General features: G+C 32.6%; 417 protein-coding genes, 10 tRNA genes, 1 other RNA gene and 13 pseudogenes (1 of these 441 only partly in view). 252 read left to right on the top strand and 189 right to left on the bottom strand.

The genetic code is table 11. The features are described 5' to 3' along the window. The 3 genes from AAGD26_RS04640 to AAGD26_RS04630 form a co-directional block, all read left to right on the top strand. Positions 1-296 carry the 3' portion of an ankyrin repeat domain-containing protein gene (locus AAGD26_RS04640; RefSeq protein WP_341751297.1) on the top strand. Its footprint begins 13 nt before the window's first position, so 296 of the gene's 309 nt are visible here — the last part of the coding sequence; its start codon lies off the left edge, out of view; the stop codon is at positions 294-296. Between the two features lie 261 nt (positions 297-557). Next, a complete protein-coding gene (locus AAGD26_RS04635) occupies positions 558-2,771 on the top strand; it encodes a hypothetical protein (protein ID WP_341751296.1) in 2,214 nt (737 codons plus the stop codon). A gap of 508 nt (positions 2,772-3,279) precedes the next feature. After that, the gene (locus AAGD26_RS04630) at positions 3,280-3,486 is read left to right on the top strand and encodes a type II toxin-antitoxin system RelE/ParE family toxin (RefSeq protein WP_341751295.1); all 207 of its coding nucleotides are present in this window, start codon (positions 3,280-3,282) and stop codon (positions 3,484-3,486) included. A 27-nt stretch (positions 3,487-3,513) separates the two neighbouring features. On the opposite strand, the pseudogene AAGD26_RS04625 reads toward AAGD26_RS04630, so the two are convergent. The 4 genes and pseudogenes from AAGD26_RS04625 to AAGD26_RS04610 all read right to left on the bottom strand — a co-directional run. Then, a pseudogene (locus tag AAGD26_RS04625) lies at positions 3,514-3,981 on the bottom strand (IS3 family transposase); the annotation flags it as partial. A 64-nt stretch (positions 3,982-4,045) separates the two neighbouring features. Next, positions 4,046-5,308, bottom strand: a complete 1,263-nt coding sequence (gene ltrA / locus AAGD26_RS04620) for a group II intron reverse transcriptase/maturase (RefSeq protein WP_341751141.1) — start codon at positions 5,306-5,308, stop codon at positions 4,046-4,048. Between the two features lie 498 nt (positions 5,309-5,806). Next, positions 5,807-6,556: an IS3 family transposase gene (locus AAGD26_RS04615; protein ID WP_341751142.1), complete on the bottom strand. Its 750-nt coding sequence runs from the start codon at positions 6,554-6,556 to the stop codon at positions 5,807-5,809. A gap of 74 nt (positions 6,557-6,630) precedes the next feature. After that, complete coding sequence (locus AAGD26_RS04610; protein ID WP_341751294.1) at positions 6,631-7,407, bottom strand: transposase; 777 nt, start codon at positions 7,405-7,407, stop codon at positions 6,631-6,633. 428 nt (positions 7,408-7,835) lie between these two features. On the opposite strand from AAGD26_RS04610, the gene AAGD26_RS04605 reads away from it, so the two are divergent. Together AAGD26_RS04605 and AAGD26_RS04600 are read left to right on the top strand one after the other, a co-directional pair. Beyond that, positions 7,836-8,873 carry an IS110 family transposase gene (locus AAGD26_RS04605; protein WP_341751256.1) on the top strand — a complete coding sequence of 346 codons (1,038 nt, stop codon included), beginning with the start codon at positions 7,836-7,838 and terminating at the stop codon, positions 8,871-8,873. Positions 8,874-9,403: 530 nt separating this feature from the next. Beyond that, positions 9,404-9,817 (top strand): helix-turn-helix domain-containing protein, encoded by a 414-nt coding sequence (locus AAGD26_RS04600; RefSeq protein ID WP_341751293.1) that lies wholly within the window; start codon positions 9,404-9,406, stop codon positions 9,815-9,817. Between the two features lie 344 nt (positions 9,818-10,161). Here AAGD26_RS04600 and AAGD26_RS04595 read toward each other — a convergent pair whose 3' ends face one another. Further along, positions 10,162-10,683 carry a helix-turn-helix domain-containing protein gene (locus tag AAGD26_RS04595; RefSeq protein ID WP_341751292.1) on the bottom strand — a complete coding sequence of 174 codons (522 nt, stop codon included), beginning with the start codon at positions 10,681-10,683 and terminating at the stop codon, positions 10,162-10,164. A 487-nt stretch (positions 10,684-11,170) separates the two neighbouring features. On the opposite strand from AAGD26_RS04595, the gene AAGD26_RS04590 reads away from it, so the two are divergent. Then, a complete protein-coding gene (locus AAGD26_RS04590) occupies positions 11,171-11,518 on the top strand; it encodes a hypothetical protein (protein ID WP_341751291.1) in 348 nt (115 codons plus the stop codon). 253 nt (positions 11,519-11,771) lie between these two features. Next, on the top strand, positions 11,772-12,173 hold the full coding sequence (locus AAGD26_RS04585; RefSeq protein ID WP_341752316.1) for an AAA family ATPase: 402 nt from the start codon (positions 11,772-11,774) through the stop codon (positions 12,171-12,173). Here the strand turns inward: AAGD26_RS04585 and AAGD26_RS04580 are convergent. Together AAGD26_RS04580 and AAGD26_RS04575 are read right to left on the bottom strand one after the other, a co-directional pair. Beyond that, positions 12,124-12,548, bottom strand: a pseudogene (locus tag AAGD26_RS04580) (IS110 family transposase); the annotation flags it as partial. The gene AAGD26_RS04585 and the pseudogene AAGD26_RS04580 sit on opposite strands and share 50 nt — an antisense overlap. A gap of 67 nt (positions 12,549-12,615) precedes the next feature. Continuing rightward, positions 12,616-13,179, bottom strand: coding sequence for a hypothetical protein (locus AAGD26_RS04575; RefSeq protein ID WP_341751290.1), 564 nt, complete (start codon positions 13,177-13,179; stop codon positions 12,616-12,618). Between the two features lie 244 nt (positions 13,180-13,423). On the opposite strand from AAGD26_RS04575, the gene AAGD26_RS04570 reads away from it, so the two are divergent. Together AAGD26_RS04570 and AAGD26_RS04565 are read left to right on the top strand one after the other, a co-directional pair. Continuing rightward, the gene (locus tag AAGD26_RS04570) at positions 13,424-13,948 is read left to right on the top strand and encodes an IS110 family transposase (RefSeq protein WP_341751289.1); all 525 of its coding nucleotides are present in this window, start codon (positions 13,424-13,426) and stop codon (positions 13,946-13,948) included. A 261-nt stretch (positions 13,949-14,209) separates the two neighbouring features. Then, a tRNA-Asp gene (locus AAGD26_RS04565) sits at positions 14,210-14,286 on the top strand. Here AAGD26_RS04565 and AAGD26_RS04560 read toward each other — a convergent pair. Together AAGD26_RS04560 and AAGD26_RS04555 are read right to left on the bottom strand one after the other, a co-directional pair. Next, positions 14,275-15,783, bottom strand: coding sequence for a recombinase family protein (locus AAGD26_RS04560; RefSeq protein WP_341751288.1), 1,509 nt, complete (start codon positions 15,781-15,783; stop codon positions 14,275-14,277). The genes AAGD26_RS04565 and AAGD26_RS04560 overlap by 12 nt on opposite strands. A 293-nt stretch (positions 15,784-16,076) precedes the next feature. Next, positions 16,077-16,325, bottom strand: coding sequence for a hypothetical protein (locus AAGD26_RS04555; protein ID WP_341751287.1), 249 nt, complete (start codon positions 16,323-16,325; stop codon positions 16,077-16,079). 237 nt (positions 16,326-16,562) lie between these two features. Here AAGD26_RS04555 and AAGD26_RS04550 point away from each other — a divergent pair, with 237 nt between their 5' ends. From AAGD26_RS04550 to AAGD26_RS07300, 7 genes are all read left to right on the top strand, one after another. Further along, entirely contained in the window at positions 16,563-16,823 is a 261-nt protein-coding gene (locus AAGD26_RS04550) for a hypothetical protein (protein WP_341751286.1), read from the top strand. 491 nt (positions 16,824-17,314) lie between these two features. Continuing rightward, positions 17,315-18,064 (top strand): DUF1376 domain-containing protein, encoded by a 750-nt coding sequence (locus AAGD26_RS04545; RefSeq protein ID WP_341751285.1) that lies wholly within the window; start codon positions 17,315-17,317, stop codon positions 18,062-18,064. Between the two features lie 193 nt (positions 18,065-18,257). Further along, the gene (locus AAGD26_RS04540) at positions 18,258-19,073 is read left to right on the top strand and encodes a hypothetical protein (protein ID WP_341751284.1); all 816 of its coding nucleotides are present in this window, start codon (positions 18,258-18,260) and stop codon (positions 19,071-19,073) included. A 16-nt stretch (positions 19,074-19,089) separates the two neighbouring features. Continuing rightward, positions 19,090-19,323, top strand: a complete 234-nt coding sequence (locus tag AAGD26_RS04535) for a helix-turn-helix transcriptional regulator (RefSeq protein ID WP_341751283.1) — start codon at positions 19,090-19,092, stop codon at positions 19,321-19,323. Between the two features lie 497 nt (positions 19,324-19,820). Then, entirely contained in the window at positions 19,821-20,129 is a 309-nt protein-coding gene (locus tag AAGD26_RS04525; protein WP_341751282.1) for an HU family DNA-binding protein, read from the top strand. Positions 20,130-20,670: 541 nt separating this feature from the next. Next, positions 20,671-20,826: a hypothetical protein gene (locus tag AAGD26_RS04520; RefSeq protein WP_341751281.1), complete on the top strand. Its 156-nt coding sequence runs from the start codon at positions 20,671-20,673 to the stop codon at positions 20,824-20,826. Then, positions 20,826-20,918: a Mu transposase C-terminal domain-containing protein gene (locus tag AAGD26_RS07300; RefSeq protein WP_375331615.1), complete on the top strand. Its 93-nt coding sequence runs from the start codon at positions 20,826-20,828 to the stop codon at positions 20,916-20,918. The genes AAGD26_RS04520 and AAGD26_RS07300 overlap by 1 nt, the downstream gene beginning before the upstream one ends. Before the next feature lie 15 nt (positions 20,919-20,933). On the opposite strand, the gene AAGD26_RS04515 is transcribed toward AAGD26_RS07300, so the two are convergent. The 4 genes from AAGD26_RS04515 to AAGD26_RS04500 form a co-directional block, all read right to left on the bottom strand. Beyond that, positions 20,934-21,620 (bottom strand): hypothetical protein, encoded by a 687-nt coding sequence (locus AAGD26_RS04515; RefSeq protein ID WP_341751280.1) that lies wholly within the window; start codon positions 21,618-21,620, stop codon positions 20,934-20,936. A 290-nt stretch (positions 21,621-21,910) separates the two neighbouring features. Next, complete coding sequence (locus AAGD26_RS04510; protein WP_341751279.1) at positions 21,911-22,477, bottom strand: SCO4402 family protein; 567 nt, start codon at positions 22,475-22,477, stop codon at positions 21,911-21,913. A gap of 168 nt (positions 22,478-22,645) precedes the next feature. After that, positions 22,646-23,128 (bottom strand): recombinase family protein, encoded by a 483-nt coding sequence (locus tag AAGD26_RS04505; protein ID WP_341751278.1) that lies wholly within the window; start codon positions 23,126-23,128, stop codon positions 22,646-22,648. Between the two features lie 198 nt (positions 23,129-23,326). Then, a complete protein-coding gene (locus tag AAGD26_RS04500) occupies positions 23,327-24,424 on the bottom strand; it encodes a transposase (protein WP_341751277.1) in 1,098 nt (365 codons plus the stop codon). A 257-nt stretch (positions 24,425-24,681) separates the two neighbouring features. Here AAGD26_RS04500 and AAGD26_RS04495 point away from each other — a divergent pair, with 257 nt between their 5' ends. Continuing rightward, positions 24,682-25,548 (top strand): Dam family site-specific DNA-(adenine-N6)-methyltransferase, encoded by an 867-nt coding sequence (locus tag AAGD26_RS04495; RefSeq protein WP_341751276.1) that lies wholly within the window; start codon positions 24,682-24,684, stop codon positions 25,546-25,548. Positions 25,549-25,689: 141 nt separating this feature from the next. Here AAGD26_RS04495 and AAGD26_RS04490 read toward each other — a convergent pair whose 3' ends face one another. The 4 genes from AAGD26_RS04490 to AAGD26_RS04475 all read right to left on the bottom strand — a co-directional run bounded on the left by AAGD26_RS04490 (position 25,690) and on the right by AAGD26_RS04475 (position 30,746). Further along, on the bottom strand, positions 25,690-25,956 hold the full coding sequence (locus tag AAGD26_RS04490) for a hypothetical protein (protein WP_341751275.1): 267 nt from the start codon (positions 25,954-25,956) through the stop codon (positions 25,690-25,692). Positions 25,957-26,445: 489 nt separating this feature from the next. Further along, positions 26,446-27,099 (bottom strand): hypothetical protein, encoded by a 654-nt coding sequence (locus tag AAGD26_RS04485; protein ID WP_341751274.1) that lies wholly within the window; start codon positions 27,097-27,099, stop codon positions 26,446-26,448. A gap of 460 nt (positions 27,100-27,559) precedes the next feature. Further along, positions 27,560-27,772: a hypothetical protein gene (locus AAGD26_RS04480; RefSeq protein ID WP_341751273.1), complete on the bottom strand. Its 213-nt coding sequence runs from the start codon at positions 27,770-27,772 to the stop codon at positions 27,560-27,562. Continuing rightward, complete coding sequence (locus AAGD26_RS04475) at positions 27,726-30,746, bottom strand: sodium:solute symporter family transporter (protein WP_341751272.1); 3,021 nt, start codon at positions 30,744-30,746, stop codon at positions 27,726-27,728. The genes AAGD26_RS04480 and AAGD26_RS04475 overlap by 47 nt, the downstream gene beginning before the upstream one ends. 398 nt (positions 30,747-31,144) lie before the next feature. On the opposite strand from AAGD26_RS04475, the gene AAGD26_RS04470 reads away from it, so the two are divergent. From AAGD26_RS04470 to AAGD26_RS04460, 3 genes are all read left to right on the top strand, one after another. Continuing rightward, positions 31,145-31,384, top strand: coding sequence for a type II toxin-antitoxin system prevent-host-death family antitoxin (locus AAGD26_RS04470; RefSeq protein ID WP_341751271.1), 240 nt, complete (start codon positions 31,145-31,147; stop codon positions 31,382-31,384). A gap of 191 nt (positions 31,385-31,575) precedes the next feature. Continuing rightward, a complete protein-coding gene (locus AAGD26_RS04465; protein ID WP_341751270.1) occupies positions 31,576-31,824 on the top strand; it encodes a type II toxin-antitoxin system Phd/YefM family antitoxin in 249 nt (82 codons plus the stop codon). A 5-nt stretch (positions 31,825-31,829) separates the two neighbouring features. Further along, the gene (locus tag AAGD26_RS04460) at positions 31,830-32,237 is read left to right on the top strand and encodes a type II toxin-antitoxin system VapC family toxin (protein ID WP_341751269.1); all 408 of its coding nucleotides are present in this window, start codon (positions 31,830-31,832) and stop codon (positions 32,235-32,237) included. 48 nt (positions 32,238-32,285) lie between these two features. On the opposite strand, the gene AAGD26_RS04455 is transcribed toward AAGD26_RS04460, so the two are convergent. Next, positions 32,286-32,801, bottom strand: a complete 516-nt coding sequence (locus AAGD26_RS04455) for a helix-turn-helix domain-containing protein (protein ID WP_341751268.1) — start codon at positions 32,799-32,801, stop codon at positions 32,286-32,288. A gap of 665 nt (positions 32,802-33,466) precedes the next feature. Between AAGD26_RS04455 and AAGD26_RS04450 the strand changes: the two genes are divergently transcribed. From AAGD26_RS04450 to AAGD26_RS04435, 4 genes are all read left to right on the top strand, one after another. Then, positions 33,467-35,248, top strand: a complete 1,782-nt coding sequence (locus AAGD26_RS04450) for a Sca4 family protein (protein WP_341751267.1) — start codon at positions 33,467-33,469, stop codon at positions 35,246-35,248. 2 nt (positions 35,249-35,250) lie between these two features. Further along, complete coding sequence (locus tag AAGD26_RS04445) at positions 35,251-35,931, top strand: hypothetical protein (protein WP_341751266.1); 681 nt, start codon at positions 35,251-35,253, stop codon at positions 35,929-35,931. Positions 35,932-36,236: 305 nt separating this feature from the next. Then, the gene (locus AAGD26_RS04440; protein WP_341751265.1) at positions 36,237-37,193 is read left to right on the top strand and encodes an IS110 family transposase; all 957 of its coding nucleotides are present in this window, start codon (positions 36,237-36,239) and stop codon (positions 37,191-37,193) included. Between the two features lie 142 nt (positions 37,194-37,335). Then, entirely contained in the window at positions 37,336-37,992 is a 657-nt protein-coding gene (locus tag AAGD26_RS04435; protein ID WP_341751264.1) for an HD domain-containing protein, read from the top strand. Positions 37,993-38,017: 25 nt separating this feature from the next. Here AAGD26_RS04435 and AAGD26_RS04430 read toward each other — a convergent pair. Further along, a pseudogene (locus AAGD26_RS04430) lies at positions 38,018-38,137 on the bottom strand (IS5/IS1182 family transposase); the annotation flags it as partial. Between the two features lie 274 nt (positions 38,138-38,411). On the opposite strand from AAGD26_RS04430, the gene AAGD26_RS04425 reads away from it, so the two are divergent. The 4 genes and pseudogenes from AAGD26_RS04425 (at position 38,412) to AAGD26_RS04410 (ending at position 40,947) form a co-directional block, all read left to right on the top strand. Continuing rightward, positions 38,412-38,765, top strand: coding sequence for a hypothetical protein (locus AAGD26_RS04425; RefSeq protein WP_341751263.1), 354 nt, complete (start codon positions 38,412-38,414; stop codon positions 38,763-38,765). 50 nt (positions 38,766-38,815) lie between these two features. Then, positions 38,816-39,019 (top strand): hypothetical protein, encoded by a 204-nt coding sequence (locus AAGD26_RS04420; protein WP_341751262.1) that lies wholly within the window; start codon positions 38,816-38,818, stop codon positions 39,017-39,019. Beyond that, positions 38,994-39,286, top strand: a pseudogene (locus AAGD26_RS07295) (tetratricopeptide repeat protein); the annotation flags it as partial. The gene AAGD26_RS04420 and the pseudogene AAGD26_RS07295, both read left to right, overlap by 26 nt. An 881-nt stretch (positions 39,287-40,167) precedes the next feature. Beyond that, positions 40,168-40,947, top strand: coding sequence for a hypothetical protein (locus AAGD26_RS04410; RefSeq protein ID WP_341751260.1), 780 nt, complete (start codon positions 40,168-40,170; stop codon positions 40,945-40,947). A 66-nt stretch (positions 40,948-41,013) separates the two neighbouring features. On the opposite strand, the gene AAGD26_RS04405 is transcribed toward AAGD26_RS04410, so the two are convergent. Further along, positions 41,014-41,328 carry a helix-turn-helix domain-containing protein gene (locus AAGD26_RS04405; RefSeq protein ID WP_341751259.1) on the bottom strand — a complete coding sequence of 105 codons (315 nt, stop codon included), beginning with the start codon at positions 41,326-41,328 and terminating at the stop codon, positions 41,014-41,016. A gap of 210 nt (positions 41,329-41,538) precedes the next feature. Then, positions 41,539-42,048: a type II toxin-antitoxin system death-on-curing family toxin gene (locus AAGD26_RS04400; protein WP_341751258.1), complete on the bottom strand. Its 510-nt coding sequence runs from the start codon at positions 42,046-42,048 to the stop codon at positions 41,539-41,541. A 383-nt stretch (positions 42,049-42,431) separates the two neighbouring features. On the opposite strand from AAGD26_RS04400, the gene AAGD26_RS04395 reads away from it, so the two are divergent. Then, positions 42,432-44,546, top strand: a complete 2,115-nt coding sequence (locus tag AAGD26_RS04395; RefSeq protein WP_341751257.1) for a hypothetical protein — start codon at positions 42,432-42,434, stop codon at positions 44,544-44,546. Positions 44,547-44,937: 391 nt separating this feature from the next. Here the strand turns inward: AAGD26_RS04395 and AAGD26_RS04390 are convergent, their stop codons facing one another. Both AAGD26_RS04390 and AAGD26_RS04385 read right to left on the bottom strand, forming a co-directional pair. Then, on the bottom strand, positions 44,938-45,975 hold the full coding sequence (locus tag AAGD26_RS04390; RefSeq protein ID WP_341751256.1) for an IS110 family transposase: 1,038 nt from the start codon (positions 45,973-45,975) through the stop codon (positions 44,938-44,940). Positions 45,976-46,046: 71 nt separating this feature from the next. Further along, positions 46,047-46,226, bottom strand: a complete 180-nt coding sequence (locus AAGD26_RS04385; protein ID WP_341751255.1) for a hypothetical protein — start codon at positions 46,224-46,226, stop codon at positions 46,047-46,049. Between the two features lie 121 nt (positions 46,227-46,347). On the opposite strand from AAGD26_RS04385, the gene AAGD26_RS04380 reads away from it, so the two are divergent. Further along, positions 46,348-49,719 (top strand): hypothetical protein, encoded by a 3,372-nt coding sequence (locus tag AAGD26_RS04380; RefSeq protein WP_341751254.1) that lies wholly within the window; start codon positions 46,348-46,350, stop codon positions 49,717-49,719. Between the two features lie 158 nt (positions 49,720-49,877). Here the strand turns inward: AAGD26_RS04380 and AAGD26_RS04375 are convergent, their stop codons facing one another. Then, positions 49,878-50,006 carry a hypothetical protein gene (locus AAGD26_RS04375; protein WP_341751253.1) on the bottom strand — a complete coding sequence of 43 codons (129 nt, stop codon included), beginning with the start codon at positions 50,004-50,006 and terminating at the stop codon, positions 49,878-49,880. 646 nt (positions 50,007-50,652) lie between these two features. Between AAGD26_RS04375 and AAGD26_RS04370 the strand changes: the two genes are divergently transcribed. Continuing rightward, on the top strand, positions 50,653-51,021 hold the full coding sequence (locus AAGD26_RS04370; RefSeq protein WP_341751252.1) for an HD domain-containing protein: 369 nt from the start codon (positions 50,653-50,655) through the stop codon (positions 51,019-51,021). Positions 51,022-51,429: 408 nt separating this feature from the next. Here the strand turns inward: AAGD26_RS04370 and AAGD26_RS04360 are convergent, their stop codons facing one another. Then, positions 51,430-51,948 (bottom strand): IS630 family transposase, encoded by a 519-nt coding sequence (locus AAGD26_RS04360; protein WP_341751251.1) that lies wholly within the window; start codon positions 51,946-51,948, stop codon positions 51,430-51,432. Beyond that, on the bottom strand, positions 51,912-52,283 hold the full coding sequence (locus AAGD26_RS04355) for an IS630 transposase-related protein (RefSeq protein WP_341751250.1): 372 nt from the start codon (positions 52,281-52,283) through the stop codon (positions 51,912-51,914). Before AAGD26_RS04355 ends, AAGD26_RS04360 begins: the two co-directional genes overlap by 37 nt. A 41-nt stretch (positions 52,284-52,324) precedes the next feature. Between AAGD26_RS04355 and AAGD26_RS04350 the strand changes: the two genes are divergently transcribed. From AAGD26_RS04350 to AAGD26_RS04330, 6 genes are all read left to right on the top strand, one after another. Then, positions 52,325-52,558, top strand: coding sequence for a MobA/MobL family protein (locus AAGD26_RS04350; protein WP_341751249.1), 234 nt, complete (start codon positions 52,325-52,327; stop codon positions 52,556-52,558). Positions 52,559-52,969: 411 nt separating this feature from the next. Beyond that, positions 52,970-53,185 (top strand): hypothetical protein, encoded by a 216-nt coding sequence (locus AAGD26_RS07290; protein ID WP_410520638.1) that lies wholly within the window; start codon positions 52,970-52,972, stop codon positions 53,183-53,185. 69 nt (positions 53,186-53,254) lie between these two features. Then, positions 53,255-53,413, top strand: a complete 159-nt coding sequence (locus AAGD26_RS04345; protein WP_341751248.1) for a hypothetical protein — start codon at positions 53,255-53,257, stop codon at positions 53,411-53,413. Positions 53,414-53,509: 96 nt separating this feature from the next. After that, on the top strand, positions 53,510-53,788 hold the full coding sequence (locus AAGD26_RS04340) for a type II toxin-antitoxin system RelE/ParE family toxin (protein WP_341751247.1): 279 nt from the start codon (positions 53,510-53,512) through the stop codon (positions 53,786-53,788). 20 nt (positions 53,789-53,808) lie between these two features. Continuing rightward, a complete protein-coding gene (locus AAGD26_RS04335) occupies positions 53,809-54,111 on the top strand; it encodes a HigA family addiction module antitoxin (protein ID WP_341751246.1) in 303 nt (100 codons plus the stop codon). 327 nt (positions 54,112-54,438) lie between these two features. Then, complete coding sequence (locus AAGD26_RS04330) at positions 54,439-55,155, top strand: 2-phosphosulfolactate phosphatase (protein ID WP_341751245.1); 717 nt, start codon at positions 54,439-54,441, stop codon at positions 55,153-55,155. Here the strand turns inward: AAGD26_RS04330 and AAGD26_RS04325 are convergent. From AAGD26_RS04325 to AAGD26_RS04300, 6 genes are all read right to left on the bottom strand, one after another. Further along, entirely contained in the window at positions 55,121-55,846 is a 726-nt protein-coding gene (locus AAGD26_RS04325) for a hypothetical protein (protein WP_341751244.1), read from the bottom strand. The genes AAGD26_RS04330 and AAGD26_RS04325 overlap by 35 nt on opposite strands. Continuing rightward, positions 55,843-56,766, bottom strand: a complete 924-nt coding sequence (locus tag AAGD26_RS04320; protein WP_341751243.1) for a radical SAM protein — start codon at positions 56,764-56,766, stop codon at positions 55,843-55,845. Before AAGD26_RS04320 ends, AAGD26_RS04325 begins: the two co-directional genes overlap by 4 nt. An 80-nt stretch (positions 56,767-56,846) precedes the next feature. After that, positions 56,847-58,490 (bottom strand): glycosyltransferase, encoded by a 1,644-nt coding sequence (locus AAGD26_RS04315; protein WP_341751242.1) that lies wholly within the window; start codon positions 58,488-58,490, stop codon positions 56,847-56,849. Between the two features lie 118 nt (positions 58,491-58,608). Continuing rightward, complete coding sequence (locus AAGD26_RS04310) at positions 58,609-59,715, bottom strand: glycosyltransferase family 4 protein (protein ID WP_341751241.1); 1,107 nt, start codon at positions 59,713-59,715, stop codon at positions 58,609-58,611. Next, positions 59,703-60,815, bottom strand: coding sequence for a non-hydrolyzing UDP-N-acetylglucosamine 2-epimerase (wecB, locus tag AAGD26_RS04305; protein ID WP_341751240.1), 1,113 nt, complete (start codon positions 60,813-60,815; stop codon positions 59,703-59,705). The genes AAGD26_RS04310 and wecB overlap by 13 nt, the downstream gene beginning before the upstream one ends. Beyond that, positions 60,812-61,978 (bottom strand): nucleotide sugar dehydrogenase, encoded by a 1,167-nt coding sequence (locus AAGD26_RS04300; RefSeq protein ID WP_341751239.1) that lies wholly within the window; start codon positions 61,976-61,978, stop codon positions 60,812-60,814. The genes wecB and AAGD26_RS04300 overlap by 4 nt, the downstream gene beginning before the upstream one ends. Positions 61,979-62,345: 367 nt before the next feature. Here AAGD26_RS04300 and AAGD26_RS04295 point away from each other — a divergent pair, with 367 nt between their 5' ends. Both AAGD26_RS04295 and AAGD26_RS04290 read left to right on the top strand, forming a co-directional pair. Further along, positions 62,346-62,729 (top strand): transposase, encoded by a 384-nt coding sequence (locus tag AAGD26_RS04295; RefSeq protein WP_341751238.1) that lies wholly within the window; start codon positions 62,346-62,348, stop codon positions 62,727-62,729. Positions 62,730-62,812: 83 nt separating this feature from the next. Further along, positions 62,813-63,808, top strand: coding sequence for an IS481 family transposase (locus AAGD26_RS04290; protein ID WP_341751237.1), 996 nt, complete (start codon positions 62,813-62,815; stop codon positions 63,806-63,808). A 145-nt stretch (positions 63,809-63,953) separates the two neighbouring features. Here AAGD26_RS04290 and AAGD26_RS04285 read toward each other — a convergent pair whose 3' ends face one another. The 4 genes and pseudogenes from AAGD26_RS04285 to AAGD26_RS04270 form a co-directional block, all read right to left on the bottom strand. Beyond that, positions 63,954-64,307 carry a HEPN domain-containing protein gene (locus AAGD26_RS04285; RefSeq protein ID WP_341751236.1) on the bottom strand — a complete coding sequence of 118 codons (354 nt, stop codon included), beginning with the start codon at positions 64,305-64,307 and terminating at the stop codon, positions 63,954-63,956. Positions 64,308-64,391: 84 nt separating this feature from the next. Continuing rightward, positions 64,392-64,637, bottom strand: coding sequence for a hypothetical protein (locus tag AAGD26_RS04280; RefSeq protein WP_341751235.1), 246 nt, complete (start codon positions 64,635-64,637; stop codon positions 64,392-64,394). 69 nt (positions 64,638-64,706) lie between these two features. Beyond that, the gene (locus tag AAGD26_RS04275; protein ID WP_341751234.1) at positions 64,707-64,841 is read right to left on the bottom strand and encodes a hypothetical protein; all 135 of its coding nucleotides are present in this window, start codon (positions 64,839-64,841) and stop codon (positions 64,707-64,709) included. Positions 64,842-65,089: 248 nt separating this feature from the next. After that, positions 65,090-65,420: pseudogene (locus tag AAGD26_RS04270) on the bottom strand (transposase family protein); the annotation flags it as partial. A 120-nt stretch (positions 65,421-65,540) separates the two neighbouring features. Between AAGD26_RS04270 and AAGD26_RS04265 the strand changes: the two are divergent. Further along, entirely contained in the window at positions 65,541-66,365 is an 825-nt protein-coding gene (locus AAGD26_RS04265; RefSeq protein WP_341751233.1) for a transposase, read from the top strand. 1 nt (position 66,366) lies between these two features. Here AAGD26_RS04265 and AAGD26_RS04260 read toward each other — a convergent pair whose 3' ends face one another. Continuing rightward, positions 66,367-66,963, bottom strand: coding sequence for a helix-turn-helix transcriptional regulator (locus tag AAGD26_RS04260; protein WP_341751232.1), 597 nt, complete (start codon positions 66,961-66,963; stop codon positions 66,367-66,369). Positions 66,964-68,412: 1,449 nt separating this feature from the next. On the opposite strand from AAGD26_RS04260, the gene AAGD26_RS04255 reads away from it, so the two are divergent. Next, positions 68,413-68,964: a hypothetical protein gene (locus AAGD26_RS04255; RefSeq protein ID WP_341751231.1), complete on the top strand. Its 552-nt coding sequence runs from the start codon at positions 68,413-68,415 to the stop codon at positions 68,962-68,964. A gap of 307 nt (positions 68,965-69,271) precedes the next feature. Here AAGD26_RS04255 and AAGD26_RS04250 read toward each other — a convergent pair whose 3' ends face one another. Together AAGD26_RS04250 and AAGD26_RS04245 are read right to left on the bottom strand one after the other, a co-directional pair. Next, positions 69,272-69,397: a hypothetical protein gene (locus AAGD26_RS04250; protein ID WP_341751230.1), complete on the bottom strand. Its 126-nt coding sequence runs from the start codon at positions 69,395-69,397 to the stop codon at positions 69,272-69,274. Further along, positions 69,394-70,260 (bottom strand): Rpn family recombination-promoting nuclease/putative transposase, encoded by an 867-nt coding sequence (locus AAGD26_RS04245; protein ID WP_341751229.1) that lies wholly within the window; start codon positions 70,258-70,260, stop codon positions 69,394-69,396. The genes AAGD26_RS04250 and AAGD26_RS04245 overlap by 4 nt, the downstream gene beginning before the upstream one ends. Positions 70,261-70,480: 220 nt before the next feature. Here AAGD26_RS04245 and AAGD26_RS04240 point away from each other — a divergent pair, with 220 nt between their 5' ends. Together AAGD26_RS04240 and AAGD26_RS04235 are read left to right on the top strand one after the other, a co-directional pair. After that, positions 70,481-71,170, top strand: a complete 690-nt coding sequence (locus tag AAGD26_RS04240) for an IS256 family transposase (protein ID WP_341751228.1) — start codon at positions 70,481-70,483, stop codon at positions 71,168-71,170. Then, positions 71,100-71,516, top strand: coding sequence for an IS110 family transposase (locus AAGD26_RS04235; RefSeq protein ID WP_341751227.1), 417 nt, complete (start codon positions 71,100-71,102; stop codon positions 71,514-71,516). Before AAGD26_RS04240 ends, AAGD26_RS04235 begins: the two co-directional genes overlap by 71 nt. Before the next feature lie 6 nt (positions 71,517-71,522). Here the strand turns inward: AAGD26_RS04235 and AAGD26_RS04230 are convergent, their stop codons facing one another. Genes AAGD26_RS04230 through AAGD26_RS04220 form a run of 3 tightly spaced genes read right to left on the bottom strand, consistent with a single transcriptional unit; the run spans position 71,523 to position 73,527 of the window. Beyond that, positions 71,523-71,900 (bottom strand): restriction endonuclease subunit S, encoded by a 378-nt coding sequence (locus AAGD26_RS04230; protein ID WP_341751226.1) that lies wholly within the window; start codon positions 71,898-71,900, stop codon positions 71,523-71,525. Between the two features lie 58 nt (positions 71,901-71,958). Beyond that, entirely contained in the window at positions 71,959-72,951 is a 993-nt protein-coding gene (locus tag AAGD26_RS04225; RefSeq protein WP_341751225.1) for a class I SAM-dependent DNA methyltransferase, read from the bottom strand. A gap of 45 nt (positions 72,952-72,996) precedes the next feature. Continuing rightward, the gene (locus tag AAGD26_RS04220) at positions 72,997-73,527 is read right to left on the bottom strand and encodes a hypothetical protein (protein WP_341751224.1); all 531 of its coding nucleotides are present in this window, start codon (positions 73,525-73,527) and stop codon (positions 72,997-72,999) included. A gap of 421 nt (positions 73,528-73,948) precedes the next feature. Here AAGD26_RS04220 and AAGD26_RS04215 point away from each other — a divergent pair, with 421 nt between their 5' ends. From AAGD26_RS04215 to AAGD26_RS04115, 21 genes are all read left to right on the top strand, one after another. Further along, positions 73,949-74,302: a hypothetical protein gene (locus AAGD26_RS04215; protein WP_341751223.1), complete on the top strand. Its 354-nt coding sequence runs from the start codon at positions 73,949-73,951 to the stop codon at positions 74,300-74,302. 50 nt (positions 74,303-74,352) lie between these two features. Continuing rightward, a complete protein-coding gene (locus AAGD26_RS04210) occupies positions 74,353-74,637 on the top strand; it encodes a hypothetical protein (RefSeq protein WP_341751222.1) in 285 nt (94 codons plus the stop codon). A 46-nt stretch (positions 74,638-74,683) separates the two neighbouring features. Beyond that, positions 74,684-75,289 (top strand): TraE/TraK family type IV conjugative transfer system protein, encoded by a 606-nt coding sequence (locus AAGD26_RS04205; RefSeq protein ID WP_341751221.1) that lies wholly within the window; start codon positions 74,684-74,686, stop codon positions 75,287-75,289. Between the two features lie 27 nt (positions 75,290-75,316). Then, positions 75,317-76,057 carry a type-F conjugative transfer system secretin TraK gene (locus AAGD26_RS04200; RefSeq protein WP_341751220.1) on the top strand — a complete coding sequence of 247 codons (741 nt, stop codon included), beginning with the start codon at positions 75,317-75,319 and terminating at the stop codon, positions 76,055-76,057. A 1-nt stretch (position 76,058) separates the two neighbouring features. Continuing rightward, positions 76,059-77,387: a TraB/VirB10 family protein gene (locus AAGD26_RS04195; RefSeq protein ID WP_341751219.1), complete on the top strand. Its 1,329-nt coding sequence runs from the start codon at positions 76,059-76,061 to the stop codon at positions 77,385-77,387. Continuing rightward, positions 77,387-77,704 carry a hypothetical protein gene (locus AAGD26_RS04190; RefSeq protein ID WP_341751218.1) on the top strand — a complete coding sequence of 106 codons (318 nt, stop codon included), beginning with the start codon at positions 77,387-77,389 and terminating at the stop codon, positions 77,702-77,704. The genes AAGD26_RS04195 and AAGD26_RS04190 overlap by 1 nt, the downstream gene beginning before the upstream one ends. A gap of 17 nt (positions 77,705-77,721) precedes the next feature. Then, positions 77,722-80,475 carry a TraC family protein gene (locus AAGD26_RS04185; RefSeq protein WP_341751217.1) on the top strand — a complete coding sequence of 918 codons (2,754 nt, stop codon included), beginning with the start codon at positions 77,722-77,724 and terminating at the stop codon, positions 80,473-80,475. A gap of 43 nt (positions 80,476-80,518) precedes the next feature. After that, positions 80,519-81,040 (top strand): hypothetical protein, encoded by a 522-nt coding sequence (locus AAGD26_RS04180; protein WP_341751216.1) that lies wholly within the window; start codon positions 80,519-80,521, stop codon positions 81,038-81,040. A 95-nt stretch (positions 81,041-81,135) separates the two neighbouring features. Then, on the top strand, positions 81,136-81,354 hold the full coding sequence (locus AAGD26_RS04175; RefSeq protein WP_341751215.1) for a conjugal transfer protein TraD: 219 nt from the start codon (positions 81,136-81,138) through the stop codon (positions 81,352-81,354). After that, positions 81,355-81,969 carry a type-F conjugative transfer system protein TraW gene (gene traW, locus AAGD26_RS04170; RefSeq protein WP_341751214.1) on the top strand — a complete coding sequence of 205 codons (615 nt, stop codon included), beginning with the start codon at positions 81,355-81,357 and terminating at the stop codon, positions 81,967-81,969. It abuts the gene before it with no gap. 53 nt (positions 81,970-82,022) lie between these two features. Further along, the gene (locus tag AAGD26_RS04165; RefSeq protein WP_341751213.1) at positions 82,023-82,289 is read left to right on the top strand and encodes a type II toxin-antitoxin system prevent-host-death family antitoxin; all 267 of its coding nucleotides are present in this window, start codon (positions 82,023-82,025) and stop codon (positions 82,287-82,289) included. Then, positions 82,286-82,702, top strand: a complete 417-nt coding sequence (locus AAGD26_RS04160; RefSeq protein WP_341751212.1) for a type II toxin-antitoxin system VapC family toxin — start codon at positions 82,286-82,288, stop codon at positions 82,700-82,702. Before AAGD26_RS04165 ends, AAGD26_RS04160 begins: the two co-directional genes overlap by 4 nt. Positions 82,703-82,818: 116 nt before the next feature. After that, the gene (traU, locus tag AAGD26_RS04155; RefSeq protein WP_341751211.1) at positions 82,819-83,805 is read left to right on the top strand and encodes a conjugal transfer pilus assembly protein TraU; all 987 of its coding nucleotides are present in this window, start codon (positions 82,819-82,821) and stop codon (positions 83,803-83,805) included. Then, positions 83,775-84,458, top strand: coding sequence for a type-F conjugative transfer system pilin assembly protein TrbC (trbC, locus tag AAGD26_RS04150; protein WP_341751210.1), 684 nt, complete (start codon positions 83,775-83,777; stop codon positions 84,456-84,458). Before traU ends, trbC begins: the two co-directional genes overlap by 31 nt. A gap of 23 nt (positions 84,459-84,481) precedes the next feature. After that, positions 84,482-85,795 (top strand): hypothetical protein, encoded by a 1,314-nt coding sequence (locus AAGD26_RS04145; protein ID WP_341751209.1) that lies wholly within the window; start codon positions 84,482-84,484, stop codon positions 85,793-85,795. Positions 85,796-85,851: 56 nt separating this feature from the next. Next, positions 85,852-86,925 (top strand): conjugal transfer protein TraN, encoded by a 1,074-nt coding sequence (gene traN, locus AAGD26_RS04140; protein ID WP_341751208.1) that lies wholly within the window; start codon positions 85,852-85,854, stop codon positions 86,923-86,925. A gap of 36 nt (positions 86,926-86,961) precedes the next feature. Beyond that, positions 86,962-87,135, top strand: coding sequence for a hypothetical protein (locus tag AAGD26_RS04135; RefSeq protein WP_341751207.1), 174 nt, complete (start codon positions 86,962-86,964; stop codon positions 87,133-87,135). Between the two features lie 30 nt (positions 87,136-87,165). Continuing rightward, positions 87,166-88,176, top strand: coding sequence for a virulence protein RhuM/Fic/DOC family protein (locus AAGD26_RS04130; RefSeq protein ID WP_341751206.1), 1,011 nt, complete (start codon positions 87,166-87,168; stop codon positions 88,174-88,176). A 16-nt stretch (positions 88,177-88,192) separates the two neighbouring features. Further along, positions 88,193-88,981 (top strand): conjugal transfer protein TraF, encoded by a 789-nt coding sequence (traF, locus tag AAGD26_RS04125; RefSeq protein WP_341751205.1) that lies wholly within the window; start codon positions 88,193-88,195, stop codon positions 88,979-88,981. A 146-nt stretch (positions 88,982-89,127) separates the two neighbouring features. Further along, positions 89,128-90,555, top strand: coding sequence for a conjugal transfer protein TraH (locus AAGD26_RS04120; protein WP_341751204.1), 1,428 nt, complete (start codon positions 89,128-89,130; stop codon positions 90,553-90,555). 44 nt (positions 90,556-90,599) lie between these two features. After that, positions 90,600-93,437 (top strand): conjugal transfer protein TraG N-terminal domain-containing protein, encoded by a 2,838-nt coding sequence (locus AAGD26_RS04115; RefSeq protein ID WP_341751203.1) that lies wholly within the window; start codon positions 90,600-90,602, stop codon positions 93,435-93,437. A gap of 4 nt (positions 93,438-93,441) precedes the next feature. On the opposite strand, the gene AAGD26_RS04110 is transcribed toward AAGD26_RS04115, so the two are convergent. Further along, on the bottom strand, positions 93,442-94,005 hold the full coding sequence (locus AAGD26_RS04110) for a hypothetical protein (protein ID WP_341751202.1): 564 nt from the start codon (positions 94,003-94,005) through the stop codon (positions 93,442-93,444). Positions 94,006-94,033: 28 nt separating this feature from the next. On the opposite strand from AAGD26_RS04110, the gene AAGD26_RS04105 reads away from it, so the two are divergent. The 5 genes from AAGD26_RS04105 (at position 94,034) to AAGD26_RS04085 (ending at position 98,549) form a co-directional block, all read left to right on the top strand. Beyond that, a complete protein-coding gene (locus AAGD26_RS04105; protein ID WP_341751201.1) occupies positions 94,034-94,552 on the top strand; it encodes a lytic transglycosylase domain-containing protein in 519 nt (172 codons plus the stop codon). Between the two features lie 177 nt (positions 94,553-94,729). Further along, positions 94,730-95,182 carry a mobile mystery protein A gene (locus tag AAGD26_RS04100; RefSeq protein ID WP_341751200.1) on the top strand — a complete coding sequence of 151 codons (453 nt, stop codon included), beginning with the start codon at positions 94,730-94,732 and terminating at the stop codon, positions 95,180-95,182. Then, complete coding sequence (locus AAGD26_RS04095; RefSeq protein ID WP_341751199.1) at positions 95,179-95,760, top strand: mobile mystery protein B; 582 nt, start codon at positions 95,179-95,181, stop codon at positions 95,758-95,760. Before AAGD26_RS04100 ends, AAGD26_RS04095 begins: the two co-directional genes overlap by 4 nt. A 151-nt stretch (positions 95,761-95,911) precedes the next feature. After that, complete coding sequence (locus AAGD26_RS04090) at positions 95,912-97,891, top strand: type IV secretion system DNA-binding domain-containing protein (RefSeq protein WP_341751198.1); 1,980 nt, start codon at positions 95,912-95,914, stop codon at positions 97,889-97,891. A gap of 49 nt (positions 97,892-97,940) precedes the next feature. Beyond that, positions 97,941-98,549: a hypothetical protein gene (locus tag AAGD26_RS04085; RefSeq protein WP_341751197.1), complete on the top strand. Its 609-nt coding sequence runs from the start codon at positions 97,941-97,943 to the stop codon at positions 98,547-98,549. A gap of 52 nt (positions 98,550-98,601) precedes the next feature. Here the strand turns inward: AAGD26_RS04085 and AAGD26_RS04080 are convergent, their stop codons facing one another. Next, the gene (locus tag AAGD26_RS04080) at positions 98,602-98,952 is read right to left on the bottom strand and encodes a hypothetical protein (RefSeq protein WP_341751196.1); all 351 of its coding nucleotides are present in this window, start codon (positions 98,950-98,952) and stop codon (positions 98,602-98,604) included. A 223-nt stretch (positions 98,953-99,175) separates the two neighbouring features. Here AAGD26_RS04080 and AAGD26_RS04075 point away from each other — a divergent pair, with 223 nt between their 5' ends. Together AAGD26_RS04075 and AAGD26_RS04070 are read left to right on the top strand one after the other, a co-directional pair. Next, positions 99,176-99,604, top strand: coding sequence for a helix-turn-helix domain-containing protein (locus AAGD26_RS04075; protein WP_341751195.1), 429 nt, complete (start codon positions 99,176-99,178; stop codon positions 99,602-99,604). Between the two features lie 94 nt (positions 99,605-99,698). Then, a complete protein-coding gene (locus AAGD26_RS04070; RefSeq protein ID WP_341751194.1) occupies positions 99,699-100,991 on the top strand; it encodes an IS256 family transposase in 1,293 nt (430 codons plus the stop codon). 34 nt (positions 100,992-101,025) lie between these two features. On the opposite strand, the gene AAGD26_RS04065 is transcribed toward AAGD26_RS04070, so the two are convergent. The 7 genes from AAGD26_RS04065 to AAGD26_RS04035 all read right to left on the bottom strand — a co-directional run bounded on the left by AAGD26_RS04065 (position 101,026) and on the right by AAGD26_RS04035 (position 117,607). Beyond that, positions 101,026-103,263: a tetratricopeptide repeat protein gene (locus tag AAGD26_RS04065; protein WP_341751193.1), complete on the bottom strand. Its 2,238-nt coding sequence runs from the start codon at positions 103,261-103,263 to the stop codon at positions 101,026-101,028. 221 nt (positions 103,264-103,484) lie between these two features. Next, positions 103,485-105,608: a tetratricopeptide repeat protein gene (locus tag AAGD26_RS04060; RefSeq protein ID WP_341751192.1), complete on the bottom strand. Its 2,124-nt coding sequence runs from the start codon at positions 105,606-105,608 to the stop codon at positions 103,485-103,487. Then, positions 105,605-106,945 carry a hypothetical protein gene (locus tag AAGD26_RS04055; RefSeq protein ID WP_341751191.1) on the bottom strand — a complete coding sequence of 447 codons (1,341 nt, stop codon included), beginning with the start codon at positions 106,943-106,945 and terminating at the stop codon, positions 105,605-105,607. The genes AAGD26_RS04060 and AAGD26_RS04055 overlap by 4 nt, the downstream gene beginning before the upstream one ends. Before the next feature lie 236 nt (positions 106,946-107,181). Then, entirely contained in the window at positions 107,182-107,568 is a 387-nt protein-coding gene (locus tag AAGD26_RS04050) for a helix-turn-helix domain-containing protein (protein WP_341752314.1), read from the bottom strand. A 181-nt stretch (positions 107,569-107,749) separates the two neighbouring features. Then, positions 107,750-108,448: a hypothetical protein gene (locus AAGD26_RS04045; RefSeq protein ID WP_341751190.1), complete on the bottom strand. Its 699-nt coding sequence runs from the start codon at positions 108,446-108,448 to the stop codon at positions 107,750-107,752. Between the two features lie 250 nt (positions 108,449-108,698). Beyond that, positions 108,699-116,282: a MobA/MobL family protein gene (locus tag AAGD26_RS04040; protein ID WP_341751189.1), complete on the bottom strand. Its 7,584-nt coding sequence runs from the start codon at positions 116,280-116,282 to the stop codon at positions 108,699-108,701. 608 nt (positions 116,283-116,890) lie between these two features. Beyond that, a complete protein-coding gene (locus AAGD26_RS04035) occupies positions 116,891-117,607 on the bottom strand; it encodes a hypothetical protein (RefSeq protein ID WP_341751188.1) in 717 nt (238 codons plus the stop codon). Between the two features lie 1,010 nt (positions 117,608-118,617). On the opposite strand from AAGD26_RS04035, the gene AAGD26_RS04030 reads away from it, so the two are divergent. From AAGD26_RS04030 to AAGD26_RS04020, 3 genes are all read left to right on the top strand, one after another. Further along, positions 118,618-118,743, top strand: coding sequence for a hypothetical protein (locus AAGD26_RS04030; protein WP_341751187.1), 126 nt, complete (start codon positions 118,618-118,620; stop codon positions 118,741-118,743). A 151-nt stretch (positions 118,744-118,894) separates the two neighbouring features. Continuing rightward, positions 118,895-123,124: a tetratricopeptide repeat protein gene (locus AAGD26_RS04025; RefSeq protein ID WP_341751186.1), complete on the top strand. Its 4,230-nt coding sequence runs from the start codon at positions 118,895-118,897 to the stop codon at positions 123,122-123,124. A gap of 293 nt (positions 123,125-123,417) precedes the next feature. Then, complete coding sequence (locus tag AAGD26_RS04020; protein WP_341751185.1) at positions 123,418-125,244, top strand: AAA family ATPase; 1,827 nt, start codon at positions 123,418-123,420, stop codon at positions 125,242-125,244. Here the strand turns inward: AAGD26_RS04020 and AAGD26_RS04015 are convergent. Together AAGD26_RS04015 and AAGD26_RS04010 are read right to left on the bottom strand one after the other, a co-directional pair. Beyond that, complete coding sequence (locus AAGD26_RS04015; RefSeq protein WP_341751184.1) at positions 125,241-126,032, bottom strand: hypothetical protein; 792 nt, start codon at positions 126,030-126,032, stop codon at positions 125,241-125,243. The two genes, AAGD26_RS04020 and AAGD26_RS04015, sit on opposite strands and share 4 nt — an antisense overlap. Further along, a complete protein-coding gene (locus AAGD26_RS04010) occupies positions 125,992-126,543 on the bottom strand; it encodes a recombinase family protein (RefSeq protein ID WP_341751183.1) in 552 nt (183 codons plus the stop codon). Before AAGD26_RS04010 ends, AAGD26_RS04015 begins: the two co-directional genes overlap by 41 nt. A 446-nt stretch (positions 126,544-126,989) precedes the next feature. On the opposite strand from AAGD26_RS04010, the gene AAGD26_RS04005 reads away from it, so the two are divergent. Together AAGD26_RS04005 and AAGD26_RS04000 are read left to right on the top strand one after the other, a co-directional pair. Continuing rightward, positions 126,990-127,205, top strand: a complete 216-nt coding sequence (locus AAGD26_RS04005; protein ID WP_341751182.1) for a hypothetical protein — start codon at positions 126,990-126,992, stop codon at positions 127,203-127,205. Further along, positions 127,206-127,466, top strand: coding sequence for a type II toxin-antitoxin system RelE/ParE family toxin (locus AAGD26_RS04000; protein WP_341751181.1), 261 nt, complete (start codon positions 127,206-127,208; stop codon positions 127,464-127,466). Positions 127,467-127,546: 80 nt separating this feature from the next. Here the strand turns inward: AAGD26_RS04000 and AAGD26_RS03995 are convergent, their stop codons facing one another. The 3 genes from AAGD26_RS03995 to AAGD26_RS03985 form a co-directional block, all read right to left on the bottom strand. Beyond that, the gene (locus AAGD26_RS03995; RefSeq protein WP_341751180.1) at positions 127,547-128,122 is read right to left on the bottom strand and encodes a HEPN domain-containing protein; all 576 of its coding nucleotides are present in this window, start codon (positions 128,120-128,122) and stop codon (positions 127,547-127,549) included. A gap of 109 nt (positions 128,123-128,231) precedes the next feature. Further along, positions 128,232-128,432 (bottom strand): hypothetical protein, encoded by a 201-nt coding sequence (locus AAGD26_RS03990; protein WP_341751179.1) that lies wholly within the window; start codon positions 128,430-128,432, stop codon positions 128,232-128,234. A gap of 229 nt (positions 128,433-128,661) precedes the next feature. After that, positions 128,662-129,588 carry a hypothetical protein gene (locus tag AAGD26_RS03985; RefSeq protein ID WP_341751178.1) on the bottom strand — a complete coding sequence of 309 codons (927 nt, stop codon included), beginning with the start codon at positions 129,586-129,588 and terminating at the stop codon, positions 128,662-128,664. A gap of 321 nt (positions 129,589-129,909) precedes the next feature. Between AAGD26_RS03985 and AAGD26_RS03980 the strand changes: the two genes are divergently transcribed. Further along, the gene (locus AAGD26_RS03980; RefSeq protein WP_341751177.1) at positions 129,910-130,245 is read left to right on the top strand and encodes a transposase; all 336 of its coding nucleotides are present in this window, start codon (positions 129,910-129,912) and stop codon (positions 130,243-130,245) included. A 180-nt stretch (positions 130,246-130,425) separates the two neighbouring features. Here the strand turns inward: AAGD26_RS03980 and AAGD26_RS03975 are convergent, their stop codons facing one another. The 4 genes and pseudogenes from AAGD26_RS03975 to AAGD26_RS03960 all read right to left on the bottom strand — a co-directional run. Beyond that, positions 130,426-132,786 carry a hypothetical protein gene (locus AAGD26_RS03975; protein ID WP_341751176.1) on the bottom strand — a complete coding sequence of 787 codons (2,361 nt, stop codon included), beginning with the start codon at positions 132,784-132,786 and terminating at the stop codon, positions 130,426-130,428. Positions 132,787-133,189: 403 nt separating this feature from the next. Continuing rightward, on the bottom strand, positions 133,190-134,362 hold the full coding sequence (locus AAGD26_RS03970; protein WP_341751175.1) for a MobA/MobL family protein: 1,173 nt from the start codon (positions 134,360-134,362) through the stop codon (positions 133,190-133,192). A 751-nt stretch (positions 134,363-135,113) separates the two neighbouring features. After that, entirely contained in the window at positions 135,114-136,196 is a 1,083-nt protein-coding gene (locus AAGD26_RS03965; protein WP_341752313.1) for a hypothetical protein, read from the bottom strand. 342 nt (positions 136,197-136,538) lie between these two features. Continuing rightward, positions 136,539-136,691: pseudogene (locus AAGD26_RS03960) on the bottom strand (IS110 family transposase); the annotation flags it as partial. Positions 136,692-137,235: 544 nt separating this feature from the next. On the opposite strand from AAGD26_RS03960, the gene AAGD26_RS03955 reads away from it, so the two are divergent. From AAGD26_RS03955 to AAGD26_RS03910, 10 genes are all read left to right on the top strand, one after another. Further along, positions 137,236-137,775, top strand: coding sequence for a hypothetical protein (locus tag AAGD26_RS03955; RefSeq protein ID WP_341751174.1), 540 nt, complete (start codon positions 137,236-137,238; stop codon positions 137,773-137,775). 333 nt (positions 137,776-138,108) lie between these two features. After that, positions 138,109-144,525, top strand: a complete 6,417-nt coding sequence (locus tag AAGD26_RS03950; protein WP_341751173.1) for a helicase-related protein — start codon at positions 138,109-138,111, stop codon at positions 144,523-144,525. A 60-nt stretch (positions 144,526-144,585) separates the two neighbouring features. Further along, positions 144,586-147,213, top strand: coding sequence for a colicin E3/pyocin S6 family cytotoxin (locus AAGD26_RS03945; protein WP_341751172.1), 2,628 nt, complete (start codon positions 144,586-144,588; stop codon positions 147,211-147,213). Continuing rightward, positions 147,203-147,514 (top strand): DUF6980 family protein, encoded by a 312-nt coding sequence (locus AAGD26_RS03940; protein WP_341751171.1) that lies wholly within the window; start codon positions 147,203-147,205, stop codon positions 147,512-147,514. Before AAGD26_RS03945 ends, AAGD26_RS03940 begins: the two co-directional genes overlap by 11 nt. Positions 147,515-147,613: 99 nt before the next feature. Continuing rightward, a complete protein-coding gene (locus AAGD26_RS03935; protein WP_341751170.1) occupies positions 147,614-148,018 on the top strand; it encodes a polymorphic toxin type 24 domain-containing protein in 405 nt (134 codons plus the stop codon). Then, on the top strand, positions 148,018-148,800 hold the full coding sequence (locus AAGD26_RS03930) for an Imm53 family immunity protein (protein ID WP_341751169.1): 783 nt from the start codon (positions 148,018-148,020) through the stop codon (positions 148,798-148,800). Before AAGD26_RS03935 ends, AAGD26_RS03930 begins: the two co-directional genes overlap by 1 nt. Before the next feature lie 99 nt (positions 148,801-148,899). Then, a complete protein-coding gene (locus tag AAGD26_RS03925; RefSeq protein ID WP_341751168.1) occupies positions 148,900-149,601 on the top strand; it encodes a hypothetical protein in 702 nt (233 codons plus the stop codon). Between the two features lie 66 nt (positions 149,602-149,667). After that, the gene (locus tag AAGD26_RS03920; RefSeq protein ID WP_341751167.1) at positions 149,668-150,249 is read left to right on the top strand and encodes an HNH endonuclease; all 582 of its coding nucleotides are present in this window, start codon (positions 149,668-149,670) and stop codon (positions 150,247-150,249) included. After that, a complete protein-coding gene (locus tag AAGD26_RS03915; protein ID WP_341751166.1) occupies positions 150,246-150,470 on the top strand; it encodes an HNH endonuclease in 225 nt (74 codons plus the stop codon). The genes AAGD26_RS03920 and AAGD26_RS03915 overlap by 4 nt, the downstream gene beginning before the upstream one ends. Then, positions 150,454-151,002 (top strand): SMI1/KNR4 family protein, encoded by a 549-nt coding sequence (locus AAGD26_RS03910; RefSeq protein ID WP_341751165.1) that lies wholly within the window; start codon positions 150,454-150,456, stop codon positions 151,000-151,002. The genes AAGD26_RS03915 and AAGD26_RS03910 overlap by 17 nt, the downstream gene beginning before the upstream one ends. A 336-nt stretch (positions 151,003-151,338) precedes the next feature. Here AAGD26_RS03910 and AAGD26_RS03905 read toward each other — a convergent pair whose 3' ends face one another. Continuing rightward, a complete protein-coding gene (locus AAGD26_RS03905) occupies positions 151,339-152,295 on the bottom strand; it encodes an IS110 family transposase (protein WP_341751164.1) in 957 nt (318 codons plus the stop codon). A 266-nt stretch (positions 152,296-152,561) separates the two neighbouring features. Here AAGD26_RS03905 and AAGD26_RS03900 point away from each other — a divergent pair, with 266 nt between their 5' ends. The 24 genes and pseudogenes from AAGD26_RS03900 to AAGD26_RS03780 all read left to right on the top strand — a co-directional run. After that, positions 152,562-154,154, top strand: coding sequence for a hypothetical protein (locus tag AAGD26_RS03900; protein ID WP_341751163.1), 1,593 nt, complete (start codon positions 152,562-152,564; stop codon positions 154,152-154,154). An 8-nt stretch (positions 154,155-154,162) separates the two neighbouring features. Continuing rightward, positions 154,163-154,675: an SMI1/KNR4 family protein gene (locus AAGD26_RS03895; protein WP_341751162.1), complete on the top strand. Its 513-nt coding sequence runs from the start codon at positions 154,163-154,165 to the stop codon at positions 154,673-154,675. Positions 154,676-154,759: 84 nt separating this feature from the next. Next, complete coding sequence (locus AAGD26_RS03890) at positions 154,760-156,478, top strand: HNH endonuclease (RefSeq protein ID WP_341751161.1); 1,719 nt, start codon at positions 154,760-154,762, stop codon at positions 156,476-156,478. Positions 156,479-156,489: 11 nt separating this feature from the next. Beyond that, positions 156,490-157,059 (top strand): SMI1/KNR4 family protein, encoded by a 570-nt coding sequence (locus tag AAGD26_RS03885; RefSeq protein WP_341751160.1) that lies wholly within the window; start codon positions 156,490-156,492, stop codon positions 157,057-157,059. A 232-nt stretch (positions 157,060-157,291) separates the two neighbouring features. Next, on the top strand, positions 157,292-157,990 hold the full coding sequence (locus AAGD26_RS03880) for a hypothetical protein (RefSeq protein ID WP_341751159.1): 699 nt from the start codon (positions 157,292-157,294) through the stop codon (positions 157,988-157,990). Positions 157,991-158,199: 209 nt separating this feature from the next. Continuing rightward, positions 158,200-160,392, top strand: a complete 2,193-nt coding sequence (locus tag AAGD26_RS03875) for a TOMM precursor leader peptide-binding protein (protein ID WP_341751158.1) — start codon at positions 158,200-158,202, stop codon at positions 160,390-160,392. Between the two features lie 207 nt (positions 160,393-160,599). Beyond that, positions 160,600-162,450 (top strand): AAA family ATPase, encoded by a 1,851-nt coding sequence (locus AAGD26_RS03870; RefSeq protein ID WP_341751157.1) that lies wholly within the window; start codon positions 160,600-160,602, stop codon positions 162,448-162,450. Positions 162,451-162,662: 212 nt separating this feature from the next. Further along, on the top strand, positions 162,663-163,871 hold the full coding sequence (locus AAGD26_RS03865) for a palindromic element RPE1 domain-containing protein (protein WP_341751156.1): 1,209 nt from the start codon (positions 162,663-162,665) through the stop codon (positions 163,869-163,871). Positions 163,872-163,976: 105 nt separating this feature from the next. Then, positions 163,977-164,621 carry a DnaA N-terminal domain-containing protein gene (locus tag AAGD26_RS03860; RefSeq protein WP_341751155.1) on the top strand — a complete coding sequence of 215 codons (645 nt, stop codon included), beginning with the start codon at positions 163,977-163,979 and terminating at the stop codon, positions 164,619-164,621. 517 nt (positions 164,622-165,138) lie between these two features. Then, entirely contained in the window at positions 165,139-165,510 is a 372-nt protein-coding gene (locus AAGD26_RS03855) for a hypothetical protein (RefSeq protein ID WP_341751154.1), read from the top strand. Positions 165,511-165,586: 76 nt separating this feature from the next. Next, positions 165,587-165,709, top strand: a pseudogene (locus AAGD26_RS03850) (palindromic element RPE1 domain-containing protein); the annotation flags it as partial. A 1,426-nt stretch (positions 165,710-167,135) separates the two neighbouring features. After that, positions 167,136-168,662, top strand: a complete 1,527-nt coding sequence (locus AAGD26_RS03845; RefSeq protein ID WP_341751153.1) for a hypothetical protein — start codon at positions 167,136-167,138, stop codon at positions 168,660-168,662. Continuing rightward, positions 168,655-168,864 carry a portal protein gene (locus AAGD26_RS03840; protein WP_341751152.1) on the top strand — a complete coding sequence of 70 codons (210 nt, stop codon included), beginning with the start codon at positions 168,655-168,657 and terminating at the stop codon, positions 168,862-168,864. Before AAGD26_RS03845 ends, AAGD26_RS03840 begins: the two co-directional genes overlap by 8 nt. Next, positions 168,861-170,237, top strand: coding sequence for a portal protein (locus tag AAGD26_RS03835; protein ID WP_341751151.1), 1,377 nt, complete (start codon positions 168,861-168,863; stop codon positions 170,235-170,237). The genes AAGD26_RS03840 and AAGD26_RS03835 overlap by 4 nt, the downstream gene beginning before the upstream one ends. Before the next feature lie 7 nt (positions 170,238-170,244). Then, complete coding sequence (locus tag AAGD26_RS03830; protein WP_341751150.1) at positions 170,245-170,517, top strand: hypothetical protein; 273 nt, start codon at positions 170,245-170,247, stop codon at positions 170,515-170,517. A 1-nt stretch (position 170,518) separates the two neighbouring features. Further along, entirely contained in the window at positions 170,519-171,385 is an 867-nt protein-coding gene (locus AAGD26_RS03825) for an Rpn family recombination-promoting nuclease/putative transposase (RefSeq protein ID WP_341751149.1), read from the top strand. A gap of 4 nt (positions 171,386-171,389) precedes the next feature. Continuing rightward, positions 171,390-172,181, top strand: coding sequence for a hypothetical protein (locus AAGD26_RS03820; protein ID WP_341751148.1), 792 nt, complete (start codon positions 171,390-171,392; stop codon positions 172,179-172,181). Positions 172,182-172,524: 343 nt separating this feature from the next. Continuing rightward, positions 172,525-173,931 (top strand): phage capsid protein, encoded by a 1,407-nt coding sequence (locus AAGD26_RS03810; protein ID WP_341751146.1) that lies wholly within the window; start codon positions 172,525-172,527, stop codon positions 173,929-173,931. Positions 173,932-173,961: 30 nt separating this feature from the next. Next, on the top strand, positions 173,962-174,522 hold the full coding sequence (locus AAGD26_RS03805; protein ID WP_341751145.1) for a hypothetical protein: 561 nt from the start codon (positions 173,962-173,964) through the stop codon (positions 174,520-174,522). 59 nt (positions 174,523-174,581) lie between these two features. Continuing rightward, positions 174,582-178,187 (top strand): hypothetical protein, encoded by a 3,606-nt coding sequence (locus AAGD26_RS03800; RefSeq protein ID WP_341751144.1) that lies wholly within the window; start codon positions 174,582-174,584, stop codon positions 178,185-178,187. Between the two features lie 133 nt (positions 178,188-178,320). Then, positions 178,321-179,193 (top strand): hypothetical protein, encoded by an 873-nt coding sequence (locus AAGD26_RS03795; protein ID WP_341751143.1) that lies wholly within the window; start codon positions 178,321-178,323, stop codon positions 179,191-179,193. A 98-nt stretch (positions 179,194-179,291) separates the two neighbouring features. Then, positions 179,292-180,041 (top strand): IS3 family transposase, encoded by a 750-nt coding sequence (locus tag AAGD26_RS03790; protein ID WP_341751142.1) that lies wholly within the window; start codon positions 179,292-179,294, stop codon positions 180,039-180,041. 498 nt (positions 180,042-180,539) lie between these two features. Continuing rightward, positions 180,540-181,802, top strand: a complete 1,263-nt coding sequence (gene ltrA / locus AAGD26_RS03785; RefSeq protein WP_341751141.1) for a group II intron reverse transcriptase/maturase — start codon at positions 180,540-180,542, stop codon at positions 181,800-181,802. A gap of 64 nt (positions 181,803-181,866) precedes the next feature. Then, positions 181,867-182,334, top strand: a pseudogene (locus tag AAGD26_RS03780) (IS3 family transposase); the annotation flags it as partial. Positions 182,335-182,917: 583 nt separating this feature from the next. Here the strand turns inward: AAGD26_RS03780 and AAGD26_RS03775 are convergent. Both AAGD26_RS03775 and AAGD26_RS03770 read right to left on the bottom strand, forming a co-directional pair. Beyond that, entirely contained in the window at positions 182,918-183,772 is an 855-nt protein-coding gene (locus tag AAGD26_RS03775) for an Rpn family recombination-promoting nuclease/putative transposase (protein ID WP_341751140.1), read from the bottom strand. Positions 183,773-183,937: 165 nt separating this feature from the next. After that, on the bottom strand, positions 183,938-184,474 hold the full coding sequence (locus tag AAGD26_RS03770; protein WP_341751139.1) for an IS630 family transposase: 537 nt from the start codon (positions 184,472-184,474) through the stop codon (positions 183,938-183,940). Positions 184,475-184,703: 229 nt separating this feature from the next. Here AAGD26_RS03770 and AAGD26_RS03765 point away from each other — a divergent pair, with 229 nt between their 5' ends. Next, positions 184,704-185,237, top strand: a complete 534-nt coding sequence (locus AAGD26_RS03765) for a recombinase RecB (protein ID WP_341751138.1) — start codon at positions 184,704-184,706, stop codon at positions 185,235-185,237. Here the strand turns inward: AAGD26_RS03765 and AAGD26_RS03760 are convergent. The 3 genes from AAGD26_RS03760 to AAGD26_RS03750 all read right to left on the bottom strand — a co-directional run bounded on the left by AAGD26_RS03760 (position 185,208) and on the right by AAGD26_RS03750 (position 188,547). Beyond that, positions 185,208-185,284: transfer RNA gene (locus tag AAGD26_RS03760), tRNA-Arg, on the bottom strand. The genes AAGD26_RS03765 and AAGD26_RS03760 overlap by 30 nt on opposite strands. Before the next feature lie 293 nt (positions 185,285-185,577). Then, entirely contained in the window at positions 185,578-186,741 is a 1,164-nt protein-coding gene (lpxB, locus tag AAGD26_RS03755) for a lipid-A-disaccharide synthase (RefSeq protein WP_341751137.1), read from the bottom strand. Between the two features lie 231 nt (positions 186,742-186,972). Further along, a complete protein-coding gene (locus AAGD26_RS03750; protein WP_341751136.1) occupies positions 186,973-188,547 on the bottom strand; it encodes a phosphoethanolamine transferase in 1,575 nt (524 codons plus the stop codon). A gap of 39 nt (positions 188,548-188,586) precedes the next feature. On the opposite strand from AAGD26_RS03750, the gene ruvX reads away from it, so the two are divergent. Beyond that, positions 188,587-189,060: a Holliday junction resolvase RuvX gene (gene ruvX / locus AAGD26_RS03745; RefSeq protein ID WP_341751135.1), complete on the top strand. Its 474-nt coding sequence runs from the start codon at positions 188,587-188,589 to the stop codon at positions 189,058-189,060. Positions 189,061-189,302: 242 nt separating this feature from the next. Here ruvX and AAGD26_RS03740 read toward each other — a convergent pair. From AAGD26_RS03740 to AAGD26_RS03715, 6 genes are all read right to left on the bottom strand, one after another. After that, positions 189,303-189,379: transfer RNA gene (locus AAGD26_RS03740), tRNA-Met, on the bottom strand. Positions 189,380-189,641: 262 nt separating this feature from the next. Further along, the gene (gene rpmE, locus AAGD26_RS03735; protein ID WP_341748295.1) at positions 189,642-189,869 is read right to left on the bottom strand and encodes a 50S ribosomal protein L31; all 228 of its coding nucleotides are present in this window, start codon (positions 189,867-189,869) and stop codon (positions 189,642-189,644) included. Beyond that, positions 189,866-190,159, bottom strand: coding sequence for a 50S ribosomal protein L28 (gene rpmB / locus AAGD26_RS03730; protein WP_341751134.1), 294 nt, complete (start codon positions 190,157-190,159; stop codon positions 189,866-189,868). Before rpmB ends, rpmE begins: the two co-directional genes overlap by 4 nt. A 103-nt stretch (positions 190,160-190,262) precedes the next feature. Then, positions 190,263-191,015, bottom strand: a complete 753-nt coding sequence (gene dapB, locus AAGD26_RS03725; protein WP_341751133.1) for a 4-hydroxy-tetrahydrodipicolinate reductase — start codon at positions 191,013-191,015, stop codon at positions 190,263-190,265. Continuing rightward, positions 191,012-191,494, bottom strand: a complete 483-nt coding sequence (locus AAGD26_RS03720) for a flavin reductase family protein (protein ID WP_341751132.1) — start codon at positions 191,492-191,494, stop codon at positions 191,012-191,014. Before AAGD26_RS03720 ends, dapB begins: the two co-directional genes overlap by 4 nt. After that, positions 191,479-192,216 (bottom strand): ABC transporter substrate-binding protein, encoded by a 738-nt coding sequence (locus tag AAGD26_RS03715; protein ID WP_341751131.1) that lies wholly within the window; start codon positions 192,214-192,216, stop codon positions 191,479-191,481. Before AAGD26_RS03715 ends, AAGD26_RS03720 begins: the two co-directional genes overlap by 16 nt. Positions 192,217-192,422: 206 nt before the next feature. Between AAGD26_RS03715 and ssrA the strand changes: the two genes are divergently transcribed. Both ssrA and AAGD26_RS03705 read left to right on the top strand, forming a co-directional pair. Next, positions 192,423-192,780, top strand: a transfer-messenger RNA (tmRNA) gene (gene ssrA, locus AAGD26_RS03710). Between the two features lie 245 nt (positions 192,781-193,025). After that, positions 193,026-193,508, top strand: coding sequence for a ClpXP protease specificity-enhancing factor SspB (locus AAGD26_RS03705; RefSeq protein ID WP_341751130.1), 483 nt, complete (start codon positions 193,026-193,028; stop codon positions 193,506-193,508). Positions 193,509-193,605: 97 nt separating this feature from the next. On the opposite strand, the gene htpG is transcribed toward AAGD26_RS03705, so the two are convergent. The 3 genes from htpG to metK are packed head-to-tail and all read right to left on the bottom strand — an operon-like array spanning position 193,606 to position 196,976. Next, a complete protein-coding gene (gene htpG, locus AAGD26_RS03700) occupies positions 193,606-195,465 on the bottom strand; it encodes a molecular chaperone HtpG (protein WP_341751129.1) in 1,860 nt (619 codons plus the stop codon). A 17-nt stretch (positions 195,466-195,482) separates the two neighbouring features. Further along, a complete protein-coding gene (locus AAGD26_RS03695; protein ID WP_341751128.1) occupies positions 195,483-195,809 on the bottom strand; it encodes a DUF167 family protein in 327 nt (108 codons plus the stop codon). 21 nt (positions 195,810-195,830) lie between these two features. Beyond that, on the bottom strand, positions 195,831-196,976 hold the full coding sequence (metK, locus tag AAGD26_RS03690) for a methionine adenosyltransferase (RefSeq protein ID WP_341751127.1): 1,146 nt from the start codon (positions 196,974-196,976) through the stop codon (positions 195,831-195,833). A 229-nt stretch (positions 196,977-197,205) separates the two neighbouring features. Here metK and AAGD26_RS03685 point away from each other — a divergent pair, with 229 nt between their 5' ends. The 5 genes from AAGD26_RS03685 to AAGD26_RS03665 all read left to right on the top strand — a co-directional run bounded on the left by AAGD26_RS03685 (position 197,206) and on the right by AAGD26_RS03665 (position 202,338). Beyond that, positions 197,206-198,375, top strand: coding sequence for an MFS transporter (locus AAGD26_RS03685; protein ID WP_341751126.1), 1,170 nt, complete (start codon positions 197,206-197,208; stop codon positions 198,373-198,375). Beyond that, positions 198,376-199,623, top strand: coding sequence for a lipoprotein-releasing ABC transporter permease subunit (locus AAGD26_RS03680; RefSeq protein ID WP_341748302.1), 1,248 nt, complete (start codon positions 198,376-198,378; stop codon positions 199,621-199,623). It abuts the gene before it with no gap. Further along, positions 199,616-200,281 (top strand): ABC transporter ATP-binding protein, encoded by a 666-nt coding sequence (locus tag AAGD26_RS03675; RefSeq protein ID WP_341751125.1) that lies wholly within the window; start codon positions 199,616-199,618, stop codon positions 200,279-200,281. The genes AAGD26_RS03680 and AAGD26_RS03675 overlap by 8 nt, the downstream gene beginning before the upstream one ends. A gap of 15 nt (positions 200,282-200,296) precedes the next feature. After that, the gene (truA, locus tag AAGD26_RS03670; protein ID WP_341751124.1) at positions 200,297-201,052 is read left to right on the top strand and encodes a tRNA pseudouridine(38-40) synthase TruA; all 756 of its coding nucleotides are present in this window, start codon (positions 200,297-200,299) and stop codon (positions 201,050-201,052) included. 245 nt (positions 201,053-201,297) lie between these two features. Continuing rightward, on the top strand, positions 201,298-202,338 hold the full coding sequence (locus AAGD26_RS03665; RefSeq protein ID WP_341751123.1) for an HlyD family secretion protein: 1,041 nt from the start codon (positions 201,298-201,300) through the stop codon (positions 202,336-202,338). A 34-nt stretch (positions 202,339-202,372) separates the two neighbouring features. Here AAGD26_RS03665 and AAGD26_RS03660 read toward each other — a convergent pair whose 3' ends face one another. The 6 genes from AAGD26_RS03660 to AAGD26_RS03635 all read right to left on the bottom strand — a co-directional run bounded on the left by AAGD26_RS03660 (position 202,373) and on the right by AAGD26_RS03635 (position 207,197). Next, positions 202,373-202,930, bottom strand: a complete 558-nt coding sequence (locus AAGD26_RS03660; protein WP_341751122.1) for a phospholipase D family protein — start codon at positions 202,928-202,930, stop codon at positions 202,373-202,375. Positions 202,931-202,939: 9 nt separating this feature from the next. Beyond that, positions 202,940-203,851 carry a lipoyl synthase gene (gene lipA / locus AAGD26_RS03655; RefSeq protein WP_341751121.1) on the bottom strand — a complete coding sequence of 304 codons (912 nt, stop codon included), beginning with the start codon at positions 203,849-203,851 and terminating at the stop codon, positions 202,940-202,942. Positions 203,852-203,917: 66 nt separating this feature from the next. Then, positions 203,918-204,913, bottom strand: coding sequence for an Mrp/NBP35 family ATP-binding protein (locus AAGD26_RS03650; RefSeq protein WP_341751120.1), 996 nt, complete (start codon positions 204,911-204,913; stop codon positions 203,918-203,920). An 89-nt stretch (positions 204,914-205,002) separates the two neighbouring features. Next, positions 205,003-205,734, bottom strand: coding sequence for a coenzyme F420-0:L-glutamate ligase (locus AAGD26_RS03645; protein WP_341751119.1), 732 nt, complete (start codon positions 205,732-205,734; stop codon positions 205,003-205,005). Beyond that, entirely contained in the window at positions 205,671-206,693 is a 1,023-nt protein-coding gene (gene folK, locus AAGD26_RS03640) for a 2-amino-4-hydroxy-6-hydroxymethyldihydropteridine diphosphokinase (protein WP_341751118.1), read from the bottom strand. Before folK ends, AAGD26_RS03645 begins: the two co-directional genes overlap by 64 nt. Positions 206,694-206,702: 9 nt before the next feature. After that, a complete protein-coding gene (locus AAGD26_RS03635; protein ID WP_341752312.1) occupies positions 206,703-207,197 on the bottom strand; it encodes a dihydroneopterin aldolase in 495 nt (164 codons plus the stop codon). Between the two features lie 697 nt (positions 207,198-207,894). Between AAGD26_RS03635 and AAGD26_RS03630 the strand changes: the two genes are divergently transcribed. From AAGD26_RS03630 to AAGD26_RS03595, 8 genes are all read left to right on the top strand, one after another. Next, a complete protein-coding gene (locus AAGD26_RS03630; protein ID WP_341751117.1) occupies positions 207,895-209,400 on the top strand; it encodes an Npt1/Npt2 family nucleotide transporter in 1,506 nt (501 codons plus the stop codon). A 97-nt stretch (positions 209,401-209,497) separates the two neighbouring features. Further along, positions 209,498-209,573 (top strand) — tRNA-Phe (locus tag AAGD26_RS03625). Between the two features lie 156 nt (positions 209,574-209,729). Beyond that, a complete protein-coding gene (lpxD, locus tag AAGD26_RS03620; protein ID WP_341751116.1) occupies positions 209,730-210,758 on the top strand; it encodes a UDP-3-O-(3-hydroxymyristoyl)glucosamine N-acyltransferase in 1,029 nt (342 codons plus the stop codon). After that, positions 210,748-211,182: a 3-hydroxyacyl-ACP dehydratase FabZ gene (fabZ, locus tag AAGD26_RS03615; RefSeq protein WP_341751115.1), complete on the top strand. Its 435-nt coding sequence runs from the start codon at positions 210,748-210,750 to the stop codon at positions 211,180-211,182. The genes lpxD and fabZ overlap by 11 nt, the downstream gene beginning before the upstream one ends. A gap of 2 nt (positions 211,183-211,184) precedes the next feature. Then, on the top strand, positions 211,185-212,003 hold the full coding sequence (lpxA, locus tag AAGD26_RS03610; protein ID WP_341751114.1) for an acyl-ACP--UDP-N-acetylglucosamine O-acyltransferase: 819 nt from the start codon (positions 211,185-211,187) through the stop codon (positions 212,001-212,003). Position 212,004: 1 nt separating this feature from the next. Further along, positions 212,005-212,832: an LpxI family protein gene (locus AAGD26_RS03605; RefSeq protein WP_341751113.1), complete on the top strand. Its 828-nt coding sequence runs from the start codon at positions 212,005-212,007 to the stop codon at positions 212,830-212,832. Between the two features lie 317 nt (positions 212,833-213,149). Then, positions 213,150-214,508, top strand: coding sequence for a PleD family two-component system response regulator (locus AAGD26_RS03600; RefSeq protein ID WP_341751112.1), 1,359 nt, complete (start codon positions 213,150-213,152; stop codon positions 214,506-214,508). A 251-nt stretch (positions 214,509-214,759) separates the two neighbouring features. Further along, a complete protein-coding gene (locus AAGD26_RS03595) occupies positions 214,760-215,263 on the top strand; it encodes an RNA pyrophosphohydrolase (RefSeq protein WP_341751111.1) in 504 nt (167 codons plus the stop codon). 231 nt (positions 215,264-215,494) lie between these two features. Here the strand turns inward: AAGD26_RS03595 and AAGD26_RS03590 are convergent, their stop codons facing one another. Continuing rightward, a complete protein-coding gene (locus AAGD26_RS03590) occupies positions 215,495-215,971 on the bottom strand; it encodes a Na+/H+ antiporter subunit E (protein ID WP_341752311.1) in 477 nt (158 codons plus the stop codon). After that, the gene (locus AAGD26_RS03585; protein WP_341752274.1) at positions 215,961-217,514 is read right to left on the bottom strand and encodes a DHA2 family efflux MFS transporter permease subunit; all 1,554 of its coding nucleotides are present in this window, start codon (positions 217,512-217,514) and stop codon (positions 215,961-215,963) included. The genes AAGD26_RS03590 and AAGD26_RS03585 overlap by 11 nt, the downstream gene beginning before the upstream one ends. A 157-nt stretch (positions 217,515-217,671) precedes the next feature. Between AAGD26_RS03585 and AAGD26_RS03580 the strand changes: the two genes are divergently transcribed. Beyond that, complete coding sequence (locus AAGD26_RS03580; protein WP_341752273.1) at positions 217,672-218,592, top strand: hypothetical protein; 921 nt, start codon at positions 217,672-217,674, stop codon at positions 218,590-218,592. On the opposite strand, the gene AAGD26_RS03575 is transcribed toward AAGD26_RS03580, so the two are convergent. The 3 genes from AAGD26_RS03575 to AAGD26_RS03565 all read right to left on the bottom strand — a co-directional run bounded on the left by AAGD26_RS03575 (position 218,585) and on the right by AAGD26_RS03565 (position 222,054). After that, complete coding sequence (locus AAGD26_RS03575; RefSeq protein ID WP_341752272.1) at positions 218,585-220,210, bottom strand: hypothetical protein; 1,626 nt, start codon at positions 220,208-220,210, stop codon at positions 218,585-218,587. The two genes, AAGD26_RS03580 and AAGD26_RS03575, sit on opposite strands and share 8 nt — an antisense overlap. A gap of 140 nt (positions 220,211-220,350) precedes the next feature. Next, on the bottom strand, positions 220,351-221,730 hold the full coding sequence (locus tag AAGD26_RS03570) for a DASS family sodium-coupled anion symporter (protein ID WP_341752271.1): 1,380 nt from the start codon (positions 221,728-221,730) through the stop codon (positions 220,351-220,353). Between the two features lie 54 nt (positions 221,731-221,784). Further along, complete coding sequence (locus tag AAGD26_RS03565) at positions 221,785-222,054, bottom strand: BolA family protein (RefSeq protein ID WP_341752270.1); 270 nt, start codon at positions 222,052-222,054, stop codon at positions 221,785-221,787. An 81-nt stretch (positions 222,055-222,135) separates the two neighbouring features. On the opposite strand from AAGD26_RS03565, the gene AAGD26_RS03560 reads away from it, so the two are divergent. The 3 genes from AAGD26_RS03560 to AAGD26_RS03550 all read left to right on the top strand — a co-directional run bounded on the left by AAGD26_RS03560 (position 222,136) and on the right by AAGD26_RS03550 (position 225,998). Then, positions 222,136-223,347: an EAL domain-containing protein gene (locus tag AAGD26_RS03560; protein WP_341752269.1), complete on the top strand. Its 1,212-nt coding sequence runs from the start codon at positions 222,136-222,138 to the stop codon at positions 223,345-223,347. Positions 223,348-223,874: 527 nt separating this feature from the next. Beyond that, a complete protein-coding gene (lipB, locus tag AAGD26_RS03555) occupies positions 223,875-224,498 on the top strand; it encodes a lipoyl(octanoyl) transferase LipB (RefSeq protein WP_341752268.1) in 624 nt (207 codons plus the stop codon). Positions 224,499-224,669: 171 nt separating this feature from the next. Further along, on the top strand, positions 224,670-225,998 hold the full coding sequence (locus tag AAGD26_RS03550) for a DUF2748 family protein (protein ID WP_341752267.1): 1,329 nt from the start codon (positions 224,670-224,672) through the stop codon (positions 225,996-225,998). 136 nt (positions 225,999-226,134) lie between these two features. Here the strand turns inward: AAGD26_RS03550 and AAGD26_RS03545 are convergent, their stop codons facing one another. The 6 genes from AAGD26_RS03545 to AAGD26_RS03520 all read right to left on the bottom strand — a co-directional run bounded on the left by AAGD26_RS03545 (position 226,135) and on the right by AAGD26_RS03520 (position 233,768). Next, positions 226,135-226,713 carry a ribonuclease HII gene (locus AAGD26_RS03545; RefSeq protein WP_341752266.1) on the bottom strand — a complete coding sequence of 193 codons (579 nt, stop codon included), beginning with the start codon at positions 226,711-226,713 and terminating at the stop codon, positions 226,135-226,137. Between the two features lie 104 nt (positions 226,714-226,817). After that, positions 226,818-227,660, bottom strand: coding sequence for a hypothetical protein (locus tag AAGD26_RS03540; RefSeq protein ID WP_341752265.1), 843 nt, complete (start codon positions 227,658-227,660; stop codon positions 226,818-226,820). 30 nt (positions 227,661-227,690) lie between these two features. Then, the gene (locus AAGD26_RS03535) at positions 227,691-229,715 is read right to left on the bottom strand and encodes a ComEC/Rec2 family competence protein (RefSeq protein WP_341752264.1); all 2,025 of its coding nucleotides are present in this window, start codon (positions 229,713-229,715) and stop codon (positions 227,691-227,693) included. Positions 229,716-229,774: 59 nt separating this feature from the next. Continuing rightward, the gene (locus AAGD26_RS03530; protein ID WP_341752263.1) at positions 229,775-231,655 is read right to left on the bottom strand and encodes an LTA synthase family protein; all 1,881 of its coding nucleotides are present in this window, start codon (positions 231,653-231,655) and stop codon (positions 229,775-229,777) included. Positions 231,656-231,799: 144 nt separating this feature from the next. After that, complete coding sequence (locus AAGD26_RS03525) at positions 231,800-233,104, bottom strand: HAMP domain-containing sensor histidine kinase (protein WP_341752262.1); 1,305 nt, start codon at positions 233,102-233,104, stop codon at positions 231,800-231,802. Next, on the bottom strand, positions 233,088-233,768 hold the full coding sequence (locus tag AAGD26_RS03520) for a response regulator transcription factor (RefSeq protein WP_341752261.1): 681 nt from the start codon (positions 233,766-233,768) through the stop codon (positions 233,088-233,090). The genes AAGD26_RS03525 and AAGD26_RS03520 overlap by 17 nt, the downstream gene beginning before the upstream one ends. Before the next feature lie 53 nt (positions 233,769-233,821). On the opposite strand from AAGD26_RS03520, the gene AAGD26_RS03515 reads away from it, so the two are divergent. The 5 genes from AAGD26_RS03515 to AAGD26_RS03495 all read left to right on the top strand — a co-directional run bounded on the left by AAGD26_RS03515 (position 233,822) and on the right by AAGD26_RS03495 (position 237,522). Then, entirely contained in the window at positions 233,822-234,724 is a 903-nt protein-coding gene (locus AAGD26_RS03515; RefSeq protein WP_341752260.1) for a branched-chain amino acid transaminase, read from the top strand. Between the two features lie 25 nt (positions 234,725-234,749). Further along, positions 234,750-235,646: a 4-hydroxy-tetrahydrodipicolinate synthase gene (dapA, locus tag AAGD26_RS03510; RefSeq protein ID WP_341752259.1), complete on the top strand. Its 897-nt coding sequence runs from the start codon at positions 234,750-234,752 to the stop codon at positions 235,644-235,646. Continuing rightward, positions 235,633-236,091 carry an SsrA-binding protein SmpB gene (gene smpB, locus AAGD26_RS03505; protein WP_341752258.1) on the top strand — a complete coding sequence of 153 codons (459 nt, stop codon included), beginning with the start codon at positions 235,633-235,635 and terminating at the stop codon, positions 236,089-236,091. Before dapA ends, smpB begins: the two co-directional genes overlap by 14 nt. 246 nt (positions 236,092-236,337) lie before the next feature. After that, a complete protein-coding gene (gene sppA / locus AAGD26_RS03500; protein WP_341752257.1) occupies positions 236,338-237,252 on the top strand; it encodes a signal peptide peptidase SppA in 915 nt (304 codons plus the stop codon). Between the two features lie 3 nt (positions 237,253-237,255). Beyond that, entirely contained in the window at positions 237,256-237,522 is a 267-nt protein-coding gene (locus AAGD26_RS03495) for an HU family DNA-binding protein (RefSeq protein ID WP_341752256.1), read from the top strand. Here AAGD26_RS03495 and AAGD26_RS03490 read toward each other — a convergent pair. After that, the gene (locus AAGD26_RS03490) at positions 237,514-237,837 is read right to left on the bottom strand and encodes a hypothetical protein (RefSeq protein WP_341752255.1); all 324 of its coding nucleotides are present in this window, start codon (positions 237,835-237,837) and stop codon (positions 237,514-237,516) included. The two genes, AAGD26_RS03495 and AAGD26_RS03490, sit on opposite strands and share 9 nt — an antisense overlap. 792 nt (positions 237,838-238,629) lie before the next feature. Between AAGD26_RS03490 and AAGD26_RS03485 the strand changes: the two genes are divergently transcribed. The 3 genes from AAGD26_RS03485 (at position 238,630) to AAGD26_RS03475 (ending at position 240,956) form a co-directional block, all read left to right on the top strand. Further along, complete coding sequence (locus AAGD26_RS03485) at positions 238,630-239,886, top strand: hypothetical protein (RefSeq protein WP_341752254.1); 1,257 nt, start codon at positions 238,630-238,632, stop codon at positions 239,884-239,886. Positions 239,887-240,142: 256 nt separating this feature from the next. Then, positions 240,143-240,769 (top strand): superoxide dismutase, encoded by a 627-nt coding sequence (locus tag AAGD26_RS03480; protein ID WP_341752253.1) that lies wholly within the window; start codon positions 240,143-240,145, stop codon positions 240,767-240,769. A 46-nt stretch (positions 240,770-240,815) separates the two neighbouring features. Then, positions 240,816-240,956 carry a hypothetical protein gene (locus AAGD26_RS03475; RefSeq protein WP_341752252.1) on the top strand — a complete coding sequence of 47 codons (141 nt, stop codon included), beginning with the start codon at positions 240,816-240,818 and terminating at the stop codon, positions 240,954-240,956. 136 nt (positions 240,957-241,092) lie between these two features. On the opposite strand, the gene AAGD26_RS03470 is transcribed toward AAGD26_RS03475, so the two are convergent. From AAGD26_RS03470 to AAGD26_RS03460, 3 genes are read right to left on the bottom strand one after another with little or no spacing between them, the layout of a single operon-like run. Next, positions 241,093-241,629, bottom strand: a complete 537-nt coding sequence (locus AAGD26_RS03470; protein ID WP_341752251.1) for an NUDIX hydrolase — start codon at positions 241,627-241,629, stop codon at positions 241,093-241,095. Beyond that, complete coding sequence (locus AAGD26_RS03465) at positions 241,626-242,441, bottom strand: mannose-1-phosphate guanylyltransferase (RefSeq protein ID WP_341752250.1); 816 nt, start codon at positions 242,439-242,441, stop codon at positions 241,626-241,628. The genes AAGD26_RS03470 and AAGD26_RS03465 overlap by 4 nt, the downstream gene beginning before the upstream one ends. Further along, complete coding sequence (locus AAGD26_RS03460) at positions 242,434-242,682, bottom strand: sugar phosphate nucleotidyltransferase (protein WP_341752249.1); 249 nt, start codon at positions 242,680-242,682, stop codon at positions 242,434-242,436. Before AAGD26_RS03460 ends, AAGD26_RS03465 begins: the two co-directional genes overlap by 8 nt. Before the next feature lie 88 nt (positions 242,683-242,770). Between AAGD26_RS03460 and AAGD26_RS03455 the strand changes: the two genes are divergently transcribed. The 3 genes from AAGD26_RS03455 (at position 242,771) to rpsD (ending at position 245,710) form a co-directional block, all read left to right on the top strand. Next, the gene (locus tag AAGD26_RS03455) at positions 242,771-243,544 is read left to right on the top strand and encodes a LicD family protein (protein WP_341752248.1); all 774 of its coding nucleotides are present in this window, start codon (positions 242,771-242,773) and stop codon (positions 243,542-243,544) included. An 8-nt stretch (positions 243,545-243,552) separates the two neighbouring features. Next, positions 243,553-244,842: a DNA recombination protein RmuC gene (locus AAGD26_RS03450; RefSeq protein ID WP_341752247.1), complete on the top strand. Its 1,290-nt coding sequence runs from the start codon at positions 243,553-243,555 to the stop codon at positions 244,840-244,842. A 250-nt stretch (positions 244,843-245,092) separates the two neighbouring features. Continuing rightward, entirely contained in the window at positions 245,093-245,710 is a 618-nt protein-coding gene (gene rpsD, locus AAGD26_RS03445) for a 30S ribosomal protein S4 (RefSeq protein WP_341752246.1), read from the top strand. Positions 245,711-246,032: 322 nt separating this feature from the next. Here the strand turns inward: rpsD and AAGD26_RS03435 are convergent, their stop codons facing one another. The 5 genes from AAGD26_RS03435 to AAGD26_RS03410 form a co-directional block, all read right to left on the bottom strand. Continuing rightward, positions 246,033-246,788: a rhodanese-like domain-containing protein gene (locus tag AAGD26_RS03435; RefSeq protein WP_341752245.1), complete on the bottom strand. Its 756-nt coding sequence runs from the start codon at positions 246,786-246,788 to the stop codon at positions 246,033-246,035. Between the two features lie 16 nt (positions 246,789-246,804). Beyond that, positions 246,805-248,361 carry a Do family serine endopeptidase gene (locus AAGD26_RS03430; RefSeq protein ID WP_410520637.1) on the bottom strand — a complete coding sequence of 519 codons (1,557 nt, stop codon included), beginning with the start codon at positions 248,359-248,361 and terminating at the stop codon, positions 246,805-246,807. 45 nt (positions 248,362-248,406) lie between these two features. Next, complete coding sequence (hflC, locus tag AAGD26_RS03425) at positions 248,407-249,264, bottom strand: protease modulator HflC (protein WP_341752243.1); 858 nt, start codon at positions 249,262-249,264, stop codon at positions 248,407-248,409. A gap of 6 nt (positions 249,265-249,270) precedes the next feature. Next, entirely contained in the window at positions 249,271-250,338 is a 1,068-nt protein-coding gene (gene hflK, locus AAGD26_RS03420) for an FtsH protease activity modulator HflK (protein ID WP_341752242.1), read from the bottom strand. A gap of 654 nt (positions 250,339-250,992) precedes the next feature. After that, complete coding sequence (locus tag AAGD26_RS03410; RefSeq protein WP_341752241.1) at positions 250,993-251,640, bottom strand: HD domain-containing protein; 648 nt, start codon at positions 251,638-251,640, stop codon at positions 250,993-250,995. A 181-nt stretch (positions 251,641-251,821) separates the two neighbouring features. On the opposite strand from AAGD26_RS03410, the gene AAGD26_RS03405 reads away from it, so the two are divergent. The 3 genes from AAGD26_RS03405 to AAGD26_RS03395 are packed head-to-tail and all read left to right on the top strand — an operon-like array spanning position 251,822 to position 255,259. Next, complete coding sequence (locus AAGD26_RS03405; protein ID WP_341752240.1) at positions 251,822-252,565, top strand: class I SAM-dependent methyltransferase; 744 nt, start codon at positions 251,822-251,824, stop codon at positions 252,563-252,565. A 60-nt stretch (positions 252,566-252,625) separates the two neighbouring features. Next, positions 252,626-253,942, top strand: a complete 1,317-nt coding sequence (locus AAGD26_RS03400) for a hypothetical protein (RefSeq protein ID WP_341752239.1) — start codon at positions 252,626-252,628, stop codon at positions 253,940-253,942. A 15-nt stretch (positions 253,943-253,957) separates the two neighbouring features. Beyond that, positions 253,958-255,259 carry an NAD(P)-dependent oxidoreductase gene (locus AAGD26_RS03395; RefSeq protein ID WP_341752238.1) on the top strand — a complete coding sequence of 434 codons (1,302 nt, stop codon included), beginning with the start codon at positions 253,958-253,960 and terminating at the stop codon, positions 255,257-255,259. Positions 255,260-255,877: 618 nt separating this feature from the next. Here the strand turns inward: AAGD26_RS03395 and AAGD26_RS03390 are convergent. From AAGD26_RS03390 to AAGD26_RS03365, 6 genes and pseudogenes are all read right to left on the bottom strand, one after another. Next, entirely contained in the window at positions 255,878-256,033 is a 156-nt protein-coding gene (locus AAGD26_RS03390; protein ID WP_341752237.1) for a hypothetical protein, read from the bottom strand. A 265-nt stretch (positions 256,034-256,298) separates the two neighbouring features. After that, on the bottom strand, positions 256,299-257,243 hold the full coding sequence (locus AAGD26_RS03385) for a hypothetical protein (RefSeq protein WP_341752236.1): 945 nt from the start codon (positions 257,241-257,243) through the stop codon (positions 256,299-256,301). A gap of 122 nt (positions 257,244-257,365) precedes the next feature. Beyond that, a pseudogene (locus AAGD26_RS03380) lies at positions 257,366-258,111 on the bottom strand (YaaA family protein). A gap of 22 nt (positions 258,112-258,133) precedes the next feature. Next, positions 258,134-259,081: a malate dehydrogenase gene (gene mdh / locus AAGD26_RS03375; RefSeq protein WP_341752235.1), complete on the bottom strand. Its 948-nt coding sequence runs from the start codon at positions 259,079-259,081 to the stop codon at positions 258,134-258,136. A gap of 20 nt (positions 259,082-259,101) precedes the next feature. Then, the gene (rho, locus tag AAGD26_RS03370; protein ID WP_341752234.1) at positions 259,102-260,454 is read right to left on the bottom strand and encodes a transcription termination factor Rho; all 1,353 of its coding nucleotides are present in this window, start codon (positions 260,452-260,454) and stop codon (positions 259,102-259,104) included. A gap of 888 nt (positions 260,455-261,342) precedes the next feature. Beyond that, complete coding sequence (locus AAGD26_RS03365) at positions 261,343-263,403, bottom strand: hypothetical protein (RefSeq protein ID WP_341752233.1); 2,061 nt, start codon at positions 263,401-263,403, stop codon at positions 261,343-261,345. Between the two features lie 496 nt (positions 263,404-263,899). Here AAGD26_RS03365 and nuoF point away from each other — a divergent pair, with 496 nt between their 5' ends. From nuoF to AAGD26_RS03335, 6 genes are all read left to right on the top strand, one after another. After that, positions 263,900-265,165 carry an NADH-quinone oxidoreductase subunit NuoF gene (gene nuoF / locus AAGD26_RS03360; protein WP_341752232.1) on the top strand — a complete coding sequence of 422 codons (1,266 nt, stop codon included), beginning with the start codon at positions 263,900-263,902 and terminating at the stop codon, positions 265,163-265,165. 43 nt (positions 265,166-265,208) lie between these two features. Beyond that, positions 265,209-266,195 carry a hypothetical protein gene (locus AAGD26_RS03355; RefSeq protein WP_341752231.1) on the top strand — a complete coding sequence of 329 codons (987 nt, stop codon included), beginning with the start codon at positions 265,209-265,211 and terminating at the stop codon, positions 266,193-266,195. Between the two features lie 63 nt (positions 266,196-266,258). After that, positions 266,259-266,525 (top strand): type II toxin-antitoxin system Phd/YefM family antitoxin, encoded by a 267-nt coding sequence (locus AAGD26_RS03350; RefSeq protein WP_341748005.1) that lies wholly within the window; start codon positions 266,259-266,261, stop codon positions 266,523-266,525. Then, positions 266,512-266,799, top strand: a complete 288-nt coding sequence (locus AAGD26_RS03345; protein ID WP_341752230.1) for a type II toxin-antitoxin system RelE/ParE family toxin — start codon at positions 266,512-266,514, stop codon at positions 266,797-266,799. Before AAGD26_RS03350 ends, AAGD26_RS03345 begins: the two co-directional genes overlap by 14 nt. A gap of 257 nt (positions 266,800-267,056) precedes the next feature. Then, the gene (gene miaB, locus AAGD26_RS03340; RefSeq protein WP_341752229.1) at positions 267,057-268,394 is read left to right on the top strand and encodes a tRNA (N6-isopentenyl adenosine(37)-C2)-methylthiotransferase MiaB; all 1,338 of its coding nucleotides are present in this window, start codon (positions 267,057-267,059) and stop codon (positions 268,392-268,394) included. A 160-nt stretch (positions 268,395-268,554) separates the two neighbouring features. After that, the gene (locus AAGD26_RS03335; RefSeq protein ID WP_341752228.1) at positions 268,555-270,930 is read left to right on the top strand and encodes a penicillin-binding protein 1A; all 2,376 of its coding nucleotides are present in this window, start codon (positions 268,555-268,557) and stop codon (positions 270,928-270,930) included. A gap of 149 nt (positions 270,931-271,079) precedes the next feature. Here AAGD26_RS03335 and AAGD26_RS03330 read toward each other — a convergent pair whose 3' ends face one another. From AAGD26_RS03330 to AAGD26_RS03310, 5 genes are all read right to left on the bottom strand, one after another. Further along, positions 271,080-272,147 carry a tetratricopeptide repeat protein gene (locus tag AAGD26_RS03330; protein WP_341752227.1) on the bottom strand — a complete coding sequence of 356 codons (1,068 nt, stop codon included), beginning with the start codon at positions 272,145-272,147 and terminating at the stop codon, positions 271,080-271,082. 4 nt (positions 272,148-272,151) lie between these two features. Next, positions 272,152-272,766 carry a hypothetical protein gene (locus AAGD26_RS03325; protein WP_341752226.1) on the bottom strand — a complete coding sequence of 205 codons (615 nt, stop codon included), beginning with the start codon at positions 272,764-272,766 and terminating at the stop codon, positions 272,152-272,154. Continuing rightward, positions 272,747-273,430, bottom strand: coding sequence for a uroporphyrinogen-III synthase (locus AAGD26_RS03320; protein ID WP_341752225.1), 684 nt, complete (start codon positions 273,428-273,430; stop codon positions 272,747-272,749). The genes AAGD26_RS03325 and AAGD26_RS03320 overlap by 20 nt, the downstream gene beginning before the upstream one ends. Beyond that, the gene (locus tag AAGD26_RS03315) at positions 273,427-274,689 is read right to left on the bottom strand and encodes a pitrilysin family protein (protein ID WP_341752224.1); all 1,263 of its coding nucleotides are present in this window, start codon (positions 274,687-274,689) and stop codon (positions 273,427-273,429) included. Before AAGD26_RS03315 ends, AAGD26_RS03320 begins: the two co-directional genes overlap by 4 nt. A gap of 104 nt (positions 274,690-274,793) precedes the next feature. Further along, on the bottom strand, positions 274,794-275,327 hold the full coding sequence (locus tag AAGD26_RS03310; protein WP_341752223.1) for a DUF1543 domain-containing protein: 534 nt from the start codon (positions 275,325-275,327) through the stop codon (positions 274,794-274,796). 186 nt (positions 275,328-275,513) lie between these two features. Between AAGD26_RS03310 and dapF the strand changes: the two genes are divergently transcribed. The 7 genes from dapF to AAGD26_RS03275 all read left to right on the top strand — a co-directional run bounded on the left by dapF (position 275,514) and on the right by AAGD26_RS03275 (position 283,111). Beyond that, positions 275,514-276,323, top strand: coding sequence for a diaminopimelate epimerase (gene dapF / locus AAGD26_RS03305; RefSeq protein ID WP_341752222.1), 810 nt, complete (start codon positions 275,514-275,516; stop codon positions 276,321-276,323). Continuing rightward, complete coding sequence (mtaB, locus tag AAGD26_RS03300) at positions 276,316-277,575, top strand: tRNA (N(6)-L-threonylcarbamoyladenosine(37)-C(2))-methylthiotransferase MtaB (protein WP_341752221.1); 1,260 nt, start codon at positions 276,316-276,318, stop codon at positions 277,573-277,575. Before dapF ends, mtaB begins: the two co-directional genes overlap by 8 nt. Next, complete coding sequence (locus AAGD26_RS03295) at positions 277,572-278,528, top strand: NAD(P)H-dependent glycerol-3-phosphate dehydrogenase (protein ID WP_341752220.1); 957 nt, start codon at positions 277,572-277,574, stop codon at positions 278,526-278,528. The genes mtaB and AAGD26_RS03295 overlap by 4 nt, the downstream gene beginning before the upstream one ends. Then, positions 278,525-279,043 carry a hypothetical protein gene (locus tag AAGD26_RS03290; RefSeq protein WP_341752219.1) on the top strand — a complete coding sequence of 173 codons (519 nt, stop codon included), beginning with the start codon at positions 278,525-278,527 and terminating at the stop codon, positions 279,041-279,043. Before AAGD26_RS03295 ends, AAGD26_RS03290 begins: the two co-directional genes overlap by 4 nt. After that, a complete protein-coding gene (gene mrdA / locus AAGD26_RS03285) occupies positions 279,033-280,829 on the top strand; it encodes a penicillin-binding protein 2 (RefSeq protein WP_341752218.1) in 1,797 nt (598 codons plus the stop codon). Before AAGD26_RS03290 ends, mrdA begins: the two co-directional genes overlap by 11 nt. Positions 280,830-280,910: 81 nt before the next feature. After that, positions 280,911-282,374 carry an NADH-quinone oxidoreductase subunit NuoN gene (nuoN, locus tag AAGD26_RS03280; RefSeq protein WP_410520627.1) on the top strand — a complete coding sequence of 488 codons (1,464 nt, stop codon included), beginning with the start codon at positions 280,911-280,913 and terminating at the stop codon, positions 282,372-282,374. Positions 282,375-282,376: 2 nt separating this feature from the next. Continuing rightward, positions 282,377-283,111 carry a biotin--[acetyl-CoA-carboxylase] ligase gene (locus tag AAGD26_RS03275; protein WP_341752217.1) on the top strand — a complete coding sequence of 245 codons (735 nt, stop codon included), beginning with the start codon at positions 282,377-282,379 and terminating at the stop codon, positions 283,109-283,111. A gap of 8 nt (positions 283,112-283,119) precedes the next feature. Here AAGD26_RS03275 and AAGD26_RS03270 read toward each other — a convergent pair whose 3' ends face one another. Beyond that, a complete protein-coding gene (locus AAGD26_RS03270; protein ID WP_341752216.1) occupies positions 283,120-283,854 on the bottom strand; it encodes a 3-deoxy-manno-octulosonate cytidylyltransferase in 735 nt (244 codons plus the stop codon). Between the two features lie 122 nt (positions 283,855-283,976). Here AAGD26_RS03270 and AAGD26_RS03265 point away from each other — a divergent pair. From AAGD26_RS03265 to AAGD26_RS03235, 7 genes are all read left to right on the top strand, one after another. Then, positions 283,977-284,052: transfer RNA gene (locus tag AAGD26_RS03265), tRNA-Lys, on the top strand. A 123-nt stretch (positions 284,053-284,175) separates the two neighbouring features. After that, positions 284,176-284,252: transfer RNA gene (locus AAGD26_RS03260), tRNA-Ile, on the top strand. Positions 284,253-284,268: 16 nt separating this feature from the next. Continuing rightward, on the top strand, positions 284,269-285,633 hold the full coding sequence (locus tag AAGD26_RS03255) for a hypothetical protein (RefSeq protein WP_341752215.1): 1,365 nt from the start codon (positions 284,269-284,271) through the stop codon (positions 285,631-285,633). A 20-nt stretch (positions 285,634-285,653) separates the two neighbouring features. Beyond that, positions 285,654-286,226 (top strand): GTP cyclohydrolase I FolE, encoded by a 573-nt coding sequence (folE, locus tag AAGD26_RS03250; protein ID WP_341752307.1) that lies wholly within the window; start codon positions 285,654-285,656, stop codon positions 286,224-286,226. Positions 286,227-286,240: 14 nt separating this feature from the next. Continuing rightward, entirely contained in the window at positions 286,241-287,527 is a 1,287-nt protein-coding gene (gene proS / locus AAGD26_RS03245; RefSeq protein WP_341752214.1) for a proline--tRNA ligase, read from the top strand. A gap of 249 nt (positions 287,528-287,776) precedes the next feature. Further along, positions 287,777-288,790: a COX15/CtaA family protein gene (locus AAGD26_RS03240; RefSeq protein WP_341752213.1), complete on the top strand. Its 1,014-nt coding sequence runs from the start codon at positions 287,777-287,779 to the stop codon at positions 288,788-288,790. A 5-nt stretch (positions 288,791-288,795) separates the two neighbouring features. Continuing rightward, positions 288,796-289,713, top strand: coding sequence for an RluA family pseudouridine synthase (locus AAGD26_RS03235; RefSeq protein ID WP_410520636.1), 918 nt, complete (start codon positions 288,796-288,798; stop codon positions 289,711-289,713). Here AAGD26_RS03235 and ppdK read toward each other — a convergent pair. The 5 genes from ppdK to AAGD26_RS03210 form a co-directional block, all read right to left on the bottom strand. Beyond that, positions 289,686-292,331, bottom strand: coding sequence for a pyruvate, phosphate dikinase (gene ppdK, locus AAGD26_RS03230; RefSeq protein ID WP_341752211.1), 2,646 nt, complete (start codon positions 292,329-292,331; stop codon positions 289,686-289,688). The genes AAGD26_RS03235 and ppdK overlap by 28 nt on opposite strands. A 210-nt stretch (positions 292,332-292,541) precedes the next feature. Beyond that, entirely contained in the window at positions 292,542-293,972 is a 1,431-nt protein-coding gene (locus AAGD26_RS03225) for a hypothetical protein (RefSeq protein ID WP_341752210.1), read from the bottom strand. A 185-nt stretch (positions 293,973-294,157) separates the two neighbouring features. Then, complete coding sequence (locus tag AAGD26_RS03220) at positions 294,158-294,685, bottom strand: hypothetical protein (protein ID WP_341752209.1); 528 nt, start codon at positions 294,683-294,685, stop codon at positions 294,158-294,160. 62 nt (positions 294,686-294,747) lie between these two features. Beyond that, complete coding sequence (locus tag AAGD26_RS03215; RefSeq protein ID WP_341752208.1) at positions 294,748-295,305, bottom strand: radical SAM protein; 558 nt, start codon at positions 295,303-295,305, stop codon at positions 294,748-294,750. A gap of 20 nt (positions 295,306-295,325) precedes the next feature. Further along, on the bottom strand, positions 295,326-295,505 hold the full coding sequence (locus AAGD26_RS03210; protein WP_341752207.1) for a hypothetical protein: 180 nt from the start codon (positions 295,503-295,505) through the stop codon (positions 295,326-295,328). 246 nt (positions 295,506-295,751) lie between these two features. Between AAGD26_RS03210 and truB the strand changes: the two genes are divergently transcribed. The 5 genes from truB (at position 295,752) to AAGD26_RS03185 (ending at position 300,211) form a co-directional block, all read left to right on the top strand. Continuing rightward, complete coding sequence (truB, locus tag AAGD26_RS03205) at positions 295,752-296,648, top strand: tRNA pseudouridine(55) synthase TruB (protein ID WP_341752206.1); 897 nt, start codon at positions 295,752-295,754, stop codon at positions 296,646-296,648. 20 nt (positions 296,649-296,668) lie between these two features. Next, positions 296,669-296,938: a 30S ribosomal protein S15 gene (gene rpsO / locus AAGD26_RS03200; protein ID WP_341752205.1), complete on the top strand. Its 270-nt coding sequence runs from the start codon at positions 296,669-296,671 to the stop codon at positions 296,936-296,938. A gap of 66 nt (positions 296,939-297,004) precedes the next feature. Continuing rightward, on the top strand, positions 297,005-299,254 hold the full coding sequence (gene pnp, locus AAGD26_RS03195) for a polyribonucleotide nucleotidyltransferase (protein WP_341752204.1): 2,250 nt from the start codon (positions 297,005-297,007) through the stop codon (positions 299,252-299,254). A gap of 160 nt (positions 299,255-299,414) precedes the next feature. Then, on the top strand, positions 299,415-299,636 hold the full coding sequence (locus AAGD26_RS03190; protein ID WP_341752203.1) for a hypothetical protein: 222 nt from the start codon (positions 299,415-299,417) through the stop codon (positions 299,634-299,636). A 74-nt stretch (positions 299,637-299,710) separates the two neighbouring features. Then, positions 299,711-300,211 (top strand): hypothetical protein, encoded by a 501-nt coding sequence (locus tag AAGD26_RS03185; RefSeq protein ID WP_341752202.1) that lies wholly within the window; start codon positions 299,711-299,713, stop codon positions 300,209-300,211. A 315-nt stretch (positions 300,212-300,526) separates the two neighbouring features. Here AAGD26_RS03185 and AAGD26_RS03180 read toward each other — a convergent pair whose 3' ends face one another. Then, the gene (locus AAGD26_RS03180; RefSeq protein ID WP_341752201.1) at positions 300,527-301,270 is read right to left on the bottom strand and encodes a lysophospholipid acyltransferase family protein; all 744 of its coding nucleotides are present in this window, start codon (positions 301,268-301,270) and stop codon (positions 300,527-300,529) included. A 118-nt stretch (positions 301,271-301,388) separates the two neighbouring features. On the opposite strand from AAGD26_RS03180, the gene trpS reads away from it, so the two are divergent. After that, positions 301,389-302,378, top strand: coding sequence for a tryptophan--tRNA ligase (gene trpS / locus AAGD26_RS03175; protein ID WP_341752200.1), 990 nt, complete (start codon positions 301,389-301,391; stop codon positions 302,376-302,378). 26 nt (positions 302,379-302,404) lie between these two features. Here trpS and lpdA read toward each other — a convergent pair whose 3' ends face one another. The 5 genes from lpdA to AAGD26_RS03150 form a co-directional block, all read right to left on the bottom strand. Beyond that, on the bottom strand, positions 302,405-303,802 hold the full coding sequence (gene lpdA / locus AAGD26_RS03170) for a dihydrolipoyl dehydrogenase (RefSeq protein WP_341752306.1): 1,398 nt from the start codon (positions 303,800-303,802) through the stop codon (positions 302,405-302,407). A 94-nt stretch (positions 303,803-303,896) separates the two neighbouring features. Beyond that, a complete protein-coding gene (locus AAGD26_RS03165; protein WP_341752199.1) occupies positions 303,897-304,295 on the bottom strand; it encodes a type II toxin-antitoxin system VapC family toxin in 399 nt (132 codons plus the stop codon). Then, entirely contained in the window at positions 304,282-304,524 is a 243-nt protein-coding gene (locus AAGD26_RS03160) for an AbrB/MazE/SpoVT family DNA-binding domain-containing protein (protein WP_341752198.1), read from the bottom strand. Before AAGD26_RS03160 ends, AAGD26_RS03165 begins: the two co-directional genes overlap by 14 nt. Positions 304,525-304,761: 237 nt before the next feature. Continuing rightward, positions 304,762-305,448 carry a methyltransferase domain-containing protein gene (locus AAGD26_RS03155; protein ID WP_341752305.1) on the bottom strand — a complete coding sequence of 229 codons (687 nt, stop codon included), beginning with the start codon at positions 305,446-305,448 and terminating at the stop codon, positions 304,762-304,764. Between the two features lie 119 nt (positions 305,449-305,567). After that, entirely contained in the window at positions 305,568-306,305 is a 738-nt protein-coding gene (locus AAGD26_RS03150) for a lytic transglycosylase domain-containing protein (RefSeq protein ID WP_341752197.1), read from the bottom strand. 215 nt (positions 306,306-306,520) lie between these two features. Between AAGD26_RS03150 and AAGD26_RS03145 the strand changes: the two genes are divergently transcribed. The 4 genes from AAGD26_RS03145 to ligA all read left to right on the top strand — a co-directional run bounded on the left by AAGD26_RS03145 (position 306,521) and on the right by ligA (position 313,156). Then, the gene (locus AAGD26_RS03145; RefSeq protein ID WP_341752196.1) at positions 306,521-308,023 is read left to right on the top strand and encodes an Npt1/Npt2 family nucleotide transporter; all 1,503 of its coding nucleotides are present in this window, start codon (positions 306,521-306,523) and stop codon (positions 308,021-308,023) included. 1 nt (position 308,024) lies between these two features. After that, positions 308,025-309,692, top strand: a complete 1,668-nt coding sequence (locus AAGD26_RS03140) for a hypothetical protein (RefSeq protein WP_341752195.1) — start codon at positions 308,025-308,027, stop codon at positions 309,690-309,692. Between the two features lie 267 nt (positions 309,693-309,959). Next, positions 309,960-310,943: a polyprenyl synthetase family protein gene (locus tag AAGD26_RS03135; protein WP_341747973.1), complete on the top strand. Its 984-nt coding sequence runs from the start codon at positions 309,960-309,962 to the stop codon at positions 310,941-310,943. A gap of 113 nt (positions 310,944-311,056) precedes the next feature. Then, positions 311,057-313,156 carry an NAD-dependent DNA ligase LigA gene (ligA, locus tag AAGD26_RS03130; RefSeq protein WP_341752194.1) on the top strand — a complete coding sequence of 700 codons (2,100 nt, stop codon included), beginning with the start codon at positions 311,057-311,059 and terminating at the stop codon, positions 313,154-313,156. Here ligA and fmt read toward each other — a convergent pair. Both fmt and def read right to left on the bottom strand, forming a co-directional pair. Continuing rightward, positions 313,145-314,065 (bottom strand): methionyl-tRNA formyltransferase, encoded by a 921-nt coding sequence (gene fmt / locus AAGD26_RS03125; protein ID WP_341752193.1) that lies wholly within the window; start codon positions 314,063-314,065, stop codon positions 313,145-313,147. The genes ligA and fmt overlap by 12 nt on opposite strands. Beyond that, a complete protein-coding gene (def, locus tag AAGD26_RS03120; RefSeq protein WP_341752192.1) occupies positions 314,056-314,589 on the bottom strand; it encodes a peptide deformylase in 534 nt (177 codons plus the stop codon). The genes fmt and def overlap by 10 nt, the downstream gene beginning before the upstream one ends. A 664-nt stretch (positions 314,590-315,253) precedes the next feature. Between def and AAGD26_RS03115 the strand changes: the two genes are divergently transcribed. Together AAGD26_RS03115 and hpf are read left to right on the top strand one after the other, a co-directional pair. After that, positions 315,254-315,625 (top strand): hypothetical protein, encoded by a 372-nt coding sequence (locus AAGD26_RS03115; protein WP_341752191.1) that lies wholly within the window; start codon positions 315,254-315,256, stop codon positions 315,623-315,625. A 290-nt stretch (positions 315,626-315,915) separates the two neighbouring features. After that, positions 315,916-316,503, top strand: coding sequence for a ribosome hibernation-promoting factor, HPF/YfiA family (gene hpf / locus AAGD26_RS03110; RefSeq protein ID WP_341752190.1), 588 nt, complete (start codon positions 315,916-315,918; stop codon positions 316,501-316,503). A gap of 178 nt (positions 316,504-316,681) precedes the next feature. Here the strand turns inward: hpf and AAGD26_RS03105 are convergent, their stop codons facing one another. The 3 genes and pseudogenes from AAGD26_RS03105 to AAGD26_RS03095 form a co-directional block, all read right to left on the bottom strand. Next, a complete protein-coding gene (locus tag AAGD26_RS03105; RefSeq protein ID WP_341752304.1) occupies positions 316,682-317,455 on the bottom strand; it encodes a phage tail protein in 774 nt (257 codons plus the stop codon). A 15-nt stretch (positions 317,456-317,470) separates the two neighbouring features. Further along, a pseudogene (locus AAGD26_RS03100) lies at positions 317,471-318,518 on the bottom strand (glycoside hydrolase TIM-barrel-like domain-containing protein); the annotation flags it as partial. Positions 318,519-319,477: 959 nt separating this feature from the next. Beyond that, entirely contained in the window at positions 319,478-319,699 is a 222-nt protein-coding gene (locus tag AAGD26_RS03095; RefSeq protein ID WP_341752189.1) for a hypothetical protein, read from the bottom strand. A 547-nt stretch (positions 319,700-320,246) separates the two neighbouring features. Between AAGD26_RS03095 and murC the strand changes: the two genes are divergently transcribed. The 12 genes from murC (at position 320,247) to AAGD26_RS03035 (ending at position 330,413) form a co-directional block, all read left to right on the top strand. Next, positions 320,247-321,698, top strand: coding sequence for a UDP-N-acetylmuramate--L-alanine ligase (gene murC, locus AAGD26_RS03090; RefSeq protein WP_341752188.1), 1,452 nt, complete (start codon positions 320,247-320,249; stop codon positions 321,696-321,698). Between the two features lie 279 nt (positions 321,699-321,977). After that, positions 321,978-322,616 carry an IS110 family transposase gene (locus AAGD26_RS03085; protein WP_341752187.1) on the top strand — a complete coding sequence of 213 codons (639 nt, stop codon included), beginning with the start codon at positions 321,978-321,980 and terminating at the stop codon, positions 322,614-322,616. 49 nt (positions 322,617-322,665) lie between these two features. Next, positions 322,666-323,037: an IS630 transposase-related protein gene (locus tag AAGD26_RS03080; RefSeq protein WP_341751250.1), complete on the top strand. Its 372-nt coding sequence runs from the start codon at positions 322,666-322,668 to the stop codon at positions 323,035-323,037. Continuing rightward, positions 323,001-323,519, top strand: a complete 519-nt coding sequence (locus tag AAGD26_RS03075; protein WP_341751251.1) for an IS630 family transposase — start codon at positions 323,001-323,003, stop codon at positions 323,517-323,519. The genes AAGD26_RS03080 and AAGD26_RS03075 overlap by 37 nt, the downstream gene beginning before the upstream one ends. Positions 323,520-323,541: 22 nt before the next feature. Then, positions 323,542-323,859 carry a transposase gene (locus AAGD26_RS03070; RefSeq protein WP_341752186.1) on the top strand — a complete coding sequence of 106 codons (318 nt, stop codon included), beginning with the start codon at positions 323,542-323,544 and terminating at the stop codon, positions 323,857-323,859. Between the two features lie 157 nt (positions 323,860-324,016). Continuing rightward, on the top strand, positions 324,017-324,895 hold the full coding sequence (murB, locus tag AAGD26_RS03065; RefSeq protein ID WP_341752185.1) for a UDP-N-acetylmuramate dehydrogenase: 879 nt from the start codon (positions 324,017-324,019) through the stop codon (positions 324,893-324,895). Beyond that, entirely contained in the window at positions 324,888-325,853 is a 966-nt protein-coding gene (locus AAGD26_RS03060; protein ID WP_341752184.1) for a D-alanine--D-alanine ligase, read from the top strand. Before murB ends, AAGD26_RS03060 begins: the two co-directional genes overlap by 8 nt. Continuing rightward, positions 325,850-326,644 carry a cell division protein FtsQ/DivIB gene (locus tag AAGD26_RS03055; RefSeq protein WP_341752183.1) on the top strand — a complete coding sequence of 265 codons (795 nt, stop codon included), beginning with the start codon at positions 325,850-325,852 and terminating at the stop codon, positions 326,642-326,644. Before AAGD26_RS03060 ends, AAGD26_RS03055 begins: the two co-directional genes overlap by 4 nt. A gap of 5 nt (positions 326,645-326,649) precedes the next feature. Then, entirely contained in the window at positions 326,650-327,888 is a 1,239-nt protein-coding gene (gene ftsA / locus AAGD26_RS03050) for a cell division protein FtsA (protein ID WP_341752182.1), read from the top strand. Between the two features lie 231 nt (positions 327,889-328,119). Further along, entirely contained in the window at positions 328,120-329,382 is a 1,263-nt protein-coding gene (gene clpX, locus AAGD26_RS03045) for an ATP-dependent Clp protease ATP-binding subunit ClpX (protein ID WP_341752181.1), read from the top strand. A gap of 55 nt (positions 329,383-329,437) precedes the next feature. Continuing rightward, positions 329,438-329,581, top strand: a complete 144-nt coding sequence (locus AAGD26_RS03040) for a hypothetical protein (protein WP_341752180.1) — start codon at positions 329,438-329,440, stop codon at positions 329,579-329,581. A gap of 1 nt (position 329,582) precedes the next feature. Continuing rightward, positions 329,583-330,413, top strand: a complete 831-nt coding sequence (locus AAGD26_RS03035; RefSeq protein WP_341752179.1) for an SDR family oxidoreductase — start codon at positions 329,583-329,585, stop codon at positions 330,411-330,413. Between the two features lie 221 nt (positions 330,414-330,634). On the opposite strand, the gene AAGD26_RS03030 is transcribed toward AAGD26_RS03035, so the two are convergent. Together AAGD26_RS03030 and lepA are read right to left on the bottom strand one after the other, a co-directional pair. Beyond that, positions 330,635-330,802 carry a hypothetical protein gene (locus AAGD26_RS03030; protein ID WP_341752178.1) on the bottom strand — a complete coding sequence of 56 codons (168 nt, stop codon included), beginning with the start codon at positions 330,800-330,802 and terminating at the stop codon, positions 330,635-330,637. A 439-nt stretch (positions 330,803-331,241) separates the two neighbouring features. Continuing rightward, positions 331,242-333,044, bottom strand: coding sequence for a translation elongation factor 4 (lepA, locus tag AAGD26_RS03025; RefSeq protein WP_341752177.1), 1,803 nt, complete (start codon positions 333,042-333,044; stop codon positions 331,242-331,244). An 83-nt stretch (positions 333,045-333,127) separates the two neighbouring features. Between lepA and prfB the strand changes: the two genes are divergently transcribed. Both prfB and AAGD26_RS03015 read left to right on the top strand, forming a co-directional pair. Continuing rightward, positions 333,128-334,241 (top strand): peptide chain release factor 2 gene (prfB, locus tag AAGD26_RS03020; protein WP_341752176.1). Its coding sequence is split into 2 segments (ribosomal slippage): positions 333,128-333,196 and positions 333,198-334,241, totalling 1,113 coding nucleotides; the frame shifts between segments, so codons are not numbered across the junction. Positions 334,242-334,434: 193 nt separating this feature from the next. After that, positions 334,435-334,827: a nucleoside triphosphate pyrophosphohydrolase gene (locus AAGD26_RS03015; RefSeq protein WP_341752175.1), complete on the top strand. Its 393-nt coding sequence runs from the start codon at positions 334,435-334,437 to the stop codon at positions 334,825-334,827. A gap of 90 nt (positions 334,828-334,917) precedes the next feature. Here the strand turns inward: AAGD26_RS03015 and AAGD26_RS03010 are convergent, their stop codons facing one another. Continuing rightward, positions 334,918-336,756, bottom strand: a complete 1,839-nt coding sequence (locus AAGD26_RS03010; RefSeq protein ID WP_410520635.1) for a heme lyase CcmF/NrfE family subunit — start codon at positions 336,754-336,756, stop codon at positions 334,918-334,920. Further along, entirely contained in the window at positions 336,749-338,020 is a 1,272-nt protein-coding gene (locus tag AAGD26_RS03005) for an HlyC/CorC family transporter (RefSeq protein ID WP_341752173.1), read from the bottom strand. Before AAGD26_RS03005 ends, AAGD26_RS03010 begins: the two co-directional genes overlap by 8 nt. An 871-nt stretch (positions 338,021-338,891) precedes the next feature. Here AAGD26_RS03005 and lepB point away from each other — a divergent pair. Genes lepB through recO form a run of 4 tightly spaced genes read left to right on the top strand, consistent with a single transcriptional unit; the run spans position 338,892 to position 342,029 of the window. Beyond that, positions 338,892-339,695: a signal peptidase I gene (gene lepB / locus AAGD26_RS02995; protein WP_341752172.1), complete on the top strand. Its 804-nt coding sequence runs from the start codon at positions 338,892-338,894 to the stop codon at positions 339,693-339,695. Then, complete coding sequence (gene rnc / locus AAGD26_RS02990) at positions 339,682-340,392, top strand: ribonuclease III (protein ID WP_341752171.1); 711 nt, start codon at positions 339,682-339,684, stop codon at positions 340,390-340,392. The genes lepB and rnc overlap by 14 nt, the downstream gene beginning before the upstream one ends. Before the next feature lie 18 nt (positions 340,393-340,410). Then, positions 340,411-341,304, top strand: a complete 894-nt coding sequence (era, locus tag AAGD26_RS02985) for a GTPase Era (RefSeq protein WP_341752170.1) — start codon at positions 340,411-340,413, stop codon at positions 341,302-341,304. A gap of 2 nt (positions 341,305-341,306) precedes the next feature. Next, the gene (gene recO / locus AAGD26_RS02980; RefSeq protein WP_341747350.1) at positions 341,307-342,029 is read left to right on the top strand and encodes a DNA repair protein RecO; all 723 of its coding nucleotides are present in this window, start codon (positions 341,307-341,309) and stop codon (positions 342,027-342,029) included. Between the two features lie 18 nt (positions 342,030-342,047). Here the strand turns inward: recO and rpoD are convergent, their stop codons facing one another. Genes rpoD through AAGD26_RS02965 form a run of 3 tightly spaced genes read right to left on the bottom strand, consistent with a single transcriptional unit; the run spans position 342,048 to position 346,371 of the window. Next, positions 342,048-343,964, bottom strand: a complete 1,917-nt coding sequence (rpoD, locus tag AAGD26_RS02975; protein ID WP_341752169.1) for an RNA polymerase sigma factor RpoD — start codon at positions 343,962-343,964, stop codon at positions 342,048-342,050. A 17-nt stretch (positions 343,965-343,981) separates the two neighbouring features. Next, the gene (dnaG, locus tag AAGD26_RS02970; RefSeq protein ID WP_341752168.1) at positions 343,982-345,754 is read right to left on the bottom strand and encodes a DNA primase; all 1,773 of its coding nucleotides are present in this window, start codon (positions 345,752-345,754) and stop codon (positions 343,982-343,984) included. Then, on the bottom strand, positions 345,751-346,371 hold the full coding sequence (locus AAGD26_RS02965; protein WP_341752167.1) for a diacylglycerol/polyprenol kinase family protein: 621 nt from the start codon (positions 346,369-346,371) through the stop codon (positions 345,751-345,753). Before AAGD26_RS02965 ends, dnaG begins: the two co-directional genes overlap by 4 nt. 76 nt (positions 346,372-346,447) lie before the next feature. On the opposite strand from AAGD26_RS02965, the gene greA reads away from it, so the two are divergent. The 8 genes from greA to AAGD26_RS02925 all read left to right on the top strand — a co-directional run bounded on the left by greA (position 346,448) and on the right by AAGD26_RS02925 (position 353,543). After that, on the top strand, positions 346,448-346,939 hold the full coding sequence (gene greA, locus AAGD26_RS02960; protein WP_341752303.1) for a transcription elongation factor GreA: 492 nt from the start codon (positions 346,448-346,450) through the stop codon (positions 346,937-346,939). Positions 346,940-347,391: 452 nt separating this feature from the next. Beyond that, the gene (locus AAGD26_RS02955; protein WP_341751380.1) at positions 347,392-348,348 is read left to right on the top strand and encodes an IS110 family transposase; all 957 of its coding nucleotides are present in this window, start codon (positions 347,392-347,394) and stop codon (positions 348,346-348,348) included. Between the two features lie 200 nt (positions 348,349-348,548). Further along, the gene (locus AAGD26_RS02950) at positions 348,549-349,196 is read left to right on the top strand and encodes a dienelactone hydrolase family protein (protein ID WP_341752166.1); all 648 of its coding nucleotides are present in this window, start codon (positions 348,549-348,551) and stop codon (positions 349,194-349,196) included. Between the two features lie 101 nt (positions 349,197-349,297). Next, complete coding sequence (gene ubiB, locus AAGD26_RS02945) at positions 349,298-350,686, top strand: 2-polyprenylphenol 6-hydroxylase (RefSeq protein ID WP_341752165.1); 1,389 nt, start codon at positions 349,298-349,300, stop codon at positions 350,684-350,686. Then, entirely contained in the window at positions 350,683-351,498 is an 816-nt protein-coding gene (gene xth, locus AAGD26_RS02940) for an exodeoxyribonuclease III (protein ID WP_341752164.1), read from the top strand. The genes ubiB and xth overlap by 4 nt, the downstream gene beginning before the upstream one ends. A gap of 47 nt (positions 351,499-351,545) precedes the next feature. Continuing rightward, the gene (locus tag AAGD26_RS02935) at positions 351,546-351,839 is read left to right on the top strand and encodes a nucleotidyltransferase domain-containing protein (RefSeq protein ID WP_341747307.1); all 294 of its coding nucleotides are present in this window, start codon (positions 351,546-351,548) and stop codon (positions 351,837-351,839) included. Further along, positions 351,826-352,245: an HI0074 family nucleotidyltransferase substrate-binding subunit gene (locus tag AAGD26_RS02930; RefSeq protein WP_341747306.1), complete on the top strand. Its 420-nt coding sequence runs from the start codon at positions 351,826-351,828 to the stop codon at positions 352,243-352,245. Before AAGD26_RS02935 ends, AAGD26_RS02930 begins: the two co-directional genes overlap by 14 nt. Before the next feature lie 341 nt (positions 352,246-352,586). Then, positions 352,587-353,543 (top strand): IS110 family transposase, encoded by a 957-nt coding sequence (locus AAGD26_RS02925; protein WP_341751265.1) that lies wholly within the window; start codon positions 352,587-352,589, stop codon positions 353,541-353,543. Positions 353,544-353,836: 293 nt separating this feature from the next. On the opposite strand, the gene AAGD26_RS02920 is transcribed toward AAGD26_RS02925, so the two are convergent. After that, on the bottom strand, positions 353,837-354,073 hold the full coding sequence (locus AAGD26_RS02920) for a DNA adenine methylase (protein WP_341752163.1): 237 nt from the start codon (positions 354,071-354,073) through the stop codon (positions 353,837-353,839). 66 nt (positions 354,074-354,139) lie between these two features. Between AAGD26_RS02920 and AAGD26_RS02915 the strand changes: the two genes are divergently transcribed. Both AAGD26_RS02915 and AAGD26_RS02910 read left to right on the top strand, forming a co-directional pair. Further along, positions 354,140-354,403, top strand: a complete 264-nt coding sequence (locus tag AAGD26_RS02915) for a type II toxin-antitoxin system RelB/DinJ family antitoxin (protein WP_341752162.1) — start codon at positions 354,140-354,142, stop codon at positions 354,401-354,403. Next, positions 354,390-354,671: a type II toxin-antitoxin system YafQ family toxin gene (locus tag AAGD26_RS02910; RefSeq protein ID WP_341752161.1), complete on the top strand. Its 282-nt coding sequence runs from the start codon at positions 354,390-354,392 to the stop codon at positions 354,669-354,671. Before AAGD26_RS02915 ends, AAGD26_RS02910 begins: the two co-directional genes overlap by 14 nt. Positions 354,672-354,678: 7 nt before the next feature. Here the strand turns inward: AAGD26_RS02910 and AAGD26_RS02905 are convergent, their stop codons facing one another. Continuing rightward, the gene (locus AAGD26_RS02905) at positions 354,679-355,566 is read right to left on the bottom strand and encodes a hypothetical protein (protein WP_341752160.1); all 888 of its coding nucleotides are present in this window, start codon (positions 355,564-355,566) and stop codon (positions 354,679-354,681) included. Further along, entirely contained in the window at positions 355,512-355,883 is a 372-nt protein-coding gene (locus AAGD26_RS02900; RefSeq protein ID WP_341752159.1) for a hypothetical protein, read from the bottom strand. The genes AAGD26_RS02905 and AAGD26_RS02900 overlap by 55 nt, the downstream gene beginning before the upstream one ends. Positions 355,884-356,009: 126 nt before the next feature. On the opposite strand from AAGD26_RS02900, the gene AAGD26_RS02895 reads away from it, so the two are divergent. Continuing rightward, a complete protein-coding gene (locus AAGD26_RS02895) occupies positions 356,010-356,300 on the top strand; it encodes a hypothetical protein (protein WP_341752158.1) in 291 nt (96 codons plus the stop codon). Then, positions 356,300-356,590 carry a type II toxin-antitoxin system PemK/MazF family toxin gene (locus AAGD26_RS02890; protein WP_341752157.1) on the top strand — a complete coding sequence of 97 codons (291 nt, stop codon included), beginning with the start codon at positions 356,300-356,302 and terminating at the stop codon, positions 356,588-356,590. Before AAGD26_RS02895 ends, AAGD26_RS02890 begins: the two co-directional genes overlap by 1 nt. 84 nt (positions 356,591-356,674) lie before the next feature. Here AAGD26_RS02890 and AAGD26_RS02885 read toward each other — a convergent pair whose 3' ends face one another. The 7 genes and pseudogenes from AAGD26_RS02885 to AAGD26_RS02855 all read right to left on the bottom strand — a co-directional run bounded on the left by AAGD26_RS02885 (position 356,675) and on the right by AAGD26_RS02855 (position 362,447). After that, positions 356,675-356,797, bottom strand: a complete 123-nt coding sequence (locus AAGD26_RS02885) for a hypothetical protein (RefSeq protein WP_341752156.1) — start codon at positions 356,795-356,797, stop codon at positions 356,675-356,677. Between the two features lie 427 nt (positions 356,798-357,224). After that, positions 357,225-358,094 (bottom strand): TIGR01459 family HAD-type hydrolase, encoded by an 870-nt coding sequence (locus AAGD26_RS02880; RefSeq protein WP_341752155.1) that lies wholly within the window; start codon positions 358,092-358,094, stop codon positions 357,225-357,227. A gap of 537 nt (positions 358,095-358,631) precedes the next feature. Further along, positions 358,632-359,604, bottom strand: a pseudogene (gene ftsZ, locus AAGD26_RS02875) (cell division protein FtsZ); the annotation flags it as partial. A gap of 102 nt (positions 359,605-359,706) precedes the next feature. Next, on the bottom strand, positions 359,707-359,889 hold the full coding sequence (locus AAGD26_RS02870; RefSeq protein ID WP_341752153.1) for a type II toxin-antitoxin system YafQ family toxin: 183 nt from the start codon (positions 359,887-359,889) through the stop codon (positions 359,707-359,709). A gap of 90 nt (positions 359,890-359,979) precedes the next feature. Beyond that, positions 359,980-360,240 carry a type II toxin-antitoxin system RelB/DinJ family antitoxin gene (locus tag AAGD26_RS02865; protein ID WP_341752152.1) on the bottom strand — a complete coding sequence of 87 codons (261 nt, stop codon included), beginning with the start codon at positions 360,238-360,240 and terminating at the stop codon, positions 359,980-359,982. 95 nt (positions 360,241-360,335) lie between these two features. Next, complete coding sequence (gene fumC, locus AAGD26_RS02860; RefSeq protein WP_341752151.1) at positions 360,336-361,718, bottom strand: class II fumarate hydratase; 1,383 nt, start codon at positions 361,716-361,718, stop codon at positions 360,336-360,338. A 39-nt stretch (positions 361,719-361,757) separates the two neighbouring features. Further along, complete coding sequence (locus tag AAGD26_RS02855) at positions 361,758-362,447, bottom strand: DUF2278 family protein (protein ID WP_341752150.1); 690 nt, start codon at positions 362,445-362,447, stop codon at positions 361,758-361,760. Between the two features lie 547 nt (positions 362,448-362,994). On the opposite strand from AAGD26_RS02855, the gene AAGD26_RS02850 reads away from it, so the two are divergent. Next, positions 362,995-364,497, top strand: a complete 1,503-nt coding sequence (locus AAGD26_RS02850; RefSeq protein WP_341752149.1) for an oligopeptide:H+ symporter — start codon at positions 362,995-362,997, stop codon at positions 364,495-364,497. Positions 364,498-364,771: 274 nt separating this feature from the next. Here AAGD26_RS02850 and AAGD26_RS02845 read toward each other — a convergent pair. Then, positions 364,772-364,847, bottom strand: a tRNA-Ala gene (locus AAGD26_RS02845). Between the two features lie 298 nt (positions 364,848-365,145). Between AAGD26_RS02845 and AAGD26_RS02840 the strand changes: the two genes are divergently transcribed. Further along, positions 365,146-366,183 (top strand): IS110 family transposase, encoded by a 1,038-nt coding sequence (locus tag AAGD26_RS02840; protein WP_341751256.1) that lies wholly within the window; start codon positions 365,146-365,148, stop codon positions 366,181-366,183. Between the two features lie 372 nt (positions 366,184-366,555). Here AAGD26_RS02840 and idi read toward each other — a convergent pair whose 3' ends face one another. From idi to AAGD26_RS02820, 4 genes are read right to left on the bottom strand one after another with little or no spacing between them, the layout of a single operon-like run. After that, a complete protein-coding gene (gene idi, locus AAGD26_RS02835; RefSeq protein WP_341752148.1) occupies positions 366,556-367,107 on the bottom strand; it encodes an isopentenyl-diphosphate Delta-isomerase in 552 nt (183 codons plus the stop codon). Positions 367,108-367,111: 4 nt separating this feature from the next. Next, on the bottom strand, positions 367,112-368,398 hold the full coding sequence (gene waaA / locus AAGD26_RS02830) for a lipid IV(A) 3-deoxy-D-manno-octulosonic acid transferase (protein WP_341752147.1): 1,287 nt from the start codon (positions 368,396-368,398) through the stop codon (positions 367,112-367,114). 8 nt (positions 368,399-368,406) lie between these two features. Beyond that, positions 368,407-369,039: a lysophospholipid acyltransferase family protein gene (locus tag AAGD26_RS02825; protein ID WP_341752146.1), complete on the bottom strand. Its 633-nt coding sequence runs from the start codon at positions 369,037-369,039 to the stop codon at positions 368,407-368,409. Then, a complete protein-coding gene (locus tag AAGD26_RS02820) occupies positions 369,036-370,238 on the bottom strand; it encodes a pyridoxal phosphate-dependent aminotransferase (RefSeq protein ID WP_341752145.1) in 1,203 nt (400 codons plus the stop codon). The genes AAGD26_RS02825 and AAGD26_RS02820 overlap by 4 nt, the downstream gene beginning before the upstream one ends. A gap of 242 nt (positions 370,239-370,480) precedes the next feature. Here AAGD26_RS02820 and AAGD26_RS02815 point away from each other — a divergent pair, with 242 nt between their 5' ends. From AAGD26_RS02815 to AAGD26_RS02765, 10 genes are all read left to right on the top strand, one after another. After that, on the top strand, positions 370,481-371,503 hold the full coding sequence (locus AAGD26_RS02815; RefSeq protein WP_341752144.1) for an SAM-dependent methyltransferase: 1,023 nt from the start codon (positions 370,481-370,483) through the stop codon (positions 371,501-371,503). Between the two features lie 7 nt (positions 371,504-371,510). Continuing rightward, positions 371,511-372,266, top strand: a complete 756-nt coding sequence (locus tag AAGD26_RS02810) for a VacJ family lipoprotein (RefSeq protein ID WP_341752143.1) — start codon at positions 371,511-371,513, stop codon at positions 372,264-372,266. A 12-nt stretch (positions 372,267-372,278) separates the two neighbouring features. Beyond that, the gene (locus tag AAGD26_RS02805) at positions 372,279-372,860 is read left to right on the top strand and encodes a phospholipid-binding protein MlaC (protein ID WP_341752142.1); all 582 of its coding nucleotides are present in this window, start codon (positions 372,279-372,281) and stop codon (positions 372,858-372,860) included. 57 nt (positions 372,861-372,917) lie between these two features. Further along, complete coding sequence (locus AAGD26_RS02800) at positions 372,918-373,904, top strand: ribose-phosphate diphosphokinase (RefSeq protein WP_341752141.1); 987 nt, start codon at positions 372,918-372,920, stop codon at positions 373,902-373,904. 14 nt (positions 373,905-373,918) lie between these two features. Continuing rightward, complete coding sequence (locus AAGD26_RS02795; RefSeq protein WP_341752140.1) at positions 373,919-375,019, top strand: alanine racemase; 1,101 nt, start codon at positions 373,919-373,921, stop codon at positions 375,017-375,019. After that, positions 375,009-375,788: an ABC transporter permease gene (locus AAGD26_RS02790; protein WP_341752139.1), complete on the top strand. Its 780-nt coding sequence runs from the start codon at positions 375,009-375,011 to the stop codon at positions 375,786-375,788. Before AAGD26_RS02795 ends, AAGD26_RS02790 begins: the two co-directional genes overlap by 11 nt. Positions 375,789-375,804: 16 nt before the next feature. Then, positions 375,805-376,563, top strand: coding sequence for an ABC transporter ATP-binding protein (locus AAGD26_RS02785; protein WP_341752138.1), 759 nt, complete (start codon positions 375,805-375,807; stop codon positions 376,561-376,563). A 388-nt stretch (positions 376,564-376,951) separates the two neighbouring features. Continuing rightward, the gene (locus AAGD26_RS02780) at positions 376,952-377,893 is read left to right on the top strand and encodes a transposase (protein WP_341752137.1); all 942 of its coding nucleotides are present in this window, start codon (positions 376,952-376,954) and stop codon (positions 377,891-377,893) included. Between the two features lie 374 nt (positions 377,894-378,267). After that, complete coding sequence (locus tag AAGD26_RS02770) at positions 378,268-379,305, top strand: IS630 family transposase (RefSeq protein WP_341751946.1); 1,038 nt, start codon at positions 378,268-378,270, stop codon at positions 379,303-379,305. A 119-nt stretch (positions 379,306-379,424) separates the two neighbouring features. Further along, positions 379,425-380,402, top strand: coding sequence for an Rpn family recombination-promoting nuclease/putative transposase (locus tag AAGD26_RS02765; protein ID WP_341752136.1), 978 nt, complete (start codon positions 379,425-379,427; stop codon positions 380,400-380,402). On the opposite strand, the gene AAGD26_RS02760 is transcribed toward AAGD26_RS02765, so the two are convergent. Together AAGD26_RS02760 and AAGD26_RS02755 are read right to left on the bottom strand one after the other, a co-directional pair. Then, positions 380,391-382,118 carry an aminopeptidase P family protein gene (locus tag AAGD26_RS02760; RefSeq protein WP_341752135.1) on the bottom strand — a complete coding sequence of 576 codons (1,728 nt, stop codon included), beginning with the start codon at positions 382,116-382,118 and terminating at the stop codon, positions 380,391-380,393. The genes AAGD26_RS02765 and AAGD26_RS02760 overlap by 12 nt on opposite strands. A gap of 24 nt (positions 382,119-382,142) precedes the next feature. Beyond that, the gene (locus AAGD26_RS02755; RefSeq protein WP_341752134.1) at positions 382,143-382,811 is read right to left on the bottom strand and encodes a helix-turn-helix transcriptional regulator; all 669 of its coding nucleotides are present in this window, start codon (positions 382,809-382,811) and stop codon (positions 382,143-382,145) included. A gap of 385 nt (positions 382,812-383,196) precedes the next feature. Here AAGD26_RS02755 and AAGD26_RS02750 point away from each other — a divergent pair, with 385 nt between their 5' ends. Next, positions 383,197-383,424: a hypothetical protein gene (locus AAGD26_RS02750; protein WP_341747284.1), complete on the top strand. Its 228-nt coding sequence runs from the start codon at positions 383,197-383,199 to the stop codon at positions 383,422-383,424. Between the two features lie 38 nt (positions 383,425-383,462). Here AAGD26_RS02750 and AAGD26_RS02745 read toward each other — a convergent pair whose 3' ends face one another. From AAGD26_RS02745 to AAGD26_RS02715, 7 genes are all read right to left on the bottom strand, one after another. Continuing rightward, the gene (locus AAGD26_RS02745) at positions 383,463-384,398 is read right to left on the bottom strand and encodes a lipid A biosynthesis lauroyl acyltransferase (RefSeq protein ID WP_341752133.1); all 936 of its coding nucleotides are present in this window, start codon (positions 384,396-384,398) and stop codon (positions 383,463-383,465) included. Then, entirely contained in the window at positions 384,382-385,344 is a 963-nt protein-coding gene (gene lpxK / locus AAGD26_RS02740; protein WP_341752132.1) for a tetraacyldisaccharide 4'-kinase, read from the bottom strand. Before lpxK ends, AAGD26_RS02745 begins: the two co-directional genes overlap by 17 nt. 4 nt (positions 385,345-385,348) lie before the next feature. Continuing rightward, on the bottom strand, positions 385,349-385,666 hold the full coding sequence (locus AAGD26_RS02735) for a DMT family transporter (protein ID WP_341752131.1): 318 nt from the start codon (positions 385,664-385,666) through the stop codon (positions 385,349-385,351). A gap of 4 nt (positions 385,667-385,670) precedes the next feature. After that, the gene (locus AAGD26_RS02730; RefSeq protein WP_341752130.1) at positions 385,671-386,690 is read right to left on the bottom strand and encodes an RP853 family protein; all 1,020 of its coding nucleotides are present in this window, start codon (positions 386,688-386,690) and stop codon (positions 385,671-385,673) included. Positions 386,691-386,704: 14 nt separating this feature from the next. Continuing rightward, complete coding sequence (locus tag AAGD26_RS02725; protein ID WP_341752129.1) at positions 386,705-388,195, bottom strand: hypothetical protein; 1,491 nt, start codon at positions 388,193-388,195, stop codon at positions 386,705-386,707. 66 nt (positions 388,196-388,261) lie between these two features. Beyond that, entirely contained in the window at positions 388,262-388,903 is a 642-nt protein-coding gene (locus AAGD26_RS02720; protein WP_341752128.1) for a hypothetical protein, read from the bottom strand. A 3-nt stretch (positions 388,904-388,906) separates the two neighbouring features. Next, a complete protein-coding gene (locus AAGD26_RS02715) occupies positions 388,907-390,478 on the bottom strand; it encodes a hypothetical protein (protein WP_341752127.1) in 1,572 nt (523 codons plus the stop codon). Between the two features lie 415 nt (positions 390,479-390,893). On the opposite strand from AAGD26_RS02715, the gene AAGD26_RS02710 reads away from it, so the two are divergent. The 6 genes and pseudogenes from AAGD26_RS02710 (at position 390,894) to AAGD26_RS02690 (ending at position 396,878) form a co-directional block, all read left to right on the top strand. After that, a complete protein-coding gene (locus AAGD26_RS02710) occupies positions 390,894-391,586 on the top strand; it encodes a hypothetical protein (RefSeq protein WP_341752126.1) in 693 nt (230 codons plus the stop codon). A 316-nt stretch (positions 391,587-391,902) separates the two neighbouring features. Further along, positions 391,903-393,102, top strand: coding sequence for a pyridoxal phosphate-dependent aminotransferase (locus AAGD26_RS02705; protein WP_341752125.1), 1,200 nt, complete (start codon positions 391,903-391,905; stop codon positions 393,100-393,102). A 19-nt stretch (positions 393,103-393,121) separates the two neighbouring features. Next, positions 393,122-395,434 (top strand): annotated as a pseudogene (alaS, locus tag AAGD26_RS02700) (alanine--tRNA ligase); the annotation flags it as partial. A 45-nt stretch (positions 395,435-395,479) separates the two neighbouring features. Continuing rightward, positions 395,480-395,887 carry a DHHA1 domain-containing protein gene (locus AAGD26_RS07285; protein ID WP_410520634.1) on the top strand — a complete coding sequence of 136 codons (408 nt, stop codon included), beginning with the start codon at positions 395,480-395,482 and terminating at the stop codon, positions 395,885-395,887. Positions 395,888-396,067: 180 nt separating this feature from the next. Then, positions 396,068-396,532 (top strand): peptidoglycan-associated lipoprotein Pal, encoded by a 465-nt coding sequence (gene pal, locus AAGD26_RS02695; RefSeq protein WP_341752123.1) that lies wholly within the window; start codon positions 396,068-396,070, stop codon positions 396,530-396,532. Between the two features lie 193 nt (positions 396,533-396,725). Beyond that, positions 396,726-396,878 (top strand): palindromic element RPE1 domain-containing protein, encoded by a 153-nt coding sequence (locus tag AAGD26_RS02690; RefSeq protein ID WP_341752122.1) that lies wholly within the window; start codon positions 396,726-396,728, stop codon positions 396,876-396,878. Positions 396,879-396,887: 9 nt separating this feature from the next. Here the strand turns inward: AAGD26_RS02690 and AAGD26_RS02685 are convergent, their stop codons facing one another. The 9 genes from AAGD26_RS02685 to AAGD26_RS02645 all read right to left on the bottom strand — a co-directional run bounded on the left by AAGD26_RS02685 (position 396,888) and on the right by AAGD26_RS02645 (position 409,419). Next, positions 396,888-397,985: a glycoside hydrolase family 3 N-terminal domain-containing protein gene (locus AAGD26_RS02685; RefSeq protein ID WP_341752121.1), complete on the bottom strand. Its 1,098-nt coding sequence runs from the start codon at positions 397,983-397,985 to the stop codon at positions 396,888-396,890. Between the two features lie 63 nt (positions 397,986-398,048). After that, positions 398,049-399,539, bottom strand: a complete 1,491-nt coding sequence (locus AAGD26_RS02680) for a replicative DNA helicase (protein WP_341752120.1) — start codon at positions 399,537-399,539, stop codon at positions 398,049-398,051. Between the two features lie 9 nt (positions 399,540-399,548). Next, positions 399,549-400,478, bottom strand: a complete 930-nt coding sequence (gene trxB, locus AAGD26_RS02675) for a thioredoxin-disulfide reductase (RefSeq protein WP_341752119.1) — start codon at positions 400,476-400,478, stop codon at positions 399,549-399,551. Between the two features lie 14 nt (positions 400,479-400,492). Continuing rightward, positions 400,493-401,371 (bottom strand): alpha/beta hydrolase, encoded by an 879-nt coding sequence (locus AAGD26_RS02670; protein WP_341752118.1) that lies wholly within the window; start codon positions 401,369-401,371, stop codon positions 400,493-400,495. A 113-nt stretch (positions 401,372-401,484) separates the two neighbouring features. Then, positions 401,485-402,414 (bottom strand): AEC family transporter, encoded by a 930-nt coding sequence (locus tag AAGD26_RS02665; RefSeq protein ID WP_341747269.1) that lies wholly within the window; start codon positions 402,412-402,414, stop codon positions 401,485-401,487. Positions 402,415-402,505: 91 nt separating this feature from the next. After that, the gene (locus AAGD26_RS02660; protein WP_341752301.1) at positions 402,506-403,366 is read right to left on the bottom strand and encodes a ribonuclease D; all 861 of its coding nucleotides are present in this window, start codon (positions 403,364-403,366) and stop codon (positions 402,506-402,508) included. 989 nt (positions 403,367-404,355) lie between these two features. Beyond that, complete coding sequence (gene radA / locus AAGD26_RS02655) at positions 404,356-405,693, bottom strand: DNA repair protein RadA (protein WP_341752117.1); 1,338 nt, start codon at positions 405,691-405,693, stop codon at positions 404,356-404,358. Between the two features lie 36 nt (positions 405,694-405,729). Continuing rightward, positions 405,730-409,110: a transcription-repair coupling factor gene (mfd, locus tag AAGD26_RS02650; protein ID WP_341752116.1), complete on the bottom strand. Its 3,381-nt coding sequence runs from the start codon at positions 409,108-409,110 to the stop codon at positions 405,730-405,732. Positions 409,111-409,122: 12 nt separating this feature from the next. Further along, positions 409,123-409,419 carry a succinate dehydrogenase assembly factor 2 gene (locus tag AAGD26_RS02645; RefSeq protein WP_341752115.1) on the bottom strand — a complete coding sequence of 99 codons (297 nt, stop codon included), beginning with the start codon at positions 409,417-409,419 and terminating at the stop codon, positions 409,123-409,125. A 127-nt stretch (positions 409,420-409,546) separates the two neighbouring features. Here AAGD26_RS02645 and AAGD26_RS02640 point away from each other — a divergent pair, with 127 nt between their 5' ends. Further along, positions 409,547-409,942, top strand: a complete 396-nt coding sequence (locus tag AAGD26_RS02640) for a rhodanese-like domain-containing protein (protein WP_342271453.1) — start codon at positions 409,547-409,549, stop codon at positions 409,940-409,942. Further along, positions 409,927-411,336 (top strand): chromosomal replication initiator protein DnaA, encoded by a 1,410-nt coding sequence (gene dnaA / locus AAGD26_RS02635; RefSeq protein ID WP_375332270.1) that lies wholly within the window; start codon positions 409,927-409,929, stop codon positions 411,334-411,336. The genes AAGD26_RS02640 and dnaA overlap by 16 nt, the downstream gene beginning before the upstream one ends. Positions 411,337-411,467: 131 nt before the next feature. Here dnaA and AAGD26_RS02630 read toward each other — a convergent pair whose 3' ends face one another. Both AAGD26_RS02630 and AAGD26_RS07280 read right to left on the bottom strand, forming a co-directional pair. Continuing rightward, complete coding sequence (locus tag AAGD26_RS02630; protein ID WP_341752114.1) at positions 411,468-411,641, bottom strand: hypothetical protein; 174 nt, start codon at positions 411,639-411,641, stop codon at positions 411,468-411,470. Between the two features lie 9 nt (positions 411,642-411,650). After that, positions 411,651-411,761: pseudogene (locus AAGD26_RS07280) on the bottom strand (IS110 family transposase); the annotation flags it as partial. A gap of 577 nt (positions 411,762-412,338) precedes the next feature. Between AAGD26_RS07280 and miaA the strand changes: the two are divergent. The 5 genes from miaA (at position 412,339) to tnpB (ending at position 416,411) form a co-directional block, all read left to right on the top strand. Then, entirely contained in the window at positions 412,339-413,253 is a 915-nt protein-coding gene (gene miaA / locus AAGD26_RS02625; RefSeq protein ID WP_341752113.1) for a tRNA (adenosine(37)-N6)-dimethylallyltransferase MiaA, read from the top strand. Between the two features lie 319 nt (positions 413,254-413,572). Further along, positions 413,573-413,965 carry a hypothetical protein gene (locus AAGD26_RS02620; protein WP_341752112.1) on the top strand — a complete coding sequence of 131 codons (393 nt, stop codon included), beginning with the start codon at positions 413,573-413,575 and terminating at the stop codon, positions 413,963-413,965. A gap of 23 nt (positions 413,966-413,988) precedes the next feature. Further along, positions 413,989-414,171 (top strand): hypothetical protein, encoded by a 183-nt coding sequence (locus AAGD26_RS02615; RefSeq protein ID WP_341752111.1) that lies wholly within the window; start codon positions 413,989-413,991, stop codon positions 414,169-414,171. A 12-nt stretch (positions 414,172-414,183) separates the two neighbouring features. After that, positions 414,184-415,938 carry an N-6 DNA methylase gene (locus AAGD26_RS02610; protein WP_341752110.1) on the top strand — a complete coding sequence of 585 codons (1,755 nt, stop codon included), beginning with the start codon at positions 414,184-414,186 and terminating at the stop codon, positions 415,936-415,938. A gap of 119 nt (positions 415,939-416,057) precedes the next feature. Then, entirely contained in the window at positions 416,058-416,411 is a 354-nt protein-coding gene (gene tnpB, locus AAGD26_RS02605; protein WP_341752109.1) for an IS66 family insertion sequence element accessory protein TnpB, read from the top strand. Here tnpB and AAGD26_RS02600 read toward each other — a convergent pair. The 6 genes from AAGD26_RS02600 to AAGD26_RS02575 all read right to left on the bottom strand — a co-directional run bounded on the left by AAGD26_RS02600 (position 416,408) and on the right by AAGD26_RS02575 (position 422,456). Further along, entirely contained in the window at positions 416,408-417,517 is a 1,110-nt protein-coding gene (locus AAGD26_RS02600; protein ID WP_341752108.1) for an IS66 family transposase, read from the bottom strand. The genes tnpB and AAGD26_RS02600 overlap by 4 nt on opposite strands. Before the next feature lie 302 nt (positions 417,518-417,819). Then, complete coding sequence (locus AAGD26_RS02595; RefSeq protein WP_341752107.1) at positions 417,820-418,053, bottom strand: hypothetical protein; 234 nt, start codon at positions 418,051-418,053, stop codon at positions 417,820-417,822. A gap of 595 nt (positions 418,054-418,648) precedes the next feature. After that, positions 418,649-419,647, bottom strand: a complete 999-nt coding sequence (locus tag AAGD26_RS02590; RefSeq protein ID WP_341752106.1) for a DUF5710 domain-containing protein — start codon at positions 419,645-419,647, stop codon at positions 418,649-418,651. Positions 419,648-419,891: 244 nt separating this feature from the next. Continuing rightward, a complete protein-coding gene (locus AAGD26_RS02585) occupies positions 419,892-420,566 on the bottom strand; it encodes a DUF2608 domain-containing protein (protein WP_341752105.1) in 675 nt (224 codons plus the stop codon). After that, a complete protein-coding gene (locus AAGD26_RS02580) occupies positions 420,563-421,273 on the bottom strand; it encodes a class II aldolase/adducin family protein (RefSeq protein ID WP_341752104.1) in 711 nt (236 codons plus the stop codon). The genes AAGD26_RS02585 and AAGD26_RS02580 overlap by 4 nt, the downstream gene beginning before the upstream one ends. A 16-nt stretch (positions 421,274-421,289) precedes the next feature. Beyond that, positions 421,290-422,456, bottom strand: a complete 1,167-nt coding sequence (locus tag AAGD26_RS02575; protein ID WP_341752103.1) for a mechanosensitive ion channel family protein — start codon at positions 422,454-422,456, stop codon at positions 421,290-421,292. Between the two features lie 228 nt (positions 422,457-422,684). Here AAGD26_RS02575 and lgt point away from each other — a divergent pair, with 228 nt between their 5' ends. The 4 genes from lgt (at position 422,685) to cyoE (ending at position 427,825) form a co-directional block, all read left to right on the top strand. Next, the gene (gene lgt / locus AAGD26_RS02570; protein ID WP_341752102.1) at positions 422,685-423,479 is read left to right on the top strand and encodes a prolipoprotein diacylglyceryl transferase; all 795 of its coding nucleotides are present in this window, start codon (positions 422,685-422,687) and stop codon (positions 423,477-423,479) included. Next, entirely contained in the window at positions 423,458-424,537 is a 1,080-nt protein-coding gene (locus AAGD26_RS02565; RefSeq protein WP_341752101.1) for a class I SAM-dependent methyltransferase, read from the top strand. The genes lgt and AAGD26_RS02565 overlap by 22 nt, the downstream gene beginning before the upstream one ends. 139 nt (positions 424,538-424,676) lie before the next feature. Continuing rightward, positions 424,677-426,887 (top strand): DNA topoisomerase IV subunit A, encoded by a 2,211-nt coding sequence (parC, locus tag AAGD26_RS02560; protein ID WP_341752298.1) that lies wholly within the window; start codon positions 424,677-424,679, stop codon positions 426,885-426,887. 59 nt (positions 426,888-426,946) lie between these two features. After that, the gene (gene cyoE / locus AAGD26_RS02555; protein ID WP_341752297.1) at positions 426,947-427,825 is read left to right on the top strand and encodes a heme o synthase; all 879 of its coding nucleotides are present in this window, start codon (positions 426,947-426,949) and stop codon (positions 427,823-427,825) included. Positions 427,826-428,136: 311 nt separating this feature from the next. Here the strand turns inward: cyoE and AAGD26_RS02545 are convergent, their stop codons facing one another. The 3 genes from AAGD26_RS02545 to mutS all read right to left on the bottom strand — a co-directional run bounded on the left by AAGD26_RS02545 (position 428,137) and on the right by mutS (position 435,553). Then, complete coding sequence (locus AAGD26_RS02545) at positions 428,137-430,149, bottom strand: hypothetical protein (RefSeq protein WP_341752100.1); 2,013 nt, start codon at positions 430,147-430,149, stop codon at positions 428,137-428,139. A gap of 915 nt (positions 430,150-431,064) precedes the next feature. Continuing rightward, on the bottom strand, positions 431,065-432,873 hold the full coding sequence (gene recJ, locus AAGD26_RS02540) for a single-stranded-DNA-specific exonuclease RecJ (protein WP_341752099.1): 1,809 nt from the start codon (positions 432,871-432,873) through the stop codon (positions 431,065-431,067). Positions 432,874-432,889: 16 nt separating this feature from the next. After that, positions 432,890-435,553 (bottom strand): DNA mismatch repair protein MutS, encoded by a 2,664-nt coding sequence (mutS, locus tag AAGD26_RS02535; RefSeq protein ID WP_341752098.1) that lies wholly within the window; start codon positions 435,551-435,553, stop codon positions 432,890-432,892. 446 nt (positions 435,554-435,999) lie between these two features. On the opposite strand from mutS, the gene recF reads away from it, so the two are divergent. Continuing rightward, positions 436,000-437,082, top strand: a complete 1,083-nt coding sequence (recF, locus tag AAGD26_RS02530; protein WP_341752097.1) for a DNA replication/repair protein RecF — start codon at positions 436,000-436,002, stop codon at positions 437,080-437,082. 13 nt (positions 437,083-437,095) lie between these two features. Here recF and AAGD26_RS02525 read toward each other — a convergent pair whose 3' ends face one another. After that, on the bottom strand, positions 437,096-438,136 hold the full coding sequence (locus AAGD26_RS02525) for a hypothetical protein (RefSeq protein ID WP_341752096.1): 1,041 nt from the start codon (positions 438,134-438,136) through the stop codon (positions 437,096-437,098). A gap of 26 nt (positions 438,137-438,162) precedes the next feature. Then, complete coding sequence (locus tag AAGD26_RS02520; RefSeq protein ID WP_341752296.1) at positions 438,163-439,602, bottom strand: UDP-N-acetylmuramoyl-L-alanyl-D-glutamate--2,6-diaminopimelate ligase; 1,440 nt, start codon at positions 439,600-439,602, stop codon at positions 438,163-438,165. A gap of 179 nt (positions 439,603-439,781) precedes the next feature. On the opposite strand from AAGD26_RS02520, the gene AAGD26_RS02515 reads away from it, so the two are divergent. From AAGD26_RS02515 to AAGD26_RS02480, 8 genes are all read left to right on the top strand, one after another. Further along, entirely contained in the window at positions 439,782-441,116 is a 1,335-nt protein-coding gene (locus AAGD26_RS02515; protein ID WP_341752095.1) for an MFS transporter, read from the top strand. A gap of 22 nt (positions 441,117-441,138) precedes the next feature. After that, positions 441,139-442,389: an MFS transporter gene (locus AAGD26_RS02510; RefSeq protein WP_341752094.1), complete on the top strand. Its 1,251-nt coding sequence runs from the start codon at positions 441,139-441,141 to the stop codon at positions 442,387-442,389. A 16-nt stretch (positions 442,390-442,405) separates the two neighbouring features. Then, on the top strand, positions 442,406-444,178 hold the full coding sequence (locus AAGD26_RS02505; RefSeq protein WP_341752093.1) for an ABC transporter ATP-binding protein: 1,773 nt from the start codon (positions 442,406-442,408) through the stop codon (positions 444,176-444,178). Between the two features lie 83 nt (positions 444,179-444,261). Further along, on the top strand, positions 444,262-445,281 hold the full coding sequence (locus AAGD26_RS02500) for a DNA cytosine methyltransferase (RefSeq protein ID WP_341752092.1): 1,020 nt from the start codon (positions 444,262-444,264) through the stop codon (positions 445,279-445,281). Positions 445,282-445,296: 15 nt separating this feature from the next. Then, positions 445,297-446,412 carry a hypothetical protein gene (locus tag AAGD26_RS02495; RefSeq protein ID WP_341752091.1) on the top strand — a complete coding sequence of 372 codons (1,116 nt, stop codon included), beginning with the start codon at positions 445,297-445,299 and terminating at the stop codon, positions 446,410-446,412. Positions 446,413-446,493: 81 nt separating this feature from the next. Beyond that, complete coding sequence (locus AAGD26_RS02490) at positions 446,494-446,631, top strand: hypothetical protein (RefSeq protein WP_341752090.1); 138 nt, start codon at positions 446,494-446,496, stop codon at positions 446,629-446,631. A gap of 143 nt (positions 446,632-446,774) precedes the next feature. Further along, on the top strand, positions 446,775-447,500 hold the full coding sequence (locus AAGD26_RS02485; RefSeq protein ID WP_410520626.1) for an HD domain-containing protein: 726 nt from the start codon (positions 446,775-446,777) through the stop codon (positions 447,498-447,500). A gap of 799 nt (positions 447,501-448,299) precedes the next feature. After that, positions 448,300-449,613, top strand: a complete 1,314-nt coding sequence (locus AAGD26_RS02480; RefSeq protein ID WP_341752088.1) for an MFS transporter — start codon at positions 448,300-448,302, stop codon at positions 449,611-449,613. On the opposite strand, the gene AAGD26_RS02475 is transcribed toward AAGD26_RS02480, so the two are convergent. Then, positions 449,528-450,277, bottom strand: coding sequence for an HD domain-containing protein (locus AAGD26_RS02475; protein ID WP_341752087.1), 750 nt, complete (start codon positions 450,275-450,277; stop codon positions 449,528-449,530). The genes AAGD26_RS02480 and AAGD26_RS02475 overlap by 86 nt on opposite strands. Positions 450,278-450,443: 166 nt before the next feature. Here AAGD26_RS02475 and AAGD26_RS02470 point away from each other — a divergent pair, with 166 nt between their 5' ends. Continuing rightward, positions 450,444-450,911, top strand: coding sequence for an ankyrin repeat domain-containing protein (locus AAGD26_RS02470; protein ID WP_341752086.1), 468 nt, complete (start codon positions 450,444-450,446; stop codon positions 450,909-450,911). 63 nt (positions 450,912-450,974) lie between these two features. Here the strand turns inward: AAGD26_RS02470 and AAGD26_RS02465 are convergent, their stop codons facing one another. Beyond that, positions 450,975-451,904 carry a site-specific tyrosine recombinase XerD gene (locus AAGD26_RS02465; protein ID WP_341752085.1) on the bottom strand — a complete coding sequence of 310 codons (930 nt, stop codon included), beginning with the start codon at positions 451,902-451,904 and terminating at the stop codon, positions 450,975-450,977. Between the two features lie 21 nt (positions 451,905-451,925). Beyond that, positions 451,926-452,000: transfer RNA gene (locus AAGD26_RS02460), tRNA-Cys, on the bottom strand. 399 nt (positions 452,001-452,399) lie between these two features. On the opposite strand from AAGD26_RS02460, the gene AAGD26_RS02455 reads away from it, so the two are divergent. After that, positions 452,400-452,903, top strand: coding sequence for a CarD family transcriptional regulator (locus AAGD26_RS02455; protein ID WP_341747377.1), 504 nt, complete (start codon positions 452,400-452,402; stop codon positions 452,901-452,903). A gap of 310 nt (positions 452,904-453,213) precedes the next feature. Here the strand turns inward: AAGD26_RS02455 and murA are convergent, their stop codons facing one another. The 3 genes from murA to cmk all read right to left on the bottom strand — a co-directional run bounded on the left by murA (position 453,214) and on the right by cmk (position 457,337). After that, positions 453,214-454,488, bottom strand: coding sequence for a UDP-N-acetylglucosamine 1-carboxyvinyltransferase (murA, locus tag AAGD26_RS02450; RefSeq protein ID WP_341752084.1), 1,275 nt, complete (start codon positions 454,486-454,488; stop codon positions 453,214-453,216). 281 nt (positions 454,489-454,769) lie between these two features. Further along, positions 454,770-456,515 carry a 30S ribosomal protein S1 gene (locus AAGD26_RS02445; RefSeq protein ID WP_341752083.1) on the bottom strand — a complete coding sequence of 582 codons (1,746 nt, stop codon included), beginning with the start codon at positions 456,513-456,515 and terminating at the stop codon, positions 454,770-454,772. A 171-nt stretch (positions 456,516-456,686) separates the two neighbouring features. Continuing rightward, positions 456,687-457,337, bottom strand: a complete 651-nt coding sequence (gene cmk / locus AAGD26_RS02440) for a (d)CMP kinase (RefSeq protein ID WP_341752082.1) — start codon at positions 457,335-457,337, stop codon at positions 456,687-456,689. A gap of 279 nt (positions 457,338-457,616) precedes the next feature. On the opposite strand from cmk, the gene AAGD26_RS02435 reads away from it, so the two are divergent. The 3 genes from AAGD26_RS02435 (at position 457,617) to AAGD26_RS02425 (ending at position 459,568) form a co-directional block, all read left to right on the top strand. Next, positions 457,617-457,693, top strand: a tRNA-Val gene (locus AAGD26_RS02435). 108 nt (positions 457,694-457,801) lie between these two features. Continuing rightward, on the top strand, positions 457,802-459,127 hold the full coding sequence (gene tolB, locus AAGD26_RS02430; RefSeq protein ID WP_375332290.1) for a Tol-Pal system beta propeller repeat protein TolB: 1,326 nt from the start codon (positions 457,802-457,804) through the stop codon (positions 459,125-459,127). Between the two features lie 365 nt (positions 459,128-459,492). After that, a tRNA-Thr gene (locus AAGD26_RS02425) sits at positions 459,493-459,568 on the top strand. 412 nt (positions 459,569-459,980) lie between these two features. Here the strand turns inward: AAGD26_RS02425 and AAGD26_RS02420 are convergent. Continuing rightward, entirely contained in the window at positions 459,981-461,288 is a 1,308-nt protein-coding gene (locus AAGD26_RS02420; protein ID WP_341752081.1) for a nitrate/sulfonate/bicarbonate ABC transporter ATP-binding protein, read from the bottom strand. Positions 461,289-461,373 lie beyond the last annotated feature (85 nt).

Genomic DNA, 461,373 nt, shown 5'->3' with positions numbered 1-461,373 from the left:
CAGTGTGTAAGCAAGTTGTTGCTCAAGTACGCTATGGTAGTTTAACTACTTTACTCGATAAAAATCCTTTATTTACAGCTGTAAAAACAGGTAACGTGGAGTTAGTAAATCATTTAGTTACAAAAGGTAATGTAAATAAGCAAGATAAATACGGTAATACTGTACTACATTATGCAGCAGAAAAGAACAATCCTAATAGTACTAAGATCATTGAAATGTTATTAGGCATGAATGCAGATCCAAATATAGCTAATAAGGATACTAATACAGCATTAGACACTGCTTCTATATTGTAGGGGAGTTATTATATCATAAAAAATCACAATTTGCATCAAGTTTCGTGATATTTTTACATCATGTTTTCACTAAATATAATAGTATATTTTAAGGTTATAAGTTCAAGATTATAAAATAATTTTTGTTAAAAATAATAGTTGCAATATTAATTTTATCTGATAGTATCCACGCCATAAAATATAAATCCGTTTAATACGGCAGGAAATTATGGGTTGGGTAGCCCATTCATTAAAATTATTAATCTTAATTAGGTAACAACAATGACAACAGAGGCAACAACACCGACAACAGATTTTAGTATATTTGCAGACGGTGTTTACCTAAATTTTGATAACAATGCAGAGATATTGTCTAATATATTAAGTAATCAGAAGAGCTTAGAGGCATTTAGTTCATTTATACAAAGTAATAATAAACAGGTCTTAGGACTTAAGCTAGGAAAATGTGAGATTAATAGCGATAAAATTAAATTATTAATAGAGCCGATCAAGAATAGTAATATTACTATCCTTGATGTAAGCTATAATGCTCTAGGTGATAAAGGTGCAGCTGAAATAGCCAAACTCTCTAACCTTACTAATCTAAACATAGCTGATAATAATATAGGTGATAAAGGTGCAGCTGAAATAGCCAAACTCTCTAACCTTACTATTCTAAACATAGAGTATAATAAAATATATAATACAGGTGCAGATGAAATAGCTAAACTCACTAATCTTACTGAACTAAACATAAGCAATAATTTCTTAAACTATCAATGGGAAGGTAAAATAGCTGAGCTTCTTAATCTTAGTAAACTTGAGATTAAAAATAGCGGCTTCAATTTTACAGTGATAGAGAAACTCTCTAATTTGATTAATTGTGAAATCTTATATCATGAAGGAGAGACAGAGATAATTAAGTTTATGCAAAATGCAAACAACCCAAAAGTTAATCTTACGCATGAAGAAGTTAAAAATATGATGTTTACACTGCATAATTATTACGCCGGATATGAAGAAGATTTGATAAAATATATAATAAACCATCTAGAAAAATACCCATTTGCTATAAACTCACGAGACGCAGCAGGACACTCATTATTACATTTTTATAATGACAAACCTGAGATACAAAAGTTTCTTTTTGAGAATGGTATTATACCAGAGCAAAAACAACAAGACGGAATTATGCTACGCTTAGTGCAGGACAATCAGTCCGTTCATACAAAAGAAGCAGTAGATTTAACGAATTTTACTACAGGTAAGTTAGTTGAAGACTATAAAGGTACAAAAGAATCGTTACAAGAGATAGCAACGGCATATAATAATAAATTAAAAGACTCTACTAATTTCTTTAATACTCCAGTTAAATTAGCATTACTTAGCTTGACTGATGCATCTAAGCGGGACACAATGGGAAATGCATTAAAGAGTGACCAAGCTGTACCAGATGATCAGAAATTTGTTAATACTATAACAAATATAGCTAGTAAAGCACTAACAGAAAAATATTTAGTAGGGGGCTATTCTACAAATGAACTACGATATGATGATAATACAGATCATATCATTACTATTCCTGAATCTTTGGGACTTGTTAAATCATTAATAGATACTATGGAAATTCCGGTTGCTGATAAACGGGAATTGCTGGTAACGTTAATGGTAAAATTCCCGGAATTAGTAAAAGATAAACTAAAAATAATACAAGAAAAGTTGGGAATAGATGTTCCGTTAAAAGTATTAGTAAATTCTAGCAATTGTCATAAATTCTTAGAAAGCAATCCTATTATACAAAAGACTCCTCAGATAATATCAGAGCTATTTAAAGATATTAGTAATTTAGATATAGAAGAAACATTGAGAGAGCAGAAAGAATTTGCTTTAGCAGTAGGAGTATACATGGCTGCTACAACTTATGGCGACATGACTGCTTGCATTCTAGGAACATGGAGCCAAATTATTAATAGTGCAACTGAAATAAACCCAGAATTTCTTAATAAGTTCAATAAGTTGAAAGAAGAAGAGGCTAAAAAAGAAAAAGAAAGGACGTCTATTACAGAAAGCAATATTCAAGACTTTAATAATGAATTAGCTAAGAAGTTAATAGAGTTTGTTAAAGAGAAACCAGAATTGCAAGAAAGCCTTGCAGAACTGGGAGCAGCTATGATAGATGTTAGAAAACCACAGGATATTACCACAGAACAGCAAAAGATTTTAGCACAAGTCAACACACAATTCATGAAAATGATCAAAGATTACTTACCTAATTGTAATAGTATAATACCAAAATTTGAGGAATACAAGACTATAATCGATGGATTAGCAGAAAATAAAGCTCTGCAACAGTTTGTGACACACTACTATGAATTGCAACGGCAAGTAGAATATGATACATCTGCTTGTCAATTAGATATTGAATCATCCGAACCTCAACCAAGCGAGCAAGATGTTAACATAACCGGGGACAATCAATCTTCATTTGAACTTTGAAGACCATCTTTAGTTTGCAGCAAATTAGTTCTCTGGATTTTAATGAGTTATCAGCTTCAATTTCTGCAGATTTTCTTTTACGCTGTAAGTCATAGAGAATATGGCTTACAGCAGGGATATTAGAGCTTCCTACTGTAAGCTCAGGGCAATTTAAAAGTCACAATTAATAGTTGTTATAAATGTAAACTCAACACCATCGATGTCATTCCCGCGTAGGCGGGAATCCATAATACTTAATAGTTTTGCAGGTTTATTTTTTTAGATTCCCGCCTACGCGGGAATGACATCGAACGCATATTAAGCACTTCTTCCTTTATCTATTAGGCTTGCAGCCCGACTTTTAAATTACCCTACTGTAAGCTATCAATAATAAATCTTGTTTTTTTTAATTAATATTTGTTAAATTGAAACTATAAAGTTCATTAGTAAATTTAGTTTTATTAGATAATTATCTTGATAACTGTAACGTTATATGTTATAGTTATCATAAGGCAATATTGTTTAGGATATGATCAAAACTTTTAGCCATAAAGGTCTAAACAATTTCTTTAATAATGGCGATACTACAAAAATACAGAGCGATCATATAAAAAAACTCAGGCTGTTACTGGCTAACTTAAATGCTGCAACTAAGGTAGAAAACATGAATTTACCAGGGCTTGGACTGCACAAGCTGCAAGGATACTGGACTGAAAAATCAAGACAAAAAAAATAATAATTTTGTTTCCCATTTTTGCATTTTTCAAGCTGCAATTTGTTCATAATTTTGCATAGAATTTAGATAGACATTCATGGGCTTTTTGTAACCAATACTTGAATGAAATCTTCTATAATTATAGTGATTGATGTAATCATCAATACCACGCTCTAGCTCTTTAACATCTTTAAAATCATTAATAAATATACAATTATATTTTAAAGTTCGGAAAAACCTCTCCATAATTATATTATCAATACTTCTTCCTTTACCATTCATCGAAACTTTAATGTTATGCTCTTGTAAAATTTCAATGTGTTCATGACTAGTATATTGACTGCCCTGATCACTATTAAATATCTGCGGTGCAGGATATTTGTTAAGTGCATCCCGCAATACTTCAGTTACCAAACTTACATCCATACTATTTGACAATTTATAACTCAACACAGCTCTACTATGCCAATCTATAATTGCCGCCATGTACATAAATCCCGAATTAGTTCGAACATAAGGGTGAGTAGACTGAAGCATTGCAGCTTCAGCCCCTCTCAGAACGGTGCGTGAACCTCTCAGCTCACACCGCTCCCACCATTTTAGCCTTTGGATATATTCCTAATTTCCAATGTATAAAAGCTTCAGGATTAAGATTTGCTAATCTATTTAGATATTCTCTTGCACGTCTTTTATGCCATGCAAGTTTCTTATATTTTCTTCTAACCCACCGCTCCAAATACCAATTCAGGTGCTTCCATATGTTGTGCATTGCCGATGGATAAAACTGCCCATAATAGTTATACCAACCTCTTAACTCAGCTTTAAACATTTCCGAAAGTTCAGATAAGGACTTGTCATTCTTAAGCTGAATGTGCCAACTCCTTATGGTTTGTATGATTGCTTTCTTAGAGTTATTACTTATCGCAGGTAAGAAATTTGGATGAACCATGCCTTGTTTGTTTACACATCTTCTTGGTCTAAAACTATATCCGAGAAAGTCAAAGCTGATTCGTTCATATTCATCACGACGATTATTGTCCTTACAATATATAATACCCGACTTATCAGGATGTATCGTAAGGCCACATTCCTGGAATCGTTGTCTAATAACTTGTAACACATATTCTGCCTGTTCTTGACTCTGACAATGGAGTAAACCATCATCAGCATAACGACAAAATGCTACACTTGGCATTTCTCTTCTTACCCATGCATCAAATACATAATGTAAAAATAAATTTGCTAATATTGGACTTATCACTCCTCCTTGAGGTGTTCCCTTATCGCGCATAATAATATTTCCATCTTTATCTTGCAATGGTGCTTTAAGCCACCTTTGTACGTAAAGTAGTACCCATTTGCACTTACAATGTTTCTCCAATGCTTTCATTAATAGTTTGTGATCGATATTATCAAACAAACCTTTGATATCAAATTCAACAACAAAGTCATATTTCCAGCATCTTGCTCTTGTAACTGCTATGGCATCATGTGCAGATTTCTTTGGGCGATAACCATATGAATCTTCGTCAAATATGGACTCAACTAATGGCTCAAGTACCATCTTCACTACAGTTTGTGCTATTCTATCCGAAATAGTTGGAATCCCAAGGATTCGTTCTCCACCTGATTTCTTTGGAATAGGCACAGCTTTTACTGCAGGAGGAAAATAGCTGCCTGAGGACATACGATTCCATATCTTATACAAATTATCTTTTAGGTTTCGCTCAAATTCTTCCATAGTTTGTTGTTCAACTCCTGCTGCACCTTTATTATTCTTAACACATTGGTATGCTTGCCATACATATTGCTTAGAAATTTCAAAAGGCTTTACTGTCTTCATAAGCTCCTCCTAAATAAATTTAGTTGACACTGTGATGAACAGCTAAAATGGTCAGACACCTTCACTCCATTGCCATTACAGCAACTTCATCATTACTACATGTCTGTCCGCCCCTGTGTATACGCATCAGTACTATCAGCCTCACGGTTTTATTTCCGCTTGTACCTTTCCTTTAACATCGTTGCACAGGTTCCCGTGTTCAGCTTGAAAGCCTTGACTTAAGCTCACGCCACCTCTATGCCGGATGCCACCTAGCCAGTAAACAGGTTCCCGCTAAATTTATCCCAAAGCAACATCACCTCCTTGGTTTTGACATCATCTGAAGCACTTTCGACACTTGAACGGTGGTTCACTGTTGTTCGTCTTCTTAAGTCTATACCTGACACCTCAAGGATGCCTTTTCTGCATCGCTCACGACAATGCCCTTAAACAATTGCCGCATGCAGTGGTTTGCAGCCTATTCCTGTAAATCGACTGCGAAGGACCTACCTTCATCTCTCAAGCCTCTTGGCACGGCACACTGATATCTCCGCTCCAAACCTCGTTAGCGTTAGGTACGTGTACAGTCCTAGTTGTACCTAGATTAGTCCAATATTTATCAAGCAAATAACTATAAATTTTATGCTGTTTATCTTTTCCAAATGTTAACTTTTTCCTCTTTGGATAAATAGCCTCTATGCCAATCATATTCATATATTTTAGAACCCGATCCTTACCAATAAACAAGCCATCTTCTAATAATTGTCTATGGATATAACGATAACCAAATTCAGGATTATCAGTATATATTTCATCTATTTTATTTAAAATATTTAAGTTATACCCACTAAATGGTTTTGCTTTATAGTACATTGAAGAACGATTAATCTTTAATAATTCATATTGCCTTGTCTTTGGTAACATTGCTAGCTTGAAATCGACAAGTTCTTTTCTATTTGATAAGTCCAAGCTTTGTAGCTTTCCCACAGCCCAATCTCTCTCTACTATTGTTTTTCCAAGCGTTTTCGCTAATTCATCATTTTGTTCTTTCAGCATATTAATTTGTTCCTGATATTTACTTACCAGTTTTGCTGGTTCAAAAGCCAATGCTGCATTTGATATAAATTGTTTCTTCCAATTACTAATTGTCTTGGAGTTTATCTCATATTTTGATGCTATCACTGATAATGGACTCTCTTCTTTCAGCACTTCTAATACTATCCTAGTTTTTTCTTCAGCACTAAAAACTCTTGCTTTTTCTTTTGTCATTTTTCCTCCTAATTTTTTCTTATTATTTTATCTTAATTAGGAAACTTTTTACTCTATTTTCTTGTCCATTTTCTTCAGTCCATTATACTAGAACTTCTACCATGACCTGTATGTCTATATCCGCTATATCTACCGCTATCATTAGATATTGGTGCAACACCTACTAATGATGCTATTTGTTTGCGGTTCAATGTACCAAGTTCAGGTAACAAAGCTATAAGCTCATTAGATACTACTGTGCCTATACCACTAATAGTTTGCAGTGTCTCTTTCTTAGCCTGCAAGAGTTTATCTTTTGCTATTAAGTCATCTATTTTTTTAGTAATAGATGCAATTTGTTCTTCTAGTACTTCGATTATTTTAACACAACTAGACTTGATTAAATCAGCTCTCGGGGACTGAAACCTATTTTTTTCTGCAATCAACATTTGTTTGAGGTCGTTCCTACGTCCGACTAATTCATACAAGTTTAAAGCTTGCTTAGATTGTACTTTAAATAGTTCTAATCTTTCTGACCGTTCAAAACCATAAAGTGCTAGAGCTTTAGCATCAAGACTATCAGTTTTAGCTGCATTCCCAAAAGACCTAATAAAGTTTTTAACTTTGCGAGTATTGGCTCTATGTACAGCAAAACCCTGATTGCAAAGCGTTAGTAATAGTTCCATTTCATATCCACCTGTGGTTTCTAAAACACACAATGCAGAACTAATCTCTTTTTTGTAATCCTTGATAAAATCAGCTATTCCATTAGAGTTGTTATTATATTCTTTAGTTTCTTTTTTTCCATGAATAGCAACAACAAAATTGAATTTTCCTATATCAAGACCAATAAAATTATTATATAATGGCATAATACCTCGAAGACTTTTAATGTTTACGATTGTAAGCGGGAGTGCAAAGGCATCCCAATCAACTATTCAAACGTCTCGGGGATTTGGGCTAGAGTACCAAGATCCATACGATCTTAAGACCAATTGCTTCACGGTCGCTCACGCCTGCACAGCGATAGTCATTTAGTATTATTAATGACTATCGCTGTAATACCCCCTTATAAGTCAGTATAAATCATTATTTATATTGACTTCAACATCTATTATATCATACTTTTAACTTACAATTGCTTCGTCGCTACTAAGGTAGCTCTTCGCAATGATGGTATGGACGCCAATGATAAGAAAGAAAAAAAACTTATCAACGGTTTCAAATGATATTAAAATATCAAAGAACCAAAACCTAAAATAGGTTTGTATTTTTTTAATAATTTTATGAGGTCCATACCATGAATGATTATAAGGTAATAGGAATTGATTTGGCAAAAAGAAAATTACATTTTGCTGCAATAAATTTAGAAAATAAAGTTGTATTAAAAAAAGCAATGGATAGAAAAAGCTTTTTTGAAAATTTATCAATAATGTTTCCAAAGTCAGAAACTTTTGTATTTGAAGCTTGTGGTGGAGCTCATTATATGGCTCAGAGGCTTGAATCAATGGGGCATAAAGCAATATTACTTAAACCTAAAGATGTAAAGGCATATGCAAAAATTCGTCAAAAGAATGATATTAATGATTCAATTGCAATTTGCAAAGCATCCTGTGATCCGGATTTAATGCATGTCAAAGCTAAAACAGTGGTAGAGCAAGAAATATCTTACCTGCATAAAGCAAGGCAGAATATAATACAACAAAGGATTCAGCGCAGTAATGCTCTGATTACCTCATTATTTGAGCTTGGCTATTTGGTAACATGTGGAAAATCTACATTTGCCAAAACTTGTCAAAATTTTGTAAATCTTGCACTAGAAGAGGGATTTATTAACAAAACTATTGCTGTTCAAATGTTGCTTGATTGTAAGGAGATTAGCCAATTGATAGTACGGGAACAAATGTTAGATAAAGAAATAGCAGAAAGAAATAGGTGTTCTGAGAAAGCAAAAATTTTAGAAACTATTCCAGGAATTGGCACAATTAATGCAAGTATTTTAAGCATTAAACCGGTTGAAGCATATGATTCTGCTAAGGATTTTGCCGCATCTTTGGGGCTTGTACCGAAACAAAATACCACTGGTGGTAAGATTATTTTAGGTAGAATAACCAAACAAGGTGATAGATATGCAAGAACAATGCTAATACAAGGAGCAAGGTCTTTATTAATGAGAAGTTATAAAAAGAATCCGCCTCAAGGGAAGTTATCAGAATTTATCGAAAGGTTAAAAGAAAAAGGGAAATCGTTTAATGTAATGGCAGTAGCCATAGCAAATAAATTAGCTAGAATAACTTATGGTTGTTTGATAAGTAATAGCAACTATCAGGTACTATAATAGTTATTTGGTGCAAATTTACGTTATAAAGTTGCTAGGTGGTTAGTGGCGTGCTATAAAAATTGATAAGTAATATGAATAAAACAAAGTAAAAAATAAAAACGATAAGTTGAGGAGATAATAAATAAGCATTTTGGATAAAATCCGTTGTAACGTCATGGTACTTTGATACCGCCGCGATGAGTGTATCTCTCCAGGATCTTAGCAGAATGCAGAAACCATTATGGCACTTTGATGCCGAATATATGACTGCTTCATTTTTTCTACTATTTTTTGTTTTTTTACTTGTGTTTTTATTGGCGTCCATATATGACGTTGTGGTATAGGTATTTGTAAACTTCCAACAATTATGGATGTCACCTCTAATGGCATACTGAGCCTACTATTAATTTATATATAGACAAAAACAACAGCTAGAGCAGCAGGAACAATTAGAATTAACACGGAAAAAATAATGTAATTGGTATTTACTTTTTGATTATTATACCTTATATTTTAAAAATATTAATTTTATATACAAAGTATTACTTATGGCAAATTTACAGGCTAGACTTAATTCGTTAATGGCTCAAAAAAACATAAATGCTATAGATATAGAGAGGAAAACTGGACTAAGTAGAAATACTGTCTATAGCATTTTGTATGGTAGTTCAAAAAATCCTAGTGCTAATAATTTACAATTAATTGCAAAAGCCTTAGACATTAACTTGGAAGCTCTTGTTATTGATAATGAAATAAACCTCGAGATACTAACTATTGATCAGATAAAAATTTTTAGCAAAGCTACTAGTGCAACAATTAATATATTAATTGAAAGAAACTTAAGTTTCTCATTGAGAAACCTTACAACTCTAATAAAAGAAGTATATGAGTATGCTTTGAAGAAGCAGTCTGTTGATAATACATTTATAGATTGGATAATTGATAAATATCATAAACCTTAATTGTGTGATTATAAACACGGTTACAAGATAATTGTCAGATGAATAAATTTATAGTGTACTCTTCTGATCCTACGAATTGTTTTTTGAGAATATCATTGATTCGCATGCGTAACTATACTATATATACGCTATGCCTTCTTACCATTCATTTTCAAATCATTTGAGTATACTCAGGTAGAACTTCAAGAATTGGCGTTGTCGTGTCTAAAGATCGAAGCTGCTCACGTACTAATGTACGCTACGCTGCTCGACTTTGCTACTGCCTAGCTCTTCTTGAAGTTATACTATCGTCTACCAACTCTTCATTTACGAGCAGTATATGCCTGTCAGTAGCCACTAAAAATTCAATTAGAAGATTTACTATTGTCAGTATCTTTAGTAGGGGCAATTCTGCCAATCATTTCATCTAGTGATATTTCAAAATAATCTGCTAGGGCTACTACAATTTGACTATTTAAAGTTTTTTGTTCCCTATTACTATTAACAAAACTATGTAAAGAGTTATTACTAAAACCTATAGTCATGCCTAATTTATATAAGTTTAAATTTTGTTTCTTTACCTTATCAATCAAAAACTTCTTTATATTAGAAGTGATGTCACTTGATGTAATTTTATAAAATTCTAGACTTTCTATATTAGGTAAAGAAATATATTCATTTCTTCCTACAACTTCATCCATAGAACACTTAAAGTAGTCAGCAATTTTTAATATATTACTAATAGTTGGGTTGGCTTTCAGACCTTGCATAATATTAGTTACAGTAGAATAAGGAATGCCACTTTGTTCAGCAAAATCTTTTCTTGTTAATTTTAATTCATCAAACTTTTTTTTGAGGAATTCTTGTATTTGGTGAACAAGGGCCATATACTCAGAACAATTAAAATTTGAATACTCCCACCATAGAAATATTTTTTCTTGACACCTCAAAATAACTACAATAAACTAGCAAAATAGAATGAGATTATTAAAAAAGAGATCAGTGATTATTGATTAATTTTTTAAAGCAAAGAATATACTTTGCTAAATCTCAAACTAAAAAACCAATATAATACTTAAGCTCTACTCTTAAATAAAGCTCAAGTATTATATTGAATATTATAGTTAACTGGTAAGTACTTTCAAGTTCGCAAAATTTCTAAGTACTTACTAGTAGCATTAATCAAATATCATCAACTGCTATTTAAATAATAACCTTTTTATTGAGGTATTACTGTGATCATATACAAATTTCTTAGCCAAATCAACCCCAAATCAACTTATTTCAACCTCATTTATTTTCACAATCCTGGTAATACCATAATTCTATAATGTAAATGGTATCAATCTTAGAACAATACAATGGAAGTAGAATATGTATTACCCACTATTAGTCATTCTAGCATTTAGCATAATTATTGGGCAGATGTTGTTAATTCGGTTATTTGTCAAGTGGTTTAGTAATATCCAGCTAAGCTATAACAATATTATTAGCATCAGTAAAGACTTCCCCAATACCTACATTAAGGCAAAAGATGAAATAACACTATTGCATAAAGAAATAATAGAGTTAATTACTCTAACTACTAAGAAAGAGCAAGGTATATTACATATGACGTTTCGTTTAGAAGAGATGCATATATGCATAGAAATGCTACTTAATGAATTTAGAGAGCTTACTAGATCTAGCAATACTACGTCACAGATCAAGGAGGAAAAATAATTCTTATAATAATCCTTGTATGTTCAAGATTCATTCAAGTATATACCCTAACTCAATATATATAAAAATAAGAGACAAAGAGATATATTAGGAATATAATCTTCTAAATATCAGATTTATTAGGAATATATTCATGATTATCAAGAGACTTTTAAATTTAAAATTACCTGAGAAGCAATCTTATTTTTTATGGGGGATCGTAAAACTGGTAAATCAACATATTTAAAAAAAATGTTTTCCAAACGCTCTTTATATAGACTTACTGCAAGCAGATATATATCAAATTTATTTCCAACATCCGGAACGTTTAAGAGAAGAAATAAACGTACAAAATAAAGTATCTACTATCATTATCGATGAAGTACAAAAAGTACCTTTGCTTCTTGATGAAGTGCATCATTTAATAGAATCAAATAAGTTTTTGGCAAATAATTCTCTACAATTTATTCTTTGTGGATCAAGTGCAAGGCGATTAAAATCAACTGGAGCTAATTTACTTGGAGGTAGAGCTTGGAGATATATGTTTTTACCACTATGTTATCCTGAACTGAAAGAACTGAATTGGTATAAAATATGTAATCATGGGCTTATTCCAAACCATTATATAGCTTCGCAGAATATTCATAAATATCTAATTCTTGCTTTAATACTATAAGATGCTCTTTGCGGTAATCTCCTTCTAGTGCTTTAACGATAGTCTCTAAATGCAGCTAATTTATTTGCATCTCTTTTGCCCTCTATAATTGCTTTTATTATGTTCATGCCTGTTACGCCTGTTATATTGCTAATCACATGATGTAATTGGATGTTCATCTCATTAAGTGCTTTTTTTATACGTTTCACATGGGTTGCGGCATTCTTTGTTAATCTGTCTCTTTGTCTAGTAAGAGTTCATAATTCACATATCTGCTCTTCTGGACGAAATGAACCACTTAATAATCCATAGCTATGAAGTTGTTGTAACCACTGGCAATCCTGAACATCTGTTTTACGCCCAAGGTACGTTCTTTACATGCCTAGCATTTACTAAGTGATAATATTGAGGATTTTTGCTTTAAGTCTGGAAATAATATAAGTAATAGGGCTTTGAGCAAACGTTATATACTTCTTTTTTTCTCATGTGATTGAGAAGGTGTGATTGGGATTACTCTATAACCACAACAATTCATTTTTAGCATAAAATATAGCCATGTTGTTTGTACTAAATATGCTGATATGAAACGATATAGCCAATCACTAACTATAAAATGCTGTATAATTGTATTAAACGCACCCCAACCGAGAGTAAGAATAGTAATAAACCGGATATCGTCAGTAATTCTACCACTTCTAGAAATTTTAAAACTCTTAGGAGAATAATGTTTTAAAAGGTTAATATGACTATAGCTAAAACAACTAATGACTAATGTTATAACAAAAGATACACCTATAAAAAAATTGAAATTAAAGAGTTGTTGTAAATCTCCGGTCTTGATATAATTAGATATTGCTTTTTCCATCCAGCTGCTATCGGTTAATCTTTGGTTTATATATTCAAAAAATTTAAATCCTGATATGACTGGTATTATACTGCAAGATATTAACGTATAGTCATATCTCATAACAAATATCCATAGTGATATTTGCTTTTTAATCATGTTAATAAATGCTAATCTATTCATAAATTACCTTTTTATTATTTAATTTATATCAATAGTTAACTCGTTTTTAGGTAACTATTTCGTCATTGCGACTTATCTTCCAGACAAAAATGACCTGAAATTATGCGGCTTTGCTTTTTTTCTGTCAAGTATTATTTTTTTCTTGCATTTTTGGGTAGTTCCATACATGACACCAGTTTGACATAGGCAAATGCTAATCGGGTATTACTTCAAAGCCACTAGTCTCTAAACTTTAAGTATCTATATGCCAGCTACCAACAAGGCTTTTGAAGTTACCAATGATCAACATGGCTTTACTACTATGCTTAGCACTATTAATAAATACTATCCTGCCTTATCTGAGTTAATTGTTGTCTTTGAACCTACTGGTGGATATGAACATAATTTAAGAGAATTTTTAAAAATAAATAAATTGCCTTTTGCTACAGTACACCCTAATAAAGTGCGTAGTTATGCTAAAGCTAGAGGATGGCTTGCTAAAACTGATAATATCGATAGTAAATTGTTGCATGATTATGCAACGTGCTTTGCTTTACCAGTGAAGGTTACTTATGATAGTAATAGCCAACAACAGTTACATGCTTTATTAAAAAGAAGAGAACAATTATTACTATTTAAGAATCAAGAAATTGCTAGGCAGGATACTGAGTTTAATGCGGTCGTCATTTTATCCTTGAACCAGCATATTGCTAGTTTAACAGAACAATTACAAGAGATTGAGTATAGTATTAAAGCTTGGCACACCGAAGATAGGTCACGAGTTTGCTAAAGATATCTAATATAAGCAATCAAGTTAAATTAGTTACTGATGAGTTCTTGACAGGGGAGTTGACTTTATATATATTACGGCTTACCTATATATACTCGATGAAAATCAAGAATTGCGTTGTCGTCTTCAGGGATCGTAGGTAGCCACGTACTAAATGTACTCTCCGCTCCTTGACCCTTCGATTCCTGCTACTATCATAATTTTGATCTTCGTCTATCAACTCTTCATTTACGAGTAGTATATCATAGTAAGCCTGATAAAGGGGGTGTAGCTCAGTTGGTTAGAGCGTCTGCCTGTCACGCAGAAGGTCGCGGGTTCGAGTCCCGTCACTCCCGCCATTCGGTACAAGTTGTCGTTTTTTCAAAAATATCGAACGGGAAACGTAGAGAGGTCTCAAGTTTTTTGCCCCTCAGTTTGAGGTTCTGAAATACGAAATTTATCATTTTGCGTTTTTGGGGCATTTCAGAACCTTTAAAAGTTTCATAGGCTTCAGATGCTAGAGTTATTAGCGTTGTAGCGGTATCAGTAAATTTATCGTCTGCTTCCTCATAAACTTTAATTAAACGAGCAATTTCATATTGGCGATCTTTTAATTGTTGTTTTTTTCTTTGAAATTCTTCTGTGCTAAGTTCTCCATTGAGTCGCAAATCTATTAATGAATTTAATCTATTCTCATTTTCGGTGTGTTCTTTCTTTAAAGCAGCTGTTGCTTGCCCATGCTCATCTTTCTTTAGCTCATTTGTGTTTTTTAAATAGGCTAGAGTCTCTTTTAGCATTTCTGGGTCTCTTATACCTATTCTTTTAAAAACCTCTTCTACCTGCTTTAAAACCTCATCTTCTCTTACATAAATCTTTTTGTTTGGATTCTTTGGATCCCATGTACCTAAATAAGTCCATTCGTCCACTTTGCCATCTGAATATGTTTTGCTGTGAGTTTCAGCTGTTACAACTTTACCAGTTACTGCACAGGTGATTAATCCTCTAAAAAGAAAATCCTTACCACCATATTTAAAAGGCTTCTTCTTCCACCCTAAACGTACATCTTTACATGCCATAAAAGTCTTTTTTGTTATAATTGCTTGGTAACCATGTGACCACATCTCTCCTTTTACTCTCATTTCACCATAATAGAAAGGTTGTTGGATCATTCGATGCACTACTGTTTTATTGACGTAGCAATTGTTTTTGCTTCTAAGACCAAGCTCCTTAGCTTTTTCAGTCAAATAATTAAGAGTATACATTCCTGTTGCATATTCTTCAAAGAGTTTTTTTATGATAGAACCTCTTACAGGATCGAGAATTACTATACTGTTTCCTCTTTCATCTCGACTATTTAGGTAACCAAGAGGGGCTGGTCCTATCCACTCTCCTTTACGCAATTTATGATCTAGGCTTCTTTTAACGTTATCACTTAAACTATCAACGTAAGATTGTGCCATCAATACGTTCATCCCCCACATTAGCTTTGCATGAGACTGAGAATCTTTATCTATTATGTAACCTTCTGTTCTAAAATGTAATTCTATCTTACCAGCTTTTATTGGTTCTTCTAGTAATGAAATTTCTGAGATTCTTCTTTGTACTCGATCTACTTTATCAGCAACTATAGCAATTGTTTCTCTATGGCTTTTAGCAAATTTGATCATCTCTTTAAATTGTTTGCGATCACCTCTGCTGGAAGATTCGATAATTTCAAAAGTTTCGATAACTTCAAGATTTTTACGTTGGCAATATTCTACTAATCTATATTTTTGAGCTTCAATTGAATACCCTTCTTCTTGCTCCCTTGTTGAAACACGAACTAAAATTATTGATTTTGTTGCTTTGTCTGGCATATTTTTTCCTTAGATAAAAGTATTATGCATTCAGAGATAGATTAAATACTGGACGAGTCAAGTTGAGTTTGCATTAAATTATCCAAGTAACCTAAGTATTAGAGCCAAGTGTAACATTTTTTTAGTATTAATAATTTTTGGTTATTGTAAATAAATTGTTCTGACACTTAGTAGTGTGCTACATCAGTTGGTTTGTTATTAAACTATTATTTTAGCTCTTTTAAGGCTATTACACGGCTTTTTAGTGTTCTTATGGTAGGAAAATCAGTTTTTTAAATTATTACGCTCTAAGTCTAAATAGGGGCTTTTTTTAAATCATATTTCATCTTACTTTGCTCATCCCTTTGCTTTTTTATCTTATAATCGGTAATCTCCTGACAAAAACCTATTAGGTTTCTAGCTGCTGTGTGAAGTTCTTGGTCTGTAAGTTTACCTTTAGACATAATTGTTAGTTTGCTAACAATTGCTGTGTAAATTTCTTCAGACGAACGTTTATCTCTGTCTATTTCTTTTATCATCTGCTGTATATAAGCATTTTGCATAATATTCCCCTGTTGTTAAGCTTTTAGTCCTACTGTTTTTATATTACTGTTAACTATTTTTTTTTGATTTACAATAGCCATTTCATAACGTGAAATGATCTATAACTGATAAATTCCTGTCTTATTTGGTTTTATATATAAAAAAATTTCATGATTTGAAAAATTTTCTTAAATTCTTTGTATTTAGACAACTAATAGTGTTTTGTTAGTAAGGATTAAATATTAATGCTAATCGTTATGAAATTACTCACATGGTTAGAACTGTCTAAAGTGTCCGTACGAGAATTTGCTAAAATGATAGGTAAGAATCAAAGTTTAGTACATAAATATGTCTACGAAGAAACAATACCTGGACCTAAAGCTATGATCAAAATTTACACGGTTACTAAGGGAGCAGTTGATGCCAACATTTTTTTTAAGCTTTCTGACCAAATATTTGAAGAAGAATTAAAAAATAAAAAGAACCCTCCCAAACCTGAAATAGATTTTAGCTATTAATACTATCAGTTCGTTATAAATCTCTATTTTTATCGACCAATTACTTAAGCTAGTTAAGTGGTAGAGAATAATCTTATATTTACTAGCTTATCTATAACATTGTACTTCTAGGTTGTTATTTTTATTACATATAATCATTTAAGTTGATTATATGTTTTATAGCTAAGCGAAATAGCAAGGTTATTATTAGTTGTAAATATCAATAAAATCTTCTTAATTATAGGTATTAAGTGATAAAAGTTATCCACAAAATCCGTGCATTAATTTGTGGATGAATATGTGTATAATATGTGGATATCACGTGGATAAGTTTTTTTACCCTGTGGATAAGAGGTGAAATTTGGATTTTTTTATAACTTTTTTGGGATTTTTTTTGCATTTTTTTAGGTTTTTTTTTGATCTATACGCTCGTATAGTTTTTTTTTGCCATTTTTTGAGAGTTTCTTTATGAGTTTTTACAGCTAAATTATCTAAAATTATAGGAGATTATTATGTTAAAATCTAAGAGCAAACCCTTTTCTCTATCATCTTTTCTTCATGGCACTAATTTACTTAGACATGATGAATTAGGAATTTACATTAGACTACTTGAACATATGTGGATAAGTGGTGGAAAATTGCCAAATAATGACCAAAAATTAGCACATTTTCTAAATATTTCGCTAAAAAAATGGCAAAATTATAAAAAAATTTTGCAAAAATTTTTCATTTTTTCTGATAAAACCTTTACACATTTGGGGTTGAAAAACGAATGCCAAAAACTTATAAAAGTATCACAACAAAATTCCTTGAATATAGCAAAGAGATGGGAGAAATATCGTAGTCAACTGATCGAATCTGCAGGGGAAAAAGATACCCCCTCTAATGATACGACCGTATATACGAACGTATATACGACCGTAATACGATCGTATTACCTACGCGCACGCGCGTCTAAAGATAATTATATTGATATAAGATTAGAGGATGATGATAGGCTTGTGGATAAGTCACCAGTGATTGCCAAATTAGCAAAAACCGAAATAGCAGAACTAACTCAAAAGCTACAAGGGTTGTTCAATAAGCACGATATGGTTTTACCAGTAGATGCGTCGTTGCTTATAGAATGGCTAGAAAGTGGTATTAGCAAAGATTTTATCTACCAAAAAATCGAGCAAGTAGTAGCTCGCATTTGCCTGCATCAACTTCAACACCCAAGATCATTTGCTTATTTCACCCCAGAGATAAAACGTTACTGTTAGGCAGGGTAGTAGTAAGTGGAAGTTAAAGGTGCATTTGATAAAATAAATTTCACAATATGAAATAATTTAAATTATTTTTTTGTTTTAGTCTTTCTTTTTTATACAAAAGACCATTTCATGCAATGAAAAGCCTATTGTTTTATAAAAAAACCTTGTCATACTGTGATTAATAAAGGCAATTATAGTAAAAATTATGAACAAAACTACCTTAGAAAAATCTCAACCTCAGCTTGCTTCAATGAAGCCAGTTAATGGACTTCTTGCAGAATTTGCTTCTGTGCAAGGATTTGACGGAGACTCAGAACCTCAATCCGCAGCGTACTCAAATTCTGTTACGGATTTGAGTCTAGACTCATTGTCTAAATCACCAGCAGAAGTAGTATTATGCGAGAAGTCTAATGAAATTTACAAAAATAGTGAGAGTAAGCATGAACAAAATGGTAAAAAAATGATTAAATATCCAATGAGTGAGCGGCTAATGAACCAGTGTTTAATCAATGAAGTTGTGTTTACTGGTTTAGTAAAAAATGTACTACAAGCAAAACTGATTGACCAATTAACTGGTACGTTTAACTTACAGATTCAAGAATTTGGCTATCGTCAATTTTTAAGCAATGGCACAACTATGGGCTTCTGTACCCGGAATTTTTGCACCAAAAATATTGACAATAGCCAAAACAAAAATCTTAGCTACCAATCTCTAATACAATTCTACAGTCAGCAAGCATGTAACAGTTTTGTCATTTACCAAAGAACCAAAGATAAAATTGAAGGGTTTTATTTTTTGCCATCAACTAATAGTCCGGAAATTATTAGCTATTACCTTAGGCACTTTGAATCTTTTGAACAGTTTATTAGTCTTGTAAGTCTTTATGTTAGCCTAGTTCTAGGTAGTATAAGATGCAGTAATTCATACTGCCAAAACTTACACAACAATAACTTATACGTAAAAATTTTTAGCCCCAATAGCTTGGCAGAATTATTTCCTGAAAGGGTTTTAAGCAACTAACTAAAATAACCATATTATGCAAACAACTAAAATTAACGTAAAATATTTAGGCAAGTCTTTCATTCTTACTCAAAGAGCTATGGAATGTCTTACACTTGCAGCTCTTGGCTTTCCTAAAAAGCACATAGCAGCTAGACTAGGCATATCGTACAGAACTGCAGAAAAACATATAACAAATGCTAAAAATAAAATTGGCATCTATCACCACCGACAATTATTAGATTTTTTATTTTCTTACCAACTGTTATAAGTAGCCTACTACCTATTACTGATAATACAAATCAATAGACTTCTTTCGAAACTCTACTTCTACTGGTGATTTGTACGTCGATGCGGTACTCGAATCCTCACGTACATTTAAGTACGCTGCGGTTCTGCGTTCCGCGTCTCCTTCAAATCCCTCAGCACAAGCGAGTTTCGAAAGAGCAATTATCTTTTATCTAAATTTCATAAAGTATTCTGTAGTCACCGTATCTATATCGATAAAGACCTTTGTATTTACCAATTAACGGCTTTCCTAATTTTTGTGGCATCGATATTAAATAGTTTTCCACTTTATTATATATTTTTAACTTGTTTTAGTCATTATTCTATCATTAATGACTAAAATTACGCCATTCAATTAGGTAACTTACAGTCAAATAACAAAAATTTATTGATTTAAGGTATTAAAAATTCTAGATTTCGACTATTATTAAGTTTTTAGTGAGAGTAATCACACTAGATTATAATCTCAAGGAGGTTTCCATGCACAAAATAGAACTAATTGAGTATATAGCAAATAGAGAAGGTTGTACTAAAAGTGAAGCTGAAAAGGTTATTAATATCTTTACTAAATCAGTGACTTCTATACTTGCCGAAGGTAAAGAAATAATGCTAGTAGGTTTTGGTAAGTTTTACTCTAGTAAAGTTGCAGCTAGAGCTGGAAAAAACCCAAGAACTGGTGAAACAATTAATATTGCAGCTTATGTGCAACCTAAATTCTCTGCTGGAGAAAAACTAAAATCTGCTTGTAATAGCCATAAAATCTCAAAACCAACAAGCATAAAGAAATAATGAATAATGAAATTGTTTGATTTGCATTATATTGGGATTTAAGATATCATCATTAAGATGCCGATACCAAAAGAAGTAAATTATAATAAAATATACTTCTAATCAATAGATTTGCTTTTTAGAGAATTGCCTGCAAAAGCTAAGTGTATCGGCTTGCAATAATAAACACGAATTCCAGCAATCAAGGACAATTTGTGACTAAGATTAAATGATTATATAAATCAGCTTGGCTAACTTTATTTGCAACTATTAAAGTTGTTATGTAAATTTATTTCTATTGCCTAAATTGAGCCAAATTATTTTGTCTTATTCTAAGTCCTGTTAATCACTCATCTTCAAATTGTTCTATTTGAAATTTAAAATTTTGGTAGAAATGAATTGCGTTAAATGTAATGTGCTACTTACTTCTATCAATTATTAAATTGTCTGCAATACTTTCAAACGAGAGATTCATGCTATCAAGTTGATGAAAAAATGTAATCATTTCTTTTAGTGATTTATCTAAACATAAAAGTTTGCAAACTATTATAGTATCTTCTCTTTGCCTAATAAAATGGTTGATGGTTTGCATAATATCAGCTTTCCAAGTACACATCTTGATACAAAAATCTTTTTACAAGCTACATTATCTAGTAAGAAAACACTTACCTTAAAACAACTAAATGAAATTAGTAAGGATTACGTTACATTAATATAATGCTTGCAGAATATGTTGGTGAATTAGTGGTTATACGTTATCTCCCCTCTGATATTACTTCAATACGTATTTACTATAAAGGTAAATTCTGATAAATAGCATAAAAATCATTTACAAAAATGTTGCTCAATAACCAGCGGTATTTCTGTATTAATCCTATTTTGTAAGTCAGTAAAATATTCTAATTTAGAAACATTATCTTTATAAAATATACAGCTATCACTATTTCTATCTTTACAACGCTCACTCTCAGTTCCAATCCAGTTTTTATGAAACTCTGAAGTTTTATGTAATATATAATCATAATGATTTAGTAGTGTATTTATCCTATTATACTCTTTCTCATCAGCAGTTTGTTTTAATCCAACCCATTTATAATTTAAAGAATTAGATTCAAATATATGGATACTACTGATATTTCTAAAAACGATATATATCAAGGTTTCTTCATTTGGAACAAGAGTATTTTTTGTAATTTCTATTTTATCATATTTCCCAAATAACTTCTCAAAGAAAGAAGGAGTAAGGTTACATGTTTTATCTGTTAAGTTTTTTATTTTTAAAGTCGCACCAACATAACGTCCTAGGTTATAAGGGGTATCTTTATTCTCTGTACTGATCAATTTATTTACTTGATCTATTTGTAAGATTTTTGTAATGGTGGAAAAAAGTATAGAATAGCTCTTAGTTTCATTATTAGATTTTTCTAATTCTTTAATAAGTTGATTGGTAATTGACCTATCTTCAAAAAATACATAAATAGGGGATATTGTGAATATTAAACAAAAGCTCATAGCTATTGAAGCAAGGAATTGCTCTAGAATAAACTTCAATTTCAACCATTCAAATGTAAATCTTATTATTAGGAAATATATAAATCCTATTGCTAGGAAAGCAATAAAATAAACAATCGTTATAATATTATACTTTTTTTTAATTAATTACATTACGCGAAAATGGAGTATGCCCATCCAAAACTGGGGCGAAGCCATGACCCATTTTCTGATAAAATTTGAGGAGCGAATTTAGTGCCTATTTTTAAATTTACACAGTTAAAAATCTAGAGCCTTTTATAATAAAAAATCTATGCGAATACATCTGTAATTAAATTATTTAAGTTTTTGTCTAATTCAGATCGTTTATAAATTATTGGCTTCTCGTATGGTATCATTTCATTTCCTGCTTCTGCATTTTTACGTTCTACATACGTTCCATACTCATGAAAGTCCATGTTATTAAACTTTTCATAACACTCTTCGTAAAAATTATACTTTTTATTATTCTTACCCATCATATCATATATATTTTTAGACCATCTCCATACTTTTGACCATTGAGGATGGTTAATATAAGCATAATCTGGTTGCAAATCTCCTATTTCCTCAGTTAAATTATCAAGAAAACAAGCAAAATTATAAACCTCATTTACTTCTTCTCGAGTGTATAATATACGAATTAAGCTCTGCCTTGCTCCCATAGGGATTTCCAACCCCTCATCATATAAATCGTTAAATATATAATAGCATAAATTATCCCAATATCCATGTACTGCTCCTCCTATCCACTCTTTCAATTGCCTCTCCTTATTAGATAATTCTTCAAAGGTACTAAATATATTATGTCTTAAATATGGCGAAGTGATCCAAATCATTTTTTCCCTAACATAATGTTCTTGTACTGTGTTGATAGTATATACCAAATATAAGAATTAAAGTGTACAAAACTTACGCTATGTGAGGTTCTAAATAGCGTAAGTTTTGATACTTTTTACCATTGTAAACTACTAATTTTAGCATAGTCTAGTATAGAAACACTTTAATTATGCTAACTCTGCTTGCCAGTTATAAAGGGTTTGTCTAGAAATTTTTGCCATTTTTGCTATATATGATACTGGATAATTGCCAGTTTTCATCATTTTTACATATTCCTTTCTTACGGATTTATCTGATGAATGAACTCGACCTTTATACTTTCCTAGTTCTTTTGCTCTTTTCACCCCTTCATAAATTCTTCTATTTATTAAGCTTCTTTCAAAATCAGCTATAGAACCCATCATATTGAACATCAACATTCCTGCGTCTGTTCCAGTATCCATTTGTTCCTTTAGACTCTGAAAATTTATAGAATGACTTTTTAAGTGGCTAATTATATCTATCAAATCTTTTAAACTTCTACCTAACCTATCAATGGAAGCAATAACTAAAGTATTACCAACTTGAATGCTATCTAATAGTTTTGTTAGCTCAGGTCTTTTAGAATTCGTACCGCTAATAATTTCAAAATAGACTTCTTTACATCCCATATTTTTTAATAACTCATGTATGGAACTACCCAAAAATGCAAGAAAAAAATAATACTTGACAGAAAAAAAGCAAATGCAGTCATGTATTCGACTTAAGGCTCAATAAAGTGCCATAGCCCTGATGGAATTCGCTAACTTATGAACTTTAACATTATCACCTTAACGACTTCATTTGAGCCTGTAAGTTAAACAGTTTTTTCATAAGCTAAGGTTTGTCTTATTCATCATCAATATTATCATCTCTCGCATATTCCTTGGTTGTAGTTCCAACATGGCAGCCTGATTTGCTCGTAAAATTAATTTATACTTAAGTGCAAAATGATTCATACAAGTTTTTAATTGGAGTATCTCAAGTTTACAAAAAGCTATAATTGAAGCAAAAATATGATTCGATTGTGATATAACCTTTTTTGTTGGTGATTTCGCTAAACTAGCATTTTGCTTTATTGATTTATGATAAACCTCTATTTGCCACCGTTTTTGGTAGATTTCGTATAGATGATCAGCATCATGGTTAAGATCATTTGAAACTAAATAGAGAATACCAGTTGAGTTATCTTCGTTTATGAAGACTTTTTTAATGAGCATTACGGGAAATTCTAGCCCCTTAAGCCACACCTTAATCGACTGACCATCTTTCAGATTTAATGATGTCACTTGTTGAAATTGACCTTTTATTTTATCTTCTAGCGACAAAGCAAGAGTACGATTTGACTTTATACCGATTATAAAATACTTATTCAAATTATGTATATATTCCAAATTATCTTTTGCTCCAAACCAGTTATCGGCTAGCACATATTCAAACAACACTTTGTTTGCCATACTTTGTTTTATCAAATTACGAAAATGTTCGTTTTTAGTTAGGCTAGCTTTCTTCTTGATTTTTTTACTGGCTATATCAGAAAAAACTACATCCTTATGGACAATCTCATATCCTACTGCTAAAGTAACGTTTCCATAACGAACAAGGCATGATAGTATATTTACACCTTTAACATGCCTAGATTTAGCATGCGAATAATGCCAACACATAATCTCGTTCTCATCAGTATATGGCTTCTCTTCAATTGAATCATCTAATATTAAAACACCGCCTGCTTTCTTCTCATTTCTCCTGACTTCGGCTTTGATGTAAGTCCAAAGTTCTACTGATCCTAAAGCCTTACCATTTAAAAATCTAGTAAACTTATCATAACTTATCTCGCCGCATAATAAATCAGCTAATCCAGTAGCTGTTGCTTTGTTATTTTGGCAAATTAAATAATCACTATAGATATCTAAGGTTTCATACATTTTTATTAATCTTTATTTGATACAACTAACTATATTTTAACCATTATTTTTATCCAGCTTTTCTTTACTCTGCGTAAGATGAGATATTAAGTGTTTTAATGTTACAAATTAACCTCAAACGTTAAAATCTAGCTCTGCTCTTATAAATTAATTGGCAACTCGGGTTAAACAACAAAATAAATGGGTAAAAATGTCAACTATTCGTTTTTAGTTAATCTCTTATGCTTTTCTAGAGAATAATTGAAGGATAAATTTAAATGACCCAGCAGCAAATTACTAGAAATGAAAGCATCAACACGGCTACTAAAATAACTGCTATTCGTACTACAGTTAATCCCATTATTAGTCCATTTTTTCAATGGGTAGGAGGGAAAAGAAAATTTATTGATAAATTGCTTGAACGCATTCCATTAGATTTAAATGATTATTATGAACCTTTTCTTGGTGGTGGAGCACTGTTTTTCCAAGTAAAAGATAAATTCAACAAGTGTTTTTTATCTGATATTAATCTTGAACTTACAACAAGCTACAATGCTGTCAAAAAGAATCCAACAAAAATTATTGCATTATGTGAATTATATAAGCTAAAACATAGTAAAGAGTATTATTATCAAGTCAGAGATAATAATATTAATAGTAATGATCCTCTAGAGATTACTGCAAGATTTTTATATTTAAATCGATATTCTTTTAGAGGGGTATATCGAGTAAATAAATATAACCAAGTACAAATGTCTTATTCTACAAGGAAATATTGTCAATCTAATAATTTTGCTACCATACTTAACCAATGCAGCAATCTTTTACAAAATACTCTAATTTACACAAGTGATTTCTCTTTTATTGAACCTAAGACCAATGATTTTGTTTATTTTGATCCACCTTATCATAAATCAGGTGAAACTTTTTATACTAGGTTACCATTTGGTGAAAATGACCAAGTAAGACTTAGTAATTTTGCCAAAGAATTAAGTAATAAAGGTGTAAAACTTATGCTCTCTAACAGTGATACAAGCTTTATTAGAGATTTATATAAAGGTTTTAATATTAGCACTATTACCGTTAAATATTCTATGTCAAATTATAGAAAAATATCTAATGAATTATTAATAACAAATTATTGAACCAAAAATCATTATATAAATATTTCTAAATAATAATTTTAGTTAGAGTAGACGTAAAGGATACCTTTTCCGTCTACTCTACTAAACCCTACTTTGTTATCTTGATATCACAGATTAAAAAAATAAAGATAAGTAATTTTACTAAAATTTACCAGCTAAAGCATCGATAATCACTTTATTATTAATAATTATGGCATCTAAATATTTTATGACTTGCTGTAAATACCATATAATGGTTGTAGAGCTATCACCGGAGTATTCGTATATTTTTTTCATTAACTTATCATTAGAACAAGCTGTTTTTAAAAACCTTTCTAAGAGTAGTCGTGCTTCCACTAATTGTGGTTGAAGTTCGTACAAATTAGTAATTTCTTTAACTTCTTGTTGATTTTCATCATTATTGGACATATGATTTTCCTACTGTTTTTTGAGGTTATGAAAAACGGTGTATCACAAGGTTAGATGAGTAAAATTGGTGTTTTAATTCTAACCTTGTGGTACTTACTTTGATGTTACTTGCAACTACAACGCAACAACAGATACACATTTATCTGATATAATCCTAAGAGTACAGTGAGATCGTGGAATAAATATGATTATTTCTTGAAAATATGAAGAACAGCTGCAAAGATGAGACATCAGTAAATAATCGCTATAATTAAATCAAATTTCACTTATTACAGTTATTATTATAGTTATGGTTAAATAGCTAGATAAGTAATTAGCCATTGTGGCTAATTGCAACATTATTGACATTTTTTGGAGTATTTATTATTGATGTAACTGTTTAAAATTTAAAAATTTTAAACAGTTGTTAAATGTTATTCAGTTAGTCCTTATAAAAGTAAAAATATAAGATTAACTAAAAAGGAGGAGGAGTGGTGGAAACCCTATATCTCAGTTATAGTTATCCACCAGTTTTTTATTATTTTCCTCTAGCACTTTAATTAATAGCTCTAACACTTCATAACTAATATCATTGTTTTCAAGATCTATATAATCCATTATTATTTCGCTACTAATTTTATTAGTATTTAAACTTTTTACCAATTCCATTACCCCCTTATCACTAATATTATTATAACTAAGCTTTACTTGCCTTATAGTCCTATTAATTTCTAAGACCTTGAAAAGTTGTACAAACCCCTCATCATTAATATTATTGACATTGAGATTTATTCGCTTGATGGTTTTATTATTTGTTAGGAATTGTGCCAGTATGATTGCTCCTTGATCTCCAATATTGTTGTATTCAAGGTCTATATCAGTTAAAGTAATATTATTCTCTAATGCTTTAACAAGATGCTTTATCCCCTGATAACCTATATTAGTTTCGGTAAGATTTATATAGGTGGTAATTTTATTATTTTCAAGAAACTTGGCAACTAACTTAGCTCCTTCTGCTCCAAGTCTAATCTGTTCAAGATTTAGCTCCGTTCTATTGTTGCTTTGGAAGACCTTGCAAAACAGTCGTATAGAGACTTCACTGAGATTATTTATTTCTTCATTTGTTAAGTAGTTTTGTTGTTGATCTTTAATATCGCTCACCATATAATTAACCTCTATTTTTGTCTATAAAAATGGACACTGAGGTTAGATTTAAAAATCATCCTATTCTTGTCTAACCTCGGTATTTGACACCACCCTGCATAGTATCCACACCACATTTAATCCCACTAATTGACAGAGTCTAGAGAAAGTTTTTGCCTAGGGTATTTTTTTGCGAAATTTAATAGATCAGCGGTAGAATAGAGACACTAGGAAAATATTATCTTAAAAAATACGACAATATCAAACACCAATGCTTGGTAGTTGAAGAGTATTGTTTTCTAACTGACGAGTGACGACGTCACCAAATTCTCATCAATTGACTATAACAGATCAAATAATAGAATTATTTGAAATAATCTATTATTTGGAATAATATCTTCAAGAAAATAATAAATTTCTTAGTATCCCACAAAAAGTAAAGTTAAGAAATTATCTAAATGGTAATATTAATCTAAGCTATTTAAAAATCACAAATCAAATATATCTTCTCTTTATTAGGATTTTCTGCTTCTAATTTTTGTAGAAAATTGATTACATAATCCCCGTTTATTTTAGGATTATCTGTGCTAACTAATTGCAAATCAGATAAATTAATTGCTCCTATTAAATGCTTCCTTTTCCAGCCACTAAATATTGGTAATTTCTTCCTTTTTAAGTAAGGTAGCTTGCTCAATAATATCAAAGTCAACCCCTGCTTGCAGTAATTTTTGTGCTATATTTAATCTATCGTCCTTTTGTTCCTGTAAAAATATCTCTGTAATCTTTTCAAAGTTCTCAATCCTTATATCAGGCAAATCCATTACTTTAGGTCGAATCTCCTTAATATTAGCAGGAATAGTGATATTATAATTTATACCTTTATCTTGGTTATTATCGACCTTAAAATTCCCATAGTGAGCATCTATAATATTAGAACACTCAAAAAAAGTTAGTTCATTAGTTTCCCTAAAAGTTGGAGTGAAAATTAATTTAAGTTGTTGTTCAGTAAGGTGATCTCCTTGATTTTTTATTGTTAGTCTTACTGCTTCAATTGATTTTTTACTTTTAGTAGTTTCCGAGATATTTACCTTAAAATCTAGAACTTCATCCTCTAGAAAAATACTCACTAGATTACTATCAACATTATTGTTGATAGCATGAATCAACAGGCTTTTTATTACTGCCTTCAGTTTTTTTGGATCGCATGTTATATTATGATATTTTATTGCATATTGGTTAACAAACCGTAATGGTTGATCAGATAATTTTTCACATTCTACTACTACTTCATTTACTAAATCCATAATGTTAATTTTAGTAGGCTTAATATGCACTTGACGTCTTACTCTGTGAGTAATAGTCGAAAGATATAAAGCCCAAGCCTCTATTCGTTTTGCTACTTCATATAATTCTTCAGTAATCCGAGAAATTTGGTCTTTATTATCTGTTTTTTGTAGTTTTGTACATAATGCTTTAAATTGGAGTTGCAAGCTATGAAGTTGCTGTTGTTCTTGAGCTTCTATTCTATTAAAAAACTCTTCTTCATGTTGTGCTATTTTTATCAAATCATGTGTTAGTTTTCTTGATTTTGTTTCCCATACACTCTTCATGGTCTCAGACAATTCTTCATATTTTTGTTTTGGTTTCAGAAATGCTATTAGTACACTACTAAATAGTAATAAAAGGTAAATTATTTGGAATTGTATATTACCAAAATTACTAGTTAAATAATATTTACCCATACAACATTTAAAAAATTGTAATGATGTGAATGTGCCAAAAATTGTGATAAATAAAGCTATCTGCCACCTAAGCAATATTCCCGTAACTAACAAGTTAATAATAAATATCATTAATTGTAGTTGATGAAATTCGCTAATCATAACCAACATACTTCCAACACAAATCAACAGATATAAAATACCTAAATTCCAAGCTAATGCGATAAATATCTCGTTTTTAAATCTAGGAGGCCATATCGAATAAGTTACAAATCCGGTAGCTATTATTAATACTGAATGGTGAATGAAGTGATAAATATTAGCATATTTTGTGCTATAATATTTTGGGATAGTAAATAATGATGAATAAGTGGAAACTATTACAAAGAAGCCAAATAGAAAATAAGTAATTTCATTTTTTGGTAGATTACCTTTACAAAAATTTATCAGATTAAATTGTTTGATTGCACTAATAATTTTCCTAAATTTTCTTTTACGTTCAAGTCTAAGAGCGATGATGGGGCTTGGGTCTTTCACACCAATCCAACCACCAGCTTGTTTAAAAAAGTAATGGTTAAACATCAAAGTTAACAAATTAGCTACCATAGCTGGTACTATAGGTTCCATTTTTACATTTAGGACTTTAAAACTAACTGCTGTAATAAATCCGGCAAACATTCCCATTAATACTGCTTTATTACTACTACGAAAACCTAGAATTGCTAAGAGGAAAGGTACTGAAACTACAGGCATATAGAAATCTAATGCTATTAACAGTAAAGCAAGTATACTCTTTGCTTTAAAAGCTAGGAAAATAGCAGAAATACCAACAAAGACAGCAAGAATACGTAATATAATGAGATCACTAAGATTATTACGTATCTTTCTTATAACCTTAGAATCTAATAATTTAAAAATATCATTAGTGAATAATATAGCTGCAGAATTAATGTATGAGTCTGCCGTAGACATGATTATCGCTATAATACCTATAGCAGTAAGTCCTCTTAATCCTGAATAGCTGTAATTCTCTATAATATGGGCTAACAAGTTATTAGGGTTAAGATTAGGATTGTCTGCCAGTAATAATATTCCAACCCACATTATTATTACTAATATTACAAGACATATTAAACCTGCTGTTATAAAAGACTCTCTAACTTGTGTGATATTCTTAGCCATCGCCAATCTTTGAAAAAAAACCGGTTGAAAACCTGGGATTAGAAAAAATAATAACAGCAAAAAGGAGCTTATAGACTTAGAGTTAAAATTAAATAGCTGCCTATAATCAAATAAAGGATTCTCATTAATTGTTACAAAAACTTTATGAGGATCATGGAGAGTTCCCCAAATCATTAAAGTAATTACAGGAATGATAGTGCCAAAAGTAAAGAATTGTATTATATCTGTAAAAGTAACAGCTTTTATACCACCAAAAGCCGAATATAATATTACTATAACAGCACTTGCCAAAACAGCATAAAAACTAGAAAGATTAAAGAAAAGTTGCAGCATGGTAGCTGAAACCTTAAATTGCAAGGCAACTATTCCGGTGCAAAGGAAAATACCTACTATAGCTGTAATCAATTGAACTTTTTTACCATATAGAGTACCCATAGCTTCAGCTATGGAAAGATTACCTAAAAACTCTGCCATACGTGGAGCTAATAAGTAACCAACAATTATGAGAGCCAAAGGTTCACCAATTGCTGGAATGATAAAATATAAACCTTGTTTATACGATTCACTAACTGCCTCAGAAAAGAAACCGCCCCCTATACAAGTGGCAATAATTGTAGCAGTTATAGTACTGGTGGAGAAATTGCGGTTTCCTATAGCATATTCGTTAATATTTTTTATACCACGACTATAAAATAGACCTACTGCTAAGTTAAAAATTAGAAAAATAGAAAAAATGATTGTATCCCAATCCCAACTTAAATGCATATAATCTTCCCCTGAATGTCAATAAACTGTAAGTTTTTGACCACCAAAGACAAGATTTTTAGAGAAAGTGAATCTAGATTGGTGATCGGGGAGTTCAAAACACTGTAAGCAGACAGCTATGGTAACCGTCGGGCTTAAATGTAAACACTTAAGCCGAACATACGATTACCATCCCCCCGACCATAAAAACCGAGAAGCACCATTTTACGGTAAATGCACACCGCTGCTTAAAGGAGGTTTTGAAACTCCAGAATTACTTTGCAGTAATTCCGCCTTAAATTTTAAATATATACTTGTATAAAGTCAATATAATGTTATTGATATTTTTACTTAATTATGGTTGATAAACATATTTAATTGAACTAATATTAAGCTTAGTAAAAAGTAAATTAAACTTTATGTATCTAGTAAACATTACTTCTGCCAAATCTCACTTATCATCTCTACTAAAAGAAGTAGAAGACAAAAATGAAGAAGTGATTATTGAAAAAGTGGGGAAACCAATTGCTAAAATCGTTAAATACAATCCTGTGAAATCTATTAATAGGCTTGGGATATTTAAAGATAAAATTAAAGTAACTAAAGATTTTGACAAATGGTCTGAAGAAATGGCAACAAGGTTAGGGATAAAGGATTAGTTGTGAGATTATTACTTGACACTCATACTTTAATATGGGCATTGTCTGAACCAAAAAAATTACCCATTGTTACAATGTATACCTAATTACTTCACATCGATTATGCATAGAAATAACTTATTTTTAAATAAAATATTATTTGCTAAAATAGACTAGTTTTAAATTATCAAGTTCATTTGGAAAATGATTATATGAAAAAATGGCAAATTCAAGAAGTGAAAACAAAGCTAAGTGAGATAATACAAAAAGCAGTTAATGATGGTCCTCAAGAAATTAGTGTTAAAGGTAAAACTATGGCTGTTATAATATCAATCAACCAATATGTTGACTTAATCTCTCCAAAATCCTCTTTTGTTCAATTTCTACAAAATTCTCCGCTAAGAGGGTTGAAAATTGATCTTGAAAGGGACAAAAGTTCTTGTCGAGAAATTGAGTTGTAATTTAAATGAGTTACTTAATTGATACAAATGTAATTTCTGAACTTATCAAAGTAAAACAAAATACACGGGTAGTAGAGTGGTTTAATGCTGTACAAAATCGAGACTTATATTTAAGTGTTTTAACCATAGGAGAAATACGCAAGGGTATTGGTAAGATTACAGATATAAAAAGAAGAGAAAAGGTCTGTATATGGTTGGATCAAGATTTAACATCGTGGTTTGCCGGTCGTATTTTACCTATTGATCAGCAAGTAGCTAATAAATGGGGAGTAATACAAGCTCAGTTAGGTAGAACGTTACCAGCTGTTGATAGTTTAATTGCTGCTACAGCTTTACATTTTGATCTTATTTTAGTAACACGGAATGTTAAAGACTTCAGTTATTTAGGTCTTGAAATAATTAACCCATTTTAACCTTGATAATTCATATAATATATTTATAACACTCTAACTGTTGGAGTTTTATTGAGAAGGTTCATTATTATCAGAGGTAGTAGGCTTAATTCTGCCAACCATTTCATCTAGTGATACTTGAAAATAATCCGCTAATGCTACTGCAACTGTACTAGTAAGTGTCTTCTTAGGATTATTTTCTTTTAAAAATTTGGGAATAACATTTTGACTAAAACCAATAATTATACCTAATTGATATGGATTAATATTTTTCTCTTTAAGTTTTTTATTAAGAAAATGTCTTAAATTAATACTTATATCTTCTGAATTAATTATTTGAAAGTTATAATCTTTTTGATTTATAGAAACATATTCATTTCTACCAATTACTTCGTTCATAGAACATCTAAAATAATTAGCAATTTTCAATATAGTTTCCAATTCCGGATTAGCTCCTATAGAATTGATGATATTACATACGGTTCTATATAAAATATTACTCTCTTGTGCAAAAGCTTTACGTTTTAAATTATTATCTTTTAATTTATGTGTTAAAAATATTTGTATTTGATGAACAAGAGCCATACTTTAAATAATTTAATATCTCTAATAAAATGAATTACGGTAATTCATTTTTTCTTGACACCTCAAAATAATTATACTAGACTCCCAAAAATAGAATGAGAGTATAAAAAAAAGACCAATGATTATTGATTAATTTTTTAAAGCAAAGAATATACTTTGCTATATCTCAAACTAAAAAAGCCCAGTGTAACATTCAAGCGTTTAACTTATTAATAAAGTTAAAACTTGAATGTTACATTTAGGTTATAAACTAGTAAGTACTCTAAAGTTTACAAGGCTACAAGTACTTACTAGTGAAATTAATCCAATAGCTATTGCTATTAAATTACAACCATTATTGAGGTGTAACTATGATCATACACAAATCTCTCCCTCTAGTCAAATTCTATTATTTTTGCAGTTCTATAACATAAGTATCAGCAATACCATAGTATAGCTAGCCCAATACTAACGTCATTGTAAGAAGGAGTAAGGCGACGAAGCAATTGTTTTATGTCATACCTGCGAAAGCAGGTATCTTAAAAAATAGTCAAGAACACTATTTAGACTTTTCTAGACCCCTGTTTTCGCAGGGGTGACATCAAACTTGTTTCATCAAACTCAGCTTAAAGTAGCTCCTCGCAATGACAAGTTATAAACACATACGTCATTAATAAAGTAGTATTATGAAAGATAACCCACAACTCAGTAATATTCTTGAAGAGAATATTACTGAAGTTATAGAACCAACAGAAGAAGCACAAGACTTAGTTACTTTAACTAATTCAGTCAGTAGTAGCAGATTCTTTGGTATAGAAGAAGAATTAGACCCTATTACTCAAGCCATTAGACAAGAAATCCTGCAAAAACAGCGGAATATCTTAAAAGATTATATCGCTGCGAATCTTGATGTAACAGTAAATTACCATGACGATCAGGAATTTGCTGAATATCTTAAAAATGTCAATAACAGGGCAATAATTAACCAAGCATTTCTAGATAGCAAAGTTAAAGCTGAATTAGAAAGAACAGAGATAGCAGGCTATAAGAAAATTCACCATAATTTTGCTGATCGATTTCATACAATAAGTTGGCAAGATGATGATAGGCAAGACAATATCAGAAGCCAAATAGTAAGAAATGATTCAGGTGATGAGTTAGCTACTATCAAGGAAACAACTCATAAAATTAATACTCTAGTCTCTTTGTCAGATGGCACTTTTAAACAAATCAATAACTATCGAACCATAGATTTACCAACAGAATTGGTAAATAAAAGCGGTCCTATGCATTTGTCATTAGCTGTAAAAGATGAAAATGGTCGAAATATTTCCTTAGACCGAGCAGTATATTTTACTGCTCATTATAATAGTCAAGGTAAATTGTCAGAGATCAGTAGTCCAAAGCCAGTAAGGTTTAATGGTGAAGGAGATGAGGCAATAGGCTATATAGAACATCTAGGACATGTCTATAGTTTGCCAGTGACCCAAGGTAAATATCGAGAAATGATGTTAGCTTTGGAGAAGAATAAAGGTCAAGAAATCGACCTATCTCAACAAAATATTACTACTGCTCAGGATATGATAGTTACTGTTAATACAGTCAATAGTGATTTGTTAGTGCAAGAAGAAAAAAAGCAATATCATCATGATAAACAAAAATTAACCGAAGAAACATTACAGAAAACAGCTGAGCATCATGAGTTAGCAAAACGACAAGCAGAATCAATATCACAGGGAATGCAGTTAACAGAAAAGAGTGATAATGTTGCTAATCGACAATTATTTGAAAAAATGTCAAAAGATTCTCAGTATATCCATGACATGTCTCCTGAACAGGCAATCTTAAATGAATTACAACCATTAACTAGCTCACGAGAAAAAGAAAGAAAAGCATTATATGAGTTTGCTGAATTATATCCTGATCTAACAGGTAAGTTAGTAGCAAGACATTATGATACTCATGCAGTGGTATATCACAAAGAAAAAACAGCAGATGCAAGTAGTACGGCATTAGAAGAGTTAGAGAACCTTGTAAAAATATGTGGTGGTCATAAGAAATTAGGCTTAACTTCGGTAGAGAAACAATTACCTGAACTTGATAAAATACGACGACAAGGAGAGAAAGATGTAGACAAAGTAATGACCAAGATAGAAGAAGCTGATAAATCTTTTTATGAAAAACTGAAGAAAATACAACTATCGGCTGATAAATTACCAGAATCTAATCCTGATAAAGAAAAATTGAATATTTTTGTAAAACTAAAGCTGGAAGCACAAGAGTCAATTAATACCAGTAAACCGCCACTAGAAAGCAAAAAAATAGATGAGTCTTTAAAAATGGAAACTGAGACAACTAAAAAAGTAGATCGTATGATAGGAAGATTTATGAGTAAATATTCTCCATCTAATACACCACCACCATTAAATAGATCAAAACTACAATTAAATAACACTAAAGGGAGGTAACTATGCCAGGCAAGCAATTTTTATATAGTAGAGTACGGATGTCTAATACATCAAGGCAGGAGCAAGGGAAAATAGACACTTATTTAGATAATCAGTATCAAATTGATTTGACCAAAGTTTTAAAAAATTATGACTCAGACATGTCTATGTTGGAGACAGTTAAAAATATTGAACTTTCAGAATGCCAAGAAATATTTAATAATAGCCAAAAAAATACCGCTTGGGATTTATATTTACATTTAGTGGCAGGGAAACAAGAGGTTGCTTCATATTTGTCAGAATATTTAAGAAAAGGTTATGGTACTGTTAAAGATGAGTTCCTTGCTGATTTAACTCTGAGCATAGGAGTCGAGTTGGGAGATCAGGACTCAATTAAACTAATGGAAAAAATATCAATATCATCTCAAATACGAAATGTAGCCAAAGAATGTTTACTAGAAATCATCCAACATAAATTAGGGGTAGAAGGTAGAGAAATATTATGTGATGAGATGATGTCTAGAGGTAAAGCATTTGCTTATTTTGTTGAGGAATTATCAGGTCATTCCTATTATCAAACTATCCAAGACTCTGGAACAGCCGGAATAAAATACTGGAGTAATTTTGTTAAGCCAGCCTATTATTGTTTATCTGAAATTACAGATGAAGTGCCAATAGCAGGGGCATTACATGATCAAGAATGATATCGTCATTGCGAGAAGTACGTAAGCACTACGAAGCAATTGTAAGTTAAAAGTATGATATAATAGATGTTGAAGTCAATATAAATAATGATTTATACTGACTTATAAGGGGGTATTACAGCGATAGTCATTAATAATACTAAATGACTATCGCTGTGCAGGCGTGAGCGACCGTGAAGCAATTGGTCTTAAGATCGTATGGATCTTGGTACTCTAGCCCAAATCCCCGAGACGTTTGAATAGTTGATTGGGATGCCTTTGCACTCCCGCTTACAATCGTAAACATTAAAAGTCTTCGAGGTATTATGCCATTATATAATAATTTTATTGGTCTTGATATAGGAAAATTCAATTTTGTTGTTGCTATTCATGGAAAAAAAGAAACTAAAGAATATAATAACAACTCTAATGGAATAGCTGATTTTATCAAGGATTACAAAAAAGAGATTAGTTCTGCATTGTGTGTTTTAGAAACCACAGGTGGATATGAAATGGAACTATTACTAACGCTTTGCAATCAGGGTTTTGCTGTACATAGAGCCAATACTCGCAAAGTTAAAAACTTTATTAGGTCTTTTGGGAATGCAGCTAAAACTGATAGTCTTGATGCTAAAGCTCTAGCACTTTATGGTTTTGAACGGTCAGAAAGATTAGAACTATTTAAAGTACAATCTAAGCAAGCTTTAAACTTGTATGAATTAGTCGGACGTAGGAACGACCTCAAACAAATGTTGATTGCAGAAAAAAATAGGTTTCAGTCCCCGAGAGCTGATTTAATCAAGTCTAGTTGTGTTAAAATAATCGAAGTACTAGAAGAACAAATTGCATCTATTACTAAAAAAATAGATGACTTAATAGCAAAAGATAAACTCTTGCAGGCTAAGAAAGAGACACTGCAAACTATTAGTGGTATAGGCACAGTAGTATCTAATGAGCTTATAGCTTTGTTACCTGAACTTGGTACATTGAACCGCAAACAAATAGCATCATTAGTAGGTGTTGCACCAATATCTAATGATAGCGGTAGATATAGCGGATATAGACATACAGGTCATGGTAGAAGTTTTGTTAGACCTATGTTGTTTGTAGCTGCTATGGCTGCTAGAAATTCTAACTCTGAACTGAAGGTATTTTATGAAAAATTGATCAATAGAGGAAAAAAGAAAATGGTGGCGATGGTAGCATTAATGCGGAAAATCATTGTGATTGCAAACGCTAAGTTACGTGATTTAACTAGCTCTGCAGAAGCAATAAAAATTTAAACCAAATTTATTTAAATTTTTATTGCGAACATAGTTGATCCAAATCTAATAATTTTTCTAGATTGCTTCGTTGCTACTAAAAGTAGCTCCTCGCTAATAGACTAAGCAAGTTTTAAAGTAAACATTCAATAGGGAGTCGTTTATGACCGGTAAAAAAGTCATTATCCTGCTACATTCGTTACATGAGTCTCATAGTCAGCAACTACAAGAATTTTTGAGAAAGGAGTTCTTAGATAAAATTAAAGCATGTAGTAAAAGGCACAGTACCATAATAGATGTTCCTGTTGTAAAACTGGCATTAAAATACGTTATCAAACACCAAGCAGATCAGAAACGACACTCTGGTGAGCCATTTTACCATCATCCAATACAGGTTGCATTAATAGCAGCTGGGATTTCCTGTAAAACTGAAATAATAGCAGCATCCTTATTGCATGATATTGTAGAGGATACAGCACTTACTATTAGTCAGATATGGTTTTCATTTGGCACAAAAATAGCAGAATTAGTTAACAAACTGACGAAGCTTGATGATATTACAATAAAAAAAATAAAAATTGAAGGAGAACATGCCTTGCAGAAATTACGTGAGTCAGAAGATATAGATGCATGGTATATCAAGCTTGCTGATAGGCTACATAATATGCAAACTCTTCATTACATTAAGTCAAAAGAAAAACAGAAAAGAATCGCTTTGGATACTTTAAAGAACTTTATCCCGTTGGCAAAACTAGCTCGAGTAGAATGGATAGAACAAGAATTATACACATTAGCTATCAAAACATTAGAGGAGAATTAATACATTTTTTATTTTTTATTAATAGTTTAGTCAAATTGTCTCTTTGCCTCAAAATATCCACCATCCTTGAGAATGTCACCTTCTTTACTCCTGTTAATCGACGAAACTGTTCATCCTCCAACTCTTTAACCTGATCGAATTTCATTATTACTCCAAATCAGATACTTATAACACCTCTCTTCCTTAAAGTCTAGTTTTGAAAGAGGTCTATTATCTCAGAGCAGTTTAAAAATACGACAACATCAAACACCAATACTTGGCAATTGAAGGGTATTGTTTTCTAAGTATGTAGTCTTCAAAAATAATGGGGAAAAATGCCCCCTATTTATTTTTAAAAGGATCACATAATTTATTACTTAATGTTTAGTTACACCGTTTACTACAGAGAAAGTAACAAAAAATAACAAAAGAGGAGAATTATGGTCGATTCAAAGAAAATACTAGGCACAAGTCAGAAAATAACTAGCAAACAAAATTGTCTAGATGACAACTGGAATAAGAGTTTCTTATATCTTAGTTATGGAATAATTGGCATTTTACTTACCCTTATTACATCAGAAAGTTTAGCAGTAGATTTAGGTAAATTTGGTAAAGGTGTAACTGAACCACTGGTAAAATTTGCCGCGGATTACTGGGTTTATGGTGCTGGTATTGGTGGTATTACCACAGCCATTATGTCTGAAGGTGATGGTCGCGTTCGGGTATTTCGTGGCGGTACAGTTTTTATAGGTAGCAGTGCTGTTTGTATGGGCATACTTGCTGCTATGGCTTAAATCAAGTGTAAATTGTAACAATATTGGTTTTTTACTTGTGAGATTCAATTATGGAAAGAGTACGATTTAATAATTGCTTAAACAAACACGTTAGATTTTGGAACATATCTATTGGTTCAATAGTAGGGGGCATTAGCTTTGGGTTAATCATTTTATGTTTTAAGGGCGTGCTATGGTCTTTTGCTGGTGGTGCTATTGGTTTTGCTATAGGTGGTTGGTTTATGCATCTATCAAGAATCTATAGTGTCATATGATATGGCTATTAAATATAAACCAAATTTTGAGCAGTATATAATAATAAAGGAGGCTCTTTAAACATATTAGGAAAATATCGAGAAGCGATAGAAAATTTTGATATTGCTCTTAAATACAACTATAAATACCTAGAAGCCTATTATAACAAAGGTATATCTTTAATGTATTTATGGCAACACCAAGAAGCAATAAAAAACTATGATCTTGCCATTAAATACAAACCTAATTATGCTGAGAGCTACAACAATAAAGGGATATCCTTATTACGTCGATTCGGGATAAGGGATAAGAAAGAATAGTGTAATTATCGTTATCGGAAGCCCAAAAAATATATGAAGAAAATATAAAAAATTTCCCTGTTTAAACTCCTTAACTTTGCCGTTCCTTGCATGATCTTTAGTATTGGGTCATATATGGTAAAACACATAGAAATAGTTTCAAAGAGTCAATAATTGTATAAGCTCTTTAACCATTAACTCGGCTAACTGCAACTTTAATACAATATAGCCGTAAATACTATACAATGAGGTTGATAGATCACCAACAACAGTTTTTTTATGTTATTACATAATGCACTGCATTTTGTTTGGTGCTTTTAATGAAGTGGTTAATTTTAAAACGGCATAATGCTTATTATACGATTAGATATACCAAAATATAAATGCGTAAAACATGATCATCCTGCAGGGATAAGGCATTTGAGTAAGATAAATTATTGCAGGATATTTTTCTATAACAGAGAAGAAATTAACAGCAATTCCGACTCCTAGTTCGCTTTTGCCCCGTTTCTGTAATTTAACCCATAATTATAATTTATCTCTTGAAATTATCGCAGATTTTATGTAATATTCTTTATGTTTCAAGCAATTAAGTATACCACAAATTATAGAAGCTGTTGGAAACAATCTTAGAATACTAACCTTTGGGGTTTGTCGTACCTACTTGAAATGGGTATTTTAAACAACTAGTAATATACTATATATTCATGGTGACACATAATATGGATATCAAGATTTAGTGAATTCTTAGGAAAATTATGCTCATCGAGCTGTCAAAATCTGTAACCTTCCTAGCATTTAAAGCTAGGTCCAACAATCTCACAGTTTTTTGAATTGTGAAATTAATTAAGATTATTAATGTAGGATTTATGATAAGAATTATTAATATAGAATTAATATTATCTATAATAAAGATGGCAATCGCAATATTATTGTGTTTAATCTTTATTTTTAGTGTGTGCTTTTTGGCGTCTATACCAAAAGGAGAAGTAGGGGAGGTTTTAAGATACAAAATAAATGATATACTCTCAACAAGAGCGGAAAAAGCTGAACAAAAGACCAAACAAATCAAGCAAATTATTACTACTTTAGAAAATACAAATAGCTTAATTCCTGCGTCAGGTTTATTTTCCGCTACAACAAAAACTTTTCAACTTACCCAATTAAATAAAATTTCTATATTTTCTCAGGATTACATGGGGGCTACTCTAAAAGTAAAAAACTTAACAAACAAAAAATGCAACTTAACTACTTCTATGTTTGAGAAGATATTTAAAAAATATGATTTAATTAAATTTACAGAAACTATTCTTGACCCATCAGAAGAGGCTTTAGTATATCTTGTTTTTAAAAAGGTGAGTTTTAGTTTCGATGCAGACGAAAATGTTGAGTATGTTAAGATTAATTTCTTACTAAGAGAAGATTTCAACTACATAACAAGAAAAACTGACCTGAAATATAGGGAATTTGCTGACCAGCTATTTCAGGAAAATAAGTGTTCTGAAACATATTCATCAACTGCTTTTTTCTCACCAAACATTTGTGATACACTTTATACAGAGTTACGAGAATATCGCTGTTTTAAGAAACTGTTAGTTGGCTTTGAGACTGATCTGCTTCAAGCTAATAACACTTTTTGCCAAGAATAATAGGGCGTGTCCATAATTACCAACATACTTTTGTTTAAAAAAGATGTTGGTAATAGTAACCATTTTTCAACTAACCTTAATATTGGTAATTTCCTCCTTTTTAATTAAGGTAGCTTGCTCAATAATATCAAAGTCGACTCCTGCTTGCAGTAATTTTTGTGCTATGTTTAATCTGTCATCCTTTTGTTCCTGTAAAAATATTTCTGTAATCTTTTCAAAGTTCTCAATCCTTATAGGACCAGTTTGTTTCTTTAATCTAATCCATACATAGAGCATTGACCGACTAATTTTAAAGGTCTCGCATGTAAATGCTATTTTTTTATGTTTTTCATAATGTTCTATAACTCTAGAACGTAAATCATAACTGTATGGTGACGGCATATTTCTATTATATAATTTTTTTATTATCTATTATTATAACTAATATCTAACTATATGTTAACTGCTATAACGCTAGGTTTGACTTGAGTTATATTTGTCTTTAATCTTAATATTGGTCTATTATACATAATATATCTTATCATTGGTAAGCGATATAGATTGAATTATCTAGAAGATTTTAGTTTTTGGATTTCCTCAATAGTTCAACATCTAGTTGCTTATTAGATTTATAATTAAACTAATCATTAATTCTTTTTGCATTGGATCACTTTCTGCAATAAGCAAGGCAAGCGATGTCATGCTATTTGTTCCCATAGTGTTAAGCCCAATTTTTGCTTTACTCAAATAAAGCAAAAATAATAAACTACCTATTCTCTTATTACCGTCACTAAATGGATGATCCTTGATAATGAAATATAATAGATGTGCTGCCTTGGCTTGCGATGATTGATATAATTGCTCTCCGCCAAATGTTTGATCTATATTACCTAAAATAGCACTCACGGCATCATCCCTTTCAACTCCAAATAAATTGCCGGCTTCTGCTCCTTGTTGTTGTAATTCTTGTCTTAATACTAGTATTGCCTGTATTGATTCTTGGTAATTTAGTAAACCACTACTTGCCTCCTGCAAGTTCGTTGGCATATTTAAATTATCTTCGTCATACTTAATCAGCATATCCCATGTTTTACTATAGGCTTTAATTAGACTAACTAGCAAAACTTACGCTATGTTATGTCTTAGAAATGATTAGAACCCTGATTTTAAGCCGTTGAATCCTAGTAGAAGATTTTAAGAATATGCTACCACTAAGGCATTGGTTCTAAACATAGCGTAAGTTTTGTTAAATTATCTTACGCATAATTGCCACTAAACCTAATAATCTTTACTAATTTTTTATAAAAATACTTTACATATTAAAATACACTTTATACTATACAAAGTATATGGTTTTGGAAATAAAGAAGCTTTCGAGCAAGTTAATAAAATCTCATTAAGCTATCAACCTTAGGATAGTGGTTAAAATAGAACATTCATTAGAACTGGGTTACATAATGTACCCAGTATTAATTTAACTAATAAATTATATGGAGTAATTATTTATGAAGAAAAAAGCAACCATTTTAGATGATAAAAAACAAGAAGAAGGTCAACAACTAAGTGTAGCATTGGATGTATTTGAGGAAGCTAGGAGTTTTATAACAACAGGTATTACAGATGTAGACAAAACAATTGAAGGGGAGAACACACTAGTTATCGGAAATACTAGGGGAGGGAAAAGTACGATAATTAATTATCTTTTATCTAATCCTTTGAAAGTTGCAAAACTTGACCCAAATGCTAAAGGCAAGGATGGTAAGGTATTAAAGATATTTGCTGTAGATCCAACAGCAGGACCTGAGATAGGAGCTACTGGTGGATCTATGACCACCGTTCCTAAAAAATGGTATAATTCGGATGGAGCATATAAAAAAACTATATGGGATTGTCCAGGGTTTGGCGATAATAGAGGACCTGCGGTAGATATATCTAACGCATACCTTTTGTCTAAGTTACTTAGTAATGCTAAAAATATAAAGATAGTTTTGGTGTCTGATATTAAAGATATTACCAACGATAATCCTGCAGGTTTTGTGGGACTAATAAAACAAGTAAATTATCTCTTCGGTGACTTAGATAAAATTAAGGATTGTAGCATATTGCTTGTCACTAAAGTAAAGAATTACGATGTTCATGACATAACTGTTGATATCAAAAAAATTGCTAAGAATGTACAAGACCCAGAACTAGATAAGGCATTTATTCAACATCTAGCCAATAATGAAAAAATAACTATTTTTACAAAAGCCAAGAAGGAAGGTCTGCTTGATAGCAAAGATGCTGAGATGATAGCAAAAGATATTAACCAAATTAACAGCGAACAACAATTAGCTGTGAAGGTAGGGATTTCTCCAGACACCAAGGTCTTTATCTATAAAAATAGCTCTTTATTTTCAAATTTTATTAAGGAGGATTTAGATATAATTTTAGCAAGAGTTAAAGCATTAGTAGATGTAGACAAAATAGAAAAATCGGAAGATGCACATAAAGCAATTGAACATTTAAAAGAAATATCCGCTGAATTTAATACAAATGATCATAATGAAAGTATGAAAGAATTTCTTGAAAGAATACATAATATACTAATCAGAGAGGGACAGACTGCTTTAGAGAATTCCGGATTAAATAGTAAATTAGATCTTCTTGCCTTTATAAAAAGTATTATCGATATAAGAACATTAGATATTGAGTGTTTTAAAAATGATTTAAAAAATACAGGCTGTGAATTAATTGAAAAAATTACAATGCGTAAGCTAATGTTAGAAAATCAGGAAAATAAAATAACTAAAGAACAGATGGAAAAACAAATAGCAGAAACGCAAACTATAGTAAAGATGACACAAGACAATTTACAAAAACAGAACGAGGAAATGCGGAAATTACAAGATAAGCATAATGAGGACATGGCAAAACTTGCTAAAGATAATGCAGCTTTGCTTAAGGCACAAAACGATGCCTTTCAAAATCAATTATATAAAGTTGTACAAGAACAAAACGAGCAGATGCGGAAAATACAAAACGAGTATAATGCACAAAGGGCTAAAGAAAGAGCTGAGGAAAAAGCGGAAATGGCTAGGAAAGAAGCTGAATATAGAGAGGAGGTGGCTAAACGAGAAGCTGATAATGCAGCCTATAAAAAGGAAATGGCTAGGAAAGAAGCTGAACATAAAGCGGAAGTGGCTAAACGAGAAGCTGATGCAGCTCGGCTTAAGACACAGAAAGATGCTGAATATAAAGCGGAAGTGGCTAAACGAGAAGCTGATATTGTAGCCTTTAAAAATGAAATGGCTAGAAAAGATGCCGAACATAAAGCGGAAATGGCTAGAAAAGATGCTTTGAAAAATCAAACAAAGGTTATTCATCACTATCATGATAGTGATGATGACAGTTTCTGTAATATTATGTATGCGACTAAGGAAGAATATGACAATCCGTTGCTTAACAAGCCTAGAGTTATTGAAGAATATATAAGTAAGTTTGGTAAGAAGTCTTTTGATGATTTACTAACTCTCACCTCTCAATTAGAGAAAACTGAGGTTAAAGAAGTACTGGAACAACAAAACCCTGTAGATTCCTTGGCTATGTTAATGGGGTTAGATAGCGAAGTCTATAATTAAGAGACTTCCCTTTAACCAGGGTGATTTAAAAGTCGCAACTAATGATAGAAAGCACTAAATTGCAGAAACGAATGATTGTCATATATGGACGCCAATAAAAACACAAGTAAAAAAACAAAAAATAGTAGAAAAAATGAAGCAGTCATATATTCGGCATCAAAGTGCCATAATGGTTTCTGCATTCTGCTAAGATCCTGGAGAGATACACTCATCGCGGCGGTATCAAAGTACCATGACGTTACAACGGATTTTATCCAAAATGCTTATTTATTATCTCCTCAACTTATCGTTTTTATTTTTTACTTTGTTTTATTCATATTACTTATCAATTTTTATAGCACGCCACTAACCACCTAGCAACTTTATAACGTAAATTTGCACCAAATAACTATTATAGTACCTGATAGTTGCTATTACTTATCAAACAACCATAAGTTATTCTAGCTAATTTATTTGCTATGGCTACTGCCATTACATTAAACGATTTCCCTTTTTCTTTTAACCTTTCGATAAATTCTGATAACTTCCCTTGAGGCGGATTCTTTTTATAACTTCTCATTAATAAAGACCTTGCTCCTTGTATTAGCATTGTTCTTGCATATCTATCACCTTGTTTGGTTATTCTACCTAAAATAATCTTACCACCAGTGGTATTTTGTTTCGGTACAAGCCCCAAAGATGCGGCAAAATCCTTAGCAGAATCATATGCTTCAACCGGTTTAATGCTTAAAATACTTGCATTAATTGTGCCAATTCCTGGAATAGTTTCTAAAATTTTTGCTTTCTCAGAACACCTATTTCTTTCTGCTATTTCTTTATCTAACATTTGTTCCCGTACTATCAATTGGCTAATCTCCTTACAATCAAGCAACATTTGAACAGCAATAGTTTTGTTAATAAATCCCTCTTCTAGTGCAAGATTTACAAAATTTTGACAAGTTTTGGCAAATGTAGATTTTCCACATGTTACCAAATAGCCAAGCTCAAATAATGAGGTAATCAGAGCATTACTGCGCTGAATCCTTTGTTGTATTATATTCTGCCTTGCTTTATGCAGGTAAGATATTTCTTGCTCTACCACTGTTTTAGCTTTGACATGCATTAAATCCGGATCACAGGATGCTTTGCAAATTGCAATTGAATCATTAATATCATTCTTTTGACGAATTTTTGCATATGCCTTTACATCTTTAGGTTTAAGTAATATTGCTTTATGCCCCATTGATTCAAGCCTCTGAGCCATATAATGAGCTCCACCACAAGCTTCAAATACAAAAGTTTCTGACTTTGGAAACATTATTGATAAATTTTCAAAAAAGCTTTTTCTATCCATTGCTTTTTTTAATACAACTTTATTTTCTAAATTTATTGCAGCAAAATGTAATTTTCTTTTTGCCAAATCAATTCCTATTACCTTATAATCATTCATGGTATGGACCTCATAAAATTATTAAAAAAATACAAACCTATTTTAGGTTTTGGTTCTTTGATATTTTAATATCATTTGAAACCGTTGATAAGTTTTTTTTCTTTCTTATCATTGGCGTCCATACCATCATCGCGAGCCACGAAGTGGCGTGGCGATCCAAATAAACAGCTGGCTAGTTTTATTTTTTGCCGCTGCAACTTTTGGATTGCCACGTCACAGCTTTGCTGCTCCTCGCAATGACGTTTATGCATTTTCTAAAATAAATTTCTCTATCATTAGTTGTGACTTTTAAACTGCCCTGCCCTTTAACTGCTTTGCTCAGATTTGAGTTAAGTAAAGAAAATAAATATAATAGAAACTGGAGAACTAACAATGTATAAAAACAACCAAGCCCATGCATTAAATGCTCAGGGGATAGCATTAGAGACTGAAGGATATAATGCTACTGACCCAACAACAAAAATAGCAAAATATGAGCTTGCAAGACTGCGATATAAGGAGGCTGAAGAGCTAACAACAAATGCTAGCAACAAGACCATATATAAAAAAAACCAAGCCCTAATGTTAAATAAACAAGGGATAGCATTAGAGACTGAAGGAGATAATGCTACTAATACAATAACAAAAATAGCAAAATATGAGCTTGCAAGACTGCGATATAAGGAGGCTGAAGAGCTAACAACAGATGCTAGCCATAAGACCATGTATAAAAACAACCAAGCCCATGCATTAAATGCTCAGGGGATAGCATTAGAGACTGAAGGATATAATGCTACTGACCCAACAACAAAAATAGCAAAATATGAGCTTGCAAGACTGCGATATAAGGAGGCTGAAGAGCTAACAACAGATGCTAGCCATAAGACCATGTATAAAAACAACCAAGCCCATGCATTAGATGCTCAGGGGATAGCATTAGATACTGAAGGTAATAATTCTACTAATACAATAACAAAAGTAGCAAAATATGAGGCTGCAAGATTGCGATTTAAAGAGGCTGAAGAGCTAACAACAAATGCTAGCAATAAGACCATATATAAAAACAACCAAGCTTTACTATTAGATAGACAAGGGCAGCTATTAGTGGCAACTGATCCTTCAGGAGCTATAGCTAAATATAACGAGGCTTTATGTAAAGCTAATGACTGGTATACTATTGCTTCAATTAAAAACAACCAAGCTGCTGCATTAAATGATCAGGGAAGGGCATTAGAGACTGAAGGAGATAATGCTACTAATACAATAACAAAAATAGCAAAATATGAGGCTGCAAGATTGCGATTTAAAGAGGCTGAAGAGCTAACATTAGATGCTAGCAATAAGAGCCTATATAAAGACAACCAAGCTCTAATGTTAAATAAACAAGGGCATCTATTAGTTGCGACTGATCCTGCTGGAGCTATAGCTAAATATAATGAGGCTCTGTGCAAAGCTAATAGGCAGGATACTATTGATTCAATTAAAAACAACCAAGCTGCTGCATTAAATGCTCAGGGAAGGGCATTAGATACTGAAGGTAATAATTCTACTAATACAATAACAAAAATAGCAAAATATGAGGCTGCAAGACTGCGATTTAAAGAGGCTGAAGAGCTAACAACAAAGACCATATATGAAAACAACCAAGCCCTAATGTTAAATAAACAAGGGCAGCTATTAGTTGCGACTGATCCTGCTGGAGCTATAGCTAAATATAACGAAGCTTTGTGCAAAGCTAATAGGCAGAATACTATTGATTCAATTAAAAACAACCAAGCTGCTGCATTAAATGCTCAAGGGCAAGCATTAGAGACTGAAGGAAATAATGCTACTGACCCAACAACAAGAATGGAAAAATACGAAGCAGCATACAATAAATATCAAGAAGCTTGGGATCAATGCTCTACTAATAGAGCTATAGATTTAGATGTTTATAACAACAACAAAGCTAACATATTGCACAGCATAGGATTAGAGTTTTATAATAAAGGTGATTATTTAAAGGCTGAAAACTATTTTAATCAAGCCTATTATGGGTGTACAGGCGGATTTAAGCACGAGCAAGTTTTCAAAGATATGAGTGATAAAGCGAAGGCTAACTACACTGCAGAACAACAACATAACGATATGCCTAGGGATAGTTTTATACAAGCCCAAGATTTAATAACAAAGGGAATGTCAAACGTAGAAAGTCTAGAGGAAAAGGAGAACACCATAATTATTGGGAATACTAGGGGAGGGAAAAGTACGGTAATTAATTATCTTCTATCTAATCCTTTAAAAGTTACAAAACTTGACCCGAATGCTAAAGGCAAGGATGGTAAGGTATTAAAGATATTTGCTGTAGACCCAACAGCAGGACCTGAGATAGGAGCTACTGGTGGATCTATGACCACAGTTCCTAAAAAATGGTATAATCCGGATGGAGCATATAAAAAAGCTATATGGGATTGTCCAGGGTTTGGTGATAATAGAGGACCTGCCGTAGAGATATCTAACGCATATCTTTTATCTAAGTTACTTAGCAATGCTAGAAATATAAAGATAGTTTTGGTTTCTGATATTGACGATATTACCAGCGATAATCCTGCAGGTTTTGTGAGACTAATAAAACAAGTAAATTATCTCTTTGGTGACTTAGATAAAATTAAGAATTGTAGTGTATTGCTTGTTACTAAAGTAAAGAATTACGATGTTAATGACATAGTGGCTGACATCACAAAAATTGCTAAAGATGTACAAGATCCAGAGCTAGATAAGGCATTTGTTCAACATCTAGCCGATAATAAACAAATAACTATTTTTGCAAAAGCTCGGGAGGAAGGTCTGCTTGATAGCAAAGATGCTGAGATGATAGCGAAAGATATTAACCAAATTGATAGCGAACGGCAATTGCCTGTAAAGGTAGGGATTTCTCCAGACACCAAGGTCTTTATCTATAAAAATAGCTCTGTACTTTTAGATGATATTATGGAATGCTTCAAAATATTGTCACTTAAACTCAGCTCATCAATTGATGTTACGCGAATAAAAACAACAGGTGAAGCGGAAACAGCTCGTATTCAATTAATAGAAATGGTAAAGAAACTTAATTTTAATGATTATGAAGTAAATATAAAGGATTTGATTAAAAGAATACCTAGTATATTTGAAGAACAAAAGCAATGGACCAATTATAAGAATCGTGTAACGGACAAGGAAATTGCAGTGTTGAGTGCTAAATTAGATCTAGTGTTTTTTATAAAAAGCATTAATAGTGGTTTAGAAACGTTGGAGATTGATGACTTTAGAACTGATTTAATAAGTGCAGGTCATAAGTTAAGTGAAGCAATTACGACGCATCTTCTAATATTGCAACAGCAGGAAAATAAAATAACTCAGGAACAGATGCAAGAACAAATAGCAAAAGTGCAAAAGCAAGCAGAAGAGACTCGAAAAAAGTTACAAGAAGAAAGCGAGCAAATGAGGAAATTACAAAATGACTATAACGCAGAAACGGCAAAACAAAAAGCTAGTAATGCAGAGTTGCTTAAGAAGCAAGTTATGTATGTGACTAGGGAAGAATATGACAATCCGTTGCTTAACAAGCCTAGAGTTATTGAAGAATATATAAGTAAGTTTGGCAAGAAGTCTTTTGATGATTTACTAACTTTAACCTCTAAATTAGAGAAAATTGAGGTTAAAGAAGTACTGGAACAACAAAACCCCATAGATTCCTTGGCTATGTTAATGGGATTAGATAGCGAAGTTTATAATGTAAATTAATGAGCAACATTATCATGCCAAGCTTATCTAGAGAAAGGTCATAGCGAACAAGCACAACACTAGACAACAAAGGAAGTAACATATGAATTACCAAATATTAGTTTGGGTCATTGGAGCATTTAGCCTAATTAACCCCAGTTGCCAATTAATTGGGTCTATCAGAAAGATTGTATAAGTATGATGTCAGAGTTAGTCCATCTTTGATCGACATTTGTCCATTTTTGGTCATCAGTACCACAAAGTATGGCAAATTGATTCAAGGCAACTGACCAATCTTTAATTGGCATTGTCCACTTCTTTTGAGCGTTTGTCAATGCCAAAAATAGTATACTTGCAGTAAAACTGCAAAACTCTATTAAATTTTAGATAAAGTTATGCAGTTTTGCTGCAAGTATACTATAATCCTAAGAGTACAGCGAGATCGTAGAATAAATATGATTATTTCTTGAAAATATGAAGAACAGCTGCAAAGATGAGACATCAGTAAATAATTGCTATAATTAAATCAAATTTCACTTATTACTAATTATTATAGTTAGGATTAAATTTCTTAAGCCTGATTATATATATTTTCTGCTGATTTTGTTTTTTTAGTGCTATGACTGGGATTGCAGTAAACGAGTGGTTAGAGGTCACCCACAAAAGTTTAACGTTTAAATCAAAAGTACTTATTATGCTAGTAGGTGCTATTTTATGTATGTCATCAATATATTTTTTTCTTGTTCTAGTAGTTTTAATGAAGTCAGAAACTATTTTGAAATATATTAAGACATTCGAACTCTAATAAGATAGCAGATAAAAGTTGGGTAAATTATTTTATGAAAAAAGGGGTTGGAGTTACACCATAACTTTTCTCGATTAAAAATATTTAATCTTTAATTCTTAAAAGCAGCTGGGATTTCCTGTAAAACTGAAATAATAGCAGCATCCTTATTGCATGATATTGTAGAGGATACAGCACTTACTATTAGTCAGATATGGTTTTCATTTGGCACAAAAATAGCAGAATTAGTTAACAAACTAACGAAGCTTGATGATATTACAATAAAAAAAATAAAAATTGAAGGAGAACATGCCTTGCAGAAATTACGTGAGTCAGAAGATATAGATGCATGGTATATCAAGCTTGCTGATAGGCTACATAATATGCAAACTCTTCATTACATTAAGTCAAAAGAAAAACAGAAAAGAATCGCTTTGGATACTTTAAAGAACTTTATCCCGTTGGCAAAACTAGCTCGAGTAGAATGGATAGAACAAGAATTATACACATTAGCTATCAAAACATTAGAGGAGAATTAATACATTTTTTTATTTTTTATTAATAGTTTAGTCAAATTGTCTCTTTGCCTCAAAATATCCACCATCCTTGAGAATGTCACCTTCTTTACTCCTGTTAATCGACGAAACTGTGCCGAGTAGAAATCATAGCTCTTACACTCCTTTAATTAACAAAATTTCATTGCTATGATAGCCCTCACACAACCGTGTGTACGGTTCTTAGGGGACAGAGGAAATGGCAACATTTTCTCTATTACCCGACGATGAGGGAGATGAGCAAAATAAAGATACAACACCGTGAACCAGCATAATCAAAATAATTTTACTCGAGGCTCACAAATCTTTGCTCATCAATTGAGAATGTTTGGACAAGGAAGTATAAATGCTGTTATGATCGGGTTAGCACTAACTATAGTAAATCAAATTGAATTAGGTGACAAAGAAGAAAGAAATTGCCTCAGATAATGTACCAGTTTCAGCTATTTTGCTTCGAATCCATCTCTTCATATTAGCCCAAAATTTCTCTATTGGATTTAAGTTTGGCGAATACGGTGGCAAAAAAATAACTTCACAACCAACTGATTCTATTAGCTCCTTTGTCTTTTGAGATTTATGAAAACTAACGTTATCCATCACTACAACCTGTCCTGATGTTAACTCTTTAATCAAGAATTTTTCAACCCAATTATTAAATAGTTCTGTATTACAAGTTTTATTAAAAACAAAAGGGGCTATTGACTTGTTATTTACTAAACCAGCTATTATATTGGTCCTTTGGTAATGTTTCCCACTCTTCTTGCCAATCAATAATTCTCCTATCTTACCCCAACCTCTATCTTGGCAAATTGTCATATCTATCCCACTTTCATCAAGATATACTATTTTATCTTTATCATATTTACTGATCTTTTCTAAATAATCAGATCGTTTTTCTGCACTTGCTTCCAAGTAGCTAAAGGTTTTTTTTTATAACTAAATCCTAACTTTTTTAATATATTAGCCGCTTGTGAACCTGTAATTCCAAAATTCTTACCAATGTCTTGCAACTTACTATTAGGGTTATTTGTTACGAAATGTTCTAATGCTTTTTTATCAACTTTACTTTTAATCCCTAGTCTCGCCTTTGCTAATACTGTTCCTTCTTTTTTTTTCCTTACGTTCCAACGGCTAATTGTATTCTTATGTATATCAAATATCTTAGCAGCAGATTTCTGACTATTACCTTTTTCTATATAATTTATTACTTTTTCTCTTAAATCTTGACTATATGGACTTGTTGACATTTTTTCCTTTATTTATACCACATCTTATCATCTAATTCAATTTGATTTACTATAGCAAGAAGAAAGGAGTAGTATTTAGCAAAATATATGCCCCGGAAAATGCTCCAAATTGGGTGTATGATCGAGAAGAGTTGTGGAATAGAGTGACTAGCAGAGAACAAAAAAAAGATGGACAGTTAGCTGAAATAATTAACAAGTATTTAGAATTCTATGGGCATTTAGGAAATGTATCACATTTGTCACAAACTAAGGGCGTAAAATTTGGAGCTAAATGAAGGATTGATAGAAAGCAATTATTGCAATATCATGATCAAGATATTATAGGAGCGGCTTTAGCTGTGTGATTGTATCTTAAGATAAGTCTTTAAAGATCTAGAATAAAAGCAAGGAGTGATACCGATCGTGTGATAGGTTAAAAGAAACCTAGTGAATCTGAGGTATCTCCTTGCAGGCGAACTTAAGTAAAATACGAACGGTAGCGTGATCGGAAAAGATCAAATTTACAATCAAGTAAAAAATACTTAAGTTTATTATTTGTTTAAATGCCATGTTAAAAAATAATAAAGAATTTACTCTTGACTTTTAAGACGGTAGATTTATAGACTGTAATGGATGCTAAGATTAAGTTGCGTTTGAGTTGGATTAAGTAGTTAGAGCATGCAGGAAAGGTATGCGAACATTATGGTATTTCACGCTTTACATTACGCAAGTGGTACAAACGCTATGAAGTATTAGGTAAAAATGGTTTGTGTGATATTAGTAGTAAGCCCAAAAACTTTCCTTTTCAAAAAAGAAGTGAAGTTGATGAAAATCTTATACTTAAGTTAAGGAAAGAAAGGAATCTAGGATCACGACGCATTCATAGTGAATTAAAGCGTTTATATGGTATCTCATTCCGTTGAATTTAAAACGTCATTAATCGGCGTACTGCTACAAATACTGTAACTTTTTTGGAACAGGTTATAGAACGTATGCCTTTTCCTATACAACGTTTGCAAACTGATATAGGTATGGAAGAAATCCAAGAAGCTTTAAGAATTGGCAAAACCAAAGCTTCTATCTGTAGAAACTTTGGCATTAAACGTTCTACTTTGTATGATACTTTAAATCGCCTAACCACAAATAATTAAGATACGAATGCTAACGTGTACCGGCATGAAAATTAATGTAAATGTTACTGATAGTAAATATTATAATGCTTGAAGTTAAACTGATAATGTTATAAAATGATTGTAAGTTTTAAATGTAAACATACTGAGAAATTACATAATAGAGAACTAGTTAAACGTTTTGAGGCTTTTGGCGAGCAGGCACGCAAAAAATTATATATGTTGCATACAACCGTTAATTTAGAAGATTTACGTGTTCCGCCTTCAAATCGTCTAGAAGCTCTTAAAGGTGTACGTAAAACCCAATATAGTATTCGTATCAATAAGCAATGGCGTGTGTGTTTTGTTTGGTATGACGGGAATGCTTACGATGTAGAAATTGTTGATTATCACTAATTTATTAAGAGGTATTAGCTATGACAAAGAAATTATCCCTTATTTCACCTGGTCAAATTCTTCTTGAAGAATTTATAGAGCCTATGGGAATAAGTCAAAGCCAACTAGCTCGTGATATTGGTGTACCTGTTACCCGTATACATAATATAATTAAACACCATCGTTCTATCACAGCTGATACTGCTCTAAGGCTTGGGAAATACTTTAATGTGAATCCTCGCTGGTGGATGAACATGCAGAATCAATACGATTTGGAATTTGCCGAAGATAACGGTTGGAAGACCACAGAACAAAAAATACGTACTTTATCTGTAGCAAGTTAAACATTCATTCTAAAAATCTAATCATAGAGCAAGTTGTGATTAGGTCAATTTGCTTTTATATGTCTGACAATACTAAGATTTACCAATTTAAAGTATATCTTAAAGATATAAGTCCAATGATTTGATGTAGATTTCTAATTCAAATTTAGCTTTGCCTCTGCTTTTGAATGGTCTTGAATAGACTTATTGGTGTTAAGATACATGCAAGTACAACATATGTAATTAGGATTTAAAAACTAAATAAAATTAAATTTTTCTTATGAAACAATATCATTACTTAGTGATTATTATATTATTTATATTTAGTGGTTGTACACAAAAAAAAAGATGACCTCACTATGTGACTCAGGTTGCCAAAAAATATATATAATATCACCAACACAATTAAGGTTTAATAAAAAGCACCAAATTCAGGTGGTAGTAATTATTGATGTATTTCGTGCTTTTACTACAGCGGCTTATGTCCTAGACCGTAATCCAACAATATATATGCTGGCAAAAGAAAGTACTATCATTTCTCGTTTGGCAACAAATTTTAATAACCCTTTATTAATTGGGAAATCAGAAAAAGGAGTAGATCTCATTTATGATATTCCAAATTCTCCAACAAGAGTTAGAGCTGTTACTATAGCTGGTAGAAGTGTATTACATAGGACAGAAGCAGGGGCTTGGGGAGTTCTTCTTGCTAAGGAAGCAGATATAATACTTGCCGCAGGTTTTGTTAATGCAGGTGCAACTGCCGAATATATTAAAACACTATCAAATGCAAAAGTTATAATAATTCCTATGGGACATGAGGGTACAACTCCTTCCCTAGAAGATAATGTTTGTGCTGAATATATTAAAGATCTCATTAATGGAAAAAAGACAAATTTGACTAAATTTTTGTCTATACTTCGAGAAAGTTCAGGCAAATACTTTTTTTCTCAAGACCAGTGGCAATATCCTAAAGAAGATTTTTTTCGGTGTCTTAAAATAGACCACTTCAATTTTATAATCAAGGCAACTATTATGGATAATTATGCAGTCCTAACTCGTGGTTAATTAACGTTCTTAAAGGTGAGGTTTCCGGTACTATTCCTAATAGTTCAATAATTAGATTTCTAATCCCATAACCTTGCCACTTAAGCTTATTAAGGGTAGATTTAGTCATATTTTTCCATTCTTCCCGACTTACTGATTGTTTAATATCATACATGTAAGCAAAATAGGGAGTATTTATAGCAAAATGCATAGGGTGAATAGTAATAACTTTTGTTGCTTGATTCAAAACAATATTCCGCAACCTTTCATCCAGTTGCATTGGGTGATTACGCCACAAATATCCACCATCTTCCAAAGAAATAGGGACTTCAAGAAAACCAAACCGATCTTTAAAAGGAGTAATTATTTCTAGATCCGTACATACATTTGATGATATTAACATACCTGCCTCAAACATAGCTTGCTTAGATAAATTACATGTGGCAAACCGATGACAACGGAAAGCTGCCAAATTATGAGGCAAATCCATAACGTGCTTTACTACCTCTGAAATTGTAGTACCATGTGATGAATTTGTACCAAAATACGGATGGAGTCCTATTTCAATTTTATTTATAGCGGCTTCTACTATAGATGAATTATGGGTACTAAAAATAGTAGGAGTAATCTTTTTATCTTCTAAAAAAGCTAAGATTCCTTCTATAGCAGGTTCACATGCCCAATCAAGGTCAACAGTTACTATAACACTCATAAGCACATCTCATGAAATTTACGAAAACGTTCTTCGTTAATATCATGCTTTGCAAATAATTCTGACATTGAACCATAAGAACGCAAGTCTTCGGTACGTTTACTAGTTGACCATGTATCATCATCTCTCATATATTGTGCATTACCATAAGACAAGATATTAAATAATGAAGCATCCATTTCTTTATTATCCTTAAAATGCAAACTTATTCTTCTTCCTGATAAGGCTTCCATACTACTATCCTTAAACTGTTCATACATTTTAGTTGAGATTGCATGGGCATTATCTTTTTCAGGGTTGTCGTATGACATATATTGATAAAATTTCCAGCATGATAAGTTACCACCTACACTTTTTAGAGAATTAAGAATATCTTTAACTTGACTCGGTAATGTTAAATAATTTTTAGTACTAATAACACTGTGAAACTTTAATTCAATACCAGCCTTTGAAATTAAGCTACATTTATTCATAATATTTTTATAATACTCCTTATATCCACCAAAATTTCTACCAATTTCTGTCAAAAAACTATCTTCAGTACTATCAATCGTAACAGCAACAATATCGACTACTCCCTGCATTTCATTAACAACATTTTCATCTAAGTAAGTACCATTGGTATAAAGCTCTATAGTTAAGTTTTTAGCTGGATCTTCTGAGCGAAATTTTCGAATATGACGAAGTAACTCAATGAACTCTTTTGGTGGATGTTTACCAAAAATAATTACTTCTCCACCTGATAATGTAAGACGGCGAAAGTTAAGTTTGTGATACAAATGGCTCACTAATTCTTTCTTGGCTTCTAGATTAAGTTCTGCCTTGAGCTGATGCGGTGCATCTTCAAGTACACAATAACTGCATCTTAAATTACAACGATTTGTTATCATCCAATAGCCTTTGTAATATGAATCACTCATACATTCCTCCGTTTTTATTAAGTTACTAATTTTTTTGATACCTTATAATAGAGTTCTTGTGTAATTAAACGATCGTTTAATTACACAAGAACTCTATTAATAGTTTTAACAAACTTTCCACCAAAGTAAGTTAAAAATTCTTTATCGTATTCACTATCTCCAAATGCTTCAACTGTTCCAGACCAACTAATATGATTTAAAAGTCTATGAATTGCACGTAATTTTGAGGACTGCCAATTAGCTACAAAAGCTATTTCTTGATAAATTTCAACATGCAAATCAAAAATATCTAGTAATAAACTTATTGGCATAGACATTTGCACAACTTGTTTTGACACAGTTATCTTCCTTGCTTCTGGAACTAAGGATTGTAACTTTTTAATATCTTTCAAATCAATTGGGGTAATAAATAGTATATTACCTTCACCGTCAGCAATTACAGCACCGCTATAGGCTATAATCCAATCTACTTTTAGATTGTTCTGTCTAATCTCTTTAAGCAAATCATTAAGTGAACGTGCACTACATATAATTTTTGTTGAAAATTGCTGGAATTTTGACATGCATTTTTTTGTTCTTTCATAATCATTTTTATGAAAAAGTGTACCGTCAAAATCACTTATAGCTACAGCTTTTTTATTATGAATTTTTGCTACAAGTAACCTCTCAAGTATTTTTTCACTATAAAGTTTACCAATTTCAAGCGACATTTCTGATAGTTTAGGTAGATTATTAAGCACTTCTTCAATAGCATCTAGTGCTTCATTATTATTACTTACGAACTTAGCATAAGGTAAATCTGATAAGAATTCAGCGGCAGCATTATTTTGTATTCTTGCTATATTCGGTATACCAGAAGCAAGAGTTTCAAAGATTGAGCGACCAAAGGTTTCACAAGTTGAGGTAGAGATATGAATGTGTGAATCTTCAATAGCCGATGCAAGTTTAGCTGGAGGTATATAGCCGGTTAATTCTATAATGTTATCAAGTCCCAATTTTTTAATTTTATTCTTAACCGCATTATAATATTCCTGATTTTGAACTGGTCCAATGATACGGAGTGTTGCCTCAGAGAATCTGTTTTTCACTTTAGCAAATAAATCTATTAATCCAAGAGTATTTTTTTGAGGCTTGATGCTACCTAAACTACAAAATACCGGTAGTTTATTAAAAAAACGAATTTTAGGTATAAGTAAACTTGTATCTACACCTCTTGGAACTACTTGAATCTTTCGTTTCGAAACTGCATAAAATTCTATTAATTGCTTTTTTTCCAAGTAACTTGGTGTTAAGACATTTTGAGTATTAGCTAGAGTCAAAAACTCCATTTCTGTATATTTGGATGGCACGTTTTCGCTAGATGCTTGGTAAGAAGGCGTCAAAAACATAGGGAAAGTCCATGTTTTTATCTCTTCCCGTAATTTAATATCAATAAACCCAAATTGCATTGATATATGGATAAAAATTATATGAGTAAATTGCTGTTCAACAGATTTTACTTTTTTTGCAATAAACTCAGCATTAGCAAGCCTTTTTTCAAACCGATTATCCAAATTCACAGGATAATCAAAACTCCAAGTTGCTGACGAATTGGTTTGTCCACCAAATTGCATTATGCTTAAGCAGTTTTTAAAACCTCTTTTTAGGGTATCTACCAACCTAGCTCCACCATCACGTTGAGTTTTATCAGGACTAAATTTTTCTGTAACTAATAATATTTTCATGTTTAGATACACCTTTACTTTTAGGATTTGGTAACAAAAGATTTACTTTATTCTGTATGTAAATACTTACAAAAATCATTGATTAAACAAAATATGTTGGTAAAAGAAATTTTTATATCTAAACCCTTATCGGGTTAGATATATCCTTAAATAATTCTTCATAACCTTTAAAAATTTTTAACCAACAAAATTTATCGTCCAAAGGCTTTCTAACTTGAGGATATTTTAAAATCTGTTCAACCTGATTAACTATTTGTTGAAAATCATTGAAGTTAACCAGTAATCCACGATCGGCTGTAATAACCTCTGGCAAAGCACCACTGTTACCAGCTATTATAAAAGTTCCTGCTGTTAAAGCCTCTAAAATAGAACGTCCCATTCCTTCTGAATGAATATATGAACCACCGGGAACTTCTGTTACTTTATCACAACTTAATTGCATGTAAATATCTGCATTGATAATCTCTTCACATATTTTTTCATTTTCGAGTACTCCAAGAAATTCTACAACTGAACTCAGATCATTCTTATCTACTAGTCCTTTTATTTGTTCAAGTAAAGGACCTTCCCCGGCTAACCTCAACTTAAAGCTATAGCCTCTTAACACTAACTCATGAACCAAAGATATCATTAAAGAATGATTTTTATATGGAACAAAACGAGCGGCACAGAAGATAGTAAAAGGTTTATTATCTAAAATCCTAGCTGCCTTTAATGCAGATATATTTACTCCACCTACAAAACGTTTAAAAGGACATTTTATACCAATTTTACTTAAACGATTTTCCGTGTAAGTAGAATTGGTTATTAATAAATCTACAGTATCATTTAAAATATCAACCCAATATGATCGCCGCATAATATATTCTGACATTTTTCCACTAATCAAAGAAGCTTTCAAAATTTCATTACCACCTGTACGGTATATAAATTTAGTTTTTGGGAATATATTACGAAGTTGTTTAAGATCTTCTATCCATCGCCCACTATTAAAAAATATAATAACTGGATTAAATACATTATCTAATTTATTTAAATTTATTGGTTTAGTTTCTTTGTTTAATATAATACAATCTTGCCCTTCAGCATTTTTTGTAATTATACTCAAAATAGGAAACCTAGAATGAGTAGTGAAATATTCTGTAAAATATTTGGCATGCATTTCCATGCCACCGATTAATGGAGGAAGACGATCAGCAAAAAATAGAATACCTAACTTTTGCATATAGTTTCTTTTTTAAATTCTTGTTCCAAGATATTAACTATCTTCTCTGCTGCGTAACCATCCCCATAAGGAAAATGCACTCTTGACATTGCAGCCAGCAAATTTGGATTTTTTAATAAATTATTGCAATTCTTTATAATATTAACTGATTTTGTTCCTACTAATATACCTGTATTAGCTTCAATTACTTCTAATCTTTCAGTTGTATCTCTAATAATGAGTACAGGCTTTCCAATAAATGTTACTTCTTCTTGTATCCCTCCAGAATCAGTTATTACAAAAAGACATTCTTTTAGCAATTTAATAAATAGAATATGATCTATTGGTGAAACTAAATCAATATTATCTATATCTGATAATAACTTCTTCACAGCCTTACTTATAGAAGGATTAGGATGTAAACAAAATATTATTTTTATATCTAAAAACCGTTTAGAAATATTATGTAAAGCTTTACAAACTTCCTTTAGCACTTCACCATGATTTTCTCTTCTATGAATTGTGACTAAGATAAATTTTGATTTATAATCTGTTTCCAATCTATATAATTTGTTATTAACAAGTCTTACTGCATCTATGGATGTATTACCTACTACCCAAATTTTATCAACTTGTACCCCTTCTTTGATAAGATTGATTTTTGCTTGATTGGTTGGCGTAAAAAAATAAGTACTAAGTTTATCTATAAAACATCTATGTACTTCCTCAGGCCATGGTGAATATATATTACCTGTCCTCAAACCTGCTTCAATATGTGCTAATGGTATACGCAAATAGAAACTAGCAAGGGCTGCTACAAAAGCTGTTGTAGTATCTCCTTGAACAATAATTAAATTTGGTCTTGATTTTTCTAATATATTACTAAATTGTGATAACATATGCACTGCACTTTGGCAAAGAGAACCATTACTTTCTATAGGTTCAAATTGATAACTGACTTTAATGTTCATATCTAAAAGCAAAGAATCAAGTAAAGATGTATGTTGTCCGGTTATACATATCTCATTCTTAAAATACTTATTATCCTTAAAAGCTGTAATAACAGGGGCAAGTTTTATCGCCTCAGGTCGTGTCCCTATTACTGTCATTACTGTTTTCATTTTATAAATACTCCGGTAAAATCAAGAAAAATTTTTTCATGAAACAAATGGTTAGATATATCCAAAAATTCATTGTGAGCAACTAACACAACCACCATATCTGCTTTTATTAGTAAATAATTTATTGATTTTATATTTTTAACATATGGATCAAAATCAATAACATCAAATTCTTGTTTAAGAGTCTCAGTTATTATGATAGCCGGTGATTGTCTAGTGTCAGGTACATTAGGTTTATAAGTTAGACCTAAACAAGCTATGGTTCTAACATTATTTTCTTTTGCTACTTTATTTATTTTCTGAATTACCCAATTAGTTTTATTGATATTAACTTCCCTTGCTTTTAGTGTTAACTGGGCAAATCTAGGTGCTGCATTTGCTAAAAAGTACGGGTCTATAGCTATACAATGACCACCCACACCTGGACTTGGTTGTAAAATATTTACACGAGGATGCTTGTTCGCTAACCAAATCAATTCATTTATGTTTATATTAATATGATCAGCAATCATAGATAACTCATTAGCATAAGCAATGTTAATATCACGATAGGTATTTTCTGCAAGCTTAACTGCTTCTGCTGTTTTTGAATCAGTAACTTCTATCCCACCATGAATAAATGATCTATAAAAATCAGATGCTCGTATCCCAGATTGTCTGTCTATTCCCCCTATAACCCTATCATTATGTATTAATTCATTAAGAATATTACTAGGTAATATTCTTTCTGGACAATAAGCTACACATATATTAGCACAAACAGCTCGAAGTTGTTTAGCCATTATCTCGGTTGTTCCTATCGGGCATGTTGATTCAATAAGAACCAAATTATCAGTTCTAAGATAAGGTGTAATAGATTCAATTGCTGCATTTACATAAGAGATATCTGGTTTGTTTTCTAAATTTAAAGGAGTTTGTACAGTAATTATATAAATATCGGAATGTTCAATCTTTGTAGATATTTTGATATTCCCATCATGCATTCCTTTTATAAATAAATCTTTTACTTCTGCTTCAAAAGTAATATGATTAGTTGTATTTATTCTCAATATTACCTTTTCATCAATATCTACCCCGAGAACTGAATAGCCTGAATTTGCTAAAACACAAGCAATAGGAAAACCTATATATCCTAACCCTATAATACAAACTTTTTTATCCATTTTACTCATAATTTTGGCTTAAACTGTCATTTGCAAAATTATTTTACACTATTTATGCAACATTAAATTGCACTTATTAAACTCTCTAGGTTCTATGAACAAAATGTGTGATAGTATTCGTTTTCCAAAGACATAAGGACTACCAAGAATGAGTACTGGTATAAGATACTTTTCTTTTTGAAAACTTTATATTACACCGTCAAGTTAAATGATAAGTAATTTATATTAAGACTAATTAATAATTTTACTAGTGATAATAAGAAAAATAATATAGAAAATTGTAAGAATAAGTTTTTAGTTGTAACAATATCACGCTACAAGTATAAATAATCTGATAGAAAGGAGAGAAATTAAAAAGAAATCAGAATTGACAAGAGAGAAGAAAAAAGAACCATTCAGTCAATCCCGGAAACATTCCAAATATAAAATTATCAACTGGTCAGAATATAATTACTTTTTACGCAATAGAGGTCGTATAGATTTTATGATGGCCAGCAATTTAGCTGAAGGTTGGTATGATGATCAGGACAAGAAGAGAAAGCGTGGAAGACCTAGACGTTATAGTGATACAGCGATATTGAGATGTTTAGAAATTAGATGTTTATTTGGGCTTAAGTTACGGCAAACTCAGGGTCTATCAGAAAGATTGTGTAAGTATGATGTCAGAGTTAGTCCATCTTTGATCGACATTTGCCCATTTTTGGTCAGTTGTGTGATTTATAGACCTTGTTACAACAGAAATGTAAGATAAAATAGTATCTAATTATTAAAAAACTTGATTACTACAACTTGTTATAATAGGAATTAAGTTAGGGACTTACAAGGTCATTTGTAATGGATGCTAAGATTAAGTTGCGTTTGAGTTGGATTAAGTTATATAAACAGTTAGAGCATGCAGGAAAGGTATGCGAACATTATGGTATTTCACGCTTTACATTACGCAAGTGGTATAAACGCTATGAAGTATTAGGTAAAAATGGTTTGTGTGATATTAGTAGTAAGCCCAAAAATTTTCCTTTTCAAAAAAGAAGTGAAGTTGATGAAAATCTTATACTTAAGTTAAGGAAAGAAAGGAATCTAGGATCACGACGCATTCATAGTGAATTAAAGCGTTTATATGGTATCTCATTTTCTACAGCTACTATACATAAAGTGCTTAAAAAACATAATATAGCTCCGTTGAATTTAAAACGTCATTATCGTAAACAGATTAAACGTTATAGTTCTAAGATTCTAGGAGAAAGGGTGCAAATGGACGTTTGTAAAATCGCTAATAATTTATACCAATATACTGCCATAGACGATTGCACTAGGTATAAGGTATTGGCTTTATATAATCGGCGTACTGCTACAAATACTGTAACTTTTTTGGAGCAGGTTATAGAACGTATGCCTTTTCCTATACAACGTCTACAAACTGATAGAGGTCAGGAATTTTTTGCTTATGTGGTACAAGAATATTTGCAGAAGAAGAAGGTCAGGTTTCGCCCTATCAAACCATTATCTCCTCACTTGAATGGTAAGGTAGAAAGATCACAAAGAACAGATTTAGACGAATTTTATAGTAGCACTGATCCTAAGGAACAAGAGCTTCAGAGTAAGCTTATGATTTGGGAAGAGTATTATAATAAGCATCGATCGCATAGTTCTCTGCATGGTAGAACTCCATGGGAGAAATATAAAGAACTCGGACATACTATTCCTTCTATAGAAGAAGTACATAAAAGTTATGATTCTTCAAAAGAAACTTTTGCTATACAGAATTACAAGTATGACCAAAAATTTAAATCTGCTATTAAACAAAAAAATATATTACGTACTAAAAGATAAGTCGTAATTTTATCTTACATTTCTGTTGTAACAAGGTCTATAAATCACACATATAATAATTCATAACAACAAAACTACTATATCCCAATACCCTCAAACTTATAGGTCATCGCGTTTATAGACTTACTTTGTCTATTTAAGGGGCTTAAATTATCTCTTTATTAATCCTTTCCAAGCAAATTTTTTCCGTCACTGTTTTTAATTTTTTAACTCTATCAATAAGGTAAAGTAGCTGTTCTTTAGTTATCTTATAATCTTTGTTATAGCGAGCTTCAATATAAGCCTGTTCAAGTAATCTAAAACATTGCCTTTGTTCAATGCTGGAATGAGGAAATATTTGCCATAATTCTTCGTTGTAATTTCCGGCTATACTACCTAATTTTCTGATGTCGTGTAACTTTGGCTTATAGTCAGAAAAAACTAACAGGATAGCATTATAAAAACTTTCGGTAGCTTGGTGAAGGTAAAAAGTAGATAAAGCATAATTTCCCCTTCTCAATGGATAGTTACAATCTATAAAAAATTCTTTCCCACTTGTAAACCAATACTCATAATCTTTTTTAGCTATTTGTCTTCTTTCTTGCTATGGTAAGTTTTTAGCTTCCGCCAGCTGAAACTCACCGCTATCATATAAAAGAATTCCTTCTTTTTTTATATCAGAAAAGAAATAATGTCCCTTCTCTAACTGACTATTTACCGTCTTGATTGATTCTAGCACTAAAGTTACCCATAACTCAAAAGGACTTCTTAATGATTTTTTTTCTAACCTTTTCTCTATTTTATCTTCTATTGCTAACCCAGCAAGACCGGCATGTTCGCCTTTCTTCATGATTAACATAATATCGAGATCACTTTGATAGCTATAGGTAATGTGACCTTTTTTATACTCATCTTGTACTCAATCTCCTCTAGCGTAAGAGCCAAATAAAATAATCATCGCAATCTTGTGCTTTGATACAGCGAGAATTTCTTTGACGATATTATCAAGTCTTTCTTGAATTATCAGGGAGCGTTCAGGTAAAACAGTTTTCATATATTTGTAATGTAGCTATCTATAATGTAGATTACTACAATCGGCATAGATATTGCAAAAAGAATTTTGCAAATTCACCTATTATACAAGAAATCTTTTCTATAATATTTAAGATTTCATTTAAGTACCGTGATATTGTTGCAAGCAAAACATGATATTTCTTGGTGCAATAGATACCTTTTTAATTGCATCAATATTAGACCTCTTTTGAAACTGGTTAACGTAGTTCAAAATATATAAATACTAGAGATCATGAACCGTTTTATCATACCAATAACGTTTTCATTCACAACTCTTCTTCCTGCTAACCTACGATTATTCTTTTTATCATTTGTAGTTAAAGGATTTTTCTTGCTTTTTTTCTTTGGTAATTCAGAATTATTGTGAATTTTTTGTATACCTTGATATCCTGTATCAGTAATCGCTTTAACCTTAGGATGGATAAGAATTTTGGATTCCTTAAATAATCTAAAGTTATGTTTCTTACCGTTAGAAAAATTTGTACATATTACTTGTAGGACTCTCAGTAGCATCAATCAAGACTACTTCATAATTCATATCACTCTTCATTAGACTTCTTTCGAAACTCTACTTCTGCTGGTGATTTGGACAATGATGCGGTACTCGAATCCGTAACGGGACTGTTGCGAGAAAAGGATAAGAGAGGTATAATAAACAAAAAACAAAGTAGGTTTAGTAATGTCATTAAGTCAAGTAACGCTGGTGAGTTTAGAAGAATTAGTAAGTGAGGAACATCAATATAGGAAATTCAAAGAGTTATTTAATTTTAATAAAATTCAAGCTGAATTAACATCTGTCGAAGCAGCAAGCAATTATAAAGGTTATGGGGTTGAAAGATTATTTAAGTGTTTACTACTGCAGTTTATGGAAGACTTAAGTGACCGGGAGCTTGAGAGATATTTAAGTGATAGTAATGCAGCTAAGTGGTTTTGCGAATTTGATCTTAGAGAAGCTACCCCTGATCACAGTGTTTTTAGTAAGCTAAGGAAGAAGATAGGTACAAGTAAGCTCTCCGAGATATTTAGTATTTTCAGAGAACAGCTAAGATCAAAAGGCTATATGAGTGAAGTTTTTACTTTTGTGGATGCATCGCACTTAATCTCCAAAGCTAATCTTTGGGAAGAGAGAGATAAAGCTAGAAGAAAGAGATACGAGAAACTTAATAACGAAGTTTTACCTAAGATTGCTCATGATAAGCAAGCAAGACTTGGCTGTAAAGGTGGTAATAAGTTTTGGTATGGCTATAAAAAGCATGTTAGCGTTGATATGCAATCTAGCTTAATAAATAAGGTTGCTATCAGCCAAGCTAAGAAGAAGAATAACATGAAGGATAAGAACTTTGATTTAGACAAATACTATACTAGGTTGAGAGTACCTTATGAAAGAGTTTTCTCGCAGGATAATAAACGTGTACGCTATCTTGGCATAGCCAAGAATCAATTTGCAGCTTTTATGAATGCAATTTGCTTCAATTTAAAAAGATTGTGTATATTAACCAACTGAACTAAGGGAGTATTTTACCTTTCTCCTCAAAAAAATAGAAATCATATGTTTTGATGAAAAAGATAGCGGCAGACCTATAAGCGTGGGTGCTGCTAAAACCTATAAGACAAACTTTATGACAGACTCTATTATCTTGCGATAATATCCTTAAGATACACTCGTTACCTAAGTTAGTAAGTTCATTATCTGTCTTTAACACCACCTCTACACTAGATAATTTTAGGTATTTTATTATATACTCTAATATTTCATTCTCTTCATAATCAATTACACATGATTTCTTTACTCGACTGAATAAGTGTGATAATTTTTTTATTTGTTCTTCGAAAGCACTAGTAATAATTAAGTCAAGATAACGTTGTTTAATTAATAGTAATTCATTTGAATTTTCTATAAAATCTTTAATCCTCTCTTGAGAATTTAATGATGTCTTTAATAGAATGTTTTGTATATGTCCTTCAACTGTTCTTGGGGAAATATCTAATATAACAGCAATTTTTTTTGTGCCTCTAATATTGATAATACATGATATTACATCTATCTCTCTCGAAGTAAATGGAATATCATTTATTGATTTTATATTTTGGAAATATATCATAGGTTTTTCTCCTCTATACTACCCCCGTTTTGTATGTGTTTTAGTAGGTTACCTCTAATTGATTCTTATATTTTCTTGTATAGCAATTATCTTTTAACTGTTGTCGTTGTTGTAGGGGATTCGGGATAGTCCAAATCTCCCTACTCTCTTGATCCAAAACTTGAATTATAGGAACTCGCTAATTGACCTGCTCTTGAGATCACATTAAATGGTAATAGTGAGGTGTGATTATCGCTCACAATCTTCTAAGAGAAGTAATAATAAAAAAAGTCTTCTTTATATGTCTTAGAAACATACACTATAAAGAGATCACCACTAGTGACTATTCTTTGGCATTTTATCTTTGTTCCATATTCTCTATCACTTGCGACATAAATTGGATGAAACAAGGTTAAAGTATTATTACTAACATCTTTCTCTGACTTTATCCTAGACAACCAAGTTCTATCAATAAATTAAGTTTTTAGCTCTATCCTCACTTTGTACTCCAATAAATTTTTATCTAAATCTTGAGTATTTATTATTGTTTTCTAATTTTTATTTTCTATCTTGAGTTTAGTGCATAAAAGAGTTAAAAGGGAAATTATATTTTCCTTTAGTAAGAATATATTATAAACAAAATGTTTAATTATTTGTTTAAATGCTATTAACGCGAATTGCCAATTAATTATACTGGCAAAAGTTATATTTAAAGTTGATCCATGTAAGGTTCGATACTGAAACATTTTTAATACAAACATATTTCTAAAAAATATAGTTTTTATTGAGTGTTTTATATGTTACAAATTAACCTCAAACGTTCATAAAACCTAGCTCCGCTCTTATAAATTAATTGGCAACTCGCATTATTAGATAAGGGAAAAAGTAATAAAAGATTCTTTTGTGGAGTTTCCCCTTACCTAGGGGATTATAGCCAAACATTGTCCTGTTTATTTTTTACTATATTGTAAACTAACAATTAATTATGAAATTTATGATGTCTCAACTTCTTTAGTAAGCAAATATCTTATCAATGCATTAACCACGTATTGCTGCTCTGAGCTACAAATTCTTAACATTTTGTTTGGTATTTCCAAGAAACAGCTAGCTAACATATTGATTTCCAAGCATTTTTTACTTTTTTTCTTCCATTATGAACTTGATAGCACTACATCAAGTGTTAGCTCTAAAATAAATTAGTTAATGCCTTATACTACTATAAATTAAGCCACTCATTAGTATTATATTATTTAATTCATAGTTTAAGTAATGACAACGCAATAAATTTTTTAATTGCGACACTATTGTGAAGTTATACTATCGTCTACCAACTCTTGAAATCATAGTAGTATACGCCTATGTTGTGTATCCATTTTTCATATTTATAAAAAAATTATCAATGTAGCAATTGATAAAAATAACAATATAACTATATGTATAGGATCATTACAATTAGTAATAGAATTATATATGATTCATGGATTACAGATAACATACCCTCTGTTAATTACTATAATAATAGCTCTTGTAGCAAAATTATTAACGTACAAAAAAGATTTGCGTGAGGAGAAAGAGAGGTTTTGGCAATTTTTCCTTCATATCAAAAGCCTTAATTCATTAATTGTTAGTAATTTACAAGCCCATCATTTCAATCCACCACTGACGTTAATCGAGGAAGTTATAGATTATTTCAAATTAGAAGATATTCTACTTGTAAGACATAGTGATTTGCAACAAAATTGCATAACCACTGTAGGCAGGGGGTTACCATTAGAGAAGTTACAAGAAATTATGTCAGCTTATTATGAGAAGCAAGGTACTATGAAATTAGAGCATGTCCCTGTCATTTTAGACTTTTTTCATCAAAATTATGGAGAGTGCCTGTTATATATATTCCCTCCACAAGAAATTGAACAAGAAAGTATTATATGTATTCAGCGACGAGCTAACTTCATTACAAATAATACAGCTCTTGAGCTAGGTACTATCCTTAATTACTTGAAACTTTTCTTAAGAAATTAGAATACCTATAACTCAGCTTATCTTTCAGCCAATATAGGGTGTTGGTAAACAAGTTTAAGATATTAGTATATTCATCCTTGCTTAGTAATATTTTCGGTCGGGCTTTTAATTGAATTTGAGTATTTTGCTCTTTGGAAGTGATGTCGGTATGGTTGTTTGTCTGTATAATTACAGGCTGAGCTGTATTATTGCTTGCTAGCTCAGCATTATTGTTAACGCTAGGTGTTTGGCTCGAGTTATATTTGTCTTTAATCTTAATATTGGTCTATTATACATAATATATCATTGGTAAGCGATATAGATGGAATTATCTAGAAGATTTTAGTTTTTGGATTTCTTCAATACTTAAACCAGTAACTTTGGCAATATATTCACACGTGGCATTTTCTGCCAATAATTTTATAGCAGTAACAGTTTGAGGATCGTAAGTCATGATTTTAGATTTCCTATTTGAGATTTACTTAACTTAGTGTATTTAATAATTTTTTCCATCGGCTCATTGTTTAATAGCATTTCTTTTGCTATAGCTATTATACCTTCCTCTCTACCTTCCTCTCTACCTTTTTCCAGTTGTTTTTTCAGAGTATTAGCTTCGATACGCAGCCATTTAAGATGGTCTTCATAGGCCTCTCTTTCTTCGTCAGTAAAGTTCATAACATCTAACACTGTTAGAGCTTTTTTTAAGGCAACATTGTCTAATTCTTTAGGTAAATTATCTTTGTTAAGTAGGTCATGTCTTGTTAGAAAAGCTGTCCACATGTCTAGAGAGTTTTTTACTTTTTTCAGTATATCAGGTAATTCCTCATAAGAATTATCAGTAAACTTATTAAGCTCAATAGTATGTAATTCGAGGTCCTTGAAATATAACAAGCCACTATCTTTTTCGACTATATGGAAAACATTGTGATATTTAGTTACATTCGGAATAGAAGTAAAGTTTAGAATATGAATACCAATGGCTTTGCTTAGGGTAGAATAGTCCTGAGCTACCTTTAATTGCTCGGTATATAATTTAGCCCAATAATATAAAGCTCGCTTATCATAATCAGCTTCATCGCTAATTTGAATTTCAATATTGAACCTTTTGCCATCAACGGATTTGGCTTTAACATCTAATATTGAGAGTTTATCACTCTTAAAGCTTTTTGGATTATATGGATTAAGCAGCGTTAGTTCTGCCACTTGATCTTCCTTAGATACAATTGAATTAATCAAGGATATCAGCAAGTCCTTATTCTCTTCAACACCAAAGATTTTCTTAAATGCCAAATCAACTCGAGGAGTTATTTTATCCATATATGCTATTAGTAGTTATCAATTCTAAAGCTAGTATAGCACAGAAATTATAAAGCACTAAGTAATATAATGTGAAAAAAATCGTAAAATGTGAACTAGAAAGTGTTTTTTTAGCCGTTTGGTAGTTCACTATAGGAAAGTAATTGCTATAAATTATTTAGATCAGAATCACTATTGGAGTTTTGCTTAGAAGATTTGTCAATATCCTATAGGTGTTAATATGGAAGGTAAGAAAGAGCTACTTGGTATTTGGGTTGGCAAGAATGAAGGTTCTAAATTTTGGATGCAAGTGGTAACTGAGCTAAAGAATAGGGGAATTGAAAAGATATATGTTGCTTGTGTAGATGGTCTAAAAGGCTTTCCTGAAGCTATAAATAGTGTTTTTCCTAAAACTATTGTACAATTATGTATCGTGCATATGGTTAGGAATTCTACCAAGTACGTGTCATATAAAGATTTAAAATCGGTAACAGCTGATTTAAAGAAAATTTATACAGCAATAAACGAGGCGGAAGGGATTAGAGAGCTACAAAACTTTAGTAAAAAATGGGACGAAAAATATCCAGTAATTTCTGACATGTGGCAACGTCTTTGGTCAGGTATAGCCCCGCTTTTTAGCTTCCCTGAAGGGATTAGAAAGGCAATATATACTACTAATACTATTGAATCAGCCAATCGGCAAATCAGGAAAATTATAAAAAATAAAGGGGTATTTCCAGATGATAAATCAATTCAGAAAATAATATTTTTGGCATTGACAAACGCTCAAAAGAAGTGGACAATGCCAATTAAAGATTGGTCAGTTGCCTTGAATCAATTTGCCATACTTTGTGGTACTGATGACCAAAAATGGGCAAATGTCGATCAAAGATGGACTAACTCTGACATCATACTTACACAATCTTTCTGATAGACCCCAAGCTCAAGAAATCAAAGATAAAATTGATCGGCTTACTTCTATTCCAGCAGTTGGCATTACTCTTGCTAGCACTGTAATATGTGAAGCACCAGAACTTGGTAATATTACTTTTAGAAACTTAACTGCTTTAGTAGGTCTTGCTCCTTTTGCTAGAGAAAGCGGTAGTTATAAAGGTAGAAGAAGTATCTTTGCCGGTAGAGGTAATCTTCGAAGAGTTCTTTATATGGCTGCAGTAGCTGCCTTACGATGTAATAAGCGTTTACGTAATTTTTATGACAGACTCAAAATAATTCTTCTTGCAATGAAAATTTATGTTAAGTTATTATTTTCTTATTGACTTCCATTACGGATGCTGAGGTAGGATACCAAATCCAGCAGAGTCTTTTTTTTTGTTTAAAAATTTATTTTCTAATAAAATCATAACATATTCTAGATTTATGATGTTTATAAAATCTTTTTTAAGTCTTAAACCACAACAATTTCTACCTATATTATATTTTCCATCTCTCAAAAATAATCTGCCAGCACTTCCATAAGTTGTCCAAGTTATCATTTTTTCATAGTACTTATATGAATCAATATATCCAAAAATTCCATCATCTTTAGTTTGTCCAGAATAAACTGGATATTCCCCTTTGTGTTTATTAATATATTCATTTGTAATATTAGTTTCGCCAATTATATCAAAAATATCGGATATTTTATAAGTTGTATAAATCATATATCAGCCAAATTTTTGATTATGTTTGAATATTCATCCATAATATTTGATATTTCTTTCAATAAATCAGAAAATTCTTGGAATGTAATCGTATTTTTTTTTCTATAATACCTAACTCAATTTTTTCCTCTTCTGAAAAAAATCTTTCAATACACCAGTTTATATCAGTCTTAAACTTTTCAATCTCTTGTACCTTACATCTTTTATCAAGATTAAGATTTGCAAAATACTTCTTATTACCCTTAAAAGCATTATATAAATTAGCAGTTTCTTTTAAGTCATCTTGCTCAATATCAAATCTATTTACATCTCTGCTTTCACCAATTTCACTAACTAAATAAGTAAACACAGGATTAATCTGAATATCAGAAATATTGAATTTTTTTGTAATTGCTAAAATATAGGTCTTTTTTTGTGTTGTAAAAAATGTCTTTAATGGCAAAGAAATAATTGCATCAATATAGCAACTATCCAAAATATATTGCCTTAGTTTTTTATCATTCTGTCTATTAAAAATGCCGTCAGGAATGACTATAAAAGCCTTGCCACCTTTTTTTAAAGCTTTTATAATCCATTCCATGAAAAGTCCCTCAATACCCATGGCATTTATCTTGTAATAATTCTTTAACGTAATATTTTTAGCTATCTCTTCTTTTATGTTACTACTTCCACTAGTAACATAAGGAGGGTTTGTTAAAATTAAGTCATATTTCTCTTCTGCAACATCGGAAAGAGTACCGAGTATTGAGTTTGTTTTTAAAAGAAAACTCTCATTAAATATTTTGGCAAATTCTCTAGTTAGTCCAATATTATCTTTTATCAGTTCACAAAAATAAATAAGCATATTGGCTTTTGCTAAAATGATGGTTTTTTGTTCATCTTTATCAAAACCTTTATCAAAGCCAACTATTTTAACTTTTTGTACTATTCTATTGTTTTCAACTTTAAAAAGCGTATCAAGATTGTCTTTTATAAATTCTAATGGAAATTTACCTACTCCGCATGCTGGATCATAAATAGTCAACCCATCTTTTAGTTCACCTTTTGCCATTTCGTTAATAGCACGAACAACTTTAATTGGAGTAAAAAACTGCCCTCAATTCTTCTTACTGATACTTTCTTTCAAAAAACTTTCAAAAAGCTTACTTTTAAAATCATGGTCAACATGCTCAAGTTTTCCATAATCTCTAAATTTTTGTAAAACTTTTTTAAAGACTGTTCCGTAACCATCTACAGCTTTTTGTTCTTTACTGATAAATATGCTACCATTTATTAGGGTGGTCTTGTCTAGGGCATTTTCAGGAAACAGCTCTTTTATTTGTGGTCTGATAATATTTGCGTAATGTTGTAAAACTCTGTTAGGTTCATTGCCTTCTTCATACATCCGCAGTAAAGTATAAAAATTATAAGTACCTTGCAATATTTTTAAATCACTTAGATATTTGAATATAAATAATTCAACAAATGTGTATAAGCAATTCTCAGGGGTTGCACCACTAACACTCCAAACATCTTGCCATATTTGTTTTGCTAAGTCGGTTGGATTAATTAGTTTTTTTGGTAAGATTCTATCATTTTCTTCATTTGTTGAGCAGTTTTGTTGTTGATCTTTAATATCGGTCTCCATTGTAATTACCCCCTATTTTTTATCTATAAAAATGGACACTGAGGTTAGTTTTAGAAAGTAGCAGACTGTTTGACACCACCCTGCATAGTATCCACACCACATTTAATCCCACTAATTGACAGAGTCTAGAGAAAGTTCTTGCCTAGGGTATTTTTTTGCGAAATTTAATAGATCAGCGGTAGAATAGAGACACTAGGAAAAATATTATCTTAAAAAATACGACAACATCAAACACCAATGCTTGGCAGTTGAAGAGTATTGTTTTCTAACTGTGTAGTCTTCAAAAATATGGGTGATAATGACACCTATTTATTTTAAAGAGAATCACGTAATTTATCCTCTTAAGTTTAGTTATGCCTCTACAACGGGGAAAGTACCAAGAAAAAAAACACTAGTAGATAGTTAACAAAAGAGGAAGATTATGGTGGATTCAAAGAAAATACCAGCCACAAGTAAGGAAATAACTAGCAAACAGAATTGTCTAGATGATAACTGGAGTAAGAGTTTCTTATATCTTAGTTATGGAATAATTGGCATTTTACTTACCCTTATTACATCAGAAAGTTTAGCAGTAGATTTAGGTAAATTTGGTAAAGGTGTAACTGAACCACTGGTAAAATTTGCCGCGGATTACTGGGTTTATGGTGCTGGTATTGGTGGTATTACCACAGCCATTATGTCTGAAGGTGATGGTCGCGTTCGGGTATTTCGTGGCGGTACAGTTTTTATAGGTAGCAGTGCCGTTTGTATGGGCATACTTGCTGCTATGACTTAAATCAAGTGTAAATTGTAACAATATTGGTTTTTTACTTGTGAGATTCAATTATGGAAAGAGTACGATTTAATAATTGTTTAAACAAACACGTTAGATTTTGGAACATATCTATTGGTTCAATAGTAGGGGGCATTAGCTTTGGGTTAATCATTTTATGTTTTAAAGGCGTGCTATGGTCTTTTGCTGGTGGTGCTATTGGTTTTGCTATAGGTGGTTGGTTTATGCATCAATGGTGGCTTGGAATAATCCAGCGTTGGTTCTATTGGCATCTACCACTAACTAGGCTGATTATATCAGCTAATTTACCAAAGTCTCATGTAAGGCTGCTTATGTAGTAATACTAACTTAAATGTAAATAGATATGAATGAGCAGAGATAAAAATGGAGAAGATAATAGCAATAGGTAACATCGAACAAGTAGCAAGACAGCGAAACTTGTTTTTAATACTGACGTTGCTGCTTTGCCTGACTGTTTTAGGACTATCAGTTAAATTATTGACAAACAATGAGAAAGTAATATTGATGCCAAGTCTTAGCCAAGAAGTATGGATTAGTAATAATGGAGTCTCCAAAGGATATTTGGAAGAAACAAGTTTAATGTACCTACCATTGTTACTAGATTTAAATTCAGAAATAATAGACTACAAAGCAGGTATCATATTTAAATATATTTCGCAAAGTGATGCTACCTATATGAAAAATATTCAAAATTATTTTGCAGATAGCAAAGAGAAGTACAAAAAATTTGCTTTATCAACCTATTTTTCTATCAAAAGCTTGGAAGTTGATAGTAAGAATTTGCAGGTAATAGCTGCTGGCATGCTAACCTCAAGGTTTGGCGATAAGGGCTTTGAGGTTAGTCCTGCTTCTTATCAATTATCTTATGAATGGGCAGGTAGACAGCTAAGACTTAAAGAATTTGTAAGAATCAAAGAAGGTCAAGAAACGGCACAATATAACAAAGAAAATGATAAAGATAAAAAATAAAGGATAAGAAAAATAAGAGAATAAATAATGATCAAAATAATACTAATAATTGCCATGATACTAATGAGTAATGCAGCACTTGCAGCACAAGAATTTGAATATATAGCTGGCAATAAAATCAAGGCTAAAATAAGTGCAAGTAACGTTAATAGAATAGCATTTGGCAAAATAGGCATAGCACAAATTATTGGTGATGAAAGCAAGTATAAAATAATAGCGGATAGCAAGGCACAAAACATATTTTTACTACCAAAAGTTCCAGCTGCTCAGACTTTGGAGCTAGCCTTAGTCAACTTTTCGGGGAATGTTGCTGATTTAATACTTGAAGTGGAAGATATGGAAGGGCAAATTATTAAAATTTCCATGGATAATTTTTATAATAAGTCATCCAATGGTTTCCTAAATAATTCAGCTGTTAACAATAAATGGTCAGTAACCATCCAAGAGCAAGAAATTGCTGGAATGATAAGGAACATGATTGCTGACAAGGAAGGTAAATATTACGTTACTCATGTAAAAAGAAAAATTGACCGCTTACGTAATATAGGACTTTCCATAGAGCAAGATAGGATTTACCGTTTTGGTAAGCTTATTGGAGCAAGACTAGTAGTAATCAACAGGAAAGCTCAAGGCTTAGTTCATCTTAAAGAAGTAGATTTTAGTAATCTATTTGATTTTTGTTTAGCTACCACTATCGACAAAACCATACTTCTTCCTAAAGATAAAGGATTTGTTTGGATAGTAGCAAAGGAGCAAGATAGGGACTGACATGACAATATTTGCAAAGCTTAAAGAAAGACTCTTTTTTTTATTAGGAAAGAGTATACAGCTTAAAGTTTCAAATGAAGCTCCAGTGGATAGTTCATTTATAGCTGACAGTCAAAAACAGTCGTTAGATGCAACTAATAATAAGGAGATTAGACGTAAACAGTATAATTTCTTGTTACTGCTTTTGGGTGGTAGCATCATTACAGTACTTGTTCTAATCAACATAATGCAAGGAAAAATTAAGCACAAAGCAGTTATTAATGATAATACTAAGCCTAAATTAGAAGTAGCAAGTGAAGCGTTAGACCCGGAGAAAATGTGGCACAACCACTTTGAAGATTTATTAAACGACAATAGGCGTAAATTTGATGAACGCTTACAGTTAGCAGAAACAAACTTTAGAGAAAAAGAACAAAAGCTACAAGAAGAGATAAAATTAGAATTAACTAAAATGCAGATTCAACTAAATTTTGCTAAAAATGAGCTGATCAGTAGCACAGAAGAATTAAAAAGAATGCGTCAAATTCACCAAGAAGCAGAGCAAAATACAAAAGGTAAGGATTTTGGCAGTGATGTAAATATTGGTGTTATAGACTTAAATGGTGAAATAGAATTTGATAAACCAAAAGATACTAAGATTTATATCCCTGAAACTTCTTATGTTAGTGGCTATTTACTTGGTGGTCTTGCAGTATCTACTGCATTAAATAGCCCAGATGAACATGCTGCTCCAATAGTAATTAGACTAACAGAAAGAGGCAACTTACCCAAGAACTTTAATCTTGATATTACTACCTGCCGTATTTTAGGTAGTAGTTATGGTGACTTATCCAGCGAAAGAGTAATTATCCGCTTGGAGAAAATGGTTTGTATTGATCCAATCACAGAGTTAGTAACTACCAGTAACATAGCTGGAATAGTGCATGGCCCAGATGGTATGAATGGCATTAAGGGGAAAGTAGTAGCTACGAGCAGTAAGCATATAAAAAATGCCTTAATAGGTGGAGTTATTAGCGGGCTTAGCCAAAGTAGTAAAGGTCTAGATAGTATGACTATCACTAGCCTTGGAACAATTGCTAGCCAAAAGAAAGGTTTTAAGGATATGGTAACAGATGGTATTTTATCAGGAACATCGAATGCTGCTGAGAAAATAGCTGACTATTACTTAAGAATGGCAGAGAACATGTCGCCTGTTCTTACTATACCTAGTGGAGTAAAGGTAGATGTTGTCTTCATGAAAGGCTTTTTTGTCGGAGAATTAACCACCCATAAAAAGATAGCCAAGGAAAGAACCAAAAAACCAACAAATAAACAATACGGAGAACAGTAATGCAAGGAATATCAAAGATTTTACTGATTATTACATTATTTAGTTTATCTGCCTGTGGTGGATATGGTTCATCGTTTAGTTGTAAAGACGCAAGTGGTTTTAATTGTGTGCCTTTGAGCATAGTTGATCAAAAAATTAATAGCGGAGAAATTGTCGAAGTAGAACTAAAGGAAAGGGCAAAGTGTCAAGGAAGAAATTGCTATGCTAGACACTTGGACAAACCTGACATTAAAGCTAATAAGGTTCATAAAATAAAGTTGCAACAAGAAACTAATCAGAAAGTACTTAAAGATGGCAGCTTGTTATATATCAAATAAGACAATGAGATGATCATATGAACATAGCTAATTTCTTACAAAATATAGGTAATATTTGTGGTTTGGCTAGTACTGCCGAAGTAAATTACGGCAGTACACAATTGTTGCAAGAACATATCGAACAAAATACTAAAGGAGCAAAATCTTTAGCAGGATATCTAAGTTATCGATATTTTGATCCTAAATGTAATATCTTCTTTAATGAAAATAATGTAATAGGCTTCATGCTAGAAATAGCTCCGATAGTTGGAACAGATGTTAATTTGGAAAAAAACTTAAGCTTATTTTTTAATAATGAATTACCAGTAAATTGCTATTTACAATTTTTACTGATTGCCAGTCATAATATAGAGCAAAAACTAAAATTATGGAGTAATGCTAGAAGTAATCCTAATCAGATGTTACAGCAATTAACAGAATTCCGTAGAGAATTTATTAGTAAATGTGCTAAAGATTTTACAAGTTCAGATGGAAGGATGGCTAAAGATTTTCGGATATATGTTTCTTTTAGCAAAAAAAGTGAAGGTAATAATAGTATAAAATCTATTGAAGAAGTAGTAGCATTCCAAAGCAAATTAGTAAAAAAGCTGCAAGCAATAAAATTATCTCCCCGTATATGTGATGCACAAAATTTAATGTTTGTAGCAGGCGATATGGCACAAATGCAAATGCAAGAAAGATCAAGTCGTAAATATGATCCAATAAATCCTTTAGCTAATCAAATCTTGACGCCACTTTCAAGAACCATTGTTAAAGAAGACTGCCTAATTCATCTAGATAGTATTTATAACGATAATGGATTAAAACCAAACAAATTAACATCTAATAAACTAGCCTCTAACCTAGATTCTAACAAGTTGGTCTCTAAATGTTTTTACCCAAGTATGCTACCAGAGCAATGGTCATTACTGGAGATGATTAATTTACTTGGTTCAGCCAGTGATCATAGTTTACCAGCAAGGCTAATAATTAGTTACACAGTGGCAAATAATATAAGTAAAACACAAAGCTCAAAAATTCTAGCAAGAGGACATAGAAGCATACATGCTGCTGAACAATGGTATGCAAGGCATGATACTAACTTGAAGAAAGAAGCTTTAGAGTGGCGGGAGATAATTGCTAAAGCTAAAAATGGTGAGCAGTTTTTGACAGAATCACTGCAAATAATGATTACTGCACCTCAGTCAGAAATAGAAATAGCGGAGGAATTTTTAATTAGCCTATATAATGCACACGACTTCCAATTACAAGTTAACAAGCATCTCCAATTACCAGCAATGTTATCTCAGTTACCAATGCATCAGGCACTTAGCTGGAAGTTGTTACAGCATTTCCAGCTAGTTAAAATTGCTCAGGCTAAAGAAGTGATAGCCAAGTTGCCGATCCATGGTGAGTGGAAAGGAGTAAATCAAAGTGGAGTTCTATTAACAGGACGCAGAGGTGAGTTATTTAATTGGAATCCATTTGTAAGAATCAATAGCGGTAATTACAATGTAGCTGTTATGGCCCCATCTGGTTCAGGTAAGTCAGTATTTTTGCAAGAACTAGCTACTTCAATGCTAGCACAAAACGCTTCAGTATTTATCTTAGATATAGGTGGTAGTTATCAAAATATCTGTGAGTTAATCGGTGGGGAAACAATTAGATTTAATCAGCATAGTAATATTTCTTTAAATCCTTTTGCTCAAATAGCAGGTAGTGGAACAAAGCACGCTAAGGCTCTTTCTATGCTTGCTAGAAATTGTAATTTAGTGGAAATAGGATCAGTTACTGGTTTGTCCTTAGAACAAATTGAGATGCTTACTGCTAAGGATCAAGACCAAAACCTAGATCTAGATCAAAGAATAGAGATATTACAGATAGGCAATCATTTTGTTACTAAAGATAGTATCATATACGCCAAAAGCATTATTGGTGCTATGTGTGGTATTAGCAAGGATGCTCATAAGGAAGCTATCATTGAACGAGCAATAAATGAGGGTATAGAAAAACATGGTACTACGCTAGATATTACCAAACTTACTAAAGTATTAGAAGAATTAGAGGGAGCAACTACAGCAAAAGCTCTTGCTGAAACTTTATACCCTTATAGTGAAAAAGGAGTACATGGTAAATTTTTTGAGCAAGGTAAAGCTGCATCATTTAAAGAAATACTAACCATTTTTGAGTTTGAGGAGGTCAAGAATGATCCAATATTACTGGCGGTAATATTACAGGTAGTATTGATGCAAGTAACTATGCAGTTCTTATGTGGTGATAGGTCGAAGCAATTTTTACTTATTGTTGATGAAGCTTGGATGATTTTAGATTATTCAGCCAAGTTCTTAGAAAGCTTTGGTAGAACTGTTAGAAAATATGGGGGTTCATTAGTGATTTGTGTACAAAATTTTACTGATTTTCAAAAAAGTGATGAGCGTAGGAGCATTTTAGAAAATAGTGCTTGGACGGTAATATTAAAGCAAGATGAGAAAGGACTAAACTCATTTAGTACTTCAGAAGCCTTTAAAGATATTGTACCGTTGATTGAGTCTATTAGTTTGATACCAAGTAAATATGCTGAGATGCTGCTGATATCTACTGGCTTAAAAGTTGTTGGACGTCTTAGTCTAGATCCATACTCGCAAGTATTATACTCAACAGAAGCAGCTGATTTTCAATATTTACTAGAAGCAAGACGCAGTGGTCTTAGTAAAGATGAAGCAGTAAAAGCCTTGGCAAAAAAATATGGTGAGCTAGCTACTCTGCCAACTATAGAAAAAATGGATAAGTAATAATACGAAAAAGAAAATAAAAAATATAAGTAAGTGTATGGAGATGAATAGGAACATAAATATAAGTAGTGATAACGAATTTAGCGAGAAACAAATTGTTGTTTTACTTGTGTCTATCCTACTTGGAGTTGGAATTGGTTGGCTTGGGTTTTTGTTACTTGGTGATATTGGTAGTCAATGCAAGATTATGTATGTATCACAAAAAGAAATATTAAAGTTAGAAAAAGAAAGGGTAAGTAAAGAATTAGAAGAAGCAAAAATAAACCAACAACCAAAAGAAAACGATTTATTTTTTGGTCACATTAATCAGGCAATAGAACTAATAAACGAGGAAGCTCAAAAATATAAAGATAAAAGAACTAAAGTAATATTTGCAACTGATGAATTTATTACAGGAGAAGGAGTGATATCAATAAGCAGGCAAGTACATCAGAATGTAATAGAGAATTTAGCAAAACTAATCAGTAACCTAAAGTGGGATGATTTAGGGGATGATTCAAAAGGAACAAATATTAAGAAACAGCAAAAACTATCAAATAACAACCAATTAAACAATAACCAATAAATTAGAGAGATTAAATGTACGAAAAAATTCAGTATCCATTTTATAACAAAGCAAACAGAGACAATATGAATACATATAATAATTACAGGTATAGTATGAATAATCAAAGTACTAATTATTTAGAACGCAAACAAGATGCTAGAAAAAAGATTATGCTGGGTGGACTGATAATAAAAGCAGGATTAGATTACTTGCATCCACAAGATGACCAAGCTCTGTATGGTATGTTGCTAGTCAGTAAAATGCTACTCGTTAGCAAACCAGAGATGCTTGAGCAATGGAGAGAAATAGGGAAAGATTTAAAGAAAATATAAATGAAACTAATACTAACAATGATTTTAGTAATTCTACTACCACAAATAACTATTGCTAAGGATTTTGGCATATATGGAACAATTTTTGAGGTTAAAGAAGAAGGATTTTTAGCAATGATCGAAAGAAAACTAAAATTAGTTGATATAGAACAGGAGAAAAGCAAGATGTTAGAAATCGCTAAAACTCGAATAGAGCAACCGGTAGCAGTTAGCAATATCAAACGTACTCAAAAAGCACAAGATTTTACTTATGATCCAAGCTACATAATAAAAGAGGATATTATTTTGCCAGATGGCAAGCTACTTCACAAGATAGGTACAAAAGTTAATCCACTAGATTATATAAACTTGGACAAGAAGTTGATATTTATTGATAGCAGAGATAAAGAGCAGGTTGAGTGGTTTAAGCAGCAAAAAAGCAGCTCCGTAATAAAGGCAGAAGACAAGTTGATATTAGTAGCTGGTAGACCACTTGATTTACAGAAAGAACTTGATAGAGAAGTATATTTTGATCAAGCAGGAGTTTTAACAACAAAATTTAAAATTAAGCAAGTACCAGCAATAATTCAGCAGGAAGGAAAAGTTTTAAGAATAAAAGAAGTAGAAATTGATTAGTGGTCGTAAAAAAACAGTTATAATATATAAATAAACAAAATTAGAGGTATTTTATGCAAAAATGGCAATTACAAGAGGCAAAGGAGCATTTTGAAGAAATTATTGAACTCGCTGAAAACGGGCAACCTCAATTAATAAATGATAAGAAGAGACATAAAGCAGTCTATATTATCTCAGTGGAAGATTATATGGGTGATAAAATAAAACCCCCTATGTCATTTAAAGAATTTTTATTATCTATACCAAAAGTTGATAATGATGATGAAGAGGATTTATTTGAAAGAAAACCAAGTAAAGCTAGGGAAGATATTGATATATGAGATATTTACTTGATACTAATATATTGTCAGAGTTTCGTAAGAAAAGTCCAAATAGCCAAGTAATATCTTGGTTATATCAAATACCTATAGAATCATTATATATAAGTTACTTAACAATTGGTGAAATTCAAAAAGGGATTGCTAAAAAGAGACAAACAGATTTAATAGCCTCATTAAGTTTAGAAAGGTGGCAAGATATTTTAATTAAAAAATATACCGCTAGAACCATTGGTATAGATAATAATGTATGTAAATGTTGGGGAGAATTACTTGCTATTGATGCTACAAATCAGGTAGATAGCCTAATTGCTGCCCAAGCAATAGTTTATGATATGGTTTTAGTTACTCGTAATACCAAACATTTTACTAAATTTGCAGTAAAATTACTAAATCTTTTTGAGGAATGTGAATAATGTAAGAGGTAAAAACGTTGACAAATATCAATAATACGGCCTTGAGCAAAAAGTTTGGCGACCCAGCTCAAGGCACAAAGACACGGTTAAGTATCCTACTGTTAGTGGCTATTTTTATGCCATTTTCAGTATCTGCAAGTATTACATGTCAGGGGCATTTTGTCAATCCAATTACTGATATTTGTTGGAGTTGCATATTGCCAATAAGCATAGGCAACTTAATTAATATTGGTAGTGGTGTAACGCCTAAAAAAAGAGATACCAAAAATCCCTCATCACCAGTTTGTCTATGTATTAAAGCAAACATTCCTGTACCAGGGATAGCAATAGGATTTTGGGAACCAGTAAGACTTATTGATGTTACAAGAACCCCTTATTGTATGACTAACCTTGGTGGTATCTCTCTTGGTTCTGATAGCAAAAGGACTAGTAGTTTTAATAGAAGCTATGATGGCAGGCATGTTCACGATAGTTTCTATCACGTTCATTATTATATTTATCCACTAATTTATTGGCTTGAACTTATTACTGATTTTATTTGTTTAGAGCAGAGTAGCTTTGACGTGGCTTATATGAGTGAGTTTGACGTTACTTGGAATGATGAAAAATTGCAGAACCTGTTAAATCCTGAAGCTTTTTTATTTGCCAACCCTGTAGCTCAAGCAGCTTGTGGTTTGGATTGTGCAAGTAGCACAGCTAGGATGCCACTAGATAGTATGTTTTGGTGTGCTGGTTGCTTAGGTAATATGTACCCATTTAGTGGAGCAAATGCTGATCATGTTGGTGGAGTGCAATCAAGTAGTTTATTAGCTATTCGAATAATTGCCAAGATGCACCGAATAGGGCTTGCGGAGGAGACCTCAACTGATGAAAACACTCGGTTGGCAGGTGGAGGTAAATTGTGCCGTAAGTCTAAGGCATTAAAGATTAAGAAGAGCCAGTATAAACTACAAATGGTAAATCCAAAGTCAACATCAGATAGCATTGGTTGTTGGCCATTAGGTTTAAGTGACATGATGTATTCAACATTTAAAGAATATCCGTATGACGGACAAGATTGGGGGTATTTAGTATGGCGAAAGGCGAATTGCTGTGCTTTTTAGTTACATTACTATTTAACAGTAGTCACTTAACTATAGCACAAAACATCAGCAACACTAATAGTGAATTGTTAAATAACATAAAAAATATTGAGGCAACTGATCAGCAGCAAGATTGGGCTAAAAAATTGGGACATGTAGGACAAATACTAACAAGAGAAGCTATTTTACAAAAGCTGTGTGAGTTAGATAAGCAGCATTGTTTAAAGCAAGGACAAAATTGCAGTGATAAAGAATTAATAGACAAAGAACTTATTAATCCAGCAGTGCTTAAGATATTTGTAAGTAGTGGGATGCCAAGTAATTTACTGAAGACCTATCATCAGCAAGCAGTAAAATATGGTGGAACATTGGTATTTAAGGGATTACCTAATAGTAGTTTTAAAGAACTTAGCAAACTAGTTATGTCAATATCAGAAAATGGTGAAGTAGGCAGTATGCAAATAGATGACGAAGCTTTTGATCAGTTTGGTATTAATGTTGTGCCAGCTATTTTGTTGGTTAAACAAGAAGGTTACTTAGATGGGTGTTTTGGTAAATCTTGCAAAGTTACTTACGATAAGATTACTGGCAGTATAGGTATAAAAGCAGCTTTGGAGAAATTTGCGATTAATGGTGATTTATCACAAGAAGCACAAGAGTTGTTACAAAGATAAGAAGCAGGCGTAAGGATATAAAGATGAGAAGGATGAGGCAGATAGTTCTAATAGTTTTAGTGGTAACTATTACTTGTGCAGAAGCCCAATATTTAGACCCAATCAATAAGACCAATATTAATGAGGTAGATCCATTGTTTGAAAAGAATATAGACAATTATCAAAGTTGGAGTAGACAAATAGAAGATAGTAAAGCAGGTTTTGCTAGAGGAGTAGAGAATAGTCAAGGGTTAGGTGATTTAGTAGGTCATGATAAGCTACAATCGGAAGCAGATCGGTTAAGTAGTATAGAAGCAGAAGATTTAAGTAACAAAGGATGGGAGGAGTCAGCTAAAGACCCGTTCTATAACGAGATGTTTGTTGATTATAGCAGACCTGGCATGATGGCTCATAAACAAGATGCAGAAATGATAGCAAATGCATCTGGCAAGATGATGGATAATTTACTAGGACAACTGAGAGATATAGGAGTGGATTGTAAGACGGTTAAAGGCAATAAGGAAATAGAGCCGCAATATTTCATGGAGCTAAGTCGCAGAGATGAAAGAGCCAAGGGAGATACCATATATGACCAGTATTTCTGTGAACGCTTACGTAATAGATACGCTTGTGTTGATGGACTTACACTACAATGTTTGCAATTTTCTGAAAAGCCAGCTGAATTAACAATTAGTCAATCGAGTATGAAATACACCCCAAATATAGCAGGTTTAGTTAAACGTATTAGTTTTGTAGAACAATATGGCCCGAAACCCTGCAGTCTTTTTATGAGGCTTTTTGGTGGTGGTGGTGAGTCAAGTAGTTATGGAGGCGGTACAGTACACGGTTTTATTAATAAAGCGAGTGGGACAACTTACCATGCTCAGGAAGCAACTTGGCAGATAAGTTTTAATATATCTGCTAAAGTGGCAATGCTTACTAAAGTACAGTTAACTGCTGCTAGTTATGGTACGTTTATTATGTTTAAGCTAAATGGTCAGGTGATATTTGTTGGTCCTGTTAATGGCAACAATTTGTTTCTTAATGGTTATAGGTCAGTTGAAACTAAAGGTGAGAGGAAATATGGTGGTTTGGTTGGTAAGAGAATGACAGTTACCACTAATTATCCAATAGTTAGTACTGGTTTTGGTGAATATGCTCTAGGTTTAGATTCTATAGCTGATAGGTCTAGAGCTGAAGTAATCAACTTGTTGCCTCATATCAGGCAAGGAGACAATATACTGGAGATCAAGGCAATTGGTCGTGGAAATAACGAGGTAAGTTTTAATTTAGATGTAAGTGAGCGTATTTGTACATATTGGCAAGAGTATTGGCGTGAGCAATGTAGGTTAGAGTGATCAGAGTCATGAAGTTAATAAAAATAATAAGAATTTTATTATTGAGGGTAATTGTAATGTTCAGCATAGCAACTGAAACAACAGCATTGGCTGCTGGTAGATCAAACTTTGTTTCCAATTATCCTTGCCAAGAAGGACAAAAGAAGTGTTTAGCTAGTGGCGTAAGGGTAATAGATGGTTTTCAGGTACATAGAGACTGCTGGGAATGGGGGTATAGTAAAATTTGTAATTATCCGAGTAAAAATAACTGTGATCAATATGCACATTGCTATTTTGTTGCACTTTTAGAGTGTTTGCTTACCGATAGCTTAGGTAATTGTGTTAACAGGAAAGAGGAATATTCCTGTAAAAGATGGATACCATCCCCCATAGAGAGTCAGAAAGTACGGGTAGGATTTAAGGAAAAAGAAGGACCGGAAGGTCTTGTATGTAAAGGTATACCTTGTATTGATGGTAACTGCGTTGATAAAAGCTATATGACCAATGGTGAAATGATGGATTCAATTTCCAAGCTTTATGCGATAAGTCAGATCAAGGCAGGTGATGGATTCAATATTAAGTTGTTTGAAGGGCTTAGCATGCATTGTAGTAAGAAGGCAATCGGTTACAGTAATTGCTGCTCAGTGGATCAGAAAGGTTGGGGTAAGAATTTTGGAGCGGGCTGCAGTAAGGATGAGCAGTTGCTGATCGATAAGCGTAAAAAGAATCTATGTGTTTATGTTGGCAAAGAGGGAAAGCAGAATCTAGGAGTAACGAAGATAGTCAAGCATTATTATTGTTGTTTTGGTCAGATGCTAGACAAGGTCATACAGGTTGAAGGTCGGAAGCAGCTTGGTATGAGTTTTGGCAGTGGTGGCAATCCTAATTGTCGTGGTTTGACATTAGACGAAATATTAAGAATAGATTTCAATCGCGTCGATTTCACTGAGTTTATCGAGGAGTTTAAGGTAAAGTTTTTTGGCAAATATAAAGTACCAAATAACGGAGATATGAGCATGAGGGTTAAGGGTAGTCTGCAAAATATCAGGCAATATGATGACAACCCGAATAATCAGGCAAATAATCAAGCTGGTTGGAATATAGGAACAGAAGAAGAACGTAAAGCAGAGGCTATAAGGCAAGCAGAATAGAAGAAACAAGATGAAGCAAAAACTTCACAAAGGAAAGTGAAAGAACAAGAATTAGCTGAGCTGAAGAGACAGTTAAATACTGGACATAGTTTTTGTCAGAATTGTCCTAGTAAAGATCAGTTATTACAAAGGATAAAAATTCTAGAACAAGATTTAATTAATGGGAACTACTTAGTGGTGATTAAAAAGTTTAGTAGAATAATAATTTAGCAAAGAGTTAACAGTAAATCAGGAAAAAATATGACTAATATAGGACAAGAAAGCCAAATTAAGACGAAGCAAGAGAATAAAATAGCTATTTATCAAAGCAAAGATGGAAAAGTGACCGTAAATGTTCAGATATACGATGAAACTGTTTGGTTATCTTTAAATCAAATAGCTGAGGTTTTCCAGCGAGATAAATCAGTAATCTCAAGACATCTTAAAAACATATTTAAAGAAGGTGAATTAGAAGAATTAGCAGTTGTTGCAAAAAATGCAACAACTGCTGCTGATGGTAAGATATATCAAGTTGAATATTATAATTTAGATGCAATCTTATCAGTAGGTTACCGAGTTAATTCCAAATTTGGGGGGCAGTTTAGAAAATGGGCATCTAGTGTGTTAAAGGAGTACCTAATTAATGGCTATAGTATCAATCAACAACAAATTATTGGTGAAAAACTGGAACAGTTAAAACAAACAATAGAATTATTATCAACTACTTTAGTAAACCAAAATCTTGTGACTGATGAAGGACGAGAATTATTAAACCTAATTACTACATACTCTAAGACTTGGGATATTCTTATTAAGTATGATGAAGAAAATTTAGGTGTTCCTAAAAATCTACATAATTCAGACACGGTAATAATTTCATACCAAGAAGCACTAGTGGCTGTAGAGTCTTTAAGACAAGAATTAATAAAGCAAGGTTTAACAAGTCAGTTATTTGGTTTTGAGAAAGAGAATGGACTTCAAAGTATTTTAGCTAATTTAGAACAAAGCTTTGATGGAGCTAGTTTATATGGTTCTTTAGAAGAGAAAGCAGCTCATTTGATTTATTTTATTATTAAGGATCATCCATTTAGTGACGGTAATAAGAGGATTGGTAGTTTGTTATTTCTATTATATTTAAAAAAATCTAACTGTGATCTAAGAAAGATTAACCCAAGTAGTTTAACTGCTTTAGCACTACTTGTTGCTGAAAGTGATCCTAAACAAAAAGAGTTAATGATTAAGTTAGTAATTAACTTAATTAGCAATGATTAAATGGGTCTAGCAAGTTATGAGATTAATATTGTTTCTATCATTAATAGCTTATTTCTCTACTAGCTATGCCAAAGATTTCTTTGAACAGAGATATCGTGGTTGGTTATGGTTTGAGGAGAAGGAGTTGACAAAAGAATTAGAGAAGCAACAAGAGATATTAGTCATAGAGCAACAAAGAGAGCAAGAATACGCCAAAGCAAGGCAGGAAGTGGAACAATTTAGCAAAGAGCTAGAGGAGCTAAAGTTTATGATGATTAGATACCCAGAAAATATCGAACATGTAAGAAGATATAAAGAAAAGGAAACCTTGATGTTAGATAATAGTTTAAAACTTGCTCATAGCTTTAGGATGGTAAATTTCCTGTACCCTGAGACTATCAATTTAATTGAGAATCCAATTAATCTGTATGGCAGAAGAATAAAAGAAGAGACGGATCAACAAAAGCTAGCTGGCAAACTTAAGATACTTGCTACTCAGATAGAACTCTTTGTATTTTTTTCGTCAAATTGTCCTTATTGCATAGCTCTAGAGCCAGTACTAAATGACTTTGCTAAGAAATATGGATTTAAAGTAGAAGCAGTCAGTCTAGATGGTAGCAAAAGCAAATTTTTTAAGACTTACCAAAATCAGGAAATTGCTGAAAAGCTAAATTTGCAAAAAGCTCCAACAATTGTAGCTGTTACAAATGATAGTAAGATTCATTTCGAACTTATCAGAGGTACAGCATCGATGTCAGAGCTTGAGGAAGCTGGGTTATTGGCAAGTGAGTATTTAAATAAGATGGAAGGAACGGAGGGAATATAGCTAACCCGAATAGGTTATTGATATTATTATAAGTTCCTAAACGTCATTGCGAGGAGCTACTAAAGTAGCTCCTCGCAATGACAGAAAAACTATCTAGAACATTAACAGGTTAACTATAACTGAAGAAAAAACTAAGGTAGCAGAAAATGATGATTAGAAAGTTAATACGGAGATTATCTATTCATTGCTTATTAGCAATATGCTTACTAGTGAGCAACAATAGTTATGCAGGCATAGAGAAGTTAATTAAAAGCGTTATGCCAAGTGGTACTATGAGTAATGTAACTAGATCAGCGATCGTACAAGATCAATTAGCAGGTCATATAATTGGCGGATCAGTGCTAATTAAGTCGCCACCTATAGAAGATTTACAGCTTTTTAATTTTCAATCTCCTAGTTGTAAGCTTGGAGGATTGCCTTGTGGAGCACAGTTAGATCTTAGAGGTGGAGCATTATCATTTTTGAAAAGTGCTGCTATGGAACGATTTCTTAAAGAAATGGTACAAAATGTTGGCGGCTATGCAGCAATTATGGCAATTAAAACCATCTGTCCGCAATGTGAGAATATTATGACTTACTTAGAGCAAATGCAAAGAAATATCAACCAATTCAATATTAATTCTTGTGACATGGCTACTCAGATCAGTAATGGTCTAGCAAGTAAAATGGATAAAGGAGCAGAACTTACCCGCCAAAGTGACTTGGTAATGACAGGCAGAGGAAGTGATATGGCAGATATTAGAGACAAGGCAAAACATGATACTGGTGATCCAACCAAAAGCAATAAAGAACTTGAGAGTTTACTTGGTGATAATTTTAATTTGGTATGGAAGGCTCTTGATAAGAAAATAAGTAGCTCAGGAGATGCTACTACTTTTAAAGAATTACTCATGAGCATATCAGGAACTATTATTGGCAAAAAAGATGCTGAAGGACGTCGTTCAATAACTCATAAAAAATCATTGGTTAATAAGGAATTAATAGGGGAGTTTATTGGAGTTCGTAGTGGTAATGTAGATGTAGAGCTGTATAAGTGTGGTGAAACAAACTTATGCTTACTCCCCCAAAAAGCCAAAACTAAGTTATCAGATAAAGATACACTATATGGTAGCATTGATCAAATGCTATTTTCTATGGTTAAGAAAATAAAGAATAATAACGGTAATTTTACTGAGGATGAAGAAAATCTAATTGCTTTATCATCCATTCCACTAACTAACAAGATTCAGAGAGAACTTGCTACTAATACTGATAATGCTTACTTAACAGTACGGATAGCTGAATTTGTTGAAAGCTTATGCTATGACGTAGTAACTAACTACCTTACTAAATTATTACAACAAACTTCTGAAGCAGTATCAGAGCTTTCTTACTTACAGCTTGCAGATATAGGGGTATTTACCAGCTTTGAGCAGGAAGTCAATAACACTATTAGCTTTTTGATAAGCAACAGAGAAAATGCCTTTAGGCGTTATAATATTATTGAGCAAACCAAGATGAGAATGTTGCAAGAAGAAAAATACTTTGAGATGAAGTTTCAGGAGTTTATGTCCACTAATCAAATGGATGGATAAAAGCTGGGTAGGAAAAGGATAGTAAGGTAAATAGGTAAAGAAATATGGAACTAAATTTAACAATCCATACTTACGGTTATTACGATGCTTTGTACTATGTATTAAATGGTTTAGCAATGTTACGTAATAGTGAATTTTATACAGATTTAGTAAATAGTCTATGCATAATTACTGGATGTTATTATGCAGTAAAAATGTCGTATAGTAATAATTCTATGGTGTGGCGGGCATATGTGCTTAAAGTACTTGGTATGATTGTATTAATCAATGCATTATTACTGCCTAAAACAGAAATGATTATTAAAGATCATGTAAGTAAAATAATAGGTAAGGTTGATAATATTCCTATAGCTTTTGCCCTGCCAGTTGGCATATTAGAAGAATTTGGTCATTTGGTCACTATTGGTTTTGAACAAGTATATGCACCGATAGAAGCTCTTGTTAGTACGTCACCTATATTTTCTTATTATAATTATGGTATGTTATTTGGTGCAAGACTAAAAAAGGAATTACGTCAGGTTCGTATTAAAGACCCAGAGTTTGTAGAAAATATGCGTTCTTTTATCAAGCAATGTGTTGTACTACCAGCAATGATAGGCTATCAGTTTACTCCTAAACAATTAATAGATACTCCTGATATTTGGAAATTAGTGAGTAGCAAGGCTGGCACATTGACCCGTCTTTACATTAGAGACGGTAAGAATCTGCGTAATGTTACTTGCCAAGATGCAGCAAATCTCTTTGAGAATTATTTTGATGGAGAGATCAAAAGGGTAGTATCAAAAAATGCCAATACAGAATTTGCTAAAGCAAGAGGTGGATCAGATTATGTCCCTTCAGCTAGGTCATCAAGCAGTTCATCAAGTATCCTATCAAATATTCTCGAGAAAAATATTAGTAGTCTTTATGGAGGTGGTCAAAAAGCAGGTGACATACTAAGGCAGCAAATGATGATTAACAGTATATCTGATTATACCGCAAGTAACTATGCAGTAGCTCGTTCTCGAACCAGCCAAGAAAGTGGTTGGTTATTATCAAGTGATATGGCTAGCTTGTATTTACCAATGTTACTAGTCGTAATAAAATGCATAGTCTATGCCTCGTTTATGTTTTTAGTGCCAATGTTAATCTTTAGTGGTGGCATAGCAAAATATACTTCTTATCTGACTTTAGTTGCCTCACTACAATTATGGCCGTCATTAAATGCTATTATTAATATGATCATGGGTACTTATAGTAATTTAAAAACTGGCTCAAATTTAATGTTAAGTTTCAGTAGTAGCAGCACAATCACCAATCACGTTGATACAATAGTAACAGTAGCAGCAGGTTTGCAAATGGTAATACCATTTTTGGCATTTGCTATTATGCAATCGGGTGTTAACAGTCTTGGTCATTTAGCTGGCTCAATTATTGGTGGACTGCAAGCAACATCGGGCAGTATAGGAGCAGAGGTAGCAAGTGGCAATAGAAGCATTGATAATGTTTCAGAAGGAAATAATCAGCGATATATGAAGTCAGGATATAAGCTTGATTATAATATGCAATATGTTGAAGGTGGCAATAGCTGGCAACAAGCTGATGGTAGTATATCTCGCAATAATCCTGATGGTAGCGTAATTTACAGTGGCGGTCAAGGTATTAACACTTCTGTTGGTATTACCAAATTTAATTTGGAACAAACAGCCCAGAATCATGTGACTCAAGGCATACACACGTCTGAAAGTTTATTGAAGTCAGATCAAAGGGCATTATCAGATGCAAAGAGTAACACCTTGAGCAAAACAGCTGATTTTGTTTCCAACTTAGCACAGCGTGAACATAGTGGGGAAAGCTTTAATTATGATACAATGGGAGAGCAAGGCAAGTCACTTCAGCGGGCAGTAAACAACGTCAGAACTCTTAAAGAACAATATGGATATAGTTGGCAACAAGCAACAGATGCAGCGTTAAAAGCATCTATGACTGCGGCTACTCCACTAAAAGGACTTACTGGTATTGGTATCTCTGGTAGTGTAGAAGGTTCACTCACTGCTAGAAATGTAAGTGATCAGTCTTTTATGGAGGATAGTGATACATCAACACAAAATAATACTCATGAAGATTACAACAATATAGTCAAAGCAGCATCAAGTGAAGTATGGGGAAAAGATAATAGTGCTGAGAAACATTATAGTGATGCAGTAAGGAACAGTTATGAAAAGCAACAAAGATTAGAAGAACAAGTATCAATGCGTCAAGAAACAGTAGATAATTGGTACAAAACAAAAAGCAGACTTGAATCAGAATCAGCAACAGTTAACAAGGATATGTATCAAGAAGTGTTAGACCGCTGCGTAATAGAGTTTGGTATGGATGCAAACTCTGTGAGGAAGCTAGTAGACAAGCAGCATCCTGACGTGATGAAAGTATGGAATAAAATAGCCTCTGAAGAATTACAAAATTTAATACCTGAAATAAATAGTGGTAAGCACCAAGTATCGGGTCAGCATGCAGAAAAAGCATTAAATGATTTTAGCAATGAACATGATAAGCGAATTAATAGAAATCCTGAATCACAAGTTAAAGAAATAGCAACAAAAAGCGGTATTAATAATGAAGAATTTATAGCAAATATTAAAGGCAAAGAGGGAAAACTTAAAAATAAGTTTGAAGAAGTAACAGGTAAAAATACTGAACAATATAATAATATCCGACAAGTTAATGAACTTGAGCGAAAAGATTTACAAGCAGAAGTTGATAAGTATGAAGAGAATAGAAAATATTTACGTTCTGGTAAAACACTTGGTATAGGTGGAACAACTAAAGGTTCTCCAAAAGGCTGGCTTAACAAAGGAGCTTATCAAAGTGTAAGACAGAGTAAACCAAAATATTCTAAGTAAAAGATTACTTTCTATGATAATACATATTACTAGGTAAATTACGATGTTCAATGCCTGTATAATATATGTTATTAGAACTAAAGGTAGAAGAAGAATGGACATTGACATTATATCTCCCTGCTTTCATACCAATCACTTCTTCTTGCCAAGCATTTTTGTTAAATAAAATAGAAATAGGACAATTTTTGTATATGAAGTATAAAGTAGGTATTGCAAGCAAAAAACCAAGAAATGTGGTAGCTGTCAAATCAAACAAAATAACTCCATTGAGCATAAAGAACGGTATAAATACAAAAGCTGTTAATACTATTGTAAGTGCCAGCACTGTCCCAAAATTTTTTGGCAGTCTATCCGTTAGAGACTGGTCTTGTTTATTAAAAAATGTTTTATCTTCAGTGTACGTTACTTTATTAAACATAACTAGAAATTTAGGTACTACAAATAGTGTAATTAATGTTAAAAAAATACTGTCAAATATTTCGCTCATTGCCATATTAAAGCATATCCCCAGCCAAAACATTAAATTCCAAAAATTATCTTTATTTAGCCGTGACTTGATCCAGTTCATAAGATACCTTAGATTTAAGCTATATAAAATGATAATATCATGGTTTGATATTTTAAGTAAAGAAATAATCAAGATTTTGGTTATTACAATAGTTGCTTTTTCACAAAATATGGTGTTTGCACAAGATTTAGCGGGATTAATTAGCACAGTTGAAAAAGAACATAATATTCCAAGTGGTTTATTGAAAGCTATTGCTGAAGTAGAGTCTGAAATGAAAGTTTATGCAGTAAATTTAGGTGGTAAAGCGTTCATTGCCAAGTCTAAGGCGGAAGCATCTAAAAATATACTTTCTTATCTGAGAAAAGGACATACAAATATTGATATTGGCGTAATGCAAATCAATTGGTACTGGCATAAAAGACATTTTTCTAGTCTTGATGAAATGCTTACTCCTAAAACTAACGTTGAATATGCAGCCAAACTACTAACTGATTTATATCTGCAACATGGTGATTGGCAAAAGGCCGTAAGACTTTATCATTCTGCCAAGCCATATTATCATAAGCAATATTCAAGAAAGGTACTATTGTCTTGGCTTGGGAGCTAAAACGGTACTACAAATTTACATTAGTTTATTTGTTAGTAGTATTTTTTGAATTATTATTACTACTAATAATTTGCATTTGTAGATTATTAGTAGTACTGAATCCATATAAAAACAATATGTATATTGTTTTTATATGATGTTATAGTAATATATAAGTTTACTTATGAGTTTATAATTATGAATTGGTCTTTAAGAAAATTAACCTGCAAACAGCTAATGAATCAATTAAGCCCATTAGAAAATATGATAATACCAAGTAACGGATGGTTAAAAACCATAAGAACTGCAATCGGTATGACAAGTCAGCAGCTAGCTCGTCGGTGTGGGGTTAGCAAACAAAGAATCTTACGTATAGAAAATGATGAGGTATTGATGAAGACAACCCTTGCAACTTTAGAAAAAGTCGCAAGTCAACTAGGTTGCAAGTTAGTTTATGCTATAGTTCCAGAAAAAAACTTACTAAATATTATAGAAGAGCAAGCAGAAAGAACGGCTATAGATAGGCTAAAGGAAATATCACATTCGATGATATTGGAAGATCAAAAAGTAATTGATAAAAAACAGCAAGAGCAAATTGAAATTCTAAAAGAAGAATTAATGAAAAATAATATAAAAACTATTTGGCAATGAGATTTATTTACGCTGAAGGTGCTACTCCTTTAAATCAAGATGAAATCAATAATTTATTACCAAAACATTTAACCACTCAAAGTGAGCTAAATGAATGGGAACAATATAATATTCTAAAAGCAGAGGAATGGGTGTTACAGAGAAAAAGGCGAGATATTTTATCAATAAGTTTTGCACAAAAATTACATAATAAAATGTTTGATAATACTTGGAGTTGGGCAGGTAAGTTTAGAAAAACTCAAACCAATATAGGAGTAAATAGTATTTATATAGGGCAGGAACTCAAATTATTATTTGATGATACTATTTACCAGTTAACACATAAAATTTACCCTTTACGAGAAACTGCAATAAGATTTCACCATAGGCTGGTATTTATCCACCCATTCCCAAACGGTAATGGAAGGTTTTCTAGGCTCTTCGCTGACTTTATATTAGTAAGTCATAATGAGCGTAGATTTAGTTGGGGTAGAAGCAATTTAATTTGTGATAATGCTACTAGAAAACAATATTTAGAAGCTCTAAGAGCTGCTGATAATAATGATTATAGTAAATTAATAATATTTGCTGATAGTTAAAAATATTCAAGAAAAGTAGCATCATGGACTTAGTGGTTAATCGAAAATGTATTATAATAGATAATAAATTAAGAGAATATACATACCAATGGTTGGTCTTTAAAATAAGATATATTTTATAAACTTATTACTTTAAATTTAGTCAAATTGTATGCTAAATAATTTTATAGGTGGTGGTCAGATATTCTTGCATAAGATCAGGATGTTTTTGCAGGTATTTAATCGCTCTATTGTTATTTCGTGCATTGTAAGTGTGATAATTACCATAGTTCTAGCTTACCCCAAGCTAGAACTATATGATTTATCTGCTGCTGTAACTTATCAAAAAGCCTTACTAGCCAGTAACTTTGATAATAGCGTGCGTCCTATTAAGGTAATGATCAATCCTAAAGGCAAAAAATATGTTACCCTAATTAATGCCTATAATCATGCTGGTTTATATAGGAGTAATATTGATCCACAACTGATCTTGACTTCCTCTAAATTCAGTAAGAATTATTATCAGCTAGTTAGTTTTATCAAAGCTAAATTATTACTCTGCCTTGGTTTGATGTTTGGTATTTTTGTTAGCATCTTTCTGCTGTGGACAAAATTTGGTAAGTCGGTATCACTAGAAAAACAAATTAGCGGTAGTACTATTAAGTCAGCAAAAGAAATAACTAACTATTTAAATAAAGCTAATAAAGCAAGTAAATTCATTGTAGGTAGCATGCGACTTGTTAAAGATAGCGAAACTAGGCATATTATAGCTATTGGCACTACCGGTTCTGGTAAGACTAATTTGTTTAATAATTTAATTCCGCAAATCAGGAACTTTCAACAACCAGCATTGGTCGTTGATCAAACAGGGGAAATGATAGAAAGATATTATAACCCGGATAGAGGAGATATTATCTTTAATCCATTAGATGCTAGATCTCATAGTTGGGATTTTTGGACTGATACTAGTTCTAATAATAGTAATGATCATGAACAAGCAGAATATATTGATCCAAAGTTAGATAAATTTGCTAAAGTACTGTTTAAGTTTAACAAGAAGACTAGTAGCGGCTTTGATCCATTTTGGAATAATAGTAGTGCAACTATTTTTTGTGCTTGTGTTCAATCCTTAATAAAAGAAGGCAATAAATCAATTACTGAACTGCAGAAAATGTTACAGCTATCTTCTAGGCAATCACTTGAGAAAAAGTTAGCTAATACAGTAGCCGCTAGATATTTAACAGCCAGTAATAAGACTACTGCTAGTTCTATTTTATCAGTGCTGGCGACTAGTACTGCTCCTCTAAATCTCTTATTTGACTCTGAAAGAAAATTTTCCCTGACCAAATATTTTACTGAAGTAGCCCAAGGCAGTCCCGCTTGGTTATTCTTGAGTAACAGACCAGATATGCGAAACGTTACAATGCCGCTAACTAGCTGTTTATTTGAACTAGCAATTTCATGTCTAATTGGCATAGGGATCAATGAAAAAAGGCGTATGTGGTTTATCATCGATGAACTAGCTTCTTTAGGTAATTTGCCTAGCTTTCCTACTTTAATATCAGAATCACGAAAATATGGAGGGTGCGTTCTTTGTGCTACTCAATCAATTAATCAAATATTCGATAATTTTGGTATGTTGCAAGGTAGCAGTATCTTTGGTCAATTTGCTACTAAGTTTCTCTTTAGAAGTGATGAGCCAGCTACAGCTAAAATTATTACTGAGATATTTGGACAACTGGAATATGCTACTAGCCAAAAAAATACTTCTTATGGAGCTCATGAGTTTCGAGATGGTATTAGCTATAGTGAAAATACTAAACATAAAGCTTTAATCACTACCGATGATCTTGCTACTTTAGCAGATTTAGAGTGTTTTGTTGGACTACCTGAGCCAAAAGCTAGAATAGCTAGAATTAAAGTGCCTTTAGCGGCGGATGTTCCTAAAAAACACCCATATTTTGTTGCTGCAAGTAAGCTTCCTGAACATTATAATAATTCCATTAATAATCATAATGTTCAGGAAGCTAGTGTTTCTGATATTTCAAATGACCAAGCAAGTATAACAGATGTTGAGCAAGTAGTATCACAAGAACCACGTAAGGATCAACCTTGGTGGCAAGAAGCTAGGCAAGAATATGGTAAAAAATGATTGCTATAACTAACGAGTATAATACATTAACGAATATTCATGGTAAAAAATGAGTAAAAAAATAACGACTGACTTTACTACAGTTTATGACAAAGTAGACAAGCACTTTACTACATGTATAGAACTTATTAAAGAACTACCATATATTAAACGGGAGGTTCAAGATATTTTAGCATCTTTTAGTGATTCCACTAAGCAATATAGTAATAATATTAATATTCAGTTGGAAGATTTTAAAAAAAATCTTTCTAAGCTTAGTGAGGAGTGCTATATCTTAAGCAAAATACCGGAAAAGTTAGATAAAAGCATAATAACTATAGCCCCTGAAGTTGCTGAGGAAATTCAAAGTCACAACCAACTTAAAATAGATGAAATGACTATAGCAATTAATAGCTGTAGTCAAAATCTCAACAAAATTAAAGATGATATTGAGTCTCTTAGGATTAATCGTAGCAAAAATTTCTTTCCTGTAGTAGCGATTAGTCTTAGCTTATCAACTATTACTACAACCACTGTCCTTTATTTTGTGTTACAATGGTTTCCACCACAGCAAAAATATTTAGTTGATAAAGCTCACGATATTCATACAGAAGGAGTAGTACAAATATTTGATATGCAAGGTAAATTCTGTAATAAAGCAAAAGTAATCAAGGATTGAAGAACCTTTTAATATACCAAATTAATTGGCAACTGGGGTTAGTTAATGTTAATTATTTTTGTTTCTTGGTCTGTAGCGTAGTATTAGACCTAGCAAATATTTTAAACTCATCAAGTAGTATTTTAAGATGCAGATTTGTATCTTCTAACTGAAAGGTAGCATGTAATAGGTGATGTTCTTTCTTAACTGTACTATTAGCTAGCTCTGTTGTTTTTTTATACAAACCTGTTATTTCATCTTGTGCTTTAATGTATATGCTAGAGAAGTTCTCGCAAATAACCTTAATGTTGCTACAGGTTGATCTGATTTGATTAAGCCATTTGACCGAGAGTAGTATTAATAATATTTGTCCGATGATTAGGCTAAATACTCCAATGGTCAAGGCTAATATTTGGTAATTCATGTTCTACTTTATTATGATTAGCTTTTAATAAAAAACATCCCTTTTGATGTTGTTCAATTATGTCCTGCCTTTAAATTCTATATATAGAATTATATGTATAATACTTTTATTGCTAATGTCAATAATTATGCATATAAAATTTGACAAAAAAACATTTATGTGAGAATTAATACATAGTGGAACATAAATGTAACTAAAAAATAATTGAATTACTTAAAACATAATGTCATATACAACATTACAAAAAAATTTAGATAAAATTATTAAAGACCGTAATTACCAAGTTACTGAACTTGAAAGAAAAGCTGGTTTAAAGAAAAATAATATATACAATATTCTAAAGGGAATATCTAAAAAACCTTCAGCAGAGTTGTTACAAACAGTGGCCGATGTACTAGGTGTAACTGTTAAAGATTTATATAATCCCTTTATTGAAACAAAAAATTATTTAAATAATGATGATTTTGAATTGATGGAAAAAGTACTTAAGACTGTAATAGAAGAGGTAAAAAATCTTAAGCTAGAAGTTACTGAAGTGGATATAGTCAATATTATGTTAGAAGTGTTTAATTACTCGAAACCCGAACCCAAAAAAGAATTAGAGAAAAGATTTATTAATTGGATATTACAACAACGCATACAAAAAAAGTAAATTTGGGGCAAAAATGGAGTCTGTCATAAAGATTGTGTAAGTTGAAAAAAGTAGTAAAAATAAGATTACGAAAAAACACTTACATGAGGTTAATATGAAGAAGAAAACAAAAACAATAAATCAATCTGTAGAAAAAGTAGTATCAGAACTTTTGTCACAAAGTAATCCATCAGAAATTTTTGGCAAAGATGGGATATTGCAAGAGTTAAAAAAACAACTAGTTAATAAGATTCTAGAAAAAGAGATGGAATCTTATATTGGATATGAGAAACATTCCAAGGATGAGAAAGAATCTGAAAACAGACGCAATGGTAGTTATGAAAAGACTATAATAGATGAAGATGGTAGGAATATAACAGTAGATGTTCCAAGAGATAGAGAAGGAGAATTTGAACCCCTATTAATTCCTAAGGGAGTTCGACAATTTAAAGGGTTTGATGAGAAGGTAATATCTCTGTATGCAAGAGGTATGACTACAAGGGAGATACAAGGACATTTAGAGGAAATCTATTCTACCAAAGTATCTGCAGAATTAATATCTAAAGTAACTGACGGAGTTTTGGAGGATATTATAAATTGGCAGAATCGTCCCCTTGATAGTATATATCCGATAATATATCTTGACTGCATATATGTCAAAGGAAGAGACAATCACACTATAATAAATAAAGCAGTTTATATAGCTATAGGTGTTAATATGGAAGGTAAGAAAGAGCTATTTGGTATTTGGGTTGGCAAGAATGAAGGTTCTAAATTTTGGATGCAAGTGGTAACTGAGCTAAAGAATAGGGGAATTGAAAAGATATATGTTGCTTGTGTAGATGGTCTAAAAGGCTTTCCTGAAGCTATAAATAGTGTTTTTCCTAAAACTATTGTACAATTATGTATCGTGCATATGGTTAGGAATTCTACCAAGTACGTGTCATATAAAGATTTAAAATCGGTAACAGCTGATTTAAAGAAAATTTATACAGCAATAAACGAGGCGGAAGGGATTAGAGAGCTACAAAACTTTAGTAAAAAATGGGACGAAAAATATCCAGTAATTTCTGACATGTGGCAACGTCTTTGGTCAGGTATAGCCCCGCTTTTTAGTTTTCCTGAAGGGATTAGAAAGGCAATATATACTACTAATACTATTGAATCAGCCAATCGGCAAATCAGGAAAATTATAAAAAATAAAGGGGTATTTCCAGATGATAAATCAATTCAGAAAATAATATTTTTGGCATTGACAAACGCTCAAAAGAAGTGGACAATGCCAATTAAAGATTGGTCAGTTGCCTTGAATCAATTTGCCATACTTTGTGGTACTGATGACCAAAAATGGGCAAATGTCGATCAAAGATGGACTAACTCTGACATCATACTTACACAATCTTTCTGATAGACCCCAAAAATGAATATTTTATCAAATTTTATTAGTTTTTACACTTACTCAAAAGTTCTATACTTCTAAAGTGGTTTTCACCAAATTTTTCTATGAGTTGGGTGCTAAATTTTATATACCAAAATTTATTTGGTAAATTGCAAGTTGCTTTTGCTGCAGCCCAATACAGGTAGCTTACTTCATCGATATTTTTCATATTATCCCGATAATTGTTATAATATAATACTTCTGCTGAAGCATAGGACTCAGCTGCCTTTTCATTCTGACCAAGAGCCGCTAACGCATCTCCTTCAACAACAAAAGCTTTCGCCAAACGTAGGTCTTGTAATTCCGTAAGATTAACATTTTTTTTAGTTGGATCATTAATGAATATATTTTTAGCTTTTTGAGCATATTCTAAAGCTTTCCTAATATTTCCTAATCCCAATTCTGCTCTTGACATCTCAGTAAAGATTTGACCAAATACTTCATGATCCTTTTTCTTTACTAGCTTGTGCATATCATATAATTGTTCTGCTTGAACGTATGCTTCTTTATACTTGCCTAGGATGCTTAATACTTCTGATTTAATTAAATAAGCATGTGTTAGCAATAAATCATTACTATCCATTCCATTTTGGATACAGGTGACTAAAAGTTTACCAATTTGTTCCAACGTTTCAGTATATTTTCCTTGAATAAACAATAATTTTGATTTTAAAAAATAAATTATAAATATATTGACTTCTTGAACCTCTTGTGTAAATGATTCCTCTATTTTTTCTATGATTTCTTCAGCAATTTTTGTATTGACCAAAGATGCTTGAGATCCAGCTATATGTGCGTTGAGATTTAATCTTTGTGCGTCAAGATTAAATTTAATAGGCGAGTCTATTTTAAGATTATCTAGAATTTCTAATGCTCTAGTAGCATAAGAAATAGTTACTTCAAAATTTCCTAATGATATTCTATTATAAATTCCTATTAACCCTAAATATCGACCATAACAATATTTTTGGTATGCGGACATTAGCCAAAACTTAAATTCACCTCTCTTATCTTTTTGTTCAAACCAATCCATCATTTGTTGAGCCTTATAGCCGTTTTGAGTATTAACATATATAGTGAACAATTCGGCTCTTAAATCAAGTATCGAATATACGTTAATATTATATTTTTCAGAATTTTTCAAAAGAACTTCTAGATTTTCGGGTATCGTTTTCGAAATCCTCCATAAATGTCCGGTCTTTAAATCTTTATATTTAGGTATTTTTTGAATTATATCTTCTAAAAAATCTCTATTATTCTTATTGCCATTTATCTCCATTATCTTATTAGCAATAACATCATGCATTTCAAAAACAGGATTGGTTTCATTTGGATCGGTATTAGAAATTAAAGCAAATTTAGACAGTTGATAAATATCATCATCAATAGTATTCTTGTCATCAGTAATAATTTTTAGAAGTTCTTTCGAAAAACCTTGGGTGTTAATTAAGGCTATCTTATTCAGTAATCTTTTAGCATTTGGCTTTAATTCCTTAATTGCTAAATTAATGTTTAATTTAATTTTATCAGTAGAATCTCGTATCCTCTTTTTATATTCTTCTTGATTTAAACCCGGTACTTGGTTCAATAACTGTGTGCCTTGTACTATCAATATAGGATAACCACTAAATTCTTGAACTAAAAACTCTGCTAGTTTAGGATCATCTTTTTCTAAAATATTATTAGCAAGAGTAGTAGCATCATTTTTTTCAAATGCCGTCATTTTGACTGTATTAGGTAATAGTTCACTATCTTGGGAAGCAAAAATAACATGACCATTATGTTCCCAATTAACAAATTCTTGCACCTTATGATTTTCTTTGATCTTTAAATTATCAAATACTAACAACCATTTATTCTTACTAGATAAGTAAGATAACACTTCTTTTTTTGCTGTTCTTACATCTTCTGATATTAAATTAGTCTTAGCTTTTTCATTAATTGATTTTGCTAGTTTTAGAAACCCTTCATTAATATCTAAACTGCAATCAATGAACCAAATAAGCTCATAATTATTTTTATTCTCATAGGCGTACATTCTCGCAAGCTGAGTCTTGCCCATACCACTAATGCCAACGAGACTTGTTTGTCTATATTTGATCGAATTATTCTTAACTAAAGTTAATTGTTTAACATGATCTACAAAATAGCTTACTGGTATAACAAGATTGGATATTTCCACTTGAGCAACTGATGTATAAGGCATTATTAATACCATTATTATTAATATATATTTCTTCATTTTTTCTTTCTAATAATATTATTCATATATTTAGCAAAATATAATATTTATCCTTGTGTTTACTTCGAATTATTTATTATTGTAGTACAAATAACTTCTACATCAAATTGTTATTAGTTTTTACACTTACTCAAAATATCTATACTTCTAAAGTGGTTTTCACCAAATTTTTCTATGAGTTGGGTGCTAAATTTTATATACCAAAATTTATTTGGTAAATTTCAAGTTGCTTTTGCTGCAGCCCAATACAGGTAGCTTACTTCATCGACATTTTTCATATTGTCCCGATAATTATTATAATATAATACTTCTGCTGAAGCATAGGATTCAGCTGCTTTCTCATTTTGACCAAGAGCCGCTAACGCATCTCCTTCAACAACAAAAGCTTTCGCCAAACGTAGGTCTTGTAATTCCGTAAGATTAGCATTTTTTTTAGTTGGATCATTAATGAATATATTTTTAGCTTTTTGAGCATATTCTAAAGCTTTCCTAATATTTCCTAATCCCAGTTCTGCTCTTGACATCTCAGTAAAGATTCGACCAAATACTTCATGGTCTTCCTTTTTAGATGGCTTATGCATATCATATAACTTGTCAACTTGAGCATAGGCCTCTTTATATTGTCCAAGGATGTTTAACACCTCAGCTTTAAATAAATAAAGATGTGTAAGCAATAGATCATCTTGGTTTAATCCATTTTTTATACATGCCTCCATAGTTTTATTAGCTTGTTCTAATGACTCAAGATATTTTCCCTGTATAAAAAATAATCTAGCTTTAACAAAATACAGCATTGGTATATCTATTTTGTCAACAGAACCTTCATTAAACATCCGATCGATAATTTGAGTATTTTTCTCTACCTCTTGAATATCCCCTAATACAATATTAGACATTGCTAAATTGAAAAATACATTAAATTTTAAAGTGTCATATCCTTGTACGTTATCTAATACTTTTTTTGCTCTTACTAAATATTCAATCGCTGTCTTATTATCGGAACTTCTATAATATCCATATTGTCCATACTGTCCTATTATATGTAAATACGCTGCGTATACCCGCTTTTCATTATTGTTCATTAACCATAACTTGAATTTTCCATCCTGATCATTTTTATTAAACCAATTAATTAGTTCTGTTGCCTTATAGAAATCAAAAGAATTAATATATTTTATTATTAATTGTAAATTTAACTCCATAAGTTTATAAACATAAATATTGTATTTTTGTTCATTTTTTTTGATTATTTCAAGATTTTCAGACACTGTTTTTGCATTCCTAAAAATATGGGCTTTTACCACGCTACTTGGTATAGAGTTCATTAATTTAGTAACAATGTCTTCTAAAAAAGCTTTATTATTCTTATTTCCATTTATCTCCATTATCTTATTAGCAATAACATCATGCATTTCAAAAACAGGATTGGTTTCATTTGGATCGGTATTAGAAATTAAAGCAAATTTAGACAGTTGATAAATATCATCATCAATAGTATTCTTGTCATCAGTAATAATTCTTAGTAGATCCTTAGAAAAACCTTGGTTATTGATTAGTGCTATTTTATTTAGTAATTTTTTAGCATTTGGCTTTAATTCCTTAATTGCTAGAGTAATGTTTAATTTAATTTTATCAGCAGAATCTCGTATCCTCTTTTTATATTCTTCTTGGTTTAAACCCGGTACTTGGTTCAATAATTGTACCCCTTGTACTATAAGGATAGGGTAACCAACAAATTCTTGTGCTAGAAATTCTGCTGATTTTGGATTATTATTTTCTAAAATATTATTGGCAAGAGTAATAGCATCTTGCTTATCAAATGCTGTCATCTTAATTATACTGTGTAATCCCTCGCTATCTTGGGAAGCAAAAATAACATGACCATTATGTTCCCAATTAACAAATTCTTGTACCTTATGATTTTCTTTTATCTTTAAATTATCAAATATTAACAACCATTTATCCTTACTGGATAAATAAGCCATTAGTTCTTTTTTTACTAAGGTTATATCTTCTGATATTAGATTAGATTTAAAAGTGCTATTAATAGTTTTTGCTAGCTTCAACAATTCTTCATTAATATCTAAGTTACAGTCAATAAACCAAATAATATCATAATTCTGTTTGTTCTCATAAGAATACATTCTCGCAAGCTGAGTCTTCCCCATTCCACTAACACCTACTACACTGGCTTGTTCATATTTAGTTAAATTATTCTTGAGTAGAGTTAGTTGTTTGATGTGATTAATAAAATAAGTGACCGGTACAACAGAATTGGATACTTGGTCTTGAGCAAGTGAAATACTGGACATAACTAATATTATTATTAATATATATTTCTTCATTTTTTCTTTCTGATACTATTCGCATATTTAGTAAAATCTAACACTTGTTTTTGTACTGATTCATCTATTATTATAGGATAAGTAATTTCAACTATATTAGATTCGTCATCAGAAGATATACTGTACTTAAACTTATGCTCCTTTAGAGATTTGAATATTTTACGACAACTAAGTAGAAATACATCCATATATTCTAACACTATAGTTTCAGACAAATCCACCATTCTTTTTTCGTTTAAAGGAAAACTGTCATATTTAATAATAACTTTTTTGTTAGTAAAACTTATTTCCATTATTTTAGGAATTTCACTCTGCCTATCCATAAATTCCATTAAATTAAAAATAAGGCTAAAAATTAACTGATAAAAAACTTCGGTCGTACAATTAATATTAATTGTGTCTATATTAGTTTGTACCTTTAAGGCTATTGTAATGAAATAAGGAGAAAAATATTCTTCTAAATACTTAGTTAAATTTACTATATCTATTTTTTCAGGAGATGTATCGTATAAGCACATTGGAAATAAATAGTTACTTGGGGATATATTCTGAATTATTTTCTTATCACTTATACCCATTTCTTGCTTGATATACATCTCGGTTGCTTTTTTTATAAAGAGCTTCTTTAGTTTTTGATTAATTTTTTTGTTGCTCAACAATGTACTATTAATCTTTTTTTCTTCGTATAAATCATGCTCTAATATATAAAGTCTCTCTACCCTTCTTTTTTTTATTCTGAGGTAAACATACAAAAATAATGAGCAAATTAAAAAAGTCAAAACTACAGTTATAAAAGTATATTGGTACACTTTATTGTTGTTTAAAAGATAAAATTTAGAATTTTTGTTAATTCCTACTTTTATGGTCAAAACTGTGTTTAAATCAATTTGATAATCTTTTTTTACATTTAAATTTTTTTTATAGTCTAGACCAAATGCAACACTATAATCATTGATTATGATTGCATAACCTATGTAATGGGGAAATATTTTATTTAAATTATCCCTTAGTTCTTGTAAATCAAATATAAACTGCTCTGCTGAATTTTTAATAGAAATTGTATATGGTGTGGTTTTTATTGTATTTTCGCTTATAACATTATTTGTTCTTGAAAAATTTTTAAATAAAAAAAAGGTTTTATTATAGCTAGATTTGTTGAAGACTGTTGTCAAATCATGAGATAATAAACTACCAACACTATCTAAATAACCAGCAAGCATTAATTTTTCCTTTTCTTTTTGTAGATGTAAAAGGTAAATATAAAAACCAATATTAAAAAATAAAAAAACAATAATAGCAATAATGAACGATTTGAATTGCTGTATTAATTGTTGCATGATATTAGTTTGAACCAAACTTGTACTCAATATATCTATTGCTCTTCAAACTCAAACCTCATATAGATGGCAATAACATGTATTCATAATCTAGGCATATTTCCGTCTATATGCATTTAAAAATCATATCCGACTTAATTTTAACAAGATATACTAGTTGTTGTAAATCTTGTGTCTATTTATCGCTTTCTCTTATTCCATATCTTGTTTTTCAAGCACTATTATTAATTATAAGTTTATGATGTCTCAACTTCTTTAGTAATCAAAGATCGTATCAATGCATTAACAGCTTGCTGCTGCTCTGAACTACGAATTTTCATAAAATTCTTTGAAACCTCTATGTGCATATGCTGATTTTCAACAAATACTGGCTGTACAGTATCAGCATCTTCTAAGTCTTTATAAAAATACTCTATATTTTTATCTAGTGCTTTAGCAATAAGAACTAATCTACCTATTGATATTCTATTAATGCCTCTTTCGTATTTTTGTAACTGCTGTCCTGTTACTTCTAGTATATACGCCAGTTGTTGTCGTGACATCCCTTTAGCAAGTCTTAGAGAATAAATATTTTCTCCAATAAGTTGATCGATCTTACGTAAATAGTCATTTCTTCTTGCTATCATTTTTTTTACATTGATTATATCATATCTTAAAAGCCTTCATTATACTCTTCAAGTTTTCTAGATTATGCTACGATAAGTTACTTAACGTGTCAATAATTTAATTTATTATTATAAAAAGTAACCTTATTTTTTTCTTTGATATATAACTAATTTGTGGTTTGTCACAATTCTTCCAAATTTACAATCGTAATTGTGGTAAGGCTAAAAATAGCAACCCATCTTTAGTAAGTTGTTTAAAACCAAGTTTTCTATAATACTTATTTAGTGTTTCTCTTGCTTTTTTTTTATCTTGTTCAAGATCACCAAGTCTCATTTCTTCTTCCCATTTATTTTGGAGTGACTTATGCCAAAACTGTAATGGCATAGCATCTACTATTACTAAATCATTTCTTCTACTTATCGTATACAGACTGTTAGATATCAATGACTCACCGAATCTTCTACCTCTATATTCTGCTAATACTTCAACACGGTTAATTAAAATAATATTAGGCGTAATTTCTGGTAAATCTAGATCAAGTATGTTCTGCCATTTTTTAAAATATTTAGGCTTTATGTAAGAGGCATCTTCAAATAAACACATTAACCTTGCTACATTATCATCTATCATGTCAAGTATGTCTAAAGGTAATAGAGCATCTACCTTGTCTTCGTCATAATCCCGGTAACAATCGTAAAGAGAAAAACGGTAACCATGTAATTTACCAATTACTTTTTCCTCGCCCTCACTATCCTCATCCTCATATATTAAGTATAATAATTTACATTCAAATTCTTCAACATATTCTTTAAACTCACTAAAGCCTATGGGTGGAAAGCGGATAGTACATTCAAAGCTAGCATCTTCATCACAAATATTAATTCGTTGTGTATCCATAGTTTTCTACCTTCATACATTATTAATTTCTTAAGTCTTCCTATGTAACAATTGTGAAATTATTTAATCAATTTATTACTAAATATTCAAGAATAAAATGTAGTGCCGGATTTGATATCCACCAAAAGTTATATAGTGGTAACAATACTTGAAGAATTAGAAAGTGGAGAGAGCGGTAATGGCGTAAGGAATTCCTACTTATCCTGACGACTTAAAACAGCTTGCCAATACCATACCATTTACATCTTCATTAGATTATTTTTTCCCGTGTTAGCTCTGATTGTTTTTGCTGATCTAAGTGTTGTTTTTGTCTATATATCTCTGTTAGTATTTTTGCTATTTCTGTATTCTTCAAATACGGAGCAATTAGCTTATCATTCATCCTATATTCTAAATAAGATTTTGCATCATAAGTATTATTGTTAATTTTTATCATCCCATGTTCTTTAAGCTCTTGTATTTCAGTACTCAATTCTTTTAGTACATGTGCTTGACGTTCTTTATATAATTGCTTTGTTAGCACAGCTACTTGCTTTGTATCTTTTATTCCTTCCACTAGCATTATTTCAAAATCAGCCCCTCTTATATAAGACCTTATTTCCTGATTATTCATTAAGTTATTTAAATAACTTTGCACGGTTTTAAATTGTTGTTTATTTTCTTTAATTAATATCCCTTGTTCTTTTATTATTTTTATATCTTGTTCAATTTGCTTCTTACAATGTTGTTGACTAAATTTAAACATTAATGGTGCTACTCTATCTTTTAGTTCTGAAATATCTCGCTTTAATTCCTTAATTAATAATTCTTCTTCCCATATATTATGCTTTGCTATATATAAACTATCCCTTTTAATATTCTCTAATAGATCAGGCTGGCAGTCATACACTCTCCTTTTATCATTGATGTTCTCTTCTTCCATTTCTTCTGATATACGATAAGTTAAACTTTGATAATCCTTACCCATCTTTAAACTTAAGTCCCTCTCTTGCTCGAGGCTATTCAGTAATCCATTAACTTGTTGTGATTCTTGTCGCTCCTGCTCTATTCTATTAAATTGTGGAATTATCCAATCTCTAAAACTATCGACCCGTATTTTATCTACCGCCTTTACCATATCGTTATATTTTAATGGCTTTATTTGATGCTTTATATCCTCTACATTGAACTTATCATTAAATTTTTGTATTTCATCTATCCTATCCTTATATACTTCAAGTACTATTTTTAACTCTCTATTTTTATTATCATTAATGCTAACAGTTTCTTTAAATGCTTGTTCTAAGCCTTTTTCCTCCCCTATCTTAATAATGTCACTTAAACTATCTGCACTATATGTTTTTAGTTCTTCTAACTCTGAAGTCCATTTATTTACTAATTCATTATTTATCAATCTAGGGTTTTGTCCTTTATATTTCTCTACTATCTCTTCTATTCTTCTCTCATAACTATTATTCTTAGCCAGTTTTGTTTGAACTTTTTGCTGTAGTTTCTGTATGTAAGTTAGATCTTTTACTACTAAACTTTGCCACCATTTACTACTACAAAGACCATCATATATTTTACTAGATATTCTTACTTTATCATCATAGTCTAGTTTATTACTTGTTTGATTTCTCGCTTGTCTTATTTGATAAGTTTTAATTTGCTGATATACTGTCTGCTCTATGGCTCTTTGGTGAGCTTTAATTATTTTACCCTTTATCCCACTTAATTGTTCTTGATGTAGCAAGCTTACATCCCTGAGCATAATATGATATAGTTCTACCCTATCAGTACCATAAGATTCTAAACTTGTAATGTAAGATTGATAATGATCATCATCACCAAAACTACGACCACTACTGTCATAACTTAAAGCTCTTTGTTTTTGCTCGTACTCATGTTGCAGTTCTGCTATTAATTTTGGTAATTCTAGACACTCTTTATCTTTGATGTTGCTATTCGTGGCTATAGCAACTAGTGTATCTCGGTATAGGCTATCTTGTACTCCTAAAAATTCATGTTTACTCCCATCTTTTTTGGTAGTTTCAGCATATTTCATGTAATAGTTAGCTTCTGATGAGGTAAGCTTCTCTTGCCAGCTGACTTCTTTTGCAGCTTCTTGTCTTATGTATTCTATGGCAAGGATAATACCGCTACTTCTAGCTTGCCACAATATTCTTTCTCCTATCGCTAGTTCTTTCTGTGGTAGTAATTGTTGTAGTCTTGCAGTCATAGACTGACTATAAGATAAGGAACTATTTTGCTGCTGACAATTTATGATAGCTTCCCTGATATTATCTATATTGCAACCTACTGGTAATTGGTCAGCCAAGTCCCATTTCTCTAGTAAGATGTCGGTATGGATAGTACCATTAAACTCTAGTTGACTTGGGTCAATGATAGTTACATTGCCAATATGACCATTAGCCTTATTAATCATGTGGCATATTGTTCTAGCCGCTTTGATGCCGGCTTGATCATGATCAGGCCAAATAACTACTCTTCTACCTCGCAATTGCTGCCAATTTGCTTTATCTGCCGAATTACTACCACCCAACCAAGATACTACAATATATTCGGGCAGTAATTCTTGGGCTTTATCACAGGTCTTCTCACCTTCCACTATTAATATAGTAGTATTTAATTTACTCTTTTGCTCATCTGTTATTTTCTCTATATGATAGATCGGTTTATAACCATTATCACTAAAACCCTTTAACCGCCAAGCTTCTTTATTTAATGATTCATTTTGGCAATAGCTCACTGGTAGTACTTGCTTCGTTCCATCTTGGTTACTTATCAGTCTAACCGTTAAACCTATTAGCTGGCTCTTATCATTTCTGTAATAATAGATGCCTGCAATAGTATTACTTTTCAGCATACCAGCCAAGTGAATATTAGGATCGAATTTAGGTGCAGATTCAGAGACGTAAGGCTGTGCATACCATTCATTGATTAAGTGTGTCACTATCTTTTCATGTCCATCACTTTCTTGTAGTTGCTTATTGCTGCTGTAGTTATCATTATGATAATTATTTGCTCTAGCCCTAATACCAGATATCAAGGCTACTTGCTCTAATGCTTCTAATTTGCTGCAGTTAAGAGCCTTCTGAACAAAAGAAAATATATTGCCTCCCTCTCCAGTACTATGACGAATCCATAATCCTTTCCTTAAATTCATACTCAAACTGCCAAGGCTAATCTCAGCACCACTCCTTTTAAAATTTTTGCCATCACTATTAATCCTTCTAGCATAGCTTTCAAAAATATTACGATAATTATATTCACTCAAACTTTGGATAACTTCATTAAAGTCTAATCTCTCATTCCTAGCTGCATTAATGCTATCATATTTGTTAGTTTCTAGTCTAACTTTACCTTCTCTTGCTTCCTCTATTTTGTTGCTAGTTATTTCTTTCTGATCTTCACCTTGAATATCAGCTGAGATGGATATGGCTAATTTAGCTAGTTCTGCATCATTAATATAGTTATAATATTCATAAATAAGCCCTTGTAGATCATCTTCTTTTGCTAGTGCCGCCAAATTTTCTATAGTTAGTTTTCCCTCTTTTTGTAAAAGGTAAAGCTGATCCAAAAAGCTCTGTTCATATTTATTAGGCAAACTATCAGTTAACGACATTATTTCTGCTGATAAGCTCTCAAGTAACTTCGGATAGTTTCCTGCTGTTAGTTTATTTTGTAGTTCTTGTACTTTAATTGCACCTTGCTCATAATTTCTGAACCTTTTAGCTATGACCTCAAAATTGTTAATAGCATCTTTCCGACGCTGGCTAATACCCAAAATGTTACCAAAGCCAATACCTCTAAAATTACCCAGTAATTTAGGATTTTTCTTTACTTTAGAAATGGTATCTGCTAATTGCTCATACCGGCATTCTACTAACAAATCTTGCCATTTCTGCAGTATTTTTGATACAGGAGTTTTATATATACGACTTAAGAATTCAGGGAATAATTTTTCCCGATAAGTAATTATTTCTGCTAGTTCTTTTTTTATCTCTTGATGCTCTATACTAGTCTTTTCTAATAGTTCAGTTCTCTCTTTTAGTAACAGCTTGGTTTCAGTAATAAATTCATTGAGATTAGCCAAATTAGTGGTAAAGATATTTATCAAGTTTGTATTATTTAAGGAGTCGGTACTATCATTTTGGGTGGAATGCAAACCATGATAAATCTCCATCATTTGTCCCCAATGATTATTTGTAATTAATGTTGCTCCTTGATTGATGTTGTTCAAGAAGTATTTATAAGTTGAATAGCCGGCATGTTTTTGGATTGTCTGATAATTTAAATTAAGCTGGATAAGTCTATCACCCATCCTTACTTGATCCTTAACATCGCTACCTCCTGCGTCTTTAATACTGACACTACCATGATAATTATCACAAATAATTTTAGCATGTTTTTGCAACTTCGCCTTTGCTTCTTGTAGTTCCTTATAGATAGTTTCTAGTTCCTCCCTATCATACTCTGACAGATATTGCCAAATAAGCTGATTACGCTTCTCTTTTGATAATGTTGCCCATAATATTTTTTTACTATTGGTGTCTTTACTATCAATCTTTTCATCAACCTCTCTATTAAATATTAAATCATACGGGTCTATAATAATTTCTCTAACATTCTGTATCTCGACATTAGCACTTTGCTTAAATAGCATACATAGTCCAACTAGTTTAATAGGCATTTCTCGACGCTCTCGCCATTCTTGCATCTTACCACGTAAATCAAATACTTCTCGTCTAGAGTCTAAATAATTCTTAATTACTTGTTGATTAGGGGTTAAATTATCAAGCTTACGGTAATCAATTGCTAAATTATTATCTACTCTTCTACTGATCCCTAACATTAAACCAATATACCAAGTAGGTATTTCTTCCCTAACTAACTTTGAATCTTTTCCACCTGATACCTTATAGGTATATGATTCTATACTAAACCGTTCCCGTCCTTTTGCCGCATCTTCTTCCACTCTTCTATAAACTATATCTTCTAATACATCTCTAGCTCCATACAGTTTTACCTCATATCTAAACCTACTCATCAACACGTTAAATGCTTCATAACCCATAATAGCTTCATGGTATATTTTCATATAGTCCACTGTCTCACCTTCTAGCTTATATCCAGTAACTGCATAACCATATTGAAATTGAACAGGATATAGTGGGTCAGATGTATCAATCTTGACTATCTTCTTACTGCCATCTGCTTTATGTACTAGCAATTGCACGCAGCCATGACCAAAATTATCAGGCCTATTAAAATCTATAACTGTTGCTACCTCGCCATTTAGTACTCCATTAAACCCCTTATATTCTGCCTTGTTACTGGTAAAAACTATTTGCTCACCTCGCAGCAATTCTATCATCTCATGACCAGATTTAAAATTACCACTCAGTCCCTTTAAAATACCAGCATGTTTTAACTTCTCTCTAACTTGTATGTTAAAATAATTCACAGCCACATTAGTATAAGCACCTATTACTATCGACCTAATCGACACTAAATCATCTCTAGCTAAATTCTTGGCTTGCTCTAAATACTCATTAATATAATCTGTTACTAACGCTTCTTTAGTTACTTGTACATTGTCATAAATATTCAATACTCCAAGCCCTTGATAAATCTCTAATGCTTTTTCTATCTTATAAAGACCCATTAGCTTGGTAGCTTCCCTTTGTAGTCTCATAGTCCAGTCGTCTTGGTGTTTATGACGCATCACTTCAGTTAATGTACTTACCTTTGCAACAGTACAAATCTTCTTAAAAGCCCCAGCCATACCAACTGCAGCAAACTGATTATTATCACCCACTATTATCGCTTTTGACCCTGACTTTAATACTGTACTTAGTAAATAGTCCATATTTGCCAACTCGACCATATTAGCTTCATCTATGATTAATATGGTCTTATCATCTAACTCTCCACTAATATTTTTATACAAACTCAAACTAGTCTCTATTCTGCCTTGATGTTGATATTCTATTTCCTTATAATAATCAGAACGCAGCATTAACTCAAACGTTTGTTCCTTAGCTTCTTGCCATTCTTTACGCAGTAGTGCTGTATTCTTTGATTCAATACCCGTACTACTTGCTAGAACTTGTGCAGCGGTACTACTTGGGGCTGTTCCTATTACCCTGTAACCCGCCTTGTTATATTGACATACTATCTCCCGCATGACAAAAGTCTTACCAGTTCCAGGATATCCTTCTAATACGCTGATATCTTTACCATTGACAATTTCTCTTACTGCCTTACGTTGCTCATTTGTTAAAGGCTTGCATTGTTTATCAATTAACTCTATCTTTAGCCCTGTTTTGTTGTTTACTATTTCCTGCACAGCAATACCAACTTGTCGAATAGTGGCAATTAATTTCTTCCCTATAGAAATCTTATCTATTGCTCTATCATCAATAGACAGATTATGTTTCTCACTATGCTGTAACTCCTCTACTATCCCAATAAATCTTTGCTCTAACTCTACCCTTTTGGTTAATGCGTATAAGGTACGACCTTTTAAATCACTAGGATTTATTAAACTAATCTTATCAGACGCCAGCAATTTACTATAGAGCAACATAAATTCAGTAGAATATTCTTGATTCAATAGTTCTATATCTGATAATACTGGACTATTATTATCAGTAACACTATTATCACTGCTATTGTCAACGCTACTAATAGTAGCAATATTAATAGTATCTTCCGTACTAGGTACGCCGCTATCTTGCTTACTACTAGGCTCTGTTACAATAGTTGTATCTATAGCAATATCTTCCTGAATATTCTCTTGTACTAATTGCTTGCTTAGCTCTCTTAAATTTTGTTGAAATTTTTGCTTATCAATACTACCATTTGCACTATTTCCCATTTGTTTTTCTGCTTGACCTAGCTCCAAATCTATAGCTAACGTATCGGCTAATGCTATAGCAATTTCTTCCTTAGTAAAAACTGGCTTGTTAATTGATAATTTCTGAAAAACTAATTCTATATCTTCTCTAATCTTGGTAGCATTTTCTTTTAGTATTTGTTCATTTATTAACCTTAATTTTGAGTCTTGTATATAATGTGCTGTTCCTTCATGGATAGTCGGTATTAAATCAATTCCTCTTGCTTTATGCGATAAATGTGATACCTTAGCTAAATGACCATATTTTTCTAAATATTGGTTGATGAAATAGGCTACATTTTCTCGATAATAATATAAAAAATTTCTTCTTCCCCAATCACGTCCTTTTTCACCAAAAATTACTTCACCATTTTCTAAACGTAGTAGTTTTCTAGTAGTCATCTGAATGTGGACATGAGGATTATTTGGATTGTCATAATGAATGTTTATATCTGCTATCATGCCATGGCTAACTAGGCACTCAGAAGCAAAGTGTTCGGTCAGTTCAGTATTCTGTTGTTGAGTTAATTCTTTTGGTAAGGCTATGGTTAGCTTTCTAGCGGTTTCAGCATTTTTTCTTGTTTCGCTACTTTCTGCTCTATTCCATAATTCTTGTCTATCATACACCCAACTAGGAGAACCCTCTGGGGCTAGAATTACGCTATGAACAAGTCCTTTCTTGCTGCTAAAATTATAGGTAACAGTACGTTTTTCTCCTGTTTTACGGTCAGTTGTAAAAAACTGCAATTTACTTCTTGAAATATAGCTACTTGCTGCAACTGCATTTTGTCCTTTGCTTCTTCGTACTTCTGATTTATTACAGTGACATATTGCCATTGCTATTACCGCTATAAGCTGTAAGTTTTGGGTAATAGCAATGACAAGAACCGAATCTTTGAGCGCAGGCAAACTAGGTTTACCTAGTTTGCCCAAGTGCGGGTAGAGGGATTTCAAAAGCAAATGCTAAAACCTAACTTGTAACTACATAGTTTATTTTATTGGCAAGCTTTATATAGGCAGCAGAATGCTCCTTAAGTGGGTTATTTAGGTAAGGTAGGTGGGTGAAGAAAAGAGAGGTAAAAAAAGAAAATGGTTTATCTAAAAAATAGCTATAGGTGGAAAATATTAATTGATTGTAAAATAAACGAACTATATAAATTTAAGGAAAAGTAGCTATAATTTTATTGAACTGGTAGTAAGTTAAAAATATTACAAATTACTTTATTAAAAGTAATTTGTAATAATAACTGCAAGCGTGAAAATGGGTTAGGAAATTTAATAAAAATACTTCTTTATTTAAAAAGGCAAAAATTACAGATATATTGGAAATATTTAATGTTTTTGTAATAATATAAACTGCTTGACAAGTTAGATTGAACTTGTACAAGACTCCTTTTGAGTTGGTTATTTTAGATTTTTTATCTGAAATTTGCTAAGGTAAGTAAGATCGGTAATAAAACCAATAAATTTAGATTTCAGTTAGTCTTCAGGAAAATAACAATACAAGACTAACTGAAAAAGTAGTGGAATCTATATCTAGTTTATATTTGTTCTATGTAGTTATTATAAGTCTCAGTTAATAACTCTAATAGTTTATGATAATTAGAATTCATATCATATTTTTCGTGGTCATAAAAACTTAACATTATTTTGCTGACAATCTTTTTATTCTTTAAACTTTTTACAAGCTCCTCTGCCTCATTATGATACAACAAAGTGCCATTAAGCGTTATTTCGGTTAGAGTACTATTAAGTTCTAAAGCTTTACAAAGTTTAAAACTCCCACTAGGACCAATATGATTATTATCGAGATGTATTCGCTTGAGAGTCCTATTATTTGCTAAAAATTTGGCTAGTATGTCTGCTCCTAGATCGTTAATATAATTATCTGCAAGGTTCATTTCGTCCAAAGTATTATTACTCTTTAACACTGGGACAAGGTGACTTACTCCTTCACAGCTAATATTGTTGTTGCTTAAATCTATTGTGGTTACTATATTGTTGTTTTGCAAAAACTTCGCAACTATCTTTGCTCCTTCATCGTCAATGTTACTATTACGAAGATTTATGTGAGTTAGCGTTTTATTATTTTCTAAAGCATTTTCCAAAGCTATGTTAAGTAGATTGATATGTGCAAGGTTTATTTTGTCTAAATTATTAATCAGTTTTAACACAGCTTGTTCTAGTTCAAAAGAAATATCACTTGTTAATTTATCTTGTTTATTATTTTGTTGTTGATTTTCAATATCACTCGACATAGAATTAACTCCTGTTTTTTGACTATAAACAATAGACACTGAGGTTAGATTTAAAAATTTTGCGATTCTTTGCTTCTAACCTCGGTGCTTGAACACCACACCACGTGGGTCACTACTAATATACTACCCTAATCACTAGTAGAGTCCAGAGAAGTTTTAGCACCTAGAGTATTTTTTTTGAAATTCGATAGAACAGCGGTAAAACGGAGACAGTGGGTAAATTTATTGTTATAGTTAGGGGCTAATTATTTTAGATTTTTTATCTGAACTTTGTTAAGTAAGTAGAATTGGCAATGACGTTAATAATACCAAGAAATCAAATTTTCAGTTAGTCTTTAAGAAAATAACAATATCAAGACTAACTGAAAAAGTAGAGAAATCTATATCTAGTTTATATTTATTCTATGTAGTTATCTCTTAAAGCCTCGATTAATAACTCTGATAGTTTAGGATAATTAGAATTAATATCATATTTTTCGTGGTCATAAAAACTTAACATTATTTTGCTGACAATCTTTTTATTCTTTAAACTTTTTACAAGCTCCTCTGCCTAATTATGATACAAAAAAGTGTAACCAAGCGTTATTTCGGTTAGAGCCCTAATTAAATTCTAAAGCCTTGCAAAGTTGAAAAGCCCTATTAGGACCAATATAATTATTATTGAATGCCAATTAAGAGCTCAATCTGAGTTTTAACAAAAAGAAAGCAACCGATAATTTCCCAAATACATGAATCATCAAACCATTTTTTACTTACATCTAGACCTATTATTTTACTCATGATATAATCTATTTCGTATTATTGTGCAAGGCTGCTGCTTCCAGCACCTTCTGCAATTTGTTCAAAGCAAACTTAACGATAAGAGGGTACTTATTCTATGCTCGATTCTCTCAATCTAGATCTAAAGATATAAGTTATTAAGCTCTATATTAGCACATAAAATAGCTAGGGATGAAATAAATAAGATACTAGGTAGAAACATCAAATATGAAAGTGACGTTGAATTTAATATGAGTGCAAATGCTGTCACAGTACCAATAAGCTCAACAAGTTTATTGGTTAATTTAGCAGAGAATACAGAAGATATAGAAGTACTACCGAAATTAATGGGAGCAGCTCATTCTAATATTGAGTGATAAATATAGAGATAAAGAAGCTATGGGCATTTGAGCTTATTTTACTAAAGTTCTAGAGAATTATTTGCATACAGGTTAAATATGGACTCTCAAAGTTCAAATGCCCCTATTGATGAGCCTATTATATTTTTAACTAAATAGCAGGTGTAAAATGTCAAAAAATTCTAGAATAAACTCTGAATATCTTTACAGTGAAGGAGATATTGATAGCTACGTTAATAATGTCATCAGATACGGTCTTGGGGGATTCAAAAATGAGCATAAATTTCTTCTTAACAACAAATTCGGGACAGAAAACAATCCTTGTTACGTTCTATATTCGGGAGCTGTAGATAGTGCTGGCAAGCTTCCATTAGATTTTTTCTTTGATAAATCAAAACAACCTGCTCCTGATCCTAAGAAGAGAGATGATCGGAAGGATGTCTTTGATGAATTAATGCCAGTAATGTTATCAGAAGAAAATTGTAAAGCCAAAATATTATTTCCTTATAACATAACTAACATTCACTGGCTTACTGGAGAGATCGTTATCGATAAGAAAGGCGATAATGTCTCAGTAGTAATATACACCCACGACCCTTACGGTGGGGGACAGTTATTAGAGAATAATTTTAGCATACTCAATGCCGCTTTACACAAAATCATAGGAGAAAGTGGTTTGCAGGTAACATCAGTAACCAGCCTGTTAAGTCCTTTCACCAATGCAAGACAATCCTATGGTGATAGTACATCTTGCGGCGTGATTGTTGCTGATGAGCTAGTGAGAAGGATAACCGATAGCAACCTTAACATATCATCACCTTATCCACTAGGTGCAGAGCAGTTACGTTTGTCACAGCTTACTTTTCTACAAGAAAAATTGGGAGAAGAAAATCTAGATTATCAGCTCTTTAAACAGCAAGTTACACTTGGGGGAGCTCATTTAGAGGAGTATTTATCTATAGAGTCTGTAGAATATGTTTCAGCACTAACAATAGAAGAAATAAGAGAAAAAGTAGAACAAGTAGTTAGTTCAGAAGAAAGCAACACTATCAAAATTGTTAAACTAAAGCAAGTAGAGAAAGAACAATATAAGTCTTTGATCCAGCAATTAGCTTATAAAAAGAGTCAAGAAGAACTAAAAGATTTAGTAATAGTCCTGAAAGATTTAGGCTATTTAACCACCAAACTAGGAGAGTTAAGTGGTGAGCTGAAATATTACACTGAGGCGGCAGTATTCTACCAATATGTTATTACTATACTAGATGAAAAGCTAAGTGCTGAGAGTAAAAATGAATTTACCAAACAAGAGCTGGTAGACCCATATCAACAATTAAGTCACCTACAGCAGGCGATATTCTCAGCAATTGGCGGAAACCAAGAGAAAATGCCGATAGTGCAGGAGGAAGCGAAAACTAATAAAGATATGTTATTAATATTGCGAAATAGAGCTGATTTCTATATGGCGTTAAAAGAAAATTATCGCAAACAGGCAAAGACTGATAATCAACAAGAAAAACAAAAATATCAGGAGTTATATGTAAATGCCGCAAGAAAATGCTTTGAATACACAGCTGATGGAATGAAAAAATTTTTGGCTAAGTTATATAGTGATAGTGAACAAGAAATGGCTATAGCACCACCTTGTAAATATGCAGTCATAGGACTTGGTTCGATGGCATTGCAGCAAATGACGCCATATTCAGATTTAGAATTTGCTATTCTTACCGATAATGAGGATTACCAACAAAGTGATGATCCTAAGGTTAGGGAGTATTTCAAAAACCTAAGCCACTTGGTAAATTTTAAGGTAATCAATTTAGGAGAAAGCATAATTCCCATCAGTAAATATGGTTTGGATATGAGCCACTTAGTACATAAGGCAGTAAACTTGGATTTAGGAGGGAAAACCCCACTTGGCAGAATAGATCAGGATAAAAAATATGATTTAGTACAAACAGTAGATGGGATGATGGGTTATGTGCGTAATGAGCAACATTGGGCAAGCCATATAGATAAAAACCTGCCGCATATATTAGAAAAAGTTTGCTATGTGTATGGTGATGAACAAATAGTACAAAATTATCAAAATAACATAATGGAGTTTTTAAACAAAAATGTAGATGACTCAGAAGATAAATTAAATTGTCAGATAAGAGCCTTGGAGTTACTAGAGGAAGGTACGGTAGAAATTGACTATCTTTCACAAACATCTAGTTTCAAATCTAAAGAAAGTGTGTTTAAAGGTGATTTAGATAAATTCCGACCTAACTTAGATGATGCAGAAGGCAGATTGTTTGACGTTAAACAGGAAATCTATAGATTGCCTGATCGGATGGTGTACAATCTTGGTTTATATTATGGTATAGTAGGGGACAGTAGCTGGGATACGGTAGATAAATTAGCAAGTAAAGGAGTGATCGGTGTAGAAGCAGCAAGCAATCTAAAGAACGCGATAACTTTTGCTAGTACTTTAAGACTAAAGACCTATCTGCACCATCAAGCTCAAATAGAAGATATGTCAATATTTGCTAAACCTGCTGAAAATGAATCGGCAATTAAAGAGCAAGCAAAACAAATATTCCATTTACCTGAAGCAGATTTAGAAGAACAAGGCGGGTTGTTTCAATATTTTTATACTGCTCTGCCATTGCATAGAAGGTTAGAAAAATTTTGTGATCAATATGAAGAATTAGATGAAACAAGCAAGCAACAATTCTTTCAGCAAAATAATTTTTATGAAAATAATTTAGGCAATCAAGGGCTTATTCATTACAGATTACTGCAATATAAAGAAGCTCAAAGCAATTTAGAAGAGGCATTAAAGACAGCGTTTAATCAAAATAATTTACAAAAGCATTTACGTTTAATGCATATGTTAGGAAATGCTTATTATGTTATGGGGCAATATGATCAGGCGATTGAGAAGTATCAGGAAAGTCTAGAAATGAGGAAACTCATCTATAAAGATGAACCCCACCCAGCTATTGCGGATTCTTTAAATAATTTAGGAGAAGCTTATAGAAATAAAGGGCAATATGATCAGGCGATTGAGAAGTCTCAGGAAAGTCTAGAAATGATGAAACTCATCTATAAAGATGAACCCCACCCAGCTATTGCGGGTTCTTTAAATAACCTGGGAAGTGCTTATCAAGCTAAGGGGCAATATGATCAGGCGATTGAGAAGTATCAGGAAAGCCTAAAGATAAAGAAACTCATCTATAAAGATGAACCCCACCCAGATATTGCGGCTTCTTTAAATAACCTAGGAGTTGCTTATAAAGCTAAGGGGCAATATGATCAGGCGATTGAGAAGTATCAGGAAAGCCTAAAGATAAATAAACTCCTCTATAAAGATGAACCCCACCCAGCTATTGCGGGTTCTTTACATAACCTAGGAATTGCTTATGCGGATAAGGGGCAATATGATCAGGCGATTGAGAAGTATCAGGAAAGCCTAAAGATAAATAAACTCATCTATAAAGATGAACCCCACCCAGATATTGCGGCTTCTTTACATAACCTAGGAAGTGCTTATGACTCTAAGGGGCAATATGATCAGGCGATTGAGAAGTATCAGGAAAGCCTAAAGATAAATAAACTCATCTATAAAGATGAACCCCACCCAGATATTGCGGCTTCTTTAAATAATTTAGGAGAAGCTTATAGAAATAAAGGGCAATATGATCAGGCGATTGAGAAGTTTCAGGAAAGCCTAAAGATAAAGAAACTCATCTATAAAGATGAACCCCACCCAGATATTGCGGCTTCTTTAAATAATTTAGGAAATGCTTATCAAGCTAAGGGGCAATATGATCAGGCGATTGAGAAGTATCAGGAAAGCCTAAAGATAAAGAAACTCATCTATAAAGATGAACCCCACCCAGATATTGCGGCTTCTTTAAATAATTTAGGAGAAGCTTATAGAAATAAAGGGCAATATGATCAGGCGATTGAGAAGTTTCAGGAAAGCCTAAAAGATGAACCCCACCCTGGGAATACTTCGATGCATATGGCACATTACACAGGTAACAAAGAAGATATTAAGTTATTATTGCAGTATGGAGCTGAGATTAATGCCAAAAATGATGAAGGCAAGACACCTGTACACTGTTTATTAGATAGAAAAAATATTACCTCAGAAACTAAGCTGGAAATAATAAAAGAATTTCGTCAACTATATGATATGACAATTAAGGATAAAGCTAACAAAACAGTGATAGATTATGCTACAGAACATTGTCCTGAACTATTGTCATTACTTTCTAATAGTGTTGAGGTAACTGTTGATTCATCCGCAACTAACCCCAGTACTAGCACTAATGATAATATTGACATAGATGTGAACTTGCTTGCTGATATTGATTTATCTAAAACAAATCAGGATTTACCTAGTCCTTGAATAATTATTGAAAATCCTAAATTTTATAGAATGAAAATGTTTGGAATAATATAATTAATAAAGAAAACGAATTAATATCTAAAAATATAATAATACCTAAAATGAGAGTCCACCTCTATTAGGTGCAGAAGGACATACAAATTAATTAATTTTGACTAGAGTGCAAAAGTTAAGGCTTGATTTTCAATATTGAGAAAAAATAGTATGATTAGCAAAAATTTTGCTAATTGCTATTAGTGTACAATAAAAAAGGTGTATAATGGTATTATAGTTAGTAGAGAACAGTAAAAACAATGACAGAAAAAAAGAATAAAAATAATATTAATTATCAACCAAAGATGTTTGTTGGCACTGATGACTTTAAAACGTTATTATTAAACAGCGATGTATTTGTTGACAAAAGCCTAATGATCAAAGAATTGCTAGAGGATAATGGAGCGGTGACTCTAATTACTCGACCAAGACGTTGGGGAAAGAGCTTGAACATGGATATGATTAGGAGATTCTTTGAAATAGAAATAGATGAGCATGGCAATCCCTTATCATTAGAGCATCAGAACAATATCAAATTATTTACAGGTGGAGAAATAGATTTAGGACTTGCAACTGGTAGAAAAAAATTACTTCAAAAGCTCAAAATAGCTGAGTATCCATATATTATTTTGGAATATCAAGGTCAATTCCCCGTAATATTCATCACCTTTAAAAGCGTGGAAGGTTCAAGCTATCACGATATTGAACAAGGTGTAAAAAGCCAGTTACGGAAATTATTTCAGTCACATAGATATTTAGCTAATAGTGATAAGCTTGCAGCAGATGAACGTGCAGATTTCAATCGCTATTTATTTGAGGAAGTAACTCTAGACAATATCAAAAATAGTTTGGCTATTTTAAGCCACTTGCTATACAAACATTACAATAAAAAGCCTTGGGTATTGATTGATGAATATGATACGCCCATTAATAGTGCTTACCGGTGGTTTGGTACTAATGAGGCAGAATTTCAGAAAGTGTTAGAAATTTTTCGTGGCATCATGAAATCTACCTTTAAAAAGGAAACTGGCGATCAAGAATTACCAATTGAACGGGGAGTTATTACAGGAATTTTACGGATTGCTAAAGCTGAGTTGTTTTCCGGGCTAAATAATGTTAGTGAATATAGTTTATTAGATAAGAAATTTGCGATGAGTTATGGATTTACCCAGACAGAAATGGATGAGTTGTTAACTAAAGTGCCACTTACTACTAGTCCAGAAAAAATTAAGAGTTGGTATAATGGTTATAAATTTGGTGGTGAGATTATCTATAATCCTTGGTCAATCATGCGGTGTTTAGCGAGTGAAGGTGAGCTTGATTATTATTGGATTGACAGTGGAGGAACTGGCTGGATTGATAATGTCTTGTTGTCGGATGAGATGCAACAGGATATTCAGCTATTAGCTGCTGGCAGGGCTATTATTGCTCCTATTATGAAACAGATAAGTTTTGCTGATATTAGTTCGCGTTCAGGTTTGTTTAGCTTATTATTATTTAGTGGTTATTTGAATCCTACTGCTGTTGAACCGACAAGAAATATTTTTGAATTAGCGGCTCCAAATGAAGAAGTAAAATTTATTTATGAAACTCGATTACTACAATGGCTTGGCAAACAATTACAAATGGATAGCTCATTATATTATCCGCTAATGAGCTTACTGCCAGCTGGTAAAATAGAGGAGTTTAAACAAAGAATGCAGGAGTTGCTGCACAGTAGCACTAGTTTTCATCAGGTAGGGGAGAAAAAGGCAGAGTTATTTTATAGTGGCTTTATGCTAGGGATTGTTAATATGCTAGCACCGAGCTATATAATATCAAGTGAGCAAGAATCAGGTGATGGACGCCCTGATGTAATCATGATCCCCAAGGTTGGTAAAGGGGATAAGGCAATTATTATTGAGTATAAAATAGCTAAAAATGCAGAAGATTTAGCCTCAGTAGCTAAAATGGGCTTAAAGCAGATTATAGATAAACAATATGATATAAAAATAAGACAGTATCAATATGTTAAGCAAATACTCAAAATCTCTATGGCTTTCTGCGGTAAGAATATGGAACTACAATACCAAGTTAATGAACCCTAATAATAGAGTGTAATGGCTTGAATAACCAGTAATTTTATGTCTGTTGTGGTTCTGAAATTGTCCACTACGCCCCGCCATTCGGTACAAGTTGTCGTTTTTTCAAAAATATCGAACGGGAAACGTAGAGAGGTCTCAAGTTTTTTGCCCCTCAGCTTGAGGTTCTGAAATACGAAATTTATCATTTTGCGTTTTTGGGGCATTTCAGAACCTTTGAAGGTTTCATAGGCTTCAGATGCTAGAGTTATTAGCGTTGTAGCGGTATCAGTAAATTTATCGTCTGCTTCCTCATAAACTTTAATTAAACGAGCAATTTCATATTGGCGATCTTTTAATTGTTGTTTTTTTCTTTGAAATTCTTCTGTGCTAAGTTCTCCATTGAGTCGCAAATCTATTAATGAATTTAATCTATTCTCATTTTCGGTATGTTCTTTCTTTAAAGCAGCTGTTGCTTGCCCATGCTCATCTTTCTTTAGTTCATTTGTGTTTTTTAAATAGGCTAGAGTCTCTTTTAGCATTTCTGGGTCTCTTATACCTATTCTTTTAAAAACCTCTTCTACCTGCTTTAAAACCTCATCTTCTCTTACATAAATCTTTTTGTTTGGATTCTTTGGATCCCATGTACCTAAATAAGTCCATTCGTCCACTTTGCCATCTGAATATGTTTTGCTGTGAGTTTCAGCTGTTACAACTTTACCAGTTACTGCACAGGTGATTAATCCTCTAAAAAGAAAATCCTTACCACCATATTTAAAAGGCTTCTTCTTCCACCCTAAACTTTCCTTTTTCATCTCGGCTATTTAGGTAACCAAGATGGGCTGGTCCTATCCACTCTCCTTTACGCAATTTATGATCTAGGCTTCTTTTAACGTTATCACTTAAACTATCAACGTAAGATTGTGCCATCAATACGTTCATCCCCCACATTAGCTTTGCATGAGACTGAGAATCTTTATCTATTATGTAACCTTCTGTTCTAAAATGTAATTCTATCTTACCAGCTTTTATTGGTTCTTCTAGTAATGAAATTTCTGAGATTCTTCTTTGTACTCGATCTACTTTATCAGCAACTATAGCAATTGTTTCTCTATGGCTTTTAGCAAATTTGATCATCTCTTTAAATTGTTTGCGATCACCTCTGCTGGAAGATTCGATAATTTCAAAAGTTTCGATAACTTCAAGATTTTTACGTTGGCAATATTCTACTAATCTATATTTTTGAGCTTCAATTGAATACCCTTCTTCTTGCTCCCTTGTTGAAACACGAACTAAAATTATTGATTTTGTTGCTTTGTCTGGCATATTTTTTCCTTAGATAAAAGTATTATGCATTCAGAGATAGATTAAATACTGGACGAGTCAAGTTGAGTTTGCATTAAATTATCCAAGTAACCTAAGTATTAGAGCCAAGTGTAACATTTTTTTAGTATTAATAATTTTTGGTTATTGTAAATAAATTGTTCTGACACTTAGTAGTGTGCTACATCAGTTGGTTTGTTATTAAACTATTATTTTAGCTCTTTTAAGGCTATTACACGGCTTTTTAGTGTTCTTATGGTAGGAAAATCAGTTTTTTAAATTATTACGCTCTAAGTCTAAATAGGGGCTTTTTTATTTATATGGGTTTGCTTTAAAATAGATAAGTTAAAAACTTAACTGAATGCCACTATTTACATCGATCCCTTTTATTGATATTCTGTATCAGATATGATACAATTGAGTCATAACAAATAAATTGTAGTGATCTTATGGCAGCTAAACGATTATTAGTGTCTTTAGACGAGAAAATATTTGATGAAATTGCAGGTCTTGCTAAAATCAACAATGAATCCCTATCTAAAGTAGCAAAAGACCTTATTATAACTAGTCTAGAACTTCAAGAGGACAAAATATTAGCTAAATTAGCAGATGAAAGGATAGGTAATACTAAGGAATGGATTCGTCATACGGATGTTTGGAAATAAATGTATAATCTTCTCTATTCAGATCAAGTTATACATAAAGATGTCCCTAAGCTTTCTACACCAGTTAAATATTTAATAAAGATAACCATTGAAAAAAAGCTATTATCTGATCCAATAAAATTTGGTAAACCTTTAAAACATAGCTTCAAAGGTTGCCGCTCCCTCAGAATTGGTGATTATAGAGTGATTTATCAAATAGTAGATACAACAATTAATATACTAGTAATTCAACACCGCAAAGATTGTTATAATAATTCATAACAACAAAACTACTATACCCTAATACCCTCAAACTTATAGGTCATTGCGTTTATAGACTTACTTTGTCTATATTAAGGAGCTTAAATTACCTCTTTATTAATCCTTTCCAAGCAAATTTTTTCTGTCACTGTTTTTAATTTTTTAACTCTATCAATAAGGTAAAGTAGCTGTTCTTTAGTTATTTTATAATCTTTGTTATAGCGAGCTTCAATATAAGCCTGTTCAAGTAATCTAAAACATTGCCTTTGCTCAATACTAGAATGAGGAAATATTTGCCATAGTTCTTCATTGTAATTTCCAGCTATACTACCTAGTTTTCGTATATCGTGCAGTTTCGGTTTATAACCGGAAAAAACTAACAGGATAGCATTATAAAAACTTTCGGTAGCTTGATGAAGTAAAAAGGCTGAAAATGGATAATTACCTCTTTCTAAAGGATATCCACATTCTAAAAAAAACTCTGCTCCTTTTGTAAACCAGTACTCATAATCTTTTTCAGCTATTTGTCTTCTTTCTGTCCAAGGTAAATTTTTAGCTTCTGCCAGCTGAAACTCGCCACTATCATATAAGAGTATTCCTTCTTTCTTAATATCAGAAAAGAAATAATGCCCCTTCTCTAACTGGCTATTTACCGTCTTGATTGATTCTAGTACCAAAGTTACCCATAACTCAAAAGGATTTCTTAATGATTTTTTTCCAACCTTTTTTCTATTTTATCTTCTATTGCTAACCCTGCAAGACCGGCATGTTTGCATTTCTTCATGACTAACATAATATCGAGATCACTTTGATAGCTATAGGTATGTGACCTTTTTTATACTCATCTTGTACCCAATCTCCTCTAGCGTAAGAGCCAAATAAAATAATCATCGCAATCTTGTGCTTTGATACAGCGAGAATTTCTTTGACGATATTATCAAGTCTTTCTTGAATTATCACGGAGCGTTCGGGTAAAACAGTTTTCATATATTTGTAATGCAGCTATCTATAATACAGATTACTACAATTGGCATAGATATTGCAAAAAGAATTTTGCAAATTCACCTATGTACAAAAATCTCCCCTATAACATTTAGGCTTTTATTTGAGTACCGTGATATTGTTGCAAGCAAAACATGATCTTTTTTGGTGTAATAGATACCTTTTTAACCACATCAATATATTCACTATTAAAAAAAGATAAATATTTTTAAAATTATACCTCCAGTTTTTTGTTGTGACTTTCTAGAGTCTCAATTAACAGCTCTTGTACTTGATAACTAATATTTGCATTTTCAAAATCTGTGAAATCTATTATTATTTTGCTTGTAATTTTATTATTAGACTCTAGAAGTCCCACCAGTGTTATTGCTCCATTGTCAGTAATATTATTATAGCTAAGGTTTATTTGGCTGATGGTTCTATTAGTTTCCAAAGCTTTAACAAGCTGGACAATCCCAACATCACCAATATCATTATTATTAAGAGATATTTTCTTTATAGTGTTATTATTTTTTAGAAGTCTTGCTAATATGATTGCTCCTTTATCAGTAATATTATTGCTACCAATATCCACTTGCTTTATAATTTCATTATTTGTTAGAACTCCTGCCAGTATATCCGCTCCCTCATCACCAATATCATTGCCTCTAAGACTTATTTGCTTTATGGTTTTATCATTTTCTAGAAATTCATCTAGTATGATTAGCCCTTGAACCCCAATGTTGTTATATTCAATATCTATATTAATCAAACTATGATTATTCTCTAACAGTTTGATAAGCAAACTTAGTCCCTCAAGGTCAATATCGTTGTCGCAAAGACGTATTGCGGTTATAAGCTTATTATGTTCTAAAATTTTGCCAAGTATTTCAATTCCTTCTAAACCTATACGAACATCGATAAGTTCTATATAAGTTATATTATTGCTCTGCAAAACTTCTCTAAGTATTTGTGCAGCAATGTTAGTGATATTATTTATTTTTTCATTTGTTGAATCATTTTGTTGTTGATTTTTGACATTGCTCGTCATACAATTAATCCCTGTTTTTTGTGTTTGGAAAATAGACACTGAGGTTAGATTTAAAATTTTTCCTATCTTTGTTCTAACCTCGGTGCTTAACACCACACCACGTAGTATCATCTTCACAGATATCCTCATTAATCCGAGAAGTACAGCGGTTTTTTCCACTATTAGTGATTTTTTTGTAAAATTTATTATAGCAGTGTTGAACTGGAGACAGTGGCTAAAATTATTAAATAAGCACATAATTTAGCTAATTAAGATTTAATGTGTGGCGACATTAATCAGAAATATCAAGTCGCTACACATTAAAATTTTTTATTTCATTACCTCAAATAGCTACAATCTTAAAAAAGCAAGGGTAAATAATTTTATTAAAATTTACCACTTAAAGCATCAAGTATCACTTTATTATTGGCAACAATGGCATCTAGGTATTTTATGACTTGTTGTAAATATAAAGAGAAGATATATTTGATTTGTGATAATGCTAGGTATCATAAGTCAAAGAAAGTAAAGGAGTATCTAGTAAATAGCAAAATAGAATTAGTATTTTTACCACCCTATAGCCCTAATCTTAATCCGATTGAACGATTATGGAAATTTATGCATAGAATTGTAACAAATAATAAATTTTACCATAATTTTGCTCAATTCTCAGAAGCTATAGATAGATTTTTTGCTAATATTGATAAATACAAAGGTAATTTGCTTACTCTTATAACTGACCAATTTCAGACTATAACTTTTAATCATTTTGCCAACTCTTCAGGTTAATTGAGTATACTTACAGCAAACTGTTTCGCAATCTCTTAGCAGTACAAATCACATTTTAAAACTATATCGCCAAGTAAATTGTTGGTAAATTCTTCATTTACCAGCTCATAGTTGTACAAATTATGTTCCTTTGCTCTGGTGATAAAATTCTGACCTTGGGTAGCAGTATTAACCATAATATTACCAATTTTCTCTAAAAGCTGCAACCTTAAAATTTTCATCATGACTGAGGCTGAATGCGTCGTGATAATATGTTTTAGCTTTCTCAAATAAACCTATAGACTCAAAATACTCAGCCCGCTTTAGCATTATATCTGGATTTCTTTTATCTTGTCCTAACCATGCCTTAAAACATGCCTTTATCTCAAATTCATCATTAACTACTTTATAACAATCAATCGCCTTAGCATATTCACCCTTGTTAAAAAAGAGCTGCCCCAGTTTTTCATAGATCTCTGGTAAATGGCTATTGGCTTCGATAGCTTTTGCATAGTAAACAGATGCCGCTTCATTGCCACCATCCTTCTCTGCGATACTAGCTAAGCAACTATAGGCTATAGCCTTAAGATTCTTGCAGGCAGGAGAATCTTGATAATTTTTCAGGTATTTTAGAGCTTCATGATAATAAGCTGAGTCAGATTGGTTGTTATCAATAGGCAAATTATTAACTTGATACTCAAGATTTTCTGTCACTTTAGTATGGCAAGCCGTTATTAACTCTGCAATCTTTGCATGATCAGGCAATTCAGCTTTACATACATCAGAAAAGAATTGCACATAGTCATATTGCTGCTGTAAACAATAACCATACTCTTGTATCTGATGCTTAAGCTGAGAATTATCAGATTCAGCATATTCAGCAAAAATCTCCACTGCTATCTGCAAGTTGATTAGGGCAGTTGATATGCTATCTATTGGCTTATTAAATACTTTTTGCAATCTTGATAATAATTCCAGCTCTAGAAAATATTCACCTTCACTATGTTGTTTTAGTTCATGGTAATTAATTGATGAGGGTATCCAATCTTTGACAAGATGATAATTCTCGGAAAATGCATTGAGTGGATTGACATTCAAGCACTTAGTTGCATTACCAATAGCTTTAACTATCACTTCTAATAGTTGATTAAAATTGTTACTGGCAGTATTTAACAAATGAGATGAACACTCCTTAGCTTCCTTTGAAATAGTTACGTTGACCATCTCACCGTTAACGTCAGAATATTTGGATGATGTGTCTATTGCTGCCAGTAAATCGGGTGCAACTAACTCACCTTCTTCATTTGGTCTATGGAATAGATGTATTGAACAATCTTTGAGCTTATTAACTAGTTCCTTGTGTTCATCCTTTGCCCTTTGATTATCTGTTAATATTCTCTCTATAGATTTTCTGATATGCTGAGTATCCTTGTCTTTTGATACCTGGGTAATTACTAAAGATATGCTACCCCCTATAGAACCAACATCCTTAAAACTTTTCATAAAGTTAGATAGCGTTTCAAGGAAATCATTGCCTCTTTTACTCCTTAAATCTGATTCAGCTATTATCAACACAAATTTCAACTGATCTGTAGTCTCAAAGAGTCTTTTAATATAGAAGCTGTTAGCAATTTCCTGAACAGGCTCAGTATCGTTAAAGCCAGGGCAGTCCCAAATGATTATATCTTTAGCAAAACATTTATTAGGGATTTTAGTCTCGGAAGCCAGTTTATGACCAATGACAATATTGGCAAGTGGCTGCATCGCATCAATAACCAGTTCATCAGTTTCATTATCAAAAATCGCCTGTAGTTCTCTGCCACTAAACAAATGAGCGAGTGTACTCTTGCCAGCCCCGGTATTACCAAGTAGCAATATTCCCTTTTTGCCATGTTCCTGCAGACGGTCGTTACCATCTCGGATTAAATCCGATACTTGCTTGATAGTAGCCTGATTATCCTTGTCAAACTGATTATCCCCATCTGCTACCTCAAATAATTTTACAACCGGTATTTCTGGTATATATTCTTTCATTTTCGCTTCCTCTATGGCTTTTAATTTAGCTTCCTCTTGCTCTCTAAGCTTTGTCTCTTGCTCAAGTTTCTCAGCTTCTTGTCTGGTTTTTTCATCTGCTTCTGCTTGTTGTTGCTGTTTTAGTATCTTAGCAGCTTTTTTAATAGGGTCTTTATTAATCTGTAATTCTGTTGCTATCTCTTTTGCTATAACATCTCCTATCTGGTTAGAAAAAAGGTTAAGATTAGTAATAGATTTATTATCCTTTAAGCATTCTGCTAGCGATTTCGCTCCTGCATCTCCTATCTGGTTATTATCAAGCCGAAGAGTAGTAATAGATTTATTATCCTTTAAGCATTCTGCTAGCGATTTCGCTCCTGCATCTCCTATCTGGTTACTTTGAAGGTTAAGAGTAGTAATAGATTTATTATCCTTTAAGCATTCTGCTAGCGATTTCGCTCCTGCATCTCCTATCTGGTCAGAAGAAAGGTTAAGATTAGTAATAGAGTTATTTATTATTTGTTGTATAATTGTTTCGGTTAATGGCATTTTTCCCTCTCTTTTATTTTGGTTAAAAGTGAATAGTACTTGTAATTATCAATAAAGTACTGTTAATTATTTTTAATAATAGCCATATCAATTCATCTAAGATTAAATAATAATAATTTGTCAAACAACTAAATAACTACTTGTTGCTATTTTCTAGTAATTAGTTGTGATTTTTTTAGCATCATTATTGCCAAACAACTTAAATTATATTAGTGAAAATATGAGGTAAAAATAGCACAAAATATGATGCAAATTGTGATTTTTTATGATATAATAACTCCCCTACGATACAGATACTATAGGGGATTACATGAGAAAAATTGCAGTCAGATTTAACAAGCCACAAGATATCAAAAATCTTAGAAAAATCATGAAAAATGTTTACACAAGTAATAGTGATCATTTACCGGATGTCGCTAAATTTCATTTGGGCGATAAGGTCTTTATACCGAGTCAGGTAGATAGAGCAGAGTTGCACATAATAACTGCGAGCGACACTGAAATTATAACATTTTCTAACTGCTAAAATAGTTAAATTTTGGACAGGACTTTCCTTAATATTTTCTGTTGCTAAATCTTCTGCTACTAATTGTTTACTTATCTCTCTTAAACGTTGCTGAAATCCTTGTTTATCCGCTTGCCATGACTCAATATCTACAGCTAACGTATCGGCTAATGCTATAGCAATTTCTTCCTTAGTAAAAACTGGCTTGTTAATTGATAATTTCTGAAAAACTAATTCTATATCTTCTCTAATCTTGGTAGCATTTTCTTTTAGTATTTGTTCATTTATTAACCTTAATTTTGAGTCTTGTATATAATGTGCTGTTCCTTCATGGATAGTCGGTATTAAATCAATTCCTCTTGCTTTATGCGATAAATGTGATACCTTAGCTAAATGACCATATTTTTCTAAATATTGGTTGATGAAATAGGCTACATTTTCTCGATAATAATATAAAAAATTTCTTCTTCCCCAATCACGTCCTTTTTCACCAAAAATTACTTCACCATTTTCTAAACGTAGTAGTTTTCTAGTAGTCATCTGAATGTGGGCATGAGGATTATTTGGATTGTCATAATGAATGTTTATATCTGCTATCATACCATGGCTAACTAGGCACTCAGAAGCAAAGTGTTCGGTAAGTTCAGTATTCTGTTGTTGAGTTAATTCCTTTGGTAAGGCTATGGTCAGCTTTCTAGCGGTTTCAGCATTTTTTCTTGTTTCGCTACTTTCTGCTCTATTCCATAATTCTTGTCTATCATACACCCAACTAGGAGAACCCTCTAGAGCTAGAATTACGCTATGAATAAGTCCTTTCTTGCTGTTAAAATTATAGGTAATAGTGCGTTTTTCTCCTGTTTTACGGTCAGTTGTAAAAAACTGCAATTTACTTCTTGAAATATAGCTACTTGCTGCAACTGCATTTTGTCCTTTGCTTCTTCGTACTTCTGATTTATTACAGTGATATATTGACATTGCTATTACCGCTATAAGCTGTAAGTTTTGGGTAATAGCAATGACAAAAACTGAATCTTTGAGCGCAGGCAAACTAGGTTTACCTAGTTTGCCCAAGTGCGGGTAGAGGGATTTCAAAAGCAAATGCTAAAACCTAACTTGTAACTACATAGTTTATTTTATTGGCAAGCTTTATATAGGCAGCAGAATGCTCCTTAAGTGGGTTATTTAGGTAAGGTAGGTGGGTGAAGAAAAGAGAGGTAAAAAAAGAAAATGGTTTATCTAAAAAATAGCTATAGGTGGAAAATATTAATTGATTGTAAAATAAACGAACTATATAAATTTAAGGAAAAGTAGCTATAATTTTATTGAACTGGTAGTAAGTTAAAAATATTACAAATTACTTTATTAAAAGTAATTTGTAATAATAACTGCAAGCGTGAAAATGGGTTAGGAAATTTAATAAAAATACTTCTTTATTTAAAAAGGCAAAAATTACAGATATATTGGAAATATTTAATGTTTTTGTAATAATATAAACTGCTTGACAAGTTAGATTGAACTTGTACAAGACTCCTTTTGAGTTGGTTATTTTAGATTTTTTATCTGAAATTTGCTAAGGTAAGTAGAATTGGCAATGACGTCAATAAACTTCCTGCATAAGTCAAAGATAGTTGGTGATTTTGTCGTCGAAACTCGCCTCCGTTCTTCACGTACGTCTATGTACGCTGCGGTACTCGGCTTCGTTTCTTCTAAAAATTCCTCAACTATCTTTGACTTATGCAGGAAGTCTAATAAATAAAATTTTCAGTTAGTCTTCAAAAAATAACGATATCAAGACTAACTGAATAAGTGGTGGAATCTACATTTAATTTATATTTATACCATCAGTTTCTGTGTAGTTATTCTCTAGAGCCTCAATTAATAACTCTGATCGTTCAGAATTAATATCATAATTTTCAGTGCCACAAAAACTTATCATTATTTTGCTGACAATCCTTTTATTCTCTAGACTTCTTACAACCTCCTCTGCCACATTATGACTAAAAACACTGTAACCAAGCGTTATTTCGGTTAGTGTCCTATTAATTTCTAAAGCCTTGAAAAGTTGTAAAGCTCCTTCATCACCAATATTATTACCATTTAGGTGTAGTCTCTTGATGGTTCTATTATTTGCTAAAAATTCAGCCAGTATGATTGCTCCTTGATCACCAATATCATTATGTTCAAGGTCTATTTCGTCCAAAGTATTATTAATCTTTAACGCTTTAACAAGGTGCTTTACTCCTTTATAGCCAATATTGCTTTCCCCAAGATTAATGTTGGTTACAGTCTCATTATACTCCAAATCTTTACTAAGTATTTCAGCTCCTTCTGGCCAAATATAGTTTCCAGCAAGATTGATATGGGTTATAGCGTCGTTATACCGTAGCATGCTACTTAACGACTCTATTCCACAGTCCTCAATATTACTATCTCTAAGGTCTAGGTACTTTACGGACTTATTATGCATTAGAACCCTAGCAAATTCCTCAGCTCCCCAATTTCCAATATTATTTTCACTAAGGTTTATAGCTGTTATATTATTATTACCTTCCAAGCCTTCCGCAAGCATAATTGCTGCACTTTTGATAATATTATTTGCTGCCAACTGTATATGGTATAGTTTTTTATTTATTTTTAGAACTTCGGCAAATCGAATAGCCCCCATATTAGCAATCTTGTTGTGGCAAAGATCTAAATGAGTTACAGTATTGTTGGTTTCTAGGGCTTCTGCAAGGCTATGCATACCTATATAACCAATATTATTATTGCTTAAATCTATTCGGGTTACTGTGTTGTTGTTTTGCAAAAACTTCGCAACTATCTTTGCTCCCTCATCGTCAATATTACTATTGTGAAGATTTATGTGCGTTACCGTTTTATTTTTTTCTAAAGCTTTGCTAAGCATATTGATACCACTACTACCAATATTATAGTTACTAAGGTTTAGGTAGGTCAATTTTTCATCCGCTTGTAGTTTTTTCTTAGCTTGTTCTAGTGCTAATGGTAAATATCCTAAAATTTCTACTAATTTTTTTATAGCACTTTGTTCTTTCGTTATATCTCGTTGTATCAAAGTCTTTAGCGTTGTTATAGATTCTTCTTCTGTCATAACATCAATGGGCAATATTGAAAAATTTGTTGGCCAATTACGTTGACGAGTCGTTAAAATAACATATCCTCCAGATTTTGGTAAAAATGGGGCAATTTCATGGTAGTTGTTTACACTGTCATAAACTAACAGCCATCGCATTGCTACCAAACATTTTGGTAAATTAGCCATAAATGTTAAAACCTGATCTCTCATCAATTTTTTCTTTAATACCGTCTTACCATTTTTATCTACACCATGAATTTGCAAAATTCTTTTTGCAATATCTATACCAATTGTGCTAACTTCTATCTTAGCCTCCTGATTGTTGTTTTAATATATTTAATATTAACTCTAGAAGATTAGCAACTGCTTTTCATTCTCTATATCAGGAAGTCCATACCATTATTTTACAGATAGTAAATGGAATCTACATTTTATACTACCTCTGACCTCCTATAACTAAGCCATATCCCATATTTTTGACTGAACTTCCTTATATTTAAGTAGTTAGATTTTTGATGAAGTAATGCGATTATTGCATAATTACCACTAAATTTAATACCCTAGCTATTTTTTATAAAAACACTTTACGCATCAAAACACATAGTATACTTTATTATGAAGTATATTCACTTTAATAATAAAGTATATGCTGGAACAAATTAAGGTTCATCAAGAAATCGCAGAGTATGAACAAGCAAAAAGCTAGAATTGAGCAAACTTTTACTACTGAAATACGGCTAATGAGAATTTAGCATTATAGGTTTAATTGATGATTTTGTAAATTAGGACTTCAAATGTTTGTAGTTTGAAATGCACTGGAGTATTTAACACTTTTAAAAAGGAGGTTATTTTGGCAAAACAACATATACAAGAACTTCTCAGGCAACAGGAGGAGGCTAGGCACAGTATCAATAAGGAATCGTATTATTATAATGAAACAATATCAACAAAACATAGAACCCATATTTTGTGTGTAAATGCAGAGCCTTATTATACGTACCACACAGAGAGACGATTTAACCAAGATCTATATAATCAGCATACAGCAGCGTCAGATGCTAAAATTATCAACTTAGAAGCACAAATTAATGCCTTGAGACAACAAGAAGCAGCTGAACAGGCGAGACAGCAAGCAGCGGAAAAAGCAAGGCAAGAGGCAGCTGCAGAGCAGGCAAGACAACAAGCAGAAAAAGCAAGATTAGAGGCTCTTGAGCAAGCAAAGCAAGCAGCTGAAAAAGCAAGGCTTGCAGCTATTGAAAAGGCACAGCAAGAAGAGGCAAGTAAGGCAATTTCTGTAGAGAGTACTGCCTTGCAAGAAGAAGCCTCTTTAAATATTGTATCTTTAGAGTCTCAACTTCTTGAAACTTCTTTAATTGGTCATAATGAATGATGTATATACTTAAATGATTTGAAGAATTGGCACAACAAACAAGGGATGAGTGTACGAATTGTATATTTAGTATATGAGTACACAAATCCCCCAAAGTTTTGCGAAGCCAATTCTTCAAAGCAGAAGAGTATTGACTTATTGCATAAATTCATTATTCCGAGGTTATACTATTGTTAAAATTAAGTTTAAAATCGTATATGAACATTTGTGTACTGCTTTACGACTCTTTACTTAATTTTTGCTCAAAAACTTCTCTTTCATATCTAGTTATACAATAAATCTATTGATGCCTTAGTATATAAAATTTTTAACAGCCTCTGTTGATTAAATATTATGCCGAATTCTTATTTTAGCACTGATCAAGCGGTGGGGCTATTAGCCTTGGATATTTCGGAAACATCTAACGATTTAACTGAAGTAAGTAGAGAAAACGGTAGCTATTCAGAGTTAACTCTAGAAGAGAAAGAGTTATTTGATCCAAGTAAAAGAACACTAGCAAGTGCAAATATACTAAAGTCCATTGAAAGTGGTATTACTACATTATCCTTACCAGTCATTAATATTCTTAGTCAGATCTTAGAAGATAAAAGCATTGAAATATCAACCCGTTTTAATGCAGTTCAAATCTTATCTATTGCTAGTGAAAATCATCCACTAATAATGATAACATTAGATAAGAATCTAGATGATTTAGATAAGAATCTAGATAATAAAAGTTTAGATCTTTATAAGATAATAATGAATAGGTTCATAAAGTCGGGGTATCATTTTCATAACATTCATGCCATAGAAAAAGCGTTATTTATACCAGAATTAAAACAATTTGCCTTATATGTAATAAACAGTGCTGCTCTTCATAAAAATCCCATAAAGTTACAAGAGGCAACAATTGAGCATCTAAATAAATTATTAGAAGCTATTGATGGGAGTAGAGATGTAACTCTAAGTATTTTTGCTAAAAGATCCGAGGATTTAGTTACTAATTTAGATGCAATACACAAGATACTATTGAGTGCTACAAATAATAACACTAAAGTTTGGGTTTATCAAATCTTAAAAAATATTGCTAATGCAAAGCAAGCAATACCTAACTTAATATTGGATGAATTAAGTAGAGTAAGTAGTAATACAAATGATATGTTGCAAACCCGTGAGTATTTGCTGGATATCTTAGAGCGTCAAATAACAGATAATAGCGATATAACAGGATTTGGTGGATTTGATTCTTTGAGCGGTAATCTTCAGGATGAGTATCAAATTATAGTAGGAAAAAGCTTAAAGATTTTAAGAATTAGTTTGGAAAGGAGAGCAAAATTATCAAGTAATGTAATAGAGAATTTGGTAGAGTCATCGACAACATTATTACAAGATAAAAAAACTAGATTAGATATTGCTTATTGTTTAGGGTTTATTGCCCAATTAGAACAAGACTTTAATACAAAATCAAAATATGGTTTCAAGGAAGAAATTAGCAGTATCCTTGAATTATATATAAAGGACCAAATATCCGGTGATAATTCTGTAGTTTTTGCTTTAAGGCATATTCTAGAAAATAACAATACCATTATTATTTCAGAGAGTGGCATTAAGGATCTAATCGATATATTAAATAACCCTTTAGTTTCAGTATTAATTAAAAGAAATAGCCTTTGGACTATAGTACACCATATTCATAATGGTAAGGTAGGATTGTTGGAAGATTCTGTCTTGGAAGTTTTGAGTTTAAGTTTAGGTAACCAAGATAAAGAAATAAACAAAGCTAGTATTTTTGCTTTAAAATATTATTTTCAATATTCGTGCCAAGTACCAAAACCTAATCTTTTGGATAGTTTAGTAAATATCTCAGAGGAAATGGCTGATTTAACTATAGAAGCCTTATATAAAATTACGGTACTCTTATATCAAGAGTCTGCTGGTAATAAGCTTCCTAGTAAGATGTTAGATTTGTTAGGATGGTTATTAATTGAACATCCAAATCCTGAAATCAGAAAATTCTCATTTGATATTGTGAAACTAGCAAGTGAAAACGAAATATTACCTCAAGATTTATTAAATATAATTGAAATTGAAAAGCAAAGTAGCAAGATTTGCTCTAAAGAGTCAACTATTCAAGCTTTATCAGAGATTTTAAGACTAGTCCAAAGTGGCAGCAAGATTACTAGGAACTGTTTTACCTGTCTAGAAGATCTAATAAAGTCAGTGAAAAATATAACGCTCAAGGGAGATGAAGAACAGAAACTGGCTTTGATTATTATAGAGAGTGCCTTGCGAAATGATCAGGACTTACCAACTAGTTTAATTGATACTATTTGTTATAGCTTGTTGAATAATAAAGGTAATGTCGAGTTAATTAGTGTCTTAAAAACTGTAGTACAAAAAACTAGCTGCAGTAACCATAAAATGGTAGATGCATTTGAAGCGGTATTAACTAGTTTACAAGAACCTTCTGATGCCAAATCTATTGAATATGCCACTTATAGTCTAAAATTACTCTCGCAAAGGGGTAATATATTATCAAAAAACGGGGTTGAATGGTTAATCAAGCTAATTAGTAACCTTGTAGAAGATGGTGATAGTGAAGTTAGTCTGCAAATTACTATTAATTCTCTAGAATGTATAAATAATTCATTGGAGAATCATCAATATCAATCATTGCCAGCTACAAGCATTAAAGTCGTTCTAAAACTATTAAGCCATAGCAATTCATTGATAAAGATTCTAGCTAGTCGCATTGGTTTGACCTTATGCAAGCAAGGAATAAGGTTGGATGTAAGTGATCAAGAATTATTGGTAAAAATTCTAACTATGGAGTTAAAGGGTGAGTTAGAGGCTAATATCTTAGCCATGATCTCTTGCGTTGCAAAATGTGAAACAACCAACGAGACAACTAGGGTTTTGGATAGTACAGTCGGAAAAATGGCTAACCTGATTAGCTATACAATAAAATTAAGTGATAATAATCTTGGTATTGAAGAGAAGATTACAGCTGCACAAAAGATTTATGAATTAGTTCAAACTCAGAGTTTTAATTCTTTACCACAGAATGTAGTTAATTCATTAAAGCAGGCACTACATTATAAGGATTTACGTAATATCGTTCTTGCGACAATTGGTATAATAGTTAAAGAGGGTAATAGTAATGCGGAGTTTTTAAGCCTTAGTGACATTGAGTTAATCTCTGATAGTTTATTAGATCTAGCAATTGCCGAGATAGCACTCTCTATCCTCGAAAAACTAGTGTTAGCTAAAACAGACTTACCAATAGCTACGCTAACTGATTTAACAGATTTTCTTGAAAATAGTCTCGATCATGCTCTCAAATATAGAGCGACTAAAATCTTGGAGATTAATTCAAGCAATCAAAAAAAAGAGTTAACAAGTTATACAAATGGACAAATTGGTGTAGCTGTCAATGAGCAAAATATTAATAGTGATAGAGAAAGGAATAAAGATAGAACAATTTGGACAAAGGCTGAGTTAGAACAATATTTTCCATCTATTATTGTACCTTCTAGTTTAATTAGTGAAATAGTAAGTAAGACAGCAGCGAGTAATTTAGATATTGAACTACAAGATAAATTATTTAGTAAATCTAGTTCTATAGCTAATATAGAGCAAATTAGGTTAATCATAGATATTTTAGACTTTATCGTAAAATATGCTATTCCAGCAGAATTAGTCAGCAAGCAGTTAAACCAAGTAGATAACTTAATAGATTTAAGATCGGCTCTCTCTAAGGAAGTACTAAATAATCTTGTCAGTAGTAAATTTTGGCATAGTGGAGCAAAATTTGTACAAGAGATCAGCAAGGAATTAGGTAAGTTGCTTGATCTTGGTTGGCAACTTGATAGTTTAAGTCAATTATTAGAAACCGATAAAGTTGAAGAGAAGCTATTATTAGATGCTATTAGAATCATCAATAGCTATAAGCTTACAGAAGATGCTGTAGATACTAACGGCAAAAGTGCATGGAGTATTTTAACTCTGCAAGAGGCAATAAACTGGAATACAGACTTATCTAAGCTAGCAATTGCAATTAATCTTAAGGAGGAAGGTAAAGAGAAAGACCTGAGTAGCTTTTTAAGTGATTTAACAAGCCTTAATCAACATAATCAGCAACTATTAGACTCACTAATAGGCAATGAATTACTAAAGACTAAGTTTACTGAGACTATAACCACTTATAATAGCGATTCTAGTTTGACTCCTTTAGGTAAGAATATTAGTGAATGGGAACAAGAGAATATTCAGTATTGGTCTAATGAATTGCTGACTAAATACCCTAGCAAGGCGTTAGACGACAATTTTTTGCCTGAGATGATAGCCATTGTTAAAAGAGCAACTATTATCGATACCAATAATGATCCAAGGCTTGCACAAATTCTATCCATTTTAATGTTACTGTTACACCAGGGAGATAAGGGGCGGTTAATTCAAGTATCTACTGGTGAGGGTAAATCAACAACTAGTGCTATGCTAGCTGTAATCTTAGCTTTAAGGGGAGAAAAAGTTGATATTATAACCAGTTCGCCGATACTAGCAAAAAGAGATGCAGTAGAGTGGCAAGAATTTTTTGCCATGTTTAATTTAGTAGCAGACCATAATATTGGTGATGAAAAGATAAGAGGTTATAAGAAATGTTATGCAGCTAATATAGTCTACGGAGATGTTGGTAGTTTCCAATATGACTTACTCAAAGATGAATACAAGGGATATGGTACTAGAGGAGATAGACCTTTTAATAGTGTTATCATCGATGAAGTAGACTCTATGTTGATTGACGAGAGTGGCAAGCTAGCAAGGCTTGCTAGTCATATTGCTGGTACGGAATATTTGGAAGCACTGCTTGCAGCCGGCTGGTATGAACTAGAAAGACTAGATAGACATTTAGTATATTTAGAAGAAGGATGCGTTTTTTTGATAAGAGGAGATTTTAGCTATGAAAATGGCAAGCTAATATTATTCAAGGATAGTGATGGAAAAGAGCCTGAGGTTGATCAAATTGAAAATGCTAGGTTATTTCGTCAAGAACATATTGAAAATTATCTTAAGCAAGTTATAGAGAAAAAGTTAGTTTGTATCCCGGAACATCTTAAAGAATTTGCTGTAAGTCAAATAGAAAACTGGGCTGAGTCTGCTATTAAGGCAAAGAATATGGCAGAGAATAAGAATTATATCATTATCAAAGACCAATCAGGTCATGATGTTATAGCACCGGTAGATTATCATAATACAGGTATTGTTCAAGAGAGAACAAGTTGGCAGCATGGTTTGCACCAATTCTTACAATTAAAACATGGCTTAAAACTTACTGCTGAAAATTTTACAACTAGTTTTATCTCGAATATGGGATTTTTTCTGCGTTATGGTAGTAAGGTTTATGGTATGACAGGCACTCTAGGATCGAATGATTCACAAGATTTGCTGACGTCTATTTATCCTATTGATTTGGCTTTTGTCCCAACATATAAACAAAAACAATTTATTGAGTTACTAGGAATATTATCAGAGGGAGAAGAACAATGGTTAGAAAATATTACGCATAATATTAAAGAAGAGGCTGGTAAGAAAAGAGCAGTACTGGTTATTTGTGAAACAATTAGTGCAGTTCAAAAAGTCAAAGAAGCCTTAGTTAGAAGTGGTTATCCACCTAATAAAATCAAGCTGTACTCAAGAAGTGACAATGATGAACATCTAGCAATAGGTAATAGCATAGATAGTGGAGAAGTCATTATTGCTACTAATTTAGCAGGCAGAGGTACTGATCTTAAAACTACCAAAAATGTCGAAGATAATGGTGGTTTGCATGTTTGCGTTACTTTCTTACCAGATAATTTAAGAATTGAGGAGCAAGCTTTTGGTAGAACAGCAAGGCAAGGTAAGAAAGGTACAGCTCAGTTAATAACTGATCACTCAGAAATTGTCTTAAAACTTGGGGAAGATAGTTATTATGTAGATAATATTTCAGACTTAAAAGAATTACGCAACCTTGCTGAACACCAAAGAATGCAGCAAGTTAAAAATCATGAAGTCAGTAATATCCACAGAGATGATTTATTATTTAGTGAATTTTGTAAATTCACCAATGAACTGCGAAGCAAGGAAAATCACCTAGATAAATTATCACAATTGGAAGAGCTTTGGGGAATTAAGCTAAAACAAATTCAGGAAGAATCAGCGAGGCGGCAAAGAACTTCATCGGTAACGCAAGCTGAGCTTCAAGAATATGCCTTGAAGGAGCTTAGGAATTTTAAAGAGTTGATGGTAAAGCAATATTTTGATGGTTATACCATTATGAGAAATCCAGCCTATTTAATTAGGGAAGGATTTAATAAGATGGGTGTTGGTAATCGTTACGCTGAATCGATTGATTTATTTACCAAAGCTATTAATCTTGACGATGTATATAGTTTTGCTGCCTATTACAATAGAGCTTACGCTAAGATCAGTCAAGGTTACGCATTATCCATGCAAAAAGGCAAACATGATGCTAGCTGGCAGGAAAGTGCATATAGCGACTTAATGATGGCTAAAAGTCAAATTGAAACATTTATTATCCCCGAACTAGAGACGATGCAAATACTATCAAGCCATAGACCGGATAGTGCATTTACTAAGCAAATAATTACCAAAATAAATCTATTAAAACTGCAACTAGATTATATTGACTCGGCAATAAATACTATAAAAAATTGTGCAAAGGGTGATATCACCAAGATCCTAAACCATTCCTTACTTTCGGAACTATAAAGCTCTAGTGAGTCGCCCGATGATGAAGTTTTAGAGTTAAGTATCTTTGGCATTCATCAATTGTTTTCACTAGACATAGTTGAGCCGGAAATACAATGGGGAGCGGGTATTTTTATTGCAGCTTTAGGATTTGCTCAAGTTCTTGCTGGAGCAATGTGCATAGTAGCTGGTGCTGCTAATTTAGGTGTTCCTATGATGATGAGAGGAGTGCAAGATCTTTATCAAGCAATGAATATTATGTCTGGCGGCCCATTCAGCTGGAAGCAATTTTTTATAGATAAAGCAATTAATCGTGCTGTAGACACAATAGTTATTGGTATTGAAGGTATGTTAGCACCTGCAGCAGGAACAGCAGCTGCAGATGTAGGTGCAGATAGTGCAAAGGCAGCACTAAAAGAAGCTTTAATACAAGTTGCTGTTAATACAGGCATGGATTGTGCAGCAACTAAAATATCAAAAGAAGTTTTAAAGGGCTTTAAAGATGATATACATGATACTGTAAGTAATAAAGTCACCGAATGCTTGCATCAGTCAACTGTACAGAATAGCCTAAATCATATAGTAGCTATTGATGATTTTAATAAGAATTTTAGGGGGCAAACTGCCATTAATACCGCTGTAAATGACATATTAACTAATAAACGTAACGTCATAGTCGATATTGCAACTCAGGGTATGGATGCACTGAGTTATAGTGCTAATTCAACTGTCAAAGCTATAGGCATCATAGCTAGGGTAGGCAAAGCGGGTCATGATATATCTAAGCTACAAGCTTTTACCGATGCATTTTGTCATAGTTTGGCTAGCAGAATAACCCGCACTGAGCAAGAGTTACCAACTATCAGCGACCTGTTATATAGTAGCATGAATCCGATAGTAAATATGTCAGATGCCCAAGCTATTGTGCAGATATTAGAGCAAGCGGGGATGGTAAAGCATAATCGGTTAGGCAGTAGTACGATAGAAGGTATTGAGCAAGTAAAGTTTGGTAAATATGAGCTGCATAGGGTAAGGATAATTGAATTTGTTCGGAAGCTGGCTCATAGTTTGTCTAAGGATTATAGTGGTTCTATAGATCAACTCTCAAGAGATATTGTGACTATAGTAAGCAATCAATTGATGGGTAAGTTGCACAATCAGTTAGTTTGCCCAATGGTCAAAGAAGGGGTAAGACCTGTCAGTCAACTTATTAGTGATAAATTGATTGAAGGTTCAAATCATCTAGAAAAAATTCTGAAAGAACACCGAACTTCTAATGGTTCTAGAACTTTTGTCTCCGAACCAAAGGTGCAAAACTTTGCGGCAATAGCAGCAGGTGATGAAATGGAGATTGGTGATTATCAATATAGCCGAGGTCATTCTGAACCCCATGGTGGGCATAAGCATGAACGAAGTGAAGGATCTAGTAAAGAGGTCACAAAGGTAAAGCCAAAATTACCACTAAACCCACCACCACCAAGGCAAGAACCGAAGCCCTTAAGCCAGTCGGAGTTATCAGCTGCACAGTTTTTGGTTGATACTTTAACGGCGGACAAGCGACAGCTACAAGCGAAGGAAAACGAATATCACAGAAATATCCTGCAAATCGCTAAACACAATATGCATGATTCTGCAGCTAAGAAGTTTGCACAAGATGAAGCTTTGATGCAGCAAGCTTATGCCATTGGCGGAGAGATAGGGCTTGATTATGATCCAAGAGCCAAAAAATTCATTGAAGAAAATCCAAGGACAGCCTTAGCATTGGCAGCCGCACCATATGTAGGAATGGGGGTAGGACTATTGGGTGAAATTGGCTTTGGTGCTGCTGTCCGTCTACTTCCTACTATCGCAGCTGAAGGTGGCGGTGGATCATCGATCTTTAGTGGATCACGCTTTGCTAATGCATTTTTTATGAATGAATCAGCTGGGGCTGCGGCAGCAACTGTTACAAGATTCTCTGCATCAACAACTGCCGTACTACCAAACCCAAATTTTGTAATTGGAGCTAGTGCTATACCTCTAGCGGCAGCAGTTGCTCTTAAAGCTACAAATGATGACAATATAAAGGAGTTATGGAATCAATTTGCTAACCCAACGACTCTAACACCTACACAACCAGTAAAAATTTGGGATGTCAACAAACCATTACCTACTAATATTAACCCTTGTGCTATTATAGATTTGGATGCCAACAAACCAATAATACTAACTACTCCTATACCAAGTGAAAAACCTATAACTGTAATATCTACTCTATATAGCTTTAATGCAACTGATAGTGGCGAGATAGTACTACCACCGGAATTACTAGGAAAAGCCATTTCGCCAATAAACGCGTTTAATATATCAAATGACTTTGAAAAAAGAAAACATGATGATATTAGTAATAAACCATCTACAAGCAAACAACAGCAGAAGGTGTCTGCTTCATTCATGCCTGACCCGGGTGACCTCGAGCCGGATGATGAGCAGCACAGAAAATACAATTGTGAAAAATCTGAAAGCCCAATATGGAAGGAGTTAAAACCTTACAAAGGAAAAACTAAAACTAACGGACTGAGTGGAAATAAGCAGAGATTTTACCAATGGGATCATACTCATAATGATATAGAAGTATATGATAGTAATGGTTGTCATCAAGGCTCAATAAATCCAAAAACCGGAGAATTATATAAAGAACCAGTTAAAGGGAGGCAGCTTGGAATATAGTAAAATAAAAGCACAATATTATTGTTGTGATCAATTCAAGTTTCATATGAAGGAAAAAGAGAGGATTATTATTTATGACCCAATGAACCGTTCATATCTAATAAAGGTTAATAAGCATATTGGACAAGAAATAGATTTTTGTCCTTGGTGTGGCATTAAATTACCTGAGAAAGTATCGCATGATGAATGGTGGAATATTTTAGAAAAAGAATATAATATTACAGACCCTAGAAATTCAGAGAAAGAAATAGTACCAGCCGAATTTTGGACCGACGAATGGTGGAAGAAGCGAGGATTGTAATATAAGGTTCATTTATATGCCAACAAACCAATAATACTAACTACTCCTATACCAAGTGAAAAACCTGTAACTGTAATATCTACACCTGATCAAGGTGAATTGCTACGAAAACTCGGGACATTGCCGGGCTTTGACTCCGCACCAAGTGAATCAATTGATACTAATACTGAGTCCTTGCCAATCCATGAGCAGAATTGGCAGGATTTGATATTAGAAAGCAGAATGAGTGATAAGGTAAATAAACCATATCCAGCAGCAGAAGGGATGCCTCATACAGTAATCAAAGTAGGGTCAGATGGAAAAATAACAAATTATGGAACTTATGAGGTGAATCCTAAAAATCCAACTGGACTAGATTTAGTAAAAAGGGTAGATTTAACAGGTGAGAGTCATTTTAATAAAATAACTCGTCAGGAAGTACCAACACCTCACGTTGTTGGAAGAGGTATACTAGGGGGTGTAAGACCAGCTACATCTGATGAAATTCCAAGAGAGAAAAAATAGTGACAGAGGTTAATATAGACGAAAATTTAATTTGGCTACAGGAACTTTATGCAGCCAATATTTGTAATCTAAGGCCAGTGCTTCCAAATATATCTGATGATCAGTTAAAAGATTACTCACCATTAGAAAAGATACCATCTTCCCTAGGACTATTTAAAATTCACACACTAAGTAACCCCGGTTGGTCATTAAGTTTTTTTTATAAAAATATGCTTGCTAGAGAAAATAACTGGACTGATATTCAGATTAATTGCGGAATCAATTTAATTGACCAAGATAGTAATGATTGGCTATTTGCAAATAAAGAAAATGATGTTTTTAAAGAATCGTGTGGGCCTCTCTATTTAGCCACTATTTTAGAAGCATTTCGTTGTTGGATTGAAGATATACCTTTTATAATAGAGGATTTGCCAATGTTTAGGGAAAAATTAAAACAAAAAAATCCGTTGCTTAGCTGGCTTGAAGAATTCTATTATAATTGTTGTGATGAAGACTGGGAACATAGTTATGGCTGTAGCATTATTAGTGTTGCATCTGGATGGGTTATGGCTTTCTCTTTAGATTACTTAGACTTAGAAGATTCATCTTTTGATAGAATAGTTATAGAAGAAGATGAAGGGACAATTGAATGTTATAAAGAAGAATATAAATTTATTATTAGGACTCATGTTAAGGGATTGATAAAAGGTATAGCTATTTTTAAAGAGTGGGTCGAAATTGAAATGGATAAATATCGTAAAGCAAAAAGTTTAATTAATGATCATGACCCAGCATATAGGTAGGCATAGTGAGGTTGTTACAAGAGATATAATAGAAGAAGTTGATATTAAATAGCGGAACGAAATCTTTAAACTCCGTTGGTAGAAAATAAAAGGTTGATTATGAGAATAACTAAAGAACAGAAGCAGGAATATTTACAAAGGTTTGTAGGTGCAGTACCTTTGGTGATATATCCACATGATCCTTATCTTCACAAATGTAAACCAACATTTGTTGAATCTGAAATAGACCTAGAATATGGACTTAACCAAATACAAAATATTCAGCTAAACAAACAATATAAAATTATAGCAGGCTTTAAAAAAGCTAAATTAGAGGATTTTATCCATTTTGATTGGTTGATGGGTGGAGGTGGTATACCAGACTTATTTAACAAGTGTTTAGTAAAAAAAATGCAAAATATTTGTCCCAATGATTTTATCGCTTTACCGGTAATACTCATTAATTTATCTGATAAAATAGCATCTTATGAAAATAAAGATTTTTATGTAGTTAATGCTTTAAATACAATTGATGCTATAGACAGGGAGAAGTCAGTTATCCGTTACTCTTTTGAAGGAGATAAAGGGCGTGTTATAAAAAGAATCTACAAGGAATATCCTTGGCAGGGACATTTAATAGCTTTTGATACTAGCATTTATAATAGCATGATCTATCACCCAAAACTGGCAAAAGAACTATATCCAAGCAAACAGTTCCAATTTTTAACCCCCGAAGAAGATAGTTACTTACATAACTGGCGAGAACCTGACCATGAGCAGAACCCTAAGTGGAAAGACAGAAAATGGTGGAAATTTAAATGATGGGGAATGTGTATTACAGTAATCAAATGTTGTTTATGACTGAGATGGCAGTAGAAGTTGACTCAAATGTTGGACGTCAGAAGTAAAAAGCCTGTAACTATACTATCTACGCCGGATCAAGGTGAATTGCTACGAAAACTCGGGACATTGCCGGGTTTTGACTCCGCACCTTCCGAACTTACCGGGGGTTTAACTGAATCTTTCCCCGATCATAGTGATATAGCAGATTCAATGAATATATTGTATAAAAAACAATATCCTGATACAGTTGAAAAGATTAATGAGCGTTACCCGATAAATGCCGATTTAGCTGGACAGAAATATCCATTACATAAACTACCGGAACATATTCAACTAAAATATCCTGATAGTGTTATGGTTGATGAAAAGGGATTTATGAGGTTTGAACCCTATGCCCATATTGATGAATTAGGAAGAATTTACAGAGTAGAACTTGGTAGTATCAATGGAAACAAACAAGATTCTAGGAATGCAAATAAAGCAATGGGAAGAGATAAAACTCCTGAGGGACATACTTGGCATCATGTTGAGGATACTAAAACATTAATTGCAATACCAAGTGACTTACACGATGCTATCAAGCACACTGGGGGAAGAGCTGTGGAAAAAGCAAAAGGTAAAAAATGATCAGTAATGTTGAATTAAAAAAAACTACAAGGTTAAAAGAAATAGAAAAAAAAGCAAATAAAGTAATGGGGAGAGATAGAACTCCTGAGGGACATCTCTGGCATTGCGTTGAGGACGGTAATACATTAATTGCCATACCAACTGATCTACACAAGGCTGTAAAACATACTGGGATGATATCTTTACAAAAAGAAAAGGTAAACAATGATGAACAATATTGAAGTAGAAGAATCAAAAAGACCTACAAATTTAGAAGAAATAGAAAAATTTGAAAAATTAATACAAGCTAAACTTCCTAAGGATTATAAGAAATTTTTGCTTAAGCATAATGGTGGACACCCAATTACTGAAACCTTTAAATTAATTGAACCAGTTAATGCAAAAAATACAGAAATTGGAGTTGAATGGTTTTTTGCCTTATATGATGGTGAGTATTCCAATCTTACTCTTGAATTTCAACGAACACGTGATGAACTAATAGATAAATTGGTAGTATTTTTACCAATTGCTTATGATAGTGGTGGAAAAATTTGCCTTAGTATTAGAGGTGATGATTACGGAAAATTATATTATTGGACTACTAATTGGAGTTTTTGGGATAAGGATGACTTGGATTATCTTTATTTAATCTCTAATAACTTTACTGACTTTATTAATGGATTATATAGGTACGAACTTGATGATAATGACAATATCATCAGACGTTACCAAGATGGTACTGTGACAATAGAACCATTACGAAAGCATGAGTAGCAGTGGATAGTTTTACTGAATTTTTAGAAGGTTTATATGATTATCATATAGATGAGCAAGCTAACAAGATAAGGTGTTACCATGAAGAACAGCTTTTCGATGATTAAAAATAATTTCCTAAAATTATTATATTTTTTTCATTCTGAATACTTAGTGCTAGTGATTTTATGATGTATATTATAGCAAGTTCAGAAAATTAGTTGCTATGTTAAATCTTACTCATACAAATTCACAAACGTCATTGCGAGGAGCTACTTTAGTAGCGACGAAGCAATCTAGAAAAATTATTAGATTTGGATCAACTATGTTCGCAATAAAAATTTAAATAAATTTGGTTTAAATTTTTATTGCTTCTGCAGAGCTAGTTAAATCACGTAACTTAGCGTTTGCAATCACAATGATTTTCCGCATTAATGCTACCATCGCCACCATTTTCTTTTTTCCTCTATTGATCAATTTTTCATAAAATACCTTCAGTTCAGAGTTAGAATTTCTAGCAGCCATAGCAGCTACAAACAACATAGGTCTAACAAAACTTCTACCATGACCTGTATGTCTATATCCGCTATATCTACCGCTATCATTAGATATTGGTGCAACACCTACTAATGATGCTATTTGTTTGCGGTTCAATGTACCAAGTTCAGGTAACAAAGCTATAAGCTCATTAGATACTACTGTGCCTATACCACTAATAGTTTGCAGTGTCTCTTTCTTAGCCTGCAAGAGTTTATCTTTTGCTATTAAGTCATCTATTTTTTTAGTAATAGATGCAATTTGTTCTTCTAGTACTTCGATTATTTTAACACAACTAGACTTGATTAAATCAGCTCTCGGGGACTGAAACCTATTTTTTTCTGCAATCAACATTTGTTTGAGGTCGTTCCTACGTCCGACTAATTCATACAAGTTTAAAGCTTGCTTAGATTGTACTTTAAATAGTTCTAATCTTTCTGACCGTTCAAAACCATAAAGTGCTAGAGCTTTAGCATCAAGACTATCAGTTTTAGCTGCATTCCCAAAAGACCTAATAAAGTTTTTAACTTTGCGAGTATTGGCTCTATATACAGCAAAACCCTGATTGCAAAGCGTTAGTAATAGTTCCATTTCATATCCACCTGTGGTTTCTAAAACACACAATGCAGAACTAATCTCTTTTTTGTAATCCTTGATAAAATCAGCTATTCCATTAGAGTTGTTATTATATTCTTTAGTTTCTTTTTTTCCATGAATAGCAACAACAAAATTGAATTTTCCTATATCAAGACCAATAAAATTATTATATAATGGCATAATACCTCGAAGACTTTTAATGTTTACGATTGTAAGCGGGAGTGCAAAGGCATCCCAACCAACTATTCAAACGTCTCGGGGATTTGGGCTAGAGTACCAAGATCCATACGATCTTAAGACCAATTGCTTCACGGTCGCTCACGCCTGCACAGCGATAGTCATTTAGTATTATTAATGACTATCGCTGTAATACCCCCTTATAAGTCAGTATAAATCATTATTTATATTGACTTCAACATCTATTATATCATACTTTTAACTTACAATTGCTTCGTTGGCTTACGCCTCCTCGCAATGACGCAAGATTGGTGTTTGAAAATGGTAAGTTCCTACAATCATACGGCAAAGATCAGGGCGGTAAGCCAATTACTATAGGATATGACAGTAAAAACCAGCAATATTTTGGCTTTACCAATAAAGGCTCGAGTAACAGTGGTAGTATATTTGAGGCAATATCCGCTAGTAGTAATGGTAAATACTCAGCCGATATATTACGAGGCCTAGCTCAGCCGATTCCAGTTGCCGATACCACTCCGCCAAAGCCGCCATCCCAGCCAACTCCACAACCAAAGCCCTTAAGCCAGTCGGAGTTATCAGCTGCACAATTTTTGGTTGACACTTTAACGGCGGACAAGCGACAACTACAAGCGAAGGAAAACGAATATCACAGAAATATCCTGCAAATCGCTAAACAAAATATGCATGATTCTGCAGTTAAGAAATTTGCACGAGATGCAGCTTTGATGCAGCAAGCTTATGCAATTGGCGGGGAATCATATCTACCACTTAAAAGGGTAGAACTTGGATGGCAAGCAAAAAACCTCAAAGAGGTTTTGGATAATTCTTTAAGCTCGCTTATAGACCCTAAATATGGTGGTAATTTGCCGCTTGCGGTATTTTCAACAAGCGGAGATCTGATAGATTGTGGTATGCAACAAATTGTTCATGTTATAAGTGGTGTCGAAGGTGGAGCAGATACTTTAAAAGTTCTTGGCTATCTTCCTAATAAATTAATTGGTACAGTAAAAGATTTTAGCAAGGATATAGCTAAAGAGCATTTGCCTGAGAAGTGGTATAAGGGATTATCAGACTGGTATAAGGGCTTACCGGAAAATACTAAAGTAACAGCAACTCTAGCTGCGGACAGTATGGTTTTATGGGGAGCTGGTCGGGTTTTACAGATAGCAAGTGGACCAGCTACCAGTAAATTATATTCTGCCCTTGAGAAAGGTGTGGCTGCTGAGGCTTCAGCATTTACAACAGTTGGGAAAGCCTCAGAAATTGGATTAGTTGGGGAAAACACCCTTACTAAACCATTATCAATGCTTACTAAGGTTGAGCAAAAATTACCTATCGAAGCATTAGAAGTTGAAAGAGTTGCAGAAGAAATATCATTAGGCTCAGCAACACCTTTAACAGCTACAGAAAAAATTGTTGAGAACCCTTATTTGGCTAGAAGTTATGTTAAAGAAATTGAAGAAATCACTAAATTACAACTACCTGACCAACAGCTAACTTTACTTAAAGAAGCTCTGCAAACTCAGGAGTTTAGGAAGTTGAGTGTAGTGGAAAAGGAGACACATAGAGGTAAGTTTAATAGTATGAGACCTACTATAAGAGCAGAATGGGAACAAAATACTGGGCAGAAATGGCCGGTGTATGAGGTGGATGTTTATGATAAAAGTGGAACAAAAATTTTAAAAGAAAAAGGACAGCCATATGATGCTCATCATATAATCCAAAGTAACTATGGTGGTCCAAATACATGGTGGAATATTCATCCTACTGATAATATAATTGAGCATAAACTGATCCATGGTACAGGTTCTAAGGCAAATGAAATTTTTAAACCAAAATAAATAGAATTATGGATAAATATAATTACTTAAGGAAATTTATTAATAGCAAACCAAGTGAACCTCATCGTAACTTTTTTGGTTCAATAAGCACTAAAGAAATTAAAGAAGCAGAAGAAAGATTAGGTTTCACATTTCCAAGATCATTAAAAGAATTTTGGTTAGAGATAGGATATGGTTTTTTAACCACTTCAATTGATAAAGTAAAAAAAGATTTTAGCAATAGAATACTATATCCACAACAAATAGCCGATATTATGTTACTTAAAGAAGAAAGTGATTATATCTTACTAGAAGCTGTTGAATATATTGAAGAAGGTTATATAAAAGATGATGATATTATTTTCTTTGAAGTGGCAGACATGTCAAGCTTTTTAGTAATGAAACCTAGCTCTGATAAACCTGATGCTATATATGATATGCTTGGCAGGGTGCTAGAAGAACATTTTGAGAGATTCATTTGGCGATTATATCATGAATCACCGGATTATTATCTACACGTCCATCCAGATTATTTTAAATAAACACTTAGTGCGAGTAATAAATATGTTATGATAATCCAATAAATATTAAAGAAGAGGTTATTATGCAAGCAACTAAGAGTTAACATGTTGGGATCTAACCTTGCTCCTCAACCGGAGAGTACAGGACTTGCTGGCTTAACCAGTAGCGATCTAGCATTAGCTTCACTATTACCAAAACCAGGTAGCGGTGCTGGGGGTAGCAATTCGATATTACTACTGTCATCTGCCATGCAACAGCCAATCTATGTGTTTGAAAATGGTAAGTTCCTACAATCATACGGCAAAGGTTTAGGAGGCACGCCAATTACTATAGGATATGACAGTAAAAACCAGCAATATTTTGGCTTTACCAATAAAGGCTCGAGTAACAGTGGCAGTATATTTGAAGCAATATCTGCTAGTAGTAATGGTAAATACTCAGCCGATATATTACGAGGCGTAGTTCAGCCGATTCCAGTTGCCGATACCACTCCACCAAAGCCGCCATCCCAGCCGACTCCACAACCAAAGCCCTTAAGCCAGTCGGAGTTATCAGCTGCACAATTTTTGGTTGATACATTAACGGCGAATAAGCAGGAACTACAAGCGAAACAAAACGAATATCATAGAACTATCCTGCAAATCGCCAACCAAAATATGCGTGATGCTGAAGTTAAGAAGCTTGCACGGGATGAAACATTGATGCAGCAAGCTTCTGCAGTTGGTGGAGATATGGGGCTTGATTATGATCCAAGAGCCAAGAAATTCATTGAAGAACATCCAAAGACTGCACTAGCATTGGGACTATTACCATACGCAGGAATAGGTGTAGGACTACTAGGAGAAACTGCGATTGCTGCTACCCGTCTACTTCCTACTATTGCGGCTGAAGGTGGTGGGGGATCATCTATCTTTGGCGGCTCTCAATTAGCCAATGCTGGTTCGAGATTGTTTATGACCGAGGCAGCAGGAGTGGGCTCAAATGTTGGAGCTAGGATTGGAAGTACTGCCGCTACTGCAACCCCTATAAACCCATTATATACGACATTGGATGCGGTCACAGCTGCTGCAATAGTTAATTATGGTTCTAAGGCTATTGAAGATACCTATAATTTACTTGGCGGAAATAGCTCTACTGATATAGTATCGAATCAATCGCAGCCAGTCGCTGAGCAACCAGTGAAAATTGGGGATGTTACCAAACCATTACCTGCTAATATTAACCCTTGTGCTGTTATAGATCAAGCTGTCAACAAGCCAACAATACTCACTACCCCTATACCAAGTGAAAAGCCTGTAACTACGTTATCTACGCCGGATCAGAGGGATATTTTGCAAAAACTCGGTACTCTACCGGGCTTTTCTCCCGCCCCTTCCGAACTTACTAGAGGTTTAGTTGAATCCTTCCCTGATCATAGTGATCTAGCAAATTCAATGAATATATTGTATAAAAAACAATATCCCGATACTGTTGAAAAAATCAATGAACGCTTTCCGATCAATGCCGACTTAGCTGGGCAAAAATATCCATTATCACCTGAATTAGAAATTTTGTTTCCAGAAGGTGTGTGGTTTAAAGAAAATGGTCATCCGGACTTTAGTCCTTATGCAGATATAACACTTGAAATAGAAGGATTGACAGGTGTTCATGGAAAAGATGAAAAAATGGCAAATAAAAAAGCAGGTTTACTAGAAACCCCTGATGATAAAACATGGCATCACGTAGAGGATGGGAAGACATTACAATTAATTCCGTGGAAATTGCATAACGCAGTTAATCATACTGGTGGAAGTGCATTACAAAGAAGTAAAAATAAGAAATAAATAGACAAATTATGACTAATTTCCATATAAAAAAAGAAATAAGTGAATATAGAATAACCAATCAAGATTTAAAAAACGTTGAAAAAATTAGAAATTGCAAACTACCAAATAATTATAGTGCTTTCTTACTAAAAGATAATGGTGGGAAACCTAATTGGAATAGTTTTGAAATAAAAAATTATTTTCTAGATGGTAAATCAAATTTTGATACTGTTCGTTGCTTTTATGGAATTTGTCCAGATAAAGATTCAATAATGTATGCTTATGATATTTTTGGTTCACTTGAAATACGAGGTAATCGTATTCCATCAGAATTATTACCAATTGCTACTGATTCGTTTGGTAATGAAATCTGTCTTTGTATTCATGGAGAGAAATTTGGAAATGTATTTTTTTGGGATCATGAGAATGAAGCACCGGATGGTCAAGAACCTTGGTGGGATAATGTTTATCTAGTAGCCAATAATTTTACTGAATTTCTAAATAATTTATATGAGTATGATATAGACGAAAAAGGTAACGAGATAAGACGCTACCAAGATGGCACTGTAACCATAGAACCATTGCAAAAACCTAAGTGAAATAAATTTAATTATTTTTTATCAAAACACTTAGTGCGAGTTATGATTATGTTATGATGCCCTGTAAGTAATAAAAAGAGGTAATAATGATATCAATAAAACAACGCATAAGTCAGGAAACATAATGGACATAGGGCTTGCTGGCTTAACTGGTTCATCGAAAAAGAAAAACAATCATTAATTAGCGGAGAAAAATCTTTAAACTCAATTGGTAGAAAATAAAAGGTTGACTATGAGAAGAACTAAAACAGAAATGCAGGAATATTTACAAAGATTTGCAGGTACTATGCCTTTGGTAATAGCTCCTCGTAATCCTTACCCCCATAAATGTATACCAGATTTAGTAGAATCTGAGATAGATTTAAGAAGTGGACTGTATCCAATACAAAATATTCAGCCAAATAAACAATGTAAAGTTATAGCAGGTTTTAAAAAGGCTAAATTAGAGGATTTTATCAATTTTGATTGGTTATGGGATGGATATGAATTACCTAAATTATTTAACAAACGTTTGGTGGAGAAAATGCAAAATATTTGTCCTAATGATTTTATTGCTTTGCCAGTAATACTAATTAATTTATCTGATAAAGTAGCACCTTATGAGAATAAAGATTTTTACGTAGTGAATGCTTTGAATACAATTGATGCTATAGATAGAGAAAAATCTGTAATTGATTATGCTTATGAAGGCGATAAAGGGCGTGTTATAAAAAGAGTCTACAAGGAAGATCCTTGGCAGGGACATCTAATAGCCTTTGATGATAGTATTTATAGGATGATCTATCACCCAAAACTAGCAAAAGAACTATATCCAAGCAAACAATTCCAATTTTTAACCCCGGAAGAAGATAGTTACTGGCATAACTGGCGAGAACCTGACCATGAGCAGAACCCTAAATGGCAAGAAAGAAGATGGCGTAAATTTAAATGATGGGAAATGTGTATTACAGTGATCAGATGTTGTATGACTGAGACGGCAGCAGTTGGATCAAATGTCGGGCGTCAGAAATAAAAAGCCTGTAACCATAGAACCATTGCAAAAACCGGTGAAATAAATTTATTTATTTTATCAAAACACTTAGTGCAAGTTATAATTATGTTATGATAATCTTGTTTTTTATAATTTAATAAAAAAATATAATGATTTCCACTCCAATATTTAAAAGTTATCTAGAGTGTATCCGCATTCCAAATATTGGAGTAGTGTTTTTATCGGAACGCTCTACTGATGTTTTGCCTGATAAATTATATTTAGAGATTTGCGACATGATTAACGGGGCAAATTCTTCAGACTATATTATTAACCAACTCAGTCAGAAGCATAAAATTGGAGAAATTTATTTTATATTAAGTGAATTAGAACGCAAAGGTTATATTCAAGAAAACACTGAGACTGCTCTTTCAACTTCCTGCTTTGACCAACAAATAAATGATTTCTTCAATTGCGATGTTTCTTTGTTAGAAGAGGTCAACATCGTAAACTTTACTGAAGTCGATGACAAAATATATCACAATTTGTTAAGTACATATAACATTAAAATAAATAGCCAAGCTAATTACACTTTAGTAATGACCGATAATTACCTTGATAAAAGGTTAGCTATGGTAAATAAACAAATGCTTGCTGACAAGAAAAAATGGTTTGTATGTAAACCAACGGGGAGTATTATTTTAATAGGCCCATTATTTCAGCCTCACACCGCTTGTTGGGGGTGTTTAAAAGAAAGGTTATCGAATCATGATAAAGCTTTATCATTTTTAAATGACCATGGTTATACTAATAAAATAAAATCACCTGTATGTTTTAATAACCTTTCTTTAAACATCGCCTTCTCTCTTTCATTATTTAACCTTGCTACCAAAGCAGCAATATCTGAAACTGCCACCCTAGATATCAATTTACTTTCATATGACTTACTTGCTAATAACCTAACAACTCATATATTACCTAAAATCGAAAGCTGTGAAGTTTGCTATAATGATGGTAATCAAGCAATTCATTACCAAAACATAGAGGAAACAAACACTTATACGCCTGCAAAATTTCTATCACGAATTGAGAGCCTTGTTAGCCCGATTACTGGGGTTGCAAGTGAATTACAAAACAAAGAAATATGCCAAGAAGGTTTGTTTTATTTAGTATATTCGTATCATCCTCTAATCAAAAGGTTTGAAGATATAGAATCATTTTTAAGAAATTTTCATCCTATAATAAGTTGTGGAAAAGGCAAATCTGAAAGTGAGGCGAAAATAGGAGCGATATGCGAAGCAGTAGAACGTTATAGCGGAGTTTTTCAAGGTAATGAAAAAGTTATTAATGCTTCCTTAGCTGAACTAGGTGAGCAAGCAATTTATCCTAATGACGTATTATTAATTAGTAATGAGCAATATCTAACTAATAAGCAAACAAAACAACCATTTGCTCCTTATCACCGGATTCCTTTAATCTTTCCGCGTGATAAAAAATTTAATTGGTCACCTGTTATTTCCCTTACCAATCAAGAGATTAGGTATTTACCCACGGCATTTTGCTATTATTCCAGTAACAAAGAGGAAAAGCAGTATATTATTGGTGATTCTAATGGATCAGCTGCGAGAGACACTAAAGAAAACGCTTTAATATATGGATTTCTAGAGTTATTTGAACGAGATGCAGTAGCAATATGGTGGTATAATCGCCTTAGTATGCCAGCTATTGACTTAAATGGGCTGGATAGCGATTTTATAAAGAGAGTTATCAACTACCTTTCTTCTTTAAAACGTAATATTTGGGTACTAAATATTACTAATGATTTAAATGTACCGGTCTTTGTTGCACTTTCTCAATGCCGAAATTTGGAACAAGAGGATATTATTTACGGTTTTGGTTGCCATTTTGACCCGATAGTGGCTATAGAAAAAGCTATTTTAGAATTATTACAGGTTCTAGATAGTGTTTTTTATAAAGATGAGGGTGGAGCTATTAAGTATGTATATATTAATGTAGATGTTAAAAAATGGTGGGAAGAAGCACACACTAGCAATCAACCATATTTATTACCTAAGGATAACATTAATTATGATTTATCGAATTATAATTTCAGTACAGTAAAGGACAGCAATACTTTAGAAAATTGCATAAATATTGTGAAAAAAGTAGGGTTAGAAGCTTATTATATTGACCAAACTAGAAAGGATACAGGGATAGCTGTAGTAAAAGTTATAGTACCGGGCTTGCGGCATTTTGGCAGAAGTTTTGCACCGGGTCGTTTATTTGACGTACCTGTAAAAATGGGATGGATCAAGCAGCCTACTTTAGAAAAAGATCTTAATCCTTACTCAATATTTTTTTAAAATGAGTACAATATGACGTTTATTACGAATAAATTAGGCGATGTTGTTACGAGATGTAGTTCTGTATTGAATCAAACTTATCTATACTATATCATATTTTTATCGAAACAGCATACTAACACATTTTATCAAAACTTAATCGGTAAAATAATTTATTAAAATTTAACTAAAAATTTTGCTACCAAAACATAAATATAATTGAATAATATGATAGTTGAACTTTCAGACACTAATACACATCTCAAGGGAACTGACACTGTTATGGAGAGTAATAAACCGCCTAGACTGAGGGTAGGTACTGATGATTTTAAAACATTATTGTTAAATAGTGATATATTTGTTGATAAAAGCTTGATGATTAAAGAATTACTCGAAGATAGTGGTGATGTTATATTAATCACTAGACCAAGACGTTGGGGTAAAACCCTAAATATGGATATGATTAGGAGATTCTTAGAAATCGAGCTGGATGATAATGGTAAACCTTTAGCTGCAGAAGATAGAGTTAATTACAAGTTATTTGTCGGCGGGACAATAGATTTAGGTATTAAAGGTAAAAGAACTCTAGAGCCTTTAAAGATTAATAATAATGAGTATGCCATGGTTCAACAAGGTCAATATCCAGTAATATTCATAACCTTTAAGAGTGTAGAAGGGGCGGAATACCAAAATATTGAACGAGGAGTAAAAATACAGTTACGTAAGTTATTTCAAGCACATAGCTATTTAACTGACAGTGATAAGCTAAAGCTAAATGAAAAAGATGATTTTGCTATATATTTGTCTCAAGAAATAACTATAGAAAATATCAAGAATAGTTTAAGTATATTAAGCAAGTTACTTTACAAACATTATAATAGAAAAGTGTGGGTATTGATCGATGAATATGATACACCGATTAATAGTGCCTATAGGTATTTTGGCAAAAATGAGACAGAATTTCAAAAAGTACTAGAGCTTTTTAGAGGTATAATGAAATCAACCTTTAAAAAGGAAACAGGGGAATCAGAATTACCAGTAGAGCGTGGAGTGATTACTGGAATTTTGCGTATAACTAAAGCTGAGTTATTTTCCGGTTTAAATAATGTACGAGAATATACTTTACTAGATAAGAAATTTGCTAAGTTTTATGGGTTTACCCAGGCAGAAGTTGATGAGTTATTAACCGTCGTCCCGACCAAGACTAATCCTGAAGAAATTAAAAACTGGTATAATGGCTATAGGTTTGGTGGAGAGGTTATATATAATCCATGGTCAATAATGCAATGTTTAGCCAGCGAAGGGGAACTTGATCATTACTGGCTAGATAGTGGGGGGACAGCTTTAATAGATAAAATATTACTATCCGATGAAATGCAGGAAGATTTACAAAACTTAGCTGCTGGGAAAAGTATTATCTCACCTATTACCAAACAAATAAGTTTTGCTGACATCAACAAACCAGTAGGATTATTTAGTTTGTTATTATTTAGCGGTTACTTGAATCCTACAGCTCAAAAACTAGAAGAAAATATCTATGAGTTATCAGTACCTAACAAAGAAGTACGGTATATATATAATGCTAGAATGCTGCAATGGGTTACAGACCAGCTAAAAATCGATAGTTCTAGATATTATACTTTTATCAGTTTATTGCCAGTAGGTAAAGTAGAGGAATTTAAAGAGCGTTTACAAGAATTGTTACAAAATTCTACCAGTTTTCATCAGACAGGGGAGAAAAAGGCAGAATTATTTTATAGTGGTTTTATGCTAGGACTGGTTAACATGTTATCCTCTAGCTATATCATAACCAGTGAACAGGAGTCAGGCAGTGGTAGAGCTGACATTATCATGATCCCCAAAGCTGGTAGAGAAGATAAGGCAATTATTATTGAGTATAAAATAGCTAAAAATAAAAAAGATTTAGTTTCAGTAGCTAAAATAGGATTGAACCAAATTATAGATAAACAATATGATGTAAAAGTTAAAGAGCATTCTCATGTTAAAAAAATCATCAAACTTTCCATGGCTTTTTGTGGTAAAAATATGGAGTTACAATACCAAGTTGATGAACTCTAATAATAGACTGTAAGCGTTTGAATAACTAATAATTTTATGTCTATCGTGGTTCTGAAACTGTCCACTACGCCCCGCCAGTCCTTATCAGCCTTTCAGAGTTTTCTTATTTTACTAAAATTCATATGTAATTCATATGTAACTTCTCAGACAAATTTCCTGAAATTTGACCTACAAAATCGTCTATTTTTAACCCTGTTACAAGGGGGGAAAATATGACGGAATCATTAACTTTTTCCAACCCTGTAGTTGAAAATCAGGATATTATCTTTTATAATTTTGTTGGTAATTTCATCCCGCCTGAGTGGCGAAATCTTACCAATAATTGTGGCAAACAATTAAGTAAGACTTCTCGTCAACTTCTATCTTTGATAGTTTCTTGCATAAAAACTAATCGTTATGACAATACACAAGACTCTCAAGAGTTACAAGAAGGCTATCATTTTTTCCAACAAGAGCTAGGAGTTAGTCAAAGTAGGGTAAAACAATGTCTAACAGAATTACAAAAAAGTGGGTTCATTTATCATACTTTAATTACTACGGTCAAATATAATATAAAATGCCGTAATATTTTATGTATCAAACTTCTTAAGAAATTTACAAATTTTCGTAAAGCTAATAATAATTCTTATCACTTTAATCACACAAATATCCAGTCTAGCTATCAAAAAATTTTAACCCAACCTAGAGAAAATTCTAACTCAACTCAGAAAAAATTAAAAAAAATGCATCTATATATATCTATATTATCTAGATACGAAAAAAATAAAGAAAATTGTGGACAAGTCTGTGGACAACCCGTGTCAGAGCCTGAATCAACTGAGGAGCAAAACGTTAATTTACCGCTTGAAGTAACAGAAAAAAGAGGTGAAAAAAGTTTGTCAGAACCTGCGTTAACTACGGAGCAAAGCTTTAACCTATCGTCGGAGGTAATGGTAAGTTCAGATGAACAAAGTTTACTAGAGATTGGGTCAGTTGAAGAGAAAAGCTTTAATTTACCTACAGAGATAACGGCAAGCTCAGTAAATGAAGCGTTACCATACAATTCCACAGACGGTAATAGACCTCTTCAGAAACTCGCTTATGCTGAGGAATTTGAAGGAGACACGGAACGCAGAACCGCAGCGTACTCAGATGTACGTGAGGATTCGAGTACCGGATCGACGCACAAATTACCAGCAGAAGTAGAGTTTTCGGAGAGGTCTAATTTCTCTGAGGTAACTCCAACTGATGACAAGTCAGACTCCGATTCAGATTCAACAGGTGGATATTCAGGAGGTAGTGAGTCTGAGCAAGAAGCTAGCGGGAAATTGTCTGGGTGGCTCACTGATATTGCCAAAAAGGCTAAAGGTTGGTATTCACCTAGGGAGCTAGAGACGTTTTACCCATTGAGCGAAGAAGATGCTATTTGGCTAAGAAAGTAAACAGGTCGTAACTACGAATTGAGTTATATCAACAAGCTGTTGATTAAACATAGCGTGGATTCTCCTAACAATCGCTTTCCCTGCAAGCAAGCAGTACTGAATTACATGAAGAAAACTTTGCGTCATGAAATGCGTCCACCATCTGTGGCAAATAACCCAAGCTTTAACTTCGATCTGAACAATGCTACTAGTACAAGAAAGGCTTATTTGCAAAAGATAAGAGATAGTAAGGGCGTTAAACCGCTGAATCAGTTGCAACGCAAGATTGTTGAAGCTTTTGAGAGTAAGCCTAGTACTGCTTATCAATTGCTGAAGAGGTGCAGTTTTTTTGGAGTATGTGACGATGAATACAAGATTGATCTAGCAGATATCTCTTTGTCAGAAACTGATAAATGCACATTGCTCCAAACAGTGCAAGAGGTATATGGCAAAGAGATTCAGCAATTGCGTATTACTAACAAAAGAGAAATATCGGATTATCATTTAGAGCTAAGTGGACTAAATCCAGAATCAGCGTGGTATAAAATAAGGAAATATCTGTTAAAGTTATACGGTGAAACCATTGATAAAGTATGGTTTAGCAAGTTAGAAGCAATTGAAGAAGATTGTAATAAGCTTATTCTCAAACCAGCTACTGCCTTCATTGGGTATTGGATTAAGAATAAGTACAGCAGAGATTTGGAATATGCTTGTAGTAAACTGAATTATACTTTTGAGTTTATGAAAGTCGATAGCATGGCTGGGCTGTAAGCTATGGCAAATAGAACAAAAAACTAATTGTATTAAGTGAGAAAAAGAATGATTACAAAGAAGTTAATAATAATCAACCAATTACTGAAGGTTGAAAAGCACATACAAATCACATATGAAATTGTAAGGGTTTAGAAAGTATGAGAGTAATGAGGCTTGTAAAGGTCAATCCTCCGCTGCAGAAATGGAAGTTTGCCTCTAGATTTACTGTTTGCAACTTCAGCATCCGTAATGGAAGTCAATAAAAAAATAGGTAATACTGCAAAAATAATGAAAGCGGCTATTAGTGGAGCGTAAAAATATGTTATATTTATAAACATAAGAGCATAATTTGGAATAACTAAATATAAAAATTTAATTATAATATGAAAAATAGAAAATAAGTTGTTGACAGCAACCTTTAGTTGTAGTACACTGCGAAATATAGGGAGGTATTTTCAATTGATTAATTGGTAAAAAAACCTGGGAATCAGCTATAATAAAGGGAATTACAAAAAATTTTTATAGAAATATTTATATGATTAAAAATTATGGTTTGTTTGGAAAATATTTAGCCAAATGTGTCAATTTAGCTTTAGCCATTGCGGTAGATAGAGCAGAAGGAGTGTTATATGATAGGGCAATTAACGGCTATGAGGAAGTGACCTATAACAAGGATAATCAGGCAATTGCTACTAAGAAAAAATATTGTTCTAAGTCATTGTTGGAATATCTTAAGGCTAATTCGCAGAAATATCAAATGAGGAAAAATGATGCTGGTTACCATAGGAAAAATAGTAATGAAGCTGAACAATCGGCAAAAGCTCAGGAAATGGCAAAGACGATAGATGTAACTAATTTTGAAATAGAATCGTATGAAACAGAATATGCAATTGCCAAAGGGCAGTAAGAACAAGGGGATGAAGACTGTTAATAAAGCTAAAGCCAGCAAAGAGGTTTCTAGCTCTACGAGCATTAGGCTTCCTGCAAAAATCGCTTATGCTGAGAAATTTGAAGGAAACGCGGAACGTAGAACCGCAACGTACTCCGGTGTACGTGAGGATTCGAGTACCGCATTGACGTACAAATTACCAGCAGAAGTAGAGTTTTGCAGAAAGCCTAATAAATTTCCGGTGGGCTGGTCACCCTACCCGTTCCAGCTACCTTTGTGGAGATATTTATACTCAGGTGGTAAGAAAGCTATAGCCATTTGGCATAGAAGAGCTGGCAAGGATATTATGGGTATTAACTGGATCACTGCTAGTGCCATTCGAGAAGTGGGCATTTATTGGTATGTCTATCCTACCTATAATCAAGCTAAAATGAGTATATGGGATGGTATGACATTATCGGGACGTCCTTATATGTCATTTATTCCTAAAGGGATTATTGCTCGTAGTCAGCAATATAAGCAACGGATATTATTTAAAAATGGCTCAGTGATTCAGTTTGTTGGTAGTGACCGTTATGCTACTATCAGGGGTAGCGGTATTAAGGGAGCAGTTATCTCAGAGTATTCTTACCATGATCCACGAGCTATGAGTTGCGTTATAGAGCCGATGGTAATTCGTAATAATTGCTGGCTGCTTTATTTATATACTCCTTCCGATAATCCAAAATTGACACATGGTGAAGAATTATACCGGAAACACCAAGATAATCCGGAAGTATTTTGCCAAATAAAAACTATTGAAGATACAACAGATAATGAGGGACAACCACTAGTCGATAAAAACAAGTTAGCTTCGGTCGATATGAGTAACGAAGAGATTCAAAGAGAGTTTTATTGTGACTTTGCTGCCTATCGTTACAAGAGAGCTGATCAAGGTGGTACTTTTGTTGAACAGTTACGACTAGCTGAAAGTCAGGGGCGTATTGGCTATGTGCCATTTGATGCAAGCTATCAGGTTAATACTTATTGGGATATAGGTATTGTTGATTATACGGTGATTTGGTTTGTTCAAGAGAAACAAGACTATATTGATATAATAGATTTTTATATGAATAGGGGCAAAGATTTAGAGTTTTATCTTAATCATTTAAGAACTAGACCGTATCAATATGGACGTAACGTATTGCCTCATGATATGAGCCGAAGACAAATGCCGACTTTGGATACTCGCTTACAACAAGCTAATGAAATAGCAGAAAAGGTAGGCTTCTCACCCTTTGCGATTGGCAGGAAATATTTACGGGAAGAGATGATAACTAAAGCAAGAAATTTGTTAGGTGCGTGCCGAATAGATGCCGAGAAATGTCAGCGTGGCATTAACGGACTTTACGAGTTTGATGCTACAAAAAGAGGAGTACATTCTAGTTCATCTAGAGCAACTGATATCACCGAAAGCTTTTGTTATATGGCGATGGATGTAAAAACTGGTAATGAGCAACAACAATCGCAATATAATATATTACAATATCGTAAAGTAATGAATGATTACAATGCGTTGGAAAGATGATGGAGCAGAAGAAGCAAGAATTGATGATGCAATAATAGATAATGGTAATTAATAAATAATTAAGGCAAAGTAATATATGTGGCCAATATTAGGTTTACTAGGACTTAGTGCTTTAGCAGTTGGTGCATCTAGGAACAGGTACATTACTGGAGCTGATACATCAAGACAGAAGCACCTCTATAATGAGTCACGAGATCGTTATAGTAGTTATGCGAGTGAAGCACAAAATACTATCAATAATTTGTCGCAGCAATTGCAACAAGCTCAGCAGGACTTACACTCTCTAGAGGAGCAACAGTATCAAGCTAGCATGAGAAGCTATGATATGCAACACCAACTAGATTATCATACTCGACAATATGAGAGTGGCTTAAGAAATATAGAATCACAAAGAGCTAGTTTGGTCACATCAGCTGATCAGCTAAAACAAGCTTTTGCAGCATTTACACAAAAAGCTCCTGCTCTTGATGCAAAGATAAGCGAGGTAGAGCAATTACCGGGTCAGTTCCAAAACCTGTATGATCAAGTAGCCCAGCGAAGAGAAAGCTTGAAAGGTTTAACTGAAGAGGAAGCCGGTAGCCATATTACTCAATATCAGCAAGACGTTGAAGTGTTAAAAAAGCAACGTAGCGAAACAGAAAACAAAATACGCCATTCGATGGATAGTATCACCAAAGAGCATCAACAGCTAACAAGGGAGAAAGCTAATCTTGAACATCAGCTTACTAACTATCAATCACAGCAAAATCGATTGTCGCAGGATACTAGTAACTTTGATAATGCTAGACAACAATTGCTCAGCATGATTGAACAATGCAAACAAGAACAGAATAGACAAGAGCAAATCACTGCTAACTATACAAGGCAGCGGTCGCATGCTGAAGGGTTGCAAAACCAGTTAAGAAGTTATGGGGAAGCTGCTCAAAGCCAGTTGGATAGCTATAGCAGGGATTTAGACTGGCGAGCTGGTAAGTATCAAAAATCTGCAAGAGATACTGGGCTAGCACAAGGATTGGGGCTAACAGCTTTAACTTTTGGACTTGGGGCAGGCTTAGGAGCGATTGGTGTTAAGGGTTCAATACTTGCTGGGATAGGTTCGGGAATCAAAATGTTATCACCGCTTGTTGGTATTGGTCATTATATGAACAAATCCGATATTAGTCGTAAACTTGCTGGTTTTGACAGAATTAATCTTAACAACAATGATCCGAGTATAGGTGCTGATTTGTCGCGAATAGCAAGATACGGTCCATCAGGATTAGAAAAAAGAGCCATACCTGAGCTTGGTGGTCTAAAACAAGCTTTGGAACATTTTGGCATGAGGTCAGTGCCACGATTAAAAGATTTGCCGCCATTACACGAATCTCTTGGCAAGATCGTGTCGCTTAAGGATATTGAGGGGTTAACCCTTGGTTTGCCTAGTATGACGGCAGCTAGCGGTAAAAAGTATAACTATGAGGTGTTATATGATAACGAGTTTATTAAGAAACTCAAGAAAGTGTCAAAGAAGTTGGGTGAACCTTATTTAAACACAAACTCAACCATAAATCCAAACGCAACACGTAGCAATTACAACACAAATATGGTGACATCTTATGGCTGATAATGATTTAAACAAAAAAATTGAATATTTTGATAATCTCAAGAGCAAGCGGGAGAAATGGCATCATATATGGGATGAGTTGAAGAAATATGTTTGTCCGCAAACTGAAAGCAATAAGGTAATATTTGATTCAACTTCTATTTGGTCAAGGGAGCAATTAGCATCAGGTTTACAAAGCTTGCTGGTAAACCCCCAGCAATGAACTGGTTTAACCTTACTATAGTCGCTGAAAATCATGAGCAACAGCAATATTTAACCACCGCTGAACGCAACATGTTAGCCCAAATGCTAGAAAGAAGCCTAATGGATATATTTAATAATCCGGCTTCTAATTTTTATAGTCAGATTCATCAATTTTTCTTGAATTTATCAGCTTTTGGTACTGCGATATTCTATGTTGAAGAAGATTTAGAATTAGCACAAACTCTGTTCTTTCGTAATATTAATTTACAGGAATGTTATTTTGAAGAGAATAAGTTTGGTTTTGTTAATACAATGTACCGACTATTTAGCATGCCAATTAAAACCGCGTCAGCTAAATGGTCAGATTTTGCCCCTTTCAAGGAGAGGTTAGCCCGGAATCCTGATGAAATAGTAGAAATATTGCACATAGTTAGCCCGCAAGCTCAAAATCAGAAAAGTAGAGGCAGAAAATCAACGGCAGCCAGTCCTTCAACATCTAGCTCATCAACATTAGATTATAGCTCAGAATATATCTACCTAGCTGAGCAAAAAATTATTAGTCAGTCAGGTTATTCTTATTTCCCATTTTTTGTCACGCGATGGGTAAAAGAAGAAGGTGAAGTATATGGCTACGCTCCTGCTCATCATGTGCTACCTGATATTAAACTACTCAATAGTTTAAGACAAATTACCCTAAAAGTAGCACAGAAACAGCTAGACCCACCATTATTAGTGCCAAAAGATGGATATTACTTACCGCTATATACTACGCCGGGCAGTGTTAATTTTTACCGTAATGGTATGGCAGATAAAATAATACCCCTAACTGGTATGGAGAATATCCTACCGACTGAAATCGAGCAGAATCAATGCCGCGATGCTATATTTAAGGCATTCTATGTTGATATTTTTAGAATGCAGAAAGAAAACAAAGAAATGACTGCCACTGAGGTACAAATTAGAACAGAAGAACAATACCGTTTAATGTCCCCGATGGTTGGAAGAATTGAGAGTGAGTTGTTAAATCCGTTAATCATGGCAATATATCAAACATTGATTAAATATAACAGAGTACCAATCTTAGAGGGAGCAAATAGCCCGCCTGAGATAAAGCTTGAATATGTGTCACCATTATCAAGGGTACAGAAAACATCAGCAATATCCAGCGTTGAACAGGTATTAGGTTTTTTCCAAAGAAGTGGTATAAGTAACTTTTTTCCTGAGATTTATGATAATATTAACTGGGATGAGTGTTTTAAACTATTTTTTGAACTACGAGAAGCCCCAAACTCAATCCTCAAGAGTGAACAAGAAGTACTACAGCTTAGACAACAACGTAAGATGATGCAAATGCAACAATTACAACAGCAACAACAACAGATACAAGGGTAAGGAGTACATGAAACTATCAATTAACTCCTCACCCCCATCAAATTTACTAACAAAAGAGCAATTAAAATCAATTTATTGCAAGCTTTTTAGTGGAGAAGATGGTAAAATAATATTAGAGGATTTAGCTCAAATGAGTGGCATATATCGCAGCAATTTTGTTCGGCAAGAAAGTGAGTACACTGCCTTTCTAGAAGGACATCGGGCGTTGTTCCTATATATATGCTCGCAGGCTTCAGAAGATGATGGAGTTGATAATATTGAAGGAAAAGGGAGTAATTGATATGGAAAAATATTTAGATCCAACAAATGATAGTTTGTTTAAGAAAATCTTCCGTAATAAGGAGAATTTAAAAGAATTTCTTAATAGTGTTCTTGATTTATCTGAAATGTACAGAATTAAGGAAATTGAATTTATTCCAGTAGAAGAATTAGCAGGGATTCATAAGGGTAGGAGAAGTGTATTTGATTTAAAAGTTAAGGATGAATCAGGAAACTGGTACATTATCGAAATGCAGAAAAAAAATGAAACCGATTATCTAAAAAGAGTACAATATTATTCTGCCCATTCATATGTTGGGCAACTTACAGAAGGTTTAACTCACTTGGATTTATTGCCAGTAATAGTTATTTCATTGATAAAAAATAGAATATTTGACAAAAAAGTGCCTTATATAAGTATTCATAAAAATATTGAGACTACTACTAATAAACAATATTTATTTGACCTCTCTTATGTATTCATAGAGCTTGGAAAATTTAAAAAAACACAATTAGCGAGTGTTGCTGATGAGTGGTTACATCTATTCAAATGTGCAACACAAGAGACAGAACCACCTAAAGATATTAAGAGCAGTAAGGTATTAGATGCTTACCATATGATTGAACGGTATAAGCTTACCCCAGCAGAATATGACTTATATATTAGAACCAAATTGCAGGAAGATGCAGAAGAACTTGCTCTAGCAGAAAATTTTAATCAAGGCAAAGCTGAAGGCAAAGCTGAAGGTATTGAAGAAAAAGCTATAGTTGTGGCAAAAGAAATGTTAATTGATAATGAGCCAATAGAAAAAATAGCTAAATATACAAAACTAACTATTGAAAAAATAGAACAGTTAAAAAAAGAAATAGAAGAGTTAAAAGAAGAGTAAGCCGATGAGCAAAGAAGGAACTGCTAATAACTATGAAATTAACCCTACTTCCTCTGCTAGCGATTGGCTAGCTAACATGCCTGAGGACATCCGCAAAGCTGAGTCATTGAGTAAATTTAAAGATGTCTCATCTTTGGCACAGAGCTATTTGGAAGCAGAGAAGAGCTTGAATCAACGAGTTGCTGTGCCAAAGGATGACAGCTCTGATGAAGAGTGGCATAAATTTTATTCTAGGATGGGGATGCCTGAGGATAAGAAATATACTGATAAACGAAGTAAAGAAGATGAAGAATATCTAGCTCGCTATGAAGACATGTTTTACCAAAGCGGATTATCTAAAAGGCAAGGTGAGAAGCTGCTTAATTCTCTGTATGGTTTTTCGCAGGATTTACAAAAACAGCAAAAAAATGCTATCGAGCAAACACGTCACTCTCACATTGGTTGGTTGAAAAACACTTATGGTGAAGGTTTTGACAGTAAGATGACAGTGATGCAGGCAGCTTTATCTAAGTTTGGTACTAAAGAACTGGCTGAATTAATTGAAGATTCCAATTACTCGCCAGCCTTAGTAGATTTGTTAGTTAGGGTTGGTGAAACTTTAAAATCCGACTCGTTAGTAACTGGTAAAGAGCTACCTGCAATTAATAGCCGGGAAGCTGCATTGTCAGAGATAGAAAAACTTGATTCTGACCCTGAGTTTATGGTAAAATTAAGAACTAAAGACCATACGGGACATGATCAAGCTGTTAAACGTATGCAACAACTATATAAAATTGCTTATGATAAAGAACAATAGACTTCTTACAAAACTCTACTTCTGCTGGTAATTTGTACGTCGATGCGGTACTCGAATCCTCACGTACTTTAGTACGCTGCGGTTCTGCGTTCCGCGTCTTCTTCAAATTCCTCAGCATAAGCGACTTTTGCAAGAAGTCTAAAAAAATAACGTAACCAACCAATCATTAAAGTCATGATGTGACAACTCATTTTAAGGCTGCGACTTCGCAATAACCTATCATAAAAGAGCCACTAATGTCATAGATACCTGAAAGGTCGTTAGCTGCGTAGCGGACAACGACCATATTTTAGTATAAATGATATCGCACTTTAAATATTGATAGATTATTTGAGGAGGAAAAATGGAACAAATAACAGATGGTCTTAAAGAACAATTTGCTAAAAATATCAGCCTAGTTATTCAACAAGAAGGTTCTAAACTACGAAAATGCGTTACTAATGGTACGCAAGACACTGAGGTAATTAGTTTTGAGTCAATGACTACCCATGAGGTAGAGAGTAGAACTAGACACCTAATTGACCCTGATAATCATTTGCATGGGCATTATGCTGATGATGGAGACCGTGACAGGTTAGAACAAATAGAATTTAAAATACCAACTATTTCAAGACGCTTTTTGACTGCTTCCGCTTACCATTGGAACGCTACCATGGATAGGAACGATAAGCTAAACCTATTAACCGACCCCACCTCACATTTTCCTAAAATGGCAGGCTGGGCAATGGGTAGACAACAAGATCGGGTAATTATTAGTGCTTTTGCCAGTCCAGTCAGAGCAGGACGGACAGGTAATAATGTTATTAACTTTGACGTCGCTAATAATGTTGTACCAGTAGGGCTAAAGGTTACTGATGTTAATTTAGGCTTAAATGCTCAAGCTGCAATTGCTGCCAACAGAGGCATCATTAATTCGAAAAGAGCCGGGTTAACTGTCGACAAACTAATAAAAGCTCATCATATTTTAAAAAAACGTTCTTTTGGTATGTATGATAAATTATATTTACTATGTTCAAGCAATCAAATCTCAGACTTATTACGCGATCCACAAATTACCAATTATGACTATAATAACGTTAGAGCTTTAGTAAGTGGTGAAGTTAATAGCTTCTTAGGCTTTACTTTTATTACTAGTGAGATGTTGGGTGGTATATTTGATAATACTGGGGATGCGGGTCAATCTAGATATGCTGTGAAGGATTGCTATGCCTTTAATGAAGGAGCTATAAGATTTAATACAGTCAGTGGTTCTAACAAGAAGGGCATTGAAGAGTTGGTACAATACCACTATGCCAAAGTATTATATTACAGTGAAGCTTTTGGGGCGAGCCGTGATAATGAACAAGCAGTAGTAGTGATTAAATGTTTAGAGAATTATGATCGTAGCAGCCATCAAGGTACATTGTGGAAAGAAGCAGCGAATGAGAATCACCGAAGAGGTGTGCATAGCATAACAATGCCATGGCAGATGTTTGGCAATCAATATCGTAACATTGATAATACAGAGGATATTGACGCAAATAATTTAGCAGTAATTGCCAACGACAATTTAGCTACTAGAGTACGAGGGATGGTCATGAGGAGAGCAGCGACCGGTGCTATTGGTGGTGGGGCTGCTGCTGTTTCTAGTGTTGATATTGGTATTGGTGGTGTTGGCATTGCTGGCGTTGATGTTGGTATTGGTGATGATATTGTTGAGGATGATAACTTTAGTGGTGGTATTGTTGAGAGTGAGCATGATGATGAGTAACTTAAAAATTTATTCATTAGTGTAACTACCGTGAAATATGAGATTATCAAGAAGGCAGTAGTACTACTTGGGTCAAATGTTGGTATTAGTAGCATTGGTGGTGGTAGAGTATCAAAAACTGAGGAATTGTGTGAGGAGTTTGTTAATCCTGCCATTGAAGATACTGTGCTAATGGTTAAATGGTCATTTGCCTTACGGAGAGTCGATAATATCGAAGGTAATAGACAAAACTTTACCGAAGTACCGGACATTAATGATTGTATTAAATGTGCGGTAATAGTACCATCTAATCTACAATTTTATACGGAAGCAGGTAAGATTTACTTCAAAGGTGGTAAACTTACCTCGCTTTTTTACTACAGCAGAAAGATTGTTGATAATTTACTAAATAACGATACGGCTATTTGGCAACAAGTGCCAAGCAGCTTTAAGTTATTAGCGGCTTTATCGTTAGCCTCACAAGTATCATTTGCTATGTATTCCGATAGTGTGTTTACTGATGGACTAAAGAAACAATATTTGATCAAATTAGAAGAAACAAGAAGGATTTACGCGGTTGATTATAATCTGATTAATTCCGGCGAATGTTGACATTTAACCTTAGGTAGAATACTTTTTATTAAAGTAACTACTAATAATTAAAAAATATTATGCAACAAGAGCAGTTTGTATATTCGCAAAAAAATAACTTCTCAGGTGGTGAGCTAACCCCAACTATTGAGGGAAGAACAGAGCTGGCTTTGTATCAGAACGGCGTTAAGAAGCTGATCAACTTCATGTTGTTACCCTCAGGGGGCATTATGCGAAGACATGGTACGCAGTTTGTTCATTTGTTCAGTGACAATGTACCAAGGAAAATGGCAGCTGTGATGTTCTCAAGGAAATTATCCTACTTGCTGGTTTTTGAATCGCATCAGCTAGAAACTCGTTGCTTATTCTTTGTTGGTGGTGAATTGTTGTTAACTAGTAAAGTTATACAGGATGAAGGGCAAAATTTTCATTTTCGTCCTAAGGATTTTTCTTATGTAGTGTTTCAAGGAATTGCTTATATTTCATTTGGTGATAAGAGACCAATTTTTAAATTCTCCATTGATCCGCAAATTGTCGAGCAATTTTACCAACATATTGAAACGGAGGCAAGAAAGAGACAGGTAGAATATGGTGAAAGAGCTGAGATAGCGTCCAGTAGCAGCTATGAGCTAGCCAGCAATTTCCCTAACAAAGATAAGATGTTTATCATTGAACCACTAAAATGCCAAGTTAACTATTTTTCGACAGGACGAAGTGACCAAAGAGAACGCTTAATACAAAAACCTTTTAATGAAGTAATCTACGGAGCAGAGGTAGACAAAATTAATGATGAGCTAAAAGCTATTCACCAACGAGCAGCTAACCTATCAACTGGGCAAAGCAATATCTACCAAGCCACGTCGGAGAAATTATATTGTACTTCAGTGGTTACTTTTGAAAACCGATTATGGTGCTTTGGGGTTAATAAAAATATTCATTCAATTTGGGCAAGCTATAAAGGAGATTTTAGTGATTTTAGGATGGCATATAGAACTTTACTAGAGGCTCGTAATCCTTTAACTGCTTTTTCAGCTACTTTCTCTTCCGCGACTTTTGATAATGTCCTATGGTCAGTGCCTTTTGCCGATGAATTATTATTAGGTACTAGTGATGGCATTTATTTAGTCAAAGAAGGAGATCGAGCTAAGGGAGAGTTTGTTAAAATCCATAAAGAGATTGAGTTACCGATATCACCACTGAAACCAGTAGTAATCGGTAAGACTATCTTTTTTGTTGAAGGTAATGGTTGTAAAATCAATAGTTTGTATTATTCACAAGAAAAAGGCGGTTTTCAGATATCAGACATCACTGCCTATGCTGAGCATATATTTGCTGGTGGTATTAGGCAAATTGTCGGCTGTAATAGTCCATTTTCAATGATAGTAGCAGTGCTAAAAAATGGCTCTTTTGCTAGTTTTATCTATTCGCATGATTTAAAAATTATGGGCTGGTCACAACATTGGCTAGGTGGCAACGGTCAAGTATTAGGCGTCACACCAATCTATGCGGAAAGTGCCGACATGTTATATTTGCATGTTCGGAGAAGTGATGATACTGGGACAAGCAGCAAGGAATATCTAGAAGTGCTGCAAACTCGTTATTTTTCTGCTAAGCATTTTGTTACCGATAAAGCAGTTTATGCTGATTGTCATGTGAATATTCAACAGCCCGGAGAGAATGCCGCCTACCGAACAATCATACAGGCATTAAAAGACGATAGTGCTTATGAGTTTAGAGGCGATATAACCAAGCTAGAGCATATTGTACAAGCTCAAGCAGAAACTATTTTGAGACTTAAGCTCGATAATGTTGGTGATTGTTTTAAATACAAAAATAGGCTAGTTGCTAATTATGATGAACATAGAGCTGAGATAGAGAATTTTTTACAAAAATATTATCAAAATTATTTGCCTAAGATTATGAATATTTTGGCGGTATCTTTTGCCTATCATCGAATATTCTCGTGTATTTATGCAGAGTTAGACAATCTGTTTTTAAATAATCCTGAAAGCTTTGTGACAATCGAGCAATTATTATATGATGGGGAGCGACTTGGTGGTGATATTATTGAAGCCGTGGAGCTACTAAATGAAATAGATGCACCAGCTATTTTAAGAGATGGTGGTTTGATGGAATATTTACCTAATAGTGCTTTTTCTTTTCGTCCAACTATTTGTGTACAAATAAAAAAGCTAAATACCGAACTAATTAGGTTCATTGCTGGTACGGTGCAAGATATTATGGCAACTGCCAAACAGAATATTGAACTGCAATTTGAAATAAGTAGAGAGATACAAGAAATGCGACTAGCGGTTAGTCACCTCAATAAGAAAATATTGCTATATTATGCCGAGCAGGATAGTGATAAAAAATCCGGACTGCTAGTTAATTTACAAAAGTTTTTTGCCAAAACTGGAGTGGATTTTTACTCGGAATTGCTAAATATCGCTCATCCGGAACTGACTAAATATATATTTGGTGAGCAAACCAAACAATTAATTGACCAGCAAATTATTGGATTTAATCAACATACTAGTAAGCAACAAATAAATGATAAATTATCAACTATTACTAATCAATTAATCGATAAATTACAACAAATAGATAATGACAACAAGATTTATGAGCTGACCAATTCAAAAAGACGAGAAGAAATAGTTGATCGCTTAAGGAGTATCATACTTGATGAACCACTTAGCCAAGATATTAAAGAATATATTTTGTCTAATGATTTCAGTCAAACTATCGATGAAATTGTAGATGAAGTAACAAACAGAATTGCCCCGATAATGGAAAGAGATCGTAAGTCCTCATTATCGTCTTCTAGGGCATCGATATATAGCGAAGAAGGTTATACTGAGACATTAGCGGATAGAATATTTGAGCAAATGCAAGAACTCAAAGAAGGGCTAGCTTATTTGCAGCGTAACATTATTGAGTATTGTCAGTTAATTATGCCGAGCTTTCATCCGGTTTTACTGAAAGATATCCTTGAAGATGAGAAGAGCATAAAATTAGAGAAATATTTACTATTATCAAAAAGATATTTTCCAGTTTTTAAAAAACTATTTCCTGATATTGGTGGTTATGAATTAAGTAGTATAGCCCGTAACTGCTTGCCATCATTTCAGCAAATAAATATTGCAACTATATTGCCAATTTTTCAGAAAATTGTCGTATCTATTATTGGTGACGAAGAATTACATGATTTACGAATTATCGATAATGAACTGATTAAGCTAAAACAGCCAGTAAGACATTTGTCGGTAGGTTTTCCTTATTCTTCGATATTACAAACTTTTCCTCTGATATTCCCGGATGAAGTAGAACACGCTCCGAAAAAAGATGCGGAACTTGGATTAAAACTCTTTAATAGTAAAGGTGGTTATATTGAAGAAAGGCTTGATAATGGGCAAATAGACAGGCAACATATCAATAGTAGATATGTAGATAGTGATGCGTTGATTAGATTGGTTAATGATAAAAAATATTTAACATCAACAGCCACTAAAGAAGTATGTGATTTATTTGCCACTCCTTACCAATCAGGCTGGGTGAATTTTATTATGCACGGAGAAATTAAAACTGATATTGATGTGACTTTTAAGGTCGATAAGCCTTATCCAGTTAGTATATTAAAAATCTATGCTAAGGCAAAGATTTTACCAAATTACAAGGGTAATTGATGAAATGTAACCTTGATAGGTAACCATTAAATTACCTGATAAAAGAATTTTGTAAATCTATTGAATATAGTAAGAAAATGTAATATCTTCCCTTTAAGAATACTTTTTTAACAAAGAAATATAGAGGGTATATATGAAGTCAAGAACAAGTTCTGAGCCACTATCAAGCATAACTTCTGTAAAAAACGCAATAAAACCTGAGCTAACAAGTTTATTTAGTAGATATAACGAAGCGTTAACAAAGCTTGATAGTATCATAAATACGAGTAGTGGATCGGGATCGCATTTACTACGATCTGATGCAGAGTATGTAGGAGCAACAAAAAGAGTATTTGAAGCTATAAAAAAAGGAACAGAATGTGAACATGTGGAAATGAAAGGACACGGGACTCACTTAAATCAGCAGTCTGATCCTTATGAAATGCTGCATGTCACATTTTGTGGTAAACAAGGTAAGCATTTTATGGAAATGTTGGATCATTACTGTGCTAGTAACGTAGAATTAAAATACACATTAACTACTTTTGTACGTGAATTAAATACAACATTAAAGCCTTTTGTGTCAGAATTACATAAATGCAAAGTTTCTCATACAGTAAATGGCTTAGATATAGAGTTTGCTTCTTATTCGGTGGCACATAATATGAAGAAGTACTATGCAATAAAGGCTGGGGGAAAGGATCAATTAAAGGTTATATTTGATAATAAAATGGACCCACTAGAATTACAAGGAGATCATATTATAGTACGTCATAGTCAAAAAATTGGTGATGTTGGTGTTTTTAAAGGTGGGGATGGAGAGGTAGCTGTTTCTTTGCATAATACAAAAGAAAGAGATGCTTTGAAGCATTTATTTGATGGTAGTAACCTAGTACGTACATATAGTAATCCAAAAGCATTGTATTTTAGCACCAAAAATTTTAACCCTAGTTTGTGTTATGATGAGTATGATAAGAGCGTTGAGTTTATCGGTCATACAGAAGTATGTGGTGGTTTAGAATTATGAATTCAGTGAAGTATAATGGACTGAAGAAAATGGACAAGAAAATAGAGTAAAAAGTTTCCTAATTAAGATAAAATAATAAGAAAAAATTAGGAGGAAAAATGACAAAAGAAAAAGCAAGAGTTTTTAGTGCTGAAGAAAAAACTAGGATAGTATTAGAAGTGCTGAAAGAAGAGAGTCCATTATCAGTGATAGCATCAAAATATGAGATAAACTCCAAGACAATTAGTAATTGGAAGAAACAATTTATATCAAATGCAGCATTGGCTTTTGAACCAGCAAAACTGGTAAGTAAATATCAGGAACAAATTAATATGCTGAAAGAACAAAATGATGAATTAGCGAAAACGCTTGGAAAAACAATAGTAGAGAGAGATTGGGCTGTGGGAAAGCTACAAAGCTTGGACTTATCAAATAGAAAAGAACTTGTCGATTTCAAGCTAGCAATGTTACCAAAGACAAGGCAATATGAATTATTAAAGATTAATCGTTCTTCAATGTACTATAAAGCAAAACCATTTAGTGGGTATAACTTAAATATTTTAAATAAAATAGATGAAATATATACTGATAATCCTGAATTTGGTTATCGTTATATCCATAGACAATTATTAGAAGATGGCTTGTTTATTGGTAAGGATCGGGTTCTAAAATATATGAATATGATTGGCATAGAGGCTATTTATCCAAAGAGGAAAAAGTTAACATTTGGAAAAGATAAACAGCATAAAATTTATAGTTATTTGCTTGATAAATATTGGACTAATCTAGGTACAACTAGGACTGTACACGTACCTAACGCTAACGAGGTTTGGAGCGGAGATATCAGTGTGCCGTGCCAAGAGGCTTGAGAGATGAAGGTAGGTCCTTCGCAGTCGATTTACAGGAATAGGCTGCAAACCACTGCATGCGGCAATTGTTTAAGGGCATTGTCGTGAGCGATGCAGAAAAGGCATCCTTGAGGTGTCAGGTATAGACTTAAGAAGACGAACAACAGTGAACCACCGTTCAAGTGTCGAAAGTGCTTCAGATGATGTCAAAACCAAGGAGGTGATGTTGCTTTGGGATAAATTTAGCGGGAACCTGTTTACTGGCTAGGTGGCATCCGGCATAGAGGTGGCGTGAGCTTAAGTCAAGGCTTTCAAGCTGAACACGGGAACCTGTGCAACGATGTTAAAGGAAAGGTACAAGCGGAAATAAAACCGTGAGGCTGATAGTACTGATGCGTATACACAGGGGCGGACAGACATGTAGTAATGATGAAGTTGCTGTAATGGCAATGGAGTGAAGGTGTCTGACCATTTTAGCTGTTCATCACAGTGTCAACTAAATTTATTTAGGAGGAGCTTATGAAGACAGTAAAGCCTTTTGAAATTTCTAAGCAATATGTATGGCAAGCATACCAATGTGTTAAGAATAATAAAGGTGCAGCAGGAGTTGAACAACAAACTATGGAAGAATTTGAGCGAAACCTAAAAGATAATTTGTATAAGATATGGAATCGTATGTCCTCAGGCAGCTATTTTCCTCCTGCAGTAAAAGCTGTGCCTATTCCAAAGAAATCAGGTGGAGAACGAATCCTTGGGATTCCAACTATTTCGGATAGAATAGCACAAACTGTAGTGAAGATGGTACTTGAGCCATTAGTTGAGTCCATATTTGACGAAGATTCATATGGTTATCGCCCAAAGAAATCTGCACATGATGCCATAGCAGTTACAAGAGCAAGATGCTGGAAATATGACTTTGTTGTTGAATTTGATATCAAAGGTTTGTTTGATAATATCGATCACAAACTATTAATGAAAGCATTGGAGAAACATTGTAAGTGCAAATGGGTACTACTTTACGTACAAAGGTGGCTTAAAGCACCATTGCAAGATAAAGATGGAAATATTATTATGCGCGATAAGGGAACACCTCAAGGAGGAGTGATAAGTCCAATATTAGCAAATTTATTTTTACATTATGTATTTGATGCATGGGTAAGAAGAGAAATGCCAAGTGTAGCATTTTGTCGTTATGCTGATGATGGTTTACTCCATTGTCAGAGTCAAGAACAGGCAGAATATGTGTTACAAGTTATTAGACAACGATTCCAGGAATGTGGCCTTACGATACATCCTGATAAGTCGGGTATTATATATTGTAAGGACAATAATCGTCGTGATGAATATGAACGAATCAGCTTTGACTTTCTCGGATATAGTTTTAGACCAAGAAGATGTGTAAACAAACAAGGCATGGTTCATCCAAATTTCTTACCTGCGATAAGTAATAACTCTAAGAAAGCAATCATACAAACCATAAGGAGTTGGCACATTCAGCTTAAGAATGACAAGTCCTTATCTGAACTTTCGGAAATGTTTAAAGCTGAGTTAAGAGGTTGGTATAACTATTATGGGCAGTTTTATCCATCGGCAATGCACAACATATGGAAGCACCTGAATTGGTATTTGGAGCGGTGGGTTAGAAGAAAATATAAGAAACTTGCATGGCATAAAAGACGTGCAAGAGAATATCTAAATAGATTAGCAAATCTTAATCCTGAAGCTTTTATACATTGGAAATTAGGAATATATCCAAAGGCTAAAATGGTGGGAGCGGTGTGAGCTGAGAGGTTCACGCACCGTTCTGAGAGGGGCTGAAGCTGCAATGCTTCAGTCTACTCACCCTTATGTTCGAACTAATTCGGGATTTATGTACATGGCGGCAATTATAGATTGGCATAGTAGAGCTGTGTTGAGTTATAAATTGTCAAATAGTATGGATGTAAGTTTGGTAACTGAAGTATTGCGGGATGCACTTAACAAATATCCTGCACCGCAGATATTTAATAGTGATCAGGGCAGTCAATATACTAGTCATGAACACATTGAAATTTTACAAGAGCATAACATTAAAGTTTCGATGAATGGTAAAGGAAGAAGTATTGATAATATAATTATGGAGAGGTTTTTCCGAACTTTAAAATATAATTGTATATTTATTAATGATTTTAAAGATGTTAAAGAGCTAGAGCGTGGTATTGATGATTACATCAATCACTATAATTATAGAAGATTTCATTCAAGTATTGGTTACAAAAAGCCCATGAATGTCTATCTAAATTCTATGCAAAATTATGAACAAATTGCAGCTTGAAAAATGCAAAAATGGGAAACAAAATTATTATTTTTTTTGTCTTGATTTTTCAGTCCAGTATCTGATAAATACAAAGGTAATTTGCTTACTCTTATAACTGACCAATTTCAGACTATAACTTTTAATCATTTTGCCAACTCTTCAGGTTAATTGAGTATACTCAGGTAGAACTTCAAGAATTGGCGTTCCCGCGACCAAAGATCGAAGCTGCCTAGTTACTCATGTACGCTACGCTGCCCGACTTTGCTACTGCCTAGCTCTTCTTGAAGTTATACTATCGCCTACCAACTCTTCATTTACGAGCAGTATATAGTTATTATCAACTCTTCTGCCAAAAAAACCTACAAATTAATTGTAAATTGACAAGTAATAAAATTTTCTATACTATTAAATATTTAGTCTAATTAACCGGAGGAAATACCATGAGTATCATGCTTCTAACCGAAATGTTGCTAAAAGTATTGGTGGACTCTAGTGGATGATTTACGAACCCAAATCGATGTAAGAATTGCTATAAATCAGCATCTATATTATAATACCAGTACACAACCCTAAAACTTCCAATAACCATATGGCTAATATACTATTTTAGTAGTTTGTTGATTTCTTCAATACTTAAACTAGTAATATTAGCTATATGCTCAGATGTCATATTTTCTTTAAGTAATTTTCTAGCTATAGCTATTCTTTCTTCCACTCTACCTTTTTCTAGTTGTTTTTTCAGAGTATTAGCTTCGATACGCAGCCATTTAAGATGATCTTCATAAGCCTCCCTTTCTTCGTCAGTAAAGTTCATAACACCTAGCACTGTTAGAGCTTTTTTTAAGCTGGCATTGTCTAATTCTTTAGGCAAATTATCTTTGTTCAGTAGATCGTGTCTTGTTAGAAAAGCTGTCCACATATCTAAAGAGTTTTTTACTTTAGCTACGATGTCAGGTAATTCTTCTTGAGAATTCTTAGTAAACTTATTGAGTTCGATAGTGTGTAATTCGAGATCCTTGAAATACACCAATCCACTATCTTTTTCAACTATATGAAAAACATTATGATATTTATCAACACTTGGAATAGAAGTGAAGTTTAGAATATGAATACCAATAGCTTTAGATAAAAGAGAGTAGTCCTCAGCGATTTTTAATTGCTCAGTATACAATTTAGCCCAATAATATAAAGCTCGCTTATCATAATCAGCTTCGTCGCTAATTTGAATTTCAATATTAAACCTTTTGCCATCAACAGATTTGGCTTTAATGTCTAATATTGAGAGTTTATCCTTCTTAAAGTTTTTAGGATTATATGGATTAAGCAGCGTTATCTCTGCCACTTGATCCACTTGTCCAACGATAGAATTAATCAAGGATATCAGCAAGTCCTTATTCTCTTCTACACCAAAGATTTTCTTAAATGCCAAATCGACTCGAGGAGTTATTTTATCCATATATGCTATTAGGTAGTTATCAATTATAAAGCTAGTATAGCACAGAAATTATAAAGCACTAAGTAATATAATGTGAAAAATATAATGCAGAAACTAATAGCATATCCATGAAAACTCAATGCACGCTACGCTATAAATGCATTGAGTTTCCATGGATATACTCAATTAACCTGAAGAGTTGGCAAAATGATTAAAAGTTATAGTCTGAAATTGGTCAGTTATAAGAGTAATCAAATTACCTTTGTATTTATCAATATTAGCAAAAAATCTATCTATAGCTTCTGAGAATTGAGCAAAATTATGGTAAAATTTATTATTTGTTACAATTCTATGCATAAATTTCCATAATCGTTCAATCGGATTAAGATTAGGGCTATAGGAAGGTAAAAATACTAATTCTATTTTGCTATTTACTAGATACTCCTTTACTTTCTTTGACTTATGATACCCAGCATTATAACAAATCAAATATATCTTCTCTTTATTAGGATTTTCTGCTTCTAATTTTTGTAGAAAATTGATTATATAATCACCGTTTACTTTAGGATTATCTGTGCTAACTAATTGCAAATCAGATAAATTAATTGCTCCTATTAAATGCTTCCTTTTCCAGCCACTAAATGTTGGTAAAGTTTTATTTTGATTCTTTCTGATCCAACCATAACGGGCTTTTGTTTGATACTGAGGATGAACGCTATCCATAAAATATATAGCTTCTTCACTTAACAGCAATGCTTCTGCTATTTCTTCATAGCTCTAAACTTTATCATACAGCAAAACTGCCTTAATTCGGTCACATACTCTCCTATCTCGTTCATTACCATGACGTGACTTCAGTGCCGTTCTTTGTTCAGATGTTAAAATATTTCCCATTATCATATTCTAGCTTCTTTCTTCTCTTCCTTCAACTCTTCATTTACGAGCAGTATACGTGAAAGAAGAAATAATACTACAAGAAGTAGAAAAAGTATTAGCAACACTCCATTTAGAGCCTGAATTGCATTCTGAAGTAATTAGTTATATTAAAGCTTCAGCAAAAATAGAGCAAGGTTTTTATAAAATGCGTATAGGAGAGCTACATACTGAGCATACTAAGATCAAAACTCGTATGGATAGGTTAACTGATTTATTTTTAGATGGTGATATTAGCAAGGAAGATCATGAAGGAAAACGTCAGCAATTAATACAAAAACGTGAAGATATCGTGAGAGAAATAGAAAGCCATAATAATGCTGATGATAAATTTTCAGAATGCTTGGTTAACCTAGTAGAACTGGCTTCCGGAGCGTTAGAAACCTTTAAAGGTTCGACTACGGAAGGAAAACGTAAATTGATGAATTTAGTATTTTCGAACCTAAAATTACAAGACGGAAAGCTAGACTTTATGCTACGTCCACCGTTTGATGCATTCGTAAAATGCACTAAAATCGAAGAATGGCACACCCTAGAGGATTCGAACCTCTGACCTACGGATTAGAAATCCGTTGCTCTATCCAGCTGAGCTAAGGGTGCGTATACTCAAATGATTTGGAGAATTACGACAATAAATAAACAAGGGATGAGCGAACGCAAGCAGTACATAAAGTACGTGAGTACGCGAAATTCCTGCAAGTATTCACAAAAGCCAATTCTTCAAAGCAGAAGAGTATATATACAAAGATGTTTGTTTTATATCAGCTAAGATGATCTTTTTCAAGTGCAAAAAATAATAACTTTTCTTCTAATATAACTGGTTCTTGTATCTAATAGTCAATTTCATCGTTATTTTTGTTCTCGAGTTCTTACAAGAGGGGTACTATGATATATCAGTTTAAACACTCTGACTTTATAATATGTGCTGCTACGTTTGAAGGAGAGCTAGGACTTTTAAAACCTAATTCTATTAAAATCTTCCTGCTTTCTTTCACTTGCTGTGCTGCTTTTTTCCTGTCAACTAATAGTGATGTAAGCTTATCTGCTATATTTGATTTAGTACAGTTAAATTGGATCAATTCTGGTAATATCTCTTTATTAGCAATAATATTAATCAAAGAAATATAAGGTATTTTTATTAGTAACTTTATTAATAAAAAGCTTAAGATATTTAATTTATAAGCAACAATCATTGGAGTATTACAAGCGGCAATTTCTAAGGTATTAGTGCCAGATTTTGCTAGAGCAAGGGTAGCTACAGCAAAAATCTTAAGTCTATCACTTGAGAAATGGTAGTTAAATGCTGCATCTGATAAAAATGGTTCAATTAAAGATTTATGACTAGACTCAGCCGTGACAAATATCACTTCAAGATTAGGGAATTTTTTTGCTAGTAGATTGATCGCCGCCGTGAATACCGGGGCATGTCTTGTTATTTCACCTTTGCGGCTACCACAAGTGACACATAACACTTCTGAATGAACAGGTATTTGTAATTCTTGCTTTAATAGCTCTTTATCTTTATCATCATAAAAATACTGCTCCAATATTGGATGACCAATATACCGACAATCTAGACCTACCTTCTGAAAGTACGGTGGCTCGAATGGCAGTAAAGCCAACAAATGATCATAAATTTTAGCATATTTCATAGCCCGAGAAGGTTTGTATGCCCAAACAGAGGGCACAACAATGTGAATAATCTTTAAATTGGGTCTAGCTGCTCGAATCTTCTTTGCTACTCTATAAGTAAAGCCTGGCGAGTCTATGGTAATTAACAAATTTGGGGCATGCTGAATTATATCAGCAATAGTACGCTTGATTAGCTTAGTGATCTTAAAAATATGTGGTATAATTTCGACGAAACCCATAAGATTTATTTGACTAATCGGGAAAAGGCTATGCTCTAACCCCGCTTCTTCCATCTTGCTTCCCCCTACACCAACGAACTCTAATTGTATCTCCTCCAACTTATAGAGATCTTTTAGGCTTTGTATCAAATGACTCCCTATAAAATCTCCCGAGATTTCACCAGCAATTAGATAAATTTTAGCCATTTAACCTCTGCTTACTACATAACGCGAATTCGGGATAAGAATTTGTCAATTCTTATCCCAAATTCGGTGAAATTATCGAAACAATCAGATTTGAGACGGCTCTGCATCTGATTGTTAAATTAATCTTTTAAAATCATGTTTTTAGCTTTAGAAAGGTTTAAAATGCATTTGCAAAACCGCTTTAAGAATGCATTTTTCCTTATATTAAAGCCAATTCGGGATAAGAATTAGTTAATTCTTATCCCGAATGGGGGTACATAGGCTTAAATTTTTGTCAATCACAGCAGAATGAATGCCACCACAATCAAGGATCGAATGAAATACATAGTCATGACTAATTTCAGAGCCTAAATGATTGGCTATAGAACTTACCAAATCAGGATGTCTTTTTTTAAATTCATCCGATATCCAAACTAGAAAAGGCACTGTGGTTTGTTCTGGGATCATAGGTCCACCGTGACCGTAATAACCATGTTCTCCCAAAGATTCTGCATGATCAGAAACATATATTAGGATAGCGTTACTATTTTTTAATAGATCTATTACATTATACAAAAAAAAATCTGTATATAAAATGGTGTTATCGTAATCATTAATCAACTCTTCAATATCACAACTGCTCTGATCTACCTTAGTAATGGAATTACACTTAGGAGTAAATTTTTGAAATTCTTTAGGATATCTAGCAGAATATTTCCAATGACTACCAGCTGTGTGGATAACTAAAACATTTTTAGTAGTAGAATTTACAATATTATTTTCAATATGAGGTAACATTTTTCCATCGTGATCAAGCCTCCTTAATAAAATAGAACCACCAGGTATCATAGTAAACCTAACTTCATCATAAATTGTAATTGGGTTTTTACTTCTTAAGTATCCTACTATATTCTGAGTGCCAATCCAATTAGTGTTAAAACCAAGCATGGTAAAAATTGACAAAAAACTCGTTTCTTTTGTACTTTTGTCTAAGCTACTCGCAGGATGGCGAGATAGAAGAGATGGAACAGAAAGATGTGTGTGATTGGAAGCAGACTGTGCTTTAAATGAAAAAAGATTTTCAACAGAACTTAAATATGGCGTAGTGTCCCTGTGATAACCATTAATACCAAAATGATCAAATCGTGCTGATTCTCCTATTACAAGTACCACTGTAATATTTTGATCCGATTGATCAATGAAAGAAAACTTCTTACTTATATCATCACGCATTGCACTTCTTTTGCTATTTAAAGATAAATATGTGTTATGTAAATATTGGATAGGAAAATAACCCCTTAGCAAATTAAACTGCGGCATAATAATATTATTAATGGTAATTAAAAGACAAATTGCCGCTAGTAATTTTGTAACAAATAGTTTACTATCTAAAATAGAGAAATGCTTCATCGTATAAATACAAGTAGCTATGCTAAAAATTAGCCAAACAATTAGCCTAATACTAACTATCTCATATACTTCATTGAAGTCAGTAGAGAAAAAGCTACCCATCATCTCTTTTGTAGGAGAAATTTTGAAAAGATATAGATAATAGCTGGCAATTGCTCCCGTTATAAATAAAAATATTGCTCCTATTATAAAAACAAGTCGATGGATAGTTAAACCAAAAAAAATGATAAAGCAAGTAAAGCAAATATAAATAGAGTCCTTACTTAACTCCAATATTGCTTTTAAAAAAGTGAATTTGTAGTAGCTGAACTTATAAACAATAACTGCTGAATTAAAAAGTAGACAATAAATAAAAGAGAACACCAAAGATAGTTTGATTAGTTTACTATCTAAATGTTTTTGGATTAGTTTTAACATATAAATAACGTGCTTTTGTATGATTGTAACTTAGGTATCATGATAACATCAACACTGCAAGAGTTTTTTCAACTTTTACAAGTTAATAGACCAATTATATCTGTTGATTATGGGACACGAAAAACAGGCATCGCTGTCTCAAATCAAGAACATACCATCGCTATGCCTATAAAAACTATATATGAGATAACAGAAGAAAATAAGATCAAATCAATATTAGACTTGATCACAACCTATTCTAGCTGTGGTGTTGTCGTAGGGCTACCGATTAGTATGAATGGTCAGGCTAGTGATCAAACTGCGATTGTATTAAAATTTAGCAAAAAGCTTAGCTTAGCCATAAATCTTCCTATATATCTACAAGATGAAAGACTTACTTCTCTTGCTGCCAATAGTTTATTAAAATCGCTAGGAATCAAAAGACGAGAACGTAACCAAAAAGATGATTCAATCGCAGCAAGTATGATTTTAGAAACTACTTTAGATTCTATTAAGAAACTCCACAGAACCTAAGTGTATCCTAGTGTAATAAAAATACATAGACGTCATATACTGTTCGTAAATGAAGAGTTGATAGACGATAGAATCAAAATCATGATAGTAGCAGGAATTACCAAATCGAGGTGCTAGGCATACATATTAGTACGTGAGTATCGCTAGAATCTTGGATAATGACAACGCAATTCTTGATTTTCATCAGTATATATGGGACACTGCAAGAACAAACTCAGATAGACTAAAACTCGTACCATAATTGGTTGCGGGGGTTGGATTTGAACCAACGACCTTCAGGTTATGAGCCTGACGAGCTACCAAACTGCTCCACCCCACGATAATGGAAGTACCTGTGAATTGATTCTTCTTGGTAATTTTATTGTCAAAACTTGCTTCCGTTCCTTACGTATATTTGCGTACTGCTTGCGGTATACTCTTCTACATTTTTCCTAAAAATTATTCAATTCGTAGACACTCCTATAATACACGCACACACTTACCATGACGTCACCCTAAATTTATTTCAGAACCTAAACTACTTAGTTTTAACAAATCCTCCACCCCGCTTAGGATGACATCCACCTTGAGTAAAAGCCTAGCTATACTTTTTTACCAAAACTAAGCCCAGCAAACTTCTTATTAAAGTCACTGATATTTTTATTAGATTGGTTAACAACATTTCCAGATTCTTTAGTCCATGCTGGATGTTTCCTATAATCAACATCCATCAAAATCTCTTCTGCATGACCACCGGAGTTTGTTTCAAAAACATCCTTACTAATAATAATTTTGAATTTTTTATATTTTGGGTGTATTCCAGTTTTCATAATGAAGCACCAACTTTTTTCTCAGCTATCTTTCTTTTAATTACCTTTGCTTTATCTGAGAGTACATCACATGATATTTTAAGCATATATGTATCAAAACCACCTGCTTTCTCAACAGAACGCATACATTTGGCATTTACCGAAAGCTTATATTCTTGCTTCGTCAGATCACTTGCAAACCTCACCACCCTTAGGTTAGGTTCAAATCGTCTTCTAGTTTTTCTTTGTGAGTGCGATACTTTATTACCATATAAAACACCTACTCCACTAAGCTCACATCTACGAGACATCGTGATCTCCCTTCCCATAATTTATAACACAGGATTATACTATATAATAAGGTCTTATGTCAATATGTATATTAATATTATGTAAACTTTAATGTAAAAATCGTCAACACCTTTGAAGTAGCGAGAACATATCACGCATTGAATAAAGACCGGCTGGTTTATCAAATAACCAAATGGCAGCCTGAATTGCCCCATCAGCAAAGGATTCTTTACTTAATGCTTGATGTTTTATACTAAGAACTTGGTTATTACCTAAAAATAACACTTCATGTTCCCCATGTACCTGCCCTCCCCTAATAGAACTAATACCAATTTCATCAGGCTGTCTTTGACCTTTCTGACTACGATCAAATACTGCATATTCATCAAAATCTAAATTTCTAGCCTTAGCTACAGCCTTACCCAACATTATAGCTGTACCAGAAGGTGCGTCTTTCTTCATACGATGGTGACAATCTAGAATCTCTATGTCGTAAGTATTATCTAGAATTTTTGCTGCCTTTTCTGCCAGTACTGTAAGTAAGTTCGCACCTAAACTCATATTAGCTGAATATAATATAGCCAAGCTTTTGGAAGCTGAGTTTAAGTGATCAAGCTGATATTGAGTTAGACCAGTAGTGCCAATCACTAATTTATTGTTGTAGCTAATAGCATAATCAAGTAATTTTTCTAATATTTCACTGCTAGAAAAGTCGATAATTACATCAGAATTCTGACAAAACTCAGCAAGATCATCTATGCTATTTTTTCTAGTAAATGTTGTAGAAAGTGTACAAGCATTAAATCCATTCATTCTTTGAATTATCATCTGCCCCATTTTACCAGTTGCACCACAAACACCTATACAAACAGTCATTTTAATCCTCTATATTGTCTTAAACAATGTACTAGTGGGTTTAAGTTACTGTTCACTATAGTATTTATCACCTCACCAACCAATATAACATGATCTCCTACTTCATATTGACTAAATTTGTTGCATTCAATATGGCAAACTGCCCCCTCAATCAAAGGGCAATTAGTAGTACACCCTAAATTATACGAAATACCCGCAAATTTATCAGTGTTAAACTTAGAAAAATGCCTAGAAATATCTTCTTGATCCTCAGCTAGAATACTAACAGCAAAATATTTACTACTAGTAAAAGCACTCATACTAAAAGCCTGTTTACCAAGACAAAACGATACCAAAGGTGGTAACAAGGAAACTGAGGTAAAGGAATCTGCAGTAAAACCAAATAGCTTATTATTGTATAAAGTAGTGATAATAGTAACACCTGTAGGCAAAGTGCTAAGAGCTTGTTTAAATCGTTCGGAATTCACTGTTGAAGCCATTTTTTAGTAATACGGCTAATTGTTCCATCTTCTGTCAATTCAGCAATAGCTTTATTAACACTATCAATAAGTTTAGAATTTTCTGGCATAGCAATAGCTAGTTCAGATGAAAACTCTGTTAAACCGAAGCTAGCAAGATCAGGATTATTCTCAATAAATTTCTTAGATTGGGATGCTTCTAGTACCACCGCATCTATAACTTTTGACTTTAACTCTTCGACTAGCATTAAATTATTTGATAAATAATTTATTCTAATATTAAACTGCTTAGCTAAATCCTGAACTATTACCGCCCATGTTGTACCAAGTTGTACACCCACAGCTTTATTATCCAAATCTCCAGTATTCTTTAAATTATCTGCTGATCTATACAATATTGACACATTTGTTGATATATAAGGAACTGAAAAGCTAATATGTTTTTTACGCTCTTCGGTTACCGATAACCCAGCTATCACTATATCAACATTTTCAGTAGTCAAAGATGCAAGTAGACCATTAAAATCAAAATTCTTAATTATAACTTTTTTCCCTATTTGTTCTCCTATAGCATTAATAATGTCAATATCAAATCCTACTATTTGACCATTTTGGATAAATTCATAAGGGGGGTTATCTGCAGAAGTTGCAACTATTAAATTTTGTTCTTTAGATTGATTGTTACAACCAATCATTAAAAAGGAACAACATATAACAAGGAAGAATAGCTTTATTAGTTTCATAAAAATCAAATAACTGTTTTAATTAATCTGAGTTATCCGAATTTGGGATAAGAATTAGTCAATTCTTATCCCAAATTCGCGTGAGTTCGATGTAATAATTATCCTTCTATACTGGGTATAATGCCTACGCGGGAATTAGAATCGAACTCAAGTTAATTGATTATCGCACTTCTTATAAGTATATACAATAGACTTTTTTAAAATTTGTCCTTTACATCCTATTATAATTGTTGTAGTATAAGATTGCTGCTTTTGTAGCTATAGTAATAAACGTGATTTAGAATAGAGGTTGCGGACTCGGGGGCGGTACCCGACGCTTCCACCAAATTAAGTTGTGATAGAAGGATAGTACAGGTTTTATCCATAAGCTTTCATGGGGGCGAAATAGGATCGACGTGCTTAATAAAAAAATTATCTTTACTCGGTATAATTCCGCCGGACCTTGTGTCGTTGGGTTAAAAAAAAGAAACGCAAATGATAATGAACGTTTCGTAGGAACTGCAGCACTAGCTGCCTAGTCCTACGCGGTTGGGGGCTTAACCGGGCAACAGAAAAAGCCCCGCTAGAATTTTACCTTGCATAACTAGAGATATACAAAACCTCATATGAATAAGGTTTGAATAAGACTATTTAAATTTTGTTCAACCTATAGCTAACCTGAAAAGGTTTTAGTTATAATGTGACCTAGCTATAAGCTATGTCATTCCCGTTTTTAGCTAGGAATGACATCAAGGTTGTTACTATGGATCAAACATTTTCGGATTAGCTATATCTAGTTTTGTGTTATTTTCTTTGTTTAGTTTATAACTATGAAGACCCCATATCAACAATTTCTTAACGAATGTATGTTGGAATTTGTAAAAAAGATTCTTTCAAAAATTCGTACCGATAAGTTGCAGCTGAATCAACTCTTGTATATTTCTTACAAAACTGATAATCCTGCCGTAGTTTTATCTTCTAGGATAAAAGAACGTTATCCCAAAGAAATAACTATAGTAATACAATATCAATTTGAAGATTTAACTGTAGGACTCAATGGCTTTTCTGTAACAATTAGTTTTGATGGTATCAAAGAAACTATCTATGTACCATTTGATTCGCTTATCAGCTTTGTTGATCCTAATAATGGTTACAGCCTAAAGTTTAAGCTAGAAACAATCAAATCTAATGAATTGCCTAACGAGAAGAAAAGAGAAACAATTAAGATGTCTAGCGATTCTAAAAGTAAATCTAATTCAGCAGATAATATAATAGTTTTGGACAAATTTCGGAAACCCAGTAAACCCGTATAATGCGAATTTGAGATAAGAATTTGTCAATTCTTATCCCAAATCGGTGAAATTATAGAAACAATCAGATTTAAGACGGCTCTGCATCTGATTGTTAAGTTTATAAGATAGCTTTTTGCACCATATCGTTAAGTCTTTTTGCAAATCCACCTGTATCATTGACTGGCTCACCTTCTAGAATACATGCTTGATCATACATTAATTTTACCAATTCTTCATTAGCAGAATCTTTATTATTTGAGATTATATCAGCATTAATTTTCTCAATAATTTTATGCTTAGGATTTAGTTCAAGTATTTTAGCAGATGCTGCCATTAATTGTTTTTGCTCAATTAAGAATCTTTCCATACGAATATCCATAGCTCCATCACCAACGACAAGGCAAGCTGGGCTAGAAGTGAGTTTTTTAGAAATCCTTACATCTTTTACTAAATTACCTAATATCTCTTTAAAATACTCTGTTAATTTGGCATATTCATCATTGTTTTCTTTGATATCCTCAGTTTTTTGCTCAGATTTCTCTAAATCAATATCACTTCTAGTAACTGATTTGATGGCGTAACCTTTATAGCTACTATTAACATTAACCCAAAAATCATCAACTGTATCAGTAAATAGCAGTACATCGATATTTTTGCTCAAAAATCCTTCTATTTGAGGGCTAGAGAGTAATTTTGCTGGATCATCACCGCTAAGATAATATATGGTATCCTGTCCTTCTTTAAAGTTACTAATATAGTCATCAAGGCTAATCATTTTACTTAAAAGGCTACTTTTAAATATACATGTTTCAAGTAATTTATCATGATCACTAGTTGCCTCACATAATCCTTCTTTTAAAGCAGCCCCAAAATTGGACCAGAAATTGCTATATTCCTCTATAGACTCGTCTTTTTTCTTTTTGAGTTCCCCCAATACTTTTTTGGTTATTGCAGCTTTAATCTTCTCTAAAGTACTATTATGCTGCAAAGATTCGCGGCTAATATTAAGAGGTAAATCCTCTGAGTCTACTACCCCTCTTAGGAATCTTAGGTAAGAAGGTATTAAGTCTACATTCTCATCAGAAATGAAAACTCTCTTGATGTATAATTTTACTCTTCTCTTACGATCGGGGTGGAATAAATCAAAAGTCTTAGTTGACGGAATAAATAACAAATTAGTAAATTCAACAGTACCTTCATTTTTATTATGAATAGTTAACCAAGGATCGTCCATCGAATAAGATAAAGCTTTATAAAATTCTTTATATTGTTCAAAAGTCAAATCAGATTTCGGTCTTGTCCACAACGCAGAAGCTGAATTGAGCTGTATTTCATTATTAGTTGATTCATCAAAAAAGTATATAGGTATGGCAATATGATCAGAATAACTTTTAACTATATGCTTCAATCTAAAATGATCAATATAACTATCTTCTTCTAGCTTAACGTGAATAACTACCTCAGTTCCCCTGGTAAAATCATGAGCAAAATCATCAACAATATATTCCCCAAGACCATCTGACTGCCAAACATAAGCTTTCTCTTCTCCTGCTTTTCGTGAGGTAACAGTAATGCTATCAGCAACCATAAAAGCTGAATAAAATCCAACGCCAAACTGTCCTATTAACATACTATCTTTTTTAGCATCTCCAGACAGGTTGTTTAAGAAATTCCCTGTACCAGACTTTGCAATAGTTCCTAGATTATCGATCAAATCTTCTCGGTTCATACCAATACCATTATCTCTAATAATAATCTGCCTTTTATCTTTATCAATTTTTACAGTAATTTTAAAGATAGGATCATCTGCAATAAGTTTTGCATCACTTTGGGCTAAATATCTTAATTTATCACAAGCATCCGAAGCGTTAGATATTAACTCACGCATAAAAATCTCTTTATTAGTATAAAGAGAATGGATCATTAAGTTTAAAATCTTACCAACTTCAGCGTCAAATTTCTTTTTTTCTTGGGTCATAGTTAAGTCCTATAATACTATTTAATGTTATGTATATAGTGTTTTAAATGTAAATTTAAATAGTCTAATTCAATATTTTTTATTGCTAAGAGTTTTAAAATATTAGTGTGACCTAATATTATCTCAAAATTATTTTTACAAATTTTCCATTCTTTGGATAGAAAATTGACAATAGCATCGTTAGCCTTACCATCCTTTGGAACTGCTTTTATAGATAATTTTAGATGATATTGATTATTAATTATGACAAACTCGCCTATCTTATTTGTCTTTGCGTTAGCTTTAACCTTAAGAGCAATAATGGCTAATTTTTTATTGGGGTTATAGTTAAAAATCTTACTCATATATTGCATTATCAACTTATTTTATAGTCCCATTATATTATCTATTCTTTCCCAAGGAAAATCTTGATCTTCCCGTCCAAAATGCCCATATGATGCTGTTTTAAGATAAATTGGATTATATAAAGATAGTTTTTTTATAATACCGCCTGGGCTCAAATCAAAATTATTCTTTATTAATTCAATTATTGCTGATTCACTCATTTTGCTAGTCCCAAACGTTTCAATACTTATAGAAACTGGCTGGGCAACTCCAATAGCATAAGAAATTTGAATCTCACAACGCTGTGCAACACCTGCTGCTACAATATTTTCTGCTAGATATCTTGCTGCATAAGATGCAGATCTATCGATTTTTGTTGGATCCTTACCAGAAAAACATCCGCCACCGTGGCGTGCTATTCCACTGTAAGTGTCAACTATTATTTTTCTTCCTGTAAGTCCACAGTCTCCCAAAGGCCCTCCAATTACGAACCTTCCTGTTGGGTTCACAAGATATTTAGTATTTTTATCAATCCATTCATCTGGTAACACAGGCTTAATGATTTCTTCAATTACTGCTTCTACTAAATCAGCATGAGAGATATTAGGGTGATGCTGCGTAGAAAGTACAACGGTGTCTATACCAACTGGTTTATTCTCAACATATTTAAAAGTGACTTGGCTTTTAGCATCTGGTCTTAACCAAGGCAAAATGCCCTTTTTTCTGAGTTCAGCTTGTCTCATAACTAATTTATGAGCATAGATAATTGGTGCAGGCATAAATGTAGGAGTCTCATTCGTTGCGTACCCAAACACCAAACCTTGATCACCAGCACCTATTTCATGATCTTCACGATTATCTACACCTAATGCAATATCCGGAGATTGATTACTTATTGAAGTAATCACACTACAAGAGTCTGCGTCAAAACCTATATCAGAGCTAGTATAGCCTATCTCTCTTATAATATTGCGTACTATTTGATCAATGTTAACCCAAGCATCTGTTGTGATTTCTCCAGCTATAAATACTAGTCCAGTCTTTATAAGTGTTTCGCATGCTACCCGACTCTTTTTTGGATACTCCTTAAGAATTGCATCCAGTATAGCATCTGAAATTTGGTCAGCCATTTTATCTGGATGTCCCTCAGAGACAGACTCAGAAGTAAATAAATGATAATTTGTCATAATATTATTTCCTAAAGTTAGTATTGAACATTAAGATTGAATATTAAGGAGTTATAGAGTAAGTATTACAAATTGTGAAGTTTAAGTATATAATGAACTGGAAAATTTAGACAAAAAAGCAGGTGGTTAGCAGGTAGCTTTGCTTATGTTTATATTAACTGTTGATTATGAAGTTTAAATTGCCTTGTTGTTTATCAACTCTTCATTTGTAAGGAGTATATATTTTTTTATGAATTTGTTTATTACTATTTTAATTATGGAAGTTTTATCTGGGGCTGAAGTGGATTTATTTGTTCCTAGTTTTCCAGATTTACAAGATACTTTTAATCTTTCTACTTTTAAGGTGGAATTTTTATTAGGAATAAATCTCATAGCCCACTGTGTTACTTCCTTGATAGTAGGAAATTTAGGAGATAGGTTTGGCAGAAGAGTAATTATTATTATAGGTCTTATAATATTTATTGTTGGTAGTATCTTTTGTGTGTTTGGTCTTAATTATTACATGTTACTACTTGGTAGATTTCTGCAAGGAATTGGTATATCTGGGGTAGCTGTGTTAGGCTATGTAGTACTTGCTGATTTATATTCGGTTAAGCAACAACAAAAAATGATGGGGACTTTAAATGGTGCAGTTAGTTTAGCCATGGCTTTTGCACCGGTAATAGGAAGTTATGTAAATTTTTTGCTTAGTTGGCGAGGTAATTTTGCTATACTGTTAATATTTGGGATATTTTGTTTGATAATTGGTCTATTATTTATTCCCAAAGGGCAGGTAAATTATAATGTTGAAATATCTCTAAAAGAGTATGGCTTGGTCTTTAAATCGAGAGAAGCTATTTATTATATAATAACCTTATTAATGCTTTTTCAAGGTTATTGGATTTTTATTGGTATCTCTCCTATCTTGTATATGCGAGATATAGGAGTGTCTATTCAAGAATTTGGTTTTTATCAGGGAGCAATGGCTGCAGTATTTTCGGCTGTAAGCTTTAGCAGTGGTTATTTATTAAAGAATTTTGGACAAAAAAAATGTTTTTTCTTTAGTATTTTAGCACTTGTAGCTTTTATAATTGCCGCTATAGTTTTGGTGATATGCAAGACTAATGACCCATTAACCATAACAATAGTAACACAACTAGTGGCTATTGGTATGATATTCCCTTGTAATATTTTATGGCCTTTGGCGATAGAGATTATACCAAATGCTAAAGGCAGAATTACTGCTATATTGGTATCAGGAAGATTGATTGTTACCGCATTATGTTTGCAGTTGGTTAGTTATTTTTATCAGGGTACTTTTAAGCCATTAGCAATTGTTATGTGCATCACTATAGTTATAGCATTGATTGGTTGTTATAAATTATTGCAAGTAGATAGAATATTTGATGAACCTAAATAAATGATAAAAGATAATTTTATTCTAAAAGTAGCAGTTCGATATTTTAGAGCTAAGAAGAATGAGCGATTTGTTTCTATTATTGCTGGTGTTTCTTTGATGGGTGTAACTATCGGTGTTGCTGCATTGATAGTGGTTATGTCCGTTATGAACGGTTTTCATTATGAACTGACTAAAAACATTATTGGTCTTAATGGTGACATTAGCATAACACCAGTATCACGTTCTATCGCAAATTATGATGAAATTAACAAAAAATTAATTAGTCAGAATTATATAAAACATATTTCTCCAAGCATTGTCGGTCAAGCTCTTGCACTAGGTAAAAGAATGAATAGTGGTGCTATAATTAAAGGTATAGATTTAACTGAACTCAAATATAAAAATCAAATTTTACAGAATGTTAATACTGGAGATTTTACCGATTTTTTTGGTACAGATGTGGTAGCAGTTGGTAATGAACTTGCTAGTAACCTAGGAGTTCAAGCGGGTACAAAAATAAAATTAATTTCTCCCAATTCAATTTCTACTGCTTTTGGTAGTATGCCTAGATCTAAAGAATTCAGGGTTGTGGCTACTTTCACTAGTGGTATGTATGATTATGATTCAGCAACTATTTTAATGCCACTTATTGCTGCCCAAAATTTTCTGTCTTTCAAGGAAGTTATTAATCTAATCGAAGTAATAACGATAGAGCCGAGTAACGCGGGAATTTATGCTTGGGAGATACAAAATCTTTTAGGATCAAAATTACGAGTGACAAGTTGGCAGAAATCACATTTACAGTTTCTAAATGCTTTAGCTGTTGAAAGGATAGCAATGTTTACTATTCTCTCTTTGATTATTATGGTAGCAGCCTTTAACATCGTGTCTAGCTTGTTTATGTTAGTTAAAGATAAGACTTCAGATATTGCAGTGCTTCGTACTATTGGTGCAAGTACTAGGCAGATTATGCTTATTTTTATTTGTAATGGTATGTTTATAGGTTTGCTCGGTACGATTTTAGGTATCATATTGGGTACAAGCTTTGCTTATAATATCCAGTCTATTAGAAATATCTTGGAGAAAGTAACCGGTACTAAAATTTTTGAAGCAGCGATTTATTTTTTATACACTCTACCGTCAGAGGTAAGATTAGAAGATGTTATATTAGTATCAACTATCTCTATAGTTTTATGTTTTTGTGCAACAATTTATCCTTCATATAAAGCTGCTAAGTTAAATCCTGTGGATGCCTTGCGTTATGAATAAAGCTGTATTAATGTTAAAAAATATTTCTAAAAAATATAAGCAGGGAAAATCTATTATTGAAGTATTAAGTAATGTTAACTTAACTGTAATGCAAGGGGAACTAGTTGCCATAATAGGCTCTTCTGGTAGCGGTAAATCAACTTTACTGCATATAGCTGGTCTACTTGATACCCCAAATAATGGAGAGGTGCAGATAGAGTCAACAAACTATTGCCAAAATCATGCTCATATAATAAGACTGCGTAATATAGGTTTTGTCTATCAACAACATCATTTACTCAAAGATTTTACTGCCTTAGAGAATGTAGCAATGCCAAAATTAATTGCTGGCGATAGTTATAAATTAACTCTTAAGAAGGCAGAAGAGCTATTATCAGAGTTAGGACTAGCCAATAAAATACATAATATGCCGGGTGAGCTATCTGGTGGAGAGCAACAAAGAGTAGCTATCGCTCGTAGCTTAATTAATAATCCTAAAATTATTTTAGCTGATGAACCTACTGGTAATCTAGATCCTAATACTGCTAATGAGGTTTTTAACTTATTACTTAAAACCGCCAAACAACAACATACCTCTATTATTGTGGTAACTCATAATCATGAAATGGCACATAAGATGCATAGAGTGTATGAATTGCAGTATGGAGAGCTGAAATAGGCGGTAAATAAATTCATGAATCAACTAGTAGATTTTTATAGGTATAAAATTACCATTGAATATTTAGGAACTGCTTTTGTTGGTTGGCAAAGGCAGTGTAATGCTATATCTATTCAACAAATACTGGAAGATGGTATATACAAATTTACTGGTGAAAAAGTAGTGGTTCATGGAGCTGGCAGGACTGATGCAGGGGTTCATGCTTTAGGGCAAGTAGCACATTTCGATTTAGTGAAATATATGCAGCCCTATAAAGTTATACAGGCTATTAACTATTTTGTAAGATCTTATCATATAGGGGTAGTTGATTGTATTCTAGTCGACGGAGATTTTCATGCAAGATTTTCTGCTGTAGAACGTCATTATGTATATAGAATTATTAATAGACCTAGTCAAGTGATAATAGATTTAAATCGTGCTTGGTGGATAAAACAACCTCTTGATGTTGAAGCAATGAAATATGGAGCTTTCTATCTCATAGGAAATCATGATTTTAGCTCATTTAGAGGTAAATATTGCCAAGCAAAGTCACCTATAAAAACCTTATCTAAGTTAGTTATTACACAAGAAAACAACGATATAAAAATATATGTTTCTGCTCGATCTTTTTTACATCATATGGTTCGAAATATTGTTGGTAGTTTAGTATTAGTTGGACGCAATATATGGCAGGAAGGTGATATACAAAAAGCTTTGGATGCTAAAAAAAGAGAGGCAGCAGGTATAAAAGCTCCAGCATGTGGGTTGTATTTTCTTAGAGTTGACTATTAACTCATGTATGGAGCTTCTGCGTACTAAACTCGCAATCAGGCTCTTTCGGCACTATTGCCTCGACGGTCTCTAGGTTGCTAACACTTTTTATACCATTTGTCATTTTTTTTGTACCTAAAAATTTATTTTTGGTGGGTAACTTGTAATGACGGTTTTTTAACTTTCAACAGTTGTGGACATCACCCCTAATGGCGATGATTACTTGAGGTTACTATTAATTTATTATATCAAACTGAGGTTAATTTATGTTAAAAATCTTTGAACAATATAAGTCTCATCCATTTGCTAAATATTTTCTGATTTTGTTTGGCGTAATAGTCGTCTACCTAGCTTATCATATTTATATTTGGAGTCATACAGAATCGACTGATAATGCGTATATTGAGGCTGACATATCCAACGTTAGCTCTGAGATTAATGGAGTGATTAAGAATGTATTTATTTCAGATAATATGAGGGTAAAAAAAGGTGATCTTATTGCTGAGATCGATGATCAGGATTATAAGTCGCGTCTTGCTTCACTGGAAGCTTCTATTAAGGCATCTATTAAAAATATAGAAATCATAGAACAAAAGACTTTAATAGCTCAAATTAGTTTAGAGCTTTGTCAAGAGGTTGTTGATTCTGCTAGTACTAATTTGGAGATTAACTCAGTTGATTATATAAGAACTCAAGAACTTAACAAAGAAAAATTTGCTAGTAAAAAGACATTAGATGAATCTAAAATGTCTTTTACTAAAGCAAAGACTGATTATAATCAGGCAAAGTTAAACTTGCAAATTGCACAGCAGAACTTACTACTTTTAGCTTTACAGAAAACTGCTGAGGAAGAAAAAATGAAAGGGTTACTGGAAGATAAAAATATAGTAGCTAGAAGTTTAGTAAATACCCAAATTATAGCCCCAGTTAACGGAATAATAGCAAATAGTAGCTTGCAGGTAGGTAATTTTATTAATCCAGGGAGAGTATTATTTTTTGTTGTGCAGGATGAACAAATGTATGTAAAAGCTAATTTTAAAGAGACGCAAATTGCAAAATTGCAACCAAAGCAAAAAGTTAAATTACAGTTTGATTCTTTACCAAAAAAGATCATATACGGCAGAATACGTAATATATCACCAGCTACCGGCTCAAAATTTAGTCTAATTCCGACTGATAATGCAACTGGTAATTTTACTAAGATTGTTCAACGGATTCCTGTGCTAATAGATTTTGAGACTCCTAAAGATATTACTAGTAATTTGATACCAGGAATGTCTGCTATAGTTTCGGTCAGAACTAATTAACCCAAATTCGCAGAATTATTCGAGTATACCTCAATTAATTTTTTGCTTGACGATTAAACCAGCTTTGCAAATAAGTTGCTGCAATATTTCTATTCTCTATTAATAAGACGTTTTCAGCATTTCTATTATCAGCTGCATTGGTAAAATTAAAGCTACCAGTAATCACCTTACTTTTATCAATGATCATAACTTTGTTATGAGCAATACCTGGTACTTTATCTATTGAGACATCAATACCAGCCCGTTTTAATTCATGCATTTTAGAATATCTATCGTGTAAATTACTACGATCCAATAATACCCTTATTTGAACACCGTTTTGCTTAGCTTTAATTAGTTGATCCACTATATTTTGCGAAGTTAAACCAAATGCTTGAACATAAATACTATCCTTAGCCTTGGATATTTCTTTTGCTATTAATGATCCGCAGCCGGATGGCGGGGTAAAACAAACATTTAAATTATCAGTTTCGGTATGAAAACTGTGCCAAGAAGCTGTTTCTCGTACCTCATTATATCCTATCCCGATAGTAATGCCGAGTAAGAACGATATTATTACGGGTAGATTAAGCTTTTTAGGTAGTTTTTTCATTTTCTTATACTATGCCGAAGCTAAGGCCTTAGCCCCCTTTAATTTTTGGAAATCATCACCAGCATGATAAGAAGAACGGGTTAATGGACTGGCGGAAACCATCAAAAACCCTTTAACTCTTGCTACTCTTTCAAAATATTTAAATTCTTCTAGAGAAACATATCTAGCAACTGATGCATGGTTTTTGGTTGGCTGTAAATATTGTCCTATAGTTAGAAAATCAACTTTAGCTTCCCTTAAATCGTCCATTACTTGTATAATTTCATCGTTTGTTTCTCCAAGACCAACCATCATACCTGATTTAGTAAAAATCTCAGAGTCTAATTTTTTCACATTATGCAAAAGACTTAATGAATTATAGTATCTCGCTCCTGGTCTGATAGTTTTGTATAGAGAAGGCACTGTCTCTACATTATGATTATAAACGTCAGGTTTTGCTAATACTACTATTTCAGCTGCCCCATCTTTCTTAAGAAAATCTGGGGTTAGAACTTCAATTGTGGTATTAGGAGCAACTAGTCTTATTTCCTTTATACAATTGGCAAAATGCTCAGCCCCACCATCATCTAAGTCATCTCGATCAACTGAAGTAATTACCACATGTTCAAGCCCTAATTTCATTACGGCTTGTGCTAGTCTCTGTGGCTCATGAGGATCGAGTAAATCGGGACGACCAGTTTTAACATTACAAAATCTACAAGCACGAGTACAGACAGATCCCAAAATCATAACTGTAGCATGTTTTTTTGCCCAACATTCCCCTATATTAGGGCAAGCAGCTTCTTGACAAACTGTATTTAATTTTAAACTCTCAATTAGTTTTCTTGTATCATGATATTGATATGAATTTGGTGCTTTAACCTTTATCCAATCAGGTCTTTTAAGGGGTTGAGCTTCTTCTATCTTGATTATGTTTGACATATAATCCTGCTTTATTTATGGCCTGCTTTTTTATGAATTTTATATTCAAATCATTTTAGTATATCATTAAACAAATTGTTTTATTGGTAGTTTAACTATATCTGTAAGGCTAGTGCTGTTATCACAGTTGTAAGATAATTTGGGTTCAATAGGAATCTTACAGATTAAAGGTATATTATATTCTTTGGCAAAATTTTCTCCACTATTACCGTTAAATATCTGAATTTTTTTTCCCGAACTTGGTTCAACTAGATAGCTCATATTTTCTATAATACCTAAAATTGGTAGGTTAAATTTTCTGTATAAATCAATCGATCTAACGACATCTATTGCAGCCATTTTTTGTGGAGTAGTTACTATTATTACTCCATCTAGTTGGTAATTTTCTAAAATACTTAAGTGAATATCACCAGTACCAGGAGGCATGTCAATAATTAAATAATCTAACTCCTGCCAATTAGTGAGAGATAATAGCTGGTAAATTGTCTTGCTGGCCATCGGGCCACGCCAAACAATAGCAGAATTATTCTGAATAAGAAATCCAATAGAAATAATTTCAATGCCCCGCGATTTTAAAGGGGTCATTTTATTATACACTATTTCAGGTACACCACTAATACCAAATATTTGCGGAATTGACGGACCATAAATATCAGCATCCACTATTCCTACCTTGTATCCTTCAAGATTTAATTGCTCCGCTATCAATGCTGTTATAGTAGATTTACCAACTCCCCCTTTACCGGATGCCACCAATATTATCTTCTTTACTCCGTCAATGAAATGCTTAACTTTTGGATTAGTTGATTTTTTAGCTACACCTTTGCTACTAGTTAAAACTATAGTTATTTTCCCAATATTAGGTATTTCATTTAATTTATTAATAGCTTTAATTTTTATTTCATCGATTTCCTTGGAATCTTTACCAAGAATATCAATGGCAAACCCAATATTTTTATCCTTAATTATAATATTAGATATAATACTGACTAATTTTGTATTGTCACTAAAAGTGATATCTGAAATTTTATTTAGTATTTGTTGTTGGTTTATATCAATCATCGTTTTTAAGTAAAATGAAGCTCTTACCGTTAATAATCTTATTTTTCAACGCACATTAATCCATTTACCGGATCATTATTGCACGCTTTTTAACCCACCCATTTCGCCGATTTTAATAATGGACCATATAAATCTTCTTCCATACTAATGACAATGCTAAGTTTTTCTTCTTCCGATGGAGGTCTGTCAAGAAAGGTCAAACGGGGAGCATGCTTAATAATAGTGATAGGGGTTTGCTCATTGCCTTCTCCCATAACAAAAACAGCTGCTCCTGCTAATGAATCTAATATATTAATTTGTGTAACATTTAAAGATTGATTATAAATATCATGCTTACCAATATAGGAATATACGGGGCTAAAACCACACCAACCAAGAGCAATTCCAGTTACACCTCGTCTCATAATAGTTGTATGACTATCGGTTATAACAATTCCTAGATCGCGAATATTATGTTTATTGCGTAAATATTGCCAAATCCAATAGGCTGTTTTCTGAACAGCTTGAGGATATAATACATAAACACCATCGACATTAGATTCATCAATACCAGCAGAGGGAATTAGTAAGCCATTTTTTATAGTTAAGTAAATATTATACCTATTTTCTTCTGTCTCTAATATTTGATCTGCCTCTTGTAGAATTAATGTATATTTATCAATATCACCTTTTTTAACAAACCTTCCCTCTAATACACTAATTACTTTTGAAGTTATAGCTACAACATCACCTTCTTTTAAATCTGCAATATACTGAGTCAATATAGTTTGTAATGACTCACCATATTGGATTTTATGAGTCTTAATGGCATGAATTTGCATATAACCCTTCCATCCCCATCAAGAAATTGCCAGAGTAATTTAGCCCCCTTCACAGCTCCATAATGTACTTGTTTTTGTTCTATGCTATTAAGTTTGTTAATCAGCTTAATAAGTTCATTGGTATGCCATATATCAGTTTTTGCATGGACAACGAAAAATTCTAAGGTTCTTTGATTGTGAATATTATAATGTTTTTTCAGACCATCAATCTTGACTTTTGATACTGTTGGAGTTTGTCTTTCATAAGCATATAAGGCTCCAAGTCCAGTAGGATAATCTGTTTGAGTTAACTCAAAAAAACCATTAACCAATCTTTTTGTTGACTCAAATTTTGGATTCTTATCATCATCTCGAGAGCCCCCTAATCCTTCAATAAAACGTAACCATAGCTCCGGATGATTATTGTCCCCTTGTTCTTCATCAACCAAATTCTCTAATAAGACTTGTCTTGCCTGGATATCAACGCATAAAGCGTGAATCTGACTGATATATCTAGGAAAAGCAGCAACATGATGATAATATTCTTGAGCATAAACGTTCAGTGTATTCTTATTCAAAATACCATTATTCCAAGCTTGATAAAATGGATGTTTAAGTAAAGACCATTTTTCCAATACATCATCTAAATTATTTATAATTAGATCGTTATAAAACAAAATATCTAAATCAATAATACGTGGAGCCCATAGTTCATACTTTCTAGGACGTCCTATAGTTACTTCTATATTTTGCAATGATTGCAATAATTCTGTTGGTGATAAGTTTGTTTCTCCAGCAACTATCATATTTAAAAATGGCTTATCCCAATCAGCAGAAGCACTGCATGGTAAAATTGCCTTAGTTTCAAGAATAATAGAACATCTAATATTTGATAAACAATATTTCCTAATTAAGTTAACAGATTCCCATAAATTATCAAGGCGATTACCTAAATTTGATCCCAAGCTTATATAAATCATCACGCATCCTCAAGACCTCTTGCGTAATTCTACTTCTGCTGGTAATTTGTGCGTGATACCGGTACTCTGCTCCTCACGTACATTTGAGTACGCTGCGGGTCGAGATTCTGTGTCTCCTACAAATTCCCTAGCAGAAGCGAATTCCGCAAGAGGTCTATTAATAAAATTAATGTAATGCGTCCAACTAATACCCCCATGAATGTTGGGTACAGGAGGAGAAACTTTACGAGTCTCAATTTTAATTGATTGGATTAGATGTTGGAATGAATTTAAGTAATCAAAAATTGCCTTATAAATAGATTCTGTCAAATGCTCAACAACATTAAAGCACTTTCCTTGACAAAAAACGGTAATTAACTCAACTATCTTAAGATAACAAACAACATCCTTTAGATTATCTGTATAAGCACCTTGAGGACACACCTTAAAACACAAGTCAATATTGAAACTAACCATTTGGGGATGAGCCTTCTCTTCCTCAGTACATCCAAGATGAACCCAAATACGAAAATCTATAATAGAAAGCTTAAAAATATTTTTATTGAATATAACCTCATTTTACTGATTAAATGTATTATGAAAAAATTGTTCTGTCAACAGTTTTCCGGACAGTTAATACGAGACAATATTAACAGAAAGATTAACAGAAAGGAAGTACAAAAATGACTAATAGCAAACCAAAGGTTTATTCGACCGAATTTAAAGAATCAGCAGTCAAATTGGCAATTGGAGACTATTCAAAAGCATGGACAAAGCTAAATTTGAATTAGAAATCTACGCCAAATCATTGGACTTATATCTTTAAAATGTACTTTAAATTGGTAAATCTTAGTATTATCAGACATATAAAAGCAATTTATCAGTTACTATAAAAAGCTAGGCATATTTTTTAGCAAAATTTAGCTTTGCCCATGCTTTTGAATGCTCTCTACTCCGTATCAACTACAGGTAACTGGAGTGGATTACTCGACTTTATTTTGGTTGTACATAATAATGATAAGGAGTTAATAGAGTATATTTTGTATGCTGCGGTTGTGTGCTCCGTGTCTCCTTCAAATTCCTCAGAATAAATTAATTTTGGGAATTGGTATTACATCTAGACCTATAATTATATCTATCTAGCAAAAAATAATCATTTCGTTTGACTTTTCTTGTATATATCTGTATAAGTCCACTGACTTATAATGAATAATAAAACAGTATGGATAAGGTGAAAGATAATAGTTATTTCTCAGGAATAAGAAGAGTGGTTTGGCCAATTGAAGGGCATGAAAATAAGAAATTTTTGCCGATGGCGGCTATGATGTTTTGTATTTTGCTCAACTATTCCACTCTTAGATCGATAAAAGATGGATTTGTGGTAACAGTTATTGGTCCTGAATCGATAAGTTTTGTAAAAACTTATGTAGTTTTACCAATAGCAATACTGCTTATGGTTGCTTATGTAAAGCTTTGTGATCTTTTAAAAGCAGAAAATGTTTTTTACACTGTGACCAGTTTTTTTCTAGCATATTTTGTGCTGTTTACTTTTGTATTATATCCATATCCAGAGTTGGTACATCCTAATCCTGAGACAATTGATGCATTAAGTATTGCATATCCAAATTTTAAGTGGTTTATTAGGGTAGTTGGTAAGTGGAGTTTTGCCATATTTTATGCTATATCCGAACTTTGGGGAAGTATGATGCTTAGCTTATTATTTTGGCAATTTGCTAACCAAATTACTAAAACTGAAGAGGCGAAACGCTTTTATTCTATGTTTGGTATGTTAGCAAATTTATCTTTACCAGTTACTGCATTAATACTTGGTTATTTTTTAAGCAAAGAAACTCAAATAGTTTCAGAACATTTAAAATTTACCCCACTGCTTCTTATTATGATGGGTAGTGCTGTAGTTGTCATGTTATTGTATAGATGGATGAATAAGCATGTTTTAACCGATCCTACTTTATATGATCCAACAAGTAAAGCTAGCAATAAGAAAAGCAAGGTTAAGCTATCTCTTATGGAAAGCTTTAAAATGATTTTTAGCTCAAAATATTTAGGGCTTATTGCCTTACTAATTATATGTTATGGGGTGTCAGTAAATCTTGTAGAAGGTGTATGGAAGTCAAAAATTCAGCAACTATATCCAACTAAAGAAGAATATACTATGTATATGGGTCAGTTCCAGGCTTGGCAAGGTGTGGCAGCTATATTGTTTATGATTGTTGGTTCTAACATTTTAAGAAGGGTTTCTTGGTTTACCGCCGCTATGATTACTCCTTTGATGATGTTAATTACTGGGGTTGCTTTTTTTGCTTTTATTTTCTTTGATAGCACTATTGCGATGTATGTTACTGGTCTATTCTCTTCTGGACCTTTGGCAGTAGCAGTGATGATTGGGATGATTCAAAATATTTTAAGTAAGGCAACAAAATACTCACTATTTGATGCTACCAAGAATATGGCATATATCCCTCTTGATAAGGATCTTAGAACAAAAGGTCAAGCGGCAGTAGAAGTTATAGGTGGTAGATTCGGTAAATCTGGAGGAGGTATCATCCAGTCAACATTCTTTATTTTGCTTCCTACTTTTACCTTTGTTGAGGCCACCCCTTATTTTGCTAGTATATTTTTTGTTATCGTAATATTGTGGCTATATGCAATTAAAGGACTTAATAAGGAATATCAAGTTCAGATATCTGATATCAAATCCGAAAGTTAGTTGTAACGAAATTAGATTTATGGGACTACAACGCAAATTTGGGATAAGAATTTGTCAATTCTTATCCCAAATTGGGGTACAATAGGTCTGTTCATGCGGCTAGATAGCTCAGTTGGTAGAGCAAAGGACTGAAAATCCTTGTGTCGCCGGTTCGATCCCGGCTCTAGCCACCATCTCTATGATAAATCTCTTATACTATACTTCTAGATTGTAGAATAACTATTATACAATAATGAACAATATCCTGAAATACAAATTATTGTAAGAAAACTTGAGTATTTTCTAACTAGCGTTTATACTACTCCCATATTTTATGGGAATAAATAATCATGATAAACTCACGTTTTTATAAGAAATCTGCTCCTTATAAATTATCAGAAATTGTGAAATTAATAGATGCTGAGATAGCATACTCAAATGATTTGTTAATTCATAATGTTAAGTCATTAGAAGAGGCTGATGTTGGTGATATAAGCTTTTTAAGTAATATCAAATATATTACTCAATTCCAAAACACTAAAGCTTCATGCTGCATAGTTCCAGAGAATTTTTTACAAGAATCTAATAATGGAACAATATTATTAAGAGTAAAGAATCCATATTTCTTTTATGCAAAATTAGTGGATCTATTTTATAGTAAAGCAAAAACTTATCCTAACAAAATTATGCCATCTGCCTATATTTCAGATTCTGCCACTATAGGAAGTAATTGTTATATAGGACATAATGTTGTTATTGAAGCTCATGCTGTAATAGGTGATAATTGTGTTATAGAATCTGGAACTTTTATAGACTATGGAGTAGTAATAGGTAATAGAGCGTTAATATACTCAAATGTTTCAATAAGTTACAGTATAATAGGTGATGATGTGGTAATATTACCGGGAGCAAGGATTGGACAAGATGGCTTTGGTTTTGCAACAGATAAAGGAATTCATAAAAAGATTTTCCACACTGGTATGGTAAAAATAGGTAATAATGTTGAAATAGGTAGTAATACTACTATTGATAGAGGATCAATGAATGATACGGTGATAGGAGATTTATGTAGAATAGATAACTTAGTGCAGATAGGACATAATGCTATAATAGGAAGGGGGGCGATTATTGTCGCCCAAGTCGGTATATCAGGTAGCACTACAATAGGAGCATATTGTGCTTTAGGGGGGCAGTCAGGCATATCCGGACATATAGTATTAGGCGATAAAGTGCAAGTAGCAGCAAAAGCCGGTGTTATAAAAGATGTTGAATCAGGAATAACAGTTGGTGGATTCCCTGCCGTACCTATTAGAGATTGGCATAAACAATCAGTAATTATGAAACAGCTCACAAAAAAACGGGATATAGATGAAAATTAATATTATAGAAATAATGGAAATGCTACCTCATCGTTATCCATTTTTATTAATAGATAAGGTACTAGAATTTAAGCTTCATGAGTCTATTGTTGGTATCAAGAATGTCACTTTTAACGAGCCGCAATTTACTGGTCATTTTCCCACAAAACCAGTAATGCCTGGTGTGCTAATTATTGAGGCTATGGCTCAATTATCTGCTATTTTAGTAGCCAAATCAATGGATTTCAAAGATAAAGATGTTTTCTTTATGACTATTGAAGAGGCAAAATTTCGTAAAGTTGTTGAGCCAGGTGATACATTACATATTTATGCTAAAATAGAACAAAATAGAGGCTCTGTTTGGAAATTTTCAAGTAACAGCAAAGTTAATGATCAGATAGTTGCAGAGAGCAAATTTACTGCAATGGTTAAAAATAGGAATTAACAATGACCTTATCAGCTATACACGTAACTGCCATAGTAGATCCAAAGGCTTCGATTGGTGCAAATGTCAGAATCGGTCCTTTTTGTACTGTTGGGTCGGATGTGGTTTTGGCAGATAATATTGAGTTAAAATCACACGTAGTTATAGAGGGAAAAACAAAAATTGGTGCTAATACAGTTATATATCCATTTGCTTCTATTGGTCAGCCCCCTCAAATACTTAAGTATGAGGGAGAAGAGTCAGAGGTTATCATAGGTAATAATAATACTATTAGAGAATATGTCACTATTCAAGCCGGTAGTAAAGGTGGTGGTATGGTTACCTCTGTAGGTAATAATTGTTTATTGATGGTTGGAGTGCATATAGCACATGATTGTATTGTGGGTAATAATGTAATTCTTGCTAACTATGTTAGCCTAGCTGGTCACGTTAAAGTTGATGATTATGCCATTATAGGAGGACTTTCTGCTGTTCTGCAATTCGTACGTATAGGACAACATTCGATGGTGGGTGGTATGTCTGCAGTGAGCAAAGATGTGATTCCATTTGGGCTAGCTACAAATGAAAGGGCATTTCTTGAAGGAATAAACTTAGTTGGGATGAAAAGACGTGGCTTTGATAATCAGGAAACGCTTGATACTATAAAAGCCGTAGATGAGATTTTTATTGGCGAAGGTATTTTTACTGATAGAATTGAGATAGTTTTAAAGCAATATAAAGGTAATCCTATTGTAGAACAAATTATCACTTTTATAAAACAGGATATTAGTAGAGCATTTTGCCAGCCAAGACAAGTTGAACATGATAAGGTAAGTAAGTAAAATGTTGCAAATATACCCTTTAAAGCAAAAGAGTATAGTTGGAATTATAGCAGGAAATGGCTTATTGCCAATTTCACTCGCCAATAGTTTCATTAAGCAAGGCGGGCAATGTTATATCGCAGCTTTGGAGGGAGAAGCAAATCCGGTATTGTATCAGGATTTTACCCACCAATTTTTTAAAATCGGTATGGTTAAGCCAATAATTGAATATTTTCGTAAGTATGATGTAAAAAATATAATTCTTGCTGGTAGTGTAAATCGTCCTAATTTGCGATCAATTAAAGTAGATTTAATGGGATCAAGGTTACTTGCACGCATATTGAAACAAAAATTTTTAGGAGATGATAAACTTCTTAGTATAGTAACAGATTTCCTAGAAGAAAAAGGGTTTAAAGTAGTTTCTAGTTATGAAATATTAAGAACAAATAATGATGTTATGACCATAGCTGTTCCATCTAGAATAGATAATACAGATATCGAACTGGGGATAAAGCTATTAGATAGTATCGGATATCTTGATGTAGGACAGTCAGTAATTGTTGATAATGGGTATATTATAGGTATTGAAGCGGCTGAGGGTACAGATAATTTAATAGAAAGATGTTCATATTTACGTAAAAATTCTACAGGTGGTGTACTTATTAAAATGATGAAGAAAGGTCAAGATACTAGAATTGATATACCTACAATAGGAGCAAAGACAATAAGTAACTTAGCTAATTATGGTTATAAAGGGTTAGTCATACAAAAAGATAAAGTGATTATTCTAGAGATAGAAAGAACTATTGAACTCGCTAATGAATGCGGACTTTTTATTAAACTTATTTAGTGTACCTAAAGAATTAGGGTAATAAATTTTATCTTACAACCCCTACTATAAAATTGTAGTAACTGATTTTCTTGACAAAACAGTACAAAAAATTCAGAATAAAATTCTTTCGCGTATAAATGATAATTTCTAGGCTATTATACCAAATTTTATTGATCTTTGAAACATCTTCTTCAAATTATTTGAGTAATATTACTTAGTGCTATGAGAAATTCATGCTAAAATAAAAAAAAATTTCTTCCAAGAAACATGAGACCTATTACAAAATTCACTTATGTGTAAGGATTTGAAGAGTCTGTAGAAAAATATATTACTTTATGACAGCCAATGTACTAGTAGTTGATGATATAGAATCAAATGTTAAATTACTGGAAGCTAAACTTTTAGGAGAATATTACACAGTATTTACTGCCAATAACGGCAAAGATGCATTGGATGTTCTTGCCCTTAATAGAATTGATATTGTATTACTTGACGCCATGATGCCTAATATAGATGGATTTGAAATCTGTAAACGAATTAAGTCTAATCCTCACACTATTCATATACCAGTGATTATGGTTACGGCTCTTTCTGATACTGAGGATCGCATAAAAGGTCTTGAAGCTGGAGCTGATGAATTCTTAACAAAACCTATTGATGACACTGCTCTTTTTGCAAGGGTACGATCTCTTGCTAGAATGAAGGCGGTTATTGATGAACTCAAGCTTAGAAACACTACTAATGCTGAATTAGGTGGTGACGTTATAGAGGTAAAAGATAATTTTTCAGATAGTAAAATACTTTTAGTTAACGATGATATAGTGCAGGCAAGAAACATAAATAAAATGCTTCTAAGCCTTACCCCCAATATCAAAATAATATCTGATATTAATGAATTGGAGAAAGATAGCGAATATACCCCGGATTTAGTAATTATCAGCTGCCAATTAGAGCAAGGAGATCCTTTAAGAATAAGCGTGATGCTACGGTCTGATGCTAAATTCCATGATACGGTACTCATATTACAAGCTGAAGAAGAAAATACATCGATAGTTATCAAAGGTTTAGAGCTGGGTATTAATGATTATTTTACATACCCAGTAGACAAAAACGAGCTATTAGCTAGAATCAGAACTCAATTGAAAAGAAAACATTACCAAGATACTTTACGCAATGATTTAGAGTTAAGCGTAAATTTGTCGATCAAAGATGGTTTGACAGGCATATTTAATCGTCATTATTTTGATACACACATAAAGCAAATGGTAAAAAAATCTACTGATAGTAAAAGACCTTTATGCTTACTTATGTGTGATATTGATCATTTTAAGCAAGTTAATGACACTTATGGTCATCAAGCAGGAGACATAGTGCTAAAAACCATTGCTAATGTTCTGAAGAGTATTTTTAGGGTTACAGACTTGGTTGCTAGATATGGCGGAGAGGAATTTGCTATCCTTTTAAATGACATAACGATTGACGAAGCTATGTATATAGCGCAGAGGGCAAGAACAAGAGTGGAGTCTATCGATTTTAAAGTTAAAACGCAAAAAGACCCTATTAAGAAAACTATCTCCATAGGAGTAACTGAATACAAAATAGGGGAATCTATTAGTGATTTTATAGAACGTACCGATAAAGCTCTGTATCAAGCAAAGGAGGACGGAAGAAATAAAGTGATAAGAATAATTTAGATACACAAATGAAGACTAATCAGGTATACTAGACTTATTAGACCTCTTTCGAAACTCGCTTATGTGCAAGGGGGTGAAGGAGACGCTTCACCTCGAACCACAGCGTACTCTAATTCCGTTACGGATTCGAGTGCCGCATCGACGTGCAAATCACCAGCAGAAGTAGAGTTTCGAAAAGGGTCTATTGTAAAATTAGCTTATGAGAGGGTAGTTCTTAAAGAAGTCTACCTTTCATATAAAAACCTAAAATCATGAAAAATGAAACTATTTATAAATGTTATCGTGAATTGCCATATAGGCCAAGTGTAGGCATGATGATAATAGATAGTGCTAATAGAATATTTGTTGGTAAAAGAATAGATACCAAAATAGCAGCTTGGCAAATGCCTCAAGGCGGTATAGATCTAGGAGAAACGCCTAGTGTTGCTGCCCTTAGAGAAATGTTTGAAGAGATAGGTTGTAATAAAGGTTATATTATTGCAGAAAGCAAATATTGGTATAGCTATGATGTACCTAAAATTTTAATACCTAAATTATGGGGTGGTAATTTCCGAGGTCAAAAACAAAAATGGTTTCTAATTAGGTTTACCGGTACTAACGAAGATATTAATATTAATACTCATAACCCAGAGTTTGAGGAATGGCGTTGGGCTAAGTTTGATGAGTTATTGTCAATTATAATTCCCTTTAAACGCAAGCTTTACAAAGCTGTAGTTAAGGAATTCGCCCCTATCGTTCATGATAGGGTCAATTGATGAGAATTTGGTAACGTCGTCTTCGATCGCTCGCCTATTATACTGCTCGTAAATGAAGAGTTGGTAGACGATAGTATAACTTCAAGAAGAGCTAGGAGTGTCAAAGTCGAGCAGCGGAGATCTTTAGACACGACAACGCCAATTCTTGAAGTTCTACCTGAGTATATCTATAAGGCTTTGCTCCATCGCTCCTGCTATCCAATTCTCCTGAATTGACTATAGTCGTTCTTTTTAGTTGTTCTTTGAAATGTGCTGAACTCTTTTACTCATAGTAAAATTACCAAATTTTAGATTGTCGATTGATGATTGTTCTAGAGCATGAACTAATAACATACTATTTGATATGTTAAGTGTTACAGTTCCTGGTGTAAGAGTAATAGAATTACCATATATTACAAGACTTGTATCGTTTTTTTGTTCTGAATTAATCCGCTCAAAGACTGGCTGTAGTTTAAGATCTCTACGCCATATAATCTTCATTACTCCTAAGCTAGATACAACTATTTCTTTAATTAACCAAATAAAATATAATATAGAACGATAATTTAAATAGATCCTATCAGGGATCAAATTGAGTTTTATTGCCACAAGATAAGATATACTGGGGATAATCAAGAAAACCAACAATGCAAAAACATCAGTAGGTATTCCTGTTAGACCAAACAACACCAATAACAAAGTAATTAAAGTAAAGATTTTAGTGTGCATCATACTTTCCTCCACCTTTAACAGTTGATGTAAACGGTAGAAAGATCATTACCACAAAAAATAATGCACTTATAATACCAAAAATGCTATTTATCGCAATTACAAATGCTTCCTTATTTATATTACTGGCTAACCAAAAATACGAAGCCTTTTCTGGATCAACCACTTTACCATCCAATAATTGTCCTAGAAATTGTAATTTCATTAGAATAGAGGGTGAAGTGGAAGAAATATTCTCATTTAAATATTGGCTAAAAATCTTAGTTTTATCTGTAAGAAGGGTGCTAATAACTGCAAGACCAACAGCTCCTCCAAGATTACGAGTAAGATTATACAACCCACTAGCATTCCCCACCTTGTCTTTACTCATACTGCCTAAAGCAATATTATTAGTAGGTAAAAAGCAAAACATCATCGCCAGTCCCCTAATAAATTGTGGTAAAAAAAATTCGGCAAATTTAGCATCTGCTGTTAGAAAACTATTTAGGTAGCAACCTAAACTAAATGTAGCTAGGCCGATAGCCAAAATAATTCTTAAATCTAATCCAGAACTAAGCATTTTTCCTGCAAGTGGAGCTGACAGAAATTGTGCTATACCAGTAACCATCATGGTGAAACCAATTTGTACAGTATTAAAACCAGCTATTGTAAATAAAAATAAAGGTAATAAATAGACTGCACCATACAATCCTATACCTATGACAAAAGAGTAGATACAACCAAAGGTAAAATTTTTGTTAGCAAAAGTTGTTAAATCTAAGATTGGATTAATAAATGTCAGTTCTCTAATAACTAGCATAATAAACCCAACAACAATTAGTATGATAAGGAATAATATCAAATTATCTTCTATCCAACCTTTCTTATTTCCTTCTTCTAAAACATATTGCAAAGAAGCAAGAGTAACAGTCAATAAAATAATGCCAACAAAATCAAAATTCTTGAGCAAATTGTAATTAGGTTGATCAAAATCAGCGTATAAATATACGACCACACAAACAAAAATACCAGGTATTACATTGAGTAAAAACATAAAATGCCAAGATAAGTTTTCAGTAATGTAACCACCAAGTGTTGGTCCAAGTGTTGGGGCTATTGTTACGACTAATCCTACTATCACAGTAACTACGGGGCGTTTTGAGGTAGGAAAAATTATAAATATTGTACTAAAAACAGTTGGTATCATTGCTCCACCAAAAAATCCTTGTAAAGCTCTAAAAATAATCATTGTTTCTATATTGCTGGCAAGCGAACATAGAATACTCATAACGGTAAAACCAAGAGCAGCAATAAAATAAGAAATTCTAGTGGAGAGAAGCTTGGCTGTAAAACCGGTTATTGGTATTATAATCACTTCTGCTATAAGATATGATGTTTGAACCCAAGATAATTCATCACTAGAAGCAGAAAGACCGGCTGCAATGACTGATAAAGAACTGGCAACAATTTGAATATCCAACACTGCCATAAACATTCCCACTATCATTGCAAAGAATGCAAGTAACTGCTTATTTGATAGTGGAGGAGCAAGGTCTTGTTGCATAGAAAATGAGCTATAATTATAGCATATAACTTATATCACAAAAGTAACAATCTTACAAGCAAATATCTTAAAAAATATACATTTGATAAAATTATTTAGTAGTATTTAATAGAATAAACTATAATAATTCATGTATTTAAATAGCGGGTTAGTTACTATGTCCAAGAAAAAATCTAATAATTTGAGTAAGAAAATACAAAATATTAATGAAAAATTTGAGAAAACACTTGGCGAGTTAGATAAGAAATTGTTGGAATCCGAGATGGTGACAGATATGATTAATGACTCATTAGATAGAACGGGTGGTTCTGTTTCGTCTTCGGAAGTAGATAAGTTGATGGAAGAAATGCAGTCTGAAGTTAATTTAGATAATAAATCTGCTGAATTAGGTAAACGAAAAGATCAAGAAATAGAAGCTAGACTTAATAAATTAAAAAAAGATCCAACTCCAACTGTGGAAGGTCCAATTCCAACTGTAGACGATTTGCGAGAAACACTGAAAAAATTAAAAGAAGATGAGAAAAAAATACTTCAGTCAACAAAACCAATAGGTAAAGTAGCCACACGCCCAAGGAATAATAGCCAAAGGAATAATAATTTAGCAGCTAATTCTCGTAAGGTACAGGAGCAGAACCCATCTAAATCGAAAATTAACAATAATAATAGACAACCCGATGTTCCAAAGGAAAACGCTATTTTGGATGATATAAAGCCGGAAAAAAGCTGGTTTGCAAAGATTATAGATAAGGTTATTGATATTGTTAAAGAACTCTTGAACAATTCACAAAATAAAGATACTCCATCTCCTAAACAACAAAATATAGAGGAGTTTAGGCAGAGAAGAGAAGAAATATTAGCACCAGTAATACAGGCACAAAAGAAAGCAAAATTGTTAAAAGAAGAACAAAAAACAAGCAGAGAAGTATCTAGGGCAAAAAGACTAAGGCATAATTTAGCACAGCATGATACTCATAAACCTTTGCGTTCTAGTACTTCATCTATTACTTCACCTCCTAGTACTCCTCCAGTAAAACCACCAGTAAATAAGAACGATAGGAGTGGTAGATCAGTCACATAGAATGTTGATTATGGTTATCTATAGAATTACTTCTCTGCAGTTTTTTCCGATGAAGAAAGCGTTCTTCTTCTTGTAATAAATTTGGTTCAGATTTACTTTTCCGTAACTGTGCTATAACCTCAGGTGTTACGATCTCTTTAGCAGATTTTTTAGCAGCCTCCATAGCTTTCGTTAATGGGCTATAATCCCTTATTACCTTAGGTTGTTCATAAAAAGGATTATGTGTCCTACCTATATCTTTTAAAAGGCTTAGTGTACCTTTTGCAGCTGCTGTCAGTATATTATTACTTTTATTCTTTTCTTTAGTTTCAGGTTCAGTTGCTTTTTCATTAGATTTTTCTTCAAACTTATTGACTGCTGTATGAAGTGTAGCTCGTTTTTGCTCATCGGTTAACTTATTATAATTTTTGTCAAACATCAGTTCAGTTAAAACTTGTTTATATATATCAAATTTATCTTGTTTTTGCTCATCGGTTAACTTAAAATAATCCTTATTTTGCATTAATTCAACCAAAGCTGCAGTTTGGATATGTTGTTTTTGGGTGATATCAAGTAACTCTGGTAAACCCCCATAATAGGGGACATCATTCTTACGGCGTTCATTATTAATATTGATTTTAAATGCTGTAATAAAGTTAGCTGAGTCCTTTGCCTTTACACCTGACTCAACTATAGAAATAGCTGAAAGTGTACCACTTTTTAGTGCTGTAAGAATCTTAACAGGATTCCCACTAGTAGCAGCAGTTATGTTAGACGCTAAATTAGCGGCATTTTGAAGATTATCAACTAAGAACTTGCTTGTACTAAATGCTATTTCTATTTTAGGATCTACATAGTGGTAATTTTTATCTTTGCCATTTGGAACATGATTATTTGGGACATGTAATTTATTTTCTAATGCCTTGGCTAATTTGGGATCGAGTAGTAGTAAGTATTGTTGCTTGTCTATGTCCCCTCTATTTTGCATCAATAGGTCATTTTCTTGGGCAAGTTTACGGAGTCTTCTTGTTTTGATAACATCAACTATTATTTCGCTAGTTACTCCAGCTAATGCTATTGCAGCCGCGGCCAAGGCTGCTGGAGGGGAAACTCCAGCTAGTGTTACTATTGCAAGTGCAATTGTAACAGTACGACCTATAGCGCTAGCAAATAGCGCCTTCGCCAATTTTGTATCTAACAGCCACTCTATACCTTTGAAAAGCCTCGTACTCTTTGTCCAATCCCAAGCAGCTTTAATTTTATTTAAAAATCTCTTAAATTTTGATTCTGTCTTTGGTTCTGTATTTTCCTGTTCTAAAGATTTTGCAAATTCATCTGAAATTTTAACTTCATTTGTTTTAACCGATTTTAATCTTTCACTTTTCTCTTGCTCAATTATATGTAAATCATCTTTACTTTTTACAGATTTTTGAGAGAGAGTACGTTTTAACTTATTTTCACGTTCAAGCTCCATATCATCAAAGCTTTTGGAAAGCTCTGCTTTTCTTTGCTTGGGTTGCACTGTTTGATTGTCTAAGGTATTAGCTATTTCTATCTCTTTAGGCACAATTGTAGTACTACCTATCTCAGAACTTTCAAGGTTTTCAAACGGCGTAGATTCTTTTTTGTCATCTGTCATAATATATAACCTATTGGTATAGACTCCTATCATATTTAATCTTAAAAGAGAGTCTAACAGCAAATTATACAAGGTTAAAGACTAATTTTATAATAAATAAAATTAGTCAGCAATGATTGCTATATATTCTAGTAGCAATTCTACCACAAACCTAGTGTTTTCCACCACATACCGCCTATAAAAATCCATATAATGCCATATACTAGACTCAAAATTAAACCAAGATACCACCATGTTCTGATCTTCATATATCCTGTCTCAAAATATATTGGAGCACTACTAAGTCCATAATGAGTAAGCCCCGAAGATAATATTGATAAAAAACTGAGTATCAATGCAGATAGTAAACCAGGCATTTTAGCATGCATAAATAACGCTAGAAAAGTAGGAAAAAGTATAGCAATATGGGTTGTAGTACTGGCAAAAAAGTAATGTATATAAAAATATATTATAGAAAGTATAATTATACCAATCATTGGAGAGAAAAAACTTAATAAATTGTCTCTAAGTTTATCACTAACCCATGATATTAAACCAAAATCAGACAAAAAACTTGAAATCATAACTAAAGTGCCATACCAAATAAAGGTATGCCATGCCCCTTTATCTGCAAGAGTATCTTCAAACTTAATTATTTTGCATAATAATAAAATACATACTCCCAACAATGCAACTGTAGTAGCTGATAATCCCCATTTGCTGCCAAGCATCCATAAAAAAATTAGAATTACAAAAGTTATTAGCATAATAATCTCTTGCAATGATATATCACCTATTTCTTGCAATTTTGCCCTAGCTATTTGTATAGCAGATGGATCGTATTTAATTGAGGGTGGATGTAAATAATAAATAATAAGAGGCATTACAGCAAGAGAAATCACGCCTGGCACTATAGCTGCTATTGCCCAGTCACTCCATGTAATTATAATCCCAGCATCAGCTGCGAACTTAACAGCTAAAGGATTAGCGGCCATAGAGGTAATAAACATAGCACTAGTTATCACATTTGATTGAAAGACTACTTTCATGAGAAATCCACCGTTTGAAACGGATGTTTTGTAATTTGTTTTATCAGAGTAAGCGGTGCAGAGTGACTGAGTGATAGGAAAAATTATCCCTCCTCCCCTAGCACATACACTAGGAATAAAAGGTGCAAGTATAAAATCAACAATTACCAAAGCATATGAAAGACCAAGGGTACTTTGTCCGACAAGTAGAATGATGTGATAAGCTATCCGTTCCCCACAGCCTGTTTTTATAAAACCCTGAGCAATAAAAAAAGCAAACAGCACCAGCCATATAATGCTATGACTAAACCCGGATAGACTTTGTTCTAAGGAAAGGGTTTGCGTCAGAATACAACAGAGTATGCTAAATAAGGCTATAGCACCCATAGGTAAAGGATTAAGAATTATAGCTGCAATAGTGGTAATAAATATAATAGAAAGATGCCACACCTTAACATCAAGTCCTTCAGGGGCCGGTATATACCATATTACACAAGCTAAAATAACAAGCATTATAATAGGTAAATTTTTGTTCCAATTACACATATTAAGCATAATAAATTTATTTCAAGATCGAGTAAGGTGAGTGGGGGGTTTCGTATCAATTGATAATGCGTGTAGTCCGCTCGCTAGTTCATCTGCTAAAAGATTGTTAATTATTTTATGCTGTTCTAGCAAACTTTTTCCTATAAAAACTGCTGTAAAAATTTTGATCTTAAGATGACTTTCAGTAATGCCACCATTATGGCTGGCATGTTTGTAACTTTCGTCAACTATTTCGCAATAATGTGGTTTTAACACATCTAGTTTTCTTTTTATTCTATTTATTTTGGTCATAGTTATATATATATAAAACTTTTACTTGTATCAAGTCTACTGGGATTTTAGTATTTAGCAAATATTATTATTTAGTTGGTTATGGCAAAATTAGATACAAAAATTAGAAATTTGCAATCTGAGCTTGATAAAGCCGGGCATGGGTATTGTATCTCTTTTAAGTTATTAAATTACGACGAATTGAATGCTATGATGGGAGGAGATATTTATATAATTGACAAATTTAATAAAATTATTTCTGAAGTTTGTAATAAATTAATTACTGCTCCTTCTATATCAGTTTATAAACAAATTGAGCATGATAGAATATTGTTGCTTTTACCCACACTAGACCAAAATCTAGTTAAGGAAGTTGTCCTAAAAATATATTTATTATCTCAACTTTATGTCGATGATCTATTACCTGCAGTTTATATGAATTGCAGTAGTGCTAGCATAGAGTTTCCCAGATTTACCAATAAAGCTGAAGAAGTATATAATCTATTAAATTGGCTAGGTTCTTATCAAGGTGACCAAAGTTATTATCGTGAGTATGATAAATATTATAATATAGAGTGTGTTAAAGAGTCTAATAAGCAGCTGAATCTCTTAAGAAAAGCTTTATTAAACAAAACAATGGTTTTTGCTTATCAGCCAGTTATTGACCGTAAAACAATGAAAATTCATTACTATGAATGTTTACTAAGGATTCCTGACACAAATAACAATCTATTTTCTGTAGGAGCAATAATTCTAGAAGCTGAAAAGAAAGGTTTAATTTTTATAATAGATCAAATAGTGCTAGAAATGGCAATCAAAGAACTAGATGCTAACTCTAGCTTAGTGCTTGCAGTTAACATTTCAAATATTGGTATATTAGATGCTTCTCTCCTAGAGATAGCAGAAAAACTATTACAAACATATGATGTTTCAGGAAGGTTAATTATTGAGATTACTGAGACTACCCTTAATCAGCATTACCAACAAATAAAATCCTTTATGCACAGACTAAGAAAATACGGTTGTAAATTTGCTTTGGATGATTTTGGAGCTGGGTTTACTTCATTTAAACAATTACAAAATCTACCGATAGATATTATTAAAATTGATGGTAGTTACGTACGTAACATCACTAGCGATATACAAAGTCAAGATTTCATTAAACGATTAATTAAAATTTCTGAGAATTTAGGCGTTCAAACTGTAGCAGAATTTGTTGAAAATGGGGAGATAGCCAATTTTTTAATCAACTTAAAAATTGATAATATGCAAGGCGATTTCTTCTCACCGGCATCGGTTAACAGAATAAAATAATCATCAGAACGATGCCCCCACAACTGTTGAAAGTTAGAAAAAGGAGCGGTTTTAAAGCTCATCATGGCAATTTAAAAGTTGCAGAAAAATAACCAAGGTCATTGCGAGGAGGCGATTCCATCGCCTCCTCGCAATGACCTTGGTTAAGGAAAAACTTGATTATCGAGTTCTACACCTGATTGTTAAAATATAATACTCCATTCAATATGTGATTTTAATTATTAAAATCACATATTGAATAATGAAAAAAGTTAAAATGCACCCGCAGAATTACTTCAAGAGTGCATTTTTCCTTATGACAAAGCCAGTTTATTAGAAGAATTATTAATTCTTCTAATAAACTGTTCTAATAGTTTGTTTATGTTTTTACATAATGCGTAGTATTTTGTTTGGTGCTTATATCGAACTTAGGTTATTATAATATACTCTTCTGCTTTGAAGAATTGGTTTTTGCAAATAATTGCGGGGATTTCGCGTACTTATGTACTTCATGTACTGCTTGCGTTCGCTCACCCTTGGTTAATATTATGGTTCAATTTGTTACCTTATCAGGCTTTTCAGAATATGAAGACACAGTAAAGTTGATGGAAGATAAGGTTACAAGTTTAATCAATAAATCTTCACAAGAGATTGTTTATTTAGTTGAATATAAGGATATTTATACCGCAGGTACTAGTTTTAAGGCAAATGAATTATTAAATCCTAGAGATATACCGGTAATTTATACTGGTAGGGGGGGGAAGTTTACCTACCACGGTAGCGGACAAAGAGTAATATACCCCATTCTTGATTTAGCCTCAGAACGAAGGCAAAAGGATTTAAAACTATATATTAAACTATTAGAAGAATGGATTATAAATAGCCTTTTATATTTTGGGATTAAAGCTTTTACTATAAGTGGTATAGTGGGAATATGGGTAAAAGAAAACGGTGTACCCGCAAAGATTGCATCAATAGGTATTAGAGTTAAAAAATGGGTTACATATCATGGTGTTGCTGTAAATATTTCAACAAATCTTGATATGTTCTCCGGAATTATTGCTTGTGGTTTGAGAGATATGCCTATGACCTCGTTTAAGAAACTTGGTATTGATATAACGTTAGATCAGTTTGATGAAGTTATTAAGGATAAAGTCTTTGAGGTCTTTTAAAATATTCAGTATATACTCAGGTAGAACTTCAAGAATTGGCGTTGTCGTGTCTAAAGATCGAAGCTGCTCACGTACTAATGTACGCTACGCTGCTCGACTTTGCTACTGCCTAGCTCTTCTTGAAGTTATACTATCGTCTACCAACTCTTCATTTACGAGCAGTATACCCCTATGAGTTCAATTTATCATATACTTGATAAGATTCCTGCTATTTATCCTGAGGACATGCAAATAGAATATGAACAATTAGCTCAGCAATTAATCAAATCAGGAAAACTTAGAATAGATACCGATAATAGTTGTAATTTTGCAAGATTTTCTGATCCAAAGTTCAATATTAGTTTGATGGTAAGTAAAGAGGAAATAACAGAGCCAAATTTAATTGAACAAACTAATCAGTTATTTAGATCTTTATATAAATCTTCTATATCCGATAAAAAATTGGCATCGATTTATACAGATTTGAAAAAACAAATTCAAAAATTACAACCAGTTGACCAATCTGTTACTGAAAAATTAACAAGGCTTTTTGTTCAATCAGCCCATCCTATAGTTATTAGGTGGTTATTACATGATAAGGTCCAAGTATTTATTACTTATTCCCATAATATTGGTGATATGATGGATATAGTTGATTGGCAACGTTTTGGTTCTAATAGCGGTATGCAAAGTACTGACGGTAAGAATGTAGCAGTCTTTGTTTCCTGTGGTGGAAATCCATTTGCTGAAAATGATAAAAATCACCCAACTTATGGTGATGGATGGGCAGCAGTTGCTAGGTTGCAAATTATAGCTGGGCAGGAACTTGGGCATTTTGCTGATATTAAAAGAGATGCAAATGGTCGTCAAATTAGTCGTCATTCAGCAAATTTCTCTGGAACGAAAGCAACGCCTCATGTAAAACAGGCGAGGAAAGATGATATTATTAATTGCAATAAATTATTAGCTAATCTTCTCTCTATGGGGATGAGGCAAATGATTATTTATGAAGAAAAGATAAAATTTTATAATAAAAACAAGGTACATGGCATAAGGGTTTATTGGGCAAAATTACTTGGATTAATCCATAAACAGAAATTTTTATTTTCTGTTAATAGGAAGGGCTTGCTCTTTATTAAGAGATTTGCAAGGGAACAATATATGGGTTTGATGATTAGAGCTATGATCGAAGATATGAAGTTTAATTTAGCACCAGTCGCAGATGTTTATAAAAATAGTGCCCCTGAGATCGAAGAGACAATTGCCTGTATAGAAGCTCTAGCAAGAGTACCCCAACAAGTGATGAAATGGGGATATTTAACGACTATGGCAACAATGCAAGGATTATATAAAGTATATTATTCCGAAGTTATACCTTCCTTAATTTCTAACTATGTATTAATGACTAAGCAAAGCTATAAACGTGATATGTCAAAGCCAAGATCTCTAACTAATTTTTTTCGTAAAATAAACATATTTAGTAAAAAAAAATTAGTATTTAAACAAATCAGAGAAGTATAATTAGCTTTAAAAAGGTTTAAAATGCATTCGCAAAACCGCTTTAAGAATGCATTTTTCTTTTCCATGATATTTTCAAAAAACAATTCGTAGGAGCAGAAGAGTATAATCAAGTTTTTTTAAATAACCCTGTTATAGCCTATAATGTAGAACTTCTTATCTTAAAACTTTTTCTATGATAAGGCGAAAGACCGTGAAGGCTTATAGCATTTAGATGTTCTTTAGTACCATAACCAGAGTTTTTGTGCCACATATATTCCGGAAATTCTTTGGCATATTCAAGCATTAACCGATCTCTAGTAACTTTCGCAATAATAGATGCTGCTCCAATAGAAATTGATAAATTATCGCCATTTATTATACTAATAAATCTTGGATCGTGAAATTTCATATTACCATCTATTAATACCGTACCCGGTTTAACAGCAAGATTTGCTACTGATATAGTACAAGCTTTTTTAGTTGCTTCAAGGATATTAATTATATCTATCTCATCGTGATGCACTATACCAACAGACCAAACATAATTTTGGGTTATTTGTTTATATAACAACTCCCTCATTGTTTTAGTAAGTTTTTTAGAATCTTTGATACCATGTATGATTTTTGTTTGATCAATGATAACAGATGCAGCTACTACAGGACCAACTAGCGGACCTCTGCCAGCTTCATCTACTCCAGCTACCAATCCTGAATATTTTTGTTCTAATGTAAACATCATGCCTCCCATAAAATGACACTCTATGTATTCCCACCTTATATACTCAGGTAGAACTTAAACTGCTTAAATTGACACCCATGAGTTACGGCTACGGCGGTGATCTACCGCCCCTTATCTTTATTAGAATGCTTTGTGTTAGAAGGGGTCGTATTAGGTTTAATAGTACTACTACCATTTCCCATAGATATATCGTTTTTATTGAAAGTTTCTCTCAGACGGTGATATATTTGAGATCCAGCTGTACTCTCAAGTTTGCTTAATATCTTTTCTAATGCAGTCTTACTAGTTTGCAATCCATCACTTCTATTTGCTTTATCAATAGCTTGGATTGTTCCGACACCATTTTCAATAAAAGACTTTTTCTGTTCCTCAGGTGATTTAACAAATGATTTAATATAATGCCTCAGTTTTGCACCTAAATCTGTAATGGTTCTAACATGTACTGGATCAGCCGGTGAAAATTCCAATGCCGAATACATTTTCTCTGTACCAGCTCCTATAGTTGCAATTGTTTCAATTTGTTCGGTTTTTTGTAAGGATTTATGTGGAAACTCTTCTATCAATGTATCCATTTGTTTAGCTTGTTTGCCAAATTTATCTAAATTAGGTTGTCCTTTAACATATTCGGCAGAATATCCTTTAGCAAGTTTACCATGAGCATCAAGGGTGGTGCTAATATTGCCTTTAAATTCACCAAATTTCTGGTCAGTAGTTTCAACAGCTTGTGAAAGTACATTTGTTGAGTCATCATCCAACGACACCTGTATTTTTACTTCTTTCTCTATTCCCATGCTTTCCATAGCTTCAGCAAGTTCAGGAGTATATTTCGAATCAAAGCTAAAGTTGAGTAGACTTTTGAACCTATCTATATCCTGTACAAAGCCTTCCTTTGGTTCACCAACAATATTAGCTATATCTGATTTAAACTTCTCTAATTTGGGCATAGAAATATCTTTAATTAATGTTAGCAATCACTAAAAACTCTTGCAGTTACCCTGCCATCTTTTTTTATTATTTGTTTTAATTGTACATTCGTGCTGATTACAAAATATCATTATTACTTCAAACTCTCTTAGAAGTTCTCTAGTAATAGTAATTTTGTTACCTTTACATTGGTTTCTACTTGATATGTTAATATATATATCGACATTTTCACATATTTTATTTGGAGCAATTGGTTTATAGTTTACCAAAATTGTGTATCCATCGGAAGTAAAAATATTTTTTTCTATAGGAAATATTTTAGCATCCTTTTGACCAAACCAGTTAGCCCAATATATACGTTTAAATTCTGGCATCTCATTGACATAAATGTCAAGTTCACCATTGTTATTTTTTATACCAACAGCATTTAAATTCATATCAAATATGAAATTAGGCTTAGGAGAATTTAGCATTAAGATTACAGATATAATCATTATAATCAGACCTAAGAAATGCCACTTTGTTCTCCATAAACAAGTCCAAAAAAATCCAAATAAGAAAGTAATTAAACTAATTTTGGTTATATAACCAAAATACCATACTGATAATGGTAAGCTATTAGTAAATTTCACTGCTGCAATAATTATATTAATGAAAAAACCTACTAATTTTAAACAATATTGATCTATACCAAACATCATTAAGAATAATGAGATAATAGATAACGGCATCAGAAAGAAAGACATTATTGGTACAGCAATAAGGTTCATGGGAATAGAATAAGTAGGAAATGTATAAAATTGGTTTATTACTACAGGAGCAGTTACTATGCTTGCAAGGAAGCTTGAATAAATATTAGAGGCAATATAAAATTTTATGGAAGAAAAGATGCCCTTGCTTTTACCTAAAATCCATTGATTTCTTATATAAAATTCGTAACCAGCAGTTAGCGATAATACTGCCACAAAAGATAATTGGAAGCTTGGATGAAATATATATTCGGGATTTACCGATAATATTATGCAAGCTGCAATCGCGAGCGATCTTAGGGGGTAGGGCTTCCGTCCTATCATAACTGCATAAATAAAAATTGCCGTCATAATGAAGGCTCTAGTAGCTGCGATTTGTGTGCCACTTAGTTGCAAATAACCATAACTTCCTATTAAAGAACAAATTGCTGCTATTGACTTTATGTTGTAATTATAAGCAATATAATTTGATAGATTTAATAAGAATCTTGCTGATATGAAAAACAGCATAGCTACCAATGACAAATGTAAACCGGATACGCAGAGTATGTGAGATATACCGCTTTGTCTCATTTCTTTCATTAATTTTCTATCAATGGCTTTGGTTTCTCCTAGTAATATTGCTGCGGCGAAATTACCTTTAATAGAACCGAGTATTTGGAGCAGGCGGTTGTTATTTTTTTTAATTTTATAGATAAAACTATTAGTGTAAAGATTACTATGTGCTATAATTTGAGGGGGGGACAGTGCATAGCCAGTGGCGTTAATATCTGCCAAATATGCATAAAAGCCAAAGTCATAGCCACCTGGTAGGATACTACTTTGAGGCTTATAAAGCTGAGCCACTAGGCTAATATTATCGTTAATATTAATTTCTTGAGCATATTTTGCCGGCATGCTTATCCTAACTTTTTGCAAAACCTGCTTAAGTTTTTGAATTTTTACCTGATATAATATAACCTGCATACCATGAGTGGTCGGTTTCATCGATTCTACGATGCTGCTTATTCTCGAAATTATTGGCTTTTTAATACCAACAACATGTAAATTTGATATACGATATTTGCCAACTAGCATACCACAGGAAAAAGCGATAATTATCCCCGCAATAAATCGCCCAAATATGTTATTTCTTAAGATTATTAGTGACAAAGAAATTGTGAAAATAGCTAGAATAGATATAAAGGAAGGTTCGCTACTTAAAGTAAAATAAGTACCAATACCGCAAATGAAACTAACAAAATACCAAAGGCTGAGATTGTGATATTCTTGTTCTAAAATGCTTTTGGCAAGTCTAAAAATTAATTTATAATCTCTTAGGGTCATTACATCTAATAGTAGATTTTTACTTAAAATAAGCTGCTATTAGATGTAATTCAAGAACTCTATTCCCTCATTTCACCCTGAATATATAAATCATGAGCTACCTGATAAAAACTACTAGCTTCTTCCACTAAACTAGGAATATTCTCAATCTCTATTTTATCTTCAGCAATTAATTTATAAGTTTTTGCTTGCTCCTGTGGTCGTAAGACAACTAAGTGATTATCCTTCATGAAGCCAAGCAATTGATAAGTGCTGATAAAAGCTCTGTTTGCTGGCATGTTTAATATATCTTGACCAAAAAACTTACTATTATACGAAAAATTTAATAATCCCAAAATAGTAGGTGCAATATCAATTTGACTAGCTAAATTATCAACTATCTGTGGTTTTAATATATTGGGAGCATATATTAATAGAGGTATGTGATATTTATTAACCGGTAAATCAGTTTTACCAGCACTTGATGCGCAATGATCAGCCGTAATAACAAAGATAGTATTATCAAACCAAGGGTGAGTTTTAGCTAATTCAAGAAACTTACCAATAGCATAGTCGGTGTATTTAACAGCTGCACTACGTCCACCACCAGATGGCAAATCAATCCTACCTTCGGGGAAAGTATAAGGACGATGGTTAGAGGTAGTCATAATTAATGAGAAAAAGGCTTTGCCTTCCTTATAATTTTGATCAGCTAACTCCAGTGATTTTATTAGTATATCCTCATCAGCTACTCCCCAAATATTGGAGAAACTTATTTCGTTGGATTTTAGATTGCCTTGATCAACTATATTATAGCCATTACCATGAAAATAATTTTGTAAATTATCAAAGTAACTATAGCCACCGAATAGGAAGTTAACAGCATAGCCTTGATTCTTAAAAATAGTAGCTATATTAAATAATGACTGATTATCAGGACGACGGATAATAGAAGAGCCAGGAGTTGGCGGTACTGATAAAGTAATAGCTTCTAAACCTCGTACTGTTCTAGTTCCTACTGCATATAGATTGGTAAAAAATATGCTTTGTTCAGCTAATTTATCCAAATTTGGCGTAATATTTTGTTGATTGCCAAATTTACCCATGAATTCGCTACTCAGACTTTCTAAGGTAATAAAAACAATATTATATTTATTACTGTTAAAAGAACTTGCCCTGATATTACGTTCTATAGTAGTAGCATTTGAGTATATTTGTTGTTCTTTCGATAAATTGCTGCGAACGATATTTAAAGCCTGGTTTTTATCAATTACTGGATAAAATTTATTATAATCTAAGCTATTATTAAAATAGGCAGAGAAAAACTCATATGGACCGTTTTTAGCAAGTTCGATAGCATATTTATTAGAATTAAAAGCAATTTTATTAGGGTTATAGAAATTAAAAGCAACTAGGCTAAGCAAAAATAGCATTATCACACAAAAAATATGTTTCTTGCCATTTAGAGTACTTGCTTGATTAATTATGTATTTTCTCAAGAAAAAAACAATTAATAGTGTAATAATTATAATGCCTAGTAATATTTCTATATAGGGCAAAGATTCCTTTACAGTACCAATGATTTCATGGGTATAAATTAGATAATCTACAGCAATAAAATTAAATCTAACACCGAACTCATCCCAAAAGATAATCTCGGCAATGGCAATAAATATTAGTAAAGCAATAGTACAAAAATAAGCGATAAAAGAGCAGCTTACATACAAAAATTTATACCGAGCCAATAACTTGTAGAAGCCAATGATAACAAGCGAAATTACTGGTAAAAAATAACAAAGAGATATTAGATCATTAAATGTACCAATAACAAAAATTGACACTAGATCAGATATGGTTATTTGTTGTTGCCATAAAGCATATGAGCTTAATAGAATACGAGTAATAAACTGAAATATTAGGTAAATTCTAACAATAGGAAAATGAAACAGTGTTTTTATCATATATATCTAAATTAACGTCATATACTCAGGTAGAACTTCAAGAATTGGCGTTCCCTAGCTATTAGTCTTCCTATTACCATAAATGTCAAGAAAAACTTATGGGTAATAGGAAGATACCCTAGGCTATTAACCCGACGCCTTACATCAACACTTGAGATTAGGCAGTGAAATTTTAACCAATAAACCGCCTAAAGTTTTGCTATCCTGCAAAGATATTGTACCGCCATGATCAATAATTATTTCTTTAGTAATAGCAAGACCAAGTCCAACATTCCCTGAATTATTAAGCGAACGTGACTTATCTGAACGATAAAATGCTTTAAATACTAATAATTTCTCTTCATCCTTTATGCCAATACCGTTATCTTCAATTTTTATTATTACATTAGTAGAGGTAGAACATATAGTAATTTTTATCTTTGTAGAATATTTTATCGCGTTATTTATTACGTTAGATATTGCACGTTCAAAGTTGGTAGGCCTAATTTGTCCATATACTGACTGTTCTGTGGCGATTAACTCAATATTGGTCATAGACCATTTATTTATGATATTTGATATCCAAGAGGATAATTCGATTATTTGATCTTCTTCGCCATTTTCCCCTCTAGCAAAGTCAAGATATGATTTTATCATTTGTTGCATAATAACTATATCTTCCTTAAGCCCTTCCGTTTCCTCGGATTTGTTCATTAACTCTAATTGTAGCTTCATTCTTGTTAAAGGAGTACATAAATCATGCGAAATCATAGCAAGCATTCTAGTTCTTTTGCTAATTTGTTTTTCAATTCGTTCTTTCATTTTAAGAAAAGCAATACCAGCCTTTTTAATTTCTTTTGCACCAGAAGGTTTAAATGTTTGTAATCTTGTAATTCCTTGTCCGAATTGATCAGCAGCATCTGCAAGAGTTAAAATGGACTTAATTTGATTTTTAGAGAAGATCAAAGAAACAGAAAGTAATAAAATAGTTAAGAAAATTAACCATAAGACAAAAATATAGGCAGTTGGATTCATCAATAATTTTGCGGGGAAAGTGATTTTTAGTAAACCATCAGTCAATTGGAATAATACTTCAATTCTTCCTGCATCATTAATCTGTACTATATTTTTCTTATTAATTTTTACGTTAATAATATTTTTAAAAATCTCTAATTCTTCACTAATTCTAGGTTGTTTGCGTGGCAAGTTTAATTTTTGATGAAACTGATACGACAAATTTAAATAATTTGTCTCTGTTGTGTTTTTTTCTAATAGATTATTGTCGTCTTGTTCAAGAAGGGAAATAATTTCATTAGCAATAATATTGCTAGTATAATAAGAAACATTATACCAGTGACGATCATAGAACAAAAACACTGCTAGAATTTGTCCTATTAATGTTGGAACAATAATAATGAGAACAAATCTAGCCAGTAAAGTTTGTGGTATAAGTTTATGTATAAATAGCATAACCGCTATTCCGTATGGTTTTTAGATATTTTGGTTCTTTAGGATCATCTTCAATCTTACTTCTTATTCTAACAATTTGTACGTCGATAGAACGAGGGCTAAGCCCTCCCATTATTTTTGACAACTCATCACGTTTCATTTCTTGTCCATTGTGTTTTAATAATACTTCTAGCAATTTTTGTTCTGTAGAACTCAATTGTACAGGTTGATTATTTTTTATAAATTCCTTTGATTCTAAATTATAATAATTATTGCCAAATCGCTTGATTTCATCTTGTTTTTTATAATTATTATAGCTATTTAATAGGTTATTAATCCTGAGTAATAATTCTTTCGGTTCAAAAGGTTTGGTCAGATAATCAGATGCACCAGATTCTAATCCCTTGATACGATCACTTGGTTGTGATAGTGCAGTTAGCATAACAATTGGTATAAGGTTTTTACTTGATCTTATAGTATGGGCAAAATCAAGCCCTGTAACATTCGGCAACATAACGTCTAAAATAATTAAGTTATAAATAGAGGATTTTAATAGTTCCTCAGCTTCTTGGACAGAAGCTGCTGTTGATACTAAAAAGTTGTTTTTATACAAAAACTGTTTTAAAAGTTTTTGTATTCGAGTATCATCATCGACTACAAGAATGTGGGGTTTTGAGCTTTGCATAAATAAATTTTCGGTGATAAGAATTACTATAGTTTAATAGTGGAACATTGACAATGACAATAATACAAGAAAATACATTAACTGAAAAGCCGTTTAAAAATCTTAATCAACTATCAGGTTATATTTGGATTAATGGTAGATTTATTGATTGGCAGGGGGCTAAGATACACGCTCTTACTCATAGTTTACATTATTCTGGTGGAGTTTTTGAAGGAGAAAAAGCCTATAATGGCAAAATCTTTAAATTAGAAGAACATACACAACGTTTGATAGAGTCGGCAAAAAGTTTAAGTATAGAGGTACCGTATAGTTTTGAAGATATTATAACAGCTCACCAGTTACTTATAACAAAGAATAATATTAAAGATGCGTATGTTCGTCCTTTAATTTGGTATGGTAGTGAATCTCTTAATCTGACTAATACGAATTTATCGGTTAATTTATTAATTGCTGCTGTTCCATCAACTCCTAGACCTTCTGATGATTTAAGTTTGCATATTGCACGTTGGCGGAAATGCCATCCAAACTCACTACCACCACAATGTAAATCATCAGGGCATTATAATATGATGATAGTATGCCAAAAAGAAGCTAAATTTATGGGTTATGATGATGCAATTTTATTAGATTGGCGGGGGTATGTTGCTGAATGCAGCACGTCAAATATCTTTTTTGTTAAAGATGAGCAATTATTCACCCCGATAGCCGATAGTTTCTTAAATGGTATAACGCGTCAAACAATTATTAAACTTGCTAATGATTTAAATATCAAGGTTATAGAAGAGTACATAACTATAGATAGGCTAATGGAGTTTAAAGAATGTTTTATGACTGGTACAGCTGTGGAAGTTAAGGGGATTAAATCGATTAACCTTGGTGATCAAAATATTACCTTTGAAGATAATAAAATTACTAATTTGTTAAAAAAAGAATATAAAGACTTAGTGCGTAAATAAATAGTGATATAATGGAACTGATGCGATGAACAATAATATATTTAAAGGGCTTATTACAGCCATTATAACCCCGTTTAAGGATAATAAATTAGATTTTGTTTCTTTGGAGAAAATACTTAACTATCAAATTGATAATAAAGTTGATGGAGTAGTGATTGCTGGTTCTACTGGTGAAGGTCCTAGCTTAAGTTTACAGGAATATCAATCTTTGTTAGAAATAGCTGTAGAAATTACTAAAAACCGTATCCAAATAATAGCAGGTTGTTCCGCTATTACTACCAGTATAGCCATAGATATGATAAAAATATGTACAAAAATTCCTGTTGATGGGCTTATGTGTAGTATTCCTTCTTACGTAAAACCCATGCAAGAAGGAATTTATTTACATTTTGAAGCTATACATAATGCTTCTATAGATAGGGCAAGTAATTTGCCCATAATGCTGTATTCAGTACCTAGTAGAACTGTGGTTGACTTTTCAGATGACACGATAGTTAGGCTCAGTAAACTACCACGTATTGTAGCTTTTAAAGATGCAGGTAATGATTTAGAACGTCCTTTGAGAATTAAGGCTGCTGTAAGCAAAGATTTTAATTTATTGTGTGGTAATGATGAATTAGCGTTATCTTATAATGTTCATTCGGGAGTAGGGTGCGTTTCTGTTGCATCTAATGTTACGCCTAGCTTGTGCAAGAAGTTACAGGATAATTGTCGTGATGGTAATTACCAAGAAGCTCTGCAAATTCAACAGCAATTATTGCCTATATATAAGGCATTATTTGCAGAATCCAATCCAATACCGGTAAAATATGCTGTGGCAAGATTAGGGTTATGTTCTAATGAGTTACGGCTTCCTTTAACTTCAGCTGGCAAAGTCACTGAGGAGAAAATAAATAAAGCTATGGACTATGTCGGAATATAAAAAAGTAATAGCTCAAAATAAGAAGGCATATTTCAATTACTTTATTGAAGAAAAAATTGAAGCTGGCATAATATTGACTGGTAGTGAAGTTAAATCGCTACGTCAAGGAAAAGCTAGTATAGAAGATAGTCATGCCGAAAATTCGGCAAACGAAGTGTTTTTGTATAATTGTCATATTGCGGAATATGAAAAAGCTAACAGGTTTAATCATTCGACTAGAAGAACCCGTAAGTTGCTTCTTAATTCTAGTGAAATAAAGAAAATAATTGGTAAAATTCGCCTAAAAGGCTACACTCTTGTTGCTCTTTCTTTATATTTCAATAAAAAAAATAAAGTAAAAGTTGAGTTAGGCATAGCAAAAGGTAAGAAATTACATGATAAAAGACAGTCTATTAAAGAACAAGATTGGAAAAGGGATCAAGGTCGGATTATGCGTGCGAAGTAGGATAAAAATAATTTTTATGCCACACTCCTACAGCACCTTGACTTCTTATAGTCTAAAGCACCCATTATATACTGCTCGTAAATGAAGAGTTGGTAGACGAAGGTCAACTTCAAGAAGAGCTAGGAGTGTCAAAGTCGAGCAGCGGAGCGTACATTAGTACGTGAGCAGCGGAGATCTTTAGACACGACAACGCCAATTCTTGAAGTTCACCGAATATACTTCCATATAAACAAATAGGTAAAGTGAATGACCATAACTCCTGACTACATAATTGAAAGAAAACAAAATAAATTAAAATTAAGGCTGTGGAAGTTAGCAACAATTTTAATGTTTATAGTTTTAATTGTTGTGATGATTAAGAAATTTAATTTGCCAAGTTCTGAATATGTAACTACTAATAGTAACTATATAGCTGCAGTTTCAATAGAAGATATAATTTTTGAGGATACAAAACGTGATAAAAGATTGGAGAAAATCATTGATGATGATAAGATTAATGCTCTAATTGTTAATGTTAATTCTCCTGGTGGAACTGTGGTTGGATCAGAGAAAATTTACAATATACTCAGAAAAATATCAGCAAAAAAACCGGTAGTGATTGTTATGGGTACATTGGCAGCGAGTGGAGGATATTTGATATCATTAGGAGGGGATTACATAATTAGTCATAATGGAACGATTACTGGTTCAATTGGTGTGATTTTCCAAACTCTAGAAGTAACAGATTTAGCAAAGACACTAGGTATTACCTTCAATAATTTTAAATCTGGGGAATTAAAAGCTGCTCCTAATCCTACTGAGAAAGTTACAGAAGCTGTTCGTCAAGCTATAATGTCTAATGTACAGGATACTTATGATTATTTTATTGAACTCGTTGCTTTAAGAAGGGGATTAGCAATTGAAGAAGTTAAAAAAATAGCTGATGGTCGGATATATTCTGGTCGCCAAGCTTTGAAACTAAAACTTGTTGATGCTGTGGGTTCTGAGGATGATGCGATTAAATGGTTACAGGAAGTCAAAAAAATTGATAAAGATTTGAAGGTAAAAGAATTTAAAATAAAACCGAAAGCAAAATTTCTTGAAATTATTATGGAGGATTTTGATAGTGTTCTACCAAATTTTCTTAAAAATAAATTTCAAGGGATAAAGGCAATTTTTTAATTTATGGCAAGAAAGTCTGATTTAGTGGATAAAATATCTAAGGAACTTAATTATCTTTCTAAGGAAGATATAAAAGATTCTATAGATTTGGTATTTGATTATTTACAGTCTAGCCTCGCTGAGCAAAATCGTATTGAAATTAGAGGCTTCGGTAGCTTCTCAATTAGGGAGCGGAAATTTCCCAATAGTGAGCGGTCATATAAAACTGTCTATTATCGTGGACATCGCTACTTATCTTCTCAAGGCAAGAGTGATCAAAAATTATGCTAGAACGAGAGTATTATACGGTGTATTAGCTAAAGCCAGCTTCCTAGCCTCTGCTGATTTACCAGTATAAATTATATTTTGGTAATTAAGTTTGATAGCGGTAAATAAAGCTGCGTGATCGTTTTCTACATTAACAATAATTTTTACGATTTGGGGAAATTCTTCAATTAGTTTTTTAAAAATATAATCCCACACTAGCATACCGTAATATCTCGTGCTACCACTTTTGTTAGTTAAAATAACCGGCTCATGGAATTTGGATAAGAACTCTCGTGCATCGCTTAAGTTTTCTATTGTGTAAGTTATTGGATTTGGCATATTTTTTGACTTTTTACTTACTCAAATTAGACTCTTATATCTTAAAAACATGTTATAAGTAGTTATAAGAGGGTGACTTGATAGGTTCTAGACAGAAATAGTTGTTCACAGAATAAGTACCCTCTTACAAGGTTTGCTTTGAACAAATTGCAGAAGGTGCTTGAAATATAGTAGCCTTGCACAATAAGAAGAAGGAGATTATATCATGAATAAAATAATAGGTCTAGATGTAAGTAGAAAATGCCTTGATATAGAAGTAGGGTTAGTTTCATAATTATTATCAGTTACTTCTTTGCTCATTTGCTTACTCTTCCAACAAACTGCTACATAACATATTGATTTTCAGTATTTTCTGCTGTTAAAGTAAATCCTAATTCTTTTGCACGTTTTTCAAGAGCCTGTACTAATTTGCTCTTGTATTTTTGTTCATAATTGCTCATACCAGCCGATTACGGTGGACCTACCACCATGTTAAGTACAGCACCACTCCTCACTTCTACAGTGACTCGTACTCTTGGTACACCGAAGATAAGTCGCCGCTTGCAGCGACTCCTCGCAATGACGGTTTAAGGCTTACAACAGCACTTCGCTAATAGACGATTTTAACTTTCAACAGTTGTGGCTAGCAGGGGGGTGACATCGAAAGGGAATCAATGCTTCAGCCCTAAGGGAATTATACTGATAATTTATTACATCGCAATTTGTGTTTTTTTGCTTAGAGTCCTTGACTTCATTAAATTAATAACGTTATATTGTATATTTAAGAAATATTAATCAAGTAGGAGTAGTTGTATGACAAGTGGTAAAGAAAACTTAAGGTTTGCCAATGAATCTGTGAATAAGCTAGCTGAGGCTGCAATAGCAGCCTATGTTAGCTTACCACCATCTTCTCCTGATAAGAAAAATTTAGAAGATGTTGCTGAGATTATAACTAGTACGATAAATGTTGCGGATGGAAGTAACTTACAGAAAAATCTAGAAGCGTTAACCAAAAAGGTTGAAAACAGTAAAAATCGTTCCCCAATTGTTATTAAAGCAAGGGAATGGACTCGTTCTCTTATTAAGTTTTTAAAATTTCCATTTAGCAAACAACATAAAGAAGAGTTAAAACAAGTAGAATCAGATTTTATTAAAGAGCTTGAACTTATAAAAAGTTACTATAATGCTATTTCCCCTGTGCAAGAACAAATATCTACAAGCATTCCAGTAAAAGAAACCGGGGTTTTGCCCCCATCTTTGGTAGAAACTCAGCAGAAACCTCATATAACGACGGCTACCACAGCACCGGTAGTAGTACATGAAACTGCACACTTTACTATCTCAGTGCAGGCAACAGTTACTCCTCCTAACGATCCAGTTACGCCACCACCAGCACCACCGCCACCACCTCCTCCGCCTTCACCTCTTCATTCTAATGTAGTGCTGCAACAGATATCTCAAGCTGATTTGTTGGCGGCTATAACAAAAGGTAACTTTAAGTTAAACAAAGTAGAAGACCGAACATTAAATGAATTACCTGCAGACCAAGCAGATGATCCCTTTATGAATGAGTTGCAGGAAAAGTTGGTAGCACGTCGAGGATTTGTTGAGGGGCAAGGCAATAAGAAGGTATCTCCAACATATGCTAAAGATGCTGCTGAATTTGAAAGGCTGCGAAGAGAAGAAGAAGCACGCCAAAAAAGACAAGAGGAGATAGAGGCTCCAAGGATAGCAGCAGCACTAAAGGAAGAGGCAGAAAAGAAGGCAGCAGCTGAAAAGATACTATCTCCTCCTAATGCTCAATCTAAGCTTGGAGAAATTCCACCACCACCACCTCCTCCGCCTAGTACAAACTCGCTACCTAATATTAGAAAATTAGAAACAGCTGTAGAAGTATCTCCAACAACCAATCCGCAGACTGAGCAAAAGAGACCGGGGTTTGTTGTTGGCTCAGCAGATATCACAAATGCACTAGCAGGGTTGAGAAAAGCAGTTACTTCTTCTCAAAAAGAAACAGAAGCACCTACACCGAATTTGGGGGTAAAAAAAACAGATACACATACTAGGTAACCGACAAAACAGTGCAATCCAGCTCAATAATCCCAATTCTAGATAAGAATTAGTTAATTCTTATCCCGAATTCGCCTTAATAGGTTTCGATGTCATTCCTAGCTAAAAGTGGGAATTCAAAAAATAGTCTGCAAAAGTTATATAGTTATGATATACTAAATCTCAATTTCGGATTAATTTTATTAATCTAGAATTGGAATGACAACGAGAGTGCTTAATAAAAAAGTAAGTATTTTATACTAAAATTGAGGAAATTATGATATATTGCAAACAATCTAACCAAACATCTTATCCTTTTGTCTTACCGGAATTACCTTATGGTAAAAGTGATTTTGTTCCGCATTTTTCCCCTGAAACTTTTGACTACCACCATGGGAAACACCACCAAACATATGTAACTAACCTGAATAATCTTTTACAAGATAATCAGGAATTGCAGAAAAAAAGTTTGGAAGAATTAATAATTTCTACAAGCATAAAACCAACTGAAGCAGCCATATTTAATAATGCAGCACAAATATGGAATCATACTTTCTTTTGGCATTCTATTAAGCCTTCAGGTGGAGGGAAGCCTACTGGTAAGATATTGGAACAGATAAATAAAGATTTTGGCAGTTATGAGAATTTTGCTACTGAATTTAAGCAAGCAGCAGTAAGTCAATTTGGTAGCGGCTGGGCGTGGTTAGTCTCTAATAATGGGAAATTACAAATAGTAAAAACTAGTAATGGTGAAACTCCTATTACTAAATCTATGAAACCTCTGCTTACCTGTGATGTTTGGGAGCATGCATACTATATAGATTATCGTAATAAGCGTCTAGACTATGTCTCAGTTTATATAGAACATATGATTAATTGGCAATTTGCTGAGAGTCATCTTTGAAACTTAATTTTAGAAAAAATACAATCAATAATTAAGGTAATTAGTTATGAAAAGAAAGCATACTGATGTAGAAAAATCATTAGAAAACGTAAAGGAATATCAAGACCTTTGTTCCTATGCAGGTTCACAACACTACAGAGAACTAGAACAGCATGATAGGAGATATCTTAAAACAGCACTTCGCTAATAGACGATTTTTTAACTTTCAATATTTGTGGGGTGATGTTGCCCCTACCGCCATTATGTCATCCAAGCGAAAGCTGGGATACTATCGTCTACCGACTCTTGAAATCATAGCAGCATATATTTACGAAGCAAATTCTTCAAAGCATAAGAGTGTACTTTTTTATCATCCTTTCTACTGAATTATCTAGCACAAGTTCTTGATAATTAGAAGCAAATTCTATCCATCGTAATTCGTTTGATTCAGAATTTTTTACAAAATAGTCGTTGCAAACGGTTTTTAATAAAAATCTCACATCATAATGATAATGTTCTTGGTCTATAGAATTACTAGGAATTAGATGAACATCTATATCATAAATCTGTCTAGAAATCGGCTCAATCTCTAAAATACCCGATTCCTCCTGTGCCTCTTTAATTGCTACAGCCAAAATGTTATTATTACCATCACAATGTCCTCCTGGTTGCAACCATTTATCCAACTTACGATGATGCATCAGTAAGAACTTTGTTTTATCAGAATTAAGCAAGAATCCTGAAGCGGTAAAATGTCCTTCTTTTGTCTCCCTACTAAATGGATTTTTACAATTATCTAGAAAGTCCAACATCCTTTCTTTATATTTATATTCTTCTTGAAAATTGCTGACATAGTTTTTTATACTCTCACGTAAGTTCATAATACTTCTTTTCGTCCCATCTCTGTCATTTCCATTACAAGCTGCTTTATTTTCTCAACTCTTGATTTATTTACGATCAATAAAGCATCCTCAGTATTAATAATTATTATATTATCAACTCCTATTACAGCAGTAAGCTTATTATTAGAACTAATATATGAATTTGTACTATCAATGTTTATAACATCGCCTTCGCAGTAATTATTCGTTATATCTTCTTTTTGTATTTGCCATAAAGAATGCCAATTGCCAATATCATTCCAACTAAAATTGGCTTCTATCATAATCATTTGACTAATATTTTCGATTATAGCATAGTCTAAAGAAATTGGGGTAATATATAGGTATGGTTCTAAAGCAAGTGTTATATTATTATGATCTTTGGTTGCAAAATAATATGCATCATACACATGTTTAAAGAGTTCTTTTTGCCATAATTTAGCCTGCTCTAAAATAAAATCTATATTAAAAATAAAAATTCCTGAATTCCAAAAATATTTGCCATTTGCTAGATAATTTTGTGCTTGTTGAAGAGTAGGTTTTTCTACAAATTGTTGAGTGTTGTAAGTTCTATCTGCTAATAACTTATTTATTTTAATATAACCATATTCGGTATTTGCAAAACTAGGCTTAATCCCAATAGTACAAATACCAAATTTTGCGACATAATTCAAAGATTCATTAATAGTAATTAGGTACTTATCAATATCATGTATATAATGATCAGAAGGCAGTAGTATGACCGTATCATAACCATTATTCTTTGCTTGAATAGCTGATATAATTGCACATGAAGCTGTATTCTTAGGCATAGGTTCTTATTATTAAGTCTGCTTCAATATTTAGCTCTCTAAGTTGCTCTTTTGCTATTAATTCATATTCCTTAGCAATTATTAAAGTTGGTTTGCCTAAAGTTCTGTTTGTAATCAAAGTTTTTTGTATTAAACTCAAATTCTTAAATATTTTTATAAATTGTTTTGGTTGCATCTGTCGTGATAATTGCCATAATCTAGTTCCTAGACCACCAGCCATAATTACTGGTTTTACTTTCATATATCATTAATTATATAATTATCTAACTAAAGCAACTTATAGTTTATAACTTTAAAAAAGTCTACTAAAATAAACATGGGAAATATATATGCACAAAAATCATAAAAAAACTAATAACTTTTTCTTTAAAATAGCTGGAGTAATTATAATTACTTACGGTTTGTACCTAGGCTATGTAGAGTTTTATGATCACAAATGGAGATATGTAACTCCTACCGACCAACAAGTACAGAAATATACAATTAGTGAAAACAAAGCCCTAAGCTTATACCAATTAATGAAAGATACTCATGAAATATTGACTAAACATAACATACAATATTGGATTGAGGGCGGTACACTTCTTGGGGCAGTAAGGCATAAAGGTCTTATACCTTTTGATGATGACTTAGATATTGGTATAATGCACGCTGATGAAATAAGGTTACAAGATATATTAACAGATTTTGTCGAGTTAGGTTATAAAACTTACCATCAAGATTTTTACACTATATGCAACAAGGTATGTATAGATATTTTTATTTTTCGCCCAAAAGACAACATGTTTATATCTGCTAATTTCAGAACGTTACGTAGATTTCCTAATGATTTCTTTTATATTAATGAAGTATTTCCACTGAAGAAATATAAATTTGGTGAGATTGAAGTTTATGGTCCTCATGAATTTAAAGGTAACCTAGATAGGCTATACCCAGAATGGGATAAATACGGGATAATTCAGCAACCGCATAGTTATTTTGTTACTCTTTCACCTATTGAACAAAAGACTAAATTCATTTTAACTCCGAAATTATTAAAGCCAGCTATGCCAACTGGTCCTTTAGAAGACCGGGTGATTCCGAAATTACTAACTAAAGAGTAAATTTATCAATGAGTTATATTTCATTATTGCTTACTACCGGACTTGTTGTTTTATTTAGCTTGTTCGTTTGGTTTTATCATAAGACAACCAAGCTCAATGCAGAATTAGGCTTTCTATCAAATAACTATTTAGAAGCAAATAAGCAGAATCAAATTTTGCAGCAAGAAAAAATTTCTTATATCCAAAAAATTGAGCAATTATCTAGTAAAGTAGACTATCAGAATCAATTGATAGCTGAAGCAGATAAAGCAAGGCAGGAGTCATATGCATCGGCAAAAAATGCTTTATTTGATCTTGGTAATGAGCTGTCTAAACAATTAATTGAAATTCATAGACGGGAAAATCAAGAAGCAAGGGAATTATCAGAAAAAAATATTTCGGGAGCAACAAGCAAATTTAATAACGAGTTTGAACGTTTAATAAACATGGTTGGGTCATTAAGTAGGGATATCGAACAATCTAAAGGAACAGTAGACATTATTAAACAATCTCTTCTTTCTCCATCTGGAGCTGGATTACTTGCTGAAATTACTCTTGAGAACATTCTAAAATCATCAGGTCTACGTTCTAATTTAGACTTTATCATACAATATTCTGTGACAACTACCGATAATTTAAAACTTAGACCAGATGCCTTAGTTTTCTTACCTTCTGGTAACTTAATGGTTATAGATGCAAAAGCTTCAAAGTTTTTAGTAGATTTAGGGCAAGATAGTTCTAATCTTAGTAAAACTATGAATAATCATTTAAAGTCCTTAAATAGTAAAGATTACGCGGAAAATATTTTAGCTAGTTTCCAAGATAAAAAGGAACATTTTGCTAATATAGTTACTTTGATGTTTGTCCCTACTGAACAGGCAATTGAAAAAATTCTGATTGCAGATAATAATTTTTTATACAAGGCCTGGGAAAGCAATATTTTCCCAGTTGGTCCAGCAGGACTTATGAATATGCTATCATTTGCTAAATTCCAAATTTCAGATTATAGACGGTCAGAAAATCACAAATTAATTATAGAAGAGGTAAGAAAATTATTGACCTCTATTGCTTCGTTAGCGGAGCATTCGCAGAAACTTGGCAATAATATTCAGCATATAGTCAATAATTATGATAAATTTGCCGCTTCTTTTAATCGACATTTTTTATCTAAGGCTAGGAATATTCAAAAATTAGGCATAGATATTGGTAACAAAACAATCCAGCATCCTATAGAGCGTTATCAGCTTGTTTCATCAAAATCTGAAATTATTGATGCCCAGTTACTCGAATCATCCGATAAAATCAAGGAATTAGAATAGACCTCTTGCATAATTTGCTTATCATAATTTCAAAAAATGAGGAATTGACTTTAATTGTTAAAATATATATACTTAAAATATATATACTCAAATGATTTGAAGAATTGGATTTGAAAATGAATGGTGAGCAAGCGGAACGTACATATAGTACGTGAGCATGCGAATCCATGATATTTTCAAAGCAGGAGAGTATACTTAAATTAACGTCATAATGACGTCAGTATGATATCAAAATTATGAGACATAGAGCGTGACAAAAATTATTAATTCTAAATATAAGGCTAGCAGAAGACTTGGTGTGAGCCTGTGGGGCGATAGTAAAGATGCCTTCAATACAAGAAATTATCGTCCTGGTCAACATGGTCAGAATAGTATGGTTAAAACTTCTGATTATGGTCTACATTTGAAGGCTAAACAAAAACTTAAATGCCATTATGGTAGAATTAACGAGAAGCAATTTAGAAATACTTTTACTCTCGCACAAAAAATGAAAGGCAATACGGGTGAAAATTTTATAGCCCTATTGGAAAGAAGGCTTGACGCTGTTATATACAGAATGAATATTGCACCAACGATTTTTGCTGCAAGACAATTTGTTACCCATGGTCACATTAAAGTGAATGGTAAAAAGGTTAATATCCCAAGTATAAGACTAAAAGAAGGAGATGTCATCGAGCTAAAGGAATCAGCAAAACAAATCCCTGTAATACTCGAGACAGCTAGCAAACAAGGAAACATTGTACCAAGCTATTTAACTTTTGATTCCAATTCATTGTTTGGTCAGTTTGTCAGAATCCCAGTAATTTCTGATGTTCCGTACCCATTTGAACCAGAAGTACATTTAGTAGTTGAACTCTATTCAAGATAATTAAGAGACTAAATATCATCCCTGCTTCGGTGCAGCTTACTCGTCATGTTATCTCACCCCTGTGTAAACAGGGGGTTATGATATTTAACACATCCTTCTAGGCTATTTTTTTTTAGATATCAGCCTATGTTGGGATGACAATTCATATTAAAATCTGATCTTGCCTATAATAGCTTATTAGATATCTTTCGAAACTCGCTTATGCTGAAGAATTTAAAGAAGCCACGAAACCTCGACCTGCAGCGTACTCAAATGTGTGTGAGGAGCAGAGTACCGGGAGCATGAATAAATTACCAACAGAAGTAGAGTTTGCCAAAGATATCTATTGATCACCACGTTCCAACCAATGTCCTTCAGCTGGTGACAAGTCACTTGCCACAGCTCTTCTGTCGTCAAATACAAAACATTCTCCTTGCCATAACCTATTACGATTATGGGTCACTTCTAAATATTGTAAAATACCGCCTTTAAGATGGTACACATCATTAAAACCCAGTTTCTTCAAATAGGCTGTTGATTTCTCGCATCTAATCCCACCAGTACAAAACATTGCTACTTTTTTTCCAGCAAGTAATTCTTTATTCTGCTCTACCCATTTGGGAAATTGCTTAAACGTTTCTGTCTTCGGATCTATAGCCCCTTTAAAAGTACCTACACAAACTTCATAGTCATTTCTAGTGTCTACTAATACCACATTATTTTGGCTAATAAACTTGTCCCAGTCCTTTGGTTCAATATACTCTCCTTTAAGATTTGCAATATCAAGATCCCCAACTGTCATAGCAATAATTTCTTTTTTCAGCTTTACTTTTAATTTTTGAAAGGGATGGATATCACAATAATTTATTTTAATATTTACATCTTTCGCAGATGTAAGTTTTATAATTTCATCTACTAAAAAATTTACATCTTCTTTTGTCCCAGAAATTGAACCATTAAATCCTTCTAGAGCTAAAAGAATAGTACCCCTAATTCTTCTTTTTTTACCAATAAGTAAAATCTTTGGCAGCAAAATCTCAAGGTTTTCTAGGTTAGTAAAACTATAAAAACTTAATACTGCTATTTTATCATTATCCATACTGACTTCATTACTACTAATTTTCAGATTTGGTAACTGGCAAGGCTATAAACATAGAAACACCCCGTCTCTGTACCAACAAGATTATATTTTGCTTTTTAATAGATTGGGCATTGTCATACAATATATTTAATTGATCTATAGAAGCTATAGGTTGTTGATTGCTCGCTATTACTAAATCACCAATTTTAAAACCATAATTTTTTCCATCTTTTGCGATATCAGTTACAATAATGCCCTCAACTTTACTTTTAATAGCAAATTTTCGTTTAAGGTTATCTGTTAAATTACTAAAAGTAACATTATTTTTTACAACAGAAAATTTATTATCAGAAGTTTTATCGCTTACCTTGTCGTTTACTTTTTTAGGCTCTATATCCTCTTCACTACTAATCTTGCCACTTAATTCTTGATTTTTGCCATTTCGTACAACGATAATTTTTACCTCTTGATCGACGGTAGTTTCAGCAACCATTATCTGCAGCCTTCTAGAATTTTTTACCGGTTGTCCAGCAAATTCTATTATTACATCCCCAGGTTTTATACCAAATTTATCAGCTGGACCATCTTTTTGTACTTCCACTACTAACGCTCCCGAAGCTTCTTTTAACTCAAACCCTTCAGCTATTTCATTAGTTACTTCTTGAATTACTACCCCAAGCCTACCGCGATTAATTTTTCCATTTTGCCTTAGCTGGTCAATAATTGATTTAGCAGTATTAGATGGAATAGCAAATCCAATACCAATACTAGTCCCAGAAGGTGAAAATATTGCTGTATTGACTCCTATAACTTCACCATTAATATTGAACATTGGACCACCGGAATTACCATTATTAATAGCCGCATCAGTCTGTATAAAATCATCTACTATACCGTTAGTGTTATCAATATCACGTCCCTTTGAAGATATAATACCAGCAGTTACTGTTCCTCCAAGTCTACCAAAAGGATTACCAATAGCAATAACCTGATCTCCTACCCTAGCTTTACTGGAATCACCGAATTTTACAAAAGGCAAAGGAGTTTCGATCTCAATTTTTAAAAGAGCAAGATCAGTTTTTTTGTCACTACCTACCAATTTGGCTGATAGCTCCCTATTATCCGTTAATTTTATGTGAATCTCATCTGCATTTGCAACTACATGATGGTTGGTAACAATAAAACCTGTAGGATCTATAATAAAACCAGAGCCAAGGGGAACAGATTTAGGATTTGAATACATCTCATCAAAATCAAAAGGTAGATTAAAACGCTCCAAAAGTTCATTAAAATGATCGAATGGAAAACGCTCAAAAGATTTTTTATGAGAATCCTCTAATTTTTGGTTATATTGTACTGTATACACATTTACCACAGCTGGAATAAGTGGCTCAACAATGTCTGCAAAACTATAATTATGGGATTCAGGTATCTTTATTGGCACTGACTGTAAATTATTAGATTCCTCAGGAGTAATTTTGCTTGGTTGGATATTTTCAGCAAAAACAGAAGATGCCAACCACATAGTCATCAGAAAAGTGACAATTAAATACCTTAGTAAATTGTTAAACTTACAAATATTTTGGACCATATCATCTACCCAATTACTAATCATTTTCACTCTCTCAATGTCATTCTATTTACCCAAATTTAGATATTTAAATAGCTCTGCTTCCGGAGACAACACAAAAGAAGTATCATCTTTCTTCAAAGTATTTTTATATACTTCCAAGGATCTATAAAATTTATAGAATTCTGGATCAACAGAATAAGCAAGATTATATATCTTAGCTGCCTCCATGTCACCATCACCTTTTATGATTTGAGATTGCATATAAGCTTCAGCAAGTAATATTTTACTTTCTTTGTCAGCTCTTGATCTTATACGAGCCCCTTCTTCTTGTCCTTCAGCTCTTATTTGGGTAGCTTCTTTTTCACGAGCAGTTTGCATGCGACGATAAATTGCTGCACTATTCTCTTTCGGTAAATCAGCTCTTAAGATTCTAACGTCAATTACATCAAGCCCAAAATTCTTTGCTTCCTCATTAACCTGATTTAAGATATTTGACATTATGTCAGACCTTGCACTTGTAAGAAGACTAGTCAAAGGTAATCTACCTATAACCTTTCTCATTGAAGATTCTAGGTTTTTATTAAGTCTAATTTTAACACCGTGGTAGTTATGTACAGTTTTGTAAAACATCACAGGATCAACAATACGAAATTTGGCAAAAGCATCTACGATTACCCTTTTCCCATCAGAAGCAGTTAGCTCTTTTGCTTCCGCCTCTACATTTAAGATACGTTTATCAAAAAATTCAACATTTTGAATAAATGGAATCTTTATATTTAATCCTGGACTTTCAATGGTTCTCATTGCTTCACCAAATTGAAATACCACAGCGGAATGGCGTTGATCAACAGTAAATAAAGCACTGGTAACTGATAATAATAATCCGAAAACTACGAAACTTATATAATAAATTGTCTTCATCCAGCACTACTCCTTAATTTTATTTTGCTGAATTGCCATATGCGGCAAAACGCCATTAGTACCCATAATAACTTTGCTGGTATCCATTAGAATATTTTCTATAGCTTCTAAGTAAAGGCGATCCTTAGTTATTGACTTATTAGCAACATATTGTGTATATACAGCAGCAAACCTTTTGCTGTCTCCTTCAGCTCTTGAGATAACCTCTTGTCTGTAACCTTCTGCTTCTTGGACAATTTTAGCTGCCTGCCCTCTAGCTTTAGGTAAAATATCATTATTATAGGATTGTGCTTGATTTATCTCACGTTCTTTATCGGCTTTAGAAGTTTGTACATCCCTATAAGCATCAATTACTTCAGCTGGCGGCTCAGCTTTTAGTAACTGCACTTTCTCAATACCAACACCAGCATTATAATGATCAAGGATTTTCTGTGTTAAAGCTTCAATCTTATTAGTGATTTCTTGTTTTTGGTCTGATAATATCGAAGAGATAGGAGTATTGCCTATAACTTCTCTTATAGCACTTTCAGCAGCTGTTTTTACAGAATCTTCTGGATTAACAATATTAAAAATATATTTTTCTAAATCAGTAATATGCCACATTATATCACAATTTAGTGCAACAATATTCTCATCGCCAGTAAGCATAGTACTTTCAGCAGCCACAGCTTTGGTGTTGTCCACATTAGACCTAAGGCTACTTGTTGATCTATAGCCGATCTCAATTCTACGAGACTGGTTTACCTTCTCAACTACTACCTGTTCAAACGGTAATGGAAGGTGATAATTCAAACCAGGGAATCCTTTACGAACAAACTTACCAAACCTCATTACTGCAGCTTCTTCTCCTTCCTTAACTTCATAAACTCCGGAGGCAAACCAAACAGCAACTAACGACAACAAAACTAACACCATTATGTTATTGTTGAAGCCAAACTTATTATAGAAATCATTAAGGTTAAACTTATTTTTTTTCCTTGGCCTAGTAAATATATTATATTCACTTTTTTCTTCCTCTTCAGAATCTCCCCAAGGGGATTTTCTTAGAACCTGAGTATATATTCGATTAAACATTTTCTACTATTGCTTTTTGTTAATTTGTATATTATATCACTAAATATAGTTAGCACTAATATCTTATAAAAGAAATTTAGTATATAATTATATCTTGTATATCTAACCGCGTCAAGGCTCGTTACTAAAAAATCAACACCTGTATTATAACATTTCTAGCATCTGAGGCTTATGAAAATATAGAAGTACTAGAACTACATGGACCTACTACTAGATTAATGCTAAAATTACTCCTGAATCTGAATTCGATGTAACTTGTTACATCGAATTCAGGTTAGTATAGGTATAGTCAATTGATGAGAAGTTGGTGACGTCGTCACTCGTCGCTCGCCTATTACATATAGGCGTCGCTCCATCGCTCCTAGCACCAAATCCTCCTGAATTGACTATATTTGTAAACTTTCAACAGTTGTGTACCGGAGCGTACAACTAGTCATATCTTTACCCACATCTTTTTAAATAGGTTATACATATCAGGTTTTAATATCAAAGATGTATTTTTAAAGCCTAATAAGTATGCCGCTTTTAAAAGATGTGGGTAAAGATATGACAACTAGTACGTGAGGAGCGGAGATCATGAAATACGATGATGTGATGATTAGTTTTCGGAAATGGTATTAGATGGTTAATTTTTATTAGAGGGTCAAACACTGTTTACAATTTATAGTTACGACTTAATAGGTATTTTAAAGATATATTAATTAATTCGTTTGCTATATCATTCATATTAAGATGCATAGCAAGTGGTACAAAATAACATAAAGTTTCATTAACTGTTTTATCAATTTTTTCAGAGGATTTTGCGTAAAGAGTTCTCATATTATGCAAACGATCAAAAATTTTAATAATCAATATATCTGACTTTCCTTGAATAAATAAAGAATTAATCATTTCCACGACACTAATCTTTTTTTCTAGTTTTATTCTAGTTAAGTCTTGAACTTGATTAGCAACTTTACTACCAAAGATAATATTAATCGTTTCTTCAGTTATATTTGTATCTTCAAGGCAGTCATGAAGTAATGAGGTAACTATCATGTCTGTTCTAAAAAATCGTGGACGTGTTTGAGCCGTGTAAGTAGCAACCATGTAAGCTACCTCTATTGGATGTGAGTAATATGGCTCTCCGGATTGTCTTTTCTGGTCAGCATGATATTTCCTAGCATAATATATTGCTTTCTTAATTTCAATAATATCCACCTTGTCTTTAATATGTTTATTTAATATTAAAAGCTGGTTTAACAATCTTTTTGAGTATTGACACATTTTGAATTTTATTTGCCAATAATTCTGATCTCTCATAAAGTCTCGTATTTTTATAATAAATATAAAGAAACCATATATAAACACACTTGGTAAGACTGAAAATAGGGGGCGAGAATAGCATGCTAAAATTATGCTATTGTAATTTAGTGCTTTTTAATTTTAATTCTTATGTTAAAATAATAAAAAGCAGTTCCTCTAATTGTTCAATGGTAAAATTATGAATAACTGGAAATTAAGAGCTATTACTGATTCTTATAGAGAAACTAAGGAATTTAGATTTAATAATTATATTATTAACCCACACGTAAAAAATATTATAGGAAATGTAAGAGACAAGACTTTATTGGAGATAGGTTGTGGATTTGGTAGATATTTAGAAATTTTCTATGCTGATAATCCACTGAAATTAGTAGGGTGCGACATTTCTCCTTATCAAGTAGAGCTATGTAAAGAAAATATCAAAAATAGTAATATTGAGTTACATGTGTTAGATTTTTCTGATGTTGAAAGTTCTGCAATTTTGGGACAACATGAATACGATATTGTATATAGTATCTTTGTGATTTTATATATAGATGCTTTAAGTAAATTAGAAATATTTATTAAAAATTGTTATGAATGCTTAAAACAAGGAGGAAAAGTTGTAATATGCACTTTAGATATTATAAGTGCATATTCTTATCCAGAGGTTTTTGATATATTAAAATTTCCCACGAAGTTTTTGAAAGATGAGTACACGGATGGTTGCCCCATAGAAATTAGTATTACAAATGATTGTGTTGTAACGTGCTATCATATGGATTTTGATACTATAAAGAGATTAATGGAAAAATTGGGCTTCAAGAATGTGAGGAAACATAACTTGTTTTTAAAAGAAAATGCTTTACAGAGCTTTACAGAACAAGAATTTAACCTTATAAAAGAATCTAATATACTCTTATTAATAGAGGCAGAGAAATAAATATAATAGACTCACCAATTTTAATCACTTTAAGTTTATTTAATTATACGAGAATTTGGTATGGAAGAAGACTTGAATTTTAGTATTGAAGAAGTAAAATGGTCTGAAGTTAAGGATGAAGTGTATAAGGTTAATCCTGAATTGACAGAAAAATGTGATAATGTTAATCAATGTGGAGGATATTCTTTATTCAAAATAAAATATCCTTATGGAGCATATATTGTTAATAGGGGGGAGTTTCATCTACCAACTAAAGACGGCAAACTAATTTCTATAAATGACTCAAGAATTCCAGAATTTCTAAAAAAGAAGTTGGGATATGGCCATATTCCCTTATCCTTAATTCTTAATAGTTTGACCGAAGTATTTGTTCAGATACAAAATAGAATTGTTTCCCTTAATGTTCTTTTGACAGGTGAACTTTTTGGTCTATTTGAATTAATGCATATGTTAAACCAAACATCTTCATTAGATATGCCTATTTGGAATGTGTCAGCTGGAGCTCGCTCTACTGTCATGATTCCAAGTATTTCTGATACAGTGGGTCATAATAGGATTAAAAAGAAATTAGGGGCTGATATCTATGCTCCCTATGGTTTGTCAGATCATTGGCAGACATTTGTAGATATTAATAAGTATTTTCATAATTCAAATTGGAATAATAGCATTTTAGTATTTTCTAATGAGTGGTTTCTTCAACCAAATGATCTTGGATATAGTGGTTTTTATAATTATCTAGTTACTCAATGTTGGAAACAATTTCAATTGTTAGAAGATTTTACAGATTTTAGTTTATTATGGTCATTTTTTACTCATGCAATTAATCTACGTAATTTAAAACCACGATCATATCTAATAGACACTGTTAGACATTTAATTTTGATTTCTAAAGGTTCTGCTGTAGCATTTAAGCCATCTACGGATGATACAGGTTTGCCAATGAGTTTAATACAGCAAATATATGTAAATGATTATAATCTAAAAGATTATATACCAAATATTATGCAACCAGCAAAATTTACTAAAAATAGTAAAGTCTATTATTCTCTTAGCTTTCCTACTCTATTTAATAGCTCTCCTTATTGTAGAAATCCTCCGAGTATAATTGAAGATCAAAGAGAGATTAAAAGATTATTAGATATTTTAATAAATACTATTCACCAAATTGAGAATCATAGTGCCAATTCCCTTAAAAACATAAAATTTGAGTTATTTCATTCTGGAAACGATCCATTTGGTCAGATATTATCTAGTAAAATTATATCTGAAGATGATGCTAGGTTTTTAGAGTATAATAGTAATGGTAAGGAAGCAAGAGTATTTTGCTCCTCATCTAGTTTTTTTAATGGTTGTATTGCTATCTGTAATAATGAGTAATTTTTTGAGTTTATTATGAGTAATTTAAATACACCCATATTAGAAACTCTACAAAGTATAATAGATAAATTAAAAGGATGTAAGTATCTTAATTTAAAAAATGTTACCTTTGTTTGTGTACAACATTTGTTATTTACAACAATAGATTTAATAAAATCTCTTATCAGATTAGGTGCTAAGCCGAATAATATTCATATAATGGGTAAAATATACTCAAATTGTCCTATAGTAATTGCCCAACTTATAGAAATGGGAGTAAATTACTATCCTAGTTCCCAACCGCAACAATTTGGCTATTTTAACTATTATTTTAATACAGATATAGCTAATATGTGGACTAATGTTGCTACTACCATAATAAATGTAAAATCTGACACTATTATCATACTAGATGATGGTAGTAAATGTACAACAACTATTCCAAAGTTACTAAGTGATAATTACAAGGTCTTTGCTGTAGAGCAGACATCATCAGGGGTTGTTCATATTATTAAAAACAATTATACCACGTTACCTTTTATTAACGTTGCTTATTCTGCTGCAAAGCAAATATTAGAGTCTCCAATGATTGCTCAGACCGTCATACGAAAACTTGATAAAATTTTGCCTTTACAATCTCGTACTCTTGTATGTGGAGTAGTAGGTTTTGGAGCTATAGGGAGAGCTATTGCACAAAAATTATTATCTTTAAATCATAAAGTAATAATATATGATAGATCTGACAGTAAGTATAATCTTATGAAGCAGATTAAAACTACAAATAATATTCTATCTTTATTTCAAAAATCTGAGTATATTTTTGGTTGTACAGGAGAAGATATTACTTTATCTCTTGACGTCAATAAAATACGAGGAACAAAGAATCTAATTAGTTGCTCATCACAAGATATAGAATTTCAGTCATTACTGCATATTATTCAAGATAATTCTTCTATTAATACCTCTAACGTATTGGATAATATCGAATATTCTACAGATAGTGCAACGTTCAATATTTTTAGAGGAGGATACCCTGTAAATTTGGATAATTCTGGAGAATCTGTGCCAGCCAATGATATACAACTTACTCGAGGATTATTACTTGGTGGAATCGTGCAAGCAGTATTTCATTTAGTTCAAGAGGTTAATCACAAGCCACAACAATATATGTTACATCCTAAAATACAAAAATCAATAGTGAAAGAATTAGTATATAATCAAAAGTACAAATTTTCTAATGATTTAGTAGTTATGAATTTTTTGGATGAAGAATGGATTAAAAATAACTCTAGCGGAGAATATGTAAGTAATGATATTATCTCACGATATTTTCTATAAACCTAAATTTCCGATTAAGAGTAGATAAAAAGTTGATGGAAATGAGGTTCAGTTTTCCCACCCGCCGCATGATAATCCACTTCTATAGCATAATTTTTGCTCATATTTATCTCGAAGATGAGGAGCGAAGCCTATAGATAATAGGCGAGCGACGACGTCACCAAATTCTCCTGAATTGACTATACCAATGTCAATCTTGGCTTTGTGGTTAGTAAAGTTAAGATAAGTACTGTCTTGTATCACTAGCAATAAATTATCATTATTGTTGTTATTTCTATCAGTAGTTTGCCTAAAATGCGACTCTATTAAATAATCATTGTTAACTTTGCTATTAACAAATCATAAGATTGTCTTTGATCTTGTGGATTATCAAAAAGATTCTTAATACAGATTACGCGAATTCGGGATAAGAATTTGTCAATTCTTATCCCAAATTCGGTAAAATTATTGAAACAATCAGATTTGAGACGGCTCTGCATCTGATTGTTAAATTAATATTTTGCTAAAAACATGACATGTTTTTAGCTTTAGAAAGGTTTAAAATGCATTTGCAAAACCGCTTTAAGAATGCATTTTTCCTTATATTAAAGCCAATTCGGGATAAGAATTAGTTAATTCTTATCCTGAATTGGGGTAGATTGTAAATTTTGCCATTAGAGCTGTAAAAATCTTTAAAGCTTTTGATTTAAGACGTTGATCTTTTAAAACTAAACTTTCAAATTCTGATTCAAAAAATAACTTATTACTTCCTTCTCCTAGTCCCAAACTATCCAATTGCTTACCTCAAATCTTAAAAAATAAAATTTAATATTATCTTATTTCTTTTTAATCCTTGCAATTAAAACTTAAGGCTAACTGTTAGATTTGGTTTCGGCTCGGATGTTTCGTTGTCTACGCTTTACTACTGTCGTTACCTTCAGCTGCACAAGACTCGCTATATGGTGGAGCTATCTACTCCTTCCATAATAGGATTTTCATCCGTAAGATTAATGCACCTTATCTTGACGCACACACAATCAATTGGACAGAGCCTAGAGCCTTAATAATTCACATTTTTCCAGTCGGAGCGTTTAGTTTCTCCGGTTTTATAAAAAGAAGTTACTTCTTTTATAAAATGTTCAAAATCCGGATTTTCTTTAACGAGCCTATTAGCCATATTCCAATCAATCTCTAATCTTTCTTTAGCAGGAATTAGTATTCGACCTTTTTCGGATTCGTTTATGTTTAATAAAATGAATCCTATACCGTGCCTAGCAGAAAGAATTTCCAGTTCACGAGAAGTGTTACTATCCTTGCTTTCTACTAGAGAGAAAGCTACTAAATATCCATAGTGAGCCCATGACGAATTTGATAATGCTTGAAAAAAAGATTCTCTTACATTGGAGTGATTAATTGTTACTTTCACCTCAAAAGACCAAAGTTTAGCTTTTATATCCGCATATTGTTTGACGCAATCTTTGATCGGCTCTGCCCAACCTTTCGTCATAGCCTCCATTCCCACTAGGTCGGGATATAACCATTTATTAGCATTAGTACCACTACGATTTGAAGAACGTTTATCATTAATAGTCATGTTATAAATACTAAGCTCATCCCAAAGAAATTCTGAAAGCTTTAGATACACCTCTTTTTCTTTTATGTTTGACCATTTTTCATCTTCTTCTATCTCCGCTTGATCAGTTTTTTTAGTAAAATAATATTTGCGCGGACACTCTTGTGTTATTTTAATACCAGGCTCTTGTTTTTGTATGGCTTCATTACGTTCTTTAGTCATTTCTCCACTAAAGAGTACTATAATAATTTGAGCTATTTTTGCTGGATCAGTTACATTGAGTATTGATTTGCATTTACTGTTCTCCGCTTTTCTCTTGACTTCCTCAGGATAAGTTTTTACTAGCCATGCAGCTATTTCTCTAGAAGTAAATTTCCGACCTTCATTGGCTTTAAGGAAACCAATAATTGCTCTGTTACGGTTAAATTGCATAGATACTACTATTTTATAAACTACTAATAAATAATAATCAGAATAGTAAAGAATTTAAATATAACTAATATATAATTCCAAGTTATTATCTTTAAATTTAAATGTAGTTGTAATATTACAACTTATTCATTTTTCACAAATACCCAATCTTTATCGGAAGACTCAGTTTCACTATAATAATAGTTTTGTTTAGAGAACTGTTTTAATTTTTCAGGTACGTCTATAAGATTTTCTGCAATAAAGTTAAGCATGCTACCCCTAGCTTTTTTGGAGTTTATAGCTATTATTTGTTATTTCTTTTTTCTTTAAAATATATATTAATTATTGGATATTTAAGATCATTTTGATTTATGGCGGAGGAATATTCATTAGAGGCTAGGTTGATTAGATATTTATTTTGGTGAGTTGCTAATATTTGATTTAGATAATTGGTAATATCAATTTGCCAAAAACTGGATAATTTTTCTAAATTTGGCAATTTTGTTGACATTTCTAGCCTATAGGGTTTTATTTTATCTAAAACTCTTAGTGGTCCATATAAACCTGATATAATTAACGTGTGTCCTTGCAAGAAATCCCATTGCTCTTTAGAGAAACTGCGTCTATCAATATTATCATAAACATCCCCATCATAGGCAAATATCGCTTGCTTTTGAGGATGGTTATCGAAATCTTGAAATCTATGATAATTAAGCTCAGCCAGTTTATCACTAATCCCCATTAATTGCCTGATCTGATTTTGTGATAGGCTTTTACATATCTGTAAGAGATACTGCATTTTAGTAAGGAAATGCGGCTGCGTACATGGTAAATCCGGTATTTCCGAGATAAAATCTTGAGTCTTAGCTGGTGAAATTATACTTAGCATATCTGTAGTTTAGACAAGAAATTTACAATTTAACTGATTCAATCAACTTCCTAACTCCATCTACTGATTTGTTAAATAAATTTTGTTCTTCATCATTTAATTTTATTTCTACTATTCTTTCCACGCCATTTTTACCGATAATAACCGGCACACCGACATACATATTTTTTACTCCGTATTCTCCTTGAAGATAAGCAGCACAACTTAATATTTTACGTTTATCTTTTAGATAACTCTCTAACATTTCAATAGCAGAAGTTGCCGGAGCGTAATAGGCAGAACCATTTTTAAGTAGTGAAACAATTTCTCCACCACCATTTTTTGTGCGATCTATTATCGCATTAATACGTTCTTTCGTCGACCACCCCATTTCTACTAAATCTAAAACTGGTATGCCGTTAATTGTCGAATATCTAACCAAAGGAACCATTGAGTCACCATGACCTCCAAGTACAAAACTACTAACATTTTCTACGGAAACATTAAATTCATTGGCTAAGAAAAAATTAAATCTTGATGAGTCAAGTACCCCAGCCATACCAACTACCATATTGCTAGCTAGTCCACTTTCCTTTAACATTACGTAAACCATAGCGTCAAGTGGATTGGTTATAACAATGACAAAAGCGTTCGGTGCATATTGCTTAATGTTGCTAGCCACAGTTTTTATAACAGTAGTATTAACATTAATTAAATCATCACGACTCATTCCAGGTGAACGTGGTACTCCAGCTGTAACAATTATAGCATCTGAACCTTCTATGTCTTTATAATTGTTAGTACCTTTAGCAATTATATCTGATCCAGTAATTGCTCCAGCTTGTGATATATCTAAAGTCTTACCCTGCGAAGGACCTTCAGATAAATCAAACATAACTATATCAGCAAGTTCTCTAAGACTGATCAAATGTGCAAGTGTTCCGCCAATCTTTCCACCACCAATTAAAGCAATTTTTGTTCTTTTAGCCATACTTCCTCCTGAAAAGCATTTTATGAATTCATTGAATCAAAAAATTCTGTATTAGTTTTAGTGTTTTTAAGTTTATCAATTAAAAATTCTGCTGCATCGATAGTTCCCATTGGGTTAATGATTCTACGAAGAACCCACATTTTGGTTAAAATGGCTTTATCAACCAATAGCTCCTCTTTACGTGTACCAGATTTAGTAATATCAATCGCAGGGTAAACACGCTTATCAGCTATTTTACGATCGAGGACTATTTCAGAATTACCAGTACCTTTAAATTCTTCAAAGATTACCTCGTCCATACGAGAACCGGTTTCAATTAAAGCAGTTCCTATTATAGTCAATGAACCACCACTTTCGATATTTCTTGCCGCTCCAAAGAATCTTTTTGGACGTTGCAGAGCATTTGCATCAACTCCCCCAGTAAGAACCTTACCAGACGAGGGTACAACAGTGTTATAAGCTCTTGCAAGTCTTGTTATTGCGTCAACCAATATTACTACATCTCTTTTATGCTCGACCAACCTTTTAGCTTTCTCAATAACCATTTCAGCAAGCTGAACGTGTCTAATAGCGGGTTCATCAAAAGTTGAGCTAACTACTTCACCACGCACTGAACGTTGCATATCAGTAACTTCTTCTGGGCGTTCATCAATTAACAAAACAATTAAAAATACTTCGGGGTTATTGGTGGTAATAGCATGAGCTATATTTTGCAATAGAACAGTTTTTCCCGTTCTTGGTGGAGCAACAATCAACGCACGTTGTCCTTTACCCATAGGAGCAACCAATTCAATTATTCTTGTACTAAAATCCTTACTATTATCTTCTAGCTCTAGGGATAATTTTTCTTCAGGATAAAGTGGTGTTAAATTATCGAAATGTACTCTATGATATGCCTTAGAAGGGTCTTCAAAATTAACTTTGTTTACTTTTAACAAGGCAAAATAACGTTCTCCTGGTTTTGGAGCTCTAATTTGCCCTTCTACCGTGTCCCCTGTACGTAGTCCAAAACGACGAATCTGACTTGGGGAAATATAAATATCATCAGGACCGGCTAAGTAATTTACTTCTAGAGATCTAAGGAAGCCAAACCCATCAGGTAAAATTTCAAGTACGCCTTCTCCTGAAATCAAATCACCCTGCTCAACAGATTTCTTGAGTATAGCAAAGACTAGCTCTTGTTTTAGCAAAGCACTAGAATTTTCAATATTAAGATTTTCTGCTTGTATTTGCAATTCTTCAGGTGACTTACGTTTTAATTGTTTAAGATTGATGATAACAATACCATCTTTATTAGGATTATCATACTGAGTATTATTATTATAATAAATATCAGGTGATTTCTTATTGTTAGTAACTGTATTTTGGGTCATACCTATTTTTTTTAGATTAGTTAAGATCAAACTTTTCTAGAAACTTTATTCTTTCTAAGTCATTTTGTTGTTAGAATTAATCGAAGGAATTCTCATGTACACCAGTACTACTTACGATTTTTTGATTAATTTTTTAGTAGAAATTCCTTTCATAGCTAGTTTTGAAATAGGTCTATTGCTTTAAAAACTGGGAGAATCACGAAACCTACGAAAGTCAAGTTACTTAAAGATTAAGGTTAGACTACTACTCGAATGATTAGACTTCTTGCATAATTCTACTTTTGTTGGTAATTTATTCATCGTGCCTAGGCTCGAATCCGTAACGGAATTTGAGTGTGCTGCAAGTCGAGATTTCGTGGCTTCCTTAAATCCTTGCACATAAGTGAACTCTGCAAGAAATTTATTGAAATTAGCATCACAAAATTTTGACAGCTCAGCTAGACTATGTGGACCTAGAGAGCATTCGTATTTCCGAGTAACTAACTTAATTTGGGAATTGATATTAATACTAACTTAATTATTTATATTTATCAAATTATTTTGCGGTTGTCAAACAAATTACACATGGTAGGATAATTTAAAAGTATAACCAATAGTTGATGCACATGTGTATATACTCGGTCAACTTCAAGAATTAAGGTCGTCGTGTCTAAAGCACCATAGTACCCTACATTTTTCTATAATCATCATAGCAAGGCTCTTTAGATGCCGTGGCGATCTAGGTAAACAGCGAAGCTGTTTTTTTAGAGTAACGCTTCGCGTATCCTAGATTGCCGCGTTGCTGCTTTCAGTGACTCCTCGCTAATAGACGATCAACAACTATTTTAATAGTGGTTATATAAAAAATGTAGGGTACTATGAGTGACCCACGCAACAAAGTCAGTCAATTTACCATAACCTTCCTTTATTTACTGCTTTAAGAGCAGGTTTAGTAGGTGTTGCTAGTTCTCTTTTAATTGTTTCTACATGCCTTAACGTTTTTTTTACTTGTTGAATTTCTATTTTAACATTATTACTAATAATCCTAGACATGCTTGGATTATTTTGCGGCGTTTGAGTTTCCTGAACTATTGGGGCTTTTGTATGTATTTCTTGCTCTGATTTTATTGCTATCATTGAAGTATTTATGGTATCTTGCCTAGCATGCACTTCTTCTACCTTTGGGTTGGGCAGGTCAGTAGCATCTTCAGCTAGCTCTTGATATCTAGGTTTGTCCATCTGTGCTATCGAATTGCTCTGTAACTTATCCACCAAGACTCTGTTATCTAGTTGGTCCGTAGTTAACTCATTTAACCTGTGTGCTTCTATATTTTCTAACTTAGCTTCTGTTGGTGTTGATACCACAAAATCAGAACTACTAGGTTCGGGTATTTGTTTTGTTTCTATGCTAGAATGTTGAGTAAGAGGAGGTGGTGGTGTGGACACTGAAGTTGACATGGTTGGTGCAGTTTGATTGCTATATTTGTCTGTAAGATGTGTAGCAATATCCTGTAAATTATTTGTAGAAATAGGTAATTTTTTAATCACAGAAGAATACCAAGATTTATCTGATGCAATTTTGTTTGTTATGTCAGATATTATCTCGTCTTTATGATTTATTAATTGCTCAGAACCAAGTTCTATTAAAGTCGGAGATAATTGTTCCGAGATTTTATTATTTTGTTGTTCTGTAATCTTTATATCTGTTTTATTTTGAATTCTGTTAATAGATTCTTTAAGGATTGGTTTTGAGACTAATTCTGCATCTTTATCTTTAATAATTGGATTAATAGAATCGGCAAATCGTTTGATATTTTCTTCTGTAATTTTTGTTGCATCTAAGGTTAGAAACGAAGAATTTTTTGGAGCATTATCTACACTAAAAAATTTCTGAGCTTCCTTGCCAATTAAGCTATGTAGCTCTGTTAGTTTCCACTCTTCAAATAACTCAGTTGCTAATTCACTGGGTATATGGACATAAGGTAGAAGCTGTTTACAAAAAGCCTCTTGTCTGATCTTTTTTTCTTCCATAGAACCAGTATCTTGTATATTTATACTAAGAGTCAATAAAAGTTTTTTAGTTTCATTTTCTCTATAATTAACAAACTCTGGACTTAACCCATTATTCCTACTATCTATTAATTCTTTTATAAAAGAATTAGCAGATTCATTAACTGCATTAGAAAGAACTGTACGTTCTGTCTTATTAAGTTTTGTGAATTCTTTAGCAAATTTAACAGTTTTATTTCCTTGGCTAATAGTTTTATTAAAAATATTAAGTTGCTCGGTACTAAAATGTCTTGCATCTGCTTGTAAATTTTCCATAGTTTTGTTAATTACTGTACTGGCATAATCTGATTTAGGAATTGCTTGACCTTTTAGCTCTAATATTACTTTTTTAACAGTTTCAAGAGCGATCTTATCCTGATCATTGTTACTTTTAATATCATTTAATACAAACCCCTTTAAACTAGCTTCTAAATTTGCAAACTGTCTGTCTGCTTTTGCCTTGTCATTGTCGTTCATAATGCTTTTAGAACGTTCTATATTTAAACTAAAATTATCAAGAAGTTCTTCTGTCTTTTTATCAGATAAATTACAGTAAAAACTTTCTACTGCTAATCCAGTCATTGCACTCATAAATGATTCGTTAGTACCAATGAGTAATCCGTTATCTATGGATTCTTTTGATAATTGTGGAATTGGTTGTTTTAGAAATTTAAGTTTATATGTGTATGCCCTTCCTATTAATTTATTTATATTTTCAATCTCGTTTTTAGTGTTAACTCTAATAATATCATCTTTTTTATCTGCTAAATGGCTATCACTTTCGTACCCAGAATCAACAGATCTTACTGATATATTATCATCTTGATTCGTACTATATTCAGAAAGAATAGACTCCTTATCACTCTTAAAATTAGATATATTTAAATTACTGGATTCTATAGTTGCTCTATCGTCTGACATAAAAACCTTTCATTATACGCGAATTTGGGATAAGAATTTGTCAATTCTTATCCCAAATTCGGTGAAGTTATAGAAACAATCAGATTTGAGACGGTTCTGCATCTGATTGTTAAATTAATATTTTGCTAAAAACATGCTTTTAAAAGATTAAAATCATGTTTTTAGCTTTAGAAAGGTTTAAAATGCATTCGCGTTAGCCGCTTTAAGAATGCATTTTCCTTATATTAAAGCCAATTCAGGATAAGAATTAGTTAATTCTTATCCTGAATTGAGGTATTATATTAATCATAAAATTAGAGGACATATAATCCCTATTACATAAAGAATCTATATTGAATTGATGATTCTTGCAAGCATTTTGATGTAGAACAAATGTACTTAACGCATTTCAGAGTTGGTGTTGTTGTATTTTTGTGCAAAACCCTGCTAATATTTATTCTTCACAATTGTTTGCCTTCAGCTATAATATCATATGTAGATATTCTAAGAGTTAATTATGTTACAAATTAGCGATAAAATTTTTTCTAATCTTAGTGGGCAGGAAAAATATGATATAATAAGCAGTAAGCAACGAGGAGATTGGGATAATACAAAAGATTTTATTATTAAAGGTAGAGAATGGATAATTGATGAAGTAAAAAAATCAGGTCTGCGAGGGCGGGGTGGTGCTGGATTTTCGACTGGCACCAAATGGTCGTTCATGCCTAAAGATCACCCGAAACCTAGCTATCTAGTGGTTAATGCTGATGAATCAGAACCTGGTACGTGCAAGGATCGTGATATTTTAAGGTATGAGCCACATAAATTAATTGAAGGTTGTTTGCTCGCCAGTTTTGCTATTAACGCACATACTTGCTATATATATATTCGGGGTGAATTTTATAATGAATCCTCCAATGTACAGCGTGCTATAGATGAGGCTTATGATGCCGGTTTTATAGGCAGTAATGCTTGTGGTACAGGGTATCATCTTGACATTCATTTGCATAGAGGGGCTGGGGCGTATATTTGCGGTGAGGAAACAGCTCTGCTCGAAAGCTTAGAGGGCAACAAGGGCTTCCCTAGATTAAAGCCACCATTCCCGGCTAATTTCGGCTTATATGGTTGTCCAACAACTATTAATAATGTTGAATCAATTGCCGTTGTGCCTACTATACTCCGGCGTGGAGCTGATTGGTTTGCTGGAATCGGTAAGCCTAATAATACCGGAACAAAGATTTTCTGTATTTCTGGTCATGTAAATAAGCCATGTAATGTTGAAGAAGCCATGGGCGTACCTTTAAAGGAGTTGATTGAGAGATATGCCGGGGGTGTACGGGGTGGATGGAGTAATCTGAAAGCTATTATCCCAGGTGGTTCATCAGTACCGTTGCTACCAAAGTCATTATGTCAGGATGTTGCAATGGATTTTGATAGTTTAAGGTTAGCTGGTTCAGCACTCGGGACTGGTGGAGTCATTGTTATGGATAATTCTACGGATATTATTTACGCTATTGCTAGGCTTAGCAAATTCTACATGCATGAGTCTTGTGGTCAGTGTAGCCCATGTCGAGAAGGTACAGGTTGGATGTGGCGAGTTATGATGCGACTGGTACGCGGTCAGGCAAAAATAGATGAAATAGATCAATTATTGGACGTTACAAAAATGATCGAAGGTCGTACTATTTGTGCCCTTGGAGACGCTGCTGCTTGGCCTATTCAAGGGTTAATTCGTCATTTCCGTCATGAGATTGAAGAAAGGCTAGCCAAGCAAGGGGTTTAGTTTAGATTGCTCTGTTACTGTTAGCAAATTAGTATAATAATAAATGAAGAAAATAATAGCTCTGAACATAAGTAGAAAATCTCAATTTATTATTGCATTTGCTATAATGGGGTTATTATTGCTTATACCATGCTGTAGTCGTTCATCTTGTATTACTTACATGTTACCATCAGAATATTTAAATAATGGAAATTTAGCATATTTCCAATTTAATCATTATAATAAACTACAAGAATTACTTCCTAAAAATATTAGATATATCGAACAATATAATATAATCGCCAGTGGACAATTTAGTGTTAACCAATTTAAAAATGCTATTGGGTGTAAAACAGATATTATTGATGTTGATTTAAGGAGTGAGTATCATGGATTCAATGATCTAAACCCAGTGTCCTTTATCAGTTTACCATATAATGACGTTAACGCTAATAAATCTCAAGAGGAAATTATACTACAGGAGCAATATCTTTTTGGTTCAATATTACCAACTTACAAGCAACTTAGTATATATGTAAATAATTTGAAGACTACGCCAACAAAGAAGGACCTAACAATCTGTATACCTATTTCTACTAAGACTGAAGCTGATATAATGGCAGGTTTGAATATTGATTATTATAGAATTACCACATTAGATCATCGAGAACCTAATCGTGATAATTTAGATAGAATGGTAGCACTTTTTGATCAAAAATTAAAATTAAATCCAAGTCGATGGGTTTATTTACATTGCTTAGGTGGAAGAGGTCGTACCATGGCAGCTATAGCTGAGCTTATGATGTTAAAACAACAAGAAGCTGGCGAGTTACAACCATTCGATGATTTGCTAACATATGTAGAATCTGTGAGTAATGGTTATAAGTTAGTCCCAAGTTGTAAGCCTAGTGATCAAAATTATCGCTGTCAATGGAAGTGGGATCGTTATAATACCTTAAAAATATTCTATAATTTTGTACAAACAAGAACTGAGAATCAAACTTTTAGTGATTGGCATAATGTAATGTTCCAAAAGAAAAAGACATTGTAATTAACTTGATTATATTAATAATTTATGTTTTAATTAATCATATTAATTAAAATAATTATTATCATGGAAGAATTAAATGCAACTGAAGCAAAACGTGAGTTTGGTGAATTACTTATCAAAGTGCAAACAGAACCTATCAGCATTAGTAGACATGGCAAGCCTATAGCTGTAATAGTTTCTGATAAAGAGTTTCATGAATTAGAATCTTTTAAAGAACAAGTATTAAAACTTGCAATTTCTGAAGGATTAGATGACTTAGCAAAAAATAAAATACACTCTCATAAGGTTGTTTTTGATAACTTAAAAATAAAGCTTAATGGTTCAGTGTAAATTTACAAATAGTGCGAAACGTGATCTTGAAGATATTACAGATTATACACTAAAACATTGGGGAAGGCAGCAAACTATAAAATATTTAGATGAGATACATAACAAAGCTATTGCTTTAAGTCTTAATCCTAATATAGGTACTTTACGAAATGATATATATCCTACCTTATTGAGCTTCCCTACAAAAAAACATATATTGTATTATCTAAAACAAGAATATGGTATTATCATAGTTAGAGTATTACACAAACATATGTATACTGCTCGTAAATGAAGAGTTGGTAGACGAAGGTCAACTTCAAGAAGAGCTAGGAGTGTCAAAGTCGAGCAGCGGAGCGTACATTAGTACGTGAGCAGCGGAGATCTTTAGACACGACGACGCCAATTCTTGAAGTTCACCGAGTATACTATAAGCTTCATAACTTTCCAAACCTCAATAACCTCAAATAAAATCATTCCAAAAAAATATGTCATATTTTTTACAGTATTATATATAATGCAACCTAAATTTATTTTTGTTAAGTAAAAAACGTGAAAAAAAAGCTCTTTATTAAAACTTACGGATGTCAAATGAATGTATATGACTCCCTCAAGATGCAGGATTTGCTAGAGCCATTTGATTATCAGCCAACTGATTCTATGTACCAAGCTGATATGATTATTTTAAATACTTGTCATATTAGAGAGAAAGCTGCAGAAAAAATGTATTCCGAGCTTGGTCGCATCAAACAAATTAAAGATGATAGAAAATCAAAGGGAGAAGGTAATGTAATCGTTACTGTTGCTGGATGTGTTGCACAAGCTGAAGGTGATGAAATTTTTAGAAGAGCTAGTTATGTAGATATAGTAGTAGGACCACAATCTTACTACGATTTACCAGAGTTGATAGCAAAAATTGCTAGACATGAAAAACATGTAATTAAATTAGATTTTGTTGAAGAAGCTAAATTTGATAAGCTGCCTGAACAGTCTAATATACAAGGAGTAAGTAGCCTTATTTCAGTTCAAGAAGGTTGTGACAAATTTTGTACTTTCTGTGTTGTACCTTATACTCGGGGTGCAGAATTCTCAAGGAGTCTAGAACAAATATACAGGGAAATTACAAGCTCCGTTTCAAACGGAGCAAGAGAAGTAATCTTGCTAGGTCAAAATGTTAATGCTTATCATGGACAAACTATTGAAGGCAAAGAGTGTAGTTTAGCAGATCTAATCAGCTACATAGCAGAAATACCAAGTCTTGAGCGTATTAGATACGTTACTTCTCATCCTATTGATATGACAGAAGATTTAATACTGTTACATGGGTCTGAGCCAAAATTAATGCCGTTTTTACACTTGCCAGTACAGTCAGGTTCTAACAAAATTTTAAAATCAATGAATCGTAGACATAACAGAGATTATTATTTTGATATTATTAATCGTTTAAGAAATGCGAGAAGAGATATAGTCTTTTCATCTGACTTTATTGTAGGATTTCCTGGAGAAACGGATGAAGACTTTGCTGACACTTTAGATCTAGTAAAGAAGGTTGGTTATGGTCAGTGTTATTCTTTTAAATATAGTCCAAGACCTGGTACACCTGCTGCGGTTAAAGAGCAAGTGCCTGAACATATAAAATCTAGGCGTTTAGCAATTTTACAGCAAGAAATATCTCGCCAACAATTATTGTTTAATGAAAGTTGTATTGGCAAAATAATGCCAGTATTATTTGATCGTGACGGTAAATTGGACAATCAACTGATAGGGAAAACATGTTATATGCAGTCGGTGCATGTAATAAACCCTGCAAAAGATTTGTTCGGTCAGATTATCGATGTAAAAATTATCAATGCTGGGGCAAGTAGTTTGAGCGGAGAAATGGTGCTGTGATCCAATTTACGCGAATTCGGGATAGGAATTAACTATTCTTATCCCAGTCATCACAACGTAAACTGGGAGCTAAAAAATAAACAGGAAGGATGTTTTAGATGATGATATTATATAAAATAAAACTTTTACTTGAATAAATGTAAGAAACACACTATCAAAAATGCTCAAATTTTTTTATATATCTTTTAAATTATTTATAATATCAGGCATAATAGCTCTTAGTGCTTGTATATATTTGTTGTATCATTACTCTAAGGATTTACCGGACTATTCTCAACTTGCCGATTATCATCCACCATCGGTAACAAGAGTATATGCCCAAAATGGAAAATTAATGGAGGAGTATGCTTTGGAACGTAGAGTTTTTGTACCTATTAGTAGTGTACCACGCTCTCTCATAGAGGCGTTTATTTCAGCAGAAGATAAGAATTTTTTTGAACATACAGGAGTTGATGTTATAAGTATAATCAGAGCAGCAATATTAAATATCTCTAATATCGTACACCGTCGTAGAGTGGAAGGAGGGTCAACTATTACCCAGCAAGTAGTTAAGAATTTTTTATTAAGCTCTGAGGTATCGATAGAACGTAAGATCAAAGAAGCAATTTTATCCTATAGGGTCTCAAAAACCTTTACTAAAGATCAAATTTTGGAGTTATATCTTAATCAAACATTTTTTGGTAGGGGAGCTTATGGAGTTGCCATGGCTGCTCAGAATTATTTTAATAAGTCTATTGAAGATTTAACTGTTGCCGAATCAGCTTTTATCGCTGGTCTACCAAAAGCACCATCAAATTTTAATCCGGAGAGAAATTATGCTAGGGTGAAAGATCGTAGAGATTATGTTATTATGAGAATGTTGGAAGATGGTTATATAACGCAAGAGACAGCAAAAGAAGCAGTAGATAGTCCTATTACTTTGCAAAAGCGGGATCGTAATGAAACCGTTACAGCCGGTTATTATGCTGCGCAAGTACGGGAAGAAGTCATTAGTAAAATTGGCAGTAAAGAATATTTCTATACTGGAGGGTTAACGGTCATTACTTCACTTGATGCTGGTTATCAGCAAGCTGCAGAAAATGCTCTTAGGCAAGGCATAAGAGCATATGATAGGAAGCATGGTTTTAGAGGAGTCATAACTAATATTGATCTAAATAACTGGCAAGATAATTTAAATAAAGTAGCAAAGCCTCCAGCTATTTTAGAATATCAATTAGCTGTGGTGTTAAATGTTTCGGATAATCAAGCAGAAATTGGTCTTTGTGACTTGAGTCAGTCAAAAATAGTTTTATCAGAAATGAAGTGGGCAAAAAATGATCTTAAATCAGTAAAAACTCTTTTAAAGAAAGGTGACGTTGTAGTAGTCGAAAAAGTAAATGCTAATTACTATTTGCGGCAAATTCCTACTGTTAATGGTGCGATTATAGTGATGAATCCTACAACAGGTCAGGTACTTGCCAGCGTTGGTGGATATGATTTCACAGTTAGTAAATTTGATCGTGCTACTCAGGCACTGCGACAACCAGGGTCACTCAGTAAAACTTTTGTTTATCTTGCTGCTTTAGAAAACGCAATCCAGCCAAATAGAATTTTTGAAGATGGTCCAGTAGAGATTCCGCAAGGTCCTGGCATGCCAGTTTGGCGACCAAAAAATTATAAAGGGAATTTTCTAGGTTCAATTACTATGCGTATAGGGCTTGAGAAATCACGAAACCTTGTTACTGTTAGGGTAGCACAAGCTATAGGGCTAAGCAAAGTTGCTGAGATAATCAAGCGATTTGGTATTAATAATGAGCCGAAGAGATTTTACTCTATGGTGCTTGGTTCGCTCGAAACCACACTAGAAAAAATGACCAATGCTTATGCAATAATTGCTAATTCAGGAAAAAAAGTTACGCCGCATTTCGTAGAGCTAATTAAAGATCGTAATGGTAAAATAATTTATCGTAGAGATAATAGGGAATGTAAAAATTGTAATGTATCTGACTCCCAGCTTACTGATAACTTATCACTCCCTATCCTACCTCAACCCGACTATCGGATGATTACCGATGAAGCAAGTGATTATCAGATTATCTCATTTCTCACTGGAGCAGTTGAAAGAGGTACGGCAACCGCTGCAAAAAAACTTGGTAAGGTTATAGTTGGTAAAAGTGGTACTACCAACGATAGTATGGATACTTGGTTTATTGGTTTTACTCCAAAAATAGTTGTCGGAACATATATTGGTTATGATACGCCAAAAACACTAGGAAGAACTGCAACAGGGTCAAGTGTTGCCTTGCCTATATTTATTGATTTTATGGAGAAGGCTTATTCTGATATTCCATCACTGGCATTTAAAGTACCAGAATCAATTAAATTGTTACCAATAGATCCAACAACTGGTAGAATTACTTCTGCTAGTAGTATTATGGAAGCATTCAAAATTCATGATATACCAGTATTAGATTATCAAGAAGAACACCAAGGTCAAGATAATGATGCTTTCCATAATATCCCTCCAGAAAAAGATCCTTCTCAGGAGATATATTAGACTTGCTGCATAAATCAAAGATAGTTGAGGGATTTTTAGGAGAAACGAAGCCGAGTACCGCAGCGTACACAGACGTACGTGAGGAGCGGAGGCGAGTTTCGACGACAAAATCACCAACTAGATTGACTTATGCAGTAAGTCTATTAATCTCAAATATCATGAAAAGGTAATAGTTCAGGTTCATTTTTAAGATTTTTAATCTTTTCCGGTAAGCCTAAATAAGCGGCTATAGCTAAAAATAGCCCTAAATATTGTTTAGGGTTTACTAACATTGCTAGATCTTCATAAATTCTTAAAGGTGGTACAGAAGAAAATTGCTTATATAATTCTACAATCTCAAAAGAAGGGTTATTTGCGAAGGCAGCTTTTAATATTTCAATGTTTTTATTATTCCAGCTAGAAGAGTTCATAGGTAGATAAAGATTTAATGCGGAGATATGTGAAGGTATAAGTTTAATAGCTGATTCTAAATAATGGATAGCATCTTTTGTCTCATTAGCTTCTAGCATATTTTTGGCAGCATCAACATAATAATCAGCTATTTTGTTCTTTATAGACTCTAGTTTTTGTGTGTCAACTCTGTTAAGTTTGGATACCACAAAGATAAATTTTGTCCACAGAGAAAGTTTAGCATAACAATCAAGTAAAATTTCTAAAGTTTCACTATCAAATTCATTTAGGTTAAATGATCTAACAGCATAATTCTCAGCTGTTTCATACATATTATTTTGATAAAATATTTGTGCAAGTCTTTTGGTAACAAAGGCACTATAATGTTTAGATTGCTCTAATTCCTGAAAATATTGTATTCTTATTGAAGGATCTAATTCTGCTTCTGCTAAAAGTAAAGTATGAAATACCTTGTTTTCTTTGCTTAAACGGTAAGCTATTTTCTGACTAGTTGCTACTGACTTTGATTTTTCACCAGCAATATATTCTGCCATAGCCTTCATCAGTAGGTAATTATCAGTAGTGGCTCTTTTGGAAAAGAAAAGATCTTTTAAATTAGTAGGTAGGTCAATAATTAGAAATATTATTTTAAAAAAAATAGCACTAAAAAGTGTAAATAATATATATAAAGTAATGAAAGTAAAAAAGGAGGTTTCTATATAATAATCATATAAATTTAAGGTTAATGTTGAGTCAAGCTGATTTAAGACAGAAAAGCCTAAATATAATAACAAAAATGTAATACAAATTATTAATAATCTTATCATTATTTTACTCTACAAATTTTTGCTGTAATTCTTCTGAATAAAAGAAATTAATAAAAAAATCTAGATTGCCTATTATTCTCAACTTTAGTTTTTCTTTATCTTTGGTAAAACTAGATTTCCTTTCAATCTTAATAAATTTCTCGATCCAACAATTTGCTTTTGGAAATATCTTGACTAAACCTAGACTATTATTAAGTAAATAATTTTCATTATAATTGTGTAGGTCTAGCAAAATATTTTTTATTTTTGTAGGTAACTCTACAGTTTCAATTTGACGAATTTGCTGTGTATAATCTTTATCTTGTAAAAAATTTATCACTAAAAGATTAACGCTAAGTAAATAAATGCTATAATTAGGGGGGGGCTTAGATGATTTGGGTTGGTGGTTTAATAAGACTTCTTCTTGATTCAAACTACTATCTTTTTGAAGTACAACATTTTCTGATATAGTAGCTGGTTTAGAAGTAGTTGGGTTGTCAGGTAGTTCAGTATCTACTTTTTTATTATTTAAAAAAGTCATGTAACCTATTGATATGGCAAATAACACAATTAGAATAATTGTAAGAATAATAGGATTATTACTACGACCTTTTATTATATTAGTTTCTGATTTTTGCATTATAAATTAATAACTCTAACATTTGTTGCGGCTGTCCATTATCACAATAAACCACATTTTTGGCAAAATATCTAATAATATTTGCTACTTTTTCACTTATAGTAATCACTAAACTATTATCTAGTAGTTTTAGCAAATTATTTTTTATTAATAATTCAATGAAAGTCTTAGTGCTGTTCTGTGAATATAGTAAAATAAAATTGATGCCCTTTTCAATCTCTGCTATTTGGTACAGCTGGGTCGCGTATTTTACCCGATAAATAATGTGTCTTTTTATTTTTTGAGGCAAATCTTGAGTAATTTCATTTGACGATAAATATATGGTTTGCTCATATATTTCTTGAGGGATGTTTTCTAGTAGGTCTTGAATATTTGTAGCAACATATCGTACTACAAAATTTCTTTGTTCTAGAATTAACTTTGATGAATTGCCAACTATCCATACGTTCTTTTGTTCTACCTCTTGATGCTCAGCAAGGATTCTAGCAGCAAATTTACTGGTGACAATTATATTAACATAATTATGCAAAATGGTGCTATTTAATGGCAAAGCTTGATATTCCACTAAAGGAGAACAGATATATTTAAAACTACAATTTTTCTCCAATTCTCTAATGGTTTCATTATTATCCTCTAAACTTCTAGTTAATAGCACCGATTTCATAAAGCTAGCTTATGGCATAATTCTTGATAATCTATGGCAAGTGGTTTAGGACCAATAATAGATAAAGTAGGTTTTGTAACAAATATTTTGTTAGCAATATTTATTATATCTTGTTTTGTTATATTCATAATATGTTCAATAGTTTGTTCAGTAGGTATATATTTGCCAAAAACAGCAAAATTCTTACCAATTTCTTCTGATTTATAAGAAGATTCTTCTTGAGCCATATAGATACTAGTTTTTAGTTGTACTTTAGCCCTATCAATTTCTGAGTCTTTGATGTCTGTAGAAACTTTTTTTATTTCATTAACTAATTGTTCTGTAAGGAATGGTAGTTTATCATGATTAGTGGAGGCATATATGCCAAAAATCCCACTATCATAGTAGGAGCTATTATAGCTACCAATTGAATAAACCAGTCCAAGTTTTTCCCTGATTTGTTGAAATAATCTCGATGACATACCATTGCCAAGTATTAGTGAAAGAACTTGCGTATGATATAATTGTTGTATGTTAAAATACGGCACACTCTCGAAACCTAGAACTAGAGTAGTTTGCTCAAGATCTTTGGTGATAAAGCTATGTCCCCCTGTATATCTAACTTTCTCAAAATGACTGTTTTGTTTATTTTTTAATGAACAAAATAATTTTTTGGCAAATTCTACAACTTGCTCATGGGAAATATTTCCTGCTACTGATAAGTAAATATTTTCGGCATTATAATGTTTGTCAACATAATTACTAAAATGTTCTCTATCAAATTTAGCCAAACTGTCGTGAGTTCCTAGAATTGACCTGCCAAGTGCTTGATTCTCATAAGCACTACTGTAAAATTTCTCGTGGATAAGTTCATCAGGGGTATCTTGAACATGAGCAATTTCTTGTAGAATCACCTGATATTCTTTGGCTATTTCTTCCTTTGAAAAAACTGAATTTTGGATGATATCTGCCAGTATTTCTAAAGCTTTATAGCAGTTTTCATTCAATATTTTTGAATAATAAACAGTTTGTTCATGCGAGGTATATGCATTAAAATGTCCTCCTATAGAGTCAAATTCTTCAGCAATTTGTTTAGCAGACCTAGTTGTTGTGCCTTTAAATGCCATATGTTCAAGAAAATGGGATATGCCTATTTCTGAAGATTGTTCATAGCGGCTACCTACATTAACAATGACATTAATAGCTACAGAATTTACATTAGACATATTATAGGTAAGAATAGTTAGACCATTTTTAAGTTTGCTTGAATTAAAGTCCATTTTATCACTTATTTAGATTCCAATGACCTTAAAATAACTCTTCACAACTAGTTATGCAAGGAGTCATTTCCTATTAAAACAAAAGACTTACTGCATAAGTCAATCTATTTGAGTTGCTGATAACCATTGATTATACTTAACTTCTTTTTTATGCCAGTATATTCAAGTGCAATATGGTAATTATCAACTTCAGTAATTCTAATGCATTCATCTATATCATAGATATTGTCAGTATGTAACATTTCTGTACCCTTAGACACTTCTCTTCTTGCTTGTTCAATGGCTTGGCTTCTCGATTGTGCAACAACAAAAGTGATAAAATGATTTTCTCCAAAGAAGTTTCTCTTATAAGAACCAAGGTTAACAAAATATAAATGATTGGTACTAGATTGAGGTTTTATTTCCGTAATTTTAACATCAAAACCGTTAAGACTAGCTAGTATGAACCAAGAATCAACATGTAGAGATGTTTTTATACCACACCATTTGTTTTTAATTTTTTGAGAAATTTCAATATCAGATTTCCCGACTGCAAATACAACATCATGCATTTCTATATTGCAACCTTCAACTTTTCCTCCTAAATAGAAAACACATAACATAGGTGAGTCAAATACAAATTTTTGCAAATAAGGCATATAAAGTTCTTTTAATTTTTGGCTAATTCAATGATATATTTTTAATAGTTATTAGTTAGTTGTTAATATCATTATAGGTATGATACTAACAAGGAGTCTATTATTTTCTACATAAATTTCATATATTTGGTATAATAGCTAAGTTGCTTTGTAGCAACCTAAACTCAAACAACTAAAGATATTCTCGTGTTAAAAAAAATCAATTTTGCTAAAATGCATGGATTAGGTAACGATTTTGTGATTATCAATCAGCGTGATTTACCTAAAAATTGTGATTTGCAACAATTATCTCTAAAGATTGCCAATCGCCATACTGGTATTGGTTGTGATCAGTTTATTATTTATGATAAAAAACCAAATTACTATGAGATGATTATATATAACCAAGATGGATCAAGTGCCAAATTATGTGGTAATGCTTCAAGGTGTCTTACCAAGCTGATATATCTTGATTTAGGTATAAAGGAAATCACTTTGAGGGTATATGGAAAAGAATTATCTTGCAAGATACTGAATGAGAACGAGATTGAAGTAGATAGTGGGATAGTTAGTTTCGAGGAAGACTGGATGCCTTCATCCGAAAAAATCTGGCCGGTTGTAGAACGTTATATGATCGACATCAAGGAAGTTATCTGTGCTGATATTGGTAATCCACATTTTGTTATTTTTAGTGATCTCGCTATTGAAGATAAAGAAATAATAGGAGAAAAATTACAGGGAAAAGAATTATTTGCTGATGGTGTTAACGTTAATTTTGCTTCAATCAAGGATAATAAAATTTATTTATCGGTTTGGGAAAGAGGTACAGGCTTAACTCTTGCTTGTGGTAGTGGAGCATGTGCTAGTTTTGCTTCTGGGGTCAAGCTAGGATTTATTAGCTCTCCTTGTCAAGTAGTATTTCAATTGGGTAGTCTACAAATGTCAAAGCAAGGTGAGAATATAATAATGACTGGTCCTGCTACTTTAGTTTCGCGAGGGGAGTTTTTTTATGACTAAATTACAAGAAGTTGTAACCCAAGAAGTTATAACTTTTGGTTGCAGATTAAATATTTACGAAAGTGAAGTGATCAGAACTAACCTAGCTCTTTCTGGTTTAGAAAATGTCATAGTATTTAATACTTGTGCTGTTACTAAGGAAGCTGAAAAACAATCACGTCAAGCAATTCGTAAGGCCAAAAGAAATAATCCTGATGTAAAAATTATTGTTACTGGTTGTGCTGCTCAGAATAACCCAGCTATTTTTGCTAATATGGTTGAGGTTGATAAAGTACTTGGTAATGAAGAAAAATTGATAGCTGCCCATTATCAATTTACCGAAGAAAAAGTGGTAGTAAATGATATAATGTCGGTTACTGAAACTGCTAATCATATGGTGAGTAGTTTTGATGGTAGATCTCGTGCCTTCATTCAGGTGCAAAATGGTTGTAATCATCGTTGTACGTTCTGTATGATACCTTATGGTAGAGGTAATAGTAGGTCAGTACCGATGGGTGCTATAGTACGACAGTTAAGGGCATTAGTAGAAAATGGTTACAATGAAGTAGTATTTACAGGTGTTGATGTGACTGCTTATGGACCAGATTTGCCAGGAACTCCAACTTTTGCTCAGATGATTAGACGAATTATTGGCTTGGTTCCAGAACTAAAGAGGCTTAGATTATCTTCAATTGATGTAGCTGAGATCGATGATGATTTGTTCGATCTTATGGCCTATATACCAAAGATTATGCCGCATTTTCATATTAGTTTACAAGCTGGTGATGATATGATACTTAAGCGTATGAAACGTCGCCATAATCGTCAAAATATTATTGATTTTTGTCATAAATTGCGTAATTTAAGACCAAATGTATCATTCGGTGCAGACATTATAGCTGGTTTTCCGACGGAAACTGATGTAATGTTTGACAATACCAAAAGACTTATCTCTGAGGCGGATTTACAGTATTTACACGTTTTCCCATATTCTGAACGCGATGAAACTCCGGCTGCAAGAATGCCGCAAATAGCAAAATCGATTAGAAAAGCAAGAGCAGAAATTTTAAGAACTGCCGGAGAACAACAATTACAAAAATTTTTCCAAAGGAATATAGGGCAGGAAGTAGAGCTACTTGTAGAACAAAATAACATGGCTCATACAGAAAATTTTATTCCGGTAAAGCTTGAAGGTAATTTTGACGTAGGACAAATTGTTAAGGCTCGGCTAGTTGCTATAGAGGGTAATCACATGATTTCAGAAATATTATGAAAAAATTTAAAAATATTGCTGTCTATGGTGGTGGTAGTTGGGGAACTGCACTAGCTTGCCAGGTGGCAAGATGTTATGAGGATGTCTCGATATTGGTGCGTGAGAATAATATTATTGAGGAAATATTAAATAATCGAACTAATAGCAAATATCTTGGTTCTGATATTATCCTTCCTAGTAATATAACTCCTTGTAGTAATTTATCAGACATCTTAGATAAAGAAGTAATAATTATTGCAGTACCATCTTTTGTTTTCCAGGAAACTTTGAAGATATTAAAAGATGCTGGGATATCTGACAACGTGGTGTTATTAGTTGCAACTAAGGGATTTGGTAGAGACCCTACGGAGTTATTATCTGATAAAGTAAAAGCCATATTGCCAGCTAATCCTTTAGCCTTTATAGCTGGACCTAACCTAGCTAAAGAAGTTGCTCAAGATTTATTAACTTCAGTTACCATTGCCTCTTTAGATGTTGATCTTGCCAAACGACTAGCAATTAGTTTAGCATCGCAACAATTTAAGGTTACCATAACTGACTATGTGGTAGTGATGCAAGTGGCATCGGCTGTTAAGAATATTATAGCGATAAAGAGTGGTTGGTATGATGCAAAAGGTTATGGACAGAATGCTAAAGCAGGTCTAATAACGGGGGGGCTTCAAGAAATAAAAATTTTATCTGAGGCAATTGATGGAGAATTAGGGGATAACTCTATTTTATATGCTCCAGGTGTATTAGGGGATTTGGTGCTAACTTGTTATTCTAAAGAGTCGCGAAATAGTAGATTTGGTTATGAATTAGGGAAGCACTTAGATGTTAATAAATTTTTAAATGAAAATTTATACTTAGTGGAGGGTCGAGAATCTGCTAAACTGGTATTGGATCTCATAAGAAAATATGATCTAACATTACCGATTATTTCATCAGTAATTAAAGAACTGAAATTAGTATGAAGTTTTTTGGCAATTTATCACAAATGTTATCACCAATATTTGGTAAAATAATATTATTAGAATTCTGTTTGTTATTATTAATTTTTCCGTTAGAAAATTTTAGAATTAATGGAGAATCTATTATTTTCCCAGCTTTTGAAGTTAGTTTACTCTACTATTTTTCCACATTTTATCATATTGGTTTTTGGCTAATATTTTTAGCAGGAATAATTTTTGACCAGTTATATTCCATGCCAATTGGTACAAATTCTTTGGTTCTGATAATTGCTCACATAATTTTAGAATTCACAGGAAAATTTTTTGTACTTAGAAGTTATTTAACAAATTTTATCGTCTTTTGTTTCTATTATTTCTTTATATTACATTTTAGATATTTGCTGATTTTAAGCAAAGGCTTATCTTCGGAGGGGTATTTTATGATATTAATGCAGTATCTAACTACTATATTCTCATATAATTTGCTACGAATTCCACTTGATAAAGCATTAGAATATTTTAGAAAACATGCTAAATAGTAAAATATTATATAGCCAGTTAATATCAAGAAGGGCTTTTCTCATAGGTTCAGGAAAACTGACATTGCTTTCGTTATTGGCTGGAAGAATGTTTTTTATGGAGTTGCTTGAAAATGATAAATATCGTACTTTATCTGATAAAAATCGTATAAGTTTTATTCTAATTCCACCTTTTAGAGGGCAAATTTATGATATCAACGGTAACATTATGGCTACAAACCAAACTTGTTTTAGGTTGTTACTTGACATACATAATGGCAATGATTACAAAAACGAATTAGCTCTAGTTGCCAATATCCTAGAATTATCCGAAGAAGAACAAAATTACATTAAGCAAAAAATAAAAAAAGCCAATAAACATATTCCTTTGGTTATACTAGATAATCTTAGCTGGCAACAAATGTCACTTATTGAAGAACAAAAGTTAAATTTAAGTTCTATTTTTGTAGATGCTAGTTATTCAAGATTTTACCATTTTTCAGAAGCGACTTGTCATGTGATAGGGTACACTGGACAGATTAATGAGCAAGAAAAACAAGATTTACAAATTAACAATTTAGGGGATTTTAATATTGGAAAATTTGGTGTAGAAAAATATTATGAAGACAAGTTACGTGGAAAATTTGGTTATAAGCAGATAGAAGTAAATGCCTTGGGTAAACAAGTAAGAGAAATCACCAATATTCAAAGCCAGCAAGGTGAGGACTTACATCTAAATATTGACGTGGAACTACAACAAAGAGTGCAGCCATACTTAAATAAACAAGGTTGCTCTGCAATAGTTATCGATACCAATAATGGTAATGTGCTAGTGCTGGCTATGTCACCAGTATTTGAGGCTAATAATTTTATAAAATTATCCCAAGATTACTGGCAAAGTTTAATCAATGATCCCTATAAGCCGTTGATTAATAAGACCATACAAAGTACTTACCCACCTGGATCTATTTTTAAAATTATTACAATTTTAGCTGGATTAGAAAATGGCATTAAACCGACTAAAACTATTAATTGTACTGGTGCTTCAGTATTAGGTAATAATAGTGCTAGATGTTGGAATCGTCATGGTCATGGCATCGTTGATATGTATAATGCTATCAAATATTCTTGTAATTCTTATATGTATGAAATAGCTCGCTTGATAGGTCATAAAAGAATATTAGATATGGCAAGAAATTTTGGTTTTGGTACAAAAACTGGCATTGATTTAACCGGAGAATCATTAGGTTTTGTTCCTTCAGAAGAGTGGAAAATGAAAAAATTTAACTCTAAATGGACGATTGGTGATACTCTTAATTTATCGATAGGGCAAGGGTTCTTATCAGCTACTCCAATCCAGCTAGCTAGATTTGTAACAGCAATTGCCAGTAATGGGAAATTGTATAATCCTAAAATTGCTAAAGATATATCAGTAAAAGATGGGTCAGTATTCGATCAGATTAATATAAATCAACAATATCTAGATATTTTAAAAGAAGGCATGTATAGAGCAGTTAATACGCAAGGTGGGACTGCCTATTATAGTAGAATTTTGACAGAAGGGCATCAATTAGCTGGTAAAACAGGTACGGCACAAGTGCAATCAAAGGCTAATATCAATGATGATTTAAATAGAGAGTCAATTGCTTGGGAAAGGCGTAACCACGCTATATTCGCTGGGTTTGCTCCTTACCTACAACCTCGTTACTCTGTTTTAGTGTTTGTAGATCATGGTGGAGGTGGAGGCAGGGCAGCAGCCCCTATAGCTAGTAAGATTATGGCTATGGTACTTGATAAATATAATTGAATATTTTTTACTATTCGTACTTAGTGCTAGCGATTTTATAGTATATATTAGCATTTATATAAAAACTTAGAAACTTGCAATATGACAGACCCAATTTTTAAACAATTTGTAATTATTTTACCTGAGATAATGCTGACCTTACTAGCTTTGTTTACTCAAACATATGCAGTGTTATTTAGTACAAAAACTAAAACCATTAGCAATACTCAGATATTATTATCGGCAATATTACTTATTGTCGCTTTTCAACAGTTGCAGTATCTTGCTTTACAAGGTTCAGGTAATGGTATAATAGCTTTTCGTAATTCTTTTGTCGTTAATCATTTTACTGTTGGTTTTAAATTCTTTGTTTTATTATTTTCAATAATGACTATGATGATTTATCAGGCATATTGTAAAATCACTAAGGAGGAGTTTAAAACAGAATTTATAACCTTAGTGCTACTTTCTACTGTTGGTATTTGTATTACTATATCAGCCCGTAATTTTTTACTTTTATTTGTTGCTATGGAGTTACAGGCACTGGTAGCCTATGTATTAGCTGGCTTTAATCTGAATAATATTAAAGCATCAGAAGGAGCGTTAAAATATTTTATTCTTGGGTCTTTGATTAGCTGCCTAACGTTATTTGGCATTTCCTTTATTTATGGATTTGGCGGTAGTTTAGATTATAGTAATATTTTTCAGAAATTAAATCATTCACCGCAGCCAAATATTGGTTTAATAGTGGGCTTAGTGCTTTTTTTAAGTGGTATCTTATTTAAATTATCAGCTGCTCCTTTGCATAGTTGGACGTTAGATGTATATGAAGGGTCTCCCGTTCCTTCAATTACCTATTTCTCTGCTGCCACAAAAATTGGTAATGTGGTGGTATTATTAAATATAATGACTATGGTAATTGGAGATTATAAGCAAATTTCAGTTGATCTAATAAAAATCACTGCGATTTTGTCCATGCTTATTGGGGCAGCTGGTGCTATTAGACAAACCTCCCTCAAAAGGCTAATGGGTTACAGCACTATTCTAAATATAGGCTATGTTTTAATGGCTATTTCTTTTCATACTCCTTACGGTGATAGAGTAGCATTACTATATATGGTTATTTATGCTGCTTCTGTCATTGGCTTTTTTGCTTGCCTAATTACTCTGCTAGGTAAAAAATCAGATTCAGCAACTTTTGATGATATTAAAGGTCTTGCTTCTACCCGTAAGGCGTTAGCTGCTGGGATTGCGATTATCATGTTCTCTATGATAGGCATTCCACCACTGGCAGGATTTCTTGCGAAATACAGCGTTTTCTATCAGGCTATTATAGAGAAACAATTTACTCTAGCATTTATAGCTATTGGCACAAGTGTTGTAGCGGCTTATTATTACCTGAAGATAGTTAAGTTTATGTATTTTTTTGAGGCGGATAAAAGTTTGAAACTAGTTTTAGTACCAACACCTAAGAGCTTAAAATTTATATGCTATTTGATTATTGGAGTTTTATTGCTTCTGTGTGTTTTTATCCAACCACTTGCTGATACTATGGATGGTTTATAGCTATGTCATGGCAGAAAAAATATAAGCTACTAATTTTTGATGAGATAGATAGTACCAGTTCTGAAGCTATTAGGATGGCTAAGGATTGTCCTGATAAAAATTATGTAATATTGGCAAAAAATCAGACAAAATCGCGTGGAAGAAATAGTAGAATTTGGCATTCTAGTCTAGGGAATTTGCATGTTAGTATATTATTAAATCATAAGATTAATCTTAGCTATATTCCACAATTATCTTTTGTTATGGCTATTGTTGTTTATAAAACTATCAATTCTTTGTCCGCTAGATCAGAAAATTCTATTAAATTAAAATGGCCTAATGATATTTTGATAAATGACAAGAAAGTATCTGGTATATTGCTTGAATCTATTAGTATCAATAACAATAATTATCTTATTATAGGTATTGGTATTAATATCAAGAAAAGTCCTGTAAATATTGAACAATTTGCAACTAATCTATTCGATGAGGGGATAGAAATAAAAGATATAGAATATTTATTAGATATATTGATGATTAATTTTGAAAAATGTTTCAGTAGATGGAAGGAACAAGGGTTTAGCAAAATAAGACAATATTGGCTTAAACATGCTTATAAATTAGGTGAGATGGTTAGCGTAAATGATGGAAACACAAAAATCTCAGGAATTTTTAAAGATATAGATGAATATGGTGGTATAAGAATTCAACTTGATGATGGAAAGGTAGTTACCTTACTTAGCCCTGAGATATCGTAGATTCTTACTTACACAGTAACATTAAGTTGTTGATAAAATTTGATAGCTTTGTTTAAATCTTCTACTGTATCAACAGAGATAGGAATATTGTTAACATAACATACCCCTATGGACATGTTATTTTGTAATGCTCTTAGTTGTTCAAGTTTTTCGCTTAATTCTAAAGTTGAAACAGGTAAGTTTATGAATTTAGTTAATGCTTCTTTGCGAAACCCATACATTCCTACATGATATAGAAATTCTTCTGCACCGTGTGGAATGAGATTACGAGAGAAATACAAAGCCTTATCATTATGGTCAGTAATAACTTTGACATTACTATGACCATTTACGGCGTCTATACCGACTTTTACTACTGGGGTCATAATATCATGGCTACTAGATTTTAGGTTTTCAATAACTTTAATAATTGATTCCGGTTCAACAAAAGGCATATCACCCTGTACATTCAAGATATAGTTAATATGGTGATTATTAGGGATTAGCTGAAACGCTTCGTATACACGTTCGGTACCAGTTTGACATTCTTGGCTTGTCATAATGAATTGTCCACCGCAATCAGTAACTTTTTTAGCTATAGTTTCTGAATCAGTTGCCACATAAATATTTTTTAGTTTGGTTAAATATACTTGCCTAAGAACACGCTCAATTATTGAGATTCCCCCTACAAGTTGTAGAGGTTTTTTGGGAAGTCTTACTGAATCAAGTCTTGAAGGAATAATAATTGCAACATCAGAGTGCATAAACTACCATATTAAAGATATTTATCAAAATAATTGTTGACATGATACGCTTTTTAAACGATAAAGTAAAGCTTATTAGACAGGTTCTTGAGAGACAATTTGTCTTTAAGTAGTATTGTTTAGGGCTCGTAGCTCAGCAGGTAGAGCACTTGACTTTTAATCAGGTTGTCCCGGGTTCGAATCCCGGCGAGCCCACCACTTTAGGGTACTTAAAACCATAAACATATCTGCGTATGTTGGGTTTATAATCCTAAGTGAAGCCAGCTAAAAAAGTATATCTGATGCAGACACTGCTAACACTTGAAATGCTAAGGGTATTAAGGGTTTGTAGCTCAGCTGGTTAGAGCACACGCCTGATAAGCGTGAGGTCGGAAGTTCAAGTCTTCTCAAACCCACCATTCGTAAGTATTCTTTATGAATCTTGAGAATATAATTCCACAATTAAGCCGTAATAAGTTAGCTATTTACTGGCTTAGGAATGGTGTATTTTCGCTTGCTCTTGCTGGGGTGTATTCAATAATATTGGTAATGCTTCGCACTCCAATGTTAGTTAACCTATTCCCCAATACAGAAATCTTTAAATCAGCTTTGGTTATTCATGTTAATTTATCAATCTTAGTTTGGTTGATGTCAGTTACAGCATGTGTTTGGAGCTATAATCTAGAGGCAACGACTCCCAGCATAACATGTGTAATAATAGCATTTATTTCTACTGCACTAATAGCTTTATCACCATTCTGTGGTCAAAATTTTCCTGTAATGAATAATTACATACCAATGCTGGAGAATATAATGTTTATTCTCGGAATTAGTTTATTTGGTGTATCTGTATTGTTATTTGCCTTATATACATTATGGAACTGTTGCAAAATATCTTGCTTTAACTCCCTCATTAATTTTACTATCCTTTCTACCGTAATAATGTGGGTGTTAGTATGGGTATGTTTTATTTGGTCTTATTACCAATTACAAGAAATTATTAAACTTGTACCAGTCGATATAGAATTTTACTATGAATTGCTTTTTTGGAGTGGTGGGCATTTATTACAGTTTATTTACACGCAAATTTTGATATTAGTAATGATAGTATTATTCCATGTTTGGATAGGTAAGGAATTAAGATTAAAAAAGCTGTACCTTGCACTATTATATTTAAATTTTGTTATAAGTGTTGCAGCTATTAGTGGACATTTATTATATGATATTATAGATGCTGAATTCAAAGAATACTACACTAAACAAATGAAATATGGTGGTGGGATAGCAGCAACTTTGTCTTTGATAATAATGTTTTATGAGGTGAAGTGGTATCATTCCCGCATAGGAGGGAATGACATTAACCCTAGTAAGGACATCAGGGAGGTTCAAATGCGTTTGGTGAAGACAACCATAATTTGTTCCAATATATTATTTCTGTTTGGAGGATTTATTGGTATATTAATTACAGGTATGAATGTTACTATTCCTGCACACTATCATGGTTCAATTGTTGGGATTAGTGTAGCTTGTATGGGTTTCTGCTTTCTTCTATGTGACGATAAACAGCAGAAGAACTCATATTTTACAACAGCAATTATAACGATAACTATAGGGCAAATGTTACATATTATAGCTCTTCTTTTTGCTGGTGGGTATGGGGTGATGCGAAAAACACCAGGGGTAGAAATGACTATTGGCAGTAAATTATTAATGGGTATAATGGGTGGTGGTGGGCTGATTGCTATTGTTGGTGGCTTGATGTTTGTTATTATTTGTGGTAGAAGAATCTTGTTTAAGTAATTGGAATAAAAATAATGGACTTGAAAAAACCTACTACAGAAGAAGCCAAAGAGGCAGTTAAAACTTTATTACGATTTATTGGTGAAGATCCAAATAGGGAAGGGCTACTAAAAACTCCTGATAGAGTAATAAAAACTTACCAAGAAGTGTTTTCTGGGTATGATAGAGATGTGGAAGAAATATTAACGACTAAATTTTACGATACTTGTAATTTTCAGGATTTCATAGTGTTAAAAGACATACATTTTAATTCATTTTGTGAACATCATATGTTACCGATAACTGGTACGGTAAATATAGCTTATATACCTGATAATTGTATAATAGGTATCAGCAAGCTCGCTAGGATAGTTGATGTTTTTGCTAGGAGACTACAGATTCAAGAAAAGATGACTGTACAAATTGCTGAAACATTACAGAAATATATTAAGCCCCTAGGTGTTGCGGTTAAGATTTCTGCATTACATAGCTGTATGACTCTTAGAGGAGTTATGCAAAATGATAGTATTATGAATACTATGCATTATACAGGCATATATGTAGAGCAGCAGAAATATCGCCACGAATTCCTAAATATTATTTCTAAAAAATAACCCAAGGTAAACTCATGTTACTATCAAAATATTTTTTACCTGTGCTGAAGGAAGAACCAGTGGAGGCGCAAGTAATTTCTCATAAGTTGATGCTTAGGAGCGGCATGATAAGACAACAATCTGCTGGGATTTATAGCTGGTTGCCGATAGGCTTAAAAGCCCTTAAAAATGTTGAAAATATCGTTCGACTTAATATGAACAAGGTAGGGGCTATTGAAATATTAATGCCTTGTATTCAACCAGCATCTTTATGGGTGGAATCTGGAAGATTTGAGAATTATGGCAAAGAAATGCTAAAATTCCAAGATCGCCATGATAATACGTTATTGTTTGGACCTACTAATGAAGACATGGTGACTGATATTTTTAGGAATAATATTCAGTCCTATAAGGATTTGCCCAAAAACTTATATCATATTCAATGGAAATTTAGGGATGAAATTAGACCTCGCTTTGGGGTAATGCGTGGTAGAGAGTTTTTAATGAAAGATGCATATTCTTTCGATATAGATCAAATAAGTGCAATAAAAACTTATAATCAGATGTATCTAGCATATATGCAAACTTTTCGTGACATGGGACTTCGTGTAATTCCAGTACTGGCCGATAATGGTCAGATTGGTGGGGATTTAAGCCATGAGTTCCATATTCTGGCTGATAATGGTGAGAGTACTATTTTTTATGACAAAAAGTTTTTATCTTTAACAGATCAGGAAAGTTTAGATATTGAAAAATTACAATCCTTATATGCGGCAGCAGAAGAAAAACATGAACATGATAAATGTTTGTTAACAGAAGAGAATCTTGCTAGTAGTAAAGCTATAGAGGTTGGTCATATTTTTTATCTTGGTACAAAATATTCTAAGACAATGAAGGCTCTAGTAAATACTAGTGATGGTAGTCTTGTGCCAGTAGAAATGAGTTCTTATGGTATAGGTATTTCAAGGCTTTTAGCTGCCATAATCGAATCAAGTCATGATGAAAAAGGGATTATATGGCCTATAAATATTGCTCCTTTTATGTTATCAATATTAAATTTGAACGTACTTGATAGTAAATGCAATGAACTATCGCAAAATCTATATGACAAACTTGTGGCCAATAAAATAGAGGTATTATATGATGATACAAATGAAAGAGCTGGTAGGAAATTTGCCACGCATGATCTTATAGGATCACCATACCAAATAATCATTGGTCCTAAAAAAGCTGAAAATAATGTGGTCGAACTAAAAGATCGTAGGACTGGAAAAATGGAAGAATTAGATGTGGGTGCTGTTATTGATAGAATATTTAGGTAAAAATATCATATACTGCTCGTAAATGAAGAGTTGGTAGACGATAGTATAACTTCAAGAAGAGCTAGGCAGTAGCAAAGTCGAGCTGCTAGGCGTACATGAGTAACTAGGCAGCTTCGATCTTTGGTCGCGACAACGCCAATTCTTGAAGTTCTACCTTAGTATACATGAGGTTCATAATGAAAAAGAGTATTAGTGGACGATAAAAATTTGTTATATTTTATATTATAGATATTAAAGGTAGTGGGTCTAATGTCACACATATTAGTAAAGCGTTGGTTGGCGGTATGCTGCTGCATGGTAATATTTATGATTTTTTTAGGAGGTCTCACTAGGCTTACTGATGCTGGTTTATCAATTGTTGAATGGAAACCGGTTTCAGGTGTCGTTCCCCCGCTGGGTAATGCTGACTGGCAGGATGAATTTGCTAAATATCAACAATCTGTCGAATATAAGCAAAAAAATACTAATATGACTCTTTCAGAGTTTAAATTTATTTTTTGGCTTGAATTTATTCACCGTTTTGCTGGCAGAGTAATAGGTTTGTTGTATCTAGTACCATTACTATATTTTTTTGTACGTGGACGGATTGATACAAGGTTACTGCCTGTATATTTGGCGATATCGTTATTATTTGCAGTCCAAGGATTTATGGGATGGTATATGGTGAAAAGTGGTCTAATTTTGCAGCCATATGTCAGTCATTTCCGTTTAGCTTGTCATTTGGTTATTGCAGTTATTATCTATAATTTACTGTTCTATCAGCTGATGAAAAATAGTTTTGATATTTTACTAGTTGAACGGTCAATAAGTTTAAATTTAGCAAAATTCTTTTGTATATTCACTATTATTATAGTTTATATACAGATTTTTTTAGGTGGTCTAGTTGCAGGTCTTGATGCAGGGCTTGTATATAATAGCTTTCCGTTAATGGGGAATAGTTTTATACCTCAAGAAATAGCTTTTAAACTATTGAGTAGAGATAGTTTAAGTGATGCTGTTTTTGTTCAGTTTATCCATAGAATTGGAGCGTATATTGTTTGTACTAGTGTTGGTTTATTAGTGTTGAGTCTAATAAAAACCAAGCATCCTAAATTAAACAAAGTTGCTTATTATATTGTTGGTGTGCTGATATTACAAATGTTAGCTGGCATAATTACTATTTTATATTCAGTACCTATATTAATGGCCTTAGTGCATCAGATTTTTGCTATTATACTATTATCATGTATATTATGGGGGTATTTTTTGTTAAAGAGTAGCTAGTGGCAATATTAAATGTAGATATAGAACTACCTTGTAGGTTGGATCGTTACTTGAAGAAATTATATCCTAGCTTTACCCAAGGGATGGTTGAGCGTGCCTTAAGGTTTAAACAGATAATGGTTAATTCTTGTAAGGTAGCGGCAAATTTGCGAATAAAGGCTGGGGATCAAATTTTTATAGAGGATAGTTTAAATTTAGACCCTAAAAAAGCTTCTGATAAGATTTTTTCTAGTTCTGCAGTTATACTAGCCGGTAAGTTAATGAAGGATTACCTAGTTTATCAGGATGAGTGGCTTATAGCAATTAATAAGCCAGTAGGTCTTGCAACCCAAGGCGGTAGTAAAATAAGCCTATCTATAGATGATGCACTACAATATTTAAATAGCCAAGGGGTAGATTTAAAACTAGTACATAGGTTAGATAAAGATACTTCAGGTATATTACTAATCGCTAAAAATTATGCGAGTAGTATAAAATTAGTGAAAGCCTTTAAGGAAAAGAATATTCAGAAAACCTATATTGCAGTAGTTTTAGGTAACCTTCCGCAACATGAAGGAGAAATTAGTGGTATGATAGGGAAGAATAGGGGAGGGGCGTATGAGACTGTACAAAATGATGAAGAACATGGCAAATTAGCCATAACTTGCTATAAATTGCTGAAAAACTTAAATAATGGTTTGACTCTAGTTGAGTTCACTCCTCTTACTGGCAGAATGCATCAACTTCGATTTCATGCGAAAATGCTGGGTTGTCCCATAATAGGTGACACAAAATATGGTACTCAAGAAGCCATGGCTTTATCCAAGGAAATGTTATTACATGCCAAAAGAATAATCTTACCGGAGAAAATATTTGGTAAAGAAATAATAATTAATATAGATTTACCGGGATATTTTTACCCACATTTCTTTATTTCCGCTTGAGCTGCGGCAATCCTAGCTATAGGAATGCGGTATGGTGAACAGGATACATAATGCAAACCAACTTTATGAAAAAACTCTATAGAATCAGGATTACCAGCATGTTCTCCACATACACCAAGTTTTAATGTAGGATTGTTTTTAAGCCCTCGTTTTATAGCAATTTCTATTAACTCCCCTACCCCTTCTTCATCTAATTTACTAAAAGGATCAAATGCAAAAATTCTTTTCTCCAAATAATCCGGGAAAAATGATGCTACGTCATCTCGAGAAATGCCATAAGTTGTTTGCGTTAAATCATTGGTACCAAAGCTAAAATAATCCACTTCTTCGGCAATTTCGCCAGCTTTTAAAGCAGCTCTTGGTAGTTCGATCATAGTACCAAGAGTAAAATCAAACTTACATTGGTTAGTATTCTCCATGTCAATGATCACATCTTGTATATGTATCTTTAAAGCTTTTAGCTCATTAACATCACTAATTAAAGGAATCATTAATTCTAAAATAGTATTTATATTCTCTTCAATCTGCAATTCTCTGATAGCAGTAAGAATTGCCATTATTTGCATTTGATAAATTTCAGGATAAGAAATACCAAGGCGACATCCTCTATGTCCAAGCATAGGATTCACTTCATATAGTGCGTGCAAACGTTGTTCAACAACAGCTAACGGTAGATTCATCACATTTGCTAAGTTTCTTTTATCATCCTCTGTTGTTGGTAGAAATTCATGTAAAGGCGGGTCAAGCAATCTGATATTTATAGCTTTACCCTGTATAATTTTAAATAATGCTTTAAAATCTCGAATTTGCAGTGGTAATAATTTGCTTATCGCCTGTTTCCTTCTCTCTATATCAGGAGCAATGATCATTTCTCGTACTAATGGTATTTTATCAGGATCAAAAAACATATGTTCTGTTCTACATAACCCTATTCCACTCGCTCCAAATTTTATGGACACACCTGCGTCTAAAACAGTTTCTGCATTAGCCCTAACTTGCAAAGTAGCAAACTCATCTGCCCAATCTAGAATTATTTGAAATTCCTTGGTAAAAGTAGGCTGAAGCAATGGTACTTCCCCTAAAAAAATTTTTCCCGTCCCACCATCTATGGTTATTAAGTCACCATAATTGATGATAGTGTTACCTATTTTAAATATCTGTTTTTTTTCATCTATTACCACATCATTTGCTCCGCAAACACAGGGTTTTCCTAGCCCTCTAGCAACTACCGCAGCATGTGAGGTCATTCCGCCTCTAGCTGTCAGAATACCAGCTGAAACATACATACCACTTATATCTTCAGGGCTAGTATCATGGCGTACCAAAATTACCTTATGATGATGCGACATTTTTTCGGCATCATAAGGAGAGAAAACTACCATGCCAGTAGCAGCCCCTGGAGATGCTGGCAACCCTTTAGAGACATGGTTTAAACTATTACTATAATCAATAGCCGTATGCAAAAGCTGAGTTAGCGATTCTGGATCTATACGCATTATTGCTTGTTGTTTAGAAATCAGCCCTTCTTGTACCATATCAGTGGCAATTTTAATACTAGCTAAAGCTGTTCTTTTAGCAGTACGTGTTTGCAAAATATACAAGATACCGTTCTGCACGGTGAACTCAATATCTTGTACATCCAAATAATGCAGCTCTAACTTCTTACAAATACCTTGTAATTGTTCAAATATTTGTGGCATAACTACTTGCATTGAGTAGTCTATATCAGGCTTATCTGACATAATAGGGCTTGGGGTTCTTGTCCCTGATACAACATCCTCACCTTGAGCATTTACTAAATATTCGCCAAAAAGCTTGTTCTCACCGGTTGCAGGACAACGTGAGAATACTACACCTGTAGCAGAATTACTCCCTTGATTACCAAAAACCATTGACTGTACATTAATCGCTGTACCCCAATCATTGGGTATATTATGTAGCTTTCTATAAGTTATTGCTCTATCACTTGTCCAAGATTTTAATACGGCTTTTATTGATTCTTCTAGTTGTGTATATGGATCAAAAAACGATTCACCACAATGATTAAAGATTATCTTTTTAAATTCTTCAACTATTATTCTTAGGAAATCCCCAGTAATTTCATTCTCTTGATAAATATTACATTTGCTCTTATGCATTTCAAATGCATTCTTAAATAATCCGTTTGAAACGGATAATACTGTTGATCCATACATTTCTAAGAATCTTCGGTAGCTGTCAAGAGCAAAAATTTCATTTCCAGTACTGGATAGCACATCGCAAACTTGATCATTATACCCAAGATTAAGTATAGTATCCATCATACCAGGCATAGAGGCTCTTGAACCTGAACGGACGGATAGTAGTAGTGGATTTTTATGATCCCCAAAAATTTTACCAGTAGTATTTTCTAAATTTTTAACAGCTACCGCTAAGTCCTTATTAAAATTTTCAGGCAAATTGTAATTATTTTTGTAAAAATAATTACAAAGCTCTGTAGTAATAGTAAAACCATCGGGAATAGGTAAATTTAAGTTAGACATTTCAGCAAGACCAGCTCCTTTACTACCAAGTACGTCCTTCATTTGGGCATTACCATCCCCACCTTTAGTACCAAAATAATAGATCCATTTGTTCATAAATACCGAAACAATTTTTAAGATAATTATTATATAATATGGCTAGATAAGCTGCAATGTTTAAATGCCCTGTACTAGAAGATATCTCATAACTCAAGTCTCCCAAGTTTCTTCCCTCACTCTCTTGATTTCTAGTTGATCAAATTTTGTGCCGCTCAATAAGAATTCATTAAAATCAAGTTTCTGTTTTTTAGCTTTTGATAATCCTGCCTACTTATAAATACTGGTATATTCAGGAATTTTTATTAATTTCTTTTTAGCATAATATTTTATTAATCTTCCATTAATTAGTTCAATGGTTATTTTTGCTATAGCTTCTTGATTTTCTTGTGAAATATGAATTTTCTTGAATTTATCATTATTACGTAGCCCAGCTTTATATGCTGTACTATCCTTTTTTAAGTTGCTAACTATCTTCTGAAAATTTGTAATATCAAACCCATAATCATTTATGGCAATTTTTTTATAATGTAATTTTGAGTTATTTAAGAAATTACTTAAATCAAAATTACCATATTTTACACATTTATTAACTGTACGTTTCAAGTTATTTTTGGTAATATTGTTAATATATTGCATCATAATTGTGGTAGTGAATTTCTCTTTTTTACTATGAGTATGATTTGCCACTATTGTTTTTATAAGATTATCCAAACTAAACTGAGTATTAGTTAGATTTTGTATTTTTAGATCTAGTACAGATGCTATTATATAGCCTCTGTCATATGGTAACTCGTTAGCTAGAGCATTATCCCAATATAATTTTGATATAGTTTCATTATCAAATAATAAGTAAGGAGAGGTATAATATTTTTGTAAAATCTTGTTATAGTTCCCTAAATATTCTTCAAATGTTACAATTCCATTAGTTAAATTAATCTTGTCAGTAAAATACTGTGTAAATCCTTCTGTAAACCACTTATATAGTGTTTCCTCTTTTTCCTTTATCAGAGTATTGCCTATCCACTTATGCAAATTTTCATGTGCCAGTAGGTGCTTAATATTAAAATCATTTACATTAAACTTCTCAGGTAATAGATACAGAACAGTATTACCGCCAATTAAAGTACCATAGAAACTATTATGTTTTCTATGGTTATTTATGAATACAAACAAATTATCATTATTCTTTGTTTTATCATTATTCTTTGTTTCAAAGAATCTCTCTTGAGCATTTATTATTTCATACAAAAGTTTTGTTAAGCTTTCTTGTGATTTGGTATCTATACTAAAAAATATTATGTTGTTACCCTTATAATTTACATTTTGTAAGATACTATGGTTTCCAGATATAGCAAATCCCTTTGAAATTAAGTTATCTGCAGTAAGATTAAGCTTTTGTATTTTATTAGCAGCAATATTGCCAAAATTAGTAAATACATCATTATGACTAGCAAATTTAATATCTACATCTATACTTTCGTCGTTTGTATATAATTTGGGGCATATTAAGGCAAACTTATATAAAAAATAAAATCCCTGGTCGATTATGTAAGTATAATAGCTTGATCCAAGTTTTTCTTGAGTATTCAATATATCATACCATACAATAATCTTTTGATTGGGTTTATGCGTTATTTTATTAGCATTTTTTATAAAAACACCATTTTCTACATGAATATTTTTTATTTGATTAGACAAATCATGTCCTCAAACTTGATGAGGAATATATAATTCTGTTTGATTTGAATTAGGAGAAGTAAATTCCAACTTAATTCTAAGCTTCTTATCCTTAGGAAAATGATAAACCTCATATGATAAGCTACCAAAAGCTTTGCTAATAAAAAAAACAAAGATACATACTGCAAATATCTTTAAGTTTACGTTTAATATATAGTTAGCCTATCATTAAGTTTGTCTATAGATATACCGGAGACTAATAAATATTTGGTAATGTGTGCATATAATGTTTGTAATGCATCACAATATGTCGAAGGGTTGTTAAATCTATTTTCTTTACTAAATCTGTCAATTATATTACCTCCACCGCAAACTTTTTCCCAACAACAAGAGCTACATTTTGGGGGCATCTCAGTTTGTGCTTTAGCTAATTCTAAAAAGATAGGATAGTTTAAAAAATCTTTCAAACTAATGTCAGTAATATTAGCCCCCGTATTTGTTACAGTATTTGGATCAGTATACATTAAACCCGTAGCAGGACCTAGTTCACCATCACCACGAATAGTTATCAATGGCAAAGATAATTTATTAGGTGCTCCAATCCCGTATATTAATCGCTCTCCTCCTAAAAAGATTCTTAAAAATGAATTAAAAAATCTAATTTTAATCGTAGGGTCATCTGCCTTAGTCCAAATTTCAAATAAGTCTGTAAGACATTTCGCATATTGATCCATACTATGAGTTGAAACTTCATTGTGAGTGAGATGAGGAAGCAGTAAGTCAAAACTCTTAACTTTTAACTCATTTGTAATAAAACTATAAATCTTTTCCCCCCTATATCTGGATTGACAACAGTTAATACACCAAATCTCATAGAAGATTTATGTAACAATTCGATCTTTTTTAAAAGTCTATCGTATGAACCGCGACCAAAAAAATCTACCCTGTGTTTATCGTTATATTCTTTTGGTCCATCAATACTTATTCCCACATCTACAGAATGTTTTTTGAAAAGTGCTATCCATGCTTCATTTATAAGCAAACCATTTGTCTGAATTGTTAACCGCAACTTTATTTTTGAAGATAAATTAGTAATTAGTATATTACATAAATCGTCAAATTCTTTTATGCCATATAATAAAGGTTCTCCGCCATGAAATGCTATATCCAAAGCATTTAATTCTAATTCTTGAATCCCTTCAAGCAAAAATTCCACTAATCTTTCTATAGTTTCATTCTTAATCCTTGCTGGTCTTTGTTTATATGAATCATCTGGTCCATTAAAAAAATAACAATAAGTGCAATTTAAGTTGCATCTTTCTGCTATTTTTAAAATAATGCCTAGCTTATTCATTATAGAGAACCTTAAATTTATTATACATATACACTATTTGTATGAGTATTATCATGAGTATCTTCATTATCAGTGTTCAGAGTATCAAGTCCCATTAAAATTAATGGTAAATTATTAGCGTCAGACGCCTGATTGTATCCAAACGGATATAAGTCTAGTTTTGCTAAAGTGTCTATAAATTGATCTAGTTTTGCTTTCATATTAAACCCCTTTATTAATTTATTGCTTTTAATCTTCATTAGATCCATAATTATCTATTTTATCACAAACATTCTGTATATTACAATATATATTTTAATATGTAAAGCGTCTTTTGTAAAAAAAATAGTAAATATTAAGTTTAGTGACAATTATGCAAAAGAAAAATAGTGTTTTTTTCATAGGATAGGATTATGCTAAGATTTAAATTACTCTTATGCTAACAATATTCGTAAATAACCGAACAAATGACGTTTTACCTTAATAATTGCTGGCTTAATATTTATAAACCTAAAGGCATAAGCTCAGCAAAGCTTGTTTCTATCATTAAGAAAAACCTTGCAGGGGCTAAAGTTGGTCATTGTGGAACCTTAGATGTTGAAGCAGAGGGGGTATTGCCTTTAGCAATTGGTGAAGCAACAAAACTAGTACGAGTTCTAGTAGATGCAAAGAAAACTTACATTTTTACGGTACAGTTTGGTAGGCAAACTGATACAGCAGATGCTTCAGGAAAAATAATAAAGGTTACTGATAATATTCCTATTTCAATTGATTGCCATAATATATGTAAAAAATTCATAGGTACAATTAAACAACGTCCTCCTGCCTTTTCTGCTATAAAAGTTAACGGTATTAGATCCTATAAATTAGCACGAGAAAATTTGACAGTCGAATTAACCCCTCGGAATATTGAAATATATAATCTAGAATGTGTTAATTTTGACCATCAAAATAATCAAGCTACCTATAGGGTAGAATGCTCTAAAGGAACCTATGTAAGAACCTTAGCAGAAGATATTGCTTTATCCTTGCAAAGTTTAGCATTTGTGTTAGAATTACAGCGTACTAAGGTTGGAATATTTACAGCAATCAATGCTATTAAATTATCAGAACTTGATATACAAAAGCAAGAAATGAAACAGTTCCTTGCAGAAAAAGCTATAAAAATTGAAGCAGTACTGGACGACATCCTGGTGCTTGATGCTACTACTGACCAAGCTAAGAAAATCATTCATGGTCAGAAATGCTATTTTGATTATCCTGAGAATATTGAATTAATTTGGATTCGGTATCATGACTCTCTCTTAGCAATTGGTAGCTTGAGTGAAAATTGCTTTAATTCTTTACGAGTATTTAACCTATAAAATAAACATGGAGATTACTGATGTCGGTTACAGCACAGCGTAAGCAGCAATTAATTACAGAATATGCTACTAAAGAAAACGATACTGGTTCTAGTGAAGTGCAATGTGCAATTCTAACTGAAAGAATCAATAACTTAACAGGGCATTTTAAAACTAATCACAAAGATTATTCTTCGAGAAGAGGATTATTAATGTTAGTTGGTCGTAGGCGTCGATTGTTGGATTATATCAAGAAGCAAAGTCTAAGCAGATATTTGTCGTTGATTAATAAACTAGGAATAAGAAAATAAAATAAAGCCCGGTTAAAAAATCAAAAATTTTATCCGGGTTTTTTGTTCATTAAATAAGGAATAAGAATGTTTGAAGAAATAACAAAAACGATAGAATTAGGTGGGAACCGACTAGAATTAACTACTGGTAAAATTGCTCGTCAAGCTGATGGAGCAGTTATGGTAAAAATGGGAGGAAGTGTTTTATTATGTACTGCCGTGAGTAGCAAAGAAGTAAAAGAAGGGATAGGATTCTTTCCTCTTACTGTACACTACAAAGAAATGGCATTTGCTGCTGGTAAAATACCTGGAGGATTTTTTAAAAGAGAAGGTAAAGGGTCAGCAAAAGAAGTATTAGTCTCACGCTTGATCGACAGACCGATTAGACCATTATTCCACCGAGCCTTTCTTAATGAAACACAAGTAATTTGTACTGTTCTTTCATACGATCCTGAATGTAATACGGATATATTAGCAATTATTGGAGCATCGGCTGCATTGGCTTTGTCTAATGCACCCTATCAAGATATAGTAGCAGCTAGCAGAGTTGGTTTGATAAATGATCAATTCATATTAAACCCTTCATTTAGCCAATTAAAGGATAGTAAATTAGACTTAGTAGTGGCAGGCACTAAGACGTCAGTTATGATGGTTGAGTCTGAAGCCGATCTATTGTCCGAAGAAAAAATGTTGGAAGCTATTGAGTTTGGTCACAAGGCATTACAGCCTGTAATTGAATTGATTAATGACTTAGTAAATATTGCTGGGAAACCTAAATTACAGCTTACCGAGTTATTCCCTACTAGCTTAAAGGAACAAATTAGAAGCATCGCATCAGAAGATATTCAGCATGCTTTTTCTATCAAATCAAAACAAGAAAGGGTCTTAGCGGTAAAGCATGTTTCTGATATAATTAAGCGACATTTTGCCGAAGATATTGCTAATAATAATCTTACTAATGCTCAGATTGAGTTCGCTCTTAAAGAAGTAGAATCAGAAATATTACGGCAAAACGTATTAAAGAGTAATATTCGTATCGATGGTAGAAAACCGGAAGATATAAGAAACATAGCTTGTGAAGTGGCTTTGTTGCCAAAAGCACATGGTTCAAGCTTATTTACTAGAGGAGAAACACAAAGTTTAGTAGTCACTACACTAGGTACTGGTCAAGATGAACAAATTATTGATAGTTTAGACGGGGAATATAAAGAGCGTTTTATGCTTAACTATATTTTCCCTCCTTATTCAGTAGGCGAAGCAACCCCAGTAAGAGCTCCTGGTCGCAGAGAAATAGGTCATGGCAAACTAGCATGGAGAGCCATTAACCGCATGCTGCCAACTAAAGAACAGTTCCCTTATTCTATTAGAGTAGTGTCAGAAATTACCTCTTGTAATGGCTCATCATCCATGGCTACTGTTTGTGGTAGTTCCATGGCTCTTATGGATGCTGGAGTACCGATCAAAACTCCTATAGCAGGTATTGCTATGGGTTTGATAAAAGAAGGCGATAAGTTTGTAGTATTATCCGATATTATGGGGGATGAAGATCATCTTGGAGATATGGATTTTAAAGTAGCTGGTGGCACACACGGCATAACCGCATTACAAATGGATATAAAAATATCTGGAGTAACGTTTGAAATAATGAAGCATGTTTTAGTTCAAGCAAAGCTTGGTCTTGTTCATATTTTACAAGAAATGGATAAGACTATTAATAAAACCAATAACCATATTAGCCAGTATGCGCCTTGTATTCAAAGTTTTAAAATTGATAAAGATAAAATTAGAGACGTCATAGGAGCGGGTGGCAAAGTAATACGCGAAATTTGTGATATGACATCGGCTAAAATTGACATAAGCGACGATGGCAATGTAACTGTTTCGGCTGTAGGTAAAGAGAAGCTAGATATGGCTGTCGAAAAAATTAAGTCAATTGCTTTTGATCCTGAAATAGGCGGCATATTCAATGGAACTGTTGTTAAAATATTAGACTCTGGAGCATTTATCAATTATTTAGGTAATCGTGATGGATTCATACATATTAGTGAGATTTCAAAAGAACGTATTGAATCTGTATCTAGTGTTTTAAAACATGGAGATATAGTAAAAGTTAAACTTATTGGTTTCGACAATAAAGGCAAAGCTAAATTAACCATAAAAAATATCGATGCTGAAATTACTCGGGACGTTACAACTAATCAAAAATCTGAGTCTTATAAAGATAACAGCGATAATAATGGTAATAAACGCGAATATGCAAAGAAATGGCAAAATAACAAAACAGCCTCCTCTAATGAAGATGAAGTTGTAACTAAGGAGCGTAAGTATTTTAACTGATTAAGGTATTGACTCAATAAAAATACAATGTTACAAATATTAAGTACTAGATTGTTATATCTAGATATAACAATCTAGTGATTCTACACTAAACAATTTGGCTGTATATTATTGTTCAGCGTAAATATAATTAGGTTAAAATTATTTAATGGAGGTTGTAATGAGTAAAAATAAGGGTGTTAGCACTACTAATGATAGTAAATTTTCTGCACCTAGAGAACCGGGGGTAGAACCAAGTTGTGTGGTACTAACCTATTCTGTTTGTGAAACATTAAATTCTGCAATAGAAACTATGCAATATAATGGAACAAGCGTACATTACAAGATAGATATAGAACCAAACAAAAAAAAGAGCAGCAGTACCAAGACCATAATGACTTAGAATCAAAAACCTTTTATGCCGGTAAGAGTAGTTGGAAAGGGCAAGAAAAGGTTAATGACTTTGGTATAGGCATTATGCTTATTAATAATGCAAAAAGTGCTTTTACAGACTCTCAAATAAATAAATTAATAAAATTACTTGAAGATATTACAGTTAGATATCCAAACTTGAATCTTGAGGAGAATCTTGTAGGGCTTGGTGAAGTTGCTGAAAGGCATGTAGCACCCGGAAAATTCTTCCCTTGGAAACAACTTGCAGATGCTGGCTTTGGTAAATTTATACCTACTACGAAAGAACAAGCAGAACAGATATTAATACGAAAAGGTGATAAAGATACAGAAGTCTCTAAAAAAGTCTCTCATGTTCAAGAACAGTTAAAAGACCATGGTTATGGTATTGAAGTTGATGGAAAATGTGGTGATAAAACCGCCACTTGGTTTGAGAAATTTAATACACGTTATGTTCCTGAACAATCCCCTCCAAATGAGTGGAGTGAGGCAAGTCAATTTGTTTTAGATGAACTTCACCCTAATGTAACTTTAGCAGGTGTTGTTGATCTTGAACATGATGCTTAATCAGAATTGCTGTAATAAAAAATGTTCTTAGGGGTGATGTCACCGCCATTATGTCATCCCAGCGAAAGCTGGGATTTCAAAAACCTTTAACTCTAAGGTGTTTTTAGATTTCCGCCTATGCGTTATTGCGAGCGAACGTACGTGAGCGTGGGGCAATCTATGAAGCTTGCATATGGATTGCTTCTCGGTCGACCTACGGGTCTCCTCGCCAATGACGGTTTTTTAACTTTCAACAGTTGTGGGTGTCATCCCTGTTCCTTCGGAAGTATATTCTTCTGCTTGCTCGCCCCTCATTTTCAAATCCAATTCTTTAAATCATTTGAGTGTACCAGCTTGTTCAAATAATACTTGCTTTTCATTATTGATTACCTGTTCTATCTTACTTGTCAATTCTCGAACATCAGATTGTTCTATTTCCTCTATCGGGATAACATCAATAATCTTTACTTGGATTACCCCTGGTTTCTTAATCCAAAAACCCTTTGGCCAGTATACCCCTGCATTGTGAGCCATCATCACGATCGGTACTTTTGCTAGTGAGGCTAATTTTGCCGCACTGGGTTTAAATTTAGCATTTTGTTCTGGTTTGAATCTAGTAGATTCAGGGAAAATAACCAACCATAAACCACTTTTTATCTTTTCTTGTCCTTCTCTTAAAATTTGACCAACTGAAATATTGGCATTACGATCTACGGCAATTGGCTTAACCATTTCCAATCCCCAACCGAATAATGGGATATTAAATAACTCTTTTTTTAATACCCAAGAATGTTCAGGTATAATTAATTGTACAAATATTTGTTCCCAGCATGATTGGTGATTAGACAATACTATAGAAGGAGATGAAGGCAATTTATCTAGACCAAAAACTTGGTATTTTAAACCACAAAAGATTCTAGCCAGCCAAATAAATACATAGGAGAAAATAACTCCAATCCTGTAACGTATATAATAGTTGACATTAAAATATGTTACAGGTATGTAACATATAAGGAAGAACGTAATGGTAAATATAGCAAGTAATGCATAAAATATTAATACTCTTAAACGCCAAAACATAGTTGGTTAATCTTAGTTGTTAATAATTGATTTGATTTATACAGCAAGTCTAATGGGTACAATAGCATAAAATTACGTCTACATATAGATATAATTAGTAATTATTCGGGGAAATTAAATGAAAAAAACAGCTCTATCCGGATGTCAAGTGACCGGGACTCTGCATTTAGGAAACTATCTCGGGGCAATTGTTAATTGGTCTAAGCTCCAAGATGAGTATAACTGCTTATTCTTTTTAGCCGATTTGCATGCTATTACTATAGTTCGTTCACCTATAGATCTAAATTCTTCCATATTGCAAACTGTTGCTACATATATAGCAACAGGACTTTTGCCGGAGAAAACCACTATATTTGCCCAAAGTATGGTGAAGGAGCATACTGAACTTGCTTGGATATTAAATTGCGTTACTCCGCTTGGTTGGCTTAAACGGATGACTCAGTTTAAAGACAAAGCAGGAAAAGACCAAGAGAGTGCTGGTTTAGGATTATTGTCTTACCCAGTATTGATGGCGGCTGATATATTATTATATAATGCTGATATAGTACCCGTTGGCGATGATCAAAAACAACATTTAGAGCTTACTAGAGATATTGCGGCTATCATCAACAGGAAATTCAATCAAGATATCCTAAAATTACCAGAACCATTAATTCAAGGTTCATCAAGAATAATGAGTTTAAAAGATGGTCGTAAAAAAATGAGTAAATCTGATCCATCTGATTTATCTCGTATTAATTTAAATGATAGTCGAGATCAAATTTATCAAAAAATTAAAAAAGCTAAAACCGATCATTTAGCTGAGATTAGTTATGATCCTCAGAATAGACCGGAAATCAGCAATTTAATTAACATTTATTGCAGTTTATCTGATAGTAATGTTGACACAATAGTTAATCAATACCAAAATAGCGGTTTTGCTAAATTTAAGGATGATCTAGCTGATATTATCATCACAACTCTAACTCCCATTAATACCAAATATGCAGAGTTAATGAAAAACCAAGATTATCTAGTAAGCACACTACATGAAGGAGCGGATAAAGCTAGAATTACTGCTGCTAAAACTCTTACTGAAATCAAAAAATTAATGGGCTTTGTTGTGTAAAAACCAATTACTATTTAAACAGCTTACTAAAAATTAATACTCCTCCTATCCACAGCCAAAGCCGCTTCTTTTATAGCTTCACTTAGGGTAGGGTGGGCGTGGCAAGTTCTTGCTATATCTTCTGAAGAAGCCCCAAATTCCATAAATGCTACAAGCTCTGCAATCATAGTTCCAGCTGAACAGCCTATTATATGGGCTCCAAGTACTTTATCCGTTACGCTATCAGCTAATATTTTTACCATCCCATCAGTAGAGCCTGTGCTTCTCGCTCGACTATTTGCCAAAAACGGAAATTTACCAACTTTGTAATCAATCTTAGCTTCTTTCAATTGTTCTTCTGTTAAACCAACACTTGCCACTTCTGGATAAGTGTAGATAACACTTGGAATAAGATTATAATTAACATGACCTGCTAAGCCTGCCATAATTTCAGCGGCAGCAACAGCTTCCTCTTCTGCTTTATGAGCGAGCATAGGTCCGGCAATTACATCACCGACAGCATAAATATTCGGAATTATTGTTTGGAACTGGCTATTTACCGTAATTCTATTTTGTTTGTCCGTTTCAATAGCTAATTTATCTAAACCTAAATCTGTTGTATGGGCTTTTCTACCAACAGCCAATAACACTATATCAGTAGTTATTTGTTGCACTGAGTTATCGGCTGTTTGTTGTATATTCAAAATAACTTTTCCTGCTTTTTTCTCAGCAGACAGCACCTTAGTATTTAATCGCAATTCAATAGATTGCTTTTGCAGGATTTTGGTAAATTGACCGATAATCTCTTTATCTAAAGCTGGCACAATACTTCCAGCATATTCAATAACCGTTACTTTAGAACCAAGCCTATTCCATACCGAACCAAGCTCTAAACCGATATAACCACCACCAATCACTACCATAGTTTCTGGGACTTTAGCAAGGCTCAAAGCTCCCGTTGATGAAACTATATATTCCTCATCAACAACAATATTGGGCATTTCAATAATATCAGAACCAGTAGCAATTAAAATATTTTTAGCCGATATCTGTTCAATTGATGTACCGTTAGTAATTTCCACAAGATTGGCTGAAATAAATTTGGCACTTCCTGTAAATTTAGTGATTTTATTTTTTGCAAACAAGCTTTCTATGCCTTTGCATAAGTCTGATACTATCTGACTTTTTTTAGTCATCATTTTTTGTAAATCAAGTTTGGCTGAGGTCATAATGCCAATATCGGCACAATGGTTCAATACTTCATGATATTTCTCAGAGAAATTTAGCAATACCTTGGAAGGAATACAGCCAACATTTAGGCAAGTACCACCAAGCGTCACCCTTTTCTCTATACAGGCAACCTTCATACCCAACTGGGCTGCTCTTATTGCTCCTGTATAACCAGCAGGACCACCACCAATTACTATTAAATCAAATTCTTGCATATATTTTTCCTTACATATAATAATTAATGGCATTATAAACCATAAATATACGAACACTAATAGCTAATTTGAATTTAATTCAATTATTTTTTGATTATTTTATTGTAGTAAATATTGGCAGAGTTAATGCTTTATGGTCAAAAGTGAAACTAGTACTACAACCATTTAGTTCATTTAGTTTACCTATTAAAATATCAGCAAAATCTGTATTACAGTTCTCATATTCTCTAACAGTTAGCGATAAAGTTTTGTGATCCTCAAACTGGAATTCTATAGTAGCAAATATTTCTTTTAGTACATTTATTATTTGGTTTTTTGAATATTTATAACCTCGTCCTAAAACCCAAATTATTGCACAAACTACTATGTTATTTCTAAATATAGAACCACTAATACCTGAATATTGCTCAATTAATTTTGTAGCTTTGCTACTTTGTACTTTGTCATCTTGAATCAAATAACGAATTAAAACATTAGTATCAATTCCGATCATATCCACTCTTAATGGATTCATTCATATCTTCGATACTTAATGGTGTTTTCGGTTTGGGAAGTATTCCTTTTAAATTTTTAACTGGCTTATTAATTGGCACTACTATAAAAGAGCCATCTTGTATAATGAACTCTAATTTACTGCCAAAAGATAAGTGTAGCTTGTTTCTAATATATGATGGGATAGTAACTTGTCCCTTACTTGTAACTGTTGAGTACTGTGATTTCATAAGATACCATATTATGTATACTCGGTGAACTTCAAGAATTGGCGTCGTCGTGTCTAAAGATCGAAGCTGCTCACGTACTAATGTACGCCTAGCAGCTCGACTTTGACACTCCTAGCTCTTCTTGAAGTTGACCTTCGTCTACCAACTCTTCATTTACGAGCAGTATATATTTGCTATGATTATTATAATAATGTAAGGAGAAAGTAAGAGCAAGCTATAAATGCTTATTTTTTCCTACTATTTTAAATTATGAGTTATTTTTATACTATTCTTACTCGGAGAGGCAATGAAGCTAATTATATTAATTTGTTCGGTAAAAGTGTTAGTATCATTGCGTAGAATAGAAAGCATTTGCTTCGATATTATATTATGAGAGTTTTTTAATAATGCTCCGGATTCTCCAATATTCTTTAATTCTCTAATGAAATCTAAAGGGCTTTTATAGCTCAGCTGAATATTTTCATAATCAACGATAATTTCTGTGAATCCTGCCTGTCCTAGTAAAGGTGTTACGTGATCAAAATGGATAAAAGGGGAAACATGTTGAAAGTGAGGGCGACTTAATGCTATTTCAGCTTCAATGAATTTCATTCGTAGTTCTTTTAGGCTGTTACCACCGATAAAATTACCAATAAATAGACCATTTGGTTTTAAAATACGTTTTATCTGTAACAGAAAATTTTGTACATCATTGATCCAGTGTAGACCCAAGGAAAAAGTTATTAGGTCAAAACTAGCTGCTTTAAATGGTAAGTTTTCTTCATCAACTAGTAATTTGGGAGTATGGTCAAACGATTGTAACATAACATTTGATGCACTAGCCGCTACAATTATAGCATAGTTATAGTTCTGCACTAATAGTTTAGTTAGTATACCAGTACGACATTCTAAATCTAAAATATCAGGAAATTCTTTATCAATAATATTTAGACGTTCAATAATATCGAATGCTGCATACTTAAAGAACGAACACTCAGCGATATTATCCACCACTTTGTCACGATTAGATTTTAACTTCTCACGATCAAATATAATTGTTACCTCTAGCTAGCTCTTGGTAATACTACCATAATATTACTCTTATATTTCCTAATATTACTTTCAAATGAAGCTCTCTGTTTATTCCTCAAAAGCATGTTTGTTGGCAGAGGAGGTGTATTATTATAATAATTGTACCCACTATACATGTTAATAGAGTTTTTATACAAGTCCATATTGTTAGCAATTTTGATAACATCTTGTTTATATTTAGAGCCAAACTCATGGGTGGCTGAATGGTAATGAGCAATTGCTTTGTGCCAACTACCTAACTGATCATATTTAGCTTTTAGGAATTTAGCAGCATAGGCGACGTTTTTCTTAGGATCAAAAGCTTGATTTAAAGAGTTAAATGCATTTAAATGATGTTTTAAGTTGATTTGCATACATCCTACATCAATATTTTCTTTGCCTTGAATAATTTGTTTTTTGACAAATGATATTGCCTCTTTTTTAGTATTAAAATAATAGCCTTTACCTTCAACATTGACAGTCCAAGGCCAAACCACTTTAATTTTATATTCAGTATGTTTTTTGCCCGATTCTTTTAAAGCTATCGAGTGTAACGTATTAGGAGGAATTTTATGTACCTTTTCAAAGTAAGGAAACATCCTTGAGCATTTATGTGATTCAGCAATTTCTATGTCTATATTAGCATATGCTACATTAACATGTAAATATAATGGAAAAAGAAACAATAAATATAGGGCTAATATTGACCTAATGGACATAATTATTATCATTTTACTTTATCTTTTGGAGCATATTAGAAATTTTCCTACAAGGCAAGTTATGTCTCGTTGTCCTATAATTTTGTCACATAAATATTTTGTTAATAGAAAAATATGCTTATTTTCATTGACTTTATTAACATAGAGCTTTAAAAGGTTTAGTTCGGCTTCATTACATTATCTATGTTAAATAGTGTTAGTCTTTAGGTAATTTTTTGTATAAAATAATGTTACCATTCAAAAGTATTTTTACTAAAATTCAGGAAATCATTTGGCCTATAGAAAGAGAGGAATTGAAACTTTTTTTGCCTATGGCATTAATGATGCTGTGTATTCTTTTTAATTTTGGAACACTTAGATCCGTTAAAGACGGATTGGTCATACCATCAATAGGAGCAGAAGTCATTAGTTTCCTAAAACTTTGGTTTGTTCTTCCTTCCTCTATATTATTTACTATAATATATGTAAAACTTAGTAATCACGTACGTTTTGAATATATTTTTTATATAGTAATTTCGAGTTTTTTGCTTTTTTTCCTGATATTTGCTTATATCATTTACCCTAATCAGGAGTTTTATCATCCAAATGCTGAGCAGGTAGAACATTTAGTATCATTGTATCCTAATTTTCGATGGTTTATCAAGATAATGGGTAAATGGAGTTATGCTCTCATGTATATTTGTTCAGAATTATGGAGTGCAGTAATTATTAATCTAATGTTTTGGCAATTTGCTAATAATATTTTTGATACCAGTAAAGCGAAACGTTTCTATCCAATTTTAGGAGTGGTAGGTAATGTTGGCCTGATTTTAGCTGGCAATGTATTAGTAGCTTTCTCAAATGTACGAGGGGTAGTCGATGCTCAAGTTATAATAAATGAAGATTTGCAATATAAATCAGAACTAATGCTACAACCTGTTATTTCTATAATAGTGTTTGTTGGTATAATTTCCATGCTGTTATTTAGGTTAATTAATTATCTTATTTTGAATGACGAGGTGCTAAAGGCTGATTTCCAAATAGTTCAAATACAGGCAAAAACTTCCTTATCACTTATGGATAGTATAAGGTTGGTTATTAACTCAAAATATATTGGACGCATTGCTTTATTGATAATTTGTTATGCACTACTAATTAATATAGTGGAAGGTCCATGGAAAGCTAAGGTAAGGGAGCTTAATCCCAATATGTTAGATTATATACATTTTATGGGTAGGTTTAATATTTGGATGGGAATTTCCAGCGTTACTTTTATGATAGTTGGTAGTAATGTGATTAGGAAATTTACTTGGTTAATTTCAGCATTATTAACACCCTTAATGCTTTTGATAACTGGTTTAATGTTTTTTATCTTTGTTATTTTTTCAGAATATATAAGTTTTGGTATAAAAGACTTTAATCCAATTTATGTGGCTGTAATTATCGGAGGAGTACAAAATATTTTAAGTAAATCAACTAAATATTCGTTATTTGATTCAACAAAAGAAATGGCATATATTCCTTTATCATTAGAACTTCGAACAAAAGGTAAAGCTGCTGTTGAGGTTATTGGTATTAAATTTGGTAAGTCCTTAGGAGCTTTTATCCAGTCTTTTATATTTATTATAGTGCCTACTGCCACATGTGATTCAATAGTAGTTTATTTACTAACAATTTTTATTATTATAGTTATTTTGTGGTTTTGGAATATAGTACAACTAAACCGGGAATATGTGAAATTATGTAATTAGCATGCGAAAAAAGTTAATATATATATCAGTTATAATTGCTGTAATCCTATTGATTTATACCATTTCATGGTTGGTAATTGTTACTTCTGTAGCTAGTAAGATTAATGGGCAATATAGTAACCGCTATATCGCTGCTAATTCGATAGATAGTGAACAAAAATATTTCATTAAATTTAATAAAGTTGTTAGCTATGGTTTTCCGTTTAAAATTGCCTTGCAAGTAATTGGTTGGCATGAAGAGGGAGAGAATAGTATAATTGAATTTAATTCCCCGATTTATATAGGTTATGATTTACTGAAACAGGCTTGCTTTATTAGTTATTTTGGTGACGCAACAGGTCGCTATAAACCTATTGAGTTGGGATTTGGTACAAAATTCGAAAGTGGTAATTATTCTTTTATAGCCAAAATGCCTTTAAGCTTTAAATTATTTAAGATTTTTATACAAAAAAAAGATCCGTTTGAAATTATAAATTTTATAAAAAAGTTGGAATTAACATCTGAGAAAACAAAAATTTTTGATTTAGTTGACGGGCAGAAATTATATGATGAAGATCATACAATTATTTCATTTTCACTAGAAAGGAATAAATATTATACTGATCTAGAAGATTTTAAAAATAATGTGCCACAAAAATTAAATGTTACTTATTCAACAAACATCTTAGAAAGTAATATTATAAACAGAAGAATACCAGCTGGTCTTTTATTATATAGATTTGCTTGGCCGATACCTTTTAGTTTTGAAGGTAAGTTTTATATAAAAACTAATAAATCTTTATATAGTGAATTTGCTAAAGATTTGGAAATAAAAATGATATCCAGCAAGTTTTCAAGTAGTATCCAAGAATCCTTGACTACTTTATTGTATCAAAGTAAAGTAGAAGAAGGTAGCAATGATAGTCATCTTAAGGTTGAATCAAAAATTGATTTGAAGCCAGGATTTTCTGATAATATATTGAATTCTATACAGTATTTATTGTCATATATATCGCTACTCCCTAATAGTTCATCTTTAATAGAAGAATTACAGTATATTAACAGTAATAAAGATAAATTCAACTTGACTGAATTAGAGAACCATCAATATATTTTTGATTTAGATATAAATTTTTTTGCTAGAAAAAAAGATATAATGAGAGCTCAAATAAATAATCTTAGTTTGTTTTCTAATAATACCGGGTTTCGATTATCAAGCGAATGCAGGCTAGATGCATTTAGAAAATTTGATATTAAGGGACTTATTGTCTTCAATAATTATTTAAAGGCAACGGATATTATAACCAATTATTTCTTTAACTTGGGTAGGTTTAAAACATTCTCAGAAGATAGTCGTATTGTATACAAAGAAGGTACGAGGTATTTTTTAAGAACCATATCAGATCATCCTGATTCTAACTCAGGTGACATAAGTTTTGAGTATAATTTAGATTCAAGTAATATAGAAAAAGGCAAAATAGGTTCCGTAGACTTTAATAAATTTTTGCCATTATATTATCTAGCATTATACAAAAAAGCCTCGGAAAAAATACATATTGGTGATAATGTAACAAAAAGGATACAAGAACTAGTACCTGATTTTAATGAGCATCATTCATTGTTAAAACAATTAATGATCCAGCCTTTTTTGGAGGTTGATAGTGATGTTTGGCAGGAAGTCATAAAATAACCTGAATTCGATGTAACAAGTTACATCGAATTCAGTATTATATATAGAAACAATCAGGTTTGAAGCGGCTGCCCACCTGATTGTTAAAATATAATACTCCATTCAATATGTGATTTTAATAATTAAAATCACATATTGAATGATGAAAAAAGTTAAAATGCACCCGCTTCAAGAGTGCATTTTTCCTTATAACAAAGCAAGTATCGATATAAGAATTATTAATTCTTATATCGATACTTGAGGTTAAAATAGCATTAGAGATGTAAATTGGATACTATAAAAATAATACATAAAGATTTAGCAGTAGAACTGTCTAGCTTAAATAAACTTATTCTGACCCACTTAGCTGCCAAAGAACAACTAGTTGGCGTAATAGGTAAATATTTACTAGAATTTGGTGGAAAGAGAATCCGGCCATTACTAACAATTCTAACTAGTAAAATGTTTGGTTATGTCGGTGAAGATAATATCAAACTTGCTGGAGCTGTAGAATTTATTCATGCAGCAACTTTACTTCATGACGATGTAGTAGATGAAAGTACAATGAGAAGATCCAAACCTACTGCTAATGTTGTTTGGGGAAGTAAGGCTAGTATTCTAGTTGGAGATTTTTTATTTAGTCAATCATTTCAGTTAATGGTAGATACCAAATCTGTTAAAGCTATGAAATCTTTATCAAGAGCTTCAGCAATTATATCAGAAGGTGAAGTTTCTCAGCTTGTGAAATTGAATCAGCGGAGAATTATTGACGAAACAGAATATAATGAAATAATTATGGCTAAAACTGCAGAGTTATTTGGAGTATCTTGTGAAGTAGGAGCAATTATTTCTAGTCAATCTAACGAGATCTGTGAAAGTTTACAAAATTTTGGTAGATATTTAGGAAATATTTTCCAAATTATTGATGATTTATTTGATTATTTAGGAAATAGTCATGATATTGGCAAGAATATAGGTGATGATTTTTTAGAAGGAAAAATAACTCTACCCCTAATCTTTTTATATAAGAAGCTTGATGATACCGGGCAATTAACAGTTCAGAAAATGATTAAGGCGGATAATAGATCTGAGAGTGAATTTGAGATAATACGAAGTTTGATGATACAACATGGTATTAAGCAACAAATTATCGACCATCTAGCAAACATTAAGAATGAGGCTAGTAATTTATTAGAGCAAATCCCTATACAGAATATTTATAAAGATCATTTAGCTTCTTTACTTGAGTTTACGTTAAATAGGTCTTATTAGGTTATGTTGCCAAGGTTTATGCGATAATAATAATTTAACCTGAGTTCATACAACATTACCGTACCTCATACCTAGTTACAATTAAATCTGATCCTCAAACTTTTACGATTAATATGCAAAATATTCCAACTGATATTGAACAGCTTTCTGAATTAGAGGCAAAAGATTTACTAAAACAATTGGCAAGTGAGATAGAAAAATATAATAAAGCATATCACCAAGAAGATACTCCTCTGATTTCTGATGCTGAATATGATCAATTATTTAATTTAAATCTTGAACTTGAAAAAAAATTTCCTCATCTTGTGCTGGCAAATAGTCCAACTAAACAAATCGGTAGTCTAGCTGCAGAGAAATTTTCTAAAGTAAAACATATAAATCCAATGTTTTCTCTTAGTAATGCATTTGATAATGAGGATGTATCAGAATTTATAAATAGAATAAAGAATTTCTTACGTCTTGATAGTTTTCAACCTATCTTTTGCGAACCTAAAATAGATGGTTTATCTTTTTCTGCTACCTATAAGAATGGCATACTCACCGCTGCTGCGACAAGAGGTGATGGTTTTATTGGAGAAGATATAACTGAAAATATTAAGACTATCAAGCATTTCCCTCATTCAATAGTCTTGGATACAGCAATTTTGGAAGTAAGAGGTGAGGTTTATATCAATAAACAAGATTTTCTATTATTAAATCAAGCACAAGAATTATCAAAAAAAGATAAATTTGCAAACCCGCGTAACGCGGCTGCTGGGTCGTTAAGGCAGTTAGATCCAAACGTTACAGCAAGTAGACCTCTAAGGTATTTTGTTTATGCTGTGGGAAGTAGTAGTAACAAAATAGCTGATTCTCAGGATGCTTTATTAGATAAGTTAAAAGAGCTAGGGTTTATCGTTAATAATATAGGAAAATTAGCATATTCTGAAAATGATATGAAATCTTTCTATGAATATTTGAATTTGTCTAGAGAAGAGCTGCCTTATGAAATTGATGGTATTGTCTATAAGCTAAATGATTTTGCTTTGCAGCAAAGGATGGGTTTTATCGCAAGAAGCCCAAGATTTGCTATTGCTCATAAATTTCCTGCGATAATTGGTCAAACTAAACTAATTAATATTACTCTACAAGTAGGTAGAACTGGCGTATTAACTCCGGTTGCTGAGTTAGAGCCGCTTTCTATTGGTGGAGTTAGGGTATCAAGAGCTACCTTACATAACTATCAAGAAATCATCAGAAAAGATATACGGATCAACGATTATGTGTTTTTGCAGAGGGCAGGGGACGTCATACCGCAAATTACTGCGGTAAATTTTACTAGACGCTCTAGTGAATCACAAAAAATTGATATGCCAAAACTTTGTCCGTCTTGTGATTCTAATTTACATTATAATCAAGAGACAATAATAATTCGTTGTGATAATGGGTTAAATTGTCCTGCTCAGAATTACGAACGAATTTGTCATTTTACTTCTAAAAATGCTTTAGATATAGACGGTTTAGGAAAGAAGCAAATAGAATTTTTGCTGGAAAAATCTTTAATAGAAAATCCGGTGGATATTTTTTATTTACAAAATAATAATGAAAAAAGCTTAGTCAAGCTTGAAAATATGATAGGATGGGGGCGAATTTCTGTAGAAAACTTATTCGCAAACATTGAAAAATCCAAAACCGTCCCCCTAAATAAATTCATTTATTCCCTAGGAATCAGACATATTGGCGAACAAAATGCCAAATTACTTGCTCGAGAATTTCAGAATTATGGTAATTTTATAGAAGCTATGGAATCTTTATTAAAGGGTGATCAGCCTATGTACCAAAGGTTAAATGATCTAGAAGGAATAGGAGATAAAATTTTGCTGGATATTATAGACTTCTTTGATATTAAAGAAAATCTACAAATTATTCATAAGTTAAGTAAAATTTTAGAAATTCAAGACTATAGTGATCAAACCACCAAAACCGCATTAACTGGTAAAGTTGTAGTATTTACCGGTTCTTTACTTACTCTTTCAAGAGCAGAAGCAAAATCTCAGGCAGAGAAATTAGGAGCTAAAGTAAGTAGTAGTGTTTCGTCTGCTACTGCTTTAGTGGTGGCGGGTAGCGATGCCGGTAGTAAACTCAAAAAAGCTAAGGAACTTGGAATTAAAATTATTGATGAAGACGAGTGGCTGGAGTTAGTATATACTAATTCTCCCACATCAATCCAATAAAGTACCTAGGGGAATTTGTACCCCACGTATAAATTCTTCAACGTTTAAAGCTTTTCTTCCTTCTTGCTGTAATTTTCTGATGATCAAAGTACCCTTACCACAAGCTATTTCTAAGATATTATTATTAACCACAGTACCAGGCTGTAATTTAACATCCAAATCATTATAATACGCTTCTAGGATCTTTATAACTTTACCTCTATATTCAAAATATATTCCAGGCCATGGATTCATACCTCGAATTCTACAATCTATTTTGTAAGCAGTCTCATACCAATTTATCTTCCCTTCTTCTTTCTTGAGTTTATGAGCATAAATTACTCCATCTTTATCTTGGACAATCCTTGGTAGGTTATCAATATTATCTAAAGTTTTAACCAATAAATCAGCCCCTATTTCTGCACATTGGTCATGCAAAACTGGTAAAGTTATTCTAGGAGAGAGTGAAAACGAATGCTGCAATATAATATCACCAGTATCCCACCCCTCATCCATCTGCATTATGCATACGGAAGTTTCAGAGTCTCCCTCTATAATAGTACGCTGCAATGGAGCAGCTCCCCTATGACGTGGTAAACTTGAGGGATGGATATTAAGACATCCATATTTCTTGGCTTGTAGGATAACTTGTGGTATCAAGAATCCATAAGCAACTACTACTATTATATCCGCATTAATTGAATTAATTAAATTGGTTATTTCTTCGGTTTTCAAGGTTTTAGGGGTATAAGTTGGAATATCATATTTTGATGCCAAACTATGGATAGGTGATGCTACCTCATTTAGCCCCCTTCCTTTAGATTTTGGAGATTGAGTGAATACAGCAACCACTTGGTGATCTTTACTGTTAATTAAACTCTTAAGAGTAGGTACAGCAAATTCAGGCGTACCCATGAAAATTACTTGCACAAAATATTATTTTTCAGTTTTTTTAATTTACGTAATGCTATGTCCTTTTTTATATCACTTAAATAATCAATTAGTAGTCTACCATCTAAATGATCCATTTCATGCTGAATAACCCTAGCAAGCCAACCATCAGCTTTTAATTCTTGTTGGTTATTATGATAATCTAAGAATCTTATAGTTATAGACTCAGACCTTGCTACTTCGACCCGTTGTTCCGGTAGAGATAAACAGCCTTCTATTGCCACAACTAATTCTTTAGATTTGTCTATTATCTTCGGGTCAGCGATAAATAATGGATAAAACCCAGCGGGTCTTTCTGTATCATCATTATTCTGCAAATCAACTACCAATATACGCTGAGCTATTCCAATCTGAATGGCAGCTAACCCCACACCATGATCATGATACATAGTTTCAACCATGTCATCCATTAACTTTCTTATATTATCATCGATTATCCTTACTGGCAAAGATTTTTGTTTTAATCTTGAATCTGGAGCAGTCACAATAGGTAACACAGGCATAGTACTTTAAAACCATAAATTATTTATACTTTTCTGCTTTGAAATTCGTAGGATTATTTGAGTATACAAAAACATTTACATTGTATACTCGGTGAACTTCAAGAATTGGCGTTCCCGCGACCAAAGATCTCCGCTGCTCCGTTACTCATGTACGCTCCGCTGCTCGACTTTGACACTCCTAGCTCTTCTTGAAGTTATACTATCGTCTACCAACTCTTCATTTATGAGCAGTATACCACAAAATGACCAATGAGTCTAGTGTGAGCTATTTGATAGCGAACGAAAAAAAGATGTGCTCAATAGTAAGCTACGCAGGGCTGATATCCTCCTAATGGGGATTATACTCGGTGAACTTCAAGAATTGGCGTTCCCGCGACCAAAGATCTCCGCTGCTCCGTTACTCATGTACGCTCCGCTGCTCGACTTTGCTACTGCCTAGCTCTTCTTGAAGTTATACTATCGTCTACCAACTCTTCATTTACGAGCAGTATATTACTTGAGCCTAGTATTAACTTGTTACATCAAATACAGGTTAAATTATTAAGAAAGTTTAAAATATTTACACTTTTTTACCCTGAAACTATTAGTACACGCATAAAAATCATTATACTTCTTAGGTTCTGCACGCAGAACTTAATTAAAATCAATATATGGTAATAAATTTATGGTTAACAAAGTAAATATATATAATGTTATTAAATTCCAATCCCCATTTGAACGTCTTAAATCATACACTAATTCACCTGATGTTATCTTACGTAAAGCTATTATTACTCAGGCAATTATTGACGCAACCAATATATCAAAATTCCGCACAGCAAAAAAGCTAGAACAAGAAGCAAAATTATGGATTTTTGGTGGTAGTGAATCTTTTAAAGAAACTTGTTTAGAAGGTGGGATTGAGCCATCTTTTGTAGTAAGAGTAACCAAAGCAATTATAAAGCTACATAAGAATAAATCTAGGCTTAGAAAGTCATCACAACAAAACTCAGTAGATAGTAAAAACAAAAAAACATTATTTAGAACAAAATTATAACCTTATTTAAGTTAGCTATAAAATGTTACAATTTAGGTAAAATTACGGTCAAAGAATCGCTTTTTAACTGAACAATATTTTAAAAAAGCAATTTAAAGTAAGTATATATAAGCTTACATTCTATTTAACGCAATTATCAAGCCACAATTATCAAGCCATTATGAAAATTTCAAAATAATGGCTTGAAATTCACATGATTATGCATTAGTTGTATAGATAGGTAGTTGGGTATATGCTAGCTCTTTTCTATTACATATAATATTTGACTTAACTAAATTAAAGAGGATTTTATGCAAATATCAGTATCAGGTCAACATATTTCTATTGGGAATTCTTTGCAAGATTATGTAAGAAACCGTACTATGCAGGTGTCAGAAAAGTATTTTTGTGATGTAATAATTAGTGCAAACGTGCATTTCTCTAAACAAGGATTCCAACTAGTTTGTGATATTGTCGTCAATGATGGTACAGGCAGACATATGATATTGAAAGGTAACGCTGCTTCAGATGACATATATTCAGCGTTTGATATTGCTCTTGCTAGACTTGAAAAGCAGCTTAGGAAGTATAAATCTAAGCTCAAGGATCGTCATGATAGAGTTAAAATATCCGAAGTAACATCTAATAAAGCAGTTAAATATACTATAACACCCAATCAATATGAACATGAAGACGAAGATAATGTGGCAGCATATGATAATCCTGTAATTATAGCAGAAAAATCTGTAGAAATATTAACTCTATCGGTAAGTGGAGCAGTGATGAAAATGGATCTTGAGAACCTTCCTGCTTTAATGTTTCAAAATAGTCATACTAATCGCATGAATGTAGTTTATTACCGTCGGGATGGGAATATATCTTGGATAGATTCCAAATAAATTCTTGCTGCTTATATACTCAGGTAGAACTTCAAGAATTGGCGTTCCCGCGACCAAAGATCGAAGCTGCCTAGTTACTCATGTACGCTCCGCTGCTCGACTTTGACACTCCTAGCTCTTCTTGAAGTTGACCTTCGTCTACCAACTCTTCATTTACGAGCAGTATATATACTGCTATTCACTTGAATATATAACTCTCAACTTCATCAATAATTCCGTGAATTTCAGTTGTTAGGCGAAATAATCTCATGGAGATAATTCTAATCTGATATTGATAATTCCGATAATATAATATGATAAAATCTCCTGGTTGATATTTAATAAAATTTGCTGGCATGATAAATCTTAAAATTTTAGTTTCAGTAGCGGCATTTTTTAGGATTAACTGCCCTAATCTTTCAGCTTCAAGATAAGATAGTATAATAGGTAGTTTTAAGTTAGGAATAGGTCTGTGTGAAAAATTCTCACTATTTATTTGGCAAAAGCTATTATTATAATCATCATACCGATCGATAAAGTTTAGTGCTAGTTTACTAATAATGCTAGTTTTAGAAATTTCTATTTGTTCTAAGTAGCTATTGCTTGATAGTTTAACCAATATTTTGGGACTAATATGACTAGGGGTAGAATATCCACGTTTAGTGAACTTAATTTGTTCCTGATAAGCTATGATATCAAAGAAATATATAATACGCAAAAGGTTAATAACATCAATACAAGACAAAGCTTTATTTAATACCAACCCTTCTACAGCTTCATCAAGAGTTGATATATCGATGTGCTTTAATGGAATACCGCATTTATAAGACAATTCGAGAATTATTGCCGCTAAACTACAAGCCCCAAACTTATTATTAACCCAATGCCCTTTTGCCCATAAGTTACCATCTCGCCAAATATTACTATGTGGCCAAGCTGGGTAAGGCCTAGCATCCCAAGTCCATAAAAACATTTGTTCGATATATTCTTGTGTTTGCCAATATTCAATAAAACTTCGAATAGCTTTACGCTGAATAGAAAAATCAACTTCACCATTAGAATATCTCGGTACTCCACCATCACTACATAAAGGATCAAAGAATATATTAGGTTGATTAGTTGCTTTATCAATGGAAGGAAAGCCAAATTTTTTTCATTCTTGGTTGCCATTCTGTTGTAACACCATCAGGATTACGATGATAATTCTCCCACCAATGTCTTAAATTCTTCCAAGCATAATCGGCAGCTAACTGATGCCTGCCACCATTTTCATCTATAAAGTAATCATATCCTTCGCCTGATTGCCAGCCTTTCATGATTTCTTCTGGTAAAATTCCTGAATTTATGCTTCTCGTTATAGGAAAGTAAGCATCAATACCTACGAAATCTATATATTCTGAGGCAAATAATTTATCCAAATTATACCATCCATCTTGTGTGTGATGATACTCTGACCAATCTGCTGCATAAGTAACAAGTACATTATTACCCACGATTTCTTTGACTAATTTTGCTAATTTTATCAATTGGGTAACAGCGGGAAAAGTATTATATTGATCCTTGACACTAGTTAAACCTATTAGTTCAGAACCGATTACGAAAGCATCAATATGATCTTTAACCAATTTAGCATAATGTAGGATAAAATTATTATAACCCTCATCTTTATTGAAAAAATCTACTATTGAATTTACGCAGCCTGTTAAATGACCACGCCATGGCTTTTGCCAAACATCCAAAAAAAACATTGGATAAAACATAACTTTAAAGTTTCTACGTTTTAATTCCTGTAAGTAACGGATTAAGCTAGCATCATTGACGCTGCCACCATATTTAGGAAAATCATCTGCATCTCGTGATACTAGCCTTGCCGTATCACGTAAATATTTCCCAACTTGCCATTGTTCTGAGTATTGTGTATTTGGATCATTAAATTCCACAGCAGGTTTAATAGTACAACTTGCAATATCCAAACTATCGCCAAACCAACATACAACTGGTGCAACCCATTTGATGTTAGGGCATATAATTTTCATTTGATTTAGACTATAAAGACTATTAGCAATATTACGGTAATTATTTGAATTTATTGGTTTTTTACTAATGATACCGCCTAAAGAGTTTTGTATAGTTTTGTATTGTATTATAGTGTCGTAAACAAACTCTCCGGATCCTGGGATTATGTCAACAGCCTCAACTAAATCTTCTACACTTTTGCTTTCTACGTAATCAGGAATATTAGCCTTCCTAGTTACTTCAAAGGAAAAATTAGGCACTGAATTATTAAAATCAGCTAAGGGTAGGTCTTCAAATACAGCATAACTTAATCCACGAAATGCTGGTGCTTGACCTTGAGGCTCAGCCGCAGCAATTAAAGGATCGGGTAATTGTTCTTCTGACCCTAAATAAAGCCTGAATTTATATTGTTCAAGATTGAGTAACTGATCATTAACCCATACTCTACCAATTTCAGCTATTTCGCCTTCACATAAGCTAACTGCAAAGGATAAATAATATTCACACTCCGTTAAATTGTGGATAGAAGCAGTTTCAGCAGTAGCTGATAAACCTCGTTGTGCAACGCTGGTAACTTGTACTTCCTTAATTTGATTTGCCCAAATTATTTTACCATTTACTCTTGCCGTACCAAAAACTAAGGTTATTGGATGCCCATAAACGGCTTTTGATAAGGAAAAACTTTCTCTAATATTTTTAAAATGGTAATACTCCTCAGGTTCATAATTTAAATGTTCTAAATAATCACCTAATGCTTTACCTGCAAATCGTCCAATGGTCGATAATATACCGCCACCAAAAACACCACCAATGCTACTTCCTACGCTACCTAGAATCTGACCAAACATATTAATATCTTATATTTATAGTTAATATAAGGCATTATATCATGTAATATAGCTGCACTAAGTGTAGGTGGATATTTTTTTAGCAATAGTCATATTTGTTTTCATAATGGGTTTCTATAATTTTATATTCCCTAATTGTGGTCGTTATTATGGTTGTTCGTGTCTCCCTGTAAATCGACAAGGGAAGTGTAAAACGTTGAGTTAGCAACAGGGTAGGGCAAGGAGAAGGGTGGGGGAGAAACTGAATCATCAGAAACTGTATCAAGATTAACAGTAGGATTAACAACAAGAGTATCATCCTCTACTTTTGCTGATTTACTAAAGTAGCTATTAGATGGAAGACTATCAGTCATAAATTTATGCTCATTAGTATTAATTAAAGATATAATCTAATAAATGTTAATTAATATAAGATAAATATTACAAAACTATTAAATTATAGTAATTAACTTTTACTAGAAGAACATATATACGCATACTTGACCTTTTTGTAAAGCACCGGGTAATTGAATCATCATGTAGAGTTGTCAACTTTTTTTATTCTTATCGTGGGAATTCTTATATTAATTGTAAAAATTTATCTAAGGTACTTAGTGTTTAGTTATATTATGTTATTATAATAAAATATATATACTCGGTGAACTTCAAGATTTTGGAATATATACTGCTCGTAAATGAAGAGTTGGTAGACGAAGGTCAACTTCAAGAAGAGCTAGGAGTGTCAAAGTCGAGCAGCGGAGCGTACATTAGTACGTGAGCAGCGGAGATCTTTGGTCGCGGGAACGCCAATTCTTGAAGTTCACCGAGTATACTCAAATCAATCGAAATTTTTTTCTTAAAGCTTGACCTTTGGTTAAAAACTGATTATGCAAGAGATAAACAACTATAACTATTATTAAAATGTTTTTATTAGAACTAAAAAAAATAAACGGAACTCTTGATACGATACATTTTATAGGTATCGGAGGAATCGGTATGAGTGGCATTGCCGAAATACTACATAATCTCGGATATAAAGTGCAAGGGTCTGATATAGCAGAAAATTATAATACCAAAAGACTAGAAAATAATGGTATTAAGGTTTTCCTAGGTCATCAAGGACAAAATGTCACTAATGTTTCATATGTAGTGGTATCATCAGCTATAAATAAAGATAATCCTGAAATTCAGGAAGCCTTACATAGAAAGATACCAATAATTAGGCGGGCTGAGATGCTGGCTGAATTAATGAGGCTAAAATGTTCTGTAGCAATCTCTGGTTCGCATGGAAAGACTACTACAACATCACTAGTTGCTTGTTTATTTGAAGCAGCTGGGCTTTGTCCAACTTTAATTAATGGTGGTATTGTTAATAGTAAATCTACTAATGCCTATCTTGGGTCTGGTAATTATCTGATAGCCGAAGCTGATGAGTCTGACGCAACTTTCATTCACATACCAGCAACCATTGCGGTAATAACTAATATCGATCCTGAACATCTAGATTTTTACCATGATTTTGATAGTTTAATTCAAGCTTTTAGAAGTTTTATAACTAATTTACCATTTTATGGTTTTGCAGTTGTTTGTATTGATCATCAAGCTGTTAGAAAACTAGTAAATGACATAGTTGAGCGTAGAATCATAACTTATGGAATAGACTCGGATGATGCTAACATACAAGCCTTTAATTTAGATTCTGATATTGAATCGTCAACTTTTGATGTGCGAATTAGTTTACCTAATGTAAATGGCGTAACAACTATCGAGAGAATTACTTTACCTACCCCAGGAAGACATAATATCCTTAATGCTCTTGCTGCTATCGCGATAGCTGTGGAGCTTGATTTTGGTATCAAAATTATTAAAAATGGATTTAATAGCTTTAAAGGGATAAAACGCCGATTCACTAAAGTGGCAGAATATAACAATGCTACGATAATTGATGATTATGCTCACCATCCGGAGGAAGTAAAAGCTACACTTGCTACGGCAAGAAATATTGCTAATAAGCGAAATAGTAAGGTTATAGCAATCTTTCAACCACATAGATATTCAAGAGTTAAATATTTATTTGATGATTTTGTAACTTGTTTTTCTGACGCTGACCAGTTGTATATTACAGATATATATGCTGCTGGTGAACAGCCAATAGATGGTATAACGGGAAGAGATTTAGTAAACAAAATCAAAAATACTAAATCCCATGCAATGGTATCATTTATTGAGAATCACGAGGATATAGCTGGCCTTATTGCCAAGGAGGCTATGCCAAATGATATAATAATTATGATGGGTGCTGGGAGTATTTCTACTTGGGCAAATAATTTGCATCAGCAATTTACGCGAGAACGTCATTGCGAGAAGGCGTAAGCCAGCGAAGCAATTGTAAGTTAAAAGTATGATATAATAGATGTTGAAGTCAATATAAATAATGATTTATACTGACTTATAAGGGGGTATTACAGCGATAGTCATTAATAATACTAAATGACTATCGCTGTGCAGGCGTGAGCGACCGTGAAGCAATTGGTCTTAAGATCGTATGGATCTTGGTACTCTAGCCCAAATCCCCGAGACGTTTGAATAGTTGATTGGGATGCCTTTGCACTCCCGCTTACAATCGTAAACATTAAAAGTCTTCGAGGTATTATGCCATTATATAATAATTTTATTGGTCTTGATATAGGAAAATTCAATTTTGTTGTTGCTATTCATGGAAAAAAAGAAACTAAAGAATATAATAACAACTCTAATGGAATAGCTGATTTTATCAAGGATTACAAAAAAGAGATTAGTTCTGCATTGTGTGTTTTAGAAACCACAGGTGGATATGAAATGGAACTATTACTAACGCTTTGCAATCAGGGTTTTGCTGTACATAGAGCCAATACTCGCAAAGTTAAAAACTTTATTAGGTCTTTTGGGAATGCAGCTAAAACTGATAGTCTTGATGCTAAAGCTCTAGCACTTTATGGTTTTGAACGGTCAGAAAGATTAGAACTATTTAAAGTACAATCTAAGCAAGCTTTAAACTTGTATGAATTAGTCGGACGTAGGAACGACCTCAAACAAATGTTGATTGCAGAAAAAAATAGGTTTCAGTCCCCGAGAGCTGATTTAATCAAGTCTAGTTGTGTTAAAATAATCGAAGTACTAGAAGAACAAATTGCATCTATTACTAAAAAAATAGATGACTTAATAGCAAAAGATAAACTCTTGCAGGCTAAGAAAGAGACACTGCAAACTATTAGTGGTATAGGCACAGTAGTATCTAATGAGCTTATATAGTAAATCAAATTGAATTAGATGATAAGATGTGGTATAAATAAAGGAAAAAATGTCAACAAGTCCATATAGTCAAGATTTAAGAGAAAAAGTAATAAATTATATAGAAAAAGGTAATAGTCAGAAATCTGCTGCTAAGATATTTGATATACATAAGAATACAATTAGCCGTTGGAACGTAAGGAAAAAAAAAGAAGGAACAGTATTAGCAAAGGCGAGACTAGGGATTAAAAGTAAAGTTGATAAAAAAGCATTAGAACATTTCGTAACAAATAACCCTAATAGTAAGTTGCAAGACATTGGTAAGAATTTTGGAATTACAGGTTCACAAGCGGCTAATATATTAAAAAAGTTAGGATTTAGTTATAAAAAAAAACCTTTAGCTACTTGGAAGCAAGTGCAGAAAAACGATCTGATTATTTAGAAAAGATCAGTAAATATGATAAAGATAAAATAGTATATCTTGATGAAAGTGGGATAGATATGACAATTTGCCAAGATAGAGGTTGGGGTAAGATAGGAGAATTATTGATTGGCAAGAAGAGTGGGAAACATTACCAAAGGACCAATATAATAGCTGGTTTAGTAAATAACAAGTCAATAGCCCCTTTTGTTTTTAATAAAACTTGTAATACAGAACTATTTAATAATTGGGTTGAAAAATTCTTGATTAAAGAGTTAACATCAGGACAGGTTGTAGTGATGGATAACGTTAGTTTTCATAAATCTCAAAAGACAAAGGAGCTAATAGAATCAGTTGGTTGTGAAGTTATTTTTTTGCCACCGTATTCGCCAAACTTAAATCCAATAGAGAAATTTTGGGCTAATATGAAGAGATGGATTCGAAGCAAAATAGCTGAAACTGGTACATTATCTGAGGCAATTTCTTTCTTCTTTGTCACCTAATTCAATTTGATTTACTATAGCTTTGTTACCTGAACTTGGTACATTGAACCGCAAACAAATAGCATCATTAGTAGGTGTTGCACCAATATCTAATGATAGCGGTAGATATAGCGGATATAGACATACAGGTCATGGTAGAAGTTTTGTTAGACCTATGTTGTTTGTAGCTGCTATGGCTGCTAGAAATTCTAACTCTGAACTGAAGGTATTTTATGAAAAATTGATCAATAGAGGAAAAAAGAAAATGGTGGCGATGGTAGCATTAATGCGGAAAATCATTGTGATTGCAAACGCTAAGTTACGTGATTTAACTAGCTCTGCAGAAGCAATAAAAATTTAAACCAAATTTATTTAAATTTTTATTGCGAACATAGTTGATCCATTTTTGGTCATTTTTTGGATTGCTTTGTCGCTACTAAAGTAGCTTTTCGCGATGACGTTATTTTAACAAATTTATTAGACTTGCTGCATAAGTCAAAGATAGATATTTTATAATTATGGCATTACTTGGTGAATATAGGAATAATTACAATCTAAGTCATCTAACTTGGTTTAAAGTTGGTGGACCTGCGGAGATATTTTTTAAACCATTAGACTCAATGACTTTAGCAGATTTTGTAGCACAAAACCAACAACAGAGACCAATAACTGTTTTAGGGGCTGGATCAAATATTATTATTAGAGATGGTGGTATAGAGGGAGTTGTAATAAAACTTGGTCAAAATTTTACTAATATAGAATTAATGCCGAATAATCAAATATCGGTAGGGAGTAGTTGCCTTAATTTTAACCTTGCTAAATTTTGTCAGGTACATTCAATTACTGGCTTTGAGTTTCTCAGCGGTATACCGGGTACTATAGGTGGTGGAGTGGTTATGAACGCTGGGGCGTATGGTTCAGAGTTTAAAGATATCATAATAGCAATTGAAGCAATAGATTCTAGAGGGAATTTTATCCTAATCCCTAACGAGGAGATAGGTTTTAAATATCGTGGTAATAATTTACCACAAGAGTTGATTATTACCAAGGCGATCTTTAAGACAGCTATAGGAGATAGTCATATGATCTTAGAAAAAATGAATGAAATAAATAAAAATAGACTAGCAACCCAGCCGATTAAAGAACGGACGAGCGGCAGTACATTTGCTAATCCAGATAATCATAAAGCATGGCAATTAATTGACAAAGCTGGTATGAGGGGATACAGAATTGGCGGGGCTTCTATGTCACAACTACATTGTAATTTTATGATAAACCATGGTAATAGCTCTGCTCGTGATTTAGAAGATCTAGGTGATCTTGTTAAAAAAAATGTATTTGAAGATAGTGGAATTAGTTTAGAATGGGAGATTAAACGAATAGGGAAATATGCATAAATATCAAACAAGCTTTATTGCCAATTCTAAGGTTACAATATTAAGCGATAAAGGAAAAAAACATGTGGCAGTAGTAGGTGGCGGTATGTCGGCTGAGCGAGAAGTTTCTTTAGTATCGTCTTCGGGGGTTAACCAAGCTTTGGTAGATAGTGGGTATAAAGTTACTTTCATAGATATGGGAGTAGATATTGCTTCAGTATTGTTGCAGATAAAGCCTGATATAGTTTATAATTGTTTGCATGGCACTTATGGTGAAGATGGTTGTTTGCCTGGATTACTCAATATCCTACGAATTCCTTATACTCATAGTGGTGTTCTTGCTTCTTCTTTAGCATTTAGTAAAACACATGCAAAAGCATGGTTTGTTGCTAATGATATTAAGATAGCCAAGAGTATTGTCATTAATAAATCTGACAATATTAGCAACGACCCTATGCCAAGACCATATGTGATAAAACCTCTCACCCAAGGATCAAGCATAGGCGTTGAAGTAATATTTGTTGAAGATGATTTTAACTTTGCTGATTATGATTTTCCTTATGGTGCTCAGGTAATGATTGAAGAATATATTAAGGGGAGAGAAATGCAGGTAGCCGTTTTAAACGGCAAAGCTTTAGGGGTATTGGAAATAAAACTCCTGAAACAGCGTTTTTATGATTATAAGACTAAATACACAGATGGATTTGCTGAGCATTTATGTCCAGCTCCACTACCACAGAATATGTATAATAAATTATTAGAAGAGTCGGAAAAAATATATCAAACCATGAATTGTAGAGGTGTAGTTAGAGCGGAGTTTATTTTTGATGAAAGCAAGAATGAATTTTTTACTCTAGAAGTTAACACCCATCCTGGTATGACTTCCTTATCGATTATACCAGAAATAGCTGCCTTACAGGGGATGGATTTCCGTACACTAGTTGAAAGAATTTTAGAAACAGCATGTATTGACACATGAAGAGGAATAAAGCGTCTAATAAGAAGAAAAAAGCCAATATACCGCTGCGACGAAAGTTGGCAGTGTTGTATATTAGAGTGGTATTTTTTATTAAAATTGCCCTAGTGGTTTTGCTGTCTGCATTTTTCTTTACTAGCTATTTTGCTCCTATAAGACAAGAAATTATCCAAAATACTTACGAATTTACTTCTGATATTGGATTTAAACTTGAAAATGTTTTAATAGAAGGACAATATAATACTAAGGCAGAAGATATATTGGCTACTTTAAATGCTGATAAGGGTACACCTATTCTTTCTATAGATATGGAGGCAATAAAGAATAATTTGGAACGCAATCCTTGGATTAAAAATGTTGCAATTATCGAGAGAAGATTACCTAACACTATTTACATAAGATTAATTGAGAGAGTGCCTATTGCTATTTGGCAGATTAACGGGCAAGTTTTTCTTATTGATCAAGAAGGATATAAAATTACCAATAATATAGGTAGTTTCTCTAATCTTTTGCATGTTGTGGGATCAGATGCTAATATTTATACTAGCAAATTAATTCAGGATTTAGCTAAACACCCTGAATTAGCTAAAAAAATTATCTCTTCTGTACGTTATGGAGGAAGACGTTGGGATTTAAATCTAGAACAAGGTATTACTGTTAAAATGCCGGACTTAAGGTTTGAACATGCTTTAGATTATCTTGCAGGATTGGATATGGAAAATATATTATTTAATCAGAACTATAAAATTGTAGATTTACGAGATTCGAGTAAAGTTTACATGGAAAAATATTAAAAGTTATGAAAGCCAAATTGTCTAACTTTGTTACTCTTGACCTTGGTAGTAGTAAAATAGCTTGCATTGCGGCATATATTGACAAAAGAGAGGAAGCAAAAATAATAAGCCAAAATCTGTATTACTCAAAAGGCATTAAATCAGGAGTCATATTAGATTTAAAAGAGGCAGAAAATAGCATAGTCGGGGCGATTTATGCATTAGAAAAAGATTGCGGTAAAAACATAAAAAAAATAACTATATCACTAACAGGCTATGGCACTAAGTCTTATTACATAAATAATAAAATAAAACTTTCTAATCAGCCAATTTCACAGCAAGATATCAAAAAACTTATCAAAAAAGCCTTATTGGAGTTCAAGCTTAAAGACCAAGAAATTATTCATTATTTTCCTATAGAATTTATTCTTGACGATAATAATGCTATTGAAGACCCAGTTGGGATGTTTGGCAAAGAATTAGGGTGTGAATTACATATTATTACAGCAAATTCTAATATGCTGATGAATATTACCAATTGTTTTGCAAAATGTCATGTTGAAATAAATAATATTATATTAGCAATTTACGCTTCGGGAATTGCTTGTCTTTCAGAAGATGAAAAAGCTCTTGGTTCTATTATAATTGATATGGGTGCTAGAACTACCTCATTTGGTGTATTCGTCTCAGGTAAATTACTATATACAAGCTACATAGATATAGGTAGCTTTCATATTACATCTGACATAGCAAAAGTCTTTTCGGTAAGCCTTAACGTTGCAGAAAAACTTAAAATTCTTTATGGTAATGCTATGCCGTCTTCTTTTGATAAAGATAGTGTTATTAGTTTAGAAGATTCTGAAATGGAGATTCCTGATAGCGGCAGACCAACAATTACTTCAAAGTATCTTGCATCTGTCATTAATCCAAGAGTAGAAGAAATATTATTGATGGTTCAAGCAGAATATGACAAGGTTGTTGCAGGTAATATGATCGCGTATCGCATCGTTATTACCGGCGGTGGGGCAATGCTTCGAGGAGTAAAAGAACTGGCAAGCAAAATTTTTGAAAAACAAGTACGAATTGGTAAACCAGAGGTCTTACTAGGTTTTGCTGAAGATTATAATCCCCATATATACTCCACTTCTATAGGTATGGTAAAAAATCAATCTTTAAAAATACAAAAAAATAATTTTGATATTAATGATAATAACGATACTAGTTGGTTTAAAAAGTTTCTAATTTGGCTAAAAGAGAATATTTGAAAAGAAAATGCCTAATACTCGATAATCAAGTTTTTTAGAATTATTAAAAAATACGTCATTGCAAGCGTAAGCGAAGCAATTATAATTTCACCGAATTTGAGTATATAAGAATTGACAAATTCTTATCCTAAATTCGCGTGTCTTGAAAATATATTAGACTTACCTAAATAACTTATCTATATTAGATGTATATAAGCTATATTAAACTCATAAATTAAATAAAGCGGAATCATGTCAGGGGAAGTTGGAAAAAAAGAATTAAACTGTTCTTTTTGTGGTAAAAATCAATATGAAGTAATAAAATTAATTGCTGGACCAACAGTATTTATTTGTAATGAATGTATTGAACTGTGCCGTGATATTATAAAAGAAGAGACTAAAGTAAATCTTAAACAAGTTGCCTCTTTAATTCCAACACCACACAGAATTTTTTCTACTCTTAATGATTACGTAATTGGTCAAGATCAGGCAAAAAAAGTTTTATCAGTTGCGGTATATAATCACTATAAACGATTAGAATATATCGAGTCAGGTAATAATGATGTCGAATTAAATAAATCAAATATCCTAATTATTGGTTCTACTGGCTCTGGTAAAACCCTTTTGGCACAAACCTTAGCAAAGATTCTTGATGTACCTTTCACTATGGCAGACGCCACTTCTTTAACCGAAGCTGGCTATGTTGGTGAAGATGTTGAAAATATCTTGCTAAGATTATTACAAGCAGCAGACTTTAATATAGCCAAAGCCCAACGAGGCATTGTTTATATAGATGAAGTAGATAAAATCGCTAGAAAATCTGAAAACCCTTCCATAACAAGAGATGTATCAGGAGAAGGAGTCCAACAAGCATTACTTAAAATCATGGAAGGAACTATTGCTTCTGTTCCTCCCCAAGGTGGCAGAAAACACCCACAGCAAGATTTTGTTCAAGTAGATACTTCCAATATTTTGTTCATATGCGGTGGAGCTTTCATGGGGATAGATAATATCATTAATGCCCGTACTGCTCAAAGTTCGATTGGTTTTGCGGCAAATGTCCAATCAAAACAAGAAAAAAACCACAGCGAAATACTCAAATCATTAGAAATTGAAGATCTAGTAAAGTTTGGGTTAATTCCAGAATTCATCGGTAGGCTTCCAGTAGTAGCAACTTTAGATGACCTAGACAAAGCATCTTTGGTGGCAATTTTAACTCAACCCAAAAATGCTGTTATCAAGCAATATCATAAATTATTTGAGTTAGACGATGTTGAACTATCAATTGATAATGATGCTTTAGAAGGAATAGCCGAGAAAGCGCTGGCACGAAAAACCGGAGCTAGAGGTCTTAGATCGATAATTGAGACACTGCTACTTGACAGCATGTATAATGTTACCAATCTAAAAAAAATGCATGTACATATTTCAAAAGATGTTATAGATGGTACAGCTCAGCCAGTAGTTACCCCAAAAAATTATGTAAAACCTACGAAAAAACGTATGGCGGTTTAGTACTAGGTATTCTAATTTCTGATATAGCTGATCATTAATATAGATATTGAAGTTCATGTTAGGATTTCTTATTATTAATAACATTAATATATTTGTTATTGTAAAAATGTTCTATAAATATGGTTTAGAAGAGAAGAGTTATAATTCATCTAGAACTGGACTAAAAAATAATCTATTATCAAAATTAAAGGATTGTTGATATGAGACTTCTAATTACTATTTTCACCCTACTATTTTATTTCTCCAGTAATGCTAGTGATCACAAACAAAATGGTACTATACTTGTTACTGCAGCAACCGGTGCATTAGGTTCAACTATATGCGATGTGCTAGCATCAGAAGGGTATAATCTACTAGTATCTGGTAGGAACAATAATAAACTAACTAATTTGCAAAAGGATTTACAAAAGAAATACCCTAATATTACAGTTAGAACCTTGATAATTGATTTTTCAGATACTAAAACTATAGAAAATGCGGCAAGTAAAATTACTCTTTCCTCTATCGAAGGAATTGTGCTTATTGGTCCAAGACCATCCTTGAATAAAAATGACATTCCTAGTAAAGACGAATGGACTAAAGTATTTGCAGAAACTTTTATTGCTCCACTTGAGGTTGTACGTTTTTTTGCCCCTAAAATTCATAATAATGGTAGCATTGTTGTAATTTCAGGTAGTAGTTCTAAGAATTTTCTACCAGCCTACCCTAATACCAATGTTGTACGACTTGCTTGGAGTGGAGAAATAAAAAATCTGATGCATTTGTTTGCTACACGTAAAATTCGTGTTAACGCTATTTCCCCAGGACCAATTTTAACGCAACATCATAAGAATATGATAACAGAAAAGGCTAGTTTAAATAACATTTCATATGAGGAACAATTATTAAAAGATACCTCTTCTATACCTTTGAAATCTTATGGTGAAACTGAAGATCTCGGAAATTTAGTAGTATTTTTGCTCTCAAATAAGTCTAGTCATATAAATGGCTCAAATATTCTACTGGATGGCGGTGAATCTACTTCTTATTAGGTTCTTAGCATACATTCTATAAAACTATCTCGTGCCTAACTACTTTGGGCAGATAGTGATTGTTGTTTGTCAAAGAAATAGTCGCTCCGTCAAAAAGTCTAGAAGATAACATCTACTACATTTCAACGCAAAAGGAATCTTTTACGCATAGCATTAAAAGTCCCAAGGGTTTTCTCCCCTGTGACTTTTTAATGCTATGTGTAAGGTGAGTAACTAATATTTTAAAAAAGTTTCACTGATTTGTTATGAAGCAACATAATTCCTGTAATAAAAAATGGAGCGAATATAGCCTTTACTTCATGCAACAATGCTTCATTACTAACTTCTTGTTGCAATTCTTCTCTAATTAAATCAAAGATTTCCTGCAAACTTTTACCACCATCTATCATTTGTTTAAAAACATATTTGGTATAATTAGAAACTGGTATAGTAACCTCAGTTTAACGTAAGGAGCAATTTTTGTGCTTTTAATTTATTAGGCTTTATTGCTGGTTTGCGTGGCTTGAAGCAATAAGCCACAAACCCTGAGATTTATATTAGACCTTATATCTTAAAAATGTGTTATGAAGCATTAAGAGAGTTGGGAAAAAATGTTTTTTATATTACACTATCAAAGGTTGTAAAGTAGCAAGATTATCAAAATTAACGTCTCTTCAGCAACATTTATTCAATTTATTTGATCTAACAATGCCCCAAATGACAAAATCTGCAAAATGATAAAATGTAGTCAGTAAAGAAAATTTAATTTTCTATCCCATACACCGCATACTAACGTCGTTTTATGGCACAATTTTGATCCTATCCATCTCGAAGATAAGTCGCGTGATATCACTCATCTCCTATTTTAAGAGCAGCTATAAAAGCAGATTGAGGTATCTCAACATTACCAATATTACGCATACGTTTTTTGCCAGCTTTTTGTTTTTTCAATAATTTACGCTTACGAGTTATATCCCCACCATAGCATTTAGATAAAACATCTTTACGCATTGCCTTAACGGTTTCTCTAGCAATTATTCTGCTGCCAATAGCAGCTTGAATAGCAATCTGAAATAATTGCCTTGGAATTAAATCGCTAAGACGTTTACACAACTCCCGCCCCCGATATTCTGATCTTGAACGATGTACTATAGTAGATAAAGCATCAACTGGCTCACTATTAACCAAAATAGATAATTTTACTAAATCACTTTCCTGATAAACATCTATTTCCCAATCAAAGCTAGCATAGCCTTTTGTATAACTTTTTAACTTATCATAAAAATCAAATACTATCTCATTTAACGGTAATCGATAAATTACCATAGCTCTACCGGCTACATAAGTTAATTCAATCTGTACCCCTCTTTTATCGGTACATAAAGATAACACATTACCTAAAAACTCATCTGGTACTAATATTGTTGCCTTAACCCAAGGCTCTAACATTGAGTCGATATTTTGCACAGGTGGCAAATCAGCTGGATTATGTATTTCTAATTGATTTCCATCACGCATATTAATCTTATAAATCACACTAGGAGCGGTGGTGATCATATCAAGGTCAAATTCGCGTTCCAATCTTTCTTGTACTATTTCAAGATGTAGTAACCCTAAAAATCCACAGCGAAAGCCAAAACCTAAGGCTGTTGAACTCTCTGCTTCAAATTCAAAGCTAGCATCGTTAAGTTTTAATTTAGCTAAAGAATCTTTTAAATGCTCAAATTGCGAAGCATCTGAAGGATATAAACCACAAAACACTACCGGTAAATGCGGCTTAAAACCAGGCAGAGATTCCTGACAAGGTCTTTTCTCGTCAGTTATTGTGTCCCCAACTTTACAATCAGCAACTTGTTTTATTGAAGCAGTAAAGAAGCCTATTTCTCCTGGGTATAAAATATCTGATATATGTTTTCTAGGAGTAAAATACCCAACATTGTCAACATTATAAGTAGAATTGGTAGCCATCATTTTAATACGCATATTCTTGCGTAAAACTCCATCGATAACTCTAACTAAAATTACTACCCCTAGGTAAGAATCGTACCAGCTATCAACCAATAATGCCTTTAGAATATCTGTTTGATTAGTTTTTGGACATGGCAGCCTATTAACAATTGCTTCCAGTACCTCCTCTATTCCTATACCACTTTTTGCAGAAATCAATAATGCATCGCTTGCATCTATGCCAATTACGTCCTCTATCTGTTGCTTAACTTTATCAGGAACAGCAGCTGGTAGATCAATTTTATTTAGGACTGGAATAATTTCATGATTATTATCGATCGCTTGATAAACATTTGCTAGAGTTTGTGCCTCAACACCCTGGCTACTATCCACTACTAACAAAGAACCTTCACAAGCAGCTAACGATCTACTCACCTCATAAGAGAAATCCACATGACCAGGAGTATCCATTAGGTTTAGATAGTAGGTATTACCATTTCTTGCTTTGTAAGTTAATCTAACAGTCTGTGCTTTGATAGTGATACCACGTTCTTTTTCTATGTCCATTGAGTCCAGTACCTGATGACTCATTTCCCGAGCTGCCAACCCCCCACAATATTCAATTAATCTATCTGCTAGAGTAGACTTACCATGATCAATATGAGCAATGATTGAAAAATTTCTGATAAAGTTTTGATTATTCATGGTATATTTGGTATAATGTTAAAATTAGAAAGAAGTTTTATCTTTATATAATAAAATTCCATTTTATAGTAGGAAAATTAATAATGCGTGCTGAAATTGAACATTATGTAAAAAAAATCGAACAGTCTTTAGAGCTGCTCAGGAGGTCTCTTTGATTTCGATAACGCAAGCAAAAGGCTTCTAGAGCTAGAAAATATATCAGAAGATCCGGAACTGTGGAATAATCAAGAGAAGGCCTCGAGTATTCTAAAAGAAAAAAGACTTCTAGATATCAAGCTTAACTCGTTTAAACAACTTCAGTCTAATTTTACGGAATGTTTAGAACTTGAGGATTTGGCATTTACTGAAAATGATCAACAAGTTTTGCAGCAAGTTCAAGAAGATTTAGGGAAACTATCTATTATTGCCGGAAAATTTGAGACTGAATGTTTATTTTCTGGAGAATTTGACAGTAATAATTGCTTTCTAGAAATCAACGCTGGAGCTGGAGGAACAGAAAGCCACGACTGGGCATCAATTATGATGCGTATGTATTTACGCTTTGCAGAAAGGCTGGGTTTTAAAAGCGAAATTATTCATCTTATTAATGGCGAAGAAGCTGGAATAAAATCATGTACTATCAAAATTAATGGCTACCAAGCATATGGTTGGTTTAGAACAGAATCTGGTGTGCATAGGCTAGTTAGGATATCACCTTTTAATGCCGCAGGTAAAAGGATGACTAGTTTTGCTAGCAGTTGGGTATATCCAGAAATTGACGATGATATTTCCATTACAATAGATGAAAAAGATCTTAGAATTGATACTTATAGGTCTTCCGGGGCTGGGGGGCAACATGTAAACACTACCGATTCTGCAGTAAGGATTACCCACTTACCGACTAATATCGTAACCCAGTGCCAAAATGATAGATCGCAGCATAAAAATAAAGCACAAGCTATGAAAATGCTTAAAGCAAGGCTTTATGAGTCGGAGTTAAAAAAACGTACCGATGATATTAATGAACAAAATGCATCCAAGACTGAAAATGGTTGGGGACATCAAATAAGATCTTATGTATTACAGCCTTATCAGATGGTTAAGGATTTACGTACCAACCATGAAACTTCTGATACTAAGGGGATACTTGACGGAGATTTAGAGAAATTCGTTTCAGCCAGCCTATCAATGAGTGTTGGTAATATTAGCAGTTGTTAGCCATAGAAGATAGGTATAACTAACCCGACTAAGTTCTTGATATTAAGTTGTCATTCCCTCGTAGGCGGGAATCTCCAATATCTCAAAGCTTTTCTGGCTTTATTTTAGATACCCGCCTATGCGGGGATGACAAACGTTATCCATCTAAAACCTTCTCGGGTTAGCTATATAATTACTATTATAGGAAATTATGATGAGAAAATATTGTTTCAAAATTGATAAACTAATTCGTGATTTAGTCCCAAGAATTATGCGTTCGCGTGGTATTTCGGTATTTGAACGTAGTATGAAAAAAGATGAATATATCCAGCGTCTTAAAGATAAATTGTTGGAAGAAGCACAGGAGGTGATTGATGCAAAAACACCAGATGAAATTTCTGAAGAACTAGCTGATTTGCTTGAAGTGATTTATGCATTAGGCAAAGAATACAACTTATCGATGGAACAAATTGAAGCAAAGCGTCTTATTAAGAAACAGAAGGATGGTGGCTTTGATAATCGTATTTATGGCTCTTATATAGAAATGCACTATGATAACGAAGATATTGGTTATTTTTTAGCTAAACCAAAAAATACCCTGAAATAACACTATCTAATACGAAATATTGATTTATTTTCTCAAAGTTGCTATGAAAGTTAGCAACACTTCTTTTATTAACTTAAACCATATTTAACCTCAATTTCGGATTAATTTCAATAATCCGATTAAGAATCCTCCAGCCATAAGCATAATAGATATCCAAATAAAACTCATCATTGGTTTGTAATATATTTTTGCGTGAATTACATCATCGTCAATTTTACTTAATACTGCGTAAAGATCATAAGTTAAATAAGAATATATATTACTTTCTTGGGATAGTTGTTTTTCTATTATATATAATCTATTCTCAGGCTTTAAGATGGTGATATTATTTTGTTGATCCTCAATCCAAAATTCAGCAATTTGCCGATAGTAATTTTGGGCTGAGGATACTCTCATATCTTTTAAGGTAACTTCAAACCCACCTGCTGTTACCTTGTCTCCAACTTTTCCTATAAAATCTACTTCACTTTGTAATAATGAATTAACAGTAATAGTTAAAACAAGTAAGCCAAAGCCTAAATGCCCTAAGATCATAGCAATATTAGCTTTTAGTTTGGTTCTAAAAAAATTGCTTTTTGCTAATATATAATAACAATTTTGTATTATTAGAAAAAGAGAAAATGTCACGGCACATGCTGAAATAAAACCATACTGAATTTGGTATGAGCTAATCATAGTTATTGCAAAAGAACTAGCTAAAATTAGTAGCTGTTTTTTTCTGGTATTATAAGCAATGCCAACTAGTAGAACTGTTGGAATAAGGAAGATTATAAAATTATTGATAAAAAATCTTTCACTAATGGTAATAGATTCTTGGTATAATAAAGAATAAACTACTGGGTAAATGGTGGCACATAGTAATATTACTAGGGCTGTTAAGAAAAATATACTACCCCAAATAATAAGTTTGTACTTAAATTTATGTTTGTCTAATCCTGCTGGATCGGGTTGAGTGATATTTTGTCCTTTTACTAACAGTAACACTAAGCTTGATATAGCAATAATAGCAAATATTACCAACATGTAGATTGCTCGCTCAGGTGATGAGGCAAAAGAATGAATTGAGGTGATTAGCCCTGAGCGTACCAAAAACGTACTAAATACTACTAGTAAAAAAGTGATAATTGATAGGGTTATGCTCCAGTTTGTCATTCGTCCAGATTTTATCGTTACCAAGATTGAGTGATGTAGAACGATAGCCGACAGCCATGGTAGTAGGGAAATATTTTCTACTGGATCAAAAAACCAGAAACCACCCCAGCCAAGCTCTCTATAAGCCCACCATGATCCTAGTGCTATTCCTAAGGTTGAAAATAGCATTCCTAAATTGGTAAATATTTTAATTGCTCTGAGATTAACAAAGTCTAAACTAGACGTAAGCAAGATTACGCAAGCAGATGTGAAAGGTACGACGTAACAGACATAGCCTAAATATAATATAGGGGGGTGTATTATTAGGGCAATATCTTGCAGCATGGGGTTTAAGCCGAGTCCCTGGGCGGGACGGAAGGATAGGCTATCAAATGGGTTAGAGGTAAAATAAATGAAACTACCGAACAAGATTTGTATTAGTGCTAGTACAATTATGTGATAGACTTGAATTGGACGGCTATTGAATAGTGCAATATAAATAACAGCTATAGTCTGTAATAAACATAGCCATAATAGGATAGACCCCTCATGACTTGCCCAACTAGCAGCAATCTTAAATCCTAGAGGCTTTAATGTACTAGAATTAAAAAAAACATTCTGTATAGAAAAATCCGATATGATAAATCCACATACTAGTAGCAAAAAAGCTAGTAATGTTGACAGGAAACTAAGATAGAAAAAAAAAGTAGCAGAACGATATAAATATAAAGAACTAACAACTGTTAGTATACTGAATAAAATTGCAGATATTTGTAAATAATTGCCAAGACTACTTATCACTTTCAGATTCTTTATTTGGTAGAATAATGACTTTTATGCTATCAAGTCTGTTACCTATTTTTTTGTTAATAGTGATACTTAAATTAAATATCTTGATAGATTCTCCTTGATTGGGAATACGCTCAAGTTTATGGATAATTAAGCCAGCTATGGTATTTGCGTCATCATCAGGTAGACTCCAATTTAATTCTCTATTTACATCTCTTATGGTTACAGATCCATCAATAATAAACTCCGTTTCAGATTTTTTTACAATTGTGTTAATAGGATAATCATGCTCATCGATAATAGGACCAACAATCTCTTCTAGAATATCTTCTAGAGTAATAATACCTTGTAGATCACCATATTCGTCAACAACACAGGCAAAATGGCTCTTTCTTTCTCTAAAAGCATGAAGTTGATGAGTTACCAAAGCATTATCAGGTATAAACCAAGGCTGATTTACTAATTCTTTGATATTAATTTTTTTTGCATCGTTATTCTTTTCGTAAAGAGCCCGGAGTAGATCTCTCATGTGAAGTACGCCAATTATGTTGTCCTGAGTGTCCTTCCATAATGGTATTCTTGTATGGGGGCTAGATAATAATGCTCGCCTCACTATCTCCTCTTTAGGCAAATCTACATTAATGGCTACTATGTTACTTCTATGTATCATAATTTCAGATACTGTCATTTTCCTAATATCTAATATACCCCCTAACATGTCACGGTCAGATTTATAAACATTACCTTCTTGATGATAATGTTCAATAACTCCTCTGACTTCTTCTGTTCCCGAGATATTTTGTTGTAGATTAATACGGAAAATAAAACAGAACAGCTTAACTATAACTTCAAAAATAGAATTAATTGGTTTCAAAAGCTTTAGGAAAAATATAATTGCTGGAGAAGTGAATAATGCTAACTGTTCTGCTTTTGCTACAGCAATAGCTTTAGGTATTATCTCGCCGAAAACAATTATCACGAAAGCCATCACTGCTGAAGCTACGACAGTGCCACTATCACCTAGCCAATCGATAAATATACTGGTAGCAATGGTAGTGCAAACAGTATTAAGCAGAGTATTACCAATCAATAATGTGCCTATTACTTTTTCTTTATTCTTGAGAACTTGTAATACAGTGTTACGTTTAATAGCTTTTGCCTTAAACTTTTGTATTTTCCCTGGAGAAGACGCGGTGATGGCCGTTTCAGTAGCTGAAAGCAGTGCGGCACATCCTATCATTAGAACAATAATGATTGTCAAAAAAATAGTCATTGATCCTTGTATAAATTATTAGCGTAAATCTAATTATATTGGCAACTGTGCAATTCCCCTAATACTTTTTTATTATGCTCTTGCCTTAAACTCATGCTACAGGGCTTATTTCTTTTCTTGACTGAATTTGCTAAAAAATAATTTTGATTATTTTTATCAAAATACTTACAAAAATCATCAATTGAACAGAATATTTCCTCCTTTAATTGTCAGTTAAAATTAGTAACTTTAATTCACTTCCCACTACACTGCAACCCTTATATCTTTATATAATCCTTCTACACTTATATCGAACTCAGGTTAACTAATCAACTGATGTAATGAAATAACATTAGACTTCTTTCGAAACTCTACTTTTGCTGGTGATTTGTACGTCGATGCGGTACTCGAATCCTCACGTACATTAGAGTACGCTGCGGTTCTGCGTTCCGCGTCTCCTTCAAATCCCTCAGCACAAGCGAGTTTCGAAAGAGGTCATTGTAGAGGTAAACAGAATATTAAGAGATTCCAACCTAGAATATGCGAAAGAAAATGATAATGATGGTAAATAAGACAACCTTAGCTTACAAAAAAACTGATTTATCCAATGGCTCTTTAAAGGCGACGAGTTGATAAGTATAGTTTGTAAGCCAGCGAATTCCATCAGGGTTGTAGAGTAAATTTTATCTGTATTATTGAAAATATTAATAAAATTCACTTTGTTATAAGCCCGGATACATGGATGCATTTGCTTTTTTGCTATTGACGTTATTTTTTTCTTGCATTATAGGGTAGATCCATACATGAACTAGGGGCAATTCAAAAATTGCTGGATTTAAACATAGTAATAAGGTATTGTAGGCTGAATTTAGTTCGTTATTAAATAATAATTATGCAAACAACAACTGCGGTTACCAACAAAAAAACACAAATTAAAGAATATACGTCTTTTATCTTTACAATATTTTTGGCACTGATGATAAGATTTTTTGTCATGGAACTTTTTTTTGTGCCAACAGGTTCAATGAAAGCAACAGTGCTAGAGAATGATTATATTTTTTCAACAAAATATTCTTATGGATATAGTAATTATTCTTTTCCTTTTAGTCCCAATATTTTTAATGGGAGAATATGGGCGTCACAGCCACAAAGAGGAGATATAATAGTTTTTCGCCCACCAAATAATATGGATATTCGATTTATAAAAAGATTAATTGGGCTACCTGGAGATAAAGTACAATTAATCAATGATGTAGTGTATATAAATGATAAAGCCATAGAACGCACTGAAATTGGTACATATACAAGTGAAGAAGGAAAAAATTATATAAAATATAAGGAAATGTTACCTAATGGTGTAAGTTATTTTTCTTATAAATTAAAACAAAATAATCATTCATTAGTAAATAAATATGGTAATACGGAAAGCTTTTATGTACCTGAAGGTAAGTATTTCTTTCTTGGAGATAACAGAGATGAATCGAATGATAGTAGGATAGACCTAGGATTTGTACCGTTTAAAAACTTTATTGCCAAAGGACAATTTATTATTTTTTCTACAAAAGAAGAATTATGGCAAAGTGATATTGGGATAATTAATCAAATACTCCGTGTTGGTACTTGGCTGGCATCTATTAGATTTAACAGAATATTTACGTCCCTTTATACAGATAAAATACAAAATGATAACAAGTAAAGAATCAGCTCTTTCTGCTCCGGAAAAGCTTGAACAAGATATAGGATATAATTTTAATAATAAAGCTCTTTTACTTGAAGCGTTAAGTCATCCTTCTCTTAAGCAACATGTACTAAAGCATGGAATTCAAAAAAACTATGAACGTTTAGAATTACTTGGTGATGCAATAATTAATTTTATCATTACTGAAATTTTATTTAAAAATTTCTCTACTTATGATGAGGGGAAATTAGCAAAAATTAGAGCATATCTAGTCTGTAAAGAATCACTTTGCAAAGTAGCTGCAAAAATCAATTTGTCAGACTATATTATTATGACCCATGGCGAGGAAGTATTAGGGGGAAGGCAAAATCCTAATAATATTGAGAATACTATGGAAGCATTAATTGCTGCCATTTATCTTGATAGTAACATTGATACGACCCAAAAAATAGTATATAATTTGTGGTATGAGTTTATATCTATTACTGATTTAGCTGATTATGACCCTAAAACTACTCTTCAGGAATTAGCACAAAGAAAGGGAATTGAAAGACCCGTGTATGAAGTGATAAAAAGAGAAGGATCACCACACGCATCTATCTTCACTGTATTAGTAAAAATGGAAGCCTACCAACAAACTGGTACTGGTCATTCAGTTAAAGAAGCAGAAAAAGTTGCTGCCCGTAAATTAATGAACTACCTCAACAATTTGTAAAGTTGTAAAGTTTAATCCGTGAAAATATCTCAAAAGACAATTTCTCTATGTATAATCGGCAAACCAAATGCTGGTAAATCATCATTATTAAACAAACTTATAGGACAAAAAATATCGATAGTAACGAATAAAGTTCAGACAACCCGCTCTATTATAACCGGAATAGTTACCATAAAAGATACGCAGCTGATAATATTAGATACGCCAGGTATATTCGAGCCAAAGAAACAGCTGGAAAAAGCAATGGTACGATGTGCATGGTCAAGCTTACATGGCGTAGATTTAGTTTTATTGATAATAGATAGTACGAAACCTATTGATCAATTTACGTTACAAATACTTAAAAAGTTGCAAACTCTTAAAATAAATTTAATATTTCTGTTAAATAAGATAGATATTCCTTCTCAATATACAGAAGAAATAGAAAATATTATAAGGTCTCAGTTCATAGATGCTAATATATTTAAAATATCCGTTTTAAACGGAGAAAATATCAATAACCTACTAAATTACATACAAAGCCAAGCAGAGTTGTCGCCTTGGCTATACGAAGAAGATGATGTTACTAATTTGCCTATGCGATTTTTAGCTGCTGAGATAACTAGGGAACAATTATTCTTGAATCTCCACCAAGAATTACCTTATAATTTAACTGTTCAAACTGAAATGTGGCAAGAGAATAATGATAAGTCTATCAAAATTCATCAGGTAATAGTGGTTTCAAAGAATTCTTATAAGACTATTATTTTAGGAAACAATGGTTGTAAAATTAAAGAAATAGGATCTAAGGCAAGAATAGAGATGCAGCTAGCTTTTGATTGTAAAATTCATCTTTTCCTTTTTGTGAAAGTACGTGAGCTTTGGGAAAATGATCCGCACTCATATAGCCATATGAGATTGAAACAAGTTTAAATATGAATTTTAAAGATATAGGTATAATAATTGCCAAAAAACCACTAAAAGAAAATACGGCTATTATTACAGTTTTTACTGAGAATCATGGCTTATATTCCGGTGTAATACGAGAAACATCTAAAAAATTTGGTTCTGTAAATCAACAAGGTAATATTGTTGATTTTTTTTGGCAAGCTAGATTACACGAGCATCTAGGAATGGCTAAATGCGAATTAATAAAATCTTACGCTGGTCTTTTAATAACTAATAAAATTAAGCTTTACGCTTTTAATTCAATTATTAGCCTTATTAAGATGGCATTTCATGAAAGAGAAAATCACAATAAATTTTTTCCAATTTTTGTAAAATATTTAAGTAGTCTAGCAAATAATTTTATTTTTGAGGAATATATTAAATTTGAATTAGCCATACTTCAAGAATCAGGTTATGGTCTTGATTTGCATAAATGTGCAGTAACAGGTACTAGGGAAAATCTATCTTACGTCTCGCCAAAATCTGGAAGAGCTGTATGCTTATCAGAGGGATTACCATATCAAGACAGGCTTCTAATCTTACCACAATTCTTAACCTCCACTAATAGCCAAATTACTAATAATGATAAAAAACAAGCTTTTAATTTAACTACATATTTTTTTAACCGGTATTTCTTTCACAACCAACAACAACTACATGTACGAGAGAATTGCATAGAATATATTATTCGATTTGCAACATTCACATAAAATAAAACCTATAGAAAATCAGCCTCCAAAAGCAGATTCTGAAGAATTGTTTTGCTTTCTAGAACCACCCCGAAAACTACTAAGTTTTTTAGATCTAGTCGGATGCTTCAATTTGCGTAGTGCTTTGGACTCTATTTGCCTAATACGTTCCCTAGTAACGTTGAATTGTTGTCCAACTTCTTCTAGTGTATGATCGGTACTCATTCCTATACCAAATCTCATTCTTAGAACTCTTTCTTCACGAGGAGTAAGAGTTGCTAAAACTCTAGTTGTGACCTCTCGTAAGTTCGATTGAATTGCTGCGTCAAGCGGTAATATAGCATTTTTGTCTTCAATAAAGTCTCCAAGATAACTACCATCATCATCGCCTATTGGATTTTCTAAGCTAATTGGTTCTTTAGCTATTTTCATTACTTTTCGTACTTTATCAACTGGCATAGAAAGACGAGCAGCAATTTCTGCCGGAGTCGGTTCATAACCTAGCTCGTTAAGCATTTGCCTAGAGGTACGAATAATTTTATTGATCGTTTCAATCATATGCACGGGAATACGTATGGTTCTAGCTTGATCAGCTATAGCTCTAGTAATAGCTTGCCTAATCCACCAAGTAGCATAAGTGGAAAATTTATATCCCCTACGATAGTCAAATTTATCAACAGCCTTCATTAACCCAATATTTCCTTCCTGAATTAAATCTAAAAACTGTAATCCACGATTTGCATATTTTTTAGCAATTGAGATAACTAGACGCAAATTAGCCTCTATCATAGCTTTTTTTGCCCTAAGGACTTGTCTTTCACCCTTTTGTATTGTATGCACTAACTTTTTAAATTCAATAATTGGCAAACCAATAGTCATTTCCATGGTTTTTAATTCACTAATCATTTGATCAATAGCATCAGATTCTTTAGCAAGGAAATTCTTCCAATTAGATGGCTTGTTTTTTTGCATTTGCCTTTTCCAGTTTTCATCAATTACTGCTCCCATATATTCATTTAGGAAGTTCTGACGACTTATGCCATATTTTTCAGCTAATTTAAGGAAGTTCCCTTCTTTAGTTACTAATTCTCTATTTAGACTATATATTCTATTAAGAATTTCTTCTGTCCTTTTAGAGTGAAAATGGATACTAGAAATTTCAATAATTAGTAATTGTAGATTTTTGGCATATTTTTTGTTATCATGCAATCCCTTAGGTTGAGGATAACGTGTGTAATGTTTTTTTGCTTCAATTAACAACTCTTCAGAAAGTCTAGAAACTCTTTCCATACGCTTGACAACACTAGGTAATAACTGTAACTCAATAGTAGCTATTGATAAATTACTAGCTTCTTCATGTTCTTCATGATCTGATTCTATATAATTATTTTGATTCTCTTCAGAATTACTATCATCCCCGTTAACCATATTAGCTTCTAGATCAATCAAATCTCGGAGTAGTATTTTTTCATTAACTAAATCTTCATGCCATTTTATAAAGAATTTCATCGATATTGGATTTTCACAAAGTGACTTAACCATTATCTCTTTGCCTTCTTCAATATCTTGGGCTACTTCTATTTCAGTCTCACGAGAAAAAAGCCCAACTCCTCCCATGTCTCGTAAATATAACCTTACTGGATCATCGGTTGTACCTAAGTTTTCTTCTTCACTTTCGTCTTCAGGCTCACGATCAACATTATTAGACAGTTTAAATTCATCATCTACATTAATATCAAGTTTGATCTCGTCATCATCACCTTCTATAATATCAACTCCAGCCTCAGAAAACTTTGATATTACCTTTTCTAGATCTTTTACTGATATATTATTAGTCATTGGAATGACTTTATTTAGATCATAATAAGTGACTGCAGTGCCTTTTTCTTTAGCTGTTTTAACTAGGTTATCAACTGCAGTACTTTTTACATCTATTTTCTCTTTTGCTTCTGTCATAATTTATAAACCTTGGGTCAATTAGTAAAAGATTCGTTTAGATTATAAATCTCTTTGGAGATTTTCAAAATTTCTTCTCGATATAATATAGCTTTTTTTAGCTCTTCGTCTGAGCCATTTTGAATAATTGAGCTATATTCTTGTTTTAATAGTACTAGGTGATGTTTTTTATGCAACCATTGCCAAAGTAAGTCAGAATCGATATCATCCTGATTAAATGACAAATCTAGAAATAGATTATTGGATTTTGACAATACTGAAAAAGTGTCATAAAATCCAGTTTTTTCTGCCAAAGCAATAATATTTTCCTGATCTAATATATCGTTGCTAATAATTTCTGCAAAATACCAATCACGAAAAGCTTCAAGCATTTTATTTTGGAAATTTAACGTTAACAAGAAATCCTTTATTTCTTGCTTTTTGGTCATTTCAGGAAATTTAACCAATATTATACAAACAGCTTGTTCTAATATTTCGATTTCTGAATAGTTAGGAGTGGTAGATGTAATATTTGAACTTGTTATAGTTACTTTATTTTGCCGTTTAATTAAATTTTGCCATATTTGATCTTTAAAATATCGATAATAATTATTGCTAAGTAGTTTATCCTTTATTTGTTTACAATAATCTCCAAGATTTCTTTCCAAAATAGCTTTGTCTTCTGGAGTTGAAAAAGTCTTACCTTCATATTCGGAACGCCAAATCATTTCAGATAGATTAATTCTTTTATCAAAAATTTGTGTGAAACTTCCCGCTCCATCTTTATTTATAATATCATCAGGGTCACTTCCGCTAGGTAACATCACAAAGGAAATTTTCTTATTGCCATTTATCAGAGGTAGTACTAGATTAATTACCCGATGGGTGGCTTTTATTCCTGCTATATCACCATCTAAACAGAGTACTATTTCATCTCCGGCACGCCATAATTTTTGTAGGTGATTCTCTGTAACCGAAGTACCAAGACTTGCCATTGCCTCTTTAAAACCAGCTTGGTGCAAGGCAATAACATCCAAGTACCCTTCAACTAAGATTGAATGATTTTTTTTATAGGCAACACTAATTGCATTATTCTCCCCATATAATGTTTCATTTTTTTGAAATAATATGGTTTCCGGAGAATTTAAATATTTAGGTAACCCATCACCAAGCACTCGCCCTCCAAAACCAACTACTTTATTATAAACATTTTTAATCGGAAAGATTATCCGATTATAAAATATCTCATATATTGTACCATCATCTCGCTTGCCCACTAAGCCTGCTTTTTGAAGTTTTGTCAAAGATATTGATTTTTTTTCAAAAAATTTCTGTAATGCTTTAGCTGGAGGAGCAAAACCAATGGAGAATTCCTTAATTGCTTCTTTACTAATACCGCGGTCATGTAAGTAGCTACATACTTCTTGTGACAATTGTGATGTAAAAAATCTTTCAGCCATCTCTAAGATATCAAATAGTTCATCCGATTCTTCATAGAGTTTTTGTTGTGCTGCTGTTAATTTAGGCAATTCAATGCCATAATCATTAGCAAGTTTAATGGCTGCTTCCTTATAAGATAAACCGCTAAAGTTGGAAACAAACTTTATAACATCCCCGTGAACAGCACAGCCAAAGCAATAATAAAACTTCTTGGCATCATTTACAGTGAATGATGGAGATTTTTCAACATGGAAAGGACATAGTCCCAAGTAATTTCCAGATTTCTTAGTTAAGACTACTTTTTGTCTAACAACATCTGATAAATTAATCCGAGTTCTAAGAAGTTCATAAAATTCTAATGGAATTCTCATAAACTTAAAATAAAGGTGAATATGATTGTAGAGAAGCAGTAGCTAAGAGGTATTAATAAATTATCGTTTATTGATAACTCTTTTGAGTAGAATTCACTAATAGTAGCAACTATAGAACTAATTATAATAACAGTAAAACTAGTGTGATAGCCGATGAAAAAATACACTAATATGCTAATAAAAATTGCAGAAATTAGAAAGGCAATAGAACCTTCCAATGACTTGCCATTTTTTAGAGGCGTACCTATTTTTGTACCCACTAGTGCAGCAAGACAATCAGCTATTATCAATATAAGCCAAGATGAAATCGCTAAACCTTTTGAAAATAAAAGAGCAGTTAAGAAAAATCCAACTACCATAAAACTGCTACCACTTAGTCTGAATAAACCACTCTGTTCTTCAGGTCTCATAAACTTTCCAAGAAATTTATCTGTAAATTTCTTAACATATAAATTATAATGCCTTGTAATATCTATATATAATACACATATTATAAGTAGAAATAATAGTGTAGTAACAACTAATTTAGATGAAAATAAATAAAAAAGTGGTATAATCAAGCTGTATAAGTGGAAAGTTTTACGTTGTATTTCAAAATTAAAGAGTTTAGTTTGCATAATAACCTAAAAGGCCTATTTGACAAAGTTTGACACAACAAATATACTAGAAAACTTAACTTAGACAAGACATATTATTATGGCAGATTTTCCTATTACACATAAAGGGTTTGATAGTTTAGAAAAAGAAATTAAACATCTTAAACACATAGAACGACCAAAAGTAATTGAAGCTATAGCAACAGCTAGAGATTTTGGAGATTTATCTGAGAATGCAGAATACCATGCAGCACGGGAAAAACAAAGTTTTATTGAAGGTCGCATTGTGGATCTTGAAGATAAAATAGCAAGAGCTAAAATTATTGATACCTCAAAACTCTCCGGTGATACCATAAAATTTGGGGCATTAGTTAAGTTGATCGATGATGAAACAGAGGAAATAGTTATATATCATATTGTTGGAGAGTATGAAGCAGATATAACCAAAAAGAGGGTATCCATAGTATCGCCAATTGCTAAGGCTCTCATCGGTAAAGGGGTCGGAGATATAGTAGAAGTAACCACTCCTAAAGGTTCAAAATCTTATGAGGTTTTAGAAGTATCCTATCAAGAATTAGTAGATATTTAAGATAATAACTATTAGTGCTAGCTTATTTATATGTTATAACCTGAATTCGATGTAACAAGTTACATCGAATTCAGTATTGTATATAGAAACAATCAGGTTTGAAGCGGTTCTACTCGATAATCAAGTTTTTTAGAATTATTAAGAAATACGTCATTGCGAGGAGGCACTTTGGTGGCAACGAAGCAATTGTAAGTTAAAAGTATGATATAATAGATGTTGAAGTCAATATAAATAATGATTTATACTGACTTATAAGGGGGTATTACAGCGATAGTCATTAATAATACTAAATGACTATCGCTGTGCAGGCGTGAGCGACCGTGAAGCAATTGGTCTTAAGATCGTATGGATCTTGGTACTCTAGCCCAAATCCCCGAGACGTTTGAATAGTTGATTGGGATGCCTTTGCACTCCCGCTTACAATCGTAAACATTAAAAGTCTTCGAGGTATTATGCCATTATATAATAATTTTATTGGTCTTGATATAGGAAAATTCAATTTTGTTGTTGCTATTCATGGAAAAAAAGAAACTAAAGAATATAATAACAACTCTAATGGAATAGCTGATTTTATCAAGGATTACAAAAAAGAGGTTAGTTCTGCATTGTGTGTTTTAGAAACCACAGGTGGATATGAAATGGAACTATTACTAACGCTTTGCAATCAGGGTTTTGCTGTACATAGAGCCAATACTCGCAAAGTTAAAAACTTTATTAGGTCTTTTGGGAATGCAGCTAAAACTGATAGTCTTGATGCTAAAGCTCTAGCACTTTATGGTTTTGAACGGTCAGAAAGATTAGAACTATTTAAAGTACAATCTAAGCAAGCTTTAAACTTGTATGAATTAGTCGGACGTAGGAACGACCTCAAACAAATGTTGATTGCAGAAAAAAATAGGTTTCAGTCCCCGAGAGCTGATTTAATCAAGTCTAGTTGTGTTAAAATAATCGAAGTACTAGAAGAACAAATTGCATCTATTACTAAAAAAATAGATGACTTAATAGCAAAAGATAAACTCTTGCAGGCTAAGAAAGAGACACTGCAAACTATTAGTGGTATAGGCACAGTAGTATCTAATGAGCTTATAGCTTTGTTACCTGAACTTGGTACATTGAACCGCAAACAAATAGCATCATTAGTAGGTGTTGCACCAATATCTAATGATAGCGGTAGATATAGCGGATATAGACATACAGGTCATGGTAGAAGTTTTGTTAGACCTATGTTGTTTGTAGCTGCTATGGCTGCTAGAAATTCTAACTCTGAACTGAAGGTATTTTATGAAAAATTGATCAATAGAGGAAAAAAGAAAATGGTGGCGATGGTAGCATTAATGCGGAAAATCATTGTGATTGCAAACGCTAAGTTACGTGATTTAACTAGCTCTGCAGAAGCAATAAAAATTTAAACCAAATTTATTTAAATTTTTATTGCGAACATAGTTGATCCACAAAAAATATAATAAGTAATTTGGATTGCAGTGTCGCCACTAAAGTGGCTTCTTGCAATGACGTTTGACTAAAAGTTGTATACATCTTACTAATTTTGTGTGCATTGCCTAGGTTAACGGGGTATTACCCCTGTGGAAACTTTTTAAGAGCTTAAAAAATGATTAAAAATGAAATATTATCTTACCCAGAAGTAAAAAGTTTGAATGGCCAATGTAAAAAGCTTGTTGTGTTGTTACATGGGCTTGGTTCAGATGGGCATGACTTAATAAGCTTAGTTCCCTTTATATCTAAGGAATTGCTAGATTGTCATTTTATTTCGCCGCATGGAGTTGAAGAATTTGATAATGCACCGTATGGTAGACAATGGTTTAGTCTAAATGATCGTACTCCTCATGTAATAGGGGAATTAGTTGCTAAAAATAGTGGTTTAGTTACAAAGATAATTCAAAAAAAACAAGCAGAACTAAATTTAACTAATAAAGATACTATCATAATTGGTTTTTCACAAGGCACTATGATGGGACTATATTTAAATTTGGTACAAAAAGAGCCTTTTGCTTGTGTGGTAGGCTTTTCTGGTAAATTAATCGCCCCATTAGAATGTATCAATAAAACTACGCCAGTTTGCGTAATACATGGCGAATTAGACGATGTGGTTGATGTAAGTAGCATGGACGAGATAATAGAATATTTACAGAAATATAATATTGATCATAGTAATTACAAGATACCAAATCTTATGCATTCTATTGATGATAGGGGACTACAATTTGCCGTCAAGTTTATAAATACTAAAGCACAGTAAATTGTAATACGACGTTTTTTTAAGTACTTAATCCCAAGGAATTTAGCAGATGTTTTACTGCTTAGGTAAGTAGCTTAAAACTTCAAATCATTTGAGTATATATGATTAGCTTATTATTGAATTTTTTATATATATTAAGAGTAGTAAGCAAGCAGCAAATACTGACTTATCCTGGTACAATAAGATTACCATCTAGGTTAAAAATTCTTGGCTGGATGATAACCATAGTATTTTATCCAATTGGTTTATTTAAAACACCAAAAGATGATTTTGGTATAAGGTTAACCGATTGTTTTAAAAAATTAGGTCCTGTTTATATAAAATTTGGTCAAACTCTTTCCACAAGACCGGATCTTATAGGAGTTAAGATTGCCAGTTATTTGCAGTCTCTTCAAGATAAGTTGCCACCTTTTAGTAGTAGTATAGCACGAAAGATTATTGATGAGTCTTTTGGTCAAAGTACCGATGAGTTATTCTCCGTCTTTGAGGATATACCAATTGCAGCAGCTTCGATTTCTCAAGTACACAGAGCTAAGTTGAAGTCTGGTGAATTCGTTGCAGTAAAAATATTACGTCCGAGAATTCATCATACATATAATAAAGATATTAAACTTTTATATATTCTTGCTAAACTAGTAGCAAAAATATTTATAAAATTTAAAAGATTGCGACCAGTAGCGGTAATAGATGTATTTAATACTACTATGAAATTTGAGCTTGACCTACGTTTAGAAGCAGCAGCAGCTTCAGAACTCTCTGATAATCTGCAAAATGATGTTGATATATATATTCCTAAAGTTTATTGGCAACTGACTCATGAGTATATAATAACCACAGAATGGGTAGATGGAATATCAATTTATGCTCGAGATAAGCTTATAGAGCAGGGCTTAGATCTAACTAAAATAGCCCAAAGATTTGCTACAATATTTTTTAACCAAGTATATAGAGATGGTTTCTTTCATGCAGATTTACACCCCGGCAATATTTTAGTTAGGTCGGATGGTAGCATAGTATTACTAGATTTTGGTATTATGGGTAGGTTATCTGATAAAGACAGAATGGCAATTGCTGAAAGCCTATTTGGTTTTTTAAGTAGGAACTATAAGTTAGTAGCACTTGTCCATCTTAGGGTTGGTTATATTCCTCAGAATACTGATCTTGATCTTTTTGCTCAGGCGTGCAGAGCAGTGAGTGAACCGATTATAGGATATGCCGTTAAAAATATTTCCATAGGTAGGTTACTTGCACAATTATTTAAAATTACCGAAGATTTTGGCATGGAGGTACAACCACAATTGCTATTATTACAAAAAACTATAGTAGTAGTTGAAGGGGTAGGGCAGCAGCTTGATCCAGAAATTAACGTATGGCAGCTGATAGAACCATGGATCAAGAAATGGGCGGCTAAGAATCTTAGCCCAGAGGCAAAAATTCTTAGAATTCTAAAGCATGTTGTAGTGGAAATATTGGAGAGATTTAATAAATGAAAATAGTAACTTGGAATATTAATTCTGTACGCTTGCGACTGAGTTTGCTCAAAAAGCTAATTGATGAACATCAGCCTGATATTATATCTCTGCAGGAGATTAAAACAATTAATGAACTATTTCCTTACCAAGCTATTAATGATATTGGCTATCAGCATATATATTGTTCAGGAGAGAAGTCTTATAATGGAGTAGCAATTTTATCAAAATTGCCTTTTACCAATAAATTCATTCTTGAATTGTATAATAGCGATAAAAGGCATGTAGCAGTAGAAGTTTTAGGTATTGAGATACATAATTTTTATGTACCGGCTGGTGGTGATATAGCTGATGTGAATGTTAATGAAAAATTTAAACATAAATTGGCATACGTAAAATTAATACAAGAATGGTTAACCAATAATCGGAGTAAAGATAGTAAGATTATCATAACGGGAGACCTAAATATTGCCCCTCATGAGCATGATGTATGGTCTAGCCGTCAATTGCGTAATGTTGTCAGCCATACAGACATAGAGCGTTCAACTCTGTTGGAATTACAGGCTTCCTTAGGTTTTATCGATAGTAGCCGCTATTTCATACCGTATAATGAAAAATGTTATACTTGGTGGAGTTATAGAAATATAGACTGGCAAAAATCTAATCGGGGACGTAGATTAGATCATATTTGGACTAGTTCTAACTTACAAGATAAGATGCTATCTGTTAGCTCCTTATCAGAAGCTAGGAATTGGCTTATGCCCTCTGATCATGTACCTTATTTTTTAACATTGGGTAGTTGTGTGGGGGTAAAAACCTCAATTTTGGATTAATTTCATTAATCTAGATAATAAAAAAACAAGAAGTATGGGATTAATAAATGAAAGTTCAGGATTATAAATTTTATAATGATTTAATATCACAGATTGTGGTTGAGGAAGTTTGGTTATTTGGTTCTAGGGCAAGGAACGATAATCAGGATAGAGCAGATATTGATTTAGCTATAGTATGTCATAATGCTACTACTAAGGATTGGTTGAAATTACAAGAAATTGTTGATAATGCTGATACACTCTTAAAAATAGATTGTATAAGGCTTGACGAATTAGAGGATTCATCAGACTTAAAATTATCTATAATACGAGAAGGGGTGAAATTGTATGAAAGATCCTAAAAAATATACTAAAATAGAGTTAGGTTTTTCAAAGCTAAGTAGAGCTTTAATATCTTTAGAAGATATTGTATTTAAGCCCGTGCTAGAAGATCGAAGTAATATAGATGCTACCATTCAAAGATTTGAGTTTACAATAGAACTATTTTGGAAATTATTAAGGGTAATTCTTGAAAGCAAAGGAGTAGAAGTGCAATATCCTAAAGATGTTTTAAGAGAAGCATTTAAAGGACATCTGATTGATCATGAACAAGAGTGGTTAAAAATGCTGCTAGATAGAAATATTACCTCTCATACTTATGATGAGCAGCTAGCGGATAAAATTTATAATAATATTAGATCTTACATTCCCACATTAAGAAGTACATTTGATAAATTGAACTTTCTTAATCACTTACCTTACGTATAATCCCCATGGCGATTTAAAAGTTATAGGAAAAACACCCTAGCGTCATTGCGAGGAGACCATAGGTCGACGAAGCAATTGTAAGTTAAAAGTATGATATAATAGATGTTGAAGTCAATATAAATAATGATTTATACTGACTTATAAGGGGGTATTACAGCGATAGTCATTAATAATACTAAATGACTATCGCTGTGCAGGCGTGAGCGACCGTGAAGCAATTGGTCTTAAGATCGTATGGATCTTGGTACTCTAGCCCAAATCCCCGAGACGTTTGAATAGTTGATTGGGATGCCTTTGCACTCCCGCTTACAATCGTAAACATTAAAAGTCTTCGAGGTATTATGCCATTATATAATAATTTTATTGGTCTTGATATAGGAAAATTCAATTTTGTTGTTGCTATTCATGGAAAAAAAGAAACTAAAGAATATAATAACAACTCTAATGGAATAGCTGATTTTATCAAGGATTACAAAAAAGAGATTAGTTCTGCATTGTGTGTTTTAGAAACCACAGGTGGATATGAAATGGAACTATTACTAACGCTTTGCAATCAGGGTTTTGCTGTACATAGAGCCAATACTCGCAAAGTTAAAAACTTTATTAGGTCTTTTGGGAATGCAGCTAAAACTGATAGTCTTGATGCTAAAGCTCTAGCACTTTATGGTTTTGAACGGTCAGAAAGATTAGAACTATTTAAAGTACAATCTAAGCAAGCTTTAAACTTGTATGAATTAGTCGGACGTAGGAACGACCTCAAACAAATGTTGATTGCAGAAAAAAATAGGTTTCAGTCCCCGAGAGCTGATTTAATCAAGTCTAGTTGTGTTAAAATAATCGAAGTACTAGAAGAACAAATTGCATCTATTACTAAAAAAATAGATGACTTAATAGCAAAAGATAAACTCTTGCAGGCTAAGAAAGAGACACTGCAAACTATTAGTGGTATAGGCACAGTAGTATCTAATGAGCTTATAGCTTTGTTACCTGAACTTGGTACATTGAACCGCAAACAAATAGCATCATTAGTAGGTGTTGCACCAATATCTAATGATAGCGGTAGATATAGCGGATATAGACATACAGGTCATGGTAGAAGTTTTGTTAGACCTATGTTGTTTGTAGCTGCTATGGCTGCTAGAAATTCTAACTCTGAACTGAAGGTATTTTATGAAAAATTGATCAATAGAGGAAAAAAGAAAATGGTGGCGATGGTAGCATTAATGCGGAAAATCATTGTGATTGCAAACGCTAAGTTACGTGATTTAACTAGCTCTGCAGAAGCAATAAAAATTTAAACCAAATTTATTTAAATTTTTATTGCGAACATAGTTGATTGTTACTAGAAAATAGATAAACTAACTAATTTCCTATACAATCCGTTTTATCCGGTTTATGTGATGCGGTATATACATTTAAAACTCATTGTCAAGCTAAATTAAATTTATTAGAATTATTGAATAAATATAAAAATTTGATGACTATTTCGGCGTATATTTCAGTTTGGTTATCCTATTTGTTTTGTCAAGTTCGTTGGAGTTTTTAATCAATATCCGTTAAATTGAAACTATAAAGTTCGATTAGTAACTACCTAAATATAGCTCCTAATCAAAACCTCTTCTGCGTTTTTCCTTCCATCAACTTTACAATTGATAGTACGAGGCACTTCTATAATCTCTATATAGAAATCTTTGTACATATGCCTTATAAACTGGATATTGGAATTTGAAAGCATAAAATACACCCCTTTATCGTTTAATTCTTTGCATTTTTGATAAAGTTTTATTTGGTCTGTTTCTGTAAAATCAAATTTTGTATATTTTTTCATATTAATTGACTTTTTATAGGCTTTGGGCTACAATGTAGCTCATAAACTATAAAAAGGAAAATTGTTATGTCTGTTAATACTACTGTTCGGGCTCGTATTGATGAGCATATTAAAGAGGAAGCATCTGTTGTATTAGCAACTATGGGTCTTACTGTATCAGATGCTTTTCGTATGCTTCTAATCCGTATTGCTCGTGAGAAAGTTCTACCTTTTGAACCACTTGTACCAAATGCTAAAACAATTGAGGCTATGAAAGCTGCACGAAGTGGTAACCTAATAACTATTGGTAGTATAGATAATTTGTTAGCTGATTTGAATGCGAGCGATTAAACGTACTATACAATTTAAACGGGACTATAAGCGGGAGAAGCGTAAACGACATGGTCTAACTTTAGATAATGATTTATTAAAGGTAATTGAGTTATTAGCTATGAATGCACGATTACCTGAGCGTATGCGTGATCACATTCTAATTGGTGACTGGAAAGATCATCGAGATTGTCATATTAAACCTGATCTTGTGCTTATCTATCGGAAAACGAATCCTAACACACTGGAATTAGTTCGCCTTGGCTCACATGGTGAACTTGGTCTATAATTTTCTCCTACCAATTCAAGTTATGACAGTCATGGAAACCACATAGAGCGGGTTGTAGGTAGAATAAATTCCTACCCGGGATGTTTCTTTGAAGGGATTTTTTAAGCAACTTTTCTGCCTTATCCAACTCACCATTTTTGATTAAAGTAAGTATTGTGCCAAAATCAATAATATCACTACCCATAGTTCCTGCTAAAGCTTTAAGCAGATTATTATAACTATCATACTCATTAAAGAAAAAATCCCCAAATAATCCAAGACCACCACCTTGTAATAAGGATGCCATAAATACTCCTTCTTCGTTTGGTGCAATCCATTCTTTCCCTTCTACCAACCTTTTGGCATTGATTGATAAGTAACCAAGCCCTATAGAACCCGGTAATAATTGAAACAACATTTTAATAGTAGTTGGGTTTCTCATTGCTTTAGCAATATCCTTCCATGTTGCTAAATCCAATAAATTGCCACTACCTACTTGTTGATGAAGTGGTATCTGATCGATGGTTACTGATTTTAACGGTCTAGTAATGTAAGTATAGGCAAAAGTTTTGAATTGCATTATACACTGAATCACTGCGGCAGCTGGCGAACCTGCTTTAATACCTAAATTGCCGAGTAACACGGCATTTCTTTCGGCAGTATGGGGAGTGGCAATAGCTGTATCAACCCGATCAAGTAAATATCTTCGTAAATTATTGGTCAAATCTTGCTTGAATCTAGTTATATCGAGACTACTAATTGTACTTTTACCACTTTGTTGTTGTAAATGTTGCTCTAGTAAATGATCAGGTAGTAGTGCCATATCAGGTATTAAATATGGCTTATTGTCTATTTGCTGTACTAAATGCTGATAAAGATGCCAATTACTTTCATTAATCCCATATCTATTAAGCAAAGTTTGTAAATTATGATATAGTAAGTTAAAGGGCTTATTAACTTGTAAAAAGATTCAGCTTCTTGTGGATTCTCAAGATTTATATGTTTGCCTTCCTCTAGCTGTTTTCTTGCTATATATAACTCCTCAGGCGATAAATCATAGCCTTTAGTTTCCCATTGCTGATGCCGTAAATTATTGATAATTTGCTGATCTAATTGTTTTACTGCTATCAAATATTCCTGAAACTCCGGGTTATTAATATGCTCCTGATGTAATTGCTGTAATTTGCCTTCTTCCTCTAGTAAAATATCGGGTATAATATTAACAAAAGTCAATGAAAAATTGTGTATTCAAAACACAATTATTTTCCTACAAAAATAGATAAATAATAAACTGGAAAAATACAATTTAATATGCAATACTATCGTAATAGGTAATAGTTTTAAAGAAGAAGGTAAGAAATGACCAGAAGCATTACAACTAGTATACGTTTAGAACCAAAGACCAAAAGCGTTGCAACTGTTATACGCTTGGAAACAAAATTAAGTAAAAAACTTGAAACAGCAGCTCAAAATTTACACAAAGATAAAAATTGTTTAATTATTGAAGCAGTGCGTATGTATCTTGAACAACTGGAACATCCTGATATAGTTGAGGAAGCTAGAAGGCAATCATTATTAGCTAATAAACAAGAAAATCCAGATGCTGATTTATGGGAAATGAATAGTGACCATACAGGGTGGAATCATTAATGAAAAGGGGGGATATTGTAATTTGTGCTTTAAATGGAGATTATGGTAAACCAAGACCTGCTGTCGTTATTCAATCTGACTTGTTTAATCCGACTCATGCTAGTGTCGTAGTGTGTCCTATAACATCCCATCTAATAGACTCACCGTTATTTCGTATTGTATTAGTGCCTGATAAGTTAACTGGTCTTGCATCAGTATCTCAGATTATGATTGATAAAATTGTCTCTATAAAATCCCAAAAAATTACCCAAAAATTGGTAAATTATCACCTAATGAAATGTTTAAATTAAATACTAGTCTTAAGTTGTGGTTAGGCTTAAAATGACGTAAAGGGAGGGTGGCAAAGTTGTCATCATTTTCCATCGTATTAATTATTATTGTGGATACTCAGAGATAATTTGTAATACTCTTTGCTTTTGTTGCTCTAAAGCTTTAGGGTTATTTAATTCTAGCAAATCAAATTTTAATATTTTACCATCCTTTGCCACAACCGGCAAATACCGACCATCTTTGGTAGGGAAAGTATAATAGACACTCTTTTTTCAGATGTTAGTTGCCATTTACCTTGTTGTAAAGATTCGCGTACTTTCGCAGCGGCGGTATATTGTCCTGTTGGGTCATTTGGCAAAGATTAGGTGAAATACTCAAAAGGGTTGACTTTCCAAATCAAGTGGAAGACCATTTCAATGTTCTAAAACCAACAAGATAGGCTTGTAGCCTATCTTACCTTTCGGAAGCCGGATTGCGGTAGCTCTGCATGTCCGGTTCTGAGGAGGAGCTTAACCAAGCAATTGGTTAGGTCTACTCACATGTACGACCTACGGTCTTCTCGCTAATAGATGTTTTTTTAACTTTCAACAGTTGTGGCGAATACCCCGCAAGTATTTGCAAGAGCCAATTCTTCAAAGTATTCAAGTATCTGGGTCAATCTGCAGTCAATTGAATAACAAAATTTGGCATTACTCCCTGCTCAGTTGCTGCAATCTCCAAATGGTACATTTTTTCTTCAATAGTATGATACTGGTTATGAAACTTTGTAGCATTACCTGTTAATACTAAAGCTGAATTAATTCCTACTTTATTCGCTCCTAAAATATCAGTATAGAAAGTATCGCCTATCATAAGAATACGTTCCAATGCAATATTTGGTAATTGGGTTAATACTTTATGATATATTTCTATATAGGGTTTGCCGGTAAAAATTACTTCACCACCAAATTGTTTTATTTTTGCAGCAAAGTATCCAGCACAATATCTCTGTATTCCTTGTTGTCTAATTCCAAGGTCTGGGTTCGCACATATGCTAACCATGTTTCTTTTAACTGCAGTTTTTAATAAATCGTCAAACTCATCCAAATTTAAATTTTTTTCTTCATCACGATAAAGCGTTAACAGCAAAATATTAGCTTCATTTATGTTTGTGGTAGTAGGTGTCTGTAATCCATCCATAAGATCGTTACTTTCTTGACCAAGATGATAAACTATAGGATTTTTTATACCAAATCTTTTATCACTTTCTAGTATCATATCAATTGCTACTTCACCAGAACTAATAATCATTTCTTTCGTTGCGTTAATGCCCCAGCTGTTAATTTTAGTAAATAAGGAAAATGTATTGCGTGGGGCATTAGTAACAAAAAAAACTTTCTTTTGTTGTGTAAGTATCTTGTTAATATTGTCAACTACTCCGGGATAAATTTGGTTACCTTCTACTACCACTCCCCAAAGATCAAATAAAAAAACATCATAATCATCTATTACAGATGAAATATGTCTAAAATCTAGTTTGGTCATTTTGCACACTATACTTATAGGATAATCTGATGATAATAGACAATAAATATTTTTAGTAAAATATATTTGTTGAAAATTGTAGGGTAATTTAAAAGCCTACCCTAAAAAAATCTCTCATAAAAAAATAAATTATGTTAACAAATTATTTTGGTTTCCTTAGAAAGGTTGGAATATCATGGATATCAACTTCTACATTATCCTTCTGAAGAATAGGTGGTGTAGGCTTTTTTATTTGCTCCTGAGTTTGAGTAGTATTAGATCTGAGTGAATTCCACATTCTACTTAGTAAAGATGATTTTGCATCATTACTGCTTATAGTTTGCTGATTTAGCATATCAATTGATGTTGCTTGAACACTTAAATTTAAATGTTGTGTTTCAGAATCCACTAAACTAGTCTTTTCACCAGTATATTGAGCAAAATCTGGAATTTCTTCTAATATTGTTGTTTCTATCGAATTGGACTGACTATCCATCTGTTCAGAACTCGTAGTAGTACTTGCTATTAATTCAATAGGTTGGGATTTGCTACTTATTGAGTGATCAGCATCGATACCAGTAGCAACTACCGATACTCTAATAACACCATTTAATTCTGGATTAAACGTAGAGCCGAAAATAATATTAGCATCGCTATCACCTACTTCTTCTCTAATTCTATTAGCAGCACTATCAACTTCAAATAATGTCATATCCGTACCACCAGTAATGTTAATTAAAACCCCCCTAGCACCACGCATTGAGTTATGATCTAATAATGGGTTAGAGATAGCTGCTTCAGCAGCTTTAACTGCCCTATCCTCGCCAGAGGATTCCCCTGTACCCATCATAGCTTTACCCATTTCGCTCATCACCGTTCTAATGTCGGCAAAATCTAGATTGATAAGCCCTGGCATGATCATCAAATCAGTAACCCCTCTAACTCCAGCATGTAATACATCATCTGCCATTTTAAAGGCATCTGCAAATGTAGTACTCTCATTTGCTATACGAAATAAATTTTGATTCGGTATTACTATCAAAGTATCAACAAATTTCTGTAAATCTAGTAAACCTTGCTCGGCAGTTCTAATTCTATGTTTTCCTTCAAAATGAAAAGGCTTAGTTACCACTCCGACAGTAAGAATTCCTAGTTCCTTGGCTATCTTTGCAACAACCGGAGAAGCGCCTGTACCAGTGCCTCCACCCATCCCGGCAGTGATAAACACCATATTGCTACCCTCTAAGTATCCCTTAATCTCGTTAGCTGATTCTTCAGCGGCTAAAGCACCAATCTCTGGAGATGCACCAGCTCCAAGACCCTTAGTAATAGCAACTCCTAACTGTATTTTATTATCACATAAAGAATGTTCCAGTGATTGTGCATCAGTATTAGCAACAACAAAATTTGCTCCTTGTAATTTTGCAAGTACCATATTATTTACCGCATTACCACCAGCTCCCCCAACACCAAATACTGTAATAACTGGTTTAAGAACTATATTCTCTGGTGCTTTGAAATGTAAAGCCATAATAATACTCTACCTGTTAAGTTAAATTGTTGTTAGTATAGTAAAGAATCCAAAAATTTCTACCATAAAATAACCTTTCTTATAGTTAAGAGTTGTTTTAAATTACTCGAATAAATCAACATGAGTACCACTGCGGTGTAATATAACTAAGTCATCAGTTATTTCATAAATAAGAAGCCAGTCAGGTTCAATATGACATTCATATTTCGAACCATAATTTCCAATTAATTTGTGTGAACGATATTTACTTGGCAAAGGAATACCTTGTACCAATATTTCTACCACCTTATATAGTTTTTTTTAAATCTTTATTTCTTTTAACAATACGCTTTAAGTCACGCTTAAAAACTGTAACCTGTATAATCTGTTTCAACTTTAGTCAATATTTAAAGATTGTTTAAATTCAGTCAAGGAAGACTTAGTGTAATCACCTTCTTCACTTTCTTTAAATGCTTGTAAAGTTTCAAGGTTTGGCTTTTTTACATGCGGTCTAAAGGGTAGTCCTCTAGAATTGATGGATTGCTTTATAAATATCCTGATAGCTTCAGACAATGTCATACCCATCTCATGAAATACTAATTCTGCTTCATCCTTAATTTCTGAAGAAATACGTAGCCTAATGTCAACATTATCCATAAATCCCCCTTATTATACATATAAGGTACGTAACATTGACATATATCGTGATATATGTCAATAGACTTCTTGCAAGACTTCATCTGCCCATTATATCATACCATATTTTTTGCTACCACTAAGCTATCAAACTCATCACCTGATAAAAAATTTAATTTTATAGCCGCTTCTCTTAAAGTTATCCCCTCTTGATAGGCTTTTTTTGCAACTTTTGCCGCATTATCATAACCTATATGTGGATTTAATGCTGTTACTAACATCAACGATTGCTCTCTCAGCTTATCAATACGTTCTATATTTGGCTCTAAACCTTCAACACAATGCGTAACAAAACTATTGATGCTAGAAGAAATTAACTCTATTGACTGCAAAATATTATAGATTATCACTGGCTTAAAGGTATTGAGTTCTAGATGACCATTTGATCCGGCTATAGTTACTGTAAGATTATTTCCCATAACCTGCACACAAACCATAGTCAATGCCTCAATTTGTGTTGGGTTGACCTTACCTGGCATAATTGAAGAACCAGGCTCGTTTTCCGGTAGATGTAATTCACCAAAACCACATCTTGGTCCTGATCCCAACAATCTAATGTCATTGGCAATTTTCATTAAACTCCCTGCTATAGTATTTAGGGTACCAGAAAATTCTACTAATGCATCATGAGTAGCTAATGCCTCAAATTTATTAGTAGCACTTTTGAAAGGATGATTAGTATATGCAGCAACTTGATCAGAGAATTTTACCGCAAATTCCTTACGGCAATTAATACCAGTACCTACTGCAGTTCCACCTTGTGCCAAAAAATATACTCTTTTGAGTGATTCTTCAACTCGTTCTATGGCATATGCTATTTGTGTTACATAACTAGAGAATTCTTGCCCAAGCGTTATTGGCGTGGCATCCTGCAAATGAGTGCGTCCTATCTTAACTATGTTATTCCAAACTGTAGCTTTAGTATTTAACGCTGAATGCAGACTGGTTAATGCTGGGATTAATTGTTGTTTACTAGCCAATACAGTTGCTATATGCATAGCAGTTGGGAAGGAGTCATTGGATGATTGAGCCATATTTACATGGTCATTTGGGTGAATTGGTGACTTACCACCCTTCTTGCCTACTAATTGCTCATTACCAATAGAAGCTATTACCTCGTTGATATTCATATTAGTTTGAGTACCAGAACCAGTCTGCCATACTACTAAAGGAAATTGATCATCAAATTCCCCATTTAATATTCTAGTGGTAGCTTGATCTATTGCTTCTGCTATTTCAGGCTTAAGATCACCTAATTCCCTATTGACCTTTGCTGCACATTTTTTTAAAATTGCCAATGCCTTAATCAATTGGATAGGCATTTTTTGATTACCTATCTTAAAATTTTCAAGAGACCTTTGAGTTCCCGCACCCCAGTAAAATTGATCATCTACTTTAATTTCTCCAAATGAATCAGTTTCAATTCTATAATTTTTCATAACAATCTTTTCCTTTTCCTACCTATCTGTATTAAGAGCCTATTCATCTGCCCAAGCTTTTGACTTACCTTGTTCATCAAGAGGGTTACCGTCATCATCAGTAACCAAAGATTGCTCCGTGAATTTAAAGAAGAAAGCTTTATTTGCATTATTAGGCGTTTCTACAAATATAGCTCCATCTTGATAAATACCATTACTTGCACTTTGCGGCATCATTAAAGAAGTACCTTGGTTCATATGTATATCATGTATACCTCTAGGAGGTAGATGATTATATGTTTGTCTTAGATGTAAGCCATAAGGTATCTCTTGTATTGTTTCACTATCATAATACGATTCACCTAAAATACACACTTTTGTACCACATATAAGATATTGGTCTAACAAAGCTGATATTTCTTGCCATGATTTTGGTAGCATATTCTTTAAATCAGCTACTTTTAAAATTTCACTACGAAGATAATCAAGCCTAGAAGTGTAAGGTAACTTATCCAAACTAAATAATCCTTCATTTCCTAGTTTATCTAAATTAGTTAATAGCTCATTACTAAACTGATCGGTATAGTACACCTTAACATTAGGTATCGAATCGGACTGAGTGTCTATATTTACTTGATAGTCTAATCCATTAGCTTGTACTATAAGATTATGATGAGTCATTGTATGTTTTATATGATCTTCTAAATCCTGTGATACGATTCCCTTTAAACACGAATAATTTTTTAACATACTAATAACCTTTTTATACAGAGTAAACTTGCTCATTCTACTATAGAAGCTGGTGAAATGCTACCGTATTTTAAATTCTTTATATTTAAATTACTTGACTCTTTTTCCTACTATATTATACTAAATATGTCATATTAAATATATGGCATAACATTTTCTATCTATTATAGGTTATTTTTATGTTAAAAGAATCAGATGATTTAAAAAACCCTCGATTATCAATAATCGTTAAAAATACTAACGAAAATTCTATCTTCTTTCCTTTTGCCGCATATCCTCATCATTTTCACATGTATTGGTGCTAATCACCTTATTTCTATTTTTCCAAAAAGCTTTAATTCTTAATTTAATAACACATAATTTAACCGCGATTTTTTGTTTTCTCGCTTAATTTATGTGAATTTTTAAAAAATGTTATTGAAAAGTGCTGTCGTTTGACGTGTGTGCTAAAGAATCTTATTAAGTTTTAGTAAGTTCTTTGGCTTGACCTTAGAATGACCTACTTTCATATAACATTCAAATTCTAACATTATATTGTAGGTGTTTTATGAGTACAATTTTAAATGTACCAAATTCAACGAGGGTTCCCAAATTTTTAATAATACTATTCTTTGTTGAAATGTGGGAGCGGTTTAGTTATTATGGGATGAGGTCTCTTTTAGTGCTTTTCTTGACTTCCCGTCTAGGGTATGAAGATGCAAAAGCTTATGCCATCTATTCATTATTTGCATCGGTTGGTTATGCAGGTCCTGTGCTTGGCGGCTTCCTCGCTGACAAATTAACAGGATTTCGTAGTATGGTACTACTTGGCGGTATCATTATCACTATTGGTCACCTGTCCTTAACTTTAGTTGAATTGGAGTCTGAGCTAATATATATAGGCCTGGCGTTAATTGCTGTAGGTACTGGTATGTTTAAAGGGAATATAACTAATTTGTTAGGTTCATGTTACAAGGAAGACGACCCAGAACGAAGTAGAGGATTTACTTTATTTTATGTAGGTGTAAATCTAGGATCATTCATGGCATCCATATCATGTAGTTATATAGCTTATTTATATGGTTGGCACTATGGTTTTGGTATAGCTGGGGGTGGTATGATCTTAGGACTTACTATTTTTATCAAATTTCAACATTTGTTAGGAGATAATGGTATTTCCCCACGACCAAAACTGATGAATAAGAAAATACTAGGGTTAAATATTTTTACTATATTAATGATAGCTAGCCTTCTTTTTGCTCTTGTAGTTGCTAGAATGCTTATATTAAGTGAGTTCTTTGCTAATATACTTGCTTTGTGTGGTATTCTAATTTTAGGTATATTTATTTACATAATAGTAAAATCATCGCCACTACAAAGAAAAAGATTAACAGTATTATTAATACTAATTACATTTTTTATGTGTTTTTTTGCATTAGAAATGCAACTTGGCTCACTAGTCAACTTATTTACTCAAAGAAATGTTGTAAATGAAATATTGGGTTTAACAATTCCACCTGCTGCTTTTCAAGCAATAAACCCTTTTTCAATTATAATATTTGGTTCTCTATTAGGGGCATATATGAAATTTGATAAAAAATATGCCACTCCTATATTTGCTTTTGGTATTTCTACCATGGCTATATGCTTTTTTATATTATATATAGGATGTTTAAATGCAAATATAGAAGGAAAGATAGGATTACTATACTTAGTAAGTGGTATAGCATTTATAGGGCTTGGAGAACTATGTATAGGACCATTAATACAAGAACAAGCAACTTTACTTGCACCTAAACACTTAAAAGGCTTGGTAATGGGTATAATAATGTTATTTGCAGCATTTGCTAATTTAGCAGGAATTTTAATATCGAAGTTCATGTCAATCCCTTCCATAAATGGGGAAGTAGATTGTCTAGAGTCCTTAGAGATATATAAAAAAGGATTCTTAAAGATAGCAACGTTTAACTTAGGGTTAGCACTCTTATTTTTACCTTGCTATCTGTTTGTAAATAAAGTTATAGCACAGACGAGTACAGAAAAAGTAGACCAAAAACGCCAACGTAAGTAATGGTATATACTCGGTGAACTTCAAGAATTGGCGTTGTCGTGTCTAAAGATCTCCGCTGCTCACGTACTAATGTACGCTCCGCTGCTCGACTTTGACACTCCTAGCTCTTCTTGAAGTTCACCGAGTATACTCTAATTCCGTTACGGATTCGAGTACCGCATCATTGTCCAAATCACCAGCAGAAGTAGAGTTTCGAAGGAGATCTATTGTATTACTGAAAATTCTTGTTCTATAGATAAAAAATTATAAAAACCTTTGAAAGGTTGGAGGTATTTGGTGGAGACAGGGGGAATCGAACCCCCGACCTTTTGAATGCCATTCAAACGCTCTACCAACTGAGCTATGACCCCTAAATACCCTATATATTCTTTTGCGGTGAGTATACTCATTATAGCTAACCCGCTTAGCATTTAGCCATAGTAAACTGGTGTCACTGCGAGGAGGCAGAAGCCGACGAAGCAATCCATTGCTAATCACTTTTATGGATTGCTTCGTCGCTACTAAAGTAGCTACTCGCAATGATGGTATGGACGCCAATGATAAGAAAGAAAAAAAACTTATCAACGGTTTCAAATGATATTAAAATATCAAAGAACCAAAACCTAAAATAGGTTTGTATTTTTTTAATAATTTTATGAGGTCCATACCATGAATGATTATAAGGTAATAGGAATTGATTTGGCAAAAAGAAAATTACATTTTGCTGCAATAAATTTAGAAAATAAAGTTGTATTAAAAAAAGCAATGGATAGAAAAAGCTTTTTTGAAAATTTATCAATAATGTTTCCAAAGTCAGAAACTTTTGTATTTGAAGCTTGTGGTGGAGCTCATTATATGGCTCAGAGGCTTGAATCAATGGGGCATAAAGCAATATTACTTAAACCTAAAGATGTAAAGGCATATGCAAAAATTCGTCAAAAGAATGATATTAATGATTCAATTGCAATTTGCAAAGCATCCTGTGATCCGGATTTAATGCATGTCAAAGCTAAAACAGTGGTAGAGCAAGAAATATCTTACCTGCATAAAGCAAGGCAGAATATAATACAACAAAGGATTCAGCGCAGTAATGCTCTGATTACCTCATTATTTGAGCTTGGCTATTTGGTAACATGTGGAAAATCTACATTTGCCAAAACTTGTCAAAATTTTGTAAATCTTGCACTAGAAGAGGGATTTATTAACAAAACTATTGCTGTTCAAATGTTGCTTGATTGTAAGGAGATTAGCCAATTGATAGTACGGGAACAAATGTTAGATAAAGAAATAGCAGAAAGAAATAGGTGTTCTGAGAAAGCAAAAATTTTAGAAACTATTCCAGGAATTGGCACAATTAATGCAAGTATTTTAAGCATTAAACCGGTTGAAGCATATGATTCTGCTAAGGATTTTGCCGCATCTTTGGGGCTTGTACCGAAACAAAATACCACTGGTGGTAAGATTATTTTAGGTAGAATAACCAAACAAGGTGATAGATATGCAAGAACAATGCTAATACAAGGAGCAAGGTCTTTATTAATGAGAAGTTATAAAAAGAATCCGCCTCAAGGGAAGTTATCAGAATTTATCGAAAGGTTAAAAGAAAAAGGGAAATCGTTTAATGTAATGGCAGTAGCCATAGCAAATAAATTAGCTAGAATAACTTATGGTTGTTTGATAAGTAATAGCAACTATCAGGTACTATAATAGTTATTTGGTGCAAATTTACGTTATAAAGTTGCTAGGTGGTTAGTGGCGTGCTATAAAAATTGATAAGTAATATGAATAAAACAAAGTAAAAAATAAAAACGATAAGTTGAGGAGATAATAAATAAGCATTTTGGATAAAATCCGTTGTAACGTCATGGTACTTTGATACCGCCGCGATGAGTGTATCTCTCCAGGATCTTAGCAGAATGCAGAAACCATTATGGCACTTTGATGCCGAATATATGACTGCTTCATTTTTTCTACTATTTTTTGTTTTTTTACTTGTGTTTTTATTGGCGTCCATATATGACGTTTGTGAATTTGGCTAAATATTAGTCGGGTTAGCCATAGTTCAGTTTTATACTATAGTTACAGAGCTGAATCCATAAATTTTTTGAATATTTCGTTATTTTCTAATATTTTAACCTCTTCCTTACACCAAGGGGAGAAATTTTCGGAGTATTCCTCTATGTATAACTTAAAATCTTGCCATTTAAATAATTTTACTTCTGCTACTTCTTGTTCATTTATTTTAATAATATCATCTGATAAAGCTAAATATATCGGGCATATTTCATTTTCTACAATATTATTTATAGCAAATTTATAACGATAATTAGCAATAAAATATACTTTCTGCAGATTTACTAAACCTAATTCAAATTTTGCATGCCTATAAACCGCCTGTTCATAAGTTTCGTTAATTTGTGGATGTCCACAAAAACTATTTGACCAAAATCCACCCCAAGTTTTTTTGAGTAAGCTTCTTTTTTGTATAACAATTTCTTTTTGACTATTGAAAAGAAATACAGAAAATCCCCTATGCAATGGAGTATTAGAATTATGAGCTTTTAACTTATCCTCTATTCCAAGGATATTATCTTGTTCATCAACTAATACCACATGTTCTGAGTATAACATAACACTAATTTCCCACTAAGTGTTTTTCTATAATATTTAAATAATTACCTAAAATTTGTTGGTTTTTATTGACAAATTCCAAAGCATTAGCCTGATAAACTTTAGCTATCTGAGTACCAGTCTCAGATAGAAGATACTCAATTTTATTCAGCAAATCGTTTTCATCTCGAATTTGAGTAGCAGCTTTATTAGTAAGCATTTCATTAGCAATATTAGCAGAATTACTCATATCTGGTCCAAATATAATATAATTAGCAAAATATGCTGGTTCAAGTACGTTATGTCCACCTTGTTTAAATGAACCGCCAACAAATGAGATATACGCTATGCTAAAAAACAATCCAAGTTCGCCAAATTTATCAACGATGTAAAGATCATCAGTCAGAAGAGGTATGTTTTGTTCAGACTTAATGCTATAGGTTAAATTTAATTGAGTACATGCTTTTCCTATATCATTTTTACGTTCAGGATGGCGTGGAATTAGAATAAAATAGCAATTTGGATATCGTTGCTTTATTGGTTTTATAACATTAAGTAATACTGATTCATCTTCTAGGTGGGTGCTAGCAAATACAATAACTCTTTTACCACTCATATGTTGTGTTAAAATTGTTAATTCTTGTTCATTTACAGGTAATTTTTTGTTGGCAAATTTAATGTTACCTAAATTAACTATATTTGTTACACCAAGTTGCGTAAATTTTTGGAAATCACGGTTACTTTGCACAATAATCTCACTAAAGCTAGCGGTAACTAACCTAAAAAATGAACTTATTTTTTTCCATGATTCAAATGATTTATCAGAAATACGTGCATTCAATAATAATAGTTTACAATGTTTCTTTCCTTCACTAATTAGGCATGGCCATAATTCTGATTCAATAAAGATTCCTAAACTCGGTTGCCAATTTCTAAGAAACTTCTTAACAAAAATAATATTGTCTATAGGAATTAGTTGATGAATGGCATTTACAGGTAACTTTTGTTGTAATATTTTTGCAGAAGATTTAGTCCCTGAAGTAACCAAAAATTTTAAGGCGGTTCTTGGCATTGTTCTTTTTAGCCAAAGATTATTGATATTTTCAACCAAGGTAAGAGCTATCATAGATTCTCCTACACTGGCGGCATGTATCCAAACTAAAGTTTCGTTTCGTTTAGTATGTGTATGCCCAATAGCAAAACGTTCACCAATATTTTTTATCTCTTCTTTACCAACAATAACTCTTAATACTAATAAAAAGAAATACACTGGAAGAAGTAGAAAACTTAAGATATGGTATAAATAGATCATAGATAGATTTACTTCAACCCTGTTAATGCTTGTGCTAAATTAATATTATCTTGGTTTTCATTTCCTACAAAAGCCAGCGGTAAACCTATAAAAGCTGTTATTTTACCAAAAGGTAGAGGCATAATCAGTTTATCCCAACTTTTGAGTAAAAAATATCTAGAAGCACTACAAGAAACTGGTATCAATTTTATATTATATTTTTGAGCAACTTTGTTAATATTACTATTTATTTTATAAATAGGTCCACGTGGTCCATCTGGTGTGATCACTATATTACTACCGTTATGTAACTTTTTGACAATTGTTTTTAAAGCTGTTACGGAATTTTTATTAGTCGAACCATTTATTACCCCAAAGCCAAACTTATTGACAATATTACCAATTATTTTACCATCCGAATGAGGAGAAATAAGTGCATAAATATCTTTATGACCAGCAAATATTCCTGGACCGAAAGCCAGCCTATTATGCCAAAAAGCAAAAATCACCCCTTTTTGTGCCAAAAATTCTTGCTTATTGTAATTATCTGAAAAAACAAATTGCCAGCGACAGGTAAAATAAACCACTCTCAAATAAGTATACAATAACTTAGTAACTACACTAAGTACAAAATTGTTTTTTTTAAGGATTTTTTTTATCACGTTAATTGATTACAAGCATTCTTTATACGCGAGCATGCTTGCTCCAAATTTTCTATCGAAGTTGCGTATGAAATTCTAAAATAACCTTCTAGACCAAATGCAATACCAGGAATAACCGCAACGTTACATTCTTCAAGCAGATATTCTCCAAAATCGTTACTATTTTTGATAATTTTACTAGTGGGAGTTTTCAAACCAAATAATTCATTACATTTAGGAAATAGATAAAATGCTCCTGCTGGTTTATCACAACTAACACCTTTGATATCACTTAGAATTGATAAGGTTAGGTCACGTTTTTTTTGAAAGTTTTTTGCATTAGGTTTAATAAAATCTTGAGTGCCAGTTAAAGCTTCAATAGCTGCCATTTGGCTTATAGAGCAGGGGTTAGAAGTACTTTGTGACTGAATAATAGTCATTGCCTTAATTAATGATTTAGGACCAGCCCCATATCCTATACGCCATCCTGTCATAGAATAAGCTTTTGATACACCATTAACAGTAAATATTCGATCTTTTAAATCCGGTGCTACTTGGGCAAAAGTATAAAATTTAAAATCATCAAAAATAATATGCTCGTAAATATCATCTGACATAACATTTACATTGGGATATTTGCGTAGTAACTCAGCAATATCTGCTAACTCTTGGTAAGAGTATGCAGCCCCTGTTGGATTACTTGGTGAATTAATAATTAACCATTTAGTTTTTTGGGTAATTACTTGCTCTAGAGCTCCAACAGTAAGTTTAAAATTGCTGTCAATGCCACAATTAACAAATACTGGAATCCCTTCAGCTAACATTACCATATCTGGATATGAGACCCAGTAAGGACTAGGAATAATTACTTCGTCCCCTTGGTTAAGGGAGGCCATAAATAAATTATAGATTACTTGTTTACCACCACTTGACACGATTATTTCATCTAAATCATAATCTAAATTATTTTCATACTTGAATTTGTTCTGTACCGCTTGTTTAAGTTCCGGCATACCATCAACATTAGTATATTTTGTGAAACCATCTCGCACCGCTTTAATGGCAGTCTCTTTGATGTTATCTAGCGTATCAAAGTCAGGTTCACCAGCCCCAAGAGAGATTATATCTCTACCTAGCTTTTTTAGTTCAAATGTTTTTTTTACTAAAGCTAAAGTTGGAGATGGTTTTATTAGATCTAAGCGTTTAGCAATAAGTGGCATGATTCTATAAAACCTTATAATTATTTTCGTATTACGCGAATTTTGGATAAGAATTTGTTAATTCTTATCCAAAATTGGGGTGTATTATACTAATAATTGTTAAAAAAACAATTCTTGAAAGCAGAATTTAGTACAATATGATTTATTTTATATAATTTATTACTATTAAGTATTAGTGTCATTTGATATATATGTTATCATATGATGAATATATGTTTAAAAAATCAAATTTATAGCAATTTATGTTCGGCAGCAAAATTATTCGTAACAGTTACGGCTCAATAAAAGACAAAATAAAATTATACTATAATTATAGTAAGAATTTCCCATCTTGGTATAGGGAGAAAATCTTTACATCTATCAATTATTTTGTCGATGTAAAATATAAGGTAACACACTTAAAAGAAACTAATTTTAATCTTGGTATAGAACATTTGTATAAAAATAACTTAAATGACGCTATACTAAGGCTTAAATTGGTTGATAAAATTTTTTCTCCTAACGACCATCAAGCTAATTATTGGCTTGGTTGGACATATTTCTTAAAAAATAACTATGAAAAAGCTTTGTATCATCTACAAAGAGCTTTTGAAGCTGATCAAATAAAGTTAGCGTCTTTTCTACAAAATTATAATAATTTGTCAGAGATTCCACCGCAAATTTGGCATCAATATAAAAATCTTACCGCTGAATATTATGGCAATAAATTTCGTAGTAATAATAAACTATACCTACCTTACAGTTTTGTAAGTACAACTATGAATAACATAACAGACTTACCTGATAATTACCATATTTTGGAGTTAGGTAGTAATATAGGCTTAGTGGGTTATGAAGTGACAAAGCGTTTTCCTGATGGCTTTACTTTTACCGGTGTTGAAAATTCAGAAATTATGAATAAGCTTGTTACCGTATATGGCAATATTTATGATCAGTTATTAGAAATTTCAATATCGGATTTTATTAAACACGACTCTAATAAATATGATGTAGTAATGAGTTTTAACTCTCTTTCTTTTACTAAGAACCTATTAGATTACTTTAATTCTATTTATTCTATAGTTAATGCATTAGGATATTTTGCATTTTGTTTACCAATAGATAATGTCACAAACCTTTCATTAAAGAGAAAAGAATTTATTTTTACTATAGCAGATATTAAGAAAGCTTTAGGTCAAACTAAGTTTACCATATTAAATAGTGAAGAATTAGCTCTAGAAAAAAATGATAAATACTATATGGTGATTTGTAAGAAAAACCATTAATGAAGCCATGAAGCAATTTATATTACTGTTGTTAATTAATTTTTCTAGTATAATTGCAATAGCGAGTACTCAAAATACTCAAGATGATGAAGATTTTAGGTATGTTTATAATGAAGGTAAGGGGTGTGTTCAAGTCTATGACCCTTATGAGAAACTAAATCGTAAAATTTTTGCCTTTAATTCTGTTTTAGACTATCTATTCTTACGCCCTATTAGTATAGGCTATAAACGAATTAGTAATAATTATACTAGGGTTAGAGTGAATAGTTTTCTAGATAATATTAGTATGCCTTTGACTGTTGTCAATTATGGCTTACAAATGAATTATGATCAAACTATGAAGAGTCTGTGGAGATTTTTAATCAATGCTACGTTTGGTATAGGTGGGTTATTTGATGTAGCAGATAAAATTGGATTGAGAGTTACCAAACAAACTTTGGGCAGCACTTTTGCCCACTATGGAGTTGGTCCTGGACCATATTTAGTCATACCATTTTTTGGTAGTACTAATGTAAGAGATAGTACAGATGCTATATTTACAAATAGTTACTTAAATCCTATAATGTACCCGGTACATAGAGATTTTGAAATCATAGTTTCTAGTGTACAAGTTATACATACTAGGTTAGGATTATTACCATTTACTGACTATATAGGATGTAGTTCTACTGACCCTTACATAGCTGTAAGATCAGCTACGCATCAAAATCGTGAATCGGTAATTGTCTATCCTAATCAATTTAAATGCCCTAAACCTAATTAAGAGTAGTTATTTATGAAAAAAATTATTGTTTGCTTAATTTTAAGTTGTCTATCTTTGTCAGCCTATTCTGCTACTGATGACAAAATGGCGGTTGATAATTATGTTAATCAACTAATAAGAGCTGGGCTAGATGTATGTAATGATGAGAGTTTAGATCAAGATGCCAAAATAGCTAAAACTAAAAAGCTAATTTTAGCTAACTTAGATCTGAATTGGATGGCTAAATTCACCCTTGGTGTTTATAGAAGAACTCTAACTCCTGAACAAATTAAACAATTCACAGAAGTTTACAGTAATTATGTAAGCAAGGCCTATGCTGATTTAGTAAAGAATTACCATGGTCAAGAACCTAAAGTTCAACAAGTGCGTGTTCTTGATGAAAGAGAGTTTATGGTAGAAATGTTAATAGGAACTGCTAAAGTAAATTACTTAGTACGTCAAGTAAAGGGTACAAGCGATAAAACTAATTTAAAAGTCTCAGATGTTATTACAGAAGGTGTTAGTCTTATCAATTCTCAACAGTCAGAGTTCATGAATATTCTCAGTAATAGTGGTTTTGATAAGTTAATAGATGAATTGGGAAAGAGGTCATAAAACCTACGAAGATTGATATACTACTCGTAAATGAAGAGTTAATAATTTTTTCTGCTATTGAATAAAAATATTTTTCATAAAACACTTAGTGCAAATTATAATTATTATATACTACAAAAACTTAAACCAATTATTATAATTAGCATGAAAATTCTTGCAGGTCTTAGTCATAAAAAATTAGCTAGATATTTAGCTGAGGAACTAAATTGTGAATATGTGGAAACTTATATTACAGCTTTCGATGATACTGAAACAAGGGTACAAATCCTTGAAGATATGCATAAGTGTGATGTTGTTATAGTACAATCTACTTCTAGACCAGCCAATAACCACTTGATGGAACTTTTATTATTAGTTGATACGGTAAAAAGAGCAGGAGCTTCACAAGTAACTGCGGTTATACCGTATTTTGGTTACAGCCGCCAAGATCGTAGATCTTGTAGTTTTACTCCAGTATCGAGCCGTCTTGTAGCGAGTATGTTGGAAGTTGCTGGTGTTAATCATGTAATAACTGTCGATTTGCATTCACAGCAATTAGAGGGTTTTTTTAAAATTCCAATACAAAATCTTGATCCAATAAGTTTATTTGCTCCGATTATTGAAACTTATAATAATTCTATTATTGTATCTCCAGATGTTGGTGGTTTTGTACGTGTACGTGATGTGAATAGGCTTCTTAACATGAATATAGCTGTTATTAATAAAAGTAGAGAGGTCAAGAGGTCTACTGATAAATGCCAAATGTCAGAAATAATAGGTAACGTTTCCGGCAAGCATTGTGTATTAATTGATGATATTGTTGATAGTGGCGAAACCCTGTGTAAGGGAGCTAAGCTATTAATGGAAGTAGGAGCTTTATCTGTCAATGCTTTTATAACTCACCCAGTGCTTTCTAGCATGTCCAAAGAAAATATTCAGAATTCTGATATAATGAACGTATATATAACTGATACAATAGAAACTACTGATTTACCATCTAAGTTCCATGTAATATCAGTTGCTCCAATTATTATAGCAGCATTACAAAAATCTACAAAATCATGAGAATTTAAGACTTTATGCATACTGATAGATGTACACTTGAAATAGACTTAGCAAAAATTCGTGCTAATTATCGTATTATTTCTAAAATTTGTAAAACTTCAGAGATTGCCTCCGTGGTAAAGGCTAACAGCTATGGACTTGGTGCTGATGCTATCGCACCAGCCTTACAGATGGAGAATTGTCAGAGTTTTTTTGTAACCTCAGTTGATGAAGGAATATCATTACGTAAAGTATTGGGGCAAAAATCTAATATTTTTGTGTTTAATGGTGTATTTAGCAATGATGTTGAGGAATTTAGAAATAGTAATTTAATTCCTGTGCTTAATAGTTTAAAACAAGTTGAAATTTGGCAAGAGTTTGCTTCTCTTAAAAAAGAAGTATTACCTTGTACAATCCATGTTGATACTGGTATGAATCGCTTAGGAATGATTGACACAGAAATGCAACATATAATAGACAAACCTGATCTATTAGTTGGTCTTGAATTGCAGTATATTATAAGTCATTTATCTGCATCTGAAATAGTTGATGATCCTTATAATTTACAACAATTAAAAAAGTTTAAGCATTATTTAAAATATTTCCCAAAAGTCAAAGCTAGTCTAGCTAACTCTAGTAGTATATTTCTAGGGAAAGAATATCATTTTGACTTAATACGCCCTGGTGCTGCATTGTATGGTATTAATCCTTTGGGTAATACATTTAAAAATCCAATGCATAATCCGATAAGACTGACTGCTCCAATAATACAATTGCAAGAATTACCACCGGAAAGTTACATTGGTTACAATATGACCTTTAAAACAAATAGTAATAGGCTAATTGCTACCTTGCCCCTTGGTTATGCTGATGGCTATCCCCGAGCTTTTAGTAATTGTGGGGTAGTAGTTATTGATTCCCATTCAGCTCCTGTAGTTGGCAGGGTATCAATGGATTCAATTACTGTTGATGTTACTGAACTACCACCAAACAAAATTTTTCTAGGACAACAAGCTGAAATTATAGGGAATTATTGTACTTTAGATAAAATAGCGAATATAATAAATACCATTGGTTATGAAATTCTCACTCTACTAGGTAGCAGATATAAGAGAGTATACAAAAATGATTCTTGATACCGTTAATTTATTAGGTAAACATACTATTGGTTTTGCAAGGACTATAGGGGCTTTTTCTCTATTTACTATTGCGGGAGTCACTAGTATTTTTAAAAAACCTTTATACTACAACTTAGTGTTAAAGCAGTTATTGTCTATAGGTTTTTATTCCCTACCAGTTGTAGCTATGACTACCTTTTTTTCCGGTGCTGTGCTGGCATTACAAAGTTATACAGGTTTTTCTCGTTTCTCGGCTGAAAGTTCAATAGCTACGGTGGTAGTCCTTTCAATAACTAGAGAGCTTGGACCAGTTCTTGCTGGTCTTATGGTTGCTGGTAGGGTTGGTGCATCAATTGCTGCTGAAATAGCTACTATGAGGGTGACTGAACAAATAGATGCACTTTATACTTTGTCAACTGATCCCATAAAATATTTAGTTTTTCCAAGAGTACTAGCCGCAGTTATTACATTACCATGTTTAGTATTAATAGGTGATATATTAGGAGTAATGGGTGGTTATTTGGTAAGTGTTTATAAGCTTGATTTTAATAGTTTTAATTATATAACGAATAGCTTTAAGTTTTTAGAACCAATAGATGTCATTTCTGGTTTGGTAAAAGCAGCAGTGTTTGGTTTTATTATCTCAATAGTAAGTTGTTATAGTGGTTATTATTCAGGTACAGGAGCAAAAGGAGTTGGGACGAGTACAACTTCCGCGGTAGTAAATTCTTCAGTTCTTATTCTAATCAGTAATTACTTGATAACAGAGTTGTTTTTTAAAGTATAAGACTCGAGAATAGATTATGGATGAATCAAAAATAAAAATACGTTCATTATATAAATCTTTCGGCGATCATAAGGTACTTGATGGTATAGACTTAGATATAAAACGGAATAGTTCAATAGTAATTCTTGGGGGATCAGGAACTGGTAAATCAGTGTTAATAAAGACTATAATTGGTTTAATTCAGCCTGATGAGGGTAGTATAGTTATTGATGAAGTGGAAACTGTAAATATTTCAAGTAAAGATAGATTTAAAATGATGGAAACCATGGGGTTTCTATTTCAGGGGGGAGCTCTTTTTGATTCTTTAACTATTCAAGATAATATTACATTCTTTACTGAAAAACTGTATAAATTATCTCCAAAAAATAAAGAAGAGTTAGCTGCATCTAAACTTAATTCTGTAGGTTTGTCTAAAAAAATACTGGGTCTTTATCCATCTGAGCTTTCCGGAGGTATGCAAAAGCGAGTATCTTTAGCTAGGGCTATTTGTGGCGATCCGTTGATTCTTTTCCTTGATGAACCAACTACCGGTCTTGACCCTATAATGGCTAATGTCATCAATGAATTAATAATTAAAGTTCAAGAAGAGCTAAAGGCTACTACCATCACCATAACTCATGATATGAATAGTGCTTATATGATAGCTAAAGAGGTTGCTATGATTTATAAAGGGAAGATTTTATGGTTTGGTAAAAAAGATGAAATAAAAAATAGTGATAATCCTTACTTGCAACAGTTTGTTAATGGTTTAACTACTGGACCAATTGAGATTTAGTATGGTGTATTCAATAATAGAAAGTCAACTAAATCTACAAAATTAAATAACAACCTCCATAGAACCTAATGAGTTTCTTAACCAAGTTTTTTGAAAATTGAAAAAATGTTATAATTATTTCAATTTTAGGTATATTTTTTAATTGGCTAGCTAATGTATAAGTTGTAAAATATGTCTTTTAAGTAGCTTCTTGGTATACTGCTCGTAAATAGACCTTATATCTTAAGAATGTGTTATAAGTAATTAAAGAGGGTGACTTGAATAGACCTTGACTAAAATAGTCGCTAAGAGAATAAGTACCCTCTTTTTGGTAGTTTAGCTTGAACAAATTGCAGAAGGTGGTCTTAAAAAGAGCAGCCTTGCACCATAAGAAGAAGGAGATTATATCATGAATAAAATAATAGGTCTAGACGTAAGTAAAAACTGGCTTGATATATGTGTATATAATACAAGAGATAAACCTAAATATCATCGTTTTGCCAATGATGCAACTGGTCATGAAGAGATGATTAAATTAGCAAAAGAGCAAGAGATTAAGCTAATAATATGTGAACCTACTGGAGGATACGAAGCTGAGATTTGTCAAAAGCTGGATAATAATAACCAACAAATACATAAGGTCAATACATATAGTTTTAATTCTTTTAGTAAATCGGTGAATTTGTGTAAAACTGATAGGAAGGATGCATTTAAATTAGCATATTATGCGGATAAGATGCAGCTTTCAGCGAATTATATATATCAAGTTGAATCAGAGGCTTTGAAGAGATGTCAGCAAAGACGAGAAGATTTAGTATTAATGCTTAGCAATGAAAAGAAAAGACTACATCATAGCATTGATGGTATTGATAAAGAGAGTATAGAAAAACACATTAAATTTTTACAAAATGAAATAGCTGAGCTTGATAAAAAGTTAAACAAAACAATAGATGAGTCAGAAGAGTTAAAAGAGAAGGTAAAAATATTAGAGACTGTACCTGGTATTGGTAAATGTTTAGGTACAAAACTAATTAGTTTTGTACCTGAATTAGGAGATAAAAATTATAGTAGCAATGAATTGTCATCAATTGTTGGTATAGCTCCATATGCTCGTGATAGTGGTAATAAGCAAGGACGAAGATTTATTCGAGGAGGCAGGAAAATACCTAGAGATGCTTTATACATGGCAGTATTAGCTGGTAAGAATGGTTTCCAATATTTAAAAATTTTATATGATAGGCTTGTTAATAATTTTAAACCTAAGAAAGTTGCGATAGTTGCTTGTATGCGTAAGTTACTTGAAGTGTGCCATAAACTTATTCAACAAAAACGTGTTTTTGTTATTAAATAATATTTATCTATTTTTATAAAATTTAGATAAAAGATAATTGCTCTTTCGAAAGTCGCTTGTGCTGAGGGATTTGAAGGAGACGCGGAACGCAGAACCGCAGCGTACTCTAATGTACGTGAGGATTCGAGTACTGCATCGACGTACAAATCACCAGCAGAAGTAGAGTTTCGAAAGAAGTCTAATGAAGAGTTGGTAGACGATAGTATAACTTCAAGAAGAGCTAGACAGTAGCAAAGTCGAGCAGCGTAGCGTACATGAGTAACGGAGCAGCTTCGATCTTTAGACATGCGACGCCAATTCTTGAAGTTCTACCTGAGTATACTGCTCGTAAATGAAGAGTTGAAGGAAGAGAAGAAAGAAGCTAGAATATGATAATGGGAAATATTTTAACATCTGAACAAAGAACGGTACTGAAGTCAAGTCATGGTAATGAACGAGATAGGAGAGTATGTGACCGAATTAAGGCAGTTTTGCTGTATGATAAAGGTTGGAGCTATGGAGAAATAGCAGAAGCATTGCTGTTAAGTGAAGAAGCTATAAGAAAGCATGTAAGAGATTATCAAAAATTTAATAAATTAGAGACAGCTACCGGTGTTAGTGCAAGTAAGCTAAGTGAGCTAGAAGAGAAAGAGTTAATAGAGCATTTAGAAATATGTAATTATGTTTATGCCAAAGATATCAGCAATTACATAGAAGAAAAATACGGTGTTACCTATACAATAGCAGGAGTAACAAAACTATTAATCAGATTAGGCTTTGTATATAAGAAGCCAAAGATCGTACCCGGCAAGCTTGATATAGATAAGCAAGAACTATTTAAGCTAGAATATAGTTTGTTAAAAGGTACTCTCAAGGCTAAAGAAGCTATATATTTTATGGATAGCGTTCATCCTCAGTATCAAACAAAAGCCCGTTATGGTTGGATCAGAAAGAATCAAAATAAAACTTTACCAACATTTAGTGGCTGGAAAAGGAAGCATTTAATAGGAGCAATTAATTTATCTGATTTGCAATTAGTTAGCACAGATAATCCTAAAGTAAACGGTGATTATATAATCAATTTTCTACAAAAATTAGAAGCAGAAAATCCTAATAAAGAGAAGATATATTTGATTTGTTATAATGCTGGGTATCATAAGTCAAAGAAAGTAAAGGAGTATCTAGTAAATAGCAAAATAGAATTAGTATTTTTACCTTCCTATAGCCCTAATCTTAATCCGATTGAACGATTATGGAAATTTATGCATAGAATTGTAACAAATAATAAATTTTACCATAATTTTGCTCAATTCTCAGAAGCTATAGATAGATTTTTTGCTAATATTGATAAATACAAAGGTAATTTGATTACTCTTATAACTGACCAATTTCAGACTATAACTTTTAATCATTTTGCCAACTCTTCAGGTTAATTGAGTATATACAAGCATTATTTATCGATAGCTTAAAAAAATTATCGTATATTACTTAGTGCTTGAGAATTTTTTTGCTATACTACCAATGAGTATCATATATATTTAAGTTATTTATTATGGCTATTTCCCGTTTTCTTGATCCAAAAAATGATTTTTGCTTTAAGCAAATCTTTGGTACAGAGAAAAATAAAGATATATTAATTCACTTCCTTAATGATATTTTGGGATATCAGGGAAAAGATCAAATTATTGAGGTTAGTTTTCTTAAAACCATACAAGACCCTGCTATTGCAGCATATCGGCAATCTATAGTAGATGTTTTGTGTAAAGACCAAAATGGCACGCAAGTAATTGTTGAAATGCAGGTTGGCGAACATAAGGGATTTGAGAAAAGAGCTCAATTTTATGCGGCTAAAGCCTATTCACAGCAAATACTTAAAGAAGATGAAAATCATAAAAAATTAGCAGTATATGCTAAGCTTAAAGGAGTGATATTTTTGGCTATTGCTGATTTTATCATGTTTCCTGACAAGAAAGATTGGAAATCAACCCATAGATTGTTAGATTCCAAAAGTTATGAGCATGATCTTAAGGATTTTTACTTCATCTTTGCTGAACTAAAAAAATTCCATAAAACCATTGATCAGTTAGAGAATATTGAAGAAAAATGGATGTATTTCTTTAAACATGCCCATCATAGTACTTTAGTAGAAATGGAGCATTTAATTGGTCACGATATTATCATTAAAAGAGCTTTCCAAGCAATAGATCAAGCCTCTTGGACGGAAGAAGAGTTAAATACCTATGATCATATAACCAAAACTCAACTAGATAATCTAGCAGTAGAGCAGTTCAAAATCGAACAAGCTGAAAAAGCTGCTGAAACTAGAGGTGAAGCTAGAGGCGAGGCTAGAGGTGAAGCTAGAGGTGAAGCTAGAGGCGAGGCTAGAGGTGAAGCTAGAGGCGAGGCTAGAGGCGAAAAGAAAAAAGCTATAGATATAGCTAAAATTTTACTTAAAGAAAATATGACGTCTGAGTATATAGCCAAGATTACCGGTTTGAGTATTGAAGAAATCAACAAGCTAGAAAAGTAATTGATTACTTAACCATTTCTGTCCTCTAATTGAAAGTAGAGGATAAACTTGTTGTTTAATTTTTTGATAGTATTGTTTTATATAATTTATCTCATCTGCGTTTAGTATTCTGCGATCTATTAAATCTTTTGCATAAGGAACAAGGGTGAGAGTATCAAACTCTAGATAATTTTCATCCTGTGAAGCATTTTTGACATACATCAGATTTTCTATTCTAATACCAAATTCGTTTGTTTTATAATAACCTGGCTCGTTGGATACAATCATACTAGGTTCTAGAATAATGTTACTGCGTAAACTAATATTTTGTGGTCCTTCATGAACACTTAAGAAGCTACCAACACCATGACCTGTACCATGTGGGTAATCTTGTCCATCTCTCCATAAAAACTGCCTAGCTAGCACATCTAAATTACCTCCAGTAATAAGATTAACTGGAAACTTAATCATCGACAAAGCAATATGCCCCTTAAGAACTTGAGTGTAACGTAATTTTTGTTCTTTGTTAGGATACCCACCTATAGCAAAAGTCCTAGTTACATCAGTAGTACAACCGTTATATTGACCACCAGAATCAATTAATAATATGCCTTTACCTAAGATTTTCTTTGCCCCTGTGCTTGTTGCTCGGTAATGAATTATAGCACTATTTTCCTTAAAGCCACATATAGTCGGGAAGCTATCCATAACATATTGATCTTGCTTAAATCTAAACTCTGTTAATATTGCTCCTAAATCATATTCAGTTTGATCTTGCAAATTTGGTAGTTCGAATAAATATGCAAAGAATTCGCATAGTGCCACCGCATCCTTAATATGGGAATTAATTGCATGGTTAATTTCAATATCGTTTTTACGGGCTTTAGCTAATTGACAAGGATCATTTATTTTTTCTATTATCTTAGTGCTTAGCAAATCTATGATATAATTGGAAGTGAAGTTTTCGTCAATTAGGACTTTATTAGCTTGACTCAATATATCAGCAAATTGTGCAGAAGGTAAGATAGTTACATGAGGACGAGCAAGTATAATATCTTGGTCCACCCTATTTGGATTAGTAAATAAATATAGTTGGTCCTTAGTGATTAGGACTATAGCAAGCATCAATGGTGAATATGGAATATCACTTGCTCTGAGATTTAATAACCAGCATATTGAATCTGCTGCAGTAACAATCATGGTATCTGCAGAATATTTAGTGAGTAGATTACGACACATGGTAATTTTATCACTATACGATTGACCAGCAAACTTATCATCATAAATATATATTTTTGATGATGGCTCAGCTGGTCTATTACGCCAAATTTGATCTACTAAATTATTAGATACTTTATGTAAACGAGGCTTTATTTTAGAAAATATTTTTAACTTAACATTAGTGAAAAGTTTCGCATCATATCCTAATATACCATCATTACCTAAATAATCATCCCAAGGAAAATAGGGTAAATCTTTAATATCAAAAATCTCAAAAATTTTTGGATCTAGTTCACGCTTACTTTGTTCTAGATAACGACCATCTGTGAAAAATATAACATTATTTTTGCAGATCACCACAATACCATTTGACCCACTAAAGTTAGTCATATATTGCAGTCGTTTAGCACTTTCATGAACATACTCGCTAAGATATTGATCATTAGACGGTACTATATAGGCATCTATTTTATACTTAGCGAAAAGACCCCTAATATTGCTAATACGTTCTTGCATTAAATTATCATCGAAAGAGATTTATTACCCTCTACTCCTATTAGGCGATTTCTTAATTAAAGAACTCACATGGCTGGGAGCAACATTATCTGTGGTCAGAGCTTTAGGTGATATATCACCCATAGATTTCCCAATCAGTTGAGCGGCTTTTAGAACTTCAGGACTTAAGTTTTTTAAGCTGTTATCTAATGGTTTTGCTAGCTGTTGCTCTTTTTCAAGCTGCGAAGTTCTACCTACCATTACATCAGTAGAGCAGTCCAAATGATCAGCAAGAGCTATAACTGCTCCAGTACTTAGCATTTTTTGTTTATTATCATCTTCTCTTAAAAAAGCTCGAAAGCCGTCTGGACTACCACTAACTTCCAGTCCTAATTCGTATTGAGTCATTTGCTTTTTATTCATCTTGTCGGTGATAAAACTCTTCAAATTATCACTTAATTCTTCTAGAGATAGTTGAGCATATTGTTGCTTTTCGCCAGAGACAAATTTCTGTCTGCCGAACATTTCATCCATAGAGCAGTCCAAATAATTTGCAAGTTTGATTATGTTTTTTATTTCAGGACGTCGATTACTCAACATCCCTCTCATAGTAGTTATAGGAATGCCCGCAAGTCCAGCAAGATCACTAGCCTTCAGTTGTTTTTCTTCCATTTTATTCCGAAGGAATTCTTTTAGATTTTCAAACCAGCCCATTGTAAATATTTTTTTATAAAATTGATCCGTGAAAAACGGTTTTTTCTTGACAACAAAAAATTGTCACAGTAAAGTTGTTTATCTTACTAAATGAACCAAGGAATTATTTAGTAAGATAAACTTTAAAAACTAAAACTATTCAGTACATAAATTCAACTACTACAAATATAGGTAAGTTGAATAAAAACGAAATAATACTAAATTGTTAGTTAAGCACAAAACCTCAATCATAAAAGGAAATGCCTTATGAATATATACAATATTTGCTCAGTAATCAAATTTATTCTTGCTTATTTAGCAACTTTCTTTTTAAAAATGCAACCTCAACTACCCTATCTAATAATGAATAGGAATATTTTACCTACAATCATAGTAAGAGGGTTTTATGCAAAATGATTTTAATGATAAAGATCTAAAACAACTATATAGCAAGATTATGACTATATCAGGTTACATAGTTGCCATGAGATCAGAGTGTATAAGAGAAGCTAAAAAAACTGAAGATGCTCTAAAAATCCTAATCAAGCGTACATATGACATTAGAGGTGGGCTTTGGATATGTTTGATTACTATATGGTTTTTAGCCATACTTTTTTTGCAAAAAAACTTTTAGCCAGTACTTATTAAATTTACATTTTCGGCTACATGTTATTATTTGCAGATTTTGTCATTTGGGGCATAGTTATTCTTCTTCCATCTATTATGAAACCAAAACCATTGGCCTGGATTTTCTTTAACCCAATTACCTAAAATTTGGTTAATGGTAAACATTATATTATAACAATCTGTTTTACTATTATTAGTTTTTTGTAATTGTATTGGTGGATGGATAATAGCTTTAAAATAACTGTTATTACTATTAGTGCGAACCACTTGTAATGGTATAATCGGGTAGCCGAATTGTAAGGCAATTTTAGCAATTGCGTGAGCAGTCATGGCCGGTCGGTCTAAAAATGGTACTTCAATGCCATTATTCATTTTTTGATCTACAAGCATGCCAATTGCGTATCCTGATTTGATTGCAGATAGGAGATCTCTTGCACCCTTTTCTCCTTTTGGAATTAGCTTTATATCACTAGTTTTACGCCTATCATTAATCAGCTTATCAATATAAGGATTATTTAATTTACGATAGATAATAGCAAATTTAGGATAAAATTTATTTATAATTTTAAGTGCAAAATCCCAATTAGCAAAATGCCCCGTAAATAATAAGAAAGGTTGCTGTGATTTCTGAAATTCTATTATATTATCAAGTCCGATTATTTCTACCCTTCTAGATAATTCTTCCTCTGACATATTATTAACATATGGAAATTCTCCTATAAAACTGCTAAAATTATCCCATACTTGATCAATGGTTACTTGAGTCTCCATGCTTAGACCATTTGTCTGATTCTTGCCAAGAATATTTTGAATATTTTCTTTTGCAATTTTATTGACTGGCAATAGAGGACCTATTTTCCTTGCTATATACCGACAAATTTGTACAGATTTGTCGATACCAAATGTTCCTAATATCTTTAGTACTATTAAAACGAAAAAATACTCAAGCAAATACTTAATATTTTTAAAGAATTTTTTCATATATTAAATCTGCTAATAATTTTTGATTATTTAGTAATAAATGTACATCACAACATATTACTGACAAGTCAGTATCACATATTTTTACGTAATCTTTTCTAGTTGTGATTAGAAGAGAATTAGATTTTTCTGATTGTTCTTTTAAATAGTCTAAATCTTCTTCACGATATTGATGATGGTCCGGAAAAATTTTATTACCTACTAACTGCAATCCATAATTTTCTAATGTAGAAAAAAACCGTTTAGGATTACCTATACCACTAAAGGCAAAATATCTCTTTGTTTTATCTATGTCTATAGTTGGAACTATTTGGGCTTGAAAAAAGGGAAGCTCTCTATATAAGAAAGAAGGAGCAACATTACTCGAACCGACAAGAATAACTATATCCGTTTTTTCAATAGCTTGTTTAGGATACTCACGCAAAGGACCGGCTGGAATTAACAATTCGTTGCCAAATAACCTGTCAGCATCAACTGACAGAATAACAATATCCTTATAAAAATTAGGATTCTGCATTGCATCATCTACTATAATCACCTTTGGCTTAATTCTCTGTATAAAAGGCAGTATATATTGAATTTTTTTACTAGCTATGACTTTACCATATTTTAATAGCATTACTGCTTCATCTCCGACATCTAGTGCTGTATGATGTGGTTCAACTAACAACGCCGTTTGCAGTTTACTGCCATAACCTTTAGTAATAATTATAAAATCAATATTAATAGCCTTCAACATTTTCGCAAGGAAGATCACTATTTGAGTTTTACCAGTACCTCCAATGCTTATATTACCGACACAAATTACTTTACAAGGAAATATTATAGGGCGTGCAATTATTTTTCTTAAATAACTAGCAAAAAGATATAACCAACTTAGTGGTAATAATAAATATGCTATAATGTTCTTGGTGTGCCAAAATTTAGGATAAATAAGCCTGATCATAAGTTTAAGACAACTTAAGCCCTATCATAGAAATTATCATAGTCGTAATAAAGAAAACTCGCATGGCAGAGTATGGCTCGTTAAAACACACCATCCCTGCTATTACTGTTCCTACAGCTCCGATACCAGTCCATATAAGATAAGCAGTACCAAGAGGAAGCTTATCTAGAGTTTTACTTAGACAAACAAAACTCAATATAGAAAAAATAATAAAAGCTATAATGGGTTTTACTTTGGTAAAACCCTCTGACAACTTCAGCGATATAGAGAAACCTACCTCAAATAATCCTGCAAATATAAGGAGAATCCAAGTTACTAGCATATTGTTACCTTTGTTTAATTTGTCCTGAAGATTTGCTATTTTTGTTATTTTGTAAAGACTTTTTACTAGGTAAGTTAACCGATACCTGATCTTTTATTATATTTAATTTGTTAGATTTTAGATTGACTACCGACTTTATTTGACTATCTAATTTTTGCATGGATACATTATGCTCTACTACTCGCTGTTGAGACAAGAATTCCTTATTATTTTTCCATAAATTAGTTTTTAGAGCGGTAATTTTTCCTTCTTGCACACTCATGGATTTATCCTGACTCAGAATTACCCCGCCAATTTTTTCGCCGATTTTGGGAGCATATTCTATTGCTAGAATAGAAGCTGGTACTACCATAAAAGCAAATGTGGCACCAGCTGTTGCAACACTGATAGCCCCAACTGCTAGAACAGAAATAGCAGTTATAATTTTACTAGTTGCTTGTTTAAATATTTCAATTTTCTTATTATGTTTTACTGCAACATTTACTATTCTATTAATTTCTAATCTAGCATTAGTGCTGACTTCCTTTGGGTTTTGATATTTTTTTACCGCATGCATTACCGTTGTACAAAATATTTCTGGTTCAAGCTGTATAAAATTTGTTAATTCATAACTATTCCTTGCTGCCAGTAAATCTTTTAACACTTGTTTTATTACTTTTCTCTCTTCAGAATTTGCCTTACCAAAATTTGTACTTATTAGTGTATCAATTATTATATCTTCTGATTTGTTTAGAATATTATCTCCATCTTGATATTCATCAGGAGAGATTGCTACCGAAAATAACATTAAAACTGTTGAAAAACTATCATCCGTAATAACTTTCTGACCGAGAAAAATTCTTAATTTACCAATACAATTACTTATATGGACATCAATCTCAGGTGTTGATTTAAGTCTAATTTCGTAATCAATAGCTATTATATTAGCAAGTGTTAAACATGCATGTTTTGTTATATTATTAAATAACTCTTCACTTATTCTTTTTTTACATATAGAAATGTTTATACTGCTAAAGATGTTCATTAGTCTTTGGCTCTTTATTTTTTAACATGAGAGTGTTTTTTTACAAATGAAGCTATCGTATCCTCAAAAGAAATAAATTTTTTATTTAGCAAGTCAATTTGCTTAGTTTTTTCGTCTTCTGTTAAGAAAGAATATTTAATACTATTAGACACTATTTCTTTTAGCTTATCATAAGATGGTTTATAGCGAGTGACAAATTTTAAATATTCATCTGTTAAATTATTACGTGACACCCCTGGCTCATCAGTAGAAATTGCAATTGGTACTCCATACCGCATATAAAGTCTCACTGGATGATCATCACCTTGTACTCCTAGTAACGCTTCATTACTAGTCAAATTAATTTCTACAAGTATATTTTTGTTTAATAATGTACTTATTAATTGGTAGGGGTTAGATTCGTGCATAATATCGACACCATGTCCTATACGGTTTGCCTCTGCCACATTAACCGCATCATTAATATGATAACTCAATTCTTCAGGAGTAACTTGACCTAAAGTAAGCTCTCCCGCGTGCAGCGACAATTTTACATTAGGAAATCTTTGTTTTAAGAAACGAAACATTTTCATATGCAACTTATAATCACGTAAAGCAATAGGATGAGCCTCATTACCAACAATGTTAACTCCAACAAATTTGCTATTATTTTTGACCATTAAAAACGCTGAATATAATCCAGAAAATATCAGCGATGGGTTGTTGAAACGTACTACATATGGTTGAAATCGCATACTAAAATCATCATCATCAATATCTTGGGAGTTAGATACGATTTCACGTAAATTTTGCGCGATTTCATTTTGTATAATGCTATCTTTATCTAAAACATCAACAGCCTGACTTAAAACACTATTGATAGTGGCATCATCTGTATTACTTGTTAGTTGATTAACCTTATCAAGTGCAGGATTGTCACTAATTGGGGCTAAGAACAATATAGTTTCAATATATTGGATATTTTCTGATTTAGCTCTTACCTTTAATAAGGTCAAACTACTTTTGACATCAACTGCTTCTATTGGACCTACATATCCAAAAACATTAAAGAAATGTTTTAATCCATCTTCTTGAGTACAGTTATGATCGTAAAAGAATCTACCATATGACCAGCGACTTAAAAGAGCGGTATATAGATCATAATTATCTTGGAGAGCAGTAATACTAAGGCATGTTTTATTTAGTTTATTTGGTTTATTTTTTTGTGCGTGATAGCTATTTTTATCTATACAAAAACCAGCCTTATTAATTATATCTAAATAATTTTCGGCATATATAGCTCCACTAAAATGATGATGAAGCTCCCCTCCTTTGGGTAATAAACTTAAAAACATATTAAGCTCTGCCATATCGTTACTGGATATCAATTTATGGTAATATTGACTAGTAGCGATATAATCTTTTGTTTCTTTTGATGAGGAGTTACTAGCCATCGTCACTTCTGCAATAAAAATAATATTTAAAATAATGATAACTCTTACTAACTTTTTTACAACAATATTCATATACTTCTCTAAGATTTATTAATAATTTTGTTATAAACAATATACGATAACTACTTGAGATTACAATTACTTATTTGCCGTTATTTCTCTTATACGCATGTTAAGTTTTGTAAATATCATATCAGGTGTTCTTTCTGTTGATAGTTTATAAACAACCTTAGGTTCTAATACATCTTCTTTCTTTATGTATATAGATAGTACAATAGTATTCTCCGGCATACAAGAGTAGATTTCTCTTATAATTGTCAAGAAAGTTGCAAAATCTTTAGTGGCAAATCTTATGTAAACATCATAATTCTTTATCCTTATAGTATCCTGCTTTGTTCCCACCATTGGGTTAATACCACTTAAGAATTCTTGTTTAATTGATATAGTAATAGGCTCATTTAAGTTGTATTTTTTTGAGAAACTATCAATTGTTGTTATTAACCTTGCTCGTTCTAAACAATTTTGTCTAGCAGAAATAGATAATAGTTTTGAATATCTTGCATAAGTTTCTAGTATTTTATGTTTGGAATTTATTATAGAATACAACTTTAACGTTTCTTGAGCTAGAGATTCTTCTATATTTTGATTCTTGGCAATTGATTCCATATAATCTTTATTAATACTTTGCAGCAACCATAAAATAGTAGAAATACACAGACAACACATAATAAACTTAAAGAATATAACATTTTTTAGATGAACAATAAAATTTTTAAGCATCTCTTATCCTTTTTTCTTAGTAATAATAACCTCAGCAGGTATTACTACTCTATTAGGTAACTCTAATATTTGATCAGTAAATATCGTAAAATTAATATCCATATTGCTAAATATTTTACTAAAATTTGCAATTTCTTGTTTTAAGAGCTGAGTAGCATCTTCAACTAGTATATCACTAACGATAAATTTTAATAATATCTCGATTTTTATATACTGATTAGATGATAATAACGTATTATCTAGATCCGACCTTTGCCATTTAATCTCCTCTAGGTGCAGATTAGGTGGTAAAGTTGTTAAAAACTTTTCTAACGGGTCAAATGGCGTTGGTACGGGGATTTGCAATAATGCTTCAAATACGTATAAATCAGCTAAATTAGTGGTATTTTGAATATATGGATAGGCTTGCTTAACATTATAATAATCTTGTTCAGCACTAAAATAGTGTGAATTTAAAAGATCCAATTTTCTGTAATTTGCTACGGTTTTAATTTTGATAGCACATGCAGCAAATATCAATACTATTATTATAGTGATAAATGGTTTGAAAATTAAAGAACTGATAATGTTGAGTTTAGCTATGGATTCTAAATATTTGTTAGAGGCTAGAAAGCTTTTTTGTTCATTAAATAACTTGACAACCATTGCATCTGAAAATTTGCTATTATCACATAATGCACTGCTAGACTTACATATTACTGGATGTTCACCAAAACTGGATTGTTCTAATAACAACTTTAGACTTTGGTCTACTATAAGAATTATACAAACTTTAAGGGTTAAACTATCAATATAGCTTTTACAAGATATCAAACAATCTTCCACTTCTTGTTCAATTATACCTTGAATATATAAGTCTGACTTATCAGCTGGATAATCAAATGTTTGAATTGAGATTATATTACCTTGATGTTTAACAACAAGTTTAATACCGTTTGTACTTAAAATACATACAAAAATTTGTAAATATTCACTATACTTATTATTTTCAACATTTTTTACAATTTTATCTATAATTGGTTTCCATTCCAAAGCTAAAAAATAAATCCCACCAAACTTTTGCCTCTTACTTGCCAAAAGATTCTCAAGTAACTTACTTAAAGGTGGGGTATAAGGAGTAGATACCAGCAAGGTATTCCACACCTCACTATATTTGGTATTGATGTTATAGACATTGTAAGCAACTATATCATCTATAGAAAAATACTCCTCTATAAACTTTTCTACAGGATTGGTTTTTACTATTGAATGTAGTACAGGTACTATATCATGGCGTACTTCACATGCAGAACCGTTTAATAAGAAGAAAACGTAATAGTTTTTGAATTTACCAAAAAATTCTTTATAGGAGTCTAAATTATCTTGGTTTTCAGCAGGAACAAATAAAGTATCCACAACTTTATCGTGTATTAAAGCACAAAGAAATGTACCTTTATCGCCTATTAAAATAATAATATTTCTTTTATATAAAAAATATACAACCAATTTATGTAGTTTTTTTAGTAAAACTTGTAGTTTAGGTAGTTTGGGTATGTTAATCATGTAACTAATACTTAGACTTAAATATTTAAACATAGACTATTATAACAGCAATTATCTTTCCACTAAGCGGATTTGGTATTTTTTTATGATTTATCTATAAAAAATACTAAATCCTATTGAATAATTATAATATTATCCGTTTCAAACGGATAATGGCTATGTGAATGATATTAGGTGCAAAACCTTAAATTACTATTATTTTAAAATAAATTTTTGTTTTTGTAATATTTTGTTGAACATTCTTAAATAATAAATATACTCTCCTTGAGTTAGGTTATTATAACGAATTATAAAGGACGATAACCTAATAAAATTCTAATGATCTTAATAATTGAAAAATGAGCATACAAAATATAGATACAGCTATATTAGGTAAGAATAGTATATTTTGTAGTATTACAAAATCAATTATTAGTAATATGTTGAACTAATTGAGGATTATATTATTATGTCTAAACAACAAAATTATTGGTTTACAAAACAGGATGTAGAGAATGCTTTGGTGATACTTAAAGCTGTGCAAGCAAAAAACATTAAAGCTATATACAAAATAATAGGTTTACCTAGTGCAATACAAGAGAAACTTACTGGTAAAACTAGTATAGACGCTGAAAAGATATTGACTACACAATTCCCAAAGTTAAAAAAGAGTTATGCTAAAGATGAAAAAGAAATACCACATATAGACCTAAAGTCTCAAAAACTCAAACTAAACGAATTATGCACAAAATTAGCTACAAAAAAACAAGCATTAGAACAAGTAAAAAAATGTCTAGATTTGATTCATGCCATTAATGATCCAAATGTATCTATTAAACAAATACTTAATATGAGCGACGTATCTTATCGTATAATAGACGAACTGAATTTAGACAATAAGTATACAACTATACCTACAGTTGTAAATGAATTGAATAACTTATTGTCTACATTTGAAAATGATTCTGATTATGCATCTGATCTTAGTAGATCAACTAGCGAAGAACAACACACAGTGAAGTATCTAAGTGATAGAATCAATTCTCACCAAAGTGGATCACAGCTACCAAAGCTAGTAATGAATGAACTTAATCTAAAAATGCAAAATTTCCACACAAATGATGACGTTAACGCAGCAGGAGAACATCTTGATATGCATTAAACTATAACCATGGACAGGTTAGTTGCAGTAATGGGATAAAATCAATGTCATTCCCGCTTACACGGTAATGACATCTTTTCTTCTCTTCATAATGTTTAAACTACCATGGCGGTTATATACTAAAAAAGTTGTTATTGCAGTAGACACCACACCCCAAATTCTCTATAATACTGCTATCTTCAAGAATTTTACAATATTAAGAGCCTAAATTATACCCCAAATTTGAGATTGCTAAGTTTTAATAACTCTTGATTTGCAAGTAATGTAGAGTCAGTATAATCAATTGAAGAGGTGAATTTAATAAAGAGAGTTTAGTATGAATAAATTGTTGAATATAATTCACCCCCATCCTTCTAAAGACATATCAGATAAAATTGGGGGCAAGGAGAGTTATATCAATATGACAGTAGGCAATCCAAATTTCAACCTTCCTGAAAAACTTTTGAATAGTTTAAAGGCTACAATAGAAAGCAATGATAGTACCCTTAATAAATATGCAGATTCAAGAGGATTTTACCCTTTACGTACCGCTATTGCAGAAAGATACAAGATAAAATACAACATTAAGCTGCAACCAAATAACCAAATACTTGTTACTAACGGTTGTGCTGAAGCTATTTGGTTAACAATCTTTACTGCAACTAACATAGGAGATGAGGTAATAATTCCTGATCCATGTTATATGCTTTATGAACCTATTGTTATTTCATTAGGACGTTTACCTGTAAGAAGTGTTACTTCACATCTTAATAGATTTGAATTAGATGTTGACGATATTTTAAAGTGCATAACTCCTAAAACCAAATTAATCATCATTAATACTCCGTGTAATCCAACGGGTACAGTTTATACTTTAGAAACATTAAAAAAATTGTACCAAATTATAGTAGAAAAAAATATTTATCTTATGCAAGATGAAGTTTTTGATGATTTTATCTTTACAGGACAATCTCATATACCAATAATTAAATTTTGTGATAACATGCATAATTTAATTATTGTAAACAGCTTTTCAAAAAGACTAGGCATTACTGGTTGGAGAGTAGGATGGCTAGTTGCATCAGAGAAGTTTACTGCACAAGCACTAAAGGCTCATACTTATAATTGTTTGGCTGTCAACACATTGATACAAACAGCACTAGCTGAGGTAATGAATGATCAAGAGGTCATAAATACGACCAAAAGTAATGTATCACTGTTAGAGAAAAAACTAACTCGCTTTTTCTCTTCACTGCAAAAAATTGATGGTTTTGAGCTTGATAAAGCTCCAAATTCAGGTATGTATTTATTTCCTAACATTAGTACCTTATACAAAAAAATCCCTAATAGCTATCAGAATAATTCTGTAAGTGAATCTGTTGCTAATTTTATTTTAGATAAAACTCGTGTTGCGGTTGTCCCTGGGACAGCCTTTGGTAAAGCCGGAGAGAATCATATAAGAATATCTATAACTGGCTCAGAAGAAAGTTTATTGGAAGTCATAGAAAGGCTTAATACGCAATTACAGTATGTCTAATTTTTAAGGATTATTACTAATGACTAAACTTACCACTGAAGAAATTAGAAGTAAATTTATAAGTTATTTTGTTGCCAATAATCATATACACGTTCCAGCTAGTTCCCTAATTCCTCATAATGATCCTAGTTTAATGTTTGTTAATTCCGGGATGGTACAATTTAAAAATGTTTTTACCGGTCAGGAAACTAGAAACTATCAAAGAGCCACTACTAGTCAGAAATCACTACGGGCTGGTGGTAAGCATAATGATCTTGAAAATGTTGGTTATACTGCACGACATCATACGTTCTTTGAAATGTTAGGTAATTTTTCTTTTGGTGATTATTTTAAAGAACAAGCAATATATTACGCGTGGAATCTCTTAACCAAGGAATTTGCTATCGCCAAAGAAAAATTATATGTAACTGTTTATCATACTGATGAAGAAGCAGCAAGCTATTGGAAAAAGATTGCTAATTTAAGTGATGACCGAATTATTAAAATAGCAACCAATGATAATTTTTGGTCAATGGGAGATACCGGACCTTGTGGACCATGTTCAGAAATTTTCTATGATCATGGAGAGAAGATACCAGGTGGCTTACCTGGTACAAAAGATCAAGATGGCGATCGCTATATTGAGATTTGGAATATGGTCTTTATGCAATTTGAACAATTGGATAGCAATACTAGGATTGCCTTACCTAAACAATCCGTTGATACCGGCATGGGACTAGAACGTATTAGTGCTGTATTGCAAAATGTATATGATAATTATGACATAGATTTATTTAAGGAAATAATTGCTTATACGGAAAGTATAGTAAAAGTTAAAGTAGAAGGGGAAGCAAAATTTTCTTACCGGGTTATTGCTGATCATTTACGAGCTTGTGCCTTTCTAATTAGTGATGGTGTCATGCCGTCAAATGAAGGCAGAGGATATGTACTTAGGCGTATTATGCGTCGAAGTATGAGGCATGCCCATATACTTGGTAGCAGTGAACCTTTAATGTACCGATTGCTAGCAAAATTAGTAGATCTTATGGGTGCAACTTATCCTGAACTAAAGAGGGCTGAGGCTTTTACCCGTAGTATCTTGGAACAGGAAGAATTAAGATTTAAAGCAACTCTTGAACGAGGTCTGAAACTGCTTGATGATGAAACACAGCATCTTAGTAAAAATTCAGAACTTTCAGGAGAGATAGCCTTTAAATTATATGATACATATGGTTTTCCTCTCGATTTAACTGAAGACATATTAAAAGGTAAACAGATATCAGTTGATCTTGATAGCTTTAATAATAAGATGCAAGAGCAAAAAGAAAGGGCAAGAAAAGCTTGGTTAGGTTCAAATGAGTCACAAATTGACCAAATATGGTTTGATATTAAAGGCGAATTTGGTAGTACTGAATTTTTGGGTTACTCTTTGGATAAGGCAGAAGGTAAGATATTAGCTCTAATTAAAGATAATAAGTTAGTCAACAGTATAGAAACTAGCGAAGAGCAATTTATTCTAATTAGTAATCAAACTCCTTTTTATGGAGAATCTGGTGGACAGATGGGAGATATAGGCTTTATCAAATCAACAGGCAGCAAAATTAGAGTAATAGATACTTTAAAATATCTTGGTTCAATAATTGCTCATATATGTGTTTTACAGGAAGGAGCTATCCAAACAGGAGATAGTGCTGATTTTGCTATTGATGTCAAGTACCGTAAAAATTTAAGAATTCATCATTCTGCAACTCATATATTACATACAGTATTACATGAAGTGCTGGGCAAACATGTAACACAAAAAGGATCGCTCGTAGCACATGATCGTCTGCGTTTTGATATTAGCCATATGACACCACTAACAAAACAAGAAGTTATATTGATAGAAGATAAGGTAAATCAAATTATCACTGATAATTTTAAGGTTACCACAACATTAATGTCAACAGATGAAGCTATTAAGGCAGGTGCTATGGCTTTATTTGGTGAAAAATACGATTCTGAAGTAAGAGTGGTGGCAATGGGCAACTCGCTTGAGTTATGTGGTGGCACGCATGTTAGTAGAACTGGTGATATTGGAATATTTAAAATTATTAGCGAAAGTAGCGTTGCAGCTGGCGTTCGAAGGATAGAAGCTGTTTGTGGTGAATTTGCCTTAAAATTAATTAGACAAAACGATACTATAATTGATGACTTGTCTTCAACCTTAAAAATAGGTAAGAATGAAATTACTGATAAAGTAAATAACCTGATTGCCAGTAAAAAACAATTAGAAGATAAGTTAGTAGCTACTCAGGTCTCTATGCTTGATTTGAATATTGAGCAAATTGCTAAAGAATCAGTCAGTATCTCCGATATATACTCAAATGATTTGGAGAATTGGAACGTAAAACAAGGGGTGAGCGAGCGGAGCGTACATGAAGTACGTGAGCACGCGAATGCCCCGAAGTTTTGCGGAGCCAATTCTTCAAATCATTTGAGTATACAATTTATCTATAAACTAGTACATAACTTGGATACTAAAGTATTACGCTTATCTGCCCAGCGAATAGTTGATAAGTCAGATAATCTAGTGATTGTATATATAGGTATGCCTGATTTGCAGGGTAAATTATCTATTACTATTGCGGTTAGTAAAGAAATTAGCAATAAGGTACATGCAGGTAACTTAGCTAAAGAAGTGTCTGTATTCCTTGGCGGTAGCGGCGGTGGTGGTCAGGCGAATATAGCCCAGGCTGGTGGCACGGATGTAAGTAAAGTAGGAAAGTTACAAGATATGATAAGGGAGTTGTTATCTAAGTTCTGAATTATTAAACGTCGGCTATATACGATATTTTTACCACATTTATCCAAGAGTTTAATGCTAAAACTATTTTAGGCTTTTAAGTAACAGTATGATAATATATAATACACAGGTAGGATGTTTAACAATTTTTTCTGTTAAGCAAATATAATCAATAGCTTTATTTAAATTAAGGAGTTTGTTATGCTAATACAAAAAACTGCAATAGCTTTTTTAGCACTATTTGTGCTTTCTGGGTGTGGTGCTAAAAAGAAACCGACAGAAGCGGAGGTGACTCCTAGTGTCGAGGAAAGTTCTTTAGCTGCTGATTTCGAAAGAAATGTTGGTGATAGGATATTTTTTGCTTTCAATAAATCAGATATTTCAAGTAAATCAAAAGAACAGCTAAATAAACAAGCCGTTTGGTTAAAAAAACATTGTTGTACTAAAGCTACTATTGAAGGACATTGTGATGAAAGAGGCACAAGAGAGTATAACTTAGCACTTGGTGAAAGAAGAGCAGAAGCTGTACGAAAATACTTGATTGGTCTAGGAATTGATAATAACAGACTTGATACTATCTCTTACGGTAAAGAAAAACCAGCTGTTATGGGTTGTGACGAAGCAGCTTGGGTACAGAACCGTAGAGCTGTAACTGTTATAAAATAAAGTATCCTACTATTTGCTCTTTTCAAGAGTTGTAAAAACAACTCTTGAAAGTTAAAAAATCGTCATTGCGAAGCACCGTTAGGTGCTGTGGCAATCTTCATGAAGTAAGGTCTCCTTCACAAGATTGCCACGTCGCCGCTTTGCGGCTTCTCGCAATGACATTTATGCATTAGACCTCTTTCGAAACTCGCTTGTGCGCAAGGGATTTGAAGGAGACGCTTCACCTCGAACCGCAGCGTACTATAACTCCGTTACGGATTCGAGTACCGCATCATTGTCAAAATCACCAGCAAAAGTAGAGTTTCGAAAGAAGTCTATTTTAAAAAACAAACTTTTCTATCATTAGTTGGGACTTTTAAACTGCCCTGCAAACAGCAGTCATTTCTTGTATATCACCACTACAATGTAATACTAAGTCACAACCAGCTACAATAGTTTGTCTAGCAACTTCAACTATACTTGTAACAAATTCTGCCTTCAGTTTTGGGAATTCTTCTACTAAATATTTTTTTAGTCCGGTTTGGTCGGATTTGTCTTTAATAATTCCGTATTCAATAAATTTTTCTAAATCTTGATTACTTATCGTAGTCGTAGAATCCTGCTTTTCAAAAATCGTCAGAGGTTTTTTAACTATTGAGTATTTAGCTCCAATTTCACCATGCAGAGCAAGCATACAAATATCATCTGAAACTAACATACCTTTAAAACCAATGTCATTTCTAATGAACTTTATAGCAGTGGGCGATAAAGTTACTGGTAGATTGGTATCTAAAGCCTCAAATACAATGTGAGATGTCATAGCCCATCCTGCCTTAGCATTTTTAGATAGTTGTCTAAACACTTCAAAATCTGTATTATTTAATTCAGCAAGCGAACTGGTAACACGCGGCAACTTATAATGACTATCACACGTAGCTCGACCATGCCCTGGTATATGCTTAATAATGGCAATGCCTCCCTGCTCTTCTATCGCCTCTATTGTTTTTGCACATAAGCCAACTACTTTTACTACAGAATCTCCAAAGCTACGATCTCCAATAGCATTATCAGTATAAGGGTAACGCAAATCAGCAACTGGACAACATGGCGAGTCTATTCTATATTCTTTTAAACTCTTCATCAGGCTTGAATAATTTGCAAAAACTTTTAAATATGCATTCTCTGCACCTTCTTGATCATATATTCTACCGAAATCACCAGCAGGGGGATATTCTATATCTATGATAGGTGGCTTCAACCTTGCAACCCTGCCTCCCTCCTGATCGACAAAAATCAATATATTATAGTCATATAAGTCTCTTAAATCTTGTACTAACTTTAGTAACTGTTCTCGATCCACAATATTTCTTTTAAAGAGAATAAAGCCATATATTGAATTTTTTGATAATAATTCCTTTTCTTGCACAGTCAAACTAGTACCAGCAATACCAAATATTAAAGGTTTCTTGAACATATTATTATCCCTATAATGCGAATTCGGGATAAGAATTAACTAATTCTTATCCCGAATGGGGGTCTATAGTGTTTTCTGTAAATTACCAAATTTTGAATACTGACCATCATAGTGAAGTTTTACGCTACCAACACGACCATTACGATGTTTTGCTATTATAATATCGGCAATATTATATACTTGATTTAAATTACTCAACCATTCTGCGTGTTTTTCTGCATATTTTGCATCACTCGAAGAAGGCTCTTTACGAGTTAGATAATATTCTTCTCGATAAATAAACATCACTATATCCGCATCTTGTTCAATAGACCCAGATTCTCGTAAGTCAGATAACATTGGTCTCTTATCTTCTCTAAGTTCTACAGCTCTAGATAATTGTGATAAAGCAATTACTGGAATATTTAATTCTTTTGCTATAGCTTTTAATCCTTGAGTAATTTCCGAAATTTCATTTACTCTATTATCAGATTTATTTATCCCTCTAATTAACTGCAGATAATCTACAAATAATATACCAAGGTTATGTTTACGCTTCATTTTTCTTGCCCTAGTGCGAATAGCCGCAATGGATAAAGCTGGCGTATCATCAATAAAAAATGGTAGGTCAAGAGCTATAATTTCTCTACGTAATCGATTATAATTTTCTTCTGTCACATGACCAGACCGTAAGGCTGAAGAGTCAATGTTAGTATGCATGGAAAGAATACGAGTAGCAAGCTGCTCAGATGACATTTCAAGAGAGAAAAAACCTACTGACTTATCTTTTTCTTGTTCCTTATTTTTTAACTTCATAGAATTACAAGCATTTATCGCAAGATTTATGGCAAAAGCTGTTTTCCCCATTGATGGACGTGCAGCAATGACAACTAAATCTGAGTTATGAAAACCTGATAATTCCCTATCTAAATCAATTAATCCTGTAGAAATACCTATTACATGATTAGAATTCTTCATAGCTCTGTCAATATTGGCAAGGGACTCCGAGAGAGACACAGCAATTTTAACAAAACTCTTGTCATTAATTCCTTCACTAGCAAGATTATAAAGCTTACCCTCTGCATGCTCTATTTGTTGACTTGCATCATATTCTAAAGAGGAGTCATAAGCATTATTAACTACCTCCTCCCCTATCTGAATTAAATTACGCCTTACTGCCAAATCATAGATTATTTTTCCATAATCAAGGGGATTAATTACCATCATTGACAGAGTAGCTAGCTTATTTAGATAGTCACTGCCACCTAATTGCTGAAATAATTCGTCTCGTTCTAACATGCTTCTAAGCGTTACCGGAGTAGCAATTAGGCCTTTTTCGGTAATAACTTCAATAGCATTATAAATCTTTTGATGTATCGGCTCAAAAAAATGATCTGGTCTTAGGAATTCTGAGACAGTATTTAAGTAATCATGGTTGACTAAAATTGCTCCTATTAACATTTGCTCGGCCTGAACATTTGCTGGCAAAGTTCGAGCAACAGGCAAAACTATACTTGTCTCACTTGATCCACTTGACTTATCTATTTTATCACTCTCTTTTTTACTACGAGACATAATTTTAATTTAATGATTTAAAAACTTTTCTACTTCTAAAGCTGCCATACATCCTGTACCAGCAGCGGTAACTGCTTGTCTAAAAATTTTATCTTGTACATCTCCAGCAGCGAAAACACCTTTAATACTGGTTTCCGTTGAATTTGGTTTAGTAATAATATAATTATCACTATCTATATCTAGTTGTCCTTTGAACAAACCAGTATTCGGCATATGACCAATTGCTACGAATATACCAGTACAATTAATTGAACTAAGCTCACCTGTTTGAGTGTTTTCAAGCTTGGCTGAATTAACCGATTTAGGATTATCAGTACCCATGACCTCAATCAGTCTATGATTCCAAATGACCGATATTTTGGGATTTCTAAATAATCTCTCTTGTAAAATCTTCTCGGCTCTAAAACTATCCCGACGATGAACAATAGTCACCTGACGTGCATGATTAGTTAAATATAATGCCTCTTCAACAGCACTATTCCCACCACCAATAACTAATACATCCTGATTCTTGAAAAAAAAACCATCACAAGTAGCACAAGCTGAGACACCATATCCTTTGAATTGTGCTTCGGAAGGAATATTCAGCCACCTTGCTTCTGCACCGGTACATATTATAACGCTGTCCGCCCTAATTATACCAGACGAGGTGGTTACCACTAAGGGTTTTTTTGAAAAATCAACCTTTTCTACATAATCATAGATAATTTCTGCACCAACATTTTTTGCCTGTTGCGTCATTTGTTCCATTAACCATGGACCTTGAATAGGCTCTGCAAAACCTGGATAATTTTCAACATCTGTAGTAATAGTTAGCTGCCCACCTGGCTGCATACCATGCAATAATATTGGTTTTAGTGCTGCCCTAGCTGTATAGATTGCTGCACTCAGTCCAGCAGGACCTGACCCTATAATAAGTACTTTAGTAGAACGATTCATAACAACCTAAATTTTTATATTTTCAAAGCATTTACCCAAGATTTTATATAACTAATCTGATCATCGGTCATTAATGAAGGTACATGACCAGCATAATCAACAACGAACAAATCAAAATCTTTGGTTTCTTTCATCTTCTCAATAGTAGATTGTTGCAAAATTTCTGATTTAGCCCCGTGGATAACCAACAATTTACAAACAATCTTATTCCATATAGTCCATATATCAACATTTTTTGGCTTATTTGCATTAGCATTCATACCTTGTACTATGGCAGGATCATAATTCATTTTATATTTTCCATCTTGGATTTTTATAAAACTATATTTGGTAAGATGATCCCAATCTTCCTCACTACTAATACCGAATTGGCTATATATTAGCTTTAAATGTTGCTTGGCACTAACTAAATCAACAAATGAGGGAGTTTGACCTGCATATTGACCAATTTTAACTAGAGGAGATGCTGGAATAAAAGGTCCTACATCATTTATAATCATTGCTTTGATAAGTTCCTTATATTTACTAGCTAGTACATAACCAATTATTCCACCCATGGAAGTACCAAGCCAAATACAGTTGTTAATACCTAATTTTTTAAAAAAAAGCACCGTATCTTTTACATATACTTGATAATTATAATGCTTTTTCGTTTTAAAAACATCACTATCCCCACGTCCTGGATAATCTATAGCAATTACTCGAAAATTATCACTTAATACCATAGCGATTTTATCAAAATCATGAGCATTCCTAGTTAAACCATGGGTACAAATTATTACATTTTCATTATTAGGGTCACCAAACTCAAGATAAGCTATTTTATGAGCTGGAATATATTGTGAGCCTAACCAATTAATATAAGGTCCAACTTGGATAAATTTTTGTATCATTTTTTTATATCATTAGTGCTATAGCTAACCTGACTAGCATTACACCAAATTCACAGACGCTATTAGCGACGAAGCAATCTATAATTTTGCGTTAATCAGGTTAGCTATAATAATTAATTCAAATCACTTAAAAATATAGTTACCATAACTGGTATATATACTACACCAAAAAGCAGGGAAAGAAATACTGTGGTAGCAACTTTTTCTGGATAGAATTTTTGTAAACTGGCTATGACAATTACGTTTGCTGCCATAGGAGCGGTTGAAAGAAGCCTTAAAGCATTGTAATAATTCTCATCATACCATCCTAAAACAAACTTATCCAAAAGAATAAATATGTTAACCCCTAGTGGATAGAATAAAAATTTTGCCATGAAAGTAGCTAAAGTAAACTTTATGTCTATTTCAAACTTTTGCAAAGCTGAAAGAGCTAAACCAACCATAACCATACCAAGTATAGAAAATGCCCCCCGCATGTTATATATAAAATCATCTAGGAAATCAGGTAAAGTAAAACCAGCAAAACTAAATAAACAACCAAGTAAAAACCCGTTTAAAATTGGTAACTTTACAACCTTCAAGATACTTTCACTACTATTAGCAAAGCTCCTAGCACAAATATAAAAGCCTACTGATGATTCGAAAATATTTATTCCTATAACTGCCATCATGTAGATGCTTAAAACATAATCATCAAAGAGAGTAGCGGCTATTGGCAGCATAAAATAACCACCATTAGCGGTACCTGCAGATAATGCTATAATGTTTCGTGTATGATCAAGCCAATATCGCCCAAAAAAATAGTAGGAAAATATTGATAACGAAGTGGCAATGAAAAAAACAACTACAGTAACGCTTAATGCTGATAAAGTCAAAGTAGTACTGGCGGGAATAGCAAAAAAAACAATAGGAGATATAAAATAGAATAACAAAGAAGCTATACTATCTCTCTCAACTTTAGAATATCTTCCTGCTAAAAAACCAATTACTACACTCAGTAATACAGAAATGGTTTTAAAAAAAACTATAGTAAAAATTGCCATGCTCTAAAAGCCAAAAGATATCAGATGCTGTTTTACTTAACCTTTTAGAAAATAGCAAATTTATTCCACAATTAACATAAATAAAGTACCTTTATTCACCTAATTCTTGTATAGCAAGACACAGATCTGCTAATTGAGTTCTATATTTTTGTTTACTAAGATAGCGACTATTTAATTTAAGATTTTCAAAATCTTTATTACTGGTAGGTAAATATTGACAAATCTGTACTAATTCCTCATCAGAAATAAAATGTCTCCTTGGTAAATCTATTGTACTGGCTTGTTCCTCCCGATAAGCTGCCATAATTTTCATTTTATGAATAAAAGACTCTGAATGATTATTGAATCTAACTTTTTGCCAAGCTTTTTGTACATTAATAATATAATTTTCAATATTAAGCAAAGATTTTATTTGCTTGTCATATTCGTTTTGTAAGTTATTATCTTGAATTATTTGTTGCAATACCTTGTAAATCGGCTCTAAATATTCAACATCTTTAATAGCATAATTTAACATATTAGCATTAATTGGACGCTTTAACCAATCAGACCGTTGGTAAGTTTTATCAATGTGAACTAAGCAAATTTTGCTACATATATCCGAATAACTCAAATATTTACCAAAATCACAAATACCAGCTGCAATTTGTATGTCAAAAACATTTTTTGGCAGTTTCTTAAATAAACGATAAAATATCTCAAAATCCTCTCTAGGGGCGTGAACTATTTTAAGAATTTTATCGTTCAGAAATATTTCGTTAATAGGAGAAAGATCCAAATTGCTTAAAGTGTCAATTATCACTTTATAACTACTGGCCATAATTTGAATTATGCTAAGCTGAGCAAAATAGGTATTTTTACGCAAGAACTCAGTATCAACACTTATAGTCTTACAATCCAATAACTGTCGACAGAATTCATTTAATGCTTTCTGATTATCAATAATAAGTATTTTTGAAGTATTAGTAATTAAATTGCTCCTATTATAATAAACTTGGTATTTTTCTATACGCGAATTTGGGATAAGAATTTGTCAATTCTTATATACTCTTCTGTTTTGAAGAATTGTTTTTTGAAAATATCATGGATTCACATGTGTAACTATACTATATGTATGCTACGCCTTCTCACCATCCATTTTCAAATCCAATTCGTAGGATCATTTGAGTATCCTAAATTCGGTGAAATTATATATTGCTTTGTCGACCTACGGTCTCCTCGCTAATAGACGTTTTATAGACGTATATGTCTATTAGCGAGCGAACGTATGTGAGCGTGGCAATCCATTTTGCTAAAAACATGATTTTAATCTTTTAAAATCATGTTTTTAGCTTTAGAAAGGTTTAAAATGTATTCGCGTTAACCGCTTTAAGAATGCATTTTTCCTTATATTAAAGCCAATTTTGGATAAGAATTAACTAATTCTTATCCAAAATGGGGGTTCTATGCTTTTTTGTGGTTAAAAGTAGCGTAACACTTTTACGCTACTTTGTCAAAGATGGAATCCTTAATTTATAAAACTCATCTTAAAATAAGTGTTTCATAAGTGCTACAATTCAAAAAACAATTAAGACATTTCAAGAAACAGATAATCGGAACTATTAAACCGATGTCTCCCATCGAACTAAGGTAAAATAGTCAAATAAGATTCTAATAATACTATTAACGCGAATACGGGATAACAAGTTATCCCAAATTCGGCTGTATATATAGAAACAATCAGGTTTGAAGCGGCTGCCCACCTGATTGTTAAAATATCATTTGCGTTCAATAGATGATTTTAATTATTAAAATCATCTATTGAACGGTAAAAAAGTTAAAATGTACTCACAGAACCGCTTCAAGAGTACATTTTTCTTTATATCATAGCTAATTCAGGATAAGAATTATAATTCTTATCCTGAATTAGGGTTATTAGAATTTCATAAGTGTGAATTTTAACTATATCAACTCTTTCAATTCTTTTATATTACTAATTGGGCAAATTAGGTTATTACTTAACTTTTCAAGTTTGGAGCAAATTAATTTATTGAATCCTAATTTCGTTGCTTCTTTTATTCTCATTTCTGCTGCATTGACTTTTCTTATTTCACCAGATAAACCAATTTCTCCAAAAAAAACACTATGTTCTAGCACAGCTTTATTATTTGCTGCAGAAATTAAAGCAGCTGCAACAGCTAAGTCTGAAGATGGTTCTGAAATTTTAAGCCCACCAGCAACAGTTAAATATACTTCCTTAGAAGTTAAGTTAAGACCAAACCGTACATTAAGTACAGCTATTATCATTGATAATCTATTTAAATCCCATCCTACAACCGAACGTCTTGGCATTGGCATATTGGAAGGGGCAATTAATGCCTGAATCTCAATTAATAACGGTCTAGATCCTTCAATTCCAGCAAATACTGTTGTTCCGCTAACATTTTTATCCCTTTTCATCAGAAATAGCTCGGAAGGACTAGAGACTTCCATAAGACCACTAGTAGTCATCTCAAAAACACCGATTTCTCCTATTCCACCAAATCTATTTTTAATAGAACGCAAAATACGAAAATGACTATTAGGATCACCTTCAAAATATAGCACGGTATCAACAAGATGTTCGAGTAACTTAGGACCAGCTAATTGTCCATCTTTTGTCACATGACAGCTAAGTAAAATAATAATATTATTTTGCTTAGCATAGCTAACCAACTCATTAGCACAGGCCCGAATCTGCGAAATAGTGCCAGGTGGTGATGATAGTGTGCGAGTTACCATTGTCTGAATTGAATCGATAACTACCAAATCAATATTGTTCTTATCAGCATCAATAGTTGAGATAATATCTTCGATATTAGTGGCAGCTAAGATAGATGCTGTTTTATTGCTAAGTCCTAATCTTAAAGCTCTGAGTTTTATTTGGTCAATGGATTCCTCACCAGTTATATATAAGCAATTCATTCTAATTTTATCACAAAAAGAACTTGCCACTAAGTGTAATAATAAAGTTGATTTACCAATTCCAGGATCACCACCAATTAAAATTGCCGAAGAGGAAACCAACCCGCCACCCAACACTCTATTTAATTCATTTATAGGAGTAGGAGTACGTAATGATTCCACAACAACACCATCAAGCTTTTGTATTTGTTGTTTATTGCCTAACCTAACTTGTACTTGACTAATTACCTCTTCCTCAATCGCTCCCCATAAGCCACAATCAAAACATTGTCCCGCCCATTTTGATGTACTATTACCACAATTTGTACATATATATTGCTTTTTAATTTTACTCACTGTCCTAATTTTAATTCCTTTTCGCCCTATATGATATTATGCAACCAATAATTGCTCCAACAGACTATTCGCTTCCTCTATAATATCTTTTCCTACCAATGTTTTGGTAAATACTAACTTAGTATCCGGTTTTATTTTGGTTTGCTGAGGATACTTTATAACAAAATTTCTAATCTTATCAGCTATATCTGATTCTTTATAAAATTTCAAAACAAATCCTCGATCACCAGAGTCTAAATTTTCAATATTAAGCTTACTGCATTTATGCTTTATTTTTACTATATTAAGTAGATTATTAAATTCTGATGGGATAGGACCGAAACGATCAACCATTTCGTCCTTAAAATTTTCAATATCTACATCATCAATTAAATTTCCAACTCTTCTGTACAAACTTAGTTTAAGAGCAGAATCTGCAATATAATTGTCAGAAATGAAAACAGGTAATCCCAAATTAATTATTGGCACAAAAGCTTTTGGCTGCTCAATAACTTCATCCTTAAGAATTGCTATTTGTTCATCTAACATCTCCTGATAAAGCTCCACTCCTACTTCTTTAATCTGTCCAGACTGCTCTTCTCCTACCAAGTTACCAAAACCACGTAAATCCATATCATGGCTGGCAATGGTAAAACCAGAACCAAGAGTACAGCTACTCTGCATTATTTCTAGACGTTTTATTGAATGTGCGGTCATTTTCTTATAATTAGCTAAGGTTAAATAGGCATAACCTCTGACTTTACTTCGTCCTATCCTACCTCTGAGCTGATATAACTGACTCAAACCAAGCATATCAGATTTATGAATAATCATTGTATTAGCTTCGGCAATATCTATACCTGACTCAATTATTGTGGTAGAAACGAGTATGTCAAACTTACCATCACAAAATTCACTCATAATCTCATCTACTTTGGCAGCTGGCATTTGGCCATGAGCAACTTTGTACTTTAGTTCAGGTACAACCTCCTGTAAGTATTTCTCTATATCCGGAATGTCCTTAATTCTAGGCACTACATAGAAACTTCTACCACCACGGAAACGTTCTCTAAGTAAAGCATCTCTAATAATCACCGGATCAAACGGCATAACTGTTGTCCGAACTTCTAGCCTATCAATCGGTGGTGTGGCAATGATACTAAGGTCTTTCAGCCCTACCATAGACATCTGCATTGTACGAGGAATTGGTGTTGCCGAAAGAGATAGAACATGCATTGTAGTTCTTAGTTTCTTTAAATGTTCCTTTTGAGCAACACCAAAATGTTGTTCTTCATCAATTATTAATAATCTGAGGTTACTAAATTCTATATTCTTACTCAGCAAGGCATGTGTACCAATTATTATATTAGCTGTACCCTCTTTGATTTGTTCTTTAACAATTTTAGCCTCACTATTGGTAACTAGGCTAGATAATTGTACTATATTCAGCCCTAAATCCTTAAATCTTTTACGAAATCTTAAATAATGCTGCTTACCTAGAATAGTAGTTGGTACGACAATGGCTACTTGAGGGGAGACGTCACAGTTTGATTTAGCTACCATAAAAGTTGCCCTTATTGCCACTTCAGTTTTTCCAAAACCAACATCACCACAAATTAATCTATCCATTAAAATACCTGAGTCAAAATCTTTTCTAATATCATTTATGGCATTTAATTGATCTTCAGTTTCGGTATATTTAAATCTCTGACAGAATTTGTCATATTCTTCATGATCAAACTCTATTGGATTAGTTACAGTTAATTTCCTCTTAGCGGCTATTGCTAATAATTGCTCGGCAATTTCTGTAATACGATTCTTGAGCTTAGCCTTACTTCTTTGCCAGCTACTGCTACCTAACTTGGCTAGCTGTGCTTCACTGCTACCATATTTCTTAATTAGCTCTATATTCTCAACAGGAATATATAATTTATCATTATTCTCATATAAAATTTTTAGGAAATCATGAGCTTTGCCTTTAACATCTAGTGTCTCAACATTAAGAAATTGACCAATACCATGATCCTTATGAACAACTAACTCTCCTTCACCTAAATTATCTAATTCCATTAGAATATTTTTAAGCTTACGTTTAGCACCTTGCTGGCGAACGTTTACCGCACTTTTTCCTAAAATATCGTGAGCTGCAATAAACAAATATTTATCACTATAAAATCCTTGACTAAGTTGGACATATGCAAGATTTATCACACCAATTTTTGCCTGTTGTAGATTGTCTATCTCTATATATTCTCGTGAGTAGCTATTTATCAAGCTCTTCAGTCTTTCCAAATTACTTTTAGACTGACAAAAAATAATTGGTATTTTAGTATTATTGTTCTCTATAATCTCAAATAGCTTATCAAAAACTGTCTTATCCTCAATAAAACTAGTTGCAATAATTTTTTCTAATGAATATGCATAAGATGAATCTTCAGGACTAATTAAAATATTCTTATCCTGTTCTAGTAAAGTTTGTATTTCTTGACTGGTAAAGTAAATCTGCTCAGGAGGCAATGCAGGATAGAATGTGTTTAATTTTATTTTGTTAGACTCAATCCGCGACCTGTAAAGATCTGTATAATTATTCTCCTGCTCAATAATTGATTGTAACGACAAATTATCATAAATAATAATAGGGTCATCTAAATAATTAATTAAGCTACTGAAAGAATTATAGAATAAAGGAGATAAATGTTCATATCCTTGAAATTTTTTTCCTTCAATTACTGATTCATATAAAGGGCTATTCACGTAATTAACACCAAAAGCTTTTAGATAATTATCTCTAAAATTCTTTATTGTTTCTAGATTTAATATTACCTCACTGGCAGAATTAATTATTAACTCTGTACAGCTATTAGTAGAAATTTGACTATCAATATCAAATTCTCGTATTGACTCTATGTGATCCCAGCTAAAATTAATACGATAGCCCTTATACCCTGGCAAAATTATATCTACTATCTCTCCTCTTACTGAAAATTCACCACTATCAATGCTACTACTACTCCTTGTAAAACCATTATGTACTAGGAATTCGGCGAGCTTGCCCGCTGAAAAATTCATTTTATTATGTAATTTCAGAAAAGACTTAACTAAGAATTCCGAAGGTGGTAATTTGCTCAGTAAATTCACCGCATTAGTAACTACCAATTTTTTTTCATTATTAGTTGCTAAATAACTTAGTGCATTAGCTCTTTCTGATAAAATGTTAGACTGGGGCGAAATGCGATCATATGGTATAGTATCAAAACTAGGAAAATATAATATATTACTAGTCTTAATGCTTTGTGCAAAAAATAATAATTGTTTATGGCTATTAATTGCATCATCTTCACTGGCAAAAATAAGTAAAATATTCTTAGTTGGTTTATTTGAGAAATACTCATTAGCAAAAAAACTTTTTGCACTGAGTGGTAGAGGTTGTTGTATCATTGTTTATTAAGCTTATAGGCGGTTAATATCAAAATTAAGTATTTGTAACATCACTTTTGAATTTAAGTGAACAGGAGGAGTCGTTTTATTGGTAATCCAATCATAAATATCTATATCATTTTGATTAAGTATTAAAGCAAAATCTGTTAAACTATCTATATCCATATTAGCAAGAAATTGTTCAGCAAATTTACCTAATATTAACCCGGTTTCTTTGCAACCCCGATTTTTGCTTTGGTATAGTAATTTTTTAGCTAGGAATGATTTTTTTAAATAGTCCATATTGATAATCTTATAAAAAAATATCATAATATGATTCAGATAGTTTGACAATTACCAAATATAAAATATAAAATGTAAACTGTATATTAAGTAGTATATACTCAATTAGTCTAAATCTTGTTCTTATTCAATAAATTTTAATATATTCAAAAAAATGCAGATGCCTATAAGTATCAAAAATATATCTTCCTTAGAAGCTTATAAGTTGCTAGAAATGGATGAGTGTACCATTGTTGTTGATATTAGAACTACTGAAGAATGGCAGAAAATAGGTATTCCAAAGCTTGATAAAGATCAAGTACTGTTTCTGAGCTGGCGTTTATTACCTGATATGTCATTAAATTGTGAATTTAACAATCAGTTCATGTCGAAAGTCAGTAATAAAAATAATGTATTATTCCTTTGTCGTTCAGGTGCCCGATCTCATGAAGCGGCCTTGTGTGCTGGTGGTTTAGGTTATACAAAATGCTACAACATCGTTGATGGTTTTGAAGGAGGAGGTAATGGAGCTGGTTGGAAACAAAATAATTTACCATGGCAAGTTCTGTGAATACTAACCAAAATCAATTGACTGTAGAAAAGGAAGTAGCTCATTATAGAGATATTTGGCAGCATGTGTGTTCTGATCTTAATAAACATTACGGTGAGTCTTTGTATAAAAGTTGGTTCAGTAAGATTAACTTTCTAGAAGCTTCTACTACTACTGTTATACTTTCTACACCAACAAATTTTATCCGAGATTGGATAAAATCAAAATATGCACGTGATATATTGCAATCTTGGCAGTCTTATGACAAAGATATTAAATCAATTGAGATAGTTACTAAAGAATTACTAGAACAAAATCCAAATATACCTGAATATTTAGCAAAAATTCCATCAATAAAAGAAGGAATGGATATCAATTCCGAAGGCATTTTTTCAGCATTAGACTTACGATTTACTTTTGAAAATTTTGTAGTTGGTGGACCAAATGAGTTAGCATATGCAGCCTCTAGAGCAGTTGCTGAATCAGAAAGTGCCGTAGCTGAATCTAACCCCTTATTTTTGTATGGGGGTGTTGGTCTTGGTAAGACACACTTAATGCATGCTATTGCTTGGTATATAAGACATAATAACCCGACTCGCAAAGTAATTTACATGTCGGCAGAAAAGTTTATGTATCAATTCATCAAAGCACTTCGTAATAAAGATGTTATGTCATTTAAAGAAGAATTTCGTTCAGTTGACGTGCTAATGATCGATGATATTCAATTTATATCTGGTAAAGATAGTACACAAGAAGAGTTTTTTCATACTTTCAATGCTTTGATTGATAATAATCGTCAAATGGTTATATCATGTGACCGTTCACCGTCAGATTTAGATAATATTGAAGAGCGGATTAAGTCTAGGCTTGGTTGGGGCTTGGTTGCAGATGTTCACAGCACTACTTATGAACTAAGATTGGGGATATTAGAATCTAAGCTTGAACAGATGAATATTCACATACCTAAAAATGTTGTAGAATTCTTAGCATCAAAAATAACGTCAAATGTCAGAGAATTAGAGGGGGCTCTTAATAAAGTTATTGCTCATTCAACTTTAGTTGGTAGGGAGATAACTTTAGAAAATACCCAAAATATTTTACGTGACTTACTACGTTCCAATGAAAGAATTATAACGATTGAAGATATTCAAAGAAAAGTAGCTGATCGTTATAATATTAAATTTTCTGATATGTCTTCTCCTAGACGTATTCGCTCAATAGCTAGACCAAGGCAAGTAGCTATGTATTTAAGTAAAACATTAACCCCAAAAAGCCTTACTGATATCGGCAAGAAATTTGGTAAGAAAGATCATACTACAATAATGCATGCTATCAAAAAAGTAGAAGAATTATGTGAAATTGATACAGAATTTCGTGAGGAACTTAGTCTGTTAATGAAAATACTGCAAAACTAGATTACTATGAACTTAAAGAAAAGCACGTTTCCCATAATAGAAGTCTTATCCAGAATTGGCTTTAATATTTCGAGGTATTATGCTATTATAACCTCAGCATCCGTAATGGAAGTCAATAAGAAAATAATAACTTACCATAAATTTTCATTGCAAGAAGAATTATTTTTGACAATAGAGTGCATAAAAGCTAGTAATTTACGCATAACAGCAACAAGAGCAACTTTTGCTGGTTTATGTTTAGCAATTAAGTGGTCATAAAAATTACGTAAACGCTTATTACATCGTAAGGCAGCTACTGCAGCCATATAAAGAACTCTTCGAAGATTACCTCTACCGGCAAAGATGCTTCTTCTACCTTTATAACTACCGCTTTCTCTAGCAAAAGGAGCAAAACCTACTAAAGATGTTAACTGCCTAAAAGTAATATTGCCAAGCTCTAGTTCTTCACATATTACTTTTAGAACCTGAATGGCGAAATCTTAATAAGTGGTAAACAATTAAAAAAACTTCTCGTCAACTTCTATCTTTGATAGTGTCTCGTATACAATTTTATAACAAATGCTAGAGAAATAGAATATTTTTTTGAATATTAATATATATACTCGGTGAACTTCAAGAATTGGTGTTCCTGCGACCAAAGATCGAAGCTGCTCCGTTACTCATGTACACCTAACAGCTCGACTTTGCTACTGCCTAGCTCTTCGTTTACCAACTCTTCATTTACAAGCAGTATATATAACATGTGTTTATCAGACATCTGAGTTAGAGAACAAAAAATATACAAAAAGGGCAAAAAAACTATACGGCAAACTTTGCTGTTTTGGTATAATGTATGAATAAAAAATATTATGTTTTACGAATATTGGTTGAATATGTAAGAGTTTCGTCTGAAAATGAAAGATAGAATACAGATTTGCAATATAATGCTTTGATAAAAGCTTGAGTTAATCAACGTAATATATATAGATCAAGCTAACTTACGCAAAAAAAATTATTGACTCGATGTTAGTTATATGTGGACCTACCGCTAGTGGCAAGTCTTATTTGGCACATTATTTAGCTAAAATATATAATGGTGAGATAGTTAATTGTGATTCTATGCAGATATATAGGCAGATTCCCATTATTACTGCCTCGCCATCACAAATATACCGTAATGAGATTCCTTATCATCTTTATAATTTTTTATCTATAGAACAAGAATTTTCAGTAATACAATATGTAAATCATGCTCTTGAGAAAATTACAGACATTCGTAGTAGAGGCAAGTTACCAATAATTGTTGGTGGTACTGGGTTATATATTAATTCATTACTTTTTGGTTATAATGAAATACCAACAATATCTCCTGAAATTAGACAATATGTTAGAGAGCTACACTCTAAAATTGGTTCGACCCAGTTTTTTTATAAACTAAAAGAGCTAGATAACCTGGCTGTTCAGAAGTTAAATGAACACGACACTCAAAGGGTTATAAGAGCCTATGAAGTATTTATGGAAACCGGGCAATCTATATTTGCTTTCCAAAGCTTACAAAATAAATCTATTCTTCCAGCATTTGATTTTAAGGTAATTTTTCTACATCCAAAGAGGGAATTTCTTTATCAAACATGTAATACTAGGTTAGAAAAATTATTTAATGAAGGAGCAATTGAAGAAGTAGCTCAAATTAAAAAAGATTTTCCTGATATATATTCTTCTGCAATAAAAACCATTGGTCTACGGGAAATATTATGCTATTTAAATAATGAAATTACTTTGCAAAATGCCATAAATCTAGCACAAATTAAGACTAGGCAATATGCAAAAAGGCAAATTACTTGGTTCAAAAACCAAATAAAGGACAAGGTAACTCTAGAATATTCTAATAATCAGCAATTTGAAGAGTTGATTATTGATTTGTCGATGATTTTATAAAAAATTTATCAAATAATTTGCATATATCTATTAGTGTAGTTGATTTTTGTGATATATTGTCATGCGGGAAGGATGAGTTTTATAGTTAATCCGTTATATGTTCTAGATCAGGAATCTATTCGAGTTAGCTATAACGAATCTATAGGGTATTGTGATTCAATAACTTCTTTCGAAACTCTATTTCTGCTGGTGATTTGTACATGATACCGACACTCTACTCCTTACGTACATTCAAGTACGCTACGGTTCAAGGTGAAGTGTCTCCTTCAAACCCTTGCACATAAGTGAGTTTCGAAAGAAGTCTAATTTATTGGCTTTTATGTTAAATGAACGTATAACTGAAAATATTGTTAGGAATCTATTACGAGAGAAAGGTTATTATAATGATGATAACCTTATAATAGAAGAACAATCATCAATAAATCCCAAAATAGATAAATTACTAAAAAATTCTTCAAAAAGTGGTAATGGTGCAGGACGTCCTGAATTTATTATATCTTTTAAAAATAATCCGGATAATTTAATTGTCATAGAATGCAAGGCAAGCATATCACAACATGAAAGTAAAAATAGAAACCTATATAAAGATTATGCTGTAGATGGTGTTTTATTATATGCTTGTTATTTAAAAGATGCTTTTAATATAATCGCTATTGCAGTTAGTGGACAAAATGAAATAGAGAAAAAAAAATCACAACTTTTTTGTGGCTAAAACAACATTATACCTATAAAGGTATGCCCGACAAGATTCTTCTAAAATCCATAGAAATTGGAAATATTATCAAACAGCAATCTAAGCCATTTGCAGAAGAAGAGCTTATTAAGAAAGCAATAGAATATAATTCATTTTTGCATAATTATTCTATACCAGAAGTCGAAAGATGTACGTTAATAAGTGCAATTTTAATTGCATTGTAACATGCTCCCTTTTTGAATAGCTACAAATATTACACATCCAACAAAGAGCTAACTGAAGCCCTATTATCTGCTTGTGAAAGTGTTTTGAAGCAAAATGATTTAGATTCTGAGAAAAGACAAATTATAATTTTAGAATACTCGAAATTTAGAAACAATAATGATTTTAGTTCTGATATAATTTACAATAAAAAGACAAAGAAAGATGAGAAAAACACTCTTTTGAGGGATTTTATTTTATCTATCAATCAAGATATTTTACCCCATATTGATGAAAGTCAATTTGATATTTTAGGAAAATTTTATACCCAATTTATAAGATATGCTGGAAGTGACAAAAAAACTGGTCTTGTATTAACCCCCTGCCATATTACAGATTTCTTTTGTGATATCGCAGAATTAAGCACTGATGATATTGTTTTTGATCCTTGTTGTGGAACAGCTGGTTTTTTAGTAGCTGCAATGAATTACATGCTTAAAAAAGCAGGAAATAATACAGATAAACATAAAAAGATGAAATCAAGCCAATTAATTGGCATCGAGAAAAGAGCTGATATGTTTTCTCATGCTTGCTCTAACATGATGATGAGAGGAGATGGTAAAAGTCATATTTTGTATGGCAGTTGCTTTGATGAGAAGAACAAAGAAATAATAAAAGAGCAAAAGCCAACAAAGGGCTTTTTAAATCCACCTTACCAAGATGGAAATGCTGATGAACAATTAGAGTTCATAGAGAATACTTTAGAATGTTTGACTAAAGGTGGCATTTGTATTGCTATTTGTCAAATGTCCACGGTTGTTTCTGACGCTAGTAAAGTAATTGAAGTTAAAAAAAGATTGCTAGAGAAGCCTAGTTTAGAGGCAGTTTTTTCTATGCCAAACGATTTATTCCATCCAATCAATGTCAATAGCTGTATATTAATTCTTAAGGCACACTATACACATCTTAAAAATAAAAAAACATTCTTTGGCTATTTTAAAAATGATGGATTCGTAAAACAAAAAAATAGCGGTAGAATTGACAAGAATGATTGCTGGAAGAATATAAAAGATTTTTGGTTAGAAAAATACATTAATAAAGAGAGCGTTGCTGGTATAAGTATAATAAATAATGTTACCTCAGAACAAGAATGGTGTGCCGAAGCATATATGGAAACAGATTACACCAGACTAACAGAAAATGATTTTATTAAAACTATTAAAGATTATGTTGGATTTTTATTTCTGAATAACTATATACAACTTGCAACAAATAGTGTATTCTCTAATCAAGATATTAGTTTAGAAACTATAAATTGGCAATATTTCTACATTTCAGATATATTTGAAATTTTAGAAAAAGCTAAATGCAGTAATGCTTCAGTATTGTTAACTAGTGGAGAGGATGTTTTTTACATAGGAGCTAAAAAGACCAATAACGGTGTTATGGAAAAAGTTGTAACAGTTGATAATCTAATCTCCAAAGGCAATAGTATAGTATTTATAGGCGATGGACAGGGTTCGATTGGATACACAAATTACCAACCATTTGATTTTATTGGTTCTACAACATTAACCTTAGGTTATCATCAGAAATTAAATAAGTATAATGCCATGTTTTTAGTAACTGTGCTTGATTTGGAAAGATACAGATATTCCTTTGGTAGAAAATATGGAAAAAATATTGTTAGTAGTGCAAGGATTAAATTACCAACAACACGACAGGGAACACTAGATTGGGAATTTATGGAAAACTATGTAAAATCACTACCCTATAGTGGTTCTCTATAAAGTACCGATCCTGTAGCTACTCCCAAACAAAATCACTATACTTGTCACATTATTAAACCAAATGGTACCAAGCTTATTATCCAAACACTAGAGCCAAAAACTATAATTCAGACATTTTTATGCTGCAACTAACCCCGGCGTCAGTTATTTTTGTTGCCACTATTGCCATCGATTTTCGCAAGGGTATCGATGGCTTAATCGCTGTTTGTAGACAAAAACTTTCTTCCGACCCTCTTAATGGTTCCTTGTTTTTATTCTATAATAAAAACAGAACTGCCATTAAAATTTTGTCCTTTGACGGTCAAGGCTTTTGGCTATGCTCTAAACGCCTATCCAAAGGTAAATTTACCGCAAAACTTTTCCCATCTGATAATTCATCTTATCAAATTTGTTATAGAACCTTACACATTCTTATTCATAATGGCGATCCTAGTTCTGCCAAATTCTCTAATGATTGGCTTCCTGTCGTTTAAGCTGCTGTCTCGATTAATTCCGTATTATTCATATATCTTGCATAGGCAAAAGGCGTATAATCCTCAGGATGCTTCTTTGCTTTGTTACTATTCTCTTGTAGCCAATTTAAATATTTAAAGGCATTGATCTCGTTCTCACTACAAGTCTTTACTATACTATACAGACCACTATGTATCTCAGCACTATTGATTGTTTTAAAGAATAATGAATTCTTCCTTTGTAAAATAATGGTACGCAGTGATCTCTCAGCCCAATTATTATCAAGATTGCTAACTGGGATTTTTAAAAATTGGGTCAAACCTTCTTTATTATTTATCCAATATTTCATAGCTTGTCCAAGCCTACTATTAGGCTCAACTTTCTTGTCGTTAAATAATTCGTCTATTTTGTTATATATGTTTTCTATATATTTACTGCTATGTTCCTGATGATACCCAAGTTTCTCTTCAGGACTCATCTCTTTACATTGATGTTCATTGTGGTAAATCCCACGTGTTTGTTTGAGAAAATATCCGCATTCTTCAGGGTAATATAGTTCATTCTCTGTAAATTTTCTCTGACCATGTGACAAACAATTGATCATCACTATTATTGCCAGTAATTCTTTATCTGCTTCTGATAATACCGGGTTATTATTGTTACTTGCGTCAGTCATTAATTGGATAGAATCTGTTCTATTCTTACGATTCTTTAGTACGTTACCTATATTTTCTCCACCATGCCTATTACCGGTAAAATATAAAACTATCACCTCATTATTTGCAGTCTTAGCACATATTGTAGTAGTATAACAGCTGCGTCCTTTCTTATTTTGAGTACGTAATTTTTTATTGGCTATAGTAATTTCTAAAATCCTAGCTCTAGTATCATCAAGGTTCAGTGAACTACATTCAGCAGCCATTTCCAATAATACCCCGTAAATTTCAGCTCCACCACCTTCTTGCCAAACATCTAAATATTGTTGCCAGAGCGAGCTATGTGCCACAGGAACACCACTTAAACTTTGCAGCCTAGATAAACGGTAGAAAGGAGTACCATAGGTCTTTTGTAACACTATTGCACTTCTGCTACTATTTGTCCATTTGTTGATATTTTTATTGTTCATAACTATATAATCACAAGCATTACAACGTAGCGTTTTCTTTACATATCTGTTGACTGTAATTGGAGCATTACCTGTAAATTGTAGCAACCTTCTAGCTTCACTATTATATAGTTTGCCATTACAACAGTGAGGACAGCTATCACCACTACAAAAATTCTCAGGAGTTAAATAGCTGGTATCCGCATCCTTATAATCATCAAACCCATATTTACCTTGCCAATTACTACGATCTATCTTTTTGGGCTTATCGCACTCTCCTTCATTACCACCATTTCCGTTATCAGATTCACCTGGCGGTTCTTTTAATGAATCTGAACTATCTTTTTTTTGTGATCTGCCTTAAAACCAATCAGCATTTCCTTAAGCTTATTTATACTGATATTTGATGATGCTAGCTTGTCTATTAGCTCGTTACAAAACTTCACAAGTTCTACTATCGTTTGCTGTTCATCTCCCGTTAATGAACTTTCCTTGACATGCTGTATTAGTTCTTCTCGTTCTTCAGCACTTAAGGTCGCTACTTTTGGTTTTTTCATTTGATTAATTATCATTATTATTAATATTTCAAATATTATAATATGACTGCTACTTTTTCAACTAGTTTTTTATTAATCGGTGATATTTGCATAGTAGAAATCCAAATTTATACAATAAATTCATACTAGCAAAGAAATTAGATAGTGTTACGCAGTTTTGCTGCAAGTATATTATTGAATGGAGTGTCATATTTTAACAATCAGGTGTAAAATTGCTTCAAACCTGATTGTTTCTATATATAACACTGAATTCGATGTAACTTGTTACATCGAGTTCAGGTTTATATACGTTGCGTGTGCTTGTCCCTCATTTTCAAATCCAATTCTCCAAATCATTTGCATGTACTAACCGGGTTTACCAAAACCTTATAAATTCTTGAGCTAGGGTCTGTGAACAAAATTTAAATTTTTCTATATTTTGAGTATAATATATAGTATAGTTTTTCTAAAAATTCACTAATTTTTGCTATTTATATACGTATTATTAAAATATATTCTTAGCTATTAGTTACTAGAAGTGTACTTTTTTAATAAAGTCAGACAGATTCCTAGGATAAGTCATATTGACAACAAAAACCAATTTCTATACTTTTAATCAAGTGTCAACAACTCTCTTTAGATAAGAATTATCTCGGATATAAATTTTATATCTTGTTTCTAAAACATCTGAGTTAAACAACCATTTTTTTAATGATCTTTCTTCCCACTTATCAAAAGATTCTGCAACAATTTTTTGAGCTTTTTCAATAGACCAACCATTTAATACCATAAGTCTAGCCATTGCCATATCATCATTACCATCAACCCTAGCTTTACCAAAATGATGAACTTGGTGACAATATGGACATAGAGACTGCAATCCTTGGAAACAAACCATACTGTATTCTTTAGAATAATCATCGTCATATGACCATATTTCATCACATTCTACCGGCCATTTTTTACCCTTGCAACCGCATATAATACAACGATAACCTGACTCTTCATAAGTTAATTTTCTCAAATAATCCCATTCTTCTTTTGGCAATAATGAACGTAAATTTAAATACCAAAGAGGCTCAGGAACTAATCTTGGCAGAATAATTGGAGTTGCATTTTTCTGATACATTCGAGGTAACCACTTTTCAATTAGTTTCGTATCTTTATCAAATGACCAGAACCAAGATTTTGTTCTAGGATCCCAAACACTTCCAAATTGTTTTACATTATTTCTATCTGAATATGGAACACACAAAGGGATCATTAAACTATTAGTGATGGAATTGAACTGGAAATCTTTTATCTCCTTTTTAACTAATTCCAAGCATTCTGTGACTTTGTTTTTATATAAATGTTCCTGTATTTTATCTTCATCAATCTTTTCCATTGAATTTTTTGGTGAAAAAGTGTTGTTCCAAGCAACATTTTGGTTATTTTGTCTTTCTCGAGAAAATTTAAGAATTTCATCAGCATTTAAAGTACGCGTCCTAATAGTAAGATCACTAATATGTAAGTTTTTATTACCTTTTGGCAAGAATTTAATAATCCTTTTGTAATTTACGATAACAAAGTAAAAGAAAATAAAAATTACTGCAATTATTATCAAATTAATCATAAAAATATACTCTTCTCCTTTGAAAAATTGATGCCACAAAACTTCGGTGATTCGCGTGCAAAACAATGATTTACGATTTTGTCTCTTTTACTTTTTATCATTCAGTTTTATCTTTATTTATTATTTGTAACAAAACAGAGGCTTGTTTATCGCTTAACCAAATAGATTGAGTTTTAACAAAATCTTGCTGCAAAGCGGAGAGAGCTTTTATAGATTTCTGCTCTTCTAACTTATCGTAGCTATATTATATTAGAACTATACTATCAACCTGATTTTTAAGGTATCTTTCAACAGAATCCAAATTTTGAGACATATCGTCTATCATCACTATCTTGCTATAATTAGCTCGTTGTTGATCGAGATATGCTTTAAGCACTAATCCTTTTTCATAACCTCTAGCAAAAATAACTCCTTCAATGACTTTTGGTTGAGGTCGGTTTTGTTCATCAATTTTTATTAAACCTTGATACCTTCCATCAAAGATTAATCCTTTATCTTTCAACACATCAACACGATCTTGCTCCTGATCGAAATATGGATTATTTGGTCCCATTGATGTTAAAGCAATAATATCAGCACCATTAAATTTTAAAAACCAAAAATGCTTTACTAATACTGGTTCAATTAACTTATACTCCATCTGAGCAATAATGAGTCCATATATATTCTTTTTCTGAACTAAACCATGTGATTTTTCAATGTCATCAAGAAATTTATGACGCATTTCCCGATTATCATGGCTTAAATAAGAGTCTTTAGCGGCAAGAATAACCCCATCAATATCAAATACAACTAGTGTATCTTTACCTCTAATTTTCTTAGTTAAGTCATCGAAAGAGTGCAACTTTATTCTTTCAATGCTTGATAGTGCTTCCATTGCTATACACTGCAAAATTACTATTACTAAAAATTTCTTCATTGCTCACCATAAACCGTCTTGAGTAAATTAAGCCAAGCAATCCAGTCACGTTTACCTAAATCTTCTTCAAATGATAATAAATCTTGCACCGATTTTCTACAAGTTTCTTGAGATGGTATGATTAACTCCTGATTTGTGGAACATGCTAAACATTGGGTTTTACATGCTTGCTCTAAATGATAAGTATAAAACATAGCTTCATGTATTGTCCTACCACATGCTAATATTCCGTGATTACGTAGAAACATAACATAATTTTGCCCGAGATCATCAAGCATTTTATTACTGTGATTAGACGTAAGTATAAGAGAGTTATATTCATGATAAGATAGTCTTTCATAAAAATGCAGTGCCCACTGAGTTATTGGCATTAATCCTACTCGCATAGATGATACAGCAACAGTTGCAGGAGTATGCAAATGAAAGATAGATGAAATATCCTCTCTTGCTTTATAGATATTACCGTGAGTGACATAACCGGTTTCATTGTAACTATATTCGCTACCCTCTAAAACTGTTCCATCCAAACTAACTTGCAGTAAATTATCGCTAGTTACTTCCTCAAACCTTAAGCCAAAAGGATAAATATAGTAAAAATCAGCTCCTTTAGGTCTTGCCGATAGATGAGTATATGTATGATCGTCTAAGCCCAAAATTGCAAGAATTTGGTAGGCAGAAACTAAATTAGATTTGATTTCTGAAGTCATTATTATATCATTTTAGTTAATTACTATTTTGAAATATTTTTAATTTGAATTCAGGTAGCACTGCAAACAAATGATCAAAAATATCTGATTGAATATCTTCATATATACCCTTCCTTATTTCATGAGTAAAGACATATAACTCTATTGGTAAACCATTAGGAGTTGCAGGCAGCTGACGTACTAGAAATGTAAAATCTTGTTGACATATCATCGGGTGATTTCTCAAATATTCTTTTACATACAGTCTAAATATTTTGATATTTGTTACATAGTCACCTAGCTGTTCCAAACTCACTTTATCCATTGCTTCTTTTGTTAAATATGGTGATTTTTTCAATTCTTGTATAAAAGATACAGTTGACACCAATGCAATAGTATTTATGTCAATACAGATTGCTCCCTGAATTTTTTTTGCCATTGAGTCAGTTATACCACGCGAGTTCACTACATTAGTTGTTAAAAGACTAGAAGTGGGTATTGTCGAAATAGTTTGATCACTATTCCTAATTTTAACGGATGTAATAGTAATTTTCTCTACAGTACCTTCAACATTATACTGGCTAATACTAACAAAATCGCCAATTCGTATTATATCCTGCGAAATTAGCTGTAAGCTTGATAGCAAAGCCACAACAGTGTCCTTAAACAGAAAGGTTAACAACGCTGCTGCTGCTCCTAAGCTAGTAAAAAATGCACTAAGGGAAACATTTAGAATACTGGAAATAATTATAATGGTAGCAATAGAAATAATAAATATTTTCAATATTTGAGTGTATAAACTTAAATAGGATTGGATAGAAATTGTTAGTCTATTTCGATAAATATCTGCAAAAGTATCGATAAGAGATAAGATTAGCATTGTAACGAAACCGCCTGTATAGAGGATTATCGCGATATTCTTGATGCTAATTATCCAAGGTAAAGTAGGAAATGACTGTAAGATATTGCCCCAAAATATAATATATAAAGCTAGTAATGTATGTAATAAATAGGTGTATATAGAATATTTTTTAAATATTATTTCATAATCATGATGCCATTGAACAATATATTTTTTGATCATTGAAAAGATTATTGTTTTAATAAAAATAATCAATGGAATGATCGAAGCTATCATAGTTATTAACATTAAAATCTCTTTATCATATTTACGATAAATATCCAATAAATATTGTACTGTCATATAAGCCAACCTTTTTGTTAAAGATAGATAACATTAATTAGGTCTAAAAATAATTATTTTTCTACCTGATTCTCGTAGTATACAATAATTATAATGTACACTAAGCATTATTATGAATATTTTATAAAAAATATTTTATTTGACTAAATATAATATCTATTTAAGTTGGTAGTTAATATTTTTCTCCGGTTGCTTGCAATCGATGAAGCTTGCGTATATAATGACCGTATGACCTTTCCAAATATCAATCCTGTTATTTTCTCTATTGGACCATTTAGCGTTTATTGGTACTCTATGGCTTACGTTTTTGGCGTAATATTTGGGTGGTTCTATGCTTATAGAATTATAAAAAGATTCGATGTTAGTGTTACCACGGAAGCCTTCGAAAATTTTATTACTTGGGTTGTTTTAGGCATTGTAATAGGTGCTAGATTAGGTCAGGTAGTACTATATGATCCGATTAAATATTTTTCTAATCCTATTAGCATTTTAAAGACCTATGAGGGTGGTATGTCCTTTCATGGCGGCATTATTGGTATAGCTGTATCTTGCTATTTTTTCTGCCACAAATATAAAATTAAATTCTTTTGCCTAGGTGATATATTAGCTACAGTTGGTCCTATCGGTTTATTTTTAGGTAGAATAGCCAATTTTATTAATGGCGAATTATATGGCAGAGTGACTACAATGCCTTGGGGAATGATCTTTCCAAATAGTGACTTACAAATAAGACATCCTAGCCAACTCTATGAGGCATTTTTTGAAGGAATTATATTATTTTTAATTCTAGCTTATGCTACTTTTAGATATAAAAGCATAAAAATCTATGGTTTGAATTCTGCTATATTTCTAATATTCTATTCGGTGTTTCGAATTATTATAGAAATGTTTCGTGAACCAGAAGATTGTTATACAAGTCTTATTTTTAATAATGTAACTGTAGGGCAAATTTTATCATTACCGATGCTAATAGTAGGAATCTATTTAATAATACAAATTAGATGCCAATCGACTCCAAAATAAGAAAACTTATTGAACAGAATGGTAGTATTAAGCTTGATGAAATGATGCTTCAAGTAATGTCGGTAAATTCTTCTTCTTACTACCAAAAACAAGACAAGTTAGGTTATCTAGGAGATTTTACCACAGCTCCAGAAATCTCTCAGCTTTTTGGTGAAATGATAGCTTTATGGGCTATTGACCAATGGTATAAAATGGATTGCCCTCAAAAAACTAATTTAGTTGAGCTAGGTCCTGGGCAGGGAGTATTAATGCGGGATTTGCTCAATGTTGCTAAATTAGTTCCAAAATTTTACCAATCTCTCTCAATAGAATTAATTGATATTAATCCCCATTTCATCAAGAAACAACAAACAAACCTAAAGATGGCGGGTTTACCTATCAAACACCATACAGCAGTACAATATATCTCTAAAATTCCTTCTATTATAATAGCTAACGAATTTTTTGACGCTATGCCAATCAAGCAATATATTAAAGCTAAAGAACTTTGGTATGAATCAACACTTATTATTGACCCAGCTGATGGTAAAATTAAATTCGATAAAATAGAAGTTAGTAAGGAATTGCAACGTTATCTGCTGCAAGAACACTCAAACGCACGTGATGGGGCAGTGATAGAAGAATCACCTAAATCATTAGAAATTATAAAATTTATCAGCCAGCATATCATGAAATTTGGTGGGGCAAGCTTGGTTATCGATTATGGTTATGATATAGATCCAATAAAAAGGACGCGTAACCAATATAATCCTACCTTACAAGCAATAAAAAATCATAAATATTATCCTCTGCTTGAAACTTTAGGGGAAGCAGATTTATCGGCTCATGTTGACTTTTATGCCTTAAAAACAGTAAGCATCAATATAGGAGTAAATGTTTATGGTTCAATAACACAGCGTGACTTTTTGATTAATAATGGTATATTATTGCGAAGTCAAATCTTGCAAAATACATTATCCACTATAGAAGCAAATATAATAGCAAAACAACTTGACAGACTAATCGCTCCCAATAAAATGGGACTATTGTTTAAAGTATTATGCCTTGTACAGGAGTAAGGTATAATTCCTATAATAACCTCAAGTATTGAAGAAAAAGTATAATTTTTATTATTTAATATCATTTTGCTATTAGTGCTAGCATATATTTAGGATATTATACTGAACACGGAATAAATATAAGAAAAAGTTTTGTATGATAGATGATGCTAAAATAGAAAATATAGACTTTGGTAATGCATTATCAGAGCGTTACCTCTCTTATGCTCTATCAACAATTATGTCAAGATCCTTGCCAGACGTTCGTGATGGATTAAAACCAGTGCATCGCAGATTATTGTATGGCATGCTCCAACTAAAGTTAGAACCGACCTCTGCCCATAAGAAATGTGCAAGAGTTGTCGGTGATGTAATGGGTAAATATCACCCACATAGTGACGTTGCACTGTATGATACATTAGTACGTCTTGCACAAAATTTTTCTCTCAGATATCCACTAATTGATGGACAAGGAAATTTTGGTTCTATTGATGGCGATAACGCTGCAGCTATGCGTTATACGGAATCAAGAATGACAGAAATTTGTACCTTATTAATGTCAGATATAGATCAAGATACTGTAGATTTTCGTGCTACCTATGATGATTCCGATACCGAACCAGTCATTATGCCTGCTATGTTTCCTAATTTACTGGCTAATGGTTCAGAAGGTATAGCAGTTGGAATGGCAACCAGTATACCACCACATAATTTACATGAATTATGTGATGCACTAATATATTTAATTGACCATCCTCAATCAAATGTTAACGATATTTTGCAATTTGTCAAAGGTCCTGACTTTCCAACCGGTGGAATAATTATTGATAGAATAGATTCAATCCGCCTAGCCTATAGCGTAGGGCGTGGTAGCTTTAGAGTAAGAGCAAGATGGGCAAAGGAAGACCTAAGTTATGGTTTATATCAGATAGTAATTACTGAAATACCTTATCAAGTACAAAAATCTAAACTTATCGAACAAATAGCTGTACTGTTAAAAGACAAAAAAATTCCTTTAATAAGCAATATTAGAGATGAATCTACAGAAGATATAAGATTAATTATTGAACCTAGAGATCGTAATTGTGATCCTAATGTTATTATGGAGTCATTGTTCAAATTAACAGTTCTAGAGAATAGAATTCAACTTAATATGAATGTTATAGGTTCAAATAATATTCCTAAAGTAGCTAATATACTGGAAATATTGCAGGAGTTTTTATTACACCGACAAAATATTATTACTCGCAGATCTAAATTTCTTATTGGCAAAATTGAACATAGGTTGGAAGTTCTCAAAGGTCTAAGAATAGCTTACTTAAATTTGGATGAAATAATTAAAATTATTCGTGAAGAAGATGAACCTAAACAAGTAATGATAGCTAAGTTTGCTTTAACTGATGTGCAAGTTGAAGCAATTCTTAATACAAGATTGCGATCTTTAAGAAAATTGGAAGAACAAGAAATTATTAACGAGCATAATCTACTCGAAAAAGAACATGCGAATTTACAGAAAATTCTACAAGACCCGAGTGAATTAAAAAAGATAGTTAAGAAAGAAGTTAAAATGGTGCAAACAAAGTTTGGTTTTAGCACTAAATTGGGGTTACGCCGAACTAGTTTTGAAGAAGCTAATATTGTTGCTCAGATTGTTGATATTTCAGCTTTTATAACCAAAGAACCTATCACCATAATTTGTTCCAAAATGGGGTGGATTCGCTCTTTAAAAGGTCATAATAACGATTTATCAACTGTTAAATATAAGGAAGGAGACGCAGAAAATTTTATTCTAGAAGGCTATACTACTGACAAAATTCTTATATTAAGTGCAGCGGGGCGTTTTTTCACTATCCTAGCCGATAATATATTTAAAGGCAAAGGCAATGGAGAATCTATAAAATTGATGATAGATATAGGTAATGAAGAAATAATAAGCATGTTGGTCTATAAGACTACCCAAAAACTTTTATTGGCAAGTAGTATTGGCAAAGGCTTTATCATTGATTCAGATGAGGTAGTAGCACAAACTAAACTCGGTAAGCAAATTATGCAAATTCCTGCAAATCATTCCTGTATTGCTTGTGTGCCTGTAGAAGGTGATTGTATAGCTTGTATAGGTGAGAACCGGAAATTACTAGTATTTAAACTAGACGAAATACCAATAATGAAACGAGGACAAGGGGTAATTCTACAAAAGTTCAAAAATGCTAAACTTATGGATGTCAAGATATTTGATAGTAGTTTAGGACTAAGCTGGAAAGTAGGAGAAAAGATTAGGGTAGAGAAAGATATTTTACCATTTCTTGGACGACGAGGTTCGGTTGGTAAAATCCCTCCTAGTGGATTCCCTAGAAATAATAAATTTTCTTAAGATGAAAATATATGAATAATTCCTCTAATTATATTAATAATTCTTTTGCTAAGATAGGCATGAATACTATTAAAAAAAGGTCTAATAATAGCTCAGTTATGGACTATATCCTACTCATGAAGCCAAGAGTTATGGCACTTGTTGTATTTACCAGCTTTTCTGGTCTATGGCTTGCTCCATACCCCATCCATCCATTTATAGCTTGCATCGCTATGCTTTGTATTACACTTGGAGCTGGTAGTAGTGCAGCTATTAACATGTGGTATGATAGGGATATTGATGCGATAATGAAACGTACACAAAATAGACCTCTAGTTATTGGGGTTATAGAACCACAGGACGCTTTAGCTTTTGGCGTGGTTGTGGGGTTCTTTTCAGTTTTTTTGATGGGACTTTGTGTTAATCTACTATCTGCTTTATTGTTACTAATAACCATATTGTATTATGTCTTCATTTATACTATGTGGTTAAAACGTTCGACAATGCAAAATATAGTTATTGGAGGGGTTGCAGGTGCATTGCCTCCTATGATTGGCTGGGCAACAGTAACTAATGAGATTTCACTTTTCTCCTTTTCTTTATTTATGATTATTCTAACCTGGACACCGCCACACTCGTGGGCATTAGCAATTTTTCGCTCAGAAGACTACAAAGATTGTGGTGTCCCGATGATGCCAGTGGTAAAGGGAGAATATTATACTAAAAAGCAAATTCTTGCCTATAGTATCATTATGGTTATTACTACATTTACGCCCTTTTTTTTAGGAATAAGTAATATTGTATATTTAGTGACTGCATTGATACTGGGGCTAATTTTTTTATACTATGCTGCCTCTCTGTTTAGTGATAAAGATCATAAACAAGCTAAAAAACTATTTGCCTATTCGATATTTTATCTTTTTAGTATTTTTTTAACATTGGACTTCTCTCGAAACTAACCGCTTGTGGATAGCAACAGAACAATAGATATCTTTCGAAACTCGCTTATGCTAGGGAATTTGTAGGAGACACGGAACGCAGAACCGCAGCGTACTAAATGTACGTGAGGATTCGAGTACCGGATCGACGCACAAATTACCAGCAGAAGTAGAGTTTCGAAAGATATCTAATTTAAAAGCCGGGCTGTTTAAACAGCCCAATTTTAAAATTACCCTAAGCAACTATCCCTCCTACCTCAAAAGCTGTTAATGGCTTTGAAGTAGGAGGAATAATTTATGGCACTTTATTCACTATATTATTATGAGAAGCCTTAATAATTGTTATGAGCACACTCACCGATGAGGTATGCAGTAGATTCGTCAGTAGGGGGATAACTAGTGAAGCTAGCATATTCGTGTGCTTTTTTCATATCCTGAAGTAATTCTTGATTGTCTTTTAGAACAGAAAAAGCCTTTGCATATAACGCATAGGCTTTATACTCACCAGCGGCTGGCTTCGGTGCTTGTTTACCTAACTGTTTTAATTGCAAAGCTATCTCGTGTCTTTTAGTAACATCTGTATGTGGGTAACAATCTAGAGCTTGTGCTTGCTGATATACTTTACCACCTAAACAGACCTTAGCTAAGCAATCCCTCTCTTCAGCACTATATCCATCTTGAGCAACAGTCTTGGATGCTGTAGAAGTCCTATTATCATCAAGTTTATAACTACCATGTTCATCTACAGAAAAGATACGCATGCTGATAGCTTTACTATAAACTTCTTTAGCTTTAGGTTCATTTGAAAAAGATAAAAGAAGAACTCCAGCTAAATTTAGCAAAACTACCTGATCATTGGTAACTTGCCATATAGTTGGATCAATTTTAAGAGCCTTATCACAAACTATTCTTGCTTTCTCCATTTCATTTGAAGACAAAAGAACGTCAGCAAGAAGCACCAAAATTTTAGAATCCTCTATAGTTTTATATACATCAAGATTCTCTTTAATAACTTCATTCAAAAGTTTTTTAGCCTTATCTTTAGCAGGGGCATACTTTGAATCATAGTACTGAAGCGACGCAATCAAGTTAGCTAACTCAGTTAACTCCTTTAAAACATTCTCTTCAAGAGGCTTAACTACGGGAGCTGTAGGAGTCTTTTCAGCAACTTCCACAACAAGTGGGATACTGGTATACGATGTTAGTAGAGATGAAGTAGGAGAAAAGTCACCGGCTTCACCCACTTTATTATCTTTTGTAGGTGAATCTTTAGGTTTAAGTGCCTCTAATTCAGCTTTGTGTTCAGTTCTAAGTTTCTCTAATTCAGCTTTTAATTCAGCTTCGTGTTTAGCTGTAAGTTCCTTTATCTGTTTCTCCTGTTCATCAACAGTTACAACCGTCTTTAACTTAAGGGTAGATTTGTCATATTTCTCTTTATCTCTTTCAACTTCTTTTACAGCTTTCTTTACAGCTTTCTTTACAGGGGCCGTAGCAACTGTTGGATTTGGGTTGTACTTTGAAGCATAGGTAGCAGCTTTGGCAGCAACTTCTTGATCATCAACTTGGTTACTAAGGTAATTTTGCCATTTTTTAAGGATATCATGAATATCTTGACGTTGTGTAAGATTATTCTTTGATTTGTCTTCAAAATACTTCAAAGCTTCCTTTGGATCTTTTTTTATTGTATCAAAGTATAGATCAAATATATGGAAATTATGGCTATTGTCATTCAAATACTTTATTTTTTCACGAGCTTCTGCATATTTTTTATCCTTAATTAGTGACTGAACGTCTTTTTTGACCTCTTTTAATAAAGTATCGTATTCTTCAGAAATGCTGGGTACGTCTTTTGCATTTGTACCAAATGTTTTATAATATATCTCCTCCCATCTTTCTAGTCCTATTATAGATTCATCTCTACCAGGACCATAATTATCATACGCATGCAATAAATGTTTTTTATGTTCTTGAAACTTACCTGCTCGGAAAGCACTAATAGCTTGGTACTCGTATGTCTTAAATAATAATTGCTTTGTTTCCTCAGGTTTAAGGTTACGATCTTTTTTGATCTCATCATGTAAAATTTTATATTGAGCCTGAGCCTCAGTATAACTGGATTGTTCGAGAGGCGTTCTGATCTTTTGTATATCACCATATTCTTGATTTAAAGCTTCAAGTGCGTCTTGGAAATATTTAAATTTGAGTGCTAAAACAGGAAGAGTACTAGTATCATTACTAGTACTCTTATTTGGACTAGCACTCTTATCTAGACTAGCACTCTTATCTGGACTAGTACTCTTATTTGGACTAGATCTCTTCTGAAATATCTGAGCTATTTTAGACATAATATCCTCCTGGTATAGTTATTGTTTTCATTATTTAATTAGTAGCAGTTAGATTTTATATTATCTAAACCTGCTGCTAAACTTTAGTTGTGTTACTACACATAGAGCTGTCATCCGAGTTACGGTGGGAATGACAGCGTTTGTACTACTGGTACTCCAGTGTTACATTTTAGTATGTAGAAATAGGCTCTTGCATAACTTCATTCTTGTAAGGTAATCTTATTGTCAAAATTAAGTAAGGAATTATACATATCTTGTTCCACTTATACTCCTTACTTAATTTTTTTCCAAAACTTCCTCTTTCATAATTTAGCGATACAAGACGTCTTCAGTAGATTAAGACAGGTTTATAGCCAGTAATCAAGTAATATCAAATAACATCACGAAAATTATATTAATAACTCTAATAAATAGTAACTTTTTTGTAACTTATGATATTTTTGCAAATACTTTAAGTTTTTCAGTATAGTTAACCTCAACTATTGATGTAAGACATCGGTTTAATAGCTCCGATGTCATCAACTGTTGAAAGTTAGAAGAGGAAGCGGTTTTAATATAAGGAAAAATGCATTCTTAAAGCGGCTAACGCGACTTATCTTCGAGATGGATAGGATCAAAATTGTGCCATAAAACGAGGTTAGTATGCGGTGTATGGGATAGAAATGGTATAGGTATTTGTAAACTTTCAACAGTTGTGAGTTAGATGCCGTGGCGATCTAGTGAAGTGAGGTGTAATACTGCATAAAGATTGCCGCTTCGCCGCTTTCTCGCGACTCCTGGCAATGACGATCAGCAGCCATTTTAATAGTGGTTATATAAAAAATGTACTATGATATCCTGCACCGAAGCAGGGATGACATTTTTTTAAAGCAGAAGAGGATATCCATCCTCTTAATTTTCTATAGCTAACAAATATCATATTATCAAGTCCTTTATTTGTAATTGAATAGTATTAGACTCTTTCCAACTGTTCATTTTTAATGAACCAATTACAGAAATATTATATGACTTAATATTAAGTAAAATATTTTCTATAGGACTAGATACACTATTAAACGCAATAGCATGCAGCGGTTTAGAACCAAAAGCTTCCTTAGAAGGAGCAAGCAAACATCTTATATGTTTACCACCGACTATGTCAGCTTTTAATACAAAAAGATTAGAGAATTTAAATATTGGCTCATGATTTCCTTGACCAAATGGTTCGAGTTTACTTAGCTCATCCATTAGCGGTAAATTTACACTACTTGTAGTAAGTTCCGTATCATATTCTTCATAGGCAATATCATTTTGATTACTAATATCAATCTTAAAGGCGTGATTTAAGAATTCTTGTAACTCTTGTAATTTCTCTTCTAATACTGTAAATCCAGCAGCCATTGCATGCCCACCACCAGCTACAATTAACTCTTTAGTCTTGGCATTGATAATTTTACTACCAAAATCAACATTTTTGACAGAACGGCAAGAAGCCTTACCTATTCCATCATTTAAAGCTATAACTGACACCGGTTTATTAAATTTTTCTTTTAATCTGCCAGCGACAATGCCGATAACACCGGGATGCCACCCTTTACCAACTATAAATAATGAACTATCATTTTCTTGGGTTAAAGCTATTTGAGTAGCTTCCTCTATCATTATCAGCTCTATTACTTTTCGCTCATTATTATGTTTCTCCAACTCCTGTGCAAGTAGATTTGCTTCTATGGCACATTCGGTAGATAAAAGACTAGCACCCAAGGATGATTTACCAACTCTTCCACCGGCATTGATCCTAGGCCCCAAGACAAATCCCAAATGATAACAGTTTGGTTTTTCATTTAAACCAGCAACATCACATAAAGTCTTCATACCTAAATTTTTTCTTTGACCAAGGATTTTTAATCCTTGAGCAACAAAAGCACGATTTAAGTGAATAAGCTTCATTACATCGCATACTGTTCCAAGTGCGACTAAGTCTAAATATTGCATTAAATTTGGTAGAGTATGGCATTTTGAATATACACTATTTTGTATCGAACACGAAGCTATATCGGTAAAGAAATTTTGTTTTTTTAACTCGGATAATAAGGCGGTAGCAAATAAAAATGATACTCCTACAGCAGCCAGATATTTATACTCACTTGTCTCATCAATACGATTCGGATTAACAACTGCAACAGCGTCAGGCAATATATCACTACTAATGTGATGATCGATAACTATTACATCAAGCTTTACTTGCGCTGCATATTTTAGAGCCTCATGTGCCATTGCTCCACAATCAACAGTAATAAGTAGCTCAGTAGCATTATCCTTAATTTTCTGCATAGCAGCTGGGGTCGGTCCATACCCTTCAGCAATTCGGTTTGGAACATAAATATCAGCTTCTTGCCCCAAATCTCTAAATATATTCTTAAGTAGTGATGAAGAAGTAGCCCCGTCAACGTCATAATCAGCAAATATACAGATTTTCTGTTTATTTATAATAGCTTCTATAGTCCTATCTACTGCTTTTTGCATATCAAGTAAATGAAAAGGATCTGGCAGTAAATTCTTGAGCTTAGGTGATAAAAAATCTATAGCTTGTGACAAGTTCTCTAAGCGAGGAAATAGAACCCGTGCTAGAAAATCACTGATTCCTACAGAACGACAAAGTTCTGAAACATCATCCTCGTTTACTGATCGCTGTTGCCAAATTTTTCCATTTACTGAACGTTTGGGTTCTAGTGGTACTATCATGTAAGGCAACCCTATTTTAAAAAATTAGTTTCTTTAATTTATAAACCAACTCTAAAGCTTGTCTAGGAGAGAGTTGATCGGGATCGATTTTAATAAGTTCTTCTTCTAACTTATTAAATTTTATTTCTTTTTTACTCTCTACTGGTAAGTCAAATAAACTTAAATTGTTTGATTCAGTGTTTAATATATTTTTGCTTTTGTACGTTGCGGTTTTTTCTAATTTTGTTAAAATGTCATTCGCCCTAATTATAACAGATTTTGGTAGGCCCGCTAAGTAGGCTACGTGAATTCCATAAGATTTATCAGCCATCCCTGCTATAATATTATGCAAAAATAATATTTCTTTTCCCAATTCCTCAATAGCAACTGTATAATTTTGCAAGGCTGGCAAAAAATTACTCATGCTGGTTAATTCATGATAATGCGTGGCAAATAAACATCGACATTTGAGATTATCATGAATATATTCCAACACCGCGGAAGCAATTGATACACCATCATAGGTGGAAGTTCCGCGACCAACCTCATCTAGTATCACTAAAGAATTTTTAGTAGATTGTGCTAAAATAGCTGATGTTTCAAGCATTTCCACCATAAAAGTCGATTGCCCTGCTTGTAAATCATCCCCTGCACCTATCCTACTAAATATCTTGTCTACAATACCTATTTTGGCACTTTTAGCCGGCACAAAACTACCAATTTGTGCTAATATAGCTATTAGGGCATTTTGCCGTAAAAAAGTACTTTTACCTGACATATTAGGTCCAGTAATTAACCAAATTCTATTAGCTTCCGATAAAGTACAGTTATTGTGAATAAAGCTTTTTTTATCATTTGATAAACTTTGTTCAACAACTGGGTGTCGTCCTTCAATAATCTCAAAACTCAAATCATTGCTTAATCTAGGCTTGACATAATTATATTCATCAGCAATATAAGCAAAATTACAAAATACATCAAGCTGACTCAAGGAACAGCTAAGTAATCGTAAAAATATAGCTTTATCAATAACTTGCTGGCATATTTTTTTATATAATTCTAGTTCAAGATTAATCGCTAAACTCCTAGCGTTGACCATATCGCTTTCTAACTTTTGTAATTCAATAGTAGTATAGCGACTAGCATTAGAAGTTGTTTGTCGGTGAATAAATTTTGATGCGTACATTTTATCACTATGTCTTAGGGTAACTTCAATAAATAACCCAAGTACATTATTATGAGATATTTTTAGGGTGTCGATGCCAGTATCAAGGCGATATACATTTTTTAATTTTTCTACATGGGCTTTGCCATTGTTAATTAAGTCATATAATTCTTGTATTTTAGGATGATAATGATGATTTATTATCCCACCTTCATTGATAGTATTAGGTGCATCCTCTCTAATTGCTTGATCTATTAATGAATATAACTGTTCATCTCCAGATAGAGGTTTAATTAACTTCTCTATATAATCTAGCAAATTTAGCCCATAATGGGAAATAAACTCTCCTTTTATTTCCAGTGCAGCATTTAACGTATATTTAATATTTAGCAGATCTCGCCCGCAGCCACGATTCATGGTAATTCTAGCCAAGCAACGTTCTAAATCCCCAGTTTTCTTGAGTAACTTTTTAATATTCCCTACTAGTTCAATATTTGAATAAAAAAATTCTGTGATATTTTGTCGATAATTTATTTCATCAATATCTATTAGTGGTGTAGATAAAAAGTGATATAGTAAACGACTACCAGCCTTAGTAACTGTATGATCAATAGTGGCCAGTAAACTACCCTTGGTTTTTCCTAATAAATTATTAGTAATTTCCAAATTCCGCCGAGTTGCCGAATCAATAATCATAAAATTATGGTAATTGACCAACCGAGGCAAAGGTAGCGAAGGTATATTTTGCTTTTGCGTTAGTGATAAATATTCTAAGATACTACCAATACTACTTGTTTGACATTCAGATATTTCCCCTATGGCTTTTAGATCATTGATTTTGTAAAAATCTAAAATAATTTTATGGCATTTTTTAGGAGCAAAAAAACTATCAACTTGATACGAGACACGAAAATGTAATTGGTGCTGAATACTATTAGCTAATTGTCCTCCTTGCAAATTTTCGCTAAGTAAAATCTCTTTAGGCTTAAGACGTGATAGTTCGTTGATAATCTCATTCTGCGGAATCTCTATAACTGAAATTTCTGAAGTAGAGATGTCAACGTAACAAATTGATGCTCCGTTTTTTAGTAAAACTAAACTTGCCAAATAATTAGGTTCACAAACATCAATTAAAGATTCCTCAGTAACAGTACCTGGAGTGATGATACGCGTTACATCCCTATTTACTACAGCTTTATAGCCACCACGTTTCTTTGCCTCTTCCGGTGTTTCTAGTTGATCACAAATAGCAACTTTGTAATTTTCTTCAATTAATTTATTTAAATATGTCTCAAGAGCATGATGGGGTACTCCGCACATAGCAATCTCAGAGTCTCCATTAGACCCTCTTTTGGTAAGAGCAATACCTAAAACTTGGCTGGCAAGAACTGCATCATCAAAAAACATTTCATAAAAATCACCCATTCTAAACAATAGAAGACAATCAAGATTAGCAAATTTGATGTCTAAATATTGTTGCATCATCTTTGTTGATTGATCATAATTATATTTATGGCGAAATTCTTCTAAAGACATGGATATATTTTAGTTGTTTGAATTAGATTTGAGTATATACTCAGGTATACCCGATGAATTTCAAGAGTTGGCTAGGCGTAGTCAAACCGTTGTTCCTACGCGAAGTCCCATCGTACCACAACGCCAACACTTGAAAGGCGAAGGGTATAGAACTTCAAGAATTAAGGTCATCGTACCCTAAATATCACAACGCACAGCTAGCTCTTCTTGAAGTTATTATTGTCTACCCACTCTTGAAATTATATACTCTTCTGCTTTGAAGAATTGTTTCTTGAAAATATCATGGATTCGCATGCGTAATTATACTATATGTACACCTAGCATGCTCACTATTCATTTTCAAATCCAATTCTTCAAATCATTTGAGTATAGCAGTATATGTTTAGATTCAAAAGAGCTTTTGATTTTAATTGATTAGGTTTTTTTCTCACTATTTCAAATAAGTTATGCATAATATTTATCTACAAAAATTAAAATTACTAAATTATCGTAATTTTCAGAATTTAGATATTAGTGCTGGTAATAATCCTGTTATACTAATAGGGGGGAATGGTAGTGGAAAAACTAACATTTTAGAATCAATATCACTATTTTCACCTGGTAAAGGTTTGAGATCAGCTAAATTAGATGATATTTGTCAAAGGGGAGCAGATCATTGTTTAGCTTATGCATTATTACACAGTAAACTTGGCTTAGTTGAAATTTCAACGAATTTAAAGCGTGAATCTAATAGACGTTTTACGGAATTTAACGGTGTTAAAATACAAAATAATGAACTAAGTAAGTTCTCTGCTATGATTTGGCTTACACCCCAAATGGAAGGTATTTTTTCTTCCAGTATTAGCGATAGGCGTAAATTCTTTGACAGGATTGTTTATAACTTTAATCCATCGCATGCAGGAATAGTTAGTAAATATGAATATTATATGTATGAACGTAGCAAAATACTAGCACAAGACCAAGTGGATACAAATTGGCTAAGAGTGCTTGAAGAAAAAATGGCGGAATTATCAATTGAGATCGCTATTAATAGGCTAAAAATTTTAGAATATATGCAAAAAGCTATCTCAGATTTGGATAATGATTTTCCTAAAGCTATTTTATCAATTAATGGGGTGATAGAAGATATAATATTAAAAAATTCTGAAATAGATATTGATTTTATAAAAAATGAGTTAGTGGTGTCTCGTGTTCGTGATAAGATATCTAATAGAACTAATTTTGGAGTGCATAAAAGTGATTTTGTAGTTATTCATAAAGAAAAAAATGCTTTAGTTAAACACTGTTCCACCGGTGAACAGAAGGCTATGCTCATTGCCATAATACTTGCCCAAGTTAATTATTCTATTAAAGCAAATATTGCTATGCCTATTTTGCTGTTAGATGAGGTTTTTGTACATCTTGATAACAAAAGGAGACAATACTTAATTGATTTCTTCCTAGAATTAGGATTACAACTATGGGTGACTGCAACTGACTTAAATGGCATAGAATCTTTAACAAAAAAAGCAGAATTAATAAAATTATAGTATGAAATTTCTTTTATTTAATTTTAAGGCAATGCCTTAAAACTTGATCGCGGCGTTCTAATATAGCATTAAGGTAAGAATTATTTAAAAAATCAGAACCTTTTGCTGTTATAAAAATCTTTCTAAGAAGAGGTAAGTCTAATTTTTTTATAGCTTTTATAGTGTCATCATAACATTGTGTTGGATAAGATATTATAAAACTGTTATCAAATGCATGATACTGACGCCATAGGCTATTTTGATAAATAACAAACCGAAAAGGTTGGTTATAAGACTGAAAATTTTTGTAAAAGGTAGTAGGTATTTGTTTTTTAAATCTTTGTTTTAGATTTTCTTCATTAGGGAGATCAATCACCTCTGCTTTGTCAAAAGGAAATGGTTTATCATAATCATTGGTATTTAATTTATCACTATACAGTACTCTAACAAAAGGAAGTTCACCAAGCTTAACATATTGGCGATTACGAATTCCTGAATTATCTATGGCAATAAAATATGTTTTATTAATATCTTTAAATATTAATAAATTATGTGGTCCAGAGTCCCACTGCCCAAAAATAAAGTAAAAAGTTCGTAGGTTCATTTGATCTTCTATGGAAACCTCTTGAAGAGCTTTTTCATACTCTTCAGGTACTAAAGGATCAATTTTAGTATCAATGTAGAGTTGCAATGATCCTGTCATTCCATTAATTTTACGCATTACTGTTGGAGGAATATGAGGGAAACCTAGAATTAGAGAAGCTTGATAAGCTGCTACTTCAGCTTGTGCATCTCCTAAATCATCTGCAGGTAATTTTTTAAAGACAGCTTTTACCTGATCATCTAAAGTAACTAAAAAAACTTCTCCATTGAATTCCGCTTTTTTACCTGTCTCTGTGAGAAACTTTCTCATAGGTTCTATATGGTGTATTGTAGATGTTTTAAGTAATTTTGAGATATCAACTTTTTTCCATGTTTCTGGATGGTTAAATGGAGTGGCATATACAGAATGTATAGTTAATAAGGATGGTAGAATTATATAGAAGGAGACTAAGAATATTCTAAAAATTTGCATATAATTTTATTATTAGTTGATATTTTTTAATTCAAACTTTTTCTGCTTTGTAGAGCTTCCTTGGCTATATCGAAATCACTAAATGGTAGTTTCTCATTACCGATTATCTGATAATTTTCGTGACCTTTGCCGGCAATCAGCAAAATATCATCTTCTTGTAGATTATTTATTGTTTCAATAATTGCAATTTTTCTATTTTTTATTTCTATATATCTATTAGTGATAGCTATAATACCTTGTATAATATGCTGCCGTATTGATTTTGGGTCTTCATTCCTCGGATTATCGTCAGTGATAATAACCTCATTGGCAATTTGTGCAGCAACTTGCCCCATTAATGGTCTTTTACCACTATCTCTATTCCCGCCACAACCAAAAATTACTTTCAATAACCCCTTATTTAATTTTGTTTTTTTTAGTTCTAGCAAGCTTTTTTCTAAGGCATCTGGAGTGTGAGCATAGTCTATAAAAATATTGCTATTAGCTACTCTCTCTAAACGCCCTTTAACTGCTTTAATTTGTGGTAATTTCGATATGACTTGTTCAAAAGGAAAGCCAGTCAAATGCACCATCATAACGGCAATCAGCGAGTTGGTTGCTTGAAAACTACCAACTATATCGGTAGTAAAATTATATTTCTGCCCGTTATAAGTACAAATTGTCCTGTCGATAATTTTCAGATCACCATTCATACCAACGGTTAAGAATTTTATATTACGTTCCTGTAAATAACTTTTGATATAATCTAATTGTTCTATTTCCGAGTTTAGTACAGCAACTCCTGTCTGCGATAAATTATTTGTAAATAATTTTAGTTTGGCTAAAAGATAATTCTCCATATTCTTATGATAGTCAAGATGATCTTGACTAAAACTAGTAAAGCAGGCAGCATCTACTTTTATACCACATAATCTTTGTTGTTCTAGACCATGGCTAGAAGCCTCAAAAGCTAGATATTTTGTGCCATTCTCAGCTAGCTTATGTAGAATATGCCTGAAAGTTACAGGATCAGGAGTAGTAAGAGCCGGGGATTCGTCTAAAATTTCTTGGATGCTTGTTAAATCCAAACCACCCGAACATTCTACGCCAATGGTCCCGATAGAACAGCTGGGTACTCCTAGTAATGCGTATAGTTGCCTACAATAGGATACTACCGAGGTTTTACCGTTAGTACCAGTAGCAGCTACCATATATTGTGGTAATAAAGGGTAGAGAATATTAGCAGCTTGGCTTAGCGCCACCCGTGCATCACTTACAAGCGTTATATGTACACCATTAGCGATAATGTTAGGGTTTTTTAAACTTTCAGCATCATCGGTAATAATGAATTTTACTCCTTTGTTTATTACATCATCAATAAACTTATTACCATCCGAACTTGCTCCTTTAATGGCGAAGAATAGACTAGTTGATTTAACTAGTCTAGAATCACAACATAAAATATTAGGTTCAATCTGAGAGGTAATTTTTAAATAGTCAAATAATTTTTGCAATTTAAATATAGCCTAATTAGTTTTTATGTGTATGTTTACCACGTATATACTTAAATCATTTGAGAGTATACCAATTCTTGAAATCATAGCAGTATATAGTAGCCCATGTAAAGCTAGTAGATAATTTTTTGATAAGAAATTTAGGGTTTCTCATGAAAAAGAAAGATTTGTCAATTTTAATAGGTAATAGTCTAGATCATTTTGATACGGCTATTTATAGTTTTCTTGCTCCAATTTTATCAATAATCTTTTTCCCCAAAGACGATCCTATAGTTGCTTTGATCTTAACTTATAGCGTACTAGCAACTTCAATAATTACTAGACCAATTGGGGCAATAATTTTTAGTATAATTGTAAAAAAACGAGGAGCAGCTTTGGCTCTATCCTATTCATTAATAGGCGTTGCTGTTACTACTATGTTAATAGGAGTTATACCAACTTATCAAATGATTGGCTGGTTCTCACCATTGATGCTGCTCATTATTCGAATGATGTTAGCAATTTTTGGTGAAGGAGAACATTGTATTGCCAAATTGTATATTGTAGAAAATAAGACGCAAACTCAAGGAGTGAAAGCATCCTATCTATACGAGTTATCAACAATGTTTGGACTTATTATTGCCTCTTTTGTTAGTACAATTCTGATTAGTTCTAATCATCATGAATATTGGCGTTTATGTTTCATATTAGGAGGGAGTACAGGGATTGTAGGGGTTTATCTTAGACGTTATTCCAATATATCTCAAAGAGCAATAGAACAAGAATCCTATATAGCTAACTTGACTAACATTATGCCAAATTCACAAACGTCATTGCAAGAAGCTACTTTAGTAGCAATGAAAAAATCCAGAAAAATGAGGAATGGATTGCTTCATGGGCTTACTCTTGCTTGCAATGACTTTGTTAGCTATATATCAAATGTGATATTGAATAATAAGTGCAATATTCTGCGTGTGTCTATAGTTAGTGGCTTTTCCTATATGACATATGTGATACCTTTTGTCGTGATGAATAGTTTTATACCTCTTATTACCTCTATATCTTTGGAGAGGATGATGACGTTTAATACAATCTTATTAATTATGGATGCAGCAATGATTCCAATAATAGGGTCTTTGGTTAAGAAATATCGTCCTACAAATGTAATGATCATCAGTACTAGCATTTTATTTATTAGCATAGTACCATTATGGTTATATATGTCTGACGCTTCCTTATGGTATATTAATTTTGTCCGTTTGTGGATTATTACATTAGGGGTAACTTTCTTATGCCCACTAAATTATTGGCTTAATAGTCTATTCCATGGTTCAGATAAATATATGTTGGTTAGTATTGGTGATGCTATAGGTACTTCAATATTTGGAAGATTTACTCCCTCAATATGTATAGCTCTCTGGCATTTTACTGGTTCTTCTATATCTATAGGAATTTACATTGCAATGATTACTTTAGCTACTATATGGGCAGTGAGGAGTATACCATGAAAAACATAATAGATATAGATGTATGACAAGACCGGCATTCCTAATTGCTTTTTTTACAACAATTGTGCGTTATTATGATTATGCTCTTTTTGGTCTCTCAGCAGCAGTTCTGTCCAAGAATTTTTTACCTCTAGGATCAAATGATAGGCAGATATTATTATTTTTTGCTATATTCAGCATAGTTGTAATAGCTCGTCCCATAGGCTCGATCATTTTTGGTCTTATCAGTGATAAATATGGTAGAGTTGTATCAGTTAAAATCTCAGTATTTTTGGCTACTATCTCTACAATTCTTATAGGATTAACCCCTAATTTTGATAAAATTGGTATGTATGCTACAATAATTTTAATATTTTGTCGTATGACATTTTTAATGAGTTTTGCAGGGGAAAGTGATGCAATAAAAATTTATGTTGTAGAAAAGGTGGGTAGGAGGCACAAAAATTATACTTATGGTATCGTGTCATTTTGTACTCAGGTTGGGGCATTGCTTGCTGCAGCAATTTATCATTTTTCAACAAAGTTTGAACAAATATCTCATTTATGGCGGATAAATTTTATTATTGGTGGAATCTTTGGTTTATGTATCATAAGTCTAAGGCACTATTTTCGTGAAAGTGAGGAGTTTCTAAAGTCTAGAAAGGATCATAAATCTATAGATTATAACTTTTTTGATTTAGGAAAGATTATAAAAAATTCATTTGGCAGATTTTTCATAGCAATATTAATAAGTGGTTGCATAGGAGGTATTTACCATTTTCTAATTTATTTTTGGGGAGTATTTGCTGTAAAAAGTGCATTAATTATGGATAGCAATCAATCACAAATTATCAATATAGCTTTAATAAGCATTTACGCTATTATGTCAGTATTGTCTGGTTTTTTAGCTGATAGATTTTACCCTAAAAAACAAATCATCCTCGCATTATCATTAAGTTTGTTAGTGATAATTATTGTACAATTTTTACTATATAAAAAAATCTCGGTAATTTACTTTCCAGTAATGCTTATCGGACTTGCCCCATTTTACGTAGTGCCATTACAAATTATTGTCCAATCTATGTTTATAACTAATATTAGGGCAAGAATGTGTAGTCTATCCCATTCACTTGGCGGTATGATACTTTCATCGACAACACCATTTTTTTGTATGTTATTATGGCAATATTTTAATGCAATATACTTAGTGCTAGGATTTTTTATGCTATTATTACTAATATTGTTCAGTACAGTAATTTTTCTGTATAGTACAAACGTTATAACAAACCACTAGATCTAAGGAGAGAATTTTGCAAAAAAAACATAACCTAATAAATTATGACTATAGTGCCTATAATACTTTAAGAAGGTTAATAGTTGATCATGTAAGACCTTATCTAAAACAGATCGGCATGGCGGTATTTTGTATGGTAATTACGGCTGTGTGTACCGCTTGTATCGTTGATTTAGTGCGACCAACTGTTGATCAAATATTTTTAACAGGCAATCGTCAAATGTTATTATTTTTGCCGTTAATGATAGTAATAACATATACTATTAAAGGGATAGCTGAATATTATTCAAGTTATTTAGTTAAATTTATCGGTCAGAGAATTCTAACTGATTTACAAATTAAAATGTATGAACATCTATTATTTGCCGATACTCTCTTTATTCAATCTCAATCATCAGGGCGTTTAATATCACGCTTTACTAACGATATTGCCATGATGCGTGGTGCTGTGTCAAATTTACTAGTAGGATGTGCGAAATATTTTTTGACAGTAGTAGGCCTTATTATAGTGATGTTTAAGTTAGAACCTAGGTTATCCTGTATAGTATTTCTAGCATTTCCAGCAGCAATTTATCCAATACAGAAATTAGGGAGAAAAATTCGTAAAATATCAGGACAAGCGCAAGAGGAATTAGCTAATTATACTTCTAGGTTAGATGAAACTTTTCAGTCAATTAAAATTGTTAAGTCTTTCTTAGGAGAGAAAATTGAAAGCAATCGAGCTTCATTGCTCTCTAGTAATATTTTACGTTTTCTAAAGAAAACTGCAAAATTGGATGCATTAGTCTCACCAATTATGGAAATATTAAGTGGTATTACAGTTGGAGGGCTTATTTGGTATGGTGGATTATTAATCATAGAAGGAAAAACTACTCCAGGAGCATTTTTTGCTTTTATCGCAGCTTTTGTTACAGCTTATAGACCTTTTAAAAGCTTGGTTTCTTTAAATGTAAATTTACAAGAGGGTATTGCTGCAACAAAAAGAGTTTTTAATGTTCTAGATACTGAGCCTATTATTAAAGATAGTGTAAATGCTCAAAATGTTCAATTAGTTAATCCGCAAATAATTTTTCACAATGTCGAGCTAAAATTTAATGATAAAGTAGCTTTAAAGAAAATTAATTTAAAATTAATGCAAGGAAAAACTACAGCTATTGTAGGACGTTCTGGTAGCGGCAAAACTTCATTATCTAATTTATTAGTAAGATTTTATAACCCAACTAGTGGGCAAATTTTAATTGATGATTACGATATTAAAGACATAAAAATTGACTCTTTAAGACGGCAAATCTCTTTAGTAACGCAAGATACTACATTATTTGACACTAGCGTTGCAGAAAATATTGCTTATGGTAATCCAAATGCTACTCACAGTGAAATTATTACCGCGGCAAAATATGCTGATGCTGATGAATTTATTTCGCACCTTCCATTTGGCTATGATACGATGATTGGCAATCAAGGTACAACACTTTCAGGTGGGCAGCGTCAACGTTTAGCGATAGCCAGAGCATTTTTGAAGCCGGCAGCAATTTTAGTTTGGGATGAGGCAACAAGTTCGTTAGATCAAAATTCTGAGCGATTAATTTTAAATTCTTTAGTAAATCTTCGCAAAGGTAAGACTACCTTAATTATAACCCATCGTTTATCGAGTATTAAGGACGTTGATCACATAGTTGTTATGAAATCTGGTATGATATTTGAACAAGGAACTCATTCGCAGCTTATAGACAATAAAGCCGAATATTATAAATTATATCATAAGGAATTAGAGGAGGGGGATAAGTGATAAGGTTAATATGGAAAAATAAATATACTGCTATGATTTCAAGAGTTGATAGACGATAGAATATAAAAATTATATATTGAGTTATGGCTAAGTTGTTTAATATAAAGTTTATAAAAACTGATTTACAAATGTACAAATTTTCTTTCATTGATTTATTTGCTGGAATAGGAGGTTTTAGGATTGCGTTGCAATCAATAGGTGGAAAGTGTCTTTTTTCATGCGAAATAAATGAACATTGCCAAAAAATGTATCAAGAAAATTTTGGAGAAATTCCAGCTGGAGATATCAAAACAATAGATCCAAATGATATACCAAAGTGTGATGTTTTATGTGCAGGATTTCCTTGTCAACCCTTTAGTATTTCAGGTAAAAAAATGGGATTAAAAGATGAACGTGCAAGTGTAATTGAATCAATATTTAATATCGTAAGTCATTTAAAGCCTAAAGTTGTAATGCTAGAGAATGTGAAGCATTTATTACATCATAACAATGGTGAGACATTGCAACACATCGTATCAAACCTTAATAAGATAGGCTATAACATTTCTTACAATATACTAAATGCAAAAAATTTTGGAGTTCCGCAAAATAGAGAAAGATTAATTATTATTGCAAGTTTAAACGGTAAGTTTGATTTTTCTAAGCTTCAAAAACAAAAAAGTATAAAAATTCATGATATTTTGGATCAAGAAGGGGATTTTGAATTTCTAGAATCAAATGAATATAAAATTATAGATAATCCAACTAGGCAACAAAGTGGTTTAATATTTTGTGGATATAGGAATAAAAAGATAAGAACTACAGGAGTTAGGGAGGGAACTGAGCATTTATCTAGAGTTCACAAACAACCAAACAGAATATATTCAATTGAAGGTACGCACCCAACGTTATCATCGCAAGAAACTTCGGGGCGTTATTGGATATTACTCGATAATGGACGTGTAAGAAAACTAACAATAAATGAGTGTTTTAAAATTATGGGATTTCCTGAGAACTATAAACTAAAATCTCCAGTATCTGAGTTATATAAACAAGTTGGAAATTCTGTATGCATTCCAAAGGTAAGAATTATAGGAGAAGCGATAGTTGAACAATTACTGTGATTTATTGAGTTTATTATGGAATATGGAAAAGAATTAGCTGCTATCTTGGAAAAAGTTTCTATTGAGTCTGATTTCTTTATAGAAGATAGTATTAAAAGTAGATTGGATATTATATTAGATAATTCAGAGCGTAGTAAGGGGGTGCTAACAGTTCTAATTACAAGTGTGGTATACAAGTATTTTCATCCTTCTCAGGATGTTAGATACCATCAATCAAGTATGCAAAATGGATATTCTGGTAGAAGCTTTGATACAAAATATGTTACTCCATTTTTAAGAAAATATGAATTTCCATCAATGTCTGAAAGTGGTTGGCTAACTCGTTCTCTTGAGCAACCTTATCCATATATATTAGACTACAAGGGAAGAATATCACCAAAAGAAGTAGCCGAAGCCTTTTTATTAATTCTTAATGAATTAGAAGTTAATAAATATTCAGCAGAGGTAACTCTTAAGTATATTTTTAAGCAACTTTTAATTCAAAGGGAAAAGAAGCTGATTAATCTAGTTCGTCCAACGGAGATAACGATTGCTAATGCAATTTATATTCTTGAAAAGCATTTTTCGTATAAATACAAAGATGGTTTTGGAGCAAGTAGGTTGCCAGTATTAGCAATTTATGCAATATATAAATGTTTTATTGATGAGATTAAAAGATTTAATTCATGTAAATTGGCTCAACTTGAAAGTCATACATCATCTGATCTACGAAGTGGTGCTGTAGGGGATATTGAAGTATTTGATAAAAACAATCAAGTTCTTGAAGTTATAGAGGTTAAGTGGAATAGGCTAATCACTAAAGAGACCGTGCAAATTGCATTTGACAAATTTCGGATTACTAAAATTCAAAGATATTACATTTTATCAAATTTAAAGTTAACCGCATCAGAATTTGATGCTATTAATGACATAATTCAAAAAATTAAAATCTTACATGGCTGTCAGGTTATCGTGAATGGTATTATTGACACAATAAAATACTATTTACGCTTATTACAAGATACATCAAATTTTGTAGACAAATATGTTTCGTTAGTAGAGGTTGATAGAGCTATTAAATACGAGCATAAAATACGTTGGAATGAAATTTTTAATGAAGTTATGGTAGGGGGAATAATTTTAGGTGAATAACTCACTTTACGTAGTGAGAAGAAAAGGTGGATAAAAATGCAAGTTTGGATATAATAATTCTATAAGTAAAGATTGATTAGAATGCACAAAACACTAGATATTTATACAGACTATTTAATTTGTCAAAATAGCTATGCAACAGCTACTGGTTTATCTGATTTGTTATGTAGCGAGATGGGACACGATAAATTTACTAGATTTCTCATTTACACAATATAGGATAAGTGAACATAAAGGGAGTAACTGTCTATTTATACAACAACAAAATGCAAAAACATTCATCTTTTTTAAAAATAGATAAAAAATCCTTGGTAATAATTTATATTTTAGTTTAATCTATAAATTGAATATAAAAAATATTTATGGTTTTTATGGAAGAAGATATTAATTATTGGGACAACTCAAAGTATGCACCTTGTCAATATGCTACTAGGTTACTGGACAAATTACGTAAGATGAATGAGAAAATAAACCGGTCAATAGATATTGATGAGGTTAAAAAGGCTATTTATTACGCCAAGAAATATCATGGCAGTCAAATGAGGCAGTCAGGCGAGCCTTATTACTCTCATCCACTAGAGGTGGCGTATATGATCTCTGATTATCTTTACCGCACTGACATTCTTGTTACCAGCATATTGCATGACACCATTGAGGATACAAAACTTACCAAAAAGATGATTGCCTATATCTTTGGGGAGCAGGTTGCTAGTCAAGTAGAAGACTTAAGCAGGAACAAGTCTCACGGGAAGATTAGCTCGGCAGAAACATTAGATATATTACTTCAACAAGAAAAATATGATGTGGCATTGATTAAATTATTTGACCGAGTTCACAACTTACAAAATCTAGGAGTTAAATCACCTGAAAAAGCTAGGAAGATTATTGAAGAAACCGTAAAAAATTTTATAATCATTGCTATGTATTTAAAAATACCAACAATAACACAAGACTTAACTGCATTATGTTATAAAAATTTATCCATACAGCAGCTTGACCAACATAATCATCAAAATTCTATGGATAATTCGCCACTTTCTCCAACTTTTCAAAATGTAATAGCCCGTATGCGAACCCCACAATTGTAGGGATCATAATAACCCATAATCCCCAATAGCCAAAATGGTTAACAAGATAAGTGAAGCCAAAAGCAGTAATAACGGATACGAAAGCACGTGATATAGCGAATATAATGCTAGCACAGGTGAAACCTTTAAATACAGGAAAATGTTTATAAATAATTGGCATAGCAGGACCTAAACATTCGTTAAATAAATTGTTAACAATGCGATTCTAATTGTTTATCAGCCCAAACTGCAGCAGACACAGAAATTTCTGCATTCTTGTTAGGATATTTTGTGGTGATTGTCTTAATAGCATTAACCCATTGCCTTGCTTCTGAAAAAACATCGGTATAGACTCGTGTAGCATCCTTCTTAAATATTCCTAAACTGCACTCTTAAACAGATCAAGACTTACCTTGTCTTCTTCCTTCCCGTTACCTTTATCCCCATAATCAAAATTATCAACCATTTTATATTTTACCATGCTATTAGGTTGATTTATGTTACCATATTTTAATTAGAATCAATTCTAAAATAATAGTCAAATTAATTTTTAATAAAAAAATTAATTATTTTTTCATATATAAACAATGTCCAATATTCTACTCGCATAACTATATTAGTTCTGATATTTAACATCCTTTGATCTAAGCCTATATTTTTACCAAATATCTCTTTTCCCCCTTCTAATTATGTTTATAGAATTGTGATATTGTTACAACCAAGATTTATTATTTCAATTTTCGATATTATAATTTTCTTGCTATCGTTCAACCAAATCATCAATATCTATTAATATTAATAAATATATTAAGGTGAATAAATGATAGGATATCAGCAAGAACAAAGAAGCCTCACTAAAGAACAAAAAGAAGCAGTTGGATTACTTTCAATCGGTACATTTTTGGAGTATTTTAATCTGATGCTTTATGTGCATTTAGCCGTATTACTAAATGAGTTATTTTTTCCTAAATATGAAGCTTTTGCTGCATCTATACTGACAGCTTTTGCCTTTTGTTCTACTTTTATTTTCCGTCCAATTGGAGCATTAATTTTTGGTTATATCGGGGATAGAGTAGGACGTAAAGCAACAGTTATTATTACCACTATTATGATGGCAATTTCATGTGTAATAATGGCCAATGTTCCAACTTATGCCCAAATTGGCATTGCCGCTTCTATATTAATTACCGTATGCCGTATATTACAGGGCATGTCATCAGTAGGCGAAGTAGTAGGAGCAGAACTTTATTTAACAGAAACTATAAAACCTCCCATACAATATCCAGTAGTAACTTTTATTGACATTGCTTCTGTTATTGGTGGAACAGGTGCTTTAGCCATGGCTTCGCTTGTTACATCTTATGGATTGAATTGGCGTATTGCTTTTTGGATAGGAGCAGTAATTGCTTTGGTTGGTGGGGTTGCTAGAACCGCTCTTAGGGAAACACCTGAGTTTGTCAATGCGAAACTTCGACTAAAAAGGAAATATGAGAAAGCTAATATTGATATAAAAGAATTACATAATAATCCCATTGTTAATGAAATAGTTAATAAAAAATCAGTGTTATATTTATTTATAATAAAGTGTGCTTGGCCGATATCTTTTTATTTTGCTTATATACATTCAAGCAATCTTCTAAAAAGTTCTTTTGGCTATAGTGCAGAACAAGTAATACACCAAAATTTTATTGTTTCAATTATACAGTTGGCTGGTGTGTTATTCATAAGTTATTTAAGTTATAGGATATATCCACTGAAAATTCTAAAAATAAAATTAGCAATATCTTCTATTTTAATGCTGTTTTCCCCTTATATTTTGAACAATATAACTGAGCCATTTTACTTATTTTTATTTCAAGCTGTCCTTGTACTGATTCCTCTTGATAGTGTACCAGCTCATTCAATATTTTTTAGACATTTTCCAGTTTTTAAACGTTACACTTACAGCAGTGTTATTATGGCTGTAGCACGTGCTTTTATGACTGTTATTACCTCTTTTGGTATTATCTTTTTAACAAAATATTTTGGTCAGTGGGGATTATTAATTATTATGATTCCAATAAATCTCGGATTTGCTTTTGGTTTGTGTCATTTTCAAAAGTTAGAGAAGGAAGCTGGTATTTATGTCGGCTAATTGTTGTAGAATCTAAGGGGCATGCAGTAATTGATAAATGTTTGTAACATAAAGCAGTTAGTATATTTTCTAGTTGTGTTGTTTTATAATACATGCTGACAGTTATAAAACTTTTAAAAGTTTCCTCTACAATCTTCTTAATCTTTTCTGGAGATTTTACACCAACAGTTTCTAAATTGTGAATCCGATCAAAAAGTTTAATCAGTGCTACATCATGTTTTTTTTGCTGAATTAATAAATCTAGTGTTTCTGCCGAGCTAATCTTGCCATGAGGCTTGACCCTGGTCAGGTCTTCTACTTGACTAGCCACTTGACTGCCAAAGATGTAAGCAATCATCTTTTCGGTCAGGTGTGTATCCTCAATGGTATCGTGTAGTAATGCAGTCACAATCATGTCTGTTCTGAAATATTGTGGAAGTTCTAGTGCTGTGTACTGGGCAAGCATATAAGCCACTTCAATGGGATGCGAGTAATAAGGCTCACCAGACTGCCTAATTTGACTACCATGATATTTTTTAGCATAGTAGATGCCTTTTTTGACTTCATACATGTCTATTGGTTGCTTTACTTTTGTATTTAGCAAAATTAATTCATTAAGCAACCTCTCAGCATATGCACAATACTGGTATTTTGAATTATCCCAATAGTTATTAACATCTTCCATAATAAACCATGATATTTTAATTATAAAGTTATTATAAACTAAAATTCTGACTATTTAAAGCATTTATTGCTTTTTATTTTTAAAAAGATGCATATTTTCTAACCTATGTTGTATAAATTTTTTTATAAATATGCTTAGTGGGTAGGAAAAATATGATATAGTTAAGATGGGAAATATTGAGTTAGTACGCAGAATGTTAAAGTCGCCTAACTTTAATATTAATGCCAAAGATATAAATGGCAGAACTCCATTATATATAGCGGCAAAAGAAGGGTTTACAATAGAGTTATTAATTAAGTCTAGTGCCACGGTAGATGTGCTAGGTTATGAAAAAAGGACAGCTTTACATGAAGCCGCATTGAACGCTAAATATCAGGCAGTAGAAATATTACTTAAGTACGGAGCTCAAGTGGATAGTAAGGGTTGGGGTGAAGACATTACAAGATTTGGGCATAATGACAAAGGAACATTATATAATACACCCTTATTTAATGTGTTGGATATATGTGTTGCCAAATATCAAGCTCCATATGATGCAAACCCTGACGACATACCTGATACAGACCCTAAAGTAGATTCTGATATAGAAGATAATAGTGATATTACAAAGAATTCAGAAAAAAAGGAGGATTAAACTATAAATTGCTATTTTAGAAAATGCTCATTCACCCCTTGTTTTACGCTCTAATTCTTTACATCATTTGAGTGTAGATAATTTAAGCGGATGATGATCTAAAGCCTGTTTTAGATGCTTTGTTTGTATATGTGTATAAATTTGGGTAGTACTAATATCAGCATGTCCAAGTAGTTCTTGAATTACCCTAAGATCTGCACCGCCTTCTAACAAATGGCTTGCAAAACTGTGACGTAAAGTATGTGGGGAGATATTACTTGGGTCTAGCCCAGCCTTAATAGATGCTTGTTTTAACAGAATTGCGAAATTCTGCCTAGTCATATGACCATTAGTTGAAGAAGAGCAAAATAAATAAATTTGACTTTTAGGGTGTTTTTTGCTTATAAATTTACTACGAATAGTTAAATAATCAGACAAACTCATGGTAGCCTGTTCATTGATTATCACCATTCTTTCTTTATTACCTTTACCGATTATTGAAAATATTTTTCTAATATTTTGGGACATTTGATTTACTAAAATATCAGTTAACCTTATACTGACAAGCTCAGAAACACGTAACCCACTTGCATATAATAAATGAATCATTGCTTTTAGGCGTATGGAATCAGGGTTTTTGTCTTGATTGCAATAGAAAAGTAAATCTTTGATTTTATCAATTGATAATGTAGAAGGAAGTTTAGCTTGATATCTTGGTAAATCTACCATCAAAACAGGATTATAATTGGTATGCTTTTCGCTAATTAAAAATTCATAATAGTTTTTTATAGTGGATATCTTCCGGTTGATTGATCTTGCCTGCAAGCCATTTCCTGCCAAATATTCTATCCAGTCTCTAATATTTTCAGCTTTAATATTCAGCTCTAACAATTTATTCTGTGATAAAAATTTCTGGAAATCTAACAGATCACCTTTGTAGCCAAGTACGGAATTATTAGCTACACCACGCTCCGCTATCATCATTTCTAGGAATTGTTCGATAAACTCTACCATATTACGTACAGTTTGTTTTAATGGAGGCCAGGGCCGGAATCGAACCGGCGCATTGAGGATTTGCAGTCCACGGCATTACCACTTTGCTACCTAGCCTAAAGAGCTGAGATACTAACCAATATTAGAGCAAAAGGCAACTTATTTTTCTTTTGTTTTAGGTAGGGTAATATTTTTTTATAACTTATACTTTGTTATCCTTCTAAAATATGCTATACTACCACAGAGTAAAATTAGTCTGTATTATATACTAATTCTGTTTCGAAGAATTGTTATTTGAAAATATCAAGGACTCCCGTACCGTATGTACGTCTAGTGTGTTCTCTCCTCATTTTCAAATCTAATTTGGAGTCACATTCAAGTATATTTAGGGAGTGTTATCTTTAGTATTGTGATTTGCAAAATATCTATAGTTATGATTTAATTATTTGCAACTCACTGACACAAATTCAAATCAATTGACCATGGTCTAAGTTTTTATAATGGAAAGGAGTAAGCATGTCAACATCGTCTGAATTTAAAGTAGGAGAAAGAATTGTATATCCATCTCATGGAGTTGGAGAGATAGTAAATGTAGAACACCAAATCATAGCTGGTACTGATATTAAGGTTTATGTAATATCATTCCCTCAAGACAAAATGACTTTGAAAGTACCGGTAAACAGAGCTGCTATTTCGGGTCTTAGAAAACTTGTTAGTAAAACTGATTTAGCTGTAATATATTCAACGCTTCAGGGTAAAGCTAAGCAAGGTAATAGGATGTGGAGTAGAAGAGCACAAGAATATGAGGGTAAAATAAATTCTGGTAATGTAGTATCTGTAGCAGAAGTGGTACGAGATCTCTATAAGAATGTTGATAGTGACCGATCTTATAGTGAAAGGACTATTTATGAATCAGCCTTAAATAGGCTAGCTGGGGAGCTTGCAATTCTTGAGAATATAAATCCTGACGAAGCAATTAATAAATTAATTGAAGTATTGAGAGATAAGCTCGCTGCGTAAATTGAAAATTCATTTTCCCGAGGTGATATACTGCTATGATTTCAAGAATTGATAGACGATAGTATACTTAAATGATTTGAAGAATTGGATTTGAAAATGAATGGTGAGCAAGCGGAACGTGCATATAGTATAGTCACGCATGCGAATCCATGATAAACAATTCTTCAGAGCAGAAGAGTATATAACTTCAGGAAGAGCTAGGCAGTAGCAAAGTCGAGCAGCGTAACGTACATGAGTAATGGGGCAGCTTCAATCTTTAGGTCACGGGAATCTTAATTCTTGAAGTTCTACCTAAGTAGAATAAATTTATTTAAACATTACCTCCAGTAATTCGTACTATATTTGCCCCGCAACTGGTTAGTTTTTTCTCCAATGTTTGGTATCCACGATCTAAGTGGTAGATTCGGTGTATTCTTGTTGTATCGTTGGCGGCAAGTCCAGCTAATACTAGGGATACTGATGCTCTGAGGTCGCTTGCCATTACTTCCGCTCCTGTCAAAAAAGGTATACCCCGTATTATAGCACTCTTTCCGTTAACTGTTATATTTGCACCCATTCTGCATAATTCAGGAACATGCATAAAGCGATTCTCAAAAATATTTTCTGTAATTATAGAAGAACCTTTGCAAAGAGTCATAAGGCTCATAAACTGAGCTTGTAAGTCTGTTGCAAAACCTGGATATGGGTTTGTATGGATGTCCACAGGATTTAATTTACCTACATAAGAGACTCTTAAACCATTATCAATAGGTAAAATTTCTATACCAGCTTCAATAAGCTTTAATACTATATTTTCAACGATATTATTGCTGATTCCATAAATGTTTAAATTGCCTTTAGTAATAGCAGCAGCAATCATGTAAGTACCGGCTTCAATACGATCCGGCATAATTGAATAATTGACATTTTTTAAATGAGATCTACCAATTATTCTTATTTCGTTTGTAGCAATTCCATCTATTTCTGCACCCATTTTGCTAAGACAATGGCACAGATCAATGATTTCTGGTTCTCTAGCACAGTTAAATAATATTGTTTCTCCTTCAGCCAAAGTAGCAGCCATTATGGCGTTAATTGTTGCTCCAACAGATATTTTATTAAAAACAAAATGTACAGCTTTTAATCTACCTTTAATTGTAGCATTAATATAACCATGATCGACGTCAATATTTGCCCCCATAGCTTGTAGAACTGCTACATGTAGATCCACTTGTCGAGCACCTATAGCACATCCTCCAGGTAAGGAAACCTTAGCTTTAGAAAATCTAGAGAGTAGAGGCCCTAGAACCCAAATAGAAGCACGCATTTTACGTACTATATCATATGGTGCAGTAAAATTATTAATATTGCTGCTGTCGATATCCATGCTCAATTGATCTTGATGATCAGTTACAGTAACAACGCTACCTAAATTCTCAAGTAATTTTTTCATTGTGAGAATATCAGTAAGCTTTGGAACATTGTTAATACTAAGCTTATCTGTAAGTAATGCTGCAGTCATAATTGGTAGGGCCGAATTTTTAGCACCACTAATGCTAATACTACCTTCAAGAGGGATACCGCCTTTAATTATCAAACTGTCCATGGGGAAATCCTATATATTACTTAACAAAAACTTGAAAATTAGTTTACCACTTTTCAAGTTTTTAGGTAAAAAGGTAAAAATTGAGTAGCAAAATTGAAGTAAAGGCTTCGATTTTGCTACAAAACAATAATAGATATCTTTGACAAACTCTACTTTTGTTGGTAACTTATTCGTGCTATCGGTGTTCTGCTCCTCACATACATCATCGTCCGCTGCGGGGTCAATATTCCGTGGCTTCTTTAAATTCCTCAGCATAAGTGAGTTTGCCAAAGTCTAATCAATCAAGTTTTACCGTTTTTCTCTCCTTTATTGTCAAGAGCTGTTCCAAGTATGTCTCCTAGACTAGCAGCACTATCAGCAGAACCATATTCTTTGATAGCTTTTTCCCTCTTTTCTATTTCAAGTGCTTTTATTGACAAAGTAACTTTACGAGATGCCTTATCAATGGTAATGATTTTTGCATCAATTCTGTCATTAGGAACAAATCTTTCAGTTTTTTGATCAGCTTTTTCACTAGAAAGATCAGCTTTTTTGATGAAGCCCGGTATTTTGTCGTCTAAAATAACTTCTATCCCATCATCTTTAACTTCAGTAACTGAGCAAGTAACGACCATATTTTTTTTGTACATGCCAAATTCATCTTGCTGGGGGTCAAAGCTTAGTTGTTTAATACCTAAGCTTATACGTTCCTTTTCAATATCAATTGATAAGACTTTACACTCTATTTGATCATTCTTTTTATATGTTTTTAACAGCTCAGTACCATTGCCTTCCCAACTTATATCTGTTTCATGAATCATACCATCAATGTTGTCATCAAGTGCTACAAACATACCAAAGTCAGTGATATTTCGTATTGGTGCTTTAATTATACTACCTATTGCATGACTATGTGCAAACCCAATAATTGGGTTATCTTGACACTGTTTAATACTTAGAGATATTCTATGTTTATCGGTATCAACTTCTAGAATTGTGAATTGAACTTCTTGACCAATAGTAAGCATTTTCTTAGGATGTTGATTTGATTTTACCCAACTAATTTCACTTGAATGAACGAGCCCTTCAATACCATCTTTTAATTCAATAAATACCCCATAATCAGCAATATTTGTTACTTTGCCAGTCATTATTTTGCCAACTGGGAATTCTTCTTTTATACTTTGCCATGGATTATGATCAAGTTGCTTCATACCAAGTGAAATTCTCTTAGTTTCTTCATTAAATTTTATAACTATAACCCTAACCTTTTGATCTAGAGATAAAACTTCAGAAGGGTGATTTATTCTACTCCATGAAATATCAGTAACGTGCAATAGACCGTCTACATTACCTGAATTACCTAAAGCAATAAACGCACCGTAATCAGTGATATTTTTTACTGTACCATCTAATATTATTCCTTCCTTAATTTTCGATAACATTTCGTCTCTAGCCTCAGATCTTGATTCCTCAAGTATAGCTCTTCTAGAAACTACGATATTACCAAGTTTCTTATCCATCTTTAAAATTTGGAATGGCTGCTTGATACCCATTAACGAAGCAATATCTTTTATTGGTCTAACATCTACCTGACTTCCAGGTAAGAAGGCAACAACCCCTGATACGTCAACAGTAAATCCACCTTTAACACGTCCGAATATTACACCATCAACAAACTGTTTATTGGCACATGCAATTTCTAAATGTCCCCATGATTCTTCTCTAATGGCCTTTTCACGACTTAATATAGTTCTACCGTTACGTCCTTCAATTTTCTCAATATATACATCAACTATCTCGCCAACTTCTGGTAAAGGTTGATTACTAACTAGAGCAAATTCTTCTATAGGAACTCTGCCTTCATTCTTTAATCCAACATCAACTATGATAATGCCTTTAGCAATCCCTACTACTTGACCTTTGACAACAGTACCTTCTTTTACGTGACTAGTACTTACGGATTCAAGCATTTGTGCAAAATCTTCGTGAGATTGAATACTAATTTCAGCAAGCTGAGAAACAAATTTTTTCTTAAATTTTTGCATATTATTCTCTAATACTAGTTGTGCCGTCTAGTATAAAAATTATAGTTAATTGACTTGAATTTACATAAGCAAGTGGTTCTTCGCCTTAAGTAATCAAATTCAACTAAATTAACTATGAAGGGTTAATAAAATGTAGATAAAACAACCTATGGCACATAAAATATGTTGATGTTACCTAACTGAGATAAACTCCATGATCTTATCAATCACTTCTTTTGGTGATAGATAAGAAGTATCAATTTCTAAAGCTCCTTGTGAGGGAAGAGTTGGAGCAATATCACGCTCTATATCGCGTTTGTCTCTTATTTTTAGTTGTTCCAAAACTGTCTCAAATATATATTCTCCTCCTTTTTCTTGCAACTCTTTATATCTTCTCTTTGCTCTAATAATAATATCTGCTCTGATAAAAATCTTTAAGTCAGCATTTGGAGCCACTACTGTTCCAATATCTCTACCTTCCATTATAATTCTAGGAGTTGTTTTTATTAATTTTCCTAGATATTTTCCTAGGTTATTTCTTACTTCCGGTATAATAGCAATTTTTGATGCTACATTACCTACAATCTCACTATCAAGTTCTGAATTTTGTACATATTCCGTAGATTTGGATAATTCAATTATTCCATTTATGTCAGTAAGATCAATTTTTTGGTTTATACAAGAAATAGCAAGGCTTCTATATACAATACTTGATTGAAAGTAAGTAAGCTTAAGTTTTTGTGCTAACATTTGACCAATTGTACTCTTACCCGATGCTGCTGGACCATCCAGTGCCACTACAAAATTATTGCTAATATTAAAAGCTTGAGATTTTAAGGTCATTTACTTAATAATTTTATGCCGAATTCTAGCTGAATATTTAAAATAATGCAAATAAAACTTGAAATTGAAGCTATTATAGATTAGACATGTTACTATGAAAACTTAATATATATTTCAAATGATTTGAAGAATTGGGACAACAAACAAGGGGTAACCGGACTAGGCGTACATTTGCTACGTGAGTACGCGATAGACTCTGCAAGTATTTGAAAAAGCAATTCTTTAAAGCAGAAGAGTATACTTTGTTGTTTTAAGTATAAAATTAAATCAGAAAAGCAAGGGCGGTTAGCTCAGTTGGTTAGAGCATTACGTTGACATCGTAAAGGTCGGTGGTTCGAACCCACTATCGCCCACCAAACTTTTATTATATATTAACATCAATTTGTATTTAGGTCCTGTCGCCAAAAACAACCTAAATACAAATTGATATTAAATATTGTTAAAAAAAGATCTAGGTGGTATTAGTGGTCAGGTATTTTTGTGTTATACTGTTGTTAGTTGCTAACTTCAATAGTTATGCCATAGAAACTATAGTTATAGAGCGAGGACATGTTGATCCAATACCGATAGCCATTAATAAATTTGATGCAGATGATAGTGCGAATAGTGTAATTGGTGCTGATATAATTAGTGTAATATCTAATGATCTAAAGATTTCCGGCATGTTCCACCCAATTTCTACTGCTTCTTTTATAGAACAAATTGTGGGGATAAAACATAAGCCTCTTTTTGCTGCTTGGCGACACATTAATGCTAATCTTCTGATTAATGGTGAAGTTGTAAAGCTCTCTTCTGGTAAGCTAAAGGTTAGTTTTATATTATGGGATGCAAGCTTAGAAAAAGATCTTATAGGTGAGGTTTTTGAAATACCAACACATTTATGGCGTAGAGTAGCACATAAAATAGCTGATAAAATTTATGAGAAAATTACTGGAGATTTAGGTTATTTTGATACAAAAATAGTATATGTGTCAGAGAGTGGACCTTATCTAAAACGAGTAAAGAAAATAGCTATGATGGATCATGATGGTGCTAATCATAAATATCTGTCAGATGGGAAAAATTTGGTTCTTACTCCAAGATTTTCACCACAAGCAGATAAAATCATGTATCTATCCTATATTCACAAGCAGAAACCACATGTTTATGTTCGTGATCTTAAAACAGGTAAGGAAAGATTGGTTGGTAATTTTCCTGGTATGTCCTTTGCTCCAAGATTCTCACCCCAAGGAAACAAAGCTATAATGTCGATAGCAAGAAAGGGAGCTACGCATATTTTTGAAATTGATCTGAATAATATGGCGACTAAGCAGTTGACCCATGGTGTTGGTATTAATACCTCTCCTAGCTATTCACCTGATGGCAGTAAAATAGTTTTTAATTCTGATCGAAGTGGAACAAGACAATTATATATTATGAATTCTGATGGTTCAAATATTGAACGTATAAGTTTTGGTGGAGGAGTTTATGCTGCACCAAGTTGGTCGCCTAGAGGAGATTACATAGCGTTTACAAAAATATCTCAAGGTGAAGGTTTTACAATTGGGGTCATGAAAGCCTTTGCCTATGGTGAGAATACTGAAAGAATTATAACTAGTGGATATCTAGTTGAAAGTCCATGCTGGTCACCCAATGGTAGGATAATTATGTTTGCTAAAGGCTGGCCTCCTAGAAACAAAACAGCAGGTAAAAATCGTATATATTCCATTGATTTGACTGGTTATAATGAAAGAGAGATTCTCACCCCTCAAGATGCTTCTGATCCTGAGTGGTCAAGAATGTTAAATTGACTAGGTTCTTATATCTTAAAAACATATTATAACCTTGATATAAGAATTAATAATTCTTATATCGATACTTGCTTTATTATAAGGAAAAATGCACTCTTGAAGCGGCTGACGCGAGTGCATTTTAACAATCAGGTGGGCAGCCGCTTCAAACCTGATTGTTTCTATATATAATACTGAATTCGATGTAACTTGTTATATCGAATTCAGGTTATTATACCATTTCCCAAAACTAAATTGCTACTCGGAGTACGAGTGGCGGCTACCTTTGCGTACAACTAGTATGTGAGGAGCGGAGATCATGAAGTACGACGATATGATGATTAGTTTTCGGAAATGGTATTATAAGAACCTAGGGCTAACCTATTGCCGGTATAGCTCAGCTGGCAGAGCGACGCATTCGTAACGCGTAGGTCGGGGGTTCAATTCCCTCTATCGGCACCATAAATATTATATCTTTTTGGCAAACTCGCTTATGCTGAGGAATTTAAAGAAGCCACGGAATCTCGACCCGCAGTGAACGATGATGTACGTGAGGAACAACAGTAGCCGGTATCACGTACAAATTACCGCATAGTACCCTACATTTTTCTATAATCGTCATAGCAAGGCTCTTTAGATGCCGGGGCGATCTAGGTAAACAGCGAAGCTGTTTTTTTAGAGTAACGCTTCGCGTATCCTAGATTGCCACGTCGGCGATTTCATCGCCTCCTCGTAATGACGGTCAGAACCCTTCTTAATAGTGGTTACATAAAAAATGTAGGGTACTATGAAATTACCGACAGAAGTAGAGTTTGCCGAAGATATCTATTGTAATACAATAACATCACCTTATACGATATATACAATTCGACTTTCAAGCTGTTGGATTATCTAAGCTAAAAACCTTTTTATTATCATCATAGGAGAAGATTTCTGCATATCTTCCTAAACCTATTATAGACTTTAAAGTTATAGTGGCATCTTCACTAGATAATGTATCCTCAAGCTGTGTCTTAAAACGCGAAAGAGGTGCTTTATGATCTAAACGTTGATGTAAAATTTCACAAATGTAGGATGCAAGGGGAATATTGTCAAGTAAATGCTGAGCAAGCATTTTTTTTCTATCTTCTAAACTACTTGTGAAAAAAAGCTTGCCATGTTTATTTAATTTTATACTCTCAGAAGTAACATTAGCAAAATTTAATATTTTCAAAGCTCCAACAATATGTAAAATTTCCCCCATATTGTTAATATGAAAAATCTTAGATAATTCTGATAAATTTGCAGAACCTTTGTATGGCGATGCAGAAAGTGCCTCAATGCTACCGATCAGTTCATTTACCGACAAATGAATTTTTTGATTGATGTTGCCAACAATAGCTTTCTGTTTATTACTAACAGGCAAAGGTGGTTTTTCATAGGCTGATACCATGAGAGCATAAATTTTATCTACCATAGTACGAAATTCCATACTTTGAACATCACGTAAACGAGGGAGGGTAATTGCTAATTCTGATACAATACGCCCAGGATTAGATGAAAGTATTAACACTTTGTCAGCCATAGTTACTGCTTCTTCAATCGAATGAGTTACCAATACTACCGACTGCATTTGAGTTTTTCCACTACTCCACAGATCAAGAAAGTCATTCTTTAAGGTATTAGCAGTTAGAACATCAAGAGCGGAAAAAGCTTCATCCATAAGTAAAATTTCTGGTCTGAGAACTAATGCTCTAGCAAAACCTACTCGTTGCTTCATGCCACCTGATAATTCTTTTGGATATGCTGACTCAAAACCATCAAGTCCTATCATATCTATGGCCTCTAATGCACGTTTGCGACGTTCATACTCAGAAATATTGAAACTTTTTAAACCTAGCTCAACATTCTCAAAAACAGTCAACCATGGAAAAAGTGCAAATGTTTGGAAAATCATACTAATATCACAACGATCACGAAAAGCAGGTTTTTTATTTAGTATTACTTTACCTTTAACTGGTTTTGTAAAACCTGCGATAATTCTTAGTAATGTTGATTTCCCAGATCCAGATTTTCCCAGTATCGCAACTATCTCATTAGGTTTTAGTTTTAGAGTAACATTATCTAGTATCTTTTGCGTACTATGATCATCTTTTGTAAAACTTTGTGTAATTGATATTAATTCAAGTAAATTATTATTCATAGGTCTTACTCTTTTTGTAAAATGGTCAACTTGAATGATAAAAAAAGTTAAAATGCACTCTCGTCAGCCGCTTCAAGAATGCATT

The sequence above is a fragment of the Candidatus Tisiphia endosymbiont of Piscicola geometra genome, from assembly GCF_964026415.1.
Classification (GTDB): domain Bacteria; phylum Pseudomonadota; class Alphaproteobacteria; order Rickettsiales; family Rickettsiaceae; genus Tisiphia.
This window is presented reverse-complemented; position numbering and strand designations above follow the sequence as displayed.

Bases quoted from the DNA above. Each gene is read 5' to 3' on its own strand.
- AAGD26_RS04635 (WP_341751296.1), top strand. From the start codon at position 558: ATGACAACAGAGGCAACAACACCGACAACAGATTTTAGTATATTTGCA.
- AAGD26_RS04630 (WP_341751295.1), top strand. From the start codon at position 3,280: ATGATCAAAACTTTTAGCCATAAAGGTCTAAACAATTTCTTTAATAAT.
- ltrA (WP_341751141.1), bottom strand. From the start codon at position 5,308: ATGAAGACAGTAAAGCCTTTTGAAATTTCTAAGCAATATGTATGGCAA.
- AAGD26_RS04615 (WP_341751142.1), bottom strand. From the start codon at position 6,556: ATGACAAAAGAAAAAGCAAGAGTTTTTAGTGCTGAAGAAAAAACTAGG.
- AAGD26_RS04610 (WP_341751294.1), bottom strand. From the start codon at position 7,407: ATGCCATTATATAATAATTTTATTGGTCTTGATATAGGAAAATTCAAT.
- AAGD26_RS04605 (WP_341751256.1), top strand. From the start codon at position 7,836: ATGAATGATTATAAGGTAATAGGAATTGATTTGGCAAAAAGAAAATTA.
- AAGD26_RS04600 (WP_341751293.1), top strand. From the start codon at position 9,404: ATGGCAAATTTACAGGCTAGACTTAATTCGTTAATGGCTCAAAAAAAC.
- AAGD26_RS04595 (WP_341751292.1), bottom strand. From the start codon at position 10,683: ATGGCCCTTGTTCACCAAATACAAGAATTCCTCAAAAAAAAGTTTGAT.
- AAGD26_RS04590 (WP_341751291.1), top strand. From the start codon at position 11,171: ATGTATTACCCACTATTAGTCATTCTAGCATTTAGCATAATTATTGGG.
- AAGD26_RS04575 (WP_341751290.1), bottom strand. From the start codon at position 13,179: ATGAATAGATTAGCATTTATTAACATGATTAAAAAGCAAATATCACTA.
- AAGD26_RS04570 (WP_341751289.1), top strand. From the start codon at position 13,424: ATGCCAGCTACCAACAAGGCTTTTGAAGTTACCAATGATCAACATGGC.
- AAGD26_RS04560 (WP_341751288.1), bottom strand. From the start codon at position 15,783: ATGCCAGACAAAGCAACAAAATCAATAATTTTAGTTCGTGTTTCAACA.
- AAGD26_RS04555 (WP_341751287.1), bottom strand. From the start codon at position 16,325: ATGCAAAATGCTTATATACAGCAGATGATAAAAGAAATAGACAGAGAT.
- AAGD26_RS04550 (WP_341751286.1), top strand. From the start codon at position 16,563: ATGAAATTACTCACATGGTTAGAACTGTCTAAAGTGTCCGTACGAGAA.
- AAGD26_RS04545 (WP_341751285.1), top strand. From the start codon at position 17,315: ATGTTAAAATCTAAGAGCAAACCCTTTTCTCTATCATCTTTTCTTCAT.
- AAGD26_RS04540 (WP_341751284.1), top strand. From the start codon at position 18,258: ATGAACAAAACTACCTTAGAAAAATCTCAACCTCAGCTTGCTTCAATG.
- AAGD26_RS04535 (WP_341751283.1), top strand. From the start codon at position 19,090: ATGCAAACAACTAAAATTAACGTAAAATATTTAGGCAAGTCTTTCATT.
- AAGD26_RS04525 (WP_341751282.1), top strand. From the start codon at position 19,821: ATGCACAAAATAGAACTAATTGAGTATATAGCAAATAGAGAAGGTTGT.
- AAGD26_RS07300 (WP_375331615.1), top strand. From the start codon at position 20,826: ATGCTTGCAGAATATGTTGGTGAATTAGTGGTTATACGTTATCTCCCC.
- AAGD26_RS04515 (WP_341751280.1), bottom strand. From the start codon at position 21,620: ATGAGCTTTTGTTTAATATTCACAATATCCCCTATTTATGTATTTTTT.
- AAGD26_RS04510 (WP_341751279.1), bottom strand. From the start codon at position 22,477: ATGATTTGGATCACTTCGCCATATTTAAGACATAATATATTTAGTACC.
- AAGD26_RS04505 (WP_341751278.1), bottom strand. From the start codon at position 23,128: ATGGGATGTAAAGAAGTCTATTTTGAAATTATTAGCGGTACGAATTCT.
- AAGD26_RS04500 (WP_341751277.1), bottom strand. From the start codon at position 24,424: ATGTATGAAACCTTAGATATCTATAGTGATTATTTAATTTGCCAAAAT.
- AAGD26_RS04495 (WP_341751276.1), top strand. From the start codon at position 24,682: ATGACCCAGCAGCAAATTACTAGAAATGAAAGCATCAACACGGCTACT.
- AAGD26_RS04490 (WP_341751275.1), bottom strand. From the start codon at position 25,956: ATGTCCAATAATGATGAAAATCAACAAGAAGTTAAAGAAATTACTAAT.
- AAGD26_RS04485 (WP_341751274.1), bottom strand. From the start codon at position 27,099: ATGGTGAGCGATATTAAAGATCAACAACAAAACTACTTAACAAATGAA.
- AAGD26_RS04475 (WP_341751272.1), bottom strand. From the start codon at position 30,746: ATGCATTTAAGTTGGGATTGGGATACAATCATTTTTTCTATTTTTCTA.
- AAGD26_RS04470 (WP_341751271.1), top strand. From the start codon at position 31,145: ATGTATCTAGTAAACATTACTTCTGCCAAATCTCACTTATCATCTCTA.
- AAGD26_RS04465 (WP_341751270.1), top strand. From the start codon at position 31,576: ATGAAAAAATGGCAAATTCAAGAAGTGAAAACAAAGCTAAGTGAGATA.
- AAGD26_RS04460 (WP_341751269.1), top strand. From the start codon at position 31,830: ATGAGTTACTTAATTGATACAAATGTAATTTCTGAACTTATCAAAGTA.
- AAGD26_RS04455 (WP_341751268.1), bottom strand. From the start codon at position 32,801: ATGGCTCTTGTTCATCAAATACAAATATTTTTAACACATAAATTAAAA.
- AAGD26_RS04450 (WP_341751267.1), top strand. From the start codon at position 33,467: ATGAAAGATAACCCACAACTCAGTAATATTCTTGAAGAGAATATTACT.
- AAGD26_RS04445 (WP_341751266.1), top strand. From the start codon at position 35,251: ATGCCAGGCAAGCAATTTTTATATAGTAGAGTACGGATGTCTAATACA.
- AAGD26_RS04440 (WP_341751265.1), top strand. From the start codon at position 36,237: ATGCCATTATATAATAATTTTATTGGTCTTGATATAGGAAAATTCAAT.
- AAGD26_RS04435 (WP_341751264.1), top strand. From the start codon at position 37,336: ATGACCGGTAAAAAAGTCATTATCCTGCTACATTCGTTACATGAGTCT.
- AAGD26_RS04425 (WP_341751263.1), top strand. From the start codon at position 38,412: ATGGTCGATTCAAAGAAAATACTAGGCACAAGTCAGAAAATAACTAGC.
- AAGD26_RS04420 (WP_341751262.1), top strand. From the start codon at position 38,816: ATGGAAAGAGTACGATTTAATAATTGCTTAAACAAACACGTTAGATTT.
- AAGD26_RS04410 (WP_341751260.1), top strand. From the start codon at position 40,168: ATGATAAGAATTATTAATATAGAATTAATATTATCTATAATAAAGATG.
- AAGD26_RS04405 (WP_341751259.1), bottom strand. From the start codon at position 41,328: ATGCCGTCACCATACAGTTATGATTTACGTTCTAGAGTTATAGAACAT.
- AAGD26_RS04395 (WP_341751257.1), top strand. From the start codon at position 42,432: ATGAAGAAAAAAGCAACCATTTTAGATGATAAAAAACAAGAAGAAGGT.
- AAGD26_RS04390 (WP_341751256.1), bottom strand. From the start codon at position 45,975: ATGAATGATTATAAGGTAATAGGAATTGATTTGGCAAAAAGAAAATTA.
- AAGD26_RS04385 (WP_341751255.1), bottom strand. From the start codon at position 46,226: ATGCATAAACGTCATTGCGAGGAGCAGCAAAGCTGTGACGTGGCAATC.
- AAGD26_RS04380 (WP_341751254.1), top strand. From the start codon at position 46,348: ATGTATAAAAACAACCAAGCCCATGCATTAAATGCTCAGGGGATAGCA.
- AAGD26_RS04375 (WP_341751253.1), bottom strand. From the start codon at position 50,006: ATGCCAATTAAAGATTGGTCAGTTGCCTTGAATCAATTTGCCATACTT.
- AAGD26_RS04355 (WP_341751250.1), bottom strand. From the start codon at position 52,283: ATGTCAACAAGTCCATATAGTCAAGATTTAAGAGAAAAAGTAATAAAT.
- AAGD26_RS04345 (WP_341751248.1), top strand. From the start codon at position 53,255: ATGCCTTTTCCTATACAACGTTTGCAAACTGATATAGGTATGGAAGAA.
- AAGD26_RS04340 (WP_341751247.1), top strand. From the start codon at position 53,510: ATGATTGTAAGTTTTAAATGTAAACATACTGAGAAATTACATAATAGA.
- AAGD26_RS04335 (WP_341751246.1), top strand. From the start codon at position 53,809: ATGACAAAGAAATTATCCCTTATTTCACCTGGTCAAATTCTTCTTGAA.
- AAGD26_RS04330 (WP_341751245.1), top strand. From the start codon at position 54,439: ATGACCTCACTATGTGACTCAGGTTGCCAAAAAATATATATAATATCA.
- AAGD26_RS04325 (WP_341751244.1), bottom strand. From the start codon at position 55,846: ATGAGTGTTATAGTAACTGTTGACCTTGATTGGGCATGTGAACCTGCT.
- AAGD26_RS04320 (WP_341751243.1), bottom strand. From the start codon at position 56,766: ATGAGTGATTCATATTACAAAGGCTATTGGATGATAACAAATCGTTGT.
- AAGD26_RS04315 (WP_341751242.1), bottom strand. From the start codon at position 58,490: ATGAAAATATTATTAGTTACAGAAAAATTTAGTCCTGATAAAACTCAA.
- AAGD26_RS04310 (WP_341751241.1), bottom strand. From the start codon at position 59,715: ATGCAAAAGTTAGGTATTCTATTTTTTGCTGATCGTCTTCCTCCATTA.
- wecB (WP_341751240.1), bottom strand. From the start codon at position 60,815: ATGAAAACAGTAATGACAGTAATAGGGACACGACCTGAGGCGATAAAA.
- AAGD26_RS04300 (WP_341751239.1), bottom strand. From the start codon at position 61,978: ATGGATAAAAAAGTTTGTATTATAGGGTTAGGATATATAGGTTTTCCT.
- AAGD26_RS04290 (WP_341751237.1), top strand. From the start codon at position 62,813: ATGGATGCTAAGATTAAGTTGCGTTTGAGTTGGATTAAGTTATATAAA.
- AAGD26_RS04280 (WP_341751235.1), bottom strand. From the start codon at position 64,637: ATGAAGAAAGGCGAACATGCCGGTCTTGCTGGGTTAGCAATAGAAGAT.
- AAGD26_RS04275 (WP_341751234.1), bottom strand. From the start codon at position 64,841: ATGAAAACTGTTTTACCTGAACGCTCCCTGATAATTCAAGAAAGACTT.
- AAGD26_RS04265 (WP_341751233.1), top strand. From the start codon at position 65,541: ATGTCATTAAGTCAAGTAACGCTGGTGAGTTTAGAAGAATTAGTAAGT.
- AAGD26_RS04260 (WP_341751232.1), bottom strand. From the start codon at position 66,963: ATGATATATTTCCAAAATATAAAATCAATAAATGATATTCCATTTACT.
- AAGD26_RS04255 (WP_341751231.1), top strand. From the start codon at position 68,413: ATGATTCATGGATTACAGATAACATACCCTCTGTTAATTACTATAATA.
- AAGD26_RS04250 (WP_341751230.1), bottom strand. From the start codon at position 69,397: ATGACTTACGATCCTCAAACTGTTACTGCTATAAAATTATTGGCAGAA.
- AAGD26_RS04245 (WP_341751229.1), bottom strand. From the start codon at position 70,260: ATGGATAAAATAACTCCTCGAGTTGATTTGGCATTTAAGAAAATCTTT.
- AAGD26_RS04240 (WP_341751228.1), top strand. From the start codon at position 70,481: ATGGAAGGTAAGAAAGAGCTACTTGGTATTTGGGTTGGCAAGAATGAA.
- AAGD26_RS04235 (WP_341751227.1), top strand. From the start codon at position 71,100: ATGACCAAAAATGGGCAAATGTCGATCAAAGATGGACTAACTCTGACA.
- AAGD26_RS04230 (WP_341751226.1), bottom strand. From the start codon at position 71,900: ATGATTTATACAACTTATAAAATATCCGATATTTTTGATATAATTGGC.
- AAGD26_RS04225 (WP_341751225.1), bottom strand. From the start codon at position 72,951: ATGGCAAAAGGTGAACTAAAAGATGGGTTGACTATTTATGATCCAGCA.
- AAGD26_RS04220 (WP_341751224.1), bottom strand. From the start codon at position 73,527: ATGGAGACCGATATTAAAGATCAACAACAAAACTGCTCAACAAATGAA.
- AAGD26_RS04215 (WP_341751223.1), top strand. From the start codon at position 73,949: ATGGTGGATTCAAAGAAAATACCAGCCACAAGTAAGGAAATAACTAGC.
- AAGD26_RS04210 (WP_341751222.1), top strand. From the start codon at position 74,353: ATGGAAAGAGTACGATTTAATAATTGTTTAAACAAACACGTTAGATTT.
- AAGD26_RS04205 (WP_341751221.1), top strand. From the start codon at position 74,684: ATGGAGAAGATAATAGCAATAGGTAACATCGAACAAGTAGCAAGACAG.
- AAGD26_RS04200 (WP_341751220.1), top strand. From the start codon at position 75,317: ATGATCAAAATAATACTAATAATTGCCATGATACTAATGAGTAATGCA.
- AAGD26_RS04195 (WP_341751219.1), top strand. From the start codon at position 76,059: ATGACAATATTTGCAAAGCTTAAAGAAAGACTCTTTTTTTTATTAGGA.
- AAGD26_RS04190 (WP_341751218.1), top strand. From the start codon at position 77,387: ATGCAAGGAATATCAAAGATTTTACTGATTATTACATTATTTAGTTTA.
- AAGD26_RS04185 (WP_341751217.1), top strand. From the start codon at position 77,722: ATGAACATAGCTAATTTCTTACAAAATATAGGTAATATTTGTGGTTTG.
- AAGD26_RS04180 (WP_341751216.1), top strand. From the start codon at position 80,519: ATGAATAGGAACATAAATATAAGTAGTGATAACGAATTTAGCGAGAAA.
- AAGD26_RS04175 (WP_341751215.1), top strand. From the start codon at position 81,136: ATGAATAATCAAAGTACTAATTATTTAGAACGCAAACAAGATGCTAGA.
- traW (WP_341751214.1), top strand. From the start codon at position 81,355: ATGAAACTAATACTAACAATGATTTTAGTAATTCTACTACCACAAATA.
- AAGD26_RS04165 (WP_341751213.1), top strand. From the start codon at position 82,023: ATGCAAAAATGGCAATTACAAGAGGCAAAGGAGCATTTTGAAGAAATT.
- AAGD26_RS04160 (WP_341751212.1), top strand. From the start codon at position 82,286: ATGAGATATTTACTTGATACTAATATATTGTCAGAGTTTCGTAAGAAA.
- traU (WP_341751211.1), top strand. From the start codon at position 82,819: ATGCCATTTTCAGTATCTGCAAGTATTACATGTCAGGGGCATTTTGTC.
- trbC (WP_341751210.1), top strand. From the start codon at position 83,775: ATGGCGAAAGGCGAATTGCTGTGCTTTTTAGTTACATTACTATTTAAC.
- AAGD26_RS04145 (WP_341751209.1), top strand. From the start codon at position 84,482: ATGAGAAGGATGAGGCAGATAGTTCTAATAGTTTTAGTGGTAACTATT.
- traN (WP_341751208.1), top strand. From the start codon at position 85,852: ATGTTCAGCATAGCAACTGAAACAACAGCATTGGCTGCTGGTAGATCA.
- AAGD26_RS04130 (WP_341751206.1), top strand. From the start codon at position 87,166: ATGACTAATATAGGACAAGAAAGCCAAATTAAGACGAAGCAAGAGAAT.
- traF (WP_341751205.1), top strand. From the start codon at position 88,193: ATGAGATTAATATTGTTTCTATCATTAATAGCTTATTTCTCTACTAGC.
- AAGD26_RS04120 (WP_341751204.1), top strand. From the start codon at position 89,128: ATGATGATTAGAAAGTTAATACGGAGATTATCTATTCATTGCTTATTA.
- AAGD26_RS04115 (WP_341751203.1), top strand. From the start codon at position 90,600: ATGGAACTAAATTTAACAATCCATACTTACGGTTATTACGATGCTTTG.
- AAGD26_RS04110 (WP_341751202.1), bottom strand. From the start codon at position 94,005: ATGAACTGGATCAAGTCACGGCTAAATAAAGATAATTTTTGGAATTTA.
- AAGD26_RS04105 (WP_341751201.1), top strand. From the start codon at position 94,034: ATGATAATATCATGGTTTGATATTTTAAGTAAAGAAATAATCAAGATT.
- AAGD26_RS04100 (WP_341751200.1), top strand. From the start codon at position 94,730: ATGAATTGGTCTTTAAGAAAATTAACCTGCAAACAGCTAATGAATCAA.
- AAGD26_RS04095 (WP_341751199.1), top strand. From the start codon at position 95,179: ATGAGATTTATTTACGCTGAAGGTGCTACTCCTTTAAATCAAGATGAA.
- AAGD26_RS04090 (WP_341751198.1), top strand. From the start codon at position 95,912: ATGCTAAATAATTTTATAGGTGGTGGTCAGATATTCTTGCATAAGATC.
- AAGD26_RS04085 (WP_341751197.1), top strand. From the start codon at position 97,941: ATGAGTAAAAAAATAACGACTGACTTTACTACAGTTTATGACAAAGTA.
- AAGD26_RS04080 (WP_341751196.1), bottom strand. From the start codon at position 98,952: ATGAATTACCAAATATTAGCCTTGACCATTGGAGTATTTAGCCTAATC.
- AAGD26_RS04075 (WP_341751195.1), top strand. From the start codon at position 99,176: ATGTCATATACAACATTACAAAAAAATTTAGATAAAATTATTAAAGAC.
- AAGD26_RS04070 (WP_341751194.1), top strand. From the start codon at position 99,699: ATGAAGAAGAAAACAAAAACAATAAATCAATCTGTAGAAAAAGTAGTA.
- AAGD26_RS04065 (WP_341751193.1), bottom strand. From the start codon at position 103,263: ATGAAGAAATATATATTAATAATAATGGTATTAATAATGCCTTATACA.
- AAGD26_RS04060 (WP_341751192.1), bottom strand. From the start codon at position 105,608: ATGAAGAAATATATATTAATAATAATATTAGTTATGTCCAGTATTTCA.
- AAGD26_RS04055 (WP_341751191.1), bottom strand. From the start codon at position 106,945: ATGCAACAATTAATACAGCAATTCAAATCGTTCATTATTGCTATTATT.
- AAGD26_RS04045 (WP_341751190.1), bottom strand. From the start codon at position 108,448: ATGGATACACAACGAATTAATATTTGTGATGAAGATGCTAGCTTTGAA.
- AAGD26_RS04035 (WP_341751188.1), bottom strand. From the start codon at position 117,607: ATGTCGAGTGATATTGAAAATCAACAACAAAATAATAAACAAGATAAA.
- AAGD26_RS04030 (WP_341751187.1), top strand. From the start codon at position 118,618: ATGAGTGCAAATGCTGTCACAGTACCAATAAGCTCAACAAGTTTATTG.
- AAGD26_RS04025 (WP_341751186.1), top strand. From the start codon at position 118,895: ATGTCAAAAAATTCTAGAATAAACTCTGAATATCTTTACAGTGAAGGA.
- AAGD26_RS04020 (WP_341751185.1), top strand. From the start codon at position 123,418: ATGACAGAAAAAAAGAATAAAAATAATATTAATTATCAACCAAAGATG.
- AAGD26_RS04015 (WP_341751184.1), bottom strand. From the start codon at position 126,032: ATGAAAAAGGAAAGTTTAGGGTGGAAGAAGAAGCCTTTTAAATATGGT.
- AAGD26_RS04010 (WP_341751183.1), bottom strand. From the start codon at position 126,543: ATGCCAGACAAAGCAACAAAATCAATAATTTTAGTTCGTGTTTCAACA.
- AAGD26_RS04005 (WP_341751182.1), top strand. From the start codon at position 126,990: ATGGCAGCTAAACGATTATTAGTGTCTTTAGACGAGAAAATATTTGAT.
- AAGD26_RS04000 (WP_341751181.1), top strand. From the start codon at position 127,206: ATGTATAATCTTCTCTATTCAGATCAAGTTATACATAAAGATGTCCCT.
- AAGD26_RS03990 (WP_341751179.1), bottom strand. From the start codon at position 128,432: ATGAAAACTGTTTTACCCGAACGCTCCGTGATAATTCAAGAAAGACTT.
- AAGD26_RS03985 (WP_341751178.1), bottom strand. From the start codon at position 129,588: ATGATACTACGTGGTGTGGTGTTAAGCACCGAGGTTAGAACAAAGATA.
- AAGD26_RS03980 (WP_341751177.1), top strand. From the start codon at position 129,910: ATGACTTGTTGTAAATATAAAGAGAAGATATATTTGATTTGTGATAAT.
- AAGD26_RS03975 (WP_341751176.1), bottom strand. From the start codon at position 132,786: ATGCCATTAACCGAAACAATTATACAACAAATAATAAATAACTCTATT.
- AAGD26_RS03965 (WP_341752313.1), bottom strand. From the start codon at position 136,196: ATGCTTAGCAAAGCTTTAGAAAAAAATAAAACGGTAACGCACATAAAT.
- AAGD26_RS03950 (WP_341751173.1), top strand. From the start codon at position 138,109: ATGCCGAATTCTTATTTTAGCACTGATCAAGCGGTGGGGCTATTAGCC.
- AAGD26_RS03925 (WP_341751168.1), top strand. From the start codon at position 148,900: ATGAGAATAACTAAAGAACAGAAGCAGGAATATTTACAAAGGTTTGTA.
- AAGD26_RS03920 (WP_341751167.1), top strand. From the start codon at position 149,668: ATGTTGGACGTCAGAAGTAAAAAGCCTGTAACTATACTATCTACGCCG.
- AAGD26_RS03915 (WP_341751166.1), top strand. From the start codon at position 150,246: ATGATCAGTAATGTTGAATTAAAAAAAACTACAAGGTTAAAAGAAATA.
- AAGD26_RS03910 (WP_341751165.1), top strand. From the start codon at position 150,454: ATGATGAACAATATTGAAGTAGAAGAATCAAAAAGACCTACAAATTTA.
- AAGD26_RS03905 (WP_341751164.1), bottom strand. From the start codon at position 152,295: ATGCCATTATATAATAATTTTATTGGTCTTGATATAGGAAAATTCAAT.
- AAGD26_RS03895 (WP_341751162.1), top strand. From the start codon at position 154,163: ATGGATAAATATAATTACTTAAGGAAATTTATTAATAGCAAACCAAGT.
- AAGD26_RS03890 (WP_341751161.1), top strand. From the start codon at position 154,760: ATGTTGGGATCTAACCTTGCTCCTCAACCGGAGAGTACAGGACTTGCT.
- AAGD26_RS03885 (WP_341751160.1), top strand. From the start codon at position 156,490: ATGACTAATTTCCATATAAAAAAAGAAATAAGTGAATATAGAATAACC.
- AAGD26_RS03880 (WP_341751159.1), top strand. From the start codon at position 157,292: ATGAGAAGAACTAAAACAGAAATGCAGGAATATTTACAAAGATTTGCA.
- AAGD26_RS03875 (WP_341751158.1), top strand. From the start codon at position 158,200: ATGATTTCCACTCCAATATTTAAAAGTTATCTAGAGTGTATCCGCATT.
- AAGD26_RS03870 (WP_341751157.1), top strand. From the start codon at position 160,600: ATGATAGTTGAACTTTCAGACACTAATACACATCTCAAGGGAACTGAC.
- AAGD26_RS03865 (WP_341751156.1), top strand. From the start codon at position 162,663: ATGACGGAATCATTAACTTTTTCCAACCCTGTAGTTGAAAATCAGGAT.
- AAGD26_RS03860 (WP_341751155.1), top strand. From the start codon at position 163,977: ATGAAGAAAACTTTGCGTCATGAAATGCGTCCACCATCTGTGGCAAAT.
- AAGD26_RS03855 (WP_341751154.1), top strand. From the start codon at position 165,139: ATGATTAAAAATTATGGTTTGTTTGGAAAATATTTAGCCAAATGTGTC.
- AAGD26_RS03845 (WP_341751153.1), top strand. From the start codon at position 167,136: ATGTGGCCAATATTAGGTTTACTAGGACTTAGTGCTTTAGCAGTTGGT.
- AAGD26_RS03840 (WP_341751152.1), top strand. From the start codon at position 168,655: ATGGCTGATAATGATTTAAACAAAAAAATTGAATATTTTGATAATCTC.
- AAGD26_RS03835 (WP_341751151.1), top strand. From the start codon at position 168,861: ATGAACTGGTTTAACCTTACTATAGTCGCTGAAAATCATGAGCAACAG.
- AAGD26_RS03830 (WP_341751150.1), top strand. From the start codon at position 170,245: ATGAAACTATCAATTAACTCCTCACCCCCATCAAATTTACTAACAAAA.
- AAGD26_RS03825 (WP_341751149.1), top strand. From the start codon at position 170,519: ATGGAAAAATATTTAGATCCAACAAATGATAGTTTGTTTAAGAAAATC.
- AAGD26_RS03820 (WP_341751148.1), top strand. From the start codon at position 171,390: ATGAGCAAAGAAGGAACTGCTAATAACTATGAAATTAACCCTACTTCC.
- AAGD26_RS03810 (WP_341751146.1), top strand. From the start codon at position 172,525: ATGGAACAAATAACAGATGGTCTTAAAGAACAATTTGCTAAAAATATC.
- AAGD26_RS03800 (WP_341751144.1), top strand. From the start codon at position 174,582: ATGCAACAAGAGCAGTTTGTATATTCGCAAAAAAATAACTTCTCAGGT.
- AAGD26_RS03795 (WP_341751143.1), top strand. From the start codon at position 178,321: ATGAAGTCAAGAACAAGTTCTGAGCCACTATCAAGCATAACTTCTGTA.
- AAGD26_RS03790 (WP_341751142.1), top strand. From the start codon at position 179,292: ATGACAAAAGAAAAAGCAAGAGTTTTTAGTGCTGAAGAAAAAACTAGG.
- ltrA (WP_341751141.1), top strand. From the start codon at position 180,540: ATGAAGACAGTAAAGCCTTTTGAAATTTCTAAGCAATATGTATGGCAA.
- AAGD26_RS03775 (WP_341751140.1), bottom strand. From the start codon at position 183,772: ATGGATAAAATAACTCCTCGAGTCGATTTGGCATTTAAGAAAATCTTT.
- AAGD26_RS03770 (WP_341751139.1), bottom strand. From the start codon at position 184,474: ATGGATAGCGTTCATCCTCAGTATCAAACAAAAGCCCGTTATGGTTGG.
- lpxB (WP_341751137.1), bottom strand. From the start codon at position 186,741: ATGGCTAAAATTTATCTAATTGCTGGTGAAATCTCGGGAGATTTTATA.
- AAGD26_RS03750 (WP_341751136.1), bottom strand. From the start codon at position 188,547: ATGTTAAAACTAATCCAAAAACATTTAGATAGTAAACTAATCAAACTA.
- ruvX (WP_341751135.1), top strand. From the start codon at position 188,587: ATGATAACATCAACACTGCAAGAGTTTTTTCAACTTTTACAAGTTAAT.
- rpmE (WP_341748295.1), bottom strand. From the start codon at position 189,869: ATGAAAACTGGAATACACCCAAAATATAAAAAATTCAAAATTATTATT.
- rpmB (WP_341751134.1), bottom strand. From the start codon at position 190,159: ATGTCTCGTAGATGTGAGCTTAGTGGAGTAGGTGTTTTATATGGTAAT.
- dapB (WP_341751133.1), bottom strand. From the start codon at position 191,015: ATGACTGTTTGTATAGGTGTTTGTGGTGCAACTGGTAAAATGGGGCAG.
- AAGD26_RS03720 (WP_341751132.1), bottom strand. From the start codon at position 191,494: ATGGCTTCAACAGTGAATTCCGAACGATTTAAACAAGCTCTTAGCACT.
- AAGD26_RS03715 (WP_341751131.1), bottom strand. From the start codon at position 192,216: ATGAAACTAATAAAGCTATTCTTCCTTGTTATATGTTGTTCCTTTTTA.
- AAGD26_RS03705 (WP_341751130.1), top strand. From the start codon at position 193,026: ATGAAGACCCCATATCAACAATTTCTTAACGAATGTATGTTGGAATTT.
- htpG (WP_341751129.1), bottom strand. From the start codon at position 195,465: ATGACCCAAGAAAAAAAGAAATTTGACGCTGAAGTTGGTAAGATTTTA.
- AAGD26_RS03695 (WP_341751128.1), bottom strand. From the start codon at position 195,809: ATGAGTAAGATTTTTAACTATAACCCCAATAAAAAATTAGCCATTATT.
- metK (WP_341751127.1), bottom strand. From the start codon at position 196,976: ATGACAAATTATCATTTATTTACTTCTGAGTCTGTCTCTGAGGGACAT.
- AAGD26_RS03685 (WP_341751126.1), top strand. From the start codon at position 197,206: ATGAATTTGTTTATTACTATTTTAATTATGGAAGTTTTATCTGGGGCT.
- AAGD26_RS03680 (WP_341748302.1), top strand. From the start codon at position 198,376: ATGATAAAAGATAATTTTATTCTAAAAGTAGCAGTTCGATATTTTAGA.
- AAGD26_RS03675 (WP_341751125.1), top strand. From the start codon at position 199,616: ATGAATAAAGCTGTATTAATGTTAAAAAATATTTCTAAAAAATATAAG.
- truA (WP_341751124.1), top strand. From the start codon at position 200,297: ATGAATCAACTAGTAGATTTTTATAGGTATAAAATTACCATTGAATAT.
- AAGD26_RS03665 (WP_341751123.1), top strand. From the start codon at position 201,298: ATGTTAAAAATCTTTGAACAATATAAGTCTCATCCATTTGCTAAATAT.
- AAGD26_RS03660 (WP_341751122.1), bottom strand. From the start codon at position 202,930: ATGAAAAAACTACCTAAAAAGCTTAATCTACCCGTAATAATATCGTTC.
- lipA (WP_341751121.1), bottom strand. From the start codon at position 203,851: ATGTCAAACATAATCAAGATAGAAGAAGCTCAACCCCTTAAAAGACCT.
- AAGD26_RS03650 (WP_341751120.1), bottom strand. From the start codon at position 204,913: ATGATTGATATAAACCAACAACAAATACTAAATAAAATTTCAGATATC.
- AAGD26_RS03645 (WP_341751119.1), bottom strand. From the start codon at position 205,734: ATGCAAATTCATGCCATTAAGACTCATAAAATCCAATATGGTGAGTCA.
- folK (WP_341751118.1), bottom strand. From the start codon at position 206,693: ATGATTTATATAAGCTTGGGATCAAATTTAGGTAATCGCCTTGATAAT.
- AAGD26_RS03630 (WP_341751117.1), top strand. From the start codon at position 207,895: ATGGATAAGGTGAAAGATAATAGTTATTTCTCAGGAATAAGAAGAGTG.
- lpxD (WP_341751116.1), top strand. From the start codon at position 209,730: ATGATAAACTCACGTTTTTATAAGAAATCTGCTCCTTATAAATTATCA.
- fabZ (WP_341751115.1), top strand. From the start codon at position 210,748: ATGAAAATTAATATTATAGAAATAATGGAAATGCTACCTCATCGTTAT.
- lpxA (WP_341751114.1), top strand. From the start codon at position 211,185: ATGACCTTATCAGCTATACACGTAACTGCCATAGTAGATCCAAAGGCT.
- AAGD26_RS03605 (WP_341751113.1), top strand. From the start codon at position 212,005: ATGTTGCAAATATACCCTTTAAAGCAAAAGAGTATAGTTGGAATTATA.
- AAGD26_RS03600 (WP_341751112.1), top strand. From the start codon at position 213,150: ATGACAGCCAATGTACTAGTAGTTGATGATATAGAATCAAATGTTAAA.
- AAGD26_RS03595 (WP_341751111.1), top strand. From the start codon at position 214,760: ATGAAAAATGAAACTATTTATAAATGTTATCGTGAATTGCCATATAGG.
- AAGD26_RS03590 (WP_341752311.1), bottom strand. From the start codon at position 215,971: ATGCACACTAAAATCTTTACTTTAATTACTTTGTTATTGGTGTTGTTT.
- AAGD26_RS03585 (WP_341752274.1), bottom strand. From the start codon at position 217,514: ATGCAACAAGACCTTGCTCCTCCACTATCAAATAAGCAGTTACTTGCA.
- AAGD26_RS03580 (WP_341752273.1), top strand. From the start codon at position 217,672: ATGTCCAAGAAAAAATCTAATAATTTGAGTAAGAAAATACAAAATATT.
- AAGD26_RS03575 (WP_341752272.1), bottom strand. From the start codon at position 220,210: ATGACAGATGACAAAAAAGAATCTACGCCGTTTGAAAACCTTGAAAGT.
- AAGD26_RS03570 (WP_341752271.1), bottom strand. From the start codon at position 221,730: ATGCTTGTTATTTTAGCTTGTGTAATATGGTATATACCGGCCCCTGAA.
- AAGD26_RS03565 (WP_341752270.1), bottom strand. From the start codon at position 222,054: ATGACCAAAATAAATAGAATAAAAAGAAAACTAGATGTGTTAAAACCA.
- AAGD26_RS03560 (WP_341752269.1), top strand. From the start codon at position 222,136: ATGGCAAAATTAGATACAAAAATTAGAAATTTGCAATCTGAGCTTGAT.
- lipB (WP_341752268.1), top strand. From the start codon at position 223,875: ATGGTTCAATTTGTTACCTTATCAGGCTTTTCAGAATATGAAGACACA.
- AAGD26_RS03550 (WP_341752267.1), top strand. From the start codon at position 224,670: ATGAGTTCAATTTATCATATACTTGATAAGATTCCTGCTATTTATCCT.
- AAGD26_RS03545 (WP_341752266.1), bottom strand. From the start codon at position 226,713: ATGTTTACATTAGAACAAAAATATTCAGGATTGGTAGCTGGAGTAGAT.
- AAGD26_RS03540 (WP_341752265.1), bottom strand. From the start codon at position 227,660: ATGCCCAAATTAGAGAAGTTTAAATCAGATATAGCTAATATTGTTGGT.
- AAGD26_RS03535 (WP_341752264.1), bottom strand. From the start codon at position 229,715: ATGACCCTAAGAGATTATAAATTAATTTTTAGACTTGCCAAAAGCATT.
- AAGD26_RS03530 (WP_341752263.1), bottom strand. From the start codon at position 231,655: ATGATAAAAACACTGTTTCATTTTCCTATTGTTAGAATTTACCTAATA.
- AAGD26_RS03525 (WP_341752262.1), bottom strand. From the start codon at position 233,104: ATGCTATTTATACATAAACTTATACCACAAACTTTACTGGCTAGATTT.
- AAGD26_RS03520 (WP_341752261.1), bottom strand. From the start codon at position 233,768: ATGCAAAGCTCAAAACCCCACATTCTTGTAGTCGATGATGATACTCGA.
- AAGD26_RS03515 (WP_341752260.1), top strand. From the start codon at position 233,822: ATGACAATAATACAAGAAAATACATTAACTGAAAAGCCGTTTAAAAAT.
- dapA (WP_341752259.1), top strand. From the start codon at position 234,750: ATGAACAATAATATATTTAAAGGGCTTATTACAGCCATTATAACCCCG.
- smpB (WP_341752258.1), top strand. From the start codon at position 235,633: ATGTCGGAATATAAAAAAGTAATAGCTCAAAATAAGAAGGCATATTTC.
- sppA (WP_341752257.1), top strand. From the start codon at position 236,338: ATGACCATAACTCCTGACTACATAATTGAAAGAAAACAAAATAAATTA.
- AAGD26_RS03495 (WP_341752256.1), top strand. From the start codon at position 237,256: ATGGCAAGAAAGTCTGATTTAGTGGATAAAATATCTAAGGAACTTAAT.
- AAGD26_RS03490 (WP_341752255.1), bottom strand. From the start codon at position 237,837: ATGCCAAATCCAATAACTTACACAATAGAAAACTTAAGCGATGCACGA.
- AAGD26_RS03485 (WP_341752254.1), top strand. From the start codon at position 238,630: ATGACAAGTGGTAAAGAAAACTTAAGGTTTGCCAATGAATCTGTGAAT.
- AAGD26_RS03480 (WP_341752253.1), top strand. From the start codon at position 240,143: ATGATATATTGCAAACAATCTAACCAAACATCTTATCCTTTTGTCTTA.
- AAGD26_RS03475 (WP_341752252.1), top strand. From the start codon at position 240,816: ATGAAAAGAAAGCATACTGATGTAGAAAAATCATTAGAAAACGTAAAG.
- AAGD26_RS03470 (WP_341752251.1), bottom strand. From the start codon at position 241,629: ATGAACTTACGTGAGAGTATAAAAAACTATGTCAGCAATTTTCAAGAA.
- AAGD26_RS03465 (WP_341752250.1), bottom strand. From the start codon at position 242,441: ATGCCTAAGAATACAGCTTCATGTGCAATTATATCAGCTATTCAAGCA.
- AAGD26_RS03460 (WP_341752249.1), bottom strand. From the start codon at position 242,682: ATGAAAGTAAAACCAGTAATTATGGCTGGTGGTCTAGGAACTAGATTA.
- AAGD26_RS03455 (WP_341752248.1), top strand. From the start codon at position 242,771: ATGCACAAAAATCATAAAAAAACTAATAACTTTTTCTTTAAAATAGCT.
- AAGD26_RS03450 (WP_341752247.1), top strand. From the start codon at position 243,553: ATGAGTTATATTTCATTATTGCTTACTACCGGACTTGTTGTTTTATTT.
- AAGD26_RS03435 (WP_341752245.1), bottom strand. From the start codon at position 246,788: ATGGATAATGATAAAATAGCAGTATTAAGTTTTTATAGTTTTACTAAC.
- AAGD26_RS03430 (WP_410520637.1), bottom strand. From the start codon at position 248,361: ATGGTCCAAAATATTTGTAAGTTTAACAATTTACTAAGGTATTTAATT.
- hflC (WP_341752243.1), bottom strand. From the start codon at position 249,264: ATGAAGACAATTTATTATATAAGTTTCGTAGTTTTCGGATTATTATTA.
- hflK (WP_341752242.1), bottom strand. From the start codon at position 250,338: ATGTTTAATCGAATATATACTCAGGTTCTAAGAAAATCCCCTTGGGGA.
- AAGD26_RS03410 (WP_341752241.1), bottom strand. From the start codon at position 251,640: ATGAGAGATCAGAATTATTGGCAAATAAAATTCAAAATGTGTCAATAC.
- AAGD26_RS03405 (WP_341752240.1), top strand. From the start codon at position 251,822: ATGAATAACTGGAAATTAAGAGCTATTACTGATTCTTATAGAGAAACT.
- AAGD26_RS03400 (WP_341752239.1), top strand. From the start codon at position 252,626: ATGGAAGAAGACTTGAATTTTAGTATTGAAGAAGTAAAATGGTCTGAA.
- AAGD26_RS03395 (WP_341752238.1), top strand. From the start codon at position 253,958: ATGAGTAATTTAAATACACCCATATTAGAAACTCTACAAAGTATAATA.
- AAGD26_RS03385 (WP_341752236.1), bottom strand. From the start codon at position 257,243: ATGCAATTTAACCGTAACAGAGCAATTATTGGTTTCCTTAAAGCCAAT.
- mdh (WP_341752235.1), bottom strand. From the start codon at position 259,081: ATGGCTAAAAGAACAAAAATTGCTTTAATTGGTGGTGGAAAGATTGGC.
- rho (WP_341752234.1), bottom strand. From the start codon at position 260,454: ATGACCCAAAATACAGTTACTAACAATAAGAAATCACCTGATATTTAT.
- AAGD26_RS03365 (WP_341752233.1), bottom strand. From the start codon at position 263,403: ATGTCAGACGATAGAGCAACTATAGAATCCAGTAATTTAAATATATCT.
- nuoF (WP_341752232.1), top strand. From the start codon at position 263,900: ATGTTACAAATTAGCGATAAAATTTTTTCTAATCTTAGTGGGCAGGAA.
- AAGD26_RS03355 (WP_341752231.1), top strand. From the start codon at position 265,209: ATGAAGAAAATAATAGCTCTGAACATAAGTAGAAAATCTCAATTTATT.
- AAGD26_RS03350 (WP_341748005.1), top strand. From the start codon at position 266,259: ATGGAAGAATTAAATGCAACTGAAGCAAAACGTGAGTTTGGTGAATTA.
- AAGD26_RS03345 (WP_341752230.1), top strand. From the start codon at position 266,512: ATGGTTCAGTGTAAATTTACAAATAGTGCGAAACGTGATCTTGAAGAT.
- AAGD26_RS03335 (WP_341752228.1), top strand. From the start codon at position 268,555: ATGCTCAAATTTTTTTATATATCTTTTAAATTATTTATAATATCAGGC.
- AAGD26_RS03330 (WP_341752227.1), bottom strand. From the start codon at position 272,147: ATGATAAGATTATTAATAATTTGTATTACATTTTTGTTATTATATTTA.
- AAGD26_RS03325 (WP_341752226.1), bottom strand. From the start codon at position 272,766: ATGCAAAAATCAGAAACTAATATAATAAAAGGTCGTAGTAATAATCCT.
- AAGD26_RS03320 (WP_341752225.1), bottom strand. From the start codon at position 273,430: ATGAAATCGGTGCTATTAACTAGAAGTTTAGAGGATAATAATGAAACC.
- AAGD26_RS03315 (WP_341752224.1), bottom strand. From the start codon at position 274,689: ATGGACTTTAATTCAAGCAAACTTAAAAATGGTCTAACTATTCTTACC.
- AAGD26_RS03310 (WP_341752223.1), bottom strand. From the start codon at position 275,327: ATGCCTTATTTGCAAAAATTTGTATTTGACTCACCTATGTTATGTGTT.
- mtaB (WP_341752221.1), top strand. From the start codon at position 276,316: ATGACTAAATTACAAGAAGTTGTAACCCAAGAAGTTATAACTTTTGGT.
- AAGD26_RS03295 (WP_341752220.1), top strand. From the start codon at position 277,572: ATGAAAAAATTTAAAAATATTGCTGTCTATGGTGGTGGTAGTTGGGGA.
- AAGD26_RS03290 (WP_341752219.1), top strand. From the start codon at position 278,525: ATGAAGTTTTTTGGCAATTTATCACAAATGTTATCACCAATATTTGGT.
- mrdA (WP_341752218.1), top strand. From the start codon at position 279,033: ATGCTAAATAGTAAAATATTATATAGCCAGTTAATATCAAGAAGGGCT.
- nuoN (WP_410520627.1), top strand. From the start codon at position 280,911: ATGACAGACCCAATTTTTAAACAATTTGTAATTATTTTACCTGAGATA.
- AAGD26_RS03275 (WP_341752217.1), top strand. From the start codon at position 282,377: ATGTCATGGCAGAAAAAATATAAGCTACTAATTTTTGATGAGATAGAT.
- AAGD26_RS03270 (WP_341752216.1), bottom strand. From the start codon at position 283,854: ATGCACTCTGATGTTGCAATTATTATTCCTTCAAGACTTGATTCAGTA.
- AAGD26_RS03255 (WP_341752215.1), top strand. From the start codon at position 284,269: ATGAATCTTGAGAATATAATTCCACAATTAAGCCGTAATAAGTTAGCT.
- proS (WP_341752214.1), top strand. From the start codon at position 286,241: ATGTTACTATCAAAATATTTTTTACCTGTGCTGAAGGAAGAACCAGTG.
- AAGD26_RS03240 (WP_341752213.1), top strand. From the start codon at position 287,777: ATGTCACACATATTAGTAAAGCGTTGGTTGGCGGTATGCTGCTGCATG.
- ppdK (WP_341752211.1), bottom strand. From the start codon at position 292,331: ATGAACAAATGGATCTATTATTTTGGTACTAAAGGTGGGGATGGTAAT.
- AAGD26_RS03220 (WP_341752209.1), bottom strand. From the start codon at position 294,685: ATGGATCAATATGCGAAATGTCTTACAGACTTATTTGAAATTTGGACT.
- AAGD26_RS03215 (WP_341752208.1), bottom strand. From the start codon at position 295,305: ATGAATAAGCTAGGCATTATTTTAAAAATAGCAGAAAGATGCAACTTA.
- AAGD26_RS03210 (WP_341752207.1), bottom strand. From the start codon at position 295,505: ATGAAAGCAAAACTAGATCAATTTATAGACACTTTAGCAAAACTAGAC.
- truB (WP_341752206.1), top strand. From the start codon at position 295,752: ATGACGTTTTACCTTAATAATTGCTGGCTTAATATTTATAAACCTAAA.
- rpsO (WP_341752205.1), top strand. From the start codon at position 296,669: ATGTCGGTTACAGCACAGCGTAAGCAGCAATTAATTACAGAATATGCT.
- pnp (WP_341752204.1), top strand. From the start codon at position 297,005: ATGTTTGAAGAAATAACAAAAACGATAGAATTAGGTGGGAACCGACTA.
- AAGD26_RS03190 (WP_341752203.1), top strand. From the start codon at position 299,415: ATGAGTAAAAATAAGGGTGTTAGCACTACTAATGATAGTAAATTTTCT.
- AAGD26_RS03185 (WP_341752202.1), top strand. From the start codon at position 299,711: ATGCTTATTAATAATGCAAAAAGTGCTTTTACAGACTCTCAAATAAAT.
- AAGD26_RS03180 (WP_341752201.1), bottom strand. From the start codon at position 301,270: ATGTTTTGGCGTTTAAGAGTATTAATATTTTATGCATTACTTGCTATA.
- trpS (WP_341752200.1), top strand. From the start codon at position 301,389: ATGAAAAAAACAGCTCTATCCGGATGTCAAGTGACCGGGACTCTGCAT.
- lpdA (WP_341752306.1), bottom strand. From the start codon at position 303,802: ATGCAAGAATTTGATTTAATAGTAATTGGTGGTGGTCCTGCTGGTTAT.
- AAGD26_RS03165 (WP_341752199.1), bottom strand. From the start codon at position 304,295: ATGATCGGAATTGATACTAATGTTTTAATTCGTTATTTGATTCAAGAT.
- AAGD26_RS03160 (WP_341752198.1), bottom strand. From the start codon at position 304,524: ATGAAATCACAGTACTCAACAGTTACAAGTAAGGGACAAGTTACTATC.
- AAGD26_RS03150 (WP_341752197.1), bottom strand. From the start codon at position 306,305: ATGATAATAATTATGTCCATTAGGTCAATATTAGCCCTATATTTATTG.
- AAGD26_RS03145 (WP_341752196.1), top strand. From the start codon at position 306,521: ATGTTACCATTCAAAAGTATTTTTACTAAAATTCAGGAAATCATTTGG.
- AAGD26_RS03140 (WP_341752195.1), top strand. From the start codon at position 308,025: ATGCGAAAAAAGTTAATATATATATCAGTTATAATTGCTGTAATCCTA.
- ligA (WP_341752194.1), top strand. From the start codon at position 311,057: ATGCAAAATATTCCAACTGATATTGAACAGCTTTCTGAATTAGAGGCA.
- def (WP_341752192.1), bottom strand. From the start codon at position 314,589: ATGCCTGTGTTACCTATTGTGACTGCTCCAGATTCAAGATTAAAACAA.
- AAGD26_RS03115 (WP_341752191.1), top strand. From the start codon at position 315,254: ATGGTTAACAAAGTAAATATATATAATGTTATTAAATTCCAATCCCCA.
- hpf (WP_341752190.1), top strand. From the start codon at position 315,916: ATGCAAATATCAGTATCAGGTCAACATATTTCTATTGGGAATTCTTTG.
- AAGD26_RS03105 (WP_341752304.1), bottom strand. From the start codon at position 317,455: ATGTTTTTATGGACTTGGGATGCTAGGCCTTACCCAGCTTGGCCACAT.
- AAGD26_RS03095 (WP_341752189.1), bottom strand. From the start codon at position 319,699: ATGACTGATAGTCTTCCATCTAATAGCTACTTTAGTAAATCAGCAAAA.
- murC (WP_341752188.1), top strand. From the start codon at position 320,247: ATGTTTTTATTAGAACTAAAAAAAATAAACGGAACTCTTGATACGATA.
- AAGD26_RS03085 (WP_341752187.1), top strand. From the start codon at position 321,978: ATGCCATTATATAATAATTTTATTGGTCTTGATATAGGAAAATTCAAT.
- AAGD26_RS03080 (WP_341751250.1), top strand. From the start codon at position 322,666: ATGTCAACAAGTCCATATAGTCAAGATTTAAGAGAAAAAGTAATAAAT.
- murB (WP_341752185.1), top strand. From the start codon at position 324,017: ATGGCATTACTTGGTGAATATAGGAATAATTACAATCTAAGTCATCTA.
- AAGD26_RS03060 (WP_341752184.1), top strand. From the start codon at position 324,888: ATGCATAAATATCAAACAAGCTTTATTGCCAATTCTAAGGTTACAATA.
- AAGD26_RS03055 (WP_341752183.1), top strand. From the start codon at position 325,850: ATGAAGAGGAATAAAGCGTCTAATAAGAAGAAAAAAGCCAATATACCG.
- ftsA (WP_341752182.1), top strand. From the start codon at position 326,650: ATGAAAGCCAAATTGTCTAACTTTGTTACTCTTGACCTTGGTAGTAGT.
- clpX (WP_341752181.1), top strand. From the start codon at position 328,120: ATGTCAGGGGAAGTTGGAAAAAAAGAATTAAACTGTTCTTTTTGTGGT.
- AAGD26_RS03040 (WP_341752180.1), top strand. From the start codon at position 329,438: ATGTTAGGATTTCTTATTATTAATAACATTAATATATTTGTTATTGTA.
- AAGD26_RS03035 (WP_341752179.1), top strand. From the start codon at position 329,583: ATGAGACTTCTAATTACTATTTTCACCCTACTATTTTATTTCTCCAGT.
- AAGD26_RS03030 (WP_341752178.1), bottom strand. From the start codon at position 330,802: ATGATAGATGGTGGTAAAAGTTTGCAGGAAATCTTTGATTTAATTAGA.
- lepA (WP_341752177.1), bottom strand. From the start codon at position 333,044: ATGAATAATCAAAACTTTATCAGAAATTTTTCAATCATTGCTCATATT.
- AAGD26_RS03015 (WP_341752175.1), top strand. From the start codon at position 334,435: ATGAGAAAATATTGTTTCAAAATTGATAAACTAATTCGTGATTTAGTC.
- AAGD26_RS03005 (WP_341752173.1), bottom strand. From the start codon at position 338,020: ATGACTATTTTTTTGACAATCATTATTGTTCTAATGATAGGATGTGCC.
- lepB (WP_341752172.1), top strand. From the start codon at position 338,892: ATGCAAACAACAACTGCGGTTACCAACAAAAAAACACAAATTAAAGAA.
- rnc (WP_341752171.1), top strand. From the start codon at position 339,682: ATGATAACAAGTAAAGAATCAGCTCTTTCTGCTCCGGAAAAGCTTGAA.
- recO (WP_341747350.1), top strand. From the start codon at position 341,307: ATGAATTTTAAAGATATAGGTATAATAATTGCCAAAAAACCACTAAAA.
- rpoD (WP_341752169.1), bottom strand. From the start codon at position 343,964: ATGACAGAAGCAAAAGAGAAAATAGATGTAAAAAGTACTGCAGTTGAT.
- dnaG (WP_341752168.1), bottom strand. From the start codon at position 345,754: ATGAGAATTCCATTAGAATTTTATGAACTTCTTAGAACTCGGATTAAT.
- AAGD26_RS02965 (WP_341752167.1), bottom strand. From the start codon at position 346,371: ATGCAAACTAAACTCTTTAATTTTGAAATACAACGTAAAACTTTCCAC.
- AAGD26_RS02955 (WP_341751380.1), top strand. From the start codon at position 347,392: ATGCCATTATATAATAATTTTATTGGTCTTGATATAGGAAAATTCAAT.
- AAGD26_RS02950 (WP_341752166.1), top strand. From the start codon at position 348,549: ATGATTAAAAATGAAATATTATCTTACCCAGAAGTAAAAAGTTTGAAT.
- ubiB (WP_341752165.1), top strand. From the start codon at position 349,298: ATGATTAGCTTATTATTGAATTTTTTATATATATTAAGAGTAGTAAGC.
- xth (WP_341752164.1), top strand. From the start codon at position 350,683: ATGAAAATAGTAACTTGGAATATTAATTCTGTACGCTTGCGACTGAGT.
- AAGD26_RS02935 (WP_341747307.1), top strand. From the start codon at position 351,546: ATGAAAGTTCAGGATTATAAATTTTATAATGATTTAATATCACAGATT.
- AAGD26_RS02930 (WP_341747306.1), top strand. From the start codon at position 351,826: ATGAAAGATCCTAAAAAATATACTAAAATAGAGTTAGGTTTTTCAAAG.
- AAGD26_RS02925 (WP_341751265.1), top strand. From the start codon at position 352,587: ATGCCATTATATAATAATTTTATTGGTCTTGATATAGGAAAATTCAAT.
- AAGD26_RS02920 (WP_341752163.1), bottom strand. From the start codon at position 354,073: ATGAAAAAATATACAAAATTTGATTTTACAGAAACAGACCAAATAAAA.
- AAGD26_RS02915 (WP_341752162.1), top strand. From the start codon at position 354,140: ATGTCTGTTAATACTACTGTTCGGGCTCGTATTGATGAGCATATTAAA.
- AAGD26_RS02910 (WP_341752161.1), top strand. From the start codon at position 354,390: ATGCGAGCGATTAAACGTACTATACAATTTAAACGGGACTATAAGCGG.
- AAGD26_RS02895 (WP_341752158.1), top strand. From the start codon at position 356,010: ATGACCAGAAGCATTACAACTAGTATACGTTTAGAACCAAAGACCAAA.
- AAGD26_RS02890 (WP_341752157.1), top strand. From the start codon at position 356,300: ATGAAAAGGGGGGATATTGTAATTTGTGCTTTAAATGGAGATTATGGT.
- AAGD26_RS02880 (WP_341752155.1), bottom strand. From the start codon at position 358,094: ATGACCAAACTAGATTTTAGACATATTTCATCTGTAATAGATGATTAT.
- AAGD26_RS02865 (WP_341752152.1), bottom strand. From the start codon at position 360,240: ATGGATAATGTTGACATTAGGCTACGTATTTCTTCAGAAATTAAGGAT.
- fumC (WP_341752151.1), bottom strand. From the start codon at position 361,718: ATGAAAAATTATAGAATTGAAACTGATTCATTTGGAGAAATTAAAGTA.
- AAGD26_RS02855 (WP_341752150.1), bottom strand. From the start codon at position 362,447: ATGTTAAAAAATTATTCGTGTTTAAAGGGAATCGTATCACAGGATTTA.
- AAGD26_RS02850 (WP_341752149.1), top strand. From the start codon at position 362,995: ATGAGTACAATTTTAAATGTACCAAATTCAACGAGGGTTCCCAAATTT.
- AAGD26_RS02840 (WP_341751256.1), top strand. From the start codon at position 365,146: ATGAATGATTATAAGGTAATAGGAATTGATTTGGCAAAAAGAAAATTA.
- idi (WP_341752148.1), bottom strand. From the start codon at position 367,107: ATGTTATACTCAGAACATGTGGTATTAGTTGATGAACAAGATAATATC.
- waaA (WP_341752147.1), bottom strand. From the start codon at position 368,398: ATGATCTATTTATACCATATCTTAAGTTTTCTACTTCTTCCAGTGTAT.
- AAGD26_RS02820 (WP_341752145.1), bottom strand. From the start codon at position 370,238: ATGCCACTTATTGCTAAACGCTTAGATCTAATAAAACCATCTCCAACT.
- AAGD26_RS02815 (WP_341752144.1), top strand. From the start codon at position 370,481: ATGTTCGGCAGCAAAATTATTCGTAACAGTTACGGCTCAATAAAAGAC.
- AAGD26_RS02810 (WP_341752143.1), top strand. From the start codon at position 371,511: ATGAAGCAATTTATATTACTGTTGTTAATTAATTTTTCTAGTATAATT.
- AAGD26_RS02805 (WP_341752142.1), top strand. From the start codon at position 372,279: ATGAAAAAAATTATTGTTTGCTTAATTTTAAGTTGTCTATCTTTGTCA.
- AAGD26_RS02795 (WP_341752140.1), top strand. From the start codon at position 373,919: ATGCATACTGATAGATGTACACTTGAAATAGACTTAGCAAAAATTCGT.
- AAGD26_RS02790 (WP_341752139.1), top strand. From the start codon at position 375,009: ATGATTCTTGATACCGTTAATTTATTAGGTAAACATACTATTGGTTTT.
- AAGD26_RS02785 (WP_341752138.1), top strand. From the start codon at position 375,805: ATGGATGAATCAAAAATAAAAATACGTTCATTATATAAATCTTTCGGC.
- AAGD26_RS02780 (WP_341752137.1), top strand. From the start codon at position 376,952: ATGAATAAAATAATAGGTCTAGACGTAAGTAAAAACTGGCTTGATATA.
- AAGD26_RS02770 (WP_341751946.1), top strand. From the start codon at position 378,268: ATGGGAAATATTTTAACATCTGAACAAAGAACGGTACTGAAGTCAAGT.
- AAGD26_RS02765 (WP_341752136.1), top strand. From the start codon at position 379,425: ATGGCTATTTCCCGTTTTCTTGATCCAAAAAATGATTTTTGCTTTAAG.
- AAGD26_RS02760 (WP_341752135.1), bottom strand. From the start codon at position 382,118: ATGCAAGAACGTATTAGCAATATTAGGGGTCTTTTCGCTAAGTATAAA.
- AAGD26_RS02755 (WP_341752134.1), bottom strand. From the start codon at position 382,811: ATGGGCTGGTTTGAAAATCTAAAAGAATTCCTTCGGAATAAAATGGAA.
- AAGD26_RS02750 (WP_341747284.1), top strand. From the start codon at position 383,197: ATGCAAAATGATTTTAATGATAAAGATCTAAAACAACTATATAGCAAG.
- AAGD26_RS02745 (WP_341752133.1), bottom strand. From the start codon at position 384,398: ATGAAAAAATTCTTTAAAAATATTAAGTATTTGCTTGAGTATTTTTTC.
- lpxK (WP_341752132.1), bottom strand. From the start codon at position 385,344: ATGATCAGGCTTATTTATCCTAAATTTTGGCACACCAAGAACATTATA.
- AAGD26_RS02735 (WP_341752131.1), bottom strand. From the start codon at position 385,666: ATGCTAGTAACTTGGATTCTCCTTATATTTGCAGGATTATTTGAGGTA.
- AAGD26_RS02730 (WP_341752130.1), bottom strand. From the start codon at position 386,690: ATGAACATCTTTAGCAGTATAAACATTTCTATATGTAAAAAAAGAATA.
- AAGD26_RS02725 (WP_341752129.1), bottom strand. From the start codon at position 388,195: ATGAATATTGTTGTAAAAAAGTTAGTAAGAGTTATCATTATTTTAAAT.
- AAGD26_RS02720 (WP_341752128.1), bottom strand. From the start codon at position 388,903: ATGCTTAAAAATTTTATTGTTCATCTAAAAAATGTTATATTCTTTAAG.
- AAGD26_RS02715 (WP_341752127.1), bottom strand. From the start codon at position 390,478: ATGTTTAAATATTTAAGTCTAAGTATTAGTTACATGATTAACATACCC.
- AAGD26_RS02710 (WP_341752126.1), top strand. From the start codon at position 390,894: ATGTCTAAACAACAAAATTATTGGTTTACAAAACAGGATGTAGAGAAT.
- AAGD26_RS02705 (WP_341752125.1), top strand. From the start codon at position 391,903: ATGAATAAATTGTTGAATATAATTCACCCCCATCCTTCTAAAGACATA.
- pal (WP_341752123.1), top strand. From the start codon at position 396,068: ATGCTAATACAAAAAACTGCAATAGCTTTTTTAGCACTATTTGTGCTT.
- AAGD26_RS02685 (WP_341752121.1), bottom strand. From the start codon at position 397,985: ATGTTCAAGAAACCTTTAATATTTGGTATTGCTGGTACTAGTTTGACT.
- AAGD26_RS02680 (WP_341752120.1), bottom strand. From the start codon at position 399,539: ATGTCTCGTAGTAAAAAAGAGAGTGATAAAATAGATAAGTCAAGTGGA.
- trxB (WP_341752119.1), bottom strand. From the start codon at position 400,478: ATGAATCGTTCTACTAAAGTACTTATTATAGGGTCAGGTCCTGCTGGA.
- AAGD26_RS02670 (WP_341752118.1), bottom strand. From the start codon at position 401,371: ATGATACAAAAATTTATCCAAGTTGGACCTTATATTAATTGGTTAGGC.
- AAGD26_RS02665 (WP_341747269.1), bottom strand. From the start codon at position 402,414: ATGGCAATTTTTACTATAGTTTTTTTTAAAACCATTTCTGTATTACTG.
- mfd (WP_341752116.1), bottom strand. From the start codon at position 409,110: ATGATACAACAACCTCTACCACTCAGTGCAAAAAGTTTTTTTGCTAAT.
- AAGD26_RS02645 (WP_341752115.1), bottom strand. From the start codon at position 409,419: ATGATATTTTTTTATAAGATTATCAATATGGACTATTTAAAAAAATCA.
- AAGD26_RS02640 (WP_342271453.1), top strand. From the start codon at position 409,547: ATGCAGATGCCTATAAGTATCAAAAATATATCTTCCTTAGAAGCTTAT.
- dnaA (WP_375332270.1), top strand. From the start codon at position 409,927: ATGGCAAGTTCTGTGAATACTAACCAAAATCAATTGACTGTAGAAAAG.
- AAGD26_RS02630 (WP_341752114.1), bottom strand. From the start codon at position 411,641: ATGGCTGCAGTAGCTGCCTTACGATGTAATAAGCGTTTACGTAATTTT.
- miaA (WP_341752113.1), top strand. From the start codon at position 412,339: ATGTTAGTTATATGTGGACCTACCGCTAGTGGCAAGTCTTATTTGGCA.
- AAGD26_RS02620 (WP_341752112.1), top strand. From the start codon at position 413,573: ATGTTAAATGAACGTATAACTGAAAATATTGTTAGGAATCTATTACGA.
- AAGD26_RS02615 (WP_341752111.1), top strand. From the start codon at position 413,989: ATGCCCGACAAGATTCTTCTAAAATCCATAGAAATTGGAAATATTATC.
- tnpB (WP_341752109.1), top strand. From the start codon at position 416,058: ATGCTGCAACTAACCCCGGCGTCAGTTATTTTTGTTGCCACTATTGCC.
- AAGD26_RS02600 (WP_341752108.1), bottom strand. From the start codon at position 417,517: ATGAACAATAAAAATATCAACAAATGGACAAATAGTAGCAGAAGTGCA.
- AAGD26_RS02595 (WP_341752107.1), bottom strand. From the start codon at position 418,053: ATGAAAAAACCAAAAGTAGCGACCTTAAGTGCTGAAGAACGAGAAGAA.
- AAGD26_RS02590 (WP_341752106.1), bottom strand. From the start codon at position 419,647: ATGATTAATTTGATAATAATTGCAGTAATTTTTATTTTCTTTTACTTT.
- AAGD26_RS02585 (WP_341752105.1), bottom strand. From the start codon at position 420,566: ATGAAGAAATTTTTAGTAATAGTAATTTTGCAGTGTATAGCAATGGAA.
- AAGD26_RS02580 (WP_341752104.1), bottom strand. From the start codon at position 421,273: ATGACTTCAGAAATCAAATCTAATTTAGTTTCTGCCTACCAAATTCTT.
- AAGD26_RS02575 (WP_341752103.1), bottom strand. From the start codon at position 422,456: ATGACAGTACAATATTTATTGGATATTTATCGTAAATATGATAAAGAG.
- lgt (WP_341752102.1), top strand. From the start codon at position 422,685: ATGACCTTTCCAAATATCAATCCTGTTATTTTCTCTATTGGACCATTT.
- AAGD26_RS02565 (WP_341752101.1), top strand. From the start codon at position 423,458: ATGCCAATCGACTCCAAAATAAGAAAACTTATTGAACAGAATGGTAGT.
- cyoE (WP_341752297.1), top strand. From the start codon at position 426,947: ATGAATACTATTAAAAAAAGGTCTAATAATAGCTCAGTTATGGACTAT.
- AAGD26_RS02545 (WP_341752100.1), bottom strand. From the start codon at position 430,149: ATGTCTAAAATAGCTCAGATATTTCAGAAGAGATCTAGTCCAAATAAG.
- recJ (WP_341752099.1), bottom strand. From the start codon at position 432,873: ATGATAGTACCACTAGAACCCAAACGTTCAGTAAATGGAAAAATTTGG.
- mutS (WP_341752098.1), bottom strand. From the start codon at position 435,553: ATGTCTTTAGAAGAATTTCGCCATAAATATAATTATGATCAATCAACA.
- recF (WP_341752097.1), top strand. From the start codon at position 436,000: ATGCATAATATTTATCTACAAAAATTAAAATTACTAAATTATCGTAAT.
- AAGD26_RS02525 (WP_341752096.1), bottom strand. From the start codon at position 438,136: ATGCAAATTTTTAGAATATTCTTAGTCTCCTTCTATATAATTCTACCA.
- AAGD26_RS02515 (WP_341752095.1), top strand. From the start codon at position 439,782: ATGAAAAAGAAAGATTTGTCAATTTTAATAGGTAATAGTCTAGATCAT.
- AAGD26_RS02510 (WP_341752094.1), top strand. From the start codon at position 441,139: ATGACAAGACCGGCATTCCTAATTGCTTTTTTTACAACAATTGTGCGT.
- AAGD26_RS02500 (WP_341752092.1), top strand. From the start codon at position 444,262: ATGGCTAAGTTGTTTAATATAAAGTTTATAAAAACTGATTTACAAATG.
- AAGD26_RS02495 (WP_341752091.1), top strand. From the start codon at position 445,297: ATGGAATATGGAAAAGAATTAGCTGCTATCTTGGAAAAAGTTTCTATT.
- AAGD26_RS02490 (WP_341752090.1), top strand. From the start codon at position 446,494: ATGCACAAAACACTAGATATTTATACAGACTATTTAATTTGTCAAAAT.
- AAGD26_RS02485 (WP_410520626.1), top strand. From the start codon at position 446,775: ATGGTTTTTATGGAAGAAGATATTAATTATTGGGACAACTCAAAGTAT.
- AAGD26_RS02480 (WP_341752088.1), top strand. From the start codon at position 448,300: ATGATAGGATATCAGCAAGAACAAAGAAGCCTCACTAAAGAACAAAAA.
- AAGD26_RS02475 (WP_341752087.1), bottom strand. From the start codon at position 450,277: ATGGAAGATGTTAATAACTATTGGGATAATTCAAAATACCAGTATTGT.
- AAGD26_RS02470 (WP_341752086.1), top strand. From the start codon at position 450,444: ATGGGAAATATTGAGTTAGTACGCAGAATGTTAAAGTCGCCTAACTTT.
- AAGD26_RS02465 (WP_341752085.1), bottom strand. From the start codon at position 451,904: ATGGTAGAGTTTATCGAACAATTCCTAGAAATGATGATAGCGGAGCGT.
- AAGD26_RS02455 (WP_341747377.1), top strand. From the start codon at position 452,400: ATGTCAACATCGTCTGAATTTAAAGTAGGAGAAAGAATTGTATATCCA.
- murA (WP_341752084.1), bottom strand. From the start codon at position 454,488: ATGGACAGTTTGATAATTAAAGGCGGTATCCCTCTTGAAGGTAGTATT.
- AAGD26_RS02445 (WP_341752083.1), bottom strand. From the start codon at position 456,515: ATGCAAAAATTTAAGAAAAAATTTGTTTCTCAGCTTGCTGAAATTAGT.
- cmk (WP_341752082.1), bottom strand. From the start codon at position 457,337: ATGACCTTAAAATCTCAAGCTTTTAATATTAGCAATAATTTTGTAGTG.
- AAGD26_RS02420 (WP_341752081.1), bottom strand. From the start codon at position 461,288: ATGAATAATAATTTACTTGAATTAATATCAATTACACAAAGTTTTACA.